This is a genomic window from Salipiger bermudensis (genome assembly GCF_019801965.1).
In the GTDB taxonomy this organism is placed as follows: Bacteria; Pseudomonadota; Alphaproteobacteria; order Rhodobacterales; family Rhodobacteraceae; genus Salipiger; species Salipiger bermudensis_A.
The window spans coordinates 111,772-553,784 of sequence record NZ_JAHVIA010000002.1 but is presented as its reverse complement, the minus strand read 5'-3'; the positions used below and the strand labels follow the sequence as shown (position 1 = coordinate 553,784).

Sequence of the window (442,013 nt, the reverse complement as noted above, 5' to 3'; positions counted from 1 at the left end):
CACGCGGTCGAGGAAACGGCCCAGCACCACGCCCAGCAGCATCGGCACCAGCACCGCCCAGCCGAGAATGCCGATCTGGCCGAGCCGCGATCCGAGCGAGGGCTCGGGATCGCTCTGCTTCATGCGCTCGAGCTTGGCGGCGCGGCGCGCGGCGTGTTCGACGGCGTCTTTCTCGCGGCGGCTCATCGTTGCTCTCCCTGTTCGACGCCGAAGCCCGAGGGGTGGGGCAGCACGTCCCCCTGACCCGGGCGCAGCAGCCGGATCATCTCGCGCACGGCATTGGCGTGCAGGCGCATCTGCTCGACCCGCTCGTGGCGGCCGGCATCGTCCTGATCGCGGCGGAAGGCGGCGATGCGCTCCTCCAGCGCGTGAATGTCCTCGCCGAGGATGGCATCGCGGCAGGCGATGGCGATCTCGCGCCCGCCGTTGACCGACAGCAGCCCCGCCCGCACCCCGGCGAACTGCTCGGGCTTGCCGGGGCTGCGCCAGCGGATGATCGAGGCCGGCAGCACGGTGAGGAAATCGGTGTGCCCCGGCAGGATGCCGAAGCCGCCGCTCTCGTCCTGCGCCCGCAGCGAGGTCACCGCGGCATCGTCGACCACCACGTCCATCGTGGTGGTGATGACCAGATGCAGCGCCCCGCTCATGACGCCGCCTCCCGCGCCGCCTCTTCCTTGGCGCGCGCGTCCTCCAGCGTGCCCACCATGAAGAGCGAGCTCTCGTCCCACTCGTCGCATTCGCCTTCGAGGATGGCGCGGCAGCCGGCGATGGTGTCCTCGAGATCGACCGACACGCCCGCCATGCCGGTGAAGGCCTCGGTGACGGTGAAAGGCTGGGTCAGGAAGCGCTGCAACCGGCGGGCGCGCTCGACGACCTTGCGGTCGTCGCGGCTCAGCTCCTCCATGCCGAGAAGCGCGATGACGTCCTGAAGCTCGCGGTAATGCTCGATCGAGCGCCGCACATCGTTGGCGATGCGCACATGCTCCTCGCCCACCAGCAGCGGATCGAGCAGGATCGAGGACGAGGCGATGGGATCAACCGACGGATACATGCCGTCCGCCGCCATCGCCCGCGACAGCACCACCATCGAATCCACATGCCCCGCGATGGCGACCACCGCCGGGTCGGTGAAATCATCCGCCGGCACGTAGACCGCCTCGATCGCGGTGACCGAGGCCTCGCCCACCGAGGCGATGCGCTCCTGCAGCTCGGCCACCTCGGTGGCCAGCGTCGGCTGGTAGCCGACCCGGCTCGGCAGCCGCCCCAGAAGACCCGAAACCTCGGAGCCCGCCTGCACGAAGCGGAACACGTTATCCATGAGAAGCAGCACGTTCTTCTGCTCGGCATCGCGGAAATGCTCGGCGATGGTGAGTGCCGTCATCGGCACCCGCCAGCGCGCGCCCGGGGGCTCGTTCATCTGGCCATAGACCAGCACCGTGCGGTCGAGCACGCCGGCGTCGGTCATGTCGAGCAGCATCTCGTGGCCTTCGCGCGAGCGCTCGCCGATGCCCGAGAACACCGAGATGCCGTCATAGCCCGCCACCATCGAGTGGATCAGCTCCATCACCAGAACCGTCTTGCCGACGCCCGCACCGCCGAACATGGCGGCCTTGCCGCCCTGCGCCAGCGGGGTGAGCAGATCGACCACCTTGATGCCGGTGCGGAACGGATCGCTGGCCTTGCCCTGCGCCCTGAGCGGCGGCGGGGCGGCGTGGATCGGGCGGCGGGGGGCATCCTCGGGGAGCGGGTCCTTGCGGTCGCCGGCGCTGCCGGTGACGTCGAGCAGACGCCCCAGAACCGCCTCGCCCACCGGCACGGTGAGCGGCCCGCCGAGCGGCCTCACCTGCTGGCCGCGCGCGAGGCCATTGGTGTTGTGCAGCGCGATGGTGCGCACGGTGCTGCGATCGCGCTGCGCCTCGACCTCGAGCAGGATCCGGCGGCCATCACTGGCCGTGGTTTCGAGCGCATCGTTGATCGCCGGGATCGCCTCGTCGGGGAAGGTCACATCGACAACGGCGCCGCGGACCGCGACCACCGTGCCTTCGACGCATGTTTCCTGTGAATCCAAAGACATCGTCTCTCATCCGAAATCTGACCCGAGGATAAACCTATTAAGGCGAGTGCGAGGTGATCTAGGTCAAGTAAAACGAGAGTTCCCGGTTTCGTGACCGCATTTTTCGCACCCCTCCGACAGGCGCCGCGACTGGCGCCCGGAGCGCAACGATCCGCCGCCATTTCGCCCTCTCAGGCACCGCTTTCGCCGTCCGCGGGAAGCGCGTGCGAGTCCAACCTACAGCCCTGATGAGCAAGCGAAAAACGGCGCTCTGCATGGCAACCCCGCCATGCCTTTCGTGGGGTTGTGCGGCGCCGGGGCGGGCGTAAATCTCGGGCTCGGGGGTTTGTGTCCGGGCCGCGTGGCGGTGCGGCGGAAGGGACAGGTCGCCATGCGCAAACGTATCGTCATCATCGGGGGAGACGGCTTCTGCGGCTGGCCGACGGCGCTGCGCCTGTCGAAGCTGGGTCATGAGATCACCATCGTCGACAACCTCTCACGCCGCGCCATCGACGCCGAGCTCGGCGCCCGGAGCCTCACCCCGATCCGCAGCCTCTCCGAGCGCATCGACGCGTGGTTCGACGTCACCGGCCACTACATCCGCCCCGAGCGCATCGACGTGGCGCGCGAATATGACGCGCTCTGCGATCTGCTTGCCGAGATTCGCCCGCATGCGCTGGTGCATTTCGGCGAGCAGCGCGCCGCGCCCTACTCGATGAAGGATGCCGCCCACAAGCGCTACACCGTCGACAACAACATCCGCGCCACCCACAACATCCTCGTGGCGCTCACCCATCTCGGCCTCGATACCCACCTGGTGCATCTCGGCACCATGGGGGTCTATGGCTACGACGATGCCGGCATCGAGATCCCCGAGGGCTACCTGCCGGTCTTCGTGGCCGACGGCGAGGGTGGCCTGCACCAGCGGCAGATCCTCTATCCGGCGGCGCCGGGCTCGGTCTATCACATGACCAAGGTGATGGATCAGCGCATGTTTGCGTATTACGCCAAGAACGACCGGCTGCGCATCACCGACCTGCACCAAGGCATCGTCTGGGGCACCCAGACCGACGAGACCCGGCTCGACGAGCGGCTGATCAACCGCTTTGACTACGATGGCGATTACGGCACCGTGCTGAACCGCTTCCTGATGCAGGCGGCGACCGGCCACCCGCTCACCGTGCACGGCACCGGCGGCCAGACCCGCGCCTTCATCAACATCCACGACACGGTCAATTGCATCACGCTCGCCGTCGCGCATCCGCCCGAGCCCGGCGACCGGGTCAAGATCCTCAACCAGATGACCGAGACCCACCGGGTGCGCGATCTTGCCCGGCTGGTGGCCGAGCTCACCGGGGTCGAGGTCGCGCTGGTGCCGAACCCGCGCAACGAGGCGGCGGAGAACGATCTTTTCGTGTCGAACAAGACCTTCCTCGATCTCGGGCTGCATCCGATCACCCTGCGCGAAGGGCTGATGCGCGAGACCGTCGAGATCGCCGAGCGTTACATCGACCGCGTGCTCCCCGAGACCGTGCCCGCGCGCTCCACCTGGACCGCCGCGCAGGCCCCCGGCGAGGTCAGCGAGGCGGCGCTGAGCCGCGCCCGCAGACTCGAGCCCGCGTCGTGACCTGCATCGAGGAGCAATGAGATGAGACTGATCGGAACCCTTCTGCTCGTGCTGCTGCTCGCGGTGCTGGCGACCTTCGCCTATGACCGACGCGCCGACTACCTGCCGCAGCTGATCGCCGCTGCCTCCGGCGGGCCGGTGGTCCACGACCAGCGCGCAAGCGACCCCGACGCCGCGCTGCCAAGCCCGCATGGACCGCCCGCCACCATCCCCTATGGCACGCCCGAGGACTGGACCGGGCTGAGCGGGCTCCAAGCCTTCGGCCGGGCGCGCTTCCCGCTGCCGCGCGCGGTCGGCATCACCGGCGGCGAGCTGGTGGTCGAGCTGACCTCCGAGCTCGAGGAGGGCGCCGTGGCGCGGCTGCGGCTCAACGTGAACGGCAGCAAGCGGGGCGAGATCGTGGTCGAGAGCGGCATCACCGAGCACCGGGTGCTGCTGCCGCTCCGGGCCGAGGATTTCCTCGCCGAGGACGTGCAGCTGACGCTGGCCACCGAGGGCGTCGCGCCGGCGGTGGTCTGCCGTTCGCACTGGGATGGCGGCGTGGTGATCCGGCTGCGGCCCACCAGCCACCTGCGGCTGGCGCTCGACGCACCGCTGAGCGATCCCGGCGACCTGCTTTTCGCCGGTGGAATGCCGGCGCGGGTGCTCTGGCCCGAGACCGGGGATGCCGCGCAGCGGGCGGCGCTGTTGCGGCTCGCCGCCAACCGCCCCGGCATCGCGTTCGTCGCCGCGGCGGATGCGCGCGAGGGCGATCTTGCGCTCACCACCGACGAGGCCACGCGCCTCGCCGACCGGCACTGGGCGGCGGCGGATCTGCCCGCGGACTGGCCGGTGCCGCTCGAACGGCTCAACGCCAACCTGCGCCTGCGCGACCTCGATGCCGACACCAGCTGGCGCATTCCCTATGACCGGCGCCTGCTGCCCGGCGAAGGCGCGCCGGATGCGCTCACTCTCGGTCTGCGCATCGCCGCGCAGGCCCCGGAGGACTGGCTTCTGACGGTCACGCAGGACGGCCGGCTGCTGCATGGCGAGAGCCTGCGCGGCCAGCGCCTCGACATCACCCGCAACGTGCGCCTGCCTGCCCTCGTGGGCGACGCGCCGACCGGCACCATCGACGTCACCTTGCGGCGCGAGGGCGACAATGACGATCAGTGCCGCGAGCCGATCCCGGCGGTCGGCGAGCTGACCGCCGCCTCGGTGCTGCGCGGGGCGCCCGACCCGGAGTTCATGGGCGGGATCCATGCCGGGCTCGGCGATGTCGCCGCGCTGCGCGCCGACCCGGCGCTCACCGCCCGCGAGGCGATGATCGCCAGCGCCACCCTGCGCGAGACCTTCCCGCGCGGCACGCTGCGGCTCGAGAGCGATGATCCGGCGCAGGAAGGCATCGTCACGGTGCTGCCGACCGAGGCGCTAGCCGAGCGCGCCGCCGCGGCGATGACGCTTGCGCAGGACCATGGCCGGCATTGGCTGGTCTGGCTCGACCGCGATGCCAATGGCGCCCTGCTGCCGGTGGTTGTCCCCGCGGGGACAGCGACGGGCCTGCCGCCCGCCGGACGCGCCGCGCTGCTGATCAGCCTGCCGTGATGCCATGGCCAACCGCGCTCTTCCCCCTGCCGGCTCCGACCCCGGCGCGCTCTACCGCGGACGCTCGGAAAACGAGTACCGGTCGCGCGAGAGCCTGCCGCCGGGCTATGCCAAGCCGGTACCGCGCAGCACCGCGCCCAAGGTCCTGCTGACCTTCACGGCGCTGGCGATCGGCCTGCTCTGGCTGGTCAACGCCTACCCGCCGGTGGCGGCGCTGTTCCCGCATGACGCGCTGATCCTCGCCCCGGCGCGGGGCGAGAACGCGGCGCCGATCCGGATCTTCATCCTCGCCTTCCTGCTGGCGTTCTGCGGCTTCGCCGCCCATGCGCCGCGCACCCGGCTGTTGATGACGCTCGACATGGCGCTGTCCTTCCTGGCGCTCTGCATGCTGACCGACCTGACGCTCATCGCCATCGACCTGGTGCTCGACATCCGGCTCAGCCTGCGGGTGATCGAGATCCTCGGCGGGCTCACCGGCTTCGCCGTCTTCGCCCTCAAGATGATGGAGTGGGGCCGCATGCCGAGCCCCGTCCCCATGGCGATCGACGAGCGCGGCAGCGGCGCGGCGCTGCTGCGCATCCTGATCGCGGCCATTGCCGCCATCGCCTTCTCGCGCGCGGTGCTGAGCCTGTTCCCCGCGCAGGTCTCGCAGGTGCGGCAGCTGGCGCTTCTGGGCGGCATCGGTCCGGGGCTGTTCCTGGTGTTCCCGGCCTTCTTCCTGCTGCTGTTCTGCTATTCCTGGATCGGCTTCCACCTGCGCCGCGATCCGCATTTCAGCCCCGACCTGACGGTGCTGGTGGCGGCGCTCAACGAGGACTACATCATCGCCGACTGCATCCGCGCGCTCGACGCGGCGGCGGCGCAGTATGGCGGCGCGGTCAGGCTGATCCTCGTCGACAACGGCTCGACCGACGCCACCGTCGCGACGGCGCAGGCCGCGCTCACTGCGGCCGAGCATCTCGACGGCGAAATCCTGCACCAGCCCGAGCCCGGCAAATCGATGGCACTCAACACCGGGCTGGAACGGATCGAGACGGCGTTTTTCATTCGCATCGATGCCGACACGCTGGTCTGCCCCGAGAGCTTCACCAAGGCCGCCAGCATGATCTCCGACCCGGAGGTCGGCGCGGTGGGCGGCATCCCCCTGCCCCCGGGAGACGGCCCGTTCGACCGCTCGCGCGAGTTCGAGGTCTATATCCGGCACGGCTTCTACAACGTCGCCTTCGACGCCATCAACGGCGTGACCTCGATCCCCGGCATGTTCGCGCTCTACCGCACGGCGCTGCCCAAGGCGCTCGGCGGCTTCGTGCACGGCATGAACGGCGAGGACACCGACATGTCGCTGCGCATCGGCGAGATGGGCTTTCAGCTCATCGTCTCGCCATCGGTGCGCTACTATTCCGAGGTCCCGGCCAGCTACGCCCACCTGCGCGAGCAGCGGATGCGCTGGTTCCGCTCGACGCTGCATTTCTCGTCGCGCTGTCGGGCGCTGATCTACAGCCCGACCTTCACCATCCGCGGCAAGCTGATCCTGCCCTTCATGCTGATCAACCTCGCGCGGCGGGCGATGATGGTGCCATTGGTGATCTTCGGCTATATCTGCCTGCTGTCGCCGCTGACCCGGTTCGACACGCTGAGCTGGTCCGCCGCCATCGCCACCTTCGTCGGTGCGCCTGCGGTGGTCGCGGTGGTGGCCTGCCTGCTCAACGGCTCGCCGGGCACCATCCTTCACCTGCCGCGCTACATCCTGTTTCGCCTGCTGCGCGCCTACCTGACGCTGGAATCGATGCTCTCGATGCGGTTCCGCCCGACCTGCCGGGCCGCCTATGGGCGCGCCGCGCTGGCCGAGCGCGGCAGTAAACCGGATTGGATCGCCTGACATGAAACGGTTTCCCGCGATCCGCCTCGCTGCGCTTCTCTCGCTCGCCCTCGCACTGTCCGCCACAGCGGCGCAGGCCGAGGGCTGGTCTTCCACCGCCTTCGCCGGGTTCGACCGCGATCCGCTCGACCGCGAGCTGCGCGGCGGCGGGCGGCAGCTTCAGCTCGAAGACAGGTTTAGCTTCGGTTTCGCCACCGAGCGCAGCTTTTCCCAAGTCGCGGGGCGCGAGACGGTTCTGGGATTCGGGCTGTCGCGCGAGCACTACCCCGACGCCACCGAGGGCGACCGGCTGCGCTTCGACGCCTCGGCAGAGTATCGCGTCGACCTCGCCGGAGACCGTCGCCAGCTCGCCTTCCGGCTCGAGGGCGCCCATGCCCGCGACGCGGGCGGCGAGGTCTATTCCCGCCTGCGCTTCGGCACCACCTATCGCATGGGCGCCGCGCCGCGGCAGATGCTGACCGCGCGCGCCCGCGTGGGCTTTCGCGACCAGAACGAGGCCAACAGCTTCGAGGGCTACGACCAGAGCGAGTGGCTGGGCGAGCTGGCCTATTCCTGGCAATCGCCGGACTGGGCCTGGTACCTGCGCGGCGCGCTCTACCACGAGCGCCGTGACGCCGAGCGCGACATCTACAGCTACGAGGAGACCGGGCTGCGGCTGATGGCGCGCTACCGGCTCGACAGCGACACGCGGCTCACCCTGCGCCTTGGCGGCTACGCCCGCGATTACGTCGATGGCGGCCGCGAGGACAGGCGCGTCAGCGCCAGCGTCGGGCTCGAGCACGCGCTCACGGACCGGCTGACCATCGAAGGCTATGGCGGCTACATGCGCAACCGCTCGACGCACGCGGAGAAGGCGTTCGAGGGTCCGCAAATCGGGTTGATGCTGCGCATGTCGTTCTAGCCGCGCCCGCCCGCGGCAATCGGCGTCGCTGCTCCGAGGCGCGAAATCGGGTAGACTCCGCTCCGGGGACACCGGACCGGAGAGGATGACGATGCCACGCGCGACAAGGATCCCGAAACTGCTGGCGCTGATGGCGGCACTGGCCGCCGCGCAGGCCGGGCTGGCACCGCAGGCCTCGGCGCAGGAGGCCGCCGAGCCGCCGGCGCGCGGGGTGCCCTATCTCACCATCCGCAACCACACCGGGCTCGACGACCCGCGCGAGGTCTACGGCGACGAGCGCAGCGATCTGAAGGCGGGCCATTGCGATATCGGCGAGCGCCGCCTGCCGATGCTCTCCTCGGTGGCCGAGGCGGCGCCGTTCTACATCCCCGAGGAGATCCTGCGCGTCGAGGCGATCCGCGAGCGCCCGCCGGCCGAGCTGCTCGACACTTTCGAGGCCGATGTCGGCGAGGCCGAGCCGGTGCTGTTCACCCACGGCTTCTACATCGATTTCGAGAAAGGCTGCCGCCGCGCCACCGCGCTTCAGGAGAACGCCGGACTCGAGGGACGGTTTCTCTGGTTCAGCTGGCCCTCGGACGGCGACGCGCTGAACTACACCCATGACGAGGCCGATCTCTACTGGAGCGTGCCCGACCTCGCCGACGCGATCAGCGAGATGGAGCGCCGCTTCGGCCCCGACCGGGTGCATGTTGCCGGACACAGCCTGGGCGCGCGCGGCGTCGTGCATGCGCTTGCCGAGCTGGCGAACCGCGGCACCGGCGAGCAGATCGGCGAGGTGGTGCTGCTGGCCCCGGACATGGATTTCGGCATCTTCCAGCGCCTGCTGCCGCGGATCCGCCCGCTGGCCTCGAGCATCACGGTCTACGTCACCGAGCGCGACTGGCCGCTGGCGCTCTCGGCACAGCTGCACGGCTACGCGCGCCTCGGCGAAGCCGGCAACCCGGTGGCGAAGCTCGAGGGTGTCGAGGTGATCGACCTGAGCGACCTGCAGGTGCGCAGCTCGTCGGGGCATCTCTACCACATCTACAATTCAGAGGTCGGCGATGACCTCGCGCAACTGCTGAAGCAGGGGCTGCACGCCGGCGAGCGGCGCAACCTCGTGCAGGACGGCCCGAACCTCTGGCGCCTGCAACCGGCGCAGTAGGCGGCGGCTGCGAAAGACGCGCAGCCGCCGCCCCGCGATCCCGGATCAGAGATGGGCGTTGACGTCGGCGGCCACCAGCAGGCTGTCGTAGAAGGTGATCTCGGTGGTCCCGAAGAGGATCGTCGTATCGCCGTCCTCCTGCGACAGCGTGAAGGCGTTGCTGCCGACCAGCTCGACCGTGTCGATGCCGCTGACGAAGTCGAAGACCTTGTCGGTGCCATCGGCGAGACCGAAGACGAAGGTGTCCGCGCCGAGATCGCCGTTGTCGCGGTCGGCGAGGTCGCCGTAGAGCACGTCGTCGCCGGCGCCGCCTTCGAGCGTGTCATCGCCGAAGCCACCGTAGAGACGGTCGACATCGTCGCCTCCGAGCAGCAGGTCATTGCCGTCCTCGCCAAGCAGCTTGTCGCTGCCGGCGCCGCCCTCCAGCGTGTCGCTGCCGGTTCCGCCGAGCAGCTTGTCGGCCCCGTCGAGCCCCTCGATCACCTGCCGCCCGTCGCCGCCGGAGATGCGATCGGCGCCTGCGCTGCCGGTCAGAGTCTCGACACCGACATCGATGGTGACGAGGCCGGCCGCGAAGCCGCCCTGCCCGTCGTCGACCCGGTAGACGAAGCTGTCCTGCCCGATGAAGCCGGCATTCGGCGTGTAGACGAAGCTGTCGTCGCTCGCGTCGCCCACCGTGCCGCCGTCATCGAGGGTCACGATGCCGTTGGAGGCCACGCTCACGACGCCGTCGAGCGACAGCTCATCGCCATCGGGATCGCTGTCGTTGGCCAGCACGTCGATCGCGACGGCCACCCCGGCATCGGTCTCGACCGCGTCTGGCTCCGCCATCGGCTTGCCGTTGAGGCTCGAGAGCAAGTTATCCGCCGCGCTGACCATCTGGTTGAAGAAGGTCACGGTGGTGCTGCCATAGGTCATCACCGTGTCGCCGCGCGTCGCATCGAAGGAGAAGACCGGCGTCAGGCCCGCCGGGCCGTCGAGACGGATGCGGTCGACGCCGGAGACGAAATCGAAGACACGGTCGGTGCCGTCATCCGCGTCGAAGGCGAAGATGTCCGCCCCGATAAAGCCGCCGCCGGCGCCGTTGGGCGCGTCGCCGTAGAGCACGTCGTCGCCATCGCCGCCGAGCACCGTGTCGTCGCCGGTGCCGCCATAGACCCGGTCCGCGCCGCTGCCGCCGGAGACCGAGTCGTCGCCCTCGTCGCCCTGCACCTTGTCGTCGTCCTCGCCGCCGTCGAGCGTGTCGTCGCCGGCTTCGCCGCGCAGGGTGTCGTTGCCCGCGCCGCCGTCCATGTCATCGCCCGCCGCGCGACCGAGCAGCAGGTCATCGCCGGCGAGGCCGGAGATCTGGTCTGGATCGGGCGTGCCTTCCAGCCGGTCGTCGCCGGGCGTGCCGACGATGGCGCCTGCACCGGGGGCAACGGTCACGGAGACGACGCCGATGTCGCTGCCGCCATTGCCGTCCTCGACGGTGTATTCGAAGCTACCGGTTCCGGTGAACCCGGCATTGGGGGTGAATACCACCTCCCCGGTTCCGCCGTCGATCGCCACCGTCCCGCCCACTGCCGCCGCGACGGCGGTGACGGTCAGGCTGTCGCCATCGACATCGCCGTCATTGGCCAGGACATCAATGCTGACCGCCGTGTCTGCGACGGTGCTGGCGGTATCGTTTACCGCCTCGGGATCATCGTTGACCGGCAACACGTTGACGGTGACCGTTGCCTCGTTGGACAGCGAGACCCCGTCATCGAGGGTGTAGGTGATGGTGAAGCTGCCGTTCCAATCGGGATCCGGCGTGTAGAGCCAGCTCGACGGCAGCGGCGCCAGGCTGCCCGGGACCACCCCGGAATAGCCGTTGATGTAGAGCCAGTCGCCCTCGGCATCGAAGGCATGGGCCAGCGGCTCAATGGTGGTCATCTCGTCTTCGTTGATATTCACCGTGAAGTCGTAGGCCACCGGCGCCGTGTTGTCATAGGCGCCGACGATGGTGCCCTGGGCCGTCGCGAGGACCTCGCCCGTCACGGTGTCGAAGAGTTCGATGGTGAAGGTCTCGTCGCCCTCGATCTCGAAATCCGCGTAGATCGGCACCGGCAGCAGCAACTCGGTCTGGCCGACCCCGAAGTTGAAGGGCGCGAAGCCTGCGGCGTTGTAGTCGATCCCCGCCCCGGCGGCGGCCCCGCCAGTGGCCGTGCCGTCAACATAGCGCGCGCTCAGCAGGTTGCTCGCGGCGCCGGCATCAGCCCGGATCGCCGTGAAATACATCACCTGGCCTTCCTCGGCCACGAGATCGTTCATCACGTAGGGAACACCGACGGCCGCGACCTCGATCGTCGCCGTGGCAATCGAGGTCTCGGTGCCGTCCGACAGGATGTATTCGAAGCTCGCGGTGCCGGTGAACCCGGCATCCGGGGTGAACAGGAAGCCGCCCGAAGCGCTGATACTGTCTACCGTGCCGCCGATGGCGTTAAGGGTTCCGATCACTTCCAGCGCGTCACCATCCGCATCGCCATCGTTCCACAGCAGCCCGTTCAGGCTGATGCCCGAGATGGCGGTCTGGAAGGTGGTCTCGTAGAAATCGTCGCGCGCGTCGGGGGCGACGTTGGGCTCGGTCACGGTCAGCTCCAGCGTACCGACATTGGATGCCGCCGTGCCGTCGGTGACGGTGAAGCTGACGGTCACCAGCCCAGTGAAGCCGAAGGCCGGTGTCACCCGGAACTGGGTATCGCCGATCTGGGTCAGGCTCGCGCCATTGTCTGCGGACAGGCTCGCGAGTTGCAGCGGATCGCCATCGACATCGGAGGCGATATCGAGCACGTCGTAGGTGAACGACCTGCCGGCCGGACTGTCGAAGCTGTCACTGCCGGCCACCGGGGCGTCGTTGACCGGCGCGAGCTCGAGGGTCAGCCGGCCGGTATTGATGCCGCCGCGCCCGTCCTCGGCGGTGTAGACGATGATCTCGGTGCCGAACCAGTCGCTGTCGGGCTGATACTGGAAGCTGCCATCCGGGTTGACCACGATGAAGCCGTTCTCAGGCCCGTCGATCACGCGGTAGCTCAGCGGATCGCCGTCCGGGTCACTGGCGTAGTCGTCGAAATCGCCGCTAAAGACGTCATCCTCGCGCCACGGCACGGTGTTTTCGCCCGCCTCCGGGTCGAGGTTGACGCTGTCGTCGTCGAGGATGGTGCCCTGCCCGCTGGCAAGGACGGTACCCGAGGAAAGATCGATCAGTTGCAGGAAGAAGGTCTCGTCGCCCTCGACCTCGCTGTCCTGCAGAGTATTCACGAAGAAGCTCCGCGTGTCCTCGCCCAGCCCCAGCTCGAACGGCGGGTAGAAGGTTTCCTGGTAGTCCGTGCCCTCGACCGCGGTGCCGTCGGCCCAGGCGATGCCCAGCCTCGGACTGATGGTATCGGTGTTGTTGAGCCGGGTGACGGTGAACATCATCGTGCGCCCTTCGTCCGCGCTCTCGGTGCTGACCGAATATTGCGTGGGCGGGCGCGGCCCGACCTCGATGCTCACCGTGGCCACCGATGTCTCGAGCCCGTCGGAGACCGTGTAGCTGGTGGTGGCGATCCCCGAGAAACCACTCGCCGGCACGAAATCGAGCGCGCCGTCCGGCGTGATGGTGAGGCTGCCGACCAGGGGATCGAGCGGGGTGAACCCGATGACCTCGAGCGCGTCGCCATCGGCATCGGTGTCATTGCCCAGAACGCCGGGGCCGGCAATGCTGAGCGCGGTGCCGAAGGCCGTGCCGTAGCTGTCGGCTTCAGGCGCCGGCGCGCTGTTCGGCGGCACCGCGGTGATCGCGAAGGTCTGCCCCGTCAGCCTCTCGATGCCGTCGCTGACCGAGAAACCGAAGCCATCGTTCAGATCCCCGCTGCCGGAATGCTCGTAGAGGATCCGGCCAGCCGTCAGATCTTCCTGGGTGAAGGTGTCGTCGAGCGCCAGCACCTGGTCACCGGCGGTCACCGTTCCGCTGCCGTCGACGTCGCGGACCATCGAGCCGGCGGAGGGGGCGTCTGTCAGGGTGTAGACGAGCTCGGCCTCGGTATTGTCGACATCCGTGGTCTGCAGAATCGCCGGGGTCAAGGCCGCCGCCGCGCCCTGGGCCAGTGTCAGACCGGCGTTTACCGCGATCACGGGCGCATCGTTTACCGCAAGCACCTTGATCCGCACGGTGGCCTCGTCGGAGCCGCCATTGCCGTCATCGACAAGGTAGGTGAAGCTGTCGGTGCCGGTCCAGTCGGCGTCGGCCGCGTAGGTGAAGGCACCGTCGGATCGCAGCACCAGCGTGCCGTGGGCGACGTCCGTCACCAGCGAGACGGTCAGCGGATCGCCATCGACGTCGCTGTCGTTGCGCAGCACCCCGAGCGCAGTACTGGCCGAGCCACGTACGTCCTCATAAACGCCGTAGAGGTCGTTCGCCGCCACCGGGTCATCGTTCACCGGGGTCACGGTGAACTCGATCTGAGCGGTGTTCGACACCTCGGTGCCGTCGGTGACGCTGTAGGTCAGGGTCAGCGGGCCGTTGTAATCGGGGTCGGGGGTGACCTCGAAGCCGAGGCCGCCAAGCGGGGTGACGGTGGCACCGGCGCTGATCGAGATGTCCTCGATGCTCAGGGGGTCGCCGTCGACATCCTCGACGAGCCCGGAGAGGCTGAAGACCTGCGGGATGTCCTCGGAGAGTGTCGCCGACGAACCGCTGGCCGTCGGCGCATCGTTCACCGCAAGCACGTTGATCCGCACGGTGGCCTCGTCGGTGCCGCCATTGCCGTCATCGACCAGGTAGGTGAAGCTGTCGGTGCCGGTCCAGTCGGCGTCGGCCGCGTAGGTGAAGGCGCCGTCGGATTGCAGCACCAGCGTGCCGTGGGCGACGTCCGTCACCAGCGAGACGGTCAGCGGATCGCCATCGACGTCGCTGTCGTTGCGCAGCACCCCGAGCGCAGTACTGGCCGAGCCACGTACGTCCTCATAAACGCTGTAGAGGTCGTTCGCCGCCACCGGGTCATCGTTCACCGGGACCACGGTGAACTCGAGCTGGGCGGTGTTCGACACGTCGGTGCCGTCGGTGACGCTGTAGGTCAGGGTCAGCGGGCCGTTGTAATCGGGGTCGGGGGTGACCTCGAAGCCGAGGCCGCCAAGCAGGGTGACGGTGGCACCGGCGCTGATCGAGATGTCGTCGATGCTCAGGGGGTCGCCGTCGGGGTCATCCGTCAGGCTGGCGACGGAAAAGACCGGGCTGGTGTCTTCGTTGAAGCTGGCCGTGCCCCCAAGGGCGGTGGGCGGCGAATTTGCGACGGCGCTGCTCGCGAAGATCGCTGGAAAGGGAGCGTCGCCTTGGCCCGGGCCTTCAGAGCCTGCCGACACATCGATCTCCTGCGCACCCGTGGTGCGCGAGCTGCCATCGTTAATCATATTTTTCCCCGCGGAATAAGTTTTCGAGAAAGGTCGTGAAAATGCTTCAATTCCGCCACGTTGGCGGAAGCTTTCTGTTCCGTCAATCTCGACGTGCAGTGCGATCACCCGGAAATGGCCTCACAGACCGCGAAATTCTCAGGATATCTGGATCAACAGGGGGTTGTGGCCCAGCATAGACGCCGGGCCGAATGCCTTGCCCCCGTCCCACGCTCTGCGCCGCAGGGGGCAACTCATCCGACGCCCAGCCCCTGCGATGTGCCGATGATTCGCTTGTCCACGTACGAGCGCGCGGCTTGGCCGGCTCCGGAGGATCGCTCCGAAGATCGCGGTGAGCGGCCCTGGCTCCGGGGAGCCGCACCCGATCAACGCGGTGCCTGGGATGGCGGCTTCACCGCTGCGGATGCCTGAACAGCGCTGGTTTGCGGCGGTTCCCGTGAGAAGCGCCCGGTCCTGCGTTGAGACCGCCGGAGCCGCCCCAGACGTGAAAACGGCCCCGGATCACTCCAAGGCCGCTTCCCTATCGTCTCAGCCAGAATGGCCTGTCGAGATGCTCAGGTCATGCCATGTGGCACGACATTCTGTGACCACCGCGGCGGCTCAGCCGCACTTGGAGTGGCCGCAGCTCGAGCAGGTCATGCAGCCCTCAACCATCATCATCGAGTACTGGCCACAGGACGGGCAAGCCTTGCCGCGCGGCGCCTCTAGCCCGACGACCTTGGCCTGCGGATCCGATTTCAGCCCCATGCCCTCGCCCTCGAGGAAGCCCGTCGCCACGAGGTGGCGCTCGATCACGCCGCCGATGGCCGCGAGGATCGACGGGATGTACTTGCCCTGAACCCAGGCGCCGCCGCGCGGGTCGAACACCGCCTTGAGCTCCTCGACCACGAAGGACACGTCACCACCGCGCCGGAACACCGCCGAGATCATCCGCGTCAGCGCCACGGTCCAGGCGTAGTGCTCCATGTTCTTCGAGTTGATGAAGACCTCGAAGGGACGGCGATGGCCGCCGACGATGATGTCGTTGATCGTCAGGTAGATGGCATGCTCGCTGTCGGGCCACTTGAGCTTGTAGGTCTGGCCCTCGAGCGCCTGCGGACGGTCCAGCGGCTCGGCCATGTAGATCACGTCGCCATGCGGCTGGTTGGGCTCCGCCGCCGGGGTCGCGACCGCCTCTGGCGCCGCCTTCTTCTCCTCCGAAACCGACAGAACCGAGCCGGTCACGTCGTTCGGGCGGTAGGTGGTGCAGCCCTTGCAGCCGGTCTCATAGGCCTGCATGTAGACGTCCTTGAACGCCTCGAAGGAGATGTCCTCGGGGCAGTTGATGGTCTTGGAGATCGAGCTGTCGATCCATTTCTGCGCCGCCGCCTGCATGCGCACGTGATCCTGCGGATCGAGCGTCTGGGCGTTGACGAAATAGTCGGGCAGCTCGGCGTCGCCCTTCAGGTCGCGCCACATCTGCACTGCGTAATCGACCACCTCTTCCTCGGTCCGGGTGCCATCCTTCTGCAGCACCTTGCGCTTGTAGGCATAGGCGAAGACCGGCTCGATCCCCGAGGAGACGTTGCCGGCATAGAGCGAGATCGTGCCGGTGGGCGCGATCGAGGTCAGCAGCGCGTTGCGGATGCCGTGGGTGCGGATCGCCTCGCGCACATCCTCGTCCATGTTCATCATGTTGCCCGAGGCAAGATATTTCTCGGCGTCGAAGAGCGGGAAGGCGCCCTTCTCCTTGGCCAGCTCCACCGAGGCGAGATAGGCGGCGCGGGCGATGCGGTGCAGCCAGTCCTCGGTCTGGGCGGCGGCCTCCTCGGAGCCGTAGCGCAGCCCCTTCATCAGCAATGCGTCGGCAAGCCCGGTGACACCGAGACCGATGCGGCGCTTGTTCTGCGCCTCTTCTTCCTGCTCGGGCAGCGGGAAGCGCGAGGCGTCGACCACGTTGTCCATCATCCGCACGGCGGTGGAGACGAGCTTCTCCAGCGCCGCGTCGTCGATCTCGGCGGCGTCGGTGAACGGATCGGTGACCAGCCGCGCGAGGTTGATCGAGCCCAGCAGGCAGGCGCCGTAGGGCGGCAGCGGCTGCTCGCCGCAGGGATTGGTGGCGGCGATCTGCTCGATGTAGTTGAGGTTGTTGGCCTCGTTGATGCGGTCGATGAAGATCACGCCGGGCTCGGCGTAATCATAGGTCGCCTTCATGATCTTGTTCCACAGGTCCCGCGCCTTCACGGTGTGGTAGACCTTGCCACCGAACACGAGATCCCAGGAGCCGTCCGCCTTCACCGCTTCCATGAACGGATCGGTGACCAGCACCGAGAGGTTGAACATGCGCAGCCGCGCGCTGTCGGACTTGGCGGCTATGAACTGCTCCACGTCGGGGTGGTCGCAACGCATGGTGGCCATCATCGCGCCGCGGCGCGAGCCCGCCGACATGATGGTGCGGCACATGGCGTCCCAGACATCCATGAAGGAGAGCGGCCCAGAGGCGTCGGCGGCGACGCCGTGCACGATCGCGCCCTTGGGGCGGATGGTCGAAAAATCGTAACCGATTCCCCCGCCCTGCTGCATCGTGAGCGCGGCTTCCTTGAGCATGTCGAAGATGCCCGACATGCTGTCGGGCACGGTGCCCATGACGAAGCAGTTGAACAGCGTCACCGAGCGCGCGGTGCCGGCGCCGGCGGTGATGCGGCCGGCGGGGAGGTATTTGAAATCCTCAAGTGCCTCGAAAAACGTCTCTTCCCAGCTCTCGGCGTCGGTCTCGACGGAGGCGAGCGCGCGCGCGATGCGGCGCCAGCTGTCCTCGACGGACTTGTCGATGGGGGTGCCGTCCGCCTCCTTGAAGCGGTACTTCATGTCCCAGATCTGTTCGGCAATGGGGGCGGCGAAACGGCTCATGGCAGCGGAATCCTCTTTGGCAGAACCGGGCTGATAGCAGGCTCGACGCTATCACGTCCAGAGGGCTCCGCACAGTGTGAACCGGTCTCTCCCTACCAGCCCTTGCAAGCGCGCTGGCGCAACCTACAATATACTGCGGTACCTGTGGAGGACTCTGTGGACAAGTTCACGCACCTGATAAAGCTCAGCGCCGGCACCGAAAGCCTCGAGACGCTCGCCGCCTGGCAGGCCAGCCGCGCCGCCCAGACCGAGGACGGGCTGCCGCGCCATGTCACGCGGATGTGGCCGCGCCGAGAGGCCGAGGTGCTGAATGGCGGCAGCATCTACTGGGTGTTCAAGGGGCTGATCCAGTGCCGCCAGCCGATCCTGCGGCTCGACCCGGTGACCGGCGCCGATGGCGTGGAGCGCTGCGCCATTGTGCTGCAGCCCGGGCTGATCCGCGTCACCACGGCGCCGCGGCGGCCGTTCCAGGGCTGGCGCTACCTCGCCCCCGAGGATGCGCCGCGCGACCTGCCCTCCAACCGCCAGGACGAAGACGCGCTGCCGCCCGAACTGGCCGGCGCGCTGGCCGAGATCGGCGTGCTCTGAGGCCGGGGCCCTAACGACCCGCCCCGCGCAGCCAGTACCACAGGAAAGCCGGGATCTCCCGCAGCACCGCCCGCGCCTGCGCGCGCGCCCGGGTCCCCCCGACGCCCGGCGCCGCCCCGCGCGCCCGGAGCCCCAGCCGCCGCGCGACGAGAAGCGCCCGCGGCAGGTGATAGGCCTCGCTCACGATCACCACCTCGCCCGCGCCCATCGCCTCGAGCAGCGGCCGCGCGAAGCGCAGGTTCTCCTCCGTGGTGGTCGATCGCTCCTCGCGGAAAAGCGCCGCCTCCGGCACGCCCGCCTCGCGCGCCAGCCGGCAGATCACCGCGGCCTCGGACGGCCCGTGCACGCCCACGCCGCCGCAGCCGAGGATCGCGCCCACCTCGCCGGCCCGCCACAGCGCCACGGCCCGCTCCGCCCGCCGCCGCAACGTCGGAGAGGGCATGCCCCCTGCCCAGACCGCCGCCCCGAGCACGACGGCCACCGTCAGAGCCCCGCTTCTGTCTTCTCTACGTCCAGAAACAATCAAACTCCCACGACCCCGCCCAAACCAGGACCCGGGCAAACTCCCGACGTCACCACGCGCCCGCCGACCACATCGCCGCAAGCCTCACCGCGCCGAACAGCACTGCGCCCCTGCTTCTCTACGCACATAAAACCTCGAAGACCCAAGCCCCGTCGCGCGCCCCGGCACCCGGCAAGCGCCCGCACAGCGCGCCAATCAAGCCCCAGCACGACCAAACGCACTACGCGCGCCCTTCTCTACGCCGATAAATACTCAAACCCCAAGACCGCCACCGCACCCGAAGCCGGGCCGCCGCCCAGCCCCACCGTGCGCGCCGACAAAACACCCGGCGCCCCATCTCCCCGAACGCACCGCCCCCTGTCTTCTCTACGTCGATAAATACTCAAATCCCGACCCTCCAAACAAAAAGCACCGCCGGGCAGATGCGCCGGCGGTGCCAGAAGCCAATCAAGAGCGCAGAGATCAGTTCGGGATCGAGCCGCTCACGCCTTCGACGTAGAAGTTCATGCCCGCGAGCGTGCCGTCATCGGCCACTTCGCCCTCGGCGAGCCAGGCCGATCCGTCCTGCTTGTTGATCGGGCCGGTGAACGGGTGGTAGGCGCCCGAGGCGATGTCTTCCTTCATCTGCGTCACATGCGCCAGCACGTCTTCCGGGATCGGGCCGGTGAACTCGCCGATGCCGACCATTCCGTCACCGATGCCCTGCCAGGTGTTGTGGCTCTCCCAGGTGCCGTCGACGATCGCCTGCACGCGCTCGATGTAATACGGCGCCCAGTCGTCGATGATCGACGAGATGCGCGGCGCAGGCTTGTACTCGGCCATGTCGGCGGCCTGGCCGAAGCCGTAGGCGCCGGCCTTCTCGAGCACCGCCAGCGGCGCGGTGGAGTCGGTGTGGGCCAGGACCACGTCGGCGCCCTGGTCGAGCAGCGCCTGGGTGGCGTCGGCTTCCTTGGCCGGGTCGAACCAGGTGTTGAGCCAGACCACGGCGATCTCGACATCGGGGTTGGCCTGCTTGGCGTGCAGGTAGGAGGAATTGATGCCGCGGATCACTTCCGGGATCGGGAAGGAGCCGATGTAGCCGATCTTGTTGGTCTCGCTCATGGCGCCGGCGAGGTAGCCGGTGATGGCGCGGCCCTCATAGAAGCGCGCCGAGTAGGCCGAGACGTTCTCGGCGGTCTTGTAGCCGGTGGCGTGCTCGAACTTCACGTCCGGGAACTTCTCGGCGACGTTGATCGTCGGGTCCATGTAGCCGAAGGAGGTGGTGAAGATCAGGTCGGCGCCGGACAGCGCCATCTGGGTCAGCACGCGCTCGGCATCGGCGCCCTCGGGCACGCTTTCCTGCTCGATGAGCTCGATGGCGTCGCCGAAATGCTCCTTCATCTTCATCGCGGATTCGTGGTGGTGCTGCGACCAGCCCCCGTCGTTCACCGGCCCGACATAGACGAAGCCGATCTTCGGCACATCCTGTGCGAAGGCCGCCCCGCCCATCACGAGGCCGAGCGCCGCGGAAGCGGCGAGAAGGGTTCTGCGTTTGATCATTTCTGGTCTCCCATTGGTGTATCAGTCTTTGTTGGTTCGTCGGCCTGCTTCTCCCCGGAGGTGATCTCCGGGCGCGGCTTCTGCCGCAGCAGTTCCGAGGTGATGATGCCGGCGGGAATGGCGACGATGCCCACCCCGATCAGCACCGTGAGCCCGGTGAAGATGCGCCCCCCCGCGGTGATCGGGTAGACATCGCCGTAGCCAACCGTGCTCAGCGTGGCGAGCGCCCACCACATGCATTTCGGGATCGACCCGAATTTCTCCGGCTGCGCCTCGTGCTCGAAGAAGTGGATCCCCACCGAGGCCACGAAGAGCACGAGGATCGCCACCGCGGTGAACAGGATCAGCTCCTCGCGCGAGGCGCGCAGCGCGTCCTCGAGCCGCCGCGAGGCGCGGCGCAGGCGCAGCAGCTTCAGCAGCCGGAACACCCGCATCAGGCGCAGCACCCGCAGGCTCTGGGTCTGCGGCTGCACCAGCACCAGCCCCGGCAGCACCGAGAGCAGGTCGACAATGCCCCAGAAGCTCACGGCGTAGCGCCAGCGCGACGGCGCCGCCCAGAGCCGCAGCAGGTATTCCGCGGCGAAGATCCAGAGGATGGCAAACTCGGCGAGGCCCAGGATGCGGTGCATCAGCGGCGGCAGGCTCTGCATGCTCTCCAGCGTGATGACCACCGCCGACAGGATGATCACCGCGTAGAGCGCCCAGAGGATGCGCGCGCCGAAGCGCGGATCGCGCCCGTCCAGCGCCGCCTGCACCCGCTGCTTTGCCTCGATATGCCTCACCCTCCCCGGCATGATGTATCACGAGGTCGCGTGGAACGGCCGGCCCAGCGAGGCGGGCGCGCCATGCGCGCCGCGCGCCGAGATCACGACCAGCACGAGGATGGTGATCAGGTAGGGCGACATCGACAGGAGCTCGACCGGCACCGTGGTGCCAGCCGCCTGCAGGTTGAGCTGGATGACGGTGACGCCGCCGAAGAGATAGGCCCCGATCAGCACGCCGAGCGGCCGCCACGACGAGAACACCACGATGGCGAGCGCGATCCAGCCGGCCCCGGCGGTCATGCCCTCGGTCCATTGCGGCACCCGCACGAGGCTGACATAGGCACCGCCCAGACCGGCGCAGGCGCCGCCGAAGGCGATGGCCGCCATGCGCACCCGCACGACCTTGTAGCCCAGCGCGTGGGCGCTTTCGTGATCCTCCCCCACCGCGCGCAGGATCAGTCCGGCGCGGGTGTATTTCAGGAAGGCCCAGACCGCGACGACCAGCGCGAGGCTCAGGTAGACCACGAAATCATGCGCGAAGAGCATCCGCCCGAGCAGCGGGATGTCGCCCAGCACGGGGATGTCGAGCTTGGGCAGGCTCGGCGCCCGCTGGCCCTCGTAGTTCGAGCCGATCAGCGCCGAGAGGCCGAGCCCCACCAGCGTCAGTCCGAGGCCGGTGGCGACCTGGTTCGACAGCAGGTACTGCGTCAGGAAGCCGAAGCTGAGCGACAAGACCGCCGAGGCCACGGCGGCGCCAAGAAAGCCCAGCAGCGGCGAGCCGCTGGAGACGGCGATGGCAAAGCCCATCACCGCGCCGGTGATCATCATGCCCTCGACGCCGAGGTTCAGCACGCCGGATTTCTCCGTCACCAGCTCGCCGATGGCGGCGAGCAGGATCGGCGTCGCCGAGACCATGATCGAGGCAACAAGCAGCACCGGATCCATCACGCCACCTCCCGTCCGACGAAGCGGATGCGATAATTGGTAAAGACATCGGTGGCGAGCAGGAAGAACAGCAGCATGCCCTGGAACAGCTGGATCGACGCGCCGGGCAGCCCGAGCATCAGCTGCGCCAGCTCGCCGCCGATATAGGTCAGCGCCATCAAGAGCCCCGCGAGCAGGATGCCGAACGGGTTCAACCGCCCGAGAAAGGCCACGATGATCGCGGTGAAGCCGTAGCCCGAGCCGAAATCGATGCTGATCTGGCCCGCGGGCCCGGTGACCTCGAAGAGCCCTGCCATGCCGGCGAGCGCGCCCGAGATGCCGAGGCAGAGCAGCACGATGCGCACCGGGTTGACGCCGGAGAACCGCGCCGCGCGCGGCGCCTCGCCGGTGAGGCGGATATTGAATCCCTGGATGTGGCGCGCCATCAGCACGTAGGCACCGATCACTGCGATCAGCGCCGCGACCACGCCCCAGTGCATGCCGGTATTGGCGATGAGCTCGTCATTGAACACCGCCGGCCATTGCTTGAAGTTGCGCGAGCCCGGGAAACCCTGCCCTTCGGGATTGCGCAGCCAGCTCGAGCTGGCCGAGGCGAGGATGTTCTCCGCGACATAGACCAGCATCAGCGAGACAAGGATCTCGTTGGTGCCGAAGCGGGTCTTGAGCAGCGCCGGGATCATCGCCCAGGCCCAGCCCCCCAGCGCGCCGGCGACCACCATGAGCGGGAACAGCAGCACACTTTCCGAAGGGTAGAAGGCCAAGCCCACCGCCGCGCCGGTGACGGCGCCGATGATGTATTGCCCCTCGGCGCCGATGTTCCAGATCCCCGCCCGGAAGCCCACCGAGAGACCGATGGCGATGAGGATCAGCGGTCCGGCCTTCACCAGCAGCTGCGGCCGCGAATAGGAGGCGAATTGCGGGTGGAACAGCGGATCCCAGAAGATCGTGCGGATGGCCTCGAGCGGCGGCTTGCCGAGAGCGGCAAACATGATGCCGCCGACGATCATCGTCAGGACCACAGCCAGCAGCGGCGTCAGCCCGGTCCAGAGCTTCGAGGGCTGCGGGCGCTTCTCGAGCCGGATCATGCGCGCGCCTCCGGAAGGTCTTTCGCCGGAAAGATCTTCTCCCCCGAAGCACGGTCACAGAGGTTTCGGACGAAAACTCTGTCGCGGTCAGCCATCCACATGGGCCACCTCCATGTCATGCGCACCGCCCATCATCAGGCCGATCTTCTCGATATCCAGCTCGCTCACCGCGCGGGTCGGCGACAGCCGCCCCTCGTTGAGCGCGCCGAAGCGGTCGGAGATTTCCATAAGCTCGTCAAGGTCCTGGCTGATGCAGATGATCGCCGCGCCCTTGGCGGCCAGATCGAGCAGCGCCTGCCGGATCGCCGCCGCCGCCGCCGCGTCGACGCCCCATGTGGGCTGGTTGACCACGAAGACATCCGGATCCTGCTGGATCTCGCGCCCGACCACGTATTTCTGCAGGTTGCCGCCCGACAGCGCCCGCGCCGCCGTGCCCGGGCCCGGCGTGCGCACGTCGAAGCGCTTGATCACCTCCTCGGCAAAGCCCGTGGCCTTGCCCCAGTCGATGAAGCCGTTCGAGACCAGCGCCTTGCGCCGCGCGGCGGTCAGCACGCCATTCTCCGTCAGGCTCATGTTCGGCGCCGCCGCATGGCCCAGCCGTTCCTCCGGCCCCGAGAGCAGCCCCGCGTCGCGGCGCGCCACCGGCCCGGCGCGGCTGATGTCCTCGCCCTTGAAGAAGATCGATCCCTTCGGCGCCAGCCGCTCGCCCGAAAGCGCCATCAGCAGCTCGTCCTGCCCGTTGCCGGCGACCCCGCCGATCCCCAGCACCTCGCCGGCGCGGACCTCGAGCGAGATCTCCCGCAGCGGCGTGCCGAAGGCGCCTGGCGCCGGCATCGACAGCGCGTCGCACTTGAGCAGCACCTCGCCGGTGCCGGTGGCGCGGGCCTCGGGCGTGGCAAAGCTCGCCCCCACCATCATCTCGGCCATCTGCCGCGCCGTGACCTCGCGCGGCGTGCAGGTGCCGACATTCTTGCCCAGCCGCAGGATTGTCGCCTCGTCGCAGAGCGTGCGGATCTCCTCGAGCTTGTGCGAGATGTAGAGGATCGAGGTGCCCTCGGATTTCAGCTTGCGCAGGGTCTCGAACAGGATCTCGACCTCCTGCGGCGTCAGCACCGAGGTCGGCTCGTCCATGATGAGCAGCCGCGGGTTCTGCAGCAGGCAGCGGATGATCTCGACCCGCTGGCGCTCGCCGGCCGACAGTGTGCCCACGGTGCGCGAGGGGTCGAGCGGCAGCCCGTAGGTCTCCGAGACCTCGCGGATCTGCCGCGCCAGATCGCGGGGCTTGGGCGGGTTCTCCATGCCCAGCGCCACGTTCTCAGCCACGTCCAGCGCCTCGAAGAGCGAGAAATGCTGGAACACCATAGCGACGCCGGCCCGGCGCGCGTCCGAGGGCTTTGCGGGCGCGTAGGCGCCGCCATCGAGTACCATCTCGCCGCGATCCGGCTTCACCAGCCCGAAGATCATCTTCACCAGCGTCGACTTGCCGGCGCCGTTCTCGCCCAGCAGCGCGTGGATCTCGCCTTTCTGGATCTCGAAGGAGACGTCGTCATTGGCCACGACGCCCGGATAGGCCTTGGTCAGGCCCCGGATGCTGAGAAGTGTGTCTGCCACGCCTGTCCATCCCCTGTTTCACGGTTGAGTAGATGCGCAGCGACCCCGATGGCAATGGCCTGCGGGTGCTTGCCGTAGGATTTCTGCCCAATTGGGCAGCAGATGCGCGCAATACGGGCATCCGGATGCCCCAGCGTCGCCAATCGCTTGCGGAACCGGGCCCATTTCGTCTCCGAGCCGATCAGCCCGGCAAAGCCGAACTCATGCGTGAGCAACGCATGGCAGAGCGCGAAATCGATCTCGTGGCTGTAGGTCAGGATCAGGTGCTCGGCTCCCTGCGGGGCGTGGCGCACCAGCCGCTCGGGCTCGGCCGCCGGCAGCACCGTGACGCCCTCGGGCACCTCGCGCGGGAAGCGCTCCGGCGCGGTGTCGACCCAGGTGATCGCCAGCTCCGGCAACGGCGCCAGCGTCGCGACCACGGCGCGGCCGACATGGCCCGCCCCCCACACCCAGAGCTGCCGCTCGGCCCGCGTCACCGGCTCCACCATCCAGCCCTGCACCAGCTGCGGCTCGGGCCGCATGCCCTGCCCGCGCGCCCGGTCGATCAGCCGCCGCACCGCGAGCGGCATCTCGCCCGGCCCGCGCGCGATGACCTCCTGGCCCTCGAGCGCGGCCACCTGCGCGGCATCATACTGCTCGGTCAGCAGCACGACCGCACCACCGCAGCATTGCCCCAGCGACGGCCCCAGCGGATGCCGGCTCAGCCCCTCGCGGCTCAGCGCGGCCTCGGCGGCGGTGAGCTCCAGCGCCCCGCCCCCGATGGTGCCCGACTGGCCAATCCCCGCGCCCTCGGCCCAGACCAGCATCGCCGTGCCCGGGCCGCGCGGCACCGAGCCCGCGACATCGGCCACCACCACACGTGCCACCCGGCCGTGCTGCGCCACCGCGCGCCGCAGCGCCTCGAGATCAAAGCTCATCGCGCACCTTCCGGATCGCCATCAGCACCCGCTCCGGCGTCGCCGGCGCATCGAGCGCCGGGTAGCGCTTGCCGCAGGCCGCCACCGCGTCCGACAGCGCGAGGAAGGCCGAGATCCCCAGCATGAAGGGCGGCTCGCCCACCGCCTTCGAGCGATAGATCGTCTCCTCCTCGTTGCGCCCGTCCCAGAGCGCCACGTTGAAGATCTCGGGCCGGTCGGAACAGGCCGGGATCTTGTAGGTCGAGGGCGCATGGGTGCGCAGCCGGCCGTCGTCGTCCCAGACCAGCTCCTCGGTGGTCAGCCAGCCGGCGCCCTGCACGTAGCCGCCCTCGATCTGGCCGATGTCCAGCGCCGGGTTCAGCGAGGCGCCGCAATCGTGCAGGATGTCGGTGCGCAGGATGCGGTATTCGCCGGTCAGCGTGTCGAGCACCACCTCGGTGCAGGCGGCACCGTAGGCGAAATAGAAGAACGGCCGCCCCTGCCCCTTGATCCGGTCCCACTCGACCTTGGGGGTCTTGTAGAAGCCGGTCGAGGACAGGCTCACCCGGCCCTCGTAGCAGAGCTTGGCGGCCTGCTCGAAGCTGAGCGTCTCCCCCCCGACCGCAACCTTGCCATCCGAGAAGGTCACCTCCGAGGCCCTGGCCTGGAACAGCCCGGCCAGGTGCTCCGCCATGCGCTCGCGAATGGTGTCGCAGGCGGCCTTGACCGCCATGCCGTTCAGGTCCGAGCCCGAGGAGGCCGCGGTGGCCGAGGTGTTGGGCACCTTGGCGGTGTCGGTCGCGGTGATCCGCACCGCCTCGAGCGGCAGGCCGAAGCGCGCCGCCGCCACCTGCGCCACCTTCTGGAACAGCCCCTGCCCCATCTCGGTGCCGCCGTGGTTCAGCGCCACCGAGCCATCCTGGTAGACATGCACCAGCGCGCCGGCCTGGTTGAGATGGGTGAGCGTGAAGGAGATGCCGAACTTCACCGGCGTCAGCGCGATGCCGCGCTTCAACAGCGGGGTGTGGGCGTTCCACTCCGCCACCGCCGCGCGCCGCGCCGCGTAATCGCAGCTCTCCGCCAGCCGCCCCGTCAGCCCACCGAGGATGAAATCCTCCACCGGCTGGCCGTAATGCGTCACCTGCACCCCCGCCGGAACCGCTGGCGCAGCCCCCTCCGGCACGCTCGAGAGCGCCCCGCGCGAGGTCAGGTCCTCTTCCGCGGCAGCCGGTTTCTTCTGGCCGGAAATATCCTCGGGGGGAGGTGCCTGCTCCGCAGGCGCCCGGGGGGCAGACAGCCCCCCGTCCGCGCTCTCCGCCGCGCCGACATCCGAGTAGTAGTTCAACCGCCGAATCTCCAGCGGATCGCGCCCCAACGCATGGGCCACGTGGTCGAGCACCCGCTCGATCCCCAGCATGCCCTGCGGCCCGCCGAAGCCGCGATAGGCGGTGGCGCTCTGGGTGTTGGTCTTCAGCCGGTGGCTCTCGACCCGCAAAGAGGGGATGTCATAGGCGTTGTCCGAGTGCAGCATCGCCCGGTCCGCCACTGGCAGCGAAAGATCCTGCGCCCAGCCGCAGCGGGCATATTGCACGAAATCCACCGCCAGCAGGCGGCCATCGCCATCGAACCCGGCACTGTACTCGATGCGGAAATCGTGGCGCTTGCCGGTGATCACCATGTCATCGTCGCGGTCGTAGCGCATCTTGGCGGGCCGCCCGGTCTCCGCCGCCGCCACGGCGCAGGCGATGGCCAGCGCGTTGCCCTGGCTCTCCTTGCCGCCGAAGCCGCCGCCCATGCGCCGGGTCTCGACCCGCACGGCATGCATCGGCAGGTGCAGCGCATGCGCCACCTTGTGCTGGATCTCGCTCGGGTGCTGGGTCGAGCTGTGCACCAGCAGGTCGCCGTTTTCCTGCGGCAGCACCAAGGCCGCCTGCCCCTCGAGGTAGAAATGCTCCTGCCCGCCCATCTCGAGCGTACCAGAGACCTTGTGCAGTGCCCCGGCCATCGCGGCGTCGGCGTCGCCCTTCTCCCAGATCCGCGGGCCATCCTCGAAGCGGCTCTCCGCCGCCATCGCCTCGTCGACGCTGAACACCGCGTCGCGCGGCTGGTACTTGATCTTCGCCTTGCGCACCGCCTTGCGGGCCGCGAGGTGGCTGCTGGCGGCGACCATGAAGACCGGCTGGCCCACGTAATGCACCGAGGCCCCCGAGAGCAGCGGCTCATCCCCCAGCGAGGGCGAGCAATCGCAGTCCGAGGGCAGATCCTTCGCTTCCCAGACCTTCACCACGCCCGGCGTCCGGCGCACCTCGGAGAGGTCGATCTCGCGGATCCGGCCCGAGGCGATCTCCGAGAGCCCGAAGGCCAGGTGCAGGCAGCCCGGCGGCACCGGGATGTCGTCGATATAGCGGGCCTTGCCGGTGACATGCAGCGGCGCCGCGTCATGCGGCAGCGGTTTCGCGACGCTCATGCCCGCACCTCCCGCACATCGGTGGCCGCGCCCAGATCCTCGAGCAGGCAGCGGGTCAGCATGTTGCGCGCCGCGGCGAGCCGGTACTCGGCGCTCGCCCGCATGTCGGAAAGCGGCGCGAAATCCTTGTCCCACGCATCCCACGCGGCGACCACCGCCTCGTCGTTCCACGGCTTGCCGATCAGCGCCGCCTCGACCGCCGCTGCGCGCTTGGGGATGCCCGCCATGCCGCCGAAAGCGATGCGGGCCGCCGCGACCTTGCCGTCTTCCACGCTGACGTTGAACGCGCCGCAGACCGCCGAGATGTCCTGATCGAAGCGTTTCGAGAGCTTGTAGACCTTCAGGCGGTCGGGCTGGCGCGGGATCGTCACCGCCTCGACGAACTCGCCCGGGTAGCGGTCCTGCTTGCCGTACTCGATGAAGAAATCCTCCAGCGCCATCTCTCGCCTTGTGTCGCGGAAGCGCAGGTGCAGCCGCGCGCCGAGCGCGATCAGCGCCGGCGGGTTGTCTCCGATCGGCGAGCCGTTGGCGATGTTGCCGCCGATGGTGGCCGCCGCGCGCACCTGCGCCGAGCCGTAGCGGCGCAGCATGCCGGCGTAGCTCGGGAAATGCTCGCGCATCAGCTCGAGCACCCGGTCCATGGTGACGCCGGCGCCGATGCGGATCGCATCGTCGGTGACCTCGATCTGCTGCAGATCCTCGCAGCGGTTGAGAAAGATCACCTCGGGCAGCTCGCGCAGCTGCTTGGTGACCCAGAGCCCCACATCCGTCGCCCCCGCCACGAGGGTGGCCGAAGGGTGCCGCGCCACCAGCTCGGCCAGCTCGTCGCTGCTGGCAGGCGAATGGGCACTGAGATCGGCGGAGGAGACCTGCCCGGCGGCGGCGGGCAGCTCGGGCTCCTCCATCCACGCGGGCACCGGGGCGTCGGCGGCGGCCTCGGCGGCGCGCACGATGGGGGCATAGCCGGTGCAGCGGCAGAGATTGCCGGCGAGCGCGTCGTCATGGCCGGTGTCGCCGACCTTGTGGGCCTTGGCCATCGAGACGATGAAGCCCGGCGTGCAGAAGCCGCATTGCGAGCCATGATGGCTGACCATCGCCTCCTGCACCGGGTGCAGGCTGCCATCGGGACCGGCGATCCCCTCGACGGTGCGCAGCGCCTTGCCGTGCAGCTGCGGCAGGAACAGGATGCAGGCGTTGAGCGCGCGCGAGCCGCGCGCATCGGTGACCATCACCGTGCAAGCGCCGCAATCGCCCTCGTTGCAGCCTTCCTTGGTGCCGCTCAGGCCGCGCTCCTCGCGCAGCCAGTCGAGAGCCGTGCGCGTCGGGGATACGCCGCGCAGCTCCACTCTTTCCCCGTTCAGAAGAAAGCAGATATCCATATGAAGAACCCGCCGCGATACCCCGTCCCTGTGATGCACACCCTCGATGCGGCGTAGAAAGCGTGCGGACCATTCTTGATCCGCTACAGGCTAGGGGCCGGGGTTTCCGCTTGGCAAGAGGAAAATGCCCATTTGAGAGGCATCTGACACCGCCATGCCGCGGATCGAGGCGCCCGCGCCGGGCGCCCCGAAACGCGACGTTGCGTCAGCCGGGGGCGCCTCAGGCGCCGCAGCGGGGAACGTCGGCGGTCAGGAACTCGGTGATCGCCCGGACCGGCTCGGCCTGGCTGACGATGGAGTTGTGGCCGCCCTTCTCGAAGATCTCGATGCGGCCCTCGGGCCAGACCTCGGCCAGCTCCGGCACATCCTCGGAGGGCGCGGCGTAGTCGTGGCGGGAATGCACCGCCAGCATCGGCTCCGACCGGGACTCGGCGATCTGGCGCCACGGCGCCTCGGCCGGATAGGGCGCGCCGAGCCGGCTGACCTCGTCGACGAAATGCTCGAGGCAATCGCCGTCGATGCCGTACTGGCTGCCGCCGAGACGGAACAGCTTGCGCAGGTCGAGCGGCGTCGAGACCAGCACCACGCGGCCGCAATCCAGACCGTCCTCGAGCGCGAAGATCAGGCCGTTGGCGCTGACGCAATGGGCGATGGCGCCGTCATAGGGGCCGTGGCAGCGGGCGCAGTCGAGGATCGAGCGGGTGATGTCGGCCATGCTGCAGGGCGCGCGCTCGGGCTCGACGTGGCCGGGCAGGATCAGCGCATCGACCTCGGCGCCGGCGAGCTGAAGCGCCTGGATCAGGCGGCCGAACTGGCGGACATGGCCATCGTGGCCGTGCACCAGCAGGATGCGCTGGCCGCTGGGCTCGCCCAGCGCGGGATAGCGCAGCACCGCCGCGGCATCGCCCGAGGGCAGGAACTCGGCCTTGCCGCCGGCGCAGGCGCGGGCGCGGTCGAGGCTGGCGGTCGAGGTCAGGTAGCGTTTCGCGAGCTGGCGTGCGGTCAGGCGCGGCGCCACGCGGGCCGCGGTCAGCAGCGCCTTGCGGCGGCTGTCGCGGATGCGGGACGCAAGCCCGGTGCCGGATTCGGAGGTGGCGTTGGAGACGCCGGAGAGAGGTGCGGTGCCGCCGGTTTCTGCAAAGGTCATGCCGGTGACCTCGCGGGAGGAGCTGTCGAGTGCCTTGTTCATTACCATATGCCGCGATCGGGGGGAGACGCGGGACCGTCTAAGGATCGCCGCGGTGCAGCACAAGCCACCGCGGCAGGGGAAAAGGGCTCAGTGCGATCAAATTGCCGAGAAACTTGGGAGAAATTTGGGCGTCATGTCTAACGAAATGTGTTGATTACCGCGGATTCAGCGCCATTCGAGGCCCTCGGGCCGGTTTTCGCCCCGTGATCCGGCCATTCCACGGAGGGTGAGTCGGGTCTTTCGCAGGGCGCGGCCGCGCCATAATGTCGGGCGCATGGCAGATCCCCGATTCATCCACCTCCGCGTTCACACCGAATACTCCCTGCTCGAAGGCGCCATCCGCCTGAAGAAGCTGCCCGGCCTCTGCGAGGCCATGGAGATGCCCGCCGTGGCGGTGACCGACACCAACAACCTGTTCGCCGCGCTCGAGTTCTCGGTGACCGCGAGCGGCGCCGGGGTGCAGCCGATCATCGGCTGCCAGGTCGATCTTCGCTACGTGCAGCCGGCCCAGGGCGAGCGCCCCAAGCCGCCGGCGCCGGTGGTTCTGCTGGCGCAGAACGAGCGCGGCTACGAGAACCTGATGAAGCTCAACTCGTGCCTCTACCTGCGGCGCGACGGCGAGCTGCCGCATGTGCTGCTCGACGAGCTCGAGACCTATGGCGAGGGGGTGATCTGCCTCTCCGGCGGCCCCGACGGCCCGGTGGGCCGCCTCCTGCGCGAGAACCACCGTGCCGCGGCGCAGACACTGCTGACCCGGCTGCACCAGATCTATCAGGACCGGCTCTATGTCGAGCTGCAGCGCCACCCGGGCGAGGACGGGCTGCCCGAGGCCGAGCGCCTGACCGAACGCGGCCATGTCGAGATGGCCTACGAGATGGGCCTTCCGCTGGTCGCCACCAACGACGTGTATTTCCCAAAGGAAAACATGTACGAGGCCCACGACGCGATGATCTGCATCGCCGAGGGCGCCTATGTCGACCAGCAGGAGCCGCGCCGGCGGCTGACGCCACAGCATTACCTCAAGACCCCGCAGGAGATGGCGACGCTCTTCGCCGATCTGCCGGAGGCGCTGGAAAACACAGTCGAGATCGCCAAGCGCTGCGCCTTCATGGCCTATCGCCGCGATCCGATCCTGCCGAAATTCGCCGATGACGAGGTCGTCGAGCTGCGCCGCCAGGCCAATGAGGGCCTGCAGAAGCGCCTCGCGGTGATCCCCCACGCGGTGACGCCGGAACAATACCAGGAACGGCTCGACTTCGAGCTCGGCATCATCGAGGGCATGGGCTTTCCGGGCTACTTCCTGATTGTTGCCGACTTCATCAAATGGGCCAAGGATCACGACATTCCCGTGGGCCCGGGCCGGGGTTCGGGCGCGGGCAGCCTCGTGGCCTACGCGCTCACCATCACCGACCTCGACCCGCTGCGCTATTCGCTGCTGTTCGAGCGCTTCCTCAACCCCGAACGCGTCTCGATGCCGGACTTCGACATCGACTTCTGCATGGACCGCCGCGAAGAGGTGATCCGCTACGTCCAGGAGAAATACGGTCGCGACAAGGTGGGCCAGATCATCACCTTCGGCGCGCTGCTCTCCAAGGCCGCGGTGCGCGACATGGGCCGGGTGCTGCAGATGCCCTACGGCCAGGTCGACCGGCTGTCGAAAATGATCCCGGTCGAGGGCGTCAAGCCGGTCTCGATCGAGAAGGCGCTGCAGGACGAGCCGCGCCTGCGCGAGGAGGCCGAGCGCGAGGAGGTCGTCGACCGGCTGCTGAAATACGGCATGCAGGTCGAGGGGCTGCTGCGCTCCGCCGGCACCCACGCCGCCGGCGTGGTGATCGCCGACCGCCCGACCGACGAGCTGGTGCCGCTCTACCAGGATCCGCGCTCGGACATGCCGGCGACCCAGTTCAACATGAAATGGGTCGAACAGGCCGGCCTGGTGAAGTTCGACTTCCTCGGCCTGAAGACGCTCACGGTGATCCAGAACGCCGTCGACCTGATCCTCAAGTCGGGGCGCCCGATCCATGTCGCCGCCGACGGCACCCAGCTCTACGAGCCGGCCGAGGGCGGCGAGAACCAGATGAACCTCATCCCGCTGGATGACGAGAAGACCTACAAGCTCTACGCCTCGGCCAAGACCGTCGCCGTGTTCCAGGTGGAAAGTACCGGCATGATGGATGCGCTCAAGCGCATGAAGCCGACCTGCATCGAGGACATCGTGGCGCTGGTGGCGCTCTACCGCCCGGGCCCGATGGAGAACATCCCGGTCTATTGCGAGGTCAAGAACGGCCAGCGCGAGATCACCTCGGTGCACCCCTCGATCGACCACATCCTCGCCGAGACCCAGGGCATCATCGTCTACCAGGAACAGGTGATGCAGATCGCCCAGGTGATGGCCGGCTACTCGCTCGGCGGCGCCGACCTGCTGCGCCGGGCGATGGGCAAGAAGATCAAGGAGGCGATGGACGCCGAGCGCCCGAAATTCGAGAGCGGCGCGGCCAAGAACGGCGTCGACAAGAAGAAGGCCACCGAGGTCTTCGACCTGCTCGAGAAATTCGCCAACTACGGCTTCAACAAGTCCCACGCCGCCGCCTACGCGGTGGTGAGCTACCAGACCGCCTGGCTCAAGGCCAACCACCCGGTCGAGTTCATGGCCGGCGTGATGAACTGCGACATCCATCTCACCGACAAGCTCTCGATCTATTTCTACGAGGCCAAGAAGGGGCTCAAGCTCGACTACATCCCGCCTTGCGTGAACCGCTCCCAGGCGAGTTTCGATGTCGAGGAGGGCAAGCTGGTCTATGCGCTTGGAGCGCTGAAGAATGTCGGGCTCGATGCGATGCGGCTGGTGGTCGAGGGACGGCGCTCGATCCCCGAGGACCCGAAGAGCCCCGACAAGCCCTTCGTCAATGTCTACGATTTCGCCCGCCGGGTCGATCTCAAGCGCGTCGGCAAGCGCCCGCTGGAGATGATGGCGCGGGCTGGCTGCTTCGACCAGCTCGACCGCAACCGCCGCCGGATCTTCGAATCGCTTGACGCGCTGGTCGCCTATTCGGCGGCGATCCACGAGCAGAAGGCCTCGGCGCAGGTCTCGCTCTTCGGCGAGGCCGGCGACGACCTGCCCGAGCCGCGGCTCTCGCCGGCGCCCGACTGGCTGCCCGCCGAGCGGCTCTCGGAGGAGTTCAAGGCGATCGGCTTCTACCTCTCGGGCCACCCGCTCGACGATTACATGCCGGCGCTCAAGCGGCGCGACGTGCTGACCCTCGACGAGGTCGAGGACAAGGCCCGCGGCGGCGCCTGCATCGCCAAGATGGGCGGCGTGGTGGCGGGCCGGCAGGAGCGCAAGTCGGCCAAGGGCAACCGCTTCGCCTTTGCCCAGCTCTCGGACCCGAGCGGCGCCTACGAGGTGACGATCTTCTCCGACACGCTGGAGAAGGCGCGCGACCTGCTGGAGACCGGCACCAAGGTGGTGGTCACCGTCGAGGCGACGATGGAATCGGACCAGTTGAAGCTGCTGGCGCGCTCCTTCGGCCCGGTCGAGCAGGTGGTGGCGGATGCCGGCGCGGCGGGGATGAAGATCTACATCGAAAACCCCGACACCGTGGCGCAGGTCGCCTCGGTGCTGGGCCGCGCCGCCGAGCAGATGCCGCGCGCCGGGCGCGGCCCGGTGCGGCTGTGCTTTGCCGGGGCGGGCCTGCCGGGCGAGGTCGAGATGGATCTGAAGCAGGAATTCCCTGTCACGCCCGAGATCAAGGGCGCGGTGAAATCGCTCGACGGGGTGATGGCGGTGGAGGATTTCTGAGCCCGCGCGCCGGGCTCACGCGGCGACGCCGGTTCAGTAATGCGGCGGGCGCTCGTCGCCCATCACCACCCCGCCGGTGCCCTCGTCCTGCCGCGCCGCCTCGCGCTCGAGCAGCAGCGCCACGCGGCGAGTGAGCAGCGCGATCTCGCGATCCTGCCGCGCCACGGTCTCCGAGAGATCGTCGACCGCGCGGTCGAGATGGGCGATGCGTTCCTGCAGGCTGTCGGTGTCGCTTGGCATGTCCGGGCTCCTTCGTCTGCTGCGCCACATAAGCGCCGCCGCGCGGCTTGGAAAGGGGGGCGTCGGGGGCGCTGCCCCCCGGCCTGACGGCCTCCCCCCGGGATATTTTGTGCCAGAAGAGTTCAGGCCGGGGGATCAGCGCCGCGCCCCTGTCTTCTTCTGGCTCCAAATATCCCCGCCGGAGGCATCCGGCACAAGCCACGCGCGATGCCGCAGGGCGGTTGCGCGCCGGCGGTCGCTTGCCCCCGCACGCGCAAGCGGCTAAGGGGGGCGCGCAATCTGGACGAGCCCGGAGCCCGCCATGGCCAAAGTGAAAAAAGCCCCCCGCCCCAAGGCACAGACGCCGAAGGGCTTCCGCGACTATTTCGGTCCCGAAGTGACCGAGCGCGCCGAGATGCTCAATGCCATCGCCGGGGTGTACCATCGCTACGGCTTCGAGGCGCTGGAATCGAGCGCCGTCGAGACCGTCGAGGCGCTCGGCAAGTTCCTTCCCGATGTCGACCGGCCCAACGAGGGCGTGTTCGCCTGGCAGGACGAGGACGAGTCGTGGATGGCGCTGCGCTACGACCTGACGGCGCCCTTGGCGCGGGTCTATGCCCAGCACCGCAACGACCTGCCCCTGCCCTATCGCCGCTACGCCATGGGCCCGGTCTGGCGCAACGAAAAGCCCGGCCCCGGCCGCTTCCGCCAGTTCTACCAGTGCGACGCCGACACCGTGGGCGCGGCCAGCGTCGCCGCCGATGCCGAGATCTGCGCCATGCTGTCGGACACGCTGGAAGTGGTCGGCATTCCGCGCGGCGACTATCTCGTGCGGGTCAACAACCGCAAGGTGCTGAACGGCGTGCTCGAGGCCATGGGGCTCGACGATGACGCCCAGCGCGACGCGGTTCTGCGCACCATCGACAAGTTCGACAAGGTCGGCGAGGCCGGCGTGCGCGAGCTCCTGGGCAAGGGCCGGCTCGACGCCTCCGGCGCCTATATCGACGGCGTGGGTCTTTCGGAGGCGCAGGCCGATCCGGTGCTGGCGTTCCTGACCTCGAAGGGCGGCGATGCCGGCGCCACCATCGCCAACCTGCGCGCCGCCATCGGCAGCTCCGAGATCGGCTCCGAGGGGGTCGACGAGCTCGAGGAGATCGGCGCGCTGCTCGCGGCGCAGGGCTACGACAGCGACCGCATCGAGATCGATCCCAGCGTCGTGCGCGGGCTTGGCTATTACACCGGCCCGGTCTTCGAGGCCGAGCTGACCTTCGAGATCCTCGACGAGAAGGGCCGCAAGCGCCAGTTCGGCTCGGTCTCCGGCGGCGGGCGCTATGACGATCTCGTCAAGCGCTTCACCGGCCAGTCGGTGCCCGCCACCGGCGTCTCGATCGGGGTGGACCGGCTGCTGGCGGCGCTGCGCGAGAAGGGCCGCATCGGCGGCACCGTGCAGGGCCCGGTCGTCGTCACGGTGATGGACCGCGACCGCATGGCCGATTATCAGGCCATGGTCGCCGAGCTGCGCAATGCCGGCATCCGGGCCGAGGTCTATCTCGGCAACCCGAAGAACTTCGGCAACCAGCTCAAATATGCCGACAAGCGCAACTCGCCGGTCGCCGTCATCGAGGGCGGCGACGAGAAAGAGCGCGGCGTGCTGCAGATCAAGGACCTGATCCTCGGCGCCAAGCTGGCCGAGAGCGCCAGCCTCGAGGAATGGAAGGAGCGCCCGTCGCAATACGAGGTGCCGCGCGGCGAGCTGGTCGCCAAGGTGAGAGAGATCCTGAACCAATGGGCGTGACCATCGCGCAGGAACGCGCCGAAGCCGTCCGCCTGCGGGCACGGTTTCTCGAGGCCGGGGCCGAGAATGTCGACTGCGCCATCCTGCAGCCGGCCGAGACCCTGCTCGACCTCTATGGCGAGGACATCCGGGCCCGCACCTACGTGACCCACGATCCTGCCCGGGGCGAGGTCATGCTGCGGCCCGACTTCACCGTCCCTGTCGTGCAGATGCACATGGAGACCGGCGCAGCGCCGTCTCGCTACACCTATGCCGGCGAGGTCTTCCGCCGGCAGGAAGAGCATCCCGAGCGCGCGCCGGAGTATTTCCAGGTCGGCTTCGAGCTCTTCGCCGATGACGATCCGGCGCAGGCCGATGCCGAGGTCTTCGCGCTCTTCGCCGAGACGCTGGCGCCCTACCGGCTGCGCGCGGTAACCGGCGATATCGGCATCCTGACCGCCGCCGTGGCCGGGCTCGAGACCTCCGAGCGCCGCCGCACCGCCCTGATGCGCCACATCTGGCGCCCGCGCCGCTTCCGCGCCCTGCTCGACCGCTATTCCGGCCGCAGCCCGGTGCCGCCGTCGCGCAAGGCGCTGCTGGCCAGAGAGGCCCCGATGGAGAGCGCCGGGCCGGCGATCGGCCTGCGCTCGGAGGCGGAGATCGCCGCCCGCATCGCCTCGCTGCGCGAGGATGCCGCCGAAGGCCCGCTCTGCGACAGCCAGGTGGCGCTGATCGACACGCTGCTGGCGGTGCGCGAGACCTGTTCCTTTGCCCTCGAGCAGCTGCATGACATCGCCGTCGACATGCCGGCACTGCGCCCTGCGGTCGAGCACTTCGAGCGCCGCTGCGAGGCGCTGGCGGCGCGCGGGGTCGATGTTGCCACGCTCGAGTTCGAGGCGAGCTATGGCCGCAGCTCGATGGAATATTACGACGGCTTCGTCTTCGGCTTCGTGCCCACCGCGCGGCCCGACCTGCCGCCGGTGGCGACCGGCGGGCGCTATGATGCGCTGACCGAGCGGCTGGGCAATGGCCGCGCCGCCCCTGCGGTGGGCGGGGTGGTCCGTCCGGGGCTGCTTCTGCAGACGGGAGAGCGGGCATGAGTGTGAAGCTTGGGGTGCCCTCGAAGGGCCGCCTGATGGAGAAGACCTTCGACTGGTTCGGCGCCCGTGGCGTGGGCCTGACCCGGACCGGCAACGACCGCGAATATGCCGGCGCGGTGGACGGGGTCGAGGGCGTCGACCTGGTGCTGCTCTCGGCGGGCGAGATCCCGCGCGAGCTGGCGGCGGGCCGCATCCATCTCGGCGTCACCGGCACCGACCTGATCCGCGAAAAGCTGGTGCAATGGGACCAGAAGGTCGAGCCGCTGGCCGAGCTGGGCTTCGGACAGGCCGACCTGATCGTCGCGGTGCCGTCCTGCTGGGTCGATGTCGACACGCTCGACGATCTCGACGCGGCGGCGGCGGCGTTCCGGGCGCAGCACGGTTTCCGGATGCGGATCGCCACCAAGTATCACCGGCTGGTGCGTGAGTACCTGCGGCAGGGCGGCGTGGCGGATTACCAGCTCGTCGACTCGCAGGGCGCGACCGAGGGCACGGTGAAGAACCTCACCGCCGAGGCGGTGGCCGACATCACCTCGACCGGCGACACGCTGCGCGCCAACCATCTCAAGGTGATCGACGAGGAGCCGGTGCTGCGCAGCCAGGCGACGCTGTTCCGCAGCCGCACCGCGAAGCTCGACGAGGACGAGCGCACGGCGCTGCGCACGCTGATGGCGAAGCTCGACGTCTGAGTGTCGGGGCGCCGGGTTCCGCGGCTCCCTATTCTTGGGCGCTGCGAATTGCGGCGGGCGCCGCGCCATCGCCGGCCCGCGGCATGACGATCTGACGGTAGAACCCCTAGGTTTATCCCTGCCACGTCCGAAGGACCTCCAAGCTCAGCACCGAGCACGACCAGATCGTCAGCCCGGGGGACAGGGCATGCCAGAGGGATGCTTCCGGCATGACGATAGCGCGGCGCCCTGCGATCTTGAATCCGCGCTGGCGGCGTTGGGAGACTCGCCGAGAAGACTTCTCGCCAATTCTCTGAGCCATGCCGCTCTCGCAGCACCGCGCAAGCCGGCGCCCCCCTATCCCCCTCGCCGTTAGCGTGCAAAGTTTCTCGCACAACCAATCGGGGAGATTCGCCATGAAGATCGGGATCGTGGGCGCGGGAATGGTGGGCTCCGCGGCGGGCTATGCGCTCGCTCTGCGCGGCGGCGCCAGCGAGATCGTCCTTGTCGACCGCAACATGGCGCTCGCGGTGGCGCAGGCCGAGGACATCGCCCACGCCGTGCCCTTCGCACACCCCTGCCGGGTCTCGGCGGGCGATTACGACGCGCTCGAAGGCGCCGACCTGGTGATCCTCGCCGCCGGCGTCGCGCAGAAGCCCGGCGAGGACCGCATCAGCCTGCTGTCGCGCAATGCCGAGGTCTTTGCGCAGGTCATCAAGGGGGTGCAGAAAGCCGCGCCCGAGACCATGCTGCTGGTGGCCTCGAACCCGGTCGACGTGATGACCGAGGTGGCGCTGCGCATCTCCGGCCTGCCACGCGAGAAGGTGATCGGCTCCGGCACCATTCTCGACACCGCCCGCTTCCGCAGCCTGCTGGGCGACCATCTCGGCGTGGCGCCGCAATCGGTGCATGCCTACGTGCTGGGCGAGCATGGCGACTCGGAGGTGCTGGCCTGGGCCTCGGCGCGCGCCGGCTCGGAGCCGGTCGCGCGGTTCGGCGTGCAGGTCGGTGCCGCCATCACGGCCTCGGTGCGCGATCGCATCGACGAGGGCGTGCGCCGCGCCGCCTATCGCATCATCGAGGGCAAGGGCGCCACGTGGTACGGCATCGGCGCGGGGCTGGCGCGCATCGTACAGGCGGTGCGCGACGATCAGCGCAGCGTGCTCTCCGTCTCGATCGTGACGCCGGAGGTCGAGGGGGTGCGCGACGTGGCGCTGAGCCTGCCGCGCGTGGTGGGCCGCAGCGGCGTCATGACCACGCTGCTGCCGGAACTGGCCGAGGACGAGGCCGCGGCCCTGCGGCGCTCGGCGGAGCTCTTGAAGGAGACCGCGCTCAGCCTCGGGTGAGGGACGCGCTCAGGCGATCCGGCGGCTCTCGCGAGCCGGACAGCTCAGGCGATGATGTCGGGGGTCAGCCGATCCTCGATCAGGGCGATCTTGTCCTTCAGGAACAGCTTCTTCTTCTTCAGTCGCTGCAGCGTCAGCTGGTCGCCCATGCCACGGTCCTGCAGGGCCGAGATCGCCTCGTCGAGATCGCGGTGTTCGCGCTTGAAAACCTCAAGCTCGACGCGCAGCACTTCCTCGGTCTTCATCGAGATGTCTTGCGGCGTCTCCATGCGGGCAAACTCCTTGCGATACAGACCCCTTAGATAGCAAGTCCAAACGCTCTGGCAAAGCCCTTGCGGATATTCCGGGGGCTTCCCATATTGATTTCAGTCGGGTTGCCGAATGCGGGGCCCGGCGGACGGTCGCTTTCTGCAAAGGACATGTCATGAGCAAGATGACTTTGGGTTCCTACCCGCACATGCTCGGCTTCGAGCAACTCGAGCGCCTGCTGGAACGCACGGCGAAATCGAGCGAGGGCTATCCGCCCTTCAATATCGAACAGACCTCGGAATGCTCCTACCGGATCACGCTTGCCGTGGCCGGGTTCTCGGAAGACGACCTGTCGATCACTGTCGAGGATCGCCAACTGGTGATCCGTGGGCGGCAAGGTGACGACGGCAGCGAACGCATATTCCTGCATCGCGGCATCGCCTCGCGACAGTTCCAGCGCAGTTTCGTCTTGGCCGATGGCGTGGAAGTGGGCGAGGCTGTGATGGAGAATGGCTTGCTGCACGTGGATCTGACCATCTCCCGTCCCGAGACGGTGGTTCAGACGATCCGGATCAGAAAGGGGTAATCCGATGAATACCAAGTACGATTTCCATACACCGGGCGAAGAGCGCATCGTCTATGTGCGTGCCGTCGCTGCCGGAGACCTCCCGGAAGAGATCCAGGGCCAGCTCGGCGGGCTCGAGACGCTCTACGCGGTGCACAACGCGGAAGGCGAGCGCCTGGCGCTGGTGAAAGACCGCAAGCAGGCCTTCATCCTGGCGCGCCAGAACGATTTCGCGCCGGTGACGGTGCACTGAGTGATTGCGGCGGGGGTGCGCCCCCGCCTGCCCCGGGGCCGGTCAGCGAGACGCGGCCCCGCTCCGGCGCCAGCGATGCAGCACATCGCCGCCGACCGCCCGAACTTCCTCGAGCTCGAACCGCGGCGCCTCGGCCAGACGGTCGACGCCCATCGCGCCGATCCCCGGACGGCCCTCGGCACCGACCGCGATGCCGGCGGTGAAGCCCACCAGCTCATCCACCAGATCCGCTGCCAGCAGCGAGGCGGCGAGCTGGCCGCCCCCCTCGCAGAAAACCCGGGTCAGCCCTTCCTTGCCCAGAGCCGTCAACAGCGCGTGAGGATCGATGCGGCCACCGGTGACCTTGCATTGCAAGAGCTTCGCGCCGCAGCTCTGCCAGGCCCGCTTGGTCATCGCGGCGGCGTCCGAGCCATGCGCCAGCCAGACCGGCACCTCGCGTGCGCTGCTGGCGAGTGTGCTCATCAGCGGCACGTCGATCAGCCGCGAGACGATGACCCGCACCGGCTGCTGCACCGCGCCCCAGCCGCGCACCGTCAGCGCCGGATCATCGGCCCGCGCCGTCCCAGCCCCCACCATCACCGCATCATGGCTCGCCCGGAGCCCGTGCACGTAGCGCCGCGCCTCGGGCCCGGTTATCCACTGGCTCTCGCCGGTGGCGGTGGCGATGCGGCCGTCGAAGCTGTTGGCGAGCTTCAGCGTCACCAGGGGCCGGCCCTCATCGTTGCGCAGGAAGAAGCCGGCATGATCGCGCGCCGCCTCTTCGGCGAGCACGCCGGTCGTCACCTCGATGCCATGCTTGCGGAGATAGGCGAAGCCCTGCCCCGAGACCCGCGCGTCATTGTCGGTGAGCGGCGCGACCACCCGCGCCACGCCGGCCTCGACCAGCGCATGGGCGCAGGGCGGCGTCTTACCGTGATGCGAGCAGGGTTCGAGCGTGACATAGGCGGTGGCGCCGCGCGCCGCGGCACCGGCCTGCGCCAGTGCCTGCGGCTCGGCATGGGGCCGACCACCGGGCGCGGTGGCGCCGCGGCCGACGATGCGCCCGTTCTTGACGATGACGCAGCCCACCGCCGGGTTGGGCCAGCACTGGCCCATCCGTCTCCGGCCCAGACGCAGCGCGTGGGCCATGTGCCGGATGTCGTCGGTCACTTCTCGGCGGGCGTCGCGTCGGGGCGCAGTTCGCTGACGAACTTGTCGAAATCATCCGCCGCCTGGAAATTCTTGTAGACGCTGGCGAAGCGCACATAGGCGACCGTGTCGATGCGGGCGAGCGTCTCCATGACGATCTCGCCGATCTGCTTGGAGGGGATATCGGTCTCGCCGAGGCTCTCGAGACGGCGCACGATGCCGCTGATCATCTGGTCGACCCGCTCGGGCTCTATGGGGCGTTTCTGCAGCGCAATGCGGATCGAGCGTTCGAGCTTGTCGCGGTCGAAATCCTCGCGCCGTCCGTTCGACTTTATCACCACGAGATCGCGCAGTTGCACGCGTTCATAGGTGGTGAAGCGACCACCGCAGGCCGGGCAGAAGCGACGGCGCCGGATCGACACGTGTTCTTCGGCCGGTCGGGAGTCTTTCACCTGCGTGTCGATATGTCCGCAAAACGGGCAGCGCATGCCTGTCTCCCTATCCGTTGGTGTCTGCCTCGGCGTGGGGTTAAGCCCCACTTATCCACAGCCACTATAGGGGAGCCGCCAGAGATTGGGTAGAGGATAATTTGGGCAACTAGATGAAGGGGCTGCACCTCCAGATGACGGAGGCGGGCGCCCCGAAATCAGGCGAGATGCGCGGCGATCTCGCGCCGATGCGGCGCATCCCGATGTTCGAACAAGTAAATTCCCTGCCACGTGCCAAGCGCCATGCGGCCGCGGCTGACCGGAATCGAGAGCGAAACCGGCATCATCGCGGCCTTGATATGGGCCGGCATGTCGTCCGGACCTTCATAAGTATGAGTGAGGTATCCCATCGACGGATCGCTCGACGGCGGCACCAGCCGATGGAAGTAGTTGCGCAGGTCAGTGCGGACCTCGGGATCTGCATTTTCCTGGATTAGCAGCGAGGCCGAGGTGTGCCGCACGAAGAGGGTCAGCAGCGCCTCGCCCGCTTGGTGCGCCGAGACCCAGCTCGCAACATCGCGGGTGAACTCGTAGAGCCCTTGCCCGCGTGTCTGGATGGAGAATGTCGTCTGTGCCATGCGCGCCCCCTGCCCTTCTCTAGCGCGGAAGTGGGCGCGCGGCCAGCGGTGGAGATCAGGCCTCGCTCACGACGCAGGCGACCTGCGGCAGATCGGTGCTGTCGTCGAACAGGATCGGCGAACCGTTGTCTGCCACCGCGGGCATCTGGCCAACCTCCCGAAGGGTCTCGCGGCACTCTGCGAGCTCGTCCGCCGAGACCCTGATCTCGATGACCTCGGGCTCGTCGGTCAACAGCGCTTCGGTCGCGGCGAAGGCGGCGACGGAAACGCAGGTGGCTGCGGCGGTCAGGACGAAAAGGCGGGTCATGGAAGAAGATCCTCTGTTGTTGCTCATTCAACGCAGTCTGCCCCGGCATGGTTCCGATTGGCTTAAGGAGCGCCGCAACCACATGCTCGTCGGGGCGTTGGGTGGCAGACGAAAAACGGAGGTTTCGAATGACCCGCAAAACCCTCTTCATCACCGGCGCAAGCTCCGGCATCGGCGCGGCCACCGCGCGCGCCGCCGTGGAGGCCGGCTGGAATGTCGGGCTCTTCGCGCGCTCGGAAGACAAGCTGACCGCGCTGGTCGAGGAGCTTGGCGAACACGCGCTGGCCCTGCCCGGTGACGCCACCTCGCTCGAGGATCAGACCGAGGCGATGCGCAAGCTCGCGGCGCAGTTCGGCGACGTGAACGCCGCCTTCGCCAATGCCGGCATGGGCGTCTCCGGTGCCGGGACGCTGGCCGGCGATCCAGAGGCATGGCAGGCGATGGTGCAGCTCAACATCATGGGCGTGCTCTGGACCGCCAAGGCTGCCTCGACCTATTTCAAGGACAATGGCGGCCACCTGCTGCTGACCGGCTCCGCCGCCGGCCGCACCCATATCAAGGGCTCGGTCTACGGCGCCACCAAGTGGTTCGTGCATGGCTACGGCGGCAACCTCGCGCAGGAATTCCGCGAGTGGGGCGCCCGGGTGACGGTGATCGCGCCCGGCATGGTCGACACGCCGTTCTTCGACGAGGCGAAGCCCGACAAGCTCAAGCCCGAGGATATCGCCGATGCGGTGGTCTATGCGCTCAGCGCCGACAAGCGCGCCAACGTTCAGGAAGTCTTCGTGATGCCGAACGGCTGAGCAACACCGCGATGCAGAAAGGCCCCCGCGATCCGTCGCGGGGGCCTTTTCGTTGCGATCCGGTGAAGCGCGGCTCTACGCGGCGTCACGAGAGCGCAGGTGCGGTATGAGGCTCGCGGCGAGCACCAGCTCGGCCACCACGGTCAGCCATGTCAGCCAGCCGGCAATGCCGCGCAGCGTTGCCTGCGCGCCGATCAGGGCGAGGCCGAGATAGACGATGATGAGGCCGATCACGATGGCCTGCCTTGCCTCGGAGCGCGGCGCGTTGCGCGACAGCATGAGCATCGCGGCGATGCCGAGGAAGACCACCGAGGCGCGGCGCGTCATGAAGACGGCACCGGGCAGCGCCTCCTGTCCGAAGATCCAGAGCGGCACGAAGGGCAGCAGCAGGTAGGCGGCGAACAGCGCCGCGAGCACCGCGGCATGGATCTGGCAGGTGGTACGGTAATCGGGCATGGGCCGGAAGTAGCGGCGCATGCCCCATGGTCAAGACGAAACAGGCGCTCAGCCGAAGAGCCGCGCGCCCTGTTCGTCGATCATCTGCTTCGCCTTGCGGATCGATGCCTCCTCGGCATCCTCCCGGTCACGGATGACATCGGCGCGGACGAGGTGATGGCTCTTGGTCTCACCCTCAACCTCGGCCTCGATCAGCGCCGCGATGCGGAACTGGCCGTCGGCGGGCATGGGCTCCGGAGTGATCCGGAACCCCTTGTACTCGATGGTCTCGGCCTTGGGCTCGGGTTTCGAGCCGCCACCGCCGAAGAGACGTGACAAGAGCGACATCTGCCCTCTCCTTCCCGGCCCGCGCGGGCCTTACTGGTCGAGGAAGCTGCGCAGCTTGCGCGAGCGCGACGGGTGCTTCAGTTTGCGCAGCGCCTTGGCCTCGATCTGACGGATCCGCTCGCGCGTCACCGAGAACTGCTGGCCGACCTCTTCCAGCGTGTGGTCGGTGTTCATGCCGATGCCGAAGCGCATCCGCAGAACCCGCTCCTCGCGCGGGGTGAGCGAGGAGAGCACGCGGGTGGTGGTCTCCTTGAGGTTTTCCTGGATGGCGCTGTCGAGCGGCAGGATGGCGTTCTTGTCCTCGATGAAATCGCCGAGCTGAGAATCTTCCTCGTCGCCGATCGGCGTTTCGAGCGAGATCGGCTCCTTGGCGATCTTCATCACCTTGCGGACCTTCTCGAGCGGCATCTGCAGCTTCTCGGCCAGTTCTTCCGGGGTCGGCTCGCGGCCGATCTCGTGCAGCATCTGGCGGCCGGTGCGGACCAGCTTGTTGATCGTCTCGATCATGTGCACCGGGATACGGATGGTGCGCGCCTGGTCGGCGATCGAGCGGGTGATCGCCTGGCGGATCCACCAGGTTGCGTAGGTCGAGAACTTGTAGCCGCGGCGATACTCGAACTTGTCGACCGCCTTCATCAGGCCGATGTTGCCTTCCTGGATCAGGTCGAGGAACTGCAGGCCGCGGTTGGTGTATTTCTTGGCGATCGAGATCACCAGACGCAGGTTGGCCTCGACCATTTCCTTCTTGGCCTGGCGCGCCTCTTTCTCGCCCTTCTGGACCTGCCCGACGATGCGGCGGAATTCGCTGATGTCGAGGCCGACATACTGGCCGACCTGCGCCATATCGCTGCGCAGACCTTCGATCTTGTCCTCGAAGCGCTCGATCAGCATCTGCCAGCCACGACCCGGCTTTTCCGACATCCGCTCGATCCAGTTCGGGTCGAGCTCGTGGCCGCGATACTCGTCGATGAACTCGCGACGGTTGATGCGGGCCTGGTCGGCGAGCTTCACCATGCTCGAGTCGATCGACATGATGCGGCGGTTGATGCCGTAGAGCTGGTCGATCAGCGCCTCGATGCGGTTGTTGTGCAGGTGCAGCCCGTTGACCAGCTCGACGATTTCCGAGCGGAGCTGCTGATACTGCGCCTCGTCGGAGGCGGAGAAGGAGCCGTCTTCATTCAGCGTGGCGCTGATGCGGGCGTCCTGCATGGCGGCGAGCTGCTCGTAATCGCCCGAGATGCGCTCGAGGGTCTCGAGCACGCGCGGCTTGAGCGCGCTTTCCATCGCGGCGAGCGACATGTTGGCCTGCTCATCGTCATCGTCATCGTCATCGCGGGCGATGGGATTGCCGTCGGCGTCGTATTCCGGCTCGTCACGCTTGGGCTTCTCGGCGCTGGCGCCGGTGCTCGAGGCATCGACCACCGGCTCGGCCAGGTCGCCATCCTCGTCCATCTGGTTGCCGAAGGTGGTCTCGAGGTCGATCACGTCGCGCAGCAGGATCTCTTCCTCGAGAAGTTCCTGGTGCCAGATGGTGATCGCCTGGAAGGTCAGCGGGCTTTCGCAGAGCCCGAGGATCATCGTGTTGCGGCCGGCCTCGATGCGCTTGGCAATCGCGATCTCGCCCTCGCGCGACAGCAGCTCGACCGAGCCCATCTCGCGCAGGTACATGCGTACCGGGTCATCGGTGCGGTCGAGCTTCTCGTTGGTGCCCGACGACAGCGCGACGTCGCGCCCCTTGGAGGCGTCGACCAGTTCGGTCGAGCCCTTGTTGGCGTCGTCCTCGGCCTCTTCGTCTTCCTCGGTGACCTGGATGCCCATTTCCGAGAGCATCGACATCACGTCCTCGATCTGGTCGGACGAGACCTGATCGGGGGGCAGAACCTGGTTGAGTTGGTCGTAGGTGATGTAGCCACGCTCGCGCGCCTCGGCGATCATCTTCTTGACCGCGGCCTGGCTCATGTCGAGGCTATGCGCGTCGTCCTGAGTTTCCGGCTTGGCGTCGTCGTTGTCTTTGGCTGCCATTTAGAGCTCCGTCAAAGGGAGGCGGCCGGACTGGCCGGCGGTCGCAAAGGATAGAATGATTCGTTGCTGCGAATCATGGGGGGAATCAACCGATTCGGCCACCCGTTTACCCCGTTTTCCTCCAGTTTTCCCTCTCCGCACAGTTAGTTCCCGTGCTTGGAAAAGCGAATCTGTTCCGTTAGCGCCTTGAAGGCGTCTCGTTCGTCCTTGTCCAACCGGGCCCCGTTGGGCCCGAAATCGTAATCCATCTCGCCTTCATCCTTGCGCAGCACCGCCTCGTTGCGGGCCTTCGCGGCCTGGGCGAGGCGCCAGGTGAGCGCCTCGTCGGCGAGGTGTTCCAAGTCTTCCTCGGCTTCGGCGATCTCTGCCGCGGCGCCGGAGCGCGCGGTGATCTTCGACAATTCCTCGGCCACGGTCATCCGCGCCAACTCAACGTCACCGGGCCGTCGCAAACAGGGAACGACCGCGACATGGCGTGCCGCGAGCAGGTTTTCAAGGGGCTCGATCCCGATTCTATACTCCGCCTCCTCGCGCAGCGCGGCGACGCTGTCGGCATTGTTGCGCAACAGCACGTCGCGCAGCGCGGCGCGCACCGGATCGGTACAATTGAGCGCCTCGAGCCCCTGCTCGAACTCGGCGATGAGTTCCGGCGTCGAGAGCAGCACCGCGAGGATCACCGCCTCACGCAGCTCGTTCTCGGCGGTGTCGCCGGCGGCGACAAGAAGAGAGCTCTTGACGCTGGCGCTCGGCGGGGCGGGCGCGTTCCACGCCCGGCGCTGGCCGCCACCGCCGCCACCGCCGAACGCCCGCTTGGGGCGCTGCGGACGGAACAGCTGGAAGCGCAGCTCCTTGATCTCGTCGCCATAGTGGCGGCGCAGCCCCTGGTCCTGGATCTGGCGCAGCACCTCGCGCAGCCGCGCGTCGAGCGCCGCCTTGCGCTCGGGGCTGTCGAAGACCTTGCCCTCGGTCTCGCGCCGCCAGAGCAGCTGCACCATCGGCATCGCGCCCTCGAGCACCTTGGCGACCGCCCCCGCCCCCTCGGCGCGCAGCAGGTCGTCGGGATCCTTGCCCTCGGGCATCAGCGCGAAGCGCAGGGTCTTGCCCGCCTGCAGCAGCGGCAGCGCGAGGTCGATCACCCGGTAGGCGGCGCGCAGGCCCGCCTTGTCGCCGTCGAGCGCCACGACGGGCTCGTCGGTGATGCGCCAGAGCAGCTGCAGCTGGGTTTCGGTCACCGCCGTGCCGAGCGGGGCCACCGAGGCGCCGAAGCCGGCCTCCGAGAGCGCGATGACATCCATGTAGCCCTCGGCCACGATCAGCGGCTGGCCCTTGCCGGCGGCCTCGCGGGCGGGACCGTGATTGTAGAGGTTGCGGCCCTTGTCGAAGAGTTCGGTCTCGGGCGAGTTGAGGTATTTCGCGTTGTCGCGCGGATCCATGGCGCGGCCGCCGAAGGCGATGGCGCGGCCACGGGCATCGCGGATCGGAAACATGATGCGGTTGCGGAACACGTCATAGGGCGCCTTGCCGCGGTCGGAGGCCTTTGCGAGCCCCGCGCCGAGGATCAGGTCCTCGGCCACGCCCTGCCCACGCAGGTGATCCCAGAGGTTCTGCCAGCCTTCCGGCGCAAAGCCGATCTCGAAGCGGTCGCGCACGTCTTCCTTGAGGCCGCGCCGGTCGAGATAGGCGCGCGCCTCGGAGGCGGCGCCGGCGCGAAGCTGCATGCGGAAGAAGCGCACCGCCTGCTCCATGACCTCGGCCAGCTGCTCGCGGCGGTCGGCCTTCTTGGCGGCCTGCGGGTCGCGCGCGGGCATCGGCATCCCGGCCTCGCGGGCGAGGATCTCGATGGCCTCCATGAACTCGACGTTCTCGCTCTCGCGCACGAAGGAGATCGCATCGCCCTTCGCGTGACACCCGAAGCAATAGTAGAAGCCCTTGCGGTCATCGACGTGGAACGAGGCCGACTTTTCCTGGTGGAACGGGCACGGCGCCCACATGTCGCCCTTGGCCTGGTTGGACTTGCGATTGTCCCACATGACCTTGCGCCCCACGACCTGAACCAGGCTCGTGCGGTTGCGCAGCTCGTCTAGGAAACCGGGGGGCAGACTCATGCTGCGAATATCGGGCCAGCGGCGAGCCGAGTCCAGATGCTCTGAAGAGCTTTACTCAAATACCCACCGCTTTGGCACCGGGTGCCGCCCGCAAGAATCGCGCCGTGTCACTGCGCGAGGCACTGCGCCTCCCAGGCCGCGCCGACCTCGTCGGTGAGCTGATCCTCGGGCAGCGACCAGATCCAGTCGGCCAGCATGTCGCCGGCGCCACGGTCGCCGATCTGATCGCGCAGGGCGGCGCGGGCCTTCGACTTCGCGACGCCCTCCTTGCGCGACTCGACCGCCTGCATGACGATCCCGGCGGATTCCGCGCAGGCGGCGGCCTTGTCCTGCTGCGCCGAGGCGGCGAGAGGAAGGCTGGCCAGAAGGCCGAGGCTGGCGGCGAGGGTCAGGCGAAGGATCATGTCGCGGGCTCCTGCTGAGATGTCGATCGGGGCGAGCCATAGCGGAGGCGGGCGACGCTGTCACGCCGCCCATAGCCGGAGGCGGGCGTCGCAGTCACGCCGCCCGACGCCCAGCCCCGCCCCGGCTCAGAGCCCCTTGGCGCGGTAGCTGCTCGCCACGCGGTCGATGGCGACGATGAAAGCGGCGGTGCGCAGGTCGGTGACATCGTCGCGCCCGTGCCAGACCTCGCGCATCGACTGGTAGGCGATGCGCATGGTGTCATCGAGCCCCGAGCGCACCAGCTCGAGCTCGTCGGCGCCGCGCAGGTATTTCTCCTTGAAGCTCGGCGTCAGGCTCCAGGCATCGCCCAGCATGTGATCGAGCCGCTCGAGCTCGTCGACCACGAGCTGGTGGCGCGATTCCTCCTGTCGGCGCTGCATCCGGCCGAAGCGGATGTGGCTGAGGTTCTTCACCCATTCGAAATAGCTCACCGTGACGCCGCCCGCATTGGCGTAGAGATCGGGGATGATCACCGTGCCGCGGTTGCGCAGGATATCGTCGGCCCCGGCGGTGATCGGGCCGTTGGCGGCCTCGATGATCAACTTGGCCTGGATCTTGTGGGCGTTGGTGAGGTTGATCACCCCCTCGAGCGCGGCGGGGATGAGAATGTCGCACTCACTCTCCATGACGCTGCCGCCATCGGCGACGCTATTGGCCTCGGGGTAGCCGCGCAGACCGCCATGGCGCACCAGCCAGTCGCGCACCCGCTCGACATTGAGCCCGTTGGGATCGTAGAGCGCGCCGTCGCGCTCGATGATGCCGACGATCAGCGCGCCGTCATCCTCCGACAGGAACTTGGCGGCGTGGTAGCCCACGTTGCCCAGGCCCTGCACCACCACGCGCTTGCCCTCGAGCTTGCCGGAGAGACCGGCGATGACGACATCCTCCGGGTGGCGGAAGAACTCGCGCAGCGCGTATTGCACGCCGCGCCCCGTCGCCTCGACCCGGCCGGCGATGCCGCCCGCGTTGAGGGGCTTGCCGGTGACGCAGGCGCGCGCGTTGATGTCGGTGGTGTTCATGCGGGCGTATTGATCGGCCATCCAGGCCATCTCGCGCTCGCTGGTGCCCATGTCGGGGGCGGGCACGTTCTGGCTCGGGTTGATCAGGTCGCGCTTGATCAGCTCATAGGCAAAGCGCCGGGTGATCTGCTCGAGCTCGTACTCATCATAGTCGCGGGGATTGATGCAGAGCCCGCCCTTGGAGCCGCCGAACGGCGCCTCGACCAGCGCGCATTTGTAGGTCATCAGCGCGGCCAGCGCCTCGACCTCGTCCTGGTCCACCGCAGAGGCGTAGCGGATGCCGCCCTTGACCGGCTCCATGTGCTCGGAATGCACCGCGCGGTAGCCGGTGAAGGTGTGGATCTGGCCGCGCAGGCGGACGCCGAAACGCACCGTGTAGGTGCCGTTGCAGACCCTGATCTTCTCCTCGAGCCCGGGGGGCAGATCCATCAGGGCCGCAGCCCGATTGAACATCAGATCGACGCTCTCGCGGAACGTCGGCTCATTCGCCGGTGCAGCGCACATGGATCCCTCCTCCTTCGGCCGCCTGCCCTGTTGCGGATCATGATCGACCGTTGGCGTTAACTCTAGTTTGCCAGAATCGATTGGCAAAACCCTTTTTGCTCCAGATTCGAGACGGCGAATTAACGGGGGATTATCGCTGACACCGGGGATTGTCCTCCACTCTGAAACATCGCCGCCAGCCATGCCGGATTTGTTCGCAATGCCCGCTGTAATTCCATGAGTTTAAGGTCAAATTGGCCCAATTTTAGCCATGAAGACCGAGCATAACCAGCTCCGTTGCAAGCGTGTTGTAAGCGGGGCTTTCCGGAAGAATTCGGAAGGAAGGAGTTCGGGACAATGAAGTTTTCCTCTATTCTCAGAGGCAGTCGGCCAAGGCGGACAGAGACCTCGATCTCGGCCCTCGGCGCACCCTTCCACAGCTTCTATCGCGACGACTCCGGCAGCATGACCATCATGGCTGTCGCGCTGTCGCTCTTCATGATGATCTTCGGCGGCATCGGCATCGACATGATGTATGCCGAACTGCAGCGCAACAAGATCCAGAACACGCTCGACCGCGCCGTGCTCGCCGCCGCCGATCTCGACAACGAGCTCGATGCGGAAGCCGTGGTCGAAGACTACATGACCAAGATGGGCCTCGACGACGCGCTGGTCGCGGTGGATGTGGACGAGGGCCTGAACTACCGCACGGTGACCGCCGATGGCACGCGCACCATGCCGTCGAACTTCATGCAGCTGCTCGGCATCGACAACATGACCGCCAGCGGCCACGCCCAGGCGATGGAGCGCATCAACAAGGTCGAGGTCTCGATGGTGCTCGACATCTCGGGCTCGATGGATGACGGCAACAAGATGGAAGAGCTGCAGGTTGCCGCCTCCGACTTCGTCGACACGCTGCTGGCAGACGGCTCCGACGATCTGGTGTCGATCTCGCTGGTGCCCTATTCCGAGCACGTCAATGCCGGCCCCGAGATCCTCAGCCATCTCAACGTCAACTGGAAGCACGGCTACTCGCATTGCCTCGAGATGCCGAACAGCGCCTTCTCCTCGGCCGCGCTCGACATGTCGGCGACCTACGACCAGATGCAGCACTTCCAGTGGAACTACTCCGGCAGCAACTCGCTGACCGACACGGTCTGCCCGCGCTATGATTACGAACGCATCCGGCCCTGGAGCCAGGACGCCACCGCGCTGAAGACGCAGATCAACCAGCTCCAGCCGCGCGCCGGCACCTCGATCTTCATGGGCATGAAGTGGGGCACCGCCCTGCTCGATCCGTCGACCCAGACCATCGCCTCCGGCATGATCGCCAATGGCAGCGTCGACGCGGTGTTCCAGGGGCGTCCGGTGGCCTATTCCGATACCGACGTGCTCAAGACCATCGTGCTGATGACCGACGGCCAGCACGACCGCTCCTACCGGATCCAGGATTGGGCCTACAATGACGAGAACGAGGTGGTGCTGTGGTCGCAGTACAACCTCTGGCACTACCTGAACTACTACGTGAACTCGTGGAACCGCGGCAGCTTCTACTACCAGAAGTACAACGCGACGACCGGTGACTCGCTGCTGAGCAGCGTCTGCACCGCCGCCAAGAACCGTGGCATCCTGATCTGGTCGATCGGCTTCGAGGTCTCCGACCACGGCGCCCAGGTGATGCAAGATTGCGCCTCTTCGCCGGCCCACTTCTTCCGCGTCGAAGGGGTTGAGATCTCCGAGGCCTTCTCGACCATCGCCCAGACACTGAACCAGCTGAGGCTGACCCAATGATCGCCCGCATCGCAAAGGCCTTCCGCCGCTTCCGCAAGGGCGAAGACGGCTCGGCACTGATCCCCTTCGCGCTCTGGACCCCGGTGATGCTCGGGGTCGCGCTCTCCACCGTCGAGGTGGGCGCGATGACCCTGCGCCACACCCAGCTCGAGCGGGCGCTGGACCTGACCGTGCGCGAGATCAAGCTCGGCACCGGCCAGATCTACAGCCACTCCGAACTCAAGGCGATGATCTGCGCCAAGACCTCGATCCTCGCGGATTGCGGCGAGATGCTGCACCTCGAGATGATCGGCCTCGACATGCGCGACTGGACCGATCCGCCGTCGACCGTGGAATGCACCGACGTGGCGCTCGACGTGACGCCGCAGCGCAATTTCGAGTTCGGTCAGGAGCACGAGACGATGCTGCTGCGCGCCTGCTACAAGTACCGGCCGATCAGCCCGGTCTCGAAGCTCGGGCGGCCGGTCAAGACCGATGCCGACGGCTATACCGGCGTCGTGTCGACGGCGACCTTCGTGCACGAGCCGATGTAAGGGAGGAGACGAGATGACCACGAGCAAGCTTGGATCCCGGCTCCGCCGCTTCCGCCGCGACAGCGATGGCTATGTCACCATCGAGGTGATGTTCATGCTGCCGGTGCTGTTCATCCTGTTCGGCGCGGCCTGGGTCTATTTCGACGTGTTCCGCCAGCAATCGGTGAACCAGAAGGCCAACTACGCCATCGGCGACATGCTGTCGCGCGAAACCGAGGAAATCGACGACACCTATATCGACAACGCCTTCAAGCTCTACGGCGTGCTGACCAAGAACACCACCAACGCCGACGAGCTGACCGGCCTCTACAGCGCCGATCTTCGGATCTCCGTGGTCGAGTACAACGCCAAGAGCGACAAATACTCGGTGGTCTGGTCGGCGGCCCGCGGCGACCTCGGCGAGCTCAAGACCAACGATGCCCGGGATTATGCCGACCACCTGCCGGTCATGGCCAACAGCGGCCAGGTGATCATGGTCGAGACCGCGGAAGACTATAACCCGGCGTTCAACGTCGGCCTCGATCCGATGCGGATCAAGACCTACAGCTTCACCCATCCGCGCTATGCGCCGCAGGTGCTCTTTGCCAGCCAGCAGAATGGCAACAACGGCTGGGGCAACGGCGACCAGGAGGCACCGGGCGGCTCGCTGTGCAACAACAACGCCGAGAACGCCACCGACTGCGGCAACGAGGACGGGTCCAATAACGTCGAACCGAACGGAGGCTACGGAGGCCCGTAAGCTCCGGTGCCAGCCTGACAGAACGAGAAAGGCCGCGCTTCAGGGCGCGGCCTTTTTGCATCTCAGACGCAGCGAAGGATCAGAACTGCGCCTCACCCTTGTGCCGCGCGACCAGCATCGAGAGCGCATCCGCCATCGGCTTGGTGTCGCGCCCGGCGGTGACGCCGCCAACGGCGACCCGCTTGCCCATGCGCCACCAGAGGCCGGGCTGCCAGGCGCGCGGCTGCGTCTCGTTGAGCTGGATCAGGAAGCCGTTCGAGGGCTTCATGGCAAACATCGAGCGGTCGACCTTGGCGATGTCCTCGACCCGCGCCAGCACCGCGCCAGAGCTGTCGCTCAAGCCCTGCTCGGTCAGGATCAGGTCGCGCCCGGTGGCGCGCCACATCATCTGCGCCATCCACAGCGCCGCGACGCCGAGCACGAGGAGCACCGCCTGCCAGTAGATCTCGGCCGGCGGCTCGGCCACCAGCAGCCACAACAGAAGCCCGCCGAGCGCCGCCAGCGTGCCCACGCCGATGACCCGGCGCGCCGGTGTCGCGCTGACCCGCGCGATGATCTGGGTGTCGTCCATGTCGCCTCCCTCCTCGGGGCGTCAGTCGCGCCGCGGATCGCGGGGATAGACGCCGAGGATCTCCAGTCGGTTGGTGAAATACTCGAGCTCGTCCAGCGCGCGCTTCACCGCCGGATCCTCGGGGTGACCCTCGATGTCGGCATAGAACTGCGTCGCGGTGAAGGAGCCGTTGACCATGTAGCTCTCGAGCTTGGTCATGTTGACGCCGTTGGTGGCAAACCCGCCCATCGCCTTGTAGAGCGCCGCCGGGATGTTGCGCACCTCGAAGATGAAGGTGGTCATCATGCCATGCGTGCCGCGACGGCTCAGGTCGGCCTGCTTGCCCATGATCAGGAAGCGCGTGGTGTTGTGGGCGTGATCTTCGATATGCTGGGCAAGGATCTCGAGCCCGTGGGTCTCGGCCGCCAGATCCGAGGCCAGTACGCCCTCGTCGCGATGCTGCGAGCGGGCCAGCTCGGCCGCCGCGCCGGCGCTGTCCGCCGCCGCCTCGCCCTTGATGCCGTATTTCTCCAGGAAGCTCGCCGCCTGCGGGATCAGCACCAGGTGGGCGCGCACCTTCTTCAGCTCGTCGAGCTTCACCCCCGGCAGCGCCATCAGGCTGATATGCACCCGCACGAAGGCCTCGTCGACGATGCGCAACCCGCTCGCCGGCAGCAGGCGGTGGATGTCGGCCACCCGGCCGTAGGTGGTGTTCTCGACCGGCAGCATCGCGAGCTTGGCGCGGCCGCTCTGCACCGCGTCGATCACCTCCTCGAAGGTGTGGCAGGGCAGCGCCTCCATGTCGGGCCGGGCATCGCGGCAGGCCTCGTGCGAATAGGCGCCAAGCTCTCCCTGAAAGGCGATACGATCGGTCATGAGTGCGTCCAATTCTCTCTTTATCGATGCGCAATGGCCTCTTGCGCGATTGGTCGCGGCTTCTATACCTTGCCAGACGACAAGGGAAGCCGTAGACACCGGCCGGAGGACATTCTTGGGACACACAGCATATGTTTGACACGATGACGATTACCAAAGCGGTAGGCGGACTCTGCGGTGCGCTTCTGATCTACCTGCTAGGCAACTGGGTTGGCGAGTCACTCTACAGCATGGGTGGCGGCCACGGTGAGGAGCACGCGGCCGCATACGTCATCGACACCGGCAGCGAAGGCGCCGCCGAACCGGAAGAAGAGGTGGATTTCGCCACGCTGATGGCCGAGGCGGATGCCGGTGCCGGCGAGAAGGTCTTCGGCAAGTGCCGCGCCTGCCACAAGCTTGATGGCTCCGACGCCACCGGCCCGCACCTGAACGGTGTGGTCGGCCGCGAGATCGGCGCCGTGGGCGGCTTCGCGTATTCCGGCGCGCTCGACCAGGTGGGCGACGTCTGGAGCCCCGAGAACCTGTTCGCCTTCCTCGAGAGCCCGCGCAACGCCGCGCCGGGCACCACCATGAGCTTTGCGGGCCTGAACAAGCCGGCGGACCGGGTGAACCTGATCGCCTATCTCGAGAGCACCAACTGATCGCACGGATCTGTTACGGAAATTCCGAAAGGCCGCGCTCCGTCGCGGCCTTTTTCGTTGCGCCTGCCGGGCTTGCGGCGCCTCCGCCGGATCCGCCCCCGCAGCTGCGCCGCCGCCCAGCCGCGCGGCTTCGCGAAGACAAGGCGAAATCGCGCCCCGATCACGCAGACTCTAGCAAACACCGCTTGAATGTGGTCGCCGCGCACCCTTAGCTTAGATCAACCGGCACGGAAGAAGCCGCCAGCAAGGGGAGCCCAGATGATCCGAACGATGACGCGCGCCGCCACCGCCCGACCCGCCCTGTCCCTCGGATCAGCGCTCTTCGCCCTCAGCCTCGCGATCTCGGCCCCGGCCGCCTTTGCACAGGATGGCGCGCAGGATGGCGAGACCATCATCACCTCGCATGGAGTCTCCTCCTTCGGCGAGCTGAAATATCCCGAGGGCTTCGCGCATTTCGACTACGTGAACCCCGACGCCCCCAAGGGCGGCGAGATGTCGACCTGGGCCTTCGGCACCTTCGACAGCCTCACCCCCTACATCCTCAAGGGCAACGCCGCCGCCATGTCGACGGCGTTCTACGACAGCCTTCTGACCGGGACGCTCGACGAGCCCGACGCGATGTATGGCCTTGTCGCCGAGAGCGTCGAATACCCCGAAAGCCGCGAGTGGATCATCTTCCACATGCGCCCCGAGGCCACCTTCCGCGACGGCTCGCCGGTCACCGCCGAGGACGTCGTGTTCTCGTTCAACATCCTCGTCGAGAAGGGGCTGCCGAGCTTCCGGGTGCAGTTCAACGACATCGAGAAGGCCGAGGCGCTCGACGACCACACCGTCAAGTTCACCTTTGATCCCGACGGCCCGCTGCGCGAGCTGCTGATGACCGCCGGCGGCCTGCCGATCTTCTCCAAGGCCTATTACGAGGATCGCGATTTCGCCGAGAGCAGCCTCGAGCCGCCGATGGGCTCGGGCGCATACGAGCTGCTGTCGGTCGATCCCGGCCGCTCCGTCGCCTACAAGCGGCGCGATGATTACTGGGCCAAGGATCTGCCGGTGAATATCGGCCAGAACAATTTCGACATCCTGCGCGTCGAGTATTTCGCCGATTACACGACCGCTTTCGAGGCCTTCAAGGGCGGCGCCTATACCTATCGCGAGGAATACCAGTCGCGGATCTGGGCCACCGGCTACAACTTCCCCGCCATCAATGCCGGCACCATCGAGGTCGAGACCCTGCCCGATGGCCGTCCCGCCGGCACACAGGGTTTCTGGTTCAACCTGCGCCGTGACAAGTTCCAGGATCCGCGCCTGCGCGAGGCCATCGGCATGGCGTTCAATTTCGAATGGTCGAACGAGAGCCTGTTCTACGGCCTCTACGACCGCACCGACAGCTTCTGGGAAAACTCGCAGACCCTGCAGGCAAGCGGCATGCCGTCGGAGGCCGAGCTAGAGCTGCTCGAGCCGATCCGCGAGTTCATCCCCAAGACCGTGTTCACCGAGGAGGTCTTTACTCCCGCCACCTCGAGCTCGACCGAGCTGGCCGATCGCCGCACCCTGCGCCGCGCCGGCAAGCTGCTCGACGAGGCTGGCTGGGAGGTTGGCGATGACGGGTTCCGCTACCGCGACGGCGAGCGCCTGACCATCGAGGTGCTCAACGATAGCCCCTCCTTCGAACGCATCATCAACCCCTATATCGAGAACCTCAAACGCCTCGGCATCGAGGCCCGTGCCAACCGCGTCGATGCCGCCGAGGCGCAGGAGCGCGAGAAGAACTTCGAGTATGACATCGTCACCCAGCGCTTCGCCATGAGCCAGACCCCGGGCGACGAGCTGCGCTCGGTCTTCGGCTCGGAAACCGCCGATGTGCCGGGCTCGTCCAACATCGCAGGCCTGAAGAACGAGGGCGTCGACACGCTGATCCGCGCCATCGCCGATGCCGAGAGCCGCGAGGCGCTGACCACCGCGGTGCACGCGCTCGACAGGGTGCTGCGGGCGATGCATATCTGGGTGCCGCAATGGTACAAGGGCGTGCACAACATCGCCTATCTCGATGCCTATAGCCGCCCCTATGACGACACCCCGCCCGCTTACGGGCTCGGCGTGATGTCGCTGTGGTGGTGGGACGAAGACAAGGCCGCCGAGCTGCGCGCCGCAGGAGCACTGTAAGCCGGCCATGGGCGCCTATATCCTAAGACGACTGCTGCTGATCATCCCCACGCTGCTGGGCATCATGATCATCAACTTCACGCTGGTGCAATTCGTGCCCGGCGGGCCGATCGAACAGATCATCGCCCAGGTCCAGGGCCAGGGCGACGTGTTCGAGGGCTTTGCCGGCGGCGGCGGCGAGGTCGCCTCCGGCAGCGGCGGCGGGAGCGACGAATACGCCGGCGCCCGAGGCCTGCCGCCCGATTTCATCGAGGAGCTCGAGCGCGAGTTCGGCTTCGACAAGCCGCCCGTCGAGCGCTTCCTCAACATGCTGTGGAACTACATGCGGCTCGATTTCGGCGAGAGCTATTTCCGCTCGATCAGCGTCATCGACCTGGTGCTCGAGAAGATGCCGGTGTCGATCTCGCTGGGACTGTGGTCGACGCTGATCGCCTATGCGATCTCGATCCCGCTCGGCATCAAGAAGGCGGTGCAGGACGGCAGCAGCTTCGACACTTGGACCTCGGGCGTCATCATCGTCGCCTATGCAATCCCGGGCTTCCTCTTCGCCATCCTGCTGCTGGTGCTCTTTGCCGGCGGCTCCTACTGGCAGATCTTCCCGCTTCGGGGGCTGACCTCCGACAACTGGGAGATGCTGAGCTGGCCCGCGAAGATCGCCGACTACTTCTGGCACATCGCGCTGCCGGTGATCGCCTCGACCATCGCCGCCTTCGCCACGCTGACCCTGCTGACCAAGAACAGTTTCCTCGACGAGATCAAGAAACACTACGTCATGACCGCCCGCGCCAAGGGCCTGACCGAGCGCCGCGTGCTCTATGGCCACGTCTTCCGCAACGCCATGCTGATCGTCATCGCGGGCTTCCCGGCGGTGTTCATCGGCGTGTTCTTCTCAGGCTCGCTGATCATCGAGACGATCTTCTCGCTCGACGGGCTGGGCCGGCTCGGCTTCGAGGCGGCGGTGGCGCGCGATTACCCGGTGATCTTCGGCACGCTGTTCATCTTCGGCCTGATCGGCCTCGTGGTCGGCATCCTGTCGGACCTGATGTATGTGCTGGTCGATCCGCGCATCGATTTCGAGAAGCGGGAGGGCTGAGATGAGCTACGAGCCCGATCCCGTGCGCACCGATGACGGCCGCGAGGCCGGAGGAGGCATCCGCCCGCAGCCCGAGCCCGGGATGTCGGTCGCGCCGCAGCCCAAGCCCGGCCGCTTCGCCCTGTCGCCACTGAACCAGCGCCGCTGGCGCAATTTCCGCAAGAACGGCCGCGCCTTCTGGTCGCTGGTGATCTTCACCATCCTGTTCACCCTGTCGCTGTTTGCCGAGTTCATCGCCAACGACAAACCGATCCTGGTGAACTACCGCGGCGAATACCGCATGCCGATCTTCTCCTTCTACCCGGAGACGGCCTTCGGCGGAGATTTCCGCACCGAGGCGGTCTATCGCGATCCCGAGGTGCAATGCCTGATCAAGACCGGCGGGCTGGAGGAGTGCTTCGACGACCCCGAGGGGCTGATCGAGGCGGTGGATGCGGGCGAAACGCTCGAGGGTGATTTCGACAAGGGCTGGATGATCTGGCCGCCGATCCCCTACAGCTTCAACACCCCCGTCGACCGCCCCGGAGCCGCCCCCCTGCCCCCCAACGCGCAGAACTGGCTCGGCACCGATGACACCAAGCGCGATGTCGCGGCGCGGGTGATCTATGGCTTCCGCCTGTCGATCCTCTTCACCCTGATCGTCACCGTCAGCGCCTCGCTGATCGGCATCGTGGCGGGCGCGCTGCAGGGCTATTTCGGCGGCTGGCTCGACCTGATCTTCCAGCGCGTGATCGAGATCTGGTCGGCGACGCCGTCGCTCTACGTCATCATCATCCTCTTCGCCATTCTCGGCCGAAGTTTCTGGCTCTTGGTGATCCTCACCGTGCTTTTCGGCTGGACGGCGCTGGTGGGCGTGGTGCGGGCCGAATTCCTGCGCGCGCGCAACCTCGAATACGTGCGCGCCGCCAAGGCGCTCGGCGTGTCGAACGCCACCATCATGTTCCGCCACATGCTGCCCAACGCCATGGTCGCGACGCTCACCATGCTGCCCTTCATCGTCACCGGCACGATCAGCACGCTGGCGAGCCTCGACTTCCTCGGCTTCGGCCTGCCCTCCTCGGCGCCCTCGCTGGGCGAGCTGACGCTGCAGGCCAAGCAGAACCTACAGGCGCCGTGGCTGGGCTTCACCGCCTTTACCGTCTTCGCGCTGATGCTCTCCCTGCTCGTCTTCATCTTCGAAGGCGTGCGCGATGCCTTCGACCCGAGGAAGACCTTCTCATGAGCACGCTTCTCGAGGTGAAAGACCTCGTCGTCAGCTTCCGGCAGGACGGCAAGGAGACCCGCGCGGTCAAGGGCGTGTCCTTCGACCTGAAGAAGGGCGAGACCGTCGCGCTCGTTGGCGAGTCGGGCTCGGGCAAGTCGGTCACCGCGCTTTCGACCGTGTCGCTTCTGGGTGATGCCGCCCGCGTCGAGGGCTCGGTCACCTACAAGGGGCAGGAGATGATCGGCGCGCCGGGCAAGCTCTTGCGGCAGGTGCGCGGCAACGACATCAGCTTCATCTTCCAGGAGCCGATGACCTCGCTCAACCCGCTGCACACGCTGGAAAAGCAGCTCTCCGAGAGCATCGCCCTGCATCAGGGCCTGACCGGCGAGGCCGCCCGCGCCCGCATCATCGACCTTCTGAACAAGGTCGGCATCCGCGATCCCGAAAGCCGGCTCTCGGCCTATCCGCACCAGCTATCGGGCGGGCAGCGGCAGCGCGTGATGATCGCCATGGCGCTGGCCAACGGCCCCGACCTGCTGATCGCCGACGAGCCCACCACGGCGCTCGACGTGACCATCCAGGCACAGATCCTCGAGCTTCTGGCCGAGCTCAAGGAGGCCGAGCACATGAGCCTCCTGTTCATCACCCACGACCTCAACATCGTGCGGCGCTTCGCCGACAGGGTCTGCGTGATGAAACAGGGCGAGATCGTCGAGCAGGGCCGCACCAGGGACATCTTCGACAACCCGCAGCATCCCTATACCCAGATGCTGATCTCGGCCGAGAGCACCGGCCTGCCCGACCCGGTCGCGCCCGGCTCGGAAGAGATCGCCAGCGCCGACAATCTGAAGATCTGGTTCCCGATCCAGCAGGGTTTCCTGAAAAAGACCGTGGGCCATGTGAAGGCGGTCAACGACGCCAGCTTCACCGTGCGCGCCGGCGAGACTGTGGGCATCGTCGGCGAAAGTGGATCGGGCAAGACGACGCTGGCGCTGGCCATGATGCGGCTGATCCAGTCCGAGGGCGGCATCACCTATCGCGGCCAGAACGTGCGCGACTGGTCGACCCGGCAGCTGCGCAAGCTGCGCTCCGAAATCCAGATCGTCTTCCAGGATCCGTTCGGCTCGCTTTCGCCGCGCATGACCTGCGAGCAGATCATCGCAGAAGGCCTCGGCGTGCACGGCTCGCCCGACGGCAAGCCCGCCTCCCAGGCGGTCGACGAGGTGATGCGCGAGGTCGGGCTCGATCCCGCCAGCAAGCACCGCTACCCGCACGAGTTCTCCGGCGGCCAGCGCCAGCGCATCGCCATCGCCCGTGCGATGGTGCTGCGGCCACGGCTGGTGGTGCTCGACGAGCCGACCTCGGCGCTCGACATGACGGTGCAGGTGCAGATCGTCGACCTACTGCGCGAGCTGCAGCGCAAGTACGACCTCGCCTACCTGTTCATCTCGCACGACCTCAAGGTGGTGCGCGCCATGAGCCACAAGATCATCGTGATGAAGCAGGGCGACGTGGTCGAGATGGGCGAGGCCGCCGAGGTCTTCGAGCGCCCGAAATCCGACTACACCCGCAAGCTCTTTGCCGCGGCCTTCGAGCTGGCCGGCTGACACGGGAAACGCCCGGCGCCTGTTCGAGGCACCGGGCGTTTGCCAATTTCTGTCCTGACGCTCAGACTGCCGAGCTGTGACCTGCCTTCGACAGGTCGTAGGCGTCGAAATGGCGCGCGATCATCCGGGTCAGCGGCCGCGCCTCGACCGGCACGAAAAGCCCTTCCTCGGTGATCTGCAACAGCCCTTCGAAGGCCGTGTTCACCCGCGCATACATCGCCGAGAGCGCGCTCTCGCTGATGCCGTAGTCGCGCATCAGCTCGGCGGAACGGATGCGGAAATCGCACATCAACATCTCGATCATCCGCGCCCGCAGCATGTCGTCTCCGGCAAAGGCATGGCCCTTGGCGGTGGCAAAACGGCCGTCGCGGATCGCCCCGGTATAGACCCCGGTCGAGGGCGCATTCTGAGCGTAACCTTGCGGGAATTTCGAGATCGACGAGGCCCCGAGCCCGATCAGCACCTCGGAGGTGTCGTCGGTATAGCCCTGGAAGTTGCGCCGCAGCCGGCCGGTCTTCTGGGCGATGGCCAGCCCGTCATCGGGCGCCGCGAAATGGTCGATGCCAATCTCGGCATAGCCGTCCCAGACGAAGAGCCGGCGGGCGGTTTCGAACAGGTCGAGCCGCTCGGTGGGGGTGGGCAGAGCCTCGGAGGGGATCATCTGCTGGCGCTTGGCCATCCACGGCACGTGGGCGTAGCCGTAAAGCGCCACCCGGTCAGGCGCGAAGGAGAGCAGCTTCTGCACTGTCTCGGTGATGCGCGAGCGGGTCTGGTGCGGCAGGCCGTAGAGGATATCGGCGTTGAGACTGTGCACGCCGCGCTCGCGGATCATCTCGACCGCCTTGCGGGTGACGTCATAGCCCTGCGGCCGGCCGATGGTCTGCTGGATCTCCTCGTCGAAATCCTGCACCCCGATCGAGGCGCGATTCATGCCGCCGGCGGCGAGCACATCGAGCCGCTCGCCATCGAGCTCGTTGGGATCGATCTCGACCGAGAACTCGGCATTGTCGGCGAAATCCGCGACCTCGCGCACCTTGTCGATCAGCGCCCGCATCAGATCGGGCGAGAGCAGCGTCGGCGTGCCGCCGCCCCAGTGCAGGCGCGACAGCTTCACCCCGCGCGGCAGATGCCGCTTGAGCATCTCGAGCTCGGACTTGAGGGTTTCGACATAGGTTTCCACCGGACCCAGCGTGGCCGTGCCCTGTGTCCGGCAGGCGCAGAACCAGCAAAGCCTGCGGCAGAACGGCACATGCAGGTAGAGCGAGACCGTCCCGTTTTCCGGCACGGATTCGATCCAGGAGGCAAATTGCCCCGGTGTGACGGCATTCGAGAAATGCGGTGCTGTGGGGTAGCTCGTGTACCGGGGGACCTTCGCGTCGAAGAGACCCAACCGCGAGAGTTGTGTTCGAGTGTTCATGCGCTTACATTTAGAAACGCATAGGTAGCGCAACTTTGACCCAGATCAAGAAACGACCTTCGTCTTATCTCGGAACGGGTGCGCAGGCAGGGATGAGTAAGAAACATGCTGAACGAACGCAGCCTCTCGGTCTCGCAGGAATGTGCTGAATGCCCCATTCGGCACCGTGCGGTCTGCGCGCGTTGCGAATCGGACGAGCTCGAGCGGCTCGAAGAGATCAAGTACTACCGGAAATTCGAGGCCGGTCAGACGGTTATCTGGTCCGGCGACCGGATGGATTTCGTCGGCTCCGTGGTTTCGGGAATCGCCACCCTGACCCAGACGATGGAAGACGGGCGCACCCAGATGGTGGGCCTCCTGCTGCCCAGCGATTTCGTCGGCCGCCCCGGCCGCTCCAATGCCGCTTATGACGTGGTCGCGACCACCGATCTGGTGATGTGCTGCTTCCGCAAGGCCCCGTTCGAGGAGCTGATGCGCCAGACTCCGCATATCGCCCAGAGGTTGCTGGAAATGACCCTCGACGAGCTCGACGCCGCGCGCGAGTGGATGCTGGTGCTGGGCCGCAAGACCGCGCGCGAGAAGATCGCGTCGCTGCTGTCGATCATCGCCCGCCGCGATGCCTCGATCAACATGACCACGGCGCATGGCAACATCGTCTTCGACCTGCCGCTGACCCGCGAGGCGATGGCCGACTACCTCGGCCTAACACTGGAAACCGTGAGCCGGCAGATCTCGGCGCTGCGCAAGGACGGGGTGATCGAGCTCGAAGGCAAGCGCCACGTCACCGTGCCCGACATGAGCCGCCTTCTCGAAGAGGCCGGCGACGACGCCGATGGCGGCGTCTTCGCCTGACCCCGCCGGTCAGCCCTCGAACAGCGTCTCGAAGCCTCCGAAGATCATTCGCTTGCCGTCGAACGGCATCTCCATCATCTCGCGCCAGCGCGGATCGGTCTCCATCGAGGCCCAGCAGGCATCGCAGGTCGCCTTGTCGGGCCAGAGGATCCACGAGAACACCACCGCCTCGCCCTCCTGCCGCTTCACCGCCATCGGGAAGGACGTCACCTCGCCGTCGGGCACATCCGCCTCCCAGCATTCGCGGAAGCCGGTGGCGCCGTATTCCTTGAAGAGCTGCCAGCTCTTCTCGGCGCTGACGCGATAGGCTTCCTTGTTCTCGATCGGAACCGCGGCCATGAAGCCGGATACGTAGGACATGGGTCGTGCCTCCCTGTTGCGCTCCGGGGGAGCCTAGCCCCGGGGCGCCGATCCCCCAAGCCCGGCGACATCGCGGCTCGGCGGTTTCGCGCCACCCACGAACAGGACGGGCGGCGCAGGATGCGCCGCCCTCGTTTCTGCGGGTTGCCGTCTGATCCAGCTCAATGGGCTAGGAAGACCGGCACCTCCGCCTGCTCAAGCATGTTGCGGGTCGCGCCGCCAAGGATCGCCTCGCGGAACCGCGAGTGGCCGTAGGCCCCCATCACGATCATGTCCGCATCGAGATCCTGCACGTGGCGGCAGAGCACGTCCGACACCCGCGGCATGGTCTTCGACAGCACGTCGATCTCGGTCTTCACGCCGTGCCGCGCGAGGTATTGCGACAGCGCCCCGCCCGGATCCGAGCGGTTCGGCCCGTGCTGCGGCGGGTCGATCACCACCACGTGGACATTGTCGGCGTTCTTCAGCAGCGGCAGGGCAGCCCGCACCGCACGCAGCGCCTCGTTGCTCTCGTTCCAGCCGATCACGATGCGCGACGGTGTCGCGGTCGGGGTCACGCTGTCTGGCACCACCAGCACCGGGGTCTGGCCCTCGAAGAGCGCGCCCTCGGTCACCGGCTCAAGCTCGACGCCATGCTCCTTGCCATAGGGCTTGGGCAGCACCACGAGATCTGCAAAGCGCGCCCGACCGGCCACGTGTCGGCCGATATCGGCAAGCTGCGCGACGCCTTCCTCGACCGCCCAGCGCGCATCGGTCTTGCCCAGCGCGGCGCGGACGACGCCCGCGAGTTTCTCGGCGTCGGAGGTGGCACGGGTGATCGTCTCCTGCAGGATCATCGCGTTGGCGCCGGCGTAGTAATAGCCGGTCTGGGTCCGGTCGACGCCAAAGCACAATGCATCGAGATGCGCATCCCAGCCCGCGGCGAGCGCGGCGGCGTGATCCACGGTCGACTGGGCCAGGGCCTCGTCGCTGACCACGGTCAGAATTGTTTTGTAGCCCATCTTTTCGTCTCCTCGGAAGTCTGCGGCCTCAACAGCACTCTACGGCTGCGTCAATGGCCGCACATTGACAATGCTCAAGGGCTTGGAGCGAAAGCCTTGATGCAGATCAAAGTATGTAGGCAGACGAATGCCCATTAACCCAACAGTCTAAAACCGCCTGCGCGGCAACGAATCGTGCGGGAGAGAGACGAAGGGACGAACAATGACCAATTACATCAAGCTCATCTTGCTTGGCGTGGTGGCGATCTTCTCGCTGATCGCGGCCAACTACGCTCGGGATGCGGCTTACATGGTCCACGCCATCATCATTTTCCTGGTGACAGCCGGGCTTTTCCTGTGGACCCTCCGCCAAACCGATGAACCCGTGCCTGCCAAGGTGCTGGAAACCTCCTATCTCGACGGCGTCGTGCGCTATGGTGTCATCGCCACCGCCTTCTGGGGCGTGGTGGGCTTTGCCGCCGGCACCTTCATCGCCGCGCAGCTCGCCTTCCCGGTGCTCAATTTCGACTGGGCCCAAGGCTACATGAACTTCGGCCGGCTGCGCCCGCTGCACACCTCGGCGGTGATCTTCGCCTTCGGGGGCAACGCGCTGATCGCCACGTCCTTCTACGTCGTCCAGCGCACCTCGGCGGCCCGCCTCTGGGGCGGCAACCTCGCGTGGTTCGTGTTCTGGGGCTACAACCTGTTCATCGTCCTTGCCGCGACCGGCTACCTGCTCGGTGGCACCCAGTCGAAGGAATATGCCGAGCCCGAATGGTACGTCGATCTCTGGCTGACCATCGTCTGGCTCGCCTATCTCGCGGTCTTCGTCGGCACCATCGTGAAGCGCAAGGAGCCCCACATCTACGTGGCCAACTGGTTCTACCTGAGCTTCATCATCACCGTCGCCATGCTGCACGTGTTCAACAACCTCAGCATCCCGGTCTCGATCTGGGGCTCCAAGTCGGTGCAGGTGTTCTCGGGCGTTCAGGACGCGATGACCCAGTGGTGGTACGGCCACAACGCCGTGGGCTTCTTCCTGACCGCGGGCTTCCTCGGCATGATGTACTACTTCGTGCCCAAGCAGGCCGAGCGTCCGGTGTTCTCCTACAAGCTCTCGATCGTGCACTTCTGGGCGCTGATCTTCATCTACATCTGGGCCGGTCCGCACCACCTGCACTACACCGCCCTGCCCGACTGGGCCTCGACCCTCGGCATGGTGTTCTCGATCGTGCTCTGGATGCCGTCCTGGGGTGGCATGATCAACGGCCTGATGACCCTCTCGGGCGCCTGGGACAAGCTGCGCACCGACCCGATCATGCGGATGCTGGTGATTTCGGTCGGCTTCTACGGCATGTCGACCTTCGAAGGCCCGATGATGTCGATCCGCGCGGTGAACTCGCTGTCGCACTACACCGACTGGACCATCGGCCACGTGCACTCCGGCGCCCTCGGCTGGAACGGCATGATCACCTTCGGCGCGCTCTACTTCCTGACGCCCAAGCTGTGGAACCGCGAGCGGCTCTACTCGCTGAGCCTGGTCTCCTGGCACTTCTGGCTCGCCACCATCGGCATCGTGCTCTACGCGGCCTCGATGTGGGTGACCGGCATCATGGAAGGCCTGATGTGGCGTGAAGTGGATGCCAACGGCTTCCTGGTGAACTCCTTCGCCGACACCGTGTCCGCCAAGTTCCCGATGTACGTGGTCCGCGCTCTCGGCGGTGGCCTCTACATCACCGGCGCGATCATCATGTGCTACAACCTCTGGATGACCGTGAAGCGGGCACCGGCCGTCGAGGCCAGCGCTGCGGCTGCTCACGCCACCCCGGCCGAATAAGGAGGGCCGAGACAATGAGCATTCTCGACAAACACGGAATCCTCGAGAAAAACGTCACCCTGCTGGCCATCTTCGCCTTCCTGGTGGTGACCATCGGGGGCCTGGTCCAGATCGTGCCGCTCTTCTACCTCGAAAACACCATCGAGGAAGTCGAAGGCATGCGGCCCTACACGCCGCTGGAGCTGGCCGGGCGCGACATCTACATCCGCGAGGGCTGCTACGTCTGCCACTCGCAGATGATCCGCCCGATGCGCGACGAGGTCGAACGCTACGGCCACTACTCGCTGGCGGCGGAGTCGCAATATGACCACCCGTTCCAGTGGGGCTCGAAGCGGACGGGGCCCGACCTCGCCCGCGTCGGCGGCCGCTACTCGGACGAGTGGCATGTCGACCACCTGCGCGATCCGCAATCGGTGGTGCCGGAATCGGTCATGCCCAAATACGGCTTCCTCGAAGCCAAGCTGATCGAGGGCGAGCACATCCAGGACCTGATGTCGACGCATCGCTTCGTGGGCGTGCCCTACACCGACGAGATGATCGAGAACGGCTTTCAGGACTTCCTGTCCCAGTCGAACCCCGATGCGGATTACGACGGCCTGCTCGAGCGCTACGGCGAAGACGTCAACGTGCGCAACTTCGACGGCCAGCCCGGCATCTCCGAGCTCGACGCCCTGATCGCCTATCTGCAGATGCTTGGCACGCTGGTCGATTTCTCGACCTTCGAGCCCGATGCAAGCCGCTGAGGTCGCGTGATGGATCCAGAGCTTTACAACACGCTTCGTCACTTCGCGGACAGCTGGGGCCTGCTGGCAATGTTCGTCTTCTTCCTTGGGGTCATCGTCTGGGCGCTGCGCCCAGGCAGCCGCAAGACCCATGAGGACGTCGCCAACATCCCCTTCCGCAACGAAGACAAACCAATTGCGCCCGCAGCGGCCGACCGCGGCCAGGACTGAGGAGACGGGACATGAGCGACAAGCACAAGAAAGACGACCACGACTACGAGACGACCGGCCATTCCTGGGACGGCATCGAGGAGTACAACAAGCCGCTGCCGAAATGGTGGCTGATGATCTTCTACGCCTGCATCGTCTGGGGCGTCGGCTACACCATCGCCTATCCGGCATGGCCCGGCGTCCGCACCGCCACCGCCGGCCTGCTCGGCTGGTCGACCCGCGGCAACGTCGAACAGGCAATCCAGGATCACGAGGCCGAGCTGGCCCCGATCAACGAGCGCCTGGCCTCGGCCGAGCTGACCGAGATCGCCGGCGATCCCGAGCTGAACACCTACGCGCAGAACGCCGGCGCGGCGGTGTTCCGCACCTGGTGCGCCCAGTGTCACGGGTCGGGTGCGGCCGGTGCCAAGGGCTACCCCAACCTGCTCGACGATGACTGGCTCTGGGGTGGCACCATCGAGGACATCCACTACACGGTGACCGCGGGGATCCGGAACGAGGACACGGATGAGGAATACATCCGCCAGTCCGCGATGCCGGCCTTCGGTCGGGATGACCTGCTGAGCGGTGAAGAGATCGACCAAGTCGTCAACTTCGTCATGACCCTCTCGGGCGAAGAACCGCAGGATGCCTCGCTGGTCGAGGCCGGTGCCGAGGTCTACGACATCAACTGCGCCTCCTGCCACGCCGAGGACGGCACCGGTGACCGCACCCAGGGCGCGCCGAACCTGACCGACGCAATCTGGCTCTATGGCGGCGATTACGAGACGCTGCACGAGACGGTCTACAACGCCCGCTACGGCATCATGCCGCCGATGGGCGGGGCCGATCTGAGCGAGGCGGAGATCCGCGCCGTGGCCACCTATGTCCACGGGCTCGGCGGGGGCGAGTAATCCCCCTAAAGAACACCTTCGGGCCGCAAGGCCCGGAGGCCGGCGCCGGTGCCCCATCCTGTTCGCGCGTTTCCAGGGGCACCGGCGCTTTTTTTGTGCCCAAACGGCAGCACTCATGCGAGGGATGCCCAATGCTAAGGGCCCACCCTCGATGCGATCAAGAGCGGGCCCGTATGAAGATCATCATTCGGTGCATCTTTTGCGTTCACCAGCGGCGGGCCTCCGGGCGACCGTTGGCGCGGCGCAGCCGCTCCGCCTCGTTGCGCTCACTGACGCTCCAGCGGCGCTTGTCGTGGTCCAGCCGGCTGGCGGTCATGAAAGTTCTGGCGTAGATCCCGAGCATCTCGTCTCTCCTGTTCTGACGTTTTCCTGCGCTCATACTTGACGCAACACGCGGTTTCGGGCGAGTCAGGAAGAATGCGCCTATGTAAGCTCAACTAACATGGACTGGTCCGCCCTCCCGCCCCTCTCGGCGCTGCGCGCCTTCGCCGCCTATGCCGATTGCGGCTCTCTGGCCGAGGCGGGGCGCGCGCTCAATGTCAGCCACGCCGCGATCAGCCAGCAGATCCGCAACCTCGAGAGCCACATGGGCGTGCCCCTGCTCGACCGACACGGGCGGCGGATGCAGCTCAGCGCCGAGGGCGAGCGGCTGGCCGAGGCGCTGCTCGAGGGCTTCGGCACCATGCTGCAGACCAGCGACGAGCTGACCGGCCGCGATGCTGACCGGCCGCTCGAGATCTCGGCCACGCCGGGCTTCGCCGCGGTCTGGCTGATGCCACGCCTGCCGCTGTTCCGCGCCCGCCACCCCGAGATCAGCCTCACCATCGACCCCTCCGCCGCGCTGCGCACGCTCGAGCCCGGTGGGCTCGACGTGGCGATCCGCTACGGCAATGGCGACTGGCCGGGGCTCGAGAGCACGCTGCTGGTGAGCTCGCCCATCGTCGTCGTCGCCGCCACCGATCTGGTCGGAGATCGCGAGATCGCCACCCCGGCCGACCTGCGCCCGTTTCCCTGGCTTCAGGAGCACGGCACCAACGAGGCCACTGACTGGTTTGCCGAGCATGGCGTCGAACAGGACCGCAGCCGCGGCATGACCGGCCTGCCCGGCAACATGATGATCGAGGCGGCGCGGCAGGGTCAGGGCGTTGCGATCACCGCCCGGCTGTTCGTCGAGCCCGATCTCGAAGCCGGCCGCCTGCGCCTGCTGTTCGAGGACAGTCGCAAGAAGGGCTACTTCCTCGTCACCCGGCCCGGTGTCGCCCGTCCGCCCCTGCGACACTTCGTATCGTGGCTCCGCAGGGAGGCCGTCAAAGCTTAATCGGGGATGTAGATATTGATGCATATCAATGTTTGCGCGACCCGCCGGCGCGAAAAGGGCCAGCAACAGGCAAACTGACACCGGAGCGAATCCCCGTGGCTGACACCCATCAACCTGCCCCCTCCCTCTACGAGGCGCGCGAACCGATCTTCCCGCGCCGCGTGAGCGGAAAATTCCGCAATCTCAAATGGTGGCTGATGGCGGTGATGCTGGGCATCTACTACGTCACGCCGTGGATCCGCTGGGATCGCGGCCCGGAGCTTCCCGACCAGGCGGTGCTGCTCGACCTCGCCAACCGGCGCTTTTTCTTCTTCTTCATCGAGATCTGGCCGCACGAGTTCTACTTCGTCGCAGGGCTACTGGTGATGGCCGGGCTCGGGCTCTTCCTCTTCACCTCGGCGCTCGGCCGGGTCTGGTGCGGCTATGCCTGCCCGCAGACCGTCTGGACCGATCTCTTCATCCTCGTCGAACGCTGGATCGAGGGCGACCGCAACGCCCGCCTGCGCCTGCACCGACAGAAGAAATGGGACATCCGCAAGATCCGCCTGCGGATCACCAAGTGGGTGGCGTGGTTCCTGATCGCGCTGGCCACCGGCGGCGCATGGATCTTCTATTTCACCGACGCCCCCACCCTTCTGCTCAACCTCGTCACCGGCAACGCCCACCCGGTCGCCTACACCACCATGCTGGTGCTCACCGCCACCACCTTCGCCTTCGGCGGCTTCGCCCGCGAGCAGATCTGCATCTATGCCTGCCCGTGGCCACGCATCCAGGCCGCAATGATGGACGAGGACACGCTCACCGTCGGCTACCGCGACTGGCGCGGCGAGCCACGCGGCAAGCACCGCAAGGGTGCCGGCGCCGAGAACCTCGGCGATTGCATCGACTGCCACGCCTGCGTCAACGTCTGCCCGATGGGGATCGACATCCGCGACGGCCAGCAGCTCGCCTGCATCACCTGCGCGCTCTGCATCGACGCCTGTGACGACGTGATGGAGAAGATCGGCAAGCCGCGCGGGCTGATCGACTACCTCGCTCTTTCCGACGAGACCCGCGAGCGCGCCGGCGAAGCGCCCCGCGCCGTCTGGAAGCACGTCTTCCGCCCGCGCGTCATCCTCTACACCGCGCTCTGGTCGCTGGTCGGCGTCGGGCTCGTGGTGGCGCTGGTGCTGCGCCCCGATGTCGAGATGACCGTGGCCCCGGTGCGCAACCCGACCTTCGTGGTGCTCTCCGACGGCTCGATCCGCAACACCTACGACGTGCGCCTGCGCAACAAGCATGGCGAGGAGCGGCCCTTCGCGCTCTCCATCGCCGACAATGACAGGCTTGCCATCACGCTCGAAGGCGAGGACGATCTGATCGTCGATGTGCCCGCGAACGAGACCTACCTGCAGCGCGTCTACGTGACCGCGCCCGCCGGCACCGACGCGGCACAGGCCGAGCGCACCGAGTTCGAGCTGCGCCTGGAAGACACCACCACCGGCCACAGCGCCACCAAGGACACCGTGTTCAACGGACGGGACAACTGATGACCAAGGACTTCAAACTCACCGGCTGGCACGTCCTGGCCATCTTCGTCGGCGCCTTCGGGGTGATCATCGCGGTCAACCTGGCGCTGGCCTTCAACGCGGTGAACACCTTCCCCGGCCTGCAGGTGAAGAACTCCTACGTCGCCAGCCAGACCTTCGATGACCGCCGCGCGGCGCAGGAGGCGCTTGGCTGGACGGTCGAGACCACCCACGAGGACGGGCTGCTCGCCCTCGCCATCACCGATGACAAGGGCTACCCGGTACGCCCGGCGCGCTTCTCGGCCAAGGTCGGCCGTACCACCACCGTGCGTGACGACCGCGAGCCCGAGTTCCGCTTCGACGGCCGCGCCTACGTGGTCGAGGATGCGCTGGCGCCGGGCAACTGGAATATCTGGCTGACCGCGGAGGCCCATGACGGCACCCTCTTCGAGCAGCGCCTGGAACTCTACGTCAAGGAATGACGCGATGACCGCAGCGATGCGCCCGCAGGTCTCGGCCTGCCCCGCCTGCTCCGCCGCACCCGCCGCCGAGGCTCTGGCCGAGGCGCAGCTCCCCGATGACAGCCACGTGGTGCTGTCGCTGCCCACTATCCATTGCGCCAACTGCATCCGCGGCGTCGAAGATGCGCTCGCCGCAACCCCGGGCGTGCGCAGCGCCCGCGTCAACCTCACCATGAAGCGGGTCTCGGTCGAGGCCGATGCCGGCCTCACCGCCGAAGACCTGATCCCGGTGGTCACCGCCGCCGGTTACGAGGCCTACGAGCTCGACACCGGCGCGCTGTCCGCCACCCAGACCGACAAGGCCGGGCGCGACCTCCTGATGCGGCTGGCTGTTGCGGGCTTTGCCATGATGAACGTCATGCTGCTGTCGATCTCGGTCTGGTCCGGGGCCGAGGGGCCGACGCGCGACATGTTCCACTGGGTGTCGGCCGCGATCACCCTGCCGACCATCGCCTTCTCGGGGCAGATCTTCTTCCGCAACGCCTGGAGCGCGCTGCGCGCCGGGCGGCTCAACATGGATGTGCCGATCTCGCTGGCGATCCTCTTGGCGGTGGTGACCTCGCTCTGGGAGACCTCGCTTTCGGGTGAGCACGCCTATTTCGACGCCGCCATCGCGCTGACCTTCTTCCTTCTGACCGGGCGCTATCTCGATCACCGCACCCGCTCCATCGCCCGTTCCGCCGCCGAGGAACTGGCGGCGCTCGAGGTGCCGCGCGCCTGGCGGCTGACGGAGGATGGCGAGGAGCAGGTCTCGGTCGCCGACCTGCGCATCGGCGATCTGCTGCGCGTGCGCCCGGGCGGGCGGATGCCGGTCGATGGCGAAATCACGGAGGGCCAGTCCGAGCTCGACCGCTCGCTGCTCACCGGCGAGACCGTCCCGGTCTATGCCGCCCCCGGCACCCTGGTCAGCGCCGGCGAGGTCAACCTGACCGGCCCGCTGGTGGTGCGCGCCACCGCCGTCGGCCGCGAGACCTCGCTGCACCGCATGGCGGATCTGGTGGCGGTGGCCGAGTCGGGCCGCGCCAACTACACGCCGCTGGCCGACAAGGCCGCCAAGCTCTACGCGCCGGGCGTGCATATCCTATCCGCCATCGCCTTCGCGGGCTGGTACCTCTACACGCAGGATTTCCGCGTCGCGCTCAACATCGCCGCGGCGGTGCTGATCATCACCTGTCCCTGCGCCCTCGGCCTCGCGGTGCCCGCGGTGACCACCGCCGCCTCGGGGCGACTGTTCAAGAAGGGCCTGCTGATCAAGGACGCCACAGCGCTGGAGCGGCTGTCGGAGGTCGACACGGTGGTGTTCGACAAGACCGGCACGCTGACCGCCGGCGCCCCCGAGGTCACCAACACCGACGCTTTCACCCGCGCCGACCTGCAGATCGCGCTGGCGCTGGCGGAAGGCTCGGCCCACCCGCTCTCGGTCGCCCTGACCTCGGAGCTGCGCGAGAAGGGCCTCACTCCCGCGCCGGTGACCGGGATCACCGAGATCCCCGGTCATGGCACCGAGGGGCTCTGGCAGGGCCGCCGGGTGCGGCTCGGCCGCGCCGCCTGGGTCGGCGGCGGCAGCTCGGAGCTCACCGCCAGTTGGCTCGCGGTGGGCGACGGGCCGGCGCAGGTCTTCACCTTCACCGACAGCTTGCGCCACGGCGCCGAAGAAACGGTTCGCACGCTGATCAAGGCCGGGAAGCGGGTGATCCTGATGTCGGGCGACAGCACCGCAGCCGTCGAGGCGCTGGCGCTGCGGCTGGGCATCCCGCAATGGATCGCCGAGGCACTGCCGCAGGACAAGGCGGCCCGCGTCAAGGCGCTCGCCGACGAGGGCGCGCGGGTGCTGATGGTGGGCGACGGGCTCAACGACACCGCGGCGCTGGCCGGCGCGCATGTGTCGATCTCGCCCGCCTCGGCGCTCGACGCCGCCCGCGTCGCCTCCGACATCGTGCTGCTCGGCAATTCGCTCGCCCCGGTGCCGGACGCGCTCACGGTCTCGACGAAGGCCACGCGCCGGATCCGCGAGAACTTCGCCATCGCCAGCTGGTACAACGTCATCGCGGTGCCGCTGGCCATCGCCGGGCTGTGCTCGCCGCTGATCGCCGCGCTGGCGATGTCGGCCTCCTCGATCACCGTTTCGCTGAACGCGCTGCGGCTGCGCTGATCAATCCCCCAAGCCCCCACGCCAAGGACCCGCCATGAACATCCTGCTCTACCTGATCCCGATCTCGCTCTTCCTCGGCGGCATGGGCCTGCTGTTCTTCGTCATCACCGTGCGCACCAAGCAATATGACGACCCCGAGGGCAACGCCGCCCGCATCCTCTCAGGCCAGTACGACGACAAGCCAAAGCAGGACTGAACCCCGCCCCTCTCGCCGTCGAGAAGACGACTGCCGCAGGCGCCACGCGCACCCTGGTCGGGCAGCCTTCAAACACCCCTCCCAGACGCAGCGCCCAACCGCCGCAGCACCGCTCTCCACTCTTCTCTACGGCCAAAATACTCCCGCCGGAGGCACCCCTCCCCGACCACATGCCGCTCGCCGGGCTCCCCACGAGCAACGCCGCAACACCCCGGGCCAACCGCCCCAGCACCACGCCCAGCCCTTCTTTACGTCAAAAATACTCCCGCCGGAGGCATCCGACCCCGCCACAGGCGCTCCCCCGGGCAGAAGCACGCATGGCTCACCCCCGCAGGATCATGTCCGCCGCCTTCTCGGCGATCATGATGGTCGGAGAGTTGGTGTTGCCGCTGGTGATCGTCGGCATCACGCTGGCATCGACCACCCGCAGCCCCGCGAGCCCCTTCATCCGGCACGCCGCGTCGAGCGGCGCCGCGTCGTCCGTCCCCATGCGGACCGTGCCCACGGGATGGAAGATCGTCGTGCCGACATCGCCTGCGGCCTTCGCCACCTCCTCGTCGGTCTGGTAGTCAGCCCCGGGCTTGACCTCCTCGGGGGCGTATTTCGCCATCGCGCCCTGGGTCATGATCCGGCGCGACAGGCGGATGCTGTCCACCGCGACGCGCCGGTCACCCTCGGTCGAGAGGTAGTTCGGCGCGATGATCGGCGCGTCCTTCGGGTCGTTCGAGGCCAGCCGGATGGTGCCGCGGCTTTCCGGCCGCAGGTTGCAGACGCTGGCGGTGATCGCCGGGTAACTGTGCAGCGGCTGCCCGAAGGCGTCGAGCGACAAGGGTTGCACGTGGAACTCCACATCCGCCGTGGCCAGCCCCTCGCGCGACTTGGCAAAGGCGCCGAGCTGCGAGGGCGCCATCGACATCGGGCCCGAGCGCCGGGCGACGTATTCCAGACCGATCGCCATCTTGCCCATGAGCGAATTGGCCATCTGGTTGAGCGTCTTGGCCCCGGTCAGGCGCCACGCGCAGCGCAGCTGCAGGTGGTCCTGCAGGTTGCCACCCACCCCCGGCGCATCGTGCTTCACCTCGATGCCATGCGCGCGCAGCTCCTCGGCCGGGCCGATGCCCGAAAGCTGCAGCAGCTGCGGCGAGTTCACCGCGCCGGCGGAGAGGATCACGTCGCCGCCGCAGCGCGCCTCGCGCGGCTGGCCGTTCTGCTCGTAGGCGACACCCACGACCGTCTTGCCCTCGAAGATCAGCCCGGTGACATGGGCATGGGTCTCGACCCTGAGATTTTCGCTGTCGGTGGTGCGCAGGAAGGCCTTGGCGGTGTTCATCCGCCAGCCGTTGCGCTGGTTGACGCGGAAATAGCCCACTCCCTCGTTGTCGCCGGTGTTGAAATCGGTGACCTTGGGCAGACCGGCCTCGTGCGCGGCCTCCATCCAGTCGTCGAGCACCGGCCAGTGCAGGCGCTGGTTCTCGACGCGCCATTCGCCGCCCGAGCCGTGCATCTCGCTTTCGCCCTCGACGAAATCCTCGCTCTTCTTGAAATAGGGCAGCACGTCGTCCCAGCCCCAGCCCGCGAGGCCCATCTGGCGCCAGCCGTCGTAATCCGCCGCCTGTCCGCGCAGGTAGAGCATACCGTTGATCGACGAGCAGCCGCCCAGCACCTTGCCGCGCGGATAGAGCAGCGCGCGCCCGTTGAGCCCGGGATCGGGGGCGGTTCGGTAGCACCAGTCGGTGCGCGGGTTGTCGATGCAGTAGAGGTAGCCCATCGGGATGTGGATCCAGTGATAGGTGTCGCGCCCGCCCGCCTCGAGCAGCAGCACCCGGCGCCCGGCCTCGGCCAGCCGCTTGGCCAGGACGCAGCCCGCGCTGCCCGCTCCGATGATGACGTGATCCCAAGACATGCTGCCCTCCCCCGGCGCGCGGGGCGCCCATTTCAATTGTCTGACATTTGATATGTCAGACAATTGAAGCACGCGCAACTGCCCATGCGGACGCCGCGGCATGTTCGCGCAACCGGGGTGGGTCAGACCGGCAGGGCGGTGGTCTTGAAGACGGTGCGCAACGCGAAGCTCGACTGCATCTGCGCCACGCCCGGAAGCCGGGTCAGGTGCTGGCGGTGGATGCGGGCGAAATCCTCGGTGTCCTCGGCGACGACCTTGAGGATGTAATCGGCGCTGCCCGCCATCAGGTGGCATTCGAGCACGTCCGGGATCCGAGCCACCGCCTTTTCGAAGGCCTCGAGCACCTCGTCGGCCTGCGCGCTCAGGGTGATCTCGACAAAGACCGTGGTGGGCATTCCCATCTTGCGCGCGTCGAGCAGCGCCACGTAGCCGCGGATGATACCGTCGCTCTCGAGCCGCTGCACCCGGCGGTGGCAGGCCGAGGCGGAGAGATGCACCAGCTCCGAGAGCTCGGCATTCGACATCCGCCCCTGTTTTTGCAGAACACGCAGGATGCGGCGGTCGGTTTCGTCGAGGTCCATGGCAGGTTCTTTCAGGAAAGGCGCAATTTGTCGAAGGTTCTGCGAAGAACCCCGGGCGCAACGCATCAAATCCGGCGGGAAATTGCAAGCCACCGCTGTCACGATTCAGGCAGAGAGCTTAGGGAGGACTCAGCCATGAAACTCGGATGCCCCACAGAGGTCAAAGCGCAGGAATACCGCGTCGGCCTGACGCCCAACGCCGCCCGCGAGGCGGTCGCGCATGGCCACGAGGTGCTGATCCAGAGCGGCGCCGGGCTCGGCGCGGGCTTCGAGGATGCCGACTACACCGCCGCCGGCGCCAGCATCGCGGGCAGCGCGAGGGAAGTCTTTGCCGGCGCCGAGATGATCGTAAAGGTCAAGGAGCCGCAGCCCGCCGAGCGCGCCATGCTGCGCGAGGGGCAGCTGCTCTTCACCTATCTGCATCTCGCGCCCGACCCCGCCCAGACCGACGACCTGCTGGCCTCGGGGGCCACCTGCATCGCCTACGAGACCGTCACCGATGACCGCGGCGGCCTGCCGCTGCTGGCGCCGATGTCGGAGGTCGCAGGGCGGTTGGCGCCGCAGATGGGCGCGTGGTCGCTGCAGAAGGCCAATGGCGGGCGCGGCGTGCTGATGGGCGGCGTGCCCGGTGTCGGCCCGGCCAACGTGGTGGTCGTGGGCGGCGGCAATGTCGGCACCCACGCGGCGCGCATCGCCGCCGGGATGGGCGCCAACGTCACCGTGCTCGACCGCTCGCTGTCGCGGCTGCGCTATCTCGACGACGTGTTCGGTACCACCTTCCGCAACCGCTACTCCACCGAGGGCGCGCTGGTCGAGCTGCTGCCCGAGGCCGACATGGTGATCGGCGCGGTACTGATCCCCGGTGCTGCCGCGCCGAAGCTGGTCAGCCGCGAGATGCTGGGGCTGATGAAACATGGCGCGGTTCTGGTCGACGTGGCCATCGACCAGGGTGGCTGCTTCGAGACCTCGCGGGCCACCACCCATGACGATCCGGTCTACGAGGTCGACGGCATCCAGCATTACTGCGTCGCCAACATGCCCGGCGCGGTTCCGCGCACCTCGACGATTGCCCTTGGCAACGCCACCCTGCCCTTCGTGCTGGCGCTGGCGGACAAGGGCTGGAAACAGGCCTGCGCCGACGACCGCCACCTGCTCGCCGGGCTGAACGTACACGCGGGCCAGCTCACCAATGCACCGGTGGGCGAGGCGCTGGGGCGCGCATTTGTGGCGCCGGAGAGCGTTCTCTGAGAATGGATCCGGCCGGCGCCTGACGGGCGCCGGTCTGCGGTGCGCCGGTTGTCGATGCGTCATCGCCCCTCAGCGGGGGGCGCGATGTGCCCGTGGAACCTCTTGTTTCATCTCAACCAAGTCCGAAGGACCCGACAACGGAACTCCCAGCAGAAACAAATCGCGAGCCGGGGGGCCGGCGACGGCGCGGCGGCTTCGCCTTGAGTCCGCGCCGGGCGCGTGCTGGCCCCTTGCGCCGTCGATCCGACCTGCACAAACGCTGATACAGCTTTATCAGAGCACCACGATGCCGCTGTGCTTGGCCTTGTGCTCGGGCTCGACATGGATCGTCACCCGGCTGCCCTCGAAGCTCGCATGCAACGCGTGCTCGATGCGGTCGCAGATGTCATGCGCCGAGTCCACCGTCATCTCGCCGGGAACCACGAGGTGGAACTCGACGAAGAGCGCGCTTCCGGCGCGGCGCGAGCGCAGGTCATGCGCCTCGACCGCGCCCTCGGCATTGGCCGAGATCAACGCCCGCATCTGCTCGAGCTCGCCTTCCGGCGCCGCCGCGTCCATCAGCCCGCCGACGGAATGGCGCATCACCTGCCAACCGGCCCAGAGGATATTCACCGCTACCAGCGCCGCCAGCGCCGGGTCGAGCCAGCTCCAGCCGGTCAGCACCGCGGCAACGATGCCGACGGTGACACCGGCGGAGGTGAAGACATCCGTCAGCAGGTGCTTGCCATCGGCCTCGAGCGCCGGCGAGAAGAGGTTTCGCCCGGCCCGGATCAGCACGAAGGACCAGACCGCGTTGATCGCACTGGCCACGAGGTTGATGCCGAGCCCGAGCCACGGCTCCTCGATCAGCCGCGGCGCCTGCCAGGCGCTCCACGCCTCGCGCAGGATCAGGATCGCCGCGACGATGATCAGCACCCCCTCGAGCACGGCGCTGAAATACTCGGCCTTGTGATGCCCGAACGGGTGATCCGCATCAGCGGGCTGCGCCGCGATGCGCAGCGCCACCAGCGCCGCCAGTGCCGTCGCCACGTTGACGATGCTCTCGAGCGCGTCCGACAGCAGGGCGACGGATCCGGTGAGCCACCAGGACAGGGTCTTGATCGCAAGGACCACGAGGCCCACGGCAACGCTGCCGCAGGCGATTTTGATGGCTCGGTTCATGGCACCCTCTTCGCTGGTCCGGGTCTGTTAGCGAAGCGACCCGCGCCGCGCAACCGGGCGAGGCGGGAAGCCGGGCTGCGCGGGCGGAAAGGCTGGCGGGCGCCCGCAGGCGCCCCGGACGCTCACTTTCTCAGCGCGTCGCGGATCTCTATCAGGATATCGAGCTCGGAGGGGCCGGTCTTGACCTCGGGCGCGACCTCGTCGGGTTTCTCGGCGGCGGCCTTCACCCGGTTGACCATCTTCACCAGCATGAAGACCACGAAGGCGATGATGAAGAAGTTGATCACCGCCATGATGAACTTGCCCACCGCGAAGACCGGCGCGCCGGCCTCGGTCGCGGCGTCGAGCGAGGCATACTCGTTTCCGTCGAGCGCGTAGAACCAGCCCGAGAAATCGATCCCCCCGGTGAACAGCGCGATGATCGGGTTGAGGATGTCGCCCACCAGCGACTGCACGATGGCGGTGAAGGCGGCCCCGATGATGATCCCCACCGCCATGTCCATGACATTGCCCTTGGCGATGAAATCCTTGAATTCGTTGATCACGGTCACGTTCCTTGTGATGACTGACACTGACGATACCCGGCTCCGCCGCGGCGCGGCACAACCTTCGCGCGATCCTGCCACGGCTGGACCGGCGCGGAAAGCGGCAAGGGCGCGCCACGGTTCGCACGGTGCACATTCGGCACGGGTTTGCCGGCCTCCGGCGGGAGTATTTCCGAGCGTAGAGAAGACAGGGGCGCGTTTGCCCGGCGGGCCGGGGGGGGGTGCCCCTGTCTGCGGCATCAGGCCGGGAGGGTGCCGGTCAGGACGTAGCGCAGGATCTCGACCACTTCCCGCGGCTGCCGCGCGACCGCGAGGGCGGCGGCGTCGACCTCCTTGAGGGCATGGTCATGCTCCGCCGGCTGCAGGATGATCAGCGACTTGCCGAGCGCGGCGGCGTAGCCCGCGTCGAAGGCGGCGTTCCACTGCTTATACTTGTCGCCGAAGCGCACCACGACCACGTCGGCATCGGCGATGCCCTTGCGGGTACGGATCGCGTTGACCTGCGCGCCCTTGCGGTCGTGCCAGAACTTGCTGTCCTCGGCGCCGAGGATTGCCACCCCGCAATCGTCGCTGGCAGCGTGATCGGTCACCGGCGCAGCGAAGGTCACGTCGAGCCCCTGCGCGCCCTCGATGATCTGCTCGCGCCAGTCGGTGTGGATCTCTCCGGAAAGATAGACGGTCAGTCCCATGTCGGTCCCCTTGCTTGCATTTGCCCCGAGCTATGCCAGCAAGGGCGCGGCGCAACAAGGCCACGGGGCTGTCTCGCGGAACTGCACGGTGTTTACACGCGGGTCGATTTTGCGGCGGTTTCACGCTGATTTGCGCATGGCAGCCCCTTTCGCCATCGGCCAAGCGGTCCTATAAGGGCTCCGGCTTGGGCTCGGGAAGAGTCGCGGGCCCATCCTATCATTGGGGCAGGACGTTATATGTTTGGACTGGACAGACTCATGGGCGCCTTCTCGGCGGACATGGCAATCGACCTCGGGACCGCGAACACGCTGGTCTACGTCAAGGGGCGCGGGGTCATCCTGTCCGAGCCGTCCGTGGTGGCCTACCACGTGAAAGACGGTGTGAAGAAGGTGCTCGCCGTGGGCGAGGATGCCAAGCTGATGCTCGGCCGCACCCCCGGATCGATCGAGGCCATCCGGCCGATGCGCGAGGGCGTGATCGCCGATTTCGACACCGCCGAGGAGATGATCAAGCACTTCATCCGCAAGGTGCACAAGCGCTCGACCTTCTCGAAGCCGAAGATCATCGTCTGCGTGCCGCACGGCGCCACCCCGGTCGAGAAACGCGCCATCCGCCAATCGGTGCTGAGCGCCGGGGCCCGCAAGGCCGGCCTCATCGCCGAGCCGATCGCCGCGGCTATCGGGGCCGGCATGCCGATCACCGATCCCACCGGCTCGATGGTCGTCGATATCGGCGGCGGCACCACCGAGGTGGCGGTTCTGTCGCTGGGCGACATCGTCTATGCGCGCTCGGTGCGCGTCGGCGGTGACCGCATGGACGAGGCCATCGTCAACTACCTGCGCCGCCAGCAGAACCTGCTCGTGGGCGAATCCACCGCCGAACGCATCAAGACCTCGATCGGCACCGCGCGCATGCCCGATGACGGCCGTGGCTCGTCGATGCAGATCCGCGGCCGCGACCTGCTCAACGGCGTGCCCAAGGAAACCGAGATCAGCCAGGCCCAGGTGGCCGAGGCGCTCTCGGAGCCGGTGCAGGCGATCTGCGAGGCGGTGATGACCGCGCTCGAGGCCACCCCGCCGGACCTCGCCGCCGACATCGTCGACCGTGGCGTCATGCTCACCGGCGGCGGCGCGCTGCTGGGCGAGCTTGATCTCGCGCTGCGTGAGCAGACCGGCCTCGCCGTGTCGATCGCCGACGAGAGCCTGAACTGCGTGGCGCTCGGCACCGGCAAGGCGCTGGAATACGAAAAGCAGCTGCGTCACGCCATCGATTACGATTCGTGACGGCCCTTCGCGGGGCTGCCCGCCGACGCTAAGATGAGTTGAATGGCGAAGCATGGGACCAATTCCGAGGACTATGCCGGACCGCTGAAGCGCCTGCTTCTGGCGGTCCTGCTGTTGTGCCTCGTGGGTCTGTTCATCTTCTGGCGCATCGACAGCCCGCGGGCCGAGCGCTTCCGGGCGCAGATCGTCGACACGGTGATGCCCGGCTTCGACTGGGCGATGGCGCCGGTCACCGGCGCGGTGCGCATCCTGCGCGATTTCCAGAGCTACCAGCGGATCTACGACCAGAACCAGGAGCTGCGCCGCGAGCTGCGCCGCATGACCGCCTGGAAGGAGGCCGCGCTGCAGCTCGAGCAGGAGAACGCCCGGCTGCGCGACCTCAACAATGTCCGGCTCGACCCGCGGCTGACCTACATCACCGGCGTGGTGCTGGCCGACAGCGGCTCGCCGTTCCGGCAGTCGGTGCTGATCAACGTGGGCTCGCGCGATGGCATCGTCGACGGCTGGGCCACGATGGACGGCATCGGCCTCGTCGGGCGGATCTCGGGCGTCGGCGCCAACACCAGCCGGGTGATCCTGCTCACCGACGCCACCAGCCGCATCCCGGCGATCATCCAGCCCTCGGGCCAGCGCGCGCTGATCACCGGCGACAACTCCGCCGCGCCGCCGATCGACTTTCTCGAGGATCCCGACCAGGTGCGCCCGGGCGACCGCATCGTCACCAGCGGAGACGGCGAGGTATTCCCGCCGGGGCTGCTGATCGGCCAGGTGGCCGAGGATCCCGGCGGCCGCCTGCGGGTGCGCCTTGCCGCCGATTACGAGCGGCTGGAATTCCTGCGCGTCCTGCGCGACCACGGCGCCCGCCGCGTGGGCTCGCCCTCGGCGCTGATCCTGCCGGCGACGCCCCCCGCCATCGAGCTGCCGCCCGCGCCGGAGCCCGGCGATGGCTGAGGCCCGCCCCGCCCGCATCTGGATCATGCGCGCGGCCTTCATCGGGATCGCGCTGGTGGTGATGTTCTACCGCCTGCTGCCCCTCGACATGATGCCGCCGCGCTTCGCCGGCCCCGACCTGCTCGTCGCGCTGTGCTTCGCATGGGTGCTGCGCCGGCCGGATTACGTCCCGGCGCTGTCGATCGCCGGGGTCATGCTCCTGGCCGACATCCTGTTCCAGCGGCCGCCCGGGCTCTGGGCCGCGCTGATGCTGCTGGCCACGGAATTCCTCAAGTCGCGCGATCGCCGCGACCGGGAAACGACCTTTGTCATGGAATGGGTCCGGGTCGCTATCGTGCTGCTGGTGATCACGATCACGTATCGCCTGGTGCTTGCCCTCTTGATCGTGCCGACCGGAACCGCTTTCCTGACCCTGATGCGATATGCCACCACCGTCGCGGCCTACCCGCTGGTGGTGATCCTGTCGCAAGGTCTGCTCGGGGTGCGCCGGATGGCGCCGGGCGATTTCGATCATGCCGGGAGGAGCCTGTGAGACGCACACCGCGTGACAGCGCTGAAAGCAGCCGCCGGATGACCCGGCGCGGCCTGCTGCTGGGCGGCGCACAGATCGCCTTTGCCGGCGTGCTGGGGCTTCGCATGCGGCACATGCAGGTCGATCAGGCCGCCGAGTTCCGCCTGATGGCGGAAGAGAACCGCATCAACATCCATCTCATCCCGCCGTCACGCGGCCGCATTTTCGACCGCGAGGGCCGCGTCATCGCCGAGAACGAGCAGACCTACCGCATCACCATGCGGCGCGAGGATGCCGGCGATGTCGAGGAGGTCATCGGACGTCTTTCGGCGCTGGTCGACCTGCGCCCGGAAGATGTCGCGCGGGCGCTTGAGGAAATGCGCACCTCGCCGCCCTTCCTGCAGGTCACCGTCGCCGACCGGGTCAGCTGGGACGCGATCAGCCGCGTCGCGGTCAACGCCCCTGCGCTGCCCGGGGTCTATCCCGAGGTCGGGCTCAGCCGGTTCTACCCGCAGCACGAGACCTTCGCCCACGTGGTGGGCTATGTCGGCCCTGTCTCCGAGCGCGATCTCGCCCGCTACGAGGACCCCGAGCCAGTACTGCGCATCCCGCGCTTCCAGATCGGCAAGGTCGGCATCGAGGCCAAGTTCGAGGAACAGCTGCGCGGCTCCGCCGGCGCCAAGCGCGTCGAGGTCAACGCCGTGGGCCGCGTGATGCGCGAGCTCGACCGCCGCGAGGGCGAGGCCGGAGCCGACCTGCAGCTCACCGTCGACAGCGAATTGCAGGATTACATCAAGGCGCGGCTCGGCGAGGAGAGCGCCTCCGCCGTGGTGATCGATCTTGAGCATGGCGACGTGCTCGCCATCGCCTCCTCGCCCTCCTACGACCCCAATAAGTTCGTGCGTGGCATCTCGATCGGCGATTACGGCGTGCTGCGCGAGAACAACCACCGCCCGCTGGCGTCCAAGACCGTCCAGGACGCCTACCCGCCCGGCTCCACCTTCAAGATCGTCACCGCGCTGGCGGCGCTCGAGGCCGGGCTGATCGGCCCCGACGAGACGGTCTACTGCCCCGGTCACATGGAGATCGGCTCGCGCCGGTTCCACTGCTGGAAACGCTCGGGCCATGGCCACGTCAACCTCGAGCAGAGCCTGCGCGACAGCTGCGACGTCTACTATTACGACCTCGCGCTGAAGGTCGGCATCGACCGCATCGCCGAGATGGGCCGCAAGCTCGGCCTCGGCGCCGCACCCGACGTGCCGATGTCGGCGGTCACCGCCGGACTGATGCCCGATCGCGACTGGAAGCGCCGCGAGCGCGGGGCGGAGTGGCGCATCGGCGACACGGTCAACGCCTCCATCGGCCAGGGCTACGTGCTGACCTCGCCGCTGCAGCAGGCGATCATGGTCGCGCGCGTGGCCACTGGCCGCGCCGTCGAGCCGAGGCTGGTGCGCAGCGTCGGGGGGCAGTTGACCCCCTCGCGCGGCGGGGCACCGCTCGACATCGACCCGGCCCATCTGCGGATGATCCGCAAGGCGATGTTCGTGGTCTCCAACAGCCGCAGGGGCACAGCCTACCGCGCCCGCATCATCGCCGAGGACATGCGGCTCGCGGGCAAGACCGGCACCAGCCAGGTGCTCAACCGCGTCGTGCGCAACCAGGATGTGCCCTGGGAGGAGCGCGACCACGCGCTCTTCGTCAATTTCGCACCCTACGAGGCGCCGCGCATCGCGGTGTCGATCGTGGTCGAACACGGCGGCGGCGGCTCGTCCACCGCAGCGCCCATCGCCCGCGATATCACCCTGCAGGCGCTCTACAAGGGCACGCCCCCGCTCGAGGCCTATCCCGCGGGCGACCGCGAGCGCATCCAGGCCCAGCAGGAGCGGCTCGAGCGCGAGCGCGCCGAGCGCGCTGCCGAAGCGGGGCGCCGGGCATGAGCTATCTCGAATATACCGTCAAGACGGTCCCTTCCGGCTGGCGCAAGGTGCTCTACCTGAACTGGCCGCTGATCATCCTGCTCACGGCGGTGGCCTGCGTCGGCTTCCTGATGCTCTACTCGGTCGCCGGCGGCTCGCTGCAGCCCTGGGCCGAGCCGCAGATGGAGCGCTTCGGCCTCGGTCTCGCGGCGATGTTCATCACCGCGATGGTGCCGATCTGGCTCTGGCGCAACCTCTCGGCGCTGATCTACCTCGCGGCGCTGGCGCTCCTGGTGGCGGTGGAGCTGTTCGGCGCCGTCGGCATGGGGGCGCAGCGCTGGATCGACATCGGCTTCATGCGGCTGCAGCCCTCCGAGGTGATGAAGATCGCGCTCGTGATGGCGCTGGCCGCCTATTACGACTGGCTGCCGATGAAGCGCGTGTCGCGCCCGATCTGGGTCATCGCGCCGTTGATCCTGATCGTCACCCCGACCTTCCTGGTGCTGACCCAGCCCGACCTCGGCACCGCAATCCTGCTGATGACGGCCGGCGGGGTGATGATGTTCCTCGCAGGGGTGCACTGGGCCTATTTCGCCGTCGTGGTCGCCGCGGCGGGCGGCGCGGTCTACACCGTGTTCCTGTCGCGCGGCACGCCGTGGCAGCTCCTGAAGGACTACCAGTTCCGCCGGATCGACACCTTTCTCGATCCCTCCACCGACCCGCTCGGCGCCGGTTATCACATCACCCAGGCCAAGATCGCCATGGGCTCCGGCGGCTGGACCGGGCGCGGCTTCATGCAGGGCACCCAGTCGCGGCTGAACTTCCTGCCCGAGAAACACACCGACTTCATCTTCAACACGCTGGCCGAGGAGTTCGGCTTCGTCGGCGGCTTCTCACTGCTGGTGCTCTACGTGCTGATCCTGATGTTCTGCATCGTGGCGGCGCTGCAGAACCGCGACCGCTATTCCTCGCTGCTGATCCTCGGCGTCGGTCTCACCTTCTTCCTGTTCTTCGCCGTCAACATGTCGATGGTCATGGGGCTTGCCCCCGTGGTCGGCGTGCCGCTGCCGATGGTCAGCTACGGCGGCTCGGCGATGCTGGTGCTGATGATCGCCTTCGGACTGGTGCAGAGCGCCCACATCCACAGGCCCCGCTGACATGACTACCATTCTCTTCGCCGCCGGTCGCAGGCTCTGGGCCGAATACGAGGTTCCGCTGCGCACCGCCCTAGATGCCACCGGGCTCGATTACCATCTCACCTGCGAGGCCGCGCCCGAGACCGTCGACTACGTGATCTACGCGCCCGGCTCGCGGCTGCAGGATTTCACCCCCTACACGCGGCTGAAAGCGGTGCTGAACCTCTGGGCCGGGGTCGAGAAAATCACCGGCAACCCGACCCTCACCGTGCCGCTGGCGCGCATGGTCGATGCCGAGGGGCTGACCCAAGGCATGGTGGAATACGTCACCGGACACGTGCTGCGCCACCATCTCGGCATGGATGCCTACATCACCAACACCGCGCGGGAATGGCGCCCGGTGGTGCCGCCTCTGGCCGGCGAGCGCCCGGTAACCATCCTCGGGCTCGGCACGCTGGGGCTGGCCTGCGCCGAGGCGCTGCGCGCCCTGGGCTTCCCGGTCACCGGCTGGTCGCGCAGCGTCAAGACCATCCCCGGCATCACGACGCTGCACGGCCCCGACGGGCTCGCCGGGGCGCTGCGAAGCGCCGAGATCCTCGTACTGCTGCTGCCCGACACCGCGGCGACCAACGATCTGCTCGACGCGAAGACCCTCGCGCAACTGCCGCGCGGCGCGGTCATCGTGAACCCGGGCCGCGGCCCGCTGATCGATGATGCGGCGCTGATCGACGCCCTCGACAGCGGCCAGATTGCCCACGCCACGCTTGACGTCTTCCGCACCGAGCCGCTGCCCGCGGAGCACCCGTTCTGGGCCCACCCGAAGGTGACGGTCACGCCCCACATTGCCTCCGAGACCCGCGTGCCCAGCGCCTCCCGCGTCATCGCCGAGAACATCCGCCGCGGCGAGGCGGGCGAGCCGCTGCTGCACCTCGTGGACCGCGACGCCGGCTACTGACCCCGGCCAGCCGCCCGGCCGCAGGGTTCGGCCTGCCTCCGGCGGGGATATTTCAGGCCAGAAGAAGACAGGGGCGCTGCGCCCTGCCCTTCTCTGGTTTCAAAATACCTCGGGGGTGAATTGGCGCACAGCGCCAAGAGGGGGCAGCGCCCCCCCCCGCCCGTGCCACAGTCGCCGCGTTCAGCTGGTGCGCTGTCGGAACACACCGGTGCCCTTGGCGACCAGCGCGCCGGTATCGTCGCGAAGGACCGCTTCGGCAAAGAAGGTGCTGCGCCCGCCGCCCGTGCGGAAGCCCTCGCAGATCAGCCGCGTGCCGGAGGGCCGGCCGATATACTGCACGTTCAGCGAGAGGGTCAGCGCGGTCTTGCGAACCTCCGGATCGCCGGTCCAGCAGCCCGAGATCCCCATCGCGCTGTCGAGCAGGGTGGCGTGCACGCCGCCATGCGGGATGCCGCCGCGATTGCCGAGGAACTCGGTGATCGGCATTTCGTAGCGGGCATAGTCCTCGCGCCATTCCACCAGCTCGTAGCCGAGATGTCTGGCGAAGTTCGAGGGCGTGTCGAGGTCGTCGCTCATAGCAGGTCGCCTTCCTGTGCTTCCAGTTCCAGTGCCACCGCCGGCGCCTTCAGGTCATCGGTGCGGAGGAGCCCCGAGGGCCGCGACAGGCGGTTGCGCACCACCCAGTGCAGCCGCTCGGAGGCGCGGGTGATCGCCACGTAGGCCAGCCGTTTCCACAGCGGCTGGCCGGCCTCGACCCGACCCATGCGCGCGGCAACGAAGAGGTCGGGCGCGAAGACCTGCACCTGCTCCCATTGCGAGCCCTGCGCCTTGTGGATCGTCACCGCGGCGCCATGCAGGAAGGTCGCTCCCATGCGCGCGGCGAAGGGAATGAAGGGCTCTTCCTCGTCGGGCTTCTCGATCTTCACGATCGAGGCCGCGGAGACCTGCGGATCGGGCGCGCCCATCACGTGCAGCCGCGAGAAGCCGGGCTTGCGGCCCGGTCCGAGATAGATCACCTGCGCGCCCTTGATCAGGCCGCGCGCCTCGAGATCGAGGCGCTTCTTGCGGTGCTTGAGCGGCAGTTCGAGCCCGTCGCAGATCAGCGGCTCGCCGGGCAAAAGCTCGGTCTCGGGGGCATCGTGCACCGCGCGGAAGGCATTGATCAGGCGGATCCGCGTGGCGTTGCGCCAGACGAGCACCGGCGAGCGCGCCATCAGGTCGACCTCGACCCGCTGGCTCCAGACCACGCGATCGTCCTGCCGCGCCTTCTCCTCGATCATGCGCTCGAACTCCTGGAACTCCAGCGCAGGGTCGGCCAGCGCGTGGGCGAGATCGAGGATCGGGTTGTCGGCCTGTTGCCGGTGGATGCGGTGCAGCTCGAGCTTCTGGCTCTCGGGCACGCTGTCAAACACCATCTTGCCCGACTGGTTCACCGGCGCGAGCTGGGCCGGGTCGCCGAACAGCACGAGGTTGGGGAAGATCTCCTGCAAGTCCTCGAACTGGCGGTCGTCGAGCATCGAGGCCTCGTCGACGAAGCCGATGTCGAGCGGCTCCTCGCGGCGCTTCCAGCCGGTGATGAAATCGCTGCCGCGCAGACCGGCGGCGGCAAGCGCCGCGGGCACCGACTTGTGGGCCTCGTAGGAGGCCAAAGCGCGCTCAAGCGCCTCGGGGCTCAGATCCTCGATCTCGGGCTGCTCGACATTGCCCATAAGCCACTCGGCGATGCGCTCGTATTCGGGATCGTAAACCGGTGTGTAGATGATACGGTGGATCGTGGTCGCCGGGACGCCGCGCATGCGCAGCACGCTGGCCGCCTTGTTGGTCGGGGCCAGCACCGCGAAGCTGCGCTTGTCGCCCTTGCGACGGCTCTCGTAATCGCCCGACACGATCTCCGCGCCGGCACCCTCCAGCGCCTTGCAGAGCTCGGAGAGCAGCAGCGTCTTGCCCGAGCCCGCCTTGCCCATCAGCGCCATGACGCGTCCCGGACCTTCCTTGGCGGGGGTGACGGTGCCATCGTCGAGATCGACGCCGGCCTCGCGCAGCATCTCTGCCACGCGGTCCCAGGCCTCGGCCTGGTCTTCGGAGAATGTCAGTGCGGGCAGATCCATGGCGCGGACCCTAAAGCCGCGCGCAGGCGAGGGCCAGAGCCCATCGCGCGCGACACGACGCTAGAGCGCGATCAGCCCGCAACTGAGCGCCCGGGCCACCGCGTGGGTGGTGTTGAGCGCGCCGAGCTTGAAGCGCGCGCCCTCGATATAGACCCGCACCGTATGCTCGGAGATCTTCAGCTCCGCGGCGACCTGCGCCCGGCTCAGCCCGGCGGCGAGCAGGCGCATGGCGTCGCGCTCGCGCGGGCTGAGCGCCACCGGTGCCTGCGTGGCCGGCCCCGGCATCAGCTCAAGGGCCCTGGCGTTGATGCCATGGGCGGCGAGTACGAGGGCGTCGCGCCACTCTGCGATGAAGGCTGCCCAGCGCGCGTCGTCGCAGCCGTGGTTGACGGTGAAGAGGGCGAACTGCCCGTTCGGCCCCCGGATCGGCACGGTGAAGCCCTGGTTTCCGACGCCGTGGCGCAGCGCATCCTTGAGGAAGGCCCGAGCCGTCTTCGAGGACCAGTCGAGCGCCTTCCAGTCGACCGGGTGGACACGCTGTAGGCAGCCCTGGATCACTGGATCGACCCGCAGGTAGCCCTGCGCGGCGTAGCGCGCGAGCCAGTCGGGCGAATAGGTCCCGCAACCGTATTGCGCCCCCTGCGTGCCGATCCAGTGATAGACGAGGTGATCTATCCCCAGGCAATCCCTCATCTGTTCCGTCATGCGCTGGAGATCCTCCAGCCGTTGCACATCCTCAAGCGGGGCGAGAAACCCTCCCGCCGCAGGCACCCTGTCCACTCGTCCCAACACCACGCTCCCCGGCAGCCGACGCCAGCTCGATCTCTGCCACGGCCTGCGCATCTGAGAGCTGCTCTGCCAGAGCCTCGAGCGCATTGGCGCGTGCATATCCCCTGAGATCGGTCAGCACGTCGATGATCCATTCATGTCGCATGGAAAGCGTTTCCCGGGCTACGTTAACAAAAGGTAAAGACCAGCCTAGCAGCTGCTCAATTCCCGATAAATTCACGCAAATCCCCTCCCCCGAAACGGCGGGGGCGTGTGCGGCAAGCCACTGACCCGGGCCGCTCGGCCAACCAGAACGGGCCACGCCCGCGAACCGGATCACGATTCGCGGGCGTTTCTATCAGTGTCAGGGTGAAGGAGCGGTTAACCGCGCGCCTCCAGCGCCTCCTCGAAGGTGCGCAGCCCGGTCTTGGGCGCCTGCACCAGCACCGACATGTTGCCGGGCTTGTGCTGGTTGCGCAGCATCTTGAGATGCGCGTCGGGGATCTCGTCCCAGCCGAACACCTCCGACATGCAGGGATCGAGACGGCGCTCGACCATCAGGCGGTTGGCCGAAGCGGCCTGCTTGAGATGGGCGAAGTGCGAGCCCTGCAGGCGCTTCTGGTGCATCCACATGTAGCGCACGTCGAAGGTGCAGTTGAAGCCGGTGGTGCCGGCGCAGATCACCACCATGCCGCCCTTCTTGCAGACCAGCGTCGAGACCGGGAAGGTCGCCTCGCCCGGATGCTCGAAGACCATGTCGACATTGACGCCCTTGCCGGTGATGTCCCAGATCGCCTTGCCGAACCTGCGGGCCTCTTTCATCCACTCATTGTATTCCGGCGTGTTGACCGTGGGCAGTTGACCCCAGCAGTTGAAGTCTTTCCGGTTGATCACGCCCTTGGCGCCGAGTCCGAGCACGAAGTCGCGCTTGTCCTCTTCCGAGATCACCGCGATGGCATTGGCGCCGGCGGTGTTGATCAGCTGGATCGCGTAGGAGCCGAGGCCGCCCGAGGCGCCCCAGACCAGCACGTTCTGGCCGGGCTTGAGCTCGTGCGGGTGGTGGCCGAAGAGCATCCGGTAGGCGGTGGCCAGCGTCAGCGTGTAGCAGGCGCTCTCTTCCCAGGTCAGGTGCTTGGGGCGCGGCATCAGCTGCTGCGCCTGCACCCGGGCGAACTGGGCGAAGGAGCCGTCGCCGGTCTCGTAGCCCCAGATCCGCTGGGTCGGCGAGAACATCGGGTCGCCGCCGTTGCACTCCTCGTCGTCGCCATCGTCCTGGTTGCAGTGGATCACGACCTCGTCGCCGACCTTCCACTGCTTGACCTTGTCACCCACGGCCCAGACGATGCCCGAGGCGTCGGAGCCCGCGATGTGATACTCCTGCTTGTGCACGTCGAAGGGCGAGATCGGCACGCCGAGGCCGGCCCAGACGCCGTTGTAGTTGACGCCCGCGGCCATCACCAGGACCAGCACCTCGTGGCTGTCGACCTGCCAGGTGTCGACCACTTCCTTCTGGAACGACTTGTCGGGCTCGCCGTGACGCTCGCGGCGGATGGCCCAGGCATACATCTTCTTCGGCACGTAACCGAGCGGCGGCATCTCGCCGATCTCGTAGAGGTCTTTTTCCGGCGCATCGTAGGGCGCGATCCCGGTTTGCGTATCCAGAGCCATCGGGGCCTCCTTCCTCAAGTAATCCGTTGCGATCGTGATGATCTTGTCTGGTCTTGTCTCCCAACCCCGCGCCGCAGTGCAGAATCGCGGGGCTTCGATCTAGGGAGATACATTTGGCCGCGCAACAATGCAACAACGACCAAGGTGTATTTTGTAATTTTATGACCGAGCAGCTGCAGAAACATGGGGCACTGCGACCAATGTCGAAGCCATTTTCGCGCCCTGAGCGCCGGCGATGGGCCCAGAATAGCGCTGAATCGGCGAATCCTTAGTAGAATTCGTGCCTGACAGGCGGTTCAGCTGACGCTGCGTCGCAAAACTGCCCGAGATCGCCGCAGCGCGGCGAATTGACGAGACATTTTATTTCGCATACCAAGTCCCGAACGCAACAAGCTTGCAAACACGATTCTGATCTGCCCACGGAGACCGACATGACGGACGTTCAGAAAGACAGCCCCCAAAGCGCGCCCGCGTCCAAGGCCGACCGGCCCTGGCTGATCCGCACCTATGCCGGCCATTCCACCGCGAAAGCGTCGAATGCGCTCTACCGGAGCAATCTCGCGCGCGGGCAGACCGGGCTCTCGGTGGCCTTCGACCTGCCGACCCAGACCGGCTATGACAGCGACCACATCCTGTCGCGCGGCGAGGTCGGCAAGGTCGGCGTGCCGGTCTGCCACCTGGGCGACATGCGCACCCTGTTCGACGAGATCCCGCTCGAGCAGATGAACACCTCGATGACGATCAACGCCACCGCGCCGTGGCTGCTCTCGCTCTATATCGCGGTGGCCGAGGAACAGGGCGCCGATGTCTCGAAACTGCAGGGCACGGTTCAGAACGACCTGATCAAGGAATATCTCAGCCGCGGCACCTATATCTGCCCGCCGAAGCCGTCGCTGAAGATGATCGGCGACGTGGCAGAGTACTGCTATACCAACGTGCCGAAATGGAACCCGATGAACGTGTGTTCCTACCACCTGCAGGAGGCCGGGGCGACGCCCGAGCAGGAGCTGGCCTTTGCGCTGGCCACCGCCATCGCGGTGCTCGACGAGCTGAAGCCCCGCGTCGCGCCAGAGGATTTCCCGGCGCTTTGCGGGCGGATCTCTTTCTTCGTCAATGCCGGCATCCGCTTCGTGACTGAGATGTGCAAGATGCGCGCCTTCGTCGATCTCTGGGACGAGATCCTCGAGACCCGCTACGGCGTCGAGGACCCGAAGTTCCGCCGCTTCCGCTACGGCGTTCAGGTCAACTCGCTCGGCCTGACCGAGCAGCAGCCCGAGAACAACGTCTACCGCATCCTGATCGAGATGCTGGCGGTGACGCTGTCGAAGAAGGCCCGCGCCCGCGCGGTGCAGCTTCCGGCGTGGAACGAGGCGCTCGGCCTGCCCCGCCCGTGGGACCAGCAATGGTCGATGCGGATGCAGCAGATCCTCGCCTACGAGACCGACCTGCTGGAATTCGAGGATCTCTTCGACGGCAACCCGGCGGTCGATGCCAAGGTCGAGGCGCTGAAGGATGGCGCCCGCGCCGAGCTTGGCAATATCGACAGCATGGGCGGCGCGATCGGCTCGATCGACTACATGAAGTCGCGGCTGGTCGACTCCAATGCCGAGCGCCTGAACCGCATCGAGCGCAACGAGACCATCGTCGTGGGGGTCAACAAGTGGACCGAGGGCGAGCCGTCGCCGCTGGTCGGCGAGGATGGCGGCATCATGGTGGTCGACCCGGCGGTCGAGCAGGAGCAGATTGCGCGGCTCAACGCCTGGCGCGCCGAGCGTGACGAGGCCGCGGTGAGCGCTGCGCTGGCCGAGCTGCGCGCCGCAGCGGCCGAGGGCCGCAACGTCATGCCGGCCTCCATCACGGCCGCCAAGGCCGGCGTCACCACCGGCGAATGGGCGCAGCAGATGCGCAGCGTGCACGGCGAGTATCGCGGCCCCACCGGCGTGTCGCGCGCGGTCAGCAACAAGACTGAGGGGCTCGACGACATCCGCGAGGCCGTCGACGCGGTCAGCGACCGGCTCGGACGCCGCCTGCGCTTCCTGGTCGGCAAGCCCGGGCTCGACGGCCACTCGAACGGTGCCGAGCAGATCGCCTTCCGCGCCCGCGACTGCGGCATGGAGATCGATTACGAGGGCATCCGCCTGACCCCGGAGCAGATCGTCGAGGCCGCCAAGACCGGCGCCCACGTGGTCGGCCTGTCGATCCTCTCGGGCAGTCACATCCCGCTGGTCGAAGACCTCATGGCGCGGATGCGCGCCGAGGGTCTGACGAATGTTCCGGTGATCGTCGGCGGCATTATTCCCGACGAGGATTCAAAGCGTCTGAAAGAGATGGGAGTCGCGAAGGTATATACCCCGAAAGACTTCAATCTAAACACTATCATGATGGATATCGTGACGCTGGTCGATCCGCAGGCGGTCGCCGCGCAATAACGCATTGCGACCCCATTAATGGCAGCCATGCGAAGCCGCTCCCGGAAAGGGTGAGCGGCTTCGCCCATTTATGCGAAAATGTGCTGCGCTGACACAATTTTCTTCTTGAGTTTACTCTATAAAAAGAAAAATACCAAAAGAGGAGGCTACCTTCAGAATACCAAGGAGAATAAGAAATGAACTTCGATCTGGAGTCCCTTTCAAAAGACGAACTCACCCAACTCAAAATCGACGTCGAAAAAGCGCTCAAGACAATTGACGCACGGCGCCGGGCCGAAGCCAAGCGGGCCGCCGAGCAGGCCGCAAAGGAATTCGGTTTCTCGCTCGAGGACATTCTCGCAGCGAACGAAAAGAAGGGTTCGAAAGGCGCTCCGAAATACGCAAATCCCGCCGATCCGGATCAGACCTGGACCGGCCGCGGCCGCAAGCCCAACTGGGTGGTCGCTGCTCTCGAAGAGGGCAAGTCGATGGAAGACCTGGCTCTCTGATGACAGTCCATATCGGCGCAGAACCCGGGCAGATCGCCGAAACGGTGCTGATGCCCGGCGATCCGCTGCGGGCGGAATGGGCGGCCAACACCTTTCTTGATGATCCGGTCTGCGTGAACCGGGTCCGTGGCATGCTGGGTTTCACCGGCACGTGGAAAGGCAACCGTGTCACCATTCACGGCTCGGGCATGGGCATGCCCAGCCTTTCGATCTATGCCAATGAGCTGATCCGGGATTACGGCGCAAAGACGCTGATCCGGATCGGATCCTGCGGCGCGATGCAGGAGCATGTCGCGGTGCGCGACGTGATCGTGGCGATGACCGCTTCGTCACTCTCCACCCCATCGCGCGGTATTTTCCGGGAATTGAATTTCGCGCCCTGCGCCGATTACGGCCTGCTCAATGCAGCGGTCGAGGCGGCGAAAGGCACCGGAGCCCCCTGCCATGTCGGCGGTATCTATTCCTCCGACGTGTTCTATGACGAACGTCCCGACCTCACCGAGATGATGACCCGTCACGGTATTCTCGGCGTCGAAATGGAAGCGGCCGAGCTCTACAATCTCGCCGCCCGTCACGGCGTGCGCGCATTGGCCGTGCTGACCGTTTCCGACCACCTTCTCACGAAAGAAGCCCTGCCCTCCGAAGACCGGCAGAGCACATTCGGTGACATGGTGCAGATCGCGCTCGAGGCGGCCTTCAGCTAGGCCGCCTCCCCCTTCAAGACAGGCTTAGCGCCCGTGGCTGCGGTCATACCCGTTGCGCGCGGGCGTCTGCCACCCCTCCAGGGCCCCTGCGTGCGGCGCGAGGATCTCGACCTTCAGCGGATGGCACGCGGCGCTGTCGGAGCTGTGCTCCGACGAGCAATCGCCGCCCGGACAGGCGCTCAGCGCGCCCAGCAGGTCGATCTCGGCGAAAAAAGTCAGGTGATCGCCGGGGCGCACCGGGCTGGCCTTCATGAAATACTGCCCGGTGTCGCGGGTGAAGCCGGTGCACATGAACACGTTCAGCACGTCATGCACATGCGGCTCGGCCTCAGGCAGGCTCATGCCGGTGGCGTCGGCCAGTGCGCGGGTCAGGTTCGAGTGGCAGCAATGGTGGTATTGCGAGCCCGAGAGCAGATTGCCGGTATAGGGATCGCAGCGCGTGCCGATCACGTCATGCACCGAGCCGCCATAAGGGTCGATGCCGTACCAACCCAGCGTATCCTCGACGATGGTGGCCATCGGGCGCAGATGCGGAAAGGAAGACCACATGCGCTCGCCCGTGGTCAGATGCGTGCCGTGCAGGGCGCGGGTCTTGCCGGAGTAGAAGCGCTCGGAGAGGTCGTCGGCGTTCCACAGGTTGAGATCGCCCACCTGCGGTCCCTCGACGCTGCTGATGCGGAAGAACTGCCCGGCCCCGACCCGAAAGCTGCAGGCGTCGCGCGGCGCGGCGAGCACCGTCTCGATCACCTCGGCGCCCTCGAGCGCCTGCGCGTAGAGCGCCATGGGCGGCGTCGGCAGGGTCTCGTTGGGATAGCAGATCACCGGCGCAATCGCGCGGCGGGCCTCGGCATCGGCGGGGGCTTTGGTCATGGCGGGCGCTCCTTGGGTCACGTTGCCCGCATGGCTAGTGAGCCTTCGAGGCGAAGGCAATGGGCCGCCGGTCTCAGAGCCCGAGATGGCGCTCGCCGATCTCGGGCGTCAGCGCGGCCATCTCGCCCGACCAGACGCTGCGCCCCCGCTCGAGGATCACCGCCCGGTCGCAGGCCCAGCGCAGCTCCCTCAGCGATTTGTCGATCACCAGGAGCGCCATGCCGGTCTCGGCCTTGAGCGCCGCCACCGCCTGCCAGATCTCCTGCCGCACGGTGGGGGCCAGCCCCTCAGTGGCCTCGTCGAGGATCAGCAGCCGCGGGTTGGTCATCAGCGCGCGCCCGATGGCCAGCATCTGCTGCTCGCCGCCCGAGAGCGAGGCGGCGCGCTGGCTCCGGCGCTCCGCCAGACGCGGGAACAGCGCCTCGACGCGGGCCGCATCCCAGTGGCCGGGGCGCGCCGCCGCGATCAGGTTCTCGGCAACGCTCAGATCGCGGAAGCAGCGCCTCCCCTCGGGCACCAGCCCGATGCCCAGCCGCGCCGCGCGGTGGCTCGGCAGGCGCGACAGGTCGTGCCCGTCGAAAACCAGCGTGCCCTGCGCGGGAAGCATCCGGCAGATGCAATACACCGTGGTGGTCTTGCCCATGCCATTGCGGCCCATCATCGCCACCGCCTCGCCCTCGGCGATCTCGAGATCGACGCCAAACAGCGCCTGGCTCGCGCCGTAGGAGCCGGTGACCCGGTGCAGCGACAGCAGGCTCATGCCTCGTCTCCCAGATAGGCTTCGCGCACGAGCGGGTCGCGGCGGATGTCCTCGACGCTGCCGGTGGCGATGACGCGCCCGTAGACCAGCACGCTGATCCGGTCGGCCAGCGCAAACACCGCGTCCATGTCATGCTCGACCAGCAGGATCGGCGCCTGCGCCCGCAGACCGTCGAGAAAGCCGGTGAGCCGCTTCGAGCCCTCCTGCCCCAGCCCCGCCATCGGCTCGTCCATGACGAAGGCCTTCGGCTCCAGCGTCAGCGCCACGGCCACCTCGAGTTGGCGGCGCTGGCCGTGGCTCAGCTCGGCGGTGCGTAGCTCCTTGAGCTCCGCGAGCCCCACCGCCTCCAGCGCCGCCTCGGCCCGGTCGCGCAGGGCGGCATCGCGCGAGGCGCGCGAGAAGAAGCTCCATGGCCGCCCGGAGGCCCCGAGCGCGCCCAAGAGCACGTTCTGCAGCACCGTGTCCTCCATCGCCAGCGCCGATGTCTGGAAGGTCCGCGCCAGCCCGCGCGCCGCCCGCGCCTGCGTGCTCTCTCCCGTCACGTCGCGCCCGAGGAACTCGACCCGCCCGGCATCGGGGGCCAGCGATCCGCAGATCTGCGCGATCAGTGTCGACTTGCCCGCCCCGTTAGGGCCGATCACCGCATGGATCTCGCCCGGGCGCAGGTCGAGGCTGATGGCGTCGCTCGCCTGCAGCGCGCCGAAGGCCTTGCAAAGGCCGTGGGTCGCCAGAACCGGCTCAGTCATCGCGCCGCCTCCCCGCGATCATGCCGACCACCCCGCCCTTGCCAAAGAGCACCACCATGAGCAGCACAAGCCCGAGGAAGATCTGCCAGTACTCGCTGACCCCGCCCAAGAGGTGCTCGAGCAGCACGTAGATCCCCGCCCCCGCCACCGGGCCGAAGAGCCGCGCCACGCCGCCGATGATGACGAAGACCATGATCTCGCCCGACATCTGCCAGCTCAGCATGGTGGGCGAGACGAAGCGGTTGAGATCGGCGAAGAGCGCCCCGGCAAGCCCGGTGATGGCGCCCGAGATCACCAGCGCCACGAGCTGCAGCCGACGCGGGTCGAGCCCCACCGCGCGCACCCGCTCGGGCACCTGCCGCGCGGCGTTGAGCGCCAGCCCGAAGGGCGAGCGCATGAGCCGCGCGTTGAAGGCCAGCACGAGGCACAGGAGCGCGAGGCAGAGGCCGTAGAACTGGATCGGGTCGAGCGTGTTGAGGCCGGGAAAGCCGTTGCGCACGTAGATCGACAGCCCGTCCTCACCGCCATAGGCGGGCCAGGAGATGGCGAAGAAATACATCATCTGCCCGAAGGCCAGGGTGATCATGATGAAATAGACGCCGGAGGTGCGCAGGCTCAGAAGGCCGATGAGCAGCGCAGCGCACGAGGAGGCCACGATCGCCACAAGCCAGATCACCGGCATCGATTTCGTGCCCTCGATCGCGAAGGGCCAGTCCATCAGCGGCGTGTAGCTCTGGGCGTGGCTGGCGAGGATGCCCATGGCATAACCGCCGATGCCGAAGAACACCGCGTGGCCGAGGCTCACCAGCCCGCCGAGCCCCAGCGCGATGTTGAGCCCCACGGCGGCCAGCGCAAAGATCACCGCGCGGGTGGCGAGCGTGATGGTGAAGGGCTCGCCGGCGTAAAGCGCCCAGGCAGGGATCAGGATCAGCGCCAGCAGCAGCGCGCCGTTCAGCAGGCGTTCGCGGCTCATGCCCGTGCTCCGAACAGGCCGGTGGGGCGCCAGATCAGCACGCCCGCCATCAGCACGTAGATCGCCATCGAGGCAAAGGCCGAGCCGGTGGCGGCGGCGGTGGCAGGATCGGTGAACAGCTTGAAGAGCTCGGGCAGCAGCACGCCGCCCAGCGTGTCGGTCAGCCCCACCAGAAGCGCCCCGATCAGCGCGCCCTTGATCGAGCCGATGCCGCCGATCACGATCACCACGAAGGCAAGGATCAGCACCGGCTCGCCCATGCCGACCTGCACCGACTGGATGGCGCCCACCAGCGCCCCCGCCAGCCCCGCCAGCGCCGCGCCGATGGCGAAGACGAGCGTGTAGAGCTTGGAGATGTCGACGCCGAGCGCCGCGATCATCTCGCGGTCGTTCTCGCCGGCGCGGATGCGGATGCCGAGCCGGGTGCGGGCGTTGAGCCACCACAGCCCCAGCGCCACCGCGATGCCCACGGCGATCAGCGCCAGCCGGTAGACCGGGTAGACGATGCCGCCGGGCAGGCTCACGGTGCCCGAAAGCGCCGGCGGCATGTTGAGATAGAGTGGGAAGGAGCCGAAGAGCCAGCGCGTGCCTTCCGACAGGATCAGGATCAGCGCGAAGGTGGCCAGCACCTGATCGAGATGGTCGCGGGCATAGAGCCTGCGGATAACCACCAGCTCGATCAGCGCCCCGGCAGCGGCGGCGGCGGCAAGCGCCGCCACCAGCGCCAGCGCGAAGGATCCCGTGGCACCTGCCACCGCGGCGGCGGCGAAGGCACCGATCATGTAGAGCGAGCCATGCGCGAGGTTGATCAGCCCCATGACGCCGAAGATCAGCGTCAGCCCGGCGGCCATGAGGAACAGCATGACGCCGGATTGCAGGCCGTTCAGGACCTGTTCAGCAAGCAGGATCGGGGACATCTGGGGCCTTCGTCGTGTCAGGGGCCCGACGTCGCGGGCCCCCGCAGGATCAGTTCATCGAGCACTCGTCGACATAGGCCGAGGAGCGGTCTTCGATGGCGGTGGCGACGATCTTGTTGGTGTAGACCTCGCCCTCCTTGATGACCTCGCGGATGTAGATATCCTGGATCGGGTGCTGGTTGGTATCAAAGCTGAACTTGCCGCGCACGCTGTCGAAGTCAGCCGCCTTCAGCGCCGCGCGGAAGGCCTCGGCATCGGAGGGCTCGGCGGTCTCGAGGGCCGAGAGCAGCAGGTTCGCGGTGTCGTAGCCGTAGGAGGCGTAGAGCGACGGCAGGCGGCCGTATTTCTTCTCGAAGCCCGAGACGAAGGCGGCGTTGGCCGCGTTGTCGAGATCCTTGGACCAGTTGGAGCCGTTCTTGACGCCCATCGCGGCCTCGCCCACCGCCTGCAGGATGGCCTGATCGAAGGAGAAGGCCGGGCCCATCACCGGCAGCTCGACGCCGCTGTCGGCATATTGCTTGAGGAACGAGATCCCCATGCCGCCGGGCAGGAAGAAGAAGATGCTGTCGGCGCCCGAGGCGCGGATCTGGGCGATCTCGGCGGCATAGTCGGTCTGGCCGAGCTTGGTATAGACCTCGCCTGCCAGCTCACCGCCGTAGAAGCGCTTGAAGCCGTTCAGGCTGTCCTGACCCGCCGGGTAGTTGGGCGCCATGATGAAGGGCTTGGTATAGCCTTCCGACTTGGCATAGGCGCCGGCGGCCTCGTGCAGGTTGTCGTTCTGGTAGGAGACCGAGAAGTAGTTGGGGTGGCAGCCCTTGCCCGCCAGCATCGCGGGCGCGGCATTGGTCGAGAGGTAGAATTTGCCCTGCGCCGTCGCCGCCGGCACCACCGCCATCGCGAGGTTCGACCAGACGATGCCGGTCAGGATGTCGACCTTTTCGGACTGGATCATCTTGTCGGCCAGCTGCACCGCCACGTCGGGCTTGCGCTGGTCATCCTCGATGATCACCTCGATGTCGTCGCGGCCCGCGGCCTCCATCGCCAGCATGAAGCCGTCGCGGGTGTCGATGCCGAGGCTGGCGCCGCCGCCCGAGAGGGTGGTGATCATACCGATCTTGACCTCGGCCTGCGCGCTGGCGGCCATCGCCACGAGGCTCGCCGCGGCGAGAAGCGTTTTCATGGACATTCCGGAACTCCCTGTTCTCTTCCCTTATCCCCTGCCGGATCTTGCGCCCGGCGTTGCGGGCAAGGGTTAACGGAAAAACCGGGGATGTCCATGCGCGAGCTCCCGGTGCCGCCCAAGGGGCCGCCGGATTGCGCGATCAAGCGGATCGAACGCTCGGAACAGGGAAATGAAAGGCTGCGCGGGTGGTCCAGCGCGTCTCAGCCGCGCTCCCGGAAGCAGAGCTTCGGCGCCTCGCCGGGAGTGCCATCCGTGGTCGCGCCGCAATGGATGCAGCGCCACTGGCTGGTTTCACCCTGCCGGTACTCGCGCCACCGGCACAGCCTCCGGTCGCGGTTCTTCATGTTGAAGAGCAGCAGGATGATGAATGCGACAACGAGGCCAACAGCGAAAATCACCGTGGGCCTCGTTCGGGGAGTTCAGAAACCATGAGGGAATTCTAGCTCTGCCTTCCCGGCAGGCCAGCCCTCAGGCGGCCTGGTAATAGACGCAGGTGCCGGGCTCTTCATCGACGACGCGATCCGCGTCGTGCACCAGAACCGGCTCCGGCTGGTAGTAGGCATAGGCCTGCTCGAGGATGGCGAGGGCCTCGGCGGCGTCGATCTGTTGTTGGGTCTGCTCTTGCATCGGGTTGGCCTTTCGGTGTCGTGTCCGTCTTTCCTCCCCTTACACGCCCTAGATAGCCCTTGCTGCAGCGCAGCACACCCCCGTTTGCTGCAAGTGCGAAATGCACTGGATGCATGTTTACGCGAGGGCGGCGCGATGATTGCACCGGCGCCGCTCCTTCCGGTTGCATCGCAATCCGAATCCGGACAGGGAGCGCCTCGTTGCTATAGCGTGGCAGGCAGAGCCGCCGCGCCCTCCCCTCAAGACCCGCCGCACGACACAGCCAAGGAAAGGACGAGCCCGATGCGCGTTTCGATCGACGTAGAGATGCACTATAGCTTCACCGAGCCCAACACCGTGGCTCTGGTGCTCGAGGCGGCGCGGACCGAGGGCCAGACTATTCTCAGCGACAGCCTCGATCTCGGCGATGCCACGATCAACCGCATCGAGGGCGATTGCGGCGTGGGCGAACGGATCTGGGCGCAGATCCCCGGCGAGGAGATGCGCCTGCGCTACCGTGCGCTGGTCGAGATCACCCGCGGCGCGCCCTCGCTTGACGGGCGCGCGGCGCTGCCGCTGCATCTCCTGCCCGCCGAGGCCGCGCCCTTCATCCGGCCTTCGCGCTACTGCCAGTCGGACAAGTTCGTCGCCTTCGTTGAGAAGCGCTTCGGCCATCTTTCCGGCGGACGAAAGGTGGCGGCGATCCGCGACTGGATCGAGGCCGAACTCTCCTACGTGCCCGGCAGTTCGGATTCCGACACCAACGTGCTCGAGACCTTTGCCGGGCGGCAGGGCGTCTGCCGCGACTACGTGCACCTGTTCTGCGCCATGGTGCGGGCGGCGCAGATCCCCGCGCGGGCGGGCTCGGCCTACGGGCCCGATGTCACGCCGCAGGATTTCCACGCCGTGGCGCAGGTCTGGCTCGAAGATGGCTGGCACCTCGTCGATGCCACCGGCATGTGCCGGGCCGACAGCCTCGCGCTGATCGCCGTCGGCCGCGATGCCTATGACATCGCCTTCATGGAAAGCCAGGCCCCCGCCACGTTGCACTCGCAGAGCGTTTCCGTCGCCCGCGCATAATCGCCCCAGTAACGGAAAACGCCGCCCCCGAGGGGAGCGGCGTTACTGTCTTGCGATCGAGCTGCGCTCAGACGTGCCGGTTCAGCAGCATCTTCTTGATCTCGGCGATGGATTTCGCCGGGTTCAGACCCTTCGGGCAGGTCTTGGTGCAGTTCATGATGGTGTGGCAGCGATAGAGCTTGAACGGGTCCTCGAGCGCATCCAGACGCTCGCCGGTGGCCTCGTCGCGGCTGTCGATGATCCAGCGGTAGGCGTGCAGCAGCGCTGCCGGTCCGAGATAGCGGTCGGAGTTCCACCAGTAGCTCGGGCAGGAGGTCGAGCACGAGGCGCACATCACGCACTCGTAGAGACCGTCGAGCTTCTTGCGGTCCTCGATGGACTGCTTCCACTCCTTCTCGGGGCGGTTGGTCTTGGTCTCGAGCCACGGCATGATCGACGCGTGCTGGGCGTAGAAATGCGTCAGGTCGGGGATCAGGTCCTTGACCACCGGCATGTGCGGCAGCGGGTAGATCTTCACGTCGCCGGTGATCTCGTCGAGACCGTAGATACAGGCCAGCGTGTTGATGCCGTCGATGTTCATGGCGCAGGAGCCGCAGATGCCTTCGCGGCAGGAGCGGCGGAAGGTCAGGGTCGGGTCGACCTCGTTCTTGATCTTGATGAGCGCGTCCAGAACCATCGGGCCGCACTTGTCCATGTCGAGATAGTAGGTGTCGACGCGGGGGTTCTCACCGGTATCGGGATCCCAGCGATAGATCTTGAACGCGCGCACGTTCGTCGCGCCATCCGGTTTCGGCCAGGTCTTGCCGGTACGGATGCGGGAGTTCTTCGGAAGCGTGAACTGAACCATGGCGAGCCTCTGCTTTCCTTTCGGTGAGTCTATGGGTTGGCAAGGTCCGGCCCGGACGACTTACCGGACCATACAAAATTTCGGGTCGGCGCGAAACGCGCCAGTGGTAACATGCTGTTGTGCGCAACGATCCCCATCGTCACGCCCCTGCCCCGGACAGAACCGCGGCGAGCCCCGTCGTGCTCAGGCAGGTGATGGTCTCGGGCTTCTGCACCACGTCGGCGACGATCTGGATCGAGCTCTCGGTCGGCCCGCCGATGGTGTCGGCGGCGAGCGCGTAGATCTGCGTCGCGCTAGCATTGTCGATGACGCAGTCGAGCACCGGCTCGACCGGCGCCCCGGGGAAGCGATCGACCACGATCTTGGTCACCGTCGAGCGCGCCGCACCGCGTGCGATCGCATCCTGGCTCTGGGTCGAGCAGGCGGCGAGCAGCAGCGTAAGGAGAAGGGTCTTGCGCAAGTCGGGTCTCCTAGAACAGCACGCGGTCGATGAGGTTGTCGCTCATGCATTCGCGGGTGCCCTGGGCGAAGAGGATGTCGGTCACGATATCATCGTTGAGCTCGGGCTGACCGAGCGCGGAATTCTCCGCCAGCGCATCGATCTGGCCCTGGCGGGCGTAGGCGATGGTGCAGCCGACGGCGGTCTCGGTCGGCACGGACGGCGCCTTGCGGGCGAGGATCGGCGCCACCGCGTTGGCGGCCACCTGCTCTTTGAAGGTCAGTGCCCGCGGCAGCAGCTCGCGGCCGGGATCGCGAGGGTATTCTTCACCGGCGCACCCGGCGAGCAGAAGCCCCGTAAGGAGGGTCAGGCTCAGTCGCGGCATAGCAGCGTCCCCCGGTACAGGCCGTTCACCCCCGCCGGACAGCCGGCGCTCTCGTAGGATCCCCGCGTCACCGCGACCGGCGTGGCCGGAGTCTTCGATGCCGGCGGGGTGCCGTAGGTATAGCTGCGCACCGTGGTGCCATCTTCGGCGTAGCGCTCGGTCGTGGATTGCGGCAGCGCGGCAGCGCTCTGCGGCGCCGGGGTCGCCGGGGCCGGCGCCCCGTCACGGCGCGCCGCCACGCAGGCATTGATCGCGTCGGCGCCGGCCTGCGTCCCGCCCTGCCCCGGTGTCACCACCGGGTAGGCGCCGCTGCCATACTCGTAGGACCCTTCCGGCTTCACCTGGAACATGCATTTCGTCACAGGATCGGCCGTCTGGGGCCCGCACGCGGCGAGCGGCAGCAGCAGCAGGAGGGCGCAGGCCGCTCGCATCAGAAGGTGCGGGCTTTCGGCGCGATCTTGGCGAGGCTGATGCCGCCCTTGTCCTCGGTGGTCAGCGGATCGACGATGACCGGACGGTGGCTGAGCGTCACCGAGGCATCCTCGACGCGGCTGATCGTGTGGACACGCCAGTTCTCGTCGTCGCGCTCGGGGTAGTCCTCGTGGGCGTGGGCCCCGCGGCTTTCCTTACGTGCCTCGGCGCCCACGATGGTGGCGAGCGCGTTGGGCATCAGGTTGGTCAGCTCGAGGGTCTCCATCAGATCCGAGTTCCAAACCAGCGAACGGTCCGAAACCTTGAGGTCGCCCATCTTGCCGGCGATCGCGGTCATCTTCTCGACGCCTTCCTTGAGGGTCTTGTCGGTGCGGAACACCGCCGCGTCGGCCTGCATGGTGCGCTGCATCTCGAGGCGCAGCTCGGCGGTCGGTGTCGCGCCTTCGGCGTAACGCAGCCCGTCGAAACGATCGAAGGCCTTGTCCACCGACGGCTGGTTCAGCGCGTGGATCGGCGCGGCGCGGTCAACCACCTCGCCGGCGCGGATCGCGGCGGCGCGGCCGAAGACCACGAGGTCGATCAGCGAGTTGGAGCCGAGACGGTTGGCGCCGTGCACCGAGGCACAGCCCGCTTCGCCCACGGCCATCAGGCCCGGAACCACGGCGTTGGGATCCTCGGCGGTCGGGTTCAGCACCTCGCCCCAGTAGTTGGTCGGGATGCCGCCCATGTTGTAGTGCACCGTCGGCAGGACCGGGATCGGCTCCTTGGTGACGTCGACACCGGCGAAGATCTTCGCCGATTCCGAAATGCCCGGCAGCCGCTCGGCCAGCGCTTCCGCCGGCAGGTGCGAGAGGTTCAGGTGGATGTGGTCGCCATGCTCGCCCACACCGCGGCCTTCGCGGATCTCCATGGTCATCGAGCGCGAGACGTAGTCGCGCGGCGCAAGGTCCTTGTAGGTGGGGGCATAGCGCTCCATGAAGCGCTCGCCTTCCGAGTTGGTCAGGTAGCCGCCTTCGCCGCGGGCGCCCTCGGTGATCAGGCAGCCCGAGCCGTAGATGCCGGTCGGGTGGAACTGCACGAACTCCATGTCCTGCAGAGCCAGGCCCGCACGGGCCACCATGCCGCCGCCATCGCCGGTGCAGGTGTGGGCCGAGGTGGCGGAGAAGTAGGCCCGGCCATAGCCGCCGGTGGCGAGCACGACCATCTTGGCGTTGAACACGTGGAAGGTGCCGTCGTCGAGCTTCCAGCAGACCACGCCCTGGCAGACGCCGTCGTCGCTCATGATGAGGTCGATGGCGAAATACTCGATGTAGAACTCTGCGTTGTTCTTCAGCGACTGGCCGTAGAGCGTGTGCAGGATGGCGTGGCCGGTCCGGTCGGCGGCGGCGCAGGTGCGCTGCACCGGCGGGCCTTCACCGAACTCGGTGGTGTGGCCGCCGAACGGGCGCTGGTAGATCTTGCCTTCCTCGGTGCGCGAGAACGGCACGCCGTAATGCTCGAGCTCGTAGACCGCGGCGGGAGCCGAGCGCGCGAGGTATTCCATCGCGTCGGTATCGCCGAGCCAGTCCGAGCCCTTGACGGTGTCGTACATGTGCCATTGCCAGTTGTCGGGGCCCATGTTGGACAGCGACGCGGCGATGCCGCCCTGTGCGGCGACGGTGTGGGAGCGGGTCGGGAACACCTTGGTCACGCAGGCGGTGCGCAGACCCTGTTCCGCCATGCCGAGCGTGGCGCGCAGGCCGGCGCCGCCGGCCCCGACGACCACGACGTCATAATTATGCGTCTCGTATTCGTATGCAGCCATTTTTCTGGTCTTCCTGTCTCAGAGCGCGATCTTGACGAGCGCGAAGATCCCGCAGGCGATCATCAGGTAGGCGAAGCCGGCAAAGGCCATGATCAGCAGCTTGCGGGTGGTGCCGCCGGTGTAATCTTCGATCATCGTGCGCGCGCCCTTCTGGAAGTGGACCATGCCCACGATCAGGACCAGCGCGGTCAGGATGGCCGGGAACGGGCGCGACATGGTGGCCAGCGCGGCGTCGTAGCCGGAGCCCAGCGCGCGGCCGAAGACGATCAGCCAGGTCGGCAGCATGAAGGCCAGCGCAACCGAGCTGACGATCATGAACCAGTGATGTTCGGCACCGGCATGGGCCGAACCCTTGCCTACGGCGCGCTTGCGGTCGGTCAGGTAACGCATCGGTCGTGCCTCCCTCAGATCCAGTAGATGATGACGGTGAGGATGGTCAGGACGACCGATCCGTAAACGCAGGCCCAGCCGAGCTTTTCGGCGGTCTCGATCTCGAGACCCTTGCCGGCGTCGAAGATCAGGTGACGCAGGCCGCCGAGGTAGTGATACCAGACCGCCCAGAGCGATCCGAACATCACTAGGTTGCCGACCCACGAGGTGATCCACCACTCGGCGGTCTCGAAGGCTTCCGGCCCTGCGGCGAGCGCGAGCAGCCACCAGACCACGAGCAGGGTCGCCACCATCAGGGCGTTCCCGGTGATCCGGATCATCACCGAGGTCACCGCGGTGAGCTGCAAGCGATAATACTGTACGAACATGAAGGGGGAGAGCGGGCGCTCGATCCGTTTAGCTTCGGCCATGGCTAGTCCTTTCGGTTCCCTTGTGAGGGCGTTCTAACGGGTTTTTCGCACCTCTGTCACCAGAGTGCACGTGCAGCAGGCGCGTTTTTTGATCGCTTTGATGAAAAATCCACGTGATCTGTGATCACACCTTAAAAAGTGTGATCACATATTGTGCGCTAACATCGCACAAGGCGATGCAGGCGCAGCATTTTGATTCTGTCGGCAAGGCTGGCCCGGCGCGTCGAATGTTACTCGGGGAAGCCCAGGCGCTTGAGCGCGAGCGCCCCCTGGCTCCGGCGGGCCGGGTCGTGGGACTGCAGGTCACGATGGATGCGCGACACCAGGCCGCTGAGTTTCCGATCCTTGGTCAGGCGGCTGATGGCATTGGGAATTTCGCTCGGGGGCAAGTCGAGCACATCCTTGGTTCCGTGCGGCAAGGGTCTTGCTGCCATGGTCGTTTCCTCCTGGCACAATCCGAATCTCCTCCCCGCAAGGTTGAGCTTAGCGGAGAGGAAACAATTCCGGAAACAAAAGGTTACGACACGCCTGCGACTTATTGCGGCATCAAGGCCCAGTAGTCGAGATCGAGCAGCACCTCCGGCTTGTATTTGCCATCCTCGCCGCGAAGCTCGAACGGGGCTCCGCCCTTGGTGGCCACCAGTCGAAGCCGGATCGCGCCAACGCCCGGCGCATCGGTCTCGGCCTTATCGAGCACCTCGGACCACGCCTTCACGGTATCGCCCGAGAAGCACGGGTTGGCATGGGCACCACCATTGAGACCGACGATCATCTGCGCGTTGGCCAGCCCGTTGAAGCTCAGCGCGCGGGCCATCGAGATCACGTGCCCGCCATAGATCAGGCGCTGGCCATCGGGGCGGAAGGTGGCATCGAAATGCACCTTGGCGGTGTTCTGCCAAAGGCGCGTCGCCATCATGTGCTCGGCCTCCTCGATGGTGACGCCGTCGACATGGTCGATGGTCTCGCCGATCTCGTAATCGCCCCAGCGATGCGGCTCGCCGGCCAGCGTGAAATCGTAGCCCTCGAAGCTCAGCCCCCCCGGGATCACGAGATCCTCGGGCGCCAGCACTTTCTTCAGCTCCGGCAGCACCGTCTCGGGCGCCGGCGCGTCGAGATCGTTCTTCCGCACCATCACCCAGCGGCAATAGTCCATCACGGTCTCGCCGCGCTGGTTCTTGCCGGTGGTGCGCACATAGACCACGCCGGTCTTGCCGTTCGAGTTCTGCTTGAGCCCGATCACCTCCGAGGACGAGCGCAGCGTGTCACCGGCATAGACCGGCTTCAGCCAGCGCCCCTCGGCATAGCCCAGATTGGCCACCGCGTTGAGCGAGACATCCGGAACGGTCTTGCCGAATACCACGTGAAACGCCGCCAGATCGTCGATCGGCGAGGCCGGCAGCCCGCAGGCCTGCGCGAATGCGTCGGAGCTATAGAGCGCGTGCCGGGCCGGGTAGAGCGCGTGGTAGAGCGCCCGCTCGCCGCCCGAGATGGTGCGCGGCACCGCGTGCTCGATCACCTGTCCGACGCTGTAATCCTCGAAGAACCGTCCCGGATTGGTTTTGGCCATCACTGCTCTCCCAGCTTGGTGTCGGGGGTGTAGGTGCCCTCGACCTCCTTGGTGACCGCCTGTCCGCAGCGCATCACGCCGTTGGCGGCGTCGAAGGCATAGGTCGGATCTCCGTGCAGTTCCCAGCCCTTGTTGAGCGCCGCGGTGACCTTGTGACAGAAGGCCGAGGTGTCGTCCTCGGAGAGGAAGCGGTAAAGTTTCATATGTCTTTCCAGTTCATTAACCGAAGGTCGGATAGCCGAGCCAGGTGTGGATGAAGCCGATCACGAAGAGCAGGACAACGCTGATCGCGAGGAACATCGCGTCCTTGCCGATGCTGCCCTTCGCCGGCGGAATCCAGTCCGGCTCGGCGCGGTTGATCACCATCATCTCGACGATGGCCCAGAGGCCGAGCCCGCCGAACAGCACGAAGGACGGCACGTCGCCGTTCACCAGCAGGTGCGCGATGGTCCAGAGCAGGAAGCCCGCGAGCATCGGGTGGCGCATCTTGTAGAACAGCGCGCCCTTCTTGGGGCCGGGCGAGGTCAGGTAGAGCGCGGCGATCATCAGCAGGTTGTTGATGCCCACCGTGGCCGGGTAACGGCCCCAGAAAAACGCGCCGTCGGCCATGCGGTAGCCGAAGATCATCAGCAGCACCGAGGCCAGCAGCGCCAGCGCGACCGGGCCCTTGCCCTTGTCGCCCATGGCGGCGCGCTGCGCCGGAGCCAGCCGTTTGAACAGGTGTGCGCCCCACCAGAGCGCAACGCCGAGAATGAGCAGGACCATGGGTGTCTCCTTGGGTCGGGTCTCTTTCCGGCCACCCTGCGATCATTCTGCCAGAGCAGCAATGGCCTCCGCCTTGGCAAGCAACGTCTGCGCCGTCGCCACGTGCAGGTTCTCGACGATCTTGCCATCGACCACCGCGACCCCCTGCCCCTGTTTCTCGGCCTCCTCGAAGGCCTCGATCTGGCGGCGGGCGAGATCGATCTCGGCCTCGGTGGGCGCGAAGGCGGCATTGGTCACCTCGACCTGTGCCGGGTGGATCAGCGTCTTGCCGTCGAAGCCCATGTCGCGGCCCTGATCGCACTCGGCCTTCAGCCCCTCGTCATCCTTGAACGCATTGTAGACGCCGTCGACGATGACGCAGCCGGTGGCCTTGGCCGCCAGCAGGCACATGCCGAGCGAGGTCTGCATCGCCAGCCGGTCGGGCCGGAAGCGCGAGTTGAGCTCCTTGGCGAGATCGTTGGTGCCCATCACCATGCCCCAGAGCTGCTCATGCGCGCCTATGGCGGCGGCGTTGAGGATGCCGCGCGGGGTCTCCATCATCGCCCAGAGCGGCTTGTCGGTGAGCTTGGCCAGCGCGTCGAGCTGCTCGGGGCTCTCGACCTTGGGAAGCAGCACCGCGTCGCAATCCATGTCGTTGGCCGCCGCCGCATCCTCGCGCCCCCAGTGGGTGTCGAGCCCGTTGATGCGGACGATCTTGGTGCGCTTGCCGTAGCCGCCCTGACGCAGTGCCTGCGCCAGCGTCTCGCGCGCGGCCTCCTTCTCGCCCGGCGATACCGCGTCTTCGAGATCGAAGATGATGGCATCGACGGACAGGGTGCGCGCCTTGTCGAGGGCGCGGTCCTTGGAGCCCGGAATATAGAGCACCGAACGGTAGGGACGCATCGTGAGGTCCATGAGTCTCCTCCTCCACGAAGAAATAAAGTTGCGCGAAAATGGTCAGGAAATTGCGAAAAGTGCAAGAGCCTTTGCGCCGCAACGCAGAAAAAGGCAGCACGACCTTGGTGCCGCAAAGGCCTGCCCTTGGCCTTCGCCGCTTCATTAACCTTTCCTTGAGCAATGCGGGTCAGCCTTTTCCGCAGGGGACAGGCGGCGCCGGCAGGGGTGCGGCCGCGCTTCGGAGGGGCAGGATCCGCATTCGGAAGGGCAAGGCAATGAGAGTGATGACGGCAATGGCCACGATGGCCTTCGGCACGATGATCGCGCCGCAGATGCTACAGGCGCAGAACCCGGCCTGCGCCCCGCGCGACACGGTTCTGCGCAAGCTCGCCGACACTTACGGCGAAACCCGGCAGGGCATCGGCCTCAACGGCGACAACGCGCTGATCGAGGTTTTCGCCTCCGACGAGACCGGCAGCTGGACCATCACCATCACCTCCGGCGCGGGGCTCACCTGCCTGCTCGCGAGCGGTCAATCCTACGAGACCTTGTCGGAGCCCCTGCCCTCCACCGACAGCGACGCATAATCCGAAACGCGGAGCCGGCAGGTGGCGCAAGAATCGACCAGACCTGCGCGAAGTCGCGGCAAAGCGGCCCGTTTTCGCGGCTCGGCGGCTGAAAACCCGCATTGCACGCATCTCTGCGGGGCCGCTCTAACCCTTCGATTTTCTTGTCTTTAGCGCCATCAATCGCGCCTCTTCGCGGGCGCGCGCGACCGATGCTGCCGTGCAGCACTCTTGCGCGTGGCGGGCCAAACCCTTACGCAAACGTCGGAATTCACAAATGGAGCGGAGACAGATCCATGGCCAGACCCAAGATCGCCCTGATCGGCGCGGGACAGATCGGCGGCACCCTCGCCCACCTCGCAGCCCTCAAGGAACTGGGTGACGTCGTTCTCTTCGACATCGCCGAAGGCACCCCCGAGGGCAAGGCGCTCGACATCGCCGAGTCGGGCCCCTCGGAAGGCTTCGACGCCACGCTGAAGGGCACCCAGGACTACGCCGACATCGCCGGCGCCGACGTCTGCATCGTGACCGCCGGCGTGCCGCGCAAGCCGGGCATGAGCCGCGATGACCTGCTGGGCATCAACCTCAAGGTGATGAAGTCGGTCGGCGAAGGCATCCGCGACAACGCGCCCGACGCCTTCGTGATCTGCATCACCAACCCGCTCGACGCGATGGTCTGGGCGCTGCAGAAATTCTCGGGCCTGCCCGCGAACAAGGTCTGCGGCATGGCCGGCGTGCTCGACAGCGCGCGCTTCCGCCACTTCCTCGCGACCGAGTTCAACGTCTCCATGAAGGACGTGACCGCCTTCGTGCTCGGCGGCCACGGCGACACCATGGTGCCCTCGGTGCGCTACTCGACCGTTGCCGGCGTTCCGCTGCCGGACCTCGTCGAGATGGGCTGGACCACGCAGGAGAAGCTCGACGCCATCGTGCAGCGCACCCGTGACGGCGGCGCCGAGATTGTCGGCCTGCTGAAGACCGGCTCGGCCTTCTACGCGCCCGCGACCAGCGCCATCGAGATGGCGGAAGCCTATCTCAAGGACCAGAAGCGCGTCCTGCCCTGCGCTGCCTATTGCGACGGTGACCTTGGTGTCTCCGACATGTATGTCGGCGTGCCCACCGTGATCGGCGCCGGCGGTGTCGAGAAGATCATGAACATCAAGCTCAACAAGGAAGAGCAGGAGATGTTCGACACCTCGGTCAACGCCGTGAAGGGCCTCGTCGAGGCCTGCAAGGGCATCGACGGCTCGCTCGCCTGAGCCTTTCGCCGGGGCGCGCCACAGCGCCCCGGCACCCCCGCGGACTGACGCAATCGAGCGCTCCGCCCCTCCCCTCCCGACCAGTTCCGACCGTCCATCCCCGCCGTCGCCGCGGCGCGATGCGTCGTGTCCAAGCGCCACGCGGCTGCAAGCGCGGCGCGCCCCGACCACACGAAGCGACCGAATCCCGATGATTCCTTGAGCAAGCGCTAACATGGCACGCAGAGCGCCCGCGTTTGTGATCACAGGCTCAAATCGTGTGATCACAAAGGGCAGAAATTGCTCGCAATTCGAGGGGTCGGGCAATATTTCGATTAACGCGCGCTGCCATGCATGGCTATACCGGCGGGGAAATCGCAGCAAGACGGGAAGATTCTTTCATGAACATCCATGAATATCAGGCGAAGGCGCTTCTGCGCGACTATGGCTGCCCGGTCTCCGACGGCCGTATCGTGCTGACGGCCAACGACGCCAAGACCGCCGCAGGCGAGCTCGACGGCCCGCTCTGGGTCGTGAAGGCGCAGATCCACGCAGGTGGTCGCGGCAAGGGCTCCTTCAAGGAACACGAAGCTGGTGAAAAGGGCGGTGTCCGCCTCGCCAAGTCGGTGGAAGAAGCCGCCGACGAAGCCAACCGGATGCTCGGCCACACGCTGGTGACCCACCAGACCGGCCCGGCAGGCAAGCAGGTCAACCGCATCTACATCGAGGACGGCTCGGACATCACCTCCGAATTCTACCTCGCGCTGCTGGTCGACCGCGTCACCTCGCGGATCTCGATCGTCTGCTCGACCGAGGGCGGCATGGACATCGAGGAGGTCGCAGCCTCGACCCCCGAGAAGATCCTCTCCTTCTCGATCGACCCGGCGGTCGGCTACCAGGGCTTCCACGGCCGCCGCGTCGCCTTTGCCCTCGGCCTCGAAGGCAAGGCCGTGCGCCAGTGCTCGAACCTGCTCGGCAACCTCTACCGGATGTTCACCGAGAAGGACATGGAGATGCTGGAGATCAACCCGCTGATCCTGACCACCTCCGGTGAGATCAAGTGCCTCGACTGCAAGGCGGGCTTCGACTCCAACGCGCTCTACCGTCACCCCGACATCGTCGGCCTGCGCGACGAGACCGAGGAAGACCCGAAGGAACTCGCGGCCTCGCAGCACGACCTGAACTACATCGCGCTCGACGGCGAGATCGGCTGCATGGTGAACGGCGCGGGCCTGGCCATGGCGACCATGGACATCATCAAGCTCTACGGCGGCGAGCCGGCCAACTTCCTCGACGTGGGTGGCGGCGCGACCAAGGAGAAGGTGACCGAGGCGTTCAAGATCATCACCTCGGACGAGAACGTCAAAGGCATCCTCGTAAACATCTTCGGCGGCATCATGCGCTGCGACGTCATCGCCGAGGGCGTGATCGCCGCGGTGAAGGAAGTCGGCCTGCAGGTTCCGCTGGTGGTGCGCCTCGAGGGCACCAACGTGGAGCTCGGCAAGAAGATCATCAACGAGTCCGGTCTCGACGTGATCGCCGCCGACAACCTGTCCGACGGTGCCGAGAAGATCGTGAAGGCGGTCAAGGGCTGAGCCTGATGCGGTCGATGCAGCATATCACGCTTTTCGCGGAACACTCCGCGGGCCTGGCGGGTTGCCTCCCGAAAGGAGAGTCCCGTCATGTCGATCAAGCTGCCCGGCCGCACCAACCTGCCCACCCTGTCCAACAAGGCGCTTCCCGCCAGTCGCGACCGGCTGATGCCGGTGGCCTATGCCGGCGGTCTGCTGGCGATCGGCGCGGCGCTGTTGATTGCCAAGCCTCGCCTCGGACACGTGCCGCCGCCCAATCGCATGGGCGACGGTCCGCGTCGCAGCCGTTTGCGCCGTGCGGCGCAGCGCGGCCGGGACGGGGTGCAGGCCTTCGCGCCCACCAACGTGACGGACTCGCTCGGTCGCTCGCTGATCCTCGGGGGCGTTGCGCTCCTGCTGGCGCGGGTGCTGGACGAGGTCGCGGGGCACGACGGGCAGTAACGCCTCACCTTCTCACGTCTGAGCATTCCGGACAGTGCGCGCCCAAGGGCTGCGCGCTGTCTTGTCGTGTCATCGGCCCGCGTCTCGCGGCGCCGTCTCAAAACATGCGCCGCGCGCACGCGGCCCAATAAGGAGAACGCCACCAATGGCAGTCCTCGTCGACGAAAACACCAAAGTCATCTGTCAGGGCTTCACCGGCTCGCAGGGCACCTTCCACTCCGAGCAGGCCATCGCCTACGGCACCAAGATGGTCGGCGGCGTGACCCCCGGCAAAGGCGGCCAGGAGCACCTCGGCCTGCCGGTCTTCAACTCGGTCCACGAAGCCGTGCACAAGACCGAGGCCAACGCCTCGGTGATCTACGTGCCGCCGCCCTTCGCCGCCGACTCCATCCTCGAGGCGATCGACGCCGAGGTCGAGCTGATCATCTGCATCACCGAGGGCATCCCGGTCCTCGACATGATGAAGGTGAAGCGCGCCCTGATCGACAGCAAGTCGCGCCTGATCGGCCCGAACTGCCCCGGTGTCATCACCCCCGACGCCTGCAAGATCGGCATCATGCCGGGCCACATCCACAAGCGTGGCAAGGTCGGCGTGGTGTCGCGCTCCGGCACCCTGACCTACGAGGCGGTCAAGCAGACCACCGATCTCGGCCTCGGCCAGTCCTCGGCCGTGGGCATCGGTGGCGACCCGATCAAGGGCACCGAACACATCGACGTGCTCGACATGTTCCTCGACGATCCGGAAACCGAATCCATCATCATGATCGGTGAGATCGGTGGCTCGGCCGAAGAGGAAGCCGCCGAGTTCCTCAAGGAGCAGAAGAAGAAAGGCCGCTGGAAGCCGACCGCTGGCTTCATCGCAGGCCGCACCGCCCCTCCGGGCCGCCGCATGGGCCACGCCGGCGCCATCGTCGCCGGTGGCAAGGGCGACGCCGAGTCCAAGATCGAGGCCATGAAGTCGGCCGGCATCGTGGTCGCGGACAGCCCCGCCACCCTCGGCGAAGCCGTCGTCAAGGCGATGGAAGCCTGAGGTAATATCTTCGCGCCCCGGGCTTGCGCTCGGGGCGACCGGCACAAATGTCGGTCATCAGCATCGCGTGGTCCGGGTATTGCCCGGGACGCGCCATTGAAAAGCCAAGCAGATTGGCTGAGCATCACGACAGGCGCCGGACGGTCCGGCCTCTTTCCTGCTGCTACAGCGATCGGTCAGAAAGGAAGACGCGCGATGACGGATCAAAGTCCCAACGACCAGTTCCACGCCTCCAGCTTCATGCAGGGTGCGAACGCGGAGTACCTCGAACAGATGTACGCCCGCTACGCCAACGACCCCGGCGCGGTGGATGCCGCCTGGGCGGAGTTCTTCAGCGCCCTGGGCGATGACGAGACCAGCGTGAAGGCCGAGGCCCAGGGCGCCTCCTGGCACCGTGCCGACTGGCCGCCGACCCCGGATGACGACATCACCGCCGCGCTGACCGGCGAATGGCCGATGCCGATGGTCCCCGCCGAAGCCAAGGGCGCCGGCAAGAAGATCGCCGAGAAGGCCTCGTCTAAGGGCGTCAGCCTGACCGACGATCAGGTCAAGCGCGCCGTGCTCGACTCGATCCGCGCGCTGATGATCATCCGCGCACACCGGATCCGCGGCCACCTCGCCGCCGATCTCGATCCGCTGGGCCTGCATGGCCGCGAGCCGCATCCCGAGCTCGACCCCAAGGCCTACGGCTTCACCGAGGCCGACATGGACCGGCCGATCTTCATCGACAACGTGCTGGGCCTGCAGATCGCCTCGCTCCGCGAGATCATGGGCGTGCTCAAGCGCACCTATTGCGGCACCTTCGCGCTGCAATACATGCACATCTCCGACCCCGAGCAATCCTCCTGGCTGAAGGAGCGCATCGAGGGCTACGGCAAGGAAGTGAAGTTCACCCGTGAAGGGCGCCGCGCCATCCTCAACAAGATGGTCGAGGCGGAGGGCTTCGAGAAGTTCCTGCACGTCAAGTACATGGGCACCAAGCGCTTCGGCCTCGACGGCGGCGAAAGCCTGATCCCGGCGATGGAGCAGATCATCAAGCGCGGCGGCAACCTCGGCATCCAGGAAGTCGTGGTCGGCATGCCGCACCGTGGCCGCCTCTCGGTGCTGGCCAACGTGATGAACAAGCCCTACCGCGCGATCTTCAACGAATTCCAGGGCGGCAGCTTCAAGCCCGAGGATGTCGACGGGTCGGGCGACGTGAAATACCACCTCGGCGCCTCCTCGGACCGCGAGTTCGACGGCAACAAGGTGCACCTGTCGCTGACCGCAAACCCCTCGCACCTCGAGGCGGTGAACCCGGTGGTTCTGGGCAAGGTCCGCGCCAAGCAGGACCAGCTCGGCGATGTCGAGCGCACCCAGGTTCTGCCGGTTCTACTGCACGGCGACGCGGCCTTCGCTGGCCAGGGTGTTGTGGCCGAGTGCTTTGCGCTCTCAGGCCTGCGCGGTCACCGCACCGGCGGCACCATCCACATCGTGGTGAACAACCAGATCGGCTTCACCACCGCGCCGCACTTCTCGCGCTCCTCGCCCTACCCCACCGACAACGCTCTGGTGGTCGAGGCGCCGATCTTCCACGTCAACGGCGATGACCCGGAAGCCGTGGTGCACGCCGCCAAGGTGGCCACCGAGTTCCGCCAGAAGTTCGGCAAGGACGTGGTCATCGACATGTTCTGCTACCGCCGGTTCGGTCACAACGAGGGCGACGAGCCCATGTTCACCAACCCGGTGATGTACAAGCAGATCAAGAAGCAGAAGACCACGCTGACGCTCTACACCGAGCGGCTGGTCAAGGACGGCCTGATCCCCGAGGGCGAGATCGAGGACATGAAGGCCGCCTTCCAGGCCCATCTCAACGAGGAGTTCGAGGCCGGAAAGACCTTCAAGCCCAACAAGGCCGACTGGCTCGATGGACGCTGGTCGCATCTCGACAAGCAGAAAGAGGGCAACTACCAGCGCGGCGAGACCGCCATCAAACCCGAGACCATGCAGGAAATCGGCACCGGCCTGACCACGGTTCCCGAGGGCTTCCCGCTACACAAGACCGTCGGCCGCTTCCTCGACCATCGCAAGAAGATGTTCGAGAGCGGCGAGGGCTTCGACTGGGCGACCGCCGAAAGCCTCGCCTTCGGCTCGCTGCTCACCGAGGGCTACCCGGTCCGCCTGTCCGGTCAGGACAGCACCCGCGGCACCTTCTCGCAGCGCCATTCCGGCCTGATCAACCAGGATGACGAAGAGCGCTACTACCCGCTCAACAACATCCGCGAGGGTCAGGCCCGCTACGAGGTGATCGACTCGGCGCTGTCGGAATACGCGGTCTGCGGCTTCGAGTATGGCTACTCGCTGGCCGAACCCAACGCGCTGGTGCTCTGGGAAGCCCAGTTCGGCGATTTCGCCAACGGCGCGCAGATCATGTTCGACCAGTTCGTGTCGTCGGGTGAATCCAAGTGGCTGCGCATGTCGGGCCTCGTCTGCCTGCTGCCGCACGGCTTCGAGGGCCAGGGCCCCGAGCACAGCTCGGCCCGCCTCGAGCGCTTCCTGCAGATGTGCGGCCAGGACAACTGGATCGTCGCCAACTGCTCGACCCCGGCCAACTACTTCCACATCCTGCGCCGCCAGCTGCACCGCAGCTACCGCAAGCCGCTGATCATGATGACGCCGAAATCGCTTCTGCGTCACAAGCTGGCGGTCTCGAATGCCGAGGATTTCGTCACCGGCTCGAGCTTCCACCGGGTGCTCTGGGACGATGCCGAGAAGGGCCATTCGGACACCCAGCTGAAGCCCGATGCGGAGATCAAGCGCGTCGTGATGTGCTCGGGCAAGGTCTACTACGACCTGCTGGAAGAGCGCGATGCCCGTGGCCTCGACGATGTCTACATCCTGCGCATCGAGCAGTTCTATCCCTTCCCGGCGCTCAGCCTGGTGAAGGAGCTGGAGCGCTTCAAGGGCGCCGAGATGATCTGGTGCCAGGAAGAGCCGAAGAACCAGGGCGCCTGGACCTTCATCGAGCCCAACATCGAATGGGTGCTGGGGCGCATCGACGCCACCCACAAGCGGCCGGTCTATGTGGGCCGCGCCACCTCGGCCTCGCCCGCCACGGGTCTGGCCAGCCAGCACAAGGCACAACAAGAAGCGCTCGTGAACGAGGCGCTGACCATCGAAGGGAATTGAGACTATGACGACCGAAGTGCGCGTCCCCACGCTCGGGGAATCCGTGACCGAGGCAACGGTGGCCACCTGGTTCAAGAAGCCTGGCGACAGCGTTGACGTGGACGAGATGCTCTGCGAGCTGGAAACCGACAAGGTGACCGTCGAGGTCCCCTCGCCGGTGGCCGGCACGCTCGAGGACATCGTCGCCAACGAAGGCGACACCGTCGGCGTCGATGCCCTTCTCGCCAACATCGCCCCGGCGGGCGAGGCCGGCTCCACCGAGGTCGAGCCGCGCCCCTCCGCTGCCAAACCCGAAGCCGCGCCGGCCTCCGGCGATGCCGCCCCGGTCGACGTGATGGTCCCGACCCTGGGCGAGTCGGTCTCCGAGGCCACCGTCTCGACCTGGTTCAAGAAGGTCGGTGACAGCGTCGAGCAGGACGAGATGCTCTGCGAGCTCGAGACCGACAAGGTCTCCGTCGAGGTGCCCGCCCCGGCCTCCGGCACGCTCACCGAGATCCTCGCCGAGGAAGGCGCCACGGTGGAAGCCGGCGGCAAGCTCGCGGTGATGTCCGGCGGCGCCGGCGGCGCTGCCAAGGGCGCGGTCGAGGCCCCGGCCCCGAGCTCCGCTTCCGCAGCCGAGCCCACCACCTCTGGCCGCGGCGATGTCGAGGACGCGCCCTCGGCCAAGAAGGCGATGGCCGAAGCCGGCCTCGACCCGAAAAACGTCAAGGGCACCGGCAAGGATGGCCGCGTGATGAAGGAAGACGTCTCGGCCGCGATCGCCGCCGCCAAGTCGGCTCCGGCCCAGTCCGCCGCTCCGGCGCAGGCGCAGCGCGCGCCCTCCCCGGCCGAGGACGCCGCCCGCGAAGAGCGCGTCAAGATGACCCGCCTGCGCCAGACCATCGCGCGCCGCCTCAAGGACGCGCAGAACACCGCCGCCATGCTCACCACCTACAACGAGGTGGACATGACCGAGGTGATGGCGCTGCGGAAGCAGTACAAGGACCTGTTCGAGAAGAAGCACGGCGCCCGTCTCGGCTTCATGTCCTTCTTCACCAAGGCCTGCGTGCACGCGCTGAAAGAGGTCCCCGAGGTCAACGCCGAGATCGACGGCAACGAGGTGGTCTACAAGAACTTCGTGCACATGGGCATCGCCGCGGGCACCCCGCAGGGCCTCGTGGTGCCGGTGCTGCGCGATGTCGACAGCAAGTCCTTTGCCGAGATCGAGCTCGAGATCGCCGAGAAGGGCAAGCGCGCCCGTGACGGCAAGCTCTCGATGGCCGAGATGCAGGGCGGCACCTTCACCATCTCCAACGGGGGTGTCTACGGCTCGCTGATGTCCTCGCCGATCCTCAACCCGCCGCAGTCGGGCATCCTCGGCATGCACAAGATCCAGGACCGCCCGATGGTCATCAACGGCGAGATCAAGATCCGCCCGATGATGTATCTCGCGCTGAGCTATGATCACCGCATCGTCGACGGCAAGGGCGCCGTGACCTTCCTCGTCCGCGTCAAGGAAGCGCTCGAGGATCCGCGCCGCCTGCTGATGGATCTCTGATCCCGATCCCCGGGCGGGCCCGTCCCGCCCGGGATCTCCTGTCGGAGAAGGTTCATGCCGCGCAGCCCCGCGACCAGATCGATCAGGTCCCCGATGCGGCCGCCGGCCCCGGCCGCCGCTGCCTCCGCCCCCGATGCCTCGCCGGCATCTGCCGCCGCGCTAGCTTCAAGAGTCCGTACAAGATCACTCGACCAACGGAGACCTGAGCATGGCCACGCAGCTACTTCTTCACTTCCCCGGCTTCGACGAAGCCCAGTTCGACAGCGATGCCGAGAACCGCGCCAACGCGGGGCTCACCCTGCTGCAGCGCTGGACCGAGGAGAGCGGCACCGGCCAATGGCTGCTGTTTTCCGTCAACGACCTGCCCAAGGCCAAGAGCTGGCTGGAGAAGACCTCCGCGCTCGGCCACGGCCCCGCCGCCTCTCATGTCCTGAGGACCGCTTGAGCATGAGCCCCGAACTTGCCGCCCTCGCCGCCACCGCCTTCATCCAGCTCGCCGCGGTGCTCTGGTCGCAGCGCGCGCTCGAGGCCGATATCGGCCATGACGGCAATACCGGCACCCGCGAAGGGCTCGACAGCCGCCTCTCCGAGCACACCAAGCGCCTGCGCCGGGCGCTGGCCAACCACACCGAGAATATCGGCCTCTTTGTCACCGCGGTGGTGCTGGTCGAGTTCACCGGTAGCAATGGCTGGATCACCGGCCTCGCCGCATGGGTCTACGTCGCCGCCCGCGCCCTCTACCTGCCGGCCTATGCCTTCGGCTGGGTGCCGTGGCGCTCGGTGATCTTCATGGCGGGCTTCCTCGCCTGCTTCGTCATGATCCTCGCGAGCGTCTTCTGACCATGACCCCCGAGCTCACCGCCCTCACCCTCGCCGCGCTGCTGCAGATCGTCCAGATGGCGATCTTCTCGGTGCTGGCCCAGCGCCAGGTCGGCCGCAAATATGCCGCCTCCCCGCGCGACGAGTCGCGCCAGCTCAAGGGCCGCGCCGGCCGCGCCCAGCGCGCCATGAACAACCATTTCGAAGGGCTCATCCTCTTCACCATCGCGGTCGCCGCCGTCACCTATGCCGACAAGACCTCGGCCCTCACCGTGCTCTGCGCGCTGGCCTATCTCGGCGCCCGCCTGCTCTACATCCCCGCCTACCTGCTCGGCTGGACGCCCTGGCGCTCGCTGATCTGGGCCGTGGGGCTCTTCGCGACCGCCGTCATGCTCGTGGCGGCACTCTTCTGATGAGGCTTCTTCTGGCCTGAAATATCCCGGGGTGAATGCGGCGCAGCCGCAGAGGGGCAGCGCCCCTCCCCGCCTAGACGACAAGGAAAGGACACACCACATGGCACAATACGACGTCATCGTCATCGGCGCGGGTCCCGGCGGCTACGTTGCCGCCATCCGCTGCGCCCAGCTCGGCCTCAAGACCGCCTGCGTCGAGGGCCGCGAGACCCTCGGCGGCACCTGCCTCAACGTGGGCTGCATCCCCTCGAAGGCGTTGCTGCATGCCAGCCACCAGCTGCACGAGGCGGAAGAGAACTTTGCCAAGATGGGCCTCAAGGGCAAGGCGCCCTCGGTCGACTGGAAGCAGATGCTGACCTACAAGGACGACGTCATCGGCCAGAACACCGGCGGCATCGAGTTCCTGTTCAAGAAGAACAAGATCGACTGGCTCAAGGGCTGGGGCTCGATCCCCGAGGCCGGCAAGGTCAAGGTCGGTGACGAGGTCCACGAGGCCAAGAATATCATCATCGCCTCGGGCTCGGCCCCCGCATCGGTGCCCGGCGCCGAGGTCGAGATCGACGAGAAGGTCGTGGTGACCTCGACCGGCGCGCTCGAGCTGCCGAAGATCCCCAAGAAGATGGTGGTGATCGGCGCCGGCGTCATCGGCCTCGAGATGGGCTCGGTCTACAAGCGTCTCGGCTCCGAGGTCACGGTGATCGAATTCCTCGACACCATCACGCCCACGATGGACACCGAGGTGCAGCGCAACTTCAAGAAGATGCTCACCAAGCAGGGGCTCGAGTTCACCCTCGGCGCGGCAGTGTCGAAGGTCGAGACCAAGTCCGGCAAGGCCAAGGTGACCTACAAGCTGCGCAAGGATGACAGCGAGCACACGGTCGACGCCGACGTGGTGCTCGTCGCCACCGGCCGCAAGCCCTACACCGAGGGGCTCGGCCTCGAGGCGCTCGGCATCGAGACCACGAAGGGCGGCCAGATCAAGACTGACAGCCACTGGGCGACCAGCGTCAAGGGCATCTACGCCATCGGCGACGCCATCGAGGGCCCGATGCTGGCCCACAAGGCCGAGGACGAGGGCATGGCCTGCGCCGAGGTCATCGCCGGCAAGCATGGTCACGTGAACTACAACGTGATCCCGAGCGTGATCTACACCCATCCCGAGGTCGCCTCGGTCGGTGCCACCGAGCAGGAACTCAAGGAGTCCGGCAAGGCCTACAAGGTCGGCAAGTTCTCCTTCATGGGCAATGGCCGGGCCAAGGCCGTGTTCGCCGGCGACGGCTTCGTCAAGCTGCTGGCCGACAAGGAAACCGACCGCATCCTCGGCTGCCACATCATCGGCCCGGCGGCCGGCGACCTGATCCACGAGGTCTGCGTGGCGATGGAATACGGCGGCTCCGCCGAGGATCTGGCCCTGACCTGCCACGCCCACCCGACCTTCTCGGAAGCGGTGCGCGAGGCGGCTCTGGCCTGCGGCGACGGCGCCATCCACGCCTGATCCGGCGCTCTCGCCCGAAACGGAGAGGCCCCCGCAGCGCGCTGCGGGGGCCTTTTTTTCGTCGGTGCGCCCCTCATGGGCGGCTCCCTGACACGTTCAGCTGTCGCGACCGGGAACGTAGACCTCGGCCTCGCCGGCACCGGTCGGACCGCCCTCCGGCGGTGCCATGCCCTCGGGCCGCTCACCGCCCGGGGGCGGGCCGCCGGCCGGGCGGCCCATGGCGCCCTCGGTGCTCTCCGCCTGCGGGTCGATCCCCACCACCAGCGCCGCGTCGTAGCGCGCCTTCTGTTCGCGGATGGCGGCATAGGCGCCCTCGCCCGCCTGCTGCGCAATGCCGTCATTGCCATTGGTGGTGTCGCGCTCCGCCGAGCGGTCGTTGTAGGGCGATACCGCGAGATAGAGATACTGGCTCAGCGCATCGGGGAAGAAGATCTGGCTGGTCAGCACAGTGCGCTCGTCGAGATAAACCTTGTAATGGATGTGGGTCGTCCGGCCGCGGTACCAGCCGGGATAGATCGTGTCGAAGCTCACCAGACCGCTGTCATCGCTGATCTGGGTGCCGCGCAGGAAGGTCTCGTCGCTGGTGTCGTTGGTGCCCTCGCTGCCCTGCGTGGCATAGCCCGAGTAATTGCCCTGCGCGTCGCAATGCCAGAGATCGACCCGGGCCTCGGGCACCGGCTGGCAATCCGCCGTCACGACCTGCATCTGCAGCCGCAACGGAACGCCCTCGCGATCCTCGGTAATGTCGGCGCGCATCAGGCGCTCGTCGAGGTAATAGGGCCCCTCGGTGACCTCGGGCATCACCATGCAGACATTCGGCGTCAGCAGCCCCGCCGCGCTGGCCTGCGCCCGCGCCGCGCTCGGAAACACACCGACGCCGGTCGCCACGACCGGAGAGGCGGCGAAACCGGCCAACATGGCGCGGCGGGTGGGACGGGGGCGATCGGCGGACATGGAAACTCCTGAATTATGAAACTCAGAGGTTCAACGTGGCCGCCCCCGGTCTCCGTTCCCGGGTTCCGAAAATAATTTGCGCACTCACCAAAGTGTGTTGCGCGCCCGCTCCGGATAATCGCGTTCCCAGGCGCCGGCCTCGATCTCGCCGCTGGTCATCTCGGCGAGGATCTCGCCGAGGCTCGGCGTCGCGTCGCTGTCATCGCGGCCCCAGAGCCCCGAGCGCAGCAGCGCCTTGGGGCATTGCGCGTAGACCTCGGCGATCTCGATCACCGCAACCGTGGCCGGCAGCATCGACTTGCGGCGGAACCGCTCGCGCAGCGCCTCGTCATCGGTGAGCCACGCGGTGCCGTTGACGCGCACCACCACGTTGTCGCCGGGCACCATGAACATCAGCGAGATGCGCCCGTCGGTGACGATGTTGCGCAGGCTGTCGAGCCGGTTGTTGCCGCGCCAGTCGGGCAGCGCCAGCGTGCCCGGGTCAAGCTCGAGCACCACCGGGCCGTCATCGCCGCGCGGGGTGCCGTCGGTGCCATCGGGGCCGACGGTCGAGACCACGCAGAACCGCGCCGCCCCGATCCAGCGCCGGTAGGCCGGGGTCAGCCGCTGCGCCACCTTGCGCAGCGCCGGGGCCGAGGGCGCGCCGTAGAGCGCCTCGAGCGCCGCGACGTCCTCAATCCTGCGCATGCGGCACCGCCTCGTGATGCAGCGCCTCGCTGGCGGTCTCCACCTCCTGCTCGAGCCGGGCGAGGAAGGCGTGCTTCGAGAGCCCCGGCTCAATCACCGGCAGGAACTCGACCACGGCGGTGCCGGGCTTGCGGTAAATGCCCTTGCGCGGCCAGAACAGCCCCACATTGGTGGCCGCCGGGACGCAGGGCTGGCCGGTTTGCTGGTAGAGCAGCGCCGCGCCGACCTTGTAGGGCGCCTTGACGCCGGGGGCGACGCGGGTGCCCTGCGGGTAGATGATTAGCTGGCCGGGCTCGATCGTGCCGCGATCGACATCCTTGAGCATCTTGCTGATCGCCGCGCCGCGCTTGCCGCGATTGACCGGCACGCAGCCGATGCGCATCGCGTATTGCCCGAGCACCGGTGCCCAGAGCAGCTCGCGCTTCATGATGAACTTGCCCGCCGGCACCGCGCCGAAGATCAGGATGATGTCGAGGAAGCTCTGGTGCTTCGACGCGATGATGACCTCGCCCCGCGGCGGCGTGCCGCGCACCTCGGTCTTCAGCCCGACCATCCAGGCGGCGGTCCAGCGCACCCAGCGACACCAGGTCAGGCAGGCGGCGCGGGCGCCGTTGCGTGAGACCATCGCCCACGGGAAGAACAGGAGGCCGATCACCGCCATCCCGCCATAGATCGCCACCAGGAACACCAGCGAGCGCAGCCATTGCAGCGCGTAAGCCATCAGCTCAATCCTCCAAGAACGCGGCGCGCGGCCACCGCCGTCGATGCAAAGGCCACCGCCGCCGAGAGCACCGGCACCAGCACCGGCAGCGCCCAGTGCCAGCCGCGGAAGCTCAGCCCGGTCAGAAAACCCGCGGTCTCGCCGCCGCTCGGCAGCAGCGCCACGGCCGCGACTCCGAGCACCGTGCCGACGGCGGCGCCGCTCAGGGCGCGCAGGGTGAAGCGGCGCACGAACGCGCGCGCGATATAGGCATCCGTGGCGCCGACGAGCCGCAGCACCGCGATGACCTGGGCATTGGCCGCGAGCGCCGCGTTGGCGGCCAGCGTCACCATCGCGCCCACCGCCGCCGCGATGAGCAAGCCCGAGAGCCAGCCCAGCAATTTCAGCCGCGCCGCCGCCGCCACCAGCGGCTTGCGCCAGCGCGCGTGATCGTCGAGCACCGCGCCGGGCACCTCGGCCTGCAGCCGCAGGCGCAGGCCGGCAGCGTCGTAGCCCTCGGGGGTTTCGGTCACCTCGATGAGCTGCGGCACCGGAAGCTCCGTCACCGGCAGGTCGGGCCCGAACCACGGCTCGAGCAGCGCCTGCTGCTCGGCCTCGCTCAGCGCCCGCGCCGAGGCCACGCCCGGGGTTTGCTGCAGCAGCCGCAGCGCCGCCTCGGTCTGGGTCGCGACCTGCCCCGAGGGCGCCGAGATCCGCACCGTCGAGGCGCGCGCCAGCTCCTCGCCCCAGCTGGTTGCCAGCCGCCCGGCGGCCAGCGAAAGCGCCAGCGCGAAGACCGCGAGAAAGGCCATCGCGGCGGCGACGAAGACCGTCAGCCGGGCGGTGAAGCCGGTCGGCGGCACCACACGGTCGCCGGCCTTGTCACCGCGACCGAGGGCGCGCAGCGTGTCGAGCGACACCTTCACAGGTCGACCCCCGCCGATTGCAGCTTGCGATTGACGATGCGCAGCACCCGCGCCTGCACTTGACTCTTGGCGGCACGGATCAGCTGCAGGTCATGCGTCGCGATCAACACGGTGACGCCCATCCGGTTGAGCTCAACCAGCAGCCGCAGCAGCCGCTGCGACATCTCCCAGTCGACATTGCCGGTCGGCTCGTCGGCCAGCACCACCTCGGGCGAGGAGATCACCGCGCGGGCGAGCGCGGCGCGCTGACGCTCGCCGCCCGAGAGCTCTGGCGGCAGCGCGTTGGCACGCGAGGTCAACCCGACCCATCCGAGGAGCTCGCGCAGGTTCTGATCCTGCGGCGAGATCGGCTCACCGGCGACCGTCAGCGGCAGGGCGACATTCTCGGCGAGCGAGAGATGATCGAGGAACTGGCAATCCTGATGCACCACGCCGATGCGGCGCCGGCTCATGGCGACGGCGTCGCGGTCCATCTCGCGCACATCGGTGCCAAAGAGCCGCGCTTGCCCCGCGGTCGGGCGCAGCGCGCCGTAGCAGAGCTTGAGCAGCGTCGTCTTGCCGGTGCCCGAGGGGCCGGTCAGGAAATGGAAGGAGCCGGGCGCAAGCTGGAGCGACAGCTCGGAGAGGAGCTCCCCGCCGCCATAGCTGTAGGCCACATTGTCGAGCTCGATCACGCCTGTTCCACCATCCCGAAATCAGGCCCTGTTGTGCATGAGCCGCGGCGCATATGCAATCCGCCGGGGTTTGGGAAAAGAGGCTTTCACGACTTGGGGCGGTAACTTATTGTGATCCAACAAGGACCAGCAGACCCTTGGCAGGATATGGGGACCAGATGCGGCTGATATGCCCGAATTGCGGCGCGCAATACGAAGTACCGACCAATGTCATTCCCGAAGGCGGGCGCGACGTTCAGTGCTCGAATTGCGGCCACACCTGGTTCCAGGCCCATCCCGACGATGACGCCGAACTGGCGCAGGAGCTTGGCCGCCCGGTTGCCGAGGACGATTGGCAGCCCGGGCCGGAGGCAGCGCCCGCCGCCACAGTCGAGCCGGACGACGAGGATGATGCGTTCGACGCGGAGCCCGAAAGCGTGCCTTTCGAGGAAGACAGCCCGGAAGACGCCGCCGAACCGGAGCCCGAAACCGACCCCGCGCCGGAGCCGGAGCCCGTCCCGCGCGCCCGTCCCCGCCGCGAGCTCGACCCGTCGGTCGCAGAGGTTCTCCGTCAGGAGGCCGAGCGCGAAGCCCGCCGCCGGGCGTCGGAAGGCGGAAGCCTCGAGACCCAGACCGAGCTTGGCCTGACCGAGCCGCAACTCTCCGACGAGGATGCGTTGCGTCGCTCGCAGGAGGCGCGCGAGCGCATGGCCCGGATGCGCGGCGACGACGTGCCGGAGGAGGTCGTCGAGAGCGCCGAGACTGCCGCCGCCACGCCGGCCCCGGAGCCGCGCGCAAGGGTCACGCCCGAGGTGGCCGCAGCGGCCGCCGCCGCGAGCTCGCGCCGCGAGCTGCTGCCCGATATCGAGGAGATCAACCAGACCCTGCGCGCCTCCTCGGAGCGCCGCAGCATGGAGACGCCGCAAGGGCGCGCCGCCGTCGAGGAAGAAGACGAGGAGGAGAGCCGCGGCTTCAGCCGGGGCTTCCGGCTGGTGATCGCGCTCGCCATCGTCGCGGTGGCGCTCTACCTGCTGGCCCCGATGATCGCCGATCTGGTCCCCGGCTCGACGCCGCTCCTGGATGCCTATGTCGGACAGATCGACACCGCCCGGCTCTGGCTCGACGGCCAGGTCGGGGCGCTGATGCAGCAGTTCGGCGGCGAGTAACCAACGCTCTCGCAAATTACGGCATGACACGGGCAGGCCGCGCCTTGCGCCTCGCGCCCTGCCCGTGCGCGCCGCCCGGTCGAACGGCCTGCGCGCTAGGATGGCGTCAGCCCCGGCCCTTCCACGGCACCAGCGCCTTCTCGGCCAGCCGCATCAGGATATCGATGCCGAAACCGATGACGCCGATCAGGATGATCCCCATGATCACGATGTCGGTGAGCTGGAACTTCGAGGCCACCATGATCATCATGCCCGCCCCCTTCTCGGCGGCGACCAGCTCGGCGGCGACCACGGTGCCCCAGCACACGCCCATCGCCACCCGCGCGCCGGTGAAGATCTCGGGCAGCGAGTTGGGCACGATGACATGGCGCATGATCTGCGCCTTGGAGGCACCCAGCGAATAGGCGGCGTGGACCTTGGAGATTTTCACCCCCGACACGCCGGAGCGCGCCGCGATGGCCATGATCCAGAGCGCCGCGAGGAACAGCAGGATGATCTTGCCGACCTCGCCGATGCCGGCCCAGATGATCACCAGCGGGATCAGCGCCAGCGGCGGCACCGGGCGCATGAACTCGACGATGGGATCGAACCAGCCGCGGAACCAGTCGCTGAGGCCCATGGCATAGCCCAGCGGGATGCCGATCAGCGCGCCGAAGAAGAAGCCCGCGATGACCCGGAACAGCGACCAGCCGAGATGCTCCCAGAGCGTGCTGTCGCGGTAGCCGTCCTGGGCGATCTCCTTGAGACGCGCCACCACCGCCTCGGGCGGCGGCAGCCAGATCGGCTCCATCTGCCAGCCCTTGCGCGGCTCGAAATTCAGCGTGCCCTTGGGCGACATGCCGACGCGGCCGAACTCGGTGATGACCTCGCCGCCGGGCGCGATGGGCGTGCCGTTGACCGCCACCACGGTGTGGCCGGCATCGCGGCCATACTCGTCGTTGCGGTCGACCCGGATCAGCCCAGAGCGCCAGGCGCCCACGGTGTCGCTGTCATCCTTGGCCCAGCCCTCGCCGGGATCGACCTCTGGCGCTTCGACCTCTTCGCCCACGGGAAAGACCCGGACGGTCACGGTGGCGCTGTCTGGCTCCACGCCCTCGGCCTCGGCGGTGTAGGTGAAGCTCGCATCGCCCACGAAGGGCCCCGGCGCGTGCAGGAAGCCCGGAACCCAGGCGGAGCCGGTGAAGGCGCCCCAGAGCAGGAAGATGGTCAGCACCGAGACCACGCTGGCGATGCGGTTCGGGCGCACCGCGCTCTCGTCGCCGAAGGTGACGGTCTTGCGGGCGGTGAAATCGCGGGTCGTCTTGTGGACGAAGAGCTTCACGAGGAAGAAAGCCGCCACGAAGATCGCGACATAGATCAGCAGGACGATCATTGCGTCTCCTCGGTGCGGCCCATGATTTCCTCTTCCATGTCCCAGATCATGCCGAGGATCTCCTCGCGGGTGCGGCCGAACTCGGGATGCTTCTTGACCGTGCGCAGATCCTCGCCCACGCCGAGATCAGCGAAAGGCAGGCGGTATTCCTTGTGGATGCGACCCGGGCGCGGCGCCATCACCAAGAGCCGCTCGCCCAGAAGCAGCGCCTCCTCGACCGAGTGGGTGATCAGGATGATGGTCTTGCCGGTCTCCTTCCAGAGCTTCAGCACGAGCGACTGCATCTTCTCGCGGGTCAGCGCGTCGAGTGCGCCGAGGGGTTCGTCCATCAGGATCACGTCGGGATCGTTGGCAAGGCAACGGGCCAGTGCCACGCGCTGCTGCATGCCGCCCGAGAGCTCGTAGACGGCCTTTTCCTTGAAGTCCTTGAGCCCCACCACCTCGAGCAGGTGATCGACAGTGCCGGCCCAGTCACGCTCGCGCTTGCCGGCCATGCGCGGGCCGAAGGCGACGTTCTCGCGCACGTTCATCCACTCGAAGAGCGCTCCCTGCTGGAACACCATGCCGCGCTCGGCGGCGGGGCCGGTGACGGTGTGGCCGTTGAGCCGGATCTGGCCCTCGGTGGGGGCGAGAAAGCCCGCCACGATGTTGAGCAGCGTGGTCTTGCCGCAGCCCGAGGGGCCCAGCACCGAGAGCAGCTCGCCCTCGGCCAGATGCAGCGACACGTCCTTCAGCGCCTGCACCGAGCTGCCATTGGGCAGGTCGAAGCGCATGGACAGGTTCTCGATTTCTAATCCGCTCATGGCCCCCGCCTGCCGGTGCGTTGCCGGCGCAAGGGGCCTTGCATGGACCCCTGCCAAAGTCGTTGAAGAGTGTCGGGCGCGGAGCGGCATCGCCCCGCGCCCGCGCGTCTTACATGCCCGAGGCCGCCTCGAGCGGGCCGGTGTTGACCGCGTCGGCATAGCTGTCGAGCGCCGCGTCGATCGAGCCCGCCGCGACGAAGACATCCGCCACGCCCTTCATGAACTCCTGCGCGCCGCCGCCCAGCCACTTCTCGGTGAGCTGATCCTCGACGGTCGGGAAGACGAAGGTGGCCAGCGTCTCGGCGGTGGCATCCTCGTCCATGCCGGCATCCTTTGCGATCACCGGCAGCATCATCGACTGGTTGGCCTCGTCGGCCCACATGGCGTTGGCATCGGCGGTCACCTTGAGGAACTGCGCCACGAGATCCGAGTTCTCGGCCACCCAGCCCGCCGGACCGGAGGTCACGTCGAACACAAGAATGCCCAGCTCTTCCTTCTCTGCGCCGGTCAGCAGCACGTTGCCATGCTCCTTCATGCGGCGCAGCGAGCCGCCCCAGCCGCAGGCCATGTCGACCGAGCCCTGCGCGATGGCCGCGGCACCGTCGGGCGGCGCCATGTCGACGATCTCCATGCCGGAGATATCGACGCCGAAGTGATCCATCTGCTTGAGGAAACCGTAATGCGCGGCGGTGCCCAGCGGCACGGCGACCTTCTTGCCGGCCAGCTCATCGGCGGAGTCCTTGTCGATCTCGAGCGCCTCGGCCACGACGCAATTGTCGTTGTCGGCATAGCTCACCGCCACGTCGAGGATCTGCAGGTCCTGCCCGGCGGAGGCCGCGACGACGAAGGGCGGCACGCCCTGGCTCACCGAGAGCTGCACGTCGCCCGAGGCCATCGCGGCGCTCATCGCGGTGCCGGTGTCGAAGCTCACCCAGTTGATCTCGACGCCCATCGCCTCTTCATAGAGGCCCTCGGCCTTGGCGTATTCGAACGGCATCGGCCATTCGAGGAAATAGCCCACGGTCAGATCCTGCGCGCTGGCGGCGCCGGTCATCAGCGCGGCGGTGGCGGCGCCCGCCATCAGGCCCTTGATTGTCTTCATCATGACTCTCCCTGTCATCCGACCCCTGCTCGTCCGGCGAGGCCTTGTTTGGGGGCGCGCGCGGCAAAACCGGGCACCTCAGGCCAATCCGAGCCGATATTGAGCGGCCAATCAATGGTTTTTCCCGTTAGTCCGCCCGAATATCGTGCATCTGCACAAGCGGAAGGCCCCGCACCGGAATGCCGGGTTTCCCCGCAATCGGCAGCGCGCGCCCCGTCGCGGAGGGCGGCAGGTGTTGCCAGCACCGAATATGTGTGTGCTAACATTCGCGCCAGACGGCCCCGGGGCCGGAATCACGCTTCCCAGGAGACAGGAACAATGGACGGCACGCTCACGCAGAACGATCTCAGCCACGTTGTGGAGGCCGACAAGCGCCACGTGTGGCATCATCTGACGCAGCACAAGCCGTTCGAGACCAGCGACCCGCGCATCATCGTCGAGGGCAAGGGCCTGCGGGTCTGGGACCAGCACGGCCGCGAGCATATCGACGCGGTCTCCGGCGCGGTCTGGACCGTCAACGTGGGCTACGGGCGCAAGTCGATCGTCGATGCGATCTCCGAGCAGCTGATGAAGCTGAACTACTTCGCCGGCGCCGCGGGCTCGGTGCCGGGTGCCCTGTTTGCCGAGAAGCTGATCTCGAAGATGCCGGGCATGAGCCGGGTCTACTACACGAACTCGGGCTCGGAGGCGAACGAGAAGGCCTTCAAGATGGTCCGCCAGATCGCCCACAAGCGCTATGGCGGCAAGAAGAACAAGATCCTCTACCGCGAGCGTGATTACCACGGCTCGACCATCGGTGCGATGTCGGCCGGCGGTCAGGTCGAGCGCAACATGCAGTACGGCCCCTTCGCGCCGGGCTTTGTCTCGGTGCCGCATTGCCTCGAGTACCGCGCCCAGTGGGACCTCTCCGGCGAGGCCTATGGCCAGCGCGCCGCCGACGCCATCGAGGAGGTCATCCTGCGCGAGGGCCCCGACACCGTCGGCGCGCTCTGCCTCGAGCCGGTGACCGCCGGGGGCGGCGTCATCGTGCCGCCGCCGGGCTACTGGGATCGCGTGCAGGAGATCTGCCGCAAGTACGACATCCTGCTGCATATCGACGAGGTCGTCTGCGGCGTGGGCCGGACCGGCACGCATTGGTTCGGCTACCAGCACTATGGCATCGAGCCGGATTTCGTCACCATGGCGAAGGGCGTCGCCTCGGGCTACGCCGCCATCGCCTGCTGCGTCACCTCCGAGCGTGTCTTCGAGATGTTCAAGGACGATGACAGCGATCCGATGAACTACTTCCGCGACATCTCGACCTTTGGCGGCTGCACCGCCGGTCCCGCCGCGGCGCTTGAGAACATGCGCATCATCGAGGACGAGAACCTGCTCGAGAACACCACCAAGATGGGCGAGTACATGCTCGAGAAGCTGGCCGCCCTCGGCGACAAACACGCCGTGGTGGGCGAGGCACGCGGCAAGGGCCTGTTCCTCGGGCTCGAGCTGGTCAGCGACCGCGCCACCAAGGAGCCGGTCTCGGAGAAGCAGATCGGCGCCGTGGTCGGCGCCTGTGCTGCCGCGGGCGTCATCATCGGCGCAACCAACCGCTCGGTGCCGGGGCTGAACAACGTGCTGTGCTTCGCGCCGCCGCTGATCGCCACCAGCGACGACATCGACCAGATCGTCGACGCGGTGGACCAGAGCCTCACCAAGGTCTTCGCCTGAGCGATGACTGACACTCCCCTGAACGATCTCGGACAACCCGTCGGCCAGCCGGTCGACGGGAGCTTTCCCCGCCCGCGCCCGGAGCGCCGCGTCTTCGAGGGCCGCTTCGTGCGGCTCGAGCCGCTGACCGTGGCCCACGCCCCTGCCCTCTTCGAGGCCTTCGCCGAGGACGAGGCCGGGCGGGGCTGGACCTACTTGCCGCGCGGCCCCTTCGCCGACCTGGCGGACGCGACGGACTGGGCCACCGGCGCCGAGGCCAGCGAAGACCCGCTCTATTTCGCCATCTGCACGCCCGAGGGCCAGCCGGTCGGGTTCTGCTCCTACCTGCGCATCGATCCGGCCAACGGCGCGATCGAGGTCGGCTTCATCCACATGTCGCCGCGTCTGCAGAAGACCGCCGGCGCCACCGAGGCGATGTATCTGATGATGGCGCGCGCTTTCGACGAGCTGGGCTACCGCCGCTACGAGTGGAAATGCGACGCCCTCAACATGCCGTCGCGGCGTGCCGCCCAGCGGTATGGCTTCCAATACGAGGGCACCTTCCGGCAAGCGGCGATCATCAAGGGCCGCAACCGCGACACCGCGTGGTTCTCGGTGCTGGACCGGGAATGGCCGGCGCTGAAGGCGCGGTTCGAGCACTGGCTCGCACCGGAGAATTTCGACGAAGACGGCCGCCAGATCGCCAAGCTCGGCGCCGTGGGCTAGCCCGCCTCGCTCATCTCCCTCAGGCGTGCACGCAGCTCGTGCAGCTCGTCGCGCAGGCGGGTGATGTCCTCGACCGGAAGACCGATGCGCTCGCACAGGCGCGTCGGGACTTCCGCCGCCCGCTCACGCAGCGCCTCACCACGGCCCGTCACCTTCACCAGCACCCGGCGTTCGTCCTGACGGTCGCGCTTGCGCCGGATCAGGCCCTGCTGCTCAAGCCGTTTGAGCATCGGCGTGAGGGTGTTTGATTCGAGCTGGAGATCGCGCCCGAGCGCGCCGACGGTGCGCCCGTCTTCAGCCCAAAGCGCCGTCATCACCAGATATTGCGGATAGGTCAGGCCGAGCTCTTCGAGCAGCGTCGCATAGGCCTGCTGCATTGCATGCTGGGCCGAATAGAGCGCAAAGCAGATCATGTCAGGCGGGGTCAATTGCATCAGAAAGTGTTAAATCTCGCTCTGAGAGATCGCAAGAAGGTTGATCCCCTCGTTAACGCTCCCAATTAAGTTGTGTGCGATCAAAGCGCACGTGATCAATCCACCCTGCGCCCCGCGGCAGCGACGCCAACGCCCGTACAGGCGCCAGTCGCCTGCGGGCGCAGGCCGCCGCCAGGCCGGGGCGGAGGCGAAAAAATCAATCAAGTCATTACTTTAAAAAGAAAAGGACCGCGCAAGGCGGTCCTTCTCGAAATCTTCGTCGTCCGGGCTGGGATCAGCCGTTGACGCTGTCCTTGAGAGCCTTCGCGATGGTCATCTTGACCTGCTTGTCGGCTTCTTTCTTGAACTGTTCGCCGGTGGCGGGGTTGCGCACCATGCGCTCCGGGCGTTCGCGGCAGTAGATCTTGCCAACGCCGGGGAGGGTCACCGCGCCGCCTTCGGCGACTTCCTTGGTGATGATCCCGGTGATCGCATCCAGCGCGGTGGAGGCGGTCTTCTTGTCTGCGCCCATCTCCTCGGCCAGAGCGGCCACCAGCTGGGTCTTGGTCATCGGTTTCGCCATTTCATGGTCTCCTTAGCTGCCCGAACGATTGGGCCTCGATACGGGAAAGTAACATCATCTGGAGTTCAAACACAACGATTAGGGGCTATTTGCAAGGGAAAACTGCGCATATAGCGGCAGATCCGTGGCAGCGCCGCCATGTCACAGGAAAGCTGTTTCCTCAAAACTACGCAGCTTGCGGGAGTGCAGGCGCTCCAGCGGCATCCCGCGCAGCCGTTCCATCGCACGTATCCCGATCATCAGGTGACGTGCAACCTGGGTCTTGTAGAAATCGCTCGCCATGCCGGGGAGTTTCAGCTCACCGTGCAGCGGTTTGTCGCTGACGCAGAGCAACGTGCCGTAGGGCACCCGGAAGCGGAAGCCGTTGGCGGCGATGGTCGCGCTCTCCATGTCGAGCGCCACGGCGCGCGATTGGCTGAGCCGCTGCACCGGGCCAGACTGGTCGCGCAACTCCCAGTTGCGGTTGTCGACCGAGGCCACCGTGCCGGTGCGCATGATGCGCTTGAGGTCGTAGCCGTCGAGCTGGGTTTCCTCGGCCACCGCCTGCTCGAGCGCAACCTGGATCTCGGCCAGCGCCGGGATCGGCACCCAGACCGGCAGGTCGTCGTCGAGCACCTTGTCCTCGCGCAGGTAGGCGTGGGCGAGCACGAAATCGCCGAGGCTCTGCGAGCTGCGCAGCCCGGCGCAATGGCCGACCATCAGCCAGGCATGCGGGCGCAGCACGGCGATGTGGTCGGTGGCGGTCTTGGCGTTGGAGGGCCCCACCCCGATATTGACCAGCGTGATACCCGAGCCGTTCTTGCGCTTGAGATGGTAGGTCGGCATCTGCGGCATCTTCAGGCTCGGCGGGATCGAGGCCTCCGGGTCGGTAATCTCGACATTGCCGGTCGAGACGAAGCTGGTGTAGCCGCTCTCGGGGTCGGCAAGCTGCTGGCGGGCATAGGCCTCGAACTCGCTGACATAGAACTGGTAGTTGGTGAACAGAACGTGGTTCTGGAAATGCTGCGGGTCGGTGGCGGTATAATGCGCCAGCCGGGCCAGCGAATAGTCGACGCGCTGCGCGGTGAAGGGCGCCAGCGGCCCGGCGCCATCCTCGGCCGGTTTCGCGACGCCGTTGACGATGTCGTCATTGGTCGAGCTCAGGTCCGGCACATCGAACACATCGCGCAGGATGAAGCGCCCGGCGCCCTCCTGCGGCACGGCCAACTCGGGATAGTTGGCGACGGCGAAATGCACCGGCATCGGCGTCGCCGACAGGCCGATCTGCACCGCCACCTGGTGGTTCTCGAGCAGCAGGGCGATCTGCTGCTTGAGGTAGTGCCGGAAAAGATCGGGCCGGGTGATGCTGGTGGCGTGGGTGCCGGGGGCAGCGACGTGGCCGAAGCTAAGGCGGCTGTCGACCTTGGCATGGGTGCCGGTTGTTATCCGCACCTCCGGGTAGAAGGCGCGCAGCCTGACGCCCGGGTGGCCGTTCGCCATGGCGTCGAGGAAGCGGTCGTGCAGGAAGGTGATCGAGAGCTCGTAGAGCGCGCAGAGCCGGTCGACGGCGGCCTCCGCATCGGTAAAAAGCGCGGGTTCCGGAGCCTCGGGAGACACGATCTCCAGCGGTGCGTGATTGTCCTGCATGCCTGCCTCGTCAGCTTATTTGCGAGGCAAGGTGACACCAAGGCGCGGGGCGTTCAAGCGCTGGTGTGACCGTTAACGTCGGGAGAGGTCTCGGCGAGTGGCCCGTGCAAGGGATGGCAAAGGGCTGCCGCACTCGCCTTGTCCGGTTCGAACCGATCTACGCCAGATACTCCGGGACGGCGCCGCGCCATCGCCTGCCCGTGGGGTGGCGAACTGCGCCTCGAACCTCTTGATTTATCCTGACCGGATTCGAAGGACCTCGACACGCGTCGCCCAACCCCACCAAATCGTCAGCCCGTCGGGGCGGGTCACGGCACCGCCATGCTTCCCGCATCCCCTATGGCGCGCCGTACGGCGCTTGCCTGCAAACGCCTACCGGCAACACATCGCGGATCGCGATGTGCAAAAGGCCGTCTTTGGTCTTGTTTCCGCGCAATCGTGGTTCAAGCCCAGGCTCTTAGGAAGGCCGTCGCGCCCAGCCAAAACACAAAACACCCCGCGGCCTCAGCCACGGGGTGCCCTGTCTCATCGAAGAGGTGCCAGCCTCAGCTGCGCACCAGCTTCTCGTAGGTCTCAGCGATGTCCAGCGTCAGCGCGCCGACCTCGAAATTGTAATCCGCGATCTGCCCGACCGGGGTGACCTCGGCGGCGGTGCCGGTGAGCCAGCACTGCTCGAAGCCCTCGAGTTCCTCGGGCATGATGTGGCGCTCGTGCACCGTGATGCCCTTCTCCTTCAGCAGCCGGATCACCGTCTGACGGGTCAGGCCGTTGAGGAAGCAGTCGGCCAGCGGGGTGTGCACCTCGCCATCTTTCACGAAGAAGATGTTGGCACCGGTCGCCTCGGCGACATAGCCGCGGTAGTCCATGAACAGCGCGTCCGAGCAGCCCTTGGCCTCGGCCTCGTGCTTCGACATGGTGCAGATCATGTAGAGACCCGCCGCCTTGGCATGCACCGGGATGGTCTCCGGCGAGGGCCGTTTCCATTTGGCGATGTCGAGCTTGGCGCCCTTGGTCTTGGCATCGCCGTAATAGTTGCCCCACTCCCATGCGGCCACCGCGAGGCGGACCGGGTTGCGCGACGAGGCCACACCCATGTCCTGACCGGCACCGCGCCACGCCACCGCGCGAACATAGGCGTTGGTAAAGCCGTTGGCCTTCAGCACGGCCTCCTTGGCGGCGTCGATCTCTTCGGCGCTGTAGGGGATCTCGAAATCCAGTTCGCCGGCCGAGAAGCGCAGGCGCTTCGAGTGCTCGTGGCCAAGGAAGATCTTGCCGTTATAGGCCCGCTCGCCTTCGAAAACCGAGCTGGCATAGTGCAGCGCGTGGGTCAGTACGTGCACCTTTGCATCCCGCCACTCCACCAGCTGCCCATCGAGCCAGATCTTTCCGTCGCGGTCGTCATACGCACCTTCCATAGCGAGTCTCCTTCTCGGCGCTTTTCATTTATTGCGCAACTTACGTCCGATGCGGACATATAATTGCGTAAAAACTGCGACTCGCTACCAGTTTGCTATTGGAATGTCAACAAGGCTGACTTAAACTGCCTCAAAAGACGACAGACGGAGGGGGCAGGAATGGCAGACGGTCCGGGCAGTCAGGGGCATGGCGGCGAATTGCTGCTCTATCTCACCGACGAACAGCTGCGGCAGGGCATCGAGGCGATGTTCTTTGCGTATCGGGCGTTTACCGCCGATCCCGACCGCATCCTGCAGGGCCTGCACTATGGCCGCGCGCATCACCGCGCCATCCACTTCATCAACATCGCGCCCGGCACCACGGTCAACAACCTGCTGTCGATCCTCGGCGTCACCAAGCAATCGCTCAATCGTGTCCTGCGCACCCTGATCGAGGACGGGCTGGTGGAAAGCCGGGTCGGACGCGCCGACAAGCGTGAGCGCCACCTGTTCCTGACCGAGGCCGGCGCGGCGCTCGAACACCAGCTCTCCGAGGCGCAACGCGCGCGGATGCGCGCCGCCTACCGGCAGGCCGGCCCTGAGGCCGTCGCGGGCTTCCGCCGGGTGCTCGAGGCGATGATGGATCCCGAAATGCGGCGCCACTACTCCGGTCTGCGCGAGGCCCGGGGATGAGCGATCCCGACGCCCACATCCTGATCGTCGACGATGACGAGCGCATTCGCGGCCTGCTGCAGAAATTCCTGATGCGCAACGGCTTCCTCGTCAGCGCCGCGCGCGATGCCGCCCATGCCCGCCGCCTGCTGACCGGGCTCGAGTTCGACATGATCGTGCTCGACGTGATGATGCCCGGAGAGGACGGCATCTCGCTCACCGCCGCGATCCGCGAGACATCGAGCACCCCGATCATGCTGCTCACCGCCCGCGGCGAGACCGAGGACCGGATCAAGGGGCTCGAGGCCGGGGCCGACGATTACCTCGCCAAGCCCTTCGAGCCCAAGGAGCTTTTGCTGCGGATCAACGCGATCCTGCGGCGCATGCCCGAGACCCCCTCCGAAGACACGGTGCCCAAGCTCATCGGCCTCGGCCCGATCCGCTACGATATCGAGCGCGGCGAGATGTGGAAGGGCGAGGAACTGGTGCGCCTGACCGCCACCGAGAGCCAGCTGATGCGGATCTTTTCGGCCCGCCCGGGCGAGGCGCTGAGCCGGGCGCAGCTGGTTGAGGAGCTGGGCCGCGACAAGGGGCAGGCGCAGGAGCGCGCGGTCGACGTGCAGATCACCCGGCTGCGCCGCAAGATCGAGAGCGACCCGAAGCAGCCGCGCTACCTGCAGACCGTGCGCGGCGCGGGCTACATGCTCACCCCGGACTGACCTCCCGCCGATCCTGAAATTCGCACCTTGTCCCTGCCGGCCAATCGCGGTCTGCTGGGCCGGACCGATGAGGGAGGCTCTGCCATGACTACCGCGCTGATCACCCATGCCGATTGTCTCGAGCATGTCACCCCCGACGGCCACCCCGAGCAGGTGGCCCGGCTCGAACACGTGCTGCACGCGCTCGCGCCGCTCGACCTGCTGCGGCTAAGCGCGCCCGAGGCCAGCGACGCCGATCTCGCCCGCGTCCATCCGCAGCGCTACATCGACCGCATCGCCGGGCTTGCCCCCGAGAGCGGCGAGATCGCGATCGATGAAGACACCTGGATGTCGCCCGGATCGATGCGGGCCGCACGGCGCGGCGCCGGGGCCGCGATCCGCGCCGTCGATGCGGTGATGGCGCGCGAGGCCGGCAATGCCTTCTGCGCCACCCGCCCGCCGGGGCACCATGCCGAGCGCGAGACCCCGATGGGCTTCTGCCTCTTCGGCAACGCCGCGCTGGCGGCCAAATACGCGCTCGATCACCACGGGCTCGAGCGCGTCGCGGTTGTCGATTTCGACGTGCATCACGGCAACGGCACGCAGGACCTGCTCTGGGACGAGCCGCGCGCGCTGTTCATCTCTTCGCAGCAATTCCCGCTCTGGCCCGGCACAGGGGCCACCAGCGAGCGCGGCGCCCATGACAACGTGCTGAACCTCCCCCTGCCCCCGGGCAGCGGCGGCACCGAGATGCACCGCGCCTATACCACCGAGGCCCTGCCCCGCCTGCGAGAGTTCCGCCCTGAGCTGATCGTGATCTCGGCCGGGTTCGACGCCCATCGCGACGACCCGCTGGCGCAGCTGCGCTGGGAGCACGAGGATTTCGCCTGGCTCACCCAGGCGCTCTGCCGGATTGCCGCCGAGCATTGCGAAGGGCGGGTGGTCTCGGTCTTGGAAGGCGGCTATGATCTCGCCGCGCTGGCCGGCTCGGCCCGCGCCCATGTGGAAGAACTGATCGAGGCAGGAAAATGAGCGACACGCCCGTCGAGGAGATGACATTCGAACAGGCCATGGCCGAGCTCGAGCAGGTGGTGGGGCAGCTCGAACGCGGCGAGGTGCCGCTGGAGCAGTCGATCGCGCTCTACGAACGCGGCGCCAAGCTCAAGGCGCGCTGCGAGACCAAACTCAAGGAAGCCGAGGAGAAGGTCGCCCAGATCACCCTCGACGCCGAAGGCCAGCCCGCCGGGCTGAAGGCCGCCGAAGGCCTCTGACCCCCGATGTTCCGCGACAGCCTGGAGGCCGGCGCCCGCGCCGTGGCCGGCCATTTCGATCATGTGCTGAGCGACCTCGCCGATCTGCCGGTGACGGAGGCGATGCGCTACGCCACCGCCGGCGGCAAGGGTCTGCGCGGCTGGCTGGTGCTGGAAGGCGCCCGCCTGCACGACGTTGCGCCGGAGCGCGCGCTCTGGCCGGCCTGCGCCATCGAGGCGATCCACGCCTACAGCTTGGTGCATGACGACCTGCCCTGCATGGACGATGACGACCTGCGCCGCGGGCTGCCGACGGTACACCGCAAGTGGGACGAGGCCACCGCCGTGCTGGCCGGCGACGCGCTGCAGGCGCTTGGCTTCGAGATGGTCTCCGATCCGCGCTGCCACCGCGACGCGGCCGTGCGCGCCGATCTGACCCTGAGCCTCGCCCGCGCCGCCGGCGCCCGCGGCATGGTCCTGGGCCAGGCGCTCGACATGGCCGCAGAGCGTGCCGACACGCCGCTGTCACTCGAGCAGATCACCGCCCTCCAGGATGGCAAGACCGGCGCGCTGATCGCGTGGTCCGCCGAGGCCGGTGCACGGCTGGCGCAGGCCGATCTCGCGCCGCTCTCGGCCTATGCCAAGCGCCTCGGCCTCGCCTTCCAGATCGCCGACGACATCCTCGATGTCGAGGGCGATGCCGCCACCGTCGGCAAGGCGGTGGGCAAGGATGCCGATCGTGGCAAGGCCACCTTCGTGTCGCTGCTCGGGCTCGATGGGGCAAAACAGCGCGCCGGGAGCCTCGTGACCGAGGCCTGCGACGCGCTATCTCCCTATGGCAACCGGGCCGACGCCTTGCGGGAGGCCGCCCGTTTCGTTATTTCCCGCCGGAACTGAGTGTCGAGGGACAGCATGCCTGACAGCCCCCAAACGCCGCTTCTCGACCGGGTCACCACGCCCGCCGATCTCAAGCGCCTTTCCGATGCCGAGCTCGAGCAGCTCGCCCATGAGTTGCGCGACGAGACCGTCGCCGCGGTCTCCGAGACCGGTGGCCATCTCGGCGCCGGCCTCGGCGTGGTCGAACTCACCGTGGCGCTGCACGCGGTGTTCGACACCCCGCGCGACAAGGTGATCTGGGACGTCTCGCACCAGGCCTACCCGCACAAGATCCTCACCGGACGTCGCGACCGCATCCGCACCCTGCGCAAGAAGGGCGGGCTCTCGGGCTTCACCAAGCGCTCCGAGTCGCCCTACGATCCGTTCGGCGCCGGCCACAGCTCGACCTCGATCTCCGCCGCGCTCGGCTTCGCCGTCGCGCGCGATCTCGGCGGTGTCTGCGACACCGGCGCGGGCGATGCCATCGCGGTGATCGGCGACGGCGCGATGAGCGCCGGAATGGCCTACGAGGCGATGAACAACGCGGGCCATCTCGGCAAGCGGCTGATCGTCATCCTCAACGACAACGAGATGTCGATCGCGCCGCCCACCGGCGCGATGTCGTCCTATCTCTCGCGGCTCTATGCGGAGGAGCCGTTCCAGGATCTCAAGGCCGCCGCCAAGGGCGCGGTCTCGCTGCTGCCCGGGCCCTTCCGCGAGGGCGCCAAGCGCGCCAAGGAGATGCTCAAGGGCATGACCGTGGGCGGCACGCTGTTCGAGGAGCTGGGCTTCGACTATCTCGGCCCGCTCGACGGCCACGACCTGCACCAGCTGCTGCCGGTGCTGCGCATGGTGCGCGCCCGCGCCAGCAAGCCGATCCTCCTGCACGTGCTGACCAAGAAGGGCAAGGGCTATGCTCCGGCGGAGGATTCCGCCGATCGCGGTCATGCCCGCGCCAAGTTCGACGTGGCCACCGGCGAGCAGAAGAAGGCGCCCTCCAACGCGCCCTCCTACACCAAGGTCTTCGCCAAGGAGCTGACCCGGCTCGCCGCCGAGGACAGCCGCATCTGCGCGGTGACAGCCGCCATGCCCGACGGCACCGGGCTCGACCTGATGGCCGAGCGCTACCCCTCGCGGGTGTTCGACGTGGGCATCGCGGAGCAGCACGGCGTGACCTTCGCCGCCGGCCTCGCCGCAGGCGGGATGAAGCCGTTCTGCGCCATGTACTCCACCTTCCTGCAGCGCGGCTATGATCAGGTGGTGCATGACGTGGCGATCCAGCGCCTGCCGGTGCGCTTCGCCATCGACCGCGCCGGGCTGGTGGGCGCGGATGGCGCCACCCATGCCGGCGCCTACGACATCGCCTTCATGGCCAACCTGCCGGGCATGGTGGTGATGGCCGCCGCCGACGAGGCCGAGCTCAAGCACATGGTGGCCACCGCCGCCGCGCATGACGACGGCCCCATTGCCTTCCGCTACCCGCGCGGCGAGGGCGAGGGCGTCGAGATGCCCGAGACCGGCGAAATCCTCGAGATCGGCCGCGGCCGCATCATCTCCGAAGGCAGCCGCGTGGCGCTTCTGAGCTTCGGCACGCGGCTTGGCGAGGTCCGCAAGGCTTGCGAGAAGCTCTCGGCGCGAGGCATCACGCCCACCGTGGCCGACGCCCGCTTCGCCAAGCCGCTCGACCGCGACCTGATCCTGCGGCTTGCGGCAGAGCACGAGGCGCTGATCACCATCGAGGAAGGCTCGGTCGGCGGCTTCGGCAGCCACGTGGCGCAGCTGCTCTCCGACGAGGGCGTGTTCGACCACGGACTCCGGTTCCGCTCGATGGTGCTGCCCGACACCTTCATCGACCACGCCAGCCCCGAGGACATGTACGAGACCGCCGGCCTCGACGCGCGCCACATCGAGGAGAAGGTGCTCACCACCCTCGGCGTCGACCTCCTCAGCCGCAAGGCCTGATCCCTGCCTTCGCCTTGCGAGGTGCCGCTCACGCCCGGCCTTCGCGTGGCCGTCGTCCTTGGACGCCTCCGGCGGGAGTATTTTGACGAAGAGAAGCCAGGGGCACAGCGCTCCTGTCTTCTCTGGTTTCCAAATACCTCGGGGGTGAATTGGCGCACAGCGCCAAGAGGGGGCTGGCCCCCTTCGCTAGCCCGCCAGCGCCTCGGGCACGATCAGCCGCGTCCCCGGCACCGCCAGCGCCGCGATCTCGCGGATATGCGCGCGACGGAGGGCCAGGCAGCCCTCAGTCGGGTAGCCCGGCCGCCGCCACTGGTGCAGGAAGATCGCCGAGCCGCGCCCCGGCCGCGCGTCGGGCCAGTTCCAATCCGTCGTCAGCACGATGTCGTAGAGCGGGTCGGCGCGCCGCAGGTGCTCGTGGCTCTCGGCGTAGGGCGCCCGCACCAACGTGTTGTAGGCGGCATCGCCCGACGCGTCCGACCACAGGTCACCGGGCAGGATCGGCAGCGACCACGGCGCCGGCGCCGCCACCCGGTCGGGCCGGTGGAAGCACAGCGCGATGCGGTGCGCGCCGACCGGCGTCGCCCCGTCGCCCTCGCGCTTTTCGACCCGAATGCCGCCACGGCCCACCGAACAGGGCCAGAGCCGACCGGCAAAGCGCAGCCCCATGGGCGTGAGAACCATCTCCATGCGAGTTCTCCTTTGCGCTTAGAGCAAATGGCCGGACTTCGCCGCCTTCGTGGCGAGGTAATGCGCGTTGAACGCGGTCTTGCCGACCTTCAGCGGCACCCGCTCCGCCACCGCGATGCCGCAACGCTCCATCATCGCCAGCTTGTTGGGGTTGTTGGTCAGGAGCCGCACCGCGCCGAACCCCATGCGGCGCAGGATCTCGGCACCGAGGCGGAAATCGCGCTCGTCATCCTCGAAGCCCAGCCGGTGATTGGCCTCGACGGTGTCGAAGCCCTGGTCCTGCAACGCGTATGCGCGCATCTTGTTGGCCAGCCCGATGCCGCGCCCCTCCTGGTTGAGGTAGAGCAGCACCCCGTGCCCCTCCTCGCCCATCCGCGCCAGCGCCGCGTGCAGCTGCGGTCCGCAATCGCATTTCAGCGAGCCCAGCACGTCGCCAGTGAAGCAGGCCGAGTGCAGCCGCGCCAGCACCGGCGCGTCGCGGTCGGGGCGCCCGACCTCGATGGCGTAATGCTCCTCGGAGCCGTCTTGCGGGCGGTAGATGTGCAGCCGCGCATTCTCGGCGGTCTCCAGCGGCACCCGCGCCGAGACCACGTGATCGAGGTTCGACAGCAGCAGCATCGAAGGCGCCGCCGCGACACCATCGATCAGCGTGAGGTTCTCGCGCAGCGCCACGCCCTGCGGCGCCTCCAACTCGAGCACCAGTGCCGCCGGCAGGAGCCGCGCCGATTTCGCCAAGGTGATGGCCAGCCGGTGCAGCGCCACGTCGCCGCCGCGCCGCTCCTGCAGCGGGCCCTTCATCGGCATGGCGAGATCGTCCGCCGGATCGGCGATCGAGCGCACCCAGTCGAGTCCGGCATCCCGCGGCAGCGCCACCCGCGCCAGATCGCCGTCATAGACCCGCGCCTTCAGCGTCGCGGCCCGGCGCGCGGTCAGCACCAGATCGAGCGCGCCATCCGCCTCGCGCAGCAGCGCCAGCCGGTCGGCCGAGACCGTCTCCGCCGCCAGCACCAGCAAGCCGCGCCCGCCGGCACCGGACAGCACGACCGGCACGCCCATGCGCAGGTCGGCGCGGGCGCGGGCGAGGATCTCCATCAAGTTGGGTGCAAGCGGCATGGGACGGCCTTCCGGGACAGCGGCGCTGTAACAAACCAGCATCGAACTTGTAACAAAAGCCCTCCTGCAACACGAGGGCGTGAGACTGGTGCAGCAAAACTTGCCCGCACGCAACGGTGTTTCCATGTGAGGGGAAACGTGAACGGAGACAGACACATGGCTCAGATCAAGAACATCCTGCTGGTCGATGACGACGATGACCTGCGCGAGGCGCTGGCCGAACAACTGGTGATGACCGAGGATTTCGAAGTCTTCGAGGCCGAGACCGCGAGCGCCGCCATGGGCCGGGTCAAGGAGCAGAACTACGAGCTCATCATCCTCGACGTCGGACTGCCCGACAATGACGGGCGCGAGCTCTGCCGGCTGATGCGCAAGCAAGGCGTGAAGGCGCCGATCATCATGCTGACCGGCCATGACACCGACGCCGACACCATCCTCGGCCTCGACGCCGGCGCCAACGACTACGTCACCAAGCCGTTCAAGTTCCCGGTGCTGCTCGCCCGCATCCGCGCCCAGCTGCGTCAGCACGAACAGTCCGAGGACGCGGTCTTTACCGTCGGGCCCTACACCTTCAAGCCGTCGATGAAGCTGCTGGTGACCGAGGACGACCGCAAGATCCGCCTCACCGAGAAGGAGACGAACATCCTCAAGTTCCTCTATCGCTCGACTGAGGGCGTGGTGCCGCGCGACGTGCTGCTGCACGAGGTCTGGGGCTACAATGCCGGTGTGACCACGCACACGCTCGAGACCCACATCTACCGCCTGCGCCAGAAGATCGAGCCCGATCCCTCCAACGCCCGTATCCTCGTCACCGAGTCGGGTGGCTACCGCCTCGTAGCCTGATTGGCGGAGCGCCCGGTCGTCCGGGCCGGCACGCCTCCGGCAGGAGTATTTTTGACGAAGAGAAGACAGGGGCACGGCGCTCCTGTCTTCTCTGGTTTCCAAATACCTCGGGGGAGTCCGCGGCACGCGGGCGGGGGCAGCGCCCCCAATCGACCCTATCGATCAGAAAGGCCGCCCGGGTTTCGGGCGGCCTTCTTCACCTGCGGCGCTGCGCGACCTACTCGGCGGCGCGGATCGGGGTGTCGTCAGTCACCGGCAGGGACGGATCACCATGCTGGCCGGTTTCCAGCGCGCGGCGCACGCCGGCCTCGTAACTGGGGTGCACCTTCTTGAGCACCGCCAGCCAGCGCTCCTTCACGCCGTCGGTGCATGGCGCCATGCCGCCGGCCATGTTGCGGTGCAGGCGGTCGCGCTCGTCGTCGTCCAGCACCTCGGCATAGAGCGCGCGCGGCTGGACGTAGTCGATATCGCTCTCTTCCTGGTCGAAGCGGGCGGCCACGGCCTCGGGGTCGATGCGCATTGGCGGTTCCTGCACAGTCTCATCCGCGACCGGGCCGTCATACTGGTTGGGCTCGTAATAGGCATCGGGATTGCCGAAATCATTGGTGAAGAACCGCATCGCGCCGTCCTTGTGGTAGTGGCTTACCTTGGCGGCCTTCGGCGCGTTCGCGGGCAGTGCCTCGTAATGGGTGCCGAGGCGGTAGCGGTGGGCGTCGGCGTAGGAGAAGATCCGCGCCTGCAGCATCTTGTCCGGCGAGAAGCCGATGCCCGGCACCACGTTGTTGACGTTGTAGGCCGCGTTCTCGACCAGCTGGAAATAGTTCTCCGGGATGGTGTGCATCTCGAGCTCGCCAACCTCGATCAGCGGGTAATCCGCATGCGGCCAGACCTTGGTGAGATCGAACGGGTTGAACGGCGTCTCAAGCGCCTCTTCCTCGCTCATCACCTGCAGATACATCGTCCATTTCGGGAACTGGCCAGCACTGACCATGTTCCAGAGCTCTTCCTGGTAGCTCTCGCGGGTCTGGCCGATGATCTCGGCGGCCTTGGCGTCCGACAGCCAGTCATGGCCCTGCTGGGTCTTGAAGTGGAACTTCACCCAGTGGCGCTCCCCGTCCGCGTTCCACATCGAGAAGGTATGCGAGCCGTAGCCGTTCATGTGCGCGGGCGAGCGCGGGATGCCGCGATCCGACATCAGGATGGTGACCTGGTGTACCGATTCGGGCTGGCCCGCCCAGAAGTCGAACATCGCCTCCGGCGAGCGCATGTTGGTCTTGGGGTGGCGCTTTTGGGTGCGGATGAAATCCGGAAACTTGAACGCATCCCGGACGAAGAAGATCGGCGTGTTGTTGCCCACCATGTCCCAGTTGCCGTCCTCGGTGTAGAATTTCAGCGCGAAGCCACGCACGTCGCGCTCGGCGTCGGCCGCCCCGCGTTCGCCGGCCACAGTGGACCAGCGCGACAGCACCTCGGTGGTCTTGCCGATCTCGGAGAACATCTTGGCGCAGGTGTATTTGCTGATGTCATGGGTCACTGTGAAGCTGCCCTGAAGGCCCCAGCCCTTGGCATGCACGACCCGCTCGGGGATGCGCTCGCGGTTCTGATGCGCAAGCTTTTCAAGCAGATGATGGTCCTGCATCAGCACCGGGCCGCGGTTGCCCGCGGTCTGCGAAGTCCGGTTTGTCGGGGCGGGCGCGCCGGAGGTCGAAGTCAGGGTGGGCTTCTGGGCCATGGGTCTCTCGCTTTTCTGTGTGCGTGTCGGAACGGGGCATTCGCGGGATGCCGGGCTGCGGGCCGTGCGCCCCGCCTTGCCCGCCCAACGACAGCGCCGGCGGATTGGTTCCCCTGCATCCCTCCCCGCAGCCGGCGGCTGTCCGGCGGCTGCGGGCCGGCAGGGCTGCAACGACGGGTTTCCGTTTGCGACAGATCAAAGCCATATTGTGCGCGTAGCTTTACAACCTATATCAGACGGATCCCGTTGCATGTGCGGGTCATCACATGCACCTCCCTGTTGGACCTGGCCGGGCGTCATGCCCGGCCTTTTTTCTCGCCCCTCCCCCCCTTCGCTGCAGGCCGCGGATTGCGCTGCCCGCCGCGCTCGTGTTTGGCCTTGGCCGACACTCCGTGCTACACAGGACGCAATGGACTTCGATCTTCAGAACGACCGGCTGAGCGCCGTCCCGCGACGGCTCGAGCATCCGTATGACAACGTGCCGGTTCTGGACTGGTGGAAATACGATTACGACCACGTCTTCATCGTGCTGAACCCGTTCTTCCAGGTGCCCGGCTACACGCCCGAGACGGCGAGCTTCGGGCCGATGCGCGTGGCGATGGATCCCGAGACGCTGATGGAGCAGATCGAGGAGGGCGGCATGCCCGAGCCGGTCAACCCGGCGCCAGAGGGGTTCGAAGATCTGATCAAGCAGAGCGGAACGGCCGTCGCCTGGTCCGACGTGGCCTTCGCCATCGGTGCCACCGATTTCGACCGCTTCGCGCGCACCGTCTGGCTGCAGGCGATCGGCGGCGAGATTCCCGAGGCCGATCATGATCTGGCCGCGCGGCTGGCGGAGTATTGCGATCGCACCGGGCTCTACCAGCCCGAGGAAGACCTCCTGCCGGCAGCGATGGAGCCCGCGCTGGGGCACTATCTCGAGGCACTCGGCCAGGAGGACGTGACGCTCTGGAGCGAGTGGCGCGAGGTCTCGCGGGTCTGCCCGACGGGGGCGTTCTCCCGCGAGAACCCGGCGGTGGGGCTTCCCGGCGAGAAGCTCTCCGCCGTGGCCGCGCCGGGGCTGCTGCTGAGCTGGGGCTATGACGACATCGCAGGGCTGCTGGCGCTGACCGAGGCGCAACGCGCCCGCGCCAACCCGGCGGAATTCTTCGAGGGCTTCTGGGCCGGCGCCAGCACCACCTCGCTGGTCTTCGCTCCCGAGGGCGCCCCGCCCCCCTCGCGCCGCAACTGACCCCGCCCGTCGAGGCGACGACGCGCGCAAGCGAGGGAGGAGCAGCCGCGAACGGCTGCCCGGAACGCGAAACGCCCCGGCCATTGGCCGGGGCGTTCCTGTATCAGCCGTCAGGCAAGAGGGGCTCAGTCGGCCGCCTCTTCCTTCTTCTCGGCGGAGACCTCTTCACCGGTCTCCTGGTCGACCATCTTCATGGCGAGGCGCACCTTGCCGCGATCGTCGAAGCCGAGCAGCTTCACGAAGACTTCCTGGCCTTCCTTCAGAACGTCCGAGGGATGGTTCAGGCGGCGGTTCTCGATCTGCGAGACGTGCACCAGGCCGTCGCGCTTGCCGAAGAAGTTCACGAAGGCGCCGAAATCGACGATCTTCACGACCTTGCCCTTGTAGACCTTGCCCTCTTCCGGCTCGGCCACGATCGAGTGGATCATGTCATAGGCCTTCTGGATCGACTCGCCGTTCGGCGACGCGATCTTGATCAGGCCCTCGTCGTTGATGTCGACCTTGGCGCCCGAGACTTCGACGATCTCGCGGATGACCTTGCCGCCCGAGCCGATCACTTCGCGGATCTTGTCGGTCGGGATCTGCATCATCTCGATACGCGGGGCGTGAACCGAGAATTCGCCGGCCTCGGAAAGCGCCTTGCCCATCTCGGAGAGGATGTGCATGCGGCCGTCCTTGGCCTGCGCCAGCGCCTGCTTCATGATCTCGGGGGTGATGCCCGCGACCTTGATGTCCATCTGCAGCGAGGTGATGCCGTTCTCGGTGCCTGCGACCTTGAAGTCCATGTCGCCGAGGTGATCCTCGTCGCCGAGGATGTCGGTCAGGACCGCATACTCACCATCGTCTTCCAGCACGAGGCCCATGGCCACGCCGGCCACCGGCGCCTTCAGCGGAACGCCCGCATCCATCATCGACAGCGAGCCACCGCAGACGGAGGCCATCGAGGACGAGCCGTTGGACTCGGTGATCTCGGAGACCACGCGGATGGTGTAGGGGAAATCGGTCGGGGCCGGCAGCACTGCCTGCAGGGCGCGCCATGCCAGCTTGCCGTGGCCAATCTCGCGACGACCGGGCGAACCCACGCGGCCAACCTCACCCACCGAGTAGGGCGGGAAGTTGTAGTGCAGCAGGAAGTTCGAACGGAAGTTGCCGTGCAGCGCGTCGATGATCTGCTCATCGTCGCCGGTGCCCAGCGTGGTCACGACCAGCGCCTGGGTTTCGCCACGGGTGAACAGCGACGAGCCGTGGGTCCGGGGCAGCACCGAGGTTTCCGACTGGATCGGGCGGACCTGGTCGAGCGCGCGGCCGTCGATGCGGCGCTTGTTCTTGACCACGTCGGCGCGCAGGACGGTCGACTCGAGCTTCTTGAGCGCCGAGCCGAGATTGGCGTCTTCGAGCTGCTCTTCCGAAAGCTGGGCCTTGATCTCTTCCTTGGCGGCGGAGACCGCGGCAACGCGTTGCTGCTTGTCGGTGATCGCGTAGGCGGCGCGCATCTTGTCTTCGCCGAGACCCTTCACGACGTCGTAGAGCGCCGAGTAATCCGGCGGCTGGAAGTCGAACGGCTCTTTGGCGCAGTCTTCGGCCAGGCCGACGATCAGGTCGATGACCGGCTGGATCTGCTCATGGGCGAAGGTCACCGCGCCCAGCATCTCTTCCTCGGTCAGCTCGTAGGCTTCCGATTCCACCATCATCACGGCGTCCTTGGTGCCGGCGACGACGAGGTCGAGACGCTGCTCGGGGTTGTTGCGCAGCCCCTGCATGTCGTCGACGGTCGGGTTCAGCACGTACTCGCCATCCTCGAAGCCGACGCGGGCGCCGGCGATCGGGCCCATGAACGGCACGCCCGAGATGGTTAGCGCGGCCGAGGCGGCGATCATCGCGACGATGTCGGGGTCGTTGACGAGGTCGTGGCTGAGCACGGTGCACATCACCAGCACTTCATGCTTGAAGCCGGGGACGAACAGCGGGCGGATCGGACGGTCGATCAGGCGTGCGGTCAGCGTCTCTTTCTCGGTCGGACGCGCTTCACGCTTGAAGAAGCCGCCGGGCACCTTGCCCGCGGCGTAGTATTTTTCCTGGTAGTGGACGGTCAGCGGAAAGAAATCCTGACCCGGCTTCGGCTCTTTCGCGAAGGTCACGTTGGCCATGACGGAGGTCTCGCCCAGGGTGGCGATGACGGTGCCGTCGGCCTGACGGGCGACCTTGCCCGATTCCAGCGTGAGCGTCTCTTCGCCCCACTGCATCGATTTCTTCGTAATGTTGAACATATTCATATCCTGTGAGGGAGCACTCGCGGGCCCTCCCGCGTCTCCCGTTTTCGTGGCGGCCCCATTGCCGCCGCCCCCTATCCTCCTGCACGCGCCCGGGGGCCAAGGGCGTCACGTCTCAGATGGCGCGGCCATACAGGGTTTTGTCCCTGATTGAAAGGAAAACCCGCGGCGCGCCAGCCTCGCCAAGAGATCGGAAGCGCCTGCCGGGCTTTCAACCAAAGCCCATCAGAGCGGCGAATTCCCGCTGAAGACAGGCCCTTTCAACGCGAAACGCCCGCTCCTTGCGGACCGGGCGCTCGTAACCTTGATCGGGCGCGAAGCCCGGACGTCTTAGCGGCGGATGCCGAGACGCTTGATGAGGTCCTGGTAACGGGCCTCTTCCTTGCCCTTCAGGTAGTCCAGCAGCTTGCGGCGCTGGGCCACGAGCTTGAGAAGGCCACGACGCGAGTGGTTGTCCTTCTTGTGGGTCTTGAAGTGCTCGGTCAGGGTGGTGATGCGGCTGGTGAGGATGGCCACCTGAACTTCAGGGGAGCCGGTATCGCCTTCCTTGGTGGCGAATTCCTTCATCAGGCGGTTCTTTTCTTCGACAGTGATCGACATCGGGGTCTCCTTGATAGGTTGGTGTGGATGGCGCGAGCCGGGATGTCGTCCAGCAAGGCCCGTGGAGAAACCCGCCCCCGAATGGAGCGGATGCGCGCGTATAGGGCGATTCCGGCGGTTTGAAAAGGGAAAACCCCGAAGCGCGCCGCCACGCCCACGAAGCCCGCACTCAGGCCGCGCTCAGGCGGCGCCGGCCAGCGCCGCCGCGCTCTCGCCCAGCAGCACAACGGCCTCGAGCGGCGGCGCGTCGACATCCGGCATCACCGCGAGAACATCGCCGTCCAGCACGATCTCGGTCAGCCCGGGGACCTCGGTGCTGGTGCGCAGCTGGAGCTCGGGCGCACGGGCGCCGCCGCTGTCGTCGTAGACGATCAGCAGCCGGTCCTGCTCCGGGTCGAAATCCATCAGCGTCGCGTTGTCCCCGTCGCGGATCCACGTGCCGAGCACGAATTCGTCGCGGCCATCGCCGCCGGAGGCCACGTCATGCGCGCCGATCTCCAGCCGGTCATTGCCATCGCCGCCGTTGAGATAGTCGAGCGCGTCGATATCGCCCCCGCCCTCGCCGAGCAGGATGCCCGAGATCAGGTCATCGTCCCAGCCACCGAACAGCGTGTCCTGCCCGGCGCCGCCGATCAGCGTGTCGTCATCCTCGCGCCCGTGCAGCGCGTCGTCTCCGGACCCACCGAGCAGGGAATCCGCCGAAAGCCCGCCCTGAAGCTCGTCATCGTCATCGCCGCCATCGAGCGCGCCGCCGCCGTCATGGGCATAGAGCAGGTCCGAGCCCCCGAGCCCCATCAGCAGATCGCCCCCGGCATCGCCATGCAGCGTATCGTTGCCATCGCCGCCGAGCACCGTGTCGGCCCCCTCGCCGCCCACCAGCGCGTCATCGCCGCCCTGCCCGTCGATCAGGTCGTCGCCGCCAAGCCCGGCCAGGAGGTCGGTCTCGTCGCTGCCCTGAAGCGTGTCGGGCCCCTCGGTGCCCGAGGCGAAGAGGCCGCGCGGAACGGCTTCTCCTGCCTCCTCCCCGACCTCCTCGTCGGTCTCGGCCCCGTCCGAAAGCGGATCGTCGTCATCGCTATCGGTGCCCTGGGTGCCGATGATCGCGACCGATCCCAGCACCATCAATCCCATCAGACCCGCCAACCAGAGCATCCGCCAACCTCGCACAGAAAGACGCGGCGCGACTCTCCTGCCAAGCCCCGACGAACTCAACGGAAATCGCGACTCAGGGTTAACCGCCGGCAACCTTCGCGCGCAGCTCGCGATAGCGGTCCTCCTCCGGCCAGAGCGCCGGCGCGATCTTGTAGGAGACGTAGAGCGGGTGGCGCGGGTGCCCGTCGCGGGTGAGGCCGAGGTGATGCAGCGCGCCGGGCAGCGCCGCCGCCAGCGCCGGCCCGCGCCCCTCGAGCGCGCCATGCACGCCCCAGGCGGCGAGCGTCATGTCTGCCTCATCGTGCCAGGCGTGCAGCAGCGCGTCGTTTTCCTTGCCCACCGGCAAGTGCGCCTTGTGCAGATCCTCGGGCCGGGTGGCGCGCCAGGCGAAGAGATTGGCGATGCGCATGGCGCCGAACCCCAGCTGCACCGCGCGGCGCTGGCAGCGCTCGATGGTGGGATCGTTGCGCAGCTCATCTGCCGTCGAGGGGTTGAGCATGACGTAGAGCAGCGACGGCCCCTGCCCCCAGGCCCGCTCGAGCCCGTAGCGGTAGCGCTCGCAGGGCGAATAATACGCCCGCGACGTCACCCCGTCCGCGCTGTGCTGCCGTTCGATCATCGCGCCGGACACTGCCCCCGCGCGCGCCGCGCCGCAACCCCCGTTGACACCGTCAGGGCCCCGGCGCAGGCTCCGGCCAAACGCCGCACCACAGGACATCGCATGGACATCGCCCGCATCGAGGCGGCCGCAAAGCGGCTCGCCGGTCACGCCCGCCGCACGCCGCTGCTCTCCTCCCCGTTCCTAGACGAGATCGCCGGGCGGCGGCTCTTCGTGAAGGCGGAATGCCTGCAACACACCGGCAGCTTCAAGTTCCGCGGCGCGTGGTCCGCGATCTCGGCGCTCGACCCGGAGGTTCGCAAGCAGGGCGTCATCGCGTTTTCCTCCGGCAACCACGCGCAGGGCATCGCGGCGGCGGCACGGATGCACGGCATCCCCGCAGTGATCGTCATGCCCTCGGACGCGCCGGCCGCCAAGGTCGCCGGCACCAAGGGACTCGGCGGCGAGGTGGTGCCCTATGACCGCGCCAGCGAGGATCGCGACGAGATCGGCGCCCGGCTCGCCGCCGAGCGCGGACTGACGCTGATCAAGCCCTTCGACGAGCCCGAGGTGATCGCGGGCCAGGGCACCTGCGGGCTCGAGATCGCCGAACAAGCGGCAGAGGCGGGCCTGGGCGAGGCCGACGTCATTGTCTGCTGCGGCGGCGGCGGGCTGACCTCGGGCATTGCGCTGGCGCTCGAGGCCAGGGCGCCGGGGCTGCGCGTGCGCCCCGCCGAGCCCGAGGGGTTCGACGATGTGAAGCGCTCTCTGGCGGAGGGTGCCATCGCCCGCAACGCGCAGCTGTCGGGCAATATCTGCGACGCGATCGTGACGCCGCAGCCCGGCAACCTGACCTTCCCGATCATGCAGCGCCTCTGCGGACCGGGCTTCGCGGTCAGCGAGGAGGAAGCGCTGAAGGCCATGCAGCTCGCCTTCCGCCACCTCAAGATCGTCGCCGAGCCCGGCGGCGCGGTGGCGCTGGCCTCGGCGCTGTTCCGTGGCGACGAGATCGCCGGCGACGCGGTGATCTGCACCGTCTCCGGCGGCAATGTCGACGCCGAGATGTTCAAGCGGGCGCTCGACATCACGCTTTGACGCGGCTCAAGGCGCGGTTTGCGGCGCGGGTGCAGACTCGGGCGGCAAACCGATGGAGGGCCGGATGTCGGATCTTCCGCGCCACACGATCATTCACCGGGGCATCCCCCCGCTCACGCTTGCGCTGATCTATGTCGGCGCCGTGCTGCTGCCGCTGGCGCTGGCCTCCCTGCTGGGCGAGACCCACCGGCAGCTCACCGTACAGCTCGGCGCCGCCGCCGGCACGATCTCCGCCGCGATGATCTTCCTTCAGATGATCTCCAGCGGCCGCTTCGAGGCGGTCTCGGGCCGCATCGGCATCGACATCACCATGGCGTTCCACAAATGGGCCGCGCCGATGGCGCTGGCCTTCGCGCTGGCGCATGTGGCCCTGCTGATCGGCCTGCCCGACCCGGATCGCCCCAACCGCTTCGCCCGCCGGCTCGAGACGCTGATGACCGCCGAGCGGCTCTGGGACGCCCGGCTGGCGCTGATCCTGCTGGCGCTTCTGGTACTGCTGGCGCTGCTGCGAGACCGGCTGCCGGTGCGCTACCAGGTCTGGCGCGGCAGCCACGCGCTGGGGGCGCTGGCGCTGGTCGGGCTGGTGCTGGCGCACCTCTTCACCGACGGGCTGCTGAGCCCCGCGCGCACCGCGCTCTGGGCCGGCTTCGCCGCCGCCGTCACCCTGCCGGCGCTCTGGGTCTATGCCCGCCGCCTGACCCGCCCGCCGGGCCAGTGCTGGACCATTGCGGGCCTCCGCAGCGTCACGCCGAGCATCCACGAGATGCTGCTTGAGAACCCGCGCGGCCACCGGCTCGATTTCCGTCCCGGCCAATTCGTCTGGGCCAGCGTCGGCGGTCAGCGCCTCCCGCTGCATGACCACCCGTTCTCGATCGCCTCCGCCCCCGGCGCACCGCAGCTGCGCCTGCTGATCCAGGAGGCGGGCGATTTCACCTCCTCGCTCGATGCGGTCATGCCCGGAACCCGTGTCGCCATCGACGGGCCGCATGGCAGCTTCGGGCCGAGCGGTGGCCCCCGCGACGGGCTCATCCTGATCGCCGGCGGCGTCGGCATCGCGCCGATCCTGTCGATGCTCGAAGCATTCGCCCGCGACGGCTGCGACGGCCCGCTGCGCTTTGCCTACTCGGTGCATGACGCGTCCGACATGATGCCCGACGAGATGCTCCGCCCGGCCCTGAAGGCGCTCGACGTCACGCCCCTCCTGACCGCGAGCCGCAACGCCGGCGGCGAGGTCGCGCAAGGCAGGCTGGGAGAGGCACAAATGCGCCAGCTTCTCGAGGGGCTCGATCCGAAGCGGGTCGAGGTGATGATCTGCGGCCCGGGGCCGATGATGACGACGCTGACCGACACGCTCAACGATCTCGGCGTGCCGCTCCCGCGCATCCATTACGAGCGCTTCAGCTATGGCGCGGGGCCGCTCTCGCGCAAGGATCACCGGATGATGGCAGGCTTCGCGACGATCTTCGCCGCCCTGGCGGCGGCAATGGCGCTCTACTCGCTGATCTGAGCCAGAAACCACGCGATCAGCGCCGCCCGCATCTCGGGGTCGCGAGCGTGATGGCGGGTCAGGAAGGCGTCCATCTCCGCCGCGGCCTCGGCGCCCTCGAAGGCGTAGGACACTTCCGAGGGGTGGCGATGGCAGCGCGCGCAGGCCTGCTGGAAGACCGCCGCACCGTCTTCTGCCTCGGCCGAAAGCGCCCCCGGCGCAACGCCGCTCACAAGCATGGAAAGAATGACCGTCAACCGCATCTCGCGCCCTCCCAGCCCGAACACCGCCTCTCCTCTGGGAGATCATCGGCCAGATCGGTGGGAGCGCGCAACCGGCGAAATGCCTCAGTCGTCGAGACGCCGCGCCTCGTCGACCAGCATCACCGGGATGCCGTCGCGGATCGGATAGGCGAGACCGGCGGCCTTGCTGACCAGCTCCTGCCGCTCGAGATCGTAGTCGAGCCGGTGCTGGGTCGCCGGGCAGACCAGCGCCTCGAGCATGCGGCGGTCAAACGCCGTGGGGGATGTTTCGGCTTCGGTCATTGAACGCGGTCCTCTGCGCCACCGCCCCGCAGGGCATATTCGATCAGCGTCACCAGCGTCTCGCGCCGGGTCTGCAGCGACGGCGCCTCGAGCAGCGCCTGTTTTTCCTCGGAGTCGAACTCGAGCAGCATGGAGAGCGAGTTCACCAGCAGCTCGTCATCCGCCTCCTTCAGCGTACCCCAGTCCGCCGACAGGCCCTTGGCCTCGAAATAGCGGTCGAGCAGGCGGAGAAACGCGTCGCGCTGGAAGCAGGCATCGCTTTCCCCGGCCTCGAGGTCGCGGTCGAACCCCTCCCAGCTCACCTCGCAGCGGCGATAGGGGGTGAAGCTCTCGATCTCCTGCCGGATGCGGAAACGCGACATGCCCGTGAGGGTGATCATGTAGCGCCCATCCTCGGTCTCGGAGAATTGCGTGACGCGCCCGGCGCAGCCGATCTTGTAGAGCCCGTCGCCGCCCTCGCGCTTCGACAGCGGGTCGGGCTGGACCATTCCGATCAGCCGCGACTCGGTCTTCAACGCATCGTCGAGCATCGCCAGATAGCGCGGCTCGAAGATGTGCAGCGGCAGCCGCGCGCGCGGCAGCAGCAGCGCGCCCGGAAGCGGAAAGATCGGGATCGTTCCCGGCAGATCGATGAGTTTCGCCATGCAAGCCCAGCTAGTGCGCCGGGGGCCTCAGGCAAATATCATCGAGCTGAGTTTGCGGCGCCCGTTCAGCACCACCGGATCGTTGGGCTTGAGCGCCTCGAAGATGGTGAAAAGCTGGACCTTGGCAGCGCCGTCGTTCCATTCGCGATCGCGCTTGAAAAGCTCGAGCAGCTGCGCCACCGCGCCCTCGGCATCGCCCTTGGCGTAAAGCGCCTGCGCGAGATCGAAGCGGGCCTGATGGTTGGCCGGATCGGCCTCGACGGCGGCGGTGAGCTCGGCGACGGGGCCGGCATCGGCGGCCTGCTTCGCCAGCTCGAGCTGCGCGTGTGCGGCTTCCAGCTCGGGGCTCTTGGAAATCTCCACCGGAGCGCCGTTGAGCACGGCCTCGGCCTGATCGAGATCGTCCATCGCGATATGGGCGCGCACGAAGCCGCCATAGGCTCGGGCGTTCTGCGGGTCTTCCTCGAGGATCGCGGCGAAGGTCTGGGCGGCGTCGGTGGCCGCGCCCTGCTCGAGCATCTCCTCGGCAGCGTCGACGGCATCATCGAGCCCACCACTGGCGTCACCGCCGGCGGCCTGCACCACGCGCTCGACGAAGGCCTTGAGCTCGGAGGGCGGCAGCGCGCCCTGGAAGCCGTCGACCGGCTGGCCCTTGTAGAAGGCATAGACCGTCGGGATCGACTGGATGCGCATCTGGCCGGCGATCATCTGCGCCTCGTCGACATTGACCTTGGCCATGACCACGGCGCCCTTGGCAGCGGTCACCTCGGCCTCGAGCGCCGGTCCGAGCTGCTTGCAGGGGCCGCACCACGGCGCCCAGAAGTCCACGATCACCGGGACCTCCTGCGACTTCTCGACCACCTCGGCCATGAAATCGGCCTCGGTCACATCCTTGATGAGGTCGCCCTTCGGCGCCTGCGCATTGCCACCCAGTTCCAGCATCTTGTCCTCCGCTGCTTGCGGTCACGTTGCAGGGACAGATGGCGCATGAGACCAAGCGTTGCAAGGGTATCGGGCGTCCGCAGCGGGACGAAGCGCCGAAAAGCCGCGCTAACCGTGTTCGATCCGGGCCCAGATCGGCAGGTGATCCGAGGCCAGCCGCGCCGCGCCGCCGCTCTCGACGCCCATCTCGGCGATGCGCAGCCCGCGCCCGTGCGCGATGCCATCGAGCGCCACGAAGGGGCGGCGGGCGTGGTAGCTGCGCCCCGGCAGCAGCAGCTCGAACTTCTTCTCCCACGGCTCGTAGCCGCGCACGTCGGACCACTCGTTGAAATCGCCGGCGATCAGCGCGCGGGTCTCGCGCCCCTTCAGGTGCTCGCGGATCGCGGTCATCTGCAGCAGGCGGTAGCGCCGCATCAGCCCCAGATGCGCGCCCACCAGCGTGACGCCGCCGACCTCGGCCAGCACCGCGCCGCGCGGCTCCAGCCCCGGCAGCTCGATGCGCTCGAGCCGGTCCGCCGCAAGCCCGCGGCGCAGCAGGATGGCGTTGCCGTGCCAGCCGATGCTGACATCGTTGATCGCCAGGTCGGCGACCTCGTAGTCGGTCTCCTGCGAGATCAGGAAGCGCGGCAGCGCCGTGGGGCGCGGGCCGAGCCGCAGGTCGGCCTCCTGCAGCAGCACCGCGTCGGCGTCGATCTGGTTGAGCACCTTGAGAATGCGCGCCGGATCGCGGCGGCGATCGGTGCCCAGCGCCTTGCGGATGTTGTAGCTCGCGATCTTCATGTCGCGCCTTCCCTCTCAGAGCACCGGCGAGAAAAGACGCGTCACCCGCGCGCCGGCCCGCAGCCAGAGCGGCTGCTCGTCGAAGCTGGTCTCGAGCCGCTCGGAGACCTCGAAATCCGCCTCCAGCATTGCCGCCACCTCGCCGGCGAAGCGCTCGTCGAACACCGCCACCATGGTCTCGAAATTGAGGCGGAAGGAGCGGTTGTCGAGGTTCGCGGTGCCGACACCGGCGAACTCGCTGTCGCAGACCACCACCTTCTGGTGCACGAAGCCCGGCTGGTAGCGCCAGATCTGCACGCCCGCGGCGCGGAGCTCGTCGAAATAGGTGAAGGCCGCCAGCCATGTCAGCCAGTGGTCGCGGACCTCCGGCACCAGCACCCGCACGTCGACGCCGCGCAGCGCCGCCGCCTTCAGCGCCGCGAACACCTCTTCGTCGGGCACCAGGTAAGGCGAGGAGATCCAGAGCCGCTCGCGGGCGGCGGTGATGGCCGAGAAATAGAACAGCGAGCCGCTGTCGAGCTCGTCGACCGGGCCCGAAGGCACCACCACCGCGTCGGCGCCGTCCTCCTGCGCCGCCGGGGTCCAGTGCAGTTTCTCGCCCAGCGCCTCGTCGGTGGCCCAGTGCCAATCCTCGACATAGGCAAGCTGGAGCTGCGCCACGGTCGGCCCTTCGAGCCGCAGGTGGGTATCGCGCCACGGCCCGAACTCGGGGTTCAACCCGCGATAGGTGTCTGAAACGTTGAGCCCGCCGGTGAAACCGACCTCGCCGTCGATGATGACGGTCTTGCGGTGGTTGCGGAAGTTGATCTGCAGCCGCGAGGTCGGGCCACGCGCGGCGCGCGGGTCGAGTACGTTGACCCCGGCCTTGACTAGACGGTCGCGGTAGCTTGCCGGCAGGCTGTAGCTGCCGACGCCGTCGTAGAGCACCCGCACCGAAACACCGCGCTCCGCCGCCGCGATCAGGCGATCGGCCAGCGCCCGCCCGGTGTCGTCGTCGGCGATGGTGTAGTATTGCACCAGCACGTAGCTCTGCGCCGCATCGATGGCATCATGAATTGTCGGGAAGGTCTGCGCCCCGTCGATCAGCAGCTCGAACCGGTTGCCGCCGACCACGCCCAGCTCCGAGATTCGCTCGTAGAGCCTGTAGGCGTCGCGGTCGCGGCTCGGCTGCACCGTGCGGGCATAGGCGCCGAAGGTCTTCATCAGCCGGTGGCTGGCACGACGGCGCTTGGTGAAGCCGTGCAGCTTGTGATGGCCGAAGAGCAGGTAGGCCGGCAGCGCGAACCAAGGCGCAGCCAGCAGGAACACCACCCATGCGACCGAGCCCTGCGGCGTGCGCGCCCGGCGCAGCACCCGCCAGATTGCCACCCCCACCGCCAGCGGCAGAAGGATGGCGATGAGAACGGAGATCAGGATGCGCAGGTCGGCGATGAACATGAAACTATGCCTACAAGGTCGGTCTCAACCCTGCCAAGAGCTTCCGGTTCCGTCTACGCCATTGTTTGCGCTCAGAGATCGAATGTCGCGAAAACCGGCGCGTGGTCCGACGGTTTTTCCCAGCCGCGCGCCTCGCGCAGCACCCGGCTCGAATGCCCGGCTGAGGCGATGTCGGGCGTCGCCCAGACGTGATCGAGACGGCGCCCCTTGTCGGCGGCATCCCAATCGCGCGCCCGGTAGGACCACCACGAATAGAGCAGCCCCTCGGGGATGTCCTTGCGGGTGATGTCGACCCAGGCGCCCGCCTCCTGGGTCTCGGCCAGCGCCGCCACCTCGACGGGCGTGTGCGAGACCACCTTGAGAAGCTGCTTGTGCGACCAGACGTCGTCCTCGCGCGGGGCGATGTTGAGATCGCCGACGAGGATGGATTTCTTCGGCGCGTCCTCGCGGAACCAGTCTCGCATCTCGGAGAGGTAATCGAGCTTCTGGCCGAACTTCTCGTTGACCTCGCGGTCGGGCACGTCACCGCCGGCGGGGACGTAGAAATTGTGCACCGTCACACCGTTCTCAAGCTCGGCGGCGACGTGGCGGGCATGGCCAAGCCCGGCGAAATCGCGGTCACCCACGTCGCGCAGCGGCAGCTTCGACAGGATCGCCACGCCATTGTAGCCCTTCTGGCCCCGCGCCACGATATGGCCGTAGCCCAGCGCCTTGAACGCCTCGAGCGGGATCTTCTCGACCGGGCTCTTGCACTCCTGCAGGCAGAGCACGTCCGGCGCCTCCTCGGTCAGCAGCTTGCAGACCAGCGCCTCGCGCAGGCGGACCGAGTTGATGTTCCAGGTGGCGAGGGTGAAGGGCATGTCTGGGATCTCCGGCTTGTCTCCCCGCCCCAATCGCATCGGGACGGGGGTATCGCAACCCGGATCGTGCCCGGGCCAAGCGGGCTCAGGCGCCCTCGCGCACCGTGTCGATCATCAGCTGCACGTTCTCGGGATCGGCATCGGGGGTGATGCCGTGGCCGAGGTTGAAGATATGCGGCCCCTTGGAGAAGGCCTTCACCACCCGCCGGGTCTCTGCAACCAGAGCGTCGCCGCCGGTGACCATGTGCGAGGAGGCGAGGTTGCCCTGCACGCAGCCCGAGACCTGCACGTGCTCGGCGGCCCATTCCGGGGTGACGCTGTCATCGACCGCGACGCAATCGGCGCCGGTCGCCTCGTGAAAGCCGACATAGCCCTGCCCCGCCTGTCGCGGGAAGACGATGACCGGCAGCCCCGGGTGGCGCGCCTTGAGCTCCTGGGTGATAATCTTGGCGGGCTCCAGCGCATAGCGGCGGAAATCCTCGCCCGAGAGCGACCCCGCCCAGCTGTCGAACAGCTTGACCACCTCGGCCCCGGCCTCGACCTGCGCCGAGAGGTAATCGATGGTGGCCTCGGTCAGGCGCTCGATGATGGCCTCGAAGACCGGCCGGTTCTCGGCCTTCAGCGCGTGCGCCGGGCCCTGGTCCTTGGTGCCGCGCCCGGCGATCATGTAGGTCGCCACGGTCCAGGGGGCGCCGGCGAAGCCGATCAGCGTGGTCTCTTCCGGCAGCTCGCGGCGCAGGATCTTCACCGTCTCGTAGATCGGGCTGAGCGTGTCGTGGATCATCTCGCCACGGCCCAGCTTGTCGAACTCGGCCTGCGTGGTCACGGTCGAGAGCCGCGGCCCCTCGCCGGTGACGAACCACAGGTCGTGGCCCAGCGCCTGCGGCAGCAGCAGGATGTCGGCAAAGAGGATTGCGGCGTCGAAGCCGTAGCGGCGGATCGGCTGCAGCGTCACCTCGGCGGCGAGCTCGGGATTGTAGCACAGCGACAGGAAGTCGCCGGCCTGCGCCCGGGTCGCCTTGTATTCCGGCAGGTAGCGCCCGGCCTGGCGCATCATCCAGACCGGCGGCACGGGCAGGGTCTCGCCGGCAAGCGCCCTGAGGATGGTCTTGGTCATTGTCGCGGCCTCCCAGATGGTGTCGCAGGCGGCAATATGTCAAATCACGCCCCATTGCCACAGGCGAACACGCGACATAAAGCTCAGGCCCATGATGACACCGCTTCCGACCCCCGCCGCGCCCCTGAAGATCGGCACCCGTGGCTCGCCGCTGGCGCTGGCCCAGGCCCATGAGACCCGCGACCGCCTCGCCGCCGCGTTCGAGCTGCCGCAGAACGCCTTCGAGATCGTCGTCATCAAGACCACCGGCGACGACCGCGCGATGATCGCCGCCGACCGTCCGCTGAAGGAGATTGGCAACAAGGGGCTCTTTACCAAGGAGATCGAGGAGCAGCTGCTCTCGGGCGGTATCGACATCGCGGTGCACTCGATGAAGGACATGCCGACCGAGCAGCCCGAGGGGCTTGTGCTCGATTGCTACCTCCCGCGCGAGGACGTGCGCGACGCCTTCATCTCGCCGGGCCATGCCGGGCTTGCCGCGCTGCCCGAGGGCACCGTGGTCGGCACCTCGTCGCTGCGCCGCCGGGCGCAGCTGCTCAACCGCCGCCCCGACCTGCAGGTGGTGGAGTTCCGCGGCAACGTGCAGACCCGGCTGAAAAAGCTCGAGGATGGCGTCGCCGCCGCCACCTTCCTCGCCATGGCCGGCCTGCGCCGCATGGACATGACCGACATCCCGATGACCGCCATGTCGCCTGACGACATGCTGCCCGCCATCGCGCAGGGCGCCATCGGCATTGAGCGCCGCAGTGACGACGCCCCCACGGCCGAGATGCTGGCCGCGATCCACGACACCGACACCGCCACCCGCCTCGCCGCCGAACGCGCCTTCCTCGCCGCCCTCGACGGCTCCTGCGAGACTCCGATCGCAGGCCTCGCCGAGCTCGACGGCGACACGCTCCGCCTGCGCGGCGAGATCCTCGCCCCCGATGGCAGCGCCTCCCATGCGGGAGAGCTGACCGGCCCCGCCGCCGACGGCCCCGCCATGGGCCGCACGCTGGCCGAGGAGCTTCTCGCAAAGGCGGGCCCCGGCTTCTTCGCCTGGCGCGGCTGAGCGCTGCGCGAGCTTGACCCTCGGACGCCTCCGGCGGGAGTATTTTTGACGAAGAGAAGACAGGGGCGAAGCGCCCTTGCCTTCTCTGGTTTGCAAGTACCTCGGGGGTGAATTGGCGCACCGCGCCAAGAGGGGGCAGCGCCCCCTTTTCGTACCATGAACACTCCGGCCCCGACCGGGCCGCGCAATCTTTCTTCCCACCGCGCGGCAAACGCGGTATCGGGGCCCGCACACAACCCGGAGCCCCTTCCATGCCCAGAACCTGGACCGCCTTCACCAAGCTTCCCGCCAAGGATCCTGCCGAGGCGCTCGGCGAGGCGATGGAAGAGCTCGAGCCCGCGCCCTCAGGCATCGGCGTCTTCGAGATCGAGGACGGCAGCGGGACCTGGGAGGTCGGCGGCTACTTCACCGAGGCGCCCGACGACATCGAGCTGGCCCTGCTTGCCGCCGCTTTCGGCGCCCAGCCCTTCGTGGTCTCCGAGGTGCCCGACCAGGACTGGGTCGACAAGGTGCGCCGCGAGCTGACCCCGGTCGAGGCCGGGCGCTTCTTCGTCTATGGCAGCCATGATGCCGACAAGGTGCCAGCCGACGCTGAGCCGCTGCTGATCGAGGCCGCCATGGCTTTCGGCACCGGCCATCACGGCACCACGCTGGGCTGCCTGCGCGCCCTCGACCGACTCGCCACCGGCGGTTTCACCGGCAAGCGCGTCGCCGATATCGGCTGCGGCACCGCGGTGCTGGCGATGGGCGCGGCCCGGATCTGGCCCGACACGGTGATGGCGTCGGATATCGACGAAGTCGCCGTCGAGGTCGCGGAGGCCAATGTCCGCGCCAACGGCCTCGAGGGCAAGGTGACCTGCGTCGAGGCCGCCGGCTTCGACAACCCCGAGCTGGCGGCCCGCGCGCCGTTCGACCTGGTCTTCGCCAACATCCTCAAGCAGCCGCTGATCGACCTCGCCCCGCACATGGCGGCGCATCTTCAGGAGGGTGGCTACGCGATTCTGTCGGGCATCCTCACCCGGCAGGCCGACGAGGTGGTCGAGGTTTATGCGCAGAACGGCATCAATCTGGCCCACCGCGAGGAGATTGGTGACTGGGTGACCCTGACGCTGCAGCGCAGCGCCACCTGAATTTCAGATTCCTGGAGAGTTTCTGGGCATAAGTCACAGTTTCGCCCCATTCCAAGCTCATATGCGGCACATCCGGTGGGGGCCGGATTGTGTAAGAGGTTGCCATGGATAAGGCTCTGAATGACTTCGACAAGCGCCAGCGCGCTGTCGTCATGAAGCACCACAAGCTCGCAAACGGCTATGTCACCAAGCTGAACCGCAACGGGATCATCGAGCACCGGCCGATCCGCCGTGTTCCGGTCGTCTCTCTCAAGGGCGTGCTGTTTGCCCTCCTCGGCTTCTTCGCCTTCAAGGCCGTTCTGTTCGCGAGTCTCGGCGGCGAGGAATATCTCGCCCGCGTCGCGCATCTGGCGCAGGGCACACTGGTCGAGCGCGCCGGCGCCTGGCTGATGGGTCTCGACCCCGCGAGCCTGTGGATCGCCACCCTGATCCAGTCCCTCATCGGCTGAACGGCCGGGCGCCGGGCGCCCGCTACCAGCCAAACGTGAAAAAAGCCGCGCCTTCCGATGAAGGGCGCGGCTTTCTCGTCTTGGCCGTGAGTGGCGGGGGAGGCCCCTCGCAAGGGGCCGTCTTCTCAGAATTTGCCGCGGGCGACGGAATAGATGTCTGCGCGGGTCAGACCGATATCGTCGAGTTCGCGATCAGTGAGGGCCTCGAGGCTCTTGCGGGTCAGGCGGGCGTCGTTCCAGTCGATGATCGCGTCGGTGACGGCCGCGAAGAAGCGGCTCACCGAGGCTGCGATCTCGTAGGAGACCGAAGCGCCACGCTCCGGCGCTGCGCCGTAGCCGTTGAGGAAGACAGTGCCGATGCGACCGGCCATACCGGCGGCACCAGCGTTCTGGCGGAAGGAGTCATATGCCGACATGGGTCAGTGTCCTTGACTTGATGTTTTCAGTTTGCCTGTTTTCTATGCGAGGCATCTAGTGAAGCGCCCAAGAGAGGACAACTCGCAGAAAATGCATGGTCCTTATGCGTTTTGCGAATAGCTCATAAATTAACTTAAAGGCCTGCAATTCCGCTCATTTTCGCGGCGCTCCGCGGTCGCTTGCGGATCTCGGGATGTCGCAATCAGGCTCCCGCGCCCTTGTATCGGGCAGGCCGGTCTTCTCGCTTCCGGCGCTTCTTGCTTGGCGAATGTTCGCGTTTCGTGCTACTCGATGGCAAACAGGCAACACAAAGGCGGGCAGGAATGAGGGTTCTCGGCATCGATCCGGGTCTGAGACGGCTGGGATGGGGAATCATCGACGCCGAAGGCAGCCGCCTCCGGCATGTCGCGAACGGGGTCTGCGAATCGCAGGGAAGCGATGATCTCGCCACCCGTCTGCTCGCGCTGCATCGCCAGCTCACCGAGGTGCTGACCCGCTTCGCCCCGCAGATCGCGGCGGTCGAGCAGACATTCGTCAACAAGGACGCGGTCGGCACGCTGAAGCTCGGACAGGCGCGTGGCGTGGCGCTCCTGGTGCCGGCGCAGTTCGGCCTTCCGGTGGGCGAATACGCTCCCAACAAGGTCAAGAAGACAGTGGTGGGGGTCGGCCATGCCGACAAGCGCCAGATCGACCACATGGTGAAGATGCAGCTCCCGGGCGTGCAGATCGCCGGGCCCGACGCCGCCGACGCGCTGGCCATCGCGATCTGCCACGCCCATCACGTCGGGCCGCAGCAGGCGAGGATACGGGCATGATCGGGCGCATCGCAGGACGCATCGAATACAAGGGCGAGGACCACGTGCTGATCGACGTGCGCGGCGTCGGCTACGTGGTCTACTGCTCCGACAGGGTGCTCGCCGGCCTGCCCGGCCCCGGCGAGGCGGCGGCGCTTTATACCGATCTCATGGTGCGCGAGGACCTGCTGCAGCTCTACGGCTTCCCGACGCTGGTCGAGAAGGAGTGGTTCCGCCTGCTGATGACGGTGCAGGGCGTGGGGGCGAAGGCGTCTCTCGCCATCCTCGGCACGCTCGGCCCCGACGGCGTCAGCCGCGCCATCGCGCTTGGCGACGGCACCGCGATCAAGGCCGCCAAGGGCATCGGCCCCAAGACCGCGCAGCGCGTGGTCCACGAGCTGAAGGACAAGGCGCCGATGGTGATGGCGATGGGCGCGGGCCCGGTGGCAAGCCCCGGCGACGACGTGCTCGAAGACGCGACGCCCGCCCCCGCCGCACCGCGCGCCCCTGCCCCGCGCCCGGCGCCCGCTGCCGCCCCGGCCCAGTCCGAGGCGCTCTCTGCCCTCTCCAATCTCGGCTACGCCCCCGGCGAGGCCGCCGGTGCCGTGGCGCAGGCCGCGGGCGATCTGCCCGAGGCCACCACCGCCGAGCTGATCCGCGCGGCGCTGAAACTGCTAGCGCCGAAGGGCTGAGGCCGGTGTTTTTCCAAGACATCCTGCGGCTCCATGACATTCCACAGCGCGACGTCGCCTTGTGCCTTCACAAACCGAGCGACCCGATCACGCGCCGCGCTCTGGCTGTACTCGTTGAGGAACGCCCAGACCTTTTCGACGCCTTTCAGGCGACACATAGTGAGCTTGCCGAAGCGACCATCCGCAATCGCCGCTACTTTGCGTCCTTCCTTTCGCTCCTGCCCGGAGAGGCGACGTTCCTCGGCCTCTTCGAGCGCGAAGTTGGACCGACATTGACGGAACAAGATTGGCTTCATGACGCGCGCCTTCGAGAGATGAACGAGCGCGTTGAAGGACATCGCAGCACGGTCAAGGAGAAGGCCCGGCAGCTGGCGGGTCGGACGCTTTTTCAGCTCACCCCGCTTGCCCAGACATCGACCTATGAGAAGCGCTTGATCTGTCGTGACCCGGGCGGTCGCAATTATCTGCGGCGCGCAGACACGACCCCGCTGGAGGTGCTAGAGTTTTCTCGTGAAGGCCGCGTTGCCCCCACAATGCCCAATTGGCGGGAACTCACGCTGACAAGCGCGGAGCTCTCGACCCTCCCCAGAGACTGGGAGTTCACACTCAGAGCATGGCGTGGCGTTTACCTCATCGTGGACGAGGACGACGGAGCAAGATATGTCGGATCGGCGTACGGGTTGGAAAACCTTCTTGGCCGATGGCGACAGCACGTCGCGCGAGACCGCGGCATCACCGTCGGGCTTTCCAAGCGAAGCCCTGCGAGTTTTCGTTTTTCGATACTCGAATTGGTGTCGCCGACAGCCCCCGATCAAGACGTGATCGCCGCAGAGACAACCTGGAAGCTTAGGCTCGACACACTTCGCTTCGGCCTGAACGGAAACTGAGCATGACCGACCCGGATCCCACCCTGCGCCCGGAACCGATGCCCGAGGATCGCGACCGCGCGCTGCGGCCGCAGATGCTCGGCGATTTTGTCGGGCAGGCGGAGGCACGCGCCAACCTGCGGGTCTTCATCCAGTCCGCCCGCACCCGCGGCGAGGCGATGGATCACACGCTGTTCCACGGCCCTCCAGGCCTCGGCAAGACCACGCTGGCGCAGATCATGGCGCGCGAGCTGGGGGTCAACTTCCGCATGACCTCGGGGCCGGTGCTGGCCAAGGCGGGCGATCTCGCGGCGATCCTCACCAATCTCGAGCGCAATGACGTTCTGTTCATCGACGAGATCCACCGGCTCAACGCCGCCGTGGAAGAGGTGCTCTACCCGGCGATGGAGGATTACGAGCTCGACCTCGTCATCGGCGAAGGCCCGGCGGCGCGCACCGTGCGCATCGAGCTGCAGCCCTTCACGCTGGTCGGCGCCACCACGCGGCTCGGCCTCCTGACCACGCCGCTGCGCGACCGCTTCGGCATCCCGACGCGGCTGCAGTTCTACACCGTCGAGGAGCTCAACAGCATCGTCACCCGCAACGCCGAGAAGCTCGGCGTCCGGGCTGAGCCCGACGGCGCGCGCGAGATCGCCCGCCGCGCCCGCGGCACACCGCGCATCGCCGGGCGGCTGCTGCGCCGGGTGGTGGATTTCGCCGTGGTCGAGGGCAATGGCGTGGTGACGCGGGAGCTGGCCGACGGCGCGCTCACCCGGCTGGGCGTCGACGGGCTCGGGCTCGACGGCGCCGACCGCCGCTATCTCGGGCTCATCGCCGAGCATTACGGCGGCGGCCCGGTGGGCATCGAGACCATCGCCGCGGCGCTGTCGGAGAGCCGCGACGCCATCGAGGAGGTGATCGAGCCCTACCTGCTGCAACAGGGGCTGATCCAGCGCACCCCGCGCGGGCGGATGCTGGCGCAGCGCGCCTGGACCCATCTCGGCCTCGCAGCGCCGCAGCCGCCCGGACAGTCGACCCTGTTCGACTAGCCCCGCCTCAGAGCGCCACGACGAGCGCGATGATCGACAGGGTCAGGAAGCCGATGCCCGCGAGCTCGCGCCGGGTGATGTGCTCGCGGAAGAACAGCACCGAGGCGATCAGCGAGAAGATCAGCTCCACCTGCCCCAGCGCCTGCACGTAGGCCGCGGTCTGCAGCGTGTAGGCGGTGAACCAGGCGAGGCTACCGGCCATCGAGCTGAGGCCGAGCCAGAGCGCCACCTTTCGGGCCTGCCAGACCGCGGTGATCTGGCCCGGCTCGAAGAGCCGCAGCCAGAGCGTCATTGCCAGGCATTGCGACAGCACCACGCAGCTCAGCGTGACGCTGGCGCGCAGGATCGGGTCGCTGCTGGCGATCTCGAGCGAGGCGCCGCGATAGCCGACGGCGGAGAAGGCGAAGAAGAAGCCCGAAGCCAGCCCCAGCGCCACCGCCCGGTTGGCGATGCGGCGCAGGAAGGAGCCGGTGATGTCGGGCGTGTCCGACAGCAGCAGCACGCCCACGAGCCCGATCAGGATCGCGCCCCAGCCGGCCAGCGAGATCGCCTCGCCCAGCATCAGGAAGCCGACGATGGCGGTCTGGATCACCTCGGTCTTCTTGAATGTGATGCCGACGGCGAAGTTGCGCTGCCGGAACAGCGCCACGACGCAGATGGTAGCGAGGATCTGCCCCAGCGCGCCCATCCAGGCATAGGCCCAGAACGCCGCGGGCAGTGCCGGCCAGCCCTGCCCGGTGATGACGAGATAGGCACCGGTGAACAGCAGCGCCGCCGGCAGCGCGTAGGCGAAGCGGGCGAAGGTGCTGCCCGTGGCGCTCAGGCCACCCATGCTCAGCACCTTGTGCAGCATGAAGCGCAAAGTCTGAAAGAAGGCGGCGGCGACGGTGACGACGATCCAGAAGTCCATGCGCGCAGCATTGACGGGCGGAGCAGGGAAAGACCAGCGGCTTCGGGAGATAATATGTCCACAAATAGCCCCGCGCTGATCGACCGGGCGCTCTCGTGACGGACGCCAGATCCGAGGAAAGGGGCTCTGCCCCCTCTTGGCGCTGCGCGCCAATTCACCCCCGAGGTATTTCGAAACCAGAGAAGACGAAGGCGCAGCGCCCCTGGCTTCTCTTCGTCAAAAATACTCCCGCCGGAGGCGTCCGGCAGTGCCAAGACGCGTCGTGGCCGGGATGGCAGCGCGCCCGGCTCAGACCACGCGCCATTCCCCCGGCGCGAGCCCCTCGACCGACCAGTCGCCGATCGACCAGCGCACCAGCCGCAGGCAGGGCAGCCCGACATGGGCCGTCATCCGGCGCACCTGTCGGTTGCGGCCCTCGGTGATCGTCACTTCGAGCCAGGCGTCGGGCACCGACTTGCGGAACCGCACCGGCGGCACGCGGGGCCAGAGCTCCGGCGGCGGCAGCCGGCGGAGCTGCGCCGGACGGGTGGGCCCGTCCTTCAGCGTCACGCCGCGGCGCAGCTGCGCGATCTGGGCCTCCGAGGGATCACCCTCGACCTGCACGAGATAGGTCTTGGGCTTCCTGAACTTCGGATGCGCGATGCGGGCCTGCAGCCGGCCGTCATCGGTGAGCAGCAGCAGCCCCTCGCTGTCCCGGTCGAGCCGGCCGGCCGGGTAGACCTTGGGCACGTCGACATAGTCCGACAGCGTCGCGCGCGGGGTGTCGGCGGTGCCCTTGTCGGTGAATTGCGACAGCACGCCGTAGGGCTTGTTGAGCAGGATCAGCATGTGCGGCGCTCCGCGAAGAAGCGTTTCAGGAGCGCTTCCGAGGGCGCGGCGGAGATGCCGTCATAGACCTCGGGCGCGTGGTGGCACTGGGCATGGGCGTAGACCCTCGCCCCGTGATCGACGCCGCCCGACTTGGGATCGGCGGCGCCATAATAGAGCCGCGCGATGCGGGCGAAGGAGAGCGCCGCGGCGCACATCGGGCAGGGCTCCAGCGTGACGTAGAGATCATGCCCTGGCAGGCGCTCGGAGCCAGCGGCGCGGCAGGCGGCGCGCAGGGCGAGGATCTCGGCATGGGCCGTGGGGTCATCGAGCTCGCGGGTGCGGTTACCGGCGCTGGCCACCACCGCGCCGGAGGGCGCCACGATAACCGCGCCCACCGGCACCTCGCCGCGGGCGGCGGCGGCGCGGGCCTCGGCAAGGGCCAGCTCCATGTGACTGCGAAAGCTCATGGCGCCGGGTGATAGCCGAGCCGTGGCGCTTTGGCGAGACGCTTCCCCCGGGCTGAGCTTTGCAGTATGGCTCGGCGCATGAAAAAGCCCCCTGCCCGCCCCTCAGCGCCCTACAAGTCCCCGACCGACACGCCTCCCGGCGACCGCATCGCCAAGGTGCTGTCGCGTGCCGGCATCGCCAGCCGGCGCGAGGCCGAGCGGATGATCGAGGAGGGCCGCATCACGGTAAACGGCGAGACCATCGCCAGCCCGGCGCTCAACGTCACCGGCAAGGACAAGATCACCGTCGACGGCAAGCCGCTCGAGGCGCCAGAGGCGCCGCGCATGTGGCTCTACCACAAGCCCGCCGGGCTGGTGACCACCACCAAGGACGAGCAGGGCCGCGAGACCATCTTCGACAAGCTGCCCGAGGATCTGCCCCGGGTGATGACCGTGGGCCGACTCGACCTCAATTCCGAGGGGCTGCTGCTGCTCACCAATGATGGCGGCATCAAGCGCAAGCTCGAGTTGCCCTCGACCGGCTGGCTGCGGCGCTACCGCGTCCGGGTCAACGGCAAGCCCACCGAGGAGATGCTCAAGCCGCTGCGCGACGGCATCACGGTCGACGGCCAGCGGTTCCAGCCAATGCAGGTCGAGATCGACCGCCAGCAGGGCTCCAACGCCTGGCTCACCGTGGGCCTGCGCGAGGGCAAGAACCGCGAGATCCGCCGCGCCATGAGTGACATCGGCCTGACCGTGAACCGGCTGATCCGAATCTCCTACGGGCCGTTCCAGCTGGGCCAGATGAAGGTCGGGGAAGTGGTCGAACTGCGCGGTCGAATCGTCAGGGATCAACTAGGGCTAGAAGGCGCCAAAATTACTCGCCCCGAGCCCAGCCGTCGTCGCAAAGCGCGCCCAATTCCGGACAAATCCCGGCGCGGAAAGACGTAAGTTAATGAAAATTCGTCCTAAAATACTCTATTAAATTCCAGTTTCGCGCCAACATTCTGCCGATTTTGATCGCCATGATGAGGCCATGATGACCACGATCCTGGCCTTTGCGATTCTCTGTGCGAGCACCCTTCTGGTGCTTGGCAACCTGCGCATGGTCGCGCATGATACACGCGTCGCGCTGGTCGAGGCGGTCGGGCGCCTGCGGCGCAGCGGCAACCCCGGGGCCAAGCTCTCCTTCGCGGCGCTCTGGGTGATGATTTTCGCCCTCAGTTTCCTTCTCTGAGACCTGCAGGACGGATGATGATCGACACCGCAGAAGCCCATCGCGCGACACAGAAGGATGACGGGCTCGGACCGCTCGACTCCGGTCTCAGCGTGTTGTTCCTCGCCGCCTTCCCGATCGTGCTGCTGCTGTTCCAGGGCACCGCGACCTCGGTCTTCACCGCCGTTCTCGAACTGGTGCTCTTCGCCGCCGCCCTGCGCATGATCCGGCGCGGTCAGAAGCTGCAAAACGCCTACGAGGCCGCCGCCGCGGCCCGCGCCCCGCGCCTGCCGCGCAAGATCATCGGCGCGCTGCTGATCGGCGTCATGGTGCTGATCCTCGCCGGCCACCACTTCACCGGTCTGCTGGTCCCGGCCGCCTTCGGTGTGCTCGGCACGCTGCTCAGCATCGGCGCCTTCGGCATCGACCCGATGCGCGACAAGGGCGCCCAGGACAGCGAGCCCGAGCCGCTGGCCACCGCGCGCCGCCCGCGCCCCGACACCCAGGTCGCCCTCGACCGCATCGACTCCACGCTGGAGGGCATGATCTGCGAGATCGCCGCCCTCGGGGATACCCAGCTCACCCGCCATTGCGAGGCGCTGAAAGGCGCCGTGATGGGCCTGATCCGTGCGCTTGGCGAGGACCCCGACGGCATGGAGCGCCTGCACAAGCCGGTGGTCAAATTCGTCAAGCTGCTGCGGCGCGAGAATGATGACCTGCTGGCCGCCTGGGACACCGACGAGCGCGACCGCGCACGCCGCCGCTATCGCACCCGGATCACCGCGCTTGGCCAGACCTTCGAGGAATTCGCCCGTAAATCGGGCAAGAAGGCCGGCCGCGACGCCTTCGAGCTGGAAGCCGACCTGCTGTGGAACCGCAAACCGCTCGGACGCGCCGCATAGGCGGAGCCCCGCCGAAGCCCCCCCTAGCAAGTTGCCTTCTTTGCCCCTAAGTTTTCCGGGAACCGCGGAAATATTGGAGGCGGCATGTCCGGCACGGCCCTGCAGAAAGTGGCCTATGTTCTCCTGATCGTGCTCCTTTTCGGGGTGACGTCAGGCTGGCTTGGGGGGCTCTGACATGGCGCAGCGCTATGGTGGCAAATACAGCCCCGACGCCGCCGCGGAAGAGACCGACGACGCGATTCGCCCCAGCCACTACACCGGCGCCCGGGTCGACCCGGTGGGGGCGCGGTCCAACGTGCTCTTCGTTCCGCCCATCGTGCTTGCCGCGACCTCTCTGGGAGACGGTGCCGCCGGGCTCGTGACCGGCCTGCTCGGCGCTGGGGTGCTGCTTGCCGGCGCCTGGCTGCTGCGCGACGGTCTGCGCGCGCAGGCGGCCTTCGACGAGCGCCGCGTGGCGCGCCGCCCGGCCATCCCGCGCAAGATCTTCGCTGCCGGGCTCGCCGGCATCGGGGTCGCCATCGCCGCCTTCAAGTCGGAGCCCGGCCTGGTCGCACCGACGCTCTACGGGCTCTCCGCCGTGGCGCTCCATCTCGGTGCCTTCGGCATCGACCCGCTGAAGAGCAAGGGCATGGAGGGCATCGACAGCTTCCAGCAGGATCGCGTTGCCAAGGTGGTGGACGAGGCCGAGACCTATCTCGCCGAGATGGCAGACGCGGTGCGCCGCGCCGGGGATCGCGAGGTCGAGGCGCGGGTCGAGCGCTTCCGCCTGAAGGCGGCCCAGCTCATCCGCACCGTCGAGGAAGACCCGCGCGACCTGACCGCGGCACGGCGCTATCTCGGCGTCTACCTGATGGGCGCGCGCGACGCGGCGGTGAAATTCGCCGATATCTACAGCCGCACGCAGGATCGCAATGCGAAACGCGATTTCCTGCTGCTGCTGACCGATCTCGAAGAGAGCTTCGGACAGAAGAACGAAAAACTGCTGCTCGACAACAATGCCGATCTCACCGTCGAGATCGACGTCTTGCGGGATCGATTGAAACGGGACGGCGTGCGGCTGCGTTGAGCCTGCGTCGCGCCAGAACAGGATTGGGGGATACGGGATGTCCGAGAAGGTGAAAGCAGAGGCGCAGCAGACGCTGGCGATGGTCGACGAGGTCAATGCCGTGGTGCTGCCCGAGCCGGGTGAGGCTCAGGCGGTGGTCTCGCTCGAAGAGGCCTCGCCCGAGGTTGGCGAGGAAATCCGTGCGCGCATGGACGAGATAGACATGAGCGACACCAACTCGATCGTCTCCTTCGGCTCGGGCGCGCAGGTCGAGCTGCAGGAGATCAGCCAGTCGATGCTCGACGGCGTGCGCAACAAGGATGTCGGCCCCGCCGGTGACAGCCTGCGCGACATCGTCACCACGATTCGCGGCTTCTCGATCTCCGAGCTCGACGTGCGCCGCGACCGCAGCTGGTGGGAGAAGCTGCTCGGACGCGCCGCCCCCTTCGCCAAGTTCACCGCCCGCTACGAAGAGGTGCAGGGCCAGATCGACAACATCACCGACAGCCTGCTCAAGCACGAGCACACGCTGCTCAAGGACATCAAGTCGCTCGACCTGCTCTACGAGAAGACCCTCACCTTCTACAACGAGCTGGCGCTCTACATCGCCGCCGGCGAGGAGAAGCTGAAGGATCTCGACACCGTCACCATCCCCGCCAAGGAGGCCGAGGTTCAGGCCGCGGCCGAGAACGATCAGGTGATGACCGCGCAGGAGCTGCGCGACATGCGTGCCGCGCGCGATGATCTCGAGCGCCGGGTGCACGATCTCAAGCTGACGCGACAGGTCACCATGCAGTCCCTGCCCTCGATCCGGCTGGTGCAGGAGAACGACAAGAGCCTCGTCACCAAGATCAACTCGACCCTGGTCAACACCGTGCCGCTCTGGGAAACCCAGCTGGCGCAGGCCGTCACCATCCAGCGCTCGGCCGAGGCCGCGAGCGCGGTGCGCAGCGCCAACGACCTCACCAACGAGCTGCTGACCAAGAACGCCGCCAACCTGCGCGAGAGCAACAAGGCGATCCGCACCGAGATGGAGCGCGGCGTGTTCGACATCGCGGCGGTGAAGCAGGCCAATGCCGACCTGATCGCCACCATTCAGGAGAGTCTGCAGATCGCCGACGAGGGCAAGGCCAGGCGCGCTGCCGCCGAGGCCGATCTCAAGACCATGGAGCACGAGTTGCGCGACACGCTCGCCTCCGCCAAGGCGCGCCGCGACGGCGTCGGCGACAATGCCGGCACCGCCGTGCCGAAAAGCGCCTGAGCCATGCGCGGGCGCTGGTCTCATATCGGGGCGACCTTCGGGCTGCTCGCGGGTCTCGCGGCCTGCGACGGCTCGCAGCTGGCGCCGCGCCAGACCGACGTGCCGCCCAGCGCCCGGCCAGAGGGGCTCAAGCCCGAGGCGGCGCCCGCGACTCCGCGCCGGCGCTCCCTCGCCAGCCGCGATCTCGAGACCTACTACGCCAGCGTGCAGGCCGACCTGCTGGCGCAGGGGCTGCTGCGCACCGATGGTGGCGGCGCCGACACCCCCTTCACCGACACCATGCTGCTGCGCAATTTCGAGCGAATCGCTCTGGCCGAGGAATACGAGCGCGGCGCCGGGCTCCGCCCGTCTCGGGGCGAGCTCGGGCGGATCAAGAAATGGGTCAAGCCGGTGCGGGTCTCTGTGGAGTTCGGCACGCTGGTGCCACAGAACCAGCGGGTGCAGGACAGCAACATGGTGGCGCAATATGTGCGCCGTCTCGCCAATGTCAGCGGCCACCCGATCGAAATGAGCGACAGCGGCACCAATTTCCACGTGCTCTTCATGTCGGAAGACGACAAGGCCGAGATCGCGCCGCGCATCCGCGCACTGGTGCCGGACGTGAACCCCACCTCGCTGCGCATCTTCGACAACCTGCCGCGCTCGATCCACTGTCTCGTCATCGCCTTTTCCGAGACGCCGGGCGGCTATGCCTATGGCGAGGCGATCGCGGTGATCCGCTCCGAGCATCCCGACCTGCTGCGCCGCTCCTGCGTGCACGAGGAAATGGCGCAGGGCCTCGGGCTCGGCAACGACTATCCGCAGGCGCGCCCGTCGATCTTCAACGACGATGACGAATTCGCCCTGCTGACCACCCACGATGAGCTGCTGCTCAAGCTGCTCTACGATCCGAAGGTGAAGCCGGGCATGGACGCGGACGAGGTCCGCCCGATCGTCGCCTCCCGTGCCGCCGAGCTGATGGGCGGCCCGTCCTGAGCCCCGCTTAAGCGGGCGTTTACCTCTCGGGCGTAGCACCGTACCCGCATGACCGGGACGGAACGATGTTCGACAACGCCACGAAACAACAGGTTCTCTCCAGCGCCCTGCGGCTGCGTCTCGCGAGCAGCGCGCTGACGCAGGATTTCTACGACCGGCTCTTCGAACGCGCGCCCGAGCTGCGCACCATGTTTCCCTCCGACATGTCGGCGCAGTCCGACAAGCTCTTCGACATGGTGCTCGTGCTGGTGCAATCGCTCGATCATCTGCAGATGCTGGTGACCGAGATCGAGGCGCTCGGCGTGCGGCATCTTGAATACGGCGTGACGGAGGATCAGTATGCGCTGGTCTCAGAGGTGCTGCTCGACACGCTGCAATACCATGTCGCCGATTGGTGCGAGGCCGATCGCAAGGCCTGGTCGCTGCTGCTCGACTATGTCTGCGATCTAATGATCACCGGCGCCCGGGATCATGCCAGCTCCGCCGCCTGAACCGGGCGCCGTGCCTGCCCCACCTCGGATCGGCCGCCTAGGGCCAGTGCGCCCGAAAGTCCCGCCCGGCGCCCCTGCCAGCACCAATCGGCATCCCCGCCAACTCCACCGCCGGGCGGCCCCGCATGGTCCAATCGAGCTCGGTCACCCGGGCCCTGTGCCCCGTTCGTTCCAACCGGCGTTATTGCCAGCTCCAATCAGGCAGTCCCGCGAACTCCACCGCCGGATCCCGTCGCCCCCGGGCGCTCCGCGCGAGATCCCAGCCCACGCCGCCTGCGCCGCGCCTGCGGCCCCGTGGCGCACACCACCTGCCCGCCGACCGGGGGCGCACGACCCGACCGCGCCTCAGGCGGAGAGCCTCCTGCCGCATCCATTGCGGCCCTCTCTTCCGCCAGCGCCCGCCCTTCCCGGCGGTTTCCGCCCGCCGCCGCTTGTGTCCGGCCAAGCGGTGGTTAAGTTGAGGGCAAACGCAGTTTCAGCGGGGCACCGCCATGGGCATTCTCGATTTCCTTTCCGGTCAGTTCATCGACGTCATCCACTGGGTCGACAACACCCGCGACACGATGGTCTGGCGCTTCGAGCGCGAAGGGCACGAGATCAAGTACGGCGCCAAGCTCACCGTGCGCGAGGGGCAGGCAGCGGTCTTCGTCCACGAGGGCCAGCTGGCGGATGTCTTCACCCCCGGTCTCTACATGCTCGAGACCAACAACATGCCGATCATGACCAGCCTGCAGCACTGGGATCACGGCTTCCGCTCGCCCTTCAAATCCGAGATCTACTTCGTCAACACGACGCGGTTCAACGGCCTGAAATGGGGCACCAAGAACCCGATCATCTGCCGGGACCCCGAGTTCGGCCCGGTGCGCCTGCGCGCCTTCGGCACCTACTCCGTTCGCGTCACCGACCCGGCGCGCTTCCTCAGCGAGATCGTCGGCACCGATGGCGAGTTCACCTCCGACGAGATCAGCTTCCAGATCCGCAACATCATCGTTCAGGAATTCTCCCGCCTGATCGCGGGCTCGGGCATCCCGGTGCTCGACATGGCGGCCAACACCCAGGAGCTCGGCAAGATGCTCGCCGACGGCATCTCGGCGACCATCGCGGAATACGGCCTGTCGCTGCCCGAACTCTATATCGAGAACATCTCGCTGCCCCCGGCGGTCGAGGCGGCGCTCGACAAGCGCACATCGATGGGCGTGATCGGCAATCTCGACGCCTACACCAAGTTCCAGGCCGCCGAGGCGCTCGGGCAGGAAGGCTCCGCCGCCGGACAGGCGATGGGCACCGGTTTCGGCGCGGGTCTCGGCATGTCGATGGGGGCGCAGATGACCGGCGCGCAGCCCGGCCCTTGGGGTGCCCGGCCCGCGCCCGCCGCGCAGCAGCCCACCGCTGCCGCCCCGCCTCCTCCCCCGCCGCCGGTGGAGCATGTCTGGCACCTGGCCGAGAATGGCCAGACCAGCGGGCCGTTCTCCAAGGCACGGCTCGGGCGCATGGTCACCGAGGGCGGGCTCAGCCGCGAAACCTATGTCTGGACGCAGGGTCAGGATGGCTGGAAGCGCGCCGAGGACGTGGCCGAGCTGGCGCAGCTCTTCACCGTGATGCCGCCCCCGCCGCCGGGCGCCTGAGCGACAGCCGAGGCCAAACGTGCTACCCTGCCCGAAGGCAGGGGCCCGACCTCAGAGGCCATCAGACGGGCGGGAACCGCATTTCAGGAGGTTCCCCGATGATCCTGCGGCTCTTTCAAGTCACGACCCGCCCCGGCAAGGAAGCGGAGTTCTCCCGCTTCTTTCACGAGGTCGCGATCCCCTTGATGAACACCACCGACGGCATCGTCTCGGTGATGCCCGGTGCCGCGCGGGCCGAGAGCCCGCGCGAGTTCGCTTTCGTGATGGTCTGGCGCGATCTCGATGCGCTCAAGGCCTTTGTCGGCGAGGACTATACCACGCCGCATATCGATCCCGCCGAGGACGCGCTGGTCGAGTCGCGCACGATCCGCCATTACGACCTCGCCGAGATCTGAGCCGCCTCAGGCCACCAGCTCGATCTCGATGAAGCTCATCGGCGTGTCGCCGTAATTGATGACGTTGTGCTCGGTGCCGGCATCACGGCGATAGGCCTCGCCCGCCTTCGTCACCACCTCGCGCACCTCGCCGCCGGGCAGCTGCAGCCGCATGGTCAGGTCGGTCAGTGCCACGATGACGTAATCGTATTCATGCACATGCCAGCCGGTCTCGGCACCGGGCGCGAAATCGAACCTCGTGACGCGGGTCTTGGCGTCCGAGATCATCTGGGTGGCAGAGGCTTCATTGCACATCTGTTAAGTCCTTCGGTTGGGGAGAAGAGATCGGGGAGAGCGCGCTCATCATCAGCGGGCCCGTGCAGGCATCGGCGGGGAAGCTCAGCGCATCGTCGCGGAGCGCCGGGAACGGGCGCTCGGGGGGCACTTGCGAGGCGAGGATCAGCGTGCCGTCGATGCACAGATCCTGCGCCGCGTTGCCGATGTTGAAGCCGAAGCCGCCGGCGCCGCAATCGGTGCCGAACCCGTCCATGTTCCACGCCTGCGGCATCATCGCGCCCTCGCCGAAGACGGCGAATTCCGAGCTCTGCGGCAGGAAGGTCAGCACCCAGCTGGTCTCCTCGTTGAGCATCGAGAGCGCCCAGCGCCCGACCGGATCGCCGTCGCGGCTGCCCTCGATGAAGAAGCAGGTTAGGTCGCTGGCCATGACGATGCCGCCGCTGAGCAGGTCGGCATCGAAAGACATGCCGCCGCGCATCACGTAGCCGCCCCCGCCCTGCCACTCGAAGCGGTAGCGTGCCTCCTCGGCGCTGGTGGCCCCGGCGGAAAGGCAGAGCAGCCCCCCTGCCAGCGCGGCGTTCATGCGGTGTCTCATGGCGAGCCTGCAGCGTTCCCGTGTCGTTTCGCGGCCCGCGCTGCGGGCCCGTCCGGGGCCACCCTAGACAGCCGTTCCGGAAAGGAAAACCGGGTTCCATCGCCCCGGCATCCGACCTAGGGTCGGCCTGCCGGAAACAATGGGGCCGTGATGACCGAGGAACACCGTTTTCCCTGCCAGCAATGCGGCGCCGATTACCGCTACGATCCCGCCAAGGGGCAGCTGGTCTGTGACCATTGCGGCGACGTGCAGGAGATCGCCGAGAGCGGGCCGTGGTCCAATTCGATCCGCGAGCTCGATTTCCGCGCTGCCATCGACGATCTGCTGCCGCTGCAGGAGATGGAGGAACTGCGGGTCACCCAATGCCCCAATTGCGGCGCCGAGGTCGAGTTCGACCCCGACACCCACGCCACCGAATGCCCGTTCTGCGCCACCCCCGTGGTCACCGACACCGGCACCCACCGGCAGATCAAGCCGCGCGGCGTGCTGCCCTTCATCCTCGATGAACGCGCCGCCCATGATGCCATGACGGGCTGGCTCGGTCGGCTCTGGTTCGCGCCGAACGGATTGAAGGAATACGCCCGCAAGGGGCGCAAGATGCAGGGCATTTACGTGCCCTACTGGACCTTCGACGCGCAGACCCACTCGGCCTATCGCGGCCAGCGCGGCACGGTCTATCACGAGCGCCGCACGGTGATGCGCGACGGCAAGCGCCAGACCGTGCAGGTCGCCAAGGTGCGCTGGCGCTCGGTCTCGGGCCGCGTGGCGCGGTTCTTCGACGACGTGCTGGTGCTGGCCTCGCGCTCGCTGCCGAAAAAGTTCACCGACGCGCTCGAGCCCTGGGATCTGACTAGGCTCGAACCCTACCAGCCGGAGTTTCTCGCGGGCTTCCGCGCCGAGGGCTACCAGGTCGATCTCGACGAGGGCTTCCGCGAGGCCCGCGCCATCATGGACCGGCAGATCGAGCGCGACGTGAAGTTCGACATCGGCGGCGACCGCCAGCGCATCGAGGGCGTCGACACCCAGGTTTCGGCGGTCACCTTCAAACACGTGCTACTGCCGGTCTGGCTCGCGGCCTACAAGTACCGCGGCGAGACTTACCGCTTCGTGGTCAACGGCACCACCGGGCGGGTGCAGGGCGAACGGCCATGGTCGGCCTGGAAGATCGCGGCCGCGGTGGTGCTGGGGCTGATCGTTGCCGGGATCGCCGGGTTCATCTTCGCCCAGGGGCAATAGCCCGATGAAATAGGGCGGGCATCGCTGCCCGCCCTACGTCACGGCATCCGGGACCGGTCTCGGGGGAAGGCGGGACGGGGATCTCCGCCTTGGTCGACCTATCCCTTGGTCACCGTGATCGTCCTGCCCCGGCTCTCCTCCGGCGCTATCCTCGGGGCAGTGATCTCAGGCCCGCCTGTTGCCGATCATCGCGCCAGCGGCGCAAACCGGCCCAGACATGGGCACCGGCCGCTTCATCGTATCGGCCCTAACACACTGTCCTCCCAACATATGCCATTTTGCGACTGTTTCGCCCGCACCGCCTTGATCCGGCGCAAATCCGGGCCTTGTTTCCGGCCCCGCAACGCGGCAAGTTGCAGCGCTAACAGAGGGAGGACCGAAGATGATCCTGTGCTGCGGCGAATCGCTGATCGACATGCTGCCCCGGACCGCCACCACCGGCGAGCCGAGCTTTGCCCCCGTCGCCGGCGGCGCAGTGTTCAACACCGCCATCGCGATCGGCCGACTCGGCGCCCCGAGCGGCTATCTCGGCGGCATCTCGACCGATCTCTTCGGCACCGTGCTGGCCGATGCGCTCAGCGCCTCTCGGGTGGATTTCGCGCTCTCCCCGCGTTCCGACCGCCCGACCACCCTGGCCTTCGTCACCCTGACCGACGGCCATGCGCAATACGCCTTCTACGACGAGAACACCGCCGGGCGGATGCTGTCGGAAGACGACCTGCCCGCGCTTGGCGACGAGACCGAGGCGCTGTTCTTCGGCGGCATCAGCCTGGTCTCCGAGCCGGCCGCCGACAGCTACGCGGCGCTCTGCGCGCGGGCCGGCGAGCGGCTGGTGATGATCGATCCCAACATCCGCCCCGGCTTCATCACCGACGAGCCGCGCTACCGCGCCCGGCTCGAGGCGATGCTGGCCCGCGCCGATATCGTCAAGATCTCCGACGAGGACATGGCCTGGCTCGGCACCACCCCCGCGGCGCTGATCGCAGGCGGCGTGGCGCTGGTGCTCGAGACCCGTGGCGCCGAGGGCGTGGTGGCCTATTCCGCCGCCGGCGAGATCTCTGTCCCGGCGGAGCGCGCCGAGGTGGTCGACACCGTGGGCGCGGGTGACACGTTTAACGCCGGCCTCCTGGCCGGGCTCTGGCGCGACGGGCTGCTGTCGCGTGGCTCGGTGCGCGGCGCGGCGCTGGAAGACCTGCGCGCGGCGATCGCGCTCGGCGCCAGGGCGGCGGCGGTCACCGTCAGCCGCGCCGGCGCCAACCCGCCCTGGGAGACCGAGCTGTGAGAGCGCTGATCCAGCGAGTCTCCGAGGCCCGCGTGACGGTCGAGGGCGCGGTGCTGGGCGAGATCGGCCCCGGGCTTCTGGTGCTGGTCTGCGCCATGCAGGGCGACAGCGAAGCGCAGGCCGACAAGCTCGCCGCCAAGATCGCCAAGCTGCGGATCTTCAAGGACGACGCCGACCGCATGAACCTCTCGGTGCGCGATGTCTCGGGCGCGGCGCTGGTGGTGAGCCAGTTTACCCTCGCCGCCGAGACCAAGGGCAACCGTCCGGGCTTTTCCACCGCCGCCGCCCCGGACGAGGGCAAGCGGCTCTACGAGCATTTCGGCGCCAGGCTGCAGGCCGAGGGCGTGCCCGTGGCCACCGGCCGTTTCGGCGCCGACATGAAGGTGGCGCTGGTCAATGACGGCCCGGTGACGATCTGGCTCGACACCGACAGCTGAGCGCCGGCGCGGCTCCCGCCCATCCGCAAGGAGCGCCGCGCCAGCCTCTTTCCCAAGCGTCACAACGCCGCAGCCCGGGCGGCTACGCTCCGACCCGGTTCGGCACCTCTTCTCCCGCGAAGAAGACCCGCAGGTTCTCGACCGCCATCCGCCCCATGTCCTCGCGCACTTCCAGCGTCGAGGTTCCCAGGTGCGGCAGCAGCACCACGTTGTTGAGCGCCCTGAGCGCCTCGGGCACCTTGGGCTCGAACTCGTAGACGTCGAGCCCCGCCCCGCCGATCTGCCGTGCCTCCAGCGCCGCGATCAGCGCCGCCTCGTCGACGATGTCACCGCGGGCGATGTTGACCAGATGCGCCGTGGGCTTCATCGCCGCCAAAACGCCTTTATCGACCATATGATGGGTTTCGGGGCTCGCCGGGACCGACACCACCAGCACGTCGACCTCCGCCGCCAGCGCCTCGGGCGAGCCGTAGCGCTCGGCCGGGAAATCGAGGCTCTTCTCGGAGCGCGAGGCATAGGCCACCGACATGCCGAAGCCGAAATGGCAGCGCCGCGCAATGGCCTGCCCGATGCGGCCCATGCCGAGGATGCCGACGCGCTTGCCGGTCATGTGCAGACCCAGCATCTGCACAGGGTGCCAGCCCTCCCATCGCCCCGACCGCACCAGCCGCTCGCCCTCGGCGGCACGGCGGCAGGACATCAGCATCAGCGTCATGGCGATATCGGCGGTGGCGTCGGTGACGGCGCCGGGGGTGTTGGTCACGGTGATCCCGGCGGCCTTGGCAGCGGCCACGTCGATATGGTTGAAGCCCACGCCGAAGTTCGCGAGGATCTTCGCCCGCGGCGCGCCCGCCTGCGCGAAGATCTCCGCCGAGAAGCCGTCGCCCAGCGTCACCAACACGCCGTCATAGCCCGCGAGCGCCTCGAGCATCTCGTCGCGGCTCAGCGGGTAGGGGCTGTCACGGTAGGTGACGTCGAACAGCGCGCGCGCCTCTGCCACCACGCTTTCGGGCAGGTTGCGACCGATCAGAACCCTGCTCAATGCAGCCGTGCCCCGAGGGGCACCTCCCCGTCGGGACCGGCCAGCACGATCGCACCGGCGGCGTCGGTGAAGCCCAGCGTCAGGCATTGCGACATGAAGGGGCCGATCTGGCGCGGCGGGAAGTTCACCACCGCCATCACCTGCCGGCCCACGAGCGCCTCGGGGGTATAATGCTCGGTGATCTGCGCCGAGCTCTTCTTCTCGCCGATCTCGGGCCCGAAATCGATCCAGAGCTTGATCGCGGGTTTGCGCGCCTCGGGGAAGGGCTCGGCCCGGATCACCTTGCCGACGCGGATGTCGACCTCGAGGAAATCGTCATAGCTGATCTCAGCCATTGGCCAGCTCCCGCGAGCGATCGGCAGCGGCGGCCACGGTGGCCTTCACCAACGGCGGCAGGCCGGTCTGCGCGTTCATCAGCACCTCGAGCCCAGCCTGCGTCGTGCCGTTGGGCGAGGTCACGTTGCGGCGCAGCTGGGCGGGATCCTCCGCGGCCTGCATGGCCAGCGCCCCGGCGCCGGCGACGGTCGCCTTGGCCAGCTGCATGGCGAGCTCGGGGGCCAGCCCCTGCGCCTCGCCCGCCGCAGCCAGGCACTCGATCATGTGAAACACGTAGGCCGGACCCGAGCCGCTCACCCCGGTCACCGCGTCCATCTGCGCCTCGCCCTCGAGCCGCACCACATCGCCCACCGCCGAGAGCAGCTCCTCGGCCTGCGCCAACTGCGCCTCTGAGGCATGCGCGTTGCCGATGATCGCGGTGATCCCCTGCCCCACCGCGGCGGGCGTGTTGGGCATGGCGCGGATGATCGGGGTCTCCTTGCCAAGCGCTGCCTCGTAGCTGGCGATGGTGACACCGGCAGCGACCGACAGGAACAGCGTGGTGCCGTTGCCGAGCGGCTGCAGCACCGGCAGCGCCTCGGCCATCATCTGCGGCTTCACCGCCACCAGAACGATGGCCGGATCCGCGGGCAGTTCGGCGTTGAGCTTGACCCCCTGCGCCTGCAGCCAGTCCGACGGTCGCGGATCCATCACCCAGACCGATCCCGCGGGCAGCCCGCGCTTCAGCCAGCCCTCGAGCATAGCCGAACCCATCTTGCCGCAGCCCAGCAGGACCAGCCCGCGCCGCGCGATTTCACCGTGTTCCATCTTCGTCACTCTCCCGTTCTCGGCGCCAATCTGTCGCGAGAGCCAGCAGGTTGCAAGCCGGCGGGGCATGGATGCCGGCGCGATACTCGAGCGGTTCACCTGGGGGGCCGGGGTGGGGGGGCCAGCCCCCTCTTTGCGCAAGCGCAAATTCACCCCCGAGGTATTTTTGAACCAGAGAAGACATGAGGCGCGCGCGCCTGGCTTCTCTTCGTCAAAAATACTCCCGCCGGAGGCAGGTCGAAGGATGCCGCGTGCCGGATGTCTGGCATAGGCGAGGCGGCGCCGTGATGTCGGCGAGGACGCCCGCCAGGGCGGAGGAGCGGCGCCGGGCTCGGGGGGCCGGCGCCGCGCAGGGTCATTGCGCCATAATCGAGGTGGGGGCCGTGCCCTCGCTGAGCCATGTCTCGAGCGGCGTCATAGGATCGAGCGCCGCGGCATTGATGCCACCGGGGCCGGGAAGGATCCCGCAATGGTCGAGCCCCGGCACCATGAAGAGCGCCACGTTCTCCTTCAGCGCCTCCTCGGAGCCCGCCAGAGCCGCGGCCTTCTCATACCACTCGACGGTCTTGTAGGGCGTGACGATGGCATCCGCCCAGCCATGCCAGACGATCATCTTTCCGCCCGCCGCCCGGAAGGCCGAGAGATCCGGGCTGTCGCCGTTATAAACCTCGGCCATGGTTTCGAGCCGCGCCGGATCGGTCTCGAAATCGAAGGCCGCCGGGGTCCAGTCCGGGCCGGGATCGGTGGGGAAAGCCATATAGCGGCCGAAATCGGTGTTGAACGCCGGCACGAGGCGACCCGCGCCCTGCTCGTTGCCGGTGAGCCAGAGCCACCAGAACGGCTCGGAGCCCTCCGGAATGCCGCCCGGGTAAAGCTGGGTGCCGTCCGGGCTCTGCGGCCCCTGCCGCCACTTGGTGAGCGTCACGCTCTCCTCTTCGCTCAGGCACGAGGCCGTGTCCTCGGCCTGGCAGGCCAGCGCCGACAGGTCGATCTCGCAGGCGCGGGGATCGGCAATCAGACCGTCCTCGCTGCCATCAACCCCGTCGCATTGCGCCATCACGGCCTCGCCGATCAGCGTGGCCTCGCCCGGGCCGAGGATCTGGCTGCCATCCTCGGCGGTATTGGCCTGCGTCAGCCACGCCATCTTGGTTGCCACCAGCCCGGTGTAATCCATCGCCGGCGCCCCGGAGATGATGCCGTCAAACATCTCGGGATAGCGCTGCGCCGCCACATGCGCCATGCGCCCGCCGGTCGAACAGCCCTGGAAGATCGCCTGCTCGGACGCCCCCTCGTAGAACGCCCCGATCAGCGCCTGGGCGACGCGATGCGTCTCGCCGATCGAGCGCCAGCCCCAGTCGCGCTCACCGTTGGGGTTGTTCATCGCCCAGCTGCCATCGGTGACCGAGAGCCCATGGTGGCCGCTGTCGGAGGTCGCCGTGGCGTAGCCCCGTTCGAGCCCCGGGCGCATCGCGTTGACCCAGCCGCCGCCGGCATCGGCGCGGCCGAGAATGCCGCAGAGCCCGCCGCAGCCCGCCTGGTAATACTTGCCGTTCCACCCTTCCATCGGCAGCCGCACTTCGATCGAGATCGCCGGGCGCGCGGTGGCGCGGATCTCGCAATAGGCCGGCAGCGTGTCGGCGGCGGGCATCACCCGCGCCGAGGTGACGAAGGCGGCGTCGATCACCGTGTCGCGCAGAGCGCTGCACTGGCTCTCGCTCGCCGCGGGCTGATCCTGCTGCGCTTGCGCCGGAACGGCAGCGGCCATGGCAAGCGCCATGGCCGGTACGAGGTATCTCATGTCTTTCCTCCCAAAGTTGTCCTCTGAAGGAAGGATCGCGTCAAACTGGCGACCCGGCAAGCTCTGACTTCACGTCGGCCGCCGCACCGCCCAAGATTTTTCGACGAAAAATCTTCCGCGCCTCAGGCCCGGCCATAGGCTTCCGCGATGGCGATCTGAACCGCCTCGGATGCCGGCTTGTTGGCCCAGGCCACCAGCTGGAAGGCCGGGTAGTAGCGCTCGCAGGCCAGCACCGCCGCCGAGATCATCGTGTCGATCTGCTCGGGGCAGGCGCTCTGGCCGCCGGCCAGCACCAGGCCGTAGCGGTAGACCATCAGCTTGGGCTCGGCCCAGAAGCTGAACGACCCCGCCCAGCACTGATCGTTGACTGTGTTGAGCGCCGCGAAGAGCTCCGGCAGGGTCTCCTGCGGCGGCTCCATCTCGAAGCTGCAGATCAGACGCAGGGTCTCGTCATAGGGCGACCAGGCAAGGGTGATCGAATAGGTGCGCCACTGGCCCTCGACGGCCATCGCGATCTGGTCTTCACCGACACGGTCGAAATCCCAGTCGTGGTGTTCGGCCAGCGTCTCGACGATGTCGATCGGGTGAATCTCGTCGCTCAGAAACTCTTCGGACAGTGCCATGCGCCACCTCATTTTTGCTGTAGCGCCGGGGAACGGGCAGCGCCCCAAGCGCTAGCTGACTGCTCTAGGGGCTGGGAGTTGTTTCCCTCCCCTTACCAGATATCGTGCCTGTGGCATGCATGTACTGTAAAGCGAAATATTTGAGACACACTCAATAAGTTGTGGATGGCTGACGCCTCCGCCCAAGATAAACGCTGTGGATATGTGGAGCGTTCTGGGGAGCGATCGCGCCCTCGAGCGCGCAAGCGCCTACCCTGCCGGGCCCGGAAGCGCCGCTGCAGAGCCCGTCGGATCTGTGGACAGTCAGGAGACGAAATCCTGCCCGTAGCACACCGAAAGCACTGCCGGCGCCGCGAGCTCCGAGACCACTTCGAAATGCTGCTCCATCAACCGCTCGCCATCCGCCTCGATCGCCATGACCCAGGGGCCCGGGACCATCTCGTAGGGGAACTCGAAGGTGAAGAGGTTGAGGCTGGCGCGGCCCTCAGAGAGCGGCGAGGTCCAGGTTTCGGTGGTCACCCCCTCAGGGCCCATCGGCGGGTGGGTGACGAGGATCGTCACGTCGCGATCGCCCGCGCCCGGGCGCAGGGTGAACTTCACCCCGAAGCTGATGCCCGCCTTGGCCGGCACCACGCGGGTCGTCACATCCATGTCGCGGGTCTGCTCGATGAGGTTGATCGCGCCGACCAGCGTATCCGGCGCCGCGCGCGACCCCTCCGGCGTGACCTGACAGATGACGCCGTGGTCGATGAGGATCACCGGCTCGCGGGCGTAGGACTCGCCCGGCGCCGCGTCGGCCATCGGGGCAAGCGCCAGGGCGGCGCAGAGGGCAGAAAGCAGACGAACCATCGGGATCTCCGGTGCGAGGATGCGCCCCTGCCATAGCGGCTTCGCTGCAGCACGCAAAGCCCCCGCCCCCTGCCATCGGCGCAACTGGTGACAATCCGCCCGATCGCGCAGCCCTCCGGCCTCCGGACATGCAAACGCCCGCCGCTTGTGCGACGGGCGCTGCAGATCTTGCGAGAGCGGTCAGGCTCAGCCGATGGCGGCGGCCTTCACATCTTCGTCGATGTAAGGCACGTATTGCTCGAAGTTGTCGGCAAACATCTTCACCAGCTTTTGCGCCTGCGCGTCGAAGGCCTCCTTGTCCGACCAGGTGCGGCGCGGATCGAGCAGCAGCTCGGGCACGCCCTCGACCGAGACCGGCACCTCGAAGCCGAAGTTCGGATCCTTGCGGAACTCGACCTTCGCCAGCGAGCCGTTCAGCGCGGCGTGCAGCAGCGCGCGGGTGGCCTTGATCGGCATCCGGTGGCCGGTGCCGTAGGCACCGCCGGTCCAGCCGGTGTTGACCAGCCAGCAGGTCGCGCCGTGCTTGGCGATCTTGTCGCGCAGCAGGTTGCCATACATCTCGGGACGCAGCGGCATGAAAGGCGCGCCGAAGCAGGTCGAGAAGGTCGGCTGCGGCTCGGTGATGCCACGCTCGGTGCCGGCAACCTTCGAGGTGAAGCCCGACAGGAAGTGATACATCGCCTGCGCCGGGGTCAGCCGCGCGATCGGAGGCAGGACGCCGAACGCGTCGCAGGTCAGCATGATGATGTTTTTCGGGTGGCCGCCGAGCGCGGTAGACGACGCGTTCGAGATATACTCGAGCGGGTAGGCGCAGCGCATGTTGGCGGTCAGGCTGTCATCGTCGAAATCCAGCTCGAAGGTCTCTTCGTCGTAGATCATGTTCTCGATGACGGTGCCGAATTTCGAGGTCGTTGCGTAGATCTCGGGCTCGGCCTCGGCGGAGAGGTTGATGGTCTTGGCGTAGCAGCCGCCCTCGAAGTTGAAGGTGCCGCGATCCGACCAGCCATGCTCGTCATCGCCGATCAGGACGCGCTCGGGATCGGCCGAGAGGGTGGTCTTGCCGGTGCCCGACAGGCCGAAGAAGATCGCGGTGTCGACCGGGTTGTTCGGCGCGTGGTTGGCCGAGCAGTGCATCGCCATGATGCCCTTGAGCGGCAGCATGTAGTTGAGCAGCGTGAACACCGACTTCTTGTTCTCGCCGGCATATTCGGTACCGCCGATCAGGATCGTCTTGCGGTCGAAGTTGAGCGCGATGACGGTGTCGGAGCGGCAGTTGTGACGCTCGGGATCGGCCTTGAAGCTCGGGCAGTTGATGACGGTGAAATCCGCCATGAACGAATCCAGCGTGTCGCGCTCCGGGCGACGCAGCATGTGGCGGATGAACAGGCCATGCCAGGCCAGCTCGGTCACCATCCGCACCTTGATCGAGTAGGCCGGGTCGGCGCCGCCGATCAGGTCCTCGACGAAGTACTCACGGCCCTTCATGTGCTCGAGCATGTCATTGTAGAGGGTATCGAACCCCTCGGGCGACATGGCGCGGTTGTTTTCCCACCAGATCTTGTCGGCGACGGAGTCGGTCTTGACCACGTGCTTGTCCTGCGGCGAGCGGCCGGTGAACTTGCCGGTGGTCACGTAGAAGGCGCCACCCTTGCCGAGCGTGCCTTCGCCGCGCTTCAGGGCGGCCTCGATCAGCGCCGGCTCCATAAGATTGTAATAGACATTCCCCAGGCCCTCGATCCCTTGATCTTCAAGCCGGAAATCCGGGTTCACCCGTCCAAATGTCATCTGCCAAGCTCCTGTAGCCGCACCAACCGCGGCGGTCGTTAAGTCACGGCGAAAAGGTCTTGAATCCACCTCAGCCGACCGGTGATGACCACCACCGGCAAAATCTGCTTTAACACGGCGTTTCCGGGTCGGAACAGGACACATGTCAAAGTTAGCGCAACCAAATATCGTTTAGCGTTAGCACTGGCGAAAGCTTGCTGCGCAGGGGCCCCGCGCTGAGACATTTTAGCCATTCCTTATGGATATTCGTCCGGAATAAGGCGGCGAGCGGGCCTGATTCGTAGTTTGGGATTGTTGTAAAGTGCAAATTCCCGCATAGTGACGAAAAAATCAGGCATTACGAGCAGAACAAGGAAACAATCCCATGTCGAAGATCGCCCTCGTGGACGATGACAGGAACATCCTGACATCGGTGTCGATGACTCTGGAGGCCGAGGGATTCGAGGTCGAAACCTACAATGACGGCCAGGCCGCGCTGGACGCCTTCAACAAGAAGATGCCCGACATGGCCGTCTTCGATATCAAGATGCCCCGCATGGATGGCATGGACCTGCTGCAGCGCGTGCGCCAGAAGTCCAAGATGCCGGTGATCTTCCTGACCTCCAAGGATGATGAGATCGACGAGGTGCTCGGCCTGCGCATGGGGGCCGATGACTACGTCAAGAAACCGTTCTCCCAGCGCCTGCTGGTCGAGCGCATCCGCGCCCTGCTGCGCCGCCAGGAAGCGGTCGCCGGCGAGGTCGTGGGCGACACTGAAGACACCAAGCTGATGACCCGCGGCTCGCTGACGATGGACCCGCTGCGCCACTCGGTGACCTGGAAGGGCCAGGACGTCTCGCTGACCGTGACCGAGTTCCTGCTGCTGCAGGCGCTGGCGCAGCGCCCGGGCTTCGTGAAGTCGCGCGACCAGCTGATGGACGTGGCCTATGACGATCAGGTCTATGTAGATGACCGCACCATCGACAGCCACATCAAGCGCCTGCGCAAGAAGATGCGATCGGTGGATCCCGATTTTTCCGCCATCGAAACGCTTTATGGTATCGGGTACCGTTACAACGAAGAGTAAGACATGGCGCTGGCCGAGAGGATCTCGATGCGCGACGACCAGCCGGGCGAACGGCAGGATGCAGATGTCGTGCTGGGTGACGATTTCGTCGCCCCCGACAGCACGATCGAAAAAGAGCTGCGCGACAGCCGCGCGCGGCGCAGCCTGTTCTCGCTCAACCGCTCGCCGCTGACCCGCAAGATCATCACGTTCAACCTGATCGCGTTGAACGTGTTGGTCGCGGGCATTCTCTGGCTCAATTCGTCGCGCGACACGCTCGTGGTGCAGCGCGGCAATGCCGTGGCCTCAGAGGTCGAGCTGATCGCAGACGTGATCGAAGCCTGGCTGCCCGAGGGCGGCCCCGCCGCGCTCGGCACCGGCGCCGCCGCCGATATCAACGGGCTCCTGCAGCAGCTCGACCTGCGCAACGGCACCGACCTGCTGGTCTTCGATGCCGGCAACTTCCTCGTCGGCGAGACCAGCGGCAGCCGCCCGCCCCTGCTGCGGTCCGGCCCCCGTGACGGCACCCGCCCAACCCTGATCTCCGATTTCCTTGACGGTATCTGGCGCGGCGTCGCTGGTATCTTCTCGTATTTCGAAAGCGCCCCGCAGCTCACCGTCGAAGACCGCCTGCGCCGGATGATCGAAACCGGCGACCCCACCATCACCCGGGTCCAGTCCGGCAAGGGCGATTCCGGTGAGACCCTGTTTGCCGGCTTCTCGCCGATCCGACAGGACGGCGCGGTGATCGGCACCGTGGCGCTGCTGTCGACCGAGGCAGAGATCGACGCCGTGGTCAGCGCCGAGCGCGAGCGCGTGCTGCAGATGTTCGTCATCGCGACGCTGGTCTCGATCGGCCTGAGCCTGGTGCTGGCCTCGACCATCGCCAACCCGATCTCAGATCTCGCCGACGCGGCCGAGATCGGCCGCGACCGCAACAACCGCAACAAGGGCAGCTCGCGCCGCATCCGCATCCCCGACCTGACCGCGCGGCCCGACGAGATCGGCCGCCTCTCTGGAGCGCTGCGCGGCATGGTCTCGGCGCTCTACGACCGCATCGACAGCAACGAACAGTTCGCCGCCGACGTGGCGCACGAGATCAAGAACCCGCTGGCCAGCTTGCGCTCGGCCATCGGCTCGCTGCGCATCGTCAAGAAGGAAGAGCACCGCGACAAGCTGCTCGACGTGATCGAGCATGACGTGCGCCGCCTCGACCGCCTGGTGAGCGACATCTCCAACGCCTCGCGGCTCGACAGCGAGCTGGTCAAGGAAGAGGAGCAGGAGTTCGACCTGCTCGAGATGATCGGCAACATCACCCAGTTCCTCGGCGAGGATGCCCGCGGCAAGGGGGTCGAGTTCATCACCGACCTGCCCGCCAAGCCGATCAACATCAGCGGCCTCGAGCCGCGGCTGGCGCAGGTCTTCGTCAACCTGATCACCAACGCCATCAGCTTCTGCGAGGATGGCGATGCGATCCGCGTCTGGGCCCGCCGCCGCGACAACCGCGTGCTCGTCGTGGTCGAGGATACCGGCCCAGGCATCCCGGAAGAGGCGCTGCAGAAGATCTTCAAGCGCTTCTACTCGCAGCGCCCGGAAAACGATTTCGGCAACAATTCCGGCCTCGGCCTGGCGATCTCGAAACAGATCGTCGAAGCCCATGGCGGCGTGATCTGGGCCGAGAACATCCGTCCCACCGAGGCCGACGTGACCTCCGAGCCGCTGGGTGCGCGCTTCGTGGTCGGCCTGCCGATCTGATCTTCGCCCACGCATGTCCGCCGACACCCCCGAGACCCAGCACGCCACCGCGGTGGCGGTCTCGGGGCGTGGCCTGCTGATCCGCGGCGCCTCCGGCAGCGGCAAATCCTCCCTCGCGCTCGCGATGATGGCGCATGGCGCGCAGCTCGTCGCCGATGACCGCGTCATCGTCCGTGCCCGCGACGGCGCGCTCTGGCTCGAGGCTCCTGCCCCGCTCGAGGGGCTCATCGAGGCGCGCGGGATCGGACTGCTGGGGGCCGAGACCAGCGGCCCCGTTCGGCTCTTCGCGGTGCTCGATCTCGACCGCGAAGAGGAGGCGCGCCTGCCGCAGCGCCGCGAAACCATGCTGCAAGGGCAAAGAATTCCCTTGCTTCACAAAACCGCGCATCCCTATTTTCCCGCAGCCCTGATGCAATATCTCAGGGGCGATCGAAGGGAATAGTCGAGGATGCAGGATCAGTCGAAAGGACAGCAGCGCGTGGTGCTGGTCACCGGGCCGTCGGGCGCCGGGCGCTCGACCGCGATCAACGCGCTGGAGGATTTCGGCTACGAGGCGATCGACAACATCCCGCTCAGCCTAATCCCGCGCCTGCTGCTCGACGGCGGCGCGCTGACCCGCCCGGTGGCGCTCGGTGTCGACATCCGCAACCGCGACTTCTCGGTACAGCGACTGCTCGACCTGCACCGACGCCTCGCCTCCGAGCCGGCGCTCGACGCGCAGCTGTTCTATCTCGATTGCAGCGCCGAGGTGCTGGCCCGGCGATATTCCGAGACCCGCCGCCGCCACCCGATGGCCCCCGACGAAAGCTACACCCAAGGCATCGAGCGCGAGCTGGCGCTGCTCGAGGAGGCGCGCATCGCCGCCGATATCCTGATCGACAGCAGCGATCTGTCGCCGCATGACCTGCGGGCGCAGCTGGAGGGGCTGTTTGCCGACCAGACCGGCCAGCGCCTTGCGGTGGCGCTGCACTCGTTTTCCTACAAGCGCGGCCTGCCGCAGGGGCTCGACTGGGCCTTCGACTGCCGTTTCCTCGACAACCCGCACTGGCAGCCCGAGCTGCGCGGCCTCACCGGGCTCGACGCCGCCGTGGTCGATTACATCGAAACCGATACACGCTTCGCGCCCTTCGTCGACAAGCTCACCGAGCTGGCGCTCTTCGTGCTGCCCGCCTGCAAGGACGAGGGCAAGGCGCACCTGACCTTCGGCATCGGCTGCACCGGCGGGCAACACCGTTCCGTTGCCGTGACGGAAAGGGTCGCACGTGCCCTTGCAGAGACCGGCTGGCAGGTGTCAATTAGACACCGCGAGCTCGAACGTCGCGGATTGGCCGACGCGACCGGCCAGCGCAGGACCATCGGAGGACAGAACGGGTGATCGGCATCGTGATCGTGGCCCATGGCGGACTGGCGAGAGAGTATCTCTCGGCGGTCGAACATGTGGTGGGCAAGCAGCCCGGGATCGTCGCCGTCACCATCGAGGCCGATCATGACCGCGGCGGCAAACAGGCCGAGATCTGCACCGCCGCCGACGATGTCGATACCGGCGACGGCGTCGTGGTGGTAACCGATCTCTATGGCGGCTCGCCGTCCAACCTGTCGCTTCTGGCCTGCCAGCCCGAGAACCGCCGGATCCTCTACGGCATGAACCTGCCGATGCTGATCAAACTGGCCAAGAGCCGCCAGAAAGCGGTTCCGGATGCGGTAAAAGGCGCACTTGAAGCCGGACGCAAATACATCGACAGCGTCAACGTCAAACCCGAGCCTCTGTGACCGGGACCGCGCAGGATCTGCCCAAGGGAAATCGTAGTTTATGTCCGACACCGTGCACCGCGAGCTGAAGATCGTGAACGAAAAGGGGCTGCACGCGCGCGCCTCCGCCAAGCTCGTCGAGGTGGTCGAGGGCTTCGACGCCCGCGCCGAGGTCAGCAAGGATGGCATGAGCGCCGGCGGCGACAGCATCATGGGGCTTTTGATGTTGGCAGCTTCCAAAGGAAGCTCTATTGAGGTTGAAACCTCGGGGCCGGACGCGGTCGCGCTGGCCGATGCGCTGGAAGCGCTGGTCGCGAACCGCTTCGGAGAAGAGAACTGACCGCCGGGAAACCCCACCGGCGCAGGAAGACGGAACAAGGCGGGCACATGGTTGAGAGCTATCAGGCCACGGCCGGTCAGGGCGGCGTCACACGCCCCCAGCATGCCCCCTACGACAAACGCAAGCTCAGCTATGCCAACACCTTCACCAACCCGTGGAAGGCCAACACCATCCGCGCGCTGGAATGGGCCACCGGCAAGATCCCCCTGATCCGGCTGGTGCGCCGGGTCGAGCGCGCCGGCATTCCCGACGGTCAGGAATTCTGGCGCCACGCGCTTGGCCACATGCGCATCCGTCTCGACACCCCCGCCGAGCAGATCGCACGCATCCCCAAGGACGGCCCGGTGGTCGTTGTCGCCAATCACCCGCACGGGCTGGTCGACGGCATGATCCTCGCCGACCTGATCGGCCGGGTGCGCACCGATTACCGCATCCTCACCCGCTCGCTGCTGACCGGGGTGAAGGAGATCGAGGAATTCATGATCCCCGTGCCTTTCCCGCACGAGGAGACCGCCCGCGAACAGAGCCTCGAGATGCGCGCCCGCGCCATGGACCACCTCAAGGGCGGCGGCGTCATCGCGCTGTTTCCGTCGGGCGTGGTGGCGGCGTCGCAATCGCTGCTGGGCCCGGCGATCGAGGCGGTGTGGAACCCGTTCACCGCGAAGATGATCCAGCGCTCCGGCGCCACGGTTGTGCCGATCTACTTCCCAGGCCAGAACAGTCGGGCCTACCAGATCGCCAACCGGGTCTCGCCGACGCTGCGGCAGGGGCTGCTGATCCACGAGGTGATGCATGCCTGCGGTCGTCCGCAGAAGCCGGTGGTTGGCGCGCCGATCACGCCCGAGACGGTGCGCGCCTGGAACGGCAAGCAGCGCGAGTTCGTCGCCTGGCTGCGCGAGGCCACGCTGGGCCTGCGCGCCGAGCTCTGAACCGGCCGCAGAAAATTCATACGAATTTTCTGATCCCCCTGCGCAGACCGATCTTCCGCCCGAAACAGATTTTTCGGACGAAAAATCTTGGCCGGCGTCAGCGCGTCGGCACCGGCTCCTCACCGCGATAATCGTAGAAGCCGCGCTTGGTCTTGCGGCCAAGCCAACCCGCCTCGACATACTTGGTCAGCAGCGGACAGGGCCGGTACTTGGTGTCCGCCAGCCCGTCATGCAGCACGTTCATGATCGCGAGGCAGGTGTCGAGCCCGATGAAATCGGCCAGTTCCAGCGGCCCCATCGGGTGATTGGCGCCCAGCTTCATCGCCATGTCGATCGAGCGCACGTTGCCGACGCCCTCGTAGAGCGTGTAGACCGCCTCGTTGATCATCGGCACCAGGATGCGGTTGACGATGAAGGCCGGGAAATCCTCGGCGCTGGCGGCGGTCTTGCCGAGATTCTCGACCACCTTCATGCAGGCCTCGTAGGTCTCCTGGTCGGTGGCGATGCCGCGGATCAGCTCCACCAGCTGCATCACCGGCACTGGATTCATGAAGTGGAAGCCGAGAAACTTCTCCGGGCGATCGGTGCGCGAGGCCAGCCGGGTGATCGAGATCGACGAGGTGTTCGAGGTCAGGATGGTATGCGGCAGCAGGTGCGGCGCGAGGCTGTCGAAGATCTTCTGCTTGACCGTTTCCTGCTCGGTCGCGGCCTCGATCACCAGGTCGGTCTGGCCGATCTCGGCGATGTCGAGCGTGGCCGAGATCCGGCCCAGCGCGCCGTCCCGGTCTTCCTGGGCGATCTTGCCGCGGCTGACCTGGCGATCCATGTTGGCGGCGATCAGGGTCATGGCCTTGTCGAGCGCATCCGGGCTGACATCCGACAGCCGGACCTCGTAGCCCGCCAGAGCCATCACGTGCGCGATGCCGTTGCCCATCTGGCCCGCACCCACAACACCGATCTTGCTGATATCCATCGCCCATAACCCTTCCGTTTGCGCGCCAAACATAGTCACGCGCCGCGACCCGCCGCAAGCGGGGCACGGCGGATTTGTCGGGCTTTTTCGCATTAGCAGAATCTCAACCCGACTGTCGGAGGCTCCCCATCGGGTGAGAATGAACCAAGGTGGGAGCCATGACCTTCGCCATGACAGCGCCGGGGGCGCTGGACTATTTTCCGTGCCGCTATGGCCGATCGCGGGTGCTGTTCCGGGGGCCGAGGCGGTCGCTCGACGCACCCTACCTCGCCTTCCTCGGCGGGACTGAAACCTATGGCCGCTTCATCGAAGAGCCCTTTCCGGCGCTGGTGGAGCGGCAATCCGGCAAGACCTGCGTCAATCTCGGCGTCGCCAATGCCGGGCTGGATCTCTATCTCAACGATCCCGGCGTGCTGCACGTGGCCGAGCAGGCCGAGCTCTGCGTCATGCAGATCATGGGCGCGCAGAACATGTCCAACCGCTATTACGGCGTGCATCCGCGCCGCAATGACCGGTTCCTGCGCGCCTCCGAGCGGCTCCAGACGCTCTATCCTGAGGTCGATTTCACCGAGTTTCACTTCAATCGCCACCTGCTTGGCCGGCTGCGCGCCCTCTCGGAAGAGCGTTTCGACGAGATCGCCGGCGAGCTGCGGCAGGCCTGGCTGGCCCGGATGAAGCATCTGCTGACCCTGCTTCGGGGCCGCGTTCTGCTGCTCTGGCTCTCCGAGCAGCAGCCGCCCGACGCGCCCGACAGCGCACTCGACAGCGGCGGCCCGCTGCTCATCGACCGCACCATGCTCGACGCCCTGCGCCCGCGCACCGTCGGGCTGATCGAGATGCCGCAGAGCGAGGCCGCCCGCCATCCCGGCGCGCCGGGGATGGTGTTCAGCGATTTCGAGGCCAGCGCCGCCGGCGAGCTCATGGGCCCGCTAGCCCATGAAGAGACCGCCGCCGCACTGACGCCGCTCATCGCCGAGTATCTCGGCTGACGCCCAAGCAGCCGCGCTGCCCGGTTTTTCAGCGCTCACGCGCCCGCAACGCATTGATCCACATCGCTTGCCGCAGTGCGGCGAGCGGACGCATGCGGGGGACGTGGACGCGGCAGGCAAAGCGTCTATAGCTGTGACCGGAGCTTGCCCTGCCCGCCATCCGGCGGCAGGCCCGTGAACAGCCGGAGACCTACATGCTGATCGAGAACCGCACCTTCGACGAACTCAAGGTGGGCGACAAGGCAGAGCTGAACCGCCTCATCACTGCCGACGACCTGCTGGTCTATGCCAACGTGTCGGGCAACCACAATCCGTTGCACATCTTCGATCAGGATGGCGATGGCGATGGTCGCCCCGAGGCGATGGCGCCGGGCTCGTTCATCGGCGCGCTGCTCGGCGCGGTGCTGGGCAACGTGCTGCCCGGCGCGGGCACCCTCTACCGCTCCCAGAACGCCCAGTTCCACGCCCGCGTCTTCGCCGGCGACGAGCTGGTGATCCGCGTCACCGTGACCGACAAGAACGAGCGCGAGACCACGGTGACGCTCGCGACCGAGGTGCGCCGCCTCTCCGACGGTGCGCTGGTGCTCTCCGGCATGGCCGAGGTGCTGACCCCGCGCCGCAAGGTCAGCTACAACAGCCACGACCTGCCCGGGCTGGTGGTGCAGCGTCACCGCCATTTCGAGAAGCTGCTGAAGCGCGCCGAGCCGCTCGCCGCGCTGAAGACCGCCGTGGTCTGCCCCGAGGAGCCCAACTCGCTCGGCGGCGCGCTCAAGGCCCGCGATCACACGCTGATCGAGCCGATCCTTATCGGCGATACCGACAAGATCGCCGAGGTCGCCTCGGCCATGGGAGTGACCCTCGACGGCGTCGAGATCCTGCACGAACCGCTGCATCGCAACGCCGCGCGCAGGGCCGTGGAGCTGGTCCACGAAGGCCGCGCCGAGGCGATCATGAAGGGCCATCTGCACACCGACATGCTGCTGCGCCCGATCCTCGACAAGCAGACCGGGCTGCGCATGGGCCGGCGCTTCACCCATATCTTCGTGATGGACGTGCCCGGCCAGCCACACCCGCTTCTGGTCACCGACGCGGCGATCAACATCGCTCCCGATCTCAAGACCAAGGTCGACATCACCCAGAACGCCATCGACCTCGCGATCTCGCTCGGCATCGAGCAGCCCAAGGTCGGCGTGCTTTCCGCCACCGAGACGGTGAACCCGGATATCCCCTCTTCGATCGACGCGGCGTTGCTGTCGAAGATGGCCGATCGCGGCCAGATCACCGGCGGGCTCGTCGATGGTCCTCTGGCGATGGACAACGCCGTCGACATCGCCGCGGCGCGCACCAAGGGCATCACCTCGGCGGTGGCCGGCCACGCCGAGATCCTCGTGGCGCCGAACCTCGACGCCGGCAACATGCTGGCCAAGCAACTGACCTATATTTCCCACGCCGAGGCGGCGGGGCTGGTGCTGGGCGCGCGGGTGCCGATCATCCTCAACAGCCGCTCCGACGACGACATGAGCCGCCTCGCTTCCTGCGCGGTGGCCGCGCTGCACCACGCGCGGATGAGCGGCAAACTGGGCTGAGGCGCAAGACGCGCCCCGCTGGTCGGGCGTGCGTCAAGCTGCATCGTGCTGAAGGTGATGGCCTCGCGCGTGGCGGGACGGCCATCGGCCTCTATTCCGCGCAAGGCCATGCTCCGACCCGAGCGCGCCATCGCGTCCCGCGCATGACCGTCAGACGCCCTGCCCGCTGATCGGCCTTCCGGGCGCTGTCATCAACTCTTCACTTGCCCAAATCCAGACGCTTCCATATTTCATGAAATATGGAAGCTTTACGATTCGAACAGCTCGGCACTCTCAGCCACCCGCAGCGCATGGAGCTGTTTCGCCTGCTCATGCGGCGCTATCCCGATGCGCTGCCCGCCGGCGAGATCACCGAAGTCCTCGGGCTCAAGCCCAGCACGGCCTCGGTCTATCTCTCCACTCTGCGCGAAGCCGGCCTGATCACCCAGACCCGGGTCGGGCGCTCGCTGCTCTACCGGGCGAATATCGCGGCGCTGCGCGGTCTCGTGGGCTTCCTGTTCAACGATTGTTGCCGGGGGCGGCCGGATCTCTGCCCGCCCGAGGCGCTCGCCAGCCAGCAAGGAGGACCGGCCATGTCCGACGGGAAATACAACGTGCTGTTCATCTGCACCGGCAATTCCGCGCGCTCGATCATCGCCGAGACGCTGCTGCGCGAACTCGCAGGCGACCGTTTCAACGCTTTCTCGGCCGGCACCAGGCCCTATTCCGAGCTCAACCCGATCGCACTCGCAACCCTGCGTGATAAGGGCTTCAAGACCGGGGGGCTGCGGGCCAAGAACATATCCGAATTCCAGGCTCATGACGCGCCGAAGATGGATTTCGTCTTCACCGTCTGCGACCGCGCCGCCAACGAGGACTGCCCCGCCTGGGCAGGCCAGCCGATCAGCGCCCATTGGGGTCTGCCCGATCCGGTGAAGGCCACCGGCACCGAGGCCGAGAAGAGCCTCGCCTTCCAGCAGGTCTACGGCATGCTCAAGCACCGCCTCTCGGCCTTCACCGCCCTTCCGATCGAGGCGCTCGACCGGATTTCCCTGCAACAGGCCGTCGACAAGATCGGCCAGACCGAGACCGAGGACCTCGCCGGATGACCACCTACGCACTGAACGGGCTTGGCCGCATGGGCAAGCTCGCCCTCCGCCCGCTGCTGGAGAAGGGCGCCAAGATCGCCTGGATCAACGACGCCGTGGGCGACCCGGAGATGCATGCGCATCTTCTGGAGTTCGACACCGTGCACGGTCGCTGGGAGGCCGAATTCTCGCACGACGCCGACAGCCTCTCCATCGACGGAACCCGCCTGCCGGTGCATTGCGAGAGGCGCCTCGAGGATCTGCCGCTCGCGGGCGTCGACGTGGTCATCGACTGCACCGGCGTGTTCAAGACCGAAGCAAAGCTCGCCCCCTATTTCGACGCCGGCGTGAAGAAGGTCGTGGTCTCTGCCCCGGTCAAGGACGGCCCGAGCGCCAATATCGTCTTTGGCGTCAACAACGACGCCTACGATCCCGCGCAGCACAGCATCGTGACGGCGGCGAGCTGCACGACCAACTGCCTCGCGCCGGTGGTCAAGGTGGTGCACGAAGCCCTGGGCATCAAGCACGGCATGATCACCACGATCCACGACGTCACCAACACCCAGACCATCGTCGACCGCCCTGCCAAGGATCTGCGCCGCGCCCGCTCGGCTCTGAACTCGCTGATCCCCACCACCACAGGCAGCGCCACCGCGATCACGCTGATCTATCCGGAACTGACCGGCAAGCTGAACGGCCACGCGGTGCGGGTCCCCCTGCTCAACGCCTCGCTGACCGACTGTGTCTTCGAACTTGAGCGCGAGACCACGGCAGAGGAGGTCAACGCGCTCTTCGAAGCGGCAGCGAACGGCCCGCTCAAAGGCATTCTCGGCTACGAGACCCGCCCTCTGGTGAGCTGCGACTATGTCAACGATCCGCGCTCGAGCATCGTGGATGCGCAATCGACGACGGTGGTCAACGGCACCCAGCTCAAGGTCTACGCCTGGTATGACAATGAATGGGGCTACGCCAACCGTCTCGCCGACGTGGCGCTGATGGTCGGCGCGTCGCTCTGACACGCGCGCGTCACGCTCTGCCGCTAGGCCATCCAAGACCGTAGAAAGCGACGAAAGCCGCCATGACCGACGCCCCCGAGAAGCCGCTCGCGGCCTATATCGCCGTCACCGCCGCCTACTGGGCCTTCATGCTCACCGACGGCGCGCTGCGCATGCTGGTGCTGCTGCATTTCCACACGCTCGGCTTTTCGCCGGTGCAGCTCGCCTATCTCTTCGTGCTCTACGAGATCGCGGGCGTGGTGACCAACCTCTCGGCGGGCTGGATCGCGGCGCGGTTCGGTCTGACCACGACGCTCTATGCCGGCCTCGGCCTGCAAGTGCTGGCGCTGCTGGCGCTGGCGCAGCTCGATCCGGAATGGGCGATCGGGGCCTCGGTGGCCTTCGTGATGCTGGTGCAGGGCGCCTCTGGCGTCGCCAAGGACTTGGCCAAGATGTCGTCGAAATCGGCGGTGAAGCTGCTCGCTCCGAAGGGCGAGGATGGGCTCTTCCGCTGGGTCGCGGCGCTCACCGGCTCGAAGAACGCGGTGAAGGGGCTTGGCTTCCTGCTCGGCGCGGCGCTTTTGGGGCTGGCAGGCTTCGTGCCGTCGGTGCTCGCCATGGCGGGGGTGCTGGCGGGGATCCTCGTGGCGGTGGCGCTGCGCATGCCCAAGGGCCTGCCCACGGGCCGCAAGGATGCCAAGTTCCGCGAGGTGCTTTCGAAGAATCGCAACGTCAACTGGCTGAGCTTCGCGCGGGTCTTCCTGTTCGGTGCCCGCGACGTCTGGTTCGTCGTCGGCATCCCGATCTATTTCTACGCCGTGCTGTCCGACGGCAGCGAGGCGGGCAACCGCGTGGCCTTCTTCACCATCGGCAGCTTCATGGCGCTGTGGATCATCCTCTACGGCGCGGTGCAGGCGGCGGCGCCGCGGCTGCTCAAGGCGAAGCAGCGTGGCGAGGCGGCGCTGGTCGGCGATGCGCGGCACTGGGCGCTGGCGCTCTTCGTGGTGCCGGCGCTGCTGGCGCTGCTGGTGGCGTTCGCGGGCGCGCCCGCGCCTTGGCTGACGGCCACGCTGGTGCTCGGGTTGCTCGTCTTCGGGGCGATCTTCGCGGTGAATTCCTCGCTGCATTCCTACCTTATCCTCGCCTTCTCCGAAGACAGCCGGGTGACGATGGACGTGGGCTTCTACTACATGGCCAACGCCACCGGGCGGCTGCTGGGCACGGTGCTCTCGGGCGCGAGCTACCAGCTTGGCGGGCTGCCGCTCTGCCTTGGCACCGCCGCCATCATGGTCGCGCTGAGCGCCTGGGGGGCCGGCCGGCTGCGCCCGCACCCGGCGGCACGGGCGGCCTGAGCCCCCCGCGCCCGGATTGTTTCCGCCAACATCTGGAAAACTCTCGAAAAACGACGCAACGTCACCAAAGACCTTGCGCCGGATCAAGGCGGCTTGCGGCGGATCGTGAGACCCCGGAGCCATGGAACATGCTGGCCCCATCACCCCCGCAGAAGCCGTCCCCTCACGGGACACGCCCCCGCACGCCGCCATCGACCGCTCCTATCACGCGGCGCTCGGCAGCCTGACCGGTGGCCTGTCGCCGATGGGGCTCGCCACCGCGTGGTTCGACTGGGCGGCGCATCTGGCGGGCTCTCCCGCCAAGCAGGCCGAGCTGCAGGAACGCGCCGTGTCCAATGCCGCGAAGGCAATGCAGGCGGCGGTGAGCTGCCCGTGGCGTCCGAGCTCAGAGAGCTGCGCCGCAATGGCCGCCGACAAGCGCTTCCGCGACGAGGAATGGCAGCGCGCGCCCTACAACCTCGTCGCGCAATGGTTCCTGCTCACCGAGGACTGGTGGAACGCCGCCACCAGCGGCGTGCAGGGCATGGCCCCGCGCCACGCGCAGATCGTCAACTTCGCCACCCGCCAGACCCTCGACATGCTGGCGCCGTCGAATTACGCGGCGACCAACCCGGTGGTGCTCGACCGCACACGCGAGGAGCGCGGTGCCAACCTGCTGCGCGGCCTACAGAACTGGATGGAGGATTTCGCCCGCGACGCCGAGGGCGCCCCGCCCGAGACCGGCGGCTTCAAGGTCGGCGAGACTCTCGCGACCACGCCCGGAGAGGTGGTCTATCGCAACCGGCTAATCGAGCTGATCCGCTACCGCCCGACCACCGAGACGGTGCAGGCCGAGCCGCTGCTGATCGTCCCGGCCTGGATCATGAAATACTACATTCTCGACCTGTCGGCGCATAACTCGATGGTGCGCTTCCTGCTCGACCAAGGCATCGAGGTCTACATGATCTCCTGGCTTAACCCGGGCGAGGAGGATGCCGATCTCGGGCTTGAGGATTACGTGCGGCTCGGTATCTTCGACGCGCTCGAGGTGATCGAGAAGGCCGTGCCGGGCGAGAAGATCCACGCGGCCGGCTACTGCCTCGGCGGCACGCTGCTGTCGATCGCCGCCGCCGCGATGGCGCGCGATGGCGACACGCGGCTCGCCTCGCTGACCTTGCTCGCGGCGCAGGTCGATTTCACCGAGGCTGGCGAGATCACCCTGTTCATCGATGACAGCCAGGTCGCCTTCCTCGAAGACATCATGGCCGAGCAGGGCTACCTGAAATCCGACCAGATGGCCGGCGCCTTCCAGATGCTGCGCTCGAACGACCTGATCTGGTCGCGCACCATTCGCGAGTATCTCCTCGGCGAGCGCGGCAACATGAACGACCTGATGGCGTGGAACGCCGATGCCACGCGGATGCCGGCGCGGATGCATGCGGAATACCTGCGCAAGCTCTTCCTCGAGAACCGGCTGGCGCTGGGGCAATACAGCGTCGGCGGCCGTCCGATCTCGCTCGAGGATATCGAGGTGCCGGTCTTCGCCGTGGGCACCGAGCGCGACCACGTGGCCCCGTGGCGCTCGGCGTGGAAGATCACCCGCTTCGCCGACGGGACCAACACCTTCGTGCTGACCAGCGGCGGGCACAATGCCGGCATCGTCTCCGAGCCCGGCCACCCGCGGCGGCATTATCGCGTCGGCCCCGTGCCCGGCCATGCCACCGATCCCGATCTCTGGATCAAGGCGCATCCGCTGCGCGAGGGCTCGTGGTGGCCGGAATGGAGCGACTGGCTGACGACACACTCCTCCGACCGCCGCCCGGCCAAGAACGCCCCCCTGCCCTCGCTGGGCGCGGCCCCGGGGAGCTACGTCTTCGGCTGAGGGCGCCCCTTTGGGGAGCGCCCTCGTCCTAGCGGATCTACGCGCCTGCGCGCTAGGTCTTCGGCTGATCCCGTGTGCCCTGCTGCGGGAACCAGATCTGCTCGAGCATCTCGGTCATCCGGCCGAGATGCGCCCGGTAATCCGACACCGCCCGGCGGAAGAACGCCGCCTGGATCCGCGCGAGCTCGGCCGGGCTGCGGCTGTGCAGGATCTCGTGCTGGGTTTCCACCTCGGCGCGGATCCGGTCGGCGTAGAAGCTCTGCATCTCGCTGCCGAGATCGAGCCAGGCGTCGAACACGCCGGTGGCGGCAAAGGGCTCGAGGCTCCAACGGATGCGGAACTCCTGCGGCACCGGGACGGGCGCCGGATCGGTCTGCAGTCGGTCTGTCGTGACGATGCTGTTCATGGTCTCCTCCACGCTCATAGTCGTGGATTGTACCAGCTTGGGAGAGTCGCCGCCTTGATCCCGGTCAGGCCCGGGGTCAGTCGTTCTGGGCGCGCTCGGCCAGCCGGTCGAGCTGGCCCATGCGGTAAAGCTTGATCTCGCGCGCCAGCCGAAGCGTCGGCTTGGCCATGAACAGCACCGAGCCAACGGTGAAGAGCCAGATCGCCGGGGTCTCGTATTCCGGCCAGAAGAACAGCACCGAGCCGATGGTGAAGCAGACGGCGGCACCGAAATCGACAAGCGTGTGGGCGATCTCGAACAGCGCATAGACCCGCCGCGTGTCGGCGTTGCGCTGGCGGTTGGCGTGGTTGAAGAGCTTCATCGCGGGAGGTTCCTTCGGTCGGGAGACGTTGCCCCGACCTTAGGTCTACTGCCCGCGAAGACCAGCGATCAGCGCGAGAGGCCGCCCCGGATCGTCGGCACGTCTAGCGAGGCGAAGCCGTAATGGCGCAGCCAACGCAGGTCGCTGTCGAAGAAGGCGCGCAGGTCGGGGATGCCGTATTTCAGCATCGCGATACGGTCGATGCCCATGCCGAAGGCAAAGCCCTGCCATTCGTTCGGATCGATGCCGCCGGCGGCCAGCACCTTGGGGTGCACCATGCCGGAGCCCAGAACCTCGAGCCAGTCGTCGCCCTCGCCCACCACGACCGAGCCGTCCTTCCACTGGCACTGGATGTCGACCTCGGCCGACGGCTCGGTGAAGGGGAAGTGCGAGGCGCGGAAGCGGGTCTTCACCGTGGTGCCGAAATAGGCCGAGAAGAACTCTTCCAGCACCCACTTGAGGTTGGCCATGGAGATGTTCTTGTCGATGGCGAGGCCCTCGACCTGGTGGAACATCGGCGTGTGGGTCTGGTCGTAATCGGCGCGGTAGACGCGGCCCGGGCAGATGATCCGCAGCGGCGCGCCCTGCGCCTCCATCGAGCGGATCTGCACCGGCGAGGTATGGGTGCGCAGCACGTGCGGCGGGCGCTCGTCGCCCTCGGCGCGGTGCATGTAGAAGGTGTCCATCTCGGCGCGCGCCGGGTGGTGGCCCGGGATGTTGAGCGCGTCGAAATTGTACCAGTCCTGCTCGATCTGCGGGCCCTCGGCCACCGAGAAGCCCATATCGGCGAAGATCGCGGTGCACTCTTCCCAGACCTGGCTCACCGGGTGGATCGAGCCCTGGCGGCGAGTGCGGCCCGGGAGCGTCACGTCGAGCCATTCCGAGGCGAGGCGTTCGTTGAGAGCGGCATCGGCCAGCGCCGCCTTCTTGGCGGCGAGCGCGCTGTTGATCTCGTCCTTGAGCGCGTTGAGCTTCGGGCCCATGACCTGACGCTCTTCCGGGCTCATCTTGCCGAGGCTGCGCATCTGCAGGCTGATCTCGCCCTTCTTGCCAACCGCCTGCACCCGCAGGTCTTCGAGCGCCGCCTCGTCGGCAGCAGCCCCAATCAGCTCGATGTATTTTCCGCGCAGATCATCCATCTCGGCACCCTCGTATCCAGGAGTTGTCCGTCACCTAGCGGGGCCGGTGGAAAGACGCAAGTCGCAGGGGCAAAACCCGCGCGCCAAGGCCGATTGCGTGGCCCCTCTCTTGCGGCTAGAACGGGCGGGCGCACGGCCCGTTAGCTCAACTGGATAGAGCAGCTGACTTCTAATCAGCAGGTTCGGGGTTCGAGTCCTCGACGGGTCGCCAGCGCGCTTCTCCCCGCCCTTCCGACGCCGATCTCGAAACCGATCTCCCGGGCGCTCTCCGCTTGCCTCCCGCCGCGCGCGCCCCACCTTGTCGGCGGCAGCCCGAAGGCCGCGAAGGAGACCAAGAATGCACCTGCCCGCCCCGATCACCGCCCTCACCCGCCGCATCGAAGCGATGACCCTGCTCGGCATCGTCGTCGTTGCCGGGGCGCTCTGGGGTTTCGTGGCGCTAGCGGCGGAGATGCTCGAGGGCGACCTGCACGCCTTCGACGAGGCGGTGCTGCTGGCGCTGCGCACGCCCGGCGAGCCGGCCAACCCGATCGGCGGGCCGCAGATCGAGGTTGCGATGCGCGATCTCACGGCGCTCGGCGGTGTCACCATCCTGACGCTGATGACGGCGGCGGTGCTGATCTACCTCGTGTTGCGCGGCAAGCGCGCCTCGGCGCTCTTCGTGTTCTGCGCCGTACTGGGCGGCCAGCTGCTGTCGCATTTCGCCAAGTTCGCCTTCTCGCGCCCGCGCCCCGACCTTGTTCCGCATGGTGTCGATGTCGCCACCGCCTCGTTCCCGTCGGGGCATTCGATGATGGCGGCGGTGACCTACCTGACGCTCGCGGTGATGCTGGCGCGCACCGAGAGGCGCCGCCGGATCCGGGTCTTCCTCGTCCTGATGGCGGCGCTGCTGGCCATGCTCGTCGGCACAAGCCGGGTCTATCTCGGGGTGCACTGGCCGTCCGACGTGTTGGCAGGCTGGAGCCTTGGCGCTGCCTGGGCCTTCGGCGTGGCGCTGCTGGCCCGTTGGCTGGCGCGGCGCGGCCAGATCGAGCCAGAGGCGTCCGAGGCCCCCTCCGACCCCCGCTCCACCTAAGCCGCCTTGCCTGACCGCCGGACATAAAAAAACCGCGCCCGGAGCCCCGGACGCGGTGTTTTTCGATCTCGAAGGGTCGGTCGCTTACGCGGCCAGCGCACCCTTGGCCTGATCCACGATCGCACCGAAGGCTTCGGGCTCGTGAACGGCGAGGTCTGCGAGGACCTTGCGGTCGACCTCGATGCCGGCCTTGGTCAGACCGTTGATGAACTTCGAGTAGGTCAGAGCCTCGTCATGCGCGCGGACGGCTGCGTTGATACGCTGGATCCACAGGGCGCGGAAGTTGCGCTTGCGGTTCTTGCGGTCGCGGGTCGCGTACTGGTTCGCCTTGTCGACGGCCTGTGCGGCAACCTTGAAGGTGTTCTTGCGACGGCCGTAGTAGCCTTTCGCCTGATCGAGAACCTTCTTGTGACGGGCGTGGGTGACGGTACCACCTTTGACTCGTGCCATGTGTCTAGCCTCCTATCAGCGGTCGTAGGGCATGTAGCCCTTGACGATTTTTGCGTCGGGAGCCGACAGCGTGGTGGTGCCGCGAGCGTCGCGGATGAACTTCGTGGTGCGCTTGATCATGCCGTGGCGCTTGCCAGCCTGACCTGCGACGACCTTACCGGTGCCGGTCACCTTGAAGCGCTTCTTGGCGCTCGATTTTGTCTTCATCTTGGGCATTTCCGTCTCCTTGACGTTCTGCGGTGAACGCGCGACTCGGCATGCCACTGAGGGCCGGACGCGCGGTAGGAGGCGCTCCTATAGGCGCGACGGGGCTTTGATGCAAGCGGGAATCCGGGTGCGGACGGGCAGCGACGCCCCCCAGGGGCGGCTATCGCACGACATCGGCGATGACGCCATAGACCGCATCCGGCACATCCTGAAAGGCATAGCCTCCGGGCGCGCTCGTGTTGCCGTGCAGCAGCACCGCCAGCGCCGCCACCGCGAGCCCGCCGCCGATATAGGGCCTGCGGCTGTCGGCATAGGCCGAGAACAGCGCCAGAACGGCGCAGCAGGCGAGAAACAGGCCAAGAACAAGCAGCTGATCGGGTGTCATGCGGCGGAGGCTAACACGGGGCTCGGGCGCTGTCTTGGCAGGATACACGAGGCCGAAAAGCAGAAAGGGCCTCCGCGCCTTGTGACGCGGGGGCCCTTCGATTCGGCCTACAACCGGATCACTCCGGGTCGGTGGAGTAGATCAGCCGCTCGTCGCAGGGGGCGACGCGCAGGATGTTGGTGGTGCCGGGCATGTTGAACGGCACACCGGCAGTGACCACGATCTGGTCCTCGGAGCCGGCATAGCCCTGCGCCCGTGCGGCGCGGGCGGCGTTGACCACCGCCTGCTTGAAGCGCTCGAGCTCGCCGGTCATCACGCAGTTCACGCCCCAGGTCAGCGACAGCCGGCGGGCGGTGCCGCGCAGCGAGGTCATGGCGATGATCGGCACCCGCGGACGCTCGCGCGCCACCTTGGCCACCGTGGTGCCCGAGGAGGTGAAGCAGCAGATCACCTTGATGTTGGCCGACTCTGCGATCTCGCGGGCGGCGGCGACGATGCCGTCGGCCACGCCAGTCTTCTCGATGTTGCGGCTGGCCTCGATCACCTCGGTATAGGTGCTGTCCTTCTCGACGCCGACGGCGACGTTGTTCATCGTCGTCACCGCCTCGACCGGGTACTGGCCGGCAGCCGATTCCGCCGAGAGCATCACCGCGTCGGCTCCCTCGTAGATCGCCGTCGCCACGTCGGAGACCTCGGCGCGGGTGGGCATCGGGCTCTCGATCATCGATTCGAGCATCTGGGTGGCGACGATCACCGGCTTGCCGGCAGCGCGGCACTTGCGGATCAGGCGCTTCTGGATCGGCGGCACCGCCTGCACAGGCAGCTCGACGCCGAGATCACCGCGCGCCACCATGATGCCGTCGGAGGCCTCAAGGATGGCGTCGAAGCTCTTCACCGCCGAGGGTTTCTCGATCTTCGACAGGATCGCGGCGCGGCCGTCGCAGAGCTTGCGCGCCTCTTCCACGTCCTCGGGGCGCTGCACGAAGCTGAGCGCCAGCCAGTCGACGCCGAGCGCCGCGGCAAACTCGAGATCCTTGCGGTCCTTCTCGGAAAGCGCCGCCAGCGGCAGCACCACGTCGGGCACGTTGACGCCCTTGCGGTTGGAGATCGTGCCGCCCGCCTCGACGATGCAGTTGGCGAAATCCTCGCCGCATTCCTCGACCCGCAGGCGGATCTTGCCGTCATTGACCAGAAGGTGCGCGCCCACGCCGAGCGCCTGGAAGATCTCCGGGTGCGGCAGGCAGACGCGCTTCTTGGTGCCCGGTGCCTTGTCGAGATCGAGGCGGAAGGTCTCGCCCCATTCCAGCTCTTCCTCGCCGTTCTCGAACTCGCCGACGCGGAGCTTCGGACCCTGCAGGTCGGCGAGGATGGCGATCGGGCTGTCGAGATCCTTCTCGACCTGCCGGATGGCCCGGTGCAGCTTGGTGATGTCCTCGTGGGTGCCGTGGCTCATGTTGAGGCGGAACACGTCCGCCCCCGCCTCGTGCAGGGTGCGGATCATCTCGTAGGTGTTGCTCGCCGGGCCAAGCGTGGCCACGATTTTCACTTTGCGCAAACGTCTCATTTTCCGTCTCCCTGCTGCTACGCCGGACCGGCGCCGCATTTCGTTCAGCGTTTAAACCAGTTACCGCTAACGCCCTCTTACCCGGGGTATTGCGCAATTCCCTTCATGGCGCAACTGCTCTAAACCGGCGGGTGCGAACAAGACGGCTGCCATGACCTACACACCATACCAGATAGAGGGAGAGGGCCGGAAAGGGCGCTTTCTGGTCACCTGCGATCATGCGACCAATACCGTGCCGCCCGATCTGGGGGGAACCCTTGGTCTGCCCGAGCCCGACATGGCGCGCCACATTGCCTATGATGTAGGCGCTCTGGGAACCGCGCGCGCCCTGGCCGAGGCGCTCGACTCGCCGCTGGTCTGGGCCGACTTCTCGCGCCTGGTGATCGATCCCAACCGCGGCGAGGACGACCCCACCCTGCTGATGCGACTCTATGACGGCTCGATCATTCCCGGCAACCGCCATGCCGACGAGGAAGAGAAGGCGCGCCGGCTCAACGCCTATCATCGCCCCTACCACGCCGCGCTCGAGTTGCTGGCCGCGTCGCGGGGCGAGGTGGCGATCGTGTCGGTGCACTCCTTCACACGGCAGCTGCGCGGCCGCCCCACCCGGCCTTGGCATGTCGGTATCCTGCACGCCTGGGACGCGCGGCTCTCGGATCCGCTGATCGCCCGGCTCGAGCAGGAGCCCGACCTGACCGTGGGACGCAACCAGCCCTATCCCGGCCACCTGCCCGGCGACGCCATCGACCGCCACGCGCTGCGCCATGGCCGGGTGAACACGCTGATCGAGCTGCGCAACGACCTGATCGAGACCGAAGAGCAGCAGCGCCACTGGGGCGCGCGGCTCGCGCCGCATCTTCAGGCGGCTCTCGACTCGGTGCCCGAGTAGCCCCACATAACCGGGCAGACACCCATCCCAAGACGACGACGGAGGACATCATGGACGACCAGACCCGAATCGAACTCGAGGCCGCCGCCTTCCGCCGGCTGCAAAAGCACCTGATGCAGGACCGGCAGGACGTGCAGAACATCGACCTGATGAATCTCGCCGGCTTCTGCCGCAACTGCCTCTCGCGCTGGTACCAGGAAGCCGCTGCCGAGCGCGGCATCGAGATGGGCAAGGAAGTGGCGCGCGAGATCTTCTACGGCATGCCCTATGACGAATGGAAATCGCTGAACCAGACGCCGGCGGATGACGCCAAGAAAGCCGCCTTCGAGACGGCCTTCGCGGAGAATGTCGGCAAGAAGAGCTGAACCGGCGCGCGGGGCCGCTGCCGAGCCCCGCCCCGAAACGCGCCCGAAATCAGCCCGGAACGAGAAAGGCGCGGCCCCGTGGTCCGCGCCTTTTATTCTGCCAGATGGTTACGCCCGGGACGGACCAGAAGGCCGCGTTGTTAGAGGTTGCTGTCGCGGGCCCGCAGCTGACGGGCACGGGTCAGGATGGCATCCTCCACAGCCCGTGTCGTGGCTCCATCGACCGGGCCGCCGCGGGTCATCAGCGCGACGTTGAGCGAGCGCGCGTCGAGCGCCGGGTCGGAAATGTAAATCGTCGCGCGGTAGGCGCCGCCGCCGCCCGGCGGGGTGCCGTAGCCGGTGGTGATCACGCCGGTGAAGGGATCGACCGAGTCGACCGGCAGGAAATCCAGCACGTCGAGCGAGGCATTCCAGATGTAGCGGTTCACCGCGCCGACCTTGCCGGCATCCTCCCGTGCGCCGAAGATATCCCAGATCGTCGAGTCGGGCTTCCCGTCGCGACCGTAGATTTCCTGCTCGATGATCTCCTGCGACGTCTCGGCATTGCCCGGCGGCACGTTGCGGGTGTCGGCGCCCTGCCCGTCGAACCAGCTGTTCACCGTTCCGCAGCCAGAGAGCAGCAGCAGCCCGCCCGTGAAGATGGCAACCTTCGCCGTCCGCATAAAACTCATCCGCTCGCGCTCCTGCCCGTCTCTTAATTCTGCTCCTGCATACTCGTGCGCTGGACGCGCGACAAGTCGGGATTGCCGCAGGAAAACCGCCGATGCCGGCCGGCGCGCGGGGCCCTTGGGCGGCGTTGTGACAATTGCGCATCACTGATTTGCTTGTTGCCCGCCCCTTCCAGCCCGCAGTTGCAAACGAAGGCTCCGAGGGCGCATAGAAAGCCCATCAAGGCCGGGCTACCCGGATTGGTACGTGCCTTACGAACACATGAGGGAAACAATGAAAAGCATTCTGTTTGCTACCACCGCGCTGGTTGCAACCGCTGGCGTCGCCTCCGCAGAAATCGCTCTGACCGGCATGGCCGAGATGGGTATCTTCCAGCCGGGCGTCCAGACCAAGGCAGACGGCGAAGTGATCGACGGCGAAGCACAGTTCTTCACCGACATCGACGTCACCTTCACCATGTCCGGCGAAGCCGACAACGGCCTGACCTTCGGCGCGTCGATCGACCTCGACGAATCGAACACCGGCGCGTTCGAGACCGGGTCGCAGCAAGGTGGTGAAACGATCTTCATCTCCTACGGTGGCGCGACCTTCACCATGGGTGACACCGACGGCGCACTCGACGCCCGCGTCCCGGAACTGGCGCTTGCAGGCGGCTCGCTGAACGACGACGAAACCGTTCACCTCGGCTTCAACCACTCCGACGGCTTCGACCTCGACTCCGACGGCGTTGGCCTCTCGCTCGACGGCCTCGGCGACGGCCAGATCGCTCGTTTCGACTACGCCTACGACGCCTTCACCTTCTCGCTGTCGGCTGAGCAGGTTGACGACGGCGCAGACGCGGACGTCACCGGCAACACCATCTGGGGCCTCGGCGTTTCGTACGCCGGCCAGGTGTCCACTGTCGACCTGAACGTCGGCCTCGGCTACCAGACCCTGGAAGACTATGCTGACATCACCACCGTCGCAGTGACCGGTGGCTTCGGCAGCGGCTTCTCTGCCGGTCTGACCTACACCAACGCCGACCTCGCCAGCGACTCCTTCGGCGACACCGACAGCGTCGAGCACTGGGGCATCGGCCTCGGCTACGAGATGAACGCTCTGGCCCTCGGCCTGAACTACGGTGAGTACGACATCGACGGCGGCGACAGCCTGTCCGGTTGGGGCTTCGCAGCTCTGTACGACCTGGGTGGCGGTCTCGAAGCCCGCTTCGGCTACGGCTACTCCGAGTTCGACCTTGGCGGCATCGACGACGACTACGACACCTACTCGCTGGGTCTGCGCATGAACTTCTAATCTCCCCGGAGATTGAGGTAAGGGAAGAGCGGGCATTTGCCCGCTCTTTTCTTTTTGTCCGATCAAGAGGGGCCATCCGCCATGCTGCCGCTTTCCGCCGACACCAAGACCCGGCTGATGAAACAGGCCGCAAGCGACATGGCACAGGGCCGTCTGAGCAAGGCCCGCAGCGCCCTGCAGCAGCTCGCCCTCGCCGAGCCCAAGCGGGCGGACATCCCCTACCAGCTGTCACGCATCGCCTTCGAGGAGGGTGACCGCGAGACCTGCCTCGCCCAGCTGCGCAAGGCGGTCAAACTCGCCCCCGGCAATCTCCAGCTCACCCAACACGCCGCCGAGCGCTTCCGCCATCTCGGCGCCAGCGATGAGGCGCTCGCCGCCTATGACCGGCTGATCGCCGCACCCGGCAGCACGCTTGGCGCACAAGCCGACAAGGCCCATTACCTGCAACATCTCGGCCGCTTCGACGAGGCCGAGAAGATTTTCCGCAAGCTCCTCAGGCAGCACCCGAACGAGGCGCAGCTCTACCGCATCTTCCTTGGCGGCAAGAAACTCAGCCAAGGCGATCCGCTGCTGCCCGCGATGGAAAAGCTCTGGACCCGCAAGGATCTGCCCGAGCCCGCCCGCATCCAGCTTGGCTATGCGCTCGGCAAGGCGCTCGACGAGACCGGCCAGCCCGAGAAAGGCTTTGCCTGCGTCGCCCGCGCCAACGCCCTGCAGCGCAAGGCCGCGCCTTTCGACAATGCCGCGCAGGATCGAGAGTTCGCCGCCGTGCGCGCCGCGCAGGCCGACCTCCCCGCCCTGCCCTCTGCGGAGCCTGCCCTGAGCCCCCGCCCGGTCTTCGTCACCGGCATGCCGCGCTCGGGCACCACGCTGGTCGAGCGTATCCTCGCCGCCCATGGCGAGGTCAGCGCCGGCAACGAGCTCGGGCTGGCGCTCAAGCTCGCCTACGGCACCTTCGGCGCCGGCGAGCAGATGCGCCCGATCACCGACACTGCCAGAATCGAGGCCTTCGGCAAGCGCTACACCACGCTGGCCCGGCGCGATGTGCCCGGCGACAGTCCGGTGATCACCGACAAGTCGATTCTCTCCTATCTGATCATCGGGTTGCTGCACCGCGCCCTGCCGCAGGCGCGCTTCATCGTCGTGCAGCGCGATCCGCGCGACATCGCGCTGTCGATCTACAAGAACTATTTCAACACCGGCAGCCACCGCTACGGCAACGACCTCGCCGACATCGCCCATGCCATCAAGCGCTTCCGGGGATTCGTCGCGCATTGGAAAGAGGCGCTGCCCGGCGTGGTGCACGAGATCCGCTACGAGGCGCTGGTGTCCGATCCCGAGCCACAGTCGCGGGCGCTGATCGCCGCGGCGGGGCTTGACTGGCAGGACGCCTGCCTCGATTTCCACAAGAACAAGAGCGGCGCCGTGAAGACGCTCAGCGTCAGCCAGGCGCGCCAGCCGATTTACACTGGCTCGGCGCAGGCCTGGAAGAAACACGAGCGCGAGTTGCAACCCTTCATCGAGGCGTGGGGAGACGAACCATGGGACTGACCGACATCCGCGAGCGCGTGGCCAAGGCCGAGGCAAAGGCCGGACGGCCCGAGGGCGCGGTGCAGCTGATCGCGGTGAGCAAGGTGCAGCCGATCGAGCGCGTCGAGGCTGTGCTCGAGCAGGGCCACCGGCTTTTCGGCGAGAACAAGGTGCAGGAGGCGCAGGGCAAGTGGCCGGCGCTGAAGGAGCGCTTCGCGGGGATCGACGTGCACCTGATCGGGCCGTTGCAGACCAACAAGGCGCGGCAGGCGATGGAGCTGTTCTCGGCGATCCACGCGGTCGACCGCCCCAAGCTCGCCAACACGCTGGCGCGGCTGGCGCAGGAGCTGGGGCACTGCCCGGATCTCTTCGTGCAGGTCAACACCGGCGAAGAGCCGCAGAAGGCGGGCATCCTGCCCGCCGATGCGGATGCCTTCATCGCGGAGGTGCGCGGGCTCGACCTGCCGCTCAAGGGGCTGATGTGCATTCCGCCCGTCGACGAGACGCCCTCGCTGCATTTCGCGCTGCTGGCCAAGATCGCCGAGCGCAACGGTCTCGAGGGGCTGTCGATGGGCATGTCGTCGGATTTCGAGCAGGCGATCTCGCTCGGGGCGACTCACGTGCGTGTCGGCTCGGCGATCTTCGGGGAACGCGATTACGGGTGAGGTGCCAGCGGGGTTCGCCGGCTCCGCCTCGGGGGGAGCCGGCGCGCTTCGCCGGACCGCGGGGCTGCGATCCAAGGCTCTGAACCTCTCGATTTATCCCTGCCAAATCCGAAACACCTCGACACTCAGCGTTGGCGTCACCAAATCGCCGGCCCGGGGGGGGGGCGGTCCGGCGATGCGCGGCGGCCTGCGGCCTTGATTTCGCGCCGCACTGCACGGCCACCCCGCGGAACGCCGGGTGACGCCGCGCCATCGGCGGCCCGCGGGGTGGCGAAGCGGCGCTTTGAACCTCTCGATTTATCCAGCGGACATCCGAAAGACCTCGACACGCAGCGCCAAGCGTCACCAAATCACCAGCCCGTCCGGGCGGGCCGGCGATGGCGCGGCGGCTTCGCCTTGATTCCGCGCCGCAACGCTCAACCACCTGCGATGGCGCGGCGGCGCCCAACCTCGCAGCCATCACCGCCCTCACGCCCCCTCCCCGCACCGCCCCGTCTTGCGCCTGCCGGCGGACGGGGCTAGGCCTTCGCTCATGCGGATCATCCGGGATTACCAGTATGTCGAGCCCCAGGACCGGGGCGCCAGCGTGGCCATCGGGAACTTCGATGGCGTGCATCGCGGCCACCAGGCGGTGATCGGCCTCGCGCGCGCGGCCGGCGGCGACGCGCCGCTTGGCGTGCTCACCTTCGAGCCCCACCCGCGCGAGTATTTCGCCCCCGACTCGGCCCCCTTCCGGCTGATGTCGGCCAAGGCGCGCGCCTCGCGGCTCGAGAAGCTCGGCATCGAGCGGCTCTACGAGATCAATTTCAATGCAGCCCTCGCCGCGCTCACCCCCGAGGAATTTGCCCGCAAGGTGATCAAGGACGGGCTCGGCCTCAAGCATGTCGTGGTCGGCGCCGATTTCTGCTTTGGCAACAGGCGCGCCGGCACGGTCGAGCACCTCAAGCGCTTCGGCGAAGAGATGGGCTTCGGAGTCACCGTGGCCGAGATTCTCGAGCACGAGGGCGGGCAGGTCAGCTCGACCGCGATCCGCGCGGCGCTGACCGAGGGCCGCCCCCGCGACGCCGCCGCCCAGCTCGGCCACTGGCACCGCATCGAGGGCACGGTGATCGGCGGCGAGCAGCGCGGCCGCGAGCTGGGCTATCCCACCACCAACATGTCGATCGACGGGCTGCACCCGCCGCGGCTCGGCGTCTACGCCGTGCTGGTCGAGGTGCTCACCGGCGAACACAAGGGCCATTACCACGGCGCCGCCTCGATCGGCGTGCGCCCGATGTTCGGCGAGAACCGACCCAACCTCGAAACCTTCATCTTCGACTTCAAGGGCGACCTCTACGGCGCCACCCTCTCCATTGGCCTCGTGGAATACCTGCGCCCGGAGGTGAAGTTCGACAGCCTCGAGGCGCTGATCGAACAGATGGACGCCGATTGCGCCCGCGCCCGCGACATCCTGGAGGCGCTATGAGCGATCCGATCGACCGCAGCGGCCTCGCCCCGCGCTTCTGGGAGAGCAAGTCGCTCAAGGACCTCTCCGAGCGCGAATGGGAGGCGCTGTGCGACGGCTGCGGCAAGTGCTGCCTCAACAAGCTCGAGGACGAGGAGACCGGCGAGGTTGCACTCACCGATGTCGCCTGCCGCCTGTTCGACGATGGCACCTGTCGCTGCGCCCAATACCCGATCCGGCACCAGTTCGTGCCGGAATGCATCGTCCTGAAACCCTCGAACATCGACGAGCACGCCTACTGGATGCCCCAGACCTGCGCCTACCGCCTGCTCTGGGCCGGCGAGAAGCTGTTCGACTGGCACCCGCTGATCTCGGGCGATCCCGAGACCGTGCATCAGGCCGGCGTCTCGATGCGCGACCGCACCGTGCCCGAATTCGAGATCGACGAGGACGATTGGGAAGACCACATCATCGAGGAGCCCGTCTGATGTTCTTTGCCTCCGACAATTCCGGCCCTGTGCCGCCGCAGGTGCTCGAGGCCATGACCCGCGCCAACGCGGGCCACGTGGCCGGCTACGGCGCCGATGACCTGACGCTCTCGGTCACCCAGCGCCTGCGCGAGCTCTTCGAGGCCCCCGAGGCGGCGGTTTACCTCGTGCCGACCGGCACTGCGGCCAACGTGCTGTCGCTGGCCTGCCTCTGCCCGCCCTATGCCACCGTGTTCTGCTCGCCGACCGCGCATATCCATGAGGACGAGTGCAACGCGCCCGAGTTCTTCACCGGCGGCGCCAAGCTCACTTTCGCGGGCCAGAGCGACCGTCTGACACCCGAGACCCTGCGCGCCGCCATCGAGGGCGAGGAGACGCGCGGCGTCCATGGCCCAAAGCGCGGCCCCGTCTCGATCACCCAGCTCACCGAGCGCGGCAACGTCTATTCCATGGACGAACTGCACGCCCTGACAGCGGTGGCCAAGGAATACGGCCTGCCGGTGCATCTCGACGGCGCCCGCTTCGCCAACGCCGCGGTGAAGCTCGGCGTCACGCCGGCCGAGATGAGCTGGAAAGCCGGCGTCGACATCTGCGTCTTCGGTGGAACCAAGAACGGGCTGATGGGTGTCGAGGCGGTGCTGATCTTCGACACGACCGCGCACTCAAGTAGCGAAGCGGTCGCGCTTGAAGCGAAAGCTGCGGAATTCGAGTACCGCCGCAAGCGCGGCGCGATGCTGTTCTCCAAGCACCGCTACCTCGCCGCGCAGATGGACGCCTACCTGACGGACAACCTCTGGCACGATCTCGCAACCCGCGCCAACGCGCGCTGCGACCAGCTCGTACAGGGGCTTAAGGGCGCCGGGCTCACCACCCTCAACGACACCCATGCCAACATGGTGTTCTTCGAGATGTCGCGCGGCGCCCACAAGGCGGTGATGGCGCAGGGCGCCGATTATCACCTCTTCGACACCCCCGAGGGCCCCGACGACGAGACCGCCGTCGCGCGCCTCGTCTGCGACTGGTCGCTGACCCCTGAGCAGGTGGCGCAGTTCCTCGATCTGGTGCGCGCGGCGGCCTGAGCCGCCCGCCGCCTCAGCGCGGCAGTTTCGCCAGCGCGAGCCCGGCCCCGGCGATCATGTAAAGCGCCCCGCTCAGCCGGTGCCGCAGGGCGCCGGCGCGGGCCAGCCAGCCGCGCGCGCTGCGCGCCGCCAACACCCAGAGCAGGTCTCCGGCGCTCACCACCGCAAGGTAGAGCAGCGCGACCGGGATCAGCCCGTCGCCCTGCGGCCCGGCGAATTGCGGCAGGAAGGCCGCGTTGAAAAGCAATGTCTTGGGATTGATGACCGCCACCGCCATGCCCTGCCCCAGCAGCGCCAGCGGCCTGAGCCGCTGCGGCGCGACAGCTTCAAGCCGGCCCGGCCCACGGCGCCACTCGGTCACGCCGAGCCAGACGAGATAGCCCGCGCCGAGCCAGCGCAGCCATTCGAAGAGCCCCGCCGCCACCTGCATCAGCGCCGCCAGCCCGAGCGCCAGCAACGCCACCTGCAGCGCCACGCCCAGCGTGGTGCCGGCCACCGAGGCAACGCCGTGGCGGGTGCCATGGGTAAGGGTGTTGGCGACGATCAGTGTGACATTGGGGCCCGGGATCGCCACGAGCGCGAGGGTTGCGGCGACAAGGGCGAGGGCGGTCGGGAGATCCATCACCCCGCCCGCTCAGCTCAGTTCATCTGGAAATGCAGCGCGTAGCTGCCATCCTCGAACGCCCCGAAGAGATCGGGGATGTCGGGATGGTCGACCGGCTCGCCGGAATAGTCGGCAACGAGGTTCTGCTCCGAGACATAGGCCACGTAGAAGCTCTGCTCGTTCTCGGCGAGCAGGTGGTAGAAGGGCTGATCCTTCACCGGGCGGGCGTCCTCGGGGATCGCCTCGTACCATTCCTCGGTGTTGCTGAACTCGGGGTCGACATCAAACACCACGCCGCGGAACGGGTGCTTACGGTGCCGGACAACCTGGCCCAGATGATATTTGGCGCGCTGTGTGTACATAAAGACCTCTTGGTCCAAGTTTTGGCATTTTCGTGGCAAGTTGTCCAACTTCAGAGGGCTTTAACCGGGAAACACTCTGTGAACCCGGGTCCGACAGTGGACAATTGCGGCAAACCGGGCCGGCTCACCTCCGGTTTCGAAACAGGGCCCGCGCTGCCGCGCGATCCCGCGTCCCATCGGAATTGTGATTCCCACTCGCCCGCTGATCGGCTAAACTGGCGGGAGGCAAGAAACATAAAATCAGATAAAAAGCGAGAGGCAGATGAGCAGATGGCTTCGCGCGTTGGTGATCGTATTGTTGGCCGCGTCCTGCGGGGGCGGTGGCAGCGGGCGGTCGCCCAATAACCTCGAGGACGCCTGCGCGATCCTCAAGGAGCGCCCGCATTACACCCGCGCCTTCCGCGCCGCAGAGCGCAAATGGGGCGTGCCCGTGCACGTCCAGATGGCGACGATCTACCAGGAAAGCAAGTTCAAGTCCGACGCCCGGACCCCGTTCCGCTATTCGCTGGGGGTGATTCCCTACGGCCGGCAGAGCTCGGCCTTCGGCTACAGCCAGGCGCTCGACGGCACCTGGGACGAATACCTCGCCTCGACCGGGAAGCGCCGCGCGCGCCGCGACAACATCCGCGACGCGACCGATTTCATGGGATGGTACATGGCCGAGAGCGCCCGCAGCCTCGGCATCAGCATGCGCGACGCCCGCAACCAGTACCTCGCCTATCACGAGGGACGCGGCGGCTTCCGGCGCGGCACCTACAACAACAAGGCCTGGCTGCTGCGGGTCGCCGACGATGTCGGCAACCGCGCCGTGGTTTACGAGGTGCAGCTGGCCAATTGCCGCGCGGCGCGCTGAGCGCCACGCGGGGCCAGAGGCCGCCGGTGCCGCCTAGCGGACCCGGTTCACGTCGAACACGCTGTTGGGCAAGCTGGTCTTCTGCAGCCCGCCCAGCACCACAGTGGTGGTGCTGCCATTGCCGTCGCGGATGATCCACTGGCGCAGCTCCACCGGGTTGCCGGTGAATTTCATCTGGATCGAGCCGTATTCAGGGCGTTTCGGATCCTGCGCCGTGACGGTGGTGGCGGTGCCGTCGTAATCATGCCCGATCACCATGCCCGCCTGCGCGAGGTTGACGTTGCGGTCGAGGATGATCGACAGCGGCGTCTGGCTCAGCGGGTAGGTCTCGGGCTGGCCGCCGACCTTCTTGTCGAAGACATAGACCGCCCCCGACCAGGCCAGCACCAGTGCCTGCTCCGGCGGGTTGTACTCGAACCGGACCTTGCCCGGACGCTTGATCAGGATCTTGCCGGTCGAGATCGAGCCGTCGCTGTTGATCTGGGTAAACGGGCTCTCGGCCGACTGGATCGAGTTGAGATAGCCCGACAGCGCATTCAGCGAGAGCTTCTGCGCCGCCGCCGGCAGCGCGGTCAGCATCAGCGCGGTCAGCGCGGCGGTGAGGATGCGGAGCATATGTGTGTCCTTCGTCTGCTCTGGTCTGGTCCCGACATGGCATGTCCGGCGCGGTTATACGATAGCACGGCCGCTCAACCCGATATCGGCAGCCGGTCGCCGCCGATCAAGACCGCGCGCCCTGCCTCCTCCGGGCCCGACACAACGTCCGGCGCGCCGCTCCGTTCCCTCACCGGTCAAACGCCCCGGCCCCCAACCGCCGGTGCCGAACCACCGCCGCCCCCGAGCGCCCCTCTCTCCTTCTCTGGTTCGACAAATACCTCGGGGGTGAATTGGCGCACAGCGCCAAGAGGGGGCAGCGCCCCCTTGATATCCCTGCAACAGGCACGACCGCGCCCCTGACGTCCGCCGCGCCAAGGATCCCCGCCCCCTTCTCAAGCCTCAGAAGAAATTCTGCGGATCGATGTCGATCGCCATGCGCAGCTCGCCGCGCAGCCGGAACTGCGCCGCCCAGTCGGCCAGCGCCGGCTGCAGCGCCGCGCCCTTGGGCGCCTTGACCAGCAGACGCACCCGGTGCCGCCCGCGCACCTTGGCGATGGGGGCCGGCGCCGGCCCGTAGACCTGCGCCCCGATGCGGCGCAGCGGCGCGTCCTGCCGCGCCATGGCGTTGCCGAGATCGAACACCTCCTGCGCCTCGGTCGAGGACAGGATCACCCCGGCGAGCCTTCCATAGGGCGGCATGCCGGCAGCCCGGCGCTCCTCGGCCTCGGCCTGCCAGAAGCCTTCCTCGTCGCCCGAGAGGATCGCCCGGATCACCGGGTGCTCGGGCTGGTAGGTCTGCAACAGCGCCACTCCCGGCCGCTCGGCGCGCCCGGCCCGCCCCGCCACCTGCCGCATCAGCTGGAAGGTGCGCTCGGCGGCGCGCAGGTCGGAGCCCTGAAGCCCGAGGTCGGCGTCGATCACGCCGACCAGCGTCAGCAGCGGGAAGTTGTGGCCCTTGGCCACCAGCTGCGTGCCGATGACGATGTCGGCGCCGCCCGAGGCGATCTTCTCGATCTCCTCCTTCAGCGCCCGCGCCGAGCCGAAGAGATCCGAGGACAGCACCGCCAGCCGCGCCTGCGGGAACAGCTCCGCCGCCTCCTCGGCCAGCCGCTCGACCCCGGGCCCCACCGCCGCCAGCTTGTCCTCGGCCTCGCAGGACGGGCAGACCTCCGGCTTGGGGACGGTCTCTCCGCACTGGTGGCAGACGAGGCGCTGCAGGAAGCGGTGCTCGACCATGCGGGCGTCGCAATGCGGGCAGCCGATCTGGTGGCCGCAGGCCCGGCAGATCGTCACCGGCGCATAGCCGCGCCGGTTGAGGAACAGCATCGCCTGCTCGCCGCGCTCGATCCGCGCCAGCACCTCCGATTGCAGCGAGGGCGAGACCCAGCGGTTCGAGGGCAGCGTCTCGGCGCGCATGTCGATCGAGCGCATCTCGGGCATCACCGAGGCGCCGAAGCGCGAGACGAGGTCGAGCCGCTGGTACTTGCCGGCATCGGCATTGGCCCAGCTCTCGAGCGAGGGCGTGGCCGAGGCCAGCACCACCCGGCCCGCGCAGATCGAGGCGCGCAGCACCGCCATGTCGCGGGCGTTGTAGAGCACGCCCTCGTCCTGCTTGTAGGAGGTGTCGTGCTCCTCGTCGACGACCGTCAGCCCGAGATCCCGGAACGGCAGGAACAGCGCCGAGCGCGCGCCCACGACGAGCTGCGCCCCGCCCTGCGCCACCTGTTTCCAGACCCGGCGCCGCTCGGTCACCGTGACGCCCGAGTGCCACTCGGCGGGCTTGGCGCCGAAGCGCGCCTCGACCCGGGTGAGGAATTCCGAGGTCAGCGCGATCTCGGGCAGCAGCACCAGCGCCTGACGGCCCTGCGCCAGGCATTCCGCCACCGCCTCGAGATAGACCTCGGTCTTGCCCGAGCCGGTCACGCCCTTGAGCAGCACCGTGCCGTAGCGCCCCGAGGCCACGCCCTCGCGCAGGCTCTGCGCCGCAAGCGCCTGATCCTCGGCCAGCGTCTTGCCGCCGTAGTCCGGATCGAGCCTCGGGAAGGCGGTGTCGCGCGGCGCTTCCTCCTCGCGCACCGCGCCCATCTTGGCGAGCCCCTTGATGACGGAGGGCGTCACCCCAGCCGCCTCGGCCAGCTCGCCCTGTGTCAGCGCCAGCCCGCCAATATCGGCGAGCACCTCGAGCACCCGGCGGCGCGCGTCGGTCATGCGCTCGGGCTCGGCATCGCCCAGCCGGTAGATCTTGCGCATCGAGGGTGCCTCGCCCAGCCCCGGCGCGCGGGTGGCGAGCCGCAGCATCGCGGTGAGCGGGGTCAGGGTGTACTCGCCGGCGCGCTCGAGAAAGCTGCGCAGCTCGGCACGCATCGGCGCCACGTCGAGCACCCGGGTCACGGGCCGCACCTTGGCATAGTCGACATCGCCCTTGCCCGGCCCCCAGACCACGCCCAGCACCTTGCGCGGCCCGAGCGGCACCTCGACGAAGGCGCCTTCCCAGCAGCCGCCCTCCGGCGCCTTGTAGTCGAGCAGCCGGTCCAGCGGCTGCGTGGTCAGCACGGCCACCAGCGTGCCTTCGTCGTAGAACGCATCCATCTGCAGGGTTTCCGTTAGCGCAAAACTTCTGGGGCTTCCTGAGGGCCCCTGCATGGGGTATGACACGCGCGACCGAATGCCAAGCAAAGCCGGGAGGGCTGACGCCGATGAAATTTTTCGTAGACACCGCCGACGTGGACGCGATCCGCGAGCTCAACGATCTGGGCCTCGTCGATGGCGTGACCACCAACCCCTCGCTGATCGCCAAGTCCGGCCGTGACATCCTCGAAGTCACCAAGGAAATCTGCGACATGGTCGACGGCCCGGTTTCGGCCGAGGTGGTTGCCACCGAGTACGAGGCGATGGTCGAGGAAGGCCGCAAGCTGGCCGAGATCGCGCCGAACATCGCCATCAAGGTGCCGCTGACCCTCGACGGCCTGCGCGCCTGCAAGACCTTCACCTCGGAAGGCAAGATGGTGAACGTGACGCTCTGCTTCTCGGCCAACCAGGCGCTGCTGGCGGCCAAGGCCGGCGCGACCTTCATCTCGCCCTTCGTCGGCCGCCTCGACGACATCAACATCGACGGTCTCGAGCTGATCGCCGACATCCGCCAGATCTATGACAACTACGGCTTCGAGACCCAGATCCTCGCCGCCTCGATCCGCAGCGCCAACCACATGTCCGATTGCGCCAAGATCGGCGCCGACGTGGCCACCGCGCCGCCGGCGGTGATCAAGGCGATGGCCAACCACGTGCTGACCGACAAGGGCCTCGCGGCGTTCCTTGCGGATGCCGAGAAGGCCGGCATCAAGATCGTCTGATCATGACGCGACGGATCCCGCCCGCTGTCCGGCAGGCAGAGGCTGCTCTGAGCCTGCTGGACAAGCGGGCGGTGATCCTCGCATGGCAAGCCTACCAGCTTGAAATGCACGGGCTGCCGCCGGAGGTCTTCGGCGACGCCTTCGACGAATATCTCGACACCGCGCTTTCGGGCGGAGACCGGCTTGGCGTGCTGACGCACGGCGTGCATGACGTCATTATGGACCTGCGCGAGATCGCCGAGGATGACGAGGACGAGTGGCCGATCCTGCGCGAGTGCCTCGCCGCGGCGCTGCCCGAGGAGGTCTTTCTCACCGTGATGGGGTCGATCGAACCGAACAGCTAGGGCGCAGCGGCACGAAGATTTTTCTCAATAAAGCTTCCTCCCCCGCGCGACGCCCAAGAATTTTCAGTGAAAATTCTTCTGGCTCAGACGTTGGGCTCGCCCTGAAGTCCGAGCAGCTTGCGGAAACCGGTCCAGTAGCCCGGCAGGCGCGGCATCTCCTGCATTCCCGCGATCGCCTCGTCCCGCCAGCGCGGCATCTCGCGCGCGGCGAAGTCCCGCCCCCAAGCCAGGTAATGTTCGCCATGCTCGGGGCGCAGGCGGCAGGCCGAACCCACCAGTCCCACCAGCGTCTCGGGAGCGGAATACCACTCGTCCTGGATCCCGGTCACCCGCTTGCGCATCAATGGGCCCACCAGCCGCATCAGGCGCTTCTCCGAGAACAGCAGCAGCATCCGGCCCATCTCGTCGCGGCTGTAATGGATCAGCGGCGGGAAGGTGTCGTAGAACACCGCGGTGCCGTCGACGACGGCGAAATTGCGGATCGAGGGGTGGAAGCCGATGCGAGTGTCGAAGCGGTCGGCGGCATTCCAGAACCGCGCGATGACCTGGCCCGCAGCCTCCATCATCTCCAGCGTCGCCTCGAGCCCCTCTGCCTGCATCCGCGGCCGCATCAGCGACGTCTCGGGCAGCGCTTCCTGAACGATCACCGGTACCCGCGCGCCGTCGCTCTCGAGCAGCAGGAACTCGGTCTCGGGCAGCGGCACGCCGGTCTCGCGCAGGGCGGCGACGTAATCGTCATGCGCCGCCGCGAGGCGGTCGAGCGCACCGGCGTCCGGCAGCCCGCGATAAACCTTGATGACACGATCCGAGTACGGCCCTTCGGCAGGCCGGAACGGGGCACAGAAATAGCCCAGCCGCGAGATCGGCTGGCCCTGCGCGGCCTCGTGGCGGCGGATGGTCTCGGCTAGGGCGGCGTGATCGGTCATGGCGTCTTCTCCGGGGCTCGCCCCGTCTCGCAAGGCGGGGTCCGACGCCCCCTTTACCCGTTCGCCAGCACCTGCGCCACCTCTGCCGACAACGCCTCGACCTCGTCGCGGGCCGGGGTCTTGCGGCCCTCGGCGGCGCTCAGCCCGTGGCCGAAGGCCTCGGCATAGCCCACCCGGTTGCCCAGCTGCGCCTCGGCGATGCGCGCCGCCATCTTGTTGGCCGCGGCGGTGATCTCGCCCGAGAGCCGCGTGCCCGGACGGGTGCGGTTCATCACCATCATCACTTCGCGGTTCTCGCGGCGGGCGAGATCGAGCACGCTTTCCGTGGCCCAGAGATCGAGATGGCTCATCGAGACCGGCACCAGCACCAGGTCGGCGGCGCGCAGCGCCGGGCGCAGGTCGCTGTCGGCCTTGGGCGGGGTGTCGACGATGACGACATCGAAGCGCTCCGCCAGCTTGCGGCATTCATAGGTGATGCCCCAGGCCGAGGAGGTGGCGAACTCGAGCCCCTCGACGGCATCGGGATTGTGCTCGAGCCGGGTCATGAACCAGCGCCCGAGGCTGCCCTGCGGATCGGTGTCGATCAGCGCGACCGAATGCCCCGCCAGGCGCAGCCCGATCGCCAGATTGGCCGAGAGCGTTGTCTTGCCCGACCCGCCCTTCTGCTGCGCCACCGTGATCACCGATCCTGCCATTCCATCCCCCTCGTGGTTCTGCCCTGCAGCATAGGCGATTGCCGCCGCCGGTAAAGCGCTGCTTAACGGCGCGTTAACCACGCTGGACGCAAGGTTTTCCCCTGGCAAGGGAAAACCGCCATGGGGATCATCAGGGGGCTGACACTGGCTCTGGCGCTGGCCGGGCTGGCCGGCAGCGCGTCCGCCGGGGCTTGGCCGCGCGAGGAGGGCAGCCTGTTCGTCAGCAGCCTGGCCCGGCTGTCCTGGCCGCAGGACATCACCACCTGGACCTCCTACGAGCCGACCGGCGAATATTATACGCTCTATGTCGAATACGGGATGACCGAGCGGCTCACCGTCGGGCTCGATCTGGGCCGGGCAATCTCGGGCGGCGGCAAGGACGTGGCCTTCATCCGCCTGCCGATCGGAGGGCAGGAGCAGCGGCTCAGGCTCGCCGCCGAGCTCGGGCTGGGCCAGATCGAGGGTGACATGGTCCTGCGCCCCGGCCTGTCGCTGGGGCTGGGGCTGGGGCACGGCTGGCTAGCAGCCGACGGTCTGGCCGAGATCTCGCTCGGCAGCGGCGAGACCGATCTCAAGCTTGATCTCACCTGGGGGCTCAATCTCTGGGATGAGCGCAAGCTGATCGTGCAGTTCCAGACCGGCCAGCAATTCGGCGATCCGCCCTTCGTCCGGGTCGAGCCGACCCTCGTGCAGCCGCTGACCAAGCGCCTGAAGACCCAGATCGGCGGCAGCTACGGGCTGCTTGGCGACAGCTCGATGGGGCTCACCTTCGGGCTCTGGGCCGAGTTCTGATCCGCTTCCGCCTGCCGCCGCGCCGCGCTACTCTCGCCGCCATGACAGACCCGATCCGCCCCACCGACGACGAGGCCCGCGCCCTCGCCCAAGACCTGATCGCGACCGCCCGCTTCGCGGCGCTGGCCGTGACCGACCCCGAGATCCGGTCGCCGATGATTAGCCGGGTCGTGGTGGTGCCCGGACCCGACGGGCTGCCGCTGAGCCTGGTTTCGGACCTCGCGGCCCACGCCACCGCGCTCAAGGCCGACCCGGCCTGCGCGTTGCTGCTGGGCGAACCCGGCCCGAAGGGCGATCCGCTCACCCATCCGCGCCTCAGCCTGCAGGCCAGTGCGCGGTTCATCCGCCACGGCGCCCCCGAGCACGCAGCCCTCGCGGAGCACTACCTGAGCCTCCAGCCCAAGGCGAAGCTCTATATCGGTTTCGCGGATTTCTCGCTGCTGCGCTTCGAGATCGCACGCGGCCTGCTCAATGGCGGTTTCGGCAAGGCCTTCAAGCTCACGCCTGCGGATCTCGGAGTGTAAGACGCAAAGCGGCCGGTGCTCCGAGGAACACCGGCCGCCCCACGCGCCTAGGCCAGCGCGTTCAATTGTCCATGCGCACCCGCAGCGTCATGTCGCCCAGGACAGGCTCGGGCCAGACCGCGTGAACCTGATCCTGCGCGCCGCCCTCGCGGCTCGAGCAATAGGGCGTGGCAAAGACGCTGACATTGCTGGTGTCGCGCGGCCGCGAGCGCAGCACCAGGCTCTCGATCTCCATGGCGTAGCCGCCGAAGGGCAGACGGTCGTCGGTATCGATGACCCAGGTCTGGGCATGGGTGTTCTGCGCGTGGCTGACCAGCAGGGGATTCTCCACGCCGATCTCGACGTTCAGGAAGGTGTTGTTGGTGAAATACACCTTCCGCATCGCCGCAAGGTTCAGCCCCTCAAAGGAAGTATCGACGCGCTCGACCCGGTCGATCGTCCCGCCGGAGGCACGGAACAGATTGCCCGAGACGTTGAGCCCGTTGATCCGGTGGTTCTGGCCATAGGGCTTGACCACGATGAAGGAAAACTGCGCCGACATGTCCGAGCAGAGAAAGACGTTGTCGGTGATCGACAGGCCCGAGAAGCCGAAGCCCGAGACGAAATCCGGATCCGGATCGCGCTCGTTGGTCCATTCGATGAAGCAGTTGTCGACGTAGTTGCCCGACACGGTGGTGTTGGTGTTCTTCAGGCACAGCACGATGCCGGCGCTGCGGATACCGCTCTCGTCGCCCTGAAAGAAATGATTGTTGGCGATCACCCCGTTACCGCCCGAGACCACCGCGAAATGGCGGAACTGCGAGGCGCGGTTGTTGCGGATCTTGACGTCGTTGGCATTGGTGTTGATCGCCACCGAGCGGCGGTTCTGCGTGGTCAGCCCGCCCTCGGCGCTGTTGAACTGGTTGTGGTCGATCAGCATGCCCTGGCAGCCCTCGCCCGGTGAGGTGATGCCGCGATCCTTGGGGCGGTTGAAGACGCAGTTGCGCACCACGTTGACCACCCCCGTGCGCGCCAGCATCACGCCGCTGCAAAGCTCGTTGCACTGGAACTCGACATCCTCGATCTCGAACTTGTCGAGCCGGCTGAAGCCGCTGAAATCGAGCAGGTAGCGGAAGCGGGTGAAGCTGTAGCTCTGGGTGCCCACCGCGTCCGAGAGCGGCTGCGACAGGGTCAGGCTCTGGGCTCCGACATTGACCGCCTGAACGTAGATCTCTCGCCCGACGCCCGCCGCCTCGACCAGGCTGCCGACCTCGATATTGGCGATGTTGGTGACGCCGGTCAGCTGCCACTGGTTCGAGGCGGAATAGGTCCCCTGGCTGGTGACGGTGGTGCTGTCCCACGCGGAGCTGGTCTCGGCGCGCAGCTGGCCGTTGCGCAGCACCCGACGCTGGGCATAGCTGTCGCGGTTGTCGACCGCTGCCTGCACGTCGATCGGCGCGCTCAGCGAGACCCGCCGCCCCGAGAGGTCGAAGCTCTCGTGATCGGAATTGTTGAGCAGCGATTGCAGGCCCTTCTTCAGCGCCGTCTCCTCGTCGCCTCCAAAGGCATCGACGTATGTCGACAGTTCGAAATCCTTGGTCAGCGACAGGATCGCCGCGTCTGGCATGGTGACGCGGCCCTCGAATTCCACGTGGCTCTCGAAGGTCACCGAACTCGCCAGCCGGTAGTTGCCCGCCGAGACCAGCACCTTGCGCCCATTGGCCGCCGCGTCGGCGGCCTCGAAGGCGGCACTGTCATCGGTGCTGCCGTCGCCGATGGCGCCGTAATCGCGCACGTCGACCCAGTTCATCAGGGTGCGCAGGAAGACGCTGGTGATGTCCTCGATGACGATGTCATCGATCCGCACCACGCCACCGTTGGCGCCGGTGAGGTCGAGTCCGAAATGGCCGAGATCGGGCTCGGTGCCCCACACCATGTCGACCCCGCCCCGGTCGCCGACGCCGACGATGGCCGAGACCTCGACCACCTCGCCATAGCTCGTCAGCTGCACCGAGGGCCCGGTGACGGGCAGCCCCGTTACCTCGGTGCCGTTCTCGCGTCCGGCCCAGGCAGCAATGCGCACCGCCGGCATCACCCCCGAGATCGCCTTCACCCGCGCGGTCACGCGCAGGTAGCAGCCCGGCAGGATCGGTGTATCGCCCGTATAGCGCAGGCGCTGGGTGCCGGAAATCTTGAGAAGCTCGAGACAGCCGGCAAAATCCGCATCCGCCGGCACGAAGGCTGCGTTGGCGTCGGTGTCATAGGTGTCGGAGCCCGGCGTGCCGTCGCTGCGCGACCAGACATCCAGCCCCTGGGAGAAGGGTGTCGGCATGAAGACCACGCCGTCGGTTACCGCCTTGTTCATCCGTTCGATCCTCTGTTGCCTGCAATGCACAAGAGACCGCCGCCGCGCGGGCGGCGTGAAATCCCGCGCAAATTGCAGATAACTTTGAGGCGTTAAGAGGATCTGCGGTCACCGCACCGCTCCCCGCCCGCCGCGCAACGGCAGGGCGGAGGTCTGAAGGCTGCTGCCGCGGAGCGGGCCTAGGCCGAAACCTGCGGCACCGGTGCGAAGCGCACGCCGGCGATGCGCCAGCTGCCGTCGACCTGTTCCATCTGGTATTGCAGCGCATGCAGCGCGCCCTCGGCATCCTGCACGATCACCGTCTGCCACAGCCCGCCATCGCTTTCCGACAGCGCTCCAAAGCGCACGTCGCCGGGCGCCCAGACCATGGGATAGCCGCGCTCGACCATGCGGCCGAAATTCTCGGGATTGCCAAAGAGCCGCTGAATCTCGGGGCTGGCATAGCCCCACGCCGCGTCGACGTCCCCGGCGAGAAACGCGTCGAGCTGCTGGCGGATCACGCCCTCAATCGCCGCGTCGTCCTGTGCGATCGCGGGCCCGGCGAGCGCCAGCCCCACGATCAGGCTCAAGGTCAGGTTCCGTAATTTGGTCCGCATCGCGCCACCTCCTCCTGCCGGAGAAGGTAGCGCGGGCGGTCAGACGGTCAAAACCGGGCTTATCCGAGCGCGCCGGCGAGGCCTTTCTCGATCAGCGCCACGGTCTCGTCGACGCCGTAAAGCGCGATGAAGCCGCCGAAGCGCGGGCCCTGGCTCTGGCCCAGCAGCACCTCGTAGAGCGCCTTGAACCAGTCGCGCAGGTTCTCGAAGCCGTGCTCCTTGCCGACCGCGAAGACCAGCGTCTGCAGCGCCTCGTCGGAGACCTCGCCATCATAGCCGCGCAACTGCGCAGCGAGGTCTTCCATCGCCGCCCGCTCCTTCTCGTCGGGCGCGCGGAACTGCTTGGTGGGCTTGACGAAATCGTCGTAGTAGCGGACCGCGAAGCCAGCCGCCTGATCCATGTCGGGATGGCTCTCCGGGCTCGCCTCGGGGGCGTAGCGGCGGATGAAGCCCCACATGGTCTCCTTGTCCTCGGCCCCGGCGGCCGAGGCGAGGTTGAGCAGCATCGAGAACGGCACCACCATCTTCGACTCGGGCACGTCGCCGCCGTGGATGTGCCACACCGGGTTGTTGAGCTGGCCCTTGGCGTCCTGACCCGGGAAGGCGCGGAGCTGCTGGTGATACTCGTCCACGGCCTTGGGGATGACATCCCACCACAGCCGCTTCGCGGTCTTGGGCTTCTGGTACATGAAGTACGACAGCGACTCGGTCGAGGCATAGGTCAGCCACTCGTCGATCGACAGGCCGTTGCCCTTCGACTTCGAGATCTTCTGGCCCTGATCGTCGAGGAACAGCTCGTAGGTGAAGTGCTCGGGCGCCCGCACACCGAGGGTCCGGCAGATGCCGTCATAGATCGGCGTGTTGGTCGAGTGGTCCTTGCCGTACATCTCGAAATCGACCTCGAGCGCCGCCCAGCGGGCGCCGAAATCGGGCTTCCACTGCAGCTTCACGTTGCCGCCAGTGACCGGCAGGGTCCATTCCTTGCCGTCATCGTCGTCGAAGGTGATCGTGCCTTCCTTGGCGTCCACGTGCTTCATCGGCACGTAGAGCACCCGGCCGCTCTCGGGATGGATCGGCAGGAAGATCGAGTACGTCGACGCCCGCTCGTCGCGCAGCGATTTCAGCATGATGGCCATCAGGTCGTCATACTTCTCGGCGCAGCGCAGCAGGATCTCGTCGAACTGGCCGGTCTTGTAGAACTCGGTCGCCGAGTAGAATTCGTACTGGAAGCCGAAAGTGTCGAGGAAGCGGCGCAGCATGGCGTTGTTGTGGTGGCCGAAGCTCTCGAACTCCTCGAACGGGTCCGGCACCGAGGTCAGCGGGCGCTGCAGGTTGGCGTGCAGCAGCTCCTGGTTCGGCACGTTTTCCGGCACCTTGCGCATGCCGTCCATGTCGTCCGAGAAGCAGATCAGACGGGTCGGGATATCGGAGATCAGCTCGAAGGCGCGGCGGATCATCGTGGTCCGCGCGACCTCGCCGAAGGTGCCGATATGCGGCAGGCCCGAAGGGCCGTAGCCGGTCTCGAACAGCACGTAGCCCTTCTCGGGCGGCTTCTTCTCGTAGCGTTTCAGGACGCGGCGCGCCTCTTCAAAGGGCCAGGCCTTCGAACTCATCGCGGCTTCGCGCAGATCAGACATCTGAAACACTCCATTGGATCGCGTGTGATTTGGCAACACGGGGGAAGGACCGCCCACGGCGACTCCGTGGCGGTTGCGCCCGCGTCCTATTGCAGACGGGGGTCGCGGTCAATAAATTGACGCCAAAGGGTCAATCGAAGAAAGAGCTGCCGTGAACGAAGCCACCCCGCACCCGCTGACGTCCCAGGATTGTCTCGTCGCCCTGATGATCGCCGTCTCGGCCTCGGACCAGAACATCCGCACCGCCGAACTCGTGAAGATCGAGTCCTCGGTGAACCTCCTGCCGATCTTCGCGGAGTATGACATCGACCGCATCCGCAACATGTCGGACCTGGTGTTCCAGCTCTTCGATCAGGAAGACGGGCTCGACGCCCTCTTCGGCCTGATCCGCGATAATCTGCCCGAGCGCCTGTTCGAGACGGCCTACGCGCTGGCCTGCGACGTGGCCGCCGCCGACGGCACCCTGCGCGAGGAAGAGCTGCGGCTGCTGGAAGAGATCCGCTACGAGCTTGATATCGACCGCCTGCACGCCGCCGCTATCGAGCGCGGCGCCCGCGCCAGGCACCTGCCCGGCTGACGGCGGCCCACCGGCGCGTCGCCCCGGCCGGGACGCGCCGACCGACCAAGGTCGCAAGACGCCAAACTTTACATAACATCCCGCATCGGGCACTCTGGAACGAGGCAATTTTCGCCGTTCGTTTCTTTCAAGTGCCTTTTGATCCGGGAGTTTCCCATGAACCGCTTTCGACTGACCCTGCTTGGCGCCGCCATCCTGTGCCTTCTGCCCATCCTCGGCGCCGCCGGTATCACGGCCAGATCCCTGGTAGGGTTCTGAGCGCAAAAATGCCGGGCCGCTCCTGCCGCGCATCTTGCCGCGCGCGCCCCGGCCCAAATAAGCGAACCGCACGGTCAGGCGAGATACGACTTGACCGACAGCGCTCTTGGCGACATGACCCTTGTTCATGTCCGGACACCAGACCTTCCCTGATCGACGCCGACGCCGCATCCCAGCGGCGGCTCTTCGGGCTGCGCGTCGATCCGTGACCCTCGGCATCCTCAGCGGCGCTTTCTAGCCGCCCCCGCCAGAATCCGCATCGACCCGCGTTTCGGACCCCCGCAGCCCTCGGCTTCGGGGGCGTTTTCCGTTCCCCTTCTGAAAAGGAATTTCCCATGAGCATTCGCACAGGCATCGTCGGCATCAGCGGTTTCGGCGGCGGCGAAGCGCTGCGCCTGATCGCCGGGCATCCCGCTTTCGAGCTGGTCTACGCCGCCGGAGAGAGCACCGCCGGCAGCCGGCTGGTGGAACGCTTCCCCGGCGTACCGCCGGCGCTGGCCGATCTGGTCATCGAGAGGTTCGATCCCAAGGCCCTGCCCGAGCTCGACCTGCTCTTCGCCTCGCTGCCCACCGGGCGCTCTGCCGAGGCGCTGGCCCGGGTCCCCGAGACGGTGAAGATCGTCGATATCGGCGGCGATCACCGCCATGTCGAGGGCTGGGGCTACGGCCTCGCCGATGTCTGGCCCGAGCGGATCAAGGGGCTCGGTCGGATCGCCAATCCCGGCTGCTTCCCGGTCGCGACGCTGAACGCGCTGGCACCTCTGCTGGCGGCCGGGCTGATCGCCACCGACAACATCATCATCGATGCCAAGACCGGGATTTCCGGCGCCGGGCGCGGTGGGAGCAGCAGCTTCGGCTACGCGGAAAGCAACGAGAACCTGCAGCCCTATGGACTGCTCCGCCATGTCCACATGCCCGAGATGGAGACCGCCATCGCGCAGCTTGGCGGCGCGAGCGCCGCAGGGCTGGTTTTCACGCCGCATCTGGTGCCGATGACCCGCGGGCTGCTGGTGACGATCTATGCCCGCGGCAGCGCCACCACCGAAGCCTGCCTCGACGCGGCTCGGCGCTTCTACGCCGACCGGCCCTTCGTGCGGGTCACCGAACAGCCGCCACAGACCAAGTGGGCCAGCGGCTCAAACCTCAGCTTCGTCAGCTACGCAGCCGACCCGGCGCGCAACCTCATCATCGCGCTCGGCGCGGTGGACAATCTCGGCAAGGGCGCGGCCGGGCAGGCGGTGCAGAACGCCAACCTGATCTGCGGCCTGCCGGAGACCGCGGGGCTCGAGGGCGCGCCGGTCTGGCCCTGACCCGAGCCGCCCTGAATGAAAGGGGCCGGCCCGCACAACGGGCCGGCCCTCGGACCTGAGCGTCTCGGCGCTTACTTGATGCGCTGGCCGTTGGCGAAGACCTGGCCCTGCTCATTGACCTCGATGGTCGAGCTCATCGTGTCGGGTGCCGATCCGGGCACCGCGAACATGCTCATCATCATCCGCGCGCCCATCGCATCCTGCTCGCGGACCAGCCCCATCTGGATCAGCTTGTCGATCAGCCCGTTCGCCCCGCTCACCTGCAGGTTCAGCGCCCCCTCGGGACGCGGCAGGCCGTCGAAGCTCTCCAGATCGTCATTGTCGAAGGTGAAGTCTCCGTCACCGACGATCTGAGCGCCCGCCGCCGCAATGGTGAGGTTGTTGAGCGTCAGCGCGTTCAGCTCGCCGGGAGGCGTCTCACCGCCCAGCGCCTCGATCTGCGCCGGATCGAGCAGATCGACCGTCGGCGTCACCTTGGCCGCGAGGTCGAGCAGCACCGTGGCCGGATCGCGCGGCAGGACGCCCATCGGATCGAAGAGCGACCAGACCTCGTCGCTGGCGGTGAAGCCGGCCATGGTCAGCTGCGCCTTCGCATCGACCGGCTCTTCGGACGCGCCTACCGGCATGGTCAGCCCGAGGCGCATCTCGTCCATCTCGGCCGCGATCGGGAACGGCATCTCGGGCGAGCTCAGGGTGACGTTCATTCCCAGCCCGCGCAGGTCATAGGTGAGCGCATCCTGCGACATCGCCAGCGTCAGGCTGCCGCCCTGGCTCGAGGTCTCGCCGGAGGAGGTCTGATCGTCTTCGGTGACCGAGAAGCGCGATTGGCCGGCGGTGTAGCGCATCTCGGCATCGATCGTCATGCCACTGCGCAGCATCGCGCTCATGTCCGCCGCGTCCATCGCCTCGGGCACCACCGTGGTGCTGTCGGTGCTGACCCCGGTCAGCATTCCCGCCAGAAGCCCCGCGCCGGTGTCGTCGCTGCCGGTCAGGTCGTAGCTCAGCTCGCCGACGGTGAACGACTGGCGCACCCGCCGCATGCCGTCTTCGAGCGAGACCTGGGTTTCGCCGTCGAGCGGCGCGGCGCTGATCTGCACCGCCACTTTGTCGCGCGGGATAACCTCGCCGTCGACCACCAGTTCGCTCAGCACCAGCGCCATCGACGCGGCGCTGTAGACGTAGGTCATGTCGCCGGGATCACCGGCAATCACCATCTCCATGTCCTGCAGCGTGTAATCGATCACCGCCTCGGCCTCTTCGCCCCCGGTCGGTGCGACGGTGATCGTCAGCGGCATCGTGGTCGGCATGTCGAGCGCCACCGTGCCGTCGCCCTGATCGCGGAGGACCATCTCCTCGAGCTGGAAGCGCATCTCGCCGTCGTCTTCCGGGAAGGTCATCGTCACCGTCATGTCGGTGAGGGTCAGCGCGTCGCCCGCCCGGCTTTCCTCGGCGCTCACGGAGTAGCCGAAGCCCGCGAGATAGGCCTGCAGATCCGACCAGACCTGATCCGGCGTCACGTCGGCCCAGGCAGGCGGGGCGGCGAGCAGCGCCGCGCTCGTGGCGGCGGCGGCAAGATTGGAGACACGCATGGATCAACCCTTTCGTTCGAGATCGTCTAATCAATGTAGCCTACTTCGGCACCGGCGTCCGTGCGGTCAAGAGGCTGGACCGGGGGTATTCCAGCCTTTACCAATGAGTGGAATCGGAAAACACGAGGCATCCCATGGATCTGACAGGGAAAACCGCCCTGATCACCGGCGCCAGCCGCGGCATCGGCGCGGCTGCGGCCAAGGCCTTTGCCGAGGCCGGCGCCAATGTCGCCCTAGTGGCGCGAAGCCGCGACGCCATCGCCGAACTGGCCGGCGAGATCGGCCCCAAGGCCGTCGCCATCCCCTGCGAGATCTCGCGTTACTGGGAGGTCGAGCAGGCGGTGGAAAACTGCCACACCGCCTTCGGGTCGCTCGACATCGTGATCAACAATGCCGGCGTGATCGAGCCCATCGCGCCGCTGGCAGAGGCAGATCCCGAGAGCTGGGGCGCGCTCATCGACATCAACGTGAAAGGCGTCTTCCACGGCATGCGCGCGGCGCTGCCGGGGATGTTGGCTTCGGGCGGCGGCACCATCCTGACCATCGGCTCGGGCGCGGCGCAGCGCCCGCTCGAGGGCTGGTCGGCCTATTGCACCTCGAAGGCCGCCGCGCTGATGATCACCCGCGCCACCGACGAGGAATACCGCGCCCGCGGCGTCCGCTCGATCTCGCTCTCGCCCGGTACCGTGGCGACCGAGATGCAGCGCACCATCAAGGCCAGCGGCGTCAACGCGGTCAGCCAGCTCGACTGGTCCGATCACATCCCGCCGGAATGGGTCGCCAAGACGCTGCTGTGGATGTGCGGCCCGGAGGCCGACGGCTTCCTCGGCGGCGAGGTCTCGCTGCGCGATGAAGAGATCCGCCGCAAGGTGGGCCTGATATGATCTCGCTCGAGAAGGACGGCGGCTACTGGATCGCGGTGATCGACCGGCCCGACAAGGCCAACTCGCTGACCCCCGAAATGCTCGAACGGCTCTGCGAGATCGCCGAGGCCGCGCGCGACGCGCATGTGCTGGTGCTGACCGGGGTCGGCAAGGTGTTCTCCGCCGGGGCCGATCTCGAAGCCGCCCGCGCGGGCCTCGCCACCTCGCCGCTCTGGGAGCGGCTCTCGGGCGCCATCGCGCGGCTGCCGGGGCTGACCATCTGCGCCCTGAACGGCACGCTGGCGGGCGGCGCGATGGGCATGGCGCTGGCCTGCGACCTGCGCATCGCGGTGCCGACCGCCAAGTTCTTCTACCCGGTGATGAAGCTGGGCTTCCTGCCCCAGCCCTCCGATCCGGCGCGGCTCACTGCGCTGGTGGGGCCGGCGCGGGCCAAGATGATCCTGATGGCCGGGCAGAAGATCCCCGCCGAGGAGGCGTTGGCCTGGGGGCTGATCGATCGCATCGTCGCGCCAGACGCGCTTCTGGTCGAGGCCCGTGCGCTGGCCGCCGACGCGATGGGCGCCGAGCCGTCGCATTCCCGCGCCATCAAGGCGCTGATCCGCTAGGCGGGCCGGGGCGCGATGTGCGGGCGCTACGCCATCACCCTCGCCAAGGAGGCGATGGCGCAGATCTTCGAGGCGGTGCCCGGCAACGATCTGCCCGAAGTGCCGAACTTCAACGTCTGCCCGACCAACGCGGTCCACACCGTGCGCAGCAGCGACGGCACGCGCAGCCTCTCAGCGATGCGCTGGGGCTTCCTCCCGCACTGGTACAAGACGCCGGGTGACGGCCCGCTGCTGATCAATGCCCGCGCCGAGACCATCGCCGAGAAGCCCGCCTTCCGCGCCGCCTGCCGCGAGCGCCGCTGCCTGATCCCGGCCAGCGGCTTCTACGAATGGACCAAGGGCGAGGATGGCACCCGCCTGCCGTGGTACATCCAGCCCGCCGAGGGCGATGTGCTGGCCTTCGCGGGCGTCTGGCAGGACTGGGAGCGCGACGGCGAGATGCTGCGCAGCTGCGCCATCGTGACCACCGCATCCGCGGGCGAGATGACGAAGATCCATCACCGGGTGCCGGTGATCATCGCGGCCGATGACTGGGCGCTGTGGCTGGGAGAGGAAGGGCGCGGCGCGGCCACGCTGATGCAGCCCGCCCCCGAGGGCGCGCTGCGCTTTCACCGGGTCGATACGGCAGTGAACTCTAACCGCGCCAGCGGCCCGCAGCTCATCCGGCCGATCTGAGACCTGCGGTCAGTTGCTGGCGTGGTTCGGCTCGCTGTTGCGCTCGAGCTCGAGCGGCGGCGCGGCGGCGTATTCGATCACGCCCTCCGCGAGGCTCTCTTCCGCGACGCTGTCAACGAAGGTCCGGGTCATGCCCTCGGTCACCTCGAGCACGTATTGATCGCCCGGCTGCAGCACGCCGGTGTCCCAGCTTGCATCGGTGGCGGTGGCCGACATCGGCACGATGGAGCTGTTCTCGAAGATCACGGTATCGCCGACGACCGGGTAGACATGGCTCGGGAAATACCCCTGCCCCATCAGCAGGACCGAATGTTCTTCCGCCTGAAGCGGCGCAGCGAAAAGGCCCAGCGTCAGGGCCAAAAGACCGGTTTTGCGCAGCATGAGACCACTCCTTCAAACAGCACAACTCGGCCCCCACCGCTTTGCTAAAGGCAGCGTTAAGAGAAGATTGCGGCGACAGTTGGGCGTTTCGCGCCAAAGCCCCGGAGCCGCTGGCCGTCCAGCCGCGGCAGGCTGTCACCCCTGCGGCGAGACCAGCAGGGCCGTAGCGATCATGTCGGCGGCGGAGGGCCCGAGCGCCAAGGGGGTGTCATGCAGCACGGCGAGACGGGTGAGCGCCTGCAGGTCGGCCTCGCCGCCATGCGGCACGGTGGGATCGGCGAAGAAGATCACTGCGTCGAGTTCGCCGGTGGCGATCATCGCGCCGAGCTGCTGGTCGCCGCCGCGCGAGCCGCGTTGCAGCCGGCGCAGGCTGAGCTGCGGCGCGGCCTCGGCGATCATCTGCCCGGTGCCGCCGGTGCAGACCAGCCGGTGGCCCTCGAGCGCCGCGGCATGGCGCGACACCCAGGCCCGCAGATGCGCCTTGCGGGTGTCATGCGCGGCCAGAGCGATGCGTCGGGGCGCGGTGGAGCGCATCCGGGCCCGGGTGGTGAAGCCGAGGATGGCGCGGACCTGCGCGGCAAAGCCCGGCCCCTCCGCCGGGAAGGCGCCAGCAAGCGCCGCGGTGCCCACGGTGAAGCCAGCAGCGCCCGCTTCGGCGGCGGCGGTGATGCGGGTTTCGCTGTCGATGCTGCCCGCCATGATCACCGGCTTGCCGATGGCGCCGCAGACCGCCCGCATCAGCTCCGGCACGTCGCCGGCGAAGCGGTAGGCCAGGAGGTCGAGCCCGTGCACATGCTCGAGATCCGCCAGCCGTTTCGCGGAGTCGACGATGGCCTCGACCGGCCCTTCGAGCACGCTCGGATGGCCGGTGATGCTGCCGCAGAACGGATAATAGCGCAGCGGGTGATCGCGGGTCACGGTGGTGACCGCCTGCGGCCGGGTGCCGCCGAGCAGGCAGTCGACATCGAGATCCACCGCGGCGCGGGCCGAGGCCAGCTCACTCTCCTCGTCGAGGCTCACCACCTCGAGATAGGAGCGCCCGCCGGCGGCGCGGATGGCCTCCGCCAGCCCCTTCAACTCGGAGAACGGCAGGCCGACATCCTTGAAGCCGATATTGCGCACGCCGCCCTCGAGCGCCTCGTCGATCCGCGCCCGGGCGTCGGGGATCGTGCGGTCGTTCTCGGTGAGCATCAGGATGAAGTCGAACGCCATGCAGGGGCTCCGTCAGGTGGGGGAGGATTTCTCGTGACGGTAGAGCGCGCGGCCCCCGGGACCAAGCGCCAATCGCTTTTCTCCTGCCCTCGCGATGATCAGAGCGCCGCGACCACCACGATCTCGACGCGGTGCCCCGCCGCCAGTCCGGTCTCGACACAGGCGCGCTGCGGCCAGTGCTGCGGGTCGTCGCCGATCCAGTCGCACCAGGCGCGGTCCATCTCGTCCTTGCTGGCGATGTCGGTGACGTAGATCGTGGCGTTGAGGATGCGGGTCTTGTCGGTGCCCATTTCCGCAAGGATCTCGTCGATCCGCGCCAGCGTGCTGGCCGTCTGGTCATATACGTCGTCGGTCTCGACCTGGGTGGTCGCCACCGCCCAGCCCATGCCGTTGAAGGCGGTGCCGGAATTGCGCCCCTTGTAGGGGCCGCGTACGCGGGTGATCTCGCTCATCTCTCGTCCTCTCTGCAAAACTCAGCGTCCGATGGCATAGGCCTGCATCAGCCGCGGCGTCGCCGCCGCCTGCAAGAGCCCGTCGGGATGGCGCAGCGCCGCGGTCAGGCGCCCGACGCTGTTGGGCGCGGCGACGGCCACATCATGCCCGCGCGCTTTCAGCCCCTCGATGACCTGCGCGCCGATGGTCTCCTCGATCATCATTCGCCCCGGCTTGGCCTCGCGCGGGTAGAACGACGCTTGGAAATGCTGCGAATGGAACAGCGGCGCGTCGATGCCCTGCTGCAGGTCGAAGCCGTGATGCACGAAGCGCAGGAACCACACCAGCTGCCACTGGTCCTGCTGGTCGCCGCCGGGCGTGCCGAAGGAGAGCCGCTCACCTCTCGGGCCGTAGGCGATGGAAGGCGTCAGCGTGGTGCGCGGACGTGCGCGCGGCGTCAGCGAGGAGGGTAGCCCCTCGTCGAGCCAGAACATCTGCGCCCGGCTGTTGAGCGGGAACCCGAGGCCCGGCACCACCGGGCTCGACTGAAGCCAGCCGCCCGAGGGCGTGGCCGAGACCATGTTGCCCCAGCGGTCGATGATGTCGAGATGCACCGTGTCGCCCTTGCGGTCGGTCAGGTGCGCCATGGTGGGCTCTCCGGTGGCCGGGTCTTCCATCACCTCGATGCACCGCGCGGCGCGGGCAATGGCGGCGTCGGCCAGCGCCTCGTGGCCCGGGATCCGGCCCGGGCGCTGCTCCTGCGAGGCCCGCTCGGTGATCAGCGCGGCGCGCTCGCGGCCATATTCCTCGGACAGCAGGGTCTCGAGCGGGATGTCGTAGTGATCGGGGTCGCCGTAATAGGCCTCGCGGTCGGCCCAGGCGAGCTTGATCGCCTCGATGACAGTGTGGGCGAACTCCTCGCCCAGCGGATCCATCGCGGAAAGGTCGAAATTCTTGAGGATCTGCAGCGCCTGCAGCAGCACCGGCCCCTGCCCCCACGGGCCGGTCTTGCAGATCGTCCAGCCGTGGTAGTCGATGCTGGCGGGGGCCTCGCAACTCGCTTCCCACCCGGCCAGATCCTCGCGGGTGAGCAAGGCGCCGTGGCGCTCGCCGCTCACGTCCATCACCTTGGCATCCTTCAGATACTCGGCGATGGCATCGGCCACGAAGCCGTCGCGCCATTCGGCGCGGGCGGCGTCGATCCGGGCCTCGCGCGTCTCGCCTTGCGCGGCCTCGACCAGCCGCGTGTAGGTGGCGGCGAGATCGGGGTTGCGGAACAGCGCCAGCGCCTCGGGTGCACGCCCCTCCGGGCACCAGACCGCGTGCGAGCTTGGCCATTGCGCCGCGAAGAAGCGCTCGAGCCCGGCGATGGCCCCGGCCACCGAGGCCAGCATCGGGTGGCCGTCGGAGAGGTAGCCGATGGCCGGCTCCAGCACCTCGGAAAGCTCCATGCTGCCATGATCGCGCAGCAGGAGCAGCCAGCCGTCAAAGGCGCCGGGCACCACGGTGGCGAGCAAGCCCGAGCCGGGGATCAGCCCCTCGATGCCCTGCGCCTTCATCGCCTCGATGGTCGCCGCGGCAGGGGCCACCCCCTGCGCGCAGAGCACGCCAGGCGCGCTGCTCTCAGCCGAGTGGAACAGCACCGGCAAGTCGCCCGCCGGGCCGTTGAGATGCGGCTCGACCACCTGCAGGACAAACCCTGTGGCCACTGCCGCATCGAAGGCGTTGCCGCCCTTCTCGAGGATCGCCATGCCGACCGCCGAGGCGATCCAGTGCGTCGAGGCCACCATGCCGAAGGTGCCGCGGATCTCGGGGCGTGTCGTGAAGCCTGCCATCTCTGCCCTCCCTCAGGCCGTCAGAAGCTCTCGCGGGCAGTCGGCGAAGCACTGCGCCCCGCCGTCCGTCACCGCGAAGGTCTCGCTCACCACGAGGCCGTACTTGTCGAGCCAAAGCGCCGGGATGCAATGGAAGGTCATGTTCTCTTCCATCACCGTGGTGTCCCCGGCGCGCAGCGAGCAGGTCAGCTCGCCCCATGTGGGCGGGAAGCCGATGCCCACCGGATAGCCGATGCGGCTGTCCTTCTCGATGCCATGGCGGCGGATCACCGCCTCCCAGGCGTGGGCCATCTCCTGGCACTCGATGCCGGGCTTCACCACGCCCAGCGCCGCTTCGAGCCCCTCGCGGATCACCTTGGTGGTTTCGACCAGTTCGGCGGGCGGCTCGCCCACGTAGACGCAGCGCGACAGCGGCGAGTGATAGCGGTGCCGGATGCCGCCCATCTCGATATAGAAGATCTCGCCCTCCTCGAGCGGCGCGTCGGTCCAGCTCAGATGCGGGGCCGAGGCGATCTCGCCGACCATGGCATTGGGCGGCTTGCAGGGGAAGGTGCCGCCGAAGTCGGGCGTGCCGGAGGTGGTGACGCGGTAGAGCTCGGCCATCACGTCGCATTGCCGCACGCCGGGCTTGCAGAGCTGACGGGCGCTGTCCATCGCCAGCGTGGCGATCTGGCCGGCCTGCGCCATGTATTCGAGCTCGCGCGGGGACTTGACCATGCGCACGCGGTTGACCAGCAGGAAACCGTCGTCGAACTCTCCCTGCCCGAGGCCCTGCGTCAGGATGCGGTTCCACTTGGCGGTGTAGTAGTAATCGTCCTGCTCGGCGGCGATGCGGCCCTTGTCCCAGCCCTTCTCCTTCAAGAGCTCGACGAGGTAGTCCATCGGGTGCAGCTCGTCGCTGCCGACGTATTTGTCGGGATAGGGAATGACGTTCTCTTCGCTGAGATAGGCGGTGAATTTAGCGCCCACCGCGTCCATCTTGCGACCGAACCAGAACGGTTCCTCCGCGTCGACCGAGACCACCACCATCTGCGGCGTGTAGAATGACCAGCCGTCATAGCCCGTCAGGTAGAACTGGTTCGCCGGGTTCGAGACCAGCAGCACGTCGATGCCCCGGATCCGCATGGCGGCCTGCGTGCGGGCCACGCGCGCGCGGTATTCATCATGGTCGAAAAGCAGTTTCATGGGCGCCTCCGGCTGTCGGGTTGCCGGGCCAGACAACCGCGCACGGGCCGCGATGTCGACCGGTTTTTCGTTTTGGTACACATGATCCCAGCCTGAGGCCCCGGCATGGCGCGCAACTCAGCGCAGCTCGATCGAGACCCGCCCGGCCTGCCCGGTGGCGTCGATCACCGAGAGCGTGATGAAGCCCGGCCCCGCGAGCGGCGCGAGGATCTCCGGGCCGCGCAGCCGCGTGCCCAGCACCTCGCCGTCGGCCAGCAGCGTGAAGGGCGGGACGCCCCCGCGCAGCTTCACCGGCACGCCGCGCGGCTCCGCCAACAGCCGCGCCCCCTCGGGCGGGAAGGTCACCTGCAAGGACGGCGCCAGTGCCGCGCTGCCGCCGAAGCGGCGCAAGGGCGCGGGCAGCTTGGCGTTGCTCACCAGAAGCGTATCGGGTGGCGGCGCGGGCAGCGGCACCGGCTCGGCCCGCGCCCGGCCCAGCGCCTCGAAGAGCAGCGGCGCGGCCAGCTCGCCGCCGAAGGCGCCGGGCACCGGCGTGCCGTCGGGCCGCCCGATCCAGACGCCCGCCACGTAGCGCCCGTCATAGCCCAGCGCCCAGGCGTCGCGGTGGCCGTAGGAGGTGCCGGTCTTGTAGGCCACCCGCCCCGGCGGGCCGGCCTGCGGCGGCGGCGCCAGCCCCGCCAGAACGTGCCCCACCTGCCACGCCGCGCGGGGGCTCATCAGTCGCCGCGTTCCGCGCTCCTCCTCGCCCAGCCTCCAGCGCAGCTGCCGTGCCTCGCCGCCCTCGGCGAGCGCCGCGTAGAGCGTGACCATGTCCCAGAGCGACAGCCCCACCCCGCCGAGGCTCAGCGCCAGCCCCGGCTGCCCGCCGGGAAGCTGAGGCGAGAGTCCCGCGGTCTCCAGCGCCGCCATCACATGCGCCGGCCCCATGGCATCGGTCAGCCGCACGACCGGGATGTTGAGCGAGAGCTGCAGCGCCCGCGCCACCCGAAGCTCGCCACGGAACTGGCCGTCGAAATTCTGCGGCGCGTAGGTGCCGAACTGCACCGGCGTATCCGAGATCAGCGTCTCGGGATGCGCCAGCCCGCGGTCGAAGGCCAGCCCGTAGACCAGCGGCTTCAGCGTCGAGCCCGGCGAGCGCAGCGCCCGCGTCATGTCGACGAAGCCCTGCCCGCGCGTGGCGGCGTAGGAGGCGGAGCCGACGCTCGCCAACACCTCGCCGCTCCGGTGGTCGGCGACGATCAGCGCCAGCGACAGGCGGGGATCGCGGCCCTGCATGTAGGTCGTGGCGAGCCGCTCGAGGCTCTGCTGCAGGTCGCGGTCGAGGGTCAGCATGTGCCGCCCCGCACCTTCGGCGATGGCGCGGTCGGCGAGATGCGGGGCGATCTGCGGGACGGCATGGCGGCGCTTGGGCGCAGGATCGCGCAGTGCCGCGCGGGCCGTCTCGCCGTCGATCACCCCGGCGCGCACCATGCGGGCCAGAACGCGGTCGCGGGCGGCACGGGCGGCTTCGGAATGACGGTCCGGGCGGCGCGCCTCGGGCGCCTGCGGCAGTGCCACCAGCAGCGCCGCCTCGGCGGGCGTCAGCCGCCCCGGCTCCTTGCCGAACCACGCCAAAGTGGCCGCGCGCAGCCCCTCGAGATTGCCGCCATAGGGCGCGAGCCGCAGGTAGAGCTGCAGGATCTCATGCTTCTCCAGCCGCCGCTCCAGCGCCAGCGCCAGCCTCACCTGCCGCAGCTTGCCCGCCCAAGCGCCGGTTCCGCCATCCTCGAGCAGCCGCGCCACCTGCATGGTCAGCGTCGACGCGCCCGAGACGATGCGCCCCGCCTTCAGCCCCTGCCAGGCGGCGCGCAGCGAGGCCAGCGCATCAACACCCTGATGATCCTCAAACCGCTTGTCCTCGTAGGCGATCAGCATCGCGAAGAACAGCGGATCGACCCGGTCGGGCGTAAGCTCCATGCGCCAGAGCCCGTCCTCCACCGTGTAGGCCCGCAGGAGCCGCTCCTCGCGGTCGCGCACCTCCGGCGCCGTGGCATGGACCAGCACCGGCATCTCGGTCCGCACGATCCAGTCGTCGGCGGCATCGCGCCCCAGCGCCACCGCCCAGAGCAGGGCGACGAGGGCGAGGAGCCTAGGCATCGGCCTCCCAGAGCCCGGGGTAGGTCGCAATGAAACCGGTCGGGTCGACCACGAGCTGGGTGCTGAAATCGGTCTGCTCGGCGCGATAGGACACGAGATTGCCGCGCTCGCGGGTGTAGCTCTGATCGAGCGGCGAGACCTGCGGCCCAGGCAGCCGCAGCCAGGCGGCGCGGGTGGTCAGGCGGCCCACATCGGGCAGGCGGCGCAGCGGCATCAGATTGGTGGCCGGGGTGAAGGCAAAATCCACGTCCGCGCAGCCCGCGAGCTGCGGCTGGGCTTCCCCGTTGAGGCGCCACACCCCCTCCTCGCGCTCGAGCTTCAGCGCCACCTCCGCGCCACCATGGGTGCCGGTGACATCCGCCGAGCAGGTCTGCCAATCGCCATCGATCCGCACCACGTAGTCGAGCGCGGCCCAACCGGCGCCATCGCGGAAGCGCGCGTGGCCCACCAGCATGTAGCCGCCATTATGGTGCGCCAGCCGACACTTGTCTTCGCCGTCACGGTCAAGCGCGCGCCAGCGGGTGGTTGCTATGGTCTCGGTCATCGGATCTCCAGTGTTCCGGACGCGGTGGTCGCCCGGTATTCGGGGCGGTACATGTCCTCGACCAGCGCCGCCGGGTGGTGGAACGTGCCGGGCGACACCGCCCGCACGACATAGGCCAGCCGGATCGGCGCGCTGCCCGACTGGTTGACCGCCGCGAGGAAGCGGTCGGCGCGGAACTCGGCATGCTCGGTCTCGGAGGGCTCGAGCCAGTCGAGGCCGCGGATGTCGCCGGCGCGCAGCAGGTTGGGGTTGTCGATCTCGAGCCCCGCCGGCAGCGCATCATTGACCATGAGCCGCGCCCCGCCCTCCTCCGCCGGGCGCACTGTGAGCACCGCGACCATGCGGTCCCCCTGCGCGATGGGCCAAGTGACCGTCGCGCCGTCGAGAGTGAAATACTCGCGGCTGATCGCGTAGCCGTAGCCCTGCGCCTGCGTCGCCCCCTCCGGCACGCCGAGCGCGGTGACGGTGAGCGGGGTCGGGCCGGTGGCGGTGTTGGTGATCTCGGTCGGGTCGAGGGCGTCGCCGGGGATGCGCCGCAGGAACGGCCCCGCGACCGGCGTGCCGTCCACCGCGACACCGGAGGCGGCGGGGTCTGCCACCAGCGCCTGCGCCGCCATCAGCGACCACGCCTGCTCCTGCGTCGAGAGCGGACGCTCGGCCCCGGCGATGCGGGTGCTCAGCGCACCGCGATCGACAGCCCCCGAGCCCGCATCGGCGGCCAGCGTCAGCACCGCCGCAGCATCCCGCAGGGGCGAGCCGAAATCGGCGCGCCAGAGCTGCCCCTCCTCGGCCTGCGCCGACAGCCGCGCGGCGGACTTGGCAAACATCCGGTCGGCGCGGGCCTGCTCGCCATAGCTCGCCAGCGCGGCGCCAAGCTGGGCCTGCGCCAGCGGCGTGGCGAAGGCATCGGCGCGCTGGTCGGCGTAGTAGCGCAGCTCGCCGATCGCCGCCCTGCCCTCACGCGCCAGCACCATAAGCGCATAGGCGATATCCTCGCCGCCCTCGTCGAAATCCGGCGCGTAGGCGACGCGGTTGGCGAGGTTGTCGAGCGCCACGCCAAACGCCGTCTCGGGCACCTCCTGCCCGGCGGCGCGGGCGCGGCTGAGGAAATCGGACACATAGGCGTCGAGCCAGAATTCCCCCGAGCCCGCGCGCCAAAGCCCGAAGGCGCCGTTGGCATCCTGCCGGGTCAGCACCCGGGTGATGCCCTGCGCGATGCGCCTGTCGATCTGGGCCTTGTTGCCGAGACCCAGCGGCTCGGTCATCTCCGAGAGGTAGAGCAGCGGCAGGGTCTGCGAGGTCACCTGCTCGGTGCAGCCATAGGGATAGCGGTCGAGAGAGGCGAGCAGCCCGGGCACGTCGAAGCGCGCCAGCGGACCGGCGGAGACCATGATTTCTGCCCCCTCGCGCCGCAGCCCCGTAAGCGCCGCGCCGTCAAGCGTGAAGCTCTGGCCGGGATCGAGCGTGAAGCGGCGCGTGGTGCCGACCTGCGGGTCGTTGGCGCGCACGCCCAGCGTCAGCGTCTTGGTGAGGCGCGCGCCGTCGGGGGTGGTGAGCGCGAGCGTGATCTCGTGATCGCCCGCCAGATCCGCGCGCAGCGGCAGGCTGACGCGCTGCGTTTCGCCCTCGCCCAGCGTGACCTCGGCGGGCGCGTTGCCCAGCGAGACGCCGCTCGCAGTGATCTCGAGCGGCATGGCGCCCGTTGGGCCGCTGGCGTGGGTCAGCTCGAGCAGCAGCCGGGTCTCGTCGCCCGGCGCGAGGAAGCGCGGCAGCGAGGCGGTGATCACCACCGGGTCACGCACCAGCACATCCGCCTCTGCCTGCCCCACGGCGCTCTCGCTCCAGGCCACCGCCATCAGCCGCACGGTGCCGTTGAAATCCGGCATCTCGAAGCGGACCTCGGCGCGGCCCTCAGGCCCAACGGTCACGGGGCCGGAGAAGAACGCCACCAGCGTCTCGGTTGGCGGCGGCGATTGCAGACGCAGGGAGGCGTCGGCGTCGCCGCCCGAGCGGATCGCACCCATGGCGCCGCTCATGCCGTCGATCAGGCGGCCATAGAGATCACGGATCTCGACCCCCAGCCGCCTTTGTCCGAAGTAATGTGCCGAGGGGTCGGGGCTGTCGAAGCCGGTGAGGTTGAGAATGCCCAGATCCACCGCCGCGACGGTGAGATAGGCCGTCTCGCCCTCGGACACGCCCTCGATCTGCACGGCGGCGCTCAGCGGGCCGCGCGGGGCGCTCTGCGCGGGCGCGTCGAAGTTGACGGCAAGCTGGCGCGCGCCCGGGGCGATGGCGGCGTGGGCAAGGCCGAGGCTGCGCGCCGGGTTCTGCCCGGCGGCAACATCCATCGGGCGCAGCAGCTGCGCGGTGACATAGGCGCCGGCGCCCCAGTCTTCGGTGACCGGCAGCTCGATCACGCTCTCGCCCTCGGGGACCGCCACCGCCTGCATCGAGATCACCCGGTCCGCCAGCACCGTGACCAGCGCCTCGCCGGCGTGGCGCGGCACCACGCGCAGCCGCGCGGTGTCGCCCGGTGCATAGCTCTCGCGGTCGAGCGACAGCTCGAGCACGTCCGGCGTGGCGACCGCGCCCGCCGGCGCGTACCAGCCCGCCTCGAACCCCACCGACGAGGCCACATAGGCACCGCCCGTCCGTTCGACAACCAGCTCGTAGGCGCCCCAATCGAGACCCGCGCTGACCCGCAGCGGCTCGGCCCCGAGCGTGGCGGAGCCGCTGGCGATGGTGCTGCGCGTGGTCACCGGCTCCCAGTTCCAGTTGCCGTAGAGCTGGTACCACTGGTAGCGCGTCTCGACCCGGTTCACCCGCCATTCCACCTGCATCGGCACCGGCGCGAGATCCGGCCCCACCGCCTGCAACAGGAAGCTGGCCTCGGTGCCCTCGGTCAAGGTGCCGTCAAACTCCGGGCGGATGCCGATCATCGGCCCGGAGGGCGCCACGGGGCGGCTCAGCGAGCGCTCCACCGGGCGGCCCGAGCCCTCGGAGACGCGCAGCGTCACCCGCGCCTCCCGTGGCTGGCCCGCGCTGCCCTCGGGCAGCGGCAACGCCAGCTGCGCGCGGCCGTCACCGTCGCTGCGCAGGTCCGGCGGGAAGGGCTGGGTCTGCGGGTTGGCCTCGGCATCATGGCGCCCGAAGCGATAGCCCGGCAGCGCCTCAAGTGTGGTTTGCGGGATCAGCGTCAGCTCGCCCTCGATCGGAAGGTCGGCCCCGGGCGCGCCGAAGAGATAGCGCGCCTCGAGTTCAAGGAGCGGCGGCGCGGCGCGCGAGATCGGCGCCTCGGGCAGCGACAGATCGACGTCGATGCGCTCGGGCACAAAATCCTCGACCAGCAGCGTCTGCGAGGCCAGCGCCGGGGCCTCGGGGTCCGCAAAGAGCGCCAGCCGCCAGGTGCCGCGCGGCACCGAGGGCGCCAGCGGCAGGGTGAACACATGGCCGCCCGCCATGCCCTCGCTCGAGACCATGCGGGCGTGTTCCACCCCGTCGGGCCGGGTCAGCACCGCGGTCAGCGGCACGCCCTCGACCGCGCGCACCTGCGCGTCGCGCAAGAGCGCCGTGGCGTGGATCGTCTCGCCGGCTCGGTAGGCGCCACGGTCGGTGGTCAGGAAGGCGTCGAGCGGCCCGGCGGGCGCGCGCCCCTCGACACCGCGATCGGAGAGATCGAAAGCGGGATCGGTGAGCGACAGGAATGCGATGTCCTCCTCGCCGCGCGTGGCGGTGAGCAGCGCCGGGGCGGCCCCGCCAGTGCCCCGGGTGAGCCCTGAGGCGAAGCGCGCCACGCCCTCGGCATCGGTCTGCGCCGTGCCCAGCGGGCGGTTGGCGCGCGACAGCAGCGTGAGCTCGAGCCCTTCGAGCGGTGCCGCATCCGAGAGCCCACGGGCGACCACCGTCAGCCCGTCGGTCCCGGCCAGCGTGGTCAGGCCGATGTCCGAGAGCACGAACCATTGCGTTGCACCTGCCTCGTCATAGGGGTCGGCCCCCGGCACCCGCGCGGTCAGCGCGTAGATCCCCGCCGGCAGATCACCCACCACCTCGCCCATCGGCAGCCGCGTGCTCACCTCGGCGTTGAGCCGAGTCTCGAGCTCGCCGGTGCCACTCCAGATCTCCTCGGCCAGCTCGCCGGCAAAGCGCTCCTCGGCCCAGGTCGAGAGCGGACGGCCAAAGTAGTCGTCCTGCATGGCGCGGATCAGGTTGCGGTCCGAGACGCGGCGCAGGGTGAGCTCGACTTCGGACAGGTTCACCGTCTCGATCGGCAGGCCCGCATCGGCGCTCTTCGGCAGCACGTAGGCCCGGCCCGGGAAGGACAGCGAGGGCGACCGGTCGCGCAGATAGGCGGTGATCGGGACGTCGCGGATCAGCGAGTCGCCCTGCGCCGAGGGCAGGCCCGCGCGGAAGGTCATCTCGTAGCGCTCGCCATGCTGCACGCCGGTGACGCAGATGCGCCGGTCGTCCGAGACCACGGCGAGCTTGGGATCGGGCAGCCGCACGAAGGGGGCGTAATCCTGCCCGGCGCGGATCAGCTCTTCGGAGAACTCGGCACAGATCCGCGGCGCGGCGCTGTCGGCCTCGACCACGTGCTCGGTGATGCGGAAGCCGTATTGCGCGATGGCCCGGTCGAGCGCTTGGCCGATCTCGTCGCGCGGCGCCAGCCGCTCGGCCAGCCGCAGCGTCGGCACCGTCAACCGCCCCCGCCCGGTGGCCTCCAGCCCTTCGGCCATCTGCATCAGCGCGGTGGCGCGCTGCGCCTCGGGCCCGGCGCGCAGGTAGGCATTGAGCGCTGCCAGAAGCGCCCGTCGTTCGTGGGTCCGGGTCTCGCTGCCGCTGTTGCGGGCGGCGGCATAGGCGCGCGACAGCCGCGCATAGTCCAGCCAGAGCCCCGCCGCATCGGTCTGCGCCAGCGCCGCGCCGGTCCAGCTCAGCGCGTCGCGCAGATTGCCCTGCGCCTCGGCGCTGCTTGCGGCATCGCGCAGCGCCTCGACGCTCCACTGCCCGCCGGAATGCCGCAGCGCGATGGCCGCGGCCTCCTCCCGCGCCGCGCGCAGGTCGCCGGCATCAAGGAACGCCAGATCGCGCACCCGGCCCCCGGCCCGCGCCAGCGCCTCGGCTCCGGCGGCGATGACCTCGGCAGAGACCGCGCCATCATAGGGCGTGCGCTCGGTGACACCGGTCTTGGGGAAGCAGGCATTGGAGCGGGTGTTGAAGGTGAAGGCCCGGCAAGCAGGATCGCCGAGGCAGAGCGCTTCGCAGGCCTCGAGCGAGGTATCGAACAGCGCCTGCAGGTCGCCACCGAAGAAATCCGTATCGCGGCTGACGACGAGTCGGCGCTCTGGGATCGGAGCGCCACCCTCCTGTGCAGGGGATGACGTGGCGGCGCAGGCGGCCGCGGCGAGAGCGAGCATCAGCCGGCGCATGCTGCAATCTCCTCCTCAAAAGATGCCGTCATGGTGGACCCGTCCCGGCAGAATGGCAATGATTTCCGCCGTCTTCCTTAAGATGATCTTCACCAAAACCGCGCCACTCTCGCCCCGATTTGAGGAGGCGGCCCGGGCATGAGTCTCTCGGCAAGACTGGCGGAGGAACGGCGGGCGAGGCTCGCGGCAGAGCGCCTGCTCGAGCTCAAGCAGGCCGAGCTTTTTGCCGCCAATCGTAAACTCGGGAAACACGCTCGCGCCCTCAGCGACGAGATCCACGAAACCCGCGCCGAGATCACCGAGGTGCGCTCGGAGAACCGGCTGGTCAAGTCGCAGCTCGGCCTCGCGCACGAGAAGATCGAGCTCGTCGAGGGCCAGCTCTGGAAGGCGCTGCAGACCATGCGCGACGGCTTCGCGATGTACAATACCGAGGGTCTGCTCGAGCTGGCCAATCCTGCCTTTCTCGCTCCGTTCGAGGATCTGGATTCGGTCGGCCCCGGCGCCAGCTACCGGCACGTGCTCGAGATGCTGGTCGAGGAGGGCATCGTCGACCTGCAGGGCGAGCGCCGTCGCAGCTGGCTGAACCGGATGCAGGAGCGCTGGCTGCTCGATCCGATCCCGCCCGAGACGATCCGGCTCTGGACCGGCCAGTTCATCAAGATCCAGGACCGGCGCATGCCCGACGGCGGCGTGGTCTCGCTTTGCGTCAACATCACCGAGCTGATGCGCATGTGGCAGGCCATCGAAGAGCTGCCCGACGGCTTCGTGATCTACGATTCCGAAGACCGGCTGCTGATGTGCAACGAGCCCTATCGCAGGCTCTACAGCAAAAGCGCGCGCGCCATCACCCCGGGCGCCAGCTTCGAGGACATCCTGCGCTACGGCCTGTCGCAGGGCCAGTATGCCGAGGCCGAGGGCCGCGAGGAGGCCTGGCTCGAGGAGCGGCTGGCGGCGCATCGCAGCGCCGAGCAGGAGATGGAGCAGCAGCTCGGCGATGGCCGCTGGCTGCGGATCTACGAGCGGGCGCTTTCCGATGGCGGCCGGGTGGGCCTGCGCATCGACGTCACCGAGGCCAAGCACATTCAGCAGGAGCTGGTCGAGGCCAAGCGCCGTGCCGAGGAGGCGAGCCACGCGAAATCCGCCTTCCTTGCCAATATGAGCCACGAGATCCGCACCCCGATGAACGGCGTCGTGGGCATGGCCGAGCTGCTGCGCGACTCGGCCCTCAGCGACGAGCAGGCGCTCTATGTCGACACCATCCGCAACTCCGGCGAGGCGCTTCTGGTGATCATCAACGACATTCTCGACTACTCCAAGATCGAGGCCGAGCGGCTACAGCTCAAACCGGAGCCCTTCGATCTCGAGCGCACCGTGCACGAGGTGCTGCTGCTGCTGCAGCCGACGGCGCGCGAGAAAGGCCTCGAGCTGCTGGTGGATTACGACATGTTCCTGCCCACCCGCTTCATCGGCGATCCCGGCCGGGTGCGGCAGATCTTCACCAATCTCGTCGGCAACGCCATCAAGTTCACCAATGCAGGCCACGTGCTGATCCGCATCACCGGGCGCTGCGACGCGGAGGGCGCGGCGGCGGTGCATGCCACCGTCGAGGATACCGGCATCGGCATCCCGCCCGACAAGATCGAGCACATCTTCGGCGAGTTCAATCAGGTCGAGGATGACCGCAACCGCCAGTTCGAGGGCACCGGGCTCGGCCTCGCGATCACCAAGCGGCTGACCGAGCTGATGGGCGGCGAGATCTGGGTCGAGTCGGAGCCCGGTCGCGGCTCGTGCTTCGGCCTGCGGGTGGTGCTGCCGGTCGACGAGCCGGCGCAGATCGAGACGGCGGCGCTGCCGGAGAGCCTGCGCGAGGTGCTGGTGGTTGACGATCACGTGCTCAACCGCGCCATCCTGACCCGGCAGATGGAGACGGTGGGCCTGTCGGTCAGCTTCTGCAAGACCGCCGAGGAGGCGCTCGACCGGATGGACGAGCCGCCCGACCTGATCATCGCCGAGCAGGATCTGCCCGACATGAGCGGTCTCGAGCTGGCGCAGCAGCTGGCGCGCCTGCAACCCGGGCTGCCGGTGATGCTGCTCTCACCGGAGCCGCAAACGCTGACCGAAGAGGCGCAGCGCAGCGGCGTGAGTGCGGTGTTGCCCAAGCCCGCGCCGCGCCGGGCGCTGTTCGCCGCGCTCGAGGCGATCTGCGCCGAGCCGCTCGCCCCGGAGCCAGCGCCGACCGCGATGGCCGAGGGGCTGCCGACCTTCCGCAGCCGCCGCTCCGGGGCCGTGGCCGCGCCCGCCGCCACCCCGGCCCGGCCGCTCGATGTGATCCTTGCGGAAGACAACCGCACCAACCAGATGGTGTTTCGCAAGATGGCCGAAGGGCTCGGCCTGCCGCTCGAGCTGCGCCTTGCGGGCAACGGCATCGAGGCGGTCGAAGCCTATCGCGAGCGCCGGCCAGACCTGATCTTCATGGACATCTCGATGCCGCGCATGGATGGCAAGCAGGCGACGCAGGAGATCCGCGCGCTGGAGCCGCCGGGGGCGCATGTGCCGATCATCGCGGTCACCGCCCATGCAATGACCGGCGATCGCGACGGCATCCTCGAGGCCGGGCTCGACGACTACCTCACCAAACCCCTGCGCAAGCAGGAGCTTGCCCGTCTGATCGAGACATGGGCCGGTCGCGCGGCCCAGCCGCCCTAGGGCAATTCGCGCGGCTTAGCCGCTACAAGGCGGGATACGCCGGGCCCAGCCGCCCCGGGGCCGAACGCGTGGTTCAGCTGTCCCAGCGCCGGACGCGCCGCTCAGCCGCCGTAGGGGCGGACGAAGACCGGCTGGTCGGGCTGCGACAGCTCTTCGGAGAAGACGTAGCCGCCGCTGTCGAAATCGCGCAGGCTGTCGGGATCGGTGAGCCGGTGCTGGACGATGTAGCGCGCCATCGCGCCGCGCGCCTTCTTGGCGTAGAAGCTGACGATCTTCGGCTGGCCGCCCTTGTCTTCCATGAATTGCGGCGTGATCACCCGCAGCTTCAGCGCATCGCGGTCGACGGCGCCGAAATATTCCCGGCTGGCGCAGTTCACCAGCACGTCCGCGCCGGCTTTCTCGGCATCGGCATTCAGCAGCGTCGAGATCCGGTCGCCCCAGTAATCGTAGAGGTTCTTGCCGCGTTCGGTCTTCAGCCGCGACCCCATCTCGAGCCGGTATTGCTGGAAGCCGTCGCGCGGCCGCAGAACGCCGTAGAGCCCCGACAGAATGCGCAGGTGATCCTGCGCCCAATCCATCTCGTCCTTGTCCAGAGACGCTGCCTCGAGCCCCTGATAGGTGTCGCCGGCAAAGCCCAGCGCCGCCGGGCGCAGCGCATTGGCCTCGGGCGCGTCCTGAAAATCGCGAAAGCGATCGCGGTTGAGCTTGGCGAGATCGTCGGAGATCTTCATCAGCGACTTCAGGTCGTCGACGCTCAGCTCGCGCGCCACCGCCGCGAGGCGCACGGCCTCGTCCTGCAGACGCGGCTCGGTCATCGTCACGTCGCGCTCCGACCAGTCCAGCTTCTTGGCGGGGGACACCACTACCAGCATCGCACAATCTCCTTTGCCGGGCGGCGCCCGGTCTCATCCGTCATCGTCGTGATATTCGGGGAAACGAATACCGGGTCCGATCTAGTCCGCCCGGGCCAGAACGTCCAGAAAGGCCAGGCCGAAACGCTCGAAGCGCCGGTCGCCCAGCAGCCGCTCCATCGCCGCGTCGCTGTCGGGGCGGGCCTGCGCCACCTTGGCGAGCAGCGAGGCCGAGCAGGAGAGCGGTTTCTCGGTGCCGTCGATGCCGCGCACCAGATCCGCCTGTACCGCCATCAGAGTGTCGTAGAGCGAGCCCGCCTCGCGCCCGGCGAGCTTGCGCCGGGTCGGGTGCATCTCCTCGCTGGCGCCGGTGATCACCGACAGGAACTCGGCGCCGTAGCGCTCGAGCTTCTTGGCGCCGACGCCGCCGATCCGCGCCATGTCGTCTAGGCTCTGCGGCCGGGTCTCGGCCATCTCGATCAGGGTCTTGTCGGGGAAGATCATGTAGGCCGGGAGAGACGCGGTCTCGGCCAGTGCGCGGCGCTTGGCCTTGAGCGCCGAGAGCAGCGGCGCGTCTTCCTCGCTGACCAGCGTCTTGACCTGCGGCCGGCGCTCGGCGGCGCGGTCGATCACGTCGCGGCGCAGGGTGATGGACTGCTCACCCTTGAGGATCGGCAGCGCCGCGTCGGTCATCACAAGCGCGCCGTGGCGCTCGGGATCGGGGCGCACGAGGTCGAAGCCCATCATCTGCCGGAACACCGCCTGCCACTGGCCCTTCTTGAGATCGCGTCCGACCCCGAAGGTCGGCAGCTGGTCGTGGCGGCGCTGGCGCACCTTGTCGGTCTCGTTGCCGATGAGGATGTCGATCAGGTGCCCGGCGCCGAAGCTCTCGTCGGTGCGCAGTGCCGCCGACAGCGCCTTGCGCACCGCCTCGGTGCCATCGAAGAGCTCGGGCGGCTTGTCGCAGAGATCGCAATTGCCGCAAGGCTCGGAGCTTTCGCCAAAATAGCGCAGCAGCTGCTGGCGGCGGCAGCCCAGCGCCTCGGCGAGCCCCAGGAGCGCGTTGAGCCGGCCATGATCGGCGATCCGGCGCTCAGGTGGCGCCATGCCCTCGTCGATCTGGGCGCGGCGCAGGCGGATATCGTCTGCACCGTAGAGCGTCAACGTTTCGGCCGGTGCGCCGTCTCGCCCGGCGCGGCCGATCTCCTGGTAATAGGCCTCGATGGATTTCGGCAGGTCGGCATGGGCGACCCAGCGGATATCGGGCTTGTCGACCCCCATGCCGAAGGCCACCGTGGCGACCACGATCAGCCCGTCTTCCTTTGCGAAGCGTTCCTCGACGGCGCGGCGATCATCCGCTTCCATGCCGCCGTGGTAGAAGCAGGCGCTGTGCCCCTCCTGCCCCAGCGCCTGCGCCAGGCTCTCGGTCTTGGCGCGGGTGCCGCAATAGACGATGCCCGAGCGGCCCTTGCGAGCGGCGGCGAAGCGCATGATCTGGGCGCGCGGGCTGTCCTTGGGGCGGAAGGCGAGGTGGATGTTGGGCCGGTCGAAGCCGCGCAGGAAGGTCTGCGGCGTCTCGCCATCGAAGAGCCGGCGGACGATCTCTTCCTGCGTCTCCTGATCGGCGGTGGCGGTGAAGGCCGCCAGCGGCACGCCGAGGCTGCGGCGCAGCTCGCCGATGCGCAGGTAATCGGGGCGGAAATCATGGCCCCACTGGCTGACACAATGGGCCTCGTCGACGGCGATCAGGCTGACGCCCGCCTCCGCCAACATCCGCTGCGCCCCGCCCGAAGCCAGACGTTCGGGCGCGAGATACAGGAGCTTGAGCGTGCCCTGCGAGAGCATGTCCCACACCGCGTCGGTCTCTTCCTGGGTGTTGCCGGAGGTCAGCGCGCCGGCCGCGACGCCTGCCTCGCGCAGCCCGCGCACCTGATCGCGCATCAGCGCGATGAGCGGTGAGATCACCACCGTCACGCCGCCGCGCATCAGCGCGGGCAGCTGGTAGCACAGGGATTTGCCGCCGCCGGTGGGCATGATGGCGAGCACGTTCTCGCCCTGCGCCACGGCATCGACGATCTCTCCCTGTCCGGGGCGGAAGGCATCGAAGCCGAAAATCTCTTTCAGCAGCGCCTCTCCGGGCGCGGTGTCGCGGGGCATGGGCGGGACCTGCGGATTTTACGCTATATCTGCTCTATTCCGCACAGTCTCATACTAAGATTAGGTGAACAAGCCCGCCCGTGGCGGAAATCACCCGAACAGGATGGTCGGCAGGATATAGTCGCGCAGCGAGATCACGATGATGAACACGACGAGCGGCGCGAGGTCCAACGGGTGGGTGTTGGGCAGGATGCGGCGGATCGGCGTGTAGATCGGCTCGAGCAGGCGGTTGAGCCCGGTCCAGATGTTGGCGACCAGCGGCTGCCGCAGGTTGAGCACGTTGAAGTTGATCAACCAGCTCATGATGATGTGAACGATCATGATGAAGAAGATCACGTCGAGGATCAGCTTCAGCGGGCCGTAGATTGCCATCATGTGGTGTGTTTCCTTTGCCTATCCGCGCCAACAGGTAAGCATCCCCGCCCGCGAGGGCAATAGTGCCGCAGGGTCGTGGTTGACCTTCCGGCCGCGGCGCTTCCCTTTGGGCACAAAAGGAGATGCCCGCATGTACCCGTTCATCCGCATGGCCAAGGAGCTTTGGATCTCGCGCAACCAGCCGCCGCTGGAGCTCGGCGAGAGCCACATCTCCTACCACATCTGCTGGCCGTGGGATCTCGACCTGTGGAAGGAGCTCAACAACGGCCGCACGCTGACGCTCTACGATCTCGGCCGCATCCCGCTGGCACGGCGCTCGGGGCTGATCGGGGTGCTGCGGCGCGAACGCTGGGGGCTGACGATGGCGGGCGCGGTGGTGCGCTACCGCCGCCGCATCAAGCTGATGGAGAAGGTCGAGATGCGCTCGCGGCTGATCGGCTGGGACGCGCGTTTCATGTATCTTGAGCAGACCATGTGGAAGGCCGATGGCGAATGCGCCAACCACGCGGTCTATCGCGGCGCGGTGACCGACCGGAACGGCATCGTCACGATGGACCGGATCATGACGGCGCTTGGCCACGAGATCGAATCACCGGAGCTGCCTGACTGGGTGCAGAGCTGGCTCGCCACCGAAGACCAGCGCCCCTGGCCGCCGCAGATGTAGCGCCAGATGTAACGCCACGGGCCGATTTCGCCTTGCCCCCTGCCACGCCCGGCTGTTCTATCGCGCCGCGGACAGGAGGGCAGCATGACCGGACACGTGACACGCAAACGCATCTGGGGCTGGTTCTTCTTCGACTGGGCCAGCCAGCCCTACAACACGTTGCTGCTGACCTTCATCTTCGCTCCCTACGTCAAGGAACTGATGGGAGATGGCACCCAGGCACAGGCCGCCTGGGGCTTCGGCATCGCCGCCGCGGGCGTCGCTATTGCCCTGCTCGCCCCGATCCTCGGCGCGCTGGCCGATACCGGCGGCAACCGGCTGCGCTGGATCTGGGGCTTCTCGGGGCTCTACGTCCTGGGCTCGGCGATGCTGTGGTTTGCCGCCCCCGGCGACTTCAACCTGCTCTCGACGCTGTTCTTCTTCGCGCTCGGCCTCGTCGGCATGGAGTTCGCGACGATCTTCACCAACGCCATGCTGCCCGATCTCGGCCCCCGCGAGAAGATCGGCCGGATCTCGGGCAATGGCTGGGCCTTCGGCTACGTGGGCGGGCTGATCGCGCTGGTGCTGACACTTGGCTTCTTCGCGGAGAGTGCCACCACCGGGACGACCTTCCTCGGTCGCGCGCCCGCGCTCAGGCTCGACCCGGAAATGCGCGAGGGCACGCGCTTCGTCGGGCCGCTGACGGCGATCTGGTACGTGATCTTCATGCTGCCGTTCTTCCTCTGGGTCCGCGATCCGCGCAGCCACCCGGCACCGAAGGGGGCCGTCAAACGGGCGCTGACCGATCTCAAGGGCACGCTCAGGCGCCTGCCCGGGACGCCCTCGCTCTTCGCCTTCCTCGCCTCGTCGATGTTCTACCGCGACGCGCTCAACGGCATGTATGCCTTCGGCGGCATCTACGCCGCAGGCGTGCTCGGCTGGTCGGTTGTCGATACCGGGGTGTTCGGCATCATCGCGATCATCTCGGGGGCGCTGTTTGCCTGGCTCGGCGGCAAGGCCGACACCCGCTTCGGCCCCAAGCCCGTCATCACCGTCTGCATCCTCGTTCTGACCGCGGTGGCCGTGGGCATCGTTTCGGTCGAGCGCGACGCGCTCTTCGGCATCGCCCTACCCGAGGGGTCGCGCGCCGCCGATTATGCTTTCTGGCTCTTCGGAGCCACGATCGGTGCGGCTGGCGGCGTGATCCAGGCCGCTTCGCGGACCATGATGTGCCGTCAGGCCAACCCCGCGCGCATGACCGAGGCCTTCGGGCTCTACGCGCTGGCCGGCAAGGCCACCTCGTTCCTCGCGCCGCTGCTCATCGGGGTGGCAACCACCGTGAGCGACAGTCAGCGCATCGGGGTTTCGCCCATCATCGGCCTTTTCGTGATCGGCCTCGTTCTGCTACGCTGGGTGCAACCAGACGGAGACCGAGCAGAATGATCCGCACCCTGACCGCCCTCGCCGTGGCCGCGCTGACCCTCGCGGCCTGCGGCGAAGATCGCCCAGCGCCCAAAGTCACCGAAGCCGATCTGCCCCGTGTCACCGGGGTTCTTTCGACCAAGAGCGCCAAGAGCCTCTTCGGCGCCGAACAGGTGGGCTCGCCGCAGCGCGCCGCGTCCTTCGGCTCCTATTCCAAGGGCTGCGTGGCCGGCGCCGCGCAACTGCCCGAGACCGGCCCGACCTGGCAGGCGATGCGGCTCAGCCGCAACCGCAACTGGGCCCATCCAGAGCTGATCGACTACGTGCAGGATCTGAGCCGCAAGGCGGCGCAGCTTCCGGGCTGGAACGGGCTCTATGTCGGCGACATGAGCCAGCCGCGCGGCGGCCCGATGACCTCGGGCCATGCCAGCCACCAGATCGGGCTCGACGCGGATATCTGGATGCGCCCCGCCAACAATCTCTCTCTCAGCCGCACCGAGCGCGAGAACATCTCGTCGATCTCGCTGCGCCGCTCGGCGGGCGCCTACACCAACGACAACTGGACCCGCGCCCATCACGAGCTGCTGAAGGCCGCCGCCTCCGACCCGCGCGTGGCGCGGATCTTCGTTTTTCCCGGCGCCAAGGTGAAGATGTGCAACGACGAGACCGGCGACCGGTCGTGGCTGCGCAAGATCCGCCCCTGGTATGGCCATCACTACCATTTCCACGTGCGGCTCAACTGCCCGCCGGGCGCCAGCGGCTGCGTCAACCAGGATCCGCCGCCGCCGGGTGACGGCTGCGCCGATGCGCAGGCCTGGGTGAACAACATCCTCAACCCGCCGCCGCCCGATCCCAACGCGCCGCCGCCCAAGCCCAAGCGCGATCTCGTCATGGGGGACCTTCCGGCCCAATGCGCAACCGTACTCGCGGCGCAATAGGCGCGGCACTGGCGGCAGCGCTCGCCCTCGCCGCCGCGGCCAGCGGCGGCGAAGCCCGTTTCACCGCCAGCTTCACCTGGACACTCGACGACCCCGCCTTCGGCGGGCTCTCGGGCCTAGAGCTGTCGGAGGATGGCACCCGCTTCACCGCAATCAGCGACCGGGCGCATATCGTCTCGGGCACGCTCGAGCGCAAGGACGGGCGCATCGTGGCGGTGCGGTCCGGCCCGATCGAAGAGCTGATGGACGAACACGGACAGCCGCAACGCATCACGCGGGGCGATTCCGAGGGGCTCGCGCTCGGACCCGACGGGCGCGCCTTCGTCTCCTACGAGGGCATCGCCCGGGTCTGGGCCTATGACACGCCATCGCGCGCCATGCTGCTGTCGCGACCGGACTTCTTCCGCGGATTGCAGGCCAATTCCAGCCTCGAGGCACTCGCGATCGATGCGCAGGGCCGGCTCTATACCCTGCCCGAGCGCTCCGGCGAACTGACCCGCCCCTTCCCGGTCTGGCGCTACGACAACGGCCGCTGGACCGAGCCGTATCACATTCCCCGCCGCGGCGGTTTTCTCGCGGTCGGAGCCGATATTGGCCCGGATGGGCGCTTCTACCTGCTCGAACGCGAATTCACCGGCATCGGCTTCCGCAGCCGGGTCCGGCGCTTCGACATGACCGAGGATGCGCTGACCGAGGAGACCACGCTCTTCGAGAGCCACCTGCTTCGCCACGACAATCTCGAAGGCATCGCGGTCTGGCGCGACGCGGCCGGCGCGATCCGACTGACGATGATCTCGGATGACAATTTCAACTTCTTCCAGCGCACCGAGCTGGTCGAATACACCGTCCCGGAATCTCTTGCCTCGAGCCCTGACAGGCCTTAATGGGACCAATCCGCCGCGCCCGGCGCGGCCAAGTCCCCGCAACCTTGTCAAAACGGGTCGAGATACATGACGCGCAAACACCTTCCCGGCATTCTTGCCATGGCCGCCATCGTGCTGGCCTCCAACATCCTCGTGCAGTTCCTGTTCGGCCAGTGGCTGACCTGGGGTGCCTTCACCTATCCGCTCGCCTTCCTCGTTACCGACGTGATGAACCGCCTCTACGGCGCGCAGGCCGCCCGCAAGGTGGTCTTTGCCGGCTTCGTGGTCGGCGTGATCTGCTCGCTGATCGGCACCCAGATCATGCTTGAGGGCGACGGCTACACCTACCCCGCCGTGACGCTCCGCGTCGCCATCGGCTCGGGCCTCGCCTTCCTTACCGCCCAGATGATGGACGTGGCGATCTTTGACCGCCTGCGCGAGGGCTCGTGGTGGCGTGCACCGCTGGCCTCGACGCTGGTGGGCTCCGCCCTCGACACTGCGATCTTCTTCACCATCGCCTTCTCGGGCGCGCTGAGCTTCCTTGAGCCCGGCAACGATGTCAGCTGGGCCGGTGAAACCCTGCCGCTACTGGGCGCGGGCCCGATCGTGCCGCTCTGGGTCTCGCTGGGCACCGCCGACTGGCTGGTGAAGCTCGGCCTTGCCATCCTCGCGCTGGTGCCGTTCCGGATGATCGTTTCGAAGGCACTTTCGTCGCGGGCCATGGCCTGAGCTGCAAAAAACGTTTTGACGGTGTGCCTTTCCGTGGCACCCTGAAGATGCGTTTTATAACAGCTGAAAGGAGGTGATCCAGTGTCTAGAGAAACATTGGAGAGAGGTGTCGGAACAGCCCGGAGGATGATCTGCTAGGGCAGCCCCTGGCAAGAAATCCGATCGAGGTTGGCATTGCCTAACCGGCCCGCCTCCTTGACGTCTCGAATGGGTCACTCCACAGGCAGGGTGACCCATTTCCCATTTCAGACCGCCTCGCCCGGATCGCTCCGGGTGCAGCGCGACGCAGGGGCCGCCCGGGAGACCGTGGCGGCCCCCGCTTTTTGTGCTAGATCCTGCCCATGCTCGAGATAAACGACCGCATCAGCATCGAAGACTGGGAGATGACCGAACAGTTCATCCGCGCCTCCGGGCCGGGCGGACAGAACGTCAACAAGGTCTCGACCGCGGTCGAGCTGCGCTTCGAGGCCGAGCGCTCGCCCAACCTGCCGCCGGCGGTGAAGACCCGCCTGCGCAAGCTCGCCGGGCGGCGCTGGACCAAGGAGGGCGCGGTGGTGCTGCAGGTCGACGAGACCCGCAGCCAGGCGCGCAACCGCGAGATCGCCCGCGAGCGCCTCGCCGAGCTGATCCGCAAGGCGCTTGAGAAGCCCAAGCGCCGGATTCCGACCAGGCCGACCCTCGGCTCGAAACGCCGCCGTCTCGAGGGCAAGAAGCAGCGCGGCGAGGTCAAGGCCCTGCGCGGCAAGGTCGATCCCAGCAGCTGAGCCCGCGCCCAGCCGCCGCACCGAACCGTCGGGCCGCGCCCGTCAGGCCCGGCCCGCCCGTCCTTAGCCGCTGGCCTGTTCCGCCATCGCGACCAGCTCCGGCACCTCGGCCCCGTCGGTCCACTTGCCGGCCTCCTCCTTCTTCAGCACCACCACCTTGGTGCCCTTCTCGACCTGCTCGGCCAGGTAGATCACATCCTGGTTGAACATGCGGATACAGCCCGACGAGGTGGCGTGGCCAACGGTCCACGGGCTCGGCGTGCCGTGGATGCGGTAGAGCGTGTCACGGCCGTTCTTGTAGAGATAGAGCGCCCGCGCCCCGAGCGGGTTCTCCATGCCGCCCGGAAGGCCGTTCTTCACCGGCCCGTAGGTCTCGGGATCGCGGCGCAGCATGTTCTTGGTTGGCGTCCAGTAGGGCCAGTCGCGCTGGAACGGGATCACCGCCTCGCCCGAGAAGCCATAGCCCTGCGCCCCCACGGCGATCAGGTAGCGCATCGCCATGTCTTCACCCTGCAGGTGGTAGAGGAACTTGCCGCCCGGATCGACGACGATGGTGCCGGGCGCGAAGGGCGCGTGATAGGGCACCAGCTGGCGCTTGCGGAACTCGGTCAGGTACTTGTCGTCGACGGCCGGGATCTCGATGCCATTGTCGACCGTCGCGGCATACATCGCGCGGGTGTCGTCGCTGATCTCGCCAAGCTGGTTCGGCGGCAGCGTCGTGGCACAGGCGGCCAACAAGCTCGGCACGGCCAGCAGGGCAAGCGCCCGCAGCCGGAGACGGGTCAGTGCAATCATGGAAGTCCTCTCGTCCACTCGATCCCGCCGCGGCCCGGCCCGGGGCTGCGCCCCGCGCGAACCGAATGGATGTCCGTCGGTCCGCCCCGACCGGGCACGGCTTGGGATTTTTTCTGTTTTCTTCTTCCTAACCTCGTCCGATGGGCGCCGAGGTCAAGCAAACCCCGCAACAGGCTTCCCACGCAGCGATCCCTCGCTTATATGCGCGCCATGCAGAATCCCCCCGACCTGCGCCCCGACCTGGCGCGCGCCCGCATCTCCGAGACCAAACGCGACGGCCAGCCGACCATCGGCATGGTCTCCCTAGGCTGTCCGAAGGCGCTGGTCGACAGCGAACGCATCCTGACCCGGCTGCGCGCCGAGGGCTATGGCATCTCGCCCGACTACGCCGGCGCCGACGCGGTGATCGTCAACACCTGCGGCTTCCTCGACAGCGCCAAGGCCGAGAGCCTCGAAGCCATCGGCGAGGCGCTGAACGAGAACGGCAAGGTCATCGTCACCGGCTGCCTCGGCGCCGAGCCCGACTACATCACCGGCGCGCATCCCAAGGTTCTCGCCGTCACCGGACCGCACCAGTACGAGCAGGTGCTCGACGCGGTGCATGGCGCGGTGCCGCCGTCGCCCGATCCCTTCGTCGACCTGCTGCCGTCCTCGGGGGTGAAGCTGACGCCGCGGCACTACAGCTACCTGAAGATCTCCGAGGGCTGCAATCACGCCTGCAAGTTCTGCATCATCCCCGACATGCGCGGCAAGCTCGCCTCGCGCCCGCACCGCGCGGTGATGCGCGAGGCCGAGAAGCTGGTCGAGGCCGGCGTCAAGGAGCTGCTGGTGATCAGCCAGGACACCTCGGCCTACGGCACCGACTGGAAGGACCGCACAGAGAAGGCGCCGATCCAGTCGCTGGCCCGAGACCTCGGGAGCCTCGGGGCCTGGGTACGGATGCACTATGTCTACCCCTACCCCCACGTGCGCGAGATGATCCCGCTGATGGCAGAGGGCGGCATCCTGCCCTATCTCGACATCCCCTTCCAGCACGCCCATCCCGACACGCTGCGCCGCATGGCCCGCCCCGCCGCCGCCGCCCGCACCCTCGACGAGATCGCCGCCTGGCGCGCCGCCTGCCCCGAGATCGTGCTGCGCTCAACCTTCATCGTCGGCTACCCCGGCGAGACCGAGGCCGAGTTCCAGACCCTGCTCGACTGGATGGACGAGGCGCAGCTCGATCGGGTCGGCTGCTTCCAGTACGAAAACGTCGCCGGCGCGCGCTCCAACGCGCTGCCCGACCACGTGCCCGCCGAGGTCAAGCAGGAGCGCTGGGATCGCTTCATGGAGAAGGCGCAAGCCATCTCCGAGGCCAAGCTCGCCGCCAAGGTCGGAAGCCGCATGGAGGCGATCGTCGACCTGGTCGAAGAGGATGCCGCCACCTGCCGCACCAAGGCCGACGCGCCCGAGATCGATGGCAATCTGTTCATCGACGAGGGCCACGAGGCGCTGTCGCCCGGCGATATCGTGACCGTCGAGGTCGACGAGGCCGGCGAATACGACCTGTGGGGGCGGCTTGTCTGAGCCTGCCGCGCGTGGCCCGGGCCGCACCGCCGCTCCTGCGCAGGTGATTCGCACGGCAATACACACGTTATACGTGCATTTGAACGATTCGAAACAGAAGCGGGATAGCGTTAACACCCGGATTCGTCGCGCTTTCCGGACCTGTCAACACACCTGTGAGGATAGAGCGGATTTACGCTAGGTCAAACCGCGACCTAAGTGCTATAGTTACAGCATAGTTAAAGACACAGTTCGCGGGCCCGAAAGCTGCCCCGGGACGATCAGGATCAGGATCCGTCCGATCCTCGAGACTTCCGAATGACGGACCGCGAAACCTCTGATTTTGTGTAGACATTTCAGTCCAGAGAATGCTCCCGCCCCGCGGGGGCATTCTTTTGCGCCACGGTCTGCGCGCTTTCCCCCGCGACCCGCTTGCACCGATTGCGCCGCTGCGGCATGGCTCTGCGCCATGGCGAAGCTCTATTTCAACTACTCCACCATGAACGCAGGCAAGTCGACGCTGCTACTGCAGGCCGCGCATAACTACGGCGAGCGCGGCATGGAGGTCTATCTGCTGACCGCCCGGCTCGACACCCGCGCCGGCGAGGGACGGATCGGCTCGCGCATCGGCCTTGGCCGGGAGGCCGACACCTTCACGCCCGAGGACGATCTCTTCGCCCGCGTCCAGTCGCAGCAGGAAACCCGCACCCTGGCCTGCATCTTCGTCGACGAGGCGCAGTTCCTCACCGAGGCGCAGGTCTGGCAGCTGGCGCGCGTTGCCGACGACCTGAAGATCCCGGTGATGGCCTACGGACTGCGGGTCGATTTCCGCGGCCAGCTGTTTCCCGGCTCGGCGGTGCTGCTGGCGCTGGCCGACACCATGCGCGAGGTGCGCACGATCTGCCATTGCGGCCGCAAGGCGACAATGGTGATCCGGCAGGACGGCGACGGGCGCGTCGTCACCGCCGGCGACCAGGTGCAGATCGGCGGCAACGAGACCTACATCTCGCTCTGCCGCAAGCATTGGCGCGAGGCCGTCGGCGACCGCGCCCCGGACTAACCCGGCGCCGCGCCTGTTGCTCCCGCAGACAAGGGGGCGCTGCCCCCTCTTGGCGCTGAGCGCCAATTCACCCCCGAGGTATTTTGAAACCAGAGAAGACGGGAGGCGAGCGCCCCTGGCTTCTCTTCGTCAAAAATACTCCCGCCGGAGGCAGGCCGAAGATCGCGGCCGGGCGATATCGCCAGGTTTGGGCGGGACGGTCGTGCCCGTGCTCAGGGGCGACGCTGGGGGATCAGCTGCTGTACGATGCCAACGAAGATCAGGTAGAGCGAGGTGACCACCAGCCCCCAATGCGCCCAACTCTCCGGGTGGAAATCGACCCAGGCGGCCCAGCCGGCAAAGCCGGTCCAGGCCAGCGCGATCGGCAGCGACAGCCCGCGCCAGCGCCGGGTCCGTACCGGATGAATGAACTTCAGCGGCAGGAACATCGCCACCGCGAGCAGCGCCACAAGGATCAGGATCACCCAGAGCCCCGGCTTGATCGCAAACAGCACCAGGACCAGCATGTTCCAGCACCCCGGAAAGCCGTTGAAAGAGTTGTCATCGGTCTTCATCCGGCTGTCGGCGAAGTAGAGCGCGCTGGAATAGGTGATCATGATGATCGCGAACCATCCGGTCCAGCCCGGCATCAGCCCCGACTGGAACAGCGCGAAGGCCGGGATGAAGACATAGGTCAGGTAATCGATGATCAGGTCGAGCAGCACCCCGTCGAAGCGCGGCGCGTTGGTCTTGACGTCGTATTTCCGCGCCAGGGGGCCGTCGATGCCGTCGACGAAGAACGCCACCACCAGCCACAGGAACATCACCGACCAGTCTTCCTGTGCCGCCGCCAGCAGCGCCAGCATGGCAAAGACAGCGCCGGTCGCGGTGAGCATGTGGGTGAGCAGGGCTTTGGTCGCGATGGGCATTCGCCAGTCATGCCGCATGTGCGCGGCAAGCGCAAACGATCAGTCGCTCTCTGGTGGCGCCCGCATGAGCTGCGCCAACGCATCGAGCTCCTGCCCGATGCCGCCGCCCAGCGACCCGGCCGCCGCGCGCCGCGCCGCCTCGGGCTTGTTCTGCCCGAGCTTCCAGGTGCTGTCGACGCTCTCCAACTCGAGCCGGAACGGCAGGATCATGCGCAGGAGCTTGGTCCTTGTCTCCTCCGTCATCTTCTCCATGGTCCAGGGCGCCTTGGGCAGTCGCGCCTCGAAGAAGGCGGACTGTGCCGCGAGCAGGGGCTCGAGCGTCTCCCGTGGCAGCGGCACAAGCCGGCCGGTCAGGTGCACCGCCACGTAGTTCCAGGTCGGCACCTGGTCTGGGCCGAGACCGTACCAGTCGGGCGAGATGTAGCCATCCGCCCCGCTCACCGCGAGCCTCGCCGGCAGGCCGTCCCTGGCCGCGCGCGCAATCGGGTTGGAGCGCACGAGATGCAGATCCGCAGAGCCGCCATCCTCCGCGAGCAGGAAGGGCACGTGCGACAGCAGCGGCGCGCCCTCGGCCGAGACCGACAGCGTGCCGAAGGCGCGCTGCCGCGCGAAGGCGAGGCTCTCATCGCACTTGGTGCCGCGAAAGGTCGGGTTCGGGTGCATCTCAGGCCACGAGCCGCTGGCCGTGCTGGCCGGTGATCGTCGCGGTGACGATGGCACCCTCGGTCTGCGGGGTCGAGAGATCGACCTCGGTGAACTGCTCGGTGCGCCCCATCGTCGGGTTCTCCATCAGGATGCGATGGGTCACGCCCTGCTGCGCCGAGAGGTGACGCGCCACCGCGGCCTCGCCGGCCGCGCGCAGGCGAGCGGCGCGGGCCTTGATGGTGGTGCCGTCGACCTTGCTCGGGATCTTCGCCGCGGGCGTGCCCGGGCGCGAGGAATAGGGGAAGACGTGCAGCCAGGTCAGGCTGCACTCCTCGACGAGCTTCAGCGAGTTCTCGAAATGCGCCTCGGTCTCGGTGGGGAAGCCCGCGATGATGTCGGCGCCGAAGGTGATGTCGGGGCGCAGGCGGCGCGCTTCTTCGGTGAAGCGGATGGCGTCGTCGCGCAGGTGACGGCGCTTCATACGCTTGAGAATCAGGTCGTCGCCATGCTGCAGGCTGAGATGCAGATGCGGCATCAGCCGCGGCTCGGAGGCGATGGCGAGCATCAGGTTGTCATCGGCCTCGATGCTGTCGATCGAGCTGATGCGCAGGCGCGGCACGTCCGTCAGGCGCAGGATGCGCATCACCAGGTCGCCCAGCCGCGGCGCGCCCGGCAGGTCGGCGCCCCAGGAGGTCAGGTCGACCCCGGTCAGCACCACCTCGTTGAAGCCCTTCTGCACCAGCCGCTTGATCTGGTCGACGACAACGCCGGCGGGCACCGAGCGCGAATTGCCGCGGCCATAGGGAATGATGCAGAAGGTGCAGCGGTGATCGCAGCCGTTCTGCACCTGCACATAGGCGCGGCTCCGCGTGCCGAAGCCGTCGATCAGATGGCCGGCGGTCTCGGTCACCGACATGATGTCGTTGACCTGAACCTTCTCGGTCTCGCCGATGAAGCCGTTCGACAGCCCTGCCCAGGTGTCGGGCGACATCTTCTCGGAATTGCCGATCACCGCGTCGACCTCATCCATCGCGGCGAAGCTGTCGGGGTCGATCTGCGCGGCGCAGCCGGTGACGATGACGCGGGCGTCGGGATTCTCGCGGCGCAGGCGGCGAATCTCCTGACGCGCCTTGCGCACCGCCTCGGCGGTGACGGCGCAGGTGTTTATCACGACCGCATCGCCGACGCCGGCCTCCTCGGCCAGCGCCTTCATCGCCTCGGTCTCGTAGGCGTTGAGCCGGCAGCCCAGCGTGGTGAACTTGGGCGCGCTCATCGGGCTGCCTCCAGCCAGGCAGGCCCGAAGCTGCCGTCGAACACATGCGCGGTGGCGCCGGTCATCCAGACGCCATCATCGCGCCAGTCGATCCGCAGCGTGCCGCCGTCGAGCTCGAGCGTCACCTTGCGCCCCGTCAGCCCCCGCCGTGCTGCCGCAACCGCGGTGGCACAGGAGGACGAGCCCGAGGACAGCGTCACGCCGACGCCGCGCTCCCAGACCCGCATGCGCAGGTGATCCGGGCCGATCAGGCTCGCCACCTGAACGTTGGTGCGCTGCGGATAGAAAGGGTGATGCTCAAAGCGCGGCCCGAAGGCCTCGAGATCGATGGCCTCGGCATCCTCGACGAAGAAGGTGCAATGCGGGTTGCCCATGCCGGTCGCCACCGGCTTGCCCTCAATCGGCAGCTCCAGCGTATCCATCTCGGAGGCCAGCGGGATGTCCTGCCAGTCGAGCTGCGGGTGCCCCATGTTGACGGAGGTGAGCCCGTCGCCGGCGTCTTGCGCGAAGAGCTGGCCGCGCTCGGTGACGAGGGTGAGCCGGTCCTTGCCGCTCTCGTCCATCAGGAAACGCGCGATGCAGCGGGTGGCGTTGCCGCAGGCGCCGGCGGTGGAGCCGTCGGCGTTGTAGAAGGTCAGCTGCGCGTCGCCCTCGCCGGATTCGATCAGGGCGAGCTGATCGAAGCCAACACCGCGATGGCGGTCAGCGATGGCGCGGGCCAGACCCGGTGTCACCTCGATGGCGCGCGCACGCCCATCGAGCACGACAAAATCGTTGCCAAGGCCGTGCATCTTCATGAAGGACAGGGGTTCGCGCGTGTGTTCCATGGCGCGCATATACGCGCGTTGCGGCACCCTTTCCAGAGCCGCGAAAATTTCCTGTCAGAAATCTGTAAAAATGTGCTTGACCCCACCCCCCGTAATTTCTAGAAGCCGCCCCACAGTGGGCCGTTAGCTCAGTTGGTAGAGCAACTGACTTTTAATCAGTGGGTCGCAGGTTCGAATCCTGCACGGCTCACCACTGCACCGACATCGTCAGGGCAATCGCTTCCTTCGGGAAGATGCGGGCGATGTTGGGTATTCTTCCGACAGAGCGATCGCGAGCGCGCCGCAGGGCCTTTCCCGGCAGACGCAGGGCGCATCCCGTGCAGGGAACCGCCCGGCCCGCCCGCGCGTATGTCTGCGCAGCCACGGAGACACCGCCATGAAGGATCCTCTCAACGCTCTCACCCTGACGCTGATCGCGGCGCTCGGCATCCTCGCCCTGATGGCCGTGCCGCACGGCGATTCGAGCTCTGCCCTGACCCTGCTCGCCCAACGGTGAGCGCGAGACGCTTGCCCCGCAGCGCCGCCGGTGCAACTCTGTTTCCCGTGATGACGAGGTTCCAGAGATGATCCCGGCGCAGGTCGGGCAGGCCCCGCTCGATACCCTGCAAAGCACGGCGCTCGAGGCGCTGGCGCAGGCAGAGAGCTTTTTCACCACGTTCGTGCGGCCGTGGAATTTCTACCAGCTCGGCATCGCGCTGACGCTGTTCCTCATCGCCCATCTCATCGCGCAGATCGTGAGCCCGAGGATGCGCGAATGGATGCGCACCCGCGACGGCTGGCCCACGTGGCGCCTGCGCGTGCTGCTGGTGCTGCAGCGGCGATTGCGGATGATCTTCTTCGTGATCCTGATCTGGCACGTGGTCGGCATCATGCAGCAGGTCACCTGGCCGTCACGCTCCTATCTCCTGATTGTCATTGCAAAACTTGCCAGCGCCTGGCTCGGCATCGCGCTCGGCACGCGGCTGATCCGCAACCCGGCGGTGCGCAGCCTGCTGCGCTACGGGGCGTGGATCTGGGTGACGATCTGGATCCTCGGCCTCAGCGAGGAAACCGCCGCGGTGCTCGACAATGTCGCCATCGAGCTCGGCGAGAGCCGGCTCTCGGTCTGGCTGATCCTGCAGGGGCTGCTGGTGTTGGCGGTGCTGGTGGCGCTTGCGCGTTTCCTGTCGGGCACCAGTGCCGCGAGAATCCGGCGCAACAGCAACCTCAGCCCCTCGATGCAGGTGCTGGCGGTGAAATTCCTGCAGGTCTCGCTTTACGGCGCCGCGCTCTACATGGCGCTGAAGCTCGTTGGCGTGGATTTCACCGGGCTCGCCTTCCTCTCCGGCGCCATCGGCGTGGGCCTCGGCTTCGGGCTCCAGAAGGTCGTCTCCAACCTCGTCAGCGGCATCATCATCCTGCTCGACAAGTCGGTGAAACCCGGCGACGTGATCTCGCTGAACGACACGTTCGGCTGGATCAACGCGCTCGGCGCGCGCTACGTCTCGATCACCACGCGCGACGGCAAGGAATACCTGATTCCCAACGAGGACCTGATCACCGGACAGGTTGTGAACTGGTCACATTCCAACGATTTCGTCCGGCTCGACATCTTCTTCGGCACCTCCTACGGCGACGATCCCCACCTCGTGCGCAGGATCGCCGTAGAGGCGGCGCTCTCGGTCACCCGTGTGCTGAGCGACCGCCCGCCGGTCTGCCACATCGTCGGCTTCGGAGACAGCTCTGTCGATTACATCCTGCGCTTCTGGATCTCCGACCCGACCGGCGGCCTCACCAATATCCGGGGCAATGTCTACCTGGCACTCTGGGACGCGTTCAAGGAAAACGGCATCTCCATCCCCTTCCCGCAGCGCGAGGTGCGGGTGGTCAACGAGTCGCTGCCGCCGATCTCAGGCCCGCTTCCCTCCGAGGCGCCCTCCGGCCAGACCTCTTCCGCGCCGCCAAGCTCCGCCCCGCCGCGTGACGGGACGTAGCGGCTGACAAGGCCGCGGCGCCGGGCCATGCTCCGCGCAACCCGAGATCTGAGGAGGTCCCCATGTCAGACGATATCGTCATCCTGAGCGGCGCGCGCACCGCCATCGGCACCTTCGGCGGCGCCCTCGCCGGCGTGCCGCCGATCGAGCTTGGCACCACTGCGGCCAAGGCGGCGCTGGAGCGCGCCGGTGTCGAGGGCGACCAGATCGGCCACGTGGTCTTCGGCCACATCATCAACACCGAGCCGCGCGACATGTATCTCAGCCGTGTCGCCGCGATGCAGGCGGGCACGCCGGAGACCGTCCCGGCGATGAACGTCAACCGGCTCTGTGGCTCCGGCGTGCAGGCGATCATCTCGGCCACCCAGTCGCTGATGCTGGGCGATGCCGATTTCGCGCTGGCCGGCGGCGCCGAGTGCATGTCGCGCGCGCCCTTCATCAACCCCGACCAGCGCTGGGGCAAGAAGATGGGCGACATCCGCACCGTCGACATGATGATCGGCGCGCTGAACTGCCCCTTCGGCACCGGCCATATGGGCGTCACCGCCGAGAACGTGGCGCGCGAGCACGGCATCAGCCGCGAGGCGCAGGATGCCTTCGCCGCCGAGAGCCAGGCGCGCGCCGCCCGCGCCATCTCCGAAGGGCTCTTCAAGGAGCAGATCGTTCCCGTCGAGATCGCCTCGCGCAAGGGCACCGTGGTGTTCGACACCGACGAGCATCCCAAGGCGACCACCGCCGAGACCCTCGCCGGCCTGCGCCCCGCCTTCGAAAAGGACGGCACCGTGACCGCGGGCAATGCCAGCGGCATCAATGACGGCGCTGCGGCGCTGGTGCTGGCGCGCGCCTCCGCCGCCGAAGCCGCCGGGCTTACCCCGCGCGCCCGCATCCTCGGCTACGCCCATTCCGGCGTGCGCCCCGAGGTGATGGGCGTCGGGCCGATTCCGGCGGTTCGTGCGCTGCTCGAGCGCACCGGGCTGAGCGCCGCGGATTTCGACGTCATCGAATCGAACGAGGCCTTCGCGGCGCAGGCGCTGGCGGTGAACAACGAGCTGGGCCTCGATCCGGCCAAGGTGAACCCCAATGGCGGCGCCATTGCGCTTGGCCACCCGGTCGGCGCCACCGGCGCGATCATCACCGTCAAGGCGCTCTACGAGCTCGAGCGCATCGGCGGCAAGCGCGCCCTCGTCACCATGTGCATCGGCGGCGGTCAGGGCATCGCGCTGGCCATCGAGCGGCTCTGACCGCCGTGGCGCGGGCGGCTCAGCCGCCCAGCGCCGACGCCATCGCGCGCTCGGGGAAACAGGTGGTGGGGCGGCCATTGGCCTCCTGCCACCGCCCGATCGAGCGCCGGGTCTTGAAGCCCGGCAGGCCATCCGCCCCACCCACGTCATGGCCACGCGCCTCGAGCCCGCGCTGCATGGCGGCGATCTCCGAGCGGTAAAGCCGCCCCACGTCGCCCCAGCGCGCCTCGAAATCGCCCATACCGTACTGGATGCGATCGCCCACATGGCCAACGAAGAGCGCGTAGAGATCGCTCATATTGTAATCCTTCAGCACGTAGAAATTCGGCGTCACAATGAAGGCCGGCCCGTGCCGCCCCGCCGGCATCAACAGGAAGCCCTCGCCGCGCGCCTCGCTATCGGGAAAGGGCGTGCCCGAGACCCGGGTGATCCCCATCGCCGCCCAGTCCGAGATCCGGCGCCCCTGATCGGGGCCTTCCAGTGTGCAGGAGACCGACGCGGGCACCCGTACCTCGAAGCCCCAGTCGCGCCCCGCCTGCCAGCCGTGGCGTTCGAGATAGGTGCCGATCGAAGCTATGGTGTCGGCCTCGGAATTCCAGATATCGGCATGGCCGTCGCCATTGCCGTCGGCGGCGTAGTTCAGGAAGTTCGACGGCATGAATTGCGGCTGGCCCAGCGCCCCCGCCCAACTGCTCTTCATATTGCGCGGATTGACGTGTCCGGCCTCGGCGATGCGCAGCGCCGCCACCAACTCGTCGGTGAAATAGCCCGCGCGAGTGCTCATGAAGCCCTTGGTGCCGAGCACACGGAAGGCATCGTGGCGGATCGCCACCTGCCCGTAGCCGCTCTCGCGCCCCCAGACGCCGAGGATGATGCGCCCGGGCACGCCGGTGGCCCGCTCCACCGCCGCCAGCGATTGCGCGTGCTGCCGCGCCATGCGCCGCCCCACCGAGGTCGCCCCGTCGAGCGAGCCGCGCGAGAAATACTTGGCCGGCGCGCCGAATTCCGCCTGCCGCTGCTGCTTCGGAGTCTGCGCCTTTGCCCCCGGCGGCACCAGATCCGGCAGATCCCAGTCCAGCGCCACGCCCGCAAAAGCCGCCTCGAAGGTCCCGCGCGAGACCCCTTCGGCGCGGGCGCGCGGCCAGACCGTCTGCTCGAGCCAGCCGCGGAACTGGCGCTCGACCGCGGCACGGTCCTGCGCCATGGCGGGCGCGCCCAGAGCAAGCATCAGGGTCAGGGCAAGCAGGCGAAGGCAGTGGATCACGGGCGGAACTCCTGTCAGGGGATGGTCTCTGCCCCGCAGCCTACACCGAACCGCAGCGCCCGAAAGCGGAACCCGAGGCCTAGCCCCACATCTGGCGCATCTTCGCCGCCACGTCGATCTGCCCCGGCGCCGGGCGCGGCGCGCCCTGCCCGACCGGCGGCGCCCAGTGCAGGGTCTCGAACCGGTCGAGCATGGATTTCTCGATGAAGCGGGTGCGCATGGCATAGACATGCCGGTCGCCGTTGCGGGTCTGGCTGGTGACGTAGAAGCGCAGCGGCACACCCAGCGTCAGGTGGTCCTTGGCCCGCGTCATGGCGACGTAGAGCAGGCGCCGCTCCTCCTCCAACTCGTGGGTCGAGCCGGTGCCCAAATCGGAGGGGATGCAGCCATCGACCGCGTTGAGCAGGTAGACCGATTTCCATTCCTGCCCCTTGGCCGAGTGGATGGTCGACAGGATCAGGTAATCCTCGTCCTTCAGCGGCACGCCCGACTTATCGCTGGTGGCATCGGGCGGATCGAGCGTCAGCTCGGTCAGGAAGGCCTCGGCACTGGGGTAGCCGGTGGCGATCTGCTCGAGCTGCATGAGATCGGCCCGGCGCGCCTCGGCGTCCTCGTGCATGCGCTCGAGATGCGGCTCGTACCACGCCCGCGCATTGCCCAGCGCCGCCGGCCAATCGGCCTTGGCGCGCATCGCCTCGACGAAGCCCGGCCAATCGGCCCCCGCGCGCGGCGGCGGCGCCACGTCTTCCAGCGCGGCCAGCGGATCGGGCGCCAGATCGAGCGCGTCGAGCACCTGCCCCGCCGCCTTCGGCCCGATGCCCGGAATGAGCTGCAAGACCCGGAACCCTGCCACTCGGTCGCGCGGGTTGCGCACCAGCCGCAGGAAGGCCAGCAGGTCCTTCACATGGGCGCTGTCGAGGAACTTGAGCCCGCCGAACTTCACGTAGGGCACGTTGCGCCGGGTCAGCTCGGCCTCGAGCTGCACCGAGTGCGACGAGGTGCGGAACAGCACCGCCTGCTCCTTGAGCCTAGTGCCGGTCTCGCGGTCCTCGAGGATGCGGTCGACGAAATAGCGCGCCTGGTCGCCCTCGGTCGCCACCGTGACGAGGCGCGGCTTCTCGGCCGAGGCGCGCTCGGTCCAGAGATCCTTGGTGAAGCGCTCCTTCGCCTGCCCGATTACGGCGTTGGCGGCCGAAAGGATCGGCTGGGTGGAGCGATAGTTGCGATCCAGCGTGATGACATCCGCAGGCGGCTGGAAGCCGGCCGGGAAGTCGAGGATGTTGCGCACCGTGGCGGCGCGGAAGGCATAGATCGACTGCGCGTCGTCGCCCACCACGGTGAGGCCCTGCCCGTCAGGCTTCAGCGCCATCAGGATGCGCGCCTGCAGGCGGTTGGTGTCCTGGTACTCGTCGATCAGCACGTGATCCCAGGCGCCGCCGATATGGGCGGCAAAGCCCTCGTCCGACATCACCTGCGCCCAGGCGAGCAGCAGGTCATCGTAATCGAGCACGTTCTGCTCCTGCTTTGCGCCGACATAGGCGCCGAAGAGCTGCTTCAGCTCGGCCTGCCACGGGCTGCACCACGGGAAATGGTCGCGCAGCACCTCGTCGAGCGGATCGCCGGAATTGACCGCGCGGGAATAGATCGCGAGACAGGTGCCCTTGGCCGGGAAGCGCGCCTTGGCCTGCGAGAACCCCAGCCCGTTGCGGCAGAGGTTCATCAGGTCGGCGCTGTCCTCGCGGTCATGGATCGAGAACTCGGGATGCAGACCGATGGCCAGCGCGTGCTCGCGCAGGATGCGGGCGCCGATTCCGTGGAAGGTCCCGGCCCAGGTCAGCGCCTCGGCGGCGACACCGCTGCCCATCGCCTGCTCGGTGATCCGCGCCACCCGACGGGTGAGCTCGGTGGCGGCGCGGCGCGAGAAGGTCATCAGAAGGATGCGCTGCGGATCGGCGCCGTTGACCAGCAGATGCGCCACCCGGTGCGCCAGCGTGTTGGTCTTGCCCGAGCCCGCCCCGGCGATCACCAGAAGCGGCGGCGCCACGGCATCGCGGCCCACGCCGAACTCGACCGCGGCGCGCTGGTTGGGATTGAGTTTGTCGAGATAGCCTGCCTCTGCCATGCGCCTCTCCCCTCGGTGAGTCCCCCGGGCCCTTATGGTTTCGGGCGAGCATAGCCCGGCAGGAACATAAAGGGAACTTCAATGTCTCCCGCAGGCGCCGCCTCAGCGCGCGAAGCTGGCCTCGCGGCAGCCCAGCACCGAGACGAGGTCGCCGGGCGCGATCTCGATCTGCAGCCCGCGCCGCCCGCCGTTGACATGGATCGTGGCAAAGCGCCGCGCCGCCTGTTCGAGCACCACCGGCACCCGCTTGCGCTGACCAAGGGGGCTGACGCCGCCGACCTTGTAGCCGGTCATGCGCTCCGCCGCCTCGGGCTTCATCATACGGGCCGACTTACCGCCCATCGCGGCGGCCAGCGCCTTCATGTCGACCTCGGCATCGGAGGACAGGATCACGCAGAGCGGCGCGCCGTCGAGCTCGACCATCAGCGTCTTGAACACCCGCTCCGGCGCCACGCCCATGGCCTCGGCCGCCTGCAACCCGACACGCCCGGCGCCCGGGTCATAGTCATATTCCGCAAGTTCATACGCGATGCCCGCCTTGCTCAGCGCCTTTGTCGCCGGGGTGCCCTTGGCCATGCTCTGCCTCCTGCCGCTGCCCCGTTGAACCACGCCCGCGCGGCGGATGCCAGCCACCGAAGGGCGCAGCGAGTGACCGGCGGCCCTCGCGCTGCTAGGCTCGCCGCAAACCAATCGTCACAGGGAGAGACCGCCATGACCCGCTCCAGCCTGATGCTCGTGCTCGCGCTGAGCGCGACGCCATCGCTCGCGCAGGAGGCGGCCGACGCCGTCGCCCCCGAGGCAGCGACCGAGACCGCCGCCGCCTTCGCCGGGCTCTCCGACGCCGCCCGCGCGGCGCTCGACGCGAAAGCGGCGGGCACGCCCACTGAAGCGCAGGACTGGATGATCGCCGCGGCCAACCCTCTGGCGGTCGAGGCCGGCGCGCGGGTGCTGCGCGAGGGCGGCAGCGCCGCCGACGCCATGGTCGCGGTGCAGGCGGTGCTGGGGCTGGTCGAGCCGCAATCCTCCGGGCTTGGCGGCGGCGCCTTCCTCGTCTGGTACGATGGCGAGAGCGGCGCGCTGACCACGCTCGACGGCCGTGAGACCGCGCCTCTGGCCGCCGATCCGCGCCAGTTTCAGAACAAGTCTGGCGAGCCGCTGGGCTTCTTCGACGCCGTGGTCGGCGGGCTTTCAGTGGGCACGCCTGGAACGCCGAAGCTGATGGAGGAGGCGCATCGCCGCTGGGGCCGCGCCAACTGGCCGGGGCTCTTCGATGAGGCCATCGCGCTGGCGGAGGGCGGCTTTACCGTCTCGCCCCGGCTGGCCGAGCTGGTGGCGGGCGATGCCGAGCGGCTGCAACGCTTCCCCGACACCGCTGCCTATTTCTTCCCCGAGGGTCAGCCCATCGCCGCCGGCGACATGCTCACCAATGCCGACTACGCCGAGACCCTGCGGCGGATCGCTGAAGGCGGCGCACAGGCATTCTACACCGGCGCGATCGCCGAGGAGATCGTCGCCACCGTGCGCGAGGCTGACGACAATCCGGGCCGGCTCTCGACCGCCGATCTGGCGCTCTACCGGGTGAAGGAGCGCCCCGCCGTCTGCGCGACCTACCGCGCCCATGAGGTCTGCGGCATGGGCCCGCCCTCCTCGGGCGCGCTCACCGTGGGGCAGATCCTCGGCATGCTCGATAGCTACGACCTCGCCACGCTCGGCCCCGACAGCGCCGAGGCTTGGCGGCTGATCGGCGATGCCTCGCGACTCGCCTTCGCCGACCGTGGCCGCTACATGGCCGACACCGATTTCGTCCCCGTTCCGGTTAAGGGGCTGGTGGCGCCGGACTACCTCGCGTCCCGCGCCGAGTTGCTCGCGGGCGACGACGCGCTGCCCGAGGTGTCACCGGGCCAGCCCGAGTGGGACCACGCCCTGCGCCTCGCCGATGATGAAAGCATCGAGTTCCCCTCGACCTCGCATATCTCCATCGTCGATGCGGACGGCAACGCCCTGTCGATGACCACCACCATCGAGAACGGCTTCGGCTCGCGGCTGATGGCGGGCGGCTTCCTGCTCAACAACGAGCTGACGGATTTCTCCTTCCGCAGCCACGCCGACGGCGTGCCCATCGCCAACCGCATCGAGCCCGGCAAGCGCCCGCGCTCGTCGATGGCGCCGACCATCGTGATGTCCGAAGGCGCGCCCTCGCTGGTGATCGGCAGCCCCGGCGGCAGCCGCATCATCGGCTACGTGGCGCAGGCGATTATCGCCCATGTCGACTGGGGCATGGACGTGCAGGAGGCCGTCGCCATGCCGCATCTCGTCAACCGCTTCGGGGCCTACGATCTCGAGGAGGGCACGGAGGCCACCGCGCTCGAAGCGCCGCTGGTCGAACTGGGCTACGAGGTGACCCTGCGCGGGCTGAACTCGGGGCTGCACGCCATCGCCGTGGGCGAGACACTGCAAGGCGGGGCCGATCCGCGGCGCGAGGGCATCGCGCTCGGGGAGTGACGGCTCGACCGCGTCAGAACACCCCCATCGCCAGCCCTGCCGCCAGCGCCGCGCCGAGCTCGCGGCAGCGCTCGAGATCCGTCGCGGGTATCGTCTTCTCGGCGAGAATCGCCTCCGGGCTCTGCGCATGGGTGCAGATGATCAGCGGCGGCTGCACCTCGCGCAGCCGCCAGCCGGTTGCGATGCGGGCGGTCTGGCGCGCGGCGTTCTCGCCATCCGAGCCCGCGCAGACCATCTGGGCATAGGGCCGACCCTCGATCTGTCCGAGCACCGGGTAATAGCAGGTGTCGAAGAACTCCTTCATCTCGCCCGACAGCGCCGCGAGGTTCTCCGGCGCGCAGAACAGGTAGCCCCGCGCCCGCAAGAGATCCTCCGGCCCGGCCTCCTCGGCGGAGAGCAACCGCGTGGCGCATTCCTCCTGCGCCGCCGCAAACGCCGCCTCGGCCATCTGGCGGCTGCCGCCGGTGCGGCTGTGATAGACGATCAGCAATTCCATGCCGCCATCCTAGCTGGCGCGAGCGCCTGCGCAACGCCGCAGCCAACACCCGGCTTGACGCTCTCGCGCCCATGAAATATCCAGCCTCTCAGCCGAGCGGGCGTTGTGTAATGGTAAGACCCTTGCCTTCCAAGCAAGAGATACGGGTTCGATTCCCGTCGCCCGCTCCAGCCTCTCCCAGAACGCGAATTCCCGGCCCCATGCGGCTCGACGCCCGTAAATAAGTCGGATTTCCCACCGCCTGCGGCATTGCGCGGCTTGAATCCTGCGCCTTTCATGGCAAAACGGCCCGGCGCAGGACAGGAGGAGCAATGGCTCACGGTAACCCCGCATCCGCAGTCGCGGAGGAGCGAGACAAATCCCGCAAGCTCGGATCGCTAGCGGCGCTCTGGCCCTACATGGCGCCCTACAAGGCGCTGATCGTCGCCGCCACGCTGGCGCTCATCGCCACCGCCACGGTGTCGCTGACGCTGCCGATGGCCGTCCGCCGCGTGATCGACAATTTCAACGCGCAGGACGGCGCGCTGCTCGACCGCTACTTCCTCGCAGCCCTCGGTTTCGCCGGGCTGCTCGCCATCGGCACCGCCGCGCGCTACGCGCTGGTGACGCGGCTGGGCGAGCGCGTGGTGGCCGACATCCGCAAGGCGGTGTTCGACCGGGTGATCGGCCTCTCGCCGGTGTTCTACGAGCGCATCATGACCGGCGAGGTTCTGAGCCGGATCACCACCGACACCACGCTGATCCTGTCGGTGATCGGCTCCTCGGTCTCGATCGCGCTGCGCAACATGCTGATCTTCGTGGGCGGGCTGGCGCTGATGCTGCTGACCTCGGCCAAGCTCACCGCGCTGGTCCTGCTCTTGGTGCCCATCGTCATCGTGCCGATCCTCACGCTGGGGCGGCGCCTGCGTAAGCTCAGCCGCGAGAACCAGGACTGGATCGCCGCCTCCTCCGGCAACGCCGCCGAGGCGCTGCAGGCGGTGCAGACGGTGCAATCCTTCACCCACGAAGCGATCTCGCGCGGGGCCTTTGCCGAGGTCACCGAAAAGAGCTTCGACGCCGCCCGCCGCCGGGTCTGGGTGCGTGCGCTGATGACCGCCATCGTGATCTTCCTCGTCTTCACCGGCATCGTCGGCGTGCTCTGGATGGGCGCGTGGGACGTGCGCGCCGGCAACATGAGCCCGGGCGCGCTGGTGCAGTTCGTGATCTACTCGGTGATGGTCGCCGGCGCCGTGGCGGCGCTGTCGGAGATCTTCGGCGAGCTGCAGCGCGCCGCCGGCGCCACCGAGCGCCTCGTCGAGCTCTTGCACACCGAGGACGCGATCACCGATCCGGCCCGGCCCGCCACCCTGCCCGCCCCGGTGCGCGGCGAGATCGGCTTCGAGCACGTGCAGTTCTCCTACCCGTCGCGCCCCGACGTCTCGGCGCTGGCCGATCTCGACCTGACCATCCGTCCCGGCGAAACCGTGGCGCTGGTCGGGCCCTCGGGCGCCGGCAAGACCACCATCGTACAGCTGATCCAGCGCTTCTACGATCCCGATGCAGGCCGGGTGACGCTCGATGGCGTGGCGCTCGACACCCTGTCGCGCGATGCCTTCCGCAAGCACATCGCGCTGGTGCCACAGGATCCGGTGATCTTCGCCGCCTCGGCGCGCGAGAACATCCGCTTCGGCCGGCCCGACGCCACCGACGCCGAGATCGAGGAGGCCGCCAAGGCCGCCGCCGCACATGGCTTCGTCTCGGCGCTGCCCGAGGGCTATGACACCTATCTGGGAGAGCGCGGCGTGATGCTCTCGGGCGGCCAGAAGCAGCGCATCGCCATCGCCCGCGCCATCCTGCGCGATGCGCCGGTGCTGCTGCTCGACGAAGCCACCTCGGCGCTCGACGCGGAAAGCGAGCGCGCCGTGCAGGCCGCCGTGGACCGTCTGGCCGAGGGCCGCACCACGATCATCGTGGCGCACCGCCTTGCCACGGTGAAGAAGGCCGACCGCATCATCGTCATGGATCAGGGCCGCGTGGTGGCGCAGGGCAGCCACGACGCGCTGGTGGCCGAGGACGGGCTCTACGCCCGGCTGGCAAGGCTGCAGTTCACCGACGGCATCGCGGCGGAGTAGGCACGGCCCTCAGGGCCAGTCGCCGCCATCGAGAAAGGCCTTGGCCGAGCGCGTGATCTCCTCGCGCTCGGCCTCGCTTTTCTTGCGCAGGCTTCCATAGATCAGCCCCATGCGGTGATTGTCCCCGAGCTTGTCCTCGTTCTCGATCAGGAAATTCCAGTAGAGATAGTTGAACGGGCAGGCCTCCTTGCCGGTCTTCTGCTTGAGGCTGTAGTCGCAATTCTTGCAGTAGTCTGACATGCGGTTGATGTATGCGCCCGAGGCGGCATAGGGCTTCGAGCCCAGCCGGCCTCCGTCGGCGTGCATCACCATGCCATGCACGTTGGGCAACTCGACCCACTCGAAGGCATCGGCATAGACCTCGAGATACCATTGCTCGATCTGGCGCGGCTCGACGCCCGCCAGCAGGGCGAAATTGCCGGTCACCATCAGGCGCTGGATGTGATGGGCATAGGCGTTGCGCCGGGTGGCGCCGATGCACTCCGACATGCAGCGCATCTTGGTTTCCGCCCCCCAGTACATCTCGGGCAGGTCGCGCCTGGCGCTGAGGTAATTGCTCTCCACGTAATCCGGCATCTCGGTCCAGTAGATACCGCGCACGAACTCGCGCCAGCCGAGGATCTGCCGAACGAAGCCTTCGACCGCGTTGAGCGGCGCCTCACCATCGGCATAGGCCTGCACGGCCTTGTCGCAGACTTCCCGAGCGGTCAGCAGGCCGATGTTGAGATAGGGCGAGATCAGCCCGTGGAAGAGGTAATCCTCACCGGTCTTCATGGCGTCTTGGTAATCGCCGAAGGTCGGCAGGCAGTCCTTCAGGAAATGCCGCAGAGCGCGCAGCGCCTCCTCTCGGGTGACGGCCCAGCCGAAGCCTTCGAGATCGCCGAAGTGGTTGTCGAAGCGGGCAGAGACCAGCTCCAGCACCTCCTCGGTGATCTCATCGGGGTGAAAGCGCATCCGGTGCGGCGTCTCGAGCCCCTTGGGCAGCGATTTTCGGTTCTCCTCGTCGAAGTTCCACGCCCCGCCCGCCGGCTCGCCCTCCTTCATCAGCAGGCCGGTCCGGCGGCGCATCTCGCGGTAGAAATACTCCATCCGACCGGTCTTGTTGTCGTCGACCAGCTTGGCGAAATCGTCACGCGAACAGTAGAAGCGGTCGTCTTCGCGGATCTCCACCGGCAGGTCGAGATCGCTTTCCCAGTCGCGCATCATCTCCCAGACGCGCCACTCGCCGGGCTCGGTGGCGACGATGCGCTTGGGCTTGTGGCGCTTCACCGCGCGCTCGAGCTCGCCCGAGAAGCTGTGGCTGTTCTTGTCGTCATCGAGCCTGACGTAATCGACCGTGACGCCCTTCTCGCGCAGCTCTTCCGCGAAGTGGCGCATGGCCGAGAGGATCAGCGCGATCTTCTGCGGGTGGTGGCGGACATAGCTGGTCTCGTCGCCGACCTCGACCATCAGCACCACGTCCTTCTCGGCATCGAGATCCGAAAGCGTGGACAGCGAACGGGTCAGCTGGTCGCCCAGCACGAAGCGCAGCGTCTCGGTCATGCGCCGGCCCTCGCCTCGCTGCGGCAGCGGTCGGAGCAGTATTTCACCGCGCCCCAGTCACGCGCCCATTTGCGCCGCCACACGAAGGGGCGCCCGCAATGGGCGCAGAGCTTCTGCGGCAGATCGGCCTTCTTGCGCATCTTCGCCATGCGCTCAGCCCCCCGATACGGCCGAACCGCCCGTGGCCGCCCCATTAGGCGCAAGACCGTTCCGGATCGCAAAACTGGTCATGTCATCCTCCCGTTCGAGATCGTTGCCGCGGCAGGCCCCGGACTTCGCCGCAAGGCGCAACTTTTCGCTCGCGCGACTCGTTCCTTGGAAAACCGCAGGAGAAACGCGATGCAGCTTGTCACCCTCTACGCCTCGACCCTGATCATCTTCCTGGTGATCGACATCATCGGCATCACCACGATCATCAAACCGGTCTTCGAGCGCCACGTGGGCGACATGCTCGCCGATCCGCTGCGGCTTGGCCCGGCGGGGCTGTTCTATGCCTTCTACATTGTCGGCCTGCTGTATTTCGTCTCGGTGCCGGCGCTGGCCACCGGCCGCCCGGCGCAGGCGCTGCTCGGCGGCGCGCTGCTGGGTCTGATGTGCTACGGCACCTACGAGTTCACCAACCTCGCGACGCTCAAGGGCTGGAGTTACCAGCAGGTCATCACCGACTCGCTCTGGGGCGCGGCGCTGACCGGCGGCTCGGCCTGGGCGGGATTGACGATCACCCGCTGGATCCACGGCTGAGCGGACCATCAGGCCGGTCGCGCCCGCCGCAGCAGCGGGACCGCCACCACCAGCACGATGCCCGCCGCCGCCAGAGCGATGACGGGGGTGTTGGAGACCTCGAGATTGGCGACGATGACGCCCATATAGGCCCAGCCGACCCCGAAGGCATAGGCATAGGCCCCGGGCCGCAGCCACAGCACGAAACCCGCGATCCCGAAGAGCAGCGCCAGCAGCACCAGTGCTGCGGCCTGCGCGCTCATCACGCCGTAGCCGCTGAGGCTTGCGCCCATGGCGACGCCCGCCGCCGCGGTCAGCCAGCCCGCGTAGAGCCCCACCGGCACCCGCGCGGCAAGCTCCCGGGGCGCGCGCAACAGCGCCTCGGTGGCGGCGGCGGCCATGAAGATGATCATCACCGTGGCCAGCACCGGCTGCCACTGCGCCGCCACGACCCAGAACATGCCAAGCCCGAGGCTCACCGCCAACGGCGCCCGCATCGGCTGCCACGCCGGGTCGAGCCGGTGCCGCCAGAGCCCGTAAGCCGCGCTGGCGATCAGCAGCAGGAAGATCACGCCCCAGATCGAGAACGCCCAGCCCACCGGCTGCACCGGCCAGAACGACTGCACCACCGGGAATTGCGTCGGCGAGAAGCCGGGAAACCCGCCCGTCACCGTGGGCGAGAGCGCAAAACCCAGCGCCAGCAGCAGAACCAGCGGCGCCAGGGCCCGGCTCATTGCACCAGCTTGCGGGTCAGCCGCATCGAAATCGCATAGGGCAGCATACGCAGGAGCTTCAGCGACAGCGTCAGCCGGCGCGGGAAATGCACCTCGAAGCGCTTGCCGTCGAGCCCCTTGACGATGCGGTTGGCCGCGTCCTCAGGCTGGATCACCGCCGGCATGTCGAAATCGTTCTTCTCGGTCAGCCGCGTATCGACGAAGCCCGGCGAGATCATCCGCACGTTGACGCGCGGCGCCAGTTCGGCGCGCAGGCTTTCCACGAGGTTGATCACCCCGGCCTTGGAGGCAGAGTAGATCTGCCCCTGCGGCAGCCCGACATAGCCCGCGACCGACCCGGTCAGCACCAGATCGCCGCCGTCGCGCAGCAGCGGCTCGGCGACGCGGGCGAAATGGAAGGTGCCCGTGAGGTTCACGGCAACGATCTTGGCGGCAAAGTCCGGGTCGATCTCCATCACCTTGCCGGGATCGTAGAGCGCCGCCAGCGTTATCGCGCTGTCGAGCAGCCCGCCCTCGGCGATCCTATCCGCCGCCGCCTGCAGGCTCCCGAGATCGGAGACATCCGCCGTCACCACCTCGGCGCCGCCGATCTCGTCGGCCAGCTTGTGCAGCGGCTCCTCCGAGCGCGCCGAGAGCACCAGCTTCGCGCCGCGCCGTGCATAGGCGCGGGCCAGTTCGGCGCCGATCCCGTCGGAGGCGCCCATGATCCAGATGCGCGGTGCCTCAGGCATGGGCCAGCCGGTACTGGTGCACGTTGGTTCGACCGGTCTCGAACGAGGCAATGCAGGCAGCGAGGTAGAAGCGCCAGACCCGGATGAAGCCGTCATCGAAGCCGAGGCCGCGCACCTCCGCGACCTTGGCGTCGAACCGGTCGAGCCAGTCGCGCAGGGTGCGGGCATAGTCGAGCCCGAAGGCGTGGTTGTCCTCGACGCGCAGCCCGGCCTTGCCGGCGACCTCCTCGAAGACCGGCGACGAGGGCAACATGCCGCCCGGGAAGATGAAGCTACGGATCATGTCGCCGCCGGCGCGGTAACGGTCGAAATAGCGGTCGGCCACGGTGATGGTCTGTATCATCGCCCGGCCCTTCTGGCTCAGCACGTGGGCGACCTTCTCGAAATAAGTCGGCCAGTAGCGCTCGCCGACCGCCTCGAACATCTCGATCGAGACCACGTGGTCATAGGTGCCGTATTCGTCGCGGTAATCCTGCAGCACGATCTCGGCCTCGCGGCCCAGACGCTCGCGGGCGAAGCTGGCCTGCTCATGCGAGAGCGTCAGGCCCTTGGGCGCGAAATCCCCGCGCTGCATGGCGCGCTCGGCAAAGCCGCCCCAGCCGCAGCCGATCTCCAGCACCCGGCCCGACTGTGCGGCCAGCCCGTCGAGGATGCGGTCATACTTGCGGTGCTGCGCCGGCACCAGCGGGTCTGCGCTGGCCGCGTCCTCCGGCGAGAAGATCGCCGAGGAATAGGTCATCGTCTCGTCGAGCCAGAGCTTGTAGAAATCATTGCCGAGATCGTAATGCGCCTGGATGTTGCGCCGCGATCCGCGCTTGGTGTTGCGGTTGAAGATGTAGAGCGCGCGGATCAGCAGACTCTGCCACGCGCGGCCATAGAGGAAGGGCTCGAGCGCCGCCTCGTTCTTCAGGCCGAAGACCAGGAAGGCGGCGAGATCGCGGCTGTCGCACCAGCCGTCGCGATAGGCCTCGGTGAGCCCCACATCGCCTTTCGCCGCCGCCGCCGGCACCGCCCGCCAGTCGGCGATGGTCAGGTCCGCCGCGGGCCCCGGTTGGCGCCCCCCGAACTGCCGGACCTTGCCGTCCGGCGTCGTTAGTTCAAGGCTTCCATACTCGATCTTGTCGAGACAACTCAGCAGTTTGCTTTCGATCTGGCGTTCAAACATCGTGCCCCACATTCCCTGTCGCTTCCGAACCTCGCTCAGCGAGTTGTTCTGGTTTCGAGATAACCCGGACGCCCCGCAGAACAAGCTTCAGCGCCTGCCAATGGATCAGCGCGATCACCTTCTGCGCCTGAAAGGCATGGCGCCACTTGGAACGGGTCAGCGCGGAGCCTTTCAGGGGGCGTGCCGGGCCGCTCATCGAAGTCTGAAGCTTAACCTCGCCGCCCTCGCCGATCCAGTCGACCCAGGCGCCGAAGCGGTCGGGGCCGGGATCGAAGCGGAAGACGTAATGCCCCTCGCGCGGCAGGAAGGGCGAGACGTGAAAGATCTTCCGCCCAACGATCCGATCCGAGCGCTCGATGGTGCGATTGTCGGGGTGGTGGCAGAGGTAGAAATGCCGCTCGCCGAAGGTGTTCGACACCTCCGCCAACACCGCGCGCAAACCGTCTTCGTCGCGCGCCAGCCAGAAGCTCACCGGGTTGAAGCCGTAAAACGGCGAGCGCGGCATGGTGACCAGCGTCACCTCGCAGTGCTCCAGCCCCGCAGGCGCCAGCTGCGACCGGATGAAGGCGCCCATTGAGGCGCCATCGCGCTGGCCGTAATCGCCCGGTCGCACCGACCAAAGCCCGCGCCTGTCGGGCCGGATCGGCAGACGCCCGGCCTCGAACGCGTCGACCGGCAGCGCCAGGTAGCTGGCGCGATAGCGAAACTCCCGATCGACATCGCCCTTTCGCGCATGCCAGATCCGGCAGTCCACCAGGGCGCCCTGCCAGAGATCGGTCATTCCGCCGCCTCCAGCGTGCCCTCCGCCTCGCGTGCCACGCTGCCGCCCCAGGGATCGGCGCCGAGCGGCCAGTCGATGCCCATCGCCTGCGCCACCCGCAGCGCCGAGAGCACGCCGTCCTCGTGGAAGCCGTAGCGCGTCCAGGCCCCGGCGTAATAGATCCCACCGCGGCCCTGGATCTCCGGCAGCCGCGCCTGCGCCGAGAGCGTGGCCGCGTCGAATTGCGGGTGGTTCAGCACCGCCTCGTCATGGACATTCACCGGCTCGATCTCGGGATTCAGCGTCACGATCAGCGGCCGGTCGGTGCCCAGAGGCTGCAGCCGGTTCATCCAGTAGGACAGGCTGATCGGCCGGTCGGTGAGCATCTGCTCGGCCTCGGTGACATAGTTCCACGACGACCAGATCTTGCGCGTGCGCGGCATCAGCCGCGTGTCGGAATGCAGCACCATCCGGTTGGGCTCGGTGCGGAAGGCGCCGAGAATGGCGCGCTCCTGCGGGTCGGGCCGGTCGAGCATGGCAAAGCTCTGCGGCGCGTGGGTCGCCATCACCACCCGGTCGAAGCGCTCCTCGCCGCGCGCGCTGGTCACCACCACGCCCTCGCCATCGCGGCGCACCTGCCAGACCGGGCATCCGAGACGCAGCTCGACTCGCATCGCCTTCAGGATCGCCTCGACATAGCGCGCCGAGCCGCCCTTCACGGTCAGCCATTGCGGCTGGTCGTTGACCGTCAGCAGGCCGTGGTTCTCGAAGAAGCGCACGAAGCTCTCGGCGGGAAACTCGAGCATGTCCTGAGTCGGCGTCGACCAGATTGCGCCCGAGATCGGCATCAGGAAGCGGTCGCGGAACTCCTGCCCGAGCCCCATCGCCGCGATCAGTTCGCCGATGCTGGTGCCGGGTTTGACGTGATCGGGCGCCCCCTTGAAGAAACGCAGAATGTCGCGGATCATCCGCCAATGCGCCGGGTCGGCGAAGCGGCGCGGCTGCGCGAAGAGGTCGAGCGTGCGGGTGGTGCCGTATTCCAGCCTGCCGCCACCGAAGCTCGCGGCAAAGCTCATGTCGCTCGGTGCCAGCTCGACGCCCAGATGCTCGAGCATCGGGATGAACAGCGGATAGGTGCGCCGGTTGCAGACGATGAAGCCGGTATCGACCGAGACCCCGTCAACCTCCGCCGTGCGGGCATGGCCGCCGGGCCGGGCATCGGCCTCGAAGAGGGTCACGTCCTGATGCGGCCCGAGCAGCCACGCGGTGGCCAGTCCGGAGATGCCGCTGCCGATCACGGCGGTTTTCATGCCTGCGCTTGTCACACTCGCCTCGCTTTGTCATGGTCACGAAGTAAGAGACGGAGCGGGCGTGAGAAAAGTTTCACTTCCGGCGAAAAAACCTCGCAAGGAGCCAGGCGCCCGAGATGAGCACCCAAGCCGCCGACCTCGCCCATCTGCTGGCCCGCGTCGCCCTGCGCGACCGCGCCGCGTTCAAGGCGCTCTACGAGGCCGCCTCGCCCAAGCTTTTCGCCATCTGCCTGAGGCTGCTGAAGGACCGCCGCGAGGCCGAGGACGCGCTGCAGGAAGTCTTCGTCAAGATCTGGCACGGCGCCGACCGCTTCGCCCCCGATCTCGCGAGCCCCGCCGCCTGGCTCAACACCGTGACCCGCAACCACGCCATTGACCGGCTGCGCGCGCTGAAGGCGGGGTCCTACACGCTCGATGCCGCCGAACAGGTCGCCGATCCCGGCCCCGACCCCGAGGCCACCGCGATCACCAGCTCGGAAGGGCGCCGCATCGAGGGCTGCATGGACGGGCTGATGCCCGAACGCGCCGAGGCGGTGCGGCTTGCCTATGTCGAGGGCGAGAGTTATCTCGAGCTCTCCGAGCGCTACTCGGTGCCGCTCAACACCATGCGAAGCTGGCTGCGCCGCAGCCTGATCCAGCTGCGGAATTGCCTCTCGCCGTGACCGACCTTTCGACAGACGATCTCGCCCTCGCCGGGGAATACGTGCTGGGCACGCTCGACGCCGCGACACGCAGCGCGGTGGCGGCGCGGATCGACCGCGAACCGAGTTTCGCCGCCGAAGTCACGCTCTGGGAGACCCGTCTAGATCCGCTGAACGACGCCCTGGCGCCGGTCGCCCCGCCCGCAGCCGCATGGCGCGGGCTGGAGGCGCGCCTGTTTCCCGAGGCACGGCGCCTCTCGCCCTGGCGCTGGATCGCCGCAGCCGGGGCGCTCTCGACCGCGACGCTGGCAGCGGTGCTGTGGTTCGGCGCGCCACTGGCCACCGTGCCGGGGCCGCTCTGGGTCTCCGACATGGTTTCCGAGGACGGAACGGTGCGGCTGGCGGCGCTCTATGACGAGGCGCGCGGTGAGATGCGGGTCTCGGTGGGCGGCGCGCCCGCCTCCGAGGGCCGCGATTTCGAGCTCTGGCTGATCGCCGGGGAGGCCGCGCCGATCTCGCTCGGGGTGATGCCCGATGCCGGTCAGGCGGCGATGCCGATCCCGGAGGAGCTGCGCCCGCTGATGCTCAACGCCACCCTGGCGATCACCGACGAGCCGTCGGGCGGCGCGCCGGGTGGCGTCGCCACCGGGCCGGTGGTGGCGCTGGCGGCGCTGCGGCGGATCTGAGACCGGTCAGAAGCCGCAATACTCCGAGCCATAGTAGCGATAGGTGAAGGGCTCGCGACTCAGCACCTCGATATCCTCCCGGTTCGAGACCGCGATCACCGCATTGTTCGCCCCCATGAGGCCATGGCCCGCCTGCTGGTAGATCTCGAAGATTTGCGCCTCCGTCAGCACACAGGCATTCACCTCGAAGATGTAGCGCACGAAGTCATCGGGATCGTTGGGCTTGGGTGGCGGCCGGCCCTGCTGGGCAATGGCGGGCTGGAGGAGGAGGGCTCCAGCGAGCCCTGCGACGAAGCCAAGACATGCGAATTTCATTGATCAGTACCTGCTGAAATCTTCAGTCAGGAGCATCGATCCTCCGAGTCGAGTCAACCTTGAGATGTGAAGACTCGAAACAGGAAACCAAGGCCGCCGCGCTTTCCCTCAAGGAATTCACGGGCGAAAGACCGGCGCGCCGAGGCCGCCGGTCTCCCAATATCAATTCGGCAGCGCGCCGCAGAAGCCGCCGGAGGCAACGGCCCCAGAGCCCAGCGCGAAGGCGGCGGGCGCCTGGTAGGGGTTGAGCTCGGCGCTGGCGAGGTCGAAGCCCACCAGCAGCACGACGAAGGCAAGCGCCAGCGAGGCGGTGAAGGCCCGGGTCATGTCCGCGCCTCCAGTCCGAGGATCGGGCGCAGCTTGATGCCGTAGAACGCGCCGCCGAAGGCCGCGACGAACCACACCCAGCCGTGCAGGCTGCCGGTGGAGATGCCCGAAAAGAACGCCCCCACGTTGCAGCCGAAGGCCAACCGCGACGAGTAGCCGAGCAGGAAGCCCGCCACCACCGTCGCCACCCAGGCCCGCGCCGGGTAGCCCGGCAGCGCCGCCGACAGCGCACCGCGCCGCCAGGCCGCGACGCCGAAGGCGCCGAGAATGATGCCGATATCGGTGAGCGAGGTGTAATCGGTGAGCACGCTCGCCTGCACCCGTTCCATCGAGCCGGGCGCCGCCCAGAAGGCCGAGGCCGAGAGGTCTCCGCCCAGCGCCGAGAAGCCCTTCGCGGCCCAGAGGCCGAGCCCGTAGACCACGCCCCAGGGCTGGCCCGCGACCACGAGGTTGCCGATCGCCAGTGCCGCAAGCACCAGCGCCGCGATGGCGTGGCGGCGGCTCAGCTTCACCGCGCCGGGCGCGGCCCGCCACAGGAACAGACCCACCGCCAGCGCGATCAGCACCAGCGTGATGAGCAGCCCCGAGGTGCCGCCGAAGGTGATGATCGGCAGCGCGCCGAGATCGGTCCACCAGATCAGGTTCCACGCGCCGGCAAAGCTGCCCAGCGCGAAGAAGGGCAGCGCCAAGAGGCTTACCGGGTTGCCGCTGCCGGCATTGACCAGCGTGCCCGAGCCGCAGCCCAGCACGATCTGCATGCAGGCGCCAAAGACGAAGGCGCCGCCGATCATCGCAAAGCCCACCGGGGCCTGCGCGCCGACCAGCTCGCCGGGATGGCTGGCCAGCAGCGGGATCGCCACGACCGCGACCACCGCGATCGACAGCAACTGCGCGATCACCCCGGAGGGCTCGCGGCGCAGGATCATCGCCCGCCACGGGCCGGCAAAGCCGAAGCGCATGCCCTCGAGCGCGATGCCGAAGCCAAGGCCAATGGCCAGCATCATGCCATAGCGCGCCCCTGCAAAGAGCCCGACCAGCGCCACAACGACAAGCGCGCCGAGCAGCAGCCCGGCGCGTTTCGACCAGCCCGCGGCGGCAAGCGCCGGAGTGTCAGGAGTTGCCGTCTGGCTCATCCGTTGCTGCCCATGAACTGGTTCAGCAGGTTGCGGATCAGGCCCGGCGCATTGGCCATCTCACCGCCGCTCTTCGAGTACTCGACCATCGAGCCCGGGTAGAGCTTGACGTCCTCGAGTTGCGCCAGCTCGCTCAGAGCGAACCAGTTGGTCGCCGCCCAGTGGCCGGTGTTGCAGAACGAGACGACCTCTTCGTCGCCGGTGAGCCCCAGCGCATCGCGCAGCTCGCCTGCATCGGTGACCTGGCCGATGGCGGTGGCACCGGACTGGAAGAAGCGGGTGTAGGGGTAGTTGACCGCGCCCGGCAGGGTGCCCGGCTTGGCGGCGGCACCATGCGCCTTCTTGCCGAGGAAGAAATCCTCGGGGCGCGAATCGACCAGCACAGCGTCGCCGGTGCCCTCGACCACGGCGGTGACCTCCTCGGTATCGGCGGTCCAGGTGTCATCCCAGGTGATCGAGAGCTCGCTGGGGGTCGGCTCGACCGCCTCGGTTGAGACCGGCAGGCCGGCATTGGCCCAGGCTTGCGCGCCGCCGTTGAGAATCGACAGCTCGGTGAAACCCGAGCTCTTCAGCGTCCAGTAGACGCGGGCGGCAGCGCCGAACTCGGTGTCGGTGGCGCCCTGGGTGACGATCACCACCGGCTCACCCGGCTCGAGCCCCAGCGATTCGTAGGTGGTTTCGAGCTGATCCACCGGCACCAGCTGGCCCGGGTTCTCCGCCGGGCCGCGGAACAGGCCATAGGGGGCCGAGACGGCGCCCTCGATATGGCCGGCGTCATAGGCCTCGCCGCGGATGTCGAGCACCAGCGGCGCGTCTTCGGATTGCAGTGCGGCGTCGAGCTCGGGCGCGGTGACAAGCGGGCCGAGCGGAGCGGCTAGCGCGGCGGAGGCCATCAGCGCGGAAGTGGCGGTGGCAATGGCAAGGATCTGGGTTTTCATCGTGGAACGTCCCCTTTTCGCAAAATCTTGGCCCTAACTTGTCGCATCGTGGCGCCTCTGCAAGGGCTTGGCCTGCCGCGCGGCGCGGATCCGACGGAACAACGATCCCCCCGCGCGCAAGCCGGTCGGGACAGTGCGTAGCGTCACCAGCCCAGACAAAACATCCTTCCAGACGAGCGCACCCCACCGGAACAGTATTCTTTTCAGATCAGATGGGCGCTTTCAGCCGGGATATCTTCCCACATGCCGGCCCGGCGCGCAAACCGAGCGATCGCCACCCCGCCGCCCCGGAGCCGGAGCGGTCCAGAAGGGGAGCGTCGCGCAGCCGTCCGGTCGGGCGAGGGTCGGCGGCATCTCTCGCGAGGAGCCCCCTCGACCACCGCAGTGGCTGCGCTGCGCTGGCCCGCGTGCGCCCTCCGCGCGAAACGAAAAAGGCGCCCCGAGGGGCGCCTTGTTTCATTGGTCGGAGTGAGAGGATTCGAACCTCCGGCCCCTGCCTCCCGAAAATCGGGGTAGTGCCCCAACCCATTGATTTCTAGCCAAGCGAGCGCTGTCTTCCTACGCCTCAGCCCCAACAAACCAATGAACTTCGCGCTCGACAGGTTCATTGAACCGAAGGGAACTGTCTACCATCTGCCCGCCTAGCGATGCGCTGATTGGAGACGCCGCCGCGAGAACAGATACTACACGCCCGGCACAGTGCTACCTCGGCATCTCCAGCACGAAAATCACCACCAGATCCGAAAAGACAAGAGTGTCTTTCCCTCCACAAAGCCCTTCTCGAGCCGTCGCTATAACGAAGATGTGCAGCGCATGCTGCGTCACATCGAGGACAATGACGATGACCAAGAGACCCCACGAAAACACTCGGCTGGCAAAGTATGTCGAACGCCGGGTGCTTGAGCTCAAGCCCGTGAAGTCCCAGCAGCAGATCGCGAGCGAGGCGGGTTTCCAGAACCCTAATATGGTGACAATAATAAAGCAGGGCTCCAGCAAGCTTGCCATCGACCGCGTGCCGTCCATGGCGAAGGCCTTGGACTGCGATCCTGCCTACCTCATGCGACTGGCCCTGGAGCAGGCAGAAGGAGACACCGCCGCCCAGGCGATCTTCGAGATCCTCGGCACGCCGGTCAGTGCAAATGAGCTGGGCTGGGTCGAGGCGATCCGCGAGCTTTCTGACCACACTGACCCCCGGCTCACGACAAGATCGCGCGCTGCCCTCCGGACGATGTTCGGGAAGTAAGACCATGCACGAGGACGAAGAGATGACCCCGAATGAGCGCGCCTGGCTGCGCTTTCTGCGTGACATCGCCGACGGGCGTGACCCCTGTCCCACGTTGCGCCGCGTGCAGCTCTTGCGGCGCCTCTGCGCGCTCAAGAGAGCATGAGAGGCTTGGAGACTCTGGCGCGCTTACCAGTGACCTACTCGGTTAAAGAGGACTAAAGGCACCATCTGCCTCGCCACGATGGTCCCGGCAATCAACAACGCGGCGCAACACCATTGTTTGGGATGCGAGCTGTCTCCAAGCCTATCGGATACGCTAACTTCAATTCCGATCACGCCACACAGGATTAAGCCCTAGATCTGCTTCTGTGGTCTTGCGCTGCTGCGTCGCTACTAGAGGTGCCGCGAACGGCCCCGAGCAGACATTCGTGGCGCGCGCAGCTAAAGTCCGTAGGAAGCCCAAAGCGGCCGGTTGCCCCGATCGAGGTAATGGCCGAGTGCAACCTCATATCCTCCGGAGACTGCCACTTAGAATAGGCTATCATCCAAGCGCAACGTTGCCTCGTAGGCTTCGTGGTTCTCGAGCTGAACCTTCACCAAGTATATGCCCGGCTCAAGCTCAGCCCTGTATATCCAACGTCCTTGCGAACTATTGAAAGTTGCATGCGCATCATTCCGAAAGTCGACGCATATCTCATTGTGAGAATTGATGACTTGGATAGATAAAGCGACTGCCTGTAAATCATGTCGGTTATTGAGGCGAAATTTGACACCCTTCGTAGATAGACTTATATCCGAAACAAAGGTAAAGCGCTTATCGAAAACCTTAAGCTCTTCAGAAACTGAGCAAATATCGCGCCACTGGCTGGCTGTTGCTCCCAGTTTGTGAAGAAATGTGTCGCGTTCGGGTTCCGATCGAAACCAAAGTCCCGACAACACTTCTTGCAATGGCAGCGGCGAGATAGGCAGGACCTCAGCACATCGATGCTCGATAATCGAATAATCACCACCTATGCCGCCTTCGTGAAATACTGAAGCGAATGGTATGCTGGCAAAAAACGCTTCGTCACTTCCACTGCGTGCGTTCTGTCTCTGCATATTTCGGTCTGAAAAAGCGACGTTATGTCGGGTAAGAACACGTTTAGCGTCCAACACGAACATCACCAATATCGGCGCGTGGGCATTCGGTCCATACTGGCAGTCAGCATCCTTTCTGATGCCTTCGATGTGGAATTGTGTCGGGTTGCGTGGTCGAAAGTAGAGGCGCACGCGCTCATGAGCTTCTTGACGGTTATCAATCACACCATCAGCAGCCACGTCCTGCAATTGTTGGCGATGAGGGTCGTTTCTAGACCTTAAATGTCCATCGGCTAAGATGGCCAATGCGGTTTCAAGGGGCGCATGATGAAACAGCCATGCAGGCCAATGCTTACGATAGGAATAATAACTTGAACCAAGTTGTTCGCTCCAATGAACGATGTGCTGATCTACAAACTCCTCACTCAATGCCATGGAAGTTCAGCCTGCGTATTTGGATTATTCGTCTCGTAGGTGAATTCGGCCTCTGGTCGCAGCTCGACTGCCACCTCTGGCTCCGATCTACCATGCCGATGGATTTGAACCGCTCGCACATTAGGCAAGAACTGCATCATCACCAACAAGGGCTCAGCCGCATCCCTTGCAGTCCATCCAGCTTTTTCTTTGGTCACAAGGCCATTCAAAAGACTCAACCATATACCTCTTAAGTCGTCCTCCCCGAATATCCAATCTTGATTTTTTGATTTTATTTCGAGCGTGCCATCATTAAATTTCAGTTCAAACTCTTTAGTATCATCAACGCGCAGCTTTGGAGCTACCTTCGCAATTTTCTCCAGTGCAAGCATGAAGCTCGGAAAAGACAAATCTTTTACCGTAGTTCGAACCTGACTTGCCAAGTGTTCAAGATGTTCAGGAAGGCCAACGTCCACTGTAAAATCGTGGATGAATACCGGTATTGGTAGTTCCGAAAGGTAGCTCTCCATAAGTGGCTTTACATCTCGCCACTCTAAGTTTCCATTGCCGCAACCAAGTTTTGGAAATGCAATATCGGTCACCCCCTGATCCTCGTAAGTTTCTACGAACTTTTCGAGCCCAGCTTCTATCCATTCGAAGCGCGAGGGGCTGCGCCAGTGTTTTTTTGTGGGAAAATTCAGAATCCATTGCTCAGAACCACGCCAAAGCCAAAGTTTTCCCGGCTCTAATAATTTTTTTTCACATACATCTTTGTATGCTTTGAACATGCTAGGCTCACGTTGCTTGAAAGCTTTTGCTATGCCTTTTCCCATGACGCCCACGCAGTTTACGGTGTTAACCAAAGTCTGCGTATTGGCATCAAAAAGGCTGGTTCTCTTATACGTCAGCATTTCGTCCACCCTGATCTTTAGCTCACGAAAGACACGTCTACCTCTCCGGTTCAACGGAACATAGTGTGAACCAACATGGAAATCACCCTTTTTTTAGACCTCGACCTCTAGTTGGCTTGGCTGCAGGCCTAGATGGCAACTCGTGCCTTCGCGCGCCGCCGCTGAGCTAAGCTTCGGATCACACGAGTGGTAACGCGCCACACTTTCCATGAATGGTCCGGCAGACCGCTTCCTAGCCGAACCATCTTGTCTACCGACGCGGCGCGGCGCATGACCGCTTCCTGCGCACCGCTACCGTTCATGACTAGCGCAGCGAAAGTCAGTTCCCGCCCTCCCAGCCTGGGTGCCGGGTAGGAACGCTTCTGACGGTCGAGCAAGCGACTGCAACGCTGCGAAGTGGCGCCACTGCATGTTGACCCAAGTGGGCAGAACCTCTCCTGGTTTCATCAAGTCATGCCCTAACGACATTCTTCCAATGGTGAATGCTCAGGGCCTCGTCGGCGAAGAATGGCTCGAGCTCCGTGGTTCGCCGGCCCCCGCCAGACCCTTACATGACCCTTACATGACCCTTACATGACCCTTCCCTTAGTCACCGTCGTAGACAGCCAAACGCGCGCCGGCACCCCGTCCAAACCCTAAAATCGCCTTCAGACCCTTACACTAACCTTGCGCTATCCTGACAAAAGTGGCGGCGAAAAGAGGTTTTCAGCTGAAAAATGTAAGGGTCCGGACCTGGAGACCTAAGAAAACAAGGGGCTGACTGAGGAACGCAGCAGACGCGACCCTTACATTTTGCAGGGCAAGCCGGCGACGCCAACGAGAAACGCGCTTAGGACGGGGCAGAGAGCGTCTGTGCGCGTGTTAGTCGTGCCACACTGCGTCCGACCTCAGGTTCTTGAAGAAGCACCAGCGTTGCGCTCTTGCTCAGCCAAGTCATGGCCGGATGCTCTGCAGTCTTTAGCGACCATGTGGAGACGATGGACCTGAATGGTCCAGAGGAGGGCCGGGATGACGCGAACCGCGGCCAGCTCTTCGTAGACGGCGATCGCAGCGCCTCCACTTTGACCAGCCCCTCAAGAGCAACGAGACACAGACGCCAACTACCCTAAAAAAAGCGCACGGCCTTCAAAGCGATGTGGGATCCTAAGGGGGCTCGGATAGGAAATCGCACACATCTCCATCAATCCAGCTCTCTGCTTGCTATAATGCTCTCTAGCTACATGAGCACACGTCTAGATGAGGAAGACCACGCAGATGAGCACGATGAGAGACGAGCAGCACAACGCGAGGGCACACAATAAGCTTGCAATCGGCTACGCACGCGTCTCGACGGACAGGCAGGGAACGATTGGCGTGAGCCTTGAAGCCCAGCGGATCGCGATCGAGACCTTCGCCGAGGAGGCTGGTTACGTCCTTCTCGAGGTCTATGAGGACGTTGCATCCGGTCGCGGGGAGAAAAGCTTCCATGCGCGCCAGGGGCTGCAGAATGCGCTCAAGCACGCGGTGTGCGATGAGGCTGAAATCATCGTCTGGAGGTGGGACCGTTTGACCCGCCACGCTGGGTTCGAGAAGCAGATTCGCGATGTTCTCCCGGATGAGAGACAGATCGTCTGCGTCGAGGATCCCAGCTCACTGGATGCAGCCTCTCGCGCTGCACGCCATAAGCACAGTGAGCATGTGGCAAATGAGATCTCCCGGCGCACCAAGGAGGAGATGGCAAAGAAGCGCGCGAAAGGCGCAGTCTTCGGGAACCCGGAGATTTACAGTGTGCAGCCGCTAGCGGTGCAGGTTTGGTCGGACAGGAGCGAGACGCTCATTCACAAAATCGCTGATGTGCTGCGCCACCAGTCCGATCCGGTCAGTTTGACCCATAAAGAGGTCGCGAAGCTCTTGAACGACCGAGGTATCCGGACCGGGCATAGCAATGACTGGACTGCTTCTCGAGTGCGCGTGCCTCGCGCCAAGGCCATGAAGCTTCTCGAGCAGGAGCGCGCAAAGTATCGGATGCTCACCCCCCTCTTCGGCACCTTCTAGTGCCGTAGGAGGTCGGGCTTGGTCCTGGCGATCGGTCTTCCGGCGATGTCGATGAGTGCATGGTGGAATTTCTGGACTTTGTTCTCGGTGACCCACAGGATGTCTTCATCGAACACGGGAGAGCGAGATGACGAGTTCACCACCATGCTGCTCCGGTGATGCGGCACACACCCGGAGCGAAGAAGGCGATACGAGTGCATTGATCGAGCAGCTGCGCGCAGAGGTCAAACAACTCCGCGCGGAAGTGAGCGATCTGCGATACGGAAGGCCGCTTGCGTGGAGAGAGATGGAGGACCAATCACGTGTCACCGCGAAGTCGCTACTTCTCCCATTTTGCGCGGCCTTCGCGGTCATAGGTCTCACGGTTGCGATCTTGAATTTGGCCGGCTACGCGTGATCAGCATCAACGATGCCCATTGCGTCTCGCTGTCGTGTCTGCGCTCCGGGCCGAGACCGCGACAGTGAAGCCTGGCAGGTCCGGCATAAACAAGGCCTACGAGGCGCTGCGCGAGTCGCTGAGAGGCCATCTAGATGTAGCGGTAGGGTGTCAGGCAGAGAACGCATAGCCCGCTAAGGACGCACTCCGTGCCTCTGCGTCGCTGCGACCCGGGTGCTCGCGACCACCTACCACCCAGCCGATCGCGCGTCCAAGGCAGCGAAAATCCACCAGTGCGCCCTCCCGGTGACCGTGGCAGCGATACCCCGCGACAGGTCTCAACGTATGTGCTTCGCGCGCAGGAAGACCCCAGGAGAGAAATGGCTCGACGTCCCGCCGGGATCCGGCGATCGTGCCCAGCTAAACACGAAGCCCTAGAAATTTCGCTCGGACGCGAAGGGGATGCGTTCTGGTTCCGGGACACCCGGGCGAGCGGAACCTCCTATCTGCATTTCGGAGAAGGCACCTGCCTTTGCTTTTCGCGTCGCGCTGCTCTGATCGATCCGCGAAAAGATCGAGGTGGTGAACCGCTCCGACAATTGGAACCTCATCGACGCAAAACGTGACGAGCCGCGACCTTGGACGAGGAGCAGGAAGTCGCTCAAGAGAGCTGAGGAGGAGCGGGCTACTCGACGCGAGTTCGCAGCGCAGCAGTAGATCGTGCAGCCTGCCGAAACGTCGTTGAGGCATTTTCCATTCACAGACATGAGGTCAGCAGCACCCCACGGTGGCGAAGCCACGGCAAAAGCCTCCCATCTGCTAGAGATCGACTACAGCCATCATACCGGCCTCGGCCGGTTTGACGCAGGCGCGCTCCGATCGGCATTCAGTCTCGCAGAATGGTGCTGCTGCACCTGCAAGGCACTCTAGTCCGCTTGCTTGGCGTCTCCGAGCAGCGCTTCGGCAAGGCCGGCGTCCAGCACGACGTGAGAGACGTAGTCACCGTTCAGGGCCGCGCGCGTCGCGTCAAGCTTCTCGAGTCCTGCGACCACCAGCAGCCCTTCCATTTCGCGCAAGACATCAAGTTCGGCACCAATCATCCGGCGGTCGAGCTCGCCTTGAACAGGCTCCCCGTCGCGGTCGATGAAGCGGCCGGCGATGATGCCCACTGCGCCCATTGCAACGTAATCGGAGATGTCCTGTTCAGTGGCGAGATTGAACTGAACGACGTGGGTGTCGAAGGTGCACGGGCTCAGCGAGTAGATCGCCTTGTTGCAGTCGCGCAGCCTGTCCAGCTGCGCAGCGATGATCGGCTCAGCGCGCAGCCGGTCGGCAAGCCCTGCCTCGGAGCAGACGGCCGGGGCGTTCAGGTTTATGCATTGCGCCGAAAGACGCCGGGCGATCTCGGTTGTGCAGCTCTCACAGGTCGGCAGCAACGGGTTGGCGATCGAACCAATGAGTTGGCGGACCACCAGCCCGTCGATCGGCCACCACGGCACCCGCTCGGACACAACGGACACGGTCTGACCCCAGCTGACACCCAGCGTATCGCCCGGCCGGACGAAGTCAGGCAGGAACTGGGCCGCCGCCTCGCAGACCTGCTGCGCAGTCTCCGCCTCGCTGTCCTCTTCGGGCACGACAAAGGCCGTCTCGACCCCGAAGCGCTCGCGCAGGCCGTCGGCGAGCGCATTGATGCAGAAGTGCGCCCCTTGGATCTTCACGCCAACGATTTGACGCTCGCGGGCGAGCCGCAGGTATGCCACGACGGTTGGGCGCGACAGTCCGAGCTGCTTGGCGATCTCGGCCTGGTTTAGCCCCTTGATGTAGTAGAGCCAGGCGACCTCGGCGACGATCCGGTCGGAAGGGTGATTGGAGCGCACCATCTTGGGCCTCGTCGTGCTACGTCGTGGAGCGGCGCACACTAGAGCTAGACCGTAGCGGCGTCAAAGCGCAACACGTCGCTGGTGATCCGCATATCCTCGTCTAGCGCACGGTCCGAGCGCAGCCCGTCGCGCTCGAGATCAGCATGATAGCCACGCACCGCCTCCTCCGGGCTGACATCCAGGTCCGCAACACGGCGCATCCAGGAGATCAGCCGGCATTGATCCTCGGCTTGATTAATTTTGCGCCCGAAGAGCGCCAGCCGCCCCCCGTGTCGTTCGGACTGGGCGATGAGTTCGAAGGTGTCGCGGTGAGTGGCGCCGGCGCCGCCAAGGACGCCCACCACCATGGAGGGGTCGTGGGCGACGAGCTGCTCCATCGCCTCAGGGCCGTTGTAGGCGACCTTGAGGAATTCGGGCCGCTCCGCGCGGGTCATGCTGGCCTGAAGGCGGATGATACAGTCGGTGACATAGGTGCCGAGCATGTCAGGGTCGACTGCGTTGGGCAGGTTCGGGTTGAAGACCTCGAGAAAGTGCCGCACGCCGGAGTCTCGCGCGTCACGGCGAAAGGCGGCATAGGTTTCAAGCATCCGGGCATCGGCCTCGGCGTCATTGTTGAAGGTCAATGAATAGAGGCACAGATCGCCTGGCGCAAAGGCAAGGTCGGCGCCGCGATGAGGACGGGACGGGGCAGCGCCGTAGCGTCCGCCGCGGATGTTGCCCCAGACGCAGGTGGTCTCGTTGCCGCGAAAGGCGGGCTGGACGGCGCTGCCCTCGAAGGCGCCCGTCTCGCTCAGCACATCGAGATTGCCCGCCGAAGTCAGCATGATGTCGATCACGTCTTGCTCGATCACACTGCGGATCTGATCGAGAAACTCCGGCCTCGTGCGGGCGCCCGTGACAAGACCCAAGGCGTCTCGGCGTGATCCGGTGGCTGTGATGCCGCCGGTAACGTCGGCATCCTTGGCATCGGCAATCATGAAATCGCCGGCCTTGTAGTCCCCGGCGCGAATCCGGGCGATCTTGTCGGCAAAGCGGGTGGTCATGGTCATGAGGTCAGTTCCTGCGAAGGCTGTGGCCGGTGGATGAGTCAAAGACGTGGATATGATCGGGCGAGATCGTGAAGGACACCGGATCGCCCGGCGACAGGTCGCGGAACGACTGCGTGACGAAAGACACCTCCCGGCCCGCGACCTCGGTGATGACCTGTCCTTCGGCGCCCATGTTCTCGACCAGCACCACGCGGCCAGTGATGGCGTTGCTCGTGTCCGGCGTGCAAAGCTCCATGCGGGCCGGACGCAGACCCAACTCGACCCGCTGTCCAGGTGCAAGATCCGGGAAGGCGCTACGAGAGAGCTCCAGTGTCATGCCCTCGCCGTGTGCAATGAGGCGATCGCCGGCAGCGATGTCGGCGGACACGAAATTCATCGCGGGCGTGCCGATGAAATCGGCCACGAAGCGCGTCGCGGGGCGCTCGTAGATCTCGTCGGGGGTGCCCATCTGCTCGATCCGCCCGTCGCGCATCAGCACGATGCGGTCAGCGATGGTCATCGCTTCGAGCTGGTCGTGGGTGACGAAGATCGTCGTGGTCTTGAGCTGCATGTGGATCTTGCGGATCTCGGTCCGGAGTTTTTCGCGCAGCTTGGCGTCGAGATTGGACAGCGGCTCGTCGAAGAGGAACACCTGCGGTGTCTTGATCATCGCGCGCGCCATCGCGACGCGCTGTTGCTGCCCGCCCGAAAGGTTCTTCGGTTTGCGGTCGAGAAATTTCTCGAGTCCCAGCAGCTCGGCCACCTGCTTTAGGCGCGGCGCGATTTCGCTGCGGCTGGCGCCCTGCCGGCGCAGGCCGAAAGTGATGTTGTCGGCGACGCTCATATGCGGGTAAAGCGCGTAACTTTGGAACACCATGGCGACGCCGCGCTCGCCCGGAGGCAAGTCGGTGACGTCGGTGCCGCCGATGGCGATACGTCCGCCGGTGACCTCTTCAAGCCCCGCGATCATGCGCAGCATGGTGGATTTGCCGCAGCCCGAAGGGCCTAGGAAGACCACGAACTCATGGTCGGGAATGTCGAGGTCCAACCCCTCGATGACCGGGTGGGCCCCGTAGGATTTGACGATGTCGTTGCAGGAAATGTTGGCCATGAAAGTGTCCTATTTCGGGCCGCTGCGGACCATGGTGTTGAGAAGGCCCATGAGCAGGCCGATGAAGACGAGCGGCGGAAGCACCAGGAGCACCGTCGCGGCGTTGATGACGCCCCAGGGCACCTCCTTGCCGAGCGACGTGATCGAGGCCGCGACGACCGGAAGCGTGGCGTTTTGTGCCGCTAGGGTGAGCGCCAGCAGCAGTTCGTTCCAGACCAGCACGAAGGTGAAGACCAGCGCGCCGAAGAGCGACGGCGCGGCCACCGGCAGGGAGAAGCGCCAGAAGATCTCAGCCGGTCCGCAGCCCTCCATGGCGGCGGCTTCCTCGATGTTGCGGGGCACACGTTCGAAGGCCGGCACGGCAAGCCAGATCACCGTCGAGACGGTTACGATCAGGTAGACCAGCACCAGCCCGAAGAGCGTGTCGTAGATGCCGAGGTCGAGGTAGATCACGATGAAGGGGATCGCGATGGCGACCGGCGGCATGAAGCGCAGTGACAACACGAAGAACTGCACGTCGTCGCCCCACTTGCGGGCGTGGCGCGCCAGCGTATGCGCCGCCGGTATGCCCAGCACCGCGCCGACCAGCACGGCGGCCGAAACAACGATCACCGAGTTGAGCAGCCCGTCGCGGATCGTGGGGTTGCGCAGGATAGTCGCGAAATTGTCGAGGGTCGGCTCGAAGAACACTTTCGGCACAGGGGTGACGATGTCTCTCAGTTCCTTGAAGGCGCCGAGCACGGTCCAGAGAATCGGCCCCAGCGCAACGACAATCAGCCCCCCCAGCACCGCTCGGGTAAGTATCGCGGAAATCAGCTTGCCCATTTCTTCCCCGCTTTCCAGATAATGGTGAAGGCAACAGTGGTGACGACTAGCAACAGCAGCGACATGGCCGAGGCGTATGAGATCCGCCCCCCCATATTGATCCCCATCTGGTATGCGTAGAGATCGAGCGTCTCCGTCGCCGTTCCCGGCCCACCGCCGGTCATCACGAAGATGAGGTCAAACGAGCGCAAGCTCTCCACCGCCTTGACCAGCGCGAGACTGATCAACGGTCCCCTCAGCATCGGCAGCGTAACAAAAGCATGGATTTCCCAAGTGCGTGCATTGTCAAGCATTGCTGCCTCGATGGGATCGCGCGGGAGCGTCTCGAGCAGCTTCAACAGGATCACGGAGAAAAAGAGCCCCCATTGCCAGATGTCGACCGCCGCCACCGAGATCAGGGCGAGAGAGGGGTCGGCGAGAAACTCGACCGGCCCGATCCCCACGAGGCCGCAGAGATAGTTCAGCACCCCCAGCGAAGGAGAATAGAGGAACCGCCAGATGAAGGCTGCGGCGACACGCGGCAACAGCACCGGCACAAGGAAGGCGAAGCAGATTAGGTTTCGGTAGAGGGGCTTCTTAACGGTCTCGAAGATTAGCACCGCAAGGAAGACAGCAAGCGCCAGCGTGCCAGCGACGGTGACCGCCTCCCAGATGGCCGAGATCTCGAGCGCGTTGAAGAAGCGCCGGTCACGCAGCAGGCGCAGGAAATTGTAGGCGCCGACGAAGTCGTAGTCGGGCGAGCGCAGGGTGCGGTTCATGACTGCGAACCAGACCGCGCCAGCAATCGAGACGAGCGCCAGCGTAGCCAGGAGCCCGATCGCCGGCACCAGCGTCAGGGTTACGAACCGTTTCCGGGTCATGTCCTATCCTTCTTGGGAATGGGGCCCGGCACGCAAGGGAGCAACGGCGCGCCGGGCCGGCAGAGCGGCGTTATTTCAGCCGCATCAGGCTGTCTTCGGCAAAGAAGGCAGCCTCGTCCAGGGCGGCCTGAACGTCGTCCCTCGTGCCCGAGAAGATCTCCTCGAGCGTCAGGCCGAGCGTGTCGCCGATCTCGGGCCAGACCGGGCTCGCCATGATCAGCAGGTCGGTCTTCGGGCCGGTCTCGAGCAGCGCGTCGATGTAGTCTTGCGGCACGAGCTCCTTGAACGAGTCGCTCTGCAGCGTCGAGGTGCGGCCGATGTCGGACGCGATGCCTGCCTCGAGCCGCCGCTGTTCCATCTCCTTCGACGTCGCCCAGCCGACGAAATCGCCTGCGACGATCTTCGCGCAGTCATCAGAGGCACCAACCTTCGAGACCGCCCAGCCATGTGCCCAGCCGGCCGACGGCAGCGGATCCGGCGGCGGCGCATAGCCGACCTTGCCCACGATCGAGGATTTCTCGGGGTCTTCCATCCACGGTCCGAAGACGTCGGACTCGATCAGGATGGCAACTTGGCCACCACGAAAGGCCTCGACCGAGTCCGACCAGTTGAAGGTCGCGATGCCCGGCGGGGCGTAGTCCATGAGCTCGGTGTAGAGTTCGGTCGCCGCTACGCCGGCCTCGCCGTTGAACGCCGGCATGTCGCCCTCGTCGAGCCATTCGCCGCCCTTGGCACGGAAGAACGGCGTCCAGCGCCAGACGTTCATGCCCGAGCCGCGTTGGCCGCGCGCCGACCAGCCATGTGCACCGTTGTCGGCCTCGTCGAGCGTCTTGATCGCCGCGACCATCTCGTCGAGTGTCGTCGGCGGCTCGATGCCGGCCTGCTCGAGCAGGTCGGTGCGATACATCATCACGTCTCCGCCGCCCACAAAGGGCGCGAAATACTGCACTCCGTCCACCGTCGCGACGTTGCTCAGGTCTGTCCGGAAGTCGCCCAGATCGTAGCTTTCGGGAACGATCTCGTCGAGCGGGTAGACCCAGCCGGCCGAGACATATTCGGCAAGGTTGGCCTCGTCGATATAGAGCACCTGGTAGGCGCCGGCACCGGTCGAGGCGTCGAGCCGCGCCTTCGCGCGCCGCTCGTTCTCGCCCAGCATTGTGATGCGCACCTCAGTGTCCCACTTGTCGTTGAACTCCGAGAGCTTGTCGTCCAGCGCGGTGACGGCGGGCATACCCTGGCCGATGACGTTGAGCGTCGGCACCTCGCCCTTGCAGGTCATCTCGTCCTGAGCCTGAGCCTGTGCGGCCAGAGCGCAGAGCGCCGTGCCCAGCAGAAAAGTCTTGCGATGCATTGGTCTTCCTCCCTATGCGGTTTCGGTCGTCTCCTCGCGGCCGTGTCGGGCCGCCTCCTCCAGCAACGCGGCCATCCCTTCGTCGAGCCGGCAGAAACTGCGGAACCTGTCGTCGTAGACCCCGGCAAGCGCGGGGTCCGGTGTGTGGCAGCGCGCAACACCTGACATGGCGCGGCTCGCTTCACCGAGATCGGCATAGGCGCCGCAGGCCACCGCCGCGCAGATCGCGGCGCCGAGGGCCCCGACCTCCGAGGCGCGCACGGCCTCGACGGGCCGCTGGCACACATTGGCAAAGATTTGACCCCAGACCGGCGATTTCGCCGCGCCTCCGGCAAGCCGTATCCTCGGCGGAAAGGGGCGCCCGGCTAGTGCCACGGCGTGCTCGGCGTGGCGACGGGACTGGAAGGCCACGCCCTCGTAGATCGCTCTCAGCATCGAGCCAAGGTCGTCGGTCACACCCATGTCGACGAAGCCGCCGCGCCGGGGCTCGGGACCGAAGACATAGGGCAGGAACTGGCAGCGCCGGATCGCGACGGGGCTTTCGGAAACCAGCGCATTGGCCTCGTCGATCGTGATGCGCTGTCCCAAGGCGGTCTCGAGGAACCAGCCGAGGTTGGCCGCTGAACAGGGACTGCCCTCCGCGATCAGTCGCTTCCCGACGCCGCGATAGTGCATGTTCAGAATCGGAATTCCATCGCCCATGGGCGGACCGCTCTCGAGGCTGTTGATCGACCAGGTCCCTGCGATCATGGTGAGCACAGGCGCATCAACGGCCCCGGCGCCAAGGGAGCAGGCAGCTACGTCCATCATCGAGCCCGCCACGGGAGTGCCTTCGGGCAGGCCGGTCTCTTTGGCGGCAGCGGCCGAGACACGGCCGGCGATGCTGTCGCTCTCAACGATAGGAGGCAAGCGATGTTCATGTGGGGCAAGGCCGATCCGCCGAAACGCCTCGGTTGCATAGCCCCCCCGCGCGATGTCCATCATCCCGCCGCCGCTGGCCTCCGTCGGGTCCGTCAGGGCCTCACCGGTCAGCCGCAGGCGGATCAGGTCCTTGCAGGCCAGCGCCCAGCGGGTTCGCGCCATGACCTCTGGTTCGGTGCGCGCAAGTTGTGCCACCTGCATCACGGTCTGCCCGCCCCAGATACGGTTCCCGGTGATGCTTGCGATGGTCGCTCCAGCGCCCTCGGCCTCGAGCTCGTCCACCAACGGCTGCGCACGGTGGTCCACCGAGACGATGCCGGGGCGCGTGCCATGGCCGCCCTCGTCAACGAGGAAGATGCCATTCCCGAAGCCAGTGCAGCCGATGCCGGCGATCCGCCGGCCGGCGCAATCCGCCATGATCCGGCGCAGCGCCGAGACCGTGCCCTGCCAGAAGCCGGCGACGTCGCGCTCCACCCGGCCGTCGGGGTAATGCACCGTTTCCACATCCGCGGTTTCCGAGGCGAAGGAATTACCCTGCAGGTCGAAAGCAACGACCTTTACAGCCGTTCCACCGGCGTCGATGGCGATGATGAGATCCCCGCTCATGCAGCGTCCTCCCCGGAACGGGTGCGCATCCCCATCAGACGGGGATCCGCCCGGATCGCCTTCACCTCGGCCGTAATATCTGCACGCGGGCGACCGGTTTCGGCCTGAAGGATCCGAGCCAACTCGGTGAGCGTGTCGTCGCGTAGCCCCTGCCCGAAGGTCAGGCGGCTGCGCCGAAGGACGATGTCCTCGATCCGCTGCGCGCCGCGTTCGCGAATGGCCCAGACGATCTCGCCGTGACAATACTCAGGCGCACCGGTCAGAGGCGTGGCGCCTGCCCCGGTGCACGATCGTGCCGCAGCGCGCGCCATAGCGCCGTAGCGCGTCAAGAGCCGCTCGGCCAATTGCGGCGTGACGCCGGTTTCGCAAACGATATCGTCGGCAAAGCAAGGCGCTGCGCCTGGGTAGCGTCGGCCGGTCGTCGAGACCTTCCGCCTCCGGCCGAGATGTGAGAGGGCACGGTCTGCGGCCTCTTCCCCGAATGCGCGGAACGTGGTCCATTTGCCTCCGACCAGCGACAGGACCAGCGCATCGAGACCGGCAAAGATGTTCTCTTCAAGCGCATGGTCGCGTGCGGCGCTCGTCACAGAGCCGTCGCCGCGACGCAGCGGGCGGATCCCGGTTGTCATTGAAACGATCTGATCCGACGTGACCGGGATGTCCGAGAACAGCCCGTCCATGGCCTGCAGAAGGTAGTCGATTTCGCCCTCCGCGACGTATCGGTCCTCCGGATCGTCGGTCTCGACTTCGGTGGTGCCGGCGAGCACGTTGTCGCCCACGGGAAGGGTGATGATCATGCGACCGGTGCCATCGTCGAAGTAGAAGGCGTGGCCATTCATCCGCGCATGCAGTTCAGGGTTGTCGAGCACGAGGTGTGCGCCCTTCACCCCACGGAGATATCGTGTTTTTCCGCCCAGTTGCGCGTTCACCTTGTCGATCGCGGCGCCTGTGGCGTTCACCACGACCTTTGGAGCCAGCCGCCAGACCTCGCCGCTGAACCTGTCGCCAACGATGAACTGTCCGTTCTCGCGGTGCCACGTCGCGTGGTTGAGCACCGCCACGTGCGGCCCCTGCGCCATCGCCTCGGAGATCATTTCGAACATCAGGCCTTCGGGCTGGGTGATCTGGCCATCGTAATAGGTAACGACCGCACGGGTGCGCGGCGAAAGCCCCTCTGGAAAACGGTCGCGCCGCAACATCGTCTGATGAGCCGGCAGGGGATGTTCGCGACGGCCATATGCTTCGTAGAGACGCAGAGCACCCTCGAGCGCCGCAAGAGAGAGCGGGCCGCTGCGACGCGAAAGCCCCAGAAATCGCGACACTGAACCGACGAGACCCGAGACAAGGTGCTCGAGAGGCACGGTAATCTTCAGGGGCTTCACGATATGACCGGCATTGGCGATCAGGCGGTTCCGCTCGCGGGCGGATTCCGCGACAAGGCGGAACTCGCGCCCTTCTAGGTAACGCAGCCCTCCATGCGCCATCCGGCTTGAGGCGCCGCTGGCTCCACTTGCGTAATCGCCGTGGTCGAGCAGCACGCAGGACACGCCGTTGAGCGCGAGCTCGCGCAGCGTAGCGACGCCATTTACACCTCCACCCAGGATCAGCACCTCGGCATCGGCAAGCGCCCCGATCCGCGCCTTGGACACATCGCGAAGGACGCCCGGCGCCCCTGCTGCTGTCTCAGGTTTGTCTGCTTCACGTGTCATGTCGCCGAATAGAGCGAAAGGCACTTCTTTTGTAAATATGGTTTGTCAAAAGTAAAACGAAAGTAGTAGTCAGCTTCGAAGCCCTCCCTGCGGATGTGGAGGGTTTTGCAGCGGCCAGCAGACCATGCCAGCCGCAGGCAGGCCGCTTGCGTGGCGTGGATCGACGCGGCCACAGTCTCGATAGGCGCCGCGCTCAGAAGCACAAACTCTGGCCGGACATGCTTTCAGAAAAGTAGCAACGCTCAAGATTCAGCGGCTTCATCGCGCCGTTCATGACAAGAGAGTTTGGCGCGTGATAGATTCGAAAGGGCTAGCTCAGCCTGGCGTCCCCCTGCTCGAGCTCTCCAAACCTCTGAAGCTGATTACGGCTCATGTCGCCAGCGGTCGGATATCCGTGATGTCACTCCGATCTGTCGAACCCCGTCCGCGATCTTCGCAGTCTGACCGTATGGCACATCAAATTGCCGAAACCTCCAATTGCCGCACCCACAAAATGATACCGAAAGACGAATCCCGTTTGCTTGCAATCGTTGAAGCCCTCCACGATCCGCGACCCTCCAGTGGTATCGTTCAACACGATGTTCACGGATACGTGATAGCTCTCGAAGCAGTGCGGCTCGCGCACCGCTATAGTGGAGGCATCACGAGCAGAATGGAGTGCATCGATGTCGCCCCCTTTTACACCTCTCACCCTGGCTGAACGCTGGAGCTGCAGCTCCGAAACCGTTCGTCAGCTTTGTAAATCAGGCAAAATCAAGAATTTCAGGGTCGGCAGACAGTTTCGCATCCCGGCGCAGGCAGTAGAGGAATATGAGCAGTGCATGAATACCGCATCGGTCGACTTCACGATCGCTTCGTCGTCACTTGGCGAGAGGAAGATGGACGCAGGCGCAGGTATCGTCTTGAAGCACGCACCCTTGAAGCCGCGGAAGCAGAAGCACGCGACATCATCCTCGCACAGACAGCGCGAGCGAGTGAACTGACAGTGGAGGCAATCTGGAAAGCCTACAGCGAGACGGTCATAGGCCGCCCGGTTCACGAGAGCATGGAGTATACGGGACGCTCGGTCTTGCCTTGGTTCGGCGCCTTCCGCCCTGATCAGATTGCTGTTCAGGACTGCAAGGCCTACATCGCGGACCGGAGACGCGCCGGCGTGAAGGATGGAACAATCTGGACGCAGCTCGGCAAGCTGAGAACCTGCTTGAACTGGGCAGAGAAGACAGGGTTGATCGAGCGAGCGCCTTATGTCGAGCGTCCCAATAAGCCTGACCCCAAGGAAAGGTATCTGTCGCGCCAGGAGATCCAGCGACTGCTCGAGACCGAATGCGCGCCGCACATCAAGCTCGCCATTAGACTGTTGCTCTCAACCGCCGCGCGGGTGACCGCGGTTTTGGAATTGACCTGGGATCGCGTGGACTTCGAGCGTCGCCAGATCAACCTCCGGACAGGCGAAGGGCAGAGGAAGGGGCGAGCCATCGTTCCGATGACTGATAGCCTCCGTCTGGCGCTTGTGGAAGCGAAGAAGGCAGCTTTGTCTGACCATGTAGTGGAATGGGCAGGGGGCCCCGTCAACACGATCAAGAAGGGCTTCAGAACCGCAGCGTTGGAAGCAGGCTTGCCTGACGTGTCTCCGCATGTCCTGCGGCACACCGCGGCGGTCCACATGGCTGAGGCAGGTATCCCGATGGACGAGATCGCTCAGTATCTCGGACATTCCGATTCGAGGATCACTGCCTCGACATATGCTCGATACAGCCCGGAACACCTTCGCAAAGCGGCGAGGGCTCTGGAGTTCGACTAGGTGTCAGGTTCAACGAACCAAAGGGAACTGTCTCAGAAATGAAAAAGGCGCCCGAAGGCGCCTTTTTCATTGGTCGGAGTGAGAGGATTCGAACCTCCGGCCCCTGCCTCCCGAAGACAGTGCTCTACCAGGCTGAGCTACACTCCGACCGTGGCGGGCGGAATACCCCAGCCCGCCGACCTTGGCAAGGGTCATTGCGCGGTCTTTTGCACGGTTTTCTCGCGCCGCCGCATCGCCCTCAGAAGCGGCCCGATGCGCAGGCTGGTGCCGGTCTCGAAACGGGTCCGCGTACGCAGCACCGGCGTGTTCTCGGACGAGCGGCCCCGGCCCTCGCGCAGCACGATATAAACCCCCGAGCCGATGATCAGAACCGCGCCCGCCAGCGTCATCCGGTCGGGCCATTCGTCGAAGATCAGCGCGCCGTAGAGCGTGGCCCAGAGCAGCTGCGAATACTGCATCGGCGCCACGATCACCGCCTCCCCGGCGCGGTAGGCCGCGATCAGCACGAAGGAGGCGATCAGCGCCAGCACCGCCATCACGCCGACCCCGCCGAGATGCTCGATCGGCATCGGCTGGTAGACGAAGGGCAGCGCGATGGCCATCATCACGAAGTTGGTCATCATCGGGTAGAGGAGCAGCACCACCGAGCGCTCCTCGTGGCCGATCTTGCGCACCACGATCGACGACAGCGAGCCGCAGCAGGCCGCCACCAGCGCCGCCGCATGGCCCAGCGTCAGCTCTGTGGTGCCCGGGCGCAGCACCACGATCACCCCGGCAAGGCCCACCAGCACCGCGATCCAGCGGCGCAGGCGCACCTGCTCGCCGAGGATGGGAATCGCCAGCACGGTGATCAGCAGCGGCTGGGCGAAGATGATGGCGTAGGTCTGCGCCAGCGGCAGCACCGAGAAGGCATAGAAGGCGCAAAGCCCGGTGATCACCGCCGAGACGGTGCGCAGCGCCGTCCACCAAGGGTGGATCGGACGAAGGTGGCCCGGCGTCGTGTCGCGGATCAGCATGAGGCTGACCAGCGGGAAGCTGAGCAACACCGAGAAGAACACGATCTGGAACGGGCTGTAGACCGCGCCGAGCAGCTTCACCACCACGTCATGGGCGGAATAGAGCGCGAAGGAGAGCAGCGCGAAAAGCGCGCCTTTGGCATTGTGTCCCATGACGGTGATCGACTCTACGAAACGGAGATGAATCGACCCTTACACTGGTTTTGCGCCCCAACAAGAGGTCGCTGCGTCCCTGCGCCACGCTTGCGGCGGATTTGCGCGAATGCGATGATTTCGCAGGAGATCATCGCATGAGCATCGAGGTTCTGAGCCTTCTCGGCGGCATCGGGCTGTTCCTCTTCGGGATGCAGTCGATGACCGGCGCCCTGCGCGACCTCGCCAGCCGACAGATGCGCGCCATCCTCGCCCGCTTCACCACCTCGCCGCTGACCGGTGCGCTCTCTGGCGCGGCCACCACCGCGGTCATCCAGTCCTCCTCGGCGACGATGGTGACGGTGATCGGCTTTGTCGGCGCGGGGCTCCTGAGCTTCCCGCAGGCCATCGGGGTGATCTACGGCGCCAATGTCGGCACCACGATCACCGGCTGGATCGTCGCGCTGCTCGGGCTGAAGCTCTCGCTCGGCACCATCGCGCTGCCGGGGCTGCTGGTGGGCGCGCTGACCGCGACCATGGCGCGCGGGCGGCTGGCGCGGCTCGGCACGCTGCTCGCCGGGTTCAGCCTTGTCTTCATCGGGCTCGACATGATGAAGGAGGCCACCGCCGGCTTCGAGAGCTGGCTTTCGCCCGAGATCCTGCCATCCGACAGTCTTGGCGGCCGCGCCCTGCTTCTGCTGCTCGGCGCGGCGGTGACCATCGTGATCCAGTCCTCGAGCGCCGGGGTGGCGACGACGCTGGTGCTGCTCTCCTCCGGCGCCATCACGCTGGGACAGGGGGCGGCGCTGGTCATCGGCATGGACGTGGGCACCACCTTCACCGCGATTCTCGCCACCGTCGGGGGCTCGCGCGACATGCGCCGCACCGCCATCGCCCACACCGCCTACAACATCGTCACCGGCGCCGTGGCCTTCGCCCTGCTGGGGCTGATCGTGCCACTGCTCTCACGGGCCTTCGCGCCGCAGGATCCCGCCGCGCTGGTCACCTTCCACACGCTCTTCAACATCATCGGCGCGGCGGTGATGCTGCCGCTGACCGCGCCCTTCGCACGGCTGATCGAGCGCCTCGTGCCCGGGCGCGGCGCGGCGCTTACCGAATCGCTCGACCGGAGACTGCTGGGCGACGCCAACGCCGCAATGGATGGCGCCGAGACCTGCGCCAACCGCATCCTGTGCGAGATGTTCCGCGCCGGCGGGCACTATCTCCAGCCGCAGGGCGGCCCCCTGCCCTCCGGCGCGGTGATGCGGCTCGAGCCGGCGCTCGACGATCTCCATGCGTTCCTGTCGCAGATCTCGGTCGCGCCGGATGACGCGCCCGCCACCAACCGCTACGCCGCGCTCTTGCACCAGTACGATCACATGACCCGCCTCGCCCACCGGCTCACCCGCGAGGACCAGATGCGCCGCCTGCTGGTCGATGTCGGGCTGCAGCGCCCGGCGCTGGCGCTGGGAGCGGCGATGCGCCGTGCCGCGCAGCGCCCGAGCCGGATCGACGCGGCGGCGCTCGCCCGGCTGGCGCGGCTGATCGAGGGGCGCACGCAGCGGCTGAGGCGCTCGGTGCTGCTGCGCGAACATGCAGGTCTCGTCGAGGTGCGCGACCTGTTCGGCCTGACCGACGCCATGCGCTGGCTCAGCCACGCCGCCCACCACGCGGCGCGCGCGGTGCATTACGGCGAACTGGCGGCACTCGACCGCCCCGAGATGCCGGTCGCCGACCGGCTCCAGGTGGCCCCGGCCGAGCCGGACTGAGCCGCGCAGACGAAAACGGGCGGCCCTGTCCGGAGCCGCCCGCGTATGCATCAAATCCCGGCCCCTTCGGGCGCGGCACTGCCTCAGAGGCTGGCGTCGAGCGCCGCGAGGATCGCGTCGCCCATGCCCGAGGTCGAGACCGGGGTCACGCCCTCTTCGCCGAGCAAGTCGGCGGTGCGAACACCGTCGGCCAGCACGGTCTCGATCGCCTTCTCGAGACGCTCGGCCTCGGCGCCCTGGTCGAAGCTGTAGCGCAGCGCCATGGCGAAGGAGAGGATGCAGGCGATCGGGTTCGCCTTGCCCTGCCCTGCGATGTCCGGCGCCGAGCCGTGCACCGGCTCGTAGAGCGCCTTGGGGCGGCCGTTTTCCATCGGCGCACCGAGCGAGGCCGAGGGCAGCATGCCAAGCGAGCCGGTCAGCATCGCGGCGGCATCCGAGAGCAGGTCGCCGAACAGGTTGTCGGTGACGATGACGTCGAACTGCTTGGGCCAGCGGCAGAGCTGCATGGCGCCGGCATCGGCGTACATGTGGCTCAGCTCGACCTCGGGGTATTCCTTGCCGACCTCGGTCACCACCTCGCGCCAGAGGATGCCCGACTCCATGACGTTGGCCTTCTCCATCGAGCAGACCTTCTTGCCGCGGCGCATGGCCAGCTCGAAGGCCGAGCGCGCGACGCGGTCGATCTCGGACTCGGTGTAGCGCTGGGTGTTGATGCCGACGCGCTCGTTACCCTCTTCGATGATGCCGCGCGGCTCACCGAAATAGATGCCCGAGGTCAGCTCGCGCACGATCATGATGTCGAGCCCGGCGACCACGTCCTTCTTCAGCGACGAGAAATCGGCCAGCGCGTCGAAGCACTGGGCCGGGCGCAGGTTGGCGTAGAGATCCATCTCCTTGCGCAGGCGCAGCAGGCCGCGCTCGGGCTTCACCGAGAAATCGAGGACGTCGTATTTCGGGCCGCCCACGGCGCCGAGCAGGACGGCATCGACCTCCTGGGCCTTTGCCATCGTGTCATCGTGCAGGGGCGTGCCGTGCTTGTCGTAGGCCGCGCCGCCCACGAGGTCTTCGCTCACATCGAAGGCGAGGCCGCGCTTGTCGCCGTACCAGTCGATGATCCGGCGGACCTCGGCCATCACCTCGGGGCCGATGCCGTCACCCGGCAGGATGAGAAGCGAAGGGTTGCTCATGGGAATATCCTCTCCTCGGAATGTCCCGAACCCGGTAGCCGCTGGGGGCGGAATGGTCAAGAAAGGCTGGGCCCGGCGGCGCCCGTCAGGGCAGCTCCAGCGTGACCCAGACCAGCCGGTGGCGCTGGCCGTCGATGGCCGGGCGCACGCCGGCGTCGCGCACGGCGAGCCCGGCGGCGGGCAGGATGTAGCTCACCCGCATCGGCCCGGTCTGCTCCCAAGCCACCGTCGCCCGCCCCGCCAGCGGATCCTGCAGACGCGGATCGCCCAGCAGGCCGCGCATTTCCTGCCGCAGCCCCTCGCCGCGTTCGGGGTCGAGATTGGCATTGCCGATCAGCACCGGCCACTCGGGCGGCTCCCCAAGCGCGCCCTCCAGATATCGCCGCCACAGCGCCAGCTCGTCGGCATTGCGGCGGCCGTTGCGATCCTCCGGCCCGTCGAAGACCGGCGGCGTCGCGTTCCATGCCAGAAGCGTCGGTCCGCCCTCGATGCCGATGACCCAATGCGCGTCCGAGGACAGCCGCTGCAGCTCCGGCGCCGGGTCCTCGCTGCGCATCCGCGCGCCGGGCAGTTCACGCCAGAGCATGGCGGTGAAATCCGCCTCCAGCCGCAGGGGGCGCGCCGAGAGCAGCGCCATGCCCCCCTGCCCCGAGAACAGCCCGTAGCCTTGCGCATCCCTCGGCCCGCCGAGCCGCCCGTCGCCATCGAGATCGCGCCCGGTCGGCAAGCCCGCGTTGGGCCGCGGCGCGAAGCGATGCGGATAGGCCAGCCCCGCCGCCTCCAGCCGCGCCGCGAGCGCCCCCAAGGCAACGCCGTCGTGATCGAAATCAATATCCGTCAGCAGCAGCACATCCGGCGCGACGGCGGCGATCTCGGCCACCAGCCCCGTGCCCTCGCCCTTGCGCAAATCGCGCAGAAGCAACCCCGGCCCGTCGCGCGACAGGTCGGCATGCCAGGTGGCCAGCCGCAGCGGTTCGGCCAGCAGAGGCAGCGTCAGGAACAGCGATAGGAGAAGGCTCAGGCCGCCTGCAGATCCGCCTGCGCGTAGGCGCGGCGGCGCTTTTCTTCGATCAGCTCGGCAATCCGCATCAACGCGACGCCGCGCATGATCAGGCTTGCCGGCAGGAAGGCCCATGCGCTCGTGATCCAGATCAGGGTCTGGGCGTCCGCCAGCGACATCGGTTCGATCGCCTGCGCCGCCAGTTTCATCAGTGCCGGGATCAGGAATGGCAGAAGAAACCCTAATGCCACGTTAACATGGGCATCGCGCTTGAGCCGGCGCAGCACATCACCGCCGGCGGTCGGGTCGAACAGCGGCAGGTTGACCCAGAAGTTGAACGCGCCCTTTCGGATCGGCCAGTTCAGCACCCGCACGATCAGCACGAAGAGCCCCAGCGTCATCATCGACACCAGGTAGGCGATGCCCGCATGGGTGCGGATCAGGTCGACCTGCTCGAGCGACATCTCCTCGGAGGCGCTGAGCACCATCAGGCGCACCGGTGAATAGGGGAAATCGAGCACGTCGCCGACGCCGCGCCCAAGCTCGCGCAACCACTGGCTCAGCACCGACGGGTAGACCTCGCCGCGACAGATCAGCGTCAGGATCAGCACCGTCGCGAAGAGCGCCAGGAAACGCAGCCGGTTGAACGGCGGCGCATCGCGGAACTCGATGATCGAGGGATAGTCGCCAATATACTCGACGAAGGTCAGCAGCGCCCCGACCAGCGCCAGCAGCGCGATCATCTGGGTCGCGTCCGCCGTGGTCTGCGGCAACAGCAACGCCGGCATCGCCACCAGCAATGCAATAAGGACGGCGCGCGCCCCGGCTTTCACCATACGCTTGATCAATGGTCCTGCCCCTTTGGCCCGGCCGGACATGGTTCTTTGCCATGCACCTGATTTCGCCGAGCGCCGCCACGCGGACGGTATGCCTCAATATTGCCCAATTTTTGCCTACTTTCCTGAGCTGCGGCAAGGATCCATGAAGCAAAGGACTGAGATTCGGGCGGTTTCGTGTTCAGATCGGTGCGTTTTTGCATCAGACACGGTCCGATTGTGGCGCCAGCGTTCTCACCCACAAGATATGGGCATCCCTGGCCCGAAACACGGAAAAGGCGAATTCGCCAAGTGTTTGACCTACCGCAAGGTCTTGGCCCGTGGAAAGGTCTTTACCGATCCCGACAGTTGCGAGCCGAACAGGAGGAATGACACCATGCACCAGGCAATCAGCATGCAGGAGGCCGTGGAGATGATCCCCGACGGCGCCCGCGTGATGCTCTCGGGCTTCATGGGCGTGGGCACGCCGGACGGCATCGTCCGCGCCCTGGCCGAGGCCGGCAAGCGCGACCTGACGATGATCGTCAACGATGCCGCGCGGCCGCATACCGGGGTCGGCCCGCTGGTCAGCGCCGGTTGCGTGAAGAAGTTCATCGGCAGCCACATCGGGGTGAACCCGGTGGTGCAGGAGAAGATGCAGGCCGGCGAGCTCGAGGTCGAGCTGGTGCCGCAGGGCACTTTCGTCGAGCGCATCCGCGCCGCCGGCATGGGGCTTGGCGGCATCCTGACGCCGACCGGGCTCGGGACGCTGATCGCCGAGGGCAAGCAGACCGTCGAGGTCGAGGGCAAGACCTACCTGCTCGAGCCGCCGCTGCGGGCCGATTTCGCGCTGATCGCGGCGCGCAGCTGCGATTACGTGGGCAATCTCGCCTACATGCTGTCGGCGACCAACTTCAATCCGATCATGGCGCTGGCCGGCGACGTGGTGATCGCCGAGCCGGAAGAGATCGTTCCGGTGGGGGTGATTCCGCCGGATGCGGTCAAGACCCCGGGCGTGCTGGTCGACCATGTGATCAAGAGGGCTGCGTGATGCGAGATTTTCAGACCATGGACCCGAAGGAAATCATTGCCCGCCGCGTCTCGCTCGAGATCCGGCCGAAGTCGCTGGTCAATCTCGGCATCGGCATCCCGACGCTGGTCTCCGACCACCTCGACGAGAGCCTCGGCGTGTTCTTCCAGGCCGAGAACGGCGTCGTGGGCATGGGCCACCGCCCGCCCGAGGGCATGACCGACCGCCACCTCACCGATGCCGGCGGCACCTTCGTCTCGGCGGTGCCCGGCGCCTCGATCATCGACAGCGCCTTCTCCTTCGGGCTGATCCGCGGCGGCCATCTCGACCTGACCGTGCTGGGTGGGCTGCAGGTGGATGCGAAGGGCCATCTCGCCAACTGGATGATCCCGGGCAAGTTCGTCCCCGGCATGGGCGGCGCGATGGACCTCGTGACCGGTGCCAAGAAGGTCATCGTGGCGATGATCCACACCGCCAAGGGCGCCTCCAAGATCGTGCCGGAATGCACCCTGCCGGTGACCTCGCAGCGCTGCGTCGACCTGATCGTCACCGAGCTCGCGGTGATGCAGCCGCGCGCAGACGGGCTGCACCTGCTCGAGACCGGCCCGGGCGTCAGCGTCGAACAGGTGGTCGCAGCCACCGATGCAGAGCTGGTGATCGGTGACGCGGTGCCCGAGATGGACCTGTCGCGCACCGGCTGACACCCGTCGTGCCGATGGGGGCGCTGCCCCCGCCGCCTGCGGCGACTCCCCCGGGATATTTCAGGCCAGAAGAAGCAGGGGGCAGAGCGCCTCTGGCTTCTTCTGGCCAAAAATATCCCCGCCGGAGGCAGGCCGGACGGAGACGGAGGCGCGAGGCTCAAGAAAAGAGAAGAGGCGGGGACACGCGATCCCCGCCTTTCGAGTTTCGTGGTCGCGCCGGGATCAGACCCAGGGGCGGCTCTGTTCGGCCTGCGCCTCGAAGCTGTCGATCGCGCCGACCTTCTCCATGGTCAGGCCGATATCGTCGAGCCCTTCCAGCAGGCAGTGCTTCTTGAAGCTGTCGATCTCGAAGCGGAATTCCTCGCCGTCCGAGGTGGTGACCACCTGGTTCTCGAGATCCACCGTCATGCGGGCGTTGGCGCCCTTCTCGGCGTCCTTCATCAGCACGTCCACCGCCTCTTGCGGCAGCACGATCGGCAGCATGCCGTTCTTAAAGCAGTTGTTGTAGAAGATGTCGGCGAAGGAGGTGGAGATCACCGCCTTGATGCCGAAATCGGCCAGTGCCCAGGGCGCGTGCTCACGCGAGGAGCCGCAGCCGAAATTGTCGCCCGCGACGAGGATCTGGGTCTCGCGGTAGGCCGGCTTGTTGAGCACGAAATCGGGGTTTTCCGAGCCGTCATCGAGGTAGCGCATCTCGTCGAAGGCGTGCACGCCGAGGCCGGAGCGCTTGATCGTCTTCAGGAATTGCTTGGGGATGATCATGTCGGTGTCGATGTTGACCAGCGGCATCGGGGCCGCGATCCCGGTCAGTTTTTCGAATTTTTCCATCTCGGGGTCCTTTCGGAGGGCGGAACCGGCGCCGGAGGGCCGGCGTTTGCCGCCAGGATATACCAGGAGTTCAGCGATGTCTTACAGCGAAGGCAGCAAGGTCGAATGGGACTGGGGCAACGGCACCGGGACCGGCACGATCGTCAAGAAGTACACGCGCAAGACCACCCTCAAGATCAAGGGCAGCGAGGTCACGCGCGACGCCTCTGAGAACGAGCCGGCCTACCGGATCGAGCAGGAGGATGGCGACGAGGTGCTGAAGTCGGAAACCGAGCTTCGCAAGGCCTGATCGCCCTCTCTCCTTCCCCGGTCAGGGCCGGTGCCGCGCGGTGCCTCAGGCCTCGACCGGCGCCTCCATCAGGTCGCGCACATCGGTCAGGTGACCGGTGAGCGCCGCCGCCGCCGCCATCTGGGGCGACATCAGGTGGGTGCGTCCGCCCTTGCCCTGGCGGCCTTCGAAGTTGCGGTTGGACGTCGCCGCGCAGCGCTCGCCGGGGGCGAGCTGGTCGGGGTTCATCGCAAGGCACATCGAGCAGCCCGCCATGCGCCACTCGAAGCCTGCGTCTATGAAGATCTGGGCCAGGCCCTCTTCCTCGGCCTGGGCGCGCACGAGGCCGGAGCCCGGCACCACCATGGCGCGCATGCCATCCTTGATCTTCTTGCCTTTGAGGATTGCCGCCGCGGCGCGCAGATCCTCGATGCGGCCGTTGGTGCAGGAGCCGATGAACACCGTGTCGATCTTGATGTCGGTGAGCTTCTGGCCGGCCTCGAGCCCCATGTATTGCAGCGCGCGCTTGGCCGCCTCGACCTTGCCGCCGGTGAAATCCTCCGGCGCCGGCACGGTCGACGAGATTCCGAGTACGTCCTCGGGCGAGGTGCCCCAGGTGACGACCGGCTCGATGTCCTCGCCGCGGATGGTGACGACCTTGTCCCAATGCGCGTCGTCATCGGAATAGAGCGTCTTCCACCAGGCCAGCGCCGCCTCGAACTGGGCGCCCTTCGGGGCATGGGGACGGCCCTTCACATACTCGAAGGTGGTCTCGTCGGGCGCGATCAGGCCGGCGCGGGCGCCGCCCTCGATCGCCATGTTGCAGACCGTCATCCGGCCTTCCATCGACAGCGAGCGGATCGCCTCGCCGCAATACTCGATGACGTAGCCGGTGCCGCCGCCGGTGCCGGTGTGGCCGATGATCGACAGGGTGATGTCCTTGGCGGTGACGCCCGGGCGCAGCTGACCGGTGATCTCCACCTTCATGTTCTTCGACTTCGACTGGATCAGCGTCTGCGTGGCGAGCACGTGCTCGACCTCGGAGGTGCCGATGCCATGCGCCAGCGCGCCGAAGGCGCCGTGGGTCGCGGTGTGGCTGTCGCCGCAGACCACGGTCATGCCAGGCAGGGTCCAGCCCTGCTCGGGGCCGACGATGTGGACGATGCCCTGGCGGATGTCGCTGACGGGGTAGTAGTTGACCCCGAAATCCTTGGCGTTCTTGTCGAGCGCCTCGACCTGGATGCGGCTTTCCTCGTTCTCGATGCCGTTGGCACGGTCGGTCGTGGTCGGCACGTTGTGGTCGGGCACGGCGATCGTGCGCTGCGGCGCGCGCACGGTGCGGCCGGTCATGCGCAGGCCCTCGAAGGCCTGCGGCGAGGTCACCTCGTGCACGAGGTGGCGGTCGATATACAGAAGGCAGGTGCCGTCTTCGTCCTGCTGGACGACATGGGCATCCCAGATCTTGTCGTAGAGCGTCTTGCCGGACATGGGTTCCTCTCCGGAATTTGGAATAGCTGGGCTGGGCGCGAGGCATCATTGTCCCGCGCCGGGGCGGGCGATGACAGGCTTATAGCCGCGCGAGCACCGTGAAGGTGGCGCCGTAGAACCGTTCACGCAGACGCGCGCGGTCGCCAAGGTCGAGAACCCGAGTCATGTGACGCGGGATACAGGGAGTCCCGGCGCCAATCAAGAGGGCGGCGCGGGACGCCTCTGCCCGGCGCCGTCCCGGGCCTCGCCGCGATGGCCATAACCGCTCAGCGCGGGTCGGAGCAGATCAGCGCGTTTTCGTCCTCTATGCGGTTGGCCAGCAAGACCGCGAGGAAACGGGTGGCCTCGAAACTCGACAGCCCGATGACGATCACCGAGGTCATCGGGATCGCGAGGATCGCCCCCGGCACGCCCCAGAGCGAGGCCCAGAAGATCAGCGAGACGATGACCACGAAGGGGCTCAGGTTGAGCTCCTTGCCGATGATCCGCGGCTCGAGATAATTGCCGACAAAGACCTGCACCGCCACTAGCAGCGCCGTCAGCACCAACGTGGTCGAGACCGAGGCGAACTGCGCCAGCGACAGCAGCACCGGCATGGCGACGGCGATGTAGGAGCCGACGTAGGGGATGTAGTTCAGCAGGCCGATGGTGATCGCCCAGAACAGCGCGAAATCCACCCCCATCGCCCAGAGCACCGCGAAGGACAGCACCCCGACGATCAGGTTGATCAGCGTCTTGACGAACAGGTAGTCGCCGATCTTGCGGTTCATGTCGCCGATCACCGCAGAGACCCGCGCCGCCTGCGCCTCGTCGCGAAAGGCGGCCCGGATCTTGCCATGGAAGCCCTCGCGCTCCGACAGCAGGAAGGCGGCGTAGACGATGACGAGGAAGATCGACGAGCCGACGCTGGTGAAGCCGCCGAGCAGCGCCACCACCAGCCTGCGGATGTCGATCTGGTCGATGGTGACGGCGCGGATCTCGTTGAGCAGTTCCTGCGTGTCGAGGTCGAACATCGCGGCGCTGCGGTCGAGCAGCCCCTCGAGATTGGCCTCGTAGCGCGGCATCACGGAGGCGATCTCGCGCGCGGTGGAGGCCACGACGACGGCGATCACCGCCACCACCAGCGTGAAGAGCAGCAGCACCGCGAAGCGCGGCACCGCGCTTGGCAGGCGGTTCATGCCGGGCAGCCCGGCCAGCGCCCCGGAGGCGGTGACGATGATGTAGACGGTGATGACCGCCGCGAGGATCGGCAGCAGGAGGGCCTGCCCGATCATCAGCAGCCAGCCAATCGCGATGGCCAGAACGACGCCGAGCACGAGATTGAGCAGCGGCGCGTCGCGCATCGGTCAGATCTCCCGCGGCCAGACTGTCAGCTCACGGGCGGCGCGCCCGTCGAGGGCCGCGTCACGCGCGGCCCCGCGGCCTGCAGGCAGATGATCCCGGCCCGTGCTCATGGGCGTGCTGGCCTCGTTTCTGGTGAGGGTGCCTCAGCGGCGGCGGTCGCGGCGCGACGACATCGGCTGGAAGGCCACGCCCACATGCGCCTCGCAATAGGGCTTGCCCTGCTGAACCGGCAGCCCGCAGAACCAGAAATCCTCGGTCGCGGGGTCGCCCACCGGCCATTTGCAGGTGCGCTCGGTCAGCTCCATCAGGGTGAGCTTCTTGGCCTTCTTCTCGATCTCGCTGACCTTGGCCAGCGCTTCGGGACTGATCTCGTTGGCCGAGGGCTGCGGCGGCAGCGGCTGGCCGGCCGGGATGATCTGCTTTCGCGCCGGCGACACGGCCGGACGGGTCTCGGGCACGGAGACTGCCTCTTCGCGCGGCGCGGCCTCGGCCGCGGGCTCCGCCGGGGCGGGCTTGGGCTTGGGCGCCGGCTTGGCTTCCTTGACCGGCTTCGCCTCCTTGGCGGGCGCCGCGGCAGCTGCCGGGGCAGCGCCGGCGCCGGTCCGGTTCGACAGACCGAGGCGATGGACCTTGCCGATCACGGCATTTCTCGTGACACCGCCGAGCTCTTTCGCGATCTGGCTGGCGGATTGTCCCTCCGCCCACATCTTCTTCAGCAGCTCGACGCGCTCATCGGTCCAGGACATGACGTATCCTCATTGAAAAAGGCGGCCCTTGCACCGGACCGCCTGGAAATTCCGCGGGTGGCCCTATTGTAAGCATCGCATTCCGAGTTACAAGCCAAGCCCGCAGAGGAAAGGCCCCCGCATGACCGATTATCCGCACAGAGACCCCGGCGAGCGCCGCTTCGGACAGGTGAACTGGCTCGGCCTCTACACGCTCTGCAGCCGGGAGGTGATGCGCTTCGTCAATGTCTGGACCCAGACCCTGCTGGCGCCGCTGGTCACCGCAGGGCTGTTCCTGATGATCTTCACCATCGCCATCGGCCCGCGTCGCGGAGACGTGATGGGGGTGCCCTTCACCGATTTCATCGCGCCGGGGATCCTGATGATGACGGTGATCCAGAACGCCTTCGCCAACACCTCGTCCTCGATCGTGGTCTCCAAGGTGCAGGGCAATATCGTCGACACGCTGATGCCGCCGCTGGCGCCGTTCGAGCTGGTATTGGGATACCTCGCAGGCGGGGTGGCGCGCGGGCTGATCGTCGCAGTGGCGATCTCCACCGGGCTGTTCCTCACCACCGGGCTGGTGCCGCAGCATCCGCTGGTGCTGCTGGTCTTCGTGATCCTCGGCGCGGCCTTCCTGTCGGCGATGGGGATGCTGGCCGGGCTCTGGGCCAACAAGTTCGACCAGATGGCGGCAATCACCAACTTCATCGTGACGCCGCTGGCGTTCCTGTCGGGCACCTTCTACTCGGTCGAGGCGCTGCCGCCGGGACTCTACGAGATCACCCATGTGAACCCGGTCTTCTACCTGATCGACGGCGCGCGCTATGGCATGATCGGCGTCAGCGACAGCAACCCTGCCATGGGCTTCGTCATCGCTCTGGCGGCGACGGCGGCGGTGTTGCTGGCGGCATGGGGGCTGTTCCGGACGGGCTGGCGCCTGAAGGCTTGAGCCGCGCCTCGCGCCACGCAAGGAGCCCGGCGCCGGCGACGATGATGGCCGTGCCGAGCAGCGAGACCGCGTCGGGCCGCACCGAAAAGATCAGGAAATCGTAAAGCGCCGCGAAGATCAGCGTGGCGTACCAGAACGGCGAGACGAAGCTCGCATCGGCGCGCCGGATGGCCTGGATGAAGCAGGTCTGCGCCGAGGCCATGAGCGCCCCCACGCCGGCCAAAGCCGCCCATTGCGCCGGGGTCGGCATCTGCCACACCGCCACTGCCGCGGCGCTGGCGATGCAGGCGCCGATCAGGTTGTTTATCAGCAGGATCTGAAACGCCCCCTCGCGCCCCGAGAGACGCTTGATCACCACCAGCTCCGCCCCGAGGCAGAGCGCCGCCCCGAGGGCCAAGAGTGCCGCCGGCTGGAACGCCTCGGGCGTCGGGCGCAGCAGGATCATCGCGCCGATGAGCGCGATCACCGCCGCCGCGATCCGCACCCGCCCGACCTTCTCGCCGAGGAACGGGATTGCCAGCAGCATCCCCACCACCGGGTTCAGGAAGCTGATCGCGGTGGCGTCCGAGAGCGGAATGAAGGCGGCGGCGGCGAACATGAAGCTGACCCCGCCCCAGCCGAACAGCACCCGGAGCGTATGCACCGGCAGCGCCGGGCGGGTCATCTTCGGCCGCAGGATCAGCGCCGCGGTGGAGAACACCAGAAGCGCAAACACGAACCGCCCCTGGCTGACCTGCAACGGGTGCAGCGCCGGGCCGAGCGTGTCGGTGCCGAGCATCTTGGCCAGCAGCGTGGTACCGGCGACGAAGCCGGAGGCGAGCAGCGTCAGCGCCGCGGCGAGGGGCGGGTTCGGTCGAACATCCATGCCGGCCCGTGTGCGCCTTCGCCCCGGCTTTGGCAAGCGGCGGCACGCCGGCCACGGCTGGGCAGAGGTGGCCGTGAGGCGCGCCCAGAAAAGAAAAAAGCGGGAACGCCGTCAGACGACGCTCCCGCCAGTTGGACCCCGGGACGCAGGCGGCGCATCCACCGGGGCGGCAATTCGGTCCGCGAAGGCCGCATCGCGCAGCAAACCGGGCGCGTCCCCGCGGGGACGGCGCCAGTTCAGGCGAGACGACAAGCGGGATGTGGCCGTGGCTGGCCTGTCACGATCTCCCGGGCTGACAGGGTGCGCGCCCTGCGGCTTCGGCGCACCTCTTCCGGGCCGCACCCAAGCGGGCACGGGGCACGACATATATCGCGTTCATGACAACACTGCTCCACTCGTGGTCGCCGGTTTTTTATCGCGTGGCGACCTTTATTTTCCGGTACTGAGTTACCGCAGACCGGCCAAGGCCACCAGAGCCTATCGCCCCGCCAACGGCCTCGGAGAGCTCGCGGCGCGAGGGCTGTTGTCGAAAATCAACACCTGCCACCGGCCCCGCGCCTGCGACGGAATCACTCGGCAAGCGGCGAAAAGCAAAGGCAGAAAGGGCTCCCGCGCCTTGACATCGGCTCTCCGAGACCAAGGTTTCGCGGGAGGGGATGTGCAGTGACAAACAGTTTCGTTGCTTGCCCTGCCCTGCCGGACCGCGCATTACCGATGCGTGACGACAAGAGCACAGAGGCGACACGAGGAGAGACCGCGTGCGAGACGCAACGGCGACACGGCAAGAGGGCACGGCATGAGCCAGATCCCGCAGAGTTTCGATCCCGCCGGAGCCGATTCCCGCGCCTTCCGCAACGCGCTGGGGCAGTTCGTGACCGGGGTCACCGTGGTCACCTGCGCCACCAATGACGGTCCGATCGGCATCACCGCCAACAGCTTCGCCAGCGTCTCGCTCGATCCGCCGCTGGTGCTGTGGTCGCCGGCGAAGGACTCGCAGCGCTACCCGTTCTTCATGGCCACCGAGCGCTTCGCCATCCATGTGCTGCGCCGCGATCAGGCCGCGATCTGCCGCGGCTTCGCCCGCTCGGCCGACGCGTTCGACACGGCAGACTGGATCGAGAGCCCGGAGGGCGTGCCGCTGATCGAGGGCTGCCTCGCGCGGTTCGAATGCAGCACCGAGGCGCAGCATGATGCGGGCGATCATTCCATCGTGGTGGGGCGGGTCTTGCGGGTGACGACACATCCGGGCGAGCCGCTGATCTTCTCGGCCGGGGCCTTCGGCGCCTTCACCCCCGACTGAGGCTGCCTGTTCCGGACGGACCGGGCCTAGCAGGCCTTGAGCAGCTGCCGGATCACCGGCTGTTTCTTGGGCTTGTCGGTGAGCGACATCAGCATCTCGGCAAGCTCGGGCTCCTGCACCCGCTTGGCGGCGGCTTTCGGGCTGAACCAGTGCCGCGTGCGCTCGTCGCGCTCCTTCCAGCGGCGCTTCAGCTTCTCGACGATCATCGGGTAGACATCGACGCGGCAGCGCAGGCTGGTGCCATCGTCGAGCCCCTTGTCGTAGTGGAAGCTGCCGATGATCTCCTTGCCGATATGACCGACCGCCCCGGCCTCCTCCAGCGCCTCGATCTCGGCCGCGGCCCAGGGCTTCTTGCCGTCCATCAGCCAGCCCTTCGGCATCACCCAGCGTCCGGTATCCCGTGACGTCACCATGAGAACCTGGAGATTGCCCTTCTTGTCCCAATGCATTGGGAGGGCGCCGATCTGCTCGCCTGTTTCGGTCATGCGACTCCGCTATTCTGCTTTAAAGTGTTTTACTGAAATACAGCCCCTTGGTAGATAAACTATGACGGTTTCATGATATGGCGACGTTTATTTCGCCGCAGGGCCCCTGCCGGGCATCAATCGCACGAAAATGTTTCCCGCAGCCCGCACCGGAATAGCCCTGATCCCCGGAAATCGGTTTCCCCCGCGTCGCGGAAGCGGCTAGTGTCCGCGCGTCGAATACTGCCTCGCGAGGAAGCGAAATGACCGAATATGCCGGACGCCTGCGGCTGGGCGTCAACATCGACCACGTCGCCACCGTGCGCAACGCGCGCGGCAGCGCCTATCCCTGCCCGCTGCGCGCCGCCAAGCTCGCGGAGGAGGCCGGCGCCGACGGCATCACGGCCCACCTGCGCGAGGATCGCCGGCACATCTCGGATGCCGATATCGACGGGCTGATGGAGACGCTGTCGCTGCCGCTCAACCTCGAGATGGCGGCCACCGAGGAGATGCAGGCCATCGCGCTGCGCCACAAGCCGCACGCGGTCTGCATCGTACCCGAGAAGCGCGAGGAGCGCACCACCGAGGGCGGGCTCGAGGTCGCCAAGGACGAGAACCGTCTGGCGCATTTCATCGAGCCGCTGCGCGCGGCGGGCTGCCGGGTGTCGCTGTTCATCGGCGCCGACAAGCCCCAAGTCGAGGCGGCGGCGCGGATCGGCGCGGCGGTGGTCGAGCTGCACACCGGCGCCTACTGCGATTACCATGCCGAGGGCAAGCTGGCGGAGCGCGATGCCGAGCTCGAGCGCCTGCGCGAGATGACCGCCTTCGCCCATTCGCTGGGGCTCGAGGTCCATGCCGGCCACGGGCTGACCTACGAGACGGTGCAGCCGATCGCCGCCTTCCCGGAGCTGATCGAGCTCAACATCGGGCATTTCCTGATCGGCGAAGCGCTGTTCCGCGGCCTCGCTCCGGCCATCGAGGAGATGCGCCGCCTGATGGACGACGCCCGCGCATGACGCCGACGCAGCCCGAGCGCGACACGCTCGACGCGGTGATCGAGGCCGCGCTCGCGCGCTTCACCCCGGGCGAGGGCCCGGTGTTCACCGCCGCGGTGCTGCGCGGCGACGAGGTTCTGGCGCTCACGGCCAACGAGGTCTCGGCGCGCTGCGATGCCTCGCGCCATGCGGAGATCACAGCCATCGAGGCCGCCAGCCGCAAGCTGGGGCAGACCAAGCTCGACGGCTGCACGCTGATCGCCTCGATGCAGCCCTGCGAAATGTGCCTCGCGGCGATGCGCTGGGCCGGGATCGACCGGCTGGTCTTTGCCATGACGCAGGAGCTGGCACCGGATTTCTTCCAGTTCCCAGGCCTCACCATCGACGATTACGCCCGCGCCTGTGATCACGCCTTCACGTGGCATGGCGGGCTCGGCGCGGAACGGCTCGACGCGGTCTACCGGGGCGCGGCATGATCCTCGGCATCGGCACCGATCTCGCCAATATCGAGCGGATCGAGCGCACCCTGGAGCGCTTCGGCGACCGCTTCCGCAACCGCGTCTTCACCGAGACCGAGCAGACGAAGGCCGAGCGGCGCAAGGATACCGCCGGCACCTATGCCAAGCGCTGGGCCGCCAAGGAGGCCTGCTCCAAGGCGCTCGGCACCGGGCTGCGCATGGGCATCGCGTGGAAGGACATGGCGGTCACCAACCTGCGCACCGGGCAGCCGGTGATGGAGGTGACGGGCTGGGCGAAGGAACGTCTCGACAGCATGACCCCGCCGGGCCACGAGGCAATCATCCACGTCACCCTGACCGACGATCACCCTTGGGCGCAGGCCTTCGTGGTGATCGAGGCGCGCCCGCTGGAAGCCGGCGCAGACTAAGGTCAGCGGCGCCGCGCGATCCAGCCGGGGCTGCAATAGAATAAAAGCCTTGTAACTGTCGCTCGCGCTGATCTGGCGCGCCGCGCAGGCCTCGCTGCGAGCCACCCGGAACACCGCTGCGCGCCCCGGGCGAAGGGGGTCTCAGCCCCGGATGATGCGGTTGACGTGGCCCATCTTCCGGCCAGCCTTCACGGCCTCCTTGCCGTAGAGGTGGATCGCGGTGTCGCGCTCGGTGGCCAGCTCGGGCAGCTTGTCGAGATCGTAGCCGATCAGGTTCTCCATCTGCACGTCGGCAAAGCGGCTGCCGTCGCCCAGCGGCCAGTTGGCCACGGCGCGGATATGCTGCTCGAACTGGTCGATGGTGCAGCCGTTCTGGGTCCAGTGGCCGGAATTGTGCACCCGCGGCGCGATCTCGTTCACCAGCAGTCCCTGCGGCGTCACGAAGAGCTCGACGCCCATCACGCCCACGTAGTTCAGCGCGTTGAGGATTTTGGCCGCCAGCAGCACCGCGTCGGTGCGCTGCGCCTGCGACAGCCGCGCCGGGACGGTGGTGGTGCGCAGGATGCCCTCGCTGTGGATGTTCTCGCCCGGATCGAAGCAGGCCACCGAGCCGTCGGCGCTGCGCGCCGCGATCACCGAGACCTCGCAGGAGAACTCGACGAAGCCCTCGAGGATGGCCGGCGCGCCGCGCATCTCCTCAAGCGCCGCCGCCGCGTCCTCCGGCGTGTTGATCCGCGCCTGGCCCTTGCCGTCATAGCCGAAGCGGCGGGTTTTGAGGATCGACGGTGCGCCGATGACCTCGAGCGCCTGCGCAAGGCTCTCGGCATCGGTGATGTCGGCAAACGGCGCGGTCTTGAGGCCGAGATCGGTGAGGAAGGTCTTTTCCGTCAGCCGGTCCTGGCTCACCCGCAGCGCCTCGCGACCCGGGCGGATCGGGCGCAGCGCCTGCAGCGTGTCGAGCGCCGCGGTGGGGATGTTCTCGAACTCGTAGGTGATGACATCGACCGAAGCGGCGAACGCCTCGAGCGCCGCGGTGTCCTCGTAAGGCGCGGTGGTGACCGCGTCGGCCACGTGGCCGGCGGGCGGGGCCTCGCCGGGCTCGTAGATATGGCAACGCAGGCCGAGGCGGCTGGCCGCGACCGAGAGCATGCGGCCCAGCTGTCCGCCGCCGAGAATGCCGATGGTGGCGCCCTGTCGAAGTGGTTCGGTCATGTCAGCCTCCGGAATCGTGGTCTCGGGCCGCTTCTTGCGCGAAACGCCGCCGCTGACAAGCCGCGCCTGCGGATCAGTCGCGCACCGGCTCGTCGGGGATCGAGGCCGAGAGCGCCTTGCGCCACGCATCCAGCCGCTCGGCCAGCGCCGGATCCTGCAGCGCCAGGATGCCCGCCGCCATCAGCCCGGCATTGGCCGCACCGGCGCCGCCGATGGCCATGGTGCCGACCGGGAAGCCACGCGGCATCTGAAGGATCGAGTAGAGGCTGTCGACGCCGGAAAGCGCCTTGGTCTGCACCGGCACGCCGATCACCGGCACGCGGGTCTTGGAGGCCATCATGCCCGGCAGGTGCGCGGCACCGCCGGCGCCAGCGATGATCACCTGAAGACCGCGCTCCACGGCGTCCTTGCCATAGGCCCAGAGCCGGTCGGGGGTGCGGTGGGCCGAGACGATCTTGACCTCGTAGGCCACGCCCAGCTCGTCGAGCATCCGCGCCGCCTCTTCCATCGTCGGCCAGTCCGACTGGCTGCCCATGATGATGCCGACCTTGACCGTGTCTTCCGCCATTTCCTGCCCTGACCTCTCGCAAAAAGAAGCCCGCACTATAGCGGCTGGCCGCCCCGTGTCCATGCGTCAGGGGCGGCCGTATCGCGGCACCTTAGTCGCCGATCTTGTCCTGCGTGCGGGTCTCGAAATCCGTGGCCGCGTGACGCTCGCGCAGCTGCTGGCTGGGCTCGCCGCTCATGGCATTGACCATGCGGCCGCGCTGCACCGCCGGACGCTCGGCGATCTCGTCGGCCCAGCGGATGACATTCTTGTAGATCTGCACGTCGAGGAACTCGCCGGCGTCGTAGGAGCCGCCCTTCACGGTGCGGCCATACCAGGGCCAGATCGCCATGTCGGCGATGGTATAATCGTCGCCGGTGATGAACTTGCGGTCGGCCAGCGCCCGGTCGAGCACGTCGAGCTGGCGCTTCACCTCCATGGTGAAGCGGTCGATCGGGTATTCCATCTTGTAGGGCGCGTAGGCGTAGAAATGGCCGAAGCCGCCGCCCAGGTAGGGCGCACTGCCCATCTGCCAGAACAGCCACGACAGCATCTCGGCCCGGTTCTCGGGCGCGCCGAGGAAGGCGCCGAACTTCTCGGCGAGGTGCATCAGGATGGCCCCGGATTCAAACACCCGCACCGGCGTCTCGCCGGAGCGGTCGAGAAGCGCCGGGATCTTGGAGTTGGGATTGATCTCGACGAAGCCCGAGCCGAACTGGTCGCCATCGCCGATCTTGATCAGCCAGGCATCGTATTCCGCCTGCGTGAAGCCCGCCTCGAGCAGCTCCTCGAACATGATCGTGACCTTCTGGCCGTTCGGCGTGGCAAGGCTGTAGAGCTGGAACGGATGCTCGCCGACCGGCAGCTCCTTGTCATGGGTGGCGCCGGCGATGGGTCGGTTCAGCGAGCCCCATGTGCCGCCATTGTCCTTTTCCCACTTCCAGACCTTGGGCGGGGTGTACTCTTCGGTCATCTCTGCGTTTCCCTTGCGCTGTTTGGGCGGAAGGTAACGTCACTGGGCAGGAATGCCAGTGCCGCCCCTGTGCGGAGGGGCACAGGCAAGTCGCGCGGGGCCGCGCAGCCTGCCCGGGCCGCGCGAATCGAGTGCGTCTCTGTCGCAATCGCGGGCGCCGCCCTATCTATGGCCCATGACGACGCTCCCCGCCCCCCTGCAAGGCTGGTTCGACCGGCGCGGCTGGCAGATCCACCCCCACCAGCGCGAGATGCTCGCGCGCGCCGCCGACCCGTGTTTGCTGCTGATCGCGCCCACCGGCGGCGGCAAGACGCTGGCGGGCTTCCTGCCGACGCTGGTCGAGCTCTCGGAGGCGCCGCGCGAGGGGCTGCACACGCTCTATATCTCGCCGCTCAAGGCGCTGGCTGCCGACATCCGGCGCAACCTGCTGATCCCCATCGAGGAGGCCGGCCTGCCGATCCGCGTCGAGGACCGCACCGGCGACACGCCCTCCTCGCGCAAGCGCCGGCAGCGCGCCGACCCGCCGCAGATCCTGCTGACCACGCCCGAGAGCCTCGCGCTGCTGACTTCCTACGAGGATGCGCCGCGAATGTTCGCCGGGCTGCAGCGGGTGGTCATCGACGAGATCCACGCGCTGGCCGAAAGCAAGCGCGGCGACCAGCTGATGCTGGCGCTGGCGCGGCTACAGACGATGTGCCCGGGGCTGCGGCGCGTGGGGCTCTCGGCTACGGTCGAGGATCCGGAGGCCATCGCCCGGCTGCTGGCGCGGCATCCCGATCCCTGCGAGATCCTGCAGGCCGATCCCGGCCCCGAGCCCGACATCTCGATGCTGGTCACCGACGAGGCGCCGCCATGGTCCGGCGGCGGCGCGGCCTACGCCATCCCGGCGGTGCTCGAGCAGGTGAAGAAGCACAGGACCACGCTGATCTTCCACAACACCCGCGCCCAGGCCGAGATCTTCTTCCACAACCTCTGGCTTGCCAACGAAGACGCGCTGCCAATCGGCATCCACCACGGCTCGCTCGACCGTGGACAGCGCGAAAAGGTCGAGGCAGCGATGGTGCGCGGCGAGCTGAGGGCCATCGTCTGCACCGGCTCGCTCGATCTCGGCATCGACTGGGGCGACGTGGATCTGGTGATCCAGATCGGCGCGCCAAAGAACGTCAAGCGGCTGGTGCAGCGCATCGGGCGGGCCAACCACCGCTACAACGCGCCCTCCAAAGCGCTCTTGGTGCCTGCCAACCGCTTCGAGGTGGTGGAATGCGTGGCCGCGCTCGAGGCGGTAAAGGCGCGCGAGCTTGACGGCGAGTGGCGTGGGCGCGGGCCGCGCGACGTGCTCTGCCAGCACATCCTCATCGCCGCCTGCGCCGGACCGTTCGACGCCGATGCTCTGTTCGCAGAGATGACACAGGCCGGCGCCTATGCCGACCTGAGCCGCGCCGAGTTCGACGCCTGCCTCGCATTCTGCGCCACCGGCGGCTATGCGCTGCGCGCCTATGACCGCTGGCAGCGGCTGCTGCAGCGCGAGGACGGGCTCTGGCAGCTGCGCGACCCGCGCTCGGCGGCGCGCATCCGCCAGAACATCGGCACGATCCAGGACACCGACACGCTCAAGGTGCGCTGGCGCGGTCGCGGCGGCGCGCCTCTGGGCGAGATCGAGGAGGGCTTTGCCGCCTCGCTGAGCCGCGGCGACACCTTCCTGATCGGCGGCCAGATCGTGCGCTATGAGGGGCTGCGCGAGATGACCGTGGAAGTCTCGCGCGATGCCGCAAGAAAGCCCAAGATCGCCACCTTCAACGGCACCAAGTTCGCCACCTCGACGCAGCTGTCGCAGCGCATCCTGCGCATGTTCGGTCAGGACCGCTGGCCCGAGTTGCCCGGCCACACCGCCGAATGGCTGAGTCTGCAGCGCGAGGTCAGCCGCCTGCCCGAGCCCGAGCGCCTCCTGATCGAGAGCTTCCCGCATGACGGGCGCGAGCAGCTCGTGGCCTATGGCTTCGCCGGGCGCAATGCCATGCAGACGCTGGGCCTGCTGCTGACCAAGCGGATGGAGGAGGAGGGGCTGGCGCCGATGGGCTTCGTGGCCTCGGATTACGCGGTGCTGATCTGGGGGCTCGACGCGGTGACCGACCCCAAGCCGCTCTTCGATCTCGCCAAGCTCGAGGCCGGGCTCGAGACCTGGCTGCAGGGCAACGCGGTGATGAAGCGCACCTTCCGCGCCTCCGCCACCATTGCCGGGCTGATCGAGCGCAACACCGGCGGCCAGCGCAAGAGCGGGCGGCAGGCGACGATGTCGTCCGATATCCTCTACGACACGCTGGTGAAATACGATCCCGACCACCTGCTGCTGCAGATCACCCGCGAGGAAGCGATGCGCGGGCTGGTGGATTTCAGCCGCATCCGCGAGATGTGCGAACGGGTCGAAGGCCGGATCGATCTGCTGAGGTTGAAACGCGTCTCGCCGCTTTCGGCGCCGCTTTTCCTCGAGCCGGGGCGCATTCCCATTGCCGGACTGGCCGATGAACGGCTGATGCAGGAAGAGGTCGCCGCGCTGCTCGACGAGGCTGGGCTGTCGCAATTGAATGCCGGGAATCCGACCATTGTCGCCGAATCGCCCACGAAAACTCAGAAATAAGGCGGTATTGTTTCAATCTTGAATTGCCCGTTACCGTTGCAAAAGGTATTCAACGAGTTGGGGTCGAGATCGGAATATATGCCTGAACACCATGAGTGCACCTCGAGAAAACGGCAGCTTCCGCGTGGGTGGTGGATCCTGTTCGCGATGCTGATCGGGCTGGTGCTCTGGGTTTTCATCATCAAGGGGCTGATCGGTCTGCTGCGCATGGTCACGGGCTGATCGCCGCTTCGTGCCCTTGCCCTGCCCGGGCGCATCCGGCATTCAGGCGACGATGGAACAGGCCAGGAACACCCTTCCCTTCAGGTTTCGCGATGCGCGGCTCGAAGCGCTGCCCTCGGGGGCGCTGTTCTGGCCGGAGGCGGGGCTTCTGGTGGTCTCGGACCTGCATTTCGGCAAATGCGCCCGGCTCTCGGCGGTCGGCGGCGCGGCACTGCCGCCCTACGAGACCCGCGACACGCTGCTGCGTCTCGAGGGGGATCTCGAGACGACCGGCGCGGCGCGGGTGATCTGCCTCGGCGACAGCTTCGATGCCAGCGAGGTCGAGGGCGAACTTCCGGAAGACGACCGGGTCTGGATCACCCGGCTGCAGGCGGGGCGCGACTGGGTGTGGATCGAGGGCAACCACGATCCCGGGCCGGTGGCGCTCGGCGGCACCCATCTGGCTGAGCTGAGCATCGGCGGGCTGGTCTTCCGGCATATCGCGACACGCGGCGCAGCGGGCGAGGTTTCGGGGCATTACCACCCCAAGGCGCGGCTCAAGCTGCGCGGGCGGACGCTGTCGCGCCCCTGCTTCCTGTTCGATGCCGAGCGGCTGATCCTGCCCGCTTACGGCGCCTATACCGGCGGGCTGCGCAGCGACAGCGCGGCGCTCCGCGCGCTGATGGCCGAAGACGCCTGCGCCATCCTCACCGGGCCGCGTCCCGTGGCCATCCCGATGCCGCGCTGAGGGCTTGCCAAGCGCGGCGCGCCGTGGCCCTCTGCCGGCATGGAGATCGAGACCCGCATCCGCGAGAGCTTTGACCGGCAGAGCATGATGAAGACGCTTGGCGCGCGGCTGGTCGCGGTCGCGCCGGGCGCTGTCGAGATCGACGCCGCGATCACCCCCGACCTGTCGCAGCAGCATGGCTTTGCCCACGCGGCGCTGGCCTTCGCCATCGGCGACAGCGCGGCGGGCTACTCGGCCCTGACGGTGATGCCGGAAGATCGCGAGGTGGTCACCTCGGAGATGAAGATCCACCTGCTCGCCCCGGCGCGCGGCGACAGGCTCATCGCGCGCGGGCGCGTGGTCAAGCCCGGGCGGCGGCTGGTGATCGTGACGGCGGATGTGTTTGCGGTCGAGGGCGGGGTCGAGACCCACGCCGCGCTGCTCACCGGGACGATGGTGCCGGTCTGAGCGGTTCCGGTCCGAGCGAGAGCGCCGGGGCACGGCAAGCGCCCCGGCGGTCGTATCATGAGATCAGGCGGTGAGGCCTTCCGGCTCCGCAAGGCCATTGGCGCGGCAGCAGGCGGTGACGGTGTTGGCCAGCAGGCAGGCGATGGTCATCGGCCCGACGCCACCCGGCACCGGGGTGATGGCGCCGGCGACCTCGGCGCAGCTCTCGTAGGCGCAATCGCCGACCAGCCGGGTCTTGCCCTCGCCCTTCTCGGGCGCCGGAATGCGGTTGATACCGACGTCGATCACCGTGGCGCCCGGCTTGATCCAGTCGCCCGGCACCATCTCGGGGCGGCCCACCGCGGCGACCACGATATCGGCACGGCGCACCACCTCTGCAAGATCCTTAGTGCGCGAATGCGCGATGGTCACGGTGCAGCTCTCGCCCAGCAGCAGCTGCGCCATCGGCTTGCCGACGATGTTCGAGCGCCCGATCACCACCGCGTCGAGCCCCGACAGCGAGCCGAGCTGGTCACGCAGCATCATCAGGCAGCCCAGCGGGGTGCAGGGCACCATGCTCTTCTGGCCGGTGCCGAGCAGGCCGACGTTGGAGATGTGGAAGCCGTCCACGTCCTTGGCCGGGTCGATGGCGTTGATCACAGCATCGGCGTTCATGTGATCCGGCAGCGGCAGCTGCACGAGGATGCCATGCACCGCCGGGTCGACGTTGAGCTTCTCGATCAGCGCCAGCAGCTCGGCCTCGGAGATGCTGGCGTCGAGCTTGTGCTCGAAGCTCTGCATGCCGCATTCCACGGTCTGCTTGCCCTTGTTGCGGACATAGACCTGGCTGGCCGGGTCCTCGCCCACCAGCACCACGGCGAGCCCGGGCGTGATGCCATGCTCATCCTTCAGCCGCGCCACATGCGCCGCCACCTTTTCCCGCACCGAGGCCGCAAAGGCCTTGCCGTCGATGATCTTCGCCGTCATGCAGCTCTCCTTCATTCGCGCCCGAGCGCGGCCTGTTCGCGCCGGATCGACCATTCCACAAGTTCGCGCCAGAGCGTCTCGGCAAGGTCTGGATCCCAGCCCCCCGCCTCGGCGTTGCGGCGTGCGTTCGCGATGACCTCCTCGACCCGCGCATCGATGCGGGCCGGCCATCCGTTGCCGTCCTTGAGTTCGGCCGCGCGCGAGATCAGCCGGGCGCGATGCGCCAGAAGCGCGCCGAGCGCTCTGTCGGTGGCATCCACCTCGGACCGAAGATCGGTCATATCGCCAAGGGTGGCGGGGTCGCGCATGGCGGGGACTCTCCAGCAAGGCCGTCACGCCCCTAATGCCGCGACGGTTGCCAATGATCAACGTCCCCAAGCGGCGCATTGAGGGCTTGAAGCGGCAAAAGCCGTTCCGATAGGCGCTCTTGCGGCGCCGATCAGAACAACCCTTCCACCTCCCCCGCGTCGTTGAGCCGGATCGCCTCGGCCGCCGGCTGCCGCGGCAGGCCCGGCATGGTCATGATGTCACCGCAGATCGCCACCACGAACCCCGCCCCGGCCGAGAGCCGCACCTCGCGCACCGGCACCACGTGGCCCTCGGGCGCGCCGCGCAGGCCGGGATCGGTGGAGAAGGAATACTGCGTCTTGGCCATGCAGACCGGCAGGTGGCCGTAGCCCTGCGCCTCCCACTCCTCGAGCTGGGCGCGAATGCGGGTGTCGGCAGTGACCTCGTGGGCGTGGTAGATGCGCTCGGCCACGCATTCGATCTTGTGCCAGAGCGACATCTCGTCGGGATAGAGCGGGGCAAACTGCGCGTGGCCGGCATCGGCGATCTCGGCCACGCGGGTCGCCAGCGCCTCGGTACCCTTGCCGCCCTCGGCCCAGTGGGTGCAGAGATGCGCCTCGGCCCCCTGCCCCTCGACATAGGCCCGGACGGCGGCGATCTCGGCCTCGCTGTCGCCGGTGAAATGGTTGATTGCCACCACCACCGGCACACCGAAGCCCTTGAGGTTCTGGATGTGGCGCCCGAGATTGGCGCAGCCCTCGCGGACGGCGGTGACGTTCTCGGCCGAGAGCTCTTCCTTGGCCAGTCCGCCGTTCATCTTAAGCGCCCGGATGGTGGCCACCAGCACCACGCAATCGGGATGCAGCCCGGCCTTACGGCACTTGATGTCGAAAAACTTCTCGGCCCCCAGATCGGCCCCGAAGCCCGCCTCGGTGACCACGTAGTCGGCGAGCTTGAGCGCCGTGCGGGTGGCGATCACCGAGTTGCAGCCATGGGCGATATTGGCGAACGGCCCGCCATGCACGAAGGCCGGCGTGTGCTCGAGGGTCTGGACGAGGTTGGGCTGCATGGCATCGCGTAGGAGCACCGTCATGGCGCCGTCGGCCTTGATGTCGCGGGCGAAGACCGGGCTCTTGTCGCGGCGATAGGCGACGATCATCTCGCCGAGCCGGCGCTGCAGGTCGGCCAGATCGTCGGCAAGGCACAGGATCGCCATGACCTCGGAGGCCACGGTGATGTCGAAGCCGGTCTCGCGCGGGAAGCCGTTGGCGACACCGCCGAGCGAGGTCACCGTGTGGCGCAGCGCGCGGTCGTTCATGTCGATCACTCGGCGCCAAACCACGCGGCGCAGATCGATCTCCTGCTCGTTGCCCCAGTGGATATGGTTGTCGATCATCGCCGCCAGCAGGTTGTGGGCGCTGGTGATGGCATGGAAATCGCCGGTAAAATGGAGGTTCATTTCCTCCATCGGCACAATCTGCGCATAGCCGCCGCCGGCGGCCCCGCCCTTCATGCCGAAATTCGGCCCCAGCGAGGCCTCGCGGATGCAGATCGCGGTATTCTTGCCGATCCGGCTCAGCCCGTCGCCCAAACCCACCGTAGTGGTGGTCTTGCCCTCGCCTGCCGGCGTCGGGTTGATCGCGGTGACGAGGATCAGCTTGCCATCCTTGCGGCCATTGAGTCCGGCGATGAAGTCCTGCGTGACCTTCGCCTTGTCATGACCATAGGGCAGCAACTGCTCCGGCGGGATGCCCAGCTTGGCGCCGATCTCCTGAATGGGCCGTTTCTCGGCCTCGCGGGCGATCTCGATATCCGGTTTTGCAGCCATGGGCGGTGTCCCCTCCGTCTTCGCGATGTTTGCGGCAACTGTGCCGCATCGCGGGCGCGGAGAACACCGTGAAAAGCCCGCCCCTAGCGGCTGCGCACCGCCTCGATATGGGCCCAGACACGCTGATCGGGAATGCTGAGCTGCAGCGTCTCGCCAACCGCGAGCCGTCCGGGCCGCTCGACCCATGCGGTGACCCCGCGTCGGCCCTCGGCGGCGGGCTTGAAGCGGGCGCCGAAGCCGTCGCGCTCCTTCTCGATCTCGCGCCCCGGCAGCACGCAGGGGCGGTTCTCCATGTCGACCGCCAGCGTGGTGCCGTCGGGGCCCTGCAGCCGCGACGAGGGCGGGATATGCGAGAAGTCGGGCAGCCCCTCGACCACCATCGACGCGCCGATCCATTCCGGCTCGATGCGCTCGAGCCCCATGCGCTCGGCGATCGCCTCCAGCTCCTCGGCGGAGACGATTGCGAGCTGGCGCACGTTGCGGATCTCGGTGCCGCGCTGGTGCTGCGACAGCACCCGGCTGCAGGACGGCCGCGTCAGCCCCGAATGCCGCTCGCCCACGGCGCCTTCGAAGCGCAGGTCGAGCGCCTCGACCGCCTCGGAGCGCAGCCCGTCGCCCTCGAGCGGGACGCGGCCCAGCCAGCGGATCGTGGCGTGGAAATCGGTGGTCTTCAGAGCGGGCATGAAAGCTTTCCTCGTGGCAACCCTTCGTGGGTGCCGAAACGCGGCCGGGGTCTCAAGCCGATTTATGCGGATTCACGAATAATTCGCGCAGCACATCGGTCAGACGGTGAGCGTGAAGAACAGGCGGCGGAACGGGAACAGCACGCGCCCGTCCGGCCCGGTCGGGTAGGCGCTGCCGATCACGCGCTCGTAGGCAGTGATGAGCTGGGCCTGCTCGTCTTCGTTGAGCACCGCCAACACCGGCCGCGCGAAGGTGGCCTCGGTGAAGCGCCGTACCGGGTGGCCTTCGCCATCGGGGGCCAGATCCTGGTAGTACTCGGTCTCCCAGATCGCCACGCGGCCGAGCGGGCTGAGCAGCCGGTGATACTCGGCCGGCAGCATGACCTCGGGCTGGGCATCGGGGTCGATGCGGCCCGGGAACAGCTCTTCGGCGAGGCTGAGCCAGAAGCGGTGCGAGGGGGCGTTGTTCTGATGCGGCATCTGCACCGCCAGCGTGCCGCCAGGGGCGAGCTTGGAGGCCAGCAGCGTCAGCAGGTTGGCATGGTCGCCGACCCATTGCAGCGCGGCGTTGGAGAAAATCAGCGCCGCCGGCGCGTCGGGCAGCCAGAACGACAGATCCTCCTCGATCAGCGCGTCATAGCAGCCGGTGCGCCGCGCCTGTTCGAGCATGCTCTTGCTGAGATCGACGCCAATAAGCTTGCGGCCAAGCTGCTGCAGCGCCGGGCCCGCCGCGCCGCTGCCGCAGCCGAGATCGATCACCGCGCCCTCGGGCAGCGGGCCGACGCTGCGCAGCAGATCGATGGCGGGGCGCAAACGAAGACCCCGGAATCTTTGGTAGAGTCCGGGGTCCCAGTCTGGTGTCTGCGAACCGCTCATGCGGTCGGTTCGGGTTCCATGCCGCCTTCGCCGGCGGGCTTGGATTTCGGCTTGGTCTTCGGGATCGCGGTGACGCTGGGCGTGTCGTCGTCCGAGCTGTCGGCATCGCCGCTGCTGTGCGGCGGCTCGCCATTCATCACGCGCTTGATCTCGTCGCCGGTCAGGGTCTCGTACTCGAGCAGGCCTTGCGCCAGACGCTCCCAGTCTTCCTTGCGGTCGGTGAGGATCTGGAAGGCCCGCTCATAGGCTTCCTGGATGAAGCGGCGCACCTCTTCCTCGATCAACTCCTTGGTGTGGGCCGAGACCGACAGGCCCGCGGTGTTGCCCTGGTAGCCCTCGTGGGCCTCGGAGTAATCGATATTGCCGATCCGGTCCGACATGCCCCAGCGCAGCACCATCGCACGCGCCAGTGCCGAGGCTTGCTGGATGTCGCCCGCCGGGCCGTTGGAGACGTTGGGCTCGCCGTACTTGATGATCTCGGCGGCCTTGCCGGCCATGGTCATGGCGAGCTTTTCCTCGCACTCGGACTTGTGCCAGTTCAGGCGGTCAATCTCGGGCAGCGAAACCACCATGCCGAGGGCACCGCCGCGCGGGATGATCGTCGCCTTGTAGACCGGATCGCATTGCGGCAGGGCGAGGCCCACCACCGCATGACCGGCCTCGTGATAGGCGGTCTTTTCCTTCTGGTCGGCGGTCAGGACCATCGAGCGGCGCTCGGCGCCCATCATGACCTTGTCCTTGGCGTTTTCGAAATCTTCCATCGTCACGAAGCGGCGGCCGACGCGGGCGGCCATCAGCGCCGCCTCGTTCACCAGGTTGGCGAGGTCCGCACCCGAGAAGCCCGGGGTGCCGCGCGCGATGATGCGCAGATCGACATCGGGGCCAAGCGGGGTCTTGCGGGCGTGCACGCCGAGGATCTTCTCGCGGCCCTTGATGTCGGGGTTGCCGACCATGACCTGACGGTCGAAGCGGCCCGGGCGCAGCAGCGCCGGGTCGAGCACATCGCGGCGGTTGGTGGCGGCGATGATGATGACGCCCTCATTGGCCTCGAAGCCGTCCATCTCGACCAGCAGCTGGTTGAGGGTCTGCTCGCGCTCGTCATTGCCGCCGCCATAGCCGGAGCCACGGTTGCGACCGACGGCATCGATCTCGTCGATGAAGACGATGCAGGGGGCGTTTTTCTTGGCCTGCTCGAACATGTCGCGCACGCGGCTTGCGCCGACGCCGACGAACATCTCAACGAAGTCGGAGCCCGAGATGGTGAAGAACGGCACGCCGGCCTCGCCCGCGATGGCGCGCGCCAGCAGCGTCTTACCGGTGCCCGGAGGGCCCACGAGCAGCGCACCCTTGGGGATCTTGCCGCCGAGGCGCGAGAATTTCTGCGGGTTGCGGAGGAATTCAACGATCTCCTCGAGCTCTTCCTTGGCCTCGTCGATGCCGGCGACATCGTCGAAGGTCACCCGGCCGTGCTTCTCGGTGAGCAGCTTGGCCTTGGACTTGCCGAAGCCCATCGCGCCGCCTTTGCCGCCGCCCTGCATCCGGTTCATGAAGTAGATCCAGACGCCGATCAGCAGCAGGAAGGGCAGCAGCGAAAGCAGGAAGGCCTGGAAGCCAGATTGTTCCTGCTGCTCCGCGCGCACCGTCACGCCATTGTCGATGAGAAGGTCGGTGACCTGGGCATCCTGGGGTTTCACCGTCACGTAGTCGGTGCCGTCGCTGCTGCGGTAGCGGATCTGTTCACCGTCGATCGTGACCGAGCTGACACTGTTGTCTTCCACCGCCGAGACGAAATCGGAATAGCTGATCTCGCGGCTCTGAAGGGTGCTGCCACCGCCCGAGAACAGGTTGAACAGGGCGAGGATCAGAAGAAACAGGACCACCCAGAAGGCGATATTACGTGCGTTGCCCAAGGAATGCCTCCAAACATGCGTCGCGTGCCCCGATCGGAGCACGATGTGCCTAACATAAGGATCGGAGCCGCACGTTCAATGCGAATTCAGTGCGAAAGCAGGAAGCCCGGGAAACCATCGCCCTGCCCGTCGCTGCCGTCCAGCACCGTCGTGCCGCCCGGCCCGACGCCGAGCGCGTCGCAGGCGACGAGCCGGTCGCCCTCCCAGACCGCAGGCAGGGGCAGCGCCAGCGCGTGCGGGACCCGCCCGTCGCGAGTAGTGGCAGCCTGACGCCAGCCGTCATCGCCAAGCGCACGCACGGTCAGCCCCTTGAGATCGGGATGGAAAACCCGCCAGCGCCCGTCCCAGAGCGTGGTCTCCGAGACCGCGACGGTCAGGGAGGCGACCGCCGCGTATTCGCGCCAGACCCGCAGCTGCGTGGGCTCGGCCCGCGCCGCGCAGCCCATCAGCGTCCCCGCGCCGCCCGAGAGCAGCCGCTCGAGCAGCGCCTCGAGCGCCGCCGCACGCGGGCGATACTCCGCCGAGGCGACCCATTGCAGGGCGGCGGCAAGCAGCCGCAGCTGGGTGTCGCGCTCGAGCGCCGCGAAGCGGTCTCGCTCGAAGAGCAGGTCGCCCGCGGCCCCCTCTCGGCCGCAGTGCTCCCACGCCCAGAGCGCCCGCGCCCGCAGCGCCTCGCGGGCGCGCGACATGCGCCCGGCGGTGGCGGCGAGGGTCTCGGCGCCAAGCCCTTCGGCCTCGAGCCCCTGCAACAGCTTGCGGATGCGGGCGCGCTCGTAATGGTCGTCCTCGTTGGTGGGATCCTCGACCCAGCGGCCCTTGAGCACGCGCAGGTAATGCCGCAGCTCCGCGCGCCGCATGTCGAGACAGGGGCGCACGAGGGTGAACCCGGTCGGCACCGCCGCCTCCGGCGGCCGCGCGCCACAGCACTCCTCGCGGGCGAGCGGCGCGCAATCCGCCTGCGGCACTACGCGCAGCGGGCGCATCGCCGAGAGCCCGTCGACCCCGGAGCCCCGCGCCAGCCGCATCAGGAAGGTCTCGGCCACGTCGTCGCGTGTATGGGCCAGTAAGACGTGCGAGAGCCCGCCGCGCCAGCGGCCGATGAGGTCGAGCCGGGCGCGGCGGCCGGCGTCCATCAGGTTGCCCTGCCCGTCCCAGCGCCAGCGCAGCGTTGCGTGGGGATGGCCCAGTTCTTCGCAGGTCTCGCGCACCAGCGCCGCCTCCGACGCGGCCTCCGGGCGCAGCCCGTGATCGACGGTCACCACCCAGAGCCTCGTACCCCAGACATGGGCCCAGTTGTGCGCCAATGTCAGCATCGCCATGCTGTCGCCGCCGCCGGAGACGGCGAGCGCGATATCGGAGGGAAAATCCGGCCCCAGCGTCGCGCCCATCGCCTCGGCGAAGCGCTGGTCGAGGCTGTCGGGCTGGGGCGTCACCGGAGCCGTCTCACGGAGGGCCGCCTCACTGGCAGCCGAGACGGCCCATCTCGGCCTCGGCCTCGGCCACCATCGGGCTGTCCGGGTAGCGCGCGCCGACCTCGGCCAGCGTCACGCAGGCCTCGTTGAGGCTCTGCAGCGCCCCAAGCGCCGCCCCGAGCCGCCACAGCGCCTCCGGCGCGGCATCGCTCTCGGGGTAATTGGCATAGGCATCGAGGAAACGGCGCGCCGCGGTGCGGGTGTCGCCGGTTTGGTCGAGCGCCTTGCCCTCGGCGAGCAGCGCGTCGGGCTCTAGCGGGCTGCCGGGAAAGGTCTGGCGAAAGGACGCAAACTGGTCTGCGGCGCCCTGAAAGTCACCGCTGGCGAGCGCCTCCTGCGCCCGCCGGAAGTCGTTCTGTTCGCCGATCGCAAGCTCTGCGCCGCCATTCGAGGGCTGCGCCGGGGCCGGCGCGGGCGCACCGGTGGAGGGCGCCTGCCCGCCCAGCAGCGGCGTGTCGCCGAGGCTGCCGATATCGCAGGCGGGCTCGAGCTCGCAGAGCCGGAACTCGAGATCGCCGATGCGGTTGCTGCCGTCCTGCACCACCACGTCGACGCGGTGCTGCAGCTCTTCTGCGAGCGCCGTGACACGCTGCAGCTCGCGCTCGATGATGTTGACCCGGTCGAGCGTGCTGCCGCTCACCTGCACGCCGCTCGCCCCGGTGGTGTTGAGCTCCTGCTGAAGGCGCAAGAGCTCTCCCTTGAGCAGCGACAGATCCTGCCGGATATCGGCGAGGGTTTCACTGTCCTGGGCCGGCACGGCGGTGGCCGCGGCAAGACCGAGGCTGAGGGCGAGGACGGCAAGGCGCATGGTCGTCAGCTCCCGAGACCCATGGAGATCACGGTGACGGCGCGGCGGTTTTTGGCGTAGCACGCCTCTTCCGAGCAGATCTCGACCGGGCGCTCCTTGCCGTAGCTGATGATCTTCAGCCGGTTCGGCGCGACGCCCTTGGAGATCAGGTACTCCATCGTCGCGTTGGCGCGGCGGGCGCCGAGCGCGATGTTGTATTCGCGGGTGCCCTGCTCGTCGGCGTGACCCTCGATCACCGCGAGGTAATCGGAGTTGGTCATCAGCCAGCCGGCCTGCGCGTCGAGGGTCGCCTGCGCCTGCGGCGTCAGGGTCGACTGGTCGACGAGGAACAGCACCCGGTCGCCGATGGTCTGGTTGAAATAGGCGGGCGACTTGGGATCGCTGGCGCTGCCCGGCACGATGCCGGCATTGGCGCCGGCCCCGGCGCCATAGGCGTCGGTGCCGCTGCCGGCGCCGAAGCGGTCGCCGCTGGTACAGGCCGCCAGCCCCAGTACGGCGGCAATCATCAGGGCCTTGGAGAGATGTTTCATGGAACTGTCCTGCTCGTTTCTTGCCGGCAAATTATCACAGGCATGTTGGCTTGCAAATGTCGTGCGAAGACCAGGATTTTTCGTCCGAAAAATCCTGGTCCGGGGTCGGGTGACCCGAAAAATCTCTCGAAGAAGATTTTTCGGGCGCATTGGTCACTGCAGCGGGCCCCAGCTCGGATCGGAGGCGCCGTCGGGGGTGCGGACCCGGGTGAGCTTTCGCCCCGCCACGTCGACGCTGTAGAGCGAGGAGGTGCCGCTGGCGCCCTGGGTCTCGCGCGAGAACATCAGCACCCGGCCGTTCGGCGCCCAGGTCGGGCCCTCGTCGAGATGCGAGGCGGTGAGCAGGCGCTCCTCGCTGCCGTCGGTGCGCATCACGCCGATGTGGAAGCGGCCCTGGTTCTGCTTGGTAAAGGCGATGAGATCGCCGCGCGGCGACCAGACCGGTGTGCCGTAGCGCCCCTGCCCGAAGCTGATCCGCGTCGGCTCGCCGCCGCTGGCCGGCATCACGTAGAGCTGCTGGCTGCCCGAGCGGTCGCTCTCGAAGACGATGCGGCTGCCGTCGGGCGAGAAGCTCGGCGCGGTCTCGATCGCGGGGGTGAAGGTCAGCTGCGTGGTAGTGCCGCTGGCCAGGTCACGCATGTAGATGTCGGTGTTGGAGCCGGAGGTGACCGAGTAGACCACCTTGCTGCCATCCGGCGAGAAGCGCGGCGCGAAGCTCATGATGCCGCCACCGGCCGACATGATCTGGCTTTGCACGGCCCCCACGTTCAGCACGTGCACCTGTGGCTCGCCGGTCTCATAGCTGGTGTAGAGCACCCGCTCGCCATTGGGCGAGAAGCGCGGCGCCAGCACGATCGAGCGGCTGTCGGTCAGGTACTGCACGTTGGCGCCATCGTAATCCATGATCGCGAGGCGCTTGGCGCGCTGGTCTTTGGGCCCGCTCTCGGAGACGAAGACCACGCGGCTGTCGAAATAGCCACTCTCGCCGGTAAGGCGCGAATAGACCTGGTCGGCCACCTTGTGGGCCAGCCGGCGCCAGCCATCGGAGGTCGCCGCGAACTGCATGCCGTCGCCGAGCTCGGTGCCGGCGAACACGTCCCAGACGCGGAACTTCACGGTGACCCGGCCCTCCTGCTCGGAGACCGCCCCGGTCAGCAGCACCAGCGCATTGATCGCCTTCCAGTCGGCGAACTGCACCGGGCTCTCGAAGGAGGTGATGCGGCTGATATGGGCCTCGCGCGGGATCTCGCGGAAGAGGCCCGTGCCCGTCAGGTCATCGGCGATCACCTGGGTGATCTGCTCGGCATATTGCTGCGCGCCCGGCGTCTCCGCGACGAAGGCCGGCACCGCATAGGCCATCGGCTCGATGGTGCCCTCGGTGATCTCGATCCGCAGCGGACCGCCCTGCGCCTGCGCCGCATTGGGCAGCGCCAGCCCCAGCGCCGCCACGAGGGCGAGGGCCAGCGCCACTGCCTGCGCCAAAACCTGTTTCATTCCAAAGCTCCCCTTGCCGGACCGGCATCTGCTCGTGCTGTGTTGGTGGTCAGGATAGTGCGCCCGGGCGGCGGGAACAGCCAAGTTCCGCCGCCGCGATGGGCAAGACCTTGCCGGTCGCATGATCATCGCAGCCTCATGTCGTCGGGATTGAAGGTCATCTCGATGCGTTTCCACTGCTCGTATTTCTCCTGCGGAAGCTGGTAGCCGTCGCCCTGGCAGCGCAGGATGGCGCGGCGTGCCGCCTGGAAGGCGGTGTCCGCGGCCGCAGCGCTGCCGCCCTCCGAGCCGATCAGCCGCAGGCTCGAGCTGACGACGCGGCCCGAGGGCTCCATCTCCATGCCCACGGTCACCGTGACGCTGGCGGCTTCGCTGCCCACGTCGACGATCCAGCAGCGCTGCACCGCGATGCGCAGACCGTCCTGTTCGCCGCGGGTGAGCGGCGGGCCGGCGGGCGCGTCGGATTGCGTCGGGGCACCTCCCCCCAGCGCCTCGGCGATCGCCGCATCGACGGCGGACTCGCCGGGCTGCGACGGCGCGGGCTCCGGCTCGGGCGTGCTCGGGGTCACGGGCTCCGGGGTCGGCTCCGGCGCGGGCTCGGGCGTGGTCTGGGCACTGGCGATGTCGCGCGGGCGGGGGCGCGGACGCACCGAGGCGGGCGGCGCCGAGGCCGGCTCTTCGGCTTCAGTGACGATCTCGGTCGCGGTCTCGGGCGGTGCGGTGGCTTCCTGGGCCTCCTCGGCGACGTCCGGGCTGTCGGCCTCTTCCTGCGCCGCCTCCTGCACCTCCTCGGCCTCGGCCACCTCGGGCTCGGACGGGGCGACCGGCTCAGGTGCGACGCGGGGCGCCGGGCGCGGCACCGGACGCGGCGCGTTGTCGGGGGCAAAGACCTGCGGCACCGCCTCGGCGGCAGGCGGCGCGGGCACCGGTTCCGGCACGGGCTCGGGCGCCGGTTGCGGGGCCGGTTCGGGATCAGGCTGCGGTACGGGGGCGGGTTCCGGTGCCGGGGCCTCGGGCGCTGGCTGCGGCTCCGGGGCGGGGGCAGGCTCGGGCTGCGGTTCGGGCTCCGGGGCAGGCTCGGGCTGTGGCGCAGGTTCGGGTGCCTCGACCGGGGCGGTGACCTCGGTCTGCACCTCGGGTGCCTGCGCGGCATCGACCATGGCGGAGAACTCCGCCTCGGAGATCACCGACACGTCCGAGACCTCGAACTCCGGCGGATCCGGGCGAAACACGTTGCCGACCAGCAGCCACAGCAGCACCAGGGCGTGCGCCCCGGCGGATATGGAGAAACTCCTGCGCAATCAGGCCCCCTCAGCCGCCGTCCGCGCCATCGAGCGCCGGGCCACCGCTGTCGGTGACCAGCCCGATCGAGGAGAAGCCGCCGCGATTGAGCGCGCCCATGACCTGCGCCACCGTCTGGTAGGGCACCGCCCCGTCGGCGCGCAGGAAAATGCGGTCGTCGGCGCGCTCCACCGCGATGGCGCGCAGCCGGTTGACCAGCTCGTCCATCGCCACCTCGGTGGTCTGGATCATCACGACGCCATCGGCGGTGATCGTCACCGCGAGCGGTTCCTCGGTCTCCGAGGGCAGCGAACTGGCTGCGGTCTTGGGCAGCTCCACCGGCACGCCCACGGTCAGGAGCGGCGCCGCGACCATGAAGATGATCAGCAGCACCAGCATCACGTCGACCATCGGCGTGACGTTGATCTCGGCCATGGGCTGCGATCTGCCGCCGCTGCGGCGTCGCCGGCGGCTGCCGCCGCCTCCGCCCGATTTCATCACACCGCCGCCCATGGATCAGGCGTCCAGCTGGCGCGAGAGGATGGTGGAGAATTCGTCGGCGAAGGCCTCGTAGCCCGAGATGATGCGGTCGGCGTCGGCAGAGAGCTTGTTGTAGAAGATCACCGCCGGGATGGCCGCGACGAGGCCCAACGCGGTGGCGAAGAGCGCCTCGGCGATGCCGGGCGCCACGACCACCAGCGAGGTGTCCTGCTGGGCGGCGATCTCGATGAAGGCGTGCATGATGCCCCAGACGGTGCCGAAGAGGCCTACGAAGGGCGCGGTGGACCCGACGGTCGCCAGCACCGGCAGACCGCGCTGCAGGTCTTCGGCCTCCTTCTGGATCGCCACGTCCATCGAGCGGTCGATGCGGGCATGGGCACCGGCAATCAGCCCGCCATCGTCGCGATGCGAGCGGCGCCACTCGGTCATTCCGGCGGCGAAGACGCGCTGCGCGCGGCCCTTGGGCTCGGGGCCGATCTGGTCGTAGAGCTCGTCGAGGGGCTCGCCGGACCAGAAGGCCCGGTCGAACTTGGCCGCCTCGCGCCGGGCGGCACGGTAGCTGACGATCTTCTCGATGATGATCGCCCAGCCCCAGACCGATGCCAGCACCAGCATCAGCATCACCAGTTTCACCGTCAGGGTGGCGCGCGCGAACAGCCCCCACATGGAGAAGTCGATCTCCTGCGCGAGCTGGAGGGTTTGTGGATCCATAAGCCTGCTCTTCCTCATCGGGCCCGTGTGCACTGGGCTCTCGTTACCGACGATTCTAGCGGATTTGCAGGGCGAACGCCAACACATTGGCGTCATCGGGGCTGTGAAAGCCCTGTGTCACAGGGTTTTGACGGCGCAACTCCGCCGAGCGGGCGGGCTCAGTGCACCTTGCGGCGGATCTGCTGCGGCAGGCGGGTCGGGTGGCCATCGAGCGTCATGGTCACCAGCGTCACCTCGGCGGTGAACAGCGCCTCGCCGTCGCGCAGCACCTCCTGATGCAGCACCAGCCGCACGCCGCTGACCGACTGCACCTTGGTCTCCACCACCAGCTCGTCGTCGAAGCGCGCGGAGGCGCGGAAATCGGCCTCGATGCGGCGGATCACGAAGACCACGCCCTCGTGCTCGCGCAGGGCGTTCTGGTCGATGCCCATGCCCTTGACCCATTCCGAGCGCGCCCGCTCGATGAACTTGAGGTAGTTGGCGTGGTAGACGATCCCCGCCATGTCGGTGTCTTCGTAATACACCCGCACCGGAAATTCATGCAGCATCGTTTGGCTCCCCTTGCCTCGCGGCGCGACCCTAAGCGCAGAGCCGCGCGCGCGCAAGCTGCGGAGGCGCAAGGGCTTTTAGCGGCGGTTGCAGAGCCACGCGAGGCGCACGAAGCCGCGCTCGACCAGCGCCATGGCGGGCGCGCGCTGCCCCGCCGAGCGGATCGAGAGATCGGTGTCCATCAGCATGCCCAGCGCCGCCTCGAGCCGGTCGGCCGACCAGTTCTGCGCCTGCCGCAGCATCCGGTCGCGGCGCGGCCCGAAAAGCGGCGGGCGCAGGCGCTGCAGCCCGGCCTGCGGGCCGCCCTGCGCCGAGGCCAGCGCGTAGAGCACGCGGAAATGGCGCATCGCCATGATCAGCAGCGTCACCGGGTTGACCCCCTGCCCCTCGAGCCGTTGCACCAGCGGCCCGATCTCGGCGCTGCGGCCCTCGGCCACCACGTTGAGGATGTCGTCGAGCTCGGCCTCGATCGAGGCCGGGGCGCAGAGCGCCACCTCCTGCGGGGTGAGCGGTTCGGGATCGTCGAGCTTGTAGAGCGCGACCTTCTCCAGCACCTGCCGGAAATCGCCCGGATCGAGCGCCCGGGCAAAACCCTCGAGCGCCTCGAAGGCGGCGCGGTCGACCTGTTCGAGCCCGGCCTTCTTCAGCGCGGCCTCGATCTCGTCGCGGCCCGGCGGGTCGGAATAGATGCCGATGGCAAGGCCGTTGTGGAAGCCCTCGAAGAGCTTGCGCAGCTTCGATTTCGCCGCCAGCTGCCCGGCAGTCACGATGATCTGGGCATCGCCCTCGCGCCACTCGTCGAGCGCCGCCTTGATGACATCCGTCAGACCGTCGGTCGCGTCCTCGACGAAGGCCACCCGCGGCCCGGGAAAGAAGCCCTGCGACTTGATCGCGTCGAGCAGCATGGCGCTGTCGCGGCGCAGCTCGCTGGCGGGAATGCGGGTGAGGCGCATCTCGGCCTCGCCCTCCGGGCCGACCAGCGCGCCGATGACCTCTTGCCGGCGATGGGCGACGCGCATCGCGTCCTCGCCATAGAGCAGCACCCCCGCGCGCGACGGGTCGGGCTTGCGGAAGAAGGCCTGTGCGTCGCGCCCGGTCAGCTTCATTGCGGCAGCTTGTTCGCGTCGAGCATCAGCCGGTCGATGACCTGATCGGCGAGGATCACCATCAGCCGGCGCTTGGCGTCGCGCTCGGCGGCCTGCGTGGCGGCGGTGGAGCCGGTGGCGGAATAGCCGGTGAAGGCGTCGGTCCGGCCCGAGATCAGCACCTCCTCGCTGCCCACGAGGCTGAGGCTGTAGGTCGCCCGCCCGGTGAGCTGGTAGCGGGTGGTCTGGCCGTCGGCCAGCGAGCCGAGACCGCTGGAATCGACCTGCACCTGCCGCTTCAGGAAGTATGGGCCGGAGGCGCGGCCGAGCCGCTCCTCGAAGCGGGCGTTGAAATCGTAGGTGTAGCGCCGGTCGGGCTCGGGCAGCGCCACGGCGTTGAGCAGCCGGCCACCACCGCCTTCGGGCCCGTAGACCGGCGTGAACCCGCAGCCCGCGAGGGCTGCGAGAGAGATCAGGAAGGTTCTGCGATCAGGCAACCACATTGACGATCCGGCCCGGGACAACGATCAGCTTCTTCGGCGCGGCCCCCTGCAGGGTCCGTTCCACAGCTTCATGCGCGATGACGAGTTTTTCAATCTCTTCCTTCGGCATGTCCTTGGGCACGGTCAGCTCGCCGCGGCGCTTGCCGTTGACCTGGATCGGCAGGGTCACCGTGTCCTCGACCAGCATCGCCTCGTCAGCCTTGGGCCAGGGCGCATCGGCAATGAGCCCCTCGCCGCCCAGCAGCTGCCAGATCTCTTCCGAGAGGTGCGGGGTCATGGGCGACATCAGCTGCGCCAGAACCTTGGCGGCCTGGGTCTTGGCCTCGGTGCCCGCGCGCGACTTGGTCAGCGCGTTGGTGAAGGCGTAGAGTCGGGCGATCGCGGCGTTGAAGCCGAAGCTCTCGACGCCCATCGTCACGTCGTGGATCGCCTTGTGCATCTCGCGCAGCAGCGCCTCGTCCTCGCCGGTCGGCGGCACGTCGGCCTCGGCGATCTCGGCGCAGGCGCGGAACACCCGGCCAAGGTGCTTGTGGGCCGCCTCGGCGCCCGAGGCCGTCCACTCGACATCACGCTCGGGCGGGCTGTCGGAGAGCACGAACCAGCGCGCGGTGTCGGCCCCGTACTGGCCGATGATGGCGACCGGGTCGACGACGTTGTTCTTCGACTTCGACATCTTGGCAGAGGGGATGATCTCGACCTCGGTGCCATCCTCGAGGAAGCCCTTGCCGTCACGCAGCTCGACCGCCTCGGGGTAGTGGTAGACCGGACGGCCCTCGGCGTTCTTGGTCTGGTAGATCGCGTGGGTCACCATGCCCTGCGTGAACAGCGCGTTGAACGGCTCCTTGCACTTCTCCGGCAGGTGGCCGGTGATGTACATCGCCCGCGCGAAGAAGCGCGAGTAGAGCAGGTGCAGGATCGCGTGCTCGATGCCGCCGATATACTGGTCGACATTCATCCAGTAGGCGGCCTCCTCGGCATCGACCGGCGTGTCGGCATGCGGCGAGGTGAAGCGGGCGAAATACCACGAGCTGTCGACGAAGGTGTCCATCGTGTCGGTCTCGCGCCGGGCCGGCGCGCCGCAGGACGGGCAGGCGCAATCGCGCCAGTCCGGGTGACGGTCGAGCGGGTTGCCGGGGATCGAGAAGTCGATCGGCTTTCCGCCCTCGTCGTAGGGCAGCTGGATCGGAAGGTTTTCCTTCTTTTCCGGCACCACGCCGCAGGCCTCGCAATGCACCACCGGGATCGGGCAGCCCCAGTAGCGCTGGCGGCTCAGGCCCCAGTCGCGCAGGCGGTACTTGGTGACGCCATGGCCGACGCCGTTGGCCTCGCAGAACGCCACCGCGGCCTCAACCGCCTCGTCGCCGGTCTGGACCTCCTCGCCCGCCACGAGCCGGGTGTAGCGGACCTTTTCCGACTTCTGCGGCACGAAGGGCTCGGCGGCAATGTCGATCTCGCCCTCGATCGGCACGAAGGTCTCGACGATCGGCAGGCCGTACTTGGTGGCGAACTCGTGGTCGCGGGCATCGTGGCCCGGGCAGCCGAAGATCGCGCCGGTGCCGTAATCCATCAGGATGAAGTTGGCGATGTAGACCGGCAGTTCGACCGAGGTGTCGAACGGGTGGCGCACGGTGATGCCGGTGTCGAAGCCGCGCTTCTCGGCCTTCTCGAGCTCTTCCTCGGAGGTGCCCATGCGGCGGCACTCGGCGACGAACGCGGCCAGCTCGGCATTGTCCTTCTCGAGCGTGCGCGCCAGCGGGTGATCCGGCGAGATGCCGACAAAGCTCGCGCCCAGCAGCGTGTCGGGGCGGGTGGTGTAGACCTCGATGCGGTCAAAGCCCTCGGGGGCGTCGACGGTCGAGAAGGCGAACTCGAGCCCGCGCGAGCGGCCGATCCAGTTGGCCTGCATCAGCTTGACCTTGGCGGGCCAGTCGTCGAGCCCGTCGAGCGCATCGAGCAGCTCGCCGGAGAAATCCGAGATCTTGAAGAACCACTGGGTGAGCTCCTTGCGCTCCACCAGCGCACCCGAGCGCCAGCCGCGGCCGTTCTCGACCTGCTCGTTGGCGAGCACGGTCATGTCGACCGGGTCCCAGTTCACCACGGCGTTCTTGCGGTAGACGAGGCCGGCGTCGAGCATGTCGAGGAACAGGCCCTGCTGCTGGCCGTAATATTCCGGATCGCAGGTCGCGAACATGCGCGACCAGTCGAGCCCGAAGCCCAGCGGCTTCATCTGCTCGACCATGGTGTCGATGTTGGAATAGGTCCAGTCCTTCGGGTGACCGCCCGAGGCCATCGCGGCGTTCTCCGCCGGCATCCCGAAGGCGTCGAAGCCCATCGGGTGCAGCACGTTGAAGCCGTTCTGCTTCTTGTAGCGCGCGATCACGTCGCCCATCGTGTAATTGCGCACGTGGCCGATATGGATGCGCCCCGACGGGTAGGGGAACATCTCGAGCACGTAGTATTTCGGCTTGTCGGCGGTGCGGGTGGCCTTGAAGGTCAGGGCCTCATCCCATGCGGCCTGCCATTTCGGCTCGATCGTGGCGGGGTCGTAACGCGACATTTCTTATTCCCTCGGAACGGACGGGTCTCGGGGCGGGGTGATAGGCGCATGCCGCTCGGGCGTCCAGCGAAAGGCGACATTTCCGCAACCGAGGCCCGGCTTGGCACCTGCCCGGGCGCTCAGCGGTTGGATCGCTGCCGCGGTCGTGTCACAAACGTCAAAAGCCATTTCCGAGACGTTTCGTGACATGAAGATCCTTTGCATCCACCAGAATTTCCCTGGGCAGTACAAGCATCTCGCGCCTGCGCTGGTGCAGCGCGGTCACGAGGTCACGGCGCTGACGCTGAAGGTCAAGGAGCCGACGCACTGGAATGGCGTGCGGATCCTGCCCTACAAGATCACCGGCGGCAGCACCAATGGCATCCATCCCTGGCTCGGCGATTTCGAGACCAAGCTGATCCGCGGCACGAGCTGCTACAACGGCGCCCTCCAGCTTCGCAAGACCGGCTACAAGCCCGACGTGATTCTCGCCCATCACGGCTGGGGCGAGAGCCTGTTCCTCAAGGATGTCTGGCCCCGCGCCGTGATGGGGCTCTATTGCGAGCTCTACCACCTCACCAGCAAGCCCTTCGTCGGCTTCGACCCCGAGTTCGACGGCCCGGTGCAGGAGAGCAACAAGCTCCGCATCCGGATGAAGAACCTCAACAACCGCCTGCACGAAGAGATCATGGATGCGGGGATCTCGCCGACCCGGTTCCAGGCCGGCACCTTCCCCGGGGAATGGCAGGACCGCATCACCGTCGCGCATGACGGCATCGACACCGACCATGTCTGCCCCAACCCCGAGGCCACGCTCGAGGTGACCGACGGCAAGGTGCTGACCCGCGAAGACGAGGTCATCACCTTCATCAACCGCAACCTCGAGCCCTATCGCGGCTACCATATCTTCATGCGTGCCCTGCCCGAGATCCTGCGGCGCCGGCCCAATGCCCAGATCACCCTGATCGGCGGCGACGAAGTCAGCTACGGCTCGAAGCCGCCCGAGGGCACGACCTGGAAGCAGATGTTCATCGACGAGGTGAAGGACCAGATCTCGGAAGAGGACTGGAAGCGCGTGCACTTCCTCGGCCGGGTGCCCTACGACCGCTTCCTCGCGATGATGCAGGTCAGCCGGGTGCACGTCTATCTCACCTACCCGTTCGTGCTGAGCTGGTCGCTGCTCGAGGCGATGAGCGCCGGCTGCGCCATCCTCGCCAGCGATACCGAGCCGGTGAAAGAGGCGATTTCAGAGGATGAGACCGGCTGGATGGTCGATTTCTTCGACGTGAAAGGGCTCACCGACCGGCTCTGCACGCTGCTCGACGATCCCGAGACTCGCGCCCGGCTCGGCCGCAACGCGCGCGCCCATGTGCGCGCGCATTACGATCTCAAGACCCGCTGCCTACCGCAGCACGTCGAATGGGTGGAGCGCCTGGTGGCGCTGAAGCCGCGCCCGCCGCGCGACTGACGCGGGCGACGCGGCAGGCAAGGCCTTATTGAAGCGCGAAATTCTCGGCCGAGAAGGCCGAGGAAGCCGCCCACTCCAGCGCCTTGCGCTCGGCCTCCCCATCGGGATGCATAAGAAGGGCGACAAGCGCGACCACAAGGCCGCACACTCCCCACAATTCGGTTCTGATCGACATCTGCTCTGCCTCTGATTCCAGCTCTTGGGCTTTTTATCCCCTGAAGGTGACGATCCGGGTCGCCCGGATCAAGTCACGCTTTATGGCAGCTTCGTGCACGTGCTCACGGCGCCACGCCCGCCTAGCGATTGCGCCGTCCGCCGCTGCTGCGGGCGTGAAAGGCCGGCGGGCGCTTGCGCACCCAGGCCAGGAAGCGTGCCATGCGGGGATGGGCCCGCAGCGCTTCCGGCGTGTTGAACTCGCGCGCCAGCTCCCCCTCGGTGAAGGTGGCGTGGATCTCGTTGTGGCAGATCTGGTGCAGCCGCACCACCGGCCCGCCCTTGCCGCCCTTCAGTTTCGGCACCAGGTGATGCAGGCTCTGTTTCGCCTCGGGCGGGATCGGGCGCAGGCAGAGAGGGCAGATCGGGTCGGTCATGCGCGGCTCTTGAACGGGGGCGTCTGGCAGGGCAGAAGACTGGCGCCATTCACGGCAGGATCAAGGGGGCATCGATGCAGGCAGGGCGCGAGATCGAGGCGCTGGTGATCGGCGGCGGTCCGGCCGGGCTGATGGCCGCCGACGCTTTGCTCACCGCCGGGCACGAGGTGCTGCTGGCCGAGGCCAAGCCCTCGCTCGGGCGCAAGTTCCTGATGGCGGGCAAGTCGGGGCTGAACCTGACCCGCGCCCAGCCCTTCGGCCCGTTCCTCGCGGCCTATGGCGGCGCCGAGGCGGCGCTGCGCCCGATGCTGGCAGAGTTCACCCCAGAAACCGTGCAGGCCTGGGCCGAGGGGCTGGGGCAAACCACCTTCACCGGCTCAACCGGACGGGTCTTTCCCACCGCGATGAAGGCCTCGCCGCTGCTGCGCGCCTGGCTTGCCCGGCTCGACGCCATGGGGCTCGAGCGCCACACCCGCTGGCGCTGGACCGGCTGGGACGATGATGCGACCCGCTTCGACACCCCCGATGGCCCTCTGAGCCTGCGCCCCCGGGTCACGGTGCTGGCGCTGGGCGGCGCGAGCTGGGCGCGGCTGGGCTCAGATGGCGCCTGGGCGGAGCATCTGAAAGCGCAGGGCATCGAGGTGGCGCCGTTCCAGCCTGCCAATGCCGGGCTCAACGTCGCCTGGTCGGAGCACATGGCGCCGCAGTTCGGTGCGCCGCTCAAGGGTGTGGCGTTCCGCGCCGGCGGGCTGGTGTCGCGCGGCGAGGCGGTGATCTCGGTGCGCGGGCTCGAGGGCGGCGGGCTCTACCCCCTTTCGCCGACACTGCGCGAGGGGGCGGCCCTGGTGATCGACCTCGCGCCGGATGTCCCGGAGGAGGCGCTGACCGCGCGGCTGGCCAAGCCCCGCGGCAAGCAGAGCCTGTCGAGCCACCTGCGCCGGGCGCTGAAGCTCTCGCCCGCCGCCCGCGCCCTGCTGATGGAATGCGCCCGCCCGCTGCCCGAAGATCCGGCGGCGCTCGCCCGCACCGTCAAGGCGCTGGAGCTGCCGCATGAGGGCCTGCGCCCGATGGACGAGGCGATCTCGACCGCCGGCGGCGTCGCCTTCGACGCGCTCGATGACAGGCTGATGCTGACGCAGCGCCCCGGCTGTTTCGTGGCCGGGGAGATGATCGACTGGGAGGCGCCGACCGGCGGCTACCTGCTCACCGCCTGCTTCGCGACCGGGCTCTGGGCCGGGCGCCACGCGGCGGCCTACCTGTCGTCGCGCGGGCGCACGCCGTAGCTGCGCATCGCGCCCTCGCGCATCTCGGCGACCTCGGTTTCCGGATAGAAGAGATAGCTCGGCGCCCGCACGGCACTTTCTGCGCTCACATCGACGGTGATGACGTTGCGAATGCGAAAGCGGTTGCCCACCTGGGCCAGCAGCGGAGCGGCGAGCGCGTCAAACCCCTCGCTGCCCGCAGGCACGATATGGGCGTGCCCCTCCAGGCGCCGCCCCCGCTGGCTGAACACGTCGATCAGGCTGATGCAGACCGCCGGGTTGGCGCGGATGTTGCGCAGGCTGCGACCCGACGCGATCTCGGCAATCAGGAACACTCCCTCGGAGGGCTCGGCAAAGACCTCCTTCGGAGACACGTTTGGCAGCCCTTGGTCGGACACCGTCGCCAGCCAGCACAAGATCGCCCTGTCTTCCATCCCGCCCCCTTTCCTCCTCGCGGCGAGGCCGACGATGATAGCGGGGGCCGGCGCCGTCAACATACGAAAGGGGCGCCCGCAACCGGACGCCCCTTCTAACGTGTGCGAGAAATTGACCGCGTCGCGGCGATCAGACCGCGACCTTGCGGCTTTCCTCGAGATAGATCTCGCGCAGGCGCCCTGCGACATCGCCCGGCGTGCCGGTGCCGATGGTGGCACCGTCGATCTCGACGACCGGCATCACGAAGGCCGAGGCCGACGTGAAGAACGCCTCGTCGGCCTCCTTGGCTTCCTCGACGGTGAAGGGACGCTCCTCCACGGTCATCTGCGCCTCGCGGGCAAACTTCAGCACCGCCGCACGGGTGATGCCGTGCAGGATATCGGTCGAGAGGTTGCGGGTGATGATCTTGCCGTCCTTGACGATATAGGCGTTGTTCGAAGTGCCCTCGGTCACGAAGCCGTCCTCGACCATCCAGGCATCGTCGCAGCCGGCCTTCTTGGCCATCATCTTGCCCATCGAGGGGTAGAGCAGCTGCACGGTCTTGATGTCGCGGCGGCCCCAGCGGATGTCCTCGATCGAGATCACCTTGATGCCCTTCTTGGCGGTCGGGTTGTCGGCGAGGCCGGGCTTGTTCTGGGTGAACAGCACCAGCGTCGGCTCGGTGGTCTCGGGGTCGGGGAAGGCGAAATCGCGGTCGCCGGGGGCACCGCGAGTGACCTGCAGGTAGATCAGCCCCTCCTCGATGCCATTGAGCTCGACCAGCTTGCGGTGGATCTCGAGCAGGTCGTCGAAGGCGGCGGGCTTCTTCATGTCGAGCTCGTTCAGCGAGCGCTCGAGCCGCTTCTGGTGGCCCTCGAAATCGATCAGCTTGCCGTCGAGCACGGAGGTCACCTCGTAGACGCCATCGGCCATCAGGAAGGCGCGGTCGAAGATCGAGACCTTGGCTTCGGTCTCGGGCAGGTACTCTCCGTTAACGTAGACAGTGCGGGTCATGTAAGGGGTCTCCAGTCAGGTCGGTCGGGAGCGGCGGGCGGGATCAGCCCCAGAGCGCCGGCTCGGAAGGATGCACGCCCTGCGCGTCGAACAGCAGGGGGGTGGGGCGGTCTTCTGCCAGAAGCAGCGGGCCGTCAAGATCGGTGAAGGCGGCGCCCTGCGCCACCAGCACGGCCGGCGCCATGGCAAGGCTCGAGCCGACCATGCAGCCGACGAAGATGCCGTAGCCCTCGGCCTCGGCCGCGGCGCGCATCGCCACCGCCTCGGTCAGGCCGCCGGTCTTGTCGAGCTTGATGTTCACGATGTCGTACTTGCCCTTGAGCCCCGGCAGCGAGGCGCGGTCATGCGCGCTCTCGTCGGCGCAGACCGGCACCGGGCGCTCCATGCCGATGAGCGCATCGTCGTCGCCGGCGGGCAGCGGCTGTTCGACCATCGCCACGCCGAGTCGCACCAGATGCGGCGCCAGATCGGCATAGACCTCGGCCGACCAGCCCTCGTTGGCATCGACGATGATGGTGCTGTCGGGCGCGCCACGGCGCACCGCCTCGAGCCGCGGCATGTCGTCGGGCGTGCCGAGCTTGACCTTCAACAGCGGTCGGGCGGCGTTCTTGGCGGCCTGCGCCTGCATGTTCTCGGGCGTGTCGAGCGACAGCGTGTAGGCGGTGATCTCCGGCCCGGGCTTCGTCATGCCCAGCAGCTCCCAGACCCGCTTGCCCTGCGCCTTGGCCTCGAGATCCCAGAGCGCGCAGTCGACGGCGTTGCGGGCGGCGCCGGCGGGCAGCAGCTCCTGCAGCGCGGCGCGGCTGACGTCGGCGGGAAGGCCCGCGATCTCCTCGGTCACGCTCTCGAGCGTCTCGTCGTAGCGGGCATAGGGCACGCATTCGCCCCAGCCCGTCACCCCGTCGCGGGTGATCTTCACGGTCAGCACCTTGGCCTCGGTGCGGCTGCCCCGGGAGATGGTGAAGACCTGTGCCAGTCTGAACGTGTCGCGCGTGACCTCGATGCTCAAGAGCCCTGCCCCTTTGTCTGTCGTTCCGTCGTCAAGGCGGGCGGCGGCGCAGCACGCGCCGCCGCCCGTCGAGTGCGTGTCAGAGTGCCGTAGGCCTCAGAGCGCGGCAACCGCCTCCGCGAGGCGCTCGGCGCCGTGGCGATACGGGTCGACCGTCGGCAGGCCGAACTGCTCCTCGATCTCCGCGCAATAGGCCTTGGCCTCGTCCTCGCCCATGTGCTGGGTGTTGATCGAGATGCCGATCACCTTGCAATCCGGGTTGGCAACCTGCGCCAGCGTCAGCGCCATGTCGCGCACCGCCTCCAGCGAGGGCAGCTGGTAGCCCGGCAGGCCGCGCATGTGGGTGCGGGTCGGCTCGTGGCAGAGCACCAGAGCATCCGGCTGGCCGCCATGCACCAGAGCCATGGTCACGCCCGAGTAGGAGACGTGGAACAGCGAGCCCTGGCCCTCGATGATGTCCCAGTGATCGTCGTCATTGTCCGGGGTCAGGTACTCGATCGAGCCGGCCATGAAATCGGCGATGACCGCGTCGAGCGGCACGCCGTCACCGGTGATCAGGATGCCGGTCTGGCCGGTGGCCCGGAAGGTCGATTTCATGCCCTTCTCGCGCATCGCCGCGTCGAGCGCGAGCGCGGTGTACATCTTGCCGACCGAGCAGTCGGTGCCCACGGCCAGCAGGCGCTTGCCCTTGCGCGGCTCGCCATTGGCGATCGGATACTTGACCGACGGGATGCGCACGTCGTGCAGCTTCTGGCCGGTGGCGCGGGCCACCGCGGCAAGATCTTCCTCGTCGCGCAGCAGGTTGTGCAGGCCGGAGGCGAGGTCAAAGCCCTCTTCCAGCGCCTCGACAAGCACCTTCTTCCAGCTCTGCGAGATCACCCCGCCCCGGTTGGCGACGCCGATCACCAGCGTCTTGGCGCCGGCGGCCTTGGCCTCGGCCAGCGTCATGTCGGGCAGTTTCATGTCGGCCTTGCAGCCCTCGAGGCGGAATTGGCCCACGCAGTTCTCCGGGCGCCAGTCCTTGATGCCCTGCGCCACCTTGGCGGCGAGGGGGTCCGGAGCGTCTCCGAGAAAGAGCAGATACGGCGTCTCGATCATGTCAGTTCCCTGTCGTTTGGATTCGCGGCATGTTGCCCCGCATCACACGCAAATTCATCGCGAATGCCAGCGATCCGCCGGGACCTGCGCCGAATTTTCGTGCATTTCCGCTGCACCGCCGAAGAATCGTGCATCGCTTCGCGCCTCTCACGCCGCAAGGCAGCGCCTTTCGCGGGAGGATTTTGCTTGCGCAGCATAGAGTAATTTAATAACTCCAATCGCGGAGTAAGCGAAATATCATTACGCAACGAGGACCCGCATGAGCTTCCGCATCCAGCCCGCCGCCCCGGCACGCCCCAACCGCTGCCAGCTGTTCGGCCCGGGCTCGCGCCCCGCGATCTTTGAGAAGATGGCCGGTTCGGCGGCGGACGTGATCAACCTCGATCTCGAGGATTCGGTCGCGCCGTCCGACAAGGACAGCGCCCGCGACAACATCATCCAGGCCATCGGCGACATCGACTGGGGCAACAAGACCCTCTCGGTGCGGATCAACGGGCTCGACACGCCCTACTGGTATCGCGACGTGGTCGAGCTGCTCGAGAAGGCCAGCGACCGGCTCGACCAGATCATGATCCCCAAGGTCGGCTGCGCCGCCGATCTCTATGCCGTCGACGCGCTGGTGACGGCGGTCGAGCGCGCCAAGGGCCGGACCAAGCCGATCAAGTTCGAGGTGATCATCGAATCCGCCGCCGGCATCGCGCATGTGGAGGAGATTGCCGCCGGCTCGCCGCGCCTCGAGGCGATGAGCCTCGGCGCCGCCGATTTCGCCGCCTCGATGGGCATGGCCACCACCGGCATCGGCGGCACGCAGGAGAATTACTACATGCTCCGCGAGGGCGAGAAGCACTGGTCCGACCCGTGGCACTGGGCGCAGGCCGCCATCGTCGCCGCCTGCCGCACCCACGGCGTGCTGCCGGTCGACGGCCCGTTCGGCGATTTCTCCGATGACGAGGGTTACCGCGCGCAGGCGCTGCGCTCGGCGACGCTGGGCATGGTCGGCAAATGGGCGATCCACCCCAAGCAGGTGGCGCTGGCCAACGAGGTCTTCACCCCCTCCGAGGCAGCGGTGACCGAGGCGCGCGAGATCCTCGCGGCGATGGAGGCAGCCAAGGCCAAGGGCGAAGGCGCCACGGTCTACAAGGGCCGTCTGGTCGACATCGCCTCGATCAAGCAGGCCGAGGTGATCGTGAAGCAATCCGAGATGATCGCCGGGCACTGAGCCTCGCGGCGAGGGCAAACACGGGCGCGGTCCTCGCGAGGGGCCGCGCCCTTTTGCATTCGCGGGCCCGAAAGGCAGGCCCGCTCCGCGTCGGGCAACCGAGAGGCCGGCGCGATTTCCGAGCCGCTTCGCCGGCCCGCAAGGCAAGGCTCCGCCATGCCCTGCACAGCGCGATTGACAGGTTGGCCCGCGCAGCGGACCCTGACCGGGCAAGACCTTTTCCAATTGCCCGTTTCAGGATCGTCTCATGTTCAAACGCCTTCTTGCCGCCGGCCTCGTGCTGGCCTCCCCCACCCTTGCCGACGTCACCCCGTTCAAGACCCCATCGGGAAACATCGAGTGCTATATCGGCATCGGCCCGAATTCCGCCGATCTCGGCTGCACAATCTTCCAGTTCAGCGGCACGCCCAACGTGCCGCGTCCGGCCTCCTGCGGCAGCGGCTGGGGCCACCGCTACGTGATCCTCGAGCGCGGCCCGGTACAGATGGAATGCGGCGGCCCGGGCCGGCCCAACAGCGCGCCCGGCGTCGATGTCGCGCCCTACGGCGTCTCGGCCACCTGGGGCGGCATCTCGTGCCTTTCCGAGACCACCGGGCTGCGCTGCCAGAACGCCGATGGCCACGGCTTCCACCTGTCGCGCCGGGTGCTGCAGGTCTGGTGAGAAAGAAAGAGGGCGCCCGAAGGCGCCCTCGCAAGTCCCGTGACGGAAGGACCTATTCCGCCGGCTTGTGCACAGCGTCGGCCAGCACGTGCTCGGCCTCCTCGTCGATATGCAGGTCGTCGGCGGTGATCACACCGGCATTCGGATCGGCATAGATTGCGAGGTCCATCTGGCCCTCGGTCTTGGCAACGATGGTCGAGACCACCGCGTCGCCGGTGATGTTCACCGCAGTGCGGATCATGTCCATCAAACGGTCGACCCCGAGGATCAGCGCGATGCCCTCGATGGGCAGCCCGACCTGCCCCAGCACCATGGTCAGCATGACGAGCCCCACCCCCGGCACCCCGGCGGTGCCGATCGAGGCCAGAACCGCCATGGCGATCACCGTCAGGTAGCCGCCAAGCCCGAGATCGATGCCGTAGACATTGGCGAGAAACACCGTCGCCACGCCCTGCATGATCGCGGTGCCGTCCATGTTGATGGTGGCACCGAAGGGCACAGAGAACGAGGCCACCGAGTTGTTGACCCCCATGCGCTCGGTCACGCAGCGCAGGGTGACAGGGATGGTGGCGTTCGACGAGGCGGTGGAGAAGGCGAAGATCTGCGCCGGGCGGATCTTCTGCAGGAAGGTGATCGGGTTGAGCCCGGAAAACAGCTTGAGGAACAGCATCAGCGTGACGAAGAGGTGCAGCAGCAGCGCCCCCACCAGCACCAGCACATAGGCGATCACCGGCATGAAGAGGCCGATGCCCTGTTCGGTGAAGGTCTTGGCGATCAGGCAGAACACGCCGTAGGGCGCGAAGGACATGACGATCTGCACCACCTTCATCATCAGCTCGTTCATGTATTCGCAGGCTTCCACGAAGGTCTTCGAGCGCTCGCCAAGCATCAGCACCGCGATACCTAGAACGATGGTGTAGAAGATGATCTGCAGCATCTCGCCAGCCGAGAACGCGGCCACCGGGTTGCGCGGCACGATGGCGGCGAAGGTCTCCCAGACGCTCGGCGCCTCGCGGCCCGTCACGCCGGAGGTGTCGATGCCTTCCATGACGAAGCCCTCGCCCGGCGCCACCACCAGCGCGATCAGGATCGCCACAGCGATGGCGGTCGCGGTGGTCGCCATGTAGAGCCCGAAGCTCTTGCCGCCGACCCGGCCGAGGATGCGGATGTCGCCGATGCCGGCCACGCCGCAGATCAGCGAGAAGAACACCAGCGGCACCACCAGCATCTGCAGCGCATTGACGAACATCCGCCCGACCATGCCGAAGAAGCCGCTGACGAGATACGTGTTGATCACCTCGATCCCGGCAACGTTGAGGATCAGACCGAGGACGAGCCCCGCCCCCATGGCGATCATGATCCGTGTGGTCAGCGACAGTTTGCCGTCGCCATCGCGCAATGCGGCCCCCATGGCAGTCTCCTTTGCGATTCCAGAGCTCCAGTCTGCGCCGGTTCGGGGCAAAGACCGCGGGGCTTCCACCCGCAACCCCGGCTTTTCAGATCCTCCCGCGCCGAAAACACGACTCTGACGCTTAAATAATAGACGATTTTCACCTTTTGCGCGAGCGCCCTGCGTTGCCGCTGCGATCCGCGAGGCTAGCTGGGCAGACGTATTGTGCCTGTCATACTGTCCCGCTACAGCGCGCTACCGCGCGTCTCGAAAGGAGCCCGTTCATGTCTCAGTTCACCCTCGGATGGGAAGAGTGGCTTGCCCTGCCCGATCTCGGCCTGCCGGCGATCCGCGCCAAGGTCGACACCGGCGCCCGGACCTCGGCGCTGCACGCCTTCGCGATCGAGCCCTTCGGCCCCGAGGACAAGCCGATGGTGCGCTTCGCGATCCACCCCGACCCGGCCGATCCCGGCCTCGAGATCATCTGCTCGGCCCCGCTCAAGGACCGCCGCGAAGTCACCTCGTCGAACGGCGAGACCGAGCTGCGCTTCGTGATCGAGACCACGGTGAGGATGGACGACCGCAGCTGGCCGATCGAGGTGACGCTGACCGATCGCGGCTCGATGGCCTACCGCATGTTGCTCGGCCGCTCGGCACTGGCCGATGACATGATCGTGTCGCCGAGCCACAGCTTCCAGCAGCCCGAGCTGTCCTTCGACGAATACCGCGCCATCCCGCGCCACAAGCAGCACCGCCGCGCCCTGCGCCTCGCCATCCTGACCCGCGAGCCGTCGAACTACTCGACCCGCCGGCTGATCGAGGCGGCGGAGGCGCGCGGCCACACGATGGAGGTGATCGACACGTCGCGCTGCTACATGAACATCCGCGCTGTTGGCGGCGAGGTGCATTATGACGGTCGCCGTCTGCCGCATTACGATGCGGTGATCCCGCGCATCGGCGCCTCGGTGACCTCCTACGGCACCGCGGTGGTACGCCAGTTCGAGAGCCTCGGCACCTATTGCCTGTCGGGCTCCGAGGGCATCACCGTCTCGCGCGACAAGCTGCACGCCCACCAGGTGCTGGCGCGCCACCGCATCGGCATGCCGACCACCGCCTTCGCCCGTTCGCCGAAGGACTCGGGCAATGTCATCAGCCTGGTGGGCGGCGCGCCGCTGGTGCTGAAGCTGCTCGAGAGCACGCAAGGAAAGGGCGTGGTGCTGGCCGAGACCAAGAAGGCGGCAGAGAGCGTGATCTCCGCCTTCCAGGGGCTGAAGGCCGATTTCCTGGTGCAGAGCTTCGTCAAGGAGGCCGCCGGGGAAGATATCCGCTGCTTCGTGGTCGGCGGCAAGGTGGTCGCGGCGATGCGCCGCCGCGGCAAGCCCGACGATTTCCGCTCCAACCTGCACCAGGGCGGCACCGCCGAGCCGGTGAAGATCACCCGCGCCGAGCGCGAGACCGCGGTCAAGGCGGCCCGCGCCATGAAGCTCGACGTGGCCGGCGTCGACCTGCTGCGCGGCGAGGACGGCCCCAAGGTGCTCGAGGTCAATTCCTCGCCCGGTCTCGAGGGCATCGAGCGCACCTCCGAGAAGGACATTGCGGGCCTGGTGATCCAGCATATCGAGGAAAAAGTCGCCCCGCGCCCGCCGAAACCGCGTCGCCGCGCCCAATAGCCCCCTGGAACTGCGTCGCAGCACCGGCCCCCACCGCCTGCGACGCCCAAACCCGCTACCCCGTCCCAGAAGGGCCGCGGCCCACCTGCACGCACGTCGCCAGCGCCACCCCATCCGCACGAGCCCTGCCCCCGCCCCCTGCGCCGCCCTCTCGCCACCCGATCCACAAGAGCGCACCCCCTGCCCTTCTCTGGTTCCCAAATACCTCGGGGGTGTCGCCCGCAGGGCGGCGGGGGCAGCGCCCCCAGTCGGCTCTGCCCTTGCCGCAAGCGCTGCCGGAGGATAAACAGCCCCGACACCGCCAATGGAAGGGAAATCCATGCCCGCCTATCGCTCCCGCACCACCACCCATGGCCGCAACATGGCCGGCGCCCGCGGCCTGTGGCGCGCCACCGGCATGACCGATGGCGACTGGAACAAGCCGATCATCGCGATCGTCAACAGCTTCACCCAGTTCGTGCCCGGCCACGTGCACCTCAAGGATCTCGGCCAGATGGTCGCCCGCGAGGTCGAGAAGGCCGGCGGCGTGGCCAAGGAGTTCAACACCATCGCGGTGGATGACGGCATCGCCATGGGCCATGACGGCATGCTCTACTCGCTGCCCTCGCGCGAGATCATCGCGGATTCGGTCGAGTACATGGTCAATGCCCATTGCGCCGACGCCATGGTCTGCATCTCCAACTGCGACAAGATCACCCCGGGCATGCTGATGGCCGCCATGCGCCTCAACATCCCCGTGGTCTTCGTCTCCGGCGGCCCGATGGAGGCCGGCAAGGTCGAGTGGGAAGACGGCGAGAAGGCGCTCGACCTGGTCGACGCCATGGTCGCCGCCGCCGACGACCGCTACACCGACGCGCAGGTGCAGGCGATCGAGGAAGCCGCCTGCCCGACCTGCGGCTCCTGCTCGGGCATGTTCACCGCCAACTCGATGAACTGCCTCACCGAGGCGCTCGGCCTGTCGCTGCCCGGCAACGGCTCGACGCTGGCCACCCATGCCGACCGCAAGCGCCTGTTCATCGAGGCCGGCCACCTGATCGTCGATCTCGCCAAGCGCTACTACGAGCAGGACGATGCCAGCGTGCTGCCGCGTTCGATCGCCACCCTGCCGGCCTTCGAGAACGCCATGACCCTCGACATCGCCATGGGCGGCTCGACCAACACCGTGCTGCACCTGCTGGCCGCCGCCAACGAGGGCGAGGTCGCCTTCGACATGACCGATATCGACCGGCTGTCGCGCAACGTGCCGGTGCTGTGCAAGGTCGCTCCCGCCAAGGACGACGTGCACATGGAAGACGTGCACCGCGCCGGCGGCATCATGGCGATCCTCGGCCAGCTCGACCGCGCCGGGCTGATCGACAGCTCGGTGCCCACCGTGCATGCCGAGACCATGGCCCACGCGCTCGACCGCTGGGACGTGTCGCGCACCAATTCTGAGAGCGTGCATGATTTCTTCCGCGCCGCCCCGGGCGGGGTGCGCTCGACCACGGCCTTCTCGCAGGAGCGTCGCTACGAGAGCCTCGACCTCGACCGCCAGAACGGCGTGATCCGCGATGCCGAGCACGCGTTTTCCAAGGATGGCGGCCTGGCGGTACTCTACGGCAACCTCGCCGAGGATGGCTGCATCGTGAAGACCGCCGGCGTCGACGAGTCGATCCTCAAGTTCACCGGCCCGGCCCGAATCTTCGAGAGCCAGGACAGCGCGGTGAGCGCGATCCTGACCAACAAGGTCCATGCCGGCGACGTTGTGCTGATCCGCTACGAGGGCCCGCGCGGCGGCCCCGGCATGCAGGAGATGCTCTACCCGACCAGCTACCTGAAGTCGAAGGGCCTCGGGAAGGATTGCGCGCTGGTCACCGACGGCCGCTTCTCCGGCGGCTCCTCGGGCCTGTCGATCGGCCACGTCTCCCCCGAGGCGGCCGAGGGCGGCACCATCGGCCTGGTGGAAGAGGGCGACATGATCGAGATCGACATCCCCAACCGCAAGATTCACCTCGCGGTGGACGACGCGGTGATCGCCGAGCGCCGCCTGAAGCGCGACGAGAAGGGCTGGCAGCCGGACGAGCAGCGCAAGCGCAAGGTGTCGAAGGCGCTCAAGGCCTACGCCGCCCTGACCACCAGCGCCGCCAAGGGCGCGGTGCGCCAGATCTGACCAGGCTTGGCTCGAAGACCTTCTGCAGCGCCCCCGACGCGGGGCGCTGTTTTCGTTTCGCCCCTGCCGACTGCGATCGCTCGTGGCGCGGGGCGAAGGGGGCGCTGCCCCCTCTTGGCGCGGGGCGCCAATTCACCCCCGAGGTACTTTGAAACCAGAGAAGACAAGGGCGCAGCGTCCCTGCCTTCTCTTCGTCGAAAATACTCCCGCCGGAGGCAGGCCGAAGCGATCGACCGGGCGCTCCTTCCGGCAAGCGAGAGACGTCGAAGGCTCAGGCGCGCTGGTCCTTGGGCGAGCCCATCACCACGTAGGAGGTGATGGCGTTGACCTGCGGCAGGGTGCCCAGCACCTCGGTGTGGAAGGTCTTGTACGCGGCAAGGTCGGCGGCCTCGATGCGCAGCAGGTATTCCCAGTTGCCGGTGATGTTGTGGCACTCGCGCACCTCCGGCGCCCGCGCGATGGCGCGTTCGAAGGCCTCCTGCACGCTCTTGGTGTGGGAGTTCAGCCCCACCGTGACATAGGCGACAAAGCCCACCCCGGTCTTTTCCGGGCTGAGCACGGCGCGGTAGCCGGTGATCACGCCCGTGCTCTCCAGCGCCGCCACGCGGCGCAGGCAGGCGGAGGGCGACAGCCCGACCCGCTCGGCCAGCGCGAGATTGCTGATCCGACCCTCGCGGCTAAGAACCTGCAATATCCTGCGATCGATATCGTCAAGAGCGCTCATAAGTTGCGACAATAGCGATCCGGCGCGGCATTTCGCAATCTCTCTCCGCACTGCTTCGGCAATTGTTGCGCCATGACACCCGATCTGCTCCTTGCCCTCTCCGCCTTCGCGCTCGTCTCGGTGATCACGCCGGGGCCGAACAACATGATGCTGCTCGCCTCGGGGGCCAATTTCGGCTTCCGCCGGAGCATCCCGCACATGATGGGGATCGGACTGGGCTTCCCGACCATGGTGCTTCTCGTCGGCCTGGGCGTCATGCGGATCTTCGAGCGCTGGCCGCTGGCCCATGACCTGCTGCTGGTGCTCTCGGTGCTCTACATGCTCTGGCTGGCGTGGAAGATCGCCCATGCCGCGCCGCCGCCCGAAGCCGGCGCCGAGGTCAAGGGCCGCCCCTTGAGCTTCCTGCAGGCCGCCGCCTTCCAGTGGGTCAACCCCAAGGCCTGGTCGATGGCGCTCGGCGCGATCACGCTCTACGCCGCCGGGCGCGATCTCGCCTCGGTGCTCTGGGTCGCGGGCTGTTACGTCGTGATGTCGGTGGTCTCGACCACGTCGTGGACCGTGCTCGGGCGCGAGATGCGCAGGCTGCTGAACCGCCCCTCCCGGCTGCGGGCCTTCAACTGGACGATGGCGGCGCTTCTGGTCGCCTCGCTGCTCCCCGTCCTGCTGGGCTGAACTGCCCTGCGCGCGGCCGTCAGGCCAGCGGCGCGCAGATCTCGGTCACCAGCTCGGCCGGCGCCACCTCGGCCGGGGAATTCAGATAGCGCTCGAAGGGCGGCCGGTCCGCGGTCTCCTGCCCCGATTTCGGCAGCCAGTCGCCATAGAGGTAATCATAGGCCAGATGCAGCCGGTCGTAGGGGCCGGTGAAGGTCAGTACCGCGTGCCGCCCGCCATTGAGCCCGACCTCCTCGAGATCGCCCGGCATGTCGAATCCATCCGCGACGGCGATGCCTGCGTGGCTGCGCAGCTCCGCCTCGGGCACCGCGCCCGGCGGGTCGTAATAGACCCCGACCATGCCCCGTGACTGCGGCCAGAACGCGCGCGACGAAAAGATCGCGGAGACCTGCTCGAAAACGGCTCCGATCCCGATATAGGGGCCGCGATGCGGCAGGGCTGCGAGGCGCAGCGGCGGAAGGCTTCGGATGGCGACGGGATGCATGTCATGATCTCCTTGTCTTGAGAGAAGGGGCACGGTCTCGACGCACCCGGCCCGTCGATAGGCCAGTGGCGTCACGCCGTAGAGCTCGCGAAAGCTGCGCGAAAAGGCCCGCTGGCCGGCATATCCGGCCCGCGCCGCGACCCGCTCCAGCGGCCAGTCGGTGGAGACCAGCCAGAAGGCCGCACGATGGGCGCGCATCCGGCGGACCGCCTGCGCCAGCGTCTCGCCGGTCATGCCGAGAAACACCCGGTGCCAGTGGAACCGTGACATCGCCGCGACCCCGGCCAGCGCGTCGAGCGACAGGTCGCCGTCGGGGTGATCGTGAATGTGTTGCAGCACCCGCCGGATGCGGTCTTCGTAACGTCCGTCCATCTTCGCCTCTTCGGGAAGCCTCGCAGCGCCACCCTGCCCGGGATCGGGTGGACAAATCTTGCTTTGTTGCAACTCGACGCCTCAGACGCCATATAGGCCGCGAAAAACAAGAGTGCCCGGGCAAATGACTCACTATCTCGACTTCGAAAAACCGCTCGCCGAAATCGAAGGCAAGGCCGAAGAACTGCGCAACATGGCGCGGAAGAACGAAGAGATGCACGTGGAGGACGAGGCCGCGGCGCTCGACCGCAAGGCACAGGACCTCCTCAAGGATCTCTACAAGAAACTGACGCCGTGGCGGAAATGCCAGGTGGCCCGCCACCCGGACCGGCCGCATTGCAAGGATTACATCGAGGCGCTGTTCACCGAGTACACGCCGCTCGCCGGCGATCGCGGCTTTGCCGACGATCACGCGGTGATGGGCGGGCTGGCGCGGTTCAACGACCAGCCGGTGATGGTGATCGGCCACGAGAAGGGCAACGACACCCAGAGCCGCATCGCGCGCAATTTCGGCATGGCGCGCCCCGAGGGCTACCGCAAGGCGATCCGCCTGATGGACATGGCCGACCGCTTCGGCCTGCCGGTGATCACCCTCGTCGACACCCCCGGCGCCTATCCCGGCAAGGGCGCCGAGGAGCGTGGCCAGTCCGAGGCCATCGCCCGCTCGACCGAGAAATGCCTGCAGATCGGCGTGCCGCTGATCTCGATCATCATCGGCGAGGGCGGCTCCGGCGGCGCGGTGGCCTTTGCCACGGCGAATCGTCTCGCCATGCTCGAGCACTCGGTCTACTCGGTGATCTCGCCCGAGGGCTGCGCCTCGATCCTGTGGAAAGATGCCGAGAAAATGCGCGAGGCCGCCGAGGCGCTGCGCCTGACCGCGCAGGATCTGCTCAAGCTCGGCATCACCGACCGCGTCATCGCCGAGCCGCTGGGCGGCGCCCACCGCGACCGCGAGGCGACCATCGCCGCCGTCGGCAAGACCATCGCTGCGATGCTGAGTGAAATGGGTGACATGAAGCCCAAGGCGCTGATCAAGGCGCGTCGCGACAAGTTTCTCAGCATGGGCGACAAGGGGCTCGCCGCCTGAGCGCGGCCCCTCATCGCATTTCAAATCGCATTCCGGAAAGACGGCGGCGCGATCCCTCGCGCCGCCGTTTTCATGTCCGCACAGGAAGGCCGGCTCAGTAGGGCAGCGGGTGCGCCTTGTGGGCCTCGTCGAGCGCCGCAAGCAGCTCGTCGGAAAGCGTCACGTCGACCGCGCCCAGAAGGTGCTCGAGCTGGTCCATCGTGGTTGCGCCGAAGATCGACGAGGCCACGAAGGGCCGCCGCGCCGACCACGCTAGCGCCATGTGCACCGGGTCGAGCCCGAAGCGCTGCGCCACCTCGAGATAGGCGTCGACCGCCGGGAACACCCGCTCCGACTTGCGCCCGCCGAGATTGCCGTTGAGCGCCATGCGCGAGCCCTCGGGCACCGCGCCGCCCTGGTACTTGCCGGTCAGCAGACCTGCGCCCAGCGGCGAGAACGGCAGCAGGCCGACATCCTCGTTGCACATCAGCTCGGCGAGATCGGTATCGGCCAGGCGGCAGACCAGCGAATACTCGTTCTGGATCGAGGCGACGCGCGGCCCGCCGGTCTCCTCGGCGATCTTCAGCCACATCATCGTGCCCCAAGTGCTCTCGTTGGAGAGGCCGAAGGCGCGGATGGTGCCGCGCTCGACCTCGCGCTGCAGTGCGCCGAGCGCGTCGTGCATGTGCTGCACGGTCTGCGCCCGGTCCTGCCCGGACGGGTCGAAGCTCCAGTTCTGGCGGAAGTGGTAGCTGCCGCGGTTGGGCCAGTGAAACTGGTAGAGGTCGATGGTGTCGGTCTTGAGCCGCTTCAGCGAGCCCTCGATGGCGGCGGGGATGGTCTCACCGCTGATCGGGGCGCCGTCGCGCACCAGCTTCGAGTCGCCGGTGTGCTTGGTGGCAAGGATCCACTCGTTGCGGCGGCCGGTCTTGGCGAACCAGTCGCCGAGGATCTCCTCGGTGCGGCCGATGGTCTCCGCGCGCACCGGGTTGACCGGGTACATCTCGGCCGTGTCTATGAAATTGATGCCGGCATCGAGCGCGCGCTCGATCTGGGCGTGGCCGTCTTCCGGGGCGGTCTGGTTGCCGAAGGTCATGGTGCCGAGGCAGAGCTCGGACACGGTCATGCCGGTCCGGCCAAGCGGGTTCATCTTCATCGCGGTCTCCGTGGGTCGATTGTTGGCGCCAACCTAGCGAGCCGCGCCCGGATGCCAAGGGGCGGCGCGCGAAACCCCGGCCTCGCGCTCCTGGCACGCGCGCTTTGCCCAAGCCCTGCGCAGGGCACGGCGCCACTGGCAACGGCGGGCCAGTTCCGCTAAAGCGGCATCAAACCGGACCACAGGACAGGCGATACATGGCACGGCATCTCATCACCTCGGCGATCCCCTACATCAACGGGATCAAGCATCTGGGCAATCTCGTGGGCAGCCAGCTCCCGGCGGATCTCTTCGCCCGCTACCAGCGCGCCCGGGGCAACGAGGTGCTGTTCCTCTGCGCCACCGACGAGCACGGCACCCCGGCCGAGCTCGCCGCCGCCAAGGCCGGCAAACCGGTGGCCGAGTACTGCGCCGAGATGCACGAGGTGCAGGCGAAGATCGCCGAGGGCTTCCGCCTGTCCTTCGACCATTTCGGACGCTCGTCCAGCCCGCAGAACCACAAGCTGACGCAGCATTTCGCCGGCGTGCTGGCCGAGCGCGGCCTGATCCGCGAGGTCTCCGAGACGCAGATGTACTCGCCCACCGACGGGCGCTACCTGCCGGACCGCTACATCGAGGGCACCTGCCCGAACTGCGGCTTCGAGGATGCCCGCGGCGACCAGTGCGACAACTGCACCAAGCAGCTCGACCCGGTGGAGCTGATCAACCCGCGTTCGGTGATCTCGGGCGCCACCGATCTCGAGATGCGCGAGACCAAGCACCTCTACCTCTGCCAGAGCCGGATGAAGGATCAGCTCGAGCAGTGGATCGACACCCGCGAGGGCTGGCCGGTGCTGACCACCTCGATCGCCAAGAAATGGCTCAATGACGGCGACGGCCTGCAGGACCGCGGCATCACCCGCGATCTCGACTGGGGCATCCCGGTCAGAAAAGGCGACGAGGATTGGCCGGGCATGGAGGGCAAGGTCTTCTACGTCTGGTTCGACGCGCCGATCGAATACATCGCCTGCGCGCAGGAATGGGTCGATGCCGGCAAGGGCGACGACTGGGCGCGCTGGTGGCGCACCGACAAGGGCGCGGAAGACGTGACCTACACCCAGTTCATGGGCAAGGACAACGTGCCCTTCCACACGCTGAGCTTCCCGGCCACCATCCTCGGGTCCGGCGAGCCGTGGAAGCTCGTCGACTACATCAAGTCGTTCAACTACCTGAACTACGACGGCGGCCAGTTCTCCACCTCGCGCGGCCGCGGCGTTTTCATGGACCAGGCGCTCGAGATCCTGCCGGCGGATTACTGGCGCTGGTGGCTGCTGAGCCACGCCCCGGAAAGCTCCGACAGCGAATTCACCTGGGAGAACTTCCAGTCCTCGGTGAACAAGGATCTCGCCGACGTGCTCGGCAATTTCGCCAGCCGCGTCACCAAGTTCTGCCGCTCGAAGTTCGGCGAGGTGGTGCCCGAGGGCGGCGCGCTCGGCCCCCGCGAGGAGCAGCTGATCGCGGATCTTGCCGCGAAGATCCGCGAATACGAAGACCACATGGCCCATGCCGAGGTGCGCAAATCCGCCACCGCGCTGCGCGCCGCCTGGGTGCTCGGCAACGAGTACCTGCAGGAAGCCGCGCCCTGGTCGACCTTCAAGACCGACCCGGAGGCCGCCGCCGCGCAGATCCGCCTGGCGCTCAACGTCATCCGCCTCTACGCGGTGATCTCGCAGCCCTTCATCCCCGACGCCTCGGCGCAGCTCCTCGCCGCGCTGAACACCGTGGACGACAGCTGGCCCGACGACGTTCCCGCGGCGCTCTCCACCCTGCCCGCCGGCCACGCCTTCACCGTGCCAGAGGTCACCTTCCGCAAGATCACCGATGACGAGCGTGAAGAGTGGCAGACCCGCTTCGCCGGCAAGCGCGACTGATCCACACCCGGCCCGGCGACAGCGCCAACGGAAACCCCGGATGCCTCCGGCGGGGATATTTTTGGCCAGAAGAAGACAGGAGCGCCGCGCCCAGGCTTCTTCTGGCCGCAAATATCCCGGGGGAGTCGCGGCTTGCCGCGGCGGGGGCAGCGCCCCCGACCTTGCGCGATTGACAAGCCACGCAGAGGCTTGCTACCTCGCGCGCCTCATCACATGCGAGGGCAGACCATGGCACGCAAGAAGGGCCGCGACATTTCCGGCTGGCTGATCGTCGACAAGCCGGCGGGCATGACCTCGACCTCGGTGGTCAACAAGGTCCGCTGGGCGCTGGCGGCGAAGAAGGCCGGCCATGCGGGCACGCTTGACCCGGAGGCGACCGGCGTGTTGGCGGTGGCGCTAGGCGAGGCAACCAAGACCGTGCCCTTCATCACAGACGCGCTCAAGGCATACCGCTTCACCGTGCGGCTGGGACAGCGCACCAATACCGACGATGCCGAGGGCGAGGTGATCGCTTCCTCCGACGCGCGCCCCTCCGATGACGAGATCAAGGAAGCGCTGCACGGCTTCGTGGGCGAGATCCAGCAGGTGCCGCCGCAGTTCTCCGCGGTGAAGATCGACGGCGAACGCGCCTACAAGCGCGCCCGCGACGGCGAGACCATGGAGATCGAGCCGCGCCCGCTCTGGGTCGAGGAACTGGTGATGACCGGGCGCCCCGACGCCGACCATGTCGAGCTCGAGATGACCTGCGGCAAGGGCGGCTACGTGCGCTCGATCGCCCGCGATCTTGGTGAGGCGCTCGGCTGCCACGGCCACGTGCTGAAGCTGCGCCGGATCTGGTCCGGGCCCTTCGAGGCCGAGGACGGCCTCAGCATCGAGCAGGTCGACGCGCTTGCCAAGAGCCCCGAGCTCGACGCCAGGCTGCTGCCGCTCGAGGTCGGGCTGGCCGAGCTGCCGGAACTGAAATGCACCGCGGAAGGCGCCGCCCGCCTGCGCAACGGCAACCCCGGCATGGTGATCCCGGGCGATGTCGACTACGGCGACGAGGCCTGGGCCTCGTTCGAGGGCCGCGCCGTGGCGGTGGGCGTCTTCAAGGGCGGCGAGCTGCATCCCAACCGGGTTTTTGTCAAACCCACGTCCGAGTGAGCGCCCGAAGATTTTTCGCAGAAAAATCTTCCTGCCCGCCGTATCACGATCTTTCGAACGAAAGATCTTGGCGATCAGCGCAGCATCGCCAGCCAGCGCCTGAGCGCATCGAGCGAAGAGGGCTCGTCGAGATAGGGGATATGGCCGCGGCCCGGCACCTCGACCGCGATCATGTCCGGGCGGCGGCGGCGCATCTCGGCGAAGGTCTCGGGCGTCAGCAGGTCCGAGTTGGCGCCGCGGATGGCGCAGAGCGGCAAGCCCTTCAGGGCATCGAAGAGCGGCCACATGTCGGGCACCGGCTGCGCGCCGTCGCCCAGCACTGCGTCCCTCAGCTTCGGATCGTAGACGATCTCCAGCCCCTCCGGCGTCTCGCGGTAGAACTTTTCCACCTCGGCGCGCCAGCGCGTCATCGGCACCCCCTCGAAGCGGGTCATCAGCGTCGCGAAGGCGGTGGTGGCCTCGTCGAGCGTCGCGAAGGCCGGGTTGCGACCGAGATAGGCCTCGATCACCGCCAGCCCCGCCGGGGCGATCTCGGGTCCGATATCGTTGAGCGCCACGCCGGTCAGCCGCGCATGCGCGGTGGCCGCGAGAAACATCGCGATCAGCCCGCCGCGCGAAGTCCCGAGCACGGCGGCGCGCTCGAGCCCGAGATGGTCGAGCAGTTCCAGCGCGTCGCGCGCCTCGACCGGGATGGTGTACTGGCTGTGATCGCCCCAGTCCGACCGGCCCCGGCCGCGGTAATCCATCCGGATCAGCCGGACATCTTCGAGATGCGGCGCGACGTAATCGAAATCGCGCCCGTCGCGGGTCAGCCCCGACAGGCAGAGCAGCGGCAGCCCGTCCCCTTCGTCGGTGTAATGCAGCGACAGCCCGTCCGAGGTGGTGAAATGCGGCATCAGAGAAGCTCCGGGATGGTGGTCAGGTCGGTCAGGATGTGGCCCGGCCGCGCCGGGAGCCGGTCCAGCGGCAGGCCCGCGCGGTTGACCCAGGCGGTGGTGAAGCCGTAGCCCGCGGCGCCGGCCGCGTCCCAGCCGTTCGAGGAGACAAACAGCACCTCGCCGGGATCGGTTCCGAACCGCGCGCCGACCATGTCGTAGACCGCGCGCGCCGGCTTGAAGATCCCGACCTCCTCGACCGACAGCACCGCGTCGAGATAGAGCCCGATCCCGGCGCTGTCGACCGCGCCCTCCAGCATGTCGGGCGAGCCGTTCGACAGGATCGCGCAGGTCTTGCCCGCCGCCTTGAGCTGCGCCAGCAGCTTCGGCACCTCCTTGTAGGGGGCGAGCTGCCAATAGAGCGCCAGCAGGTCCTCGCGCAGCTCGAGATCGTCGAGCCCGTGCCGCTCCATCGCCCAGTCAAGCGCATCCTGCGTCACCTCCCAGAACGGCACGTGAGCGCCGGTGATGGCGCGCAGCCAGGAATATTCCAGCTGCTTGCGCCGCCAGTCCTCGGCCAGCCCGACCCAGACCTCGGCCAGGGCGCCCTGCCCTGGCTGCTCGGCCTTTCCGCGGGCCGCGGCGGCGACATCGAAGAGCGTGCCGTAAGCATCGAAGATACAGGTGGTGATGGTCATGAACGCGTCCTCCCGGCGGAAAACTTGCACGCCAGCGGCGGTGTTTAAAGGAGAATCCCGGGCCTCTGTTTGCATTCCGCAAGGTGGATGGTTAGCTTGACCGGGAGCGACACGAGCACCCGCCCCCGGCGGCCTCGTCCATTCACGCATTATCTTCCCGAAAAGACACGGAGTTTCTCATGACGCAGGTCAAGACCGGCGACACTGTCCGCATTCACTACACCGGCACCCTTTCCGACGGCACCACCTTCGATTCGAGCGCCGGCCGCGATCCGCTGGAGTTCACCGTAGGCTCCGGCCAGATCATCCCGGGCCTCGACAAGGCCATCCCCGGCATGACACCGGGCGACAAGAAGACCGTCGAGATCGCCTCGGAAGAAGCCTATGGCCCGGTGCACCCGGAAGCCGTCCAGCAGGTGCCGCGCACCGAGATCCCGGACCACATTCCGCTCGACCTCGGCACCCAGCTGCAGGTCCAGACGCCCACTGGCCAGACCGTGCAGGTCGTGGTCGCCGAGGTGACCGAGACCGAGGTCACCCTCGACGCTAACCACCCGCTGGCCGGCAAGGACCTGACCTTCGCCATCGAGCTGGTCGAGATCGCCTGAACGGTGCTCCCGGCGGTGGGGCGGAGGCCTCCGGCGGGAGAGTGTGAGACGTAGCGGAGACCCTGGGGCGGTGAGCGCTGCCCCGGGGTCTTTTTTTGCGTCGGTTTGGTCAGGGTCGGCGCCCTTGTCCCGGCAGCGGGGAAGCGGCGCGCGGGAGCCTCTGGAGGGAGTATTTTGGAACGTAGAGAAGACTCGGCCGGGGCGCTCTGGGGTGTCGGGGGCTTTCCGAACTTCGTGGGAGTGCCGCGCTTCGGTTTGACCGGGCGAGCGGGTGGAGAGGGCCGATGCCTCCGGCGGGAGTATTTTGAGACGTAGAGAAGAGAGGAGCCAGGGTGCTCTGGGGCGACGGCGGCTCTCCGAACATAACGGTGGGGCCGCGCTTTGGTTTGATCGGGCGAGCGGGTGGAGAGGGCGGATGCCTGCGACGAGCCTATTTGGAACATTGAGGAGCGGCGGGCGCGGAGTGGGCGGCGGCTTTTCTTGCCGGAGACGGGGCGGTAGGGTCGCGGCGGATTAGAGGAGTGCGCGCATGCAGATGGCCGATCTAGGCGATATTCGCCTGCATTACCGCATCGACGGGCCCGAAGACGGCGCGCCGGTGGTGTTCTCGAACGCGCTCGGCACAGATCTGCGGATCTGGGACCGGGTGGTCGCGCGGCTGCCCGAGGGGCTGCGCATCCTGCGTTACGACACCCGCGGGCACGGGCTCTCGGATGCGCCGGAGGCGCCCTACTCGATGGGCACGCTGGTGCGCGACGCCGAGCGGCTCATGGAGCACGTGCAGATGCGCGACGCGGTCTTTGTCGGCCTCTCGATCGGCGGCATGATCGCCCAGGGCCTCGCCGCCAAGCGGCTCGACCTGGTGCGCGCGCTGGTGCTGTCGAACACCGCCTGCAAGATCGGCACGCGGGCGATCTGGGCCGAGCGCATCGCCCAGGTCGAGGCCGGCGGCGTGGCGGCGCTGGCGGAGGGCACGATGCAGCGCTGGTTCTCCGCCCGGTTCCGCGTGACGCCCGAAAGCGCCGCCTGGCAGCACATGCTCGAACGCAGCCCGGTGCAGGGCTATCTCGGCTGCTGCCACGCCATCGCCGGCACCGATTTCATCACCCCGACCTCCGGCCTGCGGCTCGCTGCGCTCGGCATCGCAAGCTCCGAGGACGGCTCGACCCCGCCCGACCTGGTGCGCGAGACCACCGATCTGATCCCCGGCGCGCAGTTTCGCCTGATCCGCGGCGCCGGGCACATCGCCTGCGTCGAGGCGGCGGACGACTACGCGGGCGTGCTGACGGAGTTTCTCGCCGCGCAGGGCCATCTCTGATGGCGCGCTTCCTGCTGGTGCATGGCGCCTCGCACGGGGCGTGGTGCTGGCGCGACGTGGTGCCGGCGCTGGAGCGGCGCGGCCACGCGGCGCGGGCCATCGACCTTCCCTCGCACGGTCAGGACCGGACGCCCGCCGGCGAGGTTGGCCTCGAGAGCTATATCGAGGCGATTCTCGGCGCCCTGCCCGAGCCGGCCATCCTCGTGGCCCACAGCATGGCCGGCGTGCCCGCGACAGCCGCCGCCGACCGGGCGCCGGACAAGGTCACCCGATTGGTCTATCTCTGCGCCTATCGGCCGGAGAATGGCGACAGCGTCGCGGAGCTGCGTCGCGCGCAGGATCGTCAGCCGCTGCTGCCGGCGATTCGGCGCGCACCGGACGGCATCGCCTTCGACTTCGATCCGGCGATGGCGCCGGAGCTGTTCTACCATGATTGCAGCGCGGCCGACCAAGCCTTCGCGCTGGCCCACCTGACCCCGCAGGCGATCCGCCCGCAGGCCGAGCCGGTGCCGCTCGGCGGCCGCATCGCCTCGGTGCCGCGCAGCTACATCCTGTGCAGCGAAGACCGGGCCATTCCGCCCGAAAGCCAGCGCAAGATGGCCGCGTCCTTGCCCGACCGCGACATCCACGAGCGGCCTTGGTCGCACTCGCCCTTCTTCTCGGACCCGGAGGGGCTGGCGGCGCTCCTGTCCGAGATTGCGACGCGATGACCCCGGCAAAACGCTGGCCAGAATTCTCGGATAACACTATAGGTTGCACCGCCCACGGATGAGGACCCGATGACCGCCACGCCTTTCGACAGTGCCCATCTGCACAAGCTCTTCGCCGCCGGCGCGCTTGGCAAGCTGTTCTCCGACAGCGCCGAGATCCGCGCCATGATGATCGTTCTCGGCACGCTGGCCAAGGTGCAGGGCGATGCCGGAGTCATCCCCGAGACCGCCGCGCGGGCGATCCACCGTGCCTCGCTCGAGCTGCAGATCGATCCCCGCGGGCTGGCCGAGCGGACCGCCGAGGATGGCAGCGCGGTGCCGGCGCTGGTCGAGGCCTTCGCCGGGTTGATGCAGGCGCCGGACTACGCGCAGTACCTGCTGCACGACGCGCGCCCGCAGGACATCGAGGACAGCGCCCTGATGCTGCGCCTGCGGCAGGCGCTGGTGATCTGCGAGACCGAGATCGAAGCGTTGCTGGGGCAGCTCGCGGCGCTGGCCCGGAGCGAACGGCAGCCCTGTGCCGCGCTGTCTTGCGGGCGCTCGTTGCTGCCGCTGCGCGACGCGCTGCCGGAGCTGCGCGAGCGGGCGGTCTGCGTCTCGCTCGGCGGGGGCGACGCCGCGTTGCGCGCCGCCTTCGCGGAGGCGCTCAACCTCTCCGATCCGGTGCGCGACTGGAGCGAGGAGCGCAGCGGACCGCGCGCCATCGCCGACTGGGCGGCGCAGCTCACGCAGGCGCTGGCACTGATCCGCGCCCCCGGCGAGACCGGCACCGAAGCCTCGGCATTGGCGGCGCTCTGGGTGCATTCCTCGGCCATCCGCAGCATGTTTCCCAGTGTCCAGTGCGGCACCGCGGCGCGCTTCACCGAATGGCTTGCGCTGCCGCAGCTGATGCTGGGCACCGGAGCGGCGCTGGCGCATGCCCGCGCGCTGGCCGACGCGATGATGCGCCGCGACAGCGCCGGGAGCAGACCGCTGGAGCCCGGCGCGCTCGACCGCTTCATCGCCGCCGCGACGCGCGGCTAGGCGGATCCTCTCGCAGCACCGCCGGGTCCAGGGTCTGACGCCTCGTGACGCGCAGGAACCTCGCAATCGTTTCGCGCCGTGCTATATATGCTGCATTCGCAAAGTGAGCCCGCACCGTGACCGACCAGACAACGATTGCCCCGCCGCCCGAGGAAATGGCCGAAAACGCCCGCAGCGCGGCGGCCTTCCTGAAGACCCTGGCCCATGAGGGCCGGTTGATGATCCTGTGCCATCTCGGATCGGGCGAGAAATCCGTCGGCGAGCTCGAGCAGCTGCTGGGCACGCGCCAGGCGGCGGTGAGCCAGATGCTCGCGCGGCTGCGCGAGGAAGCGCTGGTGACCACGCGGCGCGAGGGCAAGACGATCTACTACAGCCTCGCCGACGAGGATACCGGACGCGTCATCGGCCTGCTTTACGAGATCTTCTGCGCCAAGGGCGAGTGCTGACGGCGCGGCCTCCCTGTCCAGTCGCACGCTGCTGGGCCCGAGGCCTAGGCCGACCGGGACATCCAAGCAGAATGATTGCGCCTCCAGGCAGGTGCACCGGGAGGCGGTGAGGCCGGCCTCACTCGAAGACCGGCCCCCCGCCCGCTATTCTGCCGCTTCGACAGCCGCTTCCGTCCACTCCCAGGGCCGGGTGTAGGCGCCGAGGCAGTGGCTCACCGCCGCCTCGTCGGCCCCGTTGCGGGCCACCTGGGCCACCAGCCCGCGCTTGCGGTCATCGACGACCGAGACCACCCTTGCCGGCAGCGCCTCCGCCTCGAGCGCGGCGTTGTAGACCCGTTCGATCGCGTGCATCCGCAGCTGCGGCTTGAACACCTTGCCGACGGCGGTCTTCGGCAGCTCGGGCAGGATGGTCATGTGCTTGGGATAGGCGGCGCGCTCGTGGATGTGCACGCGGGCGTGCTTCATCAGCTCCTCCTCGCTCACCTCGGCGCCTGCGACCAGCTCGACGAAGGCGCAGGGCAGCTCTCCCGCATGGGCATCTGGCTGGCCGATGGCGCCGGCGAAGGCCACCGCCGGATGCGCCAGCAGCGCCTCCTCGATCTCGGCGGGATCGATGTTGTGACCGCCGCGGATGATCAGATCCTTGGCCCGCCCGGTGATCCAGAGATAGCCGTCCCCGTCGACCCGGCCGAGATCGCCGGTGCGCAGGTAGATGCCCTCGTGGAACAGGTCGTGGTTCTTGTCTTCCTCGGTATAGGTCGAGCCGGCATAGACACCCGGGTTGGCGACGCAGATCTCGCCGATCTCGTCGGTGGCGCATTCCTGCGGGCCGCCGGCGGTCTGCTTGATGATCTTGACGTGGGTGTAGGGGAAGGGGATGCCGATCGAGCCGACCTTCTTCTCGCCCTCGGGCGGGTTCACCGAGACGAGGCAGGTCGCCTCGGTCAGGCCGTAGCCCTCGCAGATCGTCACGCCGCAGGCGCTCTCGAACCGTTTGAATAGCTCCATCGGCATCGGCGCCGAGCCCGAGAACGCGACCTTCACTGTCGAGATGTCGGCATCGACCTTGCGCTGCATCAGCGCCGAGACCGCGGTCGGCACGGTGATCACGAAGGTGATCTTCCAGCGCTCGCAGAGCTTCCAGAAATTGTCGAACACGCCGTCGCCGCGATAACCCGCGGGCGTCGGGAAGACCACATGCGCGCCGGAGCAGATCGCCGACATCAGGATCACGTGCACCGCGAAGACGTGGAACAGCGGCAGCGGGCACATGATGTTGTCCTGCTCGTCGAAGAGCAGGTTGTGCCCGAGCCAGCCGTTGTAGAGCATCCCCGAGTAGAGATGCTGCGCCACCTTGGGCATGCCGGTGGTGCCGCCGGTGTGGAAATAGGCCGCGACCCGGTCGCCGGTGCTGTCGGCGAAGTTCAGCGAGGTCGGCTGCTTGCGCAGCGCCTTGTTGAAGCACAGCACGTCGGCATGGGGATGGCCGTGGGTCTTGGGGCGGATCAGCGGCACGATCCAGGATTTCGGCGGCGTGAGATAGCGGTTGAGGTCGATCTCGAGGACGGTGTGCACATGCGGCGCATGGCGGCAGGCCTCGGCCACCTTCTGCGCCACGTCGGTCTTGGGGAAGGCCTTGAGCGTCACCACCACCTTGGCGTCGGTCTCGCGCAGGATGGCGGCGATCTGCTCGGGCTCGAGCAGCGGGTTGATCGGGTTCACGATCCCCGCCACCGCGCCGCCGAGCAGGGTGTAGAGCGTCTCGTTGCAGTTCGGCAGCACGTAGGCGATCACGTCGTTCTCGCCCACGCCGAGGCTGCGGAACAGGTTGGCCGCCTGCGCCGTGCGCTCGCGCAGCTGCGCCCAAGTCACCGTCTCGGCCTTGTCGGTCGGCCCCGAGAACAGCTGGTAGCTGACCGCCGGGCGATCGGGGAAGGCTTCTGCCGTGCGGCTCAGCTGCCCCCAGAGCGTGGCGGGAACATCGCGTTCCGCCCACGGCATCTCGGCTTCGATCGCGTTGCGGTCGCTTACGGACGCAAAGCTCATGATGTGACTCCTCCCCTCGAGCCCGGTCTGCCGGGCCGTGTTCTCCTCGCCCATAGTCTGAGAAGGATCAGCCTCTGGCGCAAGAGTCGGGGACGTAACGGCATCCGTTCCGCGACGCAACGTCCCGGCACGCAGGGCATCTCAGCCGCGCGCGCGACCGCCATTGCGCAGCAGCCCGGAGTAGAGCAGCAGCCCCCAGGGCGCCAGCGCCGCCTCGACCTGCGCCCAGACGGTGCCGAATCCCAGCGCGTCGAAGCGTGCGGCGCGGGCGATCTCGTCGAGGCTCCGGCGCCCGTCGATCGCCGCCAGCACCGGCGCCGCGCCGCGCGGCAGGGAGATCTCGGCCGAGAGCTGCCCGACCCTGAGCGGCAGCGCGCGGCCATGCGACACCGCCTTGGCCAGCGCCTGGCGTTGCACCCCGCGCAGATGCGGCACGAGGCTGCGGTCGGTGCCCCTGGCGATGGTTGCGCCGCTGCCCTGAGGCACGGCATAGGCCGTGTGCATGCGGATGGTGCCGCGCAGCTTCTCGGCCACCGCCATCTGCTCGGGCTTGCCCATGCCCTCCGGCACCTCGGTGATCTGCGCCAGATCGTAGATCGCGGGCGTGGTGAAGGAGGCCAGATCCCAGCCGGTCTCGCCCAGCACCCCGAGCAGCTCGGCCACGCTGAAGGCCCGGTCCTGCCCGTGCAGCAGCAGGTCGTAGAACCCCGCGTCGCTCTTGTGGTGATCGCCGAGATTGCGGTTGCTGGCGAAGGGATGGCCCTCGGGCAGGGTCGCGGCGATGGTCTTGGCACGCGCCAGCCGCTGTTCCGGCGACAGCCCCTCGAAGAGCGCCCCGAACGCCTCCTGCAGCGGGTAGACGCCGGAGCGACCGTAGGGCGCATAGACCATGAAGCCGAGCCCGCCGCCGGGCGCCAGCGCGGCGCGCAGGGCGCGGAAGCCTTCGGCGGGATCGGGCAGGTGATGCAGCACGCCGCAGCAGTCGATATAATCGAACTGCCCGAAATCGGCGGCGTCGAGCAGGCTGGCGGTGTGGAAGGCGATGTTCGGCAGCCCGCGCATGGCGGCGCGCGCCTCGGCCACGGCGCGCGAGGCGGTGGAGAGGTCGAGATAGGTGATCTTGGCCGCCGCGCCCGCCTTGTCGAGCAGCGTCGCGAGCTGGATCAGCCCGTCGCCGGTGCCGCCGCCCCCCACCAGAACGTTCAGCGGCTGCGACCAGTCGCGTTTGCCCTGCCAGAGGAAGTGGTCCATCTCCAGCGGGTGCGACGGCGAGCCGGTGATCAGCCGGGTCTTCTCGTCCTCGGGATCGCGCTCGGGATAGGGAAAGGCTTCGTACTGTTCCTTGACGCTGACCATCCGGCGCGGCCCTCCTTGATGCGGCGGCGACCCTGCCACGGGGCGGCGGGATTGTCCAAGCCTCAGCGCGCCTTGCGGGCGATCTCGATCCGCGCCTCGAGCAGCGACATGTCCTGCATCAGGCGCCTGCGTTCGCTGCGGTCGGCGGTCTCGCGCAGCTCCTCGCGGAGCTTGGCGAGCTCGCGCGACAGCGAGACGAACTCCGGCACGGCGCCATTGTCCTTCAGGATGCGGTTGATGACCGCGTTCTCGGGATCGTCGCAGGCGGGCAGCGGCTTGCCGGCGCCGGGAAGGTTGTCGAAGGCGCCCTCGCCCTCGGCCTTGGCGATGCGGGCATTGATCAGGTCGATCAGCGGATGGTCCATCGGCCTCTCCTGCGGGCGCTTGGGCTGGCGGCGTCGCCGGCGAGGATGCCGCAGATCGCGACCGGCATCCAGCCCCTGCGCGTGACCTACCTGCGCAGCGCCTCGACGGCGCGGCTCATGAGATCGAGAAAGGCCGCGTGCTCTTCCTCGCTCATCTCGGCGGTGGCACGGGCATTGACCGCGCGGGCCTCGGCCTGCGCCGGCCCCTGCAGCACGCGGGCGCGCTCGGTCAGGTGGATGGTGCGGGCGCGGCCGTCGCCCTCGTGGGCGCGGCGCTCGATCAGCCCGTCGCGTTCCATGCGCTTGAGCGTGTTGGCCATCGTCGCCTGCTCGACATCGAGCCGCTGCACCAGGTCGCGCTGGGTCAGCCCGTCCTCGCGCCAGAGCTCGAGCAGGCACTGGAACTGGGCCGGGGCGAGACCCATCGGGTTGATGCGCTCGGCCAGTGCCTGGGCGAAGAGCCGGGCCTGGTGATTGGCGAGGTAGCCGGCGGAGCGCGACTTGTCAAAATCCTTCATGGGCTCTGCCTAGCAGCGCATTAACCGTAAGGCTATCGGCAGTTTCGAGAGACGCGGCGACACGGTTTCGCCTGTGCCCGTCCGCGCCATCGGGGGCGCTGCCCCCGTCCGCGCGGGGCGCGGACTCCCCCGGGATATTTCCAGCCAGAAGAAGCCCGGAGCATTGGCGCCCCTGGCTTCTCTTCGTCAAAAATACTCCCGCCGGAGGCAGGCCGTCCGCTGCGGCCGGGCGCGGCTCCCCGGGGTGTTTTCGGCGATGTTTCCCGCCCGACGCCACCGCCAAACACGAAAAAGGCGCGCGGCGTTCAGGCCGCGCGCCCCGTGGCGTGATCCGCGTGAGGCGGATTATTCCATGACGGTGATGCGGCCGTCGGTATAGGGCGCGTAGGGCGCGTTGGCGGCCAGGTATTCCGCCGTCACATCCGCCAGGTCAGGACCGAAATCATAGGCGTTCTCGGCGTTGACGAACATCTTGTAGCCGTCGCCGCCATTGCGGACGTAGTTGTTCGACACCGCGCCATAGGTGGCCTCGGGATCGACCGGCGCGCCGCCGACCATGACCTCGGAGATCCGGCTGCCCGGCTCGGCCGAGGGATCGACGGTGAAGGACATGCCCGCGACCTGCGGGAAGCGGCCAGCACCCTCCTCCATCTGGCTGACGCCGTTCTCCAGCGCCTCCACCAGCGTCGCGCCGGTGATCTGGAAGGTCGAGAGCGTGTTCTGGAACGGCAGCACCGTCAGCACCTCGCCCATGGTCACCTCGCCGGAATCGATCGAGGCGCGCAGGCCGCCGCTGTTGGCGATGGCGATCTGGATGCCCTGGTCCTTGACCCGGTCGAGCATGGCATCGGCCACCAGGTTGCCCATCGAGCACTCCATCGCGCGGCAGACATCGCGGGCGCCGACGATCTCCTCGGCGGCCTCTGCCACCACCTCGTTGCGGATCTCGTCGAGCGGGGCCGCGGCCTCGGCGATGCGCGCCTTGGTGCCCTCGTCCTCGGTGACGCTGGCATCCATGATCAGTGGCGCGCCGGAGGCCGCCGTGACATTGCCGTCATCGTCGAAGGTGACGTTGAGCTCGCCGAGAAACTTGCCATAGGCATAGGCCGAGACGATCGCGGTGTCGCCCACCATGGTCGGATAGGGGCCCTCGGCACCGTCCATCTCGCCCAGCAGGGTGTTGGAGTGGCCGCCGACGATCACGTCCACGCCGGTGGTGTTCTCGGCGACGGAGAGATCGACCTTGTAGCCCGAGTGCGACAGCACGATGATCTTGTTCACGCCCTCTTCGGTCAGCTTGTCGACCTCGCCCTGCACCGCGTCGGCGGGGGGCGTGAAGATCACGTTCGGGCCCGGCGAGGCGAGCTCGTCGGTGTCCTGCGGGGTGAGGCCGATCAGGCCGATCTTCTCGCCGTTCTTCTCGATGATGGTCGATTTCATGATCGCGTCGGCCAGCAGCGGCTCGCCGGAGACATCGGCGTTCGACATCAGCACCGGGAACTCGACGGAATCGACGAAGCCGCGCAGCACCTCGGGGCCGTCGTCGAATTCGTGGTTGCCCACGGTCATCGCGTCGTAGCCCATCTTGTTCATCATCTCGGCGGCGAGCTTGCCCTTGTAATAGGTGTAGAACAGCGTGCCCTGGAACTGGTCGCCGCCATCCACCAGCAGGTAGTTGTCGAGCCGGGACTTGGCCTCCTCGAGCGCCGTCACCAGGCGGGCGGAGCCGCCGAAGCACTCGCCGGCGGCGTTGTCTTCTTCGCCGCAGGTCGAATCGTACTTGCTGATCGGCTCGAAGCGGGAATGGAAATCGTTGGTGTGAAGAATGGTCAGCGAATACTCGGCGCTCGCAGCACCGGCGGTGAGGGCAAGCGCGGCGGCACTGGTCAGCAGGCGGAAATTCATCGGAGAAACCTCTCTGTGGGCGTTTTATGACCGGATTGTTGCAACGCTTCCGCGAGCAAGTCAAAGCACGGCTTCACCTTACGTAGCGCCCGCCCGCCCCGGCGCCTGCGCAGCGCCTATTGCGGGCGCGCCTCGCCGGCGCCCCGTGAGACGGTCCAGCCGCGCACCAGCGCGCGCGCCATACCGGCGGTATCGGCATCGAGACGGTCGACCAGCAAGTGCAGCCAGGCCATCGCCATGACCGCGCGCGCCATGTCGCCCGACGGCACCGCCGCTGAGAGCTCGCCGCGGGCCCGGGCCCGCTCGAAGAGCTCGGACAGGCTGGCGAGCCGATCCTGCCGGTAGGCCTCGAGCGCCTCGGCGACGTCGGCGTCGCCCTGCGCCGCGGCGATGATATGCCGGAAGAGGCGCCCCTCGGGGCGGCTCCAATGGCTGAAGAGCGTGTCGAGGAAGCCCGCCACATCGCCCTCGAGCGTGCCGGTATCGGGATAGCCCGCGATGCGCTTCTGGCGCTGGTAGACCGCCATCAGAAGCGCGCCCCGGGTCGGCCACCAGCGGTAGAGCGTGGCCTTGCCGGCACGGGCGCGGCGCGCCACCGCCTCCATGCTGAGCCCGGAAATGCCCTTCTCCTCGACGATCGCCACGGCGGCGTCGAGCACCGCAGCCTCGGTCTCGGGATTGCGGCGGGCGCCGATGGAAGCTCGTCTTTCGGTCATCGAGAACGGGTCCGGTGTTTTTTTCGGTCTTACCTCTTTACAGGCGCCGGGGCCAGCCCCTATAGAAACGATACGTTCCGTTTCTATTTATCCTCTCCTCGCATCCTCAAGGGAATCGCGCATGACCACAGCTCCCCGCCCGCCCTCTCGCGCCCGGCTCGCCATCTTCGTCTTTCTCGGCGTCTACCCGCTGGTCACCGCGCTGATCTACGCCCTTGCCCCGCTTACCGTCGGCTGGGAGATCTGGCAGCGCAATCTGGTGATGGTGCCGATCATCGTCGCCACGATGATCTGGGTGATCATCCCGCGCATCCACCGCCATTGCGGACGCTGGCTGTAACGGCCTGCACGCCCGCCGGGGATTGACCGGCGCGGCGTTCCCGGTCATCTGGAGATCATGCTGATCTATAAAATTCTGAGGTCCGGGGAATGGGCCGCGCTGCAGGCCGAAGCCGAGACCGCCGGAGCCCCGGTGGACGTGGCCGACGGCTATATCCATTTCTCGACCCTCGAGCAGGTGCGCGAGACCGCGTCCAAGCACTTCGCCGGAGAGGAGGGGCTGTATCTTCTCGCCCTCGAGGCCGAGACGCTCGGCGACGCATTGACGTGGGAGCCCTCCCGCGGCGGGGCGCTGTTCCCGCATCTCTATGGCCCGCTGAGGCTCGAGGATGTGCGCTGGTCGCGCCCGCTTCAGCTCGGCCTCGGCGGCCACGTGTTTCCGGATGACATGACATGAGCCTGATCGAACGCGCCGGCCTCGCGGTGCTGCACCGCATCGACCCGGAGGCCGCCCATGGCCTCGCCATGATGGCGCTGAAGATGGGCCTCGCCCCTGCCCCCGGCACGCTGACCTCCGAACGGCTGCGCTGCCGGGTCGCCGGGCTGGATCTCGCCAACCCGGTGGGGCTTGCCGCCGGCTTCGACAAGAATGCCGAGGCGCTTTCCGGGCTGGCGAAATCCGGCTTCGGCTTTGTCGAGGTCGGTGCCGCCACGCCGCGCCCGCAACCCGGCAACCCCAAGCCGCGGCTGTTCCGGCTGATGCAGGAGCAGGCGGCGATCAACCGCTTCGGCTTCAACAATGACGGCATGGACGCCATTGCCGGCCGGTTGGCGCATCGCCCGCGCGACATGGTGCTGGGGCTCAATCTCGGCGCCAACAAGGACAGCGCCGACCGCGCGGCAGATTTCGCGCAGGTGCTGGCGCGCTGCGGCAAGGATCTCGATTTTGCCACGGTCAACGTGAGCTCGCCCAACACCGAGAAGCTGCGCGACCTGCAGGGTAAGGACGCGCTCTCGGCGCTGCTTGCCGGGGTGCTTGCGGCGCGCGACGAACTGGCAAAGCCGATCCCGGTCTTCCTCAAGATCGCCCCCGATCTCGACGCCGCCGGGCTCGAGGACGTGGCCGAGGTGGCGCTGGCCTCCGGCATCGACGGCATCATCGCCACCAACACCACGCTCTCGCGCGACGGGCTCAACTCGCCCTTCGCGGCGCAGGCGGGCGGGCTCTCGGGCCAGCCCTTGTTCGACAGATCCACCCGCGTTCTGGCGCGGCTGTCGCAGCTGACCGAGGGCCGCCTGCCGCTGATCGGCGTCGGCGGCGTGGGCAGCGCCGAGCAGGCCTATGCCAAGATCCGCGCCGGCGCCTCGGCGCTGCAGGTCTACACCGCGCTGGTCTTCGGCGGCATGAGCCTGGTCCCCGAGATCGTCGAGGGCCTCGACGCGCTGCTCGCCCGCGACGGCTTTTCGACGGTCGCCGAGGCTGTGGGCACCGGCCGGGAGGATTGGCTGTGATCCTCTGGCACAACCCGCGCTGCTCGAAATCCCGCGAGGCGCTGGCGCTGCTCGAGGCCAAGGGCGTCTCGCCGGAGATCCGCAAGTATCTCGAGGACGCGCCTTCCTACGAGGAGCTCAAGGCGGCGCAAACCGCGCTAGACCTGCCGGCCATCGAGATGATGCGCAGCAAGGAGCCCGCCTTCCGCGAGATGGGCCTGAGCAAGGACGCCGACGACGACACCCTGCTGCGCGCCATGGCTGCCGAGCCCCGGCTCATCGAACGCCCCCTCGCCATCGAAGGCCCCCGCGCCATCCTCGGCCGCCCCCCGGAAAGGGTGCTCGACCTTCTCTGACCGCGAACAAGACGCTCCCGTCTTCTCTGGTTCAAAAATACCTTCGGGGGTGAATTGGCGCATCGCGCCAAGAGGGGGCAGACAGCCCCCTCACGGTCTTTCCACCAGGTGCCCCGCCGGGACAGCAACGCAACACAAACGTCACGCCCCAGCCCCCCTCAGTCGTAGACCCGCGCGTCCTCGATCACCACGCCGTCGCGCGGCAGTCCGCCCGGCGGCACCAGCTCCACCGTGCCCTTGAGCTTCAGCACCTCCGCGACGGTGCCGGCGTAGGCCGCCGGGTCCGCGGCGGTGGTCTCGATGCGCACCGTGAGCACGTCCATCTCGCCCTCGCGGCTGGCCACCACCCGCGCCCGGTCGATCTCGGCGTGGCGCGCCACCAGCGCCGCCACCTGCTCGGGGCGTACGAACATGCCCTTGATCTTGGTGGTCTGGTCGGCGCGGCCCATCCAGCCCTTGATCCGCAGGTTGCTGCGCCCGCAGGGACTCTCGCCCTCGAGCACCGCGGAGAGATCGCCGGTGGCGAAGCGGATCAGCGGGTAGTCGGGGTTGAGCGTGGTCACCACGACCTCGCCAACCTCGCCCGACGCCACCGGATCGCCGGTGCCCGGCGTGACGATCTCGACGATCACCCGCTCGTCGCAGATCATCCCCTCCATCGACTCGCTCTCATAGGCCACCATGCCGAGATCCGCCGTCGCGTAGCATTGCCGGCAGGCGATGCCGCGCTCGGCGTACCAGGCGCGCAGCGACGGGAACAGCGCCCCGCCCGAGACAGCCGCCCGGGTGATCCCGAGCTCCAGCCCCATCTCGTCCGCCTTCTCGAGGATCAGCTTGAGGTAATCGGGCGTGCCGGCATAGGCGGTGACGCCGAGATCATGCGCGGCGCGGGCCTGCAGCTCGGTCTGGCCGGTGCCGGCGGGCAGCACCGCAGCCCCCACCGCGCGGGCGCCGTTCTCGAAGATCATCCCCGCCGGGGTCAGGTGATAGCCGAAGCAGTTCTGCACGATGTCGCCCTGCCCGATGCCGCAGGCATGCAGGAAGCGCCCCAGCCGCCACCAATCGTGCTCGATGCCGCCCGGCTCGTAGATCGGACCCGGCGACTGGAAGACATGGGCAAAGCCGTGCACCGGCCTGGCGGCGTAGCCGCCGAGCGGCGCCCCCGGCCCCTGCGCCGAGACCAACGCCGACTTGCGCAGCACCGGCAGCCTGGCCAGCGCCTCCCGGTCGGTGATCGCGCCCGGGTCGACCCCGGCCAGCGCCTCGGCATAGCCCGGCAGCGCCTTGGCGCGGGCGATCTGCTCCGGCAGCGCCTCGGCCAGCGCCGCGGCGCGCGCCTCCGCGCTGCGCGTCTCGAGTTCGTCGTAGTAGCTGCTCATCCGAGCCTCCCTCTCATCCCGTCCCGGATCCCGTCGCCAGCGGATAGACCGCCAGCGTCTCGTAAACCGCCCCCTCGGGCGTCAGTGTCGACCCCACCAGCCGCATCTCCGCGACCGGCTCGGGCGCCGTGTTCAGCCCCGCCAGCGGCGCCAGCGCCGCCTCGAACCGCGGCCGGTCCGCCTCGCGCAGCCCCGCGCCGAAGCGCAAGAGCGTCACGTGCGGGCGAAAGCGCTCCCGCGGGAGCGCCATTCCCGCCGCCGTCACCGCCCGCAGCGCCTCGCGCTGCAAGGCGACGAGCTCGGACGTCTTGCTCACCTCGGCGGCCAGCAGCTTGATCCGCCGCCCGCCGAAACTTGCCAGCCCCGCCAGCGCCAGCGTCACCGCCGGCAGCGCCCGAACCTCGAGCGCGAAGTGCAGCTCGCGCAACTCGGCCTCGGGCCGGTCGCCGAGGAAGGCGAGCGTCAGGTGCAGGTTCTCCTCCGGCACTGCGCGGCCGACCGGCACCGCCTCCTGCACCGCGATCAGCGGCGGCAGGAGCGGCTCCGGGATCGGCAGGGCCAGAAAGCACCGCATCTCCCTCCCTCTTCGTGATGTCTCAGCCGCGCCGGGCGCGGATCATGCCAGCCACCGCTTGCGGCGGCGGTAGGAGCGCACGTCGCGGAACGACTTGCGGCCCTCGTCGGACATGCCGAGATAGAATTCCTTCACATCCGGGTTCTCGCGCAGGTCGGCGGCGGGGCCGTCCATCACCACGCGGCCGTTCTCGAGGATGTAGCCGTAATGGGCGAAGCGCAGCGCCACGTTGGTGTTCTGTTCGGCCAGCAGGAACGACACGCCCTCGCCCTCGTTGACCGCCTTCACGATGCCGAAGATCTGCTCCACCAGCTGCGGCGCAAGGCCCATCGACGGCTCGTCGAGCAGGATGGTCTCGGGGCGCGACATCAGAGCCCGCCCGATGGCGCACATCTGCTGCTCGCCGCCCGAGGTATAGCCCGCCTGCGACTTGCGGCGCTCCTTTAGGCGCGGAAAGTAGTCGTAGACCATCTGCAGGTCGGCCTCGACCGCGCCCTTGCCGTCCTTGCGGGTGAAGGCGCCGGTCATCAGGTTTTCCTCGACGGTGAGGTGCTCGAAACAGTGCCGCCCCTCCATCACCTGGATGACGCCTTTCTTCACCAGCGCCGCCGGATCGAGATCCTGCACCCGCTCGCCGCGGTAGCTGATCGTGCCCTTGGTGACCTCGCCGCGCTCGGAATGCAGCAGGTTCGAGATCGCCTTGAGCGTTGTGGTCTTGCCCGCCCCGTTGCCGCCGAGCAGCGCCGTGATGCCGCCCTTGGGCACCGAGAGCGACACCCCCTTCAGCACGAGGATCACGTGGTTGTAGATCACCTCGATGTTGTTGACCTCGAGCAGGGTCTCGCGCGTCTGACCGGCGTCCAGCATGTCATGTTTCTCCAGTGTCGGTGTGTCAGGCGGCGAGCGTGCCGCCGCCTGACGGGTCGGTATCGGTGCGTCCGGCGGCAGCGGAAGGCCGCCGCCGGACGAGTGCGGATCACATCTCGCAGTCTTCGTTGACCGGCCACGGCGCGTTGGCCTCGGCGTATTCCTTGGCCTTGGCCATCTCGAGCTCCGAGATCGCCTCGCTGTCGGGCATGATCAGGTCGGACGCCTTGACGAACTTCGCGCCGTCCCACTCGAGGATCCAGCCACCGGAATGGCCGGTGTGGTTCGAGCAGGAGGTCGAGAACGGCGGCACCATTCCGGTCATGCCGAGCTCTTCGAGGCGCGCTTCGGTGAAGTTGAGGTTCTCGAGGCCCCAGCGCAGATCGGCGGGCGAGATCTCGGCCTTTCCGGTATGCTCCTGCGCCACCGCGATGCCCTCGGCGAGGATCGCCGAGATCACCAGACCGCGCGAGTAGAAGACGCCCTGCATCTCTTCCTCGTTCGACTGGCTCTTGCCGGCGTCGATGACGTGCTGCTTGATGTCGGCCATCACAGGCGCGTCCGGGTTCGGGAACGACCAGCTGACCGACTTGTAGCCCTTGCCGGCGTCGCCGACGATCTTCAGGTCGGCATCATGACCCGACCACCAGACGCCGAGCATATTCTCCATCGGAAACTTGGTCTTCACCGCCTCGGTGATGGCGCCCGCGTTCATCGCGCCCCAGCCCCACATGATGACGTAGTCGGGGCGCTCGCGACGGATCTGCAGCCACTGCGCCGACTGGTTCTGCATCTCCTTGAGACCGACCGGGATCGGCAGCAGCTCAAAGCCCTGCGCCTCGGCCTTCTGCTCGAGATAGGGCAGCGGCTCCTTGCCGAACGGGTGGTCGAGATGCAGGAAGGCGATCTTCTTGCCGCTCAGGTCGCCCTGATCCTGCAGGTACTTGAGGATGATCGAAGCGCCATCCCAGTAGCTCAGCGGGGTGTTGAACGCCCACTGGAACACCTTGCCGTCGGCCATCGGCGAGAAGCCGTAGCCCGGGGCGAGGATCGGGATCTCGTCGACGTTGGACTTGGGCAGCACCTGCAGGGTGATGCCGGTCGACCACGGCTGGGTCACGATGGCCTTGCCCTTGGTCTTCTCGTAGCACTCCACGCCCTTCTCGGTGGAATAGCCGGTCTCGCATTCGTCGAAGTCGATCATGACGCCGCCGATGCCGCCGTCGCGGGCATTGAGCATGTTCATGTAATCGGCCTGACCGTTCATCAGCGGAATGCCGGTGGCCGCGAAGGGGCCGGTCCGGTAGGCGAGGTTCGGGGTGTAGAGCCCCTCGGCCAGCGCGCTGGTGCCCATGAGTGCGCCCAGTGCCGCGACCGCTGCGATCCTCGTGAAAGTCTTCATCGTCAAAGTCTCCTCCCTTTTATTCGATGATCTTGCGCCGGCCCGCCCGTCAGTGCGGGAAGGGCCAGATGATGAGCTTCTCCCGGATCAGCGCCCAGAGCCGTGCAAGGCCATGCGGTTCGATGATCAGGAAGAAGATGATGAGCGAGCCCACGATCATGATGTTGAGGTGCTCGACGGTGGCCGAGCTGATCGGGATGCCCAGCGCCTCGGGCAGCGTGTTGAGCACCACCGGCAGACCCACGATCAGGATCGCGCCAAGGTAGTTGCCGAGCACCGAACCCAGGCCGCCGATGATGGCGATGAACAGAATGCGGAAGCTCAGCGGGATGTCGAAGAGGTTGGGCTCTGCCGCGCCGCGCCACATGAAGACGAAGAGCGCGCCGGCGACACCCACCACGTAGGACGACACGGCGAAGGCGGTGAGCTTCGAGCGCATCAGGTTGATGCCGATGAGCTCGGCGGCGATGTCCATGTCGCGCGTTGCCTTCCACGTCCGGCCCAAGTTGCCGCGGGTGAGGTTGATGCAGAGAAGGGTCATCAGCGTGACGATGGCGAGCACAACGTAGTACTGGGTCACCGACGAGGCCTGAGGGCCCGCAACATAGACGCCGAACATCTCGAGGTTTGGCACCTGGATCGCGCCAGAGGCGTTGTAATTGTAGAGCCAGCCCCATTTCTCGAAGAGCCAGACCAGGAAGAACTGCGCCGCCAGCGTCGCGATGGCAAGGTAGAAACCCTTGATGCGCAGGCTGGGGATGCCGAAGGCCACGCCCACCCCGGCGCTGAACACGCCCGAGAACAGGATCGCCACCACCGGGTTCAGCCACGGCATCAACGTCACCAGCTTGTAGCAGGCATAGGCGCCCACGCCCATGAAGGCCGCGGTGCCGAGCGAGAGCTGGCCGGCGTAACCGGTGAGGATGTTGAGGCCGAGTGCGGCGAGCGAATAGATCAGGATCGGGATCAGCAGCGTCTGGTAGGCGAACTCGCTCGCCATCAGCGGGAAGATCACCCAGGCGAAGGCGAGGATGACGGCGAGCAGAAACGCGTCCTGCCGCACCGGAAACAGCGCCTGATCGGCCTGGTAGCTGGTCTTGAATTGTCCGGCCGTGCGATAGAGCATCCCGGGTCCTCTCCCTTGTTGTCAGGCCGCAGGGGCCCCGTGCGGTCGGAAGATCCGCCGCAAAATCCGTCGTTACAGAGCCGCGTGTCGCGGTGTCAGAGACTGCCTTCGTGCAGCCGCAGATCCTCGTCCGGATAGGCCCGCTTGGGTGCCGGGGCATAGCCCGTCGCCTCGGTGTGCCGCACCAGCCAGAACCACGCCCAGAGCCCGAGCCCGCCGCCGATAGCGGCAAGGATCACCGCGGTGACCATCTGCCCACCGGCACCGCTGTCGGCGGTGAGCGCCAGGTACCCGAAGGCCCAGAAGCCGGCCCAGGCTGTGACGTTGAGGATCGCGATCAGCTTCGCCATCTCGTCTTCTCCCTTTCAGCGGTGCCGCCGGCTCTCCTTTCCGGCGCCACCCACCTTTCTCCTCGGAGCCTTCGAGGGGGCTCCACCCTTTCGCGGTGATCCAGTCGCGCATCGCGCCCCTCTCACCTGTCCATTGCCCGAAGGCTGGCCGGGGTCCCCGCTTGCCGGGGCTCCGCCCTTTGGCGCCTCAGACCCTCCCCCGGAGGCTCTGCCGCACCAGAGGCGCAGACCGGCGCTAGACCCTTTCGATGATGCGTTCCCCGAACAGCCCCTGCGGGCGGAACAGCAGCACGATCAGCGCGAGCACGAAGGCGAACCAGGTCTCGGTATTGCCACCGAGCAGCGGCTGGCCCCAGTAGATCTCGAACAGCTTCTCGAGCATCCCGATCATCAGGCCACCCACGATGGCCCCGGTGATCGATTCGAGTCCACCCAGCATCAGCACCGGCAGCGCCTTGTAGGCGATCACCTCGAGGGCAAAGCTGACGCCTGCCCGCGCGCCCCAGGCGATGCCCGTGACCAGCGCGATGATGCCGGCGATGAACCAGACCAGAACCCAGATCTGCTGCAGCGAGATGCCCACCGAGAGCGCCGCCTGGTGATCGTCGCCCAGCGCCCGGATCGCCCGGCCCATGCGGGTCTTGTTGAGGAAGGCCAGCAGCGCCACGACCAGCAGCGCCGCCACAATGACAGCGGTGATGTCCTTCTGCTCGAGGATCAGCAGACCGCCCCAGGGCTCGAGCACCACGCTGTCGGTCGGGATGCCCAGCTCCTCGGTGATCATCACCTTGTTCTCGCCGCCGAAGATGATCTCCCCGAGGCCGATCAGGAACAGGGTGATGCCGATGGTGGCCATGAACAGGATGATGTCGGGCTGGCCCACCAGCGGGCGCAGCACCACCCGCTCGATGGTCACCGCGAGGCCGAACATCACCGCCAGCGTCAGCAGCACGCAGATCCACGCCGGCACGCCCATCGCGTGCAGCCCGACGAGGGTCAGCGCGGCGAACACCACCATGATGCCCTGCGCGAAGTTGAAGATCCGGCTCGAGCGGAAGATCAGCACGAAGCCGAGCGCGATCAGCGCGTAGAGGATGCCTGAGACCAGCCCCTCCCACAGCACCTGCAGCAGGAAGTCGGGCGCGGAGAACATGTCCACGAAAGGCTTGATGAAGATGTCGTTCAGCATGTCTTTCCGTTCCTCAATGCGCCACGCCGAGATAGGCGTCGATCACGTCCTGGTTCTGACGCACCTCGTCGGGCGGGCCGTCGCCGATCTTCTTGCCGTAATCCATGACGACCACCCGGTCGCTCAGGTCCATCACCACGCCCATGTCGTGCTCGATCAGGCAGATCGTGGTGCCGAACTCGTCATTCACGTCGAGGATGAAGCGCGACATGTCTTCCTTCTCCTCGACATTCATCCCCGCCATCGGCTCGTCGAGCAACAGGATGCTGGGCTCGGCAGCCAGCGCGCGGGCCAGCTCGACGCGCTTCTTCAGGCCGTAGGGCAGGCGCCCGACCGGCGTCTTGCGGATCGACTGGATCTCGAGGAAGTCGATCACCTTCTCGACGACCTCTCGGTTGGCGATCTCCTCGTCGCGGGCCTTGCCCCACCACAGCGCCTGGCTCGCGATGCCGGCCTTCATGTGGGTGAGCCGCCCGGTCATCACGTTGTCGAGCACCGACATGCCCTCGAACAGCGCGATGTTCTGGAAGGTGCGGGCCACGCCCATGCGCGCCACCTCGTAGGGCTTCATCGGCGGGCGCTTCGAGCCCTTGTACCAAAGCTCGCCCTCGGAGGGGGTGTAGAAGCCCGAGATGATGTTGAGCATCGACGACTTGCCGGCGCCATTAGGGCCGATGATGGCCCGGATCTCGCCCTCGCGGATGTCGAAGGAGATGTCCTTGATCGCCACCACGCCGCCGAAGCGCAGGGTGATGTTGCGAAGCTCCATCAGCACCCCGCCGATTTGCCGCCCGTCCGCGGTCACGTAGCCTTCGCTGTCCTTCACGGCCGCCTGCCTTTCGTCCTTCGTCCAGTGTGTCTGTTCGGTCCCGTCCATCATGCCAGCCCCTCTCGGCGGGTGCGCCGGTCAGCGGGATGGCGGGCGGGGCGAGTTGCGCAGCAAGAGCGCCGTCCAGCCGTCCCGGTCATTCCGCCGCCATCGCGCGCGGCGCCGCCGGCACCGTCTTCGCGTCCATGATCGCGAGCGTGGCCTTGATCTTGCCCTTGCGCCCGTCCTCGTAGGTCACTTCCGTCTCGGTGTAGATGCTGTCCGAGCCGTCATAGAGCGCCGTCACCAGGTCGTGGAACTTCTCGGCGATGATCTTGCGCCGCACCTTGCGGGTGCGGGTCAGCTCGCCATCGTCGGCGTCGAGCTCCTTGTGCAGCACCAGGAAACGGTGGATCTGGCAGCCCGAGAGCATCTCGTCCTCGGCGACGCTGGCATTGACCTCCTCGACATGCCCCCGGATCGTCTCGAGCACCTGGGGGTGCCCGGCCAGCTCCTGGTAGGAGGCATAGGCGATGTTGTTGCGCTCGGCCCAGTTGCCGACCGCCGTCAGGTCGATGTTGATGAAGGCGGTGCAGCGGTCCTTGCCCGCCCCGAAGACCACCGCCTCGAGGATGTTGGGGAAGAACTTGAGCTTGTTCTCGACATACTTGGGCGCGAAGAGCGCGCCGTCGGCCATCTTGCCCACGTCCTTGGCGCGGTCGATGATGCGCAGGTGGCCGGTGCCCTCCTCGAAGAAGCCCGCATCGCCGGTGGCGACCCAGCCCTCGGGATCCTTGGTGTCGGCGGTGCTCTCGGCGTTCTTGTAGTATTCCACGAACACGCCGGGCGAGCGGTAGAACACCTCGCCATTCTCGGCGATGCGGATCTCGACCCCGGGCGAGGGCACGCCGACGGTGTCGGGCCGCACCTCGTTGTCGGGCTGCTGGGTGATGAAGACCGAGGCCTCGGTCTGGCCGTAGAGCTGCTTGAGGTTGATGCCGAGCGCCCGGTAGAAATCGAAGATCTCCGGCCCGATCGCCTCGCCGGCGGTGTAGCCCACGCGCACGTTGGAAAAGCCCAGCGCGTTCTTCAGCGGCCCGTAGACCAGCCCCGAGCCCAGCGCGTATTTCAGCCGGTCCAGCATCCCGACGGGCTTGCCGTCGAGGATCTTGGGCCCGACCTCGCGGGCATGGGCCATGAAGTGGTGGAACATCTTCCGCTTCATCCCACCCGCGTCTTCCATCCGGATCATGATCTGGGTGAGCTGGGTCTCGAACACCCGCGGCGGCGCGAAATAGTAGGACGGCGCGATCTCGCGGAGGTCCGTCATCATGGTCTCGGCGCTCTCGGGGCAGTTGACGCAGAAGCCGGTCCAGTAGGCCTGCCCGATCGAGAAAATGAAATCGCCGACCCAGGCCATCGGCAGGTAGGCGAGCACTTCCTCGCCCGGCCCCAGCTTGTCGAACTCGGCCGAGTTCTTGGCGGTCTCGATGATGTTGCGGTTCGACAGCACCACGCCCTTTGGCTTGCCGGTGGTGCCCGAGGTGTAGAGCATCACGCAGGTGTCGTCGTAGCCCAGGCTCTCGCGGCGCGCGGTCAGCTCGCCGATGAACTCGTCATAGGCAGCGCGGCCCTGGTTCTGGATGTGCGAATATTCGTGCAGCCGTCGGTGATCGTATTTCCGCATGCCCCGCGGATCGACATAGATCATGTGCTCGAACTGGTGCAGGTCGTCCTGGATGTCGATGACCTTGTCGACCTGCTCCTGGTCGGCAGCGATGACGAAGCGGGCGCCGCAATGCTGGAGCGCGTATTCCATCTCTTCCGCCGCCGCGTCCTGATAGAGCGGCACCGGCACCGCGCCGCACATCTGCGCCGCGACCATCGACCAATAGAGCGTCGGCCGGTTGCGGCCGATCACCGCGACATGGTCGCCGCGCTCGACGCCGAGATTGAGCAGGCCAAGTGCGAAGGCCTCGATCTCGGTCTCGGCCTCGGACCAGCTCCAGCTCTGCCAGATGCCGAACTCCTTCTCGCGATAGGCCGGACGGCCCGCGAACCGCGTGGCGTTGCGCTGCAACAGAGCCGGAATCGAGCGCAGACCTTCCGCGCCCTCGGACATGTAAGCCAAGTTGTTTCCTCCCAATGCGCCCGGCTCCTCTTCCGGGCGTCGACCCCGCCTTTGCGAAGTCCGACGCGTCTCCCGCGCGCCTGGCCTCATTAAGGGTCAGGGCGAGGCTGATGGTCAATCATTTCGTGATGATTTCCGGAATCTTACGAATTGTAACAGGTGGGGAAGAGAGATGTGACGGTGGCGTCGCACAACCTGCCCGGCGTTGCACCTGGGGACAGGGTCGCAGGGGGCGCTGCCCCCTCTGCGGCAGAGCCGCATTCACCCCCGAGGTATTTTTGAACCAAAGAAGACAGGGGCGCCTCGCGAGGGGACGTTGCGTCGGTTCGGCTTTTGCGGGGCGACGGGGAGTGCTAGCCATGAGCGCGGGAGGCGGGAGGCGTCATGAGCAAGGATGCACTGACACAGGCGGGGCTGAACCTGATCCAGCAGGCGCTGTCGATCTATGACAGCGAGCTGCGGCTGGCGGTGTGCAACCGCCGCTTTGCCGAGATGTTCGATCTGCCGAAGCGGCTCACCGACGAAGGCGCTCGGTTTGAGGACACCATCCGGCATCTCGTCGAGCGCGGCGAGTATGGCCAGGTTGAGGATGTCGAGGGCTTCATCGCGGTGCGGGTGCAGCAGGCCCGCGCCTTCGAGCCGCATTACATGGAGCGTACCCGCGCCAACGGGCGCACCATCTCGGTCGAGGGCTCGCCGCTGCCGCAGGGCGGCTGGGTGACGGTCTATACCGACATCACCGGGATGAAGCGGCAGGAGCAGCTCCTGCGCACCCGCTCGGAGCTGCTCTCGGAGGAGGTGCTGCGGCGCTCCGAGGAGGTCTCCGCCAGCAACCGCGAGCTGGAGGCCACCAACGCCGCCCTGCAGGAGGCGCGGCGCGAGCTCACCGAGATCGAGGCCCGCACCCGGCTCACCACCGAGATGATGCCGGCGCACCTGGCGCGGGTCGATGCGGCGGGGCGCTACACGTTTTCCAACCGGCGGCTGTCGTCGGTGATGCCGGGGCGGCCGTCGGAAATCCTCGGGCTGCACGTGTCGGAAGCGCTGGGACCGGCCTACCAGAAGGTGCGACCGCATCTCGAGCGCGCGCTCGGCGGGGCGCAGAGCATCTTCGAGTTCACCGATGAGGGCTCGTCGCGGCGCATCCGGGCAGTTTTCACCCCCGATCCGAGTGAGGCCGGCGTCTATATCCTGAGCCATGACGTCACCGAGGAAACCCAGGCACGGGCAGCGCTGCAGCAGACCAAGCGGCGCGAGCTGGCGGCGCAGCTGACCTCGGGGCTGGCGCATGATTTCTCGAACCTGTTGACCATCATCCTCGGCATGCAGGCCAAGCTTGCGCGCCTGGTCGAGGGGGCCGAGGCCGAGGAACTGATCACCGCCACCCTGCAGGCGGCGCGGCGCGGCGGCGACCTGCTCAACCGCATCGCCGACATCACCAGCCACCGCGCCTGGCGGCCCGAGCCGGTGGCGCTGGCGCGCTTCCTGCGCGGTCTCGAAACGCTGGCGCGACCGTCGCTGCCCGAGGCGCTTTCGCTGCGCATCCTGCAGGAGGCCGAAGGCGCCTTCCTGATCGATCCGGGGATGCTGCAGGACGCGGCGCTGAACCTCGTTCTCAACGCCGCCGATGCCTGTGGCGGGGCCGGCGAGATCCTCGTCACCGCGCGCACCGTGCAGGACACCTGGCTCGAGCTTGCGGTCTCCGATACCGGCCCGGGCTTCAGCCGCGAGGCGCTGGCGCGCGGGCTCGACCCGTTCTTCACCACCAAGGGCGGCGAGGGCTCGGGGCTGGGGCTCGCGATGGTCTATGACATGGTCAAGCTGGCGGGCGGCGAGGTGAAGCTCGGCAACGGCGCGCGCGGCGCCTGCGTGACCCTGCGGCTGCCGCTGCGCCGGCCCGAGACGCAGCCGATGGCCGGGCTGGCGCTTCTGGTCGAGGACAGCCCCGAGCTGCGCGCGCAGGTGCGCGAAATGCTCACCGGGATCGGCCACAGCGTGGTCGAGGCGAGCTCGGTGGAGGAAGCCTGCGCGCTGGCCGAGGGGCTCGAGATCGATCTCGTGCTGTCGGACATCTCGCTCGAGGGGGCGCTGCCAGGCAGCGCCCTGCCCGGGCTGCTGCCGGACCTGCCGGTGCGGCTGATGACCTCGCTGCCGCCCGACGACCCGCTGCATGTCGCGGCGCGGCAGGCGGCCCCGGTGCTGGCCAAGCCGTTTTCGGAAGACGAGCTGCGCGCCTTTCTCGGCCACCGGAGGGATGCCGCATGAGCGCGCCTCTGGTCTTCATCCTCGACGACGAGCCGGCGATCCGCACCATCCTGTCGGAGGCGCTGACCGAGTCCGGCTTCCGCACCCTGAGCTTCGCTCGCGCCACCGAGTTCGAGGCGGCGCTGAAGCGGGCGACGCCGGATGTCTGCCTCGTCGATCTCGGCCTGCCCGACCGCGACGGGCTGACGCTGGTGCATCGTCTGGCGCTGGAGCAGGGCGCGACGGTGATCATCATCTCCGGCCGTGCGCAGGTGCAGGACCGGGTGACCGGGCTCGAGCTCGGGGCCGATGACTACATCATCAAGCCCTTCGATCCGGCCGAGGTGGTGGCGCGGATCCGGGCGCGGCTGCGCGGCCCGCGCGCCGCTCCGCGCCAGAGCGAGCGCGCGCGGTTCAACGGCTGGACCGCACATTTCGACCGCTACGCACTGGAGGACGAGGCCGGTGGCGAGACGCCGTTTTCCCACGCCGAGGGCGAGGTGCTGCGGCTGTTCCTCGACAGCCCCAAGCGGCTGATCACCCGGGCGCAGATGCAGGAGAGCCTCGGCGGCGCGGCGGGCGAGAGCTTTGACCGGGCGATGGACGTGCGGATCTCGCGGCTGCGCACCAAGCTGCGGGAGGATCCGAAAAACCCGCGGCTGATCAAAACGATCTACGGCGCCGGGTATATCTTCCTCGGCGACGTGGAATGGGTGTGAGCGCGGGGAAGGTTAGACGGCTCTCGCAGGAGCATCGGGTTTGCCGCCGGTCCGGGACCTCTTTCACGGCGGGCTGAGGGCTTCGCGGAGACGCTGACGCCTGCAGCTCGCATGCCGGGCATATCGGGGAAGGTGGTGGCGGGCAGAGGTGACCCCCATCAGAATCCAAGCGCCGCCTTAGAACCCAAGCCCCGCCTTCAGCGCCGGCAGCACCGCTGCTGCGAGCACGCCCACGAGCACCCCTGCAAGCACTCGCAGGACCGGGCCGCCGATCCTCGGACCGGCCCAGCACAGCAGCCCGCAGATGATGGCGTAATAGACGAGACTGACCAAATCCATGCTTCCGCTCCTGCGCGCTTCTCCAGCCTAGCACAGCGAACCCGAAACTCGACAACCCTCATAGTCAAAGGTTAGCGCAAGCCACCTAGACCTATTCTGAGTTACCCAAACGGCCGCTAGGGAGCGCCAAAGCTGCTTTGCCCAAATCTATTCTCACGATGCCAACGGAGATTCTCCGGGTGCGGCCAATTCTTTTGGTCATCAGGAAGTGTCAGCCTTTGACTAGGTTGGATCAGACGCTGCACGACTTCACTCGGAACTTTATTGTGAGAAACCAGAATGCGATGTTCCTCAGGGTCGATCGAAATCAGCCCACGATCAAACATCCAATGCAGTGTTCCGGAGAGCGCCAAACCATTCCTCACACTGTCACTCCCGCCTTCTTCAACGGGGCGAATATGTGCGGCCTGGACCTCCGGTCTCCCGCCGCCGTTCCGAAGGAGCAACCCCGAGATCGCGCAGCGGTAGCCATAGGCTTCACGCACCTTGCGACGGAACGCTACGTCGCGATACGGACGGCGGGTCAGGCGCTCAACGACAGGTCTTTGAAATGGTGTTTGAGCGTCGTCCATCTCCGCAGGATGAAGAGAATAACGCTGCGCCTCGATTTCCTCGAGCTGCGCTGGCAAACCCAAATCGACGATTCGGGCAAAATCGCCCTCGGAAATATCTCGAACGGCAAGCTGCTGCGCGCCTCCCTTCTTGGGAAAACCATTCTCGTCCGCCAAACTCGCCTCTAATGGGCGCCCATCAATCAATCTAGGGACATCCTCATCAAATGGCAAAAAGCTACCTTTCTCAATTAAAGCGAGATAGCGACCGTCCTGTCCTGGCTTCGGGATGACCCTTTCAACCTTGGCCACCGCAAAATACCCGCGCGCGCCAGCCTTTACAGGCTCGTAGTAAAGGACCCAGTCACCTATCGCCCGGGTCATTGTCTTCAGGTATGATCTGGGGAAGTCATATTTGACGTCGGGCTCATCTTCATAGATCGAGTCTGATCGGTGCAAGAGAACTACTTTTCCCATGCGGCTCATTCAATGCATCAGAAATTAAAATACTCAAGAGAATTGGCAATGCGGATTGGAATCACGCGTCGCCCGGCTCCTCCGAGAGCAGCTTCATCAGCTCGCCCTTCATCTGCTCCAACTCGTCGCGATAGCGCGAGGGGGCGAGGCTGCTCAAGGCGGCGTCGAATTCGGCCAGAAGCTGCGCCTCGGCGTCCTCGACGGCGCTCATCATGTCGTCGTCGATCTCCTCGAAGAGCGAGCGCAGCGACACCGAGGTTCGGTTGACCGCCGCACGCACCCCGCCCGAGCGGTCCGGCTCGCCGCCAAGCGCCGTGATCGTCGCGGTGATGCGGTCGCATTGCTCCGCGTGCAGGCCGCGGAACTTCAGCGCCACGTGGCGGAAATCAGGCTCGGCCTTCTCGGCCATTTCCTCGAACCAGGCATGGGTCTCCGCGCTGCGCGAGAGCAGGTCCTGAAGCGTCGAGAGCTGGTCCGCGGTCGCGGTGATGGGCTGGGGGTCGGTCATTGCTATGTCCTCCGGAGACAAGCCGAAAACGCGCGAGGATGCGCCGGGTTCCCACCTAGCCCAGCGCCGAGACCGCGCGGGCGAGGGTGTTGAGTCCGGTCACCAGATCAGCCTCGTCGGTATCCTCTGCAAAGTCGTGGCTGATGCCGCCGATCGAGGGCACGAAGAGCATCGAAACCGGCATCAAGCGCGCCACGTTGGTGGCGTCGTGCAGCGCGCCCGAGGGCATCACCCGCCAGCTGTCCGGCGCCTCGGCCGCGGCGGCCGTCTCGAGCGCCGCGCGCAGGCCCGGGTCCATCGTCACCGGGTCAAGCCCCAGCATCGGGCCGAACTCCAGCCCCATGCCATGCGTCGCGGCGATCTCGGCGGCGGTGTCGCGGATTATGGTTTCCATCCGCGCCAGCCGCTCGGCATCACCGTCGCGCCATTGCACGGAGAAGCGCGCCCGGCCGGGCACGATGGAGGGCGCGTTGGGATGCAGGGCGACATGGCCGATGGTCCAGACGGTCTGCGGCGTCACAACGTTGGCGAAGCGCTCGCGCAGCGCGGCGTTGAAGCCCGAGAGCGCCTGGAAGGCATCGCGGCGCAGGTGCATCGGCGTGGTGCCGGCATGGTTCTGCTGGCCGGTGAAGCTCACATGCATGTCGCGGATGCCGACGATGGCATCGACCACCCCGATCTTCTCGCCGCTGGTGTCGAGCACCGGCCCCTGCTCGATATGCATCTCGATATAGCCCGAGAAGCGCGTCGGATCGACGAACGCCCCGCGCCGGTCTCCGAAGCGGGCACGGGCCTCGGCGAAACTGACGCCTTGCGGATCATGCAGCGCGTCGGCGCCTTCGAGCGTCTGGTTGCCGCCCCAGACCGAGCTGCCGGTGGTGACGCCGAAGCGCCCCTCCTCGTCGGCGAAGGACACCGCCGAGACCGGAGGCCCGCCGGCGTCCTGCGCGGCGCGGGCGATCTCCAGCGCCGCGATCACGCCCAGCGCGCCGTCGAGCCAGCCGCCCTCGGGCTGGCTGTCGGAATGCGAGCCCATCAGCAGTGAGCGGCCCTCCGCGAGCCCGAAGAGCGAGCCCACCGGATCGAACTGCGGCACCAGCCCCGCCTCGGACATGCGCTCCGCGAGCCAATCGCGCGCCGCGATGTCCTCGTCGGAGAAGCCGGGGCGCGTCACCCCCTTGCCGACACCGGATGCACCGAAGCGGCGCAGGGCGTGAAGGTCCTCGAGGAAACGCTTGGGATCGACGGGCAGCATGGCAGCACTCCTTTCGGGGCGGACCCTGCGGACGGCGCGGCGCGATGTCAAACCCCGGCCCGGGATTTCCGCCTCTCAGGCGAGGATTGTCTCAAGCGCGGCGCGCAGCGCGCCGGGGACGGGCGTCGGGCGGGTATCGCGGTCGACGGCGACCTGGATGAAGAATCCCTCGACGCAGGCGATCTCGTCATCCTCGCGGAAAATGCCGACCTCGTAGCGCACCGAGCTGTTTCCGAGCTTGCCCACCCGCAGACCGGCGTGGAGCTGCTCGGGAAAGCGCGCCTCGGAATGGTAGGTCGCACCGCTCTCGACCACGAGGTAGCGCAGATCCGCATCGGCTCCGAGGTCGATGCCCTGCCCGATCTGCCAGAGCGCCACCACCGTATCGATATACTTCAGGTAGGTGACGTTGTTGACGTGGCCGTAGAGATCGTTGTCGTCCCAGCGGGTCTGGATCGGGAAGAAGGCGCGATACTCATCGCGGCGGGAAGGGGCTTTGCGGGTCATCCGGATCTCAGGGCTCTGAACGCCGCCGAGGCGCCCCAGCCCGCGGCGATGGCGATCACCAGGGCGAGCAGGCCGTAGAGCGGCGGCTGGTTGCGGGAGAGGTTGTAGAGCCAGCGCTCGAGCCCGACCTTGCCGACCTCGAGCTCGGAGCTGTACTGCGACACCACCCGGCCACCGCGCGTCAGCAGCACGCGGACCGTGTAGGTGCCCTCGACGATGTTGGCGGGCATCGAGATCTGGGTGTCGAACAGGGTGGATTCGTTGAACGACACGGTCACCGGGCGCTGCTGGTAGAGGGCGCGGCTCTCGCGCAGGCGGATCAGCGCCTCGGTGAAGCTCTGCGAATCGGTGATGTTCATCGGCGCGCCGACCGAGCGGATGGCACGGTTGACCGAGACCTTGTGGCGCAGGTCCTCGACCTCGGAGATCACCTCCGACCATGGGCCGGAGGTGGCCACCGCGTAGAACGAGGGCGCGGCGTCGATCTCGACCGCGTCGGTATTGACCCAGATGCCGAAGCGCCGGGCCTTGCGCCACACGGTGACCGGCGTCACCGGGCCGGAAACGGTCACGATGACCTCGAGCGGCGGATCGGTGCGGATCGCTGTCTCGCGCTTGACCGCACCGAAGATCAGGATCTCCGAGCCGTCGAAATCGGCGGTGATTGAGACCCGGTCCTTGCTGAGCCCCATGACGACCTCCTCGGCCCGGGCCGGCAGGGCGGTGATCGCCAGGAGCAGGAGCAGCAGACGAATCATTGCGCCCCCAGCTCGTAGAGATCGGCCGGCGTCAGGAACAGGTCGAGCGCCAGCTTGCCGCAGACCAGCAGCACGAGGGAGGCCAGCAGGATGCGCAACTGCTCGGCCTTGAGGCGGGTGCCGAAGGCGGTACCGAACTGCGCGCCGATGACGCCGCCGATCAGCAGCACCAGCGCCAGCAGGATGTCGACGGTATAGTTGGTGACCGCGTGCAGCATGGTGGTGAAGGCGGTGACGAAGATGATCTGGAACAGCGAGGTGCCGACCACCACCTTGGTGGGCATCCCCAGCAGGTAAATCATCGCGGGCACCATGATGAAGCCGCCACCCACGCCCATGATCGCCGACAGAACCCCCACCGACAGCCCGACCATCACCGGCGGGATCGCCGAGATGTAGAGCCCGGAGGTGCGGAAGCGCATCTTCAGCGGCAGCCCGTGCACCCAGCCGTGATGGCGCCGCTTCGGCGGGCCGCCCCGCTTCGAGCGTCTGAGCGCCCGCAGGCTCTCGAAGAACATCAGCGAGCCGATGATACCAAGGAAGACGACGTAGCAGATCCGCACCAGCAGATCGACCTGGCCAACCTGCTTGAGCAGGTTGAAGACGTAGACCCCGAGCGCCGCGCCGACGAGGCCGCCAGCCAGAAGAACCGTGCCCATGCGCAGATCGACGGTCTTGCGCTTGAGATGCGCCAGCACCCCGGAAACCGAACTCGCGACGATCTGGTTGGCCCCTGTGGCCACCGCCACGGCGGGCGGAATGCCCATGAAGAACAGCAGCGGCGTGATCAGGAAGCCGCCTCCCACGCCGAACATGCCCGACAAGACGCCGACCAGCCCACCGAGGCCGAAGAGCAGGAAGACGTTGACCGAAACCTCGGCGATGGGGAGGTAGATCTGCATGATCCATCTTTGAAACCGACGCCCCGATTTGGCAAGCGCCCGGGCGGTGCCGCGGGCCGATCAGGGCGCGGGCGTGCTTGCGCTGCCGATTTTCTGCCGGGCGGGCTCAGGCGGTGGCGCGGGGGCCGAGGCCGCGGATCAGCAGCCACAGGCAGAAGGCCGTCTCGGCGAGCACCGGCAGCAGGTAGGCCGGCGCGAAGGGACCGGCCAGCGGCGGGGCGAGGAACAGGAGCGCGCTGCCGAGGAAATAGACCATGCCCGCCGCCGCGATCAGCCAGCCCAGCAGCTTCGGGACAAAGCCCGAGACCACCAGCAGCCAGCCGGTGAGCAGGCTGTTCACCCCGAAGAACACCAGCCCGAGATCATAGCCGTGGCCGTGCAGCTCGAGCGCCAGCAACGCCGCCTCCGGCGCGCCGTCGCCCTGCAGGATCAGCAGCGCGCCGTATTGGAACAGCAGCGACATGGCGATCAGGCCTGCCTGCACCAGCCGGAACACCATCGCCATCAGTGCCAATGCGGCACTGACCGGCCGCAGGAGCAGATAGAGCAGCACCGCGAGCGCCACGTCGGCCAGCGCCATCACCGTGTCGGCGGCGAGGCTGAGCCGCAGCGTGCCGGGACTGGCAAGGATGGCTGTCGCGGTGGCCACGGCATCGCTGGGGATGATCAGGCTGCCGCGCAGGGCGAGCTCGCTGGTGAGACCGAGCAGGATGATCAGCAGGTAGAGCGCGCCGGCGAGGCGCGCGGCGGCCATCGGGTTGGCAAGCGGTGTCGGGGTTGTCACGGTCCGGGGTCCTCGTGGCGGCACATCTCGCCGCGACCCTAGCCGCTCCGCGCGCAGCCGCAAAGCTCAGCGCAGGCGCACCCCTTCGAGAAAGACCCGAATCGCGCGGCGACGACGAATTTGTTTGTCCTCCCGCGGCAGGCACGGGTCGGGATGGCGCTCGTGCGGGTTCAGCAGGTCGTGCAGCACCTCGCCCATCACCATGTCGACAAGCAGCTCCGCCGCCTCGGTTGCTGCCATCTCGTGCAGGGTCACCTCGCCGGCCTGCGCGGCGCAGGCAAGCTCGGCCGAGATATAGCCGATCAACGCGCCGCGGCCTTCGGCATCCCACTGGCGCGCGATGCCGGGATGGATCGGCGCTTCCGCGATCACCGCGCGCAGCACCTCGACAGCGCCCTGTTCGAACTGAGGAATTTCGTTCAGCGTCAGTAGCTTGTCGAGGCGATCGGAGAGCGGCAGGCCGCGCTCATCGGACTCCAGCGGGCGAAAGATGCGCCGCCCGATCCGGGCGAAGGTGGCGCCCAGCAGCTCCTCGCGGCTGGCGAAGATGGTGTAGAGCGTGCGCTTCGACATTCCCACCTTGCGCGCGATACCCGACATGCTGATGTCCTCGAGCCGGCAGTGCGTCAACAGCTCGCCGACCGCGTCGAGCACCATCGCCTCGCGAGTCTCGTGATCGATCTGCACCGGGCGGCCGCGGCGCCTTGGCGAAACCGCCCCGGTCTGTGATGATTGATCTGGCACTGCACATCTCCTGTGCCGCAACGCAGAGAAAAATCCCCTTCCCCCGGCGCGGCGCGCTTTACAAAACTACACAGTTTCCATATCGCCATTCAAGACCGTTCCGCTTTCCAGCGGCCTTTTGCCTTCTTTGGAGTGCCCCTATGCTCAGAGGACTTACCCGCAACCTGCGCCTTGCCACCGTCGCGCTGGTCACGGCCGCTGCCACCCTGCCCGCCGCCGCGCAACAGGGCGGCGAGCGCCCGCCGCAGCCGGTGACCGTGGTGACGCTCGAGGCGTCCGACGTGACGCTCACCTCGACCCTGCCGGGCCGTGTCGCCGCCTCCGGCGTCGCCCAGGTCCGTCCGCAGGTCAACGGCATCATCACCGAGCGCCTGTTCGAGGAAGGCGCCGAGGTCGAGCAGGGCCAGGCGCTCTACCGCATCGACCCGGCGGTCTACGAGGCCACCATGGCCGCCGCCGAGGCGTCGCTAGCGCAGGCCGAGGCCACGCTCAGCTCGGCCCAGCGCGATGCCGACCGCCAGGAAGAGCTGCGCCAACGCAACGTCGCCAGCCAGCAGAACCTCGACGATGCCTTCGCCGCGCGCGACGTGGCCGAGGCCGCGGTCAAGGTGGCGCAGGCCAACCTGCTCTCCGCCGAGATCGACCTCGAGCGCACCACCATCCGCGCCCCGATCAGCGGCTCCGCCGGCCTCAGCGAGGTGACCAAGGGCGCGCTGGTGACCTCCGGCCAGTCAACCGCGCTGACCACCATCCGCCAGCTCGACCCGATCTATGTCGACGTGACCCAGTCCGCCGCCGAGATGCTGCGCTGGCGCCGTTCCGGCATGGATGTCGAGGGCGATGGCAACGGCCTCGTGGCGCTGACCCTGGCCGATGGCGAGACCTACGAGCATACCGGCCGCCTCGCCGCCGCCGAGCCCTATGTCAACGAGCAGACCGGCGTGATCGTGCTGCGCCTCGAGTTCCCCAACCCCGATCAGTTCCTGCTGCCGGGCATGTACGTACAGGTCGAGATGCCGCAGGGCATCGTCGAGAACGCCATCCTCGCGCCGCAGGAAGGCGTCACCCGCGACCGCCGGGGCCGTCCGATGGCGATGGTGGTCAACGCCGAGAACGCCGTCGAGACCCGCCAACTCACCGTGCAGCGCGATCAGGGCAACCACTGGGTCGTGACCGACGGTCTCGCCCCGGGCGACCGCATCATCGTGGCCGGCCTGCAGAAGGTCTCCGAAGGCATGACCGTGTCGCCGCAGGAGCGCGCCGCCGACGCGGGCGAGGAGGCTGCGGGAGCGGCCGAGGAGCCCGCTGCCGAAGACGCCGCCGAGACCGCCACCGAATAAGCCGCGCCGCGAGCGCCAGGAGTCCCTTATGGCCCGTTTCTTCATCGACCGTCCGGTCTTTGCATGGGTGATCTCGATCCTCATCATGGGCATCGGCGTGCTGTCGCTGCTCACCCTGCCCATCGCGCAGTATCCCCAGATCGCACCCCCCTCTGTGCGGGTGAGCGCGCAATATCCCGGCGCCTCGGCGCAGACCGTGGCCAATACCGTCACCCAGATCATCGAACAGCAGATGACCGGGCTCGACGGCATGCGCTATATGTCGTCCTCCTCGACCTCCGCCGGCACCGCCTCGATCACCCTGACCTTCGAGTCGGGCACCGATCCCGACGTGGCGCAGGTCCAGGTGCAGAACAAGCTCAGCCAGGCCACCGCGCTTCTGCCCGAGACGGTGCAGCGGCAGGGCGTTACCGTCGAGAAGGCCTCGTCGTCCTTCTTCATGGTGATCGGCCTGATCTCCGAGGATGGCAGGCTCGAGCAGGCCGACCTATCGGACTACCTCAACTCCAACCTCGTCGATGAGTTCGCCCGCATCGAGGGCGTCGGCGGGGCGCAGGTCTTCGGCGCGCAATACGCCATGCGGATCTGGCTAGATCCCTCTAAGCTCGCCGCCTTCGAGATGACGCCATCGGACGTGGTCAGCGCGGTCTCGGCGCAGAACGCCCAGATCTCCGCCGGCTCCTTCGGCACCCTGCCCGCCCCCGAAGGCCAGCAGCTCAACGCCACCATCACCGCGCAGTCGCTGCTCTCCACCCCGGAGGACTTCCGCAACATCGTGCTGCGCACCGAGACCAATGGCGGCCTCGTGCTGCTGCAGGACGTGGCCGAGGTCGAGATCGGGGCGGAAAACTACTCCACCATCGCGCGCTACAACGGCCAACCCTCCTCAGGCATGGCGCTGCAGCTCGCCTCCGGCGCCAACGCGCTCGACACGTCCGAGCGGGTGAAGCAGCGGATCGAGGAGTATTCCGAGTTCTTCCCCGAGGGCGTGGGCTACGTCATTCCCTACGACACCACCCCGTTCATCGAGATCTCGATCCACGAGGTGCAGAAGACCCTGATCGAAGCCATCGTGCTGGTGTTCTTCGTGATGCTGCTGTTCCTGCAGAACCTGCGGGCGACGCTGATCCCGACGCTTGCCGTCCCGGTCGTCATCCTCGGAACCTTCGGCATCCTTGCGGTGGCGGGCTTCACCATCAACACCCTGACCATGCTCGCCATGGTGCTGGCCATCGGCCTGCTGGTCGACGACGCCATCGTGGTGGTGGAGAACGTCGAACGCATCATGGAGGAAGAGGGGCTCTCCCCGCGCGAGGCGACGCGCAAGTCGATGGGCCAGATCACCGGCGCCCTGATCGGCATCGCGCTGGTGCTCTCGGCGGTGTTCGTGCCGATGGCCTTCTTCCCGGGCTCGACCGGCGTGATCTACCGGCAGTTCTCGATCACCATCGTCTCGGCCATGGCGCTGTCGGTGCTGGTGGCGCTGACCCTGACCCCGGCACTCTGCGCCACGCTGCTCAAGTCGAAGGACGTGCAGCACACCAAGCGCGGGCCCTTCGGCTGGTTCAACAAGGGCTTCGACAAGACCGCCGACGGCTACCGCGGCACCGTGAGCTACCTGATCAAGCGCCCGCTGCGCATCATGCTTGTCTATCTCGCCCTTGCTGGCGGCATGGTCTACCTGTTCAACAACACCCCAACCGGCTTCCTGCCCGACGAGGACCAGGGCATCCTGATGGTGCTGGTGCAGGGTCCGACCGGGGCCACTGCCGAGCGCACGCTCGACGTGATCGAACAGGTCGAGACGCATTTCCGCGAAAACGAGGCGGACACGGTCGAGTCGGTGTTCGGCGTGGTCGGCTTCTCCTTCGCCGGTCAGGGCCAGAACATGGGCCTCGCCTTCGTGCGACTGAAGGATTGGGAGGAACGCCCGGACCCGAGCCAGAGCGTGCAGGCGGTCGCGGGCCGCGCCTTCCCCGCCTTCATGGGCATCCAGGACGCGCAGGTCTTCCCGATCGTGCCGCCCTCGGTGATCGAGCTCGGCAACGTCTCGGGCTTCGATTTCTACCTGCAGGCGCAGGCCGGCCAGACCCATGAACAGCTTCTCAACGCGCGCAACCAGCTGCTGGGCATGGCCTCGCAAAGCGAGCTGATCGGCTCCGTCCGCCCCTCGGGTCTCGAGGACGCGGCGCAGTTCAACCTCGACATCGACTGGCGCGCCGCCGGTGCCGTGGGGGTCTCGCCCACCGATGTCGGCAACATCCTGTCGATCGCCTGGGCCGGCCAGTATGTGAACGACTTCAACGACAACGGCCGCATCAAGCGGGTCTACGTGCAGGGCGATGCCGACAGCCGCGCCACGCCGTCGGACCTGCAGAAATGGCGGGTGCGCAACGCCAATGGCGATCTCGTGCCCTTCGCCAACTTCACCTCCGAGGACTGGGCCTACGGCCCGCAGGGCCTGAGCCGCTACAACGGCATCCCCTCGATGCAGATCCAGGGCGAGCCGGCCGCCGGCGTGACCTCGGGCGAGGCGATGGCCGAGATGGAGCGCCTCGTGTCGCAGCTGCCACCGGGCTATGCCATCGCCTGGACCGGCCTGTCACTGGAAGAGCGGGACTCCGGTGGCCAGGCACCGCTGCTCTACGCCCTGTCGCTGGCGGCGATCTTCCTCTGCCTCGCAGCGCTCTACGAGAGCTGGACGATCCCGTTCTCGGTGATGTTGGCGATGCCGATCGGCGTTCTGGGCACCATGGGCGCGGCCTACTGGTTCGGCTTCGAGAACGGCGTGTTCTTCCAGGTCGGCCTGCTGACGGTCATCGGCCTCACCGGCAAGAACGCCATCCTCATCGTCGAGTTCGCCCGCGAACGCTACGAGGCCGGCGAGGAACTCCTGGCGGCGGTGGCCGAGGCGGCGAAGCAGCGCTTCCGCCCGATCATCATGACCTCGCTGGCCTTCTCGCTGGGCGTGGTGCCGCTGGTGCTGTCTTCCGGCGCCGGCGCCGGCGGCCGCACCGCGGTCGGCTCGGCGGTGCTCGGCGGGACCATCACCGGCACCGTGCTGGGGGTGATCTTCGTGCCGCTGTTCTTCGTCGTGGTGCAGCGCATCTTCGGCCGCAAGAAAGCCAAGGAGCTGGCGCGCCAGAAGGCCGAGACGGCCTGACACCCACGCCCCTATAGCCTGATCAAGAGACGCGCCGCCCTCCCCGGGCGGCGCGTTTTTCGTTGCGCTTCAAAGAGTCTTCGTCCGCCCTCTGGACAGGCCGGAGGATGGCCCCATATCACATTCAGCAAAACAAATGTAATCGAAGCGCGAAAGCTCGCGCTGACCGCACGACAGGACGGAAAGGACCGAGATGACCCATAGCCCCACCGTGAAGAGCTTCTGGGACGAAGCCACCGGAAGCTGGCAATACGTCTTCCACGATCCCGCCACCATGAAGGGGGCGATCGTCGATCCGGTCTGGGATTACGATCCGCAGGCCGCCGCCACCGGGACCGAGAACGCCGAAAAGATCCTCGCCTATATCGAGGAGACCGGCATCGAGATCGTCTGGATCCTCGACACCCACCCCCATGCCGACCACTTCTCGGCCGGCCCCTGGCTGAAGGAAAAGCTCGGCGCGCCCACCGCCATCGGCGAGAAGGTCACCGGTGTACAGACGCTCTGGCAGAGGATCTACAACCTTGGCGCCGATTTTCCCACCGACGGCAGCCAGTGGGACCGGCTCTTCGCCGATGGCGAGGAGTTCATGGTCGGCGAGATTCCCGTCCGGGTGATCTTCTCACCGGGCCATACGCTGGCCTCGATCACCTATGTCGCCGGCGACGCGGCCTTCGTGCACGACACCTTCATGATGCCCGACAGCGGCACCTCGCGCGCCGATTTCCCCGGCGGCTCCTCGGCGGATCTCTACGAGACCATCCAGAAGATCCTGTCGCTGCCCGACGACACCCGGCTCTATGTCGGCCACGATTACGCTCCCGAGGGCCGCGACGCCGCCTGCTGCGCCACCGTGGCCGAGCACAAGGCGTCGAACATCCACCTCAAGGACGCACCCTCGGAACAGGAGTACCGCGCCGTGCGCGACAAGCGCGACGCCACCCTGCCGCTGCCCAAGCTCATGCTCGCGGCGCTGCAGATCAACATCCGCGGCGGGCGCAAGCCGGAACCGGAAGGCGATGGCCGGCGCTACCTGAAGATCCCGCTCGATTATTTCGAGCCGCGCTGACGGAGTGCTTCGTCCCGGCCCTGGTCTGCAGCGGAGAGGGCGGGACGCCTCCGGCGGGAGTATTTTTGACGAAGAAAAGAGGGTGGGCGGAATGAGACCTGCCTCGTTGCGGTGCTGGGGGGGGAGACAGTTGCGGCGCTCTGGCCCGGCCCTGGTCTGCAGCGGAGCGGGCGGGATGCCTCCGGCGGGAGTATTTTTGTCGAAGTGAAGATGAGGGCGATGCGCGGAGGGCCCGGCGTTGGAGCGCGGGCGGCCGGGTGAGGGAGATTGGAGGGGCAGCGCGGGGGCGCATTGGGCGCCGGCCCCTTTCCCCCTGCGCGGCGATCCGCTAAGAGCGGCGCGATACGTGACACCAACACGGGCGGCTTCGCGATGAAATTCACGCTTTCCTGGCTGAAAGAGCACCTCGACACCACAGCCTCGGTCGACGAGATCACCGAGGCGCTGACCGATCTCGGGCTCGAGGTCGAAGGGGTCGAGAACCCCTCCGAGCGGCTGCAGGCCTTCACCATCGGCAAGGTGCTCAAGGCCGAGAAGCACCCGGACGCGGACAAGCTCCGGGTCTGCACCGTGATGACCGACGAGGGCGAGAGCCAGATCATCTGCGGCGCACCCAACGCGCGCGAGGGCATCACCGTGGTCGTCGCCAAGCCCGGCACCTACGTGCCCGGCATCGACACCACCATCCAGGTCGGCAAGATCCGTGGCATCGAGAGCTACGGCATGATGTGCTCCGAGCGCGAGATGGAGCTGTCGGAAGAGCATGACGGCATCATCGAGCTGGCCTCGGGCGAAGTCGGACAGCGCTTCACCGACTGGCTGGCCGAGAACGATCCCGCCAAGGTCGACCCGGTGATCGAGATCGCCATCACCCCCAACCGCCCCGACGCGCTTGGCGTCGAGGGCATCGCCCGCGACCTCGCGGCGCGCGGCCTCGGCTCGCTGAAGCCGCTTGAGCAGGTGACCGTCGCGGGCAGCTTCCCATGCCCGATCTCGGTGACCATCGAGGACAGCGCCAAGGACGGCTGCCCGGTCTTCTATGGCCGCGTCATCAAGGGCGTGAAGAACGGCCCCTCGCCGCAATGGCTGCAGGACCGGCTCAAGGCCATCGGCCTGCGCCCGATCTCCTTCCTCGTCGACGTGACCAACTTCTTCACCTTCGACCGCAACCGCCCGCTGCACGTGTTCGACGCCGACAAGGTGCAGGGCAACCTGCGGGTCCACGCGGCGGAAGGCGGCGAGACGCTCGAGGCGCTCGACGAGCGGACCTACACCATGGAGCCAGGGATGATCCTGATCTCCGCCGACAGCGGGCCGGAGAGCCTTGGCGGCGTGATGGGCGGAGAGCCCACGGGTGTCAGCGACGAGACCGTCAACGTCTTCCTCGAGGCGGCTTACTTTGACCCGATCCGCACCGCCTATACGGGGCGCGGACTGAAGATCAATTCCGACGCCCGCTACCGGTTCGAGCGCGGCATCGACCCGTCCTCGGCAGAGACCGGCATCGAGGCAGCGACCAGGCTTATCCTCGACATCGCCGGCGGCGAGGCCTCCGAGGTGGTGGTCGCAGGGAAAACCCCGGATGTGAGCCGCGCCTACAAGCTCGACACCGACCGCGTGGTGAGCCTCGTCGGCATGGAGATTCCGGCGGAGGAGCAGCGCGCCACGCTCGAGGCGCTCGGCTTCACGCTCGAGGGCGACATGGCCCATGTGCCGAGCTGGCGCCCTGACGTGATGGGCGAGGCGGATCTGGTCGAGGAGGTCGCCCGCGTGGCCTCGCTCACCAAGCTCAAGGGCCAGCCAATGCCGCGCCCGCAGGCCGGCGTTCCTGCCCCGATCCTGTCGCCGATGCAGAAGCGCGAGCAGATCGCACGCCGCACCGTGGCCGAGCTCGGCTACAACGAGTGCGTCACCTACAGCTTCATCGATAAGGCGGCGGCGGAGCTCTTCGGCGGCGGCGACGATGCCACCATGCTGGCCAACCCGATCAGCTCGGAGATGAGCCACATGCGGCCGCAGCTGCTGCCGGGCCTGCTGCAGGCGGCGGCGCGCAACCAGGCGCGCGGCTTTGCCGATCTGGCGCTGTTCGAGGTCGGCGCGGCCTTCCACGGCGGTGAGCCGGAAGAGCAGCACACCCAGATCACCGGCCTGCTGGTCGGCCGCAGCGGGCCGAAGGACGTGCACGGCGCCTCGCGCCCCGTCGATATCTTCGACGCCAAGGCCGATGCCGAGGCGGTGCTGTCTGCCATCGGTGCCCCGGCCAAGATGCAGATCCTGCGCGGCGCCGAGGCCTGGTGGCACCCGGGCCGTCACGGCAAGCTCTGCCTCGGCCCCAAGAAGGTGCTGGGCGTGTTCGGCGAGATCCACCCCAAGGTGCTGGCCGAGCTTGGCGTCAAGGGCCCGGCGGTGGGCTTCACGCTCTACCCCGCCGAGATCCCGCTGCCGCGCTCCAAGGGCTCGGGCCGTCCGGCGCTGAAACTCAACGACCTGCAGGCGGTCGAGCGCGACTTTGCCTTCGTGGTCGATGCCGACGTGGCGGCGCTGGATCTGGTCAATGCCGCGGCGGGCGCCGACAAGGCGCTGATCGAGGAGGTCCGGGTGTTCGACGAGTTCATCGGGGGCAGCCTCGGCGAGGGCAAGAAATCGCTGGCGATCACCGTGCGGCTTCAGCCCTCCGACGCGACGCTGAAGGAAAAAGACATCGAGGCGGTCGGCGCCAAGATCGTCGAGAAGGTGACCAAGGCCACCGGCGGCACGCTGCGCGGCTGAGACCTCCCAGCTCGAGACAGGAAAGGCGCGGCCTTGCAGGCCGCGCCTTTTGTATTTCAGGGTTCGCTCAGTTCCCGGCGCGCGGACATTGCTGGCCCTGTGCGCAGACGCCCGGGGTGTGGCCTTGCGCGTGACGCATGCCCATGCCGTTGCCGGCGCCATTGCCCGGACGTGCGCCCTGGCCTTGGCCGCGCTGCATGCCCGAGCCCAAGCCAGCCTGCAGCCGGGCCCCGTTGCGCGACTGCGCCTGTTGGCCCTTCTGTTGCCCCTGGCCCATCATCGCCTGCGGCTGGCGGAGTTGCTGATGGATCTGCTGTTGCTGCTGATACTGACGGCCCAGACCCGCCTGCGCGAAATCGCCCTTCGAGACACGTCCGTCGCCGTCGCGATCCATGCCCTGCACCCAGGCCCTGGCACCGCCGACGAACTCGTCGCGGCTGACCCGGCCATCGCCGTTGCGGTCATTGGCCCTGAGCTTCATGCCGTCGGCGACACCCTGCATGAGCCCCTGCCCGCCTTCGGGCATCCCGGCCATGTCATTGGCGCGGGCCTCGTCGAAGACGGCATATTCCTCGGCATCGAGCATGCCGTTATCATCGGCGTCGAAGCTCATGAACACGTCGCCGCGACGGGTCCGCGCCTCGGCCTGCGTCACGACGCCATCGCCGTCGAGATCCCAGTTTTCGATGAAATGTGCCCCCGGCTCCTGCGCGGTTGCCGCTCCGGCAAGCGCCATGGAGGCGACGAGGGCGGTGGCTGTGATGAAGCGTGCCATCTGGCTGTCCTTTCCCGTAATGCATTCGGTTACGCGAATACAACGCGGGGCGCCGACGTTTCCGCCGCGCCCCGCCGGAAAAACTTTGCCGCTCAGCCTTCGGCGGTCAGCTCGTCGAAGATCGCCAGCGCCTTGGCGGCGTAGCTGAGCCCCGGGCCGCCGGCCATCTGCACCGACATGCCCAGCACGTCGACCAGCTCCTCGCGGCTCGCGCCGGCCTTCACCAGCGCGTTTACATGCGACAGGATGCAGCCCTCGCAGCGGATCGCCACGGCGATGCCAAGCGCCACGAATTCCTTCTGCTTCTTGCTCAGCGCGTTGTCGACGGTGGCCGCCTTCTGCAGCTCCATGAAGCCGGCGAAGGTCTCGGGCATGGCCTTGCGCAGCTCGCGCATGTGACCGGCATTGGCGGCGATCTGGTCCTTGAAGCTCATGGCCTCTCCTTTCATGCAAATCGTTTGCATGTCTAAGAGCACGCAGCCCTGCTGCTATCCTTGATCGAGATCAGGGCTGGCGCGGAAAGCCCCCTTGCATCACATGCAGAGCTTTGAAGGCGTCGGCGCGGCGCGCGGCGCGCCTGTTTCCACGGCATTCTCCGCACGTCCGGTCGCAGAAACCGGGAAAACCTCCGCAGGACAGTCAACCGCTCTTGGCCGAGCGCACGGATCGGCGCTACCAAGCGCGAAATGCCGCCGCGCCTGACGTGGCATCCCCCGTCAGACGGAGCCCAAGATGAGCGACCACAAGATCGAGCGCATTCGCGTCCACCGCGTGCTGATCCCGGGCAAGGCGGTGCATTCGCACGGCATCGGCGACGTGGCGGGGATCCACTCTGTGATCCTCGAGGTGATCACCGACACCGGCCTCACCGGCTGGGGCGAGGCCTCGCCCTGGCCCGCCTTCACCGGCACCGCCGAGGGCACCGTCGCGGCGCTCTACACCTATATCCGCCCGCATCTCATCGGGCAGGACCCGGTGCAGGTCGAGCGCCACATGCGCGACGCCGAGGCGCTGGTGGTGGGCCACCCGGAGGCCAAGGCGGCGATCGAGATGGCGCTGCTCGACCTGACCGGGCAGATCTCGGGCCTGTCGGTCTGCGAGCTGATCGGCGGTCGGATGCGCGACGACATGGGGCTGAGCTTTTCCGTCGCCAACCCGGATTTCGGCAAGGATCTCGAGGATGTGGCCGAGATGTGGGCCGAGGGCGTGCGGATCTTCAAGATCAAGACCGGCTTCAAGAGCCACGCCTTCGACCTGATGCGGCTCGAGAAGCTGCGCGTGGTCTATGGCGCCGAGGCCGACCTGCGCATCGACTACAATCAGGGCCTGCCGGCCTATGACGCGGTGCGCTGCATCCGCGATCTCGAGGCCTTCCGCCCGACCTTCGTCGAGCAGCCGGTGAAGATGCACGAGCGCGAGGCGCTGGCCCATATCGCCCACGTGATCGAGACCCCGATCATGGCCGACGAGTCGGTCTTCGGCGTGCGCGAGGCGATGCACGGGGTGCAGATTCGCATGGCCGACATCTTCTCGCTCAAGGTGATGAAGTCGGGCGGCATCCGCCGCGCCCTCGAGGTCAACGCCATCGCCCGCGCCGCCGGGATCGAGGTCTATGGCGGCTGCATGTTCGAGACCGGCCTCGCCCATGCCGCCGGTGCCCACCTGATGGCGGCGCTGCCCGAGCTGCGGCTCGATTGCGAGTTCTACATGTCGACCTATTACGCCAGCGAAGACATCCTTACCGAGCCCTTCCCGGTGCGAAACGGCCGGGTACACGTGCCCGAGGGGCCGGGTCTCGGCGTCTCGGTCGACCCGGCGATACTGGCGAAATACGCCCAAGCCGAGGCGCTCGGCTGAGGCCTCAGCCGAAGAAGGCCCGGCGCAGCAGGTTCAGCGCGGCGACCAGCAGCACCCAGAGGGTGATCTTGCGAAACGCCGCCTGGTCGATGCGGTCATGCACCTTCATGCCGAGCCACATGCCTGCCATCGACGGCACCACGAGAAGCAACGAGAACCACACGGTCTGCGCGTTCAGCACGCCGGAGACCGTGTGCGCCCCGGTCAGCGACAGCGCGCCTAGGCCGTAGGCCACGCCCTGCACCCGGATCTGCTCGCGCTTTTCGGTGTCGATGGCGGTGAGATAGGCCACCATCGGCGGCCCCCAGACCCCGGACATGCCACCGATGAACCCGGCAACGCTGCCGATCACCGCCTCTGCCCAGCGGTTCTGCCCGTTCTTCAGATGCGGCCGCCAGCCGGCGATCTGCATGATGCAGAACAGCGCCACCGGTCCGCCGATCATCGCCAGCAGCACCGGAACCGGCAGCACCCGCACAAGCTGCGACGAGATCAGCAGGCAGAACAGCCCCGCGCCCAGAAACACCCGGAACCGCTTGATCGAGGCGAGCGCCGCGCCAAAGCCCTGCTGCAGCGCCTGCACCGCGTTGCTGATCAGCGCCGGCAGGATCAGACCGGCCAGCGCCAGCTCGGGCGACAGGAAACTGCCAAGCCCTGAGATCAGGATCATCGGCAGGGCGAATCCCACCATGCCCTTGATCATCCCGGCCAATGCCGCGATTGCGAAGGCAAGCGCGAGCGCCTGCGGCGAAATCAGGGTGAATAGCATCTCCATAAGCCGCTCATATCATGCCCGTTTCCCCTCTGCCTCTGAAATCATTGCGCAATAATAGAACCTTCGTACACCCACAAGGGTATTTTTGTTGCGCTGCACCTGCGAAATCGCTATCCCCTCCAAGACCCAGGAGAAGGAAGTGATTCATGGCACATGACGGACAGGACATCGCCCTCGGCCAGAGCATCCTGCTTGATGATCTCACCGGCCTCACCAAGGCCGCCATCGTCCCCGCCGAGGCGGTTCTCGAGGCCGCCCGCGCCGCGGTGCGTGCCCTGGTCGAGGAGGATGGCCGCGTTTCGGGCAAGCTGATCGAGGAGAACCAGTTTGCCGCCCACGGGCTTGCCTGGCTCGCCACCTATGTCGAGAGCCTGCGCCAGATGCAGTACTGGGCCGACAAGCTGAGCGGCGAGGGCGGCTTCGGCGAGGTCGAACAGCTGATCCACCAGATCGCGTTCGGCGAGTATCTCAACCAGATCGCCGGCGGCATCCAGATGAACCAGGGCGAGATGGTGCGCCTGGCTGACCTGGGCGTCAGCCCCGAGGCCGCGGCCGCGCTGCGCACCGACGCCACCGAGACGCTGATGGCCCACGGCAACAGCCAGGCCGCCCGCTCGCGCCTCGTCGAGCTGATGCAGGAGCGCTCGGCGGAGATCACCGTCGGCAAGACCGCGCTCGACGAAGAGCTCGAGATGATCCGCGAGCAGTTCCGCCGCTATGCCGTCGACAAGGTCGAGCCCTTCGCGCACGAGTGGCACCTGAAGGACGAGCTGATCCCGATGGAGGTCATCGAGGAGCTCGCCGAGATGGGCGTGTTCGGCCTCACCATCCCCGAGGAATACGGCGGGTTCGGCCTGTCGAAGGCCTCGATGTGCGTGGTCTCGGAGGAGCTGTCGCGCGGCTATATCGGCGTGGGCTCGCTGGGCACCCGCTCGGAGATCGCCGCCGAGCTGATTATCGCGGGCGGCACCGAGGAGCAGAAGCAGAAATGGCTGCCGGCGCTGGCCTCCGGTGAGAAGCTGCCCACCGCGGTCTTCACCGAGCCCAACACCGGCTCGGACCTGGGCTCGCTCCGGACCCGCGCGGTCAAGGACGAGAGCGGCGATTACACCATCACCGGCAACAAGACCTGGATCACCCACGCCGCGCGCACCCACGTGATGACGCTGCTGGCGCGCACCGATCCCTCGACCGACAATTACAAGGGTCTGTCGATGTTCCTGGCCGAGAAGACCCCGGGCACCGATGAAGAGCCGTTCCCGACCGAGGGCATGACCGGCGGCGAGATCGAGGTGCTGGGCTATCGCGGCATGAAGGAATACGAGCTCGGCTTCGACGGCTTCAAGGTCAAGGGCGAGAACCTGCTGGGCGGCGAGGAAGGCAAGGGCTTCAAGCAGCTCATGGAGACCTTCGAGAGCGCCCGCATCCAGACCGCGGCCCGCGCCATCGGCGTGGCGCAGGCGGCGCTTGATGTGGGCATGCGCTATGCCGAGGAGCGCAAGCAGTTCGGCAAGTCGCTGATCGCCTTCCCGCGGGTCTCTGGCAAGCTGGCGATGATGGCGGTGGAGATCATGATCGCCCGCCAGCTGACCTATTTCTCGGCCCGCGAGAAGGACGAGGGCATCCGCTGCGATCTCGAGGCCGGCATGGCCAAGCTGCTCGGCGCCCGCGTGGCCTGGGCCAACGCCGACAACGCGCTGCAGATCCACGGCGGCAACGGCTTCGCGCTGGAGTACACCGTGAGCCGCATCCTCTGCGACGCCCGCATCCTCAACATCTTCGAGGGTGCCGCCGAGATTCAGGCGCAGGTGATCGCACGGCGCCTGCTCGGGTAAGGCGATATCCCAAATTAAAACAGAAAGGGCGGTGACCAAGGTCACCGCCCTTTTCATGTCCCAGACTGGCCAGCCGGATGCGTGAGCTCAGAGCCCCGCCGCCAGCCGCACCCCTTGGTCGATGGCGCGCTTGGCATCAAGCTCGGCGGCCACGTCGGCGCCGCCGATGACATGCACCTCCGCCCCCGCCAGCGCATCCGCCAGCGTGCGCAGGCTCTCCTGCCCGGCGCAGAGCACCACCGTGTCGCAGGCGATCAGTTCGGGCTTGCCATCGCGCAGGATGTGCAGGCCGGCGTCGTCGATGCGCTCGTAGCTCACGCCCGCCTTCATCTTCACGCCCTTCAGCATCAGCGCGGCGCGGTGGATCCAGCCGGTGGTCTTGCCGAGACGCTTGCCCACCTTCTCCGCCTTGCGCTGCAGGAGCACCACCTCCCGCGCGGCAGGTTCCGGCTGCGGCCCCTCCGGCGCGAGGCCCGAACGGGCCTGCTCCGGGTCGGTCACGCCCCATTCGCGCAGCCACTCGGGCAGGTCCACCGTCGGGCTCTTACCGGTGACGAGGAATTCGGAGACGTCGAAGCCGATGCCCCCGGCGCCCACCACCGCCACGCGCGGCCCGACTTCGGCAGCGCCGCGCAGCACATCGACATAGCTCAGCACCTTGGGATGATCCTGCCCGGGGATCTGCGGATCGCGCGGCAGCACGCCGGTGGCGACGACCACCGCATCGAAGCCCGCAAGCACCTCCGCGTCGGCGCGGGTGCCGAGCTGCAGCGTCACGCCGGCCTCGGCCACCATCGCAGCGAACCAGTCGACCAGCCCGTCGAACTCTTCCTTGCCCGGCACCTTGCGGGCCATGTTGAGCTGGCCGCCGATCTCGTCCGCCTGCTCGAAGAGCGTCACATCGTGGCCGCGCTGCGCGGCGGTGATCGCGCAGGACAGCCCCGCCGGCCCCGCCCCCACCACCGCGATGCGGCGCGGGGTTTCGGCCTTGTCGATCACCAGCTCGGTCTCGTGCCCGGCGCGCGGATTGACGAGACAGGATGAAACCTTGCCCTGGAAAGTATGATCGAGGCAGGCCTGGTTGCAGGCGATACAGGGCGCGATGAGATCGGCGCGTCCGGCCTCGGCCTTGGCGACGAAATCCGGATCGGCAAGGAAGGGGCGGGCGAGGCTCACCATGTCGGCGCAGCCCTCCGCCAGCAGCTCTTCGGCGACCTGCGGCGTGTTGATGCGGTTCGAGGTGATCACCGGGATACCCACCTTGCCCATGAGCTTCTTCGTCACCCAGGCAAAGCCCGCGCGCGGCACCGAGGTGGCGATGGTCGGCACCCGCGCCTCGTGCCAGCCGATGCCGGTATTGAGGATGTTGGCCCCGGCCGCCTCGATCGCCCGCGCCAGCTGCACCACCTCCTCGTGGGTCGATCCATTGGGCACGAGATCGATCATCGACAGCCGGAAGATGACGATGAAATCCTCCCCCACCGCGGCGCGGACGCGCTTCATCACCTCGACCGGCAGGCGCATGCGGTTCTCGTAGGAGCCGCCCCAGCGGTCCTCGCGCCGGTTGGTGTGGGTGACGAGGAACTGGTTGAGGAAATAGCCCTCCGAGCCCATCACCTCGACCCCGTCATAGCCCGCCTCGCGGGCGTGGGCGGCGGCGGTGGCAATGTCGGCGATCTGCTTCTCGATGCCCGCCTCGTCGAGCTCCTTGGGCGGGAAGGGCGAGATCGGCGACTTGATCGCCGAGGGCGCGACGCAATCCGGCCCGTAGGCGTAGCGCCCGGCGTGGAGGATCTGCATGGCGATCTTGCCGCCCTCTTCGTGGACCCGGTCGGTGACCATGCGGTGATGCGCGATGTCTTCCGCCGTGAACAGACCCGAGGCGCCGGGGAAGACGCCGCCCTCGGCGTTGGGCGCCATGCCGCCGGTGACGATCAGCCCGGCGCCGCCCTTGGCCCGCGCGGCATAGAAGGCGGCCACCCGGTTCCAGTCGCCGCGCTCTTCGAGATTGGTGTGCATCGAGCCCATCAGCACCCGGTTCTTCAGCGTGGTGAAGCCAAGGTCGAGCGGGCGCAGCATGTGGGGATAGCTGGTCATTGGCGGGTCCTCCTTGCGCGCGACCCTGCCAATGGCCCGTGCCGCTGTCAGTCGAAACGTCGCGTCAGAGCCGGCCTGCCATGACGTCGGCGAACTCGGCCATGAGGGCCATGTAGGTGTCCTCCGGCGGGAAGCCGTCGAAGCGGTGCCGCGCCGGGGTCGAGACCCAGGGCAGCTTCTCCGCGCAGACCGTCTCGATGAAGGGTTCGCACCACGACGGCCGGTCAAGCATCACCGGGCGGAGATTGACGAAATCATCCATTCCGGTGATCCGGGTGAAGACCCAGGTGAGGCAGTCGGCGCAATGGAAATGGTTGCAGACCGGGCCCTTGATGCCGCCCAGGACAGGCGTGCCCGCGACCACGCGGAAGCCCTGCGCCGGCAGCATCGCGGTTAGGGAGAAGGCGCTTGCGCTCATCTTCTGGCAGCCCCGGCAATGGCAGGCGGCGGTCATGATCGGCGCGGTGGAGACCTCGATCCGCAGCGCGCCGCAGCGGCAGCTTCCGGTGGCGGGAAGGTCGGAAAGATCGGGCATGGGGCGGCTCCTTTGCGCGGCTCTTCAGGTCGTGGACCGCTTGCGCGCCACGACGAAATGGTTGGGGAGCTTCGCGGGGTAGTCGCCGGTCTCGACGATCTCGAACCCCGCCTCCCGGATCGCCGCCTCGAGCTCGGCGGGCCTCAGGAAGAGGACGGCCGGGGCCTTGCCGAGCTTTTGCAGCCCCCAGACCGCGGGCCGCAGATACCACCTGGCGCCGACGCAGGGCGTTTTCGACAGGAACAGCCCGCCCTCGCACAGCGCCGCGTGGACCTGCGACAGGCATTCCCCGAGATCGTCGAGCAGGTGCAGGAGATTGAACGCCAGCACCGCATCATGAGGCCCATCGGCCAGCGCCTCGCCGACACCGGCGCAGAGGAAGCCAAGGTTCGGGGCGTCGCGACGGCTCTCGGCGATCCGGATCATCCCCGCGGAGAAGTCGCTGCCGGTGATCCGGGCCACCGCAGGCGCCAGCCGCTCGGCGGTGGAGCCGGTGCCGCAGCCGAGTTCGAGAACCTGCATGTCGGGGCGCAGCCAGTGGCGCACCCGTTCGAGCGTCGCCTCGTAGGAGGCGGTATCGCTCACCGGCCGGGCGGCGTAGCGCTCGGCGATCCTGTCCCAGAACGCGGCGCTCATGCGGTGGGCGGCGCCCCGTAGGCGTTCTCTCCGGGCTCGGAGGGCCGGGTCAGCCACCAGATCAGCAGGATGAAGATCACCAGCTGCACCACCCAGAGCACGATCACGCCGAGGCCGCCGACGATCAGCCCGGCCGTCGGCGGCGTCCCTGCCTCCATCTCGAGGCCGGTGGCGACCATCACCCCGCTCAGCAGCACGAACATTAGCGCGACCGAGATCAGGAACGGCAGCAGGTAGTACCAGCCGGGCCGGCCGGTATCGTGCAGCCGCCGGAAGCCCAGCCCCAGCGTCGGCAGCAGCACCGCGAGCTGGAACAGGCCCGACAGCATCCGCCGCCCCTCTCCGGTCTCGGGATCGGCGCCGAAGATCGCCAGATCGACAACGCCCAGCACCGCCGCGCCGAGCACGACGAAGAGCATCCACCACCAATAGGCCGGGCGCGAGGCGCGGCCGCTGAAGGTGGCGTAGTTGGAAAAGCCGTTCTTGATGGCGTCGACGAAACCCATGAGGTGCCTCCTATCCGATGTCGTCCTGCTGGCAGCTGGTCTCGTCCCCGCCGGGGGCGGCAAACTGCGCCTCGCGGCCTTGGGTCCAGAACAGCGCCGGACCGCCATACCATGCGTCGGAGGCATATTTCGCGCCCGAGCCAGACTCGACCCGCGGCAGCACGACCGTGTTGTCGGCCCAGCTCAACACCACCATCGGCTCGAGCGTGTTGACGAAGACCGCGCTGATCGTCGCCCCCATCCCCTCGCAACGATAGGGGAAGGGCCCGAGCGAGGCGCCCTCCTCGGCACGGGCGTCGGCATAGCCCTGCCGCAGCTCGAAGATCCGGAAGGCGTATTCGTTGGCGGTGCAGAGCGGCACGCCCAGGTCGGACGTCCAGCAGCCGTCGCGTCCCTTGATCCAGCCGCGTTGCGTTGCCTTGAGGATGCCGAGCGCCTCCGGGGTCATGTTGGGCCCGGTCGACGCAGCCTTGTAGAGCCGTGCCAGCTCGAGATCGAGCGAGGCCAGCGCGTCAGAGCCGCAGATTGTTTCTTCGGCGCTGGATTGCGCCTTGCTGCAATCGAAGGATGGATCGAGCGCTCTTGCGGCGTCTGGGAGGCTAAGCCAAACAACCAGAGCGATAGCCGTGAAAAGATTTGCGTTTACAAACATGAAAATCACTCTCCGTAGAGCGGTAGGGAGAGGATAGCGAACTCCCTGCACGCGGCAATTCATAAAATTGCACGAATCTCAGGCGATTCGGAAATTCGCGATGCCGTAAGACCCGACAGCTTTAGGAAAATTGTTTCGCTCGGTGCATAAAGCGACCAGAACCGTCACCTCGGCGACACAACGCCAGATACGAATCAATGTAACTACATTGTCATGCCCTGAGCAATTTTAAGCTCATCCGAGCAAGGCGCAGCGGCATTTTTTTGTGTAACCAGTGTCTCTTGGCAGGGGCTTGGTTCGGAAGTCGGGGATGCGGCGTCCGGACCCAATTTCGCGGTTTCGCGAGTGTTTTTTCAAGTCGGGGATTTTAACCCTCCTGCCAGGGTTGTATAACGCCTCCGGCGCTGCGGATCCGTGCCGCGCGCCGGAGGCTTTTTTCACATCCGGGAGCGAGACATGGAGCTGCGCAATTTCGCGCCACAGATCCGGACCTGCAACGTTCCGTCTCAGAGCCCGCTTTCCAAAAATCGATGTAGTGCCGCATGACCACCCGACTGAAGGTCAGCGCCACCTATCCCGATCTGATGGGCATCTGCCTGCTCAAGGGCCTGTCCGAGGATGAGCAACGCGCCTTCCTCGATGCCTGCACGCCACGGCATTACAGCGAAGAAGCCACCCTGCTCACCCAATCCGAGCACACCTCCGGGTTCTACATCGTCGCCCGCGGCCGGGTGGTGATCAGCTTTCTCGATGTCGAGGGCAACCTCAGCGTGATCCACGTGGCGGGCCCGGGCGAGATCATGGGCGACGTCGAGGCGCTCTCCGACATGCCCTGCGCCGCGACCTGTACCTCGCTGCCCGACACCACGATGCTCTATGCCCCGACATCGCTGCTGCTGGACTATGCCCAGAAGCCGCAGGTGATCCGCAACATCGCCCGGATCCTGCACGGGCGCCTCGTGCGCGACAACGAGAACCGCGCCGTGGAGCAATTCCAAACCGTCGATGCGCGGCTGCTGAATTACCTCTGCGTCCTGAGCACCCCGGACGATCCCGACATCCGCATCAGCCAAGCGCATCTCGCGACGCTGATGGGCTGTTCGCGGCAGAAGGTGAACCGGATGCTGAAGGATCTGGCCGATAGCGGGACGGTCGAGGTCGGCCGGGGCCGCATCCGCATCCTCGATCGCAAGAGCATCGGATGCGTGCTCGAAGAGGGCGAAGAGACCTACGTCGTGGGGGGCTGACAGGGTCAGCCCCGCCTGACGCGCGGCAAGGGCGCCGCGAGGCGCCCCCACCGCTTCCGTGAATCATTCCGCCGCGTCGCGGCGCGGCAAGACCCAGCCGGGGCGCGGGTAGTGGCAGGTGTAACCGTTGGGGAAGCGCTCGAGGTAATCCTGGTGCTCAGGCTCGGCCTCCCAGAAATCGCCCACCGGCTCGACCTCCGTGACCACCTTGCCGGGCCAGAGCCCGGAAGCATCGACATCGGCGATGGTGTCGAGCGCGACCTGCTTCTGCGCCGCGTCGACATAGTAGATCGCCGAGCGATAGCTCATCCCGACATCGTTGCCCTGCCGGTTCAGAGTGGTCGGGTCGTGGATCTGGAAGAACACCTCGAGGATGCGCCGGTAGCTGATCCTTTCCGGATCGAAGATGATCTCGATCCCCTCCGCATGGGTGCCGTGGTTGCGGTAGGTCGCGTTCGGCACGTCGCCCCCGGTATAGCCGACGCGGGTTGCCTCGACCCCCGGAAGCTTGCGGATCAGATCCTGCATGCCCCAGAAACAGCCACCCGCAAGAACTGCACGTTCACTCATGTCACATCCTCCACCTGGTCGAGATAGGCGCCGTAGCCTTCCGCCTCCATGTCATCGCGATGGATGAAGCGCAGCGACGCCGAGTTGATGCAGTAGCGCAGCCCGCCGCGATCCGCCGGCCCGTCGGGGAAGACATGGCCAAGATGCGAGTCGCCATGGGTCGATCGCACCTCGACACGGACCATGCCGTAGGAGGTGTCGCGCAGCTCCTGCACATGGGCGGGCTCGATGGTCTTGACGAAGCTCGGCCAGCCGCAGCCGCTCTCGTACTTGTCCGACGAGGCGAAAAGCGGCTCGCCGGAGACGACGTCGACGTAGATCCCTGGCTCCTTGTTGTCGAGATAGGCGCCACTGCCCGGGCGCTCGGTGCCGTTTTCCTGCGTGACGCGGTACTGCTCGGGATCGAGCGCGGCGATCACGTCGGGGTTTCTTTCATAAGTTGCCATTGGCGCCTCCATGATCCGTTTGCCCTTAAGATGGGTCCGATCTGCATCAATGCAAAGGCTGTTTCATCGGCCTGACCCTGCCGTGATCGGCCCGCGCCACGCGCGGGCACTCGCCGGCCCGGATCTTGCCGCGGGAACCGGCGGCGCTCCGCCACCCCGTGGCCCGGCGTCCCGGCGGAGCGCCGCCGCTCCGGCTCGGACAGGCTCTCGCGAGGGATCCAATCGCGCTGTCGCGCCCTTACCTCTCAGAGCGACGCGACACCGCGTCGGATGCAACGGACCCAAAGGAGGATCCCCGATGACCATCCGTTCGACCAAGCTTGGCCTTGCCGCCCTTCTCGCCACCAGCCTCGCCGGCGCGGCCTTCGCCCAGAGCGCGACCGACACCGACCTGACCGCACAGGCCAACGCCGAAGCCAGCGTCGAGACCCGCCTCGGCGCCACGGAAGTGCCCGAGACGCTGGGCGAGCTGATGGCCGATCTCGGCGGCGACGGCGTCGCCATCCCGACCGGCGAGATCCCGGACGACACGCAGGTCACCACGATGACGCTGGGCGATCTCGAGGGCGAAGGCGCCGACCGCGCCGCCGCGCTCGACAACGCGCTGGCCCGCGCCCAGACCTCGCTCGACATGCTGCAGACCCAGGTCGATGGCAGCGAAGTGCTGACCGAGGCTCTCGAGGCCGAGGGCTTCAGCTCCGACAACGTGCTCGGCGTCTACCAGGATGCCAACGGCTCTGTCACCGTGCTGATCGACGACCGCGCCTGATCCACGAGACGCGCGCCCGCCCGGCCCTTCCCCTGACCGGCCCCTGACCGGACCCACGCTGCGGGCGCGCCCGGCCCGGCCCCTCGCTCCCGGGGGCCGGGCCTCTTTGCGTCATCCAAGCCGCGCCACCGCCCAGCGCGCCGCGTCGCGCACCGTCTCGCAAGCGTCCTCGCAAAGGGTCTGCGCCGCTGGCCGCAGCGCCAGATCGCCGGAATTGCCAATCGCGTAGCAGACATTGCGCACGAAGCGGTCGCGCCCGATGCGCTTGATCGGAGAGCCCGAGAACAGCGCCCGGAACGCCGCATCGTCGAGCGCCGCCAGCTGCGACAGCTCCGGAGACAGCAGCTCCTCCCGCGCGTGGTACTTCATCTCCTGCGCCTCTTCGGCAAACTTGTTCCACGGGCAGGCGGCGAGGCAATCGTCGCAGCCGTAGATGCGGTTCCCGAGTCCCGGCCGCAACGCCTCGTCGACGGGGCCGTGATGCTCGATCGTCAGGTAGGAGATACAGCGCCGCGCGTCGAGCTGGTAGGGCGCCGGGAAGGCGTCGGTCGGGCAGACGTCGAGACAGGCGCGGCACGAGCCGCAATGGTCGCGCTCGGCCCCGTCCGTCTCCAGCTCGAGCGTGGTGAAGATCGCGCCGAGGAAGAACCAGGAGCCCAGCTCGCGGCTCACGAGATTGGTGTGCTTGCCCTGCCAGCCGAGGCCCGCCGCCTGCCCGAGCGGCTTCTCCATTACCGGCGCGGTGTCGACGAAGACCTTGATCTCCGCCCCGCCGCCCTCGCGCTCGGCCTCGGCGATGAGCCAGCGCCCGAGCCGCTTCAGCCGCTTCTTGACGACGTCGTGGTAGTCGCGGTTCTGCGCGTAGACCGAGATCGCCGCCCGGTCGCGCAGCTCCAATACGTCGCGCGGATCATGTGCCGGTCCATAGTTCTCCGCCAGCATGATCACCGAGCGCGCCTCGGGCCAGAGCGCCTGCGGGTCGCCGCGCCAATGGGTGCGCTCGGCCATCCAGCCCATCTGCCCGTGCCGGCCGGCCTCGAGAAACGCCGCCAGCCGCTCCGCCACCTGCGGCACGTCGCCGGGACGGCAGATCTTGCACGAGGCAAACCCCACCTCCGCCGCTTCCGCCACCAGCTTGCGCTTCAAAGACACCTGCCTGCCCTTCTCTTCGTCAAAAATACTCCGGGGGAGTCGCGCTGCGCGCGACGGGGGCAGCGCCCCCTCCCGGCTCTCCGTCTCACACCGCCTCGCGGGCAAAGGCGCAACTGCGTCCCGCGTTCGGCACGTATCGCCGTTTAGGGGCCCGGCTCGAGCCCTGTCAACGCATCCGGCGCCCGCCGCGACCGGCGCAGCCCGCCACGCCCCAACAGCACCACCGCTTGCAATCCGCCCCGCTTTCACGGGATACCGGCGGCCCAGACGCCCGCCACACGCCCTGAAAAGACGACCAGTAGCCAGCATGTCCCAGCCCGACCTCCTCAAGACCGACTGCTCGAAATGCGCGGCGCTGTGCTGCCTCGCGCTGGCCTTCGACAAGGGCCGAGACTTCGCCTTCGACAAGAACCCCGGCGAGCCCTGCCGCAACCTCTCGGGCCACAGCTGTTCGATCCACGACCGGCTGACGCAGGAGGGCTTCCCGGGCTGCGTCGCCTACGATTGCCTCGGCGCCGGCAACCGCGTGGTGCAAGAGGTCTTCGGGGGCCAGAGCTGGCAGACCGAGCCGCGGCTGACGCGCGCGATGATGGAGGCGTTCTCAGCCATGCGCGAGGTCCACAAGCGCATCGACAAGCTGCGTGCCGCCCGCGCGCTCACGCTCGACCCACGCGCCGATCAGACCTGCCGCGAGTTCCTCGCCCGTCTCGAGCAGCAGCGCTGGAGCGGGCCCGAGCTCAACGCCTTCGAGGTCGGGCTGGCGCTCGAGATCGACATCTTCTTCTACGGCCTGCAGGACGTCCTCCCGGAAGATTTCTTCACCGAAGGCTGAGCCGCGGGTTCGCCGTCCCGGAGAAGGGTCGAGCGCCGTGTCGAAGCGATCCCGCGGATGCGCCGGGCGGCTGGCCCGAGCCGACCGCGCGGCACGGCCTCTTGCCACGAGACGGGTCGCGTCCGATTGCCTATCCACGATTCGACGGGGGGCCGTGCCCCCAGTCACAGCTCTCAGAAATCGAGATCGGCGTAATGCGGCGGCGGCGGAAAGCCCGGGACCTGGTCGGCGAGGATCGAGCGGAAGGCAGGGCGCGACTTGATCTTTGCGTACCAGTCCTTGACCGTCTCTGAGCGGTTCCAGTCCACGTCGGAGATGTAGTCGAGCGCCGAGAGATGCGCCGCGGCGGCGAAATCCGCCAGCGTCATCACGTCGCCCGCCAGCCAGCGCCGGTGATCGAGCAGCCAGGCCATGTAGTCGAGGTGATACTTGATCGCCTTCGCCCCGGCCTTGACGTTGCTGCTGTCGGGGAAGCCCTGCTTCATGATCTTCTTGTTAACGCGCTCGTAGAGCAGCTTCGAGGTCACCTCATGGTGGAACTTGTCGTCGAACCACGACACCAGCCGGCGCACCTCGAGCCTGGCATCGGCCGAACGCGGCATCAGCGGCGGCTCGGGGTATTTCTCCTCGATCCATTCGCAGATCGGGGCGCTTTCCGACATCGTCTTGCCGTCGATCTTGAGCACCGGGACCTTGCCCGCCGGGTTGCGGCGCAGGAAGTCGGTGTCCTTCTCCCAGTAGCGCTCCTCGACCAGTTCGCACTCGATCTTCTTCTCGGCAAGGCTCAGGCGGACCTTGCGGCAGAATGGGGACAGCGGCACGTGATAAAGCTTGGCCATGGGGCGATGGTATCCGAGAGATTTGGGAACTGCGAGCACCTTTGCCCCCAATCCCCCGAGGTTTCAACTGGGCACGATGGCTCGCGCGATGCGCCGCCGATCTGCCAGTGTCTCAGATAACCTCGATCACGTCCTTGTCGATGGCCAGCATGTAGCCGCGCCGGGCGATGTTCTTGACCAGGAGCTCGCTGACCATCTGGTTGCCGAGCCCGTCACGCAGGCGCTTGATGCGGGTGGCGCCGGCGGCCTCCTCGCAATCGCTGGCATCGCGCCCCGAGATCATCGCCTCGATCTGCGCGCCCGAGAGCATCTCGTCATCCATCCGCGCCTCGGCCAGCACCGCCAGCGTCTCGACCATCGCCTCGGTGAGCTTGAAGCCCATGGTGTTGAGATAGACGGTGTTCTCCTCGCGGCTGATGATCAGCGAGCTGACCTGGATGCCCGAGCGCTCGATCTGCGCCATGCGGCGGTTGAGGATCACCAGCATGACGAGAAATACCAGCGCCGCCACCAGCAGCGCCGTGGCGAAGACCAGCAGCACGAAGATCACCATCCGGTAGCTCGCCAGCGTGTCGGAGAAGGCGGTGCCCGACTGCGCGAGGATCTCCAGGAGCTTGACCTCGGCCTGCCCGGTCAGGTCGTCATTCTCGATGAACAGCCGCTCGACGCGGGCATTGAAGGCATTGGCGTCGGGCAGGGTGAACATCAAGAGCACCCCGGCGCCCACCAGCAGCGCCACGATGGCGGCGATGCCCGCGCCCACCAGCCGCGCGCCGGTGCGTCTTGCGTCAGTAGCGGAGGTAGTAGTCACCGGCGTTGGCCCTCTTCTTGTCACCGGGTTCCTTGGTCGAAAGCCCGACCACGTTCAAGAGCGTCCAGCCATCGCGGGCCAGAGCGGCGGAGAGCCGCTCCGCAGCGGCGCCCTTGCCGGGGCAATCCCCCGACAGGCGCGAGATGCCGTAATGCAGGCGCAGCGGGCTGTCCTGCTTGGCCTTGTATTCGACATAGCAGTCCGCCCGCGCGGCGGCGGGCAGGACAAGCGCCAGGAAGAGGGGAAGAAGGATGCGTTTCATGGCCGCGACCCTGCGCCCGGGCGGGGTGCAATTCAATAGCAGAGCGCCCGGAAGGGGCCGGTTATCCGATAACAGGGGGCCGATATTGCCTGAAATTGGGGGCCGGGGCGAGGGTCGGGAGGCGCGTCGGCCAGGACGGCGGCGCCGCAAGACACGACAGACACACCAACAGGAGACTGCCCATGTCCCGCAAGTTCATCGCCGCCGTTCTGGCCGCCTCGCTCGCCATCACCACCTTCTCCGCAGCCCCTGCCCGCGCCGCCGATGGCCGGGACGTGCTGAAGGCGCTCGGCACCGCCGGGGTGCTCTACATGCTTGGCAATGCCATCGCCGAGGCCCGCGAAGACGCCAAGGACGACCGCAAGAAGGACAAGAAGAAGAAAAAGGAACAGCAGCGCCAGGAAGAGCTCGCCAAGCAGTGGCGCCAGCGCCACCAGGAGCGCCGCGAAGAGCGTCATGACAACCGCCGCAACGATCCGCCGCGTGTCGTCGGCCCCGCCTTCGGCCAGCGGCAGGATACGAAATACGTCCTGCCGTCGCGCTGCATGATGCGCATCGACGGCGGCGGCAGCCGCTATGCCTTCGACCGCGACTGCATGACCAATGCCGGGGTCCGCACCAGCCGACTGCCCGATGCCTGCGAGATGTATGTGCGTGACGGCGGCCGCAAGGAGCGGGCCTTCGACGGGTCCTGCCTGCGCCGCAAGGGCTATGGGCTGGAGGCGGTGCGCCGCGACGGCCCGAACCTGCCGCGCCCCTATCATCGCCAGTACTGAACGAAAGAGACAGCGGCATCGGCGCGGAGTCCCGTCCGCCCGGTGGCGCAGCGCGCGGGGTGCCGAGCAGGCCCCGCGCGCTCTTTTTATCCCGCCGCGGCGGGCGCTGTGATCATCACCGGAGTGTCGAGCCAATGCTCCTCGAGATTCGGCGTCGCACCGATGCGGTCGACCACGGCGAACATCCCCGGCGCCTGCAGCGGCGTCAGCACGCCGTGCCAGGTGCCGCGATAGAGGTTGATCCCCTGCCCCGGCGCGGCGAGGAAGGCGGAAATCTCCCCCGGCTCCGCCCCGGCCTCGGCCACGATCACCAGCCACGGGTTGCGGTGCATCGGCAGGAAGGCCTGGCTGCCCTCAGGGTGCCGCTCGACCATCTCGAGCAGGTAGGGCAGATCGCGCGGCACCGCGTCGAACAGGCTGATGCCGGCCCGCCCGCCGGGGCCAAAATCCATCGCGGCACGGTCGTGGTAGCGCCCGCAGAGGCCCTGGTTGATGATCTTGTCGGGATCGCCCGAGATCTCCAGCACATCCCCGAACGGCGCGAAAGCGCCGGCGGTCAGCGGCTCGGCAAGGATCGTCTTCATGCCAGCACGCTTTCCAGCCGCAGCCGCGCGATGCGCTCGACCTGCCGGCAGGCCTCGGCGAATTCCACCTCGGTCGCGTTGCCCATGCGGCGCTCGAAGGCCGCGAGGATGCCGGGCTTGTCGTGATCGCGCACCGCGATGATGAAGGGGAAGCCATGCTTCTCGACATAGGCGGTGTTGAGCTCGGTGAAGCGGGCGTGCTCGGCCTCGGTCAGCGCATCGAGCCCGGCGCTGGCCTGCTCAGACGTGCTGTCTTCGGTCAGTCGCTTGGCGGCGGCGAGCTTGCCGGCGAGGTCGGGATGCGCCTGCAGCACGCCCATGCGCTCCTCGGCGCTGGCGCTGCGCAGCACCCGCGCCAGCGCGTTGGCGAGACCCACCGGCGTGTCATGCGCCGGGCCGAGCTCGAGCTCGAAGGCGCGCTCGGCGACCCATTCCGAATGTTCGACGATGCCGCCGAACCTGGCCACGAACGTCTCGCGGTCCATCCGGCTCGGGCGCTCGCGCTTCACCGGCGGGTGCGTCGCGGCCCAATGCTCGGCAATCTCGATGCGGCGCGGGGTCCAGACGCCGTCAAAGCCCGCGATATAGTCGAGGAAGCGCTTGAGCCCCGCGACCTTGCCGGGGCGGCCGATCAGGCGGTTGTGCAGCCCGATCGAGAACATCGCCGGCTTGCCCGCCGCGCCCTCGGCATAGAGCGTGTCGAAACTGTCTTTCAGGTAGGTGAAGAACTGCTCCGCCTCGATCCAGCCGGGGCTGACCGAGAAGCGCATGTCGTTGGCCTCGAGCGTGTAGGGGATGATCAGGTGATCGGCGCCGTCGATCTCGAGCCAGTAGGGCAGATCGTCGTCATAGGTATCCGAGATATAGGCGAACTGGCCGATCTCGGCGGCCAGCCGCACGGTGTTTTCCGAGCAGCGCCCGGTGTACCAGCCGCGCGGCGGCTCGCCCACCACCTCGCTGTGCAGGCGGATCGCCTCGGCGATGGCGGCGCGCTCCTCTTCCTCGGGCATGTCCTTGTGCTCGACCCATTTGAGGCCGTGGCTGGCGATCTCCCAGCCCGCGTCCTTCATCGCCTCGACCTGCTCGGGATTGCGCGCCAGCGCGGTGGCGACGCCGTAGATCGTCAGCGGGATGCCGGCGGCGGTGAACAGCCGGTGCAGCCGCCAGAAGCCGGCGCGGGCGCCGTATTCATAGATCGACTCCATGTTCCAGTGCCGCTGGCCGGGCCACATGGCGGCACCGGGAATGTCCGACAGGAAGGCCTCGGAGGCGGCATCGCCGTGCAGCACGTTGTTCTCGCCGCCCTCTTCGTAGTTCAGCACGAACTGCACCGCGATCTTCGCGCCGCCGGGCCATTTCGCGTCGGGGCGATCCGCTCCGTAACCGATCAAATTGCGGGGATAACGCTGCATCTGGCCCCTCCTGACTTGGGTCTTGTTGTCATCATCGGATAATCGCGCTCTAACCGGGACGGAACCGCAAAGGCTGGACCCGGCGGCGCGGCGATGCCCCGCTTATCCGCCCTGCCCACGAAAGGAGCAAGAGGAATGGCCGACGGATACCTCACGACCCACGTGCTCGACACCGCCCGCGGCGTTCCCGCCGAGGGGGTGAAAATCGCGCTCTACCGGGTGTCGGGCAATTCCCATCGCAAGATCGCCGAGACGGTGACCAACGCTGACGGCCGCACCGACAGCCCGATCCTGCCGAAGGCGGCCTTCAAGACCGGCAGCTACGAGCTGGTCTTCTTCGCCGGGGATTACCTGAAAGCCACAGGGCAGGCCGGCGCCGAGCCGCTGTTTCTCGACCAGATCCCGCTGCGCTTCGGCATGTCGGACCCCGACGCCCATTACCATGTGCCGCTGCTGCTCTCGGCCTACGGCTATTCCACCTATCGCGGCAGCTGAGGCCGGGGCCAGCTCCCGTCGCTTTGCCCCCGCGCTTGGCTGCGCCCGTCGCGCGGTGCGGCACGAACTAATGCAGTGACGCGCGCACCCTGCACCTGAACCCGATGGCTCGCATCTCCGCGCACCATCGCCACTGACCTGCCCCCAGCGCGCCCCTCTCTGCGCCTGAACCCGGTGACCTGCCACACCGCGCACCCGGTCCCGGCCCTTCGCATCCTCACGCGTCTAGGCCCCGTCCCCCGCATCGCGCTTATGGACAGGCGGGGCGGCAGGGACTACATGCACACAATGGCCAAACCGAAGACAGACCCGAACTACAAGGTGATCGCCGAGAACCGGCGTGCCCGTTTCGACTACGCGATCGAAGACGATCTCGAGGTCGGCATCGTGCTGACCGGGTCCGAGGTGAAGTCCCTTCGCGAGAACACCTCGAACATCGCCGAGAGCTATGCGGCGGTCGAGGATGGCGAGCTGTGGCTGGTCAACAGCTACATCGCCCCCTACGAACGCGCCATGTTCGGCCACGAGGAGCGCCGCCGGCGAAAGCTGCTGGTGTCGAAGAAAGAGCTGGCGCGGCTGTGGAACGAGACCCAGCGCAAGGGCATGACCATCGTGCCGCTGGTGCTCTATTTCAACCACAAGGGCGTGGCGAAGATGAAGGTCGGCATCGCCAAGGGCAAGAAGAACCACGACAAGCGCGAGACCGAGGCCAAGCGCGACTGGAACCGCCAGAAGCAGCGTCTGCTGAAGCAGGGCTGAGTGCCGCGGGTCGCCGCCTTGCCTGAGCGGCGCTTGGGACGGTTGCTGAGAATGGCGTGTCGTGACCGGTATCTCCCCTTTTCCTCCCCGGGTTGGCATCGACACCCCTGACAAAACCTTGGAAAAGAGTTTCGAAATGCGAAGCCGCGTTGGCCTCAATCGGCTCTCAAGGCAGGCGGCAGAAACGCTCTGGCTGAAGCCGAAGCGGCTGAGCACGTCGCGCATTGTCGGGCCGCGGAATGGCGATCCACGCTCGGAATCCCGCGATTTATCCCCGCCAAGTCCGAAGGACCTCGAAGCCTGACACCTAGCCCACCCAAATCGCCGGTCCGTGGGGGCGGGTCATGCCGGAGGCATGCTTTCAGCATGAACGATGCGCGGCGGCCTGCGGCCTTGATTTCGCGCGGGGTCTGAGTTCGAACGGCGATCCGTTCCACACCCCTCAATTTCAGCCCATCAACGCCACGGGGGCCGCTTCAACCATCCGGAGCCGCGTCCCGCCCTTCGCGAAGCAGCGACCTTGTCCCGCGCCGCCCTCCCATCCCCTTGTATTGCTGCCCCCCGCGGCTTAGAGACGTGACCGACCCTGACTGCCCGGGAAAGGTTTCATGAACCAAGACGATCCCAAGACGCTTGTCTCGACCGACTGGCTGGCGACCCATCTCAAGGATCCCGACCTGCGCATCCTCGATGCCAGCTGGTTCCTGCCCGGGTCCGACCGCGACGCCAAGGCGGAATACGATGCCGCCCACATCCCGGGCGCGCGCTTCTTCGACATCGACGATGTCAGCGACAACCGCTCCGACCTGCCGCACATGGTGCCGCCCGTCGAGAAGTTCATGTCGCGGCTGCGCGCCATGGGCGTGGGCGACGGCCACCAGGTGGTGGTCTATGACAGCCAGGGGCTGTTCTCGGCGGCGCGGGTCTGGTGGCTGTTCAAGCTGATGGGCCAGAACGACATCGCCGTGCTCGACGGCGGCCTGCCGAAGTGGCAGGCCGAGGGCCGCGAGACCGAGGATCTGCCGCCGGTGATCCGCGACCGCCACATGACCGTGCGGCGCCAGAACCAGCTGGTGAAGGACGTGACCCAAGTCTCCGCCGCCGCCAAGCTGCAGGACACCGAGATCCTCGACGCCCGCGCCGCCATCCGCTTTCGCGGCGAGGCGCCCGAGCCGCGCCCTGGCCTGCGCGCCGGCCACATCCCGGGCTCGAAGAACGTCCCCTATACGACGCTGCTGAACGAGGACGGCACGATGAAGGCGCCCGCCGAGCTGCGCGCGGTGTTCGAGGCCGCCGGGGTGGACCTCGGCAAGCCCGCGATTACCTCCTGCGGGTCCGGCGTCACCGCCGCCATCCTCAACCTTGCCCTGACCGTTATCGGCAAGGACGACCATTCCCTCTATGACGGGTCGTGGAGCGAGTGGGGGCAATTCCCCACCCTGCCCGTCGCCACCGGAGAGCACTGATGTTCGAGAACCTCAAAGAGCAACCCGCCGACAAGATCCTCGCCCTGATGCAGGCCTATCGCGAGGATCCGCGCGAGCAGAAGATCGACCTCGGCGTCGGCGTCTACAAGGATGCCAGCGGCAACACCCCGATCATGCGCGCCATCAAGTCCGCCGAGAAGCAGCTCTGGGAAACCGAGACCACCAAGTCCTACACCGGGCTCGCAGGCGATCCGGGCTTTGCCGACGCGATGGTCAAGCTGGTCCTGGGCGATGCGGTCGCGCGCGAGACCGTCGCCGCCGCGGCGACCCCGGGTGGCACCGGCGCGGTGCGCCAGGCCTTTGACCTCATTCGCATGGCCAACCCCAAGGCCCGCGTCTTCGTCTCGGATCCGACCTGGCCGAACCACCTGTCGATCCTCAAGCACATGGGCATCGAGTTCATCTCGTATCGCTACTTCGACAGCGAGACTCGCTCGGTCGATTTCGCCGGCATGATCGCTGACCTGCACCAGGTGATGCCGGGCGACGTGGTGCTGCTGCACGGTTGCTGCCACAACCCGACCGGCGCCAACCTCAACATCCCGCAGTGGAAGGCCGTGATCGAGCTGCTGCTAGAGCGCGAGGCGGTGCCGATGATCGACATCGCCTACCAGGGCTTCGGCGACGGGCTCGATGCCGATGCCGAGGGCGTGCGCATGGTGGCCGAGAAGATGCCGGAAGTGCTGATCGCAGCGAGCTGCTCGAAGAATTTCGGCATCTACCGCGAGCGCACCGGCCTGCTGATGGCGGTGAGCAAGGATGCCGGCCAGCGCAAGCTCAACCAGGACAGCCTGAACTACCTCAACCGGCAGAACTTCTCCTTCCCGCCGGATCACGGCGCGCGGCTGGTGACCATGGTGCTGACCGACGAGGCGCTGCGCGCCGAGTGGGCCGCCGAACTGGAGGAAGTGCGCAACTCGATGCTGGGCCTGCGCGAGCAGCTGGCCTCCGAGCTGCAGCGCCTGTCGGGTTCGGACCGCTTCGGCTTCCTCGCCCAGCACCGCGGCATGTTCTCGCGCCTCGGCGCGACGCCGGAGCAGGTCGAGACCCTGCGCCGCGATCACGGCATCTACATGGTCGGCGACTCGCGCCTCAACATCGCGGGCCTGAACAAGACCTCGGTGCCGATCCTCGCGGAAGCGATCGTCAAATCCGGGATCTGATCCCTTCACTACGAAGCGGAGCGGGGCCTGCGGGCCCCGCCCATGCCGTCTCGCCGCCGGGCCTCAGCCCGTCGCCTCGGAGCCCCTGGCCGGCCTGACGCTCCTGTCTGCCGAATGTCGCGTGTCAGCCGTGTTCGGCCAGGCTGTCCTGCGGCGCCTCGGCCCGGTCCTCCATGCCGTAATCGCGCAGAACGTGGCAGACCCGCAGCCGGTAGCCCGCGAAGATCTCCTCCCGCCCCTTGCGCTGCGCGCCGCGATGCGCCGTGAGCTGGCGCCAGCGCTGCACCGCCGCCTCGTCCTCGAAGAAGCTGATCGAGAGCAGCTTGCCCGGGTTGGTCAGGCTCTCGAAGCGCTCCACCGAGATGAACCCCTCGACCTCTTCGACCAGCGGGCGCATGGCGGCGGCGATGTCGAGATAGGCGTCGCGCTTGCCCTCGGCGGGGGTGACTTCGAAGATGATGGCGATCATGGTGTTCCTCCCTTTTGCGCGCAGTCTGTCCTGCCCCGGCGGGGATTGCCATGGGGCGATCGCGGTCGAGATGACCGGCGTGGTGGCGGTGGCGAGGGCAGGATAATTTTTGAGTATTTGGAACGTAGAGAAGGCAGGGGGGTTGCGCCCATGGGAGGGGCTGCGATTGCGGTAACGCCACGGCCTCTCTTGCCTGCGCCATGGGGGCGTGCGACGGTCGGGGCCGGAGGAGCGAGACATGCTTGAGACCACCGAGGCCCCGATGACCGTGACCCAGCTGCCGCAAACGCTTGAGCCCCGCAACCCGGGCATGCCGCTCGACATGGAACGGGTGATGCGCGCCCGCGCCAACCGTTCGGCCATCGAGCGCCGCGCCGCCAGCCTGCCCGGCCGGCGCAGCCTCAAGAAGGATTTCCAGGCGGCCTGGCTGGCCCGCGCAATCTCGTGCATCGACCTGACCACGCTGGCCGGCGACGACACCCCGGGCCGGGTGGCGCGGCTCTGCGCCAAGGCGCGGCAGCCGGTGCGCGAAGACCTGCTCGAGGCGCTCGGGATGCAGGGTCTGACCACCGGCGCTGTCTGCGTCTACCACGACATGATCGCCCCCGCGGTCAGCGCGCTCGAAGGCAGCGGCATCCCGGTGGCGGCGGTCTCGACCGGTTTTCCCGCCGGGCTCTCGCCCTTTCCGCTGCGGCTTGCCGAGATCGGCGAGAGCGTCAAGGCCGGCGCCCGCGAGATCGACATCGTGATCTCGCGCCGTCTG

At 67.4% G+C, this 442,013-nt stretch carries 431 protein-coding genes, 4 tRNA genes and 1 pseudogene (2 of these 436 only partly in view); 190 read left to right on the top strand and 246 right to left on the bottom strand.

Annotated elements, in window-relative coordinates; translation table 11 throughout:
* The 3 genes in view from KUV62_RS06615 to atpD are tightly spaced (each overlapping or abutting the next) and all read right to left on the bottom strand, a layout consistent with a single transcriptional unit that may run on beyond the window.
* A protein-coding gene (locus KUV62_RS06615) for an AtpZ/AtpI family protein (protein WP_222602880.1) crosses the window boundary here: on the bottom strand, positions 1–186 show its 5' portion. 93 nt of this gene lie to the left of the window's left edge; 186 of the gene's 279 nt are visible here — the first part of the coding sequence; the start codon lies at positions 184–186; its stop codon lies off the left edge, out of view.
* A complete protein-coding gene (locus tag KUV62_RS06610) occupies positions 183–647 on the bottom strand; it encodes a F0F1 ATP synthase subunit epsilon (protein ID WP_222602879.1) in 465 nt (154 codons plus the stop codon). The genes KUV62_RS06615 and KUV62_RS06610 overlap by 4 nt, the downstream gene beginning before the upstream one ends.
* Complete coding sequence (atpD, locus tag KUV62_RS06605) at positions 644–2,074, bottom strand: F0F1 ATP synthase subunit beta (protein ID WP_222602878.1); 1,431 nt, start codon at positions 2,072–2,074, stop codon at positions 644–646. The genes KUV62_RS06610 and atpD overlap by 4 nt, the downstream gene beginning before the upstream one ends.
* 370 nt (positions 2,075–2,444) lie before the next feature.
* Between atpD and KUV62_RS06600 the strand changes: the two genes are divergently transcribed.
* The 5 genes from KUV62_RS06600 (at position 2,445) to KUV62_RS06580 (ending at position 9,188) form a co-directional block, all read left to right on the top strand.
* Positions 2,445–3,680 (top strand): NAD-dependent epimerase/dehydratase family protein, encoded by a 1,236-nt coding sequence (locus KUV62_RS06600; RefSeq protein ID WP_222602877.1) that lies wholly within the window; start codon positions 2,445–2,447, stop codon positions 3,678–3,680.
* A 21-nt stretch (positions 3,681–3,701) separates the two neighbouring features.
* Positions 3,702–5,264 carry a hypothetical protein gene (locus KUV62_RS06595; RefSeq protein WP_222602876.1) on the top strand — a complete coding sequence of 521 codons (1,563 nt, stop codon included), beginning with the start codon at positions 3,702–3,704 and terminating at the stop codon, positions 5,262–5,264.
* A 4-nt stretch (positions 5,265–5,268) separates the two neighbouring features.
* On the top strand, positions 5,269–7,143 hold the full coding sequence (locus KUV62_RS06590; protein ID WP_222602875.1) for a glycosyltransferase: 1,875 nt from the start codon (positions 5,269–5,271) through the stop codon (positions 7,141–7,143).
* Position 7,144: 1 nt separating this feature from the next.
* Entirely contained in the window at positions 7,145–8,044 is a 900-nt protein-coding gene (locus tag KUV62_RS06585; protein ID WP_222602874.1) for a hypothetical protein, read from the top strand.
* 91 nt (positions 8,045–8,135) lie between these two features.
* A complete protein-coding gene (locus tag KUV62_RS06580) occupies positions 8,136–9,188 on the top strand; it encodes an alpha/beta hydrolase (protein WP_261395381.1) in 1,053 nt (350 codons plus the stop codon).
* Positions 9,189–9,233: 45 nt separating this feature from the next.
* Here the strand turns inward: KUV62_RS06580 and KUV62_RS06575 are convergent, their stop codons facing one another.
* Together KUV62_RS06575 and KUV62_RS06570 are read right to left on the bottom strand one after the other, a co-directional pair.
* Positions 9,234–14,600: an Ig-like domain-containing protein gene (locus KUV62_RS06575; RefSeq protein ID WP_222602872.1), complete on the bottom strand. Its 5,367-nt coding sequence runs from the start codon at positions 14,598–14,600 to the stop codon at positions 9,234–9,236.
* A gap of 600 nt (positions 14,601–15,200) precedes the next feature.
* Entirely contained in the window at positions 15,201–17,489 is a 2,289-nt protein-coding gene (locus KUV62_RS06570; protein WP_222602871.1) for an adenosylcobalamin-dependent ribonucleoside-diphosphate reductase, read from the bottom strand.
* A gap of 156 nt (positions 17,490–17,645) precedes the next feature.
* Between KUV62_RS06570 and KUV62_RS06565 the strand changes: the two genes are divergently transcribed.
* A complete protein-coding gene (locus KUV62_RS06565; RefSeq protein WP_222602870.1) occupies positions 17,646–18,077 on the top strand; it encodes a DUF1489 family protein in 432 nt (143 codons plus the stop codon).
* Between the two features lie 10 nt (positions 18,078–18,087).
* On the opposite strand, the gene KUV62_RS06560 is transcribed toward KUV62_RS06565, so the two are convergent.
* The 10 genes from KUV62_RS06560 to KUV62_RS06515 all read right to left on the bottom strand — a co-directional run bounded on the left by KUV62_RS06560 (position 18,088) and on the right by KUV62_RS06515 (position 30,475).
* A complete protein-coding gene (locus KUV62_RS06560) occupies positions 18,088–18,549 on the bottom strand; it encodes a YdcF family protein (protein ID WP_315901562.1) in 462 nt (153 codons plus the stop codon).
* Positions 18,550–19,062: 513 nt separating this feature from the next.
* Positions 19,063–20,139 (bottom strand): BMP family ABC transporter substrate-binding protein, encoded by a 1,077-nt coding sequence (locus tag KUV62_RS06555; protein ID WP_222602869.1) that lies wholly within the window; start codon positions 20,137–20,139, stop codon positions 19,063–19,065.
* Positions 20,136–20,933: an ion transporter gene (locus KUV62_RS06550; RefSeq protein WP_261395378.1), complete on the bottom strand. Its 798-nt coding sequence runs from the start codon at positions 20,931–20,933 to the stop codon at positions 20,136–20,138. The genes KUV62_RS06555 and KUV62_RS06550 overlap by 4 nt, the downstream gene beginning before the upstream one ends.
* Positions 20,934–20,939: 6 nt before the next feature.
* On the bottom strand, positions 20,940–21,848 hold the full coding sequence (locus KUV62_RS06545) for an ABC transporter permease (protein ID WP_222602868.1): 909 nt from the start codon (positions 21,846–21,848) through the stop codon (positions 20,940–20,942).
* Positions 21,848–22,933, bottom strand: a complete 1,086-nt coding sequence (locus KUV62_RS06540; RefSeq protein WP_222602867.1) for an ABC transporter permease — start codon at positions 22,931–22,933, stop codon at positions 21,848–21,850. The genes KUV62_RS06545 and KUV62_RS06540 overlap by 1 nt, the downstream gene beginning before the upstream one ends.
* Positions 22,934–23,020: 87 nt before the next feature.
* Complete coding sequence (locus KUV62_RS06535; RefSeq protein ID WP_222602866.1) at positions 23,021–24,544, bottom strand: ABC transporter ATP-binding protein; 1,524 nt, start codon at positions 24,542–24,544, stop codon at positions 23,021–23,023.
* On the bottom strand, positions 24,511–25,461 hold the full coding sequence (gene xdhC / locus KUV62_RS06530; protein WP_222602865.1) for a xanthine dehydrogenase accessory protein XdhC: 951 nt from the start codon (positions 25,459–25,461) through the stop codon (positions 24,511–24,513). Before xdhC ends, KUV62_RS06535 begins: the two co-directional genes overlap by 34 nt.
* A complete protein-coding gene (locus tag KUV62_RS06525; protein ID WP_222602864.1) occupies positions 25,451–27,907 on the bottom strand; it encodes a xanthine dehydrogenase molybdopterin binding subunit in 2,457 nt (818 codons plus the stop codon). The genes xdhC and KUV62_RS06525 overlap by 11 nt, the downstream gene beginning before the upstream one ends.
* Positions 27,904–29,286 carry a xanthine dehydrogenase small subunit gene (gene xdhA / locus KUV62_RS06520; protein WP_222602863.1) on the bottom strand — a complete coding sequence of 461 codons (1,383 nt, stop codon included), beginning with the start codon at positions 29,284–29,286 and terminating at the stop codon, positions 27,904–27,906. The genes KUV62_RS06525 and xdhA overlap by 4 nt, the downstream gene beginning before the upstream one ends.
* A gap of 220 nt (positions 29,287–29,506) precedes the next feature.
* Positions 29,507–30,475 (bottom strand): alpha/beta fold hydrolase, encoded by a 969-nt coding sequence (locus KUV62_RS06515; RefSeq protein WP_222602862.1) that lies wholly within the window; start codon positions 30,473–30,475, stop codon positions 29,507–29,509.
* A 274-nt stretch (positions 30,476–30,749) separates the two neighbouring features.
* Between KUV62_RS06515 and dnaE the strand changes: the two genes are divergently transcribed.
* A complete protein-coding gene (gene dnaE, locus KUV62_RS06510; protein WP_222602861.1) occupies positions 30,750–34,274 on the top strand; it encodes a DNA polymerase III subunit alpha in 3,525 nt (1,174 codons plus the stop codon).
* A 33-nt stretch (positions 34,275–34,307) separates the two neighbouring features.
* Here dnaE and KUV62_RS06505 read toward each other — a convergent pair whose 3' ends face one another.
* Positions 34,308–34,514, bottom strand: a complete 207-nt coding sequence (locus KUV62_RS06505) for a SlyX family protein (protein ID WP_222602860.1) — start codon at positions 34,512–34,514, stop codon at positions 34,308–34,310.
* 301 nt (positions 34,515–34,815) lie between these two features.
* Between KUV62_RS06505 and hisS the strand changes: the two genes are divergently transcribed.
* From hisS to KUV62_RS06485, 4 genes are all read left to right on the top strand, one after another.
* Positions 34,816–36,288, top strand: coding sequence for a histidine--tRNA ligase (gene hisS / locus KUV62_RS06500; protein ID WP_222602859.1), 1,473 nt, complete (start codon positions 34,816–34,818; stop codon positions 36,286–36,288).
* A complete protein-coding gene (locus tag KUV62_RS06495; protein WP_222602858.1) occupies positions 36,279–37,367 on the top strand; it encodes an ATP phosphoribosyltransferase regulatory subunit in 1,089 nt (362 codons plus the stop codon). The genes hisS and KUV62_RS06495 overlap by 10 nt, the downstream gene beginning before the upstream one ends.
* Positions 37,364–38,056: an ATP phosphoribosyltransferase gene (gene hisG, locus KUV62_RS06490; RefSeq protein ID WP_222602857.1), complete on the top strand. Its 693-nt coding sequence runs from the start codon at positions 37,364–37,366 to the stop codon at positions 38,054–38,056. Before KUV62_RS06495 ends, hisG begins: the two co-directional genes overlap by 4 nt.
* A gap of 395 nt (positions 38,057–38,451) precedes the next feature.
* Positions 38,452–39,381, top strand: a complete 930-nt coding sequence (locus tag KUV62_RS06485; protein WP_222602856.1) for an L-lactate dehydrogenase — start codon at positions 38,452–38,454, stop codon at positions 39,379–39,381.
* Positions 39,382–39,425: 44 nt separating this feature from the next.
* On the opposite strand, the gene KUV62_RS06480 is transcribed toward KUV62_RS06485, so the two are convergent.
* A complete protein-coding gene (locus KUV62_RS06480) occupies positions 39,426–39,650 on the bottom strand; it encodes a YdcH family protein (protein WP_222602855.1) in 225 nt (74 codons plus the stop codon).
* 155 nt (positions 39,651–39,805) lie between these two features.
* Between KUV62_RS06480 and KUV62_RS06475 the strand changes: the two genes are divergently transcribed.
* On the top strand, positions 39,806–40,216 hold the full coding sequence (locus KUV62_RS06475; RefSeq protein ID WP_222602854.1) for an Hsp20 family protein: 411 nt from the start codon (positions 39,806–39,808) through the stop codon (positions 40,214–40,216).
* 4 nt (positions 40,217–40,220) lie between these two features.
* Positions 40,221–40,448, top strand: coding sequence for a DUF1150 family protein (locus tag KUV62_RS06470; protein ID WP_222602853.1), 228 nt, complete (start codon positions 40,221–40,223; stop codon positions 40,446–40,448).
* A 42-nt stretch (positions 40,449–40,490) separates the two neighbouring features.
* Here the strand turns inward: KUV62_RS06470 and ribD are convergent, their stop codons facing one another.
* From ribD to KUV62_RS06450, 4 genes are all read right to left on the bottom strand, one after another.
* On the bottom strand, positions 40,491–41,597 hold the full coding sequence (ribD, locus tag KUV62_RS06465; RefSeq protein WP_410000836.1) for a bifunctional diaminohydroxyphosphoribosylaminopyrimidine deaminase/5-amino-6-(5-phosphoribosylamino)uracil reductase RibD: 1,107 nt from the start codon (positions 41,595–41,597) through the stop codon (positions 40,491–40,493).
* Positions 41,594–42,064, bottom strand: a complete 471-nt coding sequence (gene nrdR, locus KUV62_RS06460; protein ID WP_222602852.1) for a transcriptional regulator NrdR — start codon at positions 42,062–42,064, stop codon at positions 41,594–41,596. The genes ribD and nrdR overlap by 4 nt, the downstream gene beginning before the upstream one ends.
* A 158-nt stretch (positions 42,065–42,222) precedes the next feature.
* Positions 42,223–42,642, bottom strand: a complete 420-nt coding sequence (locus KUV62_RS06455; protein WP_222602851.1) for a secondary thiamine-phosphate synthase enzyme YjbQ — start codon at positions 42,640–42,642, stop codon at positions 42,223–42,225.
* Positions 42,643–42,697: 55 nt separating this feature from the next.
* Complete coding sequence (locus tag KUV62_RS06450; protein ID WP_222602850.1) at positions 42,698–42,949, bottom strand: hypothetical protein; 252 nt, start codon at positions 42,947–42,949, stop codon at positions 42,698–42,700.
* Positions 42,950–43,077: 128 nt separating this feature from the next.
* Between KUV62_RS06450 and KUV62_RS06445 the strand changes: the two genes are divergently transcribed.
* Positions 43,078–43,752, top strand: coding sequence for an SDR family oxidoreductase (locus KUV62_RS06445; protein ID WP_222602849.1), 675 nt, complete (start codon positions 43,078–43,080; stop codon positions 43,750–43,752).
* 75 nt (positions 43,753–43,827) lie between these two features.
* Here KUV62_RS06445 and KUV62_RS06440 read toward each other — a convergent pair whose 3' ends face one another.
* The 6 genes from KUV62_RS06440 to KUV62_RS06415 form a co-directional block, all read right to left on the bottom strand.
* Positions 43,828–44,229 carry a hypothetical protein gene (locus tag KUV62_RS06440; RefSeq protein WP_222602848.1) on the bottom strand — a complete coding sequence of 134 codons (402 nt, stop codon included), beginning with the start codon at positions 44,227–44,229 and terminating at the stop codon, positions 43,828–43,830.
* Positions 44,230–44,256: 27 nt separating this feature from the next.
* Positions 44,257–44,535 carry an HlyU family transcriptional regulator gene (locus KUV62_RS06435; protein ID WP_222602847.1) on the bottom strand — a complete coding sequence of 93 codons (279 nt, stop codon included), beginning with the start codon at positions 44,533–44,535 and terminating at the stop codon, positions 44,257–44,259.
* A 30-nt stretch (positions 44,536–44,565) separates the two neighbouring features.
* Positions 44,566–46,557, bottom strand: a complete 1,992-nt coding sequence (gene rpoD, locus KUV62_RS06430; protein ID WP_222602846.1) for an RNA polymerase sigma factor RpoD — start codon at positions 46,555–46,557, stop codon at positions 44,566–44,568.
* 143 nt (positions 46,558–46,700) lie between these two features.
* Positions 46,701–48,662, bottom strand: a complete 1,962-nt coding sequence (gene dnaG / locus KUV62_RS06425; protein WP_222602845.1) for a DNA primase — start codon at positions 48,660–48,662, stop codon at positions 46,701–46,703.
* 107 nt (positions 48,663–48,769) lie between these two features.
* Positions 48,770–49,066, bottom strand: a complete 297-nt coding sequence (locus tag KUV62_RS06420; RefSeq protein ID WP_222602844.1) for a hypothetical protein — start codon at positions 49,064–49,066, stop codon at positions 48,770–48,772.
* Between the two features lie 126 nt (positions 49,067–49,192).
* Positions 49,193–50,629, bottom strand: a complete 1,437-nt coding sequence (locus KUV62_RS06415; RefSeq protein ID WP_222602843.1) for a Glu/Leu/Phe/Val family dehydrogenase — start codon at positions 50,627–50,629, stop codon at positions 49,193–49,195.
* 336 nt (positions 50,630–50,965) lie between these two features.
* On the opposite strand from KUV62_RS06415, the gene KUV62_RS06410 reads away from it, so the two are divergent.
* The 3 genes from KUV62_RS06410 to KUV62_RS06400 are packed head-to-tail and all read left to right on the top strand — an operon-like array spanning position 50,966 to position 53,671.
* Positions 50,966–52,399 carry a TadE/TadG family type IV pilus assembly protein gene (locus KUV62_RS06410; RefSeq protein ID WP_222602842.1) on the top strand — a complete coding sequence of 478 codons (1,434 nt, stop codon included), beginning with the start codon at positions 50,966–50,968 and terminating at the stop codon, positions 52,397–52,399.
* Positions 52,396–52,932: a TadE/TadG family type IV pilus assembly protein gene (locus tag KUV62_RS06405; RefSeq protein WP_222602841.1), complete on the top strand. Its 537-nt coding sequence runs from the start codon at positions 52,396–52,398 to the stop codon at positions 52,930–52,932. The genes KUV62_RS06410 and KUV62_RS06405 overlap by 4 nt, the downstream gene beginning before the upstream one ends.
* Positions 52,933–52,945: 13 nt before the next feature.
* Positions 52,946–53,671 carry a TadE/TadG family type IV pilus assembly protein gene (locus KUV62_RS06400; RefSeq protein WP_222602840.1) on the top strand — a complete coding sequence of 242 codons (726 nt, stop codon included), beginning with the start codon at positions 52,946–52,948 and terminating at the stop codon, positions 53,669–53,671.
* A 79-nt stretch (positions 53,672–53,750) separates the two neighbouring features.
* Here the strand turns inward: KUV62_RS06400 and KUV62_RS06395 are convergent, their stop codons facing one another.
* Together KUV62_RS06395 and KUV62_RS06390 are read right to left on the bottom strand one after the other, a co-directional pair.
* On the bottom strand, positions 53,751–54,242 hold the full coding sequence (locus KUV62_RS06395) for a hypothetical protein (protein WP_222602839.1): 492 nt from the start codon (positions 54,240–54,242) through the stop codon (positions 53,751–53,753).
* A 21-nt stretch (positions 54,243–54,263) separates the two neighbouring features.
* Positions 54,264–55,097, bottom strand: coding sequence for a prephenate dehydratase (locus KUV62_RS06390; RefSeq protein ID WP_222602838.1), 834 nt, complete (start codon positions 55,095–55,097; stop codon positions 54,264–54,266).
* Positions 55,098–55,228: 131 nt separating this feature from the next.
* On the opposite strand from KUV62_RS06390, the gene KUV62_RS06385 reads away from it, so the two are divergent.
* The 5 genes from KUV62_RS06385 to KUV62_RS06365 all read left to right on the top strand — a co-directional run bounded on the left by KUV62_RS06385 (position 55,229) and on the right by KUV62_RS06365 (position 61,805).
* Positions 55,229–55,738 (top strand): c-type cytochrome, encoded by a 510-nt coding sequence (locus KUV62_RS06385; protein WP_222602837.1) that lies wholly within the window; start codon positions 55,229–55,231, stop codon positions 55,736–55,738.
* Between the two features lie 258 nt (positions 55,739–55,996).
* The gene (locus KUV62_RS06380) at positions 55,997–57,901 is read left to right on the top strand and encodes an extracellular solute-binding protein (protein WP_222602836.1); all 1,905 of its coding nucleotides are present in this window, start codon (positions 55,997–55,999) and stop codon (positions 57,899–57,901) included.
* A 7-nt stretch (positions 57,902–57,908) separates the two neighbouring features.
* A complete protein-coding gene (locus tag KUV62_RS06375) occupies positions 57,909–58,994 on the top strand; it encodes a microcin C ABC transporter permease YejB (RefSeq protein ID WP_222602835.1) in 1,086 nt (361 codons plus the stop codon).
* A gap of 82 nt (positions 58,995–59,076) precedes the next feature.
* A complete protein-coding gene (locus KUV62_RS06370) occupies positions 59,077–60,216 on the top strand; it encodes an ABC transporter permease (RefSeq protein ID WP_222602971.1) in 1,140 nt (379 codons plus the stop codon).
* Positions 60,213–61,805 carry an ABC transporter ATP-binding protein gene (locus tag KUV62_RS06365; protein WP_222602834.1) on the top strand — a complete coding sequence of 531 codons (1,593 nt, stop codon included), beginning with the start codon at positions 60,213–60,215 and terminating at the stop codon, positions 61,803–61,805. Before KUV62_RS06370 ends, KUV62_RS06365 begins: the two co-directional genes overlap by 4 nt.
* Before the next feature lie 61 nt (positions 61,806–61,866).
* Here the strand turns inward: KUV62_RS06365 and hemN are convergent, their stop codons facing one another.
* A complete protein-coding gene (gene hemN, locus KUV62_RS06360) occupies positions 61,867–63,222 on the bottom strand; it encodes an oxygen-independent coproporphyrinogen III oxidase (protein ID WP_222602833.1) in 1,356 nt (451 codons plus the stop codon).
* A gap of 105 nt (positions 63,223–63,327) precedes the next feature.
* Here hemN and fnrL point away from each other — a divergent pair, with 105 nt between their 5' ends.
* On the top strand, positions 63,328–64,074 hold the full coding sequence (gene fnrL / locus KUV62_RS06355; protein WP_222602832.1) for a transcriptional regulator FnrL: 747 nt from the start codon (positions 63,328–63,330) through the stop codon (positions 64,072–64,074).
* Positions 64,075–64,083: 9 nt separating this feature from the next.
* Here the strand turns inward: fnrL and KUV62_RS06350 are convergent, their stop codons facing one another.
* Both KUV62_RS06350 and KUV62_RS06345 read right to left on the bottom strand, forming a co-directional pair.
* Entirely contained in the window at positions 64,084–64,434 is a 351-nt protein-coding gene (locus KUV62_RS06350; protein WP_222602831.1) for a DUF1428 domain-containing protein, read from the bottom strand.
* Between the two features lie 161 nt (positions 64,435–64,595).
* Positions 64,596–65,435, bottom strand: a complete 840-nt coding sequence (locus tag KUV62_RS06345) for a universal stress protein (RefSeq protein WP_222602830.1) — start codon at positions 65,433–65,435, stop codon at positions 64,596–64,598.
* A gap of 202 nt (positions 65,436–65,637) precedes the next feature.
* Between KUV62_RS06345 and ccoN the strand changes: the two genes are divergently transcribed.
* Genes ccoN through ccoP form a run of 4 tightly spaced genes read left to right on the top strand, consistent with a single transcriptional unit; the run spans position 65,638 to position 69,097 of the window.
* Complete coding sequence (gene ccoN / locus KUV62_RS06340) at positions 65,638–67,251, top strand: cytochrome-c oxidase, cbb3-type subunit I (RefSeq protein ID WP_222602829.1); 1,614 nt, start codon at positions 65,638–65,640, stop codon at positions 67,249–67,251.
* A gap of 14 nt (positions 67,252–67,265) precedes the next feature.
* Positions 67,266–67,994 (top strand): cytochrome-c oxidase, cbb3-type subunit II, encoded by a 729-nt coding sequence (gene ccoO, locus KUV62_RS06335; protein WP_222602828.1) that lies wholly within the window; start codon positions 67,266–67,268, stop codon positions 67,992–67,994.
* A 9-nt stretch (positions 67,995–68,003) separates the two neighbouring features.
* Positions 68,004–68,204 (top strand): cbb3-type cytochrome oxidase subunit 3, encoded by a 201-nt coding sequence (locus tag KUV62_RS06330; RefSeq protein ID WP_222602827.1) that lies wholly within the window; start codon positions 68,004–68,006, stop codon positions 68,202–68,204.
* Positions 68,205–68,215: 11 nt separating this feature from the next.
* Entirely contained in the window at positions 68,216–69,097 is an 882-nt protein-coding gene (gene ccoP, locus KUV62_RS06325) for a cytochrome-c oxidase, cbb3-type subunit III (RefSeq protein ID WP_222602826.1), read from the top strand.
* A 205-nt stretch (positions 69,098–69,302) separates the two neighbouring features.
* Here ccoP and KUV62_RS06320 read toward each other — a convergent pair whose 3' ends face one another.
* Entirely contained in the window at positions 69,303–69,440 is a 138-nt protein-coding gene (locus KUV62_RS06320; protein WP_222602825.1) for a hypothetical protein, read from the bottom strand.
* Positions 69,441–69,539: 99 nt separating this feature from the next.
* On the opposite strand from KUV62_RS06320, the gene KUV62_RS06315 reads away from it, so the two are divergent.
* The 5 genes from KUV62_RS06315 to ccoS all read left to right on the top strand — a co-directional run bounded on the left by KUV62_RS06315 (position 69,540) and on the right by ccoS (position 74,792).
* A complete protein-coding gene (locus KUV62_RS06315; RefSeq protein ID WP_222602824.1) occupies positions 69,540–70,415 on the top strand; it encodes a LysR substrate-binding domain-containing protein in 876 nt (291 codons plus the stop codon).
* Between the two features lie 95 nt (positions 70,416–70,510).
* Complete coding sequence (ccoG, locus tag KUV62_RS06310) at positions 70,511–71,944, top strand: cytochrome c oxidase accessory protein CcoG (RefSeq protein ID WP_222602823.1); 1,434 nt, start codon at positions 70,511–70,513, stop codon at positions 71,942–71,944.
* Positions 71,944–72,405 carry a FixH family protein gene (locus KUV62_RS06305; RefSeq protein WP_222602822.1) on the top strand — a complete coding sequence of 154 codons (462 nt, stop codon included), beginning with the start codon at positions 71,944–71,946 and terminating at the stop codon, positions 72,403–72,405. Before ccoG ends, KUV62_RS06305 begins: the two co-directional genes overlap by 1 nt.
* 4 nt (positions 72,406–72,409) lie before the next feature.
* Positions 72,410–74,596, top strand: coding sequence for a heavy metal translocating P-type ATPase (locus KUV62_RS06300; RefSeq protein ID WP_222602821.1), 2,187 nt, complete (start codon positions 72,410–72,412; stop codon positions 74,594–74,596).
* Positions 74,597–74,630: 34 nt separating this feature from the next.
* Positions 74,631–74,792 carry a cbb3-type cytochrome oxidase assembly protein CcoS gene (gene ccoS, locus KUV62_RS06295; RefSeq protein WP_007793324.1) on the top strand — a complete coding sequence of 54 codons (162 nt, stop codon included), beginning with the start codon at positions 74,631–74,633 and terminating at the stop codon, positions 74,790–74,792.
* A gap of 322 nt (positions 74,793–75,114) precedes the next feature.
* Here the strand turns inward: ccoS and KUV62_RS06290 are convergent, their stop codons facing one another.
* The gene (locus KUV62_RS06290) at positions 75,115–76,695 is read right to left on the bottom strand and encodes a GMC family oxidoreductase (protein ID WP_222602820.1); all 1,581 of its coding nucleotides are present in this window, start codon (positions 76,693–76,695) and stop codon (positions 75,115–75,117) included.
* Between the two features lie 122 nt (positions 76,696–76,817).
* The gene (locus KUV62_RS06285) at positions 76,818–77,276 is read right to left on the bottom strand and encodes an Lrp/AsnC family transcriptional regulator (protein WP_222602819.1); all 459 of its coding nucleotides are present in this window, start codon (positions 77,274–77,276) and stop codon (positions 76,818–76,820) included.
* 135 nt (positions 77,277–77,411) lie between these two features.
* Between KUV62_RS06285 and ald the strand changes: the two genes are divergently transcribed.
* Complete coding sequence (gene ald, locus KUV62_RS06280) at positions 77,412–78,524, top strand: alanine dehydrogenase (protein WP_222602818.1); 1,113 nt, start codon at positions 77,412–77,414, stop codon at positions 78,522–78,524.
* Between the two features lie 273 nt (positions 78,525–78,797).
* Here the strand turns inward: ald and KUV62_RS06275 are convergent, their stop codons facing one another.
* The 3 genes from KUV62_RS06275 to KUV62_RS06265 all read right to left on the bottom strand — a co-directional run bounded on the left by KUV62_RS06275 (position 78,798) and on the right by KUV62_RS06265 (position 80,919).
* Positions 78,798–79,685, bottom strand: a complete 888-nt coding sequence (locus KUV62_RS06275; RefSeq protein ID WP_222602817.1) for a cation diffusion facilitator family transporter — start codon at positions 79,683–79,685, stop codon at positions 78,798–78,800.
* Positions 79,686–79,807: 122 nt separating this feature from the next.
* A complete protein-coding gene (mscL, locus tag KUV62_RS06270; RefSeq protein WP_222602816.1) occupies positions 79,808–80,230 on the bottom strand; it encodes a large conductance mechanosensitive channel protein MscL in 423 nt (140 codons plus the stop codon).
* A 239-nt stretch (positions 80,231–80,469) separates the two neighbouring features.
* Entirely contained in the window at positions 80,470–80,919 is a 450-nt protein-coding gene (locus KUV62_RS06265; RefSeq protein WP_222602815.1) for a YtoQ family protein, read from the bottom strand.
* A gap of 237 nt (positions 80,920–81,156) precedes the next feature.
* On the opposite strand from KUV62_RS06265, the gene KUV62_RS06260 reads away from it, so the two are divergent.
* From KUV62_RS06260 to KUV62_RS06235, 6 genes are read left to right on the top strand one after another with little or no spacing between them, the layout of a single operon-like run.
* The gene (locus tag KUV62_RS06260) at positions 81,157–82,203 is read left to right on the top strand and encodes a rod shape-determining protein (protein WP_222602814.1); all 1,047 of its coding nucleotides are present in this window, start codon (positions 81,157–81,159) and stop codon (positions 82,201–82,203) included.
* 42 nt (positions 82,204–82,245) lie between these two features.
* Positions 82,246–83,154, top strand: coding sequence for a rod shape-determining protein MreC (mreC, locus tag KUV62_RS06255; protein ID WP_222602813.1), 909 nt, complete (start codon positions 82,246–82,248; stop codon positions 83,152–83,154).
* The gene (locus KUV62_RS06250; protein WP_222602812.1) at positions 83,147–83,686 is read left to right on the top strand and encodes a rod shape-determining protein MreD; all 540 of its coding nucleotides are present in this window, start codon (positions 83,147–83,149) and stop codon (positions 83,684–83,686) included. Before mreC ends, KUV62_RS06250 begins: the two co-directional genes overlap by 8 nt.
* Complete coding sequence (gene mrdA / locus KUV62_RS06245; RefSeq protein WP_222602811.1) at positions 83,683–85,602, top strand: penicillin-binding protein 2; 1,920 nt, start codon at positions 83,683–83,685, stop codon at positions 85,600–85,602. The genes KUV62_RS06250 and mrdA overlap by 4 nt, the downstream gene beginning before the upstream one ends.
* Positions 85,599–86,738 (top strand): rod shape-determining protein RodA, encoded by a 1,140-nt coding sequence (gene rodA, locus KUV62_RS06240; RefSeq protein WP_222602810.1) that lies wholly within the window; start codon positions 85,599–85,601, stop codon positions 86,736–86,738. Before mrdA ends, rodA begins: the two co-directional genes overlap by 4 nt.
* Position 86,739: 1 nt before the next feature.
* On the top strand, positions 86,740–87,672 hold the full coding sequence (locus tag KUV62_RS06235) for a 2-hydroxyacid dehydrogenase (RefSeq protein WP_222602809.1): 933 nt from the start codon (positions 86,740–86,742) through the stop codon (positions 87,670–87,672).
* 180 nt (positions 87,673–87,852) lie between these two features.
* On the opposite strand, the gene KUV62_RS06230 is transcribed toward KUV62_RS06235, so the two are convergent.
* From KUV62_RS06230 to ccrA, 4 genes are all read right to left on the bottom strand, one after another.
* Entirely contained in the window at positions 87,853–88,248 is a 396-nt protein-coding gene (locus tag KUV62_RS06230) for a PaaI family thioesterase (RefSeq protein ID WP_222602808.1), read from the bottom strand.
* On the bottom strand, positions 88,245–89,780 hold the full coding sequence (locus KUV62_RS06225) for an ATP-dependent RecD-like DNA helicase (RefSeq protein ID WP_222602807.1): 1,536 nt from the start codon (positions 89,778–89,780) through the stop codon (positions 88,245–88,247). Before KUV62_RS06225 ends, KUV62_RS06230 begins: the two co-directional genes overlap by 4 nt.
* Positions 89,781–89,840: 60 nt before the next feature.
* Positions 89,841–90,512, bottom strand: a complete 672-nt coding sequence (locus KUV62_RS06220; RefSeq protein WP_315901561.1) for an autoinducer binding domain-containing protein — start codon at positions 90,510–90,512, stop codon at positions 89,841–89,843.
* 417 nt (positions 90,513–90,929) lie between these two features.
* Positions 90,930–92,216, bottom strand: coding sequence for a crotonyl-CoA carboxylase/reductase (gene ccrA / locus KUV62_RS06215; protein WP_222602805.1), 1,287 nt, complete (start codon positions 92,214–92,216; stop codon positions 90,930–90,932).
* A gap of 431 nt (positions 92,217–92,647) precedes the next feature.
* Here ccrA and KUV62_RS06210 point away from each other — a divergent pair, with 431 nt between their 5' ends.
* The 3 genes from KUV62_RS06210 (at position 92,648) to deoD (ending at position 95,837) form a co-directional block, all read left to right on the top strand.
* Positions 92,648–94,645 (top strand): protein meaA, encoded by a 1,998-nt coding sequence (locus KUV62_RS06210; RefSeq protein WP_222602804.1) that lies wholly within the window; start codon positions 92,648–92,650, stop codon positions 94,643–94,645.
* A 176-nt stretch (positions 94,646–94,821) separates the two neighbouring features.
* Positions 94,822–95,133 carry an H-NS family nucleoid-associated regulatory protein gene (locus KUV62_RS06205; RefSeq protein WP_222602803.1) on the top strand — a complete coding sequence of 104 codons (312 nt, stop codon included), beginning with the start codon at positions 94,822–94,824 and terminating at the stop codon, positions 95,131–95,133.
* Complete coding sequence (gene deoD / locus KUV62_RS06200; protein WP_222602802.1) at positions 95,133–95,837, top strand: purine-nucleoside phosphorylase; 705 nt, start codon at positions 95,133–95,135, stop codon at positions 95,835–95,837. The genes KUV62_RS06205 and deoD overlap by 1 nt, the downstream gene beginning before the upstream one ends.
* A 24-nt stretch (positions 95,838–95,861) precedes the next feature.
* On the opposite strand, the gene KUV62_RS06195 is transcribed toward deoD, so the two are convergent.
* The 8 genes from KUV62_RS06195 to KUV62_RS06160 all read right to left on the bottom strand — a co-directional run bounded on the left by KUV62_RS06195 (position 95,862) and on the right by KUV62_RS06160 (position 101,913).
* Positions 95,862–96,707, bottom strand: a complete 846-nt coding sequence (locus KUV62_RS06195; protein WP_222602801.1) for an urea carboxylase-associated family protein — start codon at positions 96,705–96,707, stop codon at positions 95,862–95,864.
* Between the two features lie 73 nt (positions 96,708–96,780).
* The gene (locus KUV62_RS06190) at positions 96,781–97,467 is read right to left on the bottom strand and encodes an ABC transporter ATP-binding protein (protein ID WP_222602800.1); all 687 of its coding nucleotides are present in this window, start codon (positions 97,465–97,467) and stop codon (positions 96,781–96,783) included.
* Positions 97,464–98,213 (bottom strand): ABC transporter ATP-binding protein, encoded by a 750-nt coding sequence (locus tag KUV62_RS06185; protein WP_222602799.1) that lies wholly within the window; start codon positions 98,211–98,213, stop codon positions 97,464–97,466. Before KUV62_RS06185 ends, KUV62_RS06190 begins: the two co-directional genes overlap by 4 nt.
* Positions 98,206–99,186, bottom strand: coding sequence for a branched-chain amino acid ABC transporter permease (locus tag KUV62_RS06180; protein ID WP_222602798.1), 981 nt, complete (start codon positions 99,184–99,186; stop codon positions 98,206–98,208). The genes KUV62_RS06185 and KUV62_RS06180 overlap by 8 nt, the downstream gene beginning before the upstream one ends.
* Complete coding sequence (locus KUV62_RS06175; protein WP_222602797.1) at positions 99,183–100,103, bottom strand: branched-chain amino acid ABC transporter permease; 921 nt, start codon at positions 100,101–100,103, stop codon at positions 99,183–99,185. Before KUV62_RS06175 ends, KUV62_RS06180 begins: the two co-directional genes overlap by 4 nt.
* A 49-nt stretch (positions 100,104–100,152) precedes the next feature.
* Entirely contained in the window at positions 100,153–101,289 is a 1,137-nt protein-coding gene (locus tag KUV62_RS06170) for an ABC transporter substrate-binding protein (RefSeq protein ID WP_222602796.1), read from the bottom strand.
* A gap of 197 nt (positions 101,290–101,486) precedes the next feature.
* Entirely contained in the window at positions 101,487–101,684 is a 198-nt protein-coding gene (locus tag KUV62_RS06165) for a hypothetical protein (RefSeq protein WP_222602795.1), read from the bottom strand.
* Positions 101,685–101,754: 70 nt separating this feature from the next.
* Positions 101,755–101,913, bottom strand: coding sequence for a hypothetical protein (locus KUV62_RS06160; RefSeq protein ID WP_222602794.1), 159 nt, complete (start codon positions 101,911–101,913; stop codon positions 101,755–101,757).
* A gap of 282 nt (positions 101,914–102,195) precedes the next feature.
* On the opposite strand from KUV62_RS06160, the gene KUV62_RS06155 reads away from it, so the two are divergent.
* Positions 102,196–102,972, top strand: coding sequence for a transglutaminase-like domain-containing protein (locus tag KUV62_RS06155; RefSeq protein WP_222602793.1), 777 nt, complete (start codon positions 102,196–102,198; stop codon positions 102,970–102,972).
* 67 nt (positions 102,973–103,039) lie between these two features.
* Here the strand turns inward: KUV62_RS06155 and KUV62_RS06150 are convergent, their stop codons facing one another.
* From KUV62_RS06150 to KUV62_RS06095, 12 genes are all read right to left on the bottom strand, one after another.
* Positions 103,040–103,819 carry a succinate dehydrogenase iron-sulfur subunit gene (locus KUV62_RS06150; protein WP_222602792.1) on the bottom strand — a complete coding sequence of 260 codons (780 nt, stop codon included), beginning with the start codon at positions 103,817–103,819 and terminating at the stop codon, positions 103,040–103,042.
* A gap of 139 nt (positions 103,820–103,958) precedes the next feature.
* Positions 103,959–104,279, bottom strand: coding sequence for a hypothetical protein (locus tag KUV62_RS06145; protein ID WP_222602791.1), 321 nt, complete (start codon positions 104,277–104,279; stop codon positions 103,959–103,961).
* Positions 104,280–104,289: 10 nt separating this feature from the next.
* Positions 104,290–104,643, bottom strand: coding sequence for a hypothetical protein (locus KUV62_RS06140; protein WP_222602790.1), 354 nt, complete (start codon positions 104,641–104,643; stop codon positions 104,290–104,292).
* A complete protein-coding gene (locus KUV62_RS06135; protein ID WP_222602789.1) occupies positions 104,631–104,993 on the bottom strand; it encodes a hypothetical protein in 363 nt (120 codons plus the stop codon). Before KUV62_RS06135 ends, KUV62_RS06140 begins: the two co-directional genes overlap by 13 nt.
* Before the next feature lie 80 nt (positions 104,994–105,073).
* The gene (gene sdhA, locus KUV62_RS06130; protein WP_222602788.1) at positions 105,074–106,879 is read right to left on the bottom strand and encodes a succinate dehydrogenase flavoprotein subunit; all 1,806 of its coding nucleotides are present in this window, start codon (positions 106,877–106,879) and stop codon (positions 105,074–105,076) included.
* An 18-nt stretch (positions 106,880–106,897) separates the two neighbouring features.
* Entirely contained in the window at positions 106,898–107,269 is a 372-nt protein-coding gene (locus KUV62_RS06125; RefSeq protein WP_222602787.1) for a succinate dehydrogenase, hydrophobic membrane anchor protein, read from the bottom strand.
* Positions 107,270–107,283: 14 nt separating this feature from the next.
* The gene (sdhC, locus tag KUV62_RS06120; RefSeq protein WP_222602786.1) at positions 107,284–107,679 is read right to left on the bottom strand and encodes a succinate dehydrogenase, cytochrome b556 subunit; all 396 of its coding nucleotides are present in this window, start codon (positions 107,677–107,679) and stop codon (positions 107,284–107,286) included.
* A 230-nt stretch (positions 107,680–107,909) separates the two neighbouring features.
* On the bottom strand, positions 107,910–108,113 hold the full coding sequence (locus KUV62_RS06115; RefSeq protein WP_222602981.1) for a hypothetical protein: 204 nt from the start codon (positions 108,111–108,113) through the stop codon (positions 107,910–107,912).
* Between the two features lie 101 nt (positions 108,114–108,214).
* Positions 108,215–109,246, bottom strand: coding sequence for a MaoC family dehydratase (locus KUV62_RS06110; RefSeq protein ID WP_222602785.1), 1,032 nt, complete (start codon positions 109,244–109,246; stop codon positions 108,215–108,217).
* Positions 109,246–109,449: a DUF1737 domain-containing protein gene (locus tag KUV62_RS06105; protein ID WP_222602784.1), complete on the bottom strand. Its 204-nt coding sequence runs from the start codon at positions 109,447–109,449 to the stop codon at positions 109,246–109,248. Before KUV62_RS06105 ends, KUV62_RS06110 begins: the two co-directional genes overlap by 1 nt.
* 16 nt (positions 109,450–109,465) lie before the next feature.
* The gene (locus tag KUV62_RS06100; protein WP_222602783.1) at positions 109,466–110,011 is read right to left on the bottom strand and encodes an NnrU family protein; all 546 of its coding nucleotides are present in this window, start codon (positions 110,009–110,011) and stop codon (positions 109,466–109,468) included.
* A gap of 42 nt (positions 110,012–110,053) precedes the next feature.
* Entirely contained in the window at positions 110,054–110,905 is an 852-nt protein-coding gene (locus tag KUV62_RS06095) for an HpcH/HpaI aldolase/citrate lyase family protein (RefSeq protein WP_222602782.1), read from the bottom strand.
* A gap of 257 nt (positions 110,906–111,162) precedes the next feature.
* Between KUV62_RS06095 and KUV62_RS06090 the strand changes: the two genes are divergently transcribed.
* From KUV62_RS06090 to lpdA, 11 genes are all read left to right on the top strand, one after another.
* Positions 111,163–111,474 (top strand): hypothetical protein, encoded by a 312-nt coding sequence (locus tag KUV62_RS06090; protein WP_222602781.1) that lies wholly within the window; start codon positions 111,163–111,165, stop codon positions 111,472–111,474.
* A gap of 275 nt (positions 111,475–111,749) precedes the next feature.
* Positions 111,750–112,712, top strand: coding sequence for a malate dehydrogenase (gene mdh / locus KUV62_RS06085; protein ID WP_222602780.1), 963 nt, complete (start codon positions 111,750–111,752; stop codon positions 112,710–112,712).
* A 380-nt stretch (positions 112,713–113,092) separates the two neighbouring features.
* Complete coding sequence (gene sucC, locus KUV62_RS06080) at positions 113,093–114,286, top strand: ADP-forming succinate--CoA ligase subunit beta (protein ID WP_222602779.1); 1,194 nt, start codon at positions 113,093–113,095, stop codon at positions 114,284–114,286.
* An 87-nt stretch (positions 114,287–114,373) separates the two neighbouring features.
* The gene (locus KUV62_RS06075) at positions 114,374–114,724 is read left to right on the top strand and encodes a hypothetical protein (RefSeq protein WP_222602778.1); all 351 of its coding nucleotides are present in this window, start codon (positions 114,374–114,376) and stop codon (positions 114,722–114,724) included.
* Between the two features lie 145 nt (positions 114,725–114,869).
* Entirely contained in the window at positions 114,870–115,754 is an 885-nt protein-coding gene (sucD, locus tag KUV62_RS06070) for a succinate--CoA ligase subunit alpha (RefSeq protein ID WP_222602777.1), read from the top strand.
* A 195-nt stretch (positions 115,755–115,949) separates the two neighbouring features.
* Complete coding sequence (locus tag KUV62_RS06065; protein WP_222602776.1) at positions 115,950–118,922, top strand: 2-oxoglutarate dehydrogenase E1 component; 2,973 nt, start codon at positions 115,950–115,952, stop codon at positions 118,920–118,922.
* Between the two features lie 4 nt (positions 118,923–118,926).
* The gene (gene odhB, locus KUV62_RS06060; protein WP_222602775.1) at positions 118,927–120,459 is read left to right on the top strand and encodes a 2-oxoglutarate dehydrogenase complex dihydrolipoyllysine-residue succinyltransferase; all 1,533 of its coding nucleotides are present in this window, start codon (positions 118,927–118,929) and stop codon (positions 120,457–120,459) included.
* 208 nt (positions 120,460–120,667) lie between these two features.
* On the top strand, positions 120,668–120,904 hold the full coding sequence (locus KUV62_RS06055) for a hypothetical protein (RefSeq protein WP_222602774.1): 237 nt from the start codon (positions 120,668–120,670) through the stop codon (positions 120,902–120,904).
* Between the two features lie 2 nt (positions 120,905–120,906).
* Complete coding sequence (locus KUV62_RS06050; RefSeq protein WP_222602773.1) at positions 120,907–121,299, top strand: MAPEG family protein; 393 nt, start codon at positions 120,907–120,909, stop codon at positions 121,297–121,299.
* Between the two features lie 2 nt (positions 121,300–121,301).
* Positions 121,302–121,691: an MAPEG family protein gene (locus KUV62_RS06045; protein ID WP_222602772.1), complete on the top strand. Its 390-nt coding sequence runs from the start codon at positions 121,302–121,304 to the stop codon at positions 121,689–121,691.
* Positions 121,692–121,791: 100 nt separating this feature from the next.
* Complete coding sequence (gene lpdA, locus KUV62_RS06040) at positions 121,792–123,186, top strand: dihydrolipoyl dehydrogenase (protein ID WP_222602771.1); 1,395 nt, start codon at positions 121,792–121,794, stop codon at positions 123,184–123,186.
* Positions 123,187–123,282: 96 nt separating this feature from the next.
* On the opposite strand, the gene KUV62_RS06035 is transcribed toward lpdA, so the two are convergent.
* From KUV62_RS06035 to KUV62_RS06015, 5 genes are all read right to left on the bottom strand, one after another.
* The gene (locus KUV62_RS06035) at positions 123,283–124,140 is read right to left on the bottom strand and encodes an intradiol ring-cleavage dioxygenase (protein ID WP_261395347.1); all 858 of its coding nucleotides are present in this window, start codon (positions 124,138–124,140) and stop codon (positions 123,283–123,285) included.
* Between the two features lie 84 nt (positions 124,141–124,224).
* On the bottom strand, positions 124,225–124,827 hold the full coding sequence (locus tag KUV62_RS06030) for a pyridoxamine 5'-phosphate oxidase family protein (RefSeq protein WP_222602770.1): 603 nt from the start codon (positions 124,825–124,827) through the stop codon (positions 124,225–124,227).
* Entirely contained in the window at positions 124,814–125,548 is a 735-nt protein-coding gene (locus KUV62_RS06025) for a lysophospholipid acyltransferase family protein (RefSeq protein ID WP_222602769.1), read from the bottom strand. Before KUV62_RS06025 ends, KUV62_RS06030 begins: the two co-directional genes overlap by 14 nt.
* Positions 125,548–126,453, bottom strand: coding sequence for a cell division protein FtsX (locus KUV62_RS06020; protein ID WP_222602768.1), 906 nt, complete (start codon positions 126,451–126,453; stop codon positions 125,548–125,550). The genes KUV62_RS06025 and KUV62_RS06020 overlap by 1 nt, the downstream gene beginning before the upstream one ends.
* Complete coding sequence (locus KUV62_RS06015; RefSeq protein WP_222602767.1) at positions 126,450–127,127, bottom strand: cell division ATP-binding protein FtsE; 678 nt, start codon at positions 127,125–127,127, stop codon at positions 126,450–126,452. Before KUV62_RS06015 ends, KUV62_RS06020 begins: the two co-directional genes overlap by 4 nt.
* Positions 127,128–127,285: 158 nt before the next feature.
* Between KUV62_RS06015 and KUV62_RS06010 the strand changes: the two genes are divergently transcribed.
* Complete coding sequence (locus KUV62_RS06010) at positions 127,286–128,272, top strand: zinc-ribbon domain-containing protein (RefSeq protein WP_222602766.1); 987 nt, start codon at positions 127,286–127,288, stop codon at positions 128,270–128,272.
* Between the two features lie 106 nt (positions 128,273–128,378).
* Here the strand turns inward: KUV62_RS06010 and KUV62_RS06005 are convergent, their stop codons facing one another.
* The 3 genes from KUV62_RS06005 to KUV62_RS05995 form a co-directional block, all read right to left on the bottom strand.
* Positions 128,379–129,644 (bottom strand): ABC transporter permease, encoded by a 1,266-nt coding sequence (locus tag KUV62_RS06005; protein WP_222602765.1) that lies wholly within the window; start codon positions 129,642–129,644, stop codon positions 128,379–128,381.
* The gene (locus KUV62_RS06000) at positions 129,641–130,447 is read right to left on the bottom strand and encodes a taurine ABC transporter ATP-binding protein (RefSeq protein WP_222602764.1); all 807 of its coding nucleotides are present in this window, start codon (positions 130,445–130,447) and stop codon (positions 129,641–129,643) included. Before KUV62_RS06000 ends, KUV62_RS06005 begins: the two co-directional genes overlap by 4 nt.
* A gap of 109 nt (positions 130,448–130,556) precedes the next feature.
* On the bottom strand, positions 130,557–131,552 hold the full coding sequence (locus tag KUV62_RS05995; protein ID WP_410000835.1) for an ABC transporter substrate-binding protein: 996 nt from the start codon (positions 131,550–131,552) through the stop codon (positions 130,557–130,559).
* Positions 131,553–131,867: 315 nt separating this feature from the next.
* Here KUV62_RS05995 and KUV62_RS05990 point away from each other — a divergent pair, with 315 nt between their 5' ends.
* Together KUV62_RS05990 and KUV62_RS05985 are read left to right on the top strand one after the other, a co-directional pair.
* Positions 131,868–133,256 carry an aspartate aminotransferase family protein gene (locus tag KUV62_RS05990; protein WP_222602762.1) on the top strand — a complete coding sequence of 463 codons (1,389 nt, stop codon included), beginning with the start codon at positions 131,868–131,870 and terminating at the stop codon, positions 133,254–133,256.
* A 3-nt stretch (positions 133,257–133,259) separates the two neighbouring features.
* The gene (locus tag KUV62_RS05985) at positions 133,260–133,961 is read left to right on the top strand and encodes a GNAT family N-acetyltransferase (protein WP_222602761.1); all 702 of its coding nucleotides are present in this window, start codon (positions 133,260–133,262) and stop codon (positions 133,959–133,961) included.
* On the opposite strand, the gene KUV62_RS05980 is transcribed toward KUV62_RS05985, so the two are convergent.
* From KUV62_RS05980 to KUV62_RS05965, 4 genes are all read right to left on the bottom strand, one after another.
* Positions 133,958–134,395: a MarR family winged helix-turn-helix transcriptional regulator gene (locus tag KUV62_RS05980; protein ID WP_222602760.1), complete on the bottom strand. Its 438-nt coding sequence runs from the start codon at positions 134,393–134,395 to the stop codon at positions 133,958–133,960. The two genes, KUV62_RS05985 and KUV62_RS05980, sit on opposite strands and share 4 nt — an antisense overlap.
* 274 nt (positions 134,396–134,669) lie before the next feature.
* Entirely contained in the window at positions 134,670–134,957 is a 288-nt protein-coding gene (locus KUV62_RS05975; RefSeq protein ID WP_007793529.1) for an HU family DNA-binding protein, read from the bottom strand.
* Between the two features lie 141 nt (positions 134,958–135,098).
* Positions 135,099–136,583, bottom strand: coding sequence for an AMP nucleosidase (locus KUV62_RS05970; RefSeq protein WP_222602759.1), 1,485 nt, complete (start codon positions 136,581–136,583; stop codon positions 135,099–135,101).
* 545 nt (positions 136,584–137,128) lie between these two features.
* Positions 137,129–137,998 (bottom strand): branched-chain amino acid aminotransferase, encoded by an 870-nt coding sequence (locus KUV62_RS05965; RefSeq protein WP_222602758.1) that lies wholly within the window; start codon positions 137,996–137,998, stop codon positions 137,129–137,131.
* 159 nt (positions 137,999–138,157) lie between these two features.
* On the opposite strand from KUV62_RS05965, the gene KUV62_RS05960 reads away from it, so the two are divergent.
* The 6 genes from KUV62_RS05960 to dxs all read left to right on the top strand — a co-directional run bounded on the left by KUV62_RS05960 (position 138,158) and on the right by dxs (position 143,435).
* On the top strand, positions 138,158–138,670 hold the full coding sequence (locus tag KUV62_RS05960) for a MarR family winged helix-turn-helix transcriptional regulator (RefSeq protein ID WP_222602757.1): 513 nt from the start codon (positions 138,158–138,160) through the stop codon (positions 138,668–138,670).
* On the top strand, positions 138,667–139,368 hold the full coding sequence (locus tag KUV62_RS05955; protein ID WP_222602756.1) for a response regulator: 702 nt from the start codon (positions 138,667–138,669) through the stop codon (positions 139,366–139,368). The genes KUV62_RS05960 and KUV62_RS05955 overlap by 4 nt, the downstream gene beginning before the upstream one ends.
* An 84-nt stretch (positions 139,369–139,452) precedes the next feature.
* Positions 139,453–140,379, top strand: a complete 927-nt coding sequence (locus KUV62_RS05950; RefSeq protein WP_222602755.1) for a histone deacetylase family protein — start codon at positions 139,453–139,455, stop codon at positions 140,377–140,379.
* The gene (locus KUV62_RS05945) at positions 140,376–140,618 is read left to right on the top strand and encodes an exodeoxyribonuclease VII small subunit (protein ID WP_007793548.1); all 243 of its coding nucleotides are present in this window, start codon (positions 140,376–140,378) and stop codon (positions 140,616–140,618) included. The genes KUV62_RS05950 and KUV62_RS05945 overlap by 4 nt, the downstream gene beginning before the upstream one ends.
* Before the next feature lie 6 nt (positions 140,619–140,624).
* Complete coding sequence (locus KUV62_RS05940; protein ID WP_222602754.1) at positions 140,625–141,494, top strand: polyprenyl synthetase family protein; 870 nt, start codon at positions 140,625–140,627, stop codon at positions 141,492–141,494.
* A gap of 15 nt (positions 141,495–141,509) precedes the next feature.
* Positions 141,510–143,435 carry a 1-deoxy-D-xylulose-5-phosphate synthase gene (dxs, locus tag KUV62_RS05935; RefSeq protein ID WP_222602753.1) on the top strand — a complete coding sequence of 642 codons (1,926 nt, stop codon included), beginning with the start codon at positions 141,510–141,512 and terminating at the stop codon, positions 143,433–143,435.
* A gap of 186 nt (positions 143,436–143,621) precedes the next feature.
* Here the strand turns inward: dxs and KUV62_RS05930 are convergent, their stop codons facing one another.
* Both KUV62_RS05930 and ribA read right to left on the bottom strand, forming a co-directional pair.
* Positions 143,622–144,122, bottom strand: a complete 501-nt coding sequence (locus tag KUV62_RS05930; protein WP_261395345.1) for a L,D-transpeptidase — start codon at positions 144,120–144,122, stop codon at positions 143,622–143,624.
* Positions 144,123–144,140: 18 nt separating this feature from the next.
* Complete coding sequence (gene ribA, locus KUV62_RS05925) at positions 144,141–145,235, bottom strand: GTP cyclohydrolase II (protein WP_222602752.1); 1,095 nt, start codon at positions 145,233–145,235, stop codon at positions 144,141–144,143.
* Positions 145,236–145,391: 156 nt separating this feature from the next.
* Here ribA and KUV62_RS05920 point away from each other — a divergent pair, with 156 nt between their 5' ends.
* Positions 145,392–146,078, top strand: coding sequence for a response regulator transcription factor (locus KUV62_RS05920; RefSeq protein WP_222602751.1), 687 nt, complete (start codon positions 145,392–145,394; stop codon positions 146,076–146,078).
* A 217-nt stretch (positions 146,079–146,295) separates the two neighbouring features.
* Here the strand turns inward: KUV62_RS05920 and KUV62_RS05915 are convergent, their stop codons facing one another.
* Entirely contained in the window at positions 146,296–147,810 is a 1,515-nt protein-coding gene (locus KUV62_RS05915) for a catalase (RefSeq protein ID WP_222602750.1), read from the bottom strand.
* 409 nt (positions 147,811–148,219) lie between these two features.
* Here KUV62_RS05915 and KUV62_RS05910 point away from each other — a divergent pair, with 409 nt between their 5' ends.
* A complete protein-coding gene (locus KUV62_RS05910; RefSeq protein ID WP_222602749.1) occupies positions 148,220–149,041 on the top strand; it encodes a hypothetical protein in 822 nt (273 codons plus the stop codon).
* Positions 149,042–149,166: 125 nt separating this feature from the next.
* Here KUV62_RS05910 and pnp read toward each other — a convergent pair whose 3' ends face one another.
* The 4 genes from pnp to KUV62_RS05890 form a co-directional block, all read right to left on the bottom strand.
* Positions 149,167–151,308 carry a polyribonucleotide nucleotidyltransferase gene (pnp, locus tag KUV62_RS05905; protein ID WP_222602748.1) on the bottom strand — a complete coding sequence of 714 codons (2,142 nt, stop codon included), beginning with the start codon at positions 151,306–151,308 and terminating at the stop codon, positions 149,167–149,169.
* Between the two features lie 333 nt (positions 151,309–151,641).
* Positions 151,642–151,911: a 30S ribosomal protein S15 gene (rpsO, locus tag KUV62_RS05900; protein ID WP_207076099.1), complete on the bottom strand. Its 270-nt coding sequence runs from the start codon at positions 151,909–151,911 to the stop codon at positions 151,642–151,644.
* Between the two features lie 180 nt (positions 151,912–152,091).
* Positions 152,092–153,063 carry a calcium-binding protein gene (locus KUV62_RS05895; RefSeq protein ID WP_222602747.1) on the bottom strand — a complete coding sequence of 324 codons (972 nt, stop codon included), beginning with the start codon at positions 153,061–153,063 and terminating at the stop codon, positions 152,092–152,094.
* Positions 153,064–153,142: 79 nt separating this feature from the next.
* The gene (locus tag KUV62_RS05890) at positions 153,143–153,682 is read right to left on the bottom strand and encodes a DUF1643 domain-containing protein (protein WP_222602746.1); all 540 of its coding nucleotides are present in this window, start codon (positions 153,680–153,682) and stop codon (positions 153,143–153,145) included.
* 102 nt (positions 153,683–153,784) lie between these two features.
* On the opposite strand from KUV62_RS05890, the gene KUV62_RS05885 reads away from it, so the two are divergent.
* Positions 153,785–154,756, top strand: a complete 972-nt coding sequence (locus KUV62_RS05885) for a threonine/serine dehydratase (RefSeq protein WP_222602745.1) — start codon at positions 153,785–153,787, stop codon at positions 154,754–154,756.
* 64 nt (positions 154,757–154,820) lie between these two features.
* Positions 154,821–156,263, top strand: coding sequence for a ferric reductase-like transmembrane domain-containing protein (locus KUV62_RS05880; protein ID WP_222602744.1), 1,443 nt, complete (start codon positions 154,821–154,823; stop codon positions 156,261–156,263).
* Here KUV62_RS05880 and KUV62_RS05875 read toward each other — a convergent pair.
* From KUV62_RS05875 to hemE, 8 genes are all read right to left on the bottom strand, one after another.
* The gene (locus KUV62_RS05875; protein WP_222602743.1) at positions 156,248–156,505 is read right to left on the bottom strand and encodes a hypothetical protein; all 258 of its coding nucleotides are present in this window, start codon (positions 156,503–156,505) and stop codon (positions 156,248–156,250) included. The two genes, KUV62_RS05880 and KUV62_RS05875, sit on opposite strands and share 16 nt — an antisense overlap.
* Positions 156,506–156,589: 84 nt before the next feature.
* Entirely contained in the window at positions 156,590–156,787 is a 198-nt protein-coding gene (locus KUV62_RS05870) for a Trm112 family protein (protein WP_222602742.1), read from the bottom strand.
* Positions 156,784–157,431, bottom strand: coding sequence for an LON peptidase substrate-binding domain-containing protein (locus KUV62_RS05865; protein ID WP_222602741.1), 648 nt, complete (start codon positions 157,429–157,431; stop codon positions 156,784–156,786). Before KUV62_RS05865 ends, KUV62_RS05870 begins: the two co-directional genes overlap by 4 nt.
* A 27-nt stretch (positions 157,432–157,458) precedes the next feature.
* Entirely contained in the window at positions 157,459–158,373 is a 915-nt protein-coding gene (locus tag KUV62_RS05860; protein WP_222602740.1) for a thioredoxin family protein, read from the bottom strand.
* Between the two features lie 108 nt (positions 158,374–158,481).
* Positions 158,482–159,153, bottom strand: coding sequence for an endonuclease/exonuclease/phosphatase family protein (locus tag KUV62_RS05855; protein ID WP_222602739.1), 672 nt, complete (start codon positions 159,151–159,153; stop codon positions 158,482–158,484).
* 15 nt (positions 159,154–159,168) lie between these two features.
* On the bottom strand, positions 159,169–160,590 hold the full coding sequence (cls, locus tag KUV62_RS05850) for a cardiolipin synthase (RefSeq protein ID WP_222602738.1): 1,422 nt from the start codon (positions 160,588–160,590) through the stop codon (positions 159,169–159,171).
* 71 nt (positions 160,591–160,661) lie between these two features.
* Positions 160,662–161,450, bottom strand: a complete 789-nt coding sequence (locus tag KUV62_RS05845) for an exodeoxyribonuclease III (protein WP_222602737.1) — start codon at positions 161,448–161,450, stop codon at positions 160,662–160,664.
* 85 nt (positions 161,451–161,535) lie between these two features.
* Positions 161,536–162,567 carry a uroporphyrinogen decarboxylase gene (hemE, locus tag KUV62_RS05840; protein WP_222602736.1) on the bottom strand — a complete coding sequence of 344 codons (1,032 nt, stop codon included), beginning with the start codon at positions 162,565–162,567 and terminating at the stop codon, positions 161,536–161,538.
* A gap of 91 nt (positions 162,568–162,658) precedes the next feature.
* Here hemE and hemC point away from each other — a divergent pair, with 91 nt between their 5' ends.
* The 3 genes from hemC (at position 162,659) to KUV62_RS05825 (ending at position 165,197) form a co-directional block, all read left to right on the top strand.
* Positions 162,659–163,618, top strand: a complete 960-nt coding sequence (gene hemC, locus KUV62_RS05835) for a hydroxymethylbilane synthase (protein ID WP_222602735.1) — start codon at positions 162,659–162,661, stop codon at positions 163,616–163,618.
* Between the two features lie 251 nt (positions 163,619–163,869).
* Entirely contained in the window at positions 163,870–164,748 is an 879-nt protein-coding gene (locus tag KUV62_RS05830) for a 50S ribosomal protein L11 methyltransferase (RefSeq protein ID WP_222602734.1), read from the top strand.
* A 104-nt stretch (positions 164,749–164,852) separates the two neighbouring features.
* Positions 164,853–165,197 carry a hypothetical protein gene (locus tag KUV62_RS05825; protein ID WP_222602733.1) on the top strand — a complete coding sequence of 115 codons (345 nt, stop codon included), beginning with the start codon at positions 164,853–164,855 and terminating at the stop codon, positions 165,195–165,197.
* A 125-nt stretch (positions 165,198–165,322) separates the two neighbouring features.
* On the opposite strand, the gene KUV62_RS05820 is transcribed toward KUV62_RS05825, so the two are convergent.
* The gene (locus tag KUV62_RS05820) at positions 165,323–165,613 is read right to left on the bottom strand and encodes a DUF1127 domain-containing protein (RefSeq protein WP_222602732.1); all 291 of its coding nucleotides are present in this window, start codon (positions 165,611–165,613) and stop codon (positions 165,323–165,325) included.
* Positions 165,614–165,937: 324 nt separating this feature from the next.
* Here KUV62_RS05820 and ruvC point away from each other — a divergent pair, with 324 nt between their 5' ends.
* The 4 genes from ruvC to ruvB are packed head-to-tail and all read left to right on the top strand — an operon-like array spanning position 165,938 to position 169,015.
* A complete protein-coding gene (gene ruvC, locus KUV62_RS05815) occupies positions 165,938–166,429 on the top strand; it encodes a crossover junction endodeoxyribonuclease RuvC (RefSeq protein WP_222602731.1) in 492 nt (163 codons plus the stop codon).
* Positions 166,426–167,100 carry a Holliday junction branch migration protein RuvA gene (gene ruvA, locus KUV62_RS05810; RefSeq protein ID WP_222602730.1) on the top strand — a complete coding sequence of 225 codons (675 nt, stop codon included), beginning with the start codon at positions 166,426–166,428 and terminating at the stop codon, positions 167,098–167,100. Before ruvC ends, ruvA begins: the two co-directional genes overlap by 4 nt.
* A gap of 5 nt (positions 167,101–167,105) precedes the next feature.
* Entirely contained in the window at positions 167,106–167,987 is an 882-nt protein-coding gene (locus KUV62_RS05805; RefSeq protein WP_222602729.1) for a GIY-YIG nuclease family protein, read from the top strand.
* A gap of 2 nt (positions 167,988–167,989) precedes the next feature.
* Positions 167,990–169,015, top strand: a complete 1,026-nt coding sequence (ruvB, locus tag KUV62_RS05800; RefSeq protein WP_222602728.1) for a Holliday junction branch migration DNA helicase RuvB — start codon at positions 167,990–167,992, stop codon at positions 169,013–169,015.
* 7 nt (positions 169,016–169,022) lie between these two features.
* On the opposite strand, the gene KUV62_RS05795 is transcribed toward ruvB, so the two are convergent.
* The 3 genes from KUV62_RS05795 to KUV62_RS05785 form a co-directional block, all read right to left on the bottom strand.
* Positions 169,023–169,925, bottom strand: coding sequence for a DMT family transporter (locus tag KUV62_RS05795; protein WP_222602727.1), 903 nt, complete (start codon positions 169,923–169,925; stop codon positions 169,023–169,025).
* 288 nt (positions 169,926–170,213) lie between these two features.
* Positions 170,214–170,753, bottom strand: a complete 540-nt coding sequence (locus tag KUV62_RS05790) for a pseudouridine synthase (RefSeq protein ID WP_222602726.1) — start codon at positions 170,751–170,753, stop codon at positions 170,214–170,216.
* Positions 170,747–171,202 (bottom strand): nucleoside deaminase, encoded by a 456-nt coding sequence (locus KUV62_RS05785; RefSeq protein ID WP_222602725.1) that lies wholly within the window; start codon positions 171,200–171,202, stop codon positions 170,747–170,749. Before KUV62_RS05785 ends, KUV62_RS05790 begins: the two co-directional genes overlap by 7 nt.
* 78 nt (positions 171,203–171,280) lie before the next feature.
* On the opposite strand from KUV62_RS05785, the gene KUV62_RS05780 reads away from it, so the two are divergent.
* From KUV62_RS05780 to KUV62_RS05740, 9 genes are all read left to right on the top strand, one after another.
* Positions 171,281–172,132 carry a pseudouridine synthase gene (locus tag KUV62_RS05780; protein WP_222602724.1) on the top strand — a complete coding sequence of 284 codons (852 nt, stop codon included), beginning with the start codon at positions 171,281–171,283 and terminating at the stop codon, positions 172,130–172,132.
* A gap of 85 nt (positions 172,133–172,217) precedes the next feature.
* On the top strand, positions 172,218–172,418 hold the full coding sequence (locus KUV62_RS05775; RefSeq protein ID WP_222602723.1) for a hypothetical protein: 201 nt from the start codon (positions 172,218–172,220) through the stop codon (positions 172,416–172,418).
* A gap of 17 nt (positions 172,419–172,435) precedes the next feature.
* Positions 172,436–173,299 carry a hypothetical protein gene (locus KUV62_RS05770; RefSeq protein WP_222602722.1) on the top strand — a complete coding sequence of 288 codons (864 nt, stop codon included), beginning with the start codon at positions 172,436–172,438 and terminating at the stop codon, positions 173,297–173,299.
* A gap of 175 nt (positions 173,300–173,474) precedes the next feature.
* Positions 173,475–174,365: a 5-bromo-4-chloroindolyl phosphate hydrolysis family protein gene (locus tag KUV62_RS05765; RefSeq protein ID WP_222602721.1), complete on the top strand. Its 891-nt coding sequence runs from the start codon at positions 173,475–173,477 to the stop codon at positions 174,363–174,365.
* A 37-nt stretch (positions 174,366–174,402) separates the two neighbouring features.
* Complete coding sequence (locus tag KUV62_RS05760; protein WP_222602720.1) at positions 174,403–175,605, top strand: toxic anion resistance protein; 1,203 nt, start codon at positions 174,403–174,405, stop codon at positions 175,603–175,605.
* Between the two features lie 3 nt (positions 175,606–175,608).
* Positions 175,609–176,580 carry a DUF2927 domain-containing protein gene (locus KUV62_RS05755; RefSeq protein WP_222602719.1) on the top strand — a complete coding sequence of 324 codons (972 nt, stop codon included), beginning with the start codon at positions 175,609–175,611 and terminating at the stop codon, positions 176,578–176,580.
* 65 nt (positions 176,581–176,645) lie between these two features.
* Entirely contained in the window at positions 176,646–177,071 is a 426-nt protein-coding gene (locus KUV62_RS05750) for a globin domain-containing protein (RefSeq protein ID WP_222602718.1), read from the top strand.
* 491 nt (positions 177,072–177,562) lie between these two features.
* Entirely contained in the window at positions 177,563–178,696 is a 1,134-nt protein-coding gene (locus KUV62_RS05745; protein WP_222602717.1) for an SPFH domain-containing protein, read from the top strand.
* Positions 178,697–178,794: 98 nt separating this feature from the next.
* Positions 178,795–179,091: a putative quinol monooxygenase gene (locus KUV62_RS05740; protein WP_222602716.1), complete on the top strand. Its 297-nt coding sequence runs from the start codon at positions 178,795–178,797 to the stop codon at positions 179,089–179,091.
* A gap of 6 nt (positions 179,092–179,097) precedes the next feature.
* Here KUV62_RS05740 and KUV62_RS05735 read toward each other — a convergent pair whose 3' ends face one another.
* Together KUV62_RS05735 and KUV62_RS05730 are read right to left on the bottom strand one after the other, a co-directional pair.
* Positions 179,098–179,385 carry a cupin domain-containing protein gene (locus tag KUV62_RS05735; protein ID WP_222602715.1) on the bottom strand — a complete coding sequence of 96 codons (288 nt, stop codon included), beginning with the start codon at positions 179,383–179,385 and terminating at the stop codon, positions 179,098–179,100.
* On the bottom strand, positions 179,375–179,962 hold the full coding sequence (locus KUV62_RS05730; protein WP_261395340.1) for a hypothetical protein: 588 nt from the start codon (positions 179,960–179,962) through the stop codon (positions 179,375–179,377). The genes KUV62_RS05735 and KUV62_RS05730 overlap by 11 nt, the downstream gene beginning before the upstream one ends.
* A 150-nt stretch (positions 179,963–180,112) precedes the next feature.
* Between KUV62_RS05730 and KUV62_RS05725 the strand changes: the two genes are divergently transcribed.
* The 3 genes from KUV62_RS05725 (at position 180,113) to dtd (ending at position 182,917) form a co-directional block, all read left to right on the top strand.
* A complete protein-coding gene (locus KUV62_RS05725; protein ID WP_222602714.1) occupies positions 180,113–181,198 on the top strand; it encodes a TFIIB-type zinc finger domain-containing protein in 1,086 nt (361 codons plus the stop codon).
* Positions 181,199–181,580: 382 nt separating this feature from the next.
* Positions 181,581–182,480 (top strand): carbohydrate kinase family protein, encoded by a 900-nt coding sequence (locus KUV62_RS05720; protein WP_222602713.1) that lies wholly within the window; start codon positions 181,581–181,583, stop codon positions 182,478–182,480.
* Positions 182,477–182,917 (top strand): D-aminoacyl-tRNA deacylase, encoded by a 441-nt coding sequence (gene dtd / locus KUV62_RS05715; protein ID WP_222602712.1) that lies wholly within the window; start codon positions 182,477–182,479, stop codon positions 182,915–182,917. Before KUV62_RS05720 ends, dtd begins: the two co-directional genes overlap by 4 nt.
* An 82-nt stretch (positions 182,918–182,999) precedes the next feature.
* Here the strand turns inward: dtd and KUV62_RS05710 are convergent, their stop codons facing one another.
* The 7 genes from KUV62_RS05710 to KUV62_RS05680 all read right to left on the bottom strand — a co-directional run bounded on the left by KUV62_RS05710 (position 183,000) and on the right by KUV62_RS05680 (position 190,157).
* Positions 183,000–183,959, bottom strand: a complete 960-nt coding sequence (locus tag KUV62_RS05710; RefSeq protein ID WP_222602711.1) for a 2-hydroxyacid dehydrogenase — start codon at positions 183,957–183,959, stop codon at positions 183,000–183,002.
* Positions 183,956–184,294: a tRNA-binding protein gene (locus tag KUV62_RS05705; protein WP_222602710.1), complete on the bottom strand. Its 339-nt coding sequence runs from the start codon at positions 184,292–184,294 to the stop codon at positions 183,956–183,958. The genes KUV62_RS05710 and KUV62_RS05705 overlap by 4 nt, the downstream gene beginning before the upstream one ends.
* On the bottom strand, positions 184,287–185,102 hold the full coding sequence (proC, locus tag KUV62_RS05700) for a pyrroline-5-carboxylate reductase (protein WP_222602709.1): 816 nt from the start codon (positions 185,100–185,102) through the stop codon (positions 184,287–184,289). Before proC ends, KUV62_RS05705 begins: the two co-directional genes overlap by 8 nt.
* A gap of 355 nt (positions 185,103–185,457) precedes the next feature.
* A complete protein-coding gene (locus KUV62_RS05695) occupies positions 185,458–186,900 on the bottom strand; it encodes a tannase/feruloyl esterase family alpha/beta hydrolase (RefSeq protein ID WP_222602708.1) in 1,443 nt (480 codons plus the stop codon).
* 122 nt (positions 186,901–187,022) lie between these two features.
* Entirely contained in the window at positions 187,023–187,523 is a 501-nt protein-coding gene (locus KUV62_RS05690) for a YbjN domain-containing protein (protein WP_222602707.1), read from the bottom strand.
* A gap of 303 nt (positions 187,524–187,826) precedes the next feature.
* Positions 187,827–188,372 carry a DUF3859 domain-containing protein gene (locus tag KUV62_RS05685; RefSeq protein ID WP_222602706.1) on the bottom strand — a complete coding sequence of 182 codons (546 nt, stop codon included), beginning with the start codon at positions 188,370–188,372 and terminating at the stop codon, positions 187,827–187,829.
* Positions 188,373–188,558: 186 nt separating this feature from the next.
* Positions 188,559–190,157, bottom strand: a complete 1,599-nt coding sequence (locus KUV62_RS05680) for a phosphoenolpyruvate carboxykinase (RefSeq protein ID WP_222602705.1) — start codon at positions 190,155–190,157, stop codon at positions 188,559–188,561.
* A gap of 364 nt (positions 190,158–190,521) precedes the next feature.
* On the opposite strand from KUV62_RS05680, the gene KUV62_RS05675 reads away from it, so the two are divergent.
* The 7 genes from KUV62_RS05675 to KUV62_RS05650 are packed head-to-tail and all read left to right on the top strand — an operon-like array spanning position 190,522 to position 195,975.
* Complete coding sequence (locus tag KUV62_RS05675) at positions 190,522–191,223, top strand: response regulator transcription factor (protein ID WP_222602704.1); 702 nt, start codon at positions 190,522–190,524, stop codon at positions 191,221–191,223.
* Between the two features lie 3 nt (positions 191,224–191,226).
* Complete coding sequence (locus KUV62_RS05670) at positions 191,227–192,957, top strand: sensor histidine kinase (RefSeq protein WP_222602703.1); 1,731 nt, start codon at positions 191,227–191,229, stop codon at positions 192,955–192,957.
* Positions 192,958–192,970: 13 nt separating this feature from the next.
* Positions 192,971–193,399 (top strand): HPr kinase/phosphorylase, encoded by a 429-nt coding sequence (locus KUV62_RS22675; protein WP_261395338.1) that lies wholly within the window; start codon positions 192,971–192,973, stop codon positions 193,397–193,399.
* A 6-nt stretch (positions 193,400–193,405) separates the two neighbouring features.
* On the top strand, positions 193,406–194,332 hold the full coding sequence (gene rapZ / locus KUV62_RS05665; RefSeq protein WP_261395337.1) for an RNase adapter RapZ: 927 nt from the start codon (positions 193,406–193,408) through the stop codon (positions 194,330–194,332).
* A complete protein-coding gene (locus tag KUV62_RS05660; RefSeq protein ID WP_222602702.1) occupies positions 194,329–194,727 on the top strand; it encodes a PTS sugar transporter subunit IIA in 399 nt (132 codons plus the stop codon). Before rapZ ends, KUV62_RS05660 begins: the two co-directional genes overlap by 4 nt.
* Before the next feature lie 40 nt (positions 194,728–194,767).
* Positions 194,768–195,046 (top strand): HPr family phosphocarrier protein, encoded by a 279-nt coding sequence (locus tag KUV62_RS05655; protein WP_007796885.1) that lies wholly within the window; start codon positions 194,768–194,770, stop codon positions 195,044–195,046.
* Between the two features lie 47 nt (positions 195,047–195,093).
* Entirely contained in the window at positions 195,094–195,975 is an 882-nt protein-coding gene (locus tag KUV62_RS05650) for a lysophospholipid acyltransferase family protein (RefSeq protein WP_222602701.1), read from the top strand.
* Between the two features lie 97 nt (positions 195,976–196,072).
* Here the strand turns inward: KUV62_RS05650 and KUV62_RS05645 are convergent, their stop codons facing one another.
* Positions 196,073–196,948 carry a 3-hydroxybutyryl-CoA dehydrogenase gene (locus KUV62_RS05645; RefSeq protein WP_222602700.1) on the bottom strand — a complete coding sequence of 292 codons (876 nt, stop codon included), beginning with the start codon at positions 196,946–196,948 and terminating at the stop codon, positions 196,073–196,075.
* A gap of 158 nt (positions 196,949–197,106) precedes the next feature.
* Here KUV62_RS05645 and KUV62_RS05640 point away from each other — a divergent pair, with 158 nt between their 5' ends.
* From KUV62_RS05640 to KUV62_RS05615, 6 genes are all read left to right on the top strand, one after another.
* Positions 197,107–197,937, top strand: a complete 831-nt coding sequence (locus KUV62_RS05640) for a DUF6473 family protein (protein WP_222602699.1) — start codon at positions 197,107–197,109, stop codon at positions 197,935–197,937.
* Between the two features lie 194 nt (positions 197,938–198,131).
* Entirely contained in the window at positions 198,132–199,523 is a 1,392-nt protein-coding gene (locus KUV62_RS05635; protein WP_222602698.1) for a bifunctional enoyl-CoA hydratase/phosphate acetyltransferase, read from the top strand.
* Positions 199,524–199,762: 239 nt separating this feature from the next.
* Complete coding sequence (locus KUV62_RS05630) at positions 199,763–200,611, top strand: helix-turn-helix domain-containing protein (protein ID WP_222602697.1); 849 nt, start codon at positions 199,763–199,765, stop codon at positions 200,609–200,611.
* The gene (locus tag KUV62_RS05625; RefSeq protein WP_222602696.1) at positions 200,608–201,606 is read left to right on the top strand and encodes an ArsJ-associated glyceraldehyde-3-phosphate dehydrogenase; all 999 of its coding nucleotides are present in this window, start codon (positions 200,608–200,610) and stop codon (positions 201,604–201,606) included. Before KUV62_RS05630 ends, KUV62_RS05625 begins: the two co-directional genes overlap by 4 nt.
* A gap of 62 nt (positions 201,607–201,668) precedes the next feature.
* A complete protein-coding gene (gene arsJ, locus KUV62_RS05620; RefSeq protein WP_222602695.1) occupies positions 201,669–202,937 on the top strand; it encodes an organoarsenical effux MFS transporter ArsJ in 1,269 nt (422 codons plus the stop codon).
* Between the two features lie 121 nt (positions 202,938–203,058).
* The gene (locus KUV62_RS05615) at positions 203,059–204,798 is read left to right on the top strand and encodes a PHA/PHB synthase family protein (protein ID WP_222602694.1); all 1,740 of its coding nucleotides are present in this window, start codon (positions 203,059–203,061) and stop codon (positions 204,796–204,798) included.
* Between the two features lie 52 nt (positions 204,799–204,850).
* Here KUV62_RS05615 and KUV62_RS05610 read toward each other — a convergent pair whose 3' ends face one another.
* The 3 genes from KUV62_RS05610 to pheS all read right to left on the bottom strand — a co-directional run bounded on the left by KUV62_RS05610 (position 204,851) and on the right by pheS (position 206,704).
* Complete coding sequence (locus tag KUV62_RS05610) at positions 204,851–205,204, bottom strand: phasin family protein (RefSeq protein ID WP_261395335.1); 354 nt, start codon at positions 205,202–205,204, stop codon at positions 204,851–204,853.
* Positions 205,205–205,280: 76 nt separating this feature from the next.
* On the bottom strand, positions 205,281–205,565 hold the full coding sequence (locus tag KUV62_RS05605) for a YrhK family protein (RefSeq protein WP_222602692.1): 285 nt from the start codon (positions 205,563–205,565) through the stop codon (positions 205,281–205,283).
* A 68-nt stretch (positions 205,566–205,633) separates the two neighbouring features.
* The gene (gene pheS / locus KUV62_RS05600) at positions 205,634–206,704 is read right to left on the bottom strand and encodes a phenylalanine--tRNA ligase subunit alpha (protein WP_222602691.1); all 1,071 of its coding nucleotides are present in this window, start codon (positions 206,702–206,704) and stop codon (positions 205,634–205,636) included.
* Between the two features lie 134 nt (positions 206,705–206,838).
* Between pheS and KUV62_RS05595 the strand changes: the two genes are divergently transcribed.
* Both KUV62_RS05595 and KUV62_RS05590 read left to right on the top strand, forming a co-directional pair.
* A tRNA-Arg gene (locus KUV62_RS05595) sits at positions 206,839–206,915 on the top strand.
* Positions 206,916–207,041: 126 nt separating this feature from the next.
* Positions 207,042–207,779 carry a phosphatase PAP2 family protein gene (locus KUV62_RS05590; RefSeq protein ID WP_222602690.1) on the top strand — a complete coding sequence of 246 codons (738 nt, stop codon included), beginning with the start codon at positions 207,042–207,044 and terminating at the stop codon, positions 207,777–207,779.
* An 84-nt stretch (positions 207,780–207,863) separates the two neighbouring features.
* Here KUV62_RS05590 and rplT read toward each other — a convergent pair whose 3' ends face one another.
* From rplT to pyk, 4 genes are all read right to left on the bottom strand, one after another.
* Positions 207,864–208,229 carry a 50S ribosomal protein L20 gene (gene rplT, locus KUV62_RS05585; protein WP_007796779.1) on the bottom strand — a complete coding sequence of 122 codons (366 nt, stop codon included), beginning with the start codon at positions 208,227–208,229 and terminating at the stop codon, positions 207,864–207,866.
* A gap of 15 nt (positions 208,230–208,244) precedes the next feature.
* Positions 208,245–208,445, bottom strand: coding sequence for a 50S ribosomal protein L35 (rpmI, locus tag KUV62_RS05580; protein ID WP_007796782.1), 201 nt, complete (start codon positions 208,443–208,445; stop codon positions 208,245–208,247).
* Between the two features lie 151 nt (positions 208,446–208,596).
* Positions 208,597–208,821, bottom strand: a complete 225-nt coding sequence (locus KUV62_RS05575; RefSeq protein WP_222602689.1) for a hypothetical protein — start codon at positions 208,819–208,821, stop codon at positions 208,597–208,599.
* A 118-nt stretch (positions 208,822–208,939) separates the two neighbouring features.
* Positions 208,940–210,385, bottom strand: coding sequence for a pyruvate kinase (gene pyk / locus KUV62_RS05570; RefSeq protein WP_222602688.1), 1,446 nt, complete (start codon positions 210,383–210,385; stop codon positions 208,940–208,942).
* Between the two features lie 151 nt (positions 210,386–210,536).
* Here pyk and KUV62_RS05565 point away from each other — a divergent pair, with 151 nt between their 5' ends.
* Positions 210,537–211,274 carry an N-formylglutamate amidohydrolase gene (locus tag KUV62_RS05565; RefSeq protein WP_222602687.1) on the top strand — a complete coding sequence of 246 codons (738 nt, stop codon included), beginning with the start codon at positions 210,537–210,539 and terminating at the stop codon, positions 211,272–211,274.
* A gap of 50 nt (positions 211,275–211,324) precedes the next feature.
* Positions 211,325–211,639 (top strand): DUF1244 domain-containing protein, encoded by a 315-nt coding sequence (locus KUV62_RS05560; RefSeq protein ID WP_222602686.1) that lies wholly within the window; start codon positions 211,325–211,327, stop codon positions 211,637–211,639.
* A 140-nt stretch (positions 211,640–211,779) separates the two neighbouring features.
* Here the strand turns inward: KUV62_RS05560 and KUV62_RS05555 are convergent, their stop codons facing one another.
* Positions 211,780–212,310, bottom strand: coding sequence for a DUF3576 domain-containing protein (locus KUV62_RS05555; RefSeq protein ID WP_222602685.1), 531 nt, complete (start codon positions 212,308–212,310; stop codon positions 211,780–211,782).
* 271 nt (positions 212,311–212,581) lie between these two features.
* On the opposite strand from KUV62_RS05555, the gene KUV62_RS05550 reads away from it, so the two are divergent.
* The 6 genes from KUV62_RS05550 (at position 212,582) to KUV62_RS05525 (ending at position 218,807) form a co-directional block, all read left to right on the top strand.
* Positions 212,582–213,601, top strand: coding sequence for a porin (locus KUV62_RS05550; protein WP_222602684.1), 1,020 nt, complete (start codon positions 212,582–212,584; stop codon positions 213,599–213,601).
* A gap of 81 nt (positions 213,602–213,682) precedes the next feature.
* The gene (locus KUV62_RS05545) at positions 213,683–215,152 is read left to right on the top strand and encodes a sulfotransferase family protein (protein WP_222602683.1); all 1,470 of its coding nucleotides are present in this window, start codon (positions 213,683–213,685) and stop codon (positions 215,150–215,152) included.
* Positions 215,143–215,796, top strand: a complete 654-nt coding sequence (locus KUV62_RS05540; RefSeq protein WP_222602682.1) for a YggS family pyridoxal phosphate-dependent enzyme — start codon at positions 215,143–215,145, stop codon at positions 215,794–215,796. Before KUV62_RS05545 ends, KUV62_RS05540 begins: the two co-directional genes overlap by 10 nt.
* Before the next feature lie 532 nt (positions 215,797–216,328).
* Positions 216,329–217,261, top strand: a complete 933-nt coding sequence (locus KUV62_RS05535; protein WP_222602681.1) for a bifunctional riboflavin kinase/FAD synthetase — start codon at positions 216,329–216,331, stop codon at positions 217,259–217,261.
* A complete protein-coding gene (locus tag KUV62_RS05530) occupies positions 217,258–217,728 on the top strand; it encodes a YcgN family cysteine cluster protein (protein ID WP_222602680.1) in 471 nt (156 codons plus the stop codon). The genes KUV62_RS05535 and KUV62_RS05530 overlap by 4 nt, the downstream gene beginning before the upstream one ends.
* Complete coding sequence (locus tag KUV62_RS05525; RefSeq protein ID WP_222602679.1) at positions 217,728–218,807, top strand: threonine aldolase family protein; 1,080 nt, start codon at positions 217,728–217,730, stop codon at positions 218,805–218,807. The genes KUV62_RS05530 and KUV62_RS05525 overlap by 1 nt, the downstream gene beginning before the upstream one ends.
* Positions 218,808–218,820: 13 nt before the next feature.
* On the opposite strand, the gene KUV62_RS05520 is transcribed toward KUV62_RS05525, so the two are convergent.
* The gene (locus KUV62_RS05520; RefSeq protein ID WP_222602678.1) at positions 218,821–219,429 is read right to left on the bottom strand and encodes a LysE family translocator; all 609 of its coding nucleotides are present in this window, start codon (positions 219,427–219,429) and stop codon (positions 218,821–218,823) included.
* 17 nt (positions 219,430–219,446) lie between these two features.
* Positions 219,447–219,773 carry a heat shock protein HspQ gene (gene hspQ, locus KUV62_RS05515; protein WP_222602677.1) on the bottom strand — a complete coding sequence of 109 codons (327 nt, stop codon included), beginning with the start codon at positions 219,771–219,773 and terminating at the stop codon, positions 219,447–219,449.
* Positions 219,774–220,035: 262 nt separating this feature from the next.
* Here hspQ and KUV62_RS05510 point away from each other — a divergent pair, with 262 nt between their 5' ends.
* Positions 220,036–220,626, top strand: a complete 591-nt coding sequence (locus KUV62_RS05510) for a lytic transglycosylase (protein WP_222602676.1) — start codon at positions 220,036–220,038, stop codon at positions 220,624–220,626.
* Between the two features lie 33 nt (positions 220,627–220,659).
* On the opposite strand, the gene KUV62_RS05505 is transcribed toward KUV62_RS05510, so the two are convergent.
* Complete coding sequence (locus KUV62_RS05505) at positions 220,660–221,241, bottom strand: LolA family protein (RefSeq protein WP_222602675.1); 582 nt, start codon at positions 221,239–221,241, stop codon at positions 220,660–220,662.
* A 381-nt stretch (positions 221,242–221,622) separates the two neighbouring features.
* A complete protein-coding gene (locus KUV62_RS05500; RefSeq protein ID WP_222602674.1) occupies positions 221,623–223,812 on the bottom strand; it encodes a primosomal protein N' in 2,190 nt (729 codons plus the stop codon).
* Positions 223,813–223,919: 107 nt separating this feature from the next.
* Here KUV62_RS05500 and fsa point away from each other — a divergent pair, with 107 nt between their 5' ends.
* The gene (gene fsa, locus KUV62_RS05495) at positions 223,920–224,573 is read left to right on the top strand and encodes a fructose-6-phosphate aldolase (protein ID WP_222602673.1); all 654 of its coding nucleotides are present in this window, start codon (positions 223,920–223,922) and stop codon (positions 224,571–224,573) included.
* Between the two features lie 2 nt (positions 224,574–224,575).
* Positions 224,576–224,917, top strand: coding sequence for a hypothetical protein (locus tag KUV62_RS05490; protein WP_222602672.1), 342 nt, complete (start codon positions 224,576–224,578; stop codon positions 224,915–224,917).
* An 83-nt stretch (positions 224,918–225,000) separates the two neighbouring features.
* On the opposite strand, the gene KUV62_RS05485 is transcribed toward KUV62_RS05490, so the two are convergent.
* The gene (locus KUV62_RS05485) at positions 225,001–225,843 is read right to left on the bottom strand and encodes a DUF6206 family protein (RefSeq protein ID WP_222602671.1); all 843 of its coding nucleotides are present in this window, start codon (positions 225,841–225,843) and stop codon (positions 225,001–225,003) included.
* 53 nt (positions 225,844–225,896) lie between these two features.
* Entirely contained in the window at positions 225,897–226,538 is a 642-nt protein-coding gene (gene parA / locus KUV62_RS05480) for a ParA family partition ATPase (RefSeq protein ID WP_222602670.1), read from the bottom strand.
* Between the two features lie 120 nt (positions 226,539–226,658).
* Between parA and KUV62_RS05475 the strand changes: the two genes are divergently transcribed.
* Positions 226,659–227,330, top strand: a complete 672-nt coding sequence (locus tag KUV62_RS05475; RefSeq protein WP_222602669.1) for a hypothetical protein — start codon at positions 226,659–226,661, stop codon at positions 227,328–227,330.
* A gap of 41 nt (positions 227,331–227,371) precedes the next feature.
* Complete coding sequence (locus KUV62_RS05470; protein ID WP_222602668.1) at positions 227,372–227,854, top strand: HugZ family protein; 483 nt, start codon at positions 227,372–227,374, stop codon at positions 227,852–227,854.
* A gap of 61 nt (positions 227,855–227,915) precedes the next feature.
* Here KUV62_RS05470 and KUV62_RS05465 read toward each other — a convergent pair whose 3' ends face one another.
* The 3 genes from KUV62_RS05465 to KUV62_RS05455 form a co-directional block, all read right to left on the bottom strand.
* Positions 227,916–230,198, bottom strand: coding sequence for a right-handed parallel beta-helix repeat-containing protein (locus KUV62_RS05465; RefSeq protein WP_222602667.1), 2,283 nt, complete (start codon positions 230,196–230,198; stop codon positions 227,916–227,918).
* 179 nt (positions 230,199–230,377) lie between these two features.
* Entirely contained in the window at positions 230,378–230,794 is a 417-nt protein-coding gene (locus KUV62_RS05460) for a DUF4864 domain-containing protein (protein WP_222602666.1), read from the bottom strand.
* Positions 230,795–230,853: 59 nt separating this feature from the next.
* Complete coding sequence (locus KUV62_RS05455; RefSeq protein WP_222602665.1) at positions 230,854–232,431, bottom strand: lysine--tRNA ligase; 1,578 nt, start codon at positions 232,429–232,431, stop codon at positions 230,854–230,856.
* Positions 232,432–232,582: 151 nt separating this feature from the next.
* Between KUV62_RS05455 and KUV62_RS05450 the strand changes: the two genes are divergently transcribed.
* Positions 232,583–233,008, top strand: coding sequence for a tellurite resistance TerB family protein (locus tag KUV62_RS05450; RefSeq protein ID WP_222602664.1), 426 nt, complete (start codon positions 232,583–232,585; stop codon positions 233,006–233,008).
* 593 nt (positions 233,009–233,601) lie between these two features.
* Positions 233,602–234,576: an N-acetyl-gamma-glutamyl-phosphate reductase gene (argC, locus tag KUV62_RS05445; RefSeq protein WP_222602663.1), complete on the top strand. Its 975-nt coding sequence runs from the start codon at positions 233,602–233,604 to the stop codon at positions 234,574–234,576.
* 71 nt (positions 234,577–234,647) lie between these two features.
* On the opposite strand, the gene KUV62_RS05440 is transcribed toward argC, so the two are convergent.
* Complete coding sequence (locus KUV62_RS05440) at positions 234,648–236,165, bottom strand: DUF2125 domain-containing protein (protein ID WP_222602662.1); 1,518 nt, start codon at positions 236,163–236,165, stop codon at positions 234,648–234,650.
* A gap of 134 nt (positions 236,166–236,299) precedes the next feature.
* Here KUV62_RS05440 and KUV62_RS05435 point away from each other — a divergent pair, with 134 nt between their 5' ends.
* From KUV62_RS05435 to KUV62_RS05425, 3 genes are read left to right on the top strand one after another with little or no spacing between them, the layout of a single operon-like run.
* On the top strand, positions 236,300–237,049 hold the full coding sequence (locus KUV62_RS05435) for an SDR family oxidoreductase (protein ID WP_222602661.1): 750 nt from the start codon (positions 236,300–236,302) through the stop codon (positions 237,047–237,049).
* Positions 237,046–237,654, top strand: coding sequence for an enoyl-CoA hydratase/isomerase family protein (locus KUV62_RS05430; RefSeq protein ID WP_222602660.1), 609 nt, complete (start codon positions 237,046–237,048; stop codon positions 237,652–237,654). The genes KUV62_RS05435 and KUV62_RS05430 overlap by 4 nt, the downstream gene beginning before the upstream one ends.
* 15 nt (positions 237,655–237,669) lie before the next feature.
* Entirely contained in the window at positions 237,670–238,329 is a 660-nt protein-coding gene (locus KUV62_RS05425; RefSeq protein WP_222602659.1) for an SOS response-associated peptidase, read from the top strand.
* Positions 238,330–238,338: 9 nt separating this feature from the next.
* On the opposite strand, the gene KUV62_RS05420 is transcribed toward KUV62_RS05425, so the two are convergent.
* From KUV62_RS05420 to KUV62_RS05385, 8 genes are all read right to left on the bottom strand, one after another.
* Positions 238,339–238,710 (bottom strand): hypothetical protein, encoded by a 372-nt coding sequence (locus KUV62_RS05420; protein ID WP_222602658.1) that lies wholly within the window; start codon positions 238,708–238,710, stop codon positions 238,339–238,341.
* Positions 238,711–238,845: 135 nt separating this feature from the next.
* Positions 238,846–239,922 carry a methylglyoxal synthase gene (locus KUV62_RS05415; RefSeq protein WP_222602657.1) on the bottom strand — a complete coding sequence of 359 codons (1,077 nt, stop codon included), beginning with the start codon at positions 239,920–239,922 and terminating at the stop codon, positions 238,846–238,848.
* 98 nt (positions 239,923–240,020) lie between these two features.
* Positions 240,021–240,374: a RidA family protein gene (locus KUV62_RS05410; protein ID WP_222602656.1), complete on the bottom strand. Its 354-nt coding sequence runs from the start codon at positions 240,372–240,374 to the stop codon at positions 240,021–240,023.
* A gap of 21 nt (positions 240,375–240,395) precedes the next feature.
* Positions 240,396–242,189: a gamma-glutamyltransferase family protein gene (locus KUV62_RS05405; protein ID WP_222602655.1), complete on the bottom strand. Its 1,794-nt coding sequence runs from the start codon at positions 242,187–242,189 to the stop codon at positions 240,396–240,398.
* 12 nt (positions 242,190–242,201) lie between these two features.
* Positions 242,202–243,374 carry a M24 family metallopeptidase gene (locus tag KUV62_RS05400; protein WP_261395331.1) on the bottom strand — a complete coding sequence of 391 codons (1,173 nt, stop codon included), beginning with the start codon at positions 243,372–243,374 and terminating at the stop codon, positions 242,202–242,204.
* A 117-nt stretch (positions 243,375–243,491) separates the two neighbouring features.
* Positions 243,492–245,510: a penicillin-binding protein 1C gene (gene pbpC, locus KUV62_RS05395; protein WP_222602653.1), complete on the bottom strand. Its 2,019-nt coding sequence runs from the start codon at positions 245,508–245,510 to the stop codon at positions 243,492–243,494.
* Positions 245,503–246,054: a putative glycolipid-binding domain-containing protein gene (locus tag KUV62_RS05390; RefSeq protein ID WP_222602652.1), complete on the bottom strand. Its 552-nt coding sequence runs from the start codon at positions 246,052–246,054 to the stop codon at positions 245,503–245,505. Before KUV62_RS05390 ends, pbpC begins: the two co-directional genes overlap by 8 nt.
* Positions 246,051–251,480 carry an alpha-2-macroglobulin family protein gene (locus tag KUV62_RS05385; protein ID WP_222602651.1) on the bottom strand — a complete coding sequence of 1,810 codons (5,430 nt, stop codon included), beginning with the start codon at positions 251,478–251,480 and terminating at the stop codon, positions 246,051–246,053. The genes KUV62_RS05390 and KUV62_RS05385 overlap by 4 nt, the downstream gene beginning before the upstream one ends.
* 138 nt (positions 251,481–251,618) lie before the next feature.
* Between KUV62_RS05385 and KUV62_RS05380 the strand changes: the two genes are divergently transcribed.
* A complete protein-coding gene (locus KUV62_RS05380; RefSeq protein ID WP_222602650.1) occupies positions 251,619–254,186 on the top strand; it encodes a response regulator in 2,568 nt (855 codons plus the stop codon).
* A 101-nt stretch (positions 254,187–254,287) separates the two neighbouring features.
* On the opposite strand, the gene yaaA is transcribed toward KUV62_RS05380, so the two are convergent.
* The 3 genes from yaaA to KUV62_RS05365 form a co-directional block, all read right to left on the bottom strand.
* Positions 254,288–255,058, bottom strand: a complete 771-nt coding sequence (yaaA, locus tag KUV62_RS05375; protein ID WP_222602649.1) for a peroxide stress protein YaaA — start codon at positions 255,056–255,058, stop codon at positions 254,288–254,290.
* Positions 255,059–255,139: 81 nt separating this feature from the next.
* On the bottom strand, positions 255,140–257,194 hold the full coding sequence (gene recQ, locus KUV62_RS05370) for a DNA helicase RecQ (protein WP_222602648.1): 2,055 nt from the start codon (positions 257,192–257,194) through the stop codon (positions 255,140–255,142).
* A 90-nt stretch (positions 257,195–257,284) separates the two neighbouring features.
* A complete protein-coding gene (locus tag KUV62_RS05365) occupies positions 257,285–257,569 on the bottom strand; it encodes a YggT family protein (RefSeq protein ID WP_207075946.1) in 285 nt (94 codons plus the stop codon).
* Between the two features lie 130 nt (positions 257,570–257,699).
* Between KUV62_RS05365 and KUV62_RS05360 the strand changes: the two genes are divergently transcribed.
* The 6 genes from KUV62_RS05360 (at position 257,700) to arfB (ending at position 262,928) form a co-directional block, all read left to right on the top strand.
* Positions 257,700–258,233, top strand: coding sequence for a thioesterase family protein (locus KUV62_RS05360; RefSeq protein WP_222602647.1), 534 nt, complete (start codon positions 257,700–257,702; stop codon positions 258,231–258,233).
* A gap of 84 nt (positions 258,234–258,317) precedes the next feature.
* Positions 258,318–259,655 carry an MFS transporter gene (locus KUV62_RS05355; RefSeq protein ID WP_222602646.1) on the top strand — a complete coding sequence of 446 codons (1,338 nt, stop codon included), beginning with the start codon at positions 258,318–258,320 and terminating at the stop codon, positions 259,653–259,655.
* Entirely contained in the window at positions 259,652–260,572 is a 921-nt protein-coding gene (mepA, locus tag KUV62_RS05350) for a penicillin-insensitive murein endopeptidase (protein WP_222602645.1), read from the top strand. Before KUV62_RS05355 ends, mepA begins: the two co-directional genes overlap by 4 nt.
* Positions 260,545–261,456, top strand: coding sequence for an esterase-like activity of phytase family protein (locus KUV62_RS05345; RefSeq protein WP_222602644.1), 912 nt, complete (start codon positions 260,545–260,547; stop codon positions 261,454–261,456). Before mepA ends, KUV62_RS05345 begins: the two co-directional genes overlap by 28 nt.
* 66 nt (positions 261,457–261,522) lie before the next feature.
* Positions 261,523–262,164 (top strand): queuosine precursor transporter, encoded by a 642-nt coding sequence (locus KUV62_RS05340; protein WP_222602643.1) that lies wholly within the window; start codon positions 261,523–261,525, stop codon positions 262,162–262,164.
* A 341-nt stretch (positions 262,165–262,505) separates the two neighbouring features.
* Positions 262,506–262,928 (top strand): alternative ribosome rescue aminoacyl-tRNA hydrolase ArfB, encoded by a 423-nt coding sequence (gene arfB, locus KUV62_RS05335; protein ID WP_222602642.1) that lies wholly within the window; start codon positions 262,506–262,508, stop codon positions 262,926–262,928.
* A 63-nt stretch (positions 262,929–262,991) separates the two neighbouring features.
* Here the strand turns inward: arfB and KUV62_RS05330 are convergent, their stop codons facing one another.
* Entirely contained in the window at positions 262,992–263,723 is a 732-nt protein-coding gene (locus KUV62_RS05330) for a L,D-transpeptidase (RefSeq protein WP_222602641.1), read from the bottom strand.
* Positions 263,724–263,924: 201 nt separating this feature from the next.
* On the opposite strand from KUV62_RS05330, the gene rimO reads away from it, so the two are divergent.
* Both rimO and KUV62_RS05320 read left to right on the top strand, forming a co-directional pair.
* Positions 263,925–265,289, top strand: a complete 1,365-nt coding sequence (rimO, locus tag KUV62_RS05325) for a 30S ribosomal protein S12 methylthiotransferase RimO (protein ID WP_222602640.1) — start codon at positions 263,925–263,927, stop codon at positions 265,287–265,289.
* Positions 265,290–265,737: 448 nt separating this feature from the next.
* Positions 265,738–266,328, top strand: coding sequence for a thymidine kinase (locus KUV62_RS05320; protein ID WP_222602639.1), 591 nt, complete (start codon positions 265,738–265,740; stop codon positions 266,326–266,328).
* Positions 266,329–266,540: 212 nt separating this feature from the next.
* Here the strand turns inward: KUV62_RS05320 and KUV62_RS05315 are convergent, their stop codons facing one another.
* Genes KUV62_RS05315 through dapF form a run of 4 tightly spaced genes read right to left on the bottom strand, consistent with a single transcriptional unit; the run spans position 266,541 to position 269,990 of the window.
* Positions 266,541–267,236: a CDP-alcohol phosphatidyltransferase family protein gene (locus KUV62_RS05315; protein ID WP_222602638.1), complete on the bottom strand. Its 696-nt coding sequence runs from the start codon at positions 267,234–267,236 to the stop codon at positions 266,541–266,543.
* Between the two features lie 39 nt (positions 267,237–267,275).
* Positions 267,276–267,899, bottom strand: coding sequence for an FMN-binding negative transcriptional regulator (locus KUV62_RS05310; protein ID WP_222602637.1), 624 nt, complete (start codon positions 267,897–267,899; stop codon positions 267,276–267,278).
* Position 267,900: 1 nt separating this feature from the next.
* Positions 267,901–269,154: a tRNA (N(6)-L-threonylcarbamoyladenosine(37)-C(2))-methylthiotransferase MtaB gene (gene mtaB, locus KUV62_RS05305; protein ID WP_222602636.1), complete on the bottom strand. Its 1,254-nt coding sequence runs from the start codon at positions 269,152–269,154 to the stop codon at positions 267,901–267,903.
* Positions 269,151–269,990 carry a diaminopimelate epimerase gene (dapF, locus tag KUV62_RS05300; RefSeq protein ID WP_222602635.1) on the bottom strand — a complete coding sequence of 280 codons (840 nt, stop codon included), beginning with the start codon at positions 269,988–269,990 and terminating at the stop codon, positions 269,151–269,153. The genes mtaB and dapF overlap by 4 nt, the downstream gene beginning before the upstream one ends.
* A gap of 108 nt (positions 269,991–270,098) precedes the next feature.
* On the opposite strand from dapF, the gene KUV62_RS05295 reads away from it, so the two are divergent.
* From KUV62_RS05295 to KUV62_RS05285, 3 genes are all read left to right on the top strand, one after another.
* Positions 270,099–270,174: transfer RNA gene (locus tag KUV62_RS05295), tRNA-Lys, on the top strand.
* Positions 270,175–270,544: 370 nt separating this feature from the next.
* The gene (locus KUV62_RS05290) at positions 270,545–271,954 is read left to right on the top strand and encodes a mechanosensitive ion channel family protein (RefSeq protein ID WP_261395328.1); all 1,410 of its coding nucleotides are present in this window, start codon (positions 270,545–270,547) and stop codon (positions 271,952–271,954) included.
* A gap of 62 nt (positions 271,955–272,016) precedes the next feature.
* On the top strand, positions 272,017–273,195 hold the full coding sequence (locus tag KUV62_RS05285) for an acetyl-CoA C-acyltransferase family protein (RefSeq protein WP_222602634.1): 1,179 nt from the start codon (positions 272,017–272,019) through the stop codon (positions 273,193–273,195).
* Positions 273,196–273,214: 19 nt separating this feature from the next.
* Here the strand turns inward: KUV62_RS05285 and KUV62_RS05280 are convergent, their stop codons facing one another.
* From KUV62_RS05280 to ybaK, 3 genes are all read right to left on the bottom strand, one after another.
* The gene (locus KUV62_RS05280; protein ID WP_222602968.1) at positions 273,215–274,423 is read right to left on the bottom strand and encodes a lytic murein transglycosylase; all 1,209 of its coding nucleotides are present in this window, start codon (positions 274,421–274,423) and stop codon (positions 273,215–273,217) included.
* Between the two features lie 115 nt (positions 274,424–274,538).
* A complete protein-coding gene (locus tag KUV62_RS05275) occupies positions 274,539–276,581 on the bottom strand; it encodes an ATP-dependent helicase (RefSeq protein WP_222602633.1) in 2,043 nt (680 codons plus the stop codon).
* A 102-nt stretch (positions 276,582–276,683) separates the two neighbouring features.
* Entirely contained in the window at positions 276,684–277,157 is a 474-nt protein-coding gene (ybaK, locus tag KUV62_RS05270) for a Cys-tRNA(Pro) deacylase (protein WP_222602632.1), read from the bottom strand.
* A gap of 135 nt (positions 277,158–277,292) precedes the next feature.
* Between ybaK and ggt the strand changes: the two genes are divergently transcribed.
* Positions 277,293–279,083 (top strand): gamma-glutamyltransferase, encoded by a 1,791-nt coding sequence (ggt, locus tag KUV62_RS05265; protein WP_222602631.1) that lies wholly within the window; start codon positions 277,293–277,295, stop codon positions 279,081–279,083.
* A gap of 13 nt (positions 279,084–279,096) precedes the next feature.
* On the opposite strand, the gene KUV62_RS05260 is transcribed toward ggt, so the two are convergent.
* Positions 279,097–279,579, bottom strand: coding sequence for a flavodoxin family protein (locus KUV62_RS05260; protein ID WP_222602630.1), 483 nt, complete (start codon positions 279,577–279,579; stop codon positions 279,097–279,099).
* A gap of 96 nt (positions 279,580–279,675) precedes the next feature.
* Here KUV62_RS05260 and KUV62_RS05255 point away from each other — a divergent pair.
* Positions 279,676–279,749: transfer RNA gene (locus tag KUV62_RS05255), tRNA-Gly, on the top strand.
* A gap of 141 nt (positions 279,750–279,890) precedes the next feature.
* A complete protein-coding gene (locus tag KUV62_RS05250) occupies positions 279,891–281,690 on the top strand; it encodes an ABC transporter transmembrane domain-containing protein (RefSeq protein WP_222602629.1) in 1,800 nt (599 codons plus the stop codon).
* A gap of 9 nt (positions 281,691–281,699) precedes the next feature.
* On the opposite strand, the gene KUV62_RS05245 is transcribed toward KUV62_RS05250, so the two are convergent.
* The gene (locus KUV62_RS05245) at positions 281,700–283,232 is read right to left on the bottom strand and encodes a cryptochrome/photolyase family protein (RefSeq protein ID WP_222602628.1); all 1,533 of its coding nucleotides are present in this window, start codon (positions 283,230–283,232) and stop codon (positions 281,700–281,702) included.
* Positions 283,229–283,381, bottom strand: coding sequence for a DUF2256 domain-containing protein (locus KUV62_RS05240; RefSeq protein ID WP_222602627.1), 153 nt, complete (start codon positions 283,379–283,381; stop codon positions 283,229–283,231). Before KUV62_RS05240 ends, KUV62_RS05245 begins: the two co-directional genes overlap by 4 nt.
* Positions 283,382–283,571: 190 nt before the next feature.
* On the opposite strand from KUV62_RS05240, the gene KUV62_RS05235 reads away from it, so the two are divergent.
* A complete protein-coding gene (locus KUV62_RS05235; RefSeq protein ID WP_222602626.1) occupies positions 283,572–283,973 on the top strand; it encodes a DUF2177 family protein in 402 nt (133 codons plus the stop codon).
* Positions 283,974–283,981: 8 nt separating this feature from the next.
* On the opposite strand, the gene KUV62_RS05230 is transcribed toward KUV62_RS05235, so the two are convergent.
* Genes KUV62_RS05230 through KUV62_RS05210 form a run of 5 tightly spaced genes read right to left on the bottom strand, consistent with a single transcriptional unit; the run spans position 283,982 to position 288,652 of the window.
* Positions 283,982–284,686, bottom strand: coding sequence for a hypothetical protein (locus KUV62_RS05230; RefSeq protein ID WP_222602625.1), 705 nt, complete (start codon positions 284,684–284,686; stop codon positions 283,982–283,984).
* On the bottom strand, positions 284,683–285,417 hold the full coding sequence (locus tag KUV62_RS05225; protein WP_222602624.1) for an SDR family NAD(P)-dependent oxidoreductase: 735 nt from the start codon (positions 285,415–285,417) through the stop codon (positions 284,683–284,685). Before KUV62_RS05225 ends, KUV62_RS05230 begins: the two co-directional genes overlap by 4 nt.
* Positions 285,410–286,582 (bottom strand): SAM-dependent methyltransferase, encoded by a 1,173-nt coding sequence (locus KUV62_RS05220; RefSeq protein ID WP_222602623.1) that lies wholly within the window; start codon positions 286,580–286,582, stop codon positions 285,410–285,412. The genes KUV62_RS05225 and KUV62_RS05220 overlap by 8 nt, the downstream gene beginning before the upstream one ends.
* Positions 286,575–287,363 (bottom strand): DUF1365 domain-containing protein, encoded by a 789-nt coding sequence (locus KUV62_RS05215; protein WP_222602622.1) that lies wholly within the window; start codon positions 287,361–287,363, stop codon positions 286,575–286,577. Before KUV62_RS05215 ends, KUV62_RS05220 begins: the two co-directional genes overlap by 8 nt.
* Positions 287,360–288,652, bottom strand: coding sequence for an NAD(P)/FAD-dependent oxidoreductase (locus KUV62_RS05210; protein ID WP_222602621.1), 1,293 nt, complete (start codon positions 288,650–288,652; stop codon positions 287,360–287,362). The genes KUV62_RS05215 and KUV62_RS05210 overlap by 4 nt, the downstream gene beginning before the upstream one ends.
* A gap of 116 nt (positions 288,653–288,768) precedes the next feature.
* Here KUV62_RS05210 and KUV62_RS05205 point away from each other — a divergent pair, with 116 nt between their 5' ends.
* Positions 288,769–289,314 (top strand): sigma-70 family RNA polymerase sigma factor, encoded by a 546-nt coding sequence (locus KUV62_RS05205; RefSeq protein WP_222602620.1) that lies wholly within the window; start codon positions 288,769–288,771, stop codon positions 289,312–289,314.
* Complete coding sequence (locus KUV62_RS05200; protein ID WP_222602619.1) at positions 289,311–289,979, top strand: anti-sigma factor domain-containing protein; 669 nt, start codon at positions 289,311–289,313, stop codon at positions 289,977–289,979. The genes KUV62_RS05205 and KUV62_RS05200 overlap by 4 nt, the downstream gene beginning before the upstream one ends.
* A 6-nt stretch (positions 289,980–289,985) precedes the next feature.
* Here the strand turns inward: KUV62_RS05200 and KUV62_RS05195 are convergent, their stop codons facing one another.
* From KUV62_RS05195 to KUV62_RS05180, 4 genes are all read right to left on the bottom strand, one after another.
* Positions 289,986–290,294, bottom strand: a complete 309-nt coding sequence (locus KUV62_RS05195; RefSeq protein ID WP_222602618.1) for a hypothetical protein — start codon at positions 290,292–290,294, stop codon at positions 289,986–289,988.
* A gap of 162 nt (positions 290,295–290,456) precedes the next feature.
* Complete coding sequence (locus KUV62_RS05190) at positions 290,457–290,621, bottom strand: hypothetical protein (RefSeq protein ID WP_222602617.1); 165 nt, start codon at positions 290,619–290,621, stop codon at positions 290,457–290,459.
* A complete protein-coding gene (locus KUV62_RS05185; RefSeq protein ID WP_222602616.1) occupies positions 290,618–291,754 on the bottom strand; it encodes a YeeE/YedE family protein in 1,137 nt (378 codons plus the stop codon). Before KUV62_RS05185 ends, KUV62_RS05190 begins: the two co-directional genes overlap by 4 nt.
* Positions 291,751–292,692: a sulfurtransferase gene (locus tag KUV62_RS05180; protein ID WP_222602615.1), complete on the bottom strand. Its 942-nt coding sequence runs from the start codon at positions 292,690–292,692 to the stop codon at positions 291,751–291,753. Before KUV62_RS05180 ends, KUV62_RS05185 begins: the two co-directional genes overlap by 4 nt.
* Before the next feature lie 841 nt (positions 292,693–293,533).
* On the opposite strand from KUV62_RS05180, the gene KUV62_RS05175 reads away from it, so the two are divergent.
* A complete protein-coding gene (locus KUV62_RS05175; protein WP_222602614.1) occupies positions 293,534–293,935 on the top strand; it encodes an XRE family transcriptional regulator in 402 nt (133 codons plus the stop codon).
* 510 nt (positions 293,936–294,445) lie between these two features.
* On the opposite strand, the gene KUV62_RS05170 is transcribed toward KUV62_RS05175, so the two are convergent.
* Entirely contained in the window at positions 294,446–295,429 is a 984-nt protein-coding gene (locus KUV62_RS05170) for a DarT ssDNA thymidine ADP-ribosyltransferase family protein (protein WP_222602613.1), read from the bottom strand.
* Positions 295,420–296,319, bottom strand: a complete 900-nt coding sequence (locus KUV62_RS05165; RefSeq protein WP_222602612.1) for a macro domain-containing protein — start codon at positions 296,317–296,319, stop codon at positions 295,420–295,422. The genes KUV62_RS05170 and KUV62_RS05165 overlap by 10 nt, the downstream gene beginning before the upstream one ends.
* 1,254 nt (positions 296,320–297,573) lie before the next feature.
* On the opposite strand from KUV62_RS05165, the gene KUV62_RS05160 reads away from it, so the two are divergent.
* A complete protein-coding gene (locus KUV62_RS05160) occupies positions 297,574–298,353 on the top strand; it encodes a recombinase family protein (RefSeq protein ID WP_222602611.1) in 780 nt (259 codons plus the stop codon).
* A 1,302-nt stretch (positions 298,354–299,655) separates the two neighbouring features.
* On the opposite strand, the gene KUV62_RS05155 is transcribed toward KUV62_RS05160, so the two are convergent.
* From KUV62_RS05155 to KUV62_RS05120, 8 genes are all read right to left on the bottom strand, one after another.
* Entirely contained in the window at positions 299,656–300,612 is a 957-nt protein-coding gene (locus KUV62_RS05155; protein ID WP_222602610.1) for a sugar-binding transcriptional regulator, read from the bottom strand.
* Between the two features lie 44 nt (positions 300,613–300,656).
* Positions 300,657–301,661 carry a hypothetical protein gene (locus KUV62_RS05150; RefSeq protein WP_261395324.1) on the bottom strand — a complete coding sequence of 335 codons (1,005 nt, stop codon included), beginning with the start codon at positions 301,659–301,661 and terminating at the stop codon, positions 300,657–300,659.
* Between the two features lie 4 nt (positions 301,662–301,665).
* Complete coding sequence (locus KUV62_RS05145; RefSeq protein ID WP_222602609.1) at positions 301,666–302,751, bottom strand: ABC transporter ATP-binding protein; 1,086 nt, start codon at positions 302,749–302,751, stop codon at positions 301,666–301,668.
* 9 nt (positions 302,752–302,760) lie between these two features.
* Positions 302,761–303,576, bottom strand: a complete 816-nt coding sequence (locus KUV62_RS05140; RefSeq protein WP_222602608.1) for a carbohydrate ABC transporter permease — start codon at positions 303,574–303,576, stop codon at positions 302,761–302,763.
* The gene (locus KUV62_RS05135; protein ID WP_222602607.1) at positions 303,564–304,436 is read right to left on the bottom strand and encodes a carbohydrate ABC transporter permease; all 873 of its coding nucleotides are present in this window, start codon (positions 304,434–304,436) and stop codon (positions 303,564–303,566) included. The genes KUV62_RS05140 and KUV62_RS05135 overlap by 13 nt, the downstream gene beginning before the upstream one ends.
* 70 nt (positions 304,437–304,506) lie before the next feature.
* Complete coding sequence (locus KUV62_RS05130; RefSeq protein WP_222602606.1) at positions 304,507–305,787, bottom strand: ABC transporter substrate-binding protein; 1,281 nt, start codon at positions 305,785–305,787, stop codon at positions 304,507–304,509.
* 12 nt (positions 305,788–305,799) lie between these two features.
* Positions 305,800–307,314 (bottom strand): FGGY-family carbohydrate kinase, encoded by a 1,515-nt coding sequence (locus KUV62_RS05125; protein ID WP_222602605.1) that lies wholly within the window; start codon positions 307,312–307,314, stop codon positions 305,800–305,802.
* Entirely contained in the window at positions 307,311–309,023 is a 1,713-nt protein-coding gene (locus KUV62_RS05120) for a glycerol-3-phosphate dehydrogenase/oxidase (RefSeq protein WP_222602604.1), read from the bottom strand. Before KUV62_RS05120 ends, KUV62_RS05125 begins: the two co-directional genes overlap by 4 nt.
* A gap of 665 nt (positions 309,024–309,688) precedes the next feature.
* On the opposite strand from KUV62_RS05120, the pseudogene KUV62_RS22860 reads away from it, so the two are divergent.
* Together KUV62_RS22860 and KUV62_RS05115 are read left to right on the top strand one after the other, a co-directional pair.
* Positions 309,689–309,823 (top strand): annotated as a pseudogene (locus KUV62_RS22860) (excisionase family DNA-binding protein); the annotation flags it as partial.
* A gap of 17 nt (positions 309,824–309,840) precedes the next feature.
* A complete protein-coding gene (locus KUV62_RS05115) occupies positions 309,841–310,824 on the top strand; it encodes a tyrosine-type recombinase/integrase (RefSeq protein ID WP_222602603.1) in 984 nt (327 codons plus the stop codon).
* Between the two features lie 70 nt (positions 310,825–310,894).
* On the opposite strand, the gene KUV62_RS05110 is transcribed toward KUV62_RS05115, so the two are convergent.
* A tRNA-Pro gene (locus tag KUV62_RS05110) sits at positions 310,895–310,971 on the bottom strand.
* Between the two features lie 44 nt (positions 310,972–311,015).
* Positions 311,016–311,993, bottom strand: a complete 978-nt coding sequence (locus KUV62_RS05105; protein WP_222602602.1) for a DMT family transporter — start codon at positions 311,991–311,993, stop codon at positions 311,016–311,018.
* 137 nt (positions 311,994–312,130) lie between these two features.
* On the opposite strand from KUV62_RS05105, the gene KUV62_RS05100 reads away from it, so the two are divergent.
* Positions 312,131–313,741, top strand: a complete 1,611-nt coding sequence (locus KUV62_RS05100) for a Na/Pi cotransporter family protein (RefSeq protein WP_222602601.1) — start codon at positions 312,131–312,133, stop codon at positions 313,739–313,741.
* An 83-nt stretch (positions 313,742–313,824) separates the two neighbouring features.
* Here KUV62_RS05100 and leuB read toward each other — a convergent pair whose 3' ends face one another.
* The 3 genes from leuB to KUV62_RS05085 form a co-directional block, all read right to left on the bottom strand.
* On the bottom strand, positions 313,825–314,928 hold the full coding sequence (gene leuB / locus KUV62_RS05095) for a 3-isopropylmalate dehydrogenase (protein ID WP_222602600.1): 1,104 nt from the start codon (positions 314,926–314,928) through the stop codon (positions 313,825–313,827).
* An 85-nt stretch (positions 314,929–315,013) separates the two neighbouring features.
* Positions 315,014–315,919 carry an endonuclease/exonuclease/phosphatase family protein gene (locus KUV62_RS05090; protein ID WP_222602966.1) on the bottom strand — a complete coding sequence of 302 codons (906 nt, stop codon included), beginning with the start codon at positions 315,917–315,919 and terminating at the stop codon, positions 315,014–315,016.
* Positions 315,920–315,945: 26 nt separating this feature from the next.
* Complete coding sequence (locus KUV62_RS05085) at positions 315,946–316,764, bottom strand: hypothetical protein (RefSeq protein ID WP_222602965.1); 819 nt, start codon at positions 316,762–316,764, stop codon at positions 315,946–315,948.
* A 376-nt stretch (positions 316,765–317,140) separates the two neighbouring features.
* Between KUV62_RS05085 and KUV62_RS05080 the strand changes: the two genes are divergently transcribed.
* Together KUV62_RS05080 and KUV62_RS05075 are read left to right on the top strand one after the other, a co-directional pair.
* A complete protein-coding gene (locus tag KUV62_RS05080) occupies positions 317,141–317,794 on the top strand; it encodes a CoA transferase subunit A (protein ID WP_222602599.1) in 654 nt (217 codons plus the stop codon).
* Positions 317,794–318,474 carry a 3-oxoacid CoA-transferase subunit B gene (locus KUV62_RS05075; RefSeq protein ID WP_222602598.1) on the top strand — a complete coding sequence of 227 codons (681 nt, stop codon included), beginning with the start codon at positions 317,794–317,796 and terminating at the stop codon, positions 318,472–318,474. The genes KUV62_RS05080 and KUV62_RS05075 overlap by 1 nt, the downstream gene beginning before the upstream one ends.
* 222 nt (positions 318,475–318,696) lie before the next feature.
* On the opposite strand, the gene leuD is transcribed toward KUV62_RS05075, so the two are convergent.
* The gene (gene leuD, locus KUV62_RS05070; RefSeq protein WP_222602597.1) at positions 318,697–319,302 is read right to left on the bottom strand and encodes a 3-isopropylmalate dehydratase small subunit; all 606 of its coding nucleotides are present in this window, start codon (positions 319,300–319,302) and stop codon (positions 318,697–318,699) included.
* A gap of 76 nt (positions 319,303–319,378) precedes the next feature.
* On the opposite strand from leuD, the gene KUV62_RS05065 reads away from it, so the two are divergent.
* Positions 319,379–319,591 (top strand): DUF2945 domain-containing protein, encoded by a 213-nt coding sequence (locus KUV62_RS05065; RefSeq protein WP_222602596.1) that lies wholly within the window; start codon positions 319,379–319,381, stop codon positions 319,589–319,591.
* Positions 319,592–319,636: 45 nt separating this feature from the next.
* Here the strand turns inward: KUV62_RS05065 and leuC are convergent, their stop codons facing one another.
* The 3 genes from leuC to KUV62_RS05050 form a co-directional block, all read right to left on the bottom strand.
* Entirely contained in the window at positions 319,637–321,058 is a 1,422-nt protein-coding gene (gene leuC, locus KUV62_RS05060; protein WP_222602595.1) for a 3-isopropylmalate dehydratase large subunit, read from the bottom strand.
* A gap of 266 nt (positions 321,059–321,324) precedes the next feature.
* The gene (locus KUV62_RS05055; RefSeq protein WP_222602594.1) at positions 321,325–322,401 is read right to left on the bottom strand and encodes an AI-2E family transporter; all 1,077 of its coding nucleotides are present in this window, start codon (positions 322,399–322,401) and stop codon (positions 321,325–321,327) included.
* 144 nt (positions 322,402–322,545) lie between these two features.
* Positions 322,546–323,148 (bottom strand): GcrA family cell cycle regulator, encoded by a 603-nt coding sequence (locus KUV62_RS05050; protein WP_222602593.1) that lies wholly within the window; start codon positions 323,146–323,148, stop codon positions 322,546–322,548.
* A gap of 121 nt (positions 323,149–323,269) precedes the next feature.
* On the opposite strand from KUV62_RS05050, the gene KUV62_RS05045 reads away from it, so the two are divergent.
* Entirely contained in the window at positions 323,270–324,079 is an 810-nt protein-coding gene (locus KUV62_RS05045) for an ABC transporter permease (protein WP_222602592.1), read from the top strand.
* Here KUV62_RS05045 and KUV62_RS05040 read toward each other — a convergent pair.
* Complete coding sequence (locus KUV62_RS05040) at positions 324,000–324,944, bottom strand: DMT family transporter (protein ID WP_222602591.1); 945 nt, start codon at positions 324,942–324,944, stop codon at positions 324,000–324,002. The genes KUV62_RS05045 and KUV62_RS05040 overlap by 80 nt on opposite strands.
* A 796-nt stretch (positions 324,945–325,740) precedes the next feature.
* Here KUV62_RS05040 and KUV62_RS05035 point away from each other — a divergent pair.
* Positions 325,741–326,244, top strand: coding sequence for a flavin reductase family protein (locus KUV62_RS05035; RefSeq protein WP_222602590.1), 504 nt, complete (start codon positions 325,741–325,743; stop codon positions 326,242–326,244).
* A 26-nt stretch (positions 326,245–326,270) separates the two neighbouring features.
* On the opposite strand, the gene KUV62_RS05030 is transcribed toward KUV62_RS05035, so the two are convergent.
* A complete protein-coding gene (locus KUV62_RS05030) occupies positions 326,271–326,729 on the bottom strand; it encodes an NUDIX hydrolase (protein ID WP_222602589.1) in 459 nt (152 codons plus the stop codon).
* A 242-nt stretch (positions 326,730–326,971) separates the two neighbouring features.
* On the opposite strand from KUV62_RS05030, the gene KUV62_RS05025 reads away from it, so the two are divergent.
* From KUV62_RS05025 to acpS, 3 genes are read left to right on the top strand one after another with little or no spacing between them, the layout of a single operon-like run.
* Positions 326,972–327,724: a pyridoxine 5'-phosphate synthase gene (locus KUV62_RS05025; RefSeq protein ID WP_222602588.1), complete on the top strand. Its 753-nt coding sequence runs from the start codon at positions 326,972–326,974 to the stop codon at positions 327,722–327,724.
* Positions 327,721–328,179 (top strand): nucleoside deaminase, encoded by a 459-nt coding sequence (locus KUV62_RS05020; RefSeq protein WP_222602587.1) that lies wholly within the window; start codon positions 327,721–327,723, stop codon positions 328,177–328,179. Before KUV62_RS05025 ends, KUV62_RS05020 begins: the two co-directional genes overlap by 4 nt.
* Entirely contained in the window at positions 328,176–328,589 is a 414-nt protein-coding gene (acpS, locus tag KUV62_RS05015; RefSeq protein WP_222602586.1) for a holo-ACP synthase, read from the top strand. The genes KUV62_RS05020 and acpS overlap by 4 nt, the downstream gene beginning before the upstream one ends.
* Before the next feature lie 141 nt (positions 328,590–328,730).
* Here the strand turns inward: acpS and KUV62_RS05010 are convergent, their stop codons facing one another.
* The 3 genes from KUV62_RS05010 to yghU all read right to left on the bottom strand — a co-directional run bounded on the left by KUV62_RS05010 (position 328,731) and on the right by yghU (position 331,321).
* On the bottom strand, positions 328,731–329,801 hold the full coding sequence (locus KUV62_RS05010; RefSeq protein WP_222602585.1) for a 5-(carboxyamino)imidazole ribonucleotide synthase: 1,071 nt from the start codon (positions 329,799–329,801) through the stop codon (positions 328,731–328,733).
* A 73-nt stretch (positions 329,802–329,874) separates the two neighbouring features.
* Entirely contained in the window at positions 329,875–330,369 is a 495-nt protein-coding gene (gene purE / locus KUV62_RS05005; protein WP_222602584.1) for a 5-(carboxyamino)imidazole ribonucleotide mutase, read from the bottom strand.
* Between the two features lie 91 nt (positions 330,370–330,460).
* A complete protein-coding gene (yghU, locus tag KUV62_RS05000; protein ID WP_222602583.1) occupies positions 330,461–331,321 on the bottom strand; it encodes a glutathione-dependent disulfide-bond oxidoreductase in 861 nt (286 codons plus the stop codon).
* A gap of 175 nt (positions 331,322–331,496) precedes the next feature.
* Between yghU and KUV62_RS04995 the strand changes: the two genes are divergently transcribed.
* The 4 genes from KUV62_RS04995 to KUV62_RS04980 all read left to right on the top strand — a co-directional run bounded on the left by KUV62_RS04995 (position 331,497) and on the right by KUV62_RS04980 (position 335,352).
* Positions 331,497–333,956: a ligase-associated DNA damage response DEXH box helicase gene (locus KUV62_RS04995; protein ID WP_222602582.1), complete on the top strand. Its 2,460-nt coding sequence runs from the start codon at positions 331,497–331,499 to the stop codon at positions 333,954–333,956.
* 78 nt (positions 333,957–334,034) lie between these two features.
* On the top strand, positions 334,035–334,178 hold the full coding sequence (locus KUV62_RS04990) for a hypothetical protein (protein ID WP_222602581.1): 144 nt from the start codon (positions 334,035–334,037) through the stop codon (positions 334,176–334,178).
* Positions 334,179–334,230: 52 nt separating this feature from the next.
* Positions 334,231–334,905, top strand: coding sequence for a ligase-associated DNA damage response endonuclease PdeM (pdeM, locus tag KUV62_RS04985; RefSeq protein WP_222602580.1), 675 nt, complete (start codon positions 334,231–334,233; stop codon positions 334,903–334,905).
* 39 nt (positions 334,906–334,944) lie between these two features.
* Complete coding sequence (locus KUV62_RS04980; RefSeq protein ID WP_222602579.1) at positions 334,945–335,352, top strand: PaaI family thioesterase; 408 nt, start codon at positions 334,945–334,947, stop codon at positions 335,350–335,352.
* A 63-nt stretch (positions 335,353–335,415) separates the two neighbouring features.
* Here the strand turns inward: KUV62_RS04980 and folD are convergent, their stop codons facing one another.
* The 17 genes from folD to leuS all read right to left on the bottom strand — a co-directional run bounded on the left by folD (position 335,416) and on the right by leuS (position 353,394).
* Positions 335,416–336,318 (bottom strand): bifunctional methylenetetrahydrofolate dehydrogenase/methenyltetrahydrofolate cyclohydrolase FolD, encoded by a 903-nt coding sequence (gene folD, locus KUV62_RS04975; RefSeq protein WP_222602578.1) that lies wholly within the window; start codon positions 336,316–336,318, stop codon positions 335,416–335,418.
* An 11-nt stretch (positions 336,319–336,329) separates the two neighbouring features.
* The gene (locus KUV62_RS04970; RefSeq protein ID WP_222602577.1) at positions 336,330–336,626 is read right to left on the bottom strand and encodes a chorismate mutase; all 297 of its coding nucleotides are present in this window, start codon (positions 336,624–336,626) and stop codon (positions 336,330–336,332) included.
* Positions 336,627–336,757: 131 nt separating this feature from the next.
* A complete protein-coding gene (locus tag KUV62_RS04965; protein WP_222602576.1) occupies positions 336,758–338,434 on the bottom strand; it encodes a formate--tetrahydrofolate ligase in 1,677 nt (558 codons plus the stop codon).
* Positions 338,435–338,517: 83 nt separating this feature from the next.
* Entirely contained in the window at positions 338,518–339,117 is a 600-nt protein-coding gene (locus KUV62_RS04960) for an MOSC domain-containing protein (protein WP_222602575.1), read from the bottom strand.
* 99 nt (positions 339,118–339,216) lie between these two features.
* Positions 339,217–339,993: a methyltransferase domain-containing protein gene (locus KUV62_RS04955; RefSeq protein ID WP_410000834.1), complete on the bottom strand. Its 777-nt coding sequence runs from the start codon at positions 339,991–339,993 to the stop codon at positions 339,217–339,219.
* Complete coding sequence (ftsH, locus tag KUV62_RS04950) at positions 339,990–341,903, bottom strand: ATP-dependent zinc metalloprotease FtsH (RefSeq protein ID WP_222602573.1); 1,914 nt, start codon at positions 341,901–341,903, stop codon at positions 339,990–339,992. Before ftsH ends, KUV62_RS04955 begins: the two co-directional genes overlap by 4 nt.
* Before the next feature lie 86 nt (positions 341,904–341,989).
* Positions 341,990–343,336, bottom strand: a complete 1,347-nt coding sequence (tilS, locus tag KUV62_RS04945; protein WP_222602572.1) for a tRNA lysidine(34) synthetase TilS — start codon at positions 343,334–343,336, stop codon at positions 341,990–341,992.
* A gap of 25 nt (positions 343,337–343,361) precedes the next feature.
* Positions 343,362–344,183 carry a tol-pal system protein YbgF gene (ybgF, locus tag KUV62_RS04940; RefSeq protein WP_222602571.1) on the bottom strand — a complete coding sequence of 274 codons (822 nt, stop codon included), beginning with the start codon at positions 344,181–344,183 and terminating at the stop codon, positions 343,362–343,364.
* 5 nt (positions 344,184–344,188) lie between these two features.
* Positions 344,189–344,713 carry a peptidoglycan-associated lipoprotein Pal gene (pal, locus tag KUV62_RS04935; protein ID WP_222602570.1) on the bottom strand — a complete coding sequence of 175 codons (525 nt, stop codon included), beginning with the start codon at positions 344,711–344,713 and terminating at the stop codon, positions 344,189–344,191.
* 153 nt (positions 344,714–344,866) lie between these two features.
* Positions 344,867–346,207 carry a Tol-Pal system beta propeller repeat protein TolB gene (tolB, locus tag KUV62_RS04930; RefSeq protein ID WP_222602569.1) on the bottom strand — a complete coding sequence of 447 codons (1,341 nt, stop codon included), beginning with the start codon at positions 346,205–346,207 and terminating at the stop codon, positions 344,867–344,869.
* A 125-nt stretch (positions 346,208–346,332) separates the two neighbouring features.
* Positions 346,333–347,466: a cell envelope biogenesis protein TolA gene (locus tag KUV62_RS04925; RefSeq protein ID WP_410000833.1), complete on the bottom strand. Its 1,134-nt coding sequence runs from the start codon at positions 347,464–347,466 to the stop codon at positions 346,333–346,335.
* Between the two features lie 52 nt (positions 347,467–347,518).
* On the bottom strand, positions 347,519–348,001 hold the full coding sequence (tolR, locus tag KUV62_RS04920) for a protein TolR (RefSeq protein WP_222602567.1): 483 nt from the start codon (positions 347,999–348,001) through the stop codon (positions 347,519–347,521).
* A gap of 3 nt (positions 348,002–348,004) precedes the next feature.
* A complete protein-coding gene (gene tolQ / locus KUV62_RS04915; protein ID WP_222602566.1) occupies positions 348,005–348,700 on the bottom strand; it encodes a protein TolQ in 696 nt (231 codons plus the stop codon).
* Between the two features lie 158 nt (positions 348,701–348,858).
* On the bottom strand, positions 348,859–349,248 hold the full coding sequence (gene ybgC / locus KUV62_RS04910; protein ID WP_222602565.1) for a tol-pal system-associated acyl-CoA thioesterase: 390 nt from the start codon (positions 349,246–349,248) through the stop codon (positions 348,859–348,861).
* 78 nt (positions 349,249–349,326) lie between these two features.
* Positions 349,327–350,355 (bottom strand): DNA polymerase III subunit delta, encoded by a 1,029-nt coding sequence (gene holA, locus KUV62_RS04905; protein ID WP_222602564.1) that lies wholly within the window; start codon positions 350,353–350,355, stop codon positions 349,327–349,329.
* Positions 350,352–350,837, bottom strand: a complete 486-nt coding sequence (gene lptE, locus KUV62_RS04900) for an LPS assembly lipoprotein LptE (protein ID WP_222602563.1) — start codon at positions 350,835–350,837, stop codon at positions 350,352–350,354. The genes holA and lptE overlap by 4 nt, the downstream gene beginning before the upstream one ends.
* On the bottom strand, positions 350,824–353,394 hold the full coding sequence (gene leuS / locus KUV62_RS04895) for a leucine--tRNA ligase (RefSeq protein WP_222602562.1): 2,571 nt from the start codon (positions 353,392–353,394) through the stop codon (positions 350,824–350,826). The genes lptE and leuS overlap by 14 nt, the downstream gene beginning before the upstream one ends.
* A gap of 187 nt (positions 353,395–353,581) precedes the next feature.
* Here leuS and KUV62_RS04890 point away from each other — a divergent pair, with 187 nt between their 5' ends.
* Entirely contained in the window at positions 353,582–354,841 is a 1,260-nt protein-coding gene (locus KUV62_RS04890) for a glycosyltransferase family 4 protein (RefSeq protein ID WP_222602561.1), read from the top strand.
* 25 nt (positions 354,842–354,866) lie between these two features.
* On the opposite strand, the gene KUV62_RS04885 is transcribed toward KUV62_RS04890, so the two are convergent.
* Together KUV62_RS04885 and KUV62_RS04880 are read right to left on the bottom strand one after the other, a co-directional pair.
* On the bottom strand, positions 354,867–355,016 hold the full coding sequence (locus KUV62_RS04885) for a hypothetical protein (protein WP_222602560.1): 150 nt from the start codon (positions 355,014–355,016) through the stop codon (positions 354,867–354,869).
* A gap of 121 nt (positions 355,017–355,137) precedes the next feature.
* Entirely contained in the window at positions 355,138–355,431 is a 294-nt protein-coding gene (locus KUV62_RS04880; RefSeq protein WP_222602559.1) for an HNH endonuclease, read from the bottom strand.
* 74 nt (positions 355,432–355,505) lie between these two features.
* On the opposite strand from KUV62_RS04880, the gene KUV62_RS04875 reads away from it, so the two are divergent.
* The gene (locus KUV62_RS04875; protein WP_222602558.1) at positions 355,506–356,714 is read left to right on the top strand and encodes a TIGR03862 family flavoprotein; all 1,209 of its coding nucleotides are present in this window, start codon (positions 355,506–355,508) and stop codon (positions 356,712–356,714) included.
* Here KUV62_RS04875 and KUV62_RS04870 read toward each other — a convergent pair.
* From KUV62_RS04870 to dgcN, 4 genes are all read right to left on the bottom strand, one after another.
* Complete coding sequence (locus KUV62_RS04870) at positions 356,684–357,127, bottom strand: pyridoxamine 5'-phosphate oxidase family protein (protein ID WP_222602557.1); 444 nt, start codon at positions 357,125–357,127, stop codon at positions 356,684–356,686. The two genes, KUV62_RS04875 and KUV62_RS04870, sit on opposite strands and share 31 nt — an antisense overlap.
* Positions 357,128–357,257: 130 nt before the next feature.
* Entirely contained in the window at positions 357,258–358,121 is an 864-nt protein-coding gene (locus KUV62_RS04865; protein WP_222602556.1) for a D-amino-acid transaminase, read from the bottom strand.
* Positions 358,122–358,164: 43 nt separating this feature from the next.
* Entirely contained in the window at positions 358,165–359,130 is a 966-nt protein-coding gene (gene dgcA / locus KUV62_RS04860) for an N-acetyl-D-Glu racemase DgcA (protein ID WP_222602555.1), read from the bottom strand.
* Between the two features lie 96 nt (positions 359,131–359,226).
* Positions 359,227–360,228 carry an N-acetyltransferase DgcN gene (gene dgcN, locus KUV62_RS04855; protein ID WP_222602554.1) on the bottom strand — a complete coding sequence of 334 codons (1,002 nt, stop codon included), beginning with the start codon at positions 360,226–360,228 and terminating at the stop codon, positions 359,227–359,229.
* A 259-nt stretch (positions 360,229–360,487) separates the two neighbouring features.
* On the opposite strand from dgcN, the gene KUV62_RS04850 reads away from it, so the two are divergent.
* Both KUV62_RS04850 and KUV62_RS04845 read left to right on the top strand, forming a co-directional pair.
* Complete coding sequence (locus KUV62_RS04850; protein ID WP_222602553.1) at positions 360,488–361,447, top strand: L-malyl-CoA/beta-methylmalyl-CoA lyase; 960 nt, start codon at positions 360,488–360,490, stop codon at positions 361,445–361,447.
* A 247-nt stretch (positions 361,448–361,694) separates the two neighbouring features.
* Entirely contained in the window at positions 361,695–362,108 is a 414-nt protein-coding gene (locus tag KUV62_RS04845) for a DUF6636 domain-containing protein (protein ID WP_222602552.1), read from the top strand.
* A gap of 52 nt (positions 362,109–362,160) precedes the next feature.
* On the opposite strand, the gene KUV62_RS04840 is transcribed toward KUV62_RS04845, so the two are convergent.
* Positions 362,161–363,519, bottom strand: a complete 1,359-nt coding sequence (locus KUV62_RS04840) for a dicarboxylate/amino acid:cation symporter (RefSeq protein WP_222602551.1) — start codon at positions 363,517–363,519, stop codon at positions 362,161–362,163.
* A gap of 263 nt (positions 363,520–363,782) precedes the next feature.
* On the opposite strand from KUV62_RS04840, the gene rimK reads away from it, so the two are divergent.
* Complete coding sequence (rimK, locus tag KUV62_RS04835) at positions 363,783–365,168, top strand: 30S ribosomal protein S6--L-glutamate ligase (protein WP_222602550.1); 1,386 nt, start codon at positions 363,783–363,785, stop codon at positions 365,166–365,168.
* A 319-nt stretch (positions 365,169–365,487) separates the two neighbouring features.
* Positions 365,488–367,317: a dihydroxy-acid dehydratase gene (gene ilvD, locus KUV62_RS04830; protein WP_222602549.1), complete on the top strand. Its 1,830-nt coding sequence runs from the start codon at positions 365,488–365,490 to the stop codon at positions 367,315–367,317.
* Positions 367,318–367,588: 271 nt separating this feature from the next.
* Here the strand turns inward: ilvD and KUV62_RS04825 are convergent, their stop codons facing one another.
* Entirely contained in the window at positions 367,589–368,041 is a 453-nt protein-coding gene (locus KUV62_RS04825) for an Lrp/AsnC family transcriptional regulator (RefSeq protein ID WP_222602548.1), read from the bottom strand.
* A gap of 72 nt (positions 368,042–368,113) precedes the next feature.
* On the opposite strand from KUV62_RS04825, the gene KUV62_RS04820 reads away from it, so the two are divergent.
* The gene (locus tag KUV62_RS04820) at positions 368,114–368,713 is read left to right on the top strand and encodes a LysE family translocator (protein ID WP_222602547.1); all 600 of its coding nucleotides are present in this window, start codon (positions 368,114–368,116) and stop codon (positions 368,711–368,713) included.
* A 19-nt stretch (positions 368,714–368,732) separates the two neighbouring features.
* On the opposite strand, the gene KUV62_RS04815 is transcribed toward KUV62_RS04820, so the two are convergent.
* On the bottom strand, positions 368,733–369,569 hold the full coding sequence (locus tag KUV62_RS04815; RefSeq protein ID WP_222602546.1) for a GyrI-like domain-containing protein: 837 nt from the start codon (positions 369,567–369,569) through the stop codon (positions 368,733–368,735).
* A gap of 124 nt (positions 369,570–369,693) precedes the next feature.
* Here KUV62_RS04815 and KUV62_RS04810 point away from each other — a divergent pair, with 124 nt between their 5' ends.
* A complete protein-coding gene (locus tag KUV62_RS04810; protein WP_222602545.1) occupies positions 369,694–370,656 on the top strand; it encodes an acetyl-CoA carboxylase carboxyltransferase subunit alpha in 963 nt (320 codons plus the stop codon).
* A gap of 94 nt (positions 370,657–370,750) precedes the next feature.
* On the opposite strand, the gene KUV62_RS04805 is transcribed toward KUV62_RS04810, so the two are convergent.
* Entirely contained in the window at positions 370,751–371,791 is a 1,041-nt protein-coding gene (locus tag KUV62_RS04805; protein ID WP_222602544.1) for an aldo/keto reductase, read from the bottom strand.
* Positions 371,792–371,988: 197 nt separating this feature from the next.
* Between KUV62_RS04805 and metG the strand changes: the two genes are divergently transcribed.
* Together metG and truB are read left to right on the top strand one after the other, a co-directional pair.
* Positions 371,989–373,701 carry a methionine--tRNA ligase gene (gene metG, locus KUV62_RS04800; protein ID WP_222602543.1) on the top strand — a complete coding sequence of 571 codons (1,713 nt, stop codon included), beginning with the start codon at positions 371,989–371,991 and terminating at the stop codon, positions 373,699–373,701.
* Between the two features lie 228 nt (positions 373,702–373,929).
* Positions 373,930–374,844, top strand: coding sequence for a tRNA pseudouridine(55) synthase TruB (gene truB / locus KUV62_RS04795; RefSeq protein WP_222602542.1), 915 nt, complete (start codon positions 373,930–373,932; stop codon positions 374,842–374,844).
* A gap of 74 nt (positions 374,845–374,918) precedes the next feature.
* Here the strand turns inward: truB and KUV62_RS04790 are convergent, their stop codons facing one another.
* Both KUV62_RS04790 and KUV62_RS04785 read right to left on the bottom strand, forming a co-directional pair.
* A complete protein-coding gene (locus KUV62_RS04790; protein WP_222602541.1) occupies positions 374,919–375,740 on the bottom strand; it encodes an alpha/beta fold hydrolase in 822 nt (273 codons plus the stop codon).
* Positions 375,740–376,417, bottom strand: a complete 678-nt coding sequence (locus tag KUV62_RS04785; RefSeq protein ID WP_222602540.1) for a haloacid dehalogenase type II — start codon at positions 376,415–376,417, stop codon at positions 375,740–375,742. Before KUV62_RS04785 ends, KUV62_RS04790 begins: the two co-directional genes overlap by 1 nt.
* Before the next feature lie 179 nt (positions 376,418–376,596).
* Here KUV62_RS04785 and KUV62_RS04780 point away from each other — a divergent pair, with 179 nt between their 5' ends.
* The 5 genes from KUV62_RS04780 to KUV62_RS04760 all read left to right on the top strand — a co-directional run bounded on the left by KUV62_RS04780 (position 376,597) and on the right by KUV62_RS04760 (position 380,522).
* Complete coding sequence (locus tag KUV62_RS04780; protein ID WP_222602539.1) at positions 376,597–377,025, top strand: peptidylprolyl isomerase; 429 nt, start codon at positions 376,597–376,599, stop codon at positions 377,023–377,025.
* Between the two features lie 529 nt (positions 377,026–377,554).
* On the top strand, positions 377,555–378,343 hold the full coding sequence (gene pcaD, locus KUV62_RS04775) for a 3-oxoadipate enol-lactonase (RefSeq protein WP_222602538.1): 789 nt from the start codon (positions 377,555–377,557) through the stop codon (positions 378,341–378,343).
* Positions 378,343–379,053, top strand: a complete 711-nt coding sequence (locus tag KUV62_RS04770; protein WP_222602537.1) for an alpha/beta fold hydrolase — start codon at positions 378,343–378,345, stop codon at positions 379,051–379,053. Before pcaD ends, KUV62_RS04770 begins: the two co-directional genes overlap by 1 nt.
* 69 nt (positions 379,054–379,122) lie before the next feature.
* Complete coding sequence (locus KUV62_RS04765) at positions 379,123–380,076, top strand: hypothetical protein (RefSeq protein WP_222602536.1); 954 nt, start codon at positions 379,123–379,125, stop codon at positions 380,074–380,076.
* 155 nt (positions 380,077–380,231) lie between these two features.
* Positions 380,232–380,522 (top strand): ArsR/SmtB family transcription factor, encoded by a 291-nt coding sequence (locus KUV62_RS04760; RefSeq protein ID WP_222602964.1) that lies wholly within the window; start codon positions 380,232–380,234, stop codon positions 380,520–380,522.
* A gap of 144 nt (positions 380,523–380,666) precedes the next feature.
* Here KUV62_RS04760 and KUV62_RS04755 read toward each other — a convergent pair whose 3' ends face one another.
* The 6 genes from KUV62_RS04755 to KUV62_RS04730 form a co-directional block, all read right to left on the bottom strand.
* A complete protein-coding gene (locus KUV62_RS04755) occupies positions 380,667–382,568 on the bottom strand; it encodes an acyl-CoA synthetase (RefSeq protein ID WP_222602535.1) in 1,902 nt (633 codons plus the stop codon).
* A 141-nt stretch (positions 382,569–382,709) separates the two neighbouring features.
* A complete protein-coding gene (locus KUV62_RS04750; protein ID WP_222602534.1) occupies positions 382,710–383,924 on the bottom strand; it encodes a class I SAM-dependent methyltransferase in 1,215 nt (404 codons plus the stop codon).
* A 62-nt stretch (positions 383,925–383,986) separates the two neighbouring features.
* Entirely contained in the window at positions 383,987–384,289 is a 303-nt protein-coding gene (locus KUV62_RS04745; protein ID WP_222602533.1) for a DUF1992 domain-containing protein, read from the bottom strand.
* Positions 384,290–384,375: 86 nt separating this feature from the next.
* Positions 384,376–384,807: a MarR family winged helix-turn-helix transcriptional regulator gene (locus KUV62_RS04740; protein ID WP_222602532.1), complete on the bottom strand. Its 432-nt coding sequence runs from the start codon at positions 384,805–384,807 to the stop codon at positions 384,376–384,378.
* Between the two features lie 345 nt (positions 384,808–385,152).
* On the bottom strand, positions 385,153–386,712 hold the full coding sequence (locus tag KUV62_RS04735; RefSeq protein ID WP_222602531.1) for a bifunctional metallophosphatase/5'-nucleotidase: 1,560 nt from the start codon (positions 386,710–386,712) through the stop codon (positions 385,153–385,155).
* Between the two features lie 116 nt (positions 386,713–386,828).
* Positions 386,829–387,428 carry a TetR/AcrR family transcriptional regulator gene (locus KUV62_RS04730; protein WP_222602530.1) on the bottom strand — a complete coding sequence of 200 codons (600 nt, stop codon included), beginning with the start codon at positions 387,426–387,428 and terminating at the stop codon, positions 386,829–386,831.
* Between the two features lie 121 nt (positions 387,429–387,549).
* Here KUV62_RS04730 and KUV62_RS04725 point away from each other — a divergent pair, with 121 nt between their 5' ends.
* Genes KUV62_RS04725 through arsC form a run of 4 tightly spaced genes read left to right on the top strand, consistent with a single transcriptional unit; the run spans position 387,550 to position 389,554 of the window.
* Entirely contained in the window at positions 387,550–387,768 is a 219-nt protein-coding gene (locus KUV62_RS04725; RefSeq protein WP_222602529.1) for a hypothetical protein, read from the top strand.
* A 57-nt stretch (positions 387,769–387,825) separates the two neighbouring features.
* Positions 387,826–388,164 (top strand): DUF952 domain-containing protein, encoded by a 339-nt coding sequence (locus tag KUV62_RS04720; RefSeq protein WP_222602528.1) that lies wholly within the window; start codon positions 387,826–387,828, stop codon positions 388,162–388,164.
* Positions 388,161–389,219, top strand: a complete 1,059-nt coding sequence (locus KUV62_RS04715; RefSeq protein WP_222602527.1) for a quinone-dependent dihydroorotate dehydrogenase — start codon at positions 388,161–388,163, stop codon at positions 389,217–389,219. The genes KUV62_RS04720 and KUV62_RS04715 overlap by 4 nt, the downstream gene beginning before the upstream one ends.
* Positions 389,216–389,554 carry an arsenate reductase (glutaredoxin) gene (gene arsC, locus KUV62_RS04710; protein WP_222602526.1) on the top strand — a complete coding sequence of 113 codons (339 nt, stop codon included), beginning with the start codon at positions 389,216–389,218 and terminating at the stop codon, positions 389,552–389,554. The genes KUV62_RS04715 and arsC overlap by 4 nt, the downstream gene beginning before the upstream one ends.
* 158 nt (positions 389,555–389,712) lie before the next feature.
* On the opposite strand, the gene KUV62_RS04705 is transcribed toward arsC, so the two are convergent.
* The 9 genes from KUV62_RS04705 to KUV62_RS04665 form a co-directional block, all read right to left on the bottom strand.
* Positions 389,713–390,933, bottom strand: a complete 1,221-nt coding sequence (locus KUV62_RS04705) for a phenylacetate--CoA ligase family protein (protein ID WP_222602525.1) — start codon at positions 390,931–390,933, stop codon at positions 389,713–389,715.
* 13 nt (positions 390,934–390,946) lie between these two features.
* Positions 390,947–391,507 carry an RNA 2',3'-cyclic phosphodiesterase gene (thpR, locus tag KUV62_RS04700; protein WP_222602524.1) on the bottom strand — a complete coding sequence of 187 codons (561 nt, stop codon included), beginning with the start codon at positions 391,505–391,507 and terminating at the stop codon, positions 390,947–390,949.
* Positions 391,508–391,549: 42 nt separating this feature from the next.
* Positions 391,550–392,374, bottom strand: a complete 825-nt coding sequence (locus KUV62_RS04695) for an ABC transporter ATP-binding protein (protein WP_222602523.1) — start codon at positions 392,372–392,374, stop codon at positions 391,550–391,552.
* Between the two features lie 109 nt (positions 392,375–392,483).
* The gene (locus tag KUV62_RS04690) at positions 392,484–393,776 is read right to left on the bottom strand and encodes an ABC transporter substrate-binding protein (protein WP_222602522.1); all 1,293 of its coding nucleotides are present in this window, start codon (positions 393,774–393,776) and stop codon (positions 392,484–392,486) included.
* A gap of 49 nt (positions 393,777–393,825) precedes the next feature.
* Positions 393,826–394,902 (bottom strand): branched-chain amino acid ABC transporter permease, encoded by a 1,077-nt coding sequence (locus KUV62_RS04685; protein ID WP_222602521.1) that lies wholly within the window; start codon positions 394,900–394,902, stop codon positions 393,826–393,828.
* A 95-nt stretch (positions 394,903–394,997) separates the two neighbouring features.
* Positions 394,998–395,252: a hypothetical protein gene (locus KUV62_RS04680; protein WP_222602520.1), complete on the bottom strand. Its 255-nt coding sequence runs from the start codon at positions 395,250–395,252 to the stop codon at positions 394,998–395,000.
* Positions 395,253–395,487: 235 nt separating this feature from the next.
* The gene (locus KUV62_RS04675) at positions 395,488–396,441 is read right to left on the bottom strand and encodes a branched-chain amino acid ABC transporter permease (RefSeq protein ID WP_222602519.1); all 954 of its coding nucleotides are present in this window, start codon (positions 396,439–396,441) and stop codon (positions 395,488–395,490) included.
* Between the two features lie 13 nt (positions 396,442–396,454).
* A complete protein-coding gene (locus tag KUV62_RS04670; RefSeq protein ID WP_222602963.1) occupies positions 396,455–397,318 on the bottom strand; it encodes an ABC transporter ATP-binding protein in 864 nt (287 codons plus the stop codon).
* An 88-nt stretch (positions 397,319–397,406) separates the two neighbouring features.
* Positions 397,407–399,371: an AMP-binding protein gene (locus tag KUV62_RS04665; RefSeq protein WP_222602962.1), complete on the bottom strand. Its 1,965-nt coding sequence runs from the start codon at positions 399,369–399,371 to the stop codon at positions 397,407–397,409.
* Between the two features lie 393 nt (positions 399,372–399,764).
* Here KUV62_RS04665 and KUV62_RS04660 point away from each other — a divergent pair, with 393 nt between their 5' ends.
* Positions 399,765–401,645, top strand: coding sequence for a PAS-domain containing protein (locus tag KUV62_RS04660; RefSeq protein WP_222602518.1), 1,881 nt, complete (start codon positions 399,765–399,767; stop codon positions 401,643–401,645).
* Positions 401,642–402,343: a response regulator transcription factor gene (locus KUV62_RS04655; RefSeq protein WP_222602517.1), complete on the top strand. Its 702-nt coding sequence runs from the start codon at positions 401,642–401,644 to the stop codon at positions 402,341–402,343. The genes KUV62_RS04660 and KUV62_RS04655 overlap by 4 nt, the downstream gene beginning before the upstream one ends.
* 177 nt (positions 402,344–402,520) lie before the next feature.
* Here KUV62_RS04655 and KUV62_RS04650 read toward each other — a convergent pair whose 3' ends face one another.
* From KUV62_RS04650 to KUV62_RS04610, 9 genes are all read right to left on the bottom strand, one after another.
* Positions 402,521–402,682, bottom strand: coding sequence for a hypothetical protein (locus tag KUV62_RS04650; protein ID WP_222602516.1), 162 nt, complete (start codon positions 402,680–402,682; stop codon positions 402,521–402,523).
* 116 nt (positions 402,683–402,798) lie between these two features.
* Positions 402,799–403,719, bottom strand: a complete 921-nt coding sequence (locus KUV62_RS04645) for an HNH endonuclease (RefSeq protein ID WP_261395317.1) — start codon at positions 403,717–403,719, stop codon at positions 402,799–402,801.
* A gap of 52 nt (positions 403,720–403,771) precedes the next feature.
* Positions 403,772–404,218, bottom strand: coding sequence for a DUF2383 domain-containing protein (locus tag KUV62_RS04640; protein ID WP_222602515.1), 447 nt, complete (start codon positions 404,216–404,218; stop codon positions 403,772–403,774).
* A gap of 55 nt (positions 404,219–404,273) precedes the next feature.
* Positions 404,274–405,473 carry a hydantoinase/carbamoylase family amidase gene (locus KUV62_RS04635; RefSeq protein ID WP_222602514.1) on the bottom strand — a complete coding sequence of 400 codons (1,200 nt, stop codon included), beginning with the start codon at positions 405,471–405,473 and terminating at the stop codon, positions 404,274–404,276.
* Between the two features lie 75 nt (positions 405,474–405,548).
* A complete protein-coding gene (locus tag KUV62_RS04630; protein ID WP_222602513.1) occupies positions 405,549–405,980 on the bottom strand; it encodes an acyl-CoA thioesterase in 432 nt (143 codons plus the stop codon).
* A complete protein-coding gene (locus tag KUV62_RS04625; protein WP_222602512.1) occupies positions 405,977–406,738 on the bottom strand; it encodes a TIGR02186 family protein in 762 nt (253 codons plus the stop codon). The genes KUV62_RS04630 and KUV62_RS04625 overlap by 4 nt, the downstream gene beginning before the upstream one ends.
* Positions 406,735–407,640, bottom strand: coding sequence for a sulfite exporter TauE/SafE family protein (locus KUV62_RS04620; RefSeq protein ID WP_222602511.1), 906 nt, complete (start codon positions 407,638–407,640; stop codon positions 406,735–406,737). The genes KUV62_RS04625 and KUV62_RS04620 overlap by 4 nt, the downstream gene beginning before the upstream one ends.
* A gap of 106 nt (positions 407,641–407,746) precedes the next feature.
* Positions 407,747–408,424, bottom strand: a complete 678-nt coding sequence (locus KUV62_RS04615; RefSeq protein WP_315901560.1) for a DUF4386 domain-containing protein — start codon at positions 408,422–408,424, stop codon at positions 407,747–407,749.
* A 66-nt stretch (positions 408,425–408,490) separates the two neighbouring features.
* Positions 408,491–409,081, bottom strand: a complete 591-nt coding sequence (locus KUV62_RS04610; RefSeq protein WP_261395315.1) for a TetR/AcrR family transcriptional regulator — start codon at positions 409,079–409,081, stop codon at positions 408,491–408,493.
* Between the two features lie 227 nt (positions 409,082–409,308).
* Between KUV62_RS04610 and KUV62_RS04605 the strand changes: the two genes are divergently transcribed.
* From KUV62_RS04605 to pheT, 4 genes are all read left to right on the top strand, one after another.
* Positions 409,309–410,508 (top strand): efflux RND transporter periplasmic adaptor subunit, encoded by a 1,200-nt coding sequence (locus KUV62_RS04605; RefSeq protein WP_222602510.1) that lies wholly within the window; start codon positions 409,309–409,311, stop codon positions 410,506–410,508.
* 28 nt (positions 410,509–410,536) lie between these two features.
* Positions 410,537–413,671 (top strand): efflux RND transporter permease subunit, encoded by a 3,135-nt coding sequence (locus tag KUV62_RS04600; protein WP_222602509.1) that lies wholly within the window; start codon positions 410,537–410,539, stop codon positions 413,669–413,671.
* 193 nt (positions 413,672–413,864) lie between these two features.
* Positions 413,865–414,740 (top strand): MBL fold metallo-hydrolase, encoded by an 876-nt coding sequence (locus KUV62_RS04595; protein WP_222602508.1) that lies wholly within the window; start codon positions 413,865–413,867, stop codon positions 414,738–414,740.
* Positions 414,741–415,112: 372 nt separating this feature from the next.
* On the top strand, positions 415,113–417,509 hold the full coding sequence (gene pheT, locus KUV62_RS04590; RefSeq protein ID WP_222602507.1) for a phenylalanine--tRNA ligase subunit beta: 2,397 nt from the start codon (positions 415,113–415,115) through the stop codon (positions 417,507–417,509).
* 67 nt (positions 417,510–417,576) lie between these two features.
* On the opposite strand, the gene KUV62_RS04585 is transcribed toward pheT, so the two are convergent.
* Positions 417,577–418,284, bottom strand: coding sequence for an EF-hand domain-containing protein (locus KUV62_RS04585; protein WP_261395314.1), 708 nt, complete (start codon positions 418,282–418,284; stop codon positions 417,577–417,579).
* 92 nt (positions 418,285–418,376) lie between these two features.
* Positions 418,377–418,718 carry a carboxymuconolactone decarboxylase family protein gene (locus KUV62_RS04580; RefSeq protein WP_222602506.1) on the bottom strand — a complete coding sequence of 114 codons (342 nt, stop codon included), beginning with the start codon at positions 418,716–418,718 and terminating at the stop codon, positions 418,377–418,379.
* Between the two features lie 298 nt (positions 418,719–419,016).
* On the opposite strand from KUV62_RS04580, the gene KUV62_RS04575 reads away from it, so the two are divergent.
* Positions 419,017–420,141: an enolase C-terminal domain-like protein gene (locus tag KUV62_RS04575; RefSeq protein WP_222602505.1), complete on the top strand. Its 1,125-nt coding sequence runs from the start codon at positions 419,017–419,019 to the stop codon at positions 420,139–420,141.
* A 4-nt stretch (positions 420,142–420,145) separates the two neighbouring features.
* Here KUV62_RS04575 and KUV62_RS04570 read toward each other — a convergent pair whose 3' ends face one another.
* Positions 420,146–420,916 carry a sulfite exporter TauE/SafE family protein gene (locus tag KUV62_RS04570; RefSeq protein ID WP_222602504.1) on the bottom strand — a complete coding sequence of 257 codons (771 nt, stop codon included), beginning with the start codon at positions 420,914–420,916 and terminating at the stop codon, positions 420,146–420,148.
* Between the two features lie 146 nt (positions 420,917–421,062).
* Between KUV62_RS04570 and KUV62_RS04565 the strand changes: the two genes are divergently transcribed.
* A complete protein-coding gene (locus tag KUV62_RS04565) occupies positions 421,063–422,751 on the top strand; it encodes an acyl-CoA dehydrogenase family protein (protein WP_222602503.1) in 1,689 nt (562 codons plus the stop codon).
* Positions 422,752–422,838: 87 nt separating this feature from the next.
* Here KUV62_RS04565 and KUV62_RS04560 read toward each other — a convergent pair whose 3' ends face one another.
* The 5 genes from KUV62_RS04560 to KUV62_RS04540 all read right to left on the bottom strand — a co-directional run bounded on the left by KUV62_RS04560 (position 422,839) and on the right by KUV62_RS04540 (position 427,177).
* Positions 422,839–424,848, bottom strand: a complete 2,010-nt coding sequence (locus KUV62_RS04560; RefSeq protein WP_222602502.1) for an NADPH-dependent 2,4-dienoyl-CoA reductase — start codon at positions 424,846–424,848, stop codon at positions 422,839–422,841.
* A 64-nt stretch (positions 424,849–424,912) separates the two neighbouring features.
* Complete coding sequence (locus tag KUV62_RS04555) at positions 424,913–425,383, bottom strand: GFA family protein (RefSeq protein ID WP_222602501.1); 471 nt, start codon at positions 425,381–425,383, stop codon at positions 424,913–424,915.
* A 24-nt stretch (positions 425,384–425,407) separates the two neighbouring features.
* Complete coding sequence (locus tag KUV62_RS04550) at positions 425,408–426,019, bottom strand: class I SAM-dependent methyltransferase (RefSeq protein ID WP_222602500.1); 612 nt, start codon at positions 426,017–426,019, stop codon at positions 425,408–425,410.
* The gene (locus tag KUV62_RS04545; RefSeq protein ID WP_222602499.1) at positions 426,016–426,525 is read right to left on the bottom strand and encodes a DUF805 domain-containing protein; all 510 of its coding nucleotides are present in this window, start codon (positions 426,523–426,525) and stop codon (positions 426,016–426,018) included. The genes KUV62_RS04550 and KUV62_RS04545 overlap by 4 nt, the downstream gene beginning before the upstream one ends.
* Positions 426,526–426,535: 10 nt before the next feature.
* Complete coding sequence (locus KUV62_RS04540) at positions 426,536–427,177, bottom strand: MliC family protein (protein WP_222602498.1); 642 nt, start codon at positions 427,175–427,177, stop codon at positions 426,536–426,538.
* Positions 427,178–427,719: 542 nt separating this feature from the next.
* On the opposite strand from KUV62_RS04540, the gene KUV62_RS04535 reads away from it, so the two are divergent.
* On the top strand, positions 427,720–428,424 hold the full coding sequence (locus tag KUV62_RS04535) for a Crp/Fnr family transcriptional regulator (RefSeq protein WP_222602497.1): 705 nt from the start codon (positions 427,720–427,722) through the stop codon (positions 428,422–428,424).
* Positions 428,425–428,487: 63 nt separating this feature from the next.
* Here KUV62_RS04535 and msrA read toward each other — a convergent pair whose 3' ends face one another.
* Together msrA and msrB are read right to left on the bottom strand one after the other, a co-directional pair.
* Complete coding sequence (msrA, locus tag KUV62_RS04530; RefSeq protein WP_222602496.1) at positions 428,488–428,994, bottom strand: peptide-methionine (S)-S-oxide reductase MsrA; 507 nt, start codon at positions 428,992–428,994, stop codon at positions 428,488–428,490.
* Positions 428,991–429,440 carry a peptide-methionine (R)-S-oxide reductase MsrB gene (gene msrB / locus KUV62_RS04525; protein ID WP_222602495.1) on the bottom strand — a complete coding sequence of 150 codons (450 nt, stop codon included), beginning with the start codon at positions 429,438–429,440 and terminating at the stop codon, positions 428,991–428,993. Before msrB ends, msrA begins: the two co-directional genes overlap by 4 nt.
* A gap of 298 nt (positions 429,441–429,738) precedes the next feature.
* On the opposite strand from msrB, the gene KUV62_RS04520 reads away from it, so the two are divergent.
* Complete coding sequence (locus KUV62_RS04520) at positions 429,739–430,209, top strand: hypothetical protein (protein ID WP_222602494.1); 471 nt, start codon at positions 429,739–429,741, stop codon at positions 430,207–430,209.
* Positions 430,210–430,320: 111 nt separating this feature from the next.
* Here the strand turns inward: KUV62_RS04520 and queG are convergent, their stop codons facing one another.
* Positions 430,321–431,361: a tRNA epoxyqueuosine(34) reductase QueG gene (queG, locus tag KUV62_RS04515; RefSeq protein ID WP_222602493.1), complete on the bottom strand. Its 1,041-nt coding sequence runs from the start codon at positions 431,359–431,361 to the stop codon at positions 430,321–430,323.
* A gap of 307 nt (positions 431,362–431,668) precedes the next feature.
* Here queG and KUV62_RS04510 point away from each other — a divergent pair, with 307 nt between their 5' ends.
* The gene (locus KUV62_RS04510; RefSeq protein ID WP_222602492.1) at positions 431,669–432,193 is read left to right on the top strand and encodes a hypothetical protein; all 525 of its coding nucleotides are present in this window, start codon (positions 431,669–431,671) and stop codon (positions 432,191–432,193) included.
* A gap of 173 nt (positions 432,194–432,366) precedes the next feature.
* Here KUV62_RS04510 and KUV62_RS04505 read toward each other — a convergent pair whose 3' ends face one another.
* The 3 genes from KUV62_RS04505 to KUV62_RS04495 all read right to left on the bottom strand — a co-directional run bounded on the left by KUV62_RS04505 (position 432,367) and on the right by KUV62_RS04495 (position 434,105).
* The gene (locus KUV62_RS04505; protein WP_222602491.1) at positions 432,367–433,032 is read right to left on the bottom strand and encodes a glutathione S-transferase family protein; all 666 of its coding nucleotides are present in this window, start codon (positions 433,030–433,032) and stop codon (positions 432,367–432,369) included.
* Between the two features lie 112 nt (positions 433,033–433,144).
* Entirely contained in the window at positions 433,145–433,795 is a 651-nt protein-coding gene (locus KUV62_RS04500; protein WP_222602957.1) for a hypothetical protein, read from the bottom strand.
* A gap of 25 nt (positions 433,796–433,820) precedes the next feature.
* Positions 433,821–434,105: a hypothetical protein gene (locus KUV62_RS04495; RefSeq protein ID WP_222602490.1), complete on the bottom strand. Its 285-nt coding sequence runs from the start codon at positions 434,103–434,105 to the stop codon at positions 433,821–433,823.
* A gap of 182 nt (positions 434,106–434,287) precedes the next feature.
* On the opposite strand from KUV62_RS04495, the gene KUV62_RS04490 reads away from it, so the two are divergent.
* Positions 434,288–434,881: a hypothetical protein gene (locus tag KUV62_RS04490; protein WP_222602489.1), complete on the top strand. Its 594-nt coding sequence runs from the start codon at positions 434,288–434,290 to the stop codon at positions 434,879–434,881.
* A gap of 86 nt (positions 434,882–434,967) precedes the next feature.
* Here the strand turns inward: KUV62_RS04490 and KUV62_RS04485 are convergent, their stop codons facing one another.
* Complete coding sequence (locus KUV62_RS04485; RefSeq protein ID WP_222602488.1) at positions 434,968–435,465, bottom strand: ureidoglycolate lyase; 498 nt, start codon at positions 435,463–435,465, stop codon at positions 434,968–434,970.
* A complete protein-coding gene (puuE, locus tag KUV62_RS04480; RefSeq protein ID WP_222602487.1) occupies positions 435,462–436,877 on the bottom strand; it encodes an allantoinase PuuE in 1,416 nt (471 codons plus the stop codon). Before puuE ends, KUV62_RS04485 begins: the two co-directional genes overlap by 4 nt.
* Before the next feature lie 135 nt (positions 436,878–437,012).
* On the opposite strand from puuE, the gene uraH reads away from it, so the two are divergent.
* From uraH to KUV62_RS04460, 4 genes are all read left to right on the top strand, one after another.
* The gene (uraH, locus tag KUV62_RS04475; RefSeq protein WP_222602486.1) at positions 437,013–437,372 is read left to right on the top strand and encodes a hydroxyisourate hydrolase; all 360 of its coding nucleotides are present in this window, start codon (positions 437,013–437,015) and stop codon (positions 437,370–437,372) included.
* A 288-nt stretch (positions 437,373–437,660) separates the two neighbouring features.
* Positions 437,661–438,131 carry an SsrA-binding protein SmpB gene (smpB, locus tag KUV62_RS04470; protein ID WP_222602485.1) on the top strand — a complete coding sequence of 157 codons (471 nt, stop codon included), beginning with the start codon at positions 437,661–437,663 and terminating at the stop codon, positions 438,129–438,131.
* A 608-nt stretch (positions 438,132–438,739) separates the two neighbouring features.
* A complete protein-coding gene (sseA, locus tag KUV62_RS04465) occupies positions 438,740–439,597 on the top strand; it encodes a 3-mercaptopyruvate sulfurtransferase (protein WP_222602484.1) in 858 nt (285 codons plus the stop codon).
* Positions 439,597–440,781, top strand: a complete 1,185-nt coding sequence (locus KUV62_RS04460) for an aromatic amino acid transaminase (protein ID WP_222602483.1) — start codon at positions 439,597–439,599, stop codon at positions 440,779–440,781. The genes sseA and KUV62_RS04460 overlap by 1 nt, the downstream gene beginning before the upstream one ends.
* A 124-nt stretch (positions 440,782–440,905) precedes the next feature.
* On the opposite strand, the gene KUV62_RS04455 is transcribed toward KUV62_RS04460, so the two are convergent.
* Positions 440,906–441,250, bottom strand: coding sequence for an antibiotic biosynthesis monooxygenase family protein (locus KUV62_RS04455; RefSeq protein WP_222602482.1), 345 nt, complete (start codon positions 441,248–441,250; stop codon positions 440,906–440,908).
* A gap of 238 nt (positions 441,251–441,488) precedes the next feature.
* Between KUV62_RS04455 and deoC the strand changes: the two genes are divergently transcribed.
* Positions 441,489–442,013, top strand: the 5' portion of a protein-coding gene (gene deoC, locus KUV62_RS04450; RefSeq protein ID WP_222602481.1) for a deoxyribose-phosphate aldolase. It continues 471 nt past the right edge of the window; the window shows 525 of its 996 coding nt (coding positions 1–525); its start codon is at positions 441,489–441,491; its stop codon lies beyond the right edge, outside the window.

What these genes read in the sequence shown, in the direction of transcription:
- KUV62_RS06610 (WP_222602879.1), bottom strand. Translation starts at nt 647, where the DNA reads ATGAGCGGGGCGCTGCATCTGGTCATCACCACCACGATGGACGTGGTG.
- atpD (WP_222602878.1), bottom strand. Translation starts at nt 2,074, where the DNA reads ATGTCTTTGGATTCACAGGAAACATGCGTCGAAGGCACGGTGGTCGCG.
- KUV62_RS06600 (WP_222602877.1), top strand. Translation starts at nt 2,445, where the DNA reads ATGCGCAAACGTATCGTCATCATCGGGGGAGACGGCTTCTGCGGCTGG.
- KUV62_RS06595 (WP_222602876.1), top strand. Translation starts at nt 3,702, where the DNA reads ATGAGACTGATCGGAACCCTTCTGCTCGTGCTGCTGCTCGCGGTGCTG.
- KUV62_RS06590 (WP_222602875.1), top strand. Translation starts at nt 5,269, where the DNA reads ATGGCCAACCGCGCTCTTCCCCCTGCCGGCTCCGACCCCGGCGCGCTC.
- KUV62_RS06585 (WP_222602874.1), top strand. Translation starts at nt 7,145, where the DNA reads ATGAAACGGTTTCCCGCGATCCGCCTCGCTGCGCTTCTCTCGCTCGCC.
- KUV62_RS06580 (WP_261395381.1), top strand. Translation starts at nt 8,136, where the DNA reads ATGCCACGCGCGACAAGGATCCCGAAACTGCTGGCGCTGATGGCGGCA.
- KUV62_RS06575 (WP_222602872.1), bottom strand. Translation starts at nt 14,600, where the DNA reads ATGATTAACGATGGCAGCTCGCGCACCACGGGTGCGCAGGAGATCGAT.
- KUV62_RS06570 (WP_222602871.1), bottom strand. Translation starts at nt 17,489, where the DNA reads ATGAGCCGTTTCGCCGCCCCCATTGCCGAACAGATCTGGGACATGAAG.
- KUV62_RS06555 (WP_222602869.1), bottom strand. Translation starts at nt 20,139, where the DNA reads ATGATCAAACGCAGAACCCTTCTCGCCGCTTCCGCGGCGCTCGGCCTC.
- KUV62_RS06550 (WP_261395378.1), bottom strand. Translation starts at nt 20,933, where the DNA reads ATGCCGGGGAGGGTGAGGCATATCGAGGCAAAGCAGCGGGTGCAGGCG.
- KUV62_RS06545 (WP_222602868.1), bottom strand. Translation starts at nt 21,848, where the DNA reads ATGGATCCGGTGCTGCTTGTTGCCTCGATCATGGTCTCGGCGACGCCG.
- KUV62_RS06540 (WP_222602867.1), bottom strand. Translation starts at nt 22,933, where the DNA reads ATGATCCGGCTCGAGAAGCGCCCGCAGCCCTCGAAGCTCTGGACCGGG.
- xdhC (WP_222602865.1), bottom strand. Translation starts at nt 25,461, where the DNA reads ATGAGCTTTGATCTCGAGGCGCTGCGGCGCGCGGTGGCGCAGCACGGC.
- KUV62_RS06525 (WP_222602864.1), bottom strand. Translation starts at nt 27,907, where the DNA reads ATGAGCGTCGCGAAACCGCTGCCGCATGACGCGGCGCCGCTGCATGTC.
- xdhA (WP_222602863.1), bottom strand. Translation starts at nt 29,286, where the DNA reads ATGGATATCTGCTTTCTTCTGAACGGGGAAAGAGTGGAGCTGCGCGGC.
- KUV62_RS06515 (WP_222602862.1), bottom strand. Translation starts at nt 30,475, where the DNA reads ATGAACAAGGCACTCGACAGCTCCTCCCGCGAGGTCACCGGCATGACC.
- dnaE (WP_222602861.1), top strand. Translation starts at nt 30,750, where the DNA reads ATGGCAGATCCCCGATTCATCCACCTCCGCGTTCACACCGAATACTCC.
- KUV62_RS06505 (WP_222602860.1), bottom strand. Translation starts at nt 34,514, where the DNA reads ATGCCAAGCGACACCGACAGCCTGCAGGAACGCATCGCCCATCTCGAC.
- hisS (WP_222602859.1), top strand. Translation starts at nt 34,816, where the DNA reads ATGGCCAAAGTGAAAAAAGCCCCCCGCCCCAAGGCACAGACGCCGAAG.
- KUV62_RS06495 (WP_222602858.1), top strand. Translation starts at nt 36,279, where the DNA reads ATGGGCGTGACCATCGCGCAGGAACGCGCCGAAGCCGTCCGCCTGCGG.
- hisG (WP_222602857.1), top strand. Translation starts at nt 37,364, where the DNA reads ATGAGTGTGAAGCTTGGGGTGCCCTCGAAGGGCCGCCTGATGGAGAAG.
- KUV62_RS06485 (WP_222602856.1), top strand. Translation starts at nt 38,452, where the DNA reads ATGAAGATCGGGATCGTGGGCGCGGGAATGGTGGGCTCCGCGGCGGGC.
- KUV62_RS06480 (WP_222602855.1), bottom strand. Translation starts at nt 39,650, where the DNA reads ATGGAGACGCCGCAAGACATCTCGATGAAGACCGAGGAAGTGCTGCGC.
- KUV62_RS06475 (WP_222602854.1), top strand. Translation starts at nt 39,806, where the DNA reads ATGAGCAAGATGACTTTGGGTTCCTACCCGCACATGCTCGGCTTCGAG.
- KUV62_RS06470 (WP_222602853.1), top strand. Translation starts at nt 40,221, where the DNA reads ATGAATACCAAGTACGATTTCCATACACCGGGCGAAGAGCGCATCGTC.
- nrdR (WP_222602852.1), bottom strand. Translation starts at nt 42,064, where the DNA reads ATGCGCTGCCCGTTTTGCGGACATATCGACACGCAGGTGAAAGACTCC.
- KUV62_RS06455 (WP_222602851.1), bottom strand. Translation starts at nt 42,642, where the DNA reads ATGGCACAGACGACATTCTCCATCCAGACACGCGGGCAAGGGCTCTAC.
- KUV62_RS06450 (WP_222602850.1), bottom strand. Translation starts at nt 42,949, where the DNA reads ATGACCCGCCTTTTCGTCCTGACCGCCGCAGCCACCTGCGTTTCCGTC.
- KUV62_RS06445 (WP_222602849.1), top strand. Translation starts at nt 43,078, where the DNA reads ATGACCCGCAAAACCCTCTTCATCACCGGCGCAAGCTCCGGCATCGGC.
- KUV62_RS06440 (WP_222602848.1), bottom strand. Translation starts at nt 44,229, where the DNA reads ATGCGCCGCTACTTCCGGCCCATGCCCGATTACCGTACCACCTGCCAG.
- KUV62_RS06435 (WP_222602847.1), bottom strand. Translation starts at nt 44,535, where the DNA reads ATGTCGCTCTTGTCACGTCTCTTCGGCGGTGGCGGCTCGAAACCCGAG.
- rpoD (WP_222602846.1), bottom strand. Translation starts at nt 46,557, where the DNA reads ATGGCAGCCAAAGACAACGACGACGCCAAGCCGGAAACTCAGGACGAC.
- dnaG (WP_222602845.1), bottom strand. Translation starts at nt 48,662, where the DNA reads ATGAGTCTGCCCCCCGGTTTCCTAGACGAGCTGCGCAACCGCACGAGC.
- KUV62_RS06420 (WP_222602844.1), bottom strand. Translation starts at nt 49,066, where the DNA reads ATGATCCTTCGCCTGACCCTCGCCGCCAGCCTCGGCCTTCTGGCCAGC.
- KUV62_RS06415 (WP_222602843.1), bottom strand. Translation starts at nt 50,629, where the DNA reads ATGTGCGCTGCACCGGCGAATGAGCCGACGTTCCGCGAGAGCGTCGAT.
- KUV62_RS06410 (WP_222602842.1), top strand. Translation starts at nt 50,966, where the DNA reads ATGAAGTTTTCCTCTATTCTCAGAGGCAGTCGGCCAAGGCGGACAGAG.
- KUV62_RS06405 (WP_222602841.1), top strand. Translation starts at nt 52,396, where the DNA reads ATGATCGCCCGCATCGCAAAGGCCTTCCGCCGCTTCCGCAAGGGCGAA.
- KUV62_RS06400 (WP_222602840.1), top strand. Translation starts at nt 52,946, where the DNA reads ATGACCACGAGCAAGCTTGGATCCCGGCTCCGCCGCTTCCGCCGCGAC.
- KUV62_RS06395 (WP_222602839.1), bottom strand. Translation starts at nt 54,242, where the DNA reads ATGGACGACACCCAGATCATCGCGCGGGTCAGCGCGACACCGGCGCGC.
- KUV62_RS06390 (WP_222602838.1), bottom strand. Translation starts at nt 55,097, where the DNA reads ATGACCGATCGTATCGCCTTTCAGGGAGAGCTTGGCGCCTATTCGCAC.
- KUV62_RS06385 (WP_222602837.1), top strand. Translation starts at nt 55,229, where the DNA reads ATGTTTGACACGATGACGATTACCAAAGCGGTAGGCGGACTCTGCGGT.
- KUV62_RS06380 (WP_222602836.1), top strand. Translation starts at nt 55,997, where the DNA reads ATGATCCGAACGATGACGCGCGCCGCCACCGCCCGACCCGCCCTGTCC.
- KUV62_RS06375 (WP_222602835.1), top strand. Translation starts at nt 57,909, where the DNA reads ATGGGCGCCTATATCCTAAGACGACTGCTGCTGATCATCCCCACGCTG.
- KUV62_RS06370 (WP_222602971.1), top strand. Translation starts at nt 59,077, where the DNA reads ATGTCGGTCGCGCCGCAGCCCAAGCCCGGCCGCTTCGCCCTGTCGCCA.
- KUV62_RS06365 (WP_222602834.1), top strand. Translation starts at nt 60,213, where the DNA reads ATGAGCACGCTTCTCGAGGTGAAAGACCTCGTCGTCAGCTTCCGGCAG.
- hemN (WP_222602833.1), bottom strand. Translation starts at nt 63,222, where the DNA reads ATGAACACTCGAACACAACTCTCGCGGTTGGGTCTCTTCGACGCGAAG.
- fnrL (WP_222602832.1), top strand. Translation starts at nt 63,328, where the DNA reads ATGCTGAACGAACGCAGCCTCTCGGTCTCGCAGGAATGTGCTGAATGC.
- KUV62_RS06350 (WP_222602831.1), bottom strand. Translation starts at nt 64,434, where the DNA reads ATGTCCTACGTATCCGGCTTCATGGCCGCGGTTCCGATCGAGAACAAG.
- KUV62_RS06345 (WP_222602830.1), bottom strand. Translation starts at nt 65,435, where the DNA reads ATGGGCTACAAAACAATTCTGACCGTGGTCAGCGACGAGGCCCTGGCC.
- ccoN (WP_222602829.1), top strand. Translation starts at nt 65,638, where the DNA reads ATGACCAATTACATCAAGCTCATCTTGCTTGGCGTGGTGGCGATCTTC.
- ccoO (WP_222602828.1), top strand. Translation starts at nt 67,266, where the DNA reads ATGAGCATTCTCGACAAACACGGAATCCTCGAGAAAAACGTCACCCTG.
- KUV62_RS06330 (WP_222602827.1), top strand. Translation starts at nt 68,004, where the DNA reads ATGGATCCAGAGCTTTACAACACGCTTCGTCACTTCGCGGACAGCTGG.
- ccoP (WP_222602826.1), top strand. Translation starts at nt 68,216, where the DNA reads ATGAGCGACAAGCACAAGAAAGACGACCACGACTACGAGACGACCGGC.
- KUV62_RS06320 (WP_222602825.1), bottom strand. Translation starts at nt 69,440, where the DNA reads ATGCTCGGGATCTACGCCAGAACTTTCATGACCGCCAGCCGGCTGGAC.
- KUV62_RS06315 (WP_222602824.1), top strand. Translation starts at nt 69,540, where the DNA reads ATGGACTGGTCCGCCCTCCCGCCCCTCTCGGCGCTGCGCGCCTTCGCC.
- KUV62_RS06305 (WP_222602822.1), top strand. Translation starts at nt 71,944, where the DNA reads ATGACCAAGGACTTCAAACTCACCGGCTGGCACGTCCTGGCCATCTTC.
- KUV62_RS06300 (WP_222602821.1), top strand. Translation starts at nt 72,410, where the DNA reads ATGACCGCAGCGATGCGCCCGCAGGTCTCGGCCTGCCCCGCCTGCTCC.
- ccoS (WP_007793324.1), top strand. Translation starts at nt 74,631, where the DNA reads ATGAACATCCTGCTCTACCTGATCCCGATCTCGCTCTTCCTCGGCGGC.
- KUV62_RS06290 (WP_222602820.1), bottom strand. Translation starts at nt 76,695, where the DNA reads ATGTCTTGGGATCACGTCATCATCGGAGCGGGCAGCGCGGGCTGCGTC.
- KUV62_RS06285 (WP_222602819.1), bottom strand. Translation starts at nt 77,276, where the DNA reads ATGGACCTCGACGAAACCGACCGCCGCATCCTGCGTGTTCTGCAAAAA.
- ald (WP_222602818.1), top strand. Translation starts at nt 77,412, where the DNA reads ATGAAACTCGGATGCCCCACAGAGGTCAAAGCGCAGGAATACCGCGTC.
- KUV62_RS06275 (WP_222602817.1), bottom strand. Translation starts at nt 79,685, where the DNA reads ATGAACCGAGCCATCAAAATCGCCTGCGGCAGCGTTGCCGTGGGCCTC.
- KUV62_RS06265 (WP_222602815.1), bottom strand. Translation starts at nt 80,919, where the DNA reads ATGGGACTGACCGTCTATCTTTCCGGAGAGATCCACACCGACTGGCGC.
- KUV62_RS06260 (WP_222602814.1), top strand. Translation starts at nt 81,157, where the DNA reads ATGTTTGGACTGGACAGACTCATGGGCGCCTTCTCGGCGGACATGGCA.
- mreC (WP_222602813.1), top strand. Translation starts at nt 82,246, where the DNA reads ATGGCGAAGCATGGGACCAATTCCGAGGACTATGCCGGACCGCTGAAG.
- KUV62_RS06250 (WP_222602812.1), top strand. Translation starts at nt 83,147, where the DNA reads ATGGCTGAGGCCCGCCCCGCCCGCATCTGGATCATGCGCGCGGCCTTC.
- rodA (WP_222602810.1), top strand. Translation starts at nt 85,599, where the DNA reads ATGAGCTATCTCGAATATACCGTCAAGACGGTCCCTTCCGGCTGGCGC.
- KUV62_RS06235 (WP_222602809.1), top strand. Translation starts at nt 86,740, where the DNA reads ATGACTACCATTCTCTTCGCCGCCGGTCGCAGGCTCTGGGCCGAATAC.
- KUV62_RS06230 (WP_222602808.1), bottom strand. Translation starts at nt 88,248, where the DNA reads ATGAGCGACGACCTCGACACGCCCTCGAACTTCGCCAGACATCTCGGC.
- KUV62_RS06225 (WP_222602807.1), bottom strand. Translation starts at nt 89,780, where the DNA reads ATGGATCTGCCCGCACTGACATTCTCCGAAGACCAGGCCGAGGCCTGG.
- ccrA (WP_222602805.1), bottom strand. Translation starts at nt 92,216, where the DNA reads ATGGCTCTGGATACGCAAACCGGGATCGCGCCCTACGATGCGCCGGAA.
- KUV62_RS06210 (WP_222602804.1), top strand. Translation starts at nt 92,648, where the DNA reads ATGACGGACGTTCAGAAAGACAGCCCCCAAAGCGCGCCCGCGTCCAAG.
- KUV62_RS06205 (WP_222602803.1), top strand. Translation starts at nt 94,822, where the DNA reads ATGAACTTCGATCTGGAGTCCCTTTCAAAAGACGAACTCACCCAACTC.
- deoD (WP_222602802.1), top strand. Translation starts at nt 95,133, where the DNA reads ATGACAGTCCATATCGGCGCAGAACCCGGGCAGATCGCCGAAACGGTG.
- KUV62_RS06195 (WP_222602801.1), bottom strand. Translation starts at nt 96,707, where the DNA reads ATGACCAAAGCCCCCGCCGATGCCGAGGCCCGCCGCGCGATTGCGCCG.
- KUV62_RS06190 (WP_222602800.1), bottom strand. Translation starts at nt 97,467, where the DNA reads ATGAGCCTGCTGTCGCTGCACCGGGTCACCGGCTCCTACGGCGCGAGC.
- KUV62_RS06185 (WP_222602799.1), bottom strand. Translation starts at nt 98,213, where the DNA reads ATGACTGAGCCGGTTCTGGCGACCCACGGCCTTTGCAAGGCCTTCGGC.
- KUV62_RS06180 (WP_222602798.1), bottom strand. Translation starts at nt 99,186, where the DNA reads ATGAGCCGCGAACGCCTGCTGAACGGCGCGCTGCTGCTGGCGCTGATC.
- KUV62_RS06175 (WP_222602797.1), bottom strand. Translation starts at nt 100,103, where the DNA reads ATGTCCCCGATCCTGCTTGCTGAACAGGTCCTGAACGGCCTGCAATCC.
- KUV62_RS06170 (WP_222602796.1), bottom strand. Translation starts at nt 101,289, where the DNA reads ATGTCCATGAAAACGCTTCTCGCCGCGGCGAGCCTCGTGGCGATGGCC.
- KUV62_RS06160 (WP_222602794.1), bottom strand. Translation starts at nt 101,913, where the DNA reads ATGCAAGAGCAGACCCAACAACAGATCGACGCCGCCGAGGCCCTCGCC.
- KUV62_RS06155 (WP_222602793.1), top strand. Translation starts at nt 102,196, where the DNA reads ATGCGCGTTTCGATCGACGTAGAGATGCACTATAGCTTCACCGAGCCC.
- KUV62_RS06150 (WP_222602792.1), bottom strand. Translation starts at nt 103,819, where the DNA reads ATGGTTCAGTTCACGCTTCCGAAGAACTCCCGCATCCGTACCGGCAAG.
- KUV62_RS06140 (WP_222602790.1), bottom strand. Translation starts at nt 104,643, where the DNA reads ATGCCGCGACTGAGCCTGACCCTCCTTACGGGGCTTCTGCTCGCCGGG.
- KUV62_RS06135 (WP_222602789.1), bottom strand. Translation starts at nt 104,993, where the DNA reads ATGTTCCAGGTGAAGCCGGAAGGGTCCTACGAGTATGGCAGCGGCGCC.
- sdhA (WP_222602788.1), bottom strand. Translation starts at nt 106,879, where the DNA reads ATGGCTGCATACGAATACGAGACGCATAATTATGACGTCGTGGTCGTC.
- KUV62_RS06125 (WP_222602787.1), bottom strand. Translation starts at nt 107,269, where the DNA reads ATGCGTTACCTGACCGACCGCAAGCGCGCCGTAGGCAAGGGTTCGGCC.
- sdhC (WP_222602786.1), bottom strand. Translation starts at nt 107,679, where the DNA reads ATGGCCGAAGCTAAACGGATCGAGCGCCCGCTCTCCCCCTTCATGTTC.
- KUV62_RS06115 (WP_222602981.1), bottom strand. Translation starts at nt 108,113, where the DNA reads ATGGCAGCAAGACCCTTGCCGCACGGAACCAAGGATGTGCTCGACTTG.
- KUV62_RS06110 (WP_222602785.1), bottom strand. Translation starts at nt 109,246, where the DNA reads ATGGCCAAAACCAATCCGGGACGGTTCTTCGAGGATTACAGCGTCGGA.
- KUV62_RS06105 (WP_222602784.1), bottom strand. Translation starts at nt 109,449, where the DNA reads ATGAAACTTTACCGCTTCCTCTCCGAGGACGACACCTCGGCCTTCTGT.
- KUV62_RS06100 (WP_222602783.1), bottom strand. Translation starts at nt 110,011, where the DNA reads ATGGTCCTGCTCATTCTCGGCGTTGCGCTCTGGTGGGGCGCACACCTG.
- KUV62_RS06095 (WP_222602782.1), bottom strand. Translation starts at nt 110,905, where the DNA reads ATGGACCTCACGATGCGTCCCTACCGTTCGGTGCTCTATATTCCGGGC.
- KUV62_RS06090 (WP_222602781.1), top strand. Translation starts at nt 111,163, where the DNA reads ATGAGAGTGATGACGGCAATGGCCACGATGGCCTTCGGCACGATGATC.
- mdh (WP_222602780.1), top strand. Translation starts at nt 111,750, where the DNA reads ATGGCCAGACCCAAGATCGCCCTGATCGGCGCGGGACAGATCGGCGGC.
- sucC (WP_222602779.1), top strand. Translation starts at nt 113,093, where the DNA reads ATGAACATCCATGAATATCAGGCGAAGGCGCTTCTGCGCGACTATGGC.
- KUV62_RS06075 (WP_222602778.1), top strand. Translation starts at nt 114,374, where the DNA reads ATGTCGATCAAGCTGCCCGGCCGCACCAACCTGCCCACCCTGTCCAAC.
- sucD (WP_222602777.1), top strand. Translation starts at nt 114,870, where the DNA reads ATGGCAGTCCTCGTCGACGAAAACACCAAAGTCATCTGTCAGGGCTTC.
- KUV62_RS06065 (WP_222602776.1), top strand. Translation starts at nt 115,950, where the DNA reads ATGACGGATCAAAGTCCCAACGACCAGTTCCACGCCTCCAGCTTCATG.
- odhB (WP_222602775.1), top strand. Translation starts at nt 118,927, where the DNA reads ATGACGACCGAAGTGCGCGTCCCCACGCTCGGGGAATCCGTGACCGAG.
- KUV62_RS06055 (WP_222602774.1), top strand. Translation starts at nt 120,668, where the DNA reads ATGGCCACGCAGCTACTTCTTCACTTCCCCGGCTTCGACGAAGCCCAG.
- KUV62_RS06050 (WP_222602773.1), top strand. Translation starts at nt 120,907, where the DNA reads ATGAGCCCCGAACTTGCCGCCCTCGCCGCCACCGCCTTCATCCAGCTC.
- KUV62_RS06045 (WP_222602772.1), top strand. Translation starts at nt 121,302, where the DNA reads ATGACCCCCGAGCTCACCGCCCTCACCCTCGCCGCGCTGCTGCAGATC.
- lpdA (WP_222602771.1), top strand. Translation starts at nt 121,792, where the DNA reads ATGGCACAATACGACGTCATCGTCATCGGCGCGGGTCCCGGCGGCTAC.
- KUV62_RS06035 (WP_261395347.1), bottom strand. Translation starts at nt 124,140, where the DNA reads ATGTCCGCCGATCGCCCCCGTCCCACCCGCCGCGCCATGTTGGCCGGT.
- KUV62_RS06030 (WP_222602770.1), bottom strand. Translation starts at nt 124,827, where the DNA reads ATGCGCAGGATTGAGGACGTCGCGGCGCTCGAGGCGCTCTACGGCGCG.
- KUV62_RS06025 (WP_222602769.1), bottom strand. Translation starts at nt 125,548, where the DNA reads ATGGCTTACGCGCTGCAATGGCTGCGCTCGCTGGTGTTCCTGGTGGCG.
- KUV62_RS06010 (WP_222602766.1), top strand. Translation starts at nt 127,286, where the DNA reads ATGCGGCTGATATGCCCGAATTGCGGCGCGCAATACGAAGTACCGACC.
- KUV62_RS06005 (WP_222602765.1), bottom strand. Translation starts at nt 129,644, where the DNA reads ATGATCGTCCTGCTGATCTATGTCGCGATCTTCGTGGCGGCTTTCTTC.
- KUV62_RS06000 (WP_222602764.1), bottom strand. Translation starts at nt 130,447, where the DNA reads ATGAGCGGATTAGAAATCGAGAACCTGTCCATGCGCTTCGACCTGCCC.
- KUV62_RS05995 (WP_410000835.1), bottom strand. Translation starts at nt 131,552, where the DNA reads ATGATGAAGACAATCAAGGGCCTGATGGCGGGCGCCGCCACCGCCGCG.
- KUV62_RS05990 (WP_222602762.1), top strand. Translation starts at nt 131,868, where the DNA reads ATGGACGGCACGCTCACGCAGAACGATCTCAGCCACGTTGTGGAGGCC.
- KUV62_RS05985 (WP_222602761.1), top strand. Translation starts at nt 133,260, where the DNA reads ATGACTGACACTCCCCTGAACGATCTCGGACAACCCGTCGGCCAGCCG.
- KUV62_RS05980 (WP_222602760.1), bottom strand. Translation starts at nt 134,395, where the DNA reads ATGCAATTGACCCCGCCTGACATGATCTGCTTTGCGCTCTATTCGGCC.
- KUV62_RS05975 (WP_007793529.1), bottom strand. Translation starts at nt 134,957, where the DNA reads ATGGCGAAACCGATGACCAAGACCCAGCTGGTGGCCGCTCTGGCCGAG.
- KUV62_RS05970 (WP_222602759.1), bottom strand. Translation starts at nt 136,583, where the DNA reads ATGCAGGACAATCACGCACCGCTGGAGATCGTGTCTCCCGAGGCTCCG.
- KUV62_RS05965 (WP_222602758.1), bottom strand. Translation starts at nt 137,998, where the DNA reads ATGGAAGGTGCGTATGACGACCGCGACGGAAAGATCTGGCTCGATGGG.
- KUV62_RS05960 (WP_222602757.1), top strand. Translation starts at nt 138,158, where the DNA reads ATGGCAGACGGTCCGGGCAGTCAGGGGCATGGCGGCGAATTGCTGCTC.
- KUV62_RS05955 (WP_222602756.1), top strand. Translation starts at nt 138,667, where the DNA reads ATGAGCGATCCCGACGCCCACATCCTGATCGTCGACGATGACGAGCGC.
- KUV62_RS05950 (WP_222602755.1), top strand. Translation starts at nt 139,453, where the DNA reads ATGACTACCGCGCTGATCACCCATGCCGATTGTCTCGAGCATGTCACC.
- KUV62_RS05945 (WP_007793548.1), top strand. Translation starts at nt 140,376, where the DNA reads ATGAGCGACACGCCCGTCGAGGAGATGACATTCGAACAGGCCATGGCC.
- KUV62_RS05940 (WP_222602754.1), top strand. Translation starts at nt 140,625, where the DNA reads ATGTTCCGCGACAGCCTGGAGGCCGGCGCCCGCGCCGTGGCCGGCCAT.
- dxs (WP_222602753.1), top strand. Translation starts at nt 141,510, where the DNA reads ATGCCTGACAGCCCCCAAACGCCGCTTCTCGACCGGGTCACCACGCCC.
- KUV62_RS05930 (WP_261395345.1), bottom strand. Translation starts at nt 144,122, where the DNA reads ATGGAGATGGTTCTCACGCCCATGGGGCTGCGCTTTGCCGGTCGGCTC.
- ribA (WP_222602752.1), bottom strand. Translation starts at nt 145,235, where the DNA reads ATGCCGCTTGCACCCAACTTGATGGAGATCCTCGCCCGCGCCCGCGCC.
- KUV62_RS05920 (WP_222602751.1), top strand. Translation starts at nt 145,392, where the DNA reads ATGGCTCAGATCAAGAACATCCTGCTGGTCGATGACGACGATGACCTG.
- KUV62_RS05915 (WP_222602750.1), bottom strand. Translation starts at nt 147,810, where the DNA reads ATGGCCCAGAAGCCCACCCTGACTTCGACCTCCGGCGCGCCCGCCCCG.
- KUV62_RS05910 (WP_222602749.1), top strand. Translation starts at nt 148,220, where the DNA reads ATGGACTTCGATCTTCAGAACGACCGGCTGAGCGCCGTCCCGCGACGG.
- pnp (WP_222602748.1), bottom strand. Translation starts at nt 151,308, where the DNA reads ATGTTCAACATTACGAAGAAATCGATGCAGTGGGGCGAAGAGACGCTC.
- rpsO (WP_207076099.1), bottom strand. Translation starts at nt 151,911, where the DNA reads ATGTCGATCACTGTCGAAGAAAAGAACCGCCTGATGAAGGAATTCGCC.
- KUV62_RS05895 (WP_222602747.1), bottom strand. Translation starts at nt 153,063, where the DNA reads ATGCTCTGGTTGGCGGGTCTGATGGGATTGATGGTGCTGGGATCGGTC.
- KUV62_RS05890 (WP_222602746.1), bottom strand. Translation starts at nt 153,682, where the DNA reads ATGATCGAACGGCAGCACAGCGCGGACGGGGTGACGTCGCGGGCGTAT.
- KUV62_RS05885 (WP_222602745.1), top strand. Translation starts at nt 153,785, where the DNA reads ATGGACATCGCCCGCATCGAGGCGGCCGCAAAGCGGCTCGCCGGTCAC.
- KUV62_RS05880 (WP_222602744.1), top strand. Translation starts at nt 154,821, where the DNA reads ATGTCGGATCTTCCGCGCCACACGATCATTCACCGGGGCATCCCCCCG.
- KUV62_RS05875 (WP_222602743.1), bottom strand. Translation starts at nt 156,505, where the DNA reads ATGCGGTTGACGGTCATTCTTTCCATGCTTGTGAGCGGCGTTGCGCCG.
- KUV62_RS05870 (WP_222602742.1), bottom strand. Translation starts at nt 156,787, where the DNA reads ATGACCGAAGCCGAAACATCCCCCACGGCGTTTGACCGCCGCATGCTC.
- KUV62_RS05865 (WP_222602741.1), bottom strand. Translation starts at nt 157,431, where the DNA reads ATGGCGAAACTCATCGATCTGCCGGGAACGATCCCGATCTTTCCGCTT.
- KUV62_RS05860 (WP_222602740.1), bottom strand. Translation starts at nt 158,373, where the DNA reads ATGCTGGAACTGGGTGGCAATGCGCAGGCGCCGAAGGGCGACCTCATC.
- KUV62_RS05855 (WP_222602739.1), bottom strand. Translation starts at nt 159,153, where the DNA reads ATGAAGATCGCGAGCTACAACATCCGCAAGGCGCTGGGCACCGATCGC.
- cls (WP_222602738.1), bottom strand. Translation starts at nt 160,590, where the DNA reads ATGTTCATCGCCGACCTGCGCATCCTGATCTCCGTTCTCATCGCCATC.
- KUV62_RS05845 (WP_222602737.1), bottom strand. Translation starts at nt 161,450, where the DNA reads ATGCCCTTCACCCTCGCCACCTGGAACATCAACTCGGTCCGCCTGCGC.
- hemE (WP_222602736.1), bottom strand. Translation starts at nt 162,567, where the DNA reads ATGACCAAGACCATCCTCAGGGCGCTTGCCGGCGAGACCCTGCCCGTG.
- hemC (WP_222602735.1), top strand. Translation starts at nt 162,659, where the DNA reads ATGATGACACCGCTTCCGACCCCCGCCGCGCCCCTGAAGATCGGCACC.
- KUV62_RS05830 (WP_222602734.1), top strand. Translation starts at nt 163,870, where the DNA reads ATGCCCAGAACCTGGACCGCCTTCACCAAGCTTCCCGCCAAGGATCCT.
- KUV62_RS05825 (WP_222602733.1), top strand. Translation starts at nt 164,853, where the DNA reads ATGGATAAGGCTCTGAATGACTTCGACAAGCGCCAGCGCGCTGTCGTC.
- KUV62_RS05820 (WP_222602732.1), bottom strand. Translation starts at nt 165,613, where the DNA reads ATGTCGGCATATGACTCCTTCCGCCAGAACGCTGGTGCCGCCGGTATG.
- ruvC (WP_222602731.1), top strand. Translation starts at nt 165,938, where the DNA reads ATGAGGGTTCTCGGCATCGATCCGGGTCTGAGACGGCTGGGATGGGGA.
- ruvA (WP_222602730.1), top strand. Translation starts at nt 166,426, where the DNA reads ATGATCGGGCGCATCGCAGGACGCATCGAATACAAGGGCGAGGACCAC.
- ruvB (WP_222602728.1), top strand. Translation starts at nt 167,990, where the DNA reads ATGACCGACCCGGATCCCACCCTGCGCCCGGAACCGATGCCCGAGGAT.
- KUV62_RS05795 (WP_222602727.1), bottom strand. Translation starts at nt 169,925, where the DNA reads ATGGACTTCTGGATCGTCGTCACCGTCGCCGCCGCCTTCTTTCAGACT.
- KUV62_RS05790 (WP_222602726.1), bottom strand. Translation starts at nt 170,753, where the DNA reads ATGCTGATCCTGCTCAACAAGCCCTACGGCGTGCTGTCGCAATTCACC.
- KUV62_RS05785 (WP_222602725.1), bottom strand. Translation starts at nt 171,202, where the DNA reads ATGAGCTTTCGCAGTCACATGGAGCTGGCCCTTGCCGAGGCCCGCGCC.
- KUV62_RS05780 (WP_222602724.1), top strand. Translation starts at nt 171,281, where the DNA reads ATGAAAAAGCCCCCTGCCCGCCCCTCAGCGCCCTACAAGTCCCCGACC.
- KUV62_RS05775 (WP_222602723.1), top strand. Translation starts at nt 172,218, where the DNA reads ATGATGACCACGATCCTGGCCTTTGCGATTCTCTGTGCGAGCACCCTT.
- KUV62_RS05770 (WP_222602722.1), top strand. Translation starts at nt 172,436, where the DNA reads ATGATCGACACCGCAGAAGCCCATCGCGCGACACAGAAGGATGACGGG.
- KUV62_RS05765 (WP_222602721.1), top strand. Translation starts at nt 173,475, where the DNA reads ATGGCGCAGCGCTATGGTGGCAAATACAGCCCCGACGCCGCCGCGGAA.
- KUV62_RS05760 (WP_222602720.1), top strand. Translation starts at nt 174,403, where the DNA reads ATGTCCGAGAAGGTGAAAGCAGAGGCGCAGCAGACGCTGGCGATGGTC.
- KUV62_RS05755 (WP_222602719.1), top strand. Translation starts at nt 175,609, where the DNA reads ATGCGCGGGCGCTGGTCTCATATCGGGGCGACCTTCGGGCTGCTCGCG.
- KUV62_RS05750 (WP_222602718.1), top strand. Translation starts at nt 176,646, where the DNA reads ATGTTCGACAACGCCACGAAACAACAGGTTCTCTCCAGCGCCCTGCGG.
- KUV62_RS05745 (WP_222602717.1), top strand. Translation starts at nt 177,563, where the DNA reads ATGGGCATTCTCGATTTCCTTTCCGGTCAGTTCATCGACGTCATCCAC.
- KUV62_RS05740 (WP_222602716.1), top strand. Translation starts at nt 178,795, where the DNA reads ATGATCCTGCGGCTCTTTCAAGTCACGACCCGCCCCGGCAAGGAAGCG.
- KUV62_RS05735 (WP_222602715.1), bottom strand. Translation starts at nt 179,385, where the DNA reads ATGTGCAATGAAGCCTCTGCCACCCAGATGATCTCGGACGCCAAGACC.
- KUV62_RS05730 (WP_261395340.1), bottom strand. Translation starts at nt 179,962, where the DNA reads ATGAGACACCGCATGAACGCCGCGCTGGCAGGGGGGCTGCTCTGCCTT.
- KUV62_RS05725 (WP_222602714.1), top strand. Translation starts at nt 180,113, where the DNA reads ATGACCGAGGAACACCGTTTTCCCTGCCAGCAATGCGGCGCCGATTAC.
- KUV62_RS05720 (WP_222602713.1), top strand. Translation starts at nt 181,581, where the DNA reads ATGATCCTGTGCTGCGGCGAATCGCTGATCGACATGCTGCCCCGGACC.
- KUV62_RS05705 (WP_222602710.1), bottom strand. Translation starts at nt 184,294, where the DNA reads ATGGCTGAGATCAGCTATGACGATTTCCTCGAGGTCGACATCCGCGTC.
- proC (WP_222602709.1), bottom strand. Translation starts at nt 185,102, where the DNA reads ATGGAACACGGTGAAATCGCGCGGCGCGGGCTGGTCCTGCTGGGCTGC.
- KUV62_RS05695 (WP_222602708.1), bottom strand. Translation starts at nt 186,900, where the DNA reads ATGAGATACCTCGTACCGGCCATGGCGCTTGCCATGGCCGCTGCCGTT.
- KUV62_RS05690 (WP_222602707.1), bottom strand. Translation starts at nt 187,523, where the DNA reads ATGGCACTGTCCGAAGAGTTTCTGAGCGACGAGATTCACCCGATCGAC.
- KUV62_RS05685 (WP_222602706.1), bottom strand. Translation starts at nt 188,372, where the DNA reads ATGGTTCGTCTGCTTTCTGCCCTCTGCGCCGCCCTGGCGCTTGCCCCG.
- KUV62_RS05680 (WP_222602705.1), bottom strand. Translation starts at nt 190,157, where the DNA reads ATGACATTTGGACGGGTGAACCCGGATTTCCGGCTTGAAGATCAAGGG.
- KUV62_RS05675 (WP_222602704.1), top strand. Translation starts at nt 190,522, where the DNA reads ATGTCGAAGATCGCCCTCGTGGACGATGACAGGAACATCCTGACATCG.
- KUV62_RS05670 (WP_222602703.1), top strand. Translation starts at nt 191,227, where the DNA reads ATGGCGCTGGCCGAGAGGATCTCGATGCGCGACGACCAGCCGGGCGAA.
- KUV62_RS22675 (WP_261395338.1), top strand. Translation starts at nt 192,971, where the DNA reads ATGTCCGCCGACACCCCCGAGACCCAGCACGCCACCGCGGTGGCGGTC.
- rapZ (WP_261395337.1), top strand. Translation starts at nt 193,406, where the DNA reads ATGCAGGATCAGTCGAAAGGACAGCAGCGCGTGGTGCTGGTCACCGGG.
- KUV62_RS05655 (WP_007796885.1), top strand. Translation starts at nt 194,768, where the DNA reads ATGTCCGACACCGTGCACCGCGAGCTGAAGATCGTGAACGAAAAGGGG.
- KUV62_RS05650 (WP_222602701.1), top strand. Translation starts at nt 195,094, where the DNA reads ATGGTTGAGAGCTATCAGGCCACGGCCGGTCAGGGCGGCGTCACACGC.
- KUV62_RS05645 (WP_222602700.1), bottom strand. Translation starts at nt 196,948, where the DNA reads ATGGATATCAGCAAGATCGGTGTTGTGGGTGCGGGCCAGATGGGCAAC.
- KUV62_RS05640 (WP_222602699.1), top strand. Translation starts at nt 197,107, where the DNA reads ATGACCTTCGCCATGACAGCGCCGGGGGCGCTGGACTATTTTCCGTGC.
- KUV62_RS05635 (WP_222602698.1), top strand. Translation starts at nt 198,132, where the DNA reads ATGCTGATCGAGAACCGCACCTTCGACGAACTCAAGGTGGGCGACAAG.
- KUV62_RS05630 (WP_222602697.1), top strand. Translation starts at nt 199,763, where the DNA reads ATGGAAGCTTTACGATTCGAACAGCTCGGCACTCTCAGCCACCCGCAG.
- KUV62_RS05625 (WP_222602696.1), top strand. Translation starts at nt 200,608, where the DNA reads ATGACCACCTACGCACTGAACGGGCTTGGCCGCATGGGCAAGCTCGCC.
- arsJ (WP_222602695.1), top strand. Translation starts at nt 201,669, where the DNA reads ATGACCGACGCCCCCGAGAAGCCGCTCGCGGCCTATATCGCCGTCACC.
- KUV62_RS05615 (WP_222602694.1), top strand. Translation starts at nt 203,059, where the DNA reads ATGGAACATGCTGGCCCCATCACCCCCGCAGAAGCCGTCCCCTCACGG.
- KUV62_RS05610 (WP_261395335.1), bottom strand. Translation starts at nt 205,204, where the DNA reads ATGAACAGCATCGTCACGACAGACCGACTGCAGACCGATCCGGCGCCC.
- KUV62_RS05605 (WP_222602692.1), bottom strand. Translation starts at nt 205,565, where the DNA reads ATGAAGCTCTTCAACCACGCCAACCGCCAGCGCAACGCCGACACGCGG.
- pheS (WP_222602691.1), bottom strand. Translation starts at nt 206,704, where the DNA reads ATGGATGATCTGCGCGGAAAATACATCGAGCTGATTGGGGCTGCTGCC.
- KUV62_RS05590 (WP_222602690.1), top strand. Translation starts at nt 207,042, where the DNA reads ATGCACCTGCCCGCCCCGATCACCGCCCTCACCCGCCGCATCGAAGCG.
- rplT (WP_007796779.1), bottom strand. Translation starts at nt 208,229, where the DNA reads ATGGCACGAGTCAAAGGTGGTACCGTCACCCACGCCCGTCACAAGAAG.
- rpmI (WP_007796782.1), bottom strand. Translation starts at nt 208,445, where the DNA reads ATGCCCAAGATGAAGACAAAATCGAGCGCCAAGAAGCGCTTCAAGGTG.
- KUV62_RS05575 (WP_222602689.1), bottom strand. Translation starts at nt 208,821, where the DNA reads ATGACACCCGATCAGCTGCTTGTTCTTGGCCTGTTTCTCGCCTGCTGC.
- pyk (WP_222602688.1), bottom strand. Translation starts at nt 210,385, where the DNA reads ATGAGACGTTTGCGCAAAGTGAAAATCGTGGCCACGCTTGGCCCGGCG.
- KUV62_RS05565 (WP_222602687.1), top strand. Translation starts at nt 210,537, where the DNA reads ATGACCTACACACCATACCAGATAGAGGGAGAGGGCCGGAAAGGGCGC.
- KUV62_RS05560 (WP_222602686.1), top strand. Translation starts at nt 211,325, where the DNA reads ATGGACGACCAGACCCGAATCGAACTCGAGGCCGCCGCCTTCCGCCGG.
- KUV62_RS05555 (WP_222602685.1), bottom strand. Translation starts at nt 212,310, where the DNA reads ATGAGTTTTATGCGGACGGCGAAGGTTGCCATCTTCACGGGCGGGCTG.
- KUV62_RS05550 (WP_222602684.1), top strand. Translation starts at nt 212,582, where the DNA reads ATGAAAAGCATTCTGTTTGCTACCACCGCGCTGGTTGCAACCGCTGGC.
- KUV62_RS05545 (WP_222602683.1), top strand. Translation starts at nt 213,683, where the DNA reads ATGCTGCCGCTTTCCGCCGACACCAAGACCCGGCTGATGAAACAGGCC.
- KUV62_RS05540 (WP_222602682.1), top strand. Translation starts at nt 215,143, where the DNA reads ATGGGACTGACCGACATCCGCGAGCGCGTGGCCAAGGCCGAGGCAAAG.
- KUV62_RS05535 (WP_222602681.1), top strand. Translation starts at nt 216,329, where the DNA reads ATGCGGATCATCCGGGATTACCAGTATGTCGAGCCCCAGGACCGGGGC.
- KUV62_RS05530 (WP_222602680.1), top strand. Translation starts at nt 217,258, where the DNA reads ATGAGCGATCCGATCGACCGCAGCGGCCTCGCCCCGCGCTTCTGGGAG.
- KUV62_RS05525 (WP_222602679.1), top strand. Translation starts at nt 217,728, where the DNA reads ATGTTCTTTGCCTCCGACAATTCCGGCCCTGTGCCGCCGCAGGTGCTC.
- KUV62_RS05520 (WP_222602678.1), bottom strand. Translation starts at nt 219,429, where the DNA reads ATGGATCTCCCGACCGCCCTCGCCCTTGTCGCCGCAACCCTCGCGCTC.
- hspQ (WP_222602677.1), bottom strand. Translation starts at nt 219,773, where the DNA reads ATGTACACACAGCGCGCCAAATATCATCTGGGCCAGGTTGTCCGGCAC.
- KUV62_RS05510 (WP_222602676.1), top strand. Translation starts at nt 220,036, where the DNA reads ATGAGCAGATGGCTTCGCGCGTTGGTGATCGTATTGTTGGCCGCGTCC.
- KUV62_RS05505 (WP_222602675.1), bottom strand. Translation starts at nt 221,241, where the DNA reads ATGCTCCGCATCCTCACCGCCGCGCTGACCGCGCTGATGCTGACCGCG.
- KUV62_RS05500 (WP_222602674.1), bottom strand. Translation starts at nt 223,812, where the DNA reads ATGGATGCGTTCTACGACGAAGGCACGCTGGTGGCCGTGCTGACCACG.
- fsa (WP_222602673.1), top strand. Translation starts at nt 223,920, where the DNA reads ATGAAATTTTTCGTAGACACCGCCGACGTGGACGCGATCCGCGAGCTC.
- KUV62_RS05490 (WP_222602672.1), top strand. Translation starts at nt 224,576, where the DNA reads ATGACGCGACGGATCCCGCCCGCTGTCCGGCAGGCAGAGGCTGCTCTG.
- KUV62_RS05485 (WP_222602671.1), bottom strand. Translation starts at nt 225,843, where the DNA reads ATGACCGATCACGCCGCCCTAGCCGAGACCATCCGCCGCCACGAGGCC.
- parA (WP_222602670.1), bottom strand. Translation starts at nt 226,538, where the DNA reads ATGGCAGGATCGGTGATCACGGTGGCGCAGCAGAAGGGCGGGTCGGGC.
- KUV62_RS05475 (WP_222602669.1), top strand. Translation starts at nt 226,659, where the DNA reads ATGGGGATCATCAGGGGGCTGACACTGGCTCTGGCGCTGGCCGGGCTG.
- KUV62_RS05470 (WP_222602668.1), top strand. Translation starts at nt 227,372, where the DNA reads ATGACAGACCCGATCCGCCCCACCGACGACGAGGCCCGCGCCCTCGCC.
- KUV62_RS05465 (WP_222602667.1), bottom strand. Translation starts at nt 230,198, where the DNA reads ATGAACAAGGCGGTAACCGACGGCGTGGTCTTCATGCCGACACCCTTC.
- KUV62_RS05460 (WP_222602666.1), bottom strand. Translation starts at nt 230,794, where the DNA reads ATGCGGACCAAATTACGGAACCTGACCTTGAGCCTGATCGTGGGGCTG.
- KUV62_RS05455 (WP_222602665.1), bottom strand. Translation starts at nt 232,431, where the DNA reads ATGTCTGATCTGCGCGAAGCCGCGATGAGTTCGAAGGCCTGGCCCTTT.
- argC (WP_222602663.1), top strand. Translation starts at nt 233,602, where the DNA reads ATGAGCATTCGCACAGGCATCGTCGGCATCAGCGGTTTCGGCGGCGGC.
- KUV62_RS05440 (WP_222602662.1), bottom strand. Translation starts at nt 236,165, where the DNA reads ATGCGTGTCTCCAATCTTGCCGCCGCCGCCACGAGCGCGGCGCTGCTC.
- KUV62_RS05435 (WP_222602661.1), top strand. Translation starts at nt 236,300, where the DNA reads ATGGATCTGACAGGGAAAACCGCCCTGATCACCGGCGCCAGCCGCGGC.
- KUV62_RS05430 (WP_222602660.1), top strand. Translation starts at nt 237,046, where the DNA reads ATGATCTCGCTCGAGAAGGACGGCGGCTACTGGATCGCGGTGATCGAC.
- KUV62_RS05425 (WP_222602659.1), top strand. Translation starts at nt 237,670, where the DNA reads ATGTGCGGGCGCTACGCCATCACCCTCGCCAAGGAGGCGATGGCGCAG.
- KUV62_RS05420 (WP_222602658.1), bottom strand. Translation starts at nt 238,710, where the DNA reads ATGCTGCGCAAAACCGGTCTTTTGGCCCTGACGCTGGGCCTTTTCGCT.
- KUV62_RS05415 (WP_222602657.1), bottom strand. Translation starts at nt 239,922, where the DNA reads ATGGCGTTCGACTTCATCCTGATGCTCACCGAGAACGACCGCACGATC.
- KUV62_RS05410 (WP_222602656.1), bottom strand. Translation starts at nt 240,374, where the DNA reads ATGAGCGAGATCACCCGCGTACGCGGCCCCTACAAGGGGCGCAATTCC.
- KUV62_RS05405 (WP_222602655.1), bottom strand. Translation starts at nt 242,189, where the DNA reads ATGGCAGGCTTCACGACACGCCCCGAGATCCGCGGCACCTTCGGCATG.
- KUV62_RS05400 (WP_261395331.1), bottom strand. Translation starts at nt 243,374, where the DNA reads ATGAAACTGCTTTTCGACCATGATGAATACCGCGCGCGCGTGGCCCGC.
- pbpC (WP_222602653.1), bottom strand. Translation starts at nt 245,510, where the DNA reads ATGCCTAGGCTCCTCGCCCTCGTCGCCCTGCTCTGGGCGGTGGCGCTG.
- KUV62_RS05390 (WP_222602652.1), bottom strand. Translation starts at nt 246,054, where the DNA reads ATGACCGAGACCATAGCAACCACCCGCTGGCGCGCGCTTGACCGTGAC.
- KUV62_RS05385 (WP_222602651.1), bottom strand. Translation starts at nt 251,480, where the DNA reads ATGCGCCGGCTGATGCTCGCTCTCGCCGCGGCCGCCTGCGCCGCCACG.
- KUV62_RS05380 (WP_222602650.1), top strand. Translation starts at nt 251,619, where the DNA reads ATGAGTCTCTCGGCAAGACTGGCGGAGGAACGGCGGGCGAGGCTCGCG.
- yaaA (WP_222602649.1), bottom strand. Translation starts at nt 255,058, where the DNA reads ATGCTGGTAGTGGTGTCCCCCGCCAAGAAGCTGGACTGGTCGGAGCGC.
- recQ (WP_222602648.1), bottom strand. Translation starts at nt 257,194, where the DNA reads ATGCCCCGCGACACCGCGCCCGGAGAGGCGCTGCTGAAAGAGATTTTC.
- KUV62_RS05365 (WP_207075946.1), bottom strand. Translation starts at nt 257,569, where the DNA reads ATGATGGCAATCTACGGCCCGCTGAAGCTGATCCTCGACGTGATCTTC.
- KUV62_RS05360 (WP_222602647.1), top strand. Translation starts at nt 257,700, where the DNA reads ATGTACCCGTTCATCCGCATGGCCAAGGAGCTTTGGATCTCGCGCAAC.
- KUV62_RS05355 (WP_222602646.1), top strand. Translation starts at nt 258,318, where the DNA reads ATGACCGGACACGTGACACGCAAACGCATCTGGGGCTGGTTCTTCTTC.
- mepA (WP_222602645.1), top strand. Translation starts at nt 259,652, where the DNA reads ATGATCCGCACCCTGACCGCCCTCGCCGTGGCCGCGCTGACCCTCGCG.
- KUV62_RS05345 (WP_222602644.1), top strand. Translation starts at nt 260,545, where the DNA reads ATGCGCAACCGTACTCGCGGCGCAATAGGCGCGGCACTGGCGGCAGCG.
- KUV62_RS05340 (WP_222602643.1), top strand. Translation starts at nt 261,523, where the DNA reads ATGACGCGCAAACACCTTCCCGGCATTCTTGCCATGGCCGCCATCGTG.
- arfB (WP_222602642.1), top strand. Translation starts at nt 262,506, where the DNA reads ATGCTCGAGATAAACGACCGCATCAGCATCGAAGACTGGGAGATGACC.
- KUV62_RS05330 (WP_222602641.1), bottom strand. Translation starts at nt 263,723, where the DNA reads ATGATTGCACTGACCCGTCTCCGGCTGCGGGCGCTTGCCCTGCTGGCC.
- rimO (WP_222602640.1), top strand. Translation starts at nt 263,925, where the DNA reads ATGCGCGCCATGCAGAATCCCCCCGACCTGCGCCCCGACCTGGCGCGC.
- KUV62_RS05320 (WP_222602639.1), top strand. Translation starts at nt 265,738, where the DNA reads ATGGCGAAGCTCTATTTCAACTACTCCACCATGAACGCAGGCAAGTCG.
- KUV62_RS05315 (WP_222602638.1), bottom strand. Translation starts at nt 267,236, where the DNA reads ATGCCCATCGCGACCAAAGCCCTGCTCACCCACATGCTCACCGCGACC.
- KUV62_RS05310 (WP_222602637.1), bottom strand. Translation starts at nt 267,899, where the DNA reads ATGCACCCGAACCCGACCTTTCGCGGCACCAAGTGCGATGAGAGCCTC.
- mtaB (WP_222602636.1), bottom strand. Translation starts at nt 269,154, where the DNA reads ATGAGCGCGCCCAAGTTCACCACGCTGGGCTGCCGGCTCAACGCCTAC.
- dapF (WP_222602635.1), bottom strand. Translation starts at nt 269,990, where the DNA reads ATGCGCGCCATGGAACACACGCGCGAACCCCTGTCCTTCATGAAGATG.
- KUV62_RS05290 (WP_261395328.1), top strand. Translation starts at nt 270,545, where the DNA reads ATGATCCCGGCGCAGGTCGGGCAGGCCCCGCTCGATACCCTGCAAAGC.
- KUV62_RS05285 (WP_222602634.1), top strand. Translation starts at nt 272,017, where the DNA reads ATGTCAGACGATATCGTCATCCTGAGCGGCGCGCGCACCGCCATCGGC.
- KUV62_RS05280 (WP_222602968.1), bottom strand. Translation starts at nt 274,423, where the DNA reads ATGCTTGCTCTGGGCGCGCCCGCCATGGCGCAGGACCGTGCCGCGGTC.
- KUV62_RS05275 (WP_222602633.1), bottom strand. Translation starts at nt 276,581, where the DNA reads ATGGCAGAGGCAGGCTATCTCGACAAACTCAATCCCAACCAGCGCGCC.
- ybaK (WP_222602632.1), bottom strand. Translation starts at nt 277,157, where the DNA reads ATGGCCAAGGGCACCCCGGCGACAAAGGCGCTGAGCAAGGCGGGCATC.
- ggt (WP_222602631.1), top strand. Translation starts at nt 277,293, where the DNA reads ATGACCCGCTCCAGCCTGATGCTCGTGCTCGCGCTGAGCGCGACGCCA.
- KUV62_RS05260 (WP_222602630.1), bottom strand. Translation starts at nt 279,579, where the DNA reads ATGGAATTGCTGATCGTCTATCACAGCCGCACCGGCGGCAGCCGCCAG.
- KUV62_RS05250 (WP_222602629.1), top strand. Translation starts at nt 279,891, where the DNA reads ATGGCTCACGGTAACCCCGCATCCGCAGTCGCGGAGGAGCGAGACAAA.
- KUV62_RS05245 (WP_222602628.1), bottom strand. Translation starts at nt 283,232, where the DNA reads ATGACCGAGACGCTGCGCTTCGTGCTGGGCGACCAGCTGACCCGTTCG.
- KUV62_RS05240 (WP_222602627.1), bottom strand. Translation starts at nt 283,381, where the DNA reads ATGGCGAAGATGCGCAAGAAGGCCGATCTGCCGCAGAAGCTCTGCGCC.
- KUV62_RS05235 (WP_222602626.1), top strand. Translation starts at nt 283,572, where the DNA reads ATGCAGCTTGTCACCCTCTACGCCTCGACCCTGATCATCTTCCTGGTG.
- KUV62_RS05230 (WP_222602625.1), bottom strand. Translation starts at nt 284,686, where the DNA reads ATGAGCCGGGCCCTGGCGCCGCTGGTTCTGCTGCTGGCGCTGGGTTTT.
- KUV62_RS05225 (WP_222602624.1), bottom strand. Translation starts at nt 285,417, where the DNA reads ATGCCTGAGGCACCGCGCATCTGGATCATGGGCGCCTCCGACGGGATC.
- KUV62_RS05220 (WP_222602623.1), bottom strand. Translation starts at nt 286,582, where the DNA reads ATGTTTGAACGCCAGATCGAAAGCAAACTGCTGAGTTGTCTCGACAAG.
- KUV62_RS05215 (WP_222602622.1), bottom strand. Translation starts at nt 287,363, where the DNA reads ATGACCGATCTCTGGCAGGGCGCCCTGGTGGACTGCCGGATCTGGCAT.
- KUV62_RS05210 (WP_222602621.1), bottom strand. Translation starts at nt 288,652, where the DNA reads ATGAAAACCGCCGTGATCGGCAGCGGCATCTCCGGACTGGCCACCGCG.
- KUV62_RS05205 (WP_222602620.1), top strand. Translation starts at nt 288,769, where the DNA reads ATGAGCACCCAAGCCGCCGACCTCGCCCATCTGCTGGCCCGCGTCGCC.
- KUV62_RS05195 (WP_222602618.1), bottom strand. Translation starts at nt 290,294, where the DNA reads ATGAAATTCGCATGTCTTGGCTTCGTCGCAGGGCTCGCTGGAGCCCTC.
- KUV62_RS05190 (WP_222602617.1), bottom strand. Translation starts at nt 290,621, where the DNA reads ATGACCCGGGCCTTCACCGCCTCGCTGGCGCTTGCCTTCGTCGTGCTG.
- KUV62_RS05185 (WP_222602616.1), bottom strand. Translation starts at nt 291,754, where the DNA reads ATGAGCCAGACGGCAACTCCTGACACTCCGGCGCTTGCCGCCGCGGGC.
- KUV62_RS05180 (WP_222602615.1), bottom strand. Translation starts at nt 292,692, where the DNA reads ATGAAAACCCAGATCCTTGCCATTGCCACCGCCACTTCCGCGCTGATG.
- KUV62_RS05175 (WP_222602614.1), top strand. Translation starts at nt 293,534, where the DNA reads ATGACCAAGAGACCCCACGAAAACACTCGGCTGGCAAAGTATGTCGAA.
- KUV62_RS05170 (WP_222602613.1), bottom strand. Translation starts at nt 295,429, where the DNA reads ATGGCATTGAGTGAGGAGTTTGTAGATCAGCACATCGTTCATTGGAGC.
- KUV62_RS05165 (WP_222602612.1), bottom strand. Translation starts at nt 296,319, where the DNA reads ATGCTGACGTATAAGAGAACCAGCCTTTTTGATGCCAATACGCAGACT.
- KUV62_RS05160 (WP_222602611.1), top strand. Translation starts at nt 297,574, where the DNA reads ATGAGCACGATGAGAGACGAGCAGCACAACGCGAGGGCACACAATAAG.
- KUV62_RS05155 (WP_222602610.1), bottom strand. Translation starts at nt 300,612, where the DNA reads ATGGTGCGCTCCAATCACCCTTCCGACCGGATCGTCGCCGAGGTCGCC.
- KUV62_RS05150 (WP_261395324.1), bottom strand. Translation starts at nt 301,661, where the DNA reads ATGACCATGACCACCCGCTTTGCCGACAAGATCGCCCGGATTCGCGCC.
- KUV62_RS05145 (WP_222602609.1), bottom strand. Translation starts at nt 302,751, where the DNA reads ATGGCCAACATTTCCTGCAACGACATCGTCAAATCCTACGGGGCCCAC.
- KUV62_RS05140 (WP_222602608.1), bottom strand. Translation starts at nt 303,576, where the DNA reads ATGGGCAAGCTGATTTCCGCGATACTTACCCGAGCGGTGCTGGGGGGG.
- KUV62_RS05135 (WP_222602607.1), bottom strand. Translation starts at nt 304,436, where the DNA reads ATGACCCGGAAACGGTTCGTAACCCTGACGCTGGTGCCGGCGATCGGG.
- KUV62_RS05130 (WP_222602606.1), bottom strand. Translation starts at nt 305,787, where the DNA reads ATGCATCGCAAGACTTTTCTGCTGGGCACGGCGCTCTGCGCTCTGGCC.
- KUV62_RS05125 (WP_222602605.1), bottom strand. Translation starts at nt 307,314, where the DNA reads ATGAGCGGGGATCTCATCATCGCCATCGACGCCGGTGGAACGGCTGTA.
- KUV62_RS05120 (WP_222602604.1), bottom strand. Translation starts at nt 309,023, where the DNA reads ATGACACGTGAAGCAGACAAACCTGAGACAGCAGCAGGGGCGCCGGGC.
- KUV62_RS05105 (WP_222602602.1), bottom strand. Translation starts at nt 311,993, where the DNA reads ATGGGACACAATGCCAAAGGCGCGCTTTTCGCGCTGCTCTCCTTCGCG.
- KUV62_RS05100 (WP_222602601.1), top strand. Translation starts at nt 312,131, where the DNA reads ATGAGCATCGAGGTTCTGAGCCTTCTCGGCGGCATCGGGCTGTTCCTC.
- leuB (WP_222602600.1), bottom strand. Translation starts at nt 314,928, where the DNA reads ATGAGCAACCCTTCGCTTCTCATCCTGCCGGGTGACGGCATCGGCCCC.
- KUV62_RS05085 (WP_222602965.1), bottom strand. Translation starts at nt 316,764, where the DNA reads ATGGTGAAAGCCGGGGCGCGCGCCGTCCTTATTGCATTGCTGGTGGCG.
- KUV62_RS05080 (WP_222602599.1), top strand. Translation starts at nt 317,141, where the DNA reads ATGCACCAGGCAATCAGCATGCAGGAGGCCGTGGAGATGATCCCCGAC.
- KUV62_RS05075 (WP_222602598.1), top strand. Translation starts at nt 317,794, where the DNA reads ATGCGAGATTTTCAGACCATGGACCCGAAGGAAATCATTGCCCGCCGC.
- leuD (WP_222602597.1), bottom strand. Translation starts at nt 319,302, where the DNA reads ATGGAAAAATTCGAAAAACTGACCGGGATCGCGGCCCCGATGCCGCTG.
- KUV62_RS05065 (WP_222602596.1), top strand. Translation starts at nt 319,379, where the DNA reads ATGTCTTACAGCGAAGGCAGCAAGGTCGAATGGGACTGGGGCAACGGC.
- leuC (WP_222602595.1), bottom strand. Translation starts at nt 321,058, where the DNA reads ATGTCCGGCAAGACGCTCTACGACAAGATCTGGGATGCCCATGTCGTC.
- KUV62_RS05055 (WP_222602594.1), bottom strand. Translation starts at nt 322,401, where the DNA reads ATGCGCGACGCGCCGCTGCTCAATCTCGTGCTCGGCGTCGTTCTGGCC.
- KUV62_RS05050 (WP_222602593.1), bottom strand. Translation starts at nt 323,148, where the DNA reads ATGTCCTGGACCGATGAGCGCGTCGAGCTGCTGAAGAAGATGTGGGCG.
- KUV62_RS05045 (WP_222602592.1), top strand. Translation starts at nt 323,270, where the DNA reads ATGACCGATTATCCGCACAGAGACCCCGGCGAGCGCCGCTTCGGACAG.
- KUV62_RS05040 (WP_222602591.1), bottom strand. Translation starts at nt 324,944, where the DNA reads ATGGATGTTCGACCGAACCCGCCCCTCGCCGCGGCGCTGACGCTGCTC.
- KUV62_RS05035 (WP_222602590.1), top strand. Translation starts at nt 325,741, where the DNA reads ATGAGCCAGATCCCGCAGAGTTTCGATCCCGCCGGAGCCGATTCCCGC.
- KUV62_RS05030 (WP_222602589.1), bottom strand. Translation starts at nt 326,729, where the DNA reads ATGACCGAAACAGGCGAGCAGATCGGCGCCCTCCCAATGCATTGGGAC.
- KUV62_RS05025 (WP_222602588.1), top strand. Translation starts at nt 326,972, where the DNA reads ATGACCGAATATGCCGGACGCCTGCGGCTGGGCGTCAACATCGACCAC.
- KUV62_RS05020 (WP_222602587.1), top strand. Translation starts at nt 327,721, where the DNA reads ATGACGCCGACGCAGCCCGAGCGCGACACGCTCGACGCGGTGATCGAG.
- acpS (WP_222602586.1), top strand. Translation starts at nt 328,176, where the DNA reads ATGATCCTCGGCATCGGCACCGATCTCGCCAATATCGAGCGGATCGAG.
- KUV62_RS05010 (WP_222602585.1), bottom strand. Translation starts at nt 329,801, where the DNA reads ATGACCGAACCACTTCGACAGGGCGCCACCATCGGCATTCTCGGCGGC.
- purE (WP_222602584.1), bottom strand. Translation starts at nt 330,369, where the DNA reads ATGGCGGAAGACACGGTCAAGGTCGGCATCATCATGGGCAGCCAGTCG.
- yghU (WP_222602583.1), bottom strand. Translation starts at nt 331,321, where the DNA reads ATGACCGAAGAGTACACCCCGCCCAAGGTCTGGAAGTGGGAAAAGGAC.
- KUV62_RS04995 (WP_222602582.1), top strand. Translation starts at nt 331,497, where the DNA reads ATGACGACGCTCCCCGCCCCCCTGCAAGGCTGGTTCGACCGGCGCGGC.
- KUV62_RS04990 (WP_222602581.1), top strand. Translation starts at nt 334,035, where the DNA reads ATGCCTGAACACCATGAGTGCACCTCGAGAAAACGGCAGCTTCCGCGT.
- pdeM (WP_222602580.1), top strand. Translation starts at nt 334,231, where the DNA reads ATGGAACAGGCCAGGAACACCCTTCCCTTCAGGTTTCGCGATGCGCGG.
- KUV62_RS04980 (WP_222602579.1), top strand. Translation starts at nt 334,945, where the DNA reads ATGGAGATCGAGACCCGCATCCGCGAGAGCTTTGACCGGCAGAGCATG.
- folD (WP_222602578.1), bottom strand. Translation starts at nt 336,318, where the DNA reads ATGACGGCGAAGATCATCGACGGCAAGGCCTTTGCGGCCTCGGTGCGG.
- KUV62_RS04970 (WP_222602577.1), bottom strand. Translation starts at nt 336,626, where the DNA reads ATGCGCGACCCCGCCACCCTTGGCGATATGACCGATCTTCGGTCCGAG.
- KUV62_RS04965 (WP_222602576.1), bottom strand. Translation starts at nt 338,434, where the DNA reads ATGGCTGCAAAACCGGATATCGAGATCGCCCGCGAGGCCGAGAAACGG.
- KUV62_RS04960 (WP_222602575.1), bottom strand. Translation starts at nt 339,117, where the DNA reads ATGCCCGCTCTGAAGACCACCGATTTCCACGCCACGATCCGCTGGCTG.
- KUV62_RS04955 (WP_410000834.1), bottom strand. Translation starts at nt 339,993, where the DNA reads ATGAGCGGTTCGCAGACACCAGACTGGGACCCCGGACTCTACCAAAGA.
- ybgF (WP_222602571.1), bottom strand. Translation starts at nt 344,183, where the DNA reads ATGCGCCTTGCCGTCCTCGCCCTCAGCCTCGGTCTTGCCGCGGCCACC.
- pal (WP_222602570.1), bottom strand. Translation starts at nt 344,713, where the DNA reads ATGAAACATCTCTCCAAGGCCCTGATGATTGCCGCCGTACTGGGGCTG.
- tolB (WP_222602569.1), bottom strand. Translation starts at nt 346,207, where the DNA reads ATGAAACAGGTTTTGGCGCAGGCAGTGGCGCTGGCCCTCGCCCTCGTG.
- tolR (WP_222602567.1), bottom strand. Translation starts at nt 348,001, where the DNA reads ATGGGCGGCGGTGTGATGAAATCGGGCGGAGGCGGCGGCAGCCGCCGG.
- tolQ (WP_222602566.1), bottom strand. Translation starts at nt 348,700, where the DNA reads ATGGATCCACAAACCCTCCAGCTCGCGCAGGAGATCGACTTCTCCATG.
- ybgC (WP_222602565.1), bottom strand. Translation starts at nt 349,248, where the DNA reads ATGCTGCATGAATTTCCGGTGCGGGTGTATTACGAAGACACCGACATG.
- holA (WP_222602564.1), bottom strand. Translation starts at nt 350,355, where the DNA reads ATGAAGCTGACCGGGCGCGACGCACAGGCCTTCTTCCGCAAGCCCGAC.
- lptE (WP_222602563.1), bottom strand. Translation starts at nt 350,837, where the DNA reads ATGTGGTTGCCTGATCGCAGAACCTTCCTGATCTCTCTCGCAGCCCTC.
- leuS (WP_222602562.1), bottom strand. Translation starts at nt 353,394, where the DNA reads ATGTCGCGTTACGACCCCGCCACGATCGAGCCGAAATGGCAGGCCGCA.
- KUV62_RS04890 (WP_222602561.1), top strand. Translation starts at nt 353,582, where the DNA reads ATGAAGATCCTTTGCATCCACCAGAATTTCCCTGGGCAGTACAAGCAT.
- KUV62_RS04885 (WP_222602560.1), bottom strand. Translation starts at nt 355,016, where the DNA reads ATGTCGATCAGAACCGAATTGTGGGGAGTGTGCGGCCTTGTGGTCGCG.
- KUV62_RS04880 (WP_222602559.1), bottom strand. Translation starts at nt 355,431, where the DNA reads ATGACCGACCCGATCTGCCCTCTCTGCCTGCGCCCGATCCCGCCCGAG.
- KUV62_RS04875 (WP_222602558.1), top strand. Translation starts at nt 355,506, where the DNA reads ATGCAGGCAGGGCGCGAGATCGAGGCGCTGGTGATCGGCGGCGGTCCG.
- KUV62_RS04870 (WP_222602557.1), bottom strand. Translation starts at nt 357,127, where the DNA reads ATGGAAGACAGGGCGATCTTGTGCTGGCTGGCGACGGTGTCCGACCAA.
- KUV62_RS04865 (WP_222602556.1), bottom strand. Translation starts at nt 358,121, where the DNA reads ATGACCCGCACTGTCTACGTTAACGGAGAGTACCTGCCCGAGACCGAA.
- dgcN (WP_222602554.1), bottom strand. Translation starts at nt 360,228, where the DNA reads ATGATCGAGACGCCGTATCTGCTCTTTCTCGGAGACGCTCCGGACCCC.
- KUV62_RS04850 (WP_222602553.1), top strand. Translation starts at nt 360,488, where the DNA reads ATGAGCTTCCGCATCCAGCCCGCCGCCCCGGCACGCCCCAACCGCTGC.
- KUV62_RS04845 (WP_222602552.1), top strand. Translation starts at nt 361,695, where the DNA reads ATGTTCAAACGCCTTCTTGCCGCCGGCCTCGTGCTGGCCTCCCCCACC.
- KUV62_RS04840 (WP_222602551.1), bottom strand. Translation starts at nt 363,519, where the DNA reads ATGGGGGCCGCATTGCGCGATGGCGACGGCAAACTGTCGCTGACCACA.
- rimK (WP_222602550.1), top strand. Translation starts at nt 363,783, where the DNA reads ATGTCTCAGTTCACCCTCGGATGGGAAGAGTGGCTTGCCCTGCCCGAT.
- ilvD (WP_222602549.1), top strand. Translation starts at nt 365,488, where the DNA reads ATGCCCGCCTATCGCTCCCGCACCACCACCCATGGCCGCAACATGGCC.
- KUV62_RS04825 (WP_222602548.1), bottom strand. Translation starts at nt 368,041, where the DNA reads ATGAGCGCTCTTGACGATATCGATCGCAGGATATTGCAGGTTCTTAGC.
- KUV62_RS04820 (WP_222602547.1), top strand. Translation starts at nt 368,114, where the DNA reads ATGACACCCGATCTGCTCCTTGCCCTCTCCGCCTTCGCGCTCGTCTCG.
- KUV62_RS04815 (WP_222602546.1), bottom strand. Translation starts at nt 369,569, where the DNA reads ATGGACGGACGTTACGAAGACCGCATCCGGCGGGTGCTGCAACACATT.
- KUV62_RS04810 (WP_222602545.1), top strand. Translation starts at nt 369,694, where the DNA reads ATGACTCACTATCTCGACTTCGAAAAACCGCTCGCCGAAATCGAAGGC.
- KUV62_RS04805 (WP_222602544.1), bottom strand. Translation starts at nt 371,791, where the DNA reads ATGAAGATGAACCCGCTTGGCCGGACCGGCATGACCGTGTCCGAGCTC.
- metG (WP_222602543.1), top strand. Translation starts at nt 371,989, where the DNA reads ATGGCACGGCATCTCATCACCTCGGCGATCCCCTACATCAACGGGATC.
- truB (WP_222602542.1), top strand. Translation starts at nt 373,930, where the DNA reads ATGGCACGCAAGAAGGGCCGCGACATTTCCGGCTGGCTGATCGTCGAC.
- KUV62_RS04790 (WP_222602541.1), bottom strand. Translation starts at nt 375,740, where the DNA reads ATGCCGCATTTCACCACCTCGGACGGGCTGTCGCTGCATTACACCGAC.
- KUV62_RS04785 (WP_222602540.1), bottom strand. Translation starts at nt 376,417, where the DNA reads ATGACCATCACCACCTGTATCTTCGATGCTTACGGCACGCTCTTCGAT.
- KUV62_RS04780 (WP_222602539.1), top strand. Translation starts at nt 376,597, where the DNA reads ATGACGCAGGTCAAGACCGGCGACACTGTCCGCATTCACTACACCGGC.
- pcaD (WP_222602538.1), top strand. Translation starts at nt 377,555, where the DNA reads ATGCAGATGGCCGATCTAGGCGATATTCGCCTGCATTACCGCATCGAC.
- KUV62_RS04770 (WP_222602537.1), top strand. Translation starts at nt 378,343, where the DNA reads ATGGCGCGCTTCCTGCTGGTGCATGGCGCCTCGCACGGGGCGTGGTGC.
- KUV62_RS04765 (WP_222602536.1), top strand. Translation starts at nt 379,123, where the DNA reads ATGACCGCCACGCCTTTCGACAGTGCCCATCTGCACAAGCTCTTCGCC.
- KUV62_RS04760 (WP_222602964.1), top strand. Translation starts at nt 380,232, where the DNA reads ATGGCCGAAAACGCCCGCAGCGCGGCGGCCTTCCTGAAGACCCTGGCC.
- KUV62_RS04755 (WP_222602535.1), bottom strand. Translation starts at nt 382,568, where the DNA reads ATGAGCTTTGCGTCCGTAAGCGACCGCAACGCGATCGAAGCCGAGATG.
- KUV62_RS04750 (WP_222602534.1), bottom strand. Translation starts at nt 383,924, where the DNA reads ATGGTCAGCGTCAAGGAACAGTACGAAGCCTTTCCCTATCCCGAGCGC.
- KUV62_RS04745 (WP_222602533.1), bottom strand. Translation starts at nt 384,289, where the DNA reads ATGGACCATCCGCTGATCGACCTGATCAATGCCCGCATCGCCAAGGCC.
- KUV62_RS04740 (WP_222602532.1), bottom strand. Translation starts at nt 384,807, where the DNA reads ATGAAGGATTTTGACAAGTCGCGCTCCGCCGGCTACCTCGCCAATCAC.
- KUV62_RS04735 (WP_222602531.1), bottom strand. Translation starts at nt 386,712, where the DNA reads ATGAATTTCCGCCTGCTGACCAGTGCCGCCGCGCTTGCCCTCACCGCC.
- KUV62_RS04730 (WP_222602530.1), bottom strand. Translation starts at nt 387,428, where the DNA reads ATGACCGAAAGACGAGCTTCCATCGGCGCCCGCCGCAATCCCGAGACC.
- KUV62_RS04725 (WP_222602529.1), top strand. Translation starts at nt 387,550, where the DNA reads ATGACCACAGCTCCCCGCCCGCCCTCTCGCGCCCGGCTCGCCATCTTC.
- KUV62_RS04720 (WP_222602528.1), top strand. Translation starts at nt 387,826, where the DNA reads ATGCTGATCTATAAAATTCTGAGGTCCGGGGAATGGGCCGCGCTGCAG.
- KUV62_RS04715 (WP_222602527.1), top strand. Translation starts at nt 388,161, where the DNA reads ATGAGCCTGATCGAACGCGCCGGCCTCGCGGTGCTGCACCGCATCGAC.
- KUV62_RS04705 (WP_222602525.1), bottom strand. Translation starts at nt 390,933, where the DNA reads ATGAGCAGCTACTACGACGAACTCGAGACGCGCAGCGCGGAGGCGCGC.
- thpR (WP_222602524.1), bottom strand. Translation starts at nt 391,507, where the DNA reads ATGCGGTGCTTTCTGGCCCTGCCGATCCCGGAGCCGCTCCTGCCGCCG.
- KUV62_RS04695 (WP_222602523.1), bottom strand. Translation starts at nt 392,374, where the DNA reads ATGCTGGACGCCGGTCAGACGCGCGAGACCCTGCTCGAGGTCAACAAC.
- KUV62_RS04690 (WP_222602522.1), bottom strand. Translation starts at nt 393,776, where the DNA reads ATGAAGACTTTCACGAGGATCGCAGCGGTCGCGGCACTGGGCGCACTC.
- KUV62_RS04685 (WP_222602521.1), bottom strand. Translation starts at nt 394,902, where the DNA reads ATGCTCTATCGCACGGCCGGACAATTCAAGACCAGCTACCAGGCCGAT.
- KUV62_RS04680 (WP_222602520.1), bottom strand. Translation starts at nt 395,252, where the DNA reads ATGGCGAAGCTGATCGCGATCCTCAACGTCACAGCCTGGGCCGGCTTC.
- KUV62_RS04675 (WP_222602519.1), bottom strand. Translation starts at nt 396,441, where the DNA reads ATGCTGAACGACATCTTCATCAAGCCTTTCGTGGACATGTTCTCCGCG.
- KUV62_RS04670 (WP_222602963.1), bottom strand. Translation starts at nt 397,318, where the DNA reads ATGGACGGGACCGAACAGACACACTGGACGAAGGACGAAAGGCAGGCG.
- KUV62_RS04665 (WP_222602962.1), bottom strand. Translation starts at nt 399,371, where the DNA reads ATGTCCGAGGGCGCGGAAGGTCTGCGCTCGATTCCGGCTCTGTTGCAG.
- KUV62_RS04660 (WP_222602518.1), top strand. Translation starts at nt 399,765, where the DNA reads ATGAGCAAGGATGCACTGACACAGGCGGGGCTGAACCTGATCCAGCAG.
- KUV62_RS04655 (WP_222602517.1), top strand. Translation starts at nt 401,642, where the DNA reads ATGAGCGCGCCTCTGGTCTTCATCCTCGACGACGAGCCGGCGATCCGC.
- KUV62_RS04650 (WP_222602516.1), bottom strand. Translation starts at nt 402,682, where the DNA reads ATGGATTTGGTCAGTCTCGTCTATTACGCCATCATCTGCGGGCTGCTG.
- KUV62_RS04645 (WP_261395317.1), bottom strand. Translation starts at nt 403,719, where the DNA reads ATGAGCCGCATGGGAAAAGTAGTTCTCTTGCACCGATCAGACTCGATC.
- KUV62_RS04640 (WP_222602515.1), bottom strand. Translation starts at nt 404,218, where the DNA reads ATGACCGACCCCCAGCCCATCACCGCGACCGCGGACCAGCTCTCGACG.
- KUV62_RS04635 (WP_222602514.1), bottom strand. Translation starts at nt 405,473, where the DNA reads ATGCTGCCCGTCGATCCCAAGCGTTTCCTCGAGGACCTTCACGCCCTG.
- KUV62_RS04630 (WP_222602513.1), bottom strand. Translation starts at nt 405,980, where the DNA reads ATGACCCGCAAAGCCCCTTCCCGCCGCGATGAGTATCGCGCCTTCTTC.
- KUV62_RS04625 (WP_222602512.1), bottom strand. Translation starts at nt 406,738, where the DNA reads ATGATTCGTCTGCTGCTCCTGCTCCTGGCGATCACCGCCCTGCCGGCC.
- KUV62_RS04620 (WP_222602511.1), bottom strand. Translation starts at nt 407,640, where the DNA reads ATGCAGATCTACCTCCCCATCGCCGAGGTTTCGGTCAACGTCTTCCTG.
- KUV62_RS04610 (WP_261395315.1), bottom strand. Translation starts at nt 409,081, where the DNA reads ATGGTGCTCGACGCGGTCGGCGAGCTGTTGACGCACTGCCGGCTCGAG.
- KUV62_RS04605 (WP_222602510.1), top strand. Translation starts at nt 409,309, where the DNA reads ATGCTCAGAGGACTTACCCGCAACCTGCGCCTTGCCACCGTCGCGCTG.
- KUV62_RS04600 (WP_222602509.1), top strand. Translation starts at nt 410,537, where the DNA reads ATGGCCCGTTTCTTCATCGACCGTCCGGTCTTTGCATGGGTGATCTCG.
- KUV62_RS04595 (WP_222602508.1), top strand. Translation starts at nt 413,865, where the DNA reads ATGACCCATAGCCCCACCGTGAAGAGCTTCTGGGACGAAGCCACCGGA.
- pheT (WP_222602507.1), top strand. Translation starts at nt 415,113, where the DNA reads ATGAAATTCACGCTTTCCTGGCTGAAAGAGCACCTCGACACCACAGCC.
- KUV62_RS04585 (WP_261395314.1), bottom strand. Translation starts at nt 418,284, where the DNA reads ATGGCACGCTTCATCACAGCCACCGCCCTCGTCGCCTCCATGGCGCTT.
- KUV62_RS04580 (WP_222602506.1), bottom strand. Translation starts at nt 418,718, where the DNA reads ATGAGCTTCAAGGACCAGATCGCCGCCAATGCCGGTCACATGCGCGAG.
- KUV62_RS04575 (WP_222602505.1), top strand. Translation starts at nt 419,017, where the DNA reads ATGAGCGACCACAAGATCGAGCGCATTCGCGTCCACCGCGTGCTGATC.
- KUV62_RS04570 (WP_222602504.1), bottom strand. Translation starts at nt 420,916, where the DNA reads ATGGAGATGCTATTCACCCTGATTTCGCCGCAGGCGCTCGCGCTTGCC.
- KUV62_RS04565 (WP_222602503.1), top strand. Translation starts at nt 421,063, where the DNA reads ATGGCACATGACGGACAGGACATCGCCCTCGGCCAGAGCATCCTGCTT.
- KUV62_RS04560 (WP_222602502.1), bottom strand. Translation starts at nt 424,848, where the DNA reads ATGACCAGCTATCCCCACATGCTGCGCCCGCTCGACCTTGGCTTCACC.
- KUV62_RS04555 (WP_222602501.1), bottom strand. Translation starts at nt 425,383, where the DNA reads ATGCCCGATCTTTCCGACCTTCCCGCCACCGGAAGCTGCCGCTGCGGC.
- KUV62_RS04550 (WP_222602500.1), bottom strand. Translation starts at nt 426,019, where the DNA reads ATGAGCGCCGCGTTCTGGGACAGGATCGCCGAGCGCTACGCCGCCCGG.
- KUV62_RS04545 (WP_222602499.1), bottom strand. Translation starts at nt 426,525, where the DNA reads ATGGGTTTCGTCGACGCCATCAAGAACGGCTTTTCCAACTACGCCACC.
- KUV62_RS04540 (WP_222602498.1), bottom strand. Translation starts at nt 427,177, where the DNA reads ATGTTTGTAAACGCAAATCTTTTCACGGCTATCGCTCTGGTTGTTTGG.
- KUV62_RS04535 (WP_222602497.1), top strand. Translation starts at nt 427,720, where the DNA reads ATGACCACCCGACTGAAGGTCAGCGCCACCTATCCCGATCTGATGGGC.
- msrA (WP_222602496.1), bottom strand. Translation starts at nt 428,994, where the DNA reads ATGAGTGAACGTGCAGTTCTTGCGGGTGGCTGTTTCTGGGGCATGCAG.
- msrB (WP_222602495.1), bottom strand. Translation starts at nt 429,440, where the DNA reads ATGGCAACTTATGAAAGAAACCCCGACGTGATCGCCGCGCTCGATCCC.
- KUV62_RS04520 (WP_222602494.1), top strand. Translation starts at nt 429,739, where the DNA reads ATGACCATCCGTTCGACCAAGCTTGGCCTTGCCGCCCTTCTCGCCACC.
- KUV62_RS04510 (WP_222602492.1), top strand. Translation starts at nt 431,669, where the DNA reads ATGTCCCAGCCCGACCTCCTCAAGACCGACTGCTCGAAATGCGCGGCG.
- KUV62_RS04505 (WP_222602491.1), bottom strand. Translation starts at nt 433,032, where the DNA reads ATGGCCAAGCTTTATCACGTGCCGCTGTCCCCATTCTGCCGCAAGGTC.
- KUV62_RS04495 (WP_222602490.1), bottom strand. Translation starts at nt 434,105, where the DNA reads ATGAAACGCATCCTTCTTCCCCTCTTCCTGGCGCTTGTCCTGCCCGCC.
- KUV62_RS04490 (WP_222602489.1), top strand. Translation starts at nt 434,288, where the DNA reads ATGTCCCGCAAGTTCATCGCCGCCGTTCTGGCCGCCTCGCTCGCCATC.
- KUV62_RS04485 (WP_222602488.1), bottom strand. Translation starts at nt 435,465, where the DNA reads ATGAAGACGATCCTTGCCGAGCCGCTGACCGCCGGCGCTTTCGCGCCG.
- puuE (WP_222602487.1), bottom strand. Translation starts at nt 436,877, where the DNA reads ATGCAGCGTTATCCCCGCAATTTGATCGGTTACGGAGCGGATCGCCCC.
- uraH (WP_222602486.1), top strand. Translation starts at nt 437,013, where the DNA reads ATGGCCGACGGATACCTCACGACCCACGTGCTCGACACCGCCCGCGGC.
- smpB (WP_222602485.1), top strand. Translation starts at nt 437,661, where the DNA reads ATGGCCAAACCGAAGACAGACCCGAACTACAAGGTGATCGCCGAGAAC.
- sseA (WP_222602484.1), top strand. Translation starts at nt 438,740, where the DNA reads ATGAACCAAGACGATCCCAAGACGCTTGTCTCGACCGACTGGCTGGCG.
- KUV62_RS04460 (WP_222602483.1), top strand. Translation starts at nt 439,597, where the DNA reads ATGTTCGAGAACCTCAAAGAGCAACCCGCCGACAAGATCCTCGCCCTG.
- KUV62_RS04455 (WP_222602482.1), bottom strand. Translation starts at nt 441,250, where the DNA reads ATGATCGCCATCATCTTCGAAGTCACCCCCGCCGAGGGCAAGCGCGAC.